Below are 461,373 nucleotides of genomic sequence, written 5' to 3' on the forward strand. Positions count from 1 at the left end.
GCTGCACCAGAAGCTGACCGGCGACCTGGAGGCGATGCGCCAGGGCAAGGGCATCCGCTGGGTGCTGTCGAAGGACGAGGACCCGACGCCCCTGGGCTACCTGACCCTCTTCAACTGGAGCCCGAAGGACCGCCGCGCGGAGGTGGGCTACATGGTGGGGCACTCACTGTGGGGACAGGGCGTGATGACGGGCATCCTGCCCGCGCTGATCCGCTTCGGCTTCGAGCAGCTGAACCTGCACCGCATCGAGGGCCTGGTGAACGTGCGCAACAGCGCGTCGGCCAAGGCGCTGACGCGCGTGGGCTTCCAGCAGGAAGGCGTGATGCGCGGCTACCAGGCCGACGGGAACGGGGGCGGGTTCAACGACATCCTCCTGTTCGCGCTGCTCGAGGACGCCTGGCGCGCGTCCGTCGCGACGTAGGCCTCACGGCAGGTCGCGCGCGAACTGTTCGCGGTAGCGCGCCTGGAGCGTCTTCAACTGGCGGGTGCCCCGGTACTCGCGCGCGAGCAGGTGCCACGCCTCCGTGCGCGAAGGCTCCAGGGCGATGACCCGCTCCAGGTGCTTGCGTGCACGCGCATGCGCGCGCGTGTTCGTCGCCAGCACGCCGAGCAGCAGGTGCGCCTGCACCGCATCCTCCCGGAACGCGAGCACCCGCTCACAGGCGGTGCGCGCGGAGCCCAGGTGCCCCTGGAGCAGGTGCAGCTCGCATTGCAGGAGCGTGACGGAAGGGCTCGCCGGATACGACCGGGCCAGCGCGGCGATGCGCTCGCGCGCGGGCCCCGAGGAGCCGGCATGCAGCAGCGCCTCCACGTCGGACACCGCGCGCACCAGGGCGCCCTCGCGCGCGGCTTCCACGGCAGCGGTGCTCGCATCCGCTATAGCGGGCAGCGCCACCTGTCTCCGGAGGCGGGCCGCCTGTTCCAGCACGGCCGCGGATGCCGCCAGCCCCGGTGCCCGGGCCGCGGTCTGCTCCGCCCACGTCACGCAGTGAGCGCGCAGGAAGAGGGCCGCCAGGTCCGCCCACTGCGCGGGCTCCACGTCCGCACGGGCCTCCAGGTTCGTCCTCGCCGTCACCAGGCTGTCCCGGGCCTCGTCGAAGCGGCCCGCATGCAGGTGGAGCAGCGCGACGTTCATGCGCAGCGAGGGCTCACGGGGAAACCGCGCGATGGCCCGCTCGCAGCGCTCCCGCGTGGCGTCCAGTCCCGGCGTGAGGTGCACGGCGAGGTAGCACGCCAGCAACTGCACGCGCTCGTCCTGGGGATGCCGCACGGCCAGCGGCTCCAGGGCCTCCACGGCCACCTCCGGCCGGCCCGCCTTCTCCAGGGCGATGACCTCCGCCAGCCGCTGCCGCTCCAGCGGTGTCAGCGAACGGGGCGTGCCCTCCGGTCCCAGCACGACGCTGGAGGCGCGCACGCGCTCCGTCCATTCGAGGAGGAAGTCCCGCTCGGGGCCTTCCCAGGCCGGGCCCTTCATGGCCTGCACCGCCACGCGCAGCTCTCGGGCCCAGGCCTTCTGCGCCTCCAGCTCCACGCGCGCCCCGGGCAGGTGCCTCAGCCCCGCGCCCAGCAGCGCGAGCGTCCGCGCGTCGAACCCCGTCTGGCCCGCGTCGTACTTCGGCGACATCCATCCCCGTCCATCGCGCACGTGCGGCGCGCCCAGGGTGTGGGCCCACTCGTGCAGCAGGACCGCCACCTCCAGCCGCTGCCGCGCCTCCACCGGCAGCTCTCCTCCCAGGCCGCGCAGCACGCAGTGCCGTCCCAGCACGCGCGCGAAGCCCAGCTCGTGCTGCGCGCCGCTGAACGTCGCCGGTGCCGCCACCAGGCCCACGACGAGGTCCACGTCCTCGCCCGCGTCCACTTCCTCCAGGGCCTCCAGCACCGGCTCCAGCGGACCGTCCGAGCCGCGCCGCTCCCACGCCCGCGCGGATTCCAGCTCGAACGTGATGCCCAGGGGGCCGCGCACCGACTCGCTCGCACGCTGGAGCCAGCCGGCGACGCTCCGCTCCCAATGAAGCCCCCGCGCACGGTGGTCCAGGTCCGCGTACACGCGCACCCGCAACGGCCTCGCGGTAGGGGCAGGGGAGGAAACCGCGGACAGGGAGCTGCCCGCCCGCGCGTCCTCACGGGAGGATGACGGAGCCGCGCAGCGCAGCCCCAGCACTCCGGCGAGGAGGAGCAGGACCGCCCTGAACCAGCCTGGCGTCCGAAAGGACCCGGGAATCACGGGGACAGGACCTGGCAGGTAGAGGGGGAAACAGCGCCCGCGAACGGGCAGGGGAGGCGGTGGGCCCCACTCAACTGGAGGCTGCCACCGCCCTCACCCGGGGACCTGCCTCAGGCCGCGGCGTCCTCTTCCTTCGAGGGCTCCGTGGCGTTCGTGATCCAGTCGATCGCCTTGTGCTCCCAGTCCGTGTCCTTGGACGCGTCGATGTAGCGCTCCCACTCGTACACGCCGCTCTGCTTGGCCATGCGCACCATCATCAGGCGGGCCACGGTGCTGTCGAGCACCACCGCCGAGCGCACCATTCCGTTCTGCCGGAGCCAACCCATCGCCTGCTTGATGATCTCCTGGGTCTCCGGCGGGTTCGCCTTCTGGCCGCGGATGTCCACCATCAGGCCGAAGGGCCGCCCGCGCTTGATCGCCACCTTGGCGCGAAGGTCCTCGAACCAGGCCTTGGCCTCGGCAGGGGTGATGTAGCCCGGCGCATTGAGCCGGAAGCCGTACTCCGTTCGCAGATTCTCAGCCATGAAACCCCCACGTGGATTTTGTGGTGCACGCGCCAGTCCCGTGCGACTCCGGCTGGATGGCAGCGCGCCCCTGAGCCTACCCCAGTCAGCACGCGCGTGGATCCACTCCTGCCGCACCTGCGTACGCGCGCGAACCCCGTCCTCCCCGTGAAGAGAGAGACGTCCCCGCGTAAACGTGGTACTCGTCACGAAGTGTGAGAATCCAGCGTCAGGCGAACTTTCCACTATTTTTACTTCACACTCGCTCGCTTCTCCGCTATTAAGGGGATGCAGTTTTTCAGCACCCCCGCAACACTGTCACACGCATCGAGGTCCCCCCGGACTCGGTGGCAGCGAATCGACGGAGCAGGCGCGTCGAACTCACGGGTTCCGGGGCCTTGGAGACCGTCCTTCAATGTCCAACTCCTCGCTCGCTGAGCTCCAGGCCGTCACGTCGAACACCCTGCGGAACGAGGTGCCCGTCGAGGCGCTGCGTCACGAGGCGCCGGCCACGGGGAAGGCGAACGCGCTGGAGGCTCGTCACGGCGATCCGATCCCCATGTACGGGGACGTGAACGCGCGGGGCTTCAAGACGGTGGAGGACATCACGGTCGCCGACTGCGTGATCGCGCACCTGGAGGCGGAGGAGGTGGACGCGGTGTTCGGCGTCCCGGGCGGCAACATCGCCCCGTTCCAGCAGGCGCTGCGCAAGCACCGGTCCATGCGCTTCATCATCGCGTCGCACGAGGGTGGCGCGGCGTTCATGGCGGACGGCTACGCGCGCGCGACGGGCAAGCTGGGCGTGTGCATGGTGACGGCGGGCCCGGGTGCCACCAACGCGCTGACGGGCGTGGCCTCCGCGCACCTGGACGGCGTGCCCATGCTGGCCATCAGCGGCAACATCGCCACGGACCGCGTGGGCCTGATGGCCATCCAGGAGAGCAGCAGCACCCACGGCGTGAACACGGTGGAGATGTTCCGCCAGGGGTGCGCCAGCTCCATCGGTGTGCCGGACGCGCAGAGCTTCCAGCGGCTGCTGGCGCGTTCACTGCGCACCGCGCAGGGCCTGCCCGGCGGCGCCGCGCACCTGAGCGTGCCGGCCAACATCGCGCGCCAGCCCATCCACCGCGCCTCCGTTCCCACCACGCGCGGCGCCTTCCGCGCGCGCCCGGCGACCGCGCCCTTCGAGGACCTGCGCGCCGCCTTCACGCTGCTGCGCACCGCGCGCCGTCCGCTCATCTTCCTGGGCGCTGGCGCCCGCGAGGCGATGGCGGAGCACGCCGAGCTCTTCACCGCGTTCGTCACCCAGCACGGCATCCCGGTGGCCACCAGCATGCGCGGCAAGGGGCTGTTCTCCGAGCGCGAGGCGCTGTCCCTGGGCGTGCTGGGCCTGGCCGGCAGCAAGCGCGCCGAGGCGTACCTGCGCGACGGCGTGGACGTGATGCTCGTCCTGGGCAGCCGCCTGGGGGAGTGGGCCTCCCGCAGCTTCCACCGCTACTTCCAGTCCATCCACCACGTCATCCAGGTGGACGTGAACGCCTCCAACATCGGCCAGTTCCTGCCGGTGCGGCTGCCCATCGTGGCGGACGTGGGCTCGGTGATGACGGGCCTGGCGGAGCTGGGGCAGATGATTGGCCCGTCCAGCGGCGCGCGCGTGCAGGAGCGCTGGGCGCAGGTGATGGCGCTGACGGAGCCCGCGCCCGTCGTCCGCACCCCGCAGGACCGGGACTCGGTGAAGCCGCAGGACCTGATGGCGGAGCTCGACAAGCACCTGAGCCCGGACATGGACCTGTACATCGACATGGGCAACTGCACGGGTTGGACGTCCCACCTGCTGCACATCACGCCCCCCGCGCGCATCTTCTACCCGTGCGGCCTGTCGTCCATGGGCTGGTCCTGCGGCGCCGTCATCGGCGGCAAGGTGGGCCGGCCGGACCGCTCCGCGGTGGCCATCGTCGGTGACGGCGCGTTCCTGATGAACGGCACGGAGATGATCACCGCCTCGCGCTACCGCGTGGGCACGGTGACCATCGTCCTCAACGACAACTTCCTGGGCATGGTGAACCACGGCGAGCACGTGCAGGACCGCACCGTGCCGCTGGAGGATGACTACTACGGCCTGGGCAACCCGGACCTGAAGGCCTTCTCCGAGTCGCTGGGCGCTCGCGCCTACACGGTGAACGGCCCCGGCCAGCTGGACGCGCTGCTGCCGGAGGTCCTGCGCCGCGCGAATGAGACGGGCCAGCCGCAGGTCATCGTGGCCCACATCGACTACCGCGAGGTTCCGCCGTACGGCGACCGTTTCGCCGCGGTGGCGTCGGACGGGAAGTAGCACCCATGCCGGCCGTGACCTTCGCGCTCCTGGGAGTCGGCGCCGCGGTCCCGGAGCAGGTTCGCGGCAATGACGACCCGCTGTTCGAGCCGCTGCGCCGCGCCGCCGGAAGCGGTGGGGAGCACGCGCTCTTCTACGGCAACCGCGAGCGGCGGGTGCTGGGCCCGGGCGAGTCCCTGGCCGCGCTCACCGCGAAGGCGGGCGCCGCCGCGCTCCAGGACGCGGGGCTGACGGCCGCGGACGTGGAGCGGCTGTACGGCTACGTGTCCGTGCCGGAGTTCATCGCGCCGAACGAGCTGTACGCCGTGCACCGCGAGCTGGGCCTGTCCCAGGGCGCGCTGGTGGTGCCGGTGAACGCGGACTTCGCCAACTTCCTGATGGGCGTGGTGCTGGCCTGGGAGGCCCTGCGCGCGGGCAGCATCCAGCACGCGCTGGTGGCGGTGGGCTCCGCGTGGACCCGCAACGTGGACTACACGCAGGGCCACGCCATTGGCATTGGCGACGGGGCGGGCGCGGTGGTGGTGGGCGCGGGTGAGGGGCTCACGCTCGTGGACTGGGGCGCGGACACCTTCAGCGACGAATACGGCGCGATGATGATGGGCTCGCGTCCGGAGTCCGGCCTCGCGTACCCAACCTATGGCATCGCCCCCGCGGCGGGCGTGAAGGCGTTCCTGAACTCGGGGATGAACGGGCCGCCCCGGCTGGTGGAGCGGCTGCTCACGAAGCACGGCATCGCGCGCGAGGACGTGACGCTCATCTCCCACCAGGCCACGCGCAAGCTGATGGACCACTGGGCCCAGGAGATCCGCCCGCGCGAGTACCTGGACACCTTCGAGCAGTACGGGAACATGGTGCACGCGTCCATGCCGGTGACGCTGGCCCGGTTCCGCCGCGAGCTGCGCACGAAGTACCTGGTGATGGTCGGCCTGGGCATTGGCGCGCACCAGATGGCGTTGCTGGTGCGCGTCTAGCGGAAAGCTTCCCGCTACTGGTCGTCGCAGGGCGTGCCCAGCCGGATGCCCGTGTAGACGCCCAGTTCGTTGTAGATGAGGGGCAGGTTCTGCTCCACGGGGACGTTGCGCAGCTCCACCTCCTTGCGCGCCTTCTCGATCCAGATGGGCTTCTGCGCGCGGTCGATGACGAGCCGCAGCTGGCCCTTCTTGGTGGTGAAGATCTCCCCCTCCGAGTCCGCGACCACGTTGGTCATCTTCTGCGGCTTCAGGTCGCCTCGCGGCCCGATGAACACGCGGAAGTTGCGGGACTCCGCGGGCGTGAAGCCCTTGTCCACGTAGTAGTACGTGCCCTCTGAATCACGCAGCAGCGCGTGCGGGACGAACTTCTGCGGGTTGGGCACGTAGGTGGCCTTGCGCAGCATCTCCCGCGCCTGGGCGCCGGGGAGCATCTCCAACGTCACCTTGCGCTCGCCGCAGCGCAGGGCGCAGGTGCGCTCCTTCGTGTTCACGTTCAGCGCTGAGTGCACGCGCAGGTCCACGCCGTCGTAGTCGGCGGTGCCGCCGGGGTTGAAGAAGCGCGGATCCAGGAAGGTGGTGGCGTCCAGGTTCCGGCTCTTCGGCCGGGGCACCACCACCAGGGATTTGCCGTCGCCGTAGTAGAGCTGGTCCTCCAGCTCGTCCGTGTCCTCGCGGGGCACGGAGACGACGTAGTGGCCCCGGCCGTCGGTGCAGACGGCGGTGGCCTCCAGGAGCATGCGCTGGCCCAGGTTCTCCACCTTGCCCCAGGGCGGTTCGACGGCGGCGGCGGGGCTGGTGGCGAGGATCACGGCCACGGGAAGGATGGGTTGGAAGAGCATGGTGCGCGGGCCTAGAGGTGCTTCTTGAAGTAGCGGGTGGCGGCCTTCTCCTGCTGGCCCGTCTCCGGGGTGGTGGTCCACACGAAGCGGTCGCCCTGCAGGGCCGGCTCCAGCGCGGGGCCGAAGCGGCAGTCCATGTTCTTCAGGCGGGCCTTCACGGTGGTGCGGGCCTCCTCGGAGACGTCGCACAGGGCCTTCAGCGCGGTGAGTGGGTAGACGCAGTAGCGGGCAATCTTCTGGGCCTTGAGGAAGGGTTCGGTGACGGTGGTCCAGTCGATGGCGCCCGCCACGGAGGTGCCGCAGGTGGTGTTCAGCTCCTGGAGCGCTTCGGCGTAGGCGGTGTCGTGAAGCGCCTCCTCTGCCTTGCGGTCGAAGGCCATCAGCTTCGCGAGCTGGCCGCTCTGGGTCTGCTGCTGGTGCTGGGCGTAGACCTCCTCCGGCTTGAGCTTCTGGGAGCGCGCCTCGTCGTACTGGACGGCGATGCCGTTGCCGGGACCGCCGGGGAAGTGCAGCTCCGCGTTCTTGCCCACGATGATGAACGGCGAGTAGTCCTTGCCGTGCCACTGGGTCGTGTAGTTGTGGCGCAGCGTGCTGGGGCTGCTCCAGTCCTTCAGGGTGTAGGGGAGGACCAGGTTGTCCAGCACGGAGCCCGTGCCCTGGATGCGCAGGAGGAACTTCTTCTGCTCACGGGGCGTGACGGGAACGACTGCGACCTGTTCTCCCTGCGGACCGACGAACACCTTGCCGGCTTCCACGGGAGCGGGCGGCGCGGCCCGGGCGGGCAGGGTGCCCAGAACGGTGGCCATCACGGCCACGGCGACGATGCATTTCATGTTGGATGTATCCCCCTCACCCGTCCGGAGTTGCGTGGACGGGCGGTGTCTGCTTCCTACTCCAATTCAATATCCTTGCTCTGACATGCGGCGATGAGAGCCGCGGGCAGTTTCTCACCGCGGATCCTCGCCGCTTCTGATCGGACGGCCGCGAGATCCTTCGTTTCACAGCGGCTCTGGATGGCCACGTAGTGCGCGGCCAGGTTGTTCTGGGTCGCGTAGCTCTTCTGGGCCATCCGGACCGCGGTCTCGAAATCCTTGTCCTTCACTGCGGCTTGGGCTTCTTCCAGCTTGGACACCGCGACGGCATCCGTGGGGTTCAGCGGGATGCGCGAAATCGGCGCCTTGCCGCCCGTCTTGACGGCCGTCTTTCCTGGCGCCGTGGGCTGCACTGGCGCGTCGACCTTCACTGGCGTGTCACTGAGGGTCGTCGGCGTGACGGGCGGAGGGGTCGGAGTCTGCGCGATGGTGGGCGGCGGCGCGGCCACGGGCGGAGGGTTGAGCGGCGGGGGGAAGGAAGGCGGGGGCGCGTTCACGGCACCGGGCGGAGGCCCGACCGGCGGCGGAGGCCGCAGCCACCATCCCAGTCCCACGGCCCCGAGGATCAGCGCGGCGGCGCCCGCGATGGGCAGGACGCGTGACCTTGGCGGGACCGGCATCGGACCGGGCTGCCCCGCCATGCTCACCGGGGCGAGCGGCTGGCCCTGGGGACCGGCGGCACCCGCGAAGCTGCCCGGCACCGCCTGCTGGCCACCGTAGCTGCCCTGAGCGACCTGCTGTCCGCCCATGCTGGCCGGAGTGGCGTGCTGTCCGCTCATGCTGCCCGGAACGGCCTGCGGGCCCGCGCCGGGGCCAGGAGCGGCCTGACTGCCCGGCATGCCGTATTGGCCCGTGCCGTAGCCGGGGGCGGCCTGCTGTCCTCCCATGCTTCCCTGCAGCCGCTCGGGAGCACCGGGCACCGGCAGGGCCACGCCCGAGCTCCCCATGCCGCTTCCGGGCGCCTGCGTGGCGCCGAAGCCCATCGTGCCGCCAGCCACCTGCGGCTGCTGCCCGAACGGCACCGTGCCACCGGCCCTTGGCGCCATCGTCGCGTCGAAGCCGATGTCATCCGACGCCGCCAACGCGTCCGCTCCAAAGCGGCCCGTCCCAAGCCCCTTGTTCGACGGCGCCATCGTGGCGCCCGTCCCGTCGTCGTCGCTCGGCGCCACGGAGGGGAGGGCGACACCGGAGGGACGTTTCGAGCGCCCGAAGGTCCGGGCCTCGATCTGCTCCGCCGTCTCCGGCAGCGACTGGAGTTGCGTCCCCGTGAGCTCCGCGATGAACGACGCGACGTCCGGATGACGATTCTCCGGCTTCTTCTCCAGTGCGCGCGCCACCGCCGCCGCGACGTTCGGCGGCAGGTCCGGCATCAACGTGGCCAGCGACACCGGCGGCTCGTGCACCACGCGGTAGATGATCTGCGCGAGCGACCCGCCACCGAAGGGCGTCATCCCGGAGATCATCTCGAACACGATGCCGCCCAGCGCGAACAGGTCCGTCCTCGCGTCGATGCGGCTGTTCTGCCCCTGCGCCTGCTCCGGCGACATGTACTGCGGCGTGCCGATGAGCACCGCCTCCTGCGTCTGCAGCGTCTCCGACGACATGACCTTGGAGATGCCGAAGTCGAGCAGCTTCACCCGCTCGCCCACCACGCCGCCGGAGTCGGTGGGCACCAGGAAGATGTTCGCGGGCTTCAGGTCGCGGTGCACGACGCCCGCGCGGTGCGCCGTCTGCAGCGCGGACCCCATCTGCCGCGTGAAGGAGAACACCTCCTCCAACGACAGCCGCCCGCGCCGCAGCCGGTCCGCGAGGCTCTCGCCGCGCAGGTACTCCAGCACCAGGAACGGACTGCCGTCCTCCAGCGTGTCGAAGTCCAGCACCTCCACGATGTTCGGGTGCCCCAGCCGCGAGGCGATCTCCGCCTCCCGCCGGAAGCGCACGTGGAGGTCCGGCCCCACGTGATCGCCTACCCGCAGCACCTTCACCGCGACCTGCTTGCCCGGAAGCCGCAGGTGCTGGGCCAGGAACACCGAACCCATGCCGCCCCGCCCCAGCACGGAGACGACTTTGTAGGTATTCCGGAGGACCGAATCGATGTGCAGCTCACCGTCAGCCGAGCGCGTCATGGAAGAGGGCGTGTCCTGATGACAAAGGGGTGCGAAGCACCACCGTGAAACACGGCGCCACGCTACCACGCCCCATCCGCCAGGGAACGCGCCCCGCCCCCCGCCGCCATACCCCGGACAGTCGAACGCCCGGACCCTCGTGAGAGGACCCGGGCGTCATGAACTCCATCCCTGCCTAGCAGGGACGAGGGCTCAGCCCCACTTGGACATGGTGCGACGGGGCGGAGGCGAGCTCGGCCCCGCGGCAGGCGACGCCACCGCCGGACGGGCCTGCTGCGGGCGGCCCTGACCGCCACCGCGCGGCGCCTGGGCATTCCCACCACCGCTGGCCTGACGCGGCTGGCCACCGTTCGGACGGGCCTGACCGCCGCCGCCACCGCCGCGGCGCTGTCCGCCACTCCGGCGCTGACCCCCGCCGCCGCCACCGCCACCGCCGCCGCGCGACTGGCCCCGGCCACCCCGGTTCATCGGAGGGCGGCTCTCCTCCACGTCACCGGGGAGGGGAGGGGGCAGGTGCGAACGGAACGCGGCGTCCGCCACCACCGGCACGCTGCGGCGGATGGTGCGCTCGATGTCGCGCAGGTACGCGCGCTCCTCGGAGTCGCAGAAGGACACGGCCTGGCCGCTGGCGCCCGCGCGGCCCGTGCGGCCGATGCGGTGCACGTACTGCTCCGGCACGTTGGGCAGGTCGTAGTTGAACACGTGCGACAGCCCGTCGATGTCGATGCCGCGCGCCGCGATGTCCGTGGCCACCAGCACGCGCAGGGTGCCGGCGCGGAACTCGTCCAGCGCGCGCTCGCGGGCGTTCTGGCTCTTGTTGCCGTGGATGGCGTCCGCGCGCACGCCCGCCGCCGTCAGCTGCTTGGCCACGCGGTTGGCGCCGTGCTTCGTGCGCGTGAACACCAGCGCGCGCGGAATCGCCTTCGCGTCCTGGAGCAGGTGCGTGAGCAGCGCGCGCTTCTCCTCGCGCTCCACGAAGTACACCTGCTGGCTCACCGTGTCCGCGGTGCTGGACGCGGGCGACACCTCCACGCGCACCGGCTCCTTCAGGATGTTGCGCGCCAGGTCCATGATGTCCGGCGGCAGCGTCGCGCTGAAGAACAGCGTCTGGCGCACCGGCGGCAGCACCTTGATGACCCGCCGCACGTCGTGGATGAACCCCATGTCCAGCATGCGGTCCGCTTCATCCAGCACGAACACTTCCAGCGCGCGCAGGGTCACGAACCCCTGGTCGATGAGATCCAGCAGGCGCCCCGGCGTCGCCACCAGGATGTCCACGCCCTGGCGCAGCGCCTGGACCTGCGGATTCTGGCCCACGCCGCCGAACACCACCGCGTGGCGCAGGGGCAGGTTCTTGCCGTAGGTGACGAAGCTGTCACTCACCTGGCTGGCCAGCTCGCGCGTGGGCGTCAGCACCAGGCAGCGCACCGGACGCGCGCCGCCCGCGGGCGCCTTCGCCGACAGGCGCTGGAGGATGGGCAGCGCGAACGCCGCCGTCTTGCCCGTGCCCGTCTGGGCCACGCCCAACACGTCCTTGCCCGCCAGGGCATGGGGAATCGCCTTCGCCTGGATGGGCGTCGGCGTGGTGTAGCCCTCCGCCTTGACGGCCTTGAGGAGCGAATCGGTCAACTGCAGTTCATCGAAAGTCATGAAATCCCGCATGAGATGGGTCGGCGCACTTCCCCTCAAGCGGGGGACCGACCGCGCAGCGCGCCCTCCCGCGGTATTGCGGGGGCGCCTTGCGGTACGCGGTCAGGCCAATCAATGGCCCAAGGCACCTGCGAACGTCTTGGAACCCCTGTGCGTCCGGAACGATTCCCGGTGCCGCCCAGGGCTTGAGCCACACTGCCTGCAACGGGCGGCAATGTCCCGGGAAATCCTCCCCGCCCGCCTGCCCCCGGCCGCTGTGGAGATTTCGGACAGGGCTGTTGGCCGCCTGTCCCCATCGTCCACAACCCCTCAATCCAGGCACCGGTAGCCCCCTCTCTCGGCGCCCTCTCAAGCCGCTGGAATCATTGGAGTTCAAAGGAACTGTCCGGGGCCCACCTTGGGCAGGTCCTTGGAATGATTGGGAAATTCCCCAGCACCTGCCGATTGGCATGGCCGTTGCTAGCCTTTGCCGCGTCGCGCCGTACTGGCGCGGGCGGTGGCCCCTGGTGAGGAGCGGGACTTGAAGCGGTGGCAGCGACAGACGGTGGGGATGGCCTGGGGGTTGGGGCTGTGCGTGGCGGCGCTGGCGTGCGCCCAGCAGCCGAAGGCGGGGACGGCGAAGGCCTCCGGCTTCTCCTTCCAGACGGTGGAGGAGAAGGCCCGCGCGCTGGCCGCGAAGCCGTACCAGGAGCCGCCCGTGGGCGTGCCGCCGTCCTTCGAGAAGCTCACCTACGATCAGTACCGGGACATCCGCTTCCGCGATTCCGCATCGCTGTGGCGTGAGGAGGGGCTTCCCTTCAGGGCACAGTTCTTCCACCCCGGTTTTTATTACACCCGTCCGGTGGGCGTGAACGTGGTGGAGGGCGGCAAGGCGCGCCCCGTGCCGTTCTCCACGGAGCAGTTCACCTACGGCCCCCTGGTGGGCACGCCGCCCAAGGGCAAGGTGAACGGCTTCGCGGGCTTCCGCCTCAACGCGCCGCTCAACACGAAGGACTACTACGACGAGCTGGTGGTCTTCCTGGGCGCCAGCTACTTCCGCGCGCTGGGCAAGGGCAACCTGTACGGCCTGTCCGCGCGCGGGCTCGCCATCGACACGGCGCAGCCGGGGGGCGAGGAGTTCCCCACGTTCCGCGAGTTCTGGCTGGAGACGCCGGCGAAGGGCTCGGACACGGTGGTGGTCCACGCGCTGATGGACAGCCCCAGCGTCACGGGCGCGTACCGCTTCGCCATCCGCCCGGGTGAGCGGACCGTGATGGACGTGGAGTCCACGGTGTTCGCGCGCAAGGCGGTGCGTCAGCTGGGCGTGGCGCCGCTCACCAGCATGTTCCTCTTTGGAGAGAACGACCGGGGCGACTTCGACGACTTCCGCCCGGAGGTGCACGACTCCGACGGCATCTCCGTGTGGATGAAGAACGGCGAGAAGCTCTGGCGCCCCCTGAAGAACCCGAAGCAGATCCAGGTGAGCAGCTTCCACACGGACGGGCTGTCGGGCTTCGGCCTGTTGCAGCGCGACCAGGCGTTCAGCAGCTATGAGGACCTGGAGGCGCGCTCCGAGCGGCGCCCGGGCGCCTGGGTGGAGCCGGTGGGTGACTGGGGCGCGGGCTCCGTGCGGCTCGTGGAGCTGCCCACCCGCGAGGAGATCCACGACAACATCGTGGCCTTCTGGGTGCCGGATGCACCGGTGCAGGCGGGTGCACAGCTTCGCTTCTCCTACCGGCTGTCCTGGGGCTTTGCCCCCGAGGGCGTGAAGACCGGAGGTTCCACCGTCGCGGCGACGCGTGTCGCGGCGGGCAGCAAGCCGGGGGCGCGCCGCTTCGTCCTCGACTTCACGAAGGCCAGCACGGAAGGCACGGGCCCGGTGGAGGCGGTCGTCACCGCTTCGCGCGGCCAGGTGCTGCACCCGCGCGCGGAGGTCCACGCCGTCACCGGTGGCTTCCGCGCGGCCTTCGAGCTCATGCCCGACGGAGAAGGCCCCGTCGAGCTGCGCTGCTTCCTGAAACGCGGTTCCGAGACCCTCACCGAGACCTGGAGCTACCTGTGGATTCCGTGACCACGCACCCGTTCATCTCCTTCGCTCCGGCGATGCCCCAGGAGGCCCGCGCGGACACCCGCGCCGCGCTGGAGAACTTCTTCCAGGACTTCGGCTTCACCAGCCGCGGCGACCTGGGGAAGCTGGCGGGCTGGGTCCTGGGCACGCGTGAAATGTCCCTGTCGCCGGAGGCCGCGCTGGCGCTCGCGCGGTGGCGGGTGGAGGGCTGGCTGGCGGAGGTGCTGGGGCCCGCGCACGTGGGGCCGGCGCTGCTGGTGCGCGGCCGGGCCGCGTTCGTGCTGGTGGGCGGCGCGCGCTGGGGCGCGGACGTGCTGATGCGCGCTCCGTCCTCGCTGCCGGACGCGTGGCGCCGCGCGGTGTGTGAAGCAGTGCCCATGTCCGCCCCGGCGGAGGTGCCCTGCCAGATGCGCGAGCAGGTGCTCGTGCTCAATCCCTTCATGGACATGCTGCGCCGCTGGCTGCGTCCCGCCGCCGGCCAGGCGGGCGTGTCGCCGTCGCGCTAGGCGCGGCACCACACACAGCGAAGCCGCACGGGAGCCCGGAGTCCGCATGAACGCCCAACCCTATTCTCCGGCCCTGGCGCGGCCCCGTCGCGTGATGGTGCTGGGCCTGGCGGCCCTGTCCACGGGGTTCGCCTGCGTGGAGATGCACCGGCTGCTCGCGGCCCACGGCACCACGGTGCCGGAGCTCTTCGTGCTGGGGCTGTTCGCGGTGTGCTTCGCGTGGATCGCCCTGTCGTTCTGGAGCGGCGTCGCGGGCTTCATCCAACTGGCGATGAACCAGCGGGTGCCGGGGCTGCGCTGGCCCACGGAAGAAGAGGCCGCGCGGCCGCTCACGCGCCGCACCGCGGTGGTGATGCCCGTCTACAACGAGGACCCAGCCGCCGTGTTCGCGCACGTGCAGGCCACGTATGAGTCCATCGCCGCGACGGGGCAGTTGGACGCGTTCGACTTCTACGTGCTGAGCGACTCCACGCGGGCGGAGTCGTGGGTGGCGGAGGAGCTGGCGTGGTCGGAGCTGTGCCGCCGGGTGGGCGGGCAGGGGCGCATCTTCTACCGCCGCCGCTCCGACAACACGGCCAAGAAGGCGGGCAACCTGGCGGAGTTCTGTGAGCGCTGGGGCCGCCGCTACGACTTCCTGCTGGTGCTGGACGCCGACAGCCTGATGGCGGGCGACAGCGTGGTGAAGATGGCCCGGCTGATGGAGCTCAACCCGGGCGCGGGCATCCTCCAGGTGCCGCCGCAGAACGTGGGGCGCTCCACGCTGTTCGCGCGGCTGCAGCAGTTCGCGGGTCGCGTGTACGGCCCCATCGTGGCCGCGGGCGCGGCGGCGTGGCAGATGGGAGACTCCAACTACTGGGGCCACAACGCCATCCTGCGCATGGCGCCCTTCATCGAGCACTGCGGCCTGCCGGTGTTGCCGGGCCAGCAGCCGTTCGGAGGCCACATCCTCAGCCACGACTTCGTGGAGGCCGCGCTGATGCGCCGCGCCGGCTACACGGTGTGGCTGGTGCCGGAGCTGGGCGGCAGCTACGAGCAGCCGCCGCCGGACCTGCTCGCGTACGCGCAGCGCGACCGCCGCTGGTGCCAGGGCAACCTCCAGCACCTGGGGCTGGTGATGGCGGGCGGCCTGCACCCGATGAGCCGGATGCACTTCCTCATGGGCGTGATGTCCTACGTGGCGTCGCCCCTGTGGCTCATCTTCCTGGTGGCGGGCCTGGTCGCCGCGCTGCACGAGTGGTTCTTCTCGCCCGCGACGCTGGTGACCTTCCAGTCCACGCTGCCCGGCGGAGACGCGTTCGACACCGTGGGCGCGCTGCGGCTGATGGCGCTGTCGCTGGCGCTGCTCTGGATTCCCCGGCTGATGGGCCTGGGCCTCCTGCTCGCGAACCGCGAGGAGGCCACGCGGATGGGCGGCCGCTTCAAGCTGGTGCTCAGCGTGATGCTGGAGGGCGCGGTGTCCACGCTGATGGCGCCGGTGATGATGCTCTTCCAGTCGCACTTCGTGTTCGGGACGCTGTTTGGCTACAAGGTGAACTGGTCCAGCCAGCAGCGCGAGGACACGGACCTGCCGTGGTCGGAGGCGCTGCGCCGGCACCAGTGGCACATGGTGATGGGCGTCGTGCTCGCGGCGCTGACGGTCGCGGTGGCGCCGGGGATGCTGGCGTGGCTGTCGCCCGTCATCGTCGGGCTGTGGCTCTCCCCGGCCATCTCCGTCCTCACCTCCCGCGCGTCGCTGGGCCTGTGGCTGCAGAAGCGGGGCCTGCTCCTCATCCCGGAGGAGGTCGAGCCGCCCACCGTGCTGGTGCGCGCGCAGGAGCTGGCGGAGGAGGGCATGGAGCCGGTGGACGACGCGTTGGACCACGTGCTCTCCGACCCGCGCGCGCACGCGCTGCACCTGGCGCTGCTGGAGTCCCACCCGGCGGCGAGCGTCCCCGTGGCGCTGGCCTCCGCCCGGCGCAAGCTGCTGGCGGGCGGGGTGGAGCCGCTGTCCCCGCAGGAGAAGTCCGCGGTGCTGCTGGACGCCCGCACCCTGTCGGAGCTGCGCGGCCGGCGGCTGGGCGTGCAGGCCTGATCTCGGTTGCATGCTCCCGCTTCGCCCTGGATGCTCCGGGGCATGAAACGGGTCTCGTCCGCCGCCACGCTCGCGCTGTTCGTCTCCTCCGGGGTCTTCGCCGCGGAGGCCCCCGCATCCAAGCCCCAGGTTGGAGAGGACCGCTGGTGGAAGCACGTGGAGGTGCTCGCCAGTGACGCGATGGAGGGGCGCGACACGGGCAGCAAGGGCTACGCGACGGCCGCGGGCTACGTGTCCAAGGAGCTGGCCGCGCTGGGCGTGAAGCCGATGCTGAAGACGGGCTTCCTCCAGCCCATGGCGCTGCAGTCGCGCCGCCTCATCGAGTCGAAGTCCAGCGTCGCGCTGGTGAAGGACGGCAAGACGCTGCCGCTGGTGCAGGGCGAGGACGTCGTGCTGTCGTCCCGGCAGGGTGACAACGGCACCGTGGACGCGCCGCTGGTGTTCGTGGGCTACGGCCTGTCCATCCCCGAGCTGGGCCACGACGACTACGCGGGCCTGGACCTGAAGGGCAAGGTGGTGGTGATGCTCCAGGGCGGGCCGGGGAACATCCCCGGGCCGGTGAAGTCGCACTTCTCCTCGTGGGAGGAGCGGCTGAAGGTGCTCAAGGCGGCGGGGGTCGTGGGGGTCGTGTACCTCCAGAACCCGAAGCTGCTGGAGCTGCCATGGGAGCGCATCGTGGGCTCCGCGAAGAACCCCACGGTGGTGTTCGCGGATCCGTCGCTCAACGAGGCGCGCGGGTTGAAGGTGTCGGTGGTGGCGAACGTGGCACAGTCACAGAAGTGGCTGGAGGGCGCGCCGCACACCTACGAGGAGCTGGTGGCGCTGGCCAACGCGGACAAGCCGCTGCCGAAGTTCGACCTGCCGCTGCGCCTGAAGGCGAAGCTGGCCTTCGACGTGAAGCCGCTCAAGTCCATGAACGTGGTGGGCGTGATGCCCGGCACGGATCCGGTGCTGTCGAAGGAGTACGTGGTGCTCAGCGCGCACCTGGACCACGTGGGCGTGGGCGCGCCGGTGAAGGGGGACCGCATCTACAACGGCGCCATGGACAACGCGTCCGGCGTGGCGGCGGTGCTGGAGGTCGCTCGGCAGCTGCATGCGCAGCAGGAGAAGCCGAAGCGCTCGGTGGTGTTCGCGCTGGTGACGGGGGAGGAGAAGGGGCTGCTCGGGTCGAAATACTTCGCGTCCCGGCCGCCGGTGCCCATCACCTCCATCGTGGCGGACTTCAACCTGGACATGTTCATGCCCCACTGGCCGTTCACCTCCGTGGTGGCGCACGGCAAGGACGAGTCCTCGCTCGCGGTGCCGCTGGCGGAGGTGGCGGCGAAGCTGGACGTGCAGGTGCTTCAGGATCCGGAGCCGGACCGCAACCTGTTCGTGCGCAGCGATCAGTACTCGTTCATCCGCGAGGGCGTGCCCGCGCTGTTCTTCAAGTTCGGCTACACGCCGGATTCGGAGGAGCAGAAGGTGTTCAAGCAGTGGCTGACCGAGCGCTACCACGCGCCGTCGGATGACCTGTCGCAGCAGCCCGTGGACCACGCGGGCGCCGCGCGCTTCATCACCTTCCTGACCGCGCTGACGAACGCGGTGGCGGACGCCCCCGGCCGGCCGTACTGGAACGACGACAGCTTCTTCCGCCGCTTCGCGAAGCCGGCGCCGAAGCAGGATCAGGAGGCGGCTCCGGCCCCGTGAGCTGGAGCGCCTTCACGCATCCAGGTGCGGGTCGTTGACGCCGGGGCGCGACTCCAGGAAGCGGAGCGCGCAGCGGATGTCGGACGACGCGGTCTCTCGCGGGGCGTTCCGGGCCGCTTCGAGGCGGCGGCGGGCGGCGGCCCGGGCGTCGCTGCCCTCGGCGCTTCGCGGGGGCGCGGCGTCGGCTTCGGCCAGGTCGAGCGCGGCGCGCAGCAGGTCCACGAGCTGGAAGAGGGAAGGGTCCTCGCGCAGCTCGGGGGCGCCTTCCAGGCCGGCGAAGCCTTCCCTCGCGGCGCGCAGGTCACCGCACGCGGCGTCCAGCGCGGCCTGGTGCGCGATGAACCGCAGGGCCTGCCAGCGGGACGCGCGGCCCAGGATGGTGACCGCCTCCGTCAGCGCCGCGCGCGCCTGTTTCCAATCACCCCGCGCGAGCGAGGCGCGGCCCAGTTCTCCCAGCGCCGTGCCTTCCATCAGCCGCTGCCCCAGCAGCCGCGACAGGCGCACCGCGGACTCCAGGTGTTCGCAGGCCTCCCCGATTCCGCCCGCGTCCATCAGGTAGCAGCCCAGGTTGATCCGCGCGAGCGCCTGCCCCGCCCGGTCCTCCACGGTGAGCGCGCGGCCCAGCGCCTCGCCCAGGAGCATCACGGCCTCGCCGTCGTCGCCCGCCTCGCCAATGGCGACAGCGCAGTTGGTGAGGAATCCCACCTCGAACGTCACGTCGCCCACCTCGCGGAACAGGGCCAGCGACGCGCGCAGGTGGGGGATGGCCGCCTCCGGCCCGTGGCGCACCTGTTCGACGAGGCCCAGGTTGCCCTCCGCGTAGGCCTCCAGCCAGCGGTCGCTTCCGGAGGGCAGCGCCTGCGCGTCGCGCATCAGCGTCCACGCGGCGGCCCCGTCCCCGGCGTGACGGGCGACGATGGACAGGTCCACGAGCACGCGCTTCTCCGACGCCGTCTCGCCCAGCGTGTGGAAGACGCCGCGCGCCTCGTCCAGCGCCTGGCGCGCGTACTCCGCCTGTCCCGCGTCCATGTACGCGCGGCCCAGCACCGCGAGCGCCTCCGCGCGCTTCAGCGGCGCCACGGCGACGTAGGCCGACGCCTCCAGCGCCCGCTCCAGCCGCTCCACCAGCAGCCCCACCGGCCCACGCGTGCGCGCATCCGGTTCCAGTACCACCAGCGTCTCCAGCGCCCGGCCCAGGGACTCGGCGGTCGCGGGACGGATGGCCATCGCGTTGTCGCACGCGGCCAGCAGGTTCTCTCGCTCCAGGGCCAGCCGCCGCAGCGCCGTCGCGCCGCCCGTCTTGCGCACGCGCTCCCGCAGCCGGCCCGCGACCTGGAGGTACGTGGCCGCGTGCCGGGCCTCGCATGCCGCCTCGTCGCCCATCTCGCGCAGCCGCAGCATCGCGTACTCGCGGATGCTCTCGTACAACCCCAGGCGCAAGAAGCCGCCCGGGGCCCCCACCTCGCGCGCGCACAGCAGCGATTGGGAGCGCAGCGAGTGCACCACCTCGAGCACGTCCGGCGAGCCCTCCGGCAGCACCAGCACGGCCTCCGCGGCCTCCAGCGTGAAGCCGCCCCGGAACACCGAGCACTGCGCCAGCGCGGCGCGCTCGGCGGGCTCCAGCAGGTTCCAGGACCAGTCGATGGCACCCCGCAGCGTCGCCTGTCGAGCGGGCGCGTCCCGCCGTCCCACGCGCAGCAGGTCGAAGCGCTTCGACAGCCGCTCGCATAGCTGCTCCACGCCCAGCACGCTCACGCGCGCCGCGGCCAGCTCAATGGCCAGCGCGATGCCGTCCAGTTGCCGCACGATGTCCGCGACGCGCGGGGCGTCCGCGTCGGTGAGGATGAAGTCGCCGCGCGTCTCCCGGGCGCGCTGTACGAACAGGCGCACCGCGTCCGAGCGCAGGATGACGTCCCAGCGAATCTCGTCCGGATCCGGCAGGCCCAGCGGGGCCAGGTCCAGCACGCGCTCTCCGGGCAGGCGCAGGGCCTCGCGCGTGGTGACGAGGAACCGCGTGCGCGGCGCCAGCACCCGCCAGCGCCCCAGCGTCGCGGGCACGTGCCGCACCACCTGCTCCACGTTGTCCAGGATGACCAGCACGTCGCCACACCCCGCGAGCGCGTGCCCCAGCCGCTCCGCCGGCGTGCTGCCCTCTCCGTCCGCCGTGAGCGGCACGCCCAGGGCCCGGCCCACCGCGTGGCAGAGGTCACCCTCCGTCACCGCCTCCTCCAAATCGCACCGCCAGACGCCGCCCTCCCACGTGCCCGCGTCCGACGCGAGCGCGCCGAAGTGCGTGGCCAGCCGCGTCTTGCCCATGCCTCCCGGGCCCAGGATGCTGATCAGCCGCGCGCCCTCCGACACCCATTGCCGGAGCGTGTCCAGCTCCTCCGCGCGCCCCACCAGGTCCTGCCGCAGCGTGGGCACGTTGCCGGGCCGCTCGCGCGGGGCGCGCAGGGGGCCGAAGCGGCGGTGCGCGAGCGACGCGGGCAGCAGCTCCACCAGCGCCACGCTGTCGCTCACGCCGCGCAGGCGGAAGGTCCCCAGCGAGCGCGCGATGGGCATCCCCAGCGCCGCCAGCTCCGGCTGGACGCGAGCCCACGCCGCGCCGCTCAGCAGCACCTGGCCGCCGTGTCCCGCGTCCGCGACCCTGGCCGCGATGTTCACCGGAGGCCCCAGGTAGTCCAGCCGGTGCGTGGCGGGATCCAGGCGGCAGTCGGGCTCGCCCACGTGCACGCCCATGCGCACGCGCAGCCCCCGGTGGCTCAGCCCTTCCGGCGAGTGCTCCTCCGCCGCGTCCGGCTCCTCGAGCAGGGCCTCCGGCCAGCTCGCATGCAGCAGCGCCTCCTGCGCGCGCAGGCACCAGTGGGCCGCCTCCACCGGAGACGCGAACGCGACCATGAAGGCATCGCCCTGCGACTTCACCTCGTAGCCGTCGGTGCCCGTCAGCAGCGTGCGCAGCACGCCATCATGCAGCTCCAGCGCGTCGCGCATGGCCTGGCCACAGCGCTCCCACAGCCGCGTGGACCCCTGGATGTCGGTGAAGACGAGCGCCACCGAGCCGGTGGGCGGCAGGTGCCGGGCGGGCGGCGGAGCACATACGGAGGCGCCTTCGTCGGCCGGGGGCGCGACGACCGTGAATCTTCGGAAGGCCTCTCCCATCTCCCGCTCTCCCCGATGCCAGGAACCCCCACCCACTCCCACCCTCCTGTCGCCCGTGGGGGTGACGCCCGTGCCGCTGGCGCTTCACATGGAAAGCAGTACGGGCCGGAACGGCAACGCGCACCTGCCGGGCAGGGTCGTGCGCCGCTAGTGAGCACTTGTGATCGCGCCGGGCGCGCATCCATCCACGGGCGACATCCGCATGGCCCCGCGGGGCGTGTCGTCACCGCTTGCCCGCCTGCCGCCGCCACCAGGGTCCACCGGGCCCCATTCCAAGGGAGACGGGGGGCCGTGTTAGGACGGAGACACGTCCCGTCCCCGCGGCAGGAGCGCGAGGGCGCGACGCCTCTTCCTGGAAGGACTCATGCGTTCGACTTCGGCACTGGCGTTGATGATGGCTTCCCTCGCGGTGGGCGCGCTGTCGGCTTGCGGCGACGACGACAAGAAGGACAACACCCCGGACTCGGGCACGGACGCGGGCACGAACACCGACGCCGGCACCAGCACGGGCAACGGCGAGTGCCCCGCCTCCGCCATCATCTGTGAGGACTTCGAGAACGGGGAGACCGGCTGGAAGCAGCCGGACGAGGATCACCACGCCACCATCGCCGTCGACAGCTCGCGCCCCCGCTCCGGCAAGGGCTCGGTGCACGTGAAGACGGACCCGGGCTACAACGAGGACACGGGCCCGGGGGATCAGCAGGCCATCGCGCACCTGCGCAGGGACATCCCGGCGTTCGGCACGAAGCTCTACACGCGCGCGTACGTGTACCTGAACCGGGCCTCGCCCGAGGGCGTGATGGGGACGTACTTCATCCTCTTCTCCCCGAAGGACACGGACTTCGGCGGCATCGAGCTCCAGGGGATGCACAGCGGCGCCTTCGCGCTGGATGACTGGAGCGGCATCAAGGGCACGGGCTGGAACCACCAGGAGGGCACGGAGGTCACGGTGTCGCCCAACAAGTGGACCTGCATCGAGTGGGGCGTGGAGCGCGCCAACAGCACCGCCACCACCGGCCACGCGCTGGTGTGGGTGGATGGGAAGCTGGCCTTCGACTTCCCGAACGTGGGCATCCGGCCGTTCACCAACTTCGGGGTGGGCTACGGCTTCGTGCACCCGAAGGGCGACTCCGCGTCGGAGACGTGGATCGACGACCTGGCGGTGGCGCCCGAGCGCATCGGCTGCGAGTGACGCCATGTCGTTGAACCGCGTCGCGGACGAGACCCTTCACATCCTGGAGCAGGGCACGTACGTGCCGCTGTCCGGGCGGGAGGTGCCCATCCGCGACGCGGTTTCGCGCGCCGTCGAAGGCACCGTGCTGGTGCGCCCCGGGGACTTCGAGCACCTCACGCGGCCCGCGCCGGTGGCGGGCTTCACCATCGAGGTGACGCCGGAGAAGACGGGCGACGCCGCGCGCCGGCTGGTGGAGCAGGAGGGGGAGCAGCGGGTGCTCGCGCTCAACTTCGCGTCGGCGGTGAACCCGGGCGGCGGCTTCCTCACGGGCGCGAAGGCGCAGGAAGAAGACCTGGCGCGGTGTTCGGCGCTGTACCCGTGCCTGTTGAAGTGGCCGGAGTACTACGACGTGAACCGCAAGCTGCGCTCGCCGCTGTACACGGACCACTTCCTCTATTCGCCGGACGTGCCGTTCTTCCGCAACGAGCACCACGACCTGCTGGAGCGGCCGTTCTCCGTGTCGGTGCTGACGGCGCCCGCGCCCAACGCGCGCGAGTTGCCAATGAAAGACCCGGAGGTCGCGCGGAAGGTGCGTGATGTGCTCTTCGCGCGGTCGCTCAAGGTGTTGCAGGTGGCGGCGCACCATGGGCACCGCACCATCCTCCTGGGAGCCTGGGGCTGCGGCGCGTTCCGCAACAACCCGCACGACGTGGCGGAGGCCTTCGCGAGAGGGCTGTCCACGATGGCGGGCGCGTTCAGCCGCGTGGTGTTCGCGGTGTACGAGCGCGGCGGGAAGGGGCCGAACCTGAGCACCTTCCGCGAGCGCTTCGGCTGAGAGGCTGTCTGGCGTTCGTGCGCGCCTGTTAGGCTTGGGCGCATGCGATGGAGCTGGGTGGGGCTCTTGGCCGTGGTGCTCGCGTGCGCGGAAGCGCCGCGCCCGGTGGTGAAGCGTTGGCCGCTCGAAGAGGTGGCGGTGAGCGTCCGCGTCGTGGATGCGGCGAACCAGCCGATCCCGGGTGTGTCCCTGGTGGCGCGTCGCGCGGATCGCGGGTCGGCCGTTGCCAGGGAGGGCACCACGGATGCGGCCGGCACGGCGCGGCTTCAGGTGATGCCGGGCTGGTATGTCCTCCAGGCGCAGGCGCGCGGCTTCGTGAGCGTGACGCGCACGGATGCGCGGGTCCCCTTCGGTGATGAGGTGCGCTGGGACGTGACGCTGGAGCGCGCCGCCCCCGTCGCAGGGCGCGTGGTGGATCTGGAAGGACGGCCCGTCGCGGGGGCCCGGCTTGAGCTCAACCTCTCGGACGAGACCCTGTCCGTCCCTCCGGCCGAGAGCGACGCGGAGGGGCGCTTCCAGTTCGACGGCGTTCCCGCCGGAACCGTGAAGCTTCGTGCGGAGAAGAAGGGCTGGAGCCCGACGCGGTTGGAGCTCGCGGCTCCCGCACCGGAGGTGACGGTGGTGATGGCGGGACTCGGCAAGATGCGGGTCCGGGTGCTGGATCCCCAACTGCGTCGAATGCCCGAGCCTTCCGTGTCGATCTCGCTCGCGGAGGAAGGCGAGCGTCCGATCACGAAGAGCCCGATTCAGGTGCCCGAGGCCATCCTGTTCCTGAACCTTCCCGCCGGCCGCTACCACGTCTCGGGGCGGTACGAGCCTTCGGCGGGATGTGGATGGGAACGTGTCATTGAAGTCCAGGTGCTTCCGGGCCAGCAGGTGGAAGCGACGGTGAGCTTCGAAGGAGTCGAGGGCTTCGGACCCTGGCGCGCGCGGGCCGTGGACGACAAGGGAAGGGCGCTCGGCGGTGGAAAGGTGATGGCCTGGATGGGAGAGAGCGGCGAGGACGCGCCGGGCCTGCGCGGAAGGTGCGAAGCCCGCGTGGAGCCGGATGGCTCCTTCGCTCTTTCACGTGTGCTCGGGCGTCCGTTCATGGTGGCCTGGAACTCCGACGAGCCGTCGCCGACGCGGCTGTTGAAGGGCGCGTTCGGGGCGGGGACGGGTGAGGCGCTGGTGTTTCCTCCCGAAAGCGGTGCTCTGAAGGGCCGTGTCGTGCGCCCGGATGGATGGCCCGTGGGTTACTTCGAGGTCGATGGCGTCTCCCCGAACAATCCGCGGAGCGAGTACGTGCAGAATGTGTGGATGACCCAGACCTATCAGTGGGTCATCGACGTGTTGGGATTCGCTCCCGCCCTCGTGCGTGCGCAGGGGCGGGTTGGGGAGGTGCTCCAGGTTCCGGACGTCGTGCTCGACGAGGGTCGCACCGTCCAGGGCCGCGTCTTCGCGAGAGACGGTCGCACGGGCGTGCCCGGGCAGGAGGTCGAACTCGTGGAGGGCTTCGACCTGGAGACGAAGGCGAGGCGCCGGCCTCACACGGTGACGACCGACGCGGGCGGGCGCTTCCGCTTCGAGCATGTGGCGGGCCGGCGCCTGTTCCTGCGCGTGGATGCGAAGGAACGGGGGACCGTGCTCCAGACGCTCGAACCCGATGCGTCGGCGGTGCGGTTGCGGCTGGTTCCCCGGGCGGAGCTGCAAGGCTCCGTGACGGATGGGGCGCAAGTTCCGCTGGCGGGAGTGGGCTTGAGGGTCCGCTGCGAAGGTGGCTTCGAGGCGAGCACTGAAACAGATTGGACGGGCCACTACGCCGTGAACATCCCGGGAGACCGCGAGTGCTTCGTGCATCCCGTCGTGAGCCCTCTGAACGTCAGGGATGTCTTCCTGCCGCCTCCGGTGTCCTTCGCTCCGACGCGGCTCCGGCTGACGCCCGGTTCGCGCCATGCGCTGGACCCTGTGCCTCGTCAAGGCGCTGCCTCACTGAAGGTGAGCGTCGAGGCATCTCGCGAGTTCGTCACCGCGTTCCTGCTGCCAGGCGACGTTCCGTGGCCCCGCTCGTCCGAATCATTGGATGCGCTCATCCGGGCCGGTTTCAATCCGGATGGCGATGACGACGGCTTCGCTCCCTCGTTCATGTTGGGGGCGGTCTTCCACTTCAGCCATCTTCCCCTGGGCCACTACACGCTCTTCATCCGCGATGAGATGGATGGAGCGGACGCGGTCCTGCGCATGCCCGTGGAGCTGACCGGATCCGGAGTGCACGTCGTCCAGTCCGAGCGCCCCGGTCTCGGCGGCGGAAGGCCGTACACGCGCTGACGTGAGTCCATCGCGTATGCTTCGCGCCATGCGATGGAGCTGGGTGGGGCTCGTTGCCGTGGTGCTCGCTTGCGCGGGCACGCGTCCGGAGTTGGAAGCACCCGGACCGGCGAATGAAGTGTCGTGGATGTTCCGGGTCGTGGATCCGGAGGGGCAACCTGTCTCCGGCGCGCGGGTGAAGGTCTGGCGCGCGGATCAGTCGCCCACCCACGACGCGCTGCCCTGCTCGACGGATGCCCAGGGAACAGGACGCCTTCTCCTGAAGCCGGGTTGGTATGGCACGGAGGTCCAGGCGCGTGGCCACGTGACGGCCTTCCGCGAGGACATCCGGATCGCACCGGAGTCAGAGCCTCGGCTCGACCTGACCCTTGCGCGCTCGGCACTGCTCGTCGGACGCGTGGTGGATGCGGAGGGGAAGCCCGTGTCGGGCGTCCGGCTCCGCTTCGCATCGTCCAACGCCGCCGCGCCGTATGTGGAAGCCATCAGCGGCGAGGACGGCCGGTTCGACATCGAGGGCGCGGCTGCCGGCGAAGGCCTGCTCTATTCCGACAAGCAGGGGTGGAGCTGGCAGCGGCTGAAGGTCATCACGCCCCAACCGGAACTCACGGTTGTGATGGGACGGCTCTCGTCATTGCTTGTGCGGGTGGTGGACCCCAAGGGACGCTTGATTCCCAACTCCCAGAGCTGGCTCACCGCCCTGGACCGCCCGGTGGGCCTCCGGCATCAGTCCGAAAAGACGCCTGAAGGAACCGTCCACCAACTGCTCCCAGCGCAGCGCTACCGCGTGAGTGCCACCTACGCCGCGGCCTCGCGTTGCTGGTGGCGTCGTGCCGTGGAGATCGAGGTCCTTCCCGGACAGCAGGGTCGGCGAGGCGGAACTCGCGCCTTCCGATGCGAAGGACGGCCCCGTGGTGCTCCACTCCCCTGGGACGCTGGTGGGACGCATCCTCGGCCCTGACGGGAAGCCCATGGTCTACTTCGACGTCGACTGGCAGGGCAGGTCCGACCGTGAAGGCCGTTTCATCCGAGGGCCGACCGCATCCCGCACCTATTCGCTGCGTGTCGACGGGGCGTACGTGGCCTCCGCGCGCGTGCGTGTCGAGGCTCGCGAACACGAGGAGCGGGAGGTCCCGGACATCCAACTCGACTCAGGGCGCTCCGTGCTGGGCAGGTTGCTCGAGGACGATGGCGTGACACCCGTGTCCAAGGTCTGGATTGAACTGGTGGACCCTGCCGACGTGGACATCAAGCTTTGGAACTCCCGCTTCGGGGCTCACACCGACGAGGCGGGCCGCTTCCGGTTGGATCACGTGCCCCGGCGCCCGCAGTACTTGCGGCTGAATCGCTACACGGGCGGGACCCTCCTGTACGAGCTTGGGGCCCGTGAGAGTCGGTTGGACCTGCGGATGAAGCCCGACGCGGCGCTCGAAGGCTTCGTGACGGATGGAGCGCGTGTTCCGCTCGCGGGCGTGACGTTGGAATCGCGGTGCGGATCCGGGCTCGATACCCGCACCACGACGGATGACGCCGGCCACTACGTGCTCCGCGTGCCACCGGACAGGGATTGCTTCGTGCACTTTCCAGTGGAGCGGCGCTGGTCCTACTCGTGGCCGCGCCCCACGGCCCCTGTCTTCTCTCCCCAGCCTGTCTCCCTCTCACCCCGAGAGCGCGAACGCAGGGACTTCGTCTCGAGGAGCGGTGGGGCGGAACTCCAGGTCCACTTTCCGAAGGTGCGGGATGGGTTGGAGACGTTCCTTGTTACTGGCGACGCACGCATGCCGAAGACATTCGCGGACCTGAAGGAGCTTCAAATGTCCGCCTTCATCTGCGATCCGGCTCCAGATGTGTGGCGGACGGATGATCCGGACAGCTCCGGCTACGAGTACTGGCAGAAGGACTTCTCCTTCAGCCATCTGCCGGACAAGCGCTACACGCTCTTCGCCATCGAGCCCCAGGACGGCGCGTTCTCGGTCCTGCGCGTGCCCGTGGACCTGAAGCAGGGCGAGACGAAGTCCCTCCGCCTCGGCTTCCCTTCCGAGAGCGGAGGCACGTGGCTCGTGCCCTGAAGCTCGCCTACGCGCCGTCCACCGGCAGCGTCACCACGAACGCGGCACCGCCGCCGGGCGCGTCCTCCACCCAGACGCGCCCGCCGTGCGCTTCCAGGATCTGCTGCACGATGTAGAGCCCCAGCCCCAGGCCTCCCGTGCGCGCGGAGCCCTGCACCTGGGCGAAGCGCTGGAAGATGCGCTCGCGCTCCGCGACGGGGACTCCCGGGCCGCCGTCACGCACCGTCAGCCGCAGGTATCCGCCCTGACAGCGCAGCGCCACCTGCACCGGCGTGCCCTGGCCGTACCTCAGCGCGTTGGAGAGCAGGTTGCTTACCACCTGCTCCATCCGGATCCGGTCGAACCGGCACGGCGCCGGCCCCTCCACGCGCACGTCCAGCTCCACCCCGGCCTGCTTCGCCTCGTCCCCGAAGCGCGCCACCAGGTCCTGCACCAGCGGCGCCAGGTCTCCGCTCGCCAGGTCGAAGTCCAGCTTGCCCGTGCGGATGCGGCTCACGTCCAGCAGGTTGTCCAACAGCGACGCCAGCCGCTTGAGCTGCCGGTCCGCCGCGTCCAGCCGCACCCGGACCTTCTCGGAGCCCACGGGCTCCTGGCCCCTGGACTCGGACATGCGCCGCAGCAGGTCGACTTGAAGACGCAGCGACGTGAGCGGCGTGCGCAGCTCGTGGCTCGCCACCGACAGGAAGTCGTCGCGCGTGCGCACCGCCTCCTGCAACGCCTGCTCCGTCTCCTTCAGCGCGGTGATGTCCAGGATGGCCCCGCGCACCACCATCACCTTGCCGTTCGCGTCGCGGATGACGCGCGAGCGGCTGATGAGCCAGTGCCACGTGTTGTCCGGCCAGTGCGTGCGGAAGGTGGAGGAGTACGACAGCACGTCGTTGTGGAAGATGGCCGACACCTGCGCTTCCACCTCCGGCCGGTCCTCCGGATGCAGCGACGCCAGGAACTGCTCGTGCGTCCACTCCGCCAGGGGCTGCGGGTAGCCGTAGAGCCGGTCATGCCCCTCCGAGCGGAACACCTGCCCGGTGACGAGGTTCGTCTCCCAGACCGCCATCTGCGCGGACTCCAGCGCCACCTGGAACCGCTCGCCCAGCTGGCGGAAGCGCTCCTCGGTGCGCGTGACCTCCGTCTCCGCGCGCTGGCGGCGGGTGATGTCCGTGGCCAGCACCCACGTCTCGCCGCCCACCGGCCGCACCGACAGCTCCAGCCAGACGCCCGACGGCAGCTCCGACAGGAAGCGCGCGGGCTCGCGCAGGGTGAGCGCGTCCAGGAGCCGCTCGTGCAACGTCGTACCGGCCAGCATCGGCTGCGCCGCCCACGGCGTCATTCCCTGGCAGGTGCCATACGGCAGGCCCAGCAGCGACGCGGCGCGGTGGTTGAGCTCATGGATGGTTCCCTGCGCGTCGAGCGCCAGGAACGCCTCGGACATCATCTCCCGCAGGACCTGCAGGCGAGTCTGCGCGGACATGCTGGCCTCGTCGGCCGGGAGCGCAGGCTGGTTCGCGTCTCGCGGCGTGCGCGCGGCAGCCGGGCCCGGTGAGGACGCATCGTCCTTGGACGCCTGGCGAACGGGTTCGAACGGACCACCGGGGAGGGGACTCATCGGGTTTGCACGCTCCCGCACGGCCCCAGCGCCCGTCAAGCGAGCGCACGGGGGGGCCGGGCCGTCTGTCAGCTCAGCGGATCCGTGAGGGGTTCAGGCATGACCCACAGTTCCGTGGGCCGCGCGTAGGCCTTGTCGAACGCGAAGAGGATTCCGTTCCACCGGTCCCAGAAGTCCGCCCAGCTGTACTCGCACGGAGGGGAGGTGAGCGGGTTTCCGTCGCGGTCGGGCTGGGCATACGCATAGTCCGCATAGGTCCAGCGCACGGTGCCGAAGTCCGTCATCAGGAAGGGCGTCAGCATCTGGAGCACGGCCGCTCGGGACACCTCGTCGGTGGGCGAGCCGGCGGGCGTGAAGACGGGCTGGGCCTGGTCGCGCTGTTCGCGCCAGGCGACGAAGTTGGTTCCCATGGCGACGAGCGCGTCCCGGCGCGCGGGCGTGGGCGCGAGCCGCGCGTCCTCGTAGAGCGCGAACGCGGCGATGAGCAGGCTCTTCCAGTTCATGCCGGGGAAGAGCAGGTCCATGCGGGTGGGGCGCGGCGAGTCCTCCGCGTGCGCGACGGCATACGCATACGCCTGCTGCGCCTCCGCGTTGCTGGCGCCCGCCAGGGTGAACTCGGTGAGCACGCGCGCGGGAGTGATGGGCCCGGTGGTGCCAGCGCGCCAGTCCAGGTACAGCCGCGCGGAACCGCCGATGTCGTTGTAGATGGCGAGGTTGCCTTCGTGGAGCGTGCGCTCCAGCGTGATGACGATGGCCTCCACCTTGTCGAGCGGAGCCGTGCCCGGAGCGCTCCAGTACAGCGCGCCCATGCGCGACGCGGTGGCCAGCAGGGTGCGCGTGTCCCCGAGCGCCGCGACGTTGAGCGCGCTCGTCATCACGCTGAGGGCCGCAGCCGCGTCCGCCGTCAGGCCCTGCGCGATGAGCTTGAGGGACAGGTCCTGGAGCTGCAAGCGCAGCGCGCCGCTCAGCCCCAGCCGGTCCAACGCGTTCGTCAGCGACACCGAGGGCTGAAGCCGCGCGGTGTCGATGAAGTGCCGCGCGAGCGCCGCGCCGTACATGCCCTTGCCGCCGGCCTGGGACGCGTGCGGCGCGAAGGTGAACCAGTTGGGACGCGCGCTGCTGGTGCCACCGGGTTGCAGCGTGGGGTCGATGATGCCGCCCAGCTCATACGCGATGCCGATGTAGCCCAGCGTGATGGTGCGGTTGTCCTCCAGTGGCGTGGGCGCGGACTGTGCTTGGGAGGAGGCGGAGGCCAGGACGAGGAGCGCGCCGAGCAGCGCGGCGGAGCGGCGCACGTCGGTGCGAGAGGAGTTCGCCAAGGTGGGGGTCCAGGGTTGGGGGGCTGGTCGACCAAGCTATGCAGCGGGGGCGCCGGTCCAAACCCCGGCCCCCACGGTGGCATTCGCGCGACGTTGAGTGGACGACCCTTGGGCGCGGGTTGACGCGCGGGGTCAGCTCCCAATTCCCGCGAGTCCACCGGTCTTCCGGGGAAACCCGCGACGGCGCGACCCGTGAGGCTTCACGCGCCCTTTGGAGGCGCGAAGTACGAGACGAACGGCGCCACGTCCCGGTAGCCCATGCGGCGGTAGACGGGCGCGCCGGCCTCCGTGGCATGCAGCACCGTGCGCTCCAGGCCCCACGCGTGCTTCGCCTCCTCCAGCGCGCGCCGGAGCACCGTCTCCGCGGCGCTCTTGCGGCGGTGCTCCGCGAGCGTCGCCACGAGCGCGATGTAGACGATGCCGTCCACGCGCAGCGCCACCGTGCTCGTGAACGGCGCGCCGTCGTGGCAGCCGACGAAGGCCCGGCTCTCGGGGCCGAAGATGCCGGGGGCGGCCAGGGCTTCACGTCCCAGCGCCTGGGGCGTGTCGTAGCTCGCGGCGTTCACGTCCGCGACGGCGTTGTAGCCCCAGGTGTCATTCACCGGCCGCAGGTCGAGCGGCGGCAGGGGCCGCACCGGCTCCAGCAGCTTGTCCGCCACCATGCCCGACGTGGTCATCCCCGGCTTGAGCCCCCGCGTGGCGAGCAGCGCGTCCGCATGCTCCCTCAGCCCCGGCGCCAGCCACTCGGGCGTCAGCGTGAAGGCCCACCCGTGCGGCCCCTGCGCGAAGTAGCTCGCGGCCGAGTCCACCGCGCGCAGCAGCTCCGCTTCTGTCCGCGCCGGCCGGTGGAGGAACGCCATGTTCATCAGCGACCACGTGACGTGGCCCGCGGTGATGAACACGTCCGCGCGCTCCACGACCTCGCCATGGGGCAGGCCCAGCGTCATGAGCCTCCAGGCTCCACGGAATTGCGCATGCGATTCGTCGATCTCGGCTCGCGACATGAGGCGTCTCCAAAGGGGTCCAGGGAGTCGGATTCTCTGCATTCACAGAGGCTCACGTCTACGTGCGTGAGAGGAGGCGCCCTGCTAAAGCGAGGCGCAACCCGGTGCGAGGAGTGGGTCGCGATGACTCCAATGGAAGGGCAGTCCTGGCAGACGAGCTGCCGGGTCTGCGGCAGGCAGACCTGTCCGAAGCCGGAGGCGGTGGCCTCCTGGATGCGCACGATGCTGGACCGCGTGCACGGCGCGCAGATGCGCGGCGCGGGCCGACGGGGATTGCGCGAGGCCCTGGCCATGGAGGGCGTGCTGATCACGACGCACCTGGAGGTGTGGTCGAGGGCGCTCGAAGGCGTGTGTCCGGACTGCATCGCGGAGGTGGCGCCGGAGACGGACGCGAAGCTCCAGGATCCGGAAGGGATGCACGAAGCGGCGCTGGAGCGCTGGCGCACCTCCGCGCCGGAGCTGGTCAGCGACGCGGTGGAGTCCGCGGTGGACGACACGCTCCAGGCCGCGCGCGAGGCGGCGACCCGGAACAAGCCGACGACCTGATCAGGCCCAGAGCTCCTGCTCCAGCGTGTCGAGCAGCGTCAGCGCGGCCTCCGGCGTGGGCAGCCCCGCCTCCGTGACGAGCGCTGAATCGAGCGGCACCGAGACCTCCGCGCGCAGCAGGGACACGGCGCGCTTCTGGGCCTCGCGCAGCGCTGCCAGCTCCGAAGCGGGCAGCCGTGAGCGCGCCCACCGGTCGATGTCCCACGACAGGCCCGCGTGCCGCGTCTCGTCCTCGGCGATGCGGGCCATGGATTCACGCACCTGGGCGTCGCGTGCGTGCAGCGCCTGGTGATGGGCAATGAGCGCGCCGTACGTCTCGCGCACGCATCCCTCCACGGCGTTGTCGAGCGCCACCTCGTTCAACGGGCGCAGGGGGACGGCGGCGACGGCGGGCGGCGGTGGCGTGGCCCCGTAACGGCGCGCGAGCCGTCCTGTCATCTCCGTGTGCATGACTTCATCCACGGCGCTCGCGAGCGCCGCGTCCTGGAGGGTGGCCTCCGCGCCGTGCAGGGCCAGCTCCTCACGCAGCCGCAGGAACGCGTGGATGGACGCGGCCTCCAGGTGCGCCGTCTGGGCGAAGTGGTGACCCAGCGCGTCCTCACAATCACCCGCGACCGTGCCCTCCAGCCCCACGGGCCGGCGGCCCACGGCACATTCTCCGGAGCCCTTTCGCAGCACGTGGTCCTCCACTTCGCGGAGCTCTCCGTTGGCGGAGACGTTGATCACGTACTGCGTCTGGCTCGAACCCTCGCCGCATGCGTAGCCCCTCGTGGCCACGACGTTGAAGCCTCCGTCCGGGTTCGGTTTCACCGCGCCCTCCTCCAGGTTGCCGCAGCTCAGCCGGTAGCCCGCGGCGGAGGTGAGGAGCGCCGCGTCCTGCGCGGTCTCCACCGTGCCCAGCAGGTCCTGGAGTTCTTGCAGCGTTGCCCAGGTCTTCACCTCATCTCCTCGCGTCGTCGCCAGGAAGTACCTCGAGCAGACCTGGATGCAGGAGCTGATGAAGCCGTCGCCAGGGTTCGTCTCGGCCAGGGCTGTCTGACACGCGGGGACGTCGGTGGCGGTCGCGCACGCCTCGCCGGTGGAGTCCCGGGTCTCGTAGCTCCCGCCGGGACCCGAGAGCATGCGCAGCGCGACGGAGTCCACCGCGGGTTCGATGCTCAGGTCATCGATGGCGGGCTCACCGTGCGGCGTGCACTTGATGGCCGAGTAGCCCCGCAGGTCCGTGCCGCCGGTGCCGCCGGTGCCGCAGCCCGCGAGTACCAGCGGCGCCGCGAGCGAGGTCCGCAGCGCGCGAGAGAAGAGATGCCGCAACCGGTTCGTGTTCATGGACGACTCCCGTGGGACGAGGTGACCCCACGAGCAGAGCAACAGCAGTGCCATCGCCGTGCCCCTCTGGAGTCACCGTCCCCCGAGCGGTTCCGCGTGCTCGGAAACCTGAGGCGTCTTCAGAAAGCTGAGGCCCTGGGAGAGGGAGCGGGCGTTATCAGACCCGCTGGGACCCGCGGAACAAGGGGGCACCGAGCGCCGCGCCGTTGACGCCGCCGTCGACGAACAGATCCTGCCCGTTCACGTAGGACGCATCGTCCGACGCGAGGAAGAGCACCGTCCGAGCGATCTCCTCCGGCCTGCCGATGCGCCCCATGGGGATGGTGGCGGACATGCCGCGCTCCAGCTTCGCGAAGGCCTCCGGAGTGGGCGCGCTCTTCTCCCAGATGGGCGTGTTCGTCGCGCCAGGGGACACGACGTTGACGCGGATGCCCTGGGGCGCGAGCTCCGCCGCCAGCACGCTCGCCATCGCCTTCAGCGCGCCCTTGCTCGCCGCGTACGCGGAGTACCCCGGCATGCCCAGCTCGCTGTGCACGGAGCTGGTGAGGATGACCGACGCGCCCGGCTTCAGGTGCGCCGCCGCGGCCTGCACCGTGAAGAACACGCCGGTGACGTTGGTCTGGAGCACGGACGTGAACGCGTCATGCGACGTCTTGCCCACGAACGTCTGCTCCACGATGCCCGCGTTGGCGAACACGATGTCCAGCCCGCCGAAGCGCTCCACCGTCGCCGCCACCGCGCGCTCCAGGGCCGCCGGCTCCGTGGCGTCCGCCTGCACCGCAAGCACGTTCGCGCCCAGCTCCTTCACCGCCGCGTCCAGCGTCTCCCGGTTGCGCCCGGTGATGGCCACCCGCGCCCCCTCCGCCACGAACAGCCGCGCCGTCGCCAGCCCGATGCCGCTGTTACCGCCCGTGATCAGCGCCGTCTTTCCCTTGAGCCGCATCCGACCGCCTCCGGTTTGAGTGGTTTCATGATGAAACCAATTACCGGATGATTAAAAGGCCCGGTTTCGTTATGCAACCACTTGTGGAATGTCCCTCTGGAAGGAGGCGGTGATGAAGCGGACGAGCATGGAAGGGGCGACGTGCCCGGTGGCCCGCTCCCTGGACGTCATCGGGGACTGGTGGTCGTTGCTCATCGTGCGCGACGCGCAATACGGCCTGCGCCGCTTCGGCGAGTTCCAGAAGAGCCTGGGCGTGGCGAAGAACATCCTGGCCCAGCGCCTGAAGCACCTGGTGGACCACGGCATCCTCGAGACGCAGCCGGCCTCGGACGGCAGCGCCTGGCAGGAGTACGTGCTGACGGAGAAGGGGCGGAGCCTCTTTCCCATCCTGGTCGCGCTGGGGCAGTGGGGCCAGGAGCACTGCTTCGAGGCGGGAGAGCCCCGGACGCGGGTGCTCGACAAGGCGCACGGGCAGCCGGTGAAGCCGCTGGAGGTGCGCGCGGCGGACGGCAGGGTGCTGACGGTCCAGGACGTGCGGCTGGAGCGGCCGGTCACACAAGGCTAGCGCCACCCGGAGCCGGGCTGGTTAGGGTGTGCCCATGACGCGCCCTGCATCGGATTCGTGGTCACTGCCCTGGATGGGGTTGGGGCTGAGCAGCAACCTGAGCGCCTCGGACGTGCCGCATCCGTACCGGCTGCTCGACAGCTCGCCCGGTCTCTTCGACTTCGTGGAGTACAGCGCGCCCATCGCGCTGGAGGAGGCGAAGGCCCAGGCCACGCTCTTCCCGGAGATGTGGCGCCGCCGTCCGGAGGTGCCGGTCCTCTTCCATCCCGTGCACCTGAACCTGTGGGGTCCGGAGCTGGAGCCCGCGTCGGCGCTCGCGGAGCTGGATGCGCACGCGCGCGCGGTGGGCAGCCCGTGGGTGGGCAACGACGTGGGCTGGTGGCACGCGGGCGGCCAGCCCTTCCCGGGCTACCTCTACGTCACGCCGCCGTTCAACGACGCGGGCGTGCGGGACAGCGCGGCGCACGCGCTCCACATCCAGGCGGGCCTGAGCGTCCCGCTGGTGATTGAGAACCCCGCCGTGCTCGCCACGCGCGGAGGTCTGCACGCGCTGGACTTCATGGCGAAGCTGCACGCGCGCACGGGCCTGCCGCTGCTCCTGGACCTGGGTCACCTCTTCAGCCACCAGCTCTCCGCGGGCCTGCCCCTGCGCGCGGGGCTGGAGGGCTTCCCGTTGGATCAGGTCGTGGAGATCCACATCGCGGGCGGCGTGGTGACGCGCAGGGCAGGGCGGACCTTCTACGTGGATGACCACACGCAGCCCGTGCGCGAGGAGCTGTTCGAGCTGCTCGCGGAGGTGCTCCCGCGCTGCTCGCGCCTGCGCGCCGTCACCTTCGAGGGCGATGGCCATCCGCCGGAGGTGGCGCTCGCGTCGCTGCGGCGGCTGCGCGCGCTCGTCCCGAAGGAGTCCCGCGCCCCCATCGACATCCCCGCGTCGCGCGAGGCCGTGCCCGGGCTCAGCGGGGACAGCCGCCCGTGGACGCTGTTCGACGCGGGCCACGGCGTCACCCCGGCCACGGAGGACGAGGACCCCGAGGGCACGCGCGCGGACCGGGACTTCCGGCTGGCGGTGGTGGCGGAGCAGCTGGACAAGGACTGGCCGCTCACGCGCCTGTTGCTCGCGGCGACGCCGGAGGGGCTGGAGTCCTTCACCCGCTCTCGCGAGTACCGAGGCCTCTTCGACGGGCTGGGCAAGTCCCTGTCCCACGCCTTCGCGTCCTGGGCGCGCAAGCGCGTGATGGCCGCGCCGTCGGACGGGGTGGCCGCCGCGCTGTCCCTGGAGATGATGCTGCCGCACGCCTTCCTCCAGACGCCTCCGGCTCCGGCCCCGGGCCAGGTGGCGCTGGCCGAGGACGTCCGCCTGGGCTCCTTTCCCGCCGACCTGACGGAGCTGGTGTTCGCCACACGGGCGTTACGGCGGCACCTCACCGGCCGTGCGTGGGCCTGCGGGGCCCTGGAGGTCTCCGGCCTGGAGGCCCTGGCACAGGTGGCCGCCCGGCCGGGTCCGGGCCCGTGGCGCTTCGCCATCCGCCGGAAGGCGACGGGCTTCGAGGTCCTGACGCTACCCCCGGAGGTGGCCGCGGGGCTCCAGGGGCTGGCGGACGGTCCGCTTCAGGTGGAGGCCGTGCCCGCCTGGCTGCTCGCGGAAGGGCAAGCGCGTGGACTCTTGCGGCGCGCATAAGGAAGGGCACATGTCGGCCGGTCAACGGATCCTTGCGCCCACCTGTCTGGTGGGGTAGTGCCCGCCGCATGTCGTCACCCCTCGTCGTTGGCATCGCGGGCGGCACCGCGTCCGGCAAGACCACGGTGGCCCGCAAGGTGCGTGAGGCTCTCGCCGACTGCCGGGTCGCCTTCATTGATCAGGATTCGTACTACCGGGACCTGAAGGACATGTCCCTCGAAGAGCGGCGGGAGGTGAACTTCGACCACCCCGACGCCTTCGACACGGAGCTGCTGGTCAGCCACCTGCGCGCGCTCAAGCAGGGCCGCGCCATCCAGAAGCCCGTCTACGACTTCGTCACGTCCGGCCGTCAGCCGCACACGCACCGCGTGGACCCCGGGGACATCATCCTCATCGAGGGCATCCTCGTGCTGCACATGAAGGAGGTGCGCGACGAGATGGACGTGAAGATCTACGTCGACGCGGACGACGACCTGCGCATCCTTCGCCGCCTCACCCGCGACATCAAGGACCGAGGCCGCGACTTCGACCACGTGGTGGGCCAGTACCTGCGCCACGTGCGCCCCATGCACATGGGCTTCGTGGAGCCGTCCAAGCACCACGCGGACATCATCATCCCGCACGGCGGCAACAACGACATCGCCATCGGGATGCTGGTGGGCGCGCTCCGGGCGCGGCTCGCCTCGCAGCACCAGTCGCAGCGCTAGGCTAGCCGCGCAGCCAGCGCAGGAAGTCCTGCACCGGCCCCTTCAGCCGGTGCGCGTCCGACAGCAGGGTGCCGTGGTCCCCCGGCCCCTGCAGCTCCACGAACCGCGCCTGCACCCCCGCCGCCGTCAGCTGGTGGTAGGTGTCCCGCACGCGGCCCGCCGGAGCCAGCGCGTCCGTCGCGCCCGCGAGGAGCAGCACCCGCGCGCGGATCCTCGGGAACGTCTCCGTCAGGTCGCAGCCCGCGTACGCGGAGCAGAGCAGCGACCACGCGACCGGATCGAACGTGTCCGCGAACGACGCGGCCTCCGCCTCCAGCGCCGCCTGCGCCGCCGCGCTGTCCGGATACGCGGTGCCCAGGTGGTCGCGTCCGTAGAGCAGCTTGAGGTAGTCCATCCGCAGCCGCGTCAGCGTCCGGTTCGGTGCGCGCTCGCGCAGGGGCGGAGTGTCCTCGTTGTCGGGCGCCATGCGCAGCACCTGCGACGTGAGGCCCATCTTCTCGCGCAGCCCCTCCGGCAGGGCCCGCGCCGCGCCCAGCACCACCACGCCGTCCGCCAGCTCCGGGAACAGCGCCGCCAGCCGCAGCGCCACCAGCCCGCCCAGGCCAATGCCCACCAGGGCCTTCACGCGCGTGAGCCCCAGGGCCTTGAGCAGCGCGGAAACGCCGCGCGCCATGTCCAGCACGGTGAGCGGCGGCAGCCCCGCGCCCCACGGCGCGCCCGTGTGCGGATCCGGCGTCAGCGGCGACGTGGAGCCGAACGGGCTGCCCAGCAGGTTGGGCACGATGACCGGCGTCACGTCCGGATCCAGCGCCTTGCCCGGACCGATGAGCTCCCGCCCCCAGCCCGAGGGTTGGTACGCACCGTTCACTTCCGTGCTCAACGCCTGGTGGGAATGGGACAGGTCGTGCAGCACCACCACCGCTTTGCCGTCCGACGGTTTCCCATAGGCCTGCCAGGCAATCTGGGGGCTTCCCAGCAGGTCCCCTTCCTCCAGCGGAAGGGGCACGGTGAACAGTTGGATTCCCTCGGCCTGGGGCACGATGATGCGGCTCATATCATTGCCTGCCCGAACGCACAGGAGCCTGTCGCTTGAAGCGCTACTTCGGAATCATCATTGTCATCGCCCTGGTGATCATCGCCGCGGTGGCGAGTCACCGCACCGCCTCCGCGCGGGCCACCCAGGCGGAGCGGGACGCGGACTTCCGCCGGATCCAGGCCGTCTACCTGGAGCGCGTGGGCTGGATGCGCACCAACCCGGATGAGGCCTCCTACAAGGACGAGCTGAAGTCCTTCTTCAAGGGCTACTTCGACGACGTGGACGCGCACCTGGACCGCTTCCACGGCAACAAGAAGTTCGACAACTACCTGGCGGAGCTGGAGCAGCGCGAGGCGTCGGGTGGCGACAAGAAGGACAACCGCGCGGGGGACCGCAAGGCCTTCTACGATTACGCGCGCAAGCAGTTCGACGCGCTGAAGGACGGCCGCTACCGCCCGGTGATGTCCGCCACGGACAAGGGCATGCGCCTGGACATCGTGTCCAACGACGTCGTGATGGTGATGGGCAAGCCGCAGATCCGCCTGCAGCTGGTGCTCTGGGGCGCGCAGCGCGTGGAGAAGGACGAAGGCAAGCTGAAGAAGATGGTCACCAGCGCCTCGTTCGACACGGTGTGGAAGCTCACGGACGCGAAGGGCAAGCTGCTGGGCGAGATGCGCGGCGCCGACCCGTCGATGAAGATCGACTACCCCGAGCGCCTCATCGCCGAGTTCCCTCCGCAGATGGTGCTGGGCCACTACGACCTGGACCTCTTGCCCGCGGAGGTGGCGAAGCTGGAGATGACCATCAACGTCGCGTCGCACGCGGCGTCCGGCGGCAACGCCAACGCCACCTACGCGTGGAAGCTGGACGTGCCGTCCGAGTGGAAGCTGGGCGCCAACGAGACGTGGGAAGGCGCCACGCAGGAGGAGCGGCCGGAGGAGGAGATCGACCCGGCCAAGGCCTCCGCCAAGAAGGGCGAGTAGCGGACAGGCCGCGCTTCGTCACTTCACGACGGCGAAGTGCGACCCCAGCCGGTACGCGGACAGCGTGCCGGCGTCGTCCAGGAAGTACAGGTTGAGGCGCACGTCGGCCTGGAGCGCGACGAGCCCCACCCCCGCGCGAACCTCCGCGAGCACCTGACCGCCGCGAGGATCCACCGCGCGCACCACCTCTCCCGCGATGAGCGTCACGTCGCGGGCGGTGCGCGCGGGCAGCGCGGTGATCAGCGGCTCACCGGCCGCCCCCACCCGCCAGTCCACCTGTCCGTTCAGCGCCACGCGAGTCGCGGCCCCGGACGCGCTCGTCACCACCACCGCGCGAGGCAGCGGCGCCAGCGCATAGGGCCCGGGCCCCAGGTGCAGCGCGCGCTCCCAGACCTTCCGCCCTCGCGCGTCCAGGCACACCAGGAACCCGTCCTGGTCGCGCATCCCGGCCAGGAGCACCCGCTGGCCCACTGGCAGCGGCGTGGAGGGCAGGAGGAGGTCCGGCTCGAACGTCCACTGCGCCTCGCCGGTGTGCGCGTCCGCCAGCAAGAGCGCGTGATGCGAGCCGCGCCCCATGAGCGCCAGGAAGCGCCGGCCCCACGCCACCGGAGGCCCATGGAAGGGCAGGGGCGAGCGCAGCCGGTAGCGCACCTGACCGTCCTCCAAATCCAGGCCGTACAGGTAGCCCGAGTCCGTGGACAAGAGCGCCCGGTGTCCCTGCGTGGCCATCCACCCGCGCTGCGTGCGAGGCGGGGCCAGGCGCCACACCTCGCGGCCCGTGGCCTCCGCGAAGGCCACCGCCGTGCGGTCCTCCGACAGCGTCAGGAGCAGCCCGTCCTGGCGCAGGAGCAGCGGCCCCAGCGGGATGCCGTCATGGTCATGCAGCCACCGCGCGCCCGAGCCCCGGCCGGTGAAGCCGTACACGCGCGTGTCGTCCGCCGCCACCGCGTGGCCATCCGCGGACGCCGCCACGCCCAGCGACGCGGCCCGCCGCCACAAGAGCGCGCCGTCCTTGCGCGAGAACGCGCCCGCCAGCCCCGGCGCGCAGTACACCGGCCCGTGCCGGCCCAGGAGCAGCCGCGCCTCCTCCGGCTCCTCCAGTCCGCGCTGCTCCCAGAGCTTCTCGAAGCGCAGGCGCCTGAGCTTCCCGGGCACCTTCAGCGGACGGGACTCGCCGCGCGCCGGGGGGCTCTTGCGCTCGCGCGCTTCACCCTCCGCCTCGGGAGGCTTGTGCGCGCCACGCAGGTGCGACAGCCCCTCGCGGCAGCGCTCCGCCACCTCCACGAGGTACGGGTTGGACACCTGGACCCGGTGCGCCTCCGCGAACGCCAGGCCCAGCGCCTCCCCCAACTGGAAGAGGGCGGACAGGAGCGCCTTGGGCTCCAGCTCGAACCACGTGCCGGTGGGCCCCAGCTTCGCCCGCTGTCCGGGCAGGTCCAGCGTCAGGCGGGGGCGCACGCCCGCGGGCTCGAACTCGAAGCGGGCTTCGCCCAGTTCCACGGCCCGCGCCAGCTCCACCGCCTGCCGGGACAGCTCCAGCACCGTGAGGAACGGCGGCCCCGGCGCACGCCACGCCTGAGGCCGTCCCGGCAGCGCCAGCCACACCTCGCCCGCGCCCAGGAGCGGCGCCAGCGCCCCGGAGGTGCCCTTCGACGGCGCCTCGCGCGAGGCGGGGGAGATGTCCTTCAGCTCGAAGCCGAACCCCGGCACGGACACGGGCTCAATCCGCAGCGGGGTGGGGGGAGCGGGCTTCTCTTCCGCGTGCGGGGCGGCCTTGCCCAGGCCCTGGAGCGCCTCGCCCAGCTTCCGGGCGGCCGCGGCGGACAGGGCCTTGGGCGCGAGCTTCGTCACGTCCTGGAGGAAGCGCTGGCCGCTCTGGCGGGTGGCCTTCGTCAGCTCCTCGGCGTCCACCCGGATCGGCGGGCGCAACAGGTGGGCGGGCCGGGCGAGGCTCGCCACCGACAGCTCGATGTCCGGCCCGACGCGCCGCAGCACCAGCTCCAGGTGCGCCTCCGTCAGCGACACCTGCGCCAGCCGCCGCTTCCCCGCGTGCAGGGCCGCCACCGCCTCCACCAGCGCGGGGACGACCTCCGCCAGGGGCTCCTCCACCGCCCCGGACAAAAGGTTCACGCCGTCCAGCTCCAGCGCGATGGAATCGAGCGGGGAGGCTGACGGTTCGCGCTTCCAATGGTGTCCGATGCGAAGACGGGTCATTGACGTTCGTTGACAAGCCAGTTTAGCGGTGGCTAGCATCCGCCGCCCATACGGACCTACATTTTTGTAACCGTTCGGAATTCTTGGGGAATACTCGATGACATTTTACGAGGCCGCGCTCCGTGTGCTGGAGAGCGAAGGTCGCCCCCTGCATTTCCTTGAAATCACGGAGAAGTCCATCCAGCTGAGCCTGCTGTCCCACATTGGTAAGACGCCGGAAGTGACGATGCTGTCGCGACTGGCCGCCATGGCGCGACGGACGCGGGATCGCAAGGTGATTGTCACGGCGAAGGATACCTTCGCGCTGACGGACTGGTCGCTCTCCGAGGACGTCGAGGCACTTGCACAGACGGGCGTGATGGAGCCGCATCCGGAGGAGGAGTTGCCTCCGCTGCGGCCGGTGGAGCGTCACCCGGAGCCCCGCACGGACAACGTCCGCGCGTCGGGCCGTGGCACGGAGCGCAAGCGCCGCCGTGACGAGGGGGACGAGGAGCGGGGTGGCCGCCGCAAGCGCTTCCCGCCGCTGCCGGAGGTGGTGTTCGAGATCCTCAGCGAGGCGGACGCCGCGCTGCGCACGGATCAGCTCATCGAGCGCGCCAAGGGCAAGGAGCTGTGCGCCGAGGAGACCACGGTGGAGGCGGTGCTCACCGCCCTGCTGGAGGACAACCAGCGCCGCATCGACGCGGGCCGCCGGCCCCAGTACGCCTTCAACCAGGAGACCGGCGAGGTGTCCCTGGAGCGCGCGGGCGCGCCGAGCGAGGCGCCGCCCCTGGAGCTCCAGGCCGCCTTCGCGCAGGCCCTGGGCATCCCGCTGGAGGGGGGCCGCCCGGTGCTGGGCAAGCCCGCCGCCGCTGGCGAGCCCCTGGTGGACGAGGCCCTCATCACCACCGCGCGCACGGCCCTCAAGGACGCGCGCCGGGCGGTGGCGCGCGGGCTGCGCAAGCGCCTGGGCGACGCGGACGTGGGCACCTTCGAGAAGTCCGTGGTGAAGATGATGCACGGGCTGGGCTTCCGCGAGCTGAAGGTCGCCAAGCGCTCCAAGGAAGGCCCCCTGCTCACCGCGCGCAAGCGCGAGGGCAGCGTGGAGCTGCGCTACGCGGTCCGCATGCTCAAGGGCGCGCCGGGCATCGACCGCAAGACGGTGCAGGAGCTGCGGCGCGACCTGGGCCACTACTCGGCGCAGGTGGGCCTGCTGGTGAGCGCGGGCGAGGTGCGCGGCGACGCGCGCTCGGAGGCGCAGGCCTCCGGCTCGCTGGTGATGCTGTGGTGCGGTGACGCCCTGGGTGAGAAGTTCCTGGAGGCGAAGACCGCCGTCACCGTCACCCAGGTGGAGCTGTACGACATCGACGAGCGCTTCTTCGAGGCCGCGAAGCTGGACGCCGAGGAGGCCCAGCGCCGCCGCGAGGAGCGCAAGAGCGAGAAGCAGGCCCGCGAGGAGGGCGGTGGCGAGGTCGAGGCCGCCGCCACCACCACCGAGCGCGCGGAGCGTCCCGAGCGGAGCGACCGTCAGGAGCGCTCCGAGCGCCGCCGCGACCGTCAGCGCGAACGGGCCGAGGCGCGCGACGCCGCCCAGTCCGGTGCCGCCGAGGGCTCCGAGGCCAAGGCCTCGCCGGTGGCCCCCGCGCCGCCGCCCGCCGCCGGGTTCACGCCCGCTTCGGAAGAGGACGAGTCCGAGGAGGGCGACGACGAGGGTGAGGACGAGGACCTGGAGGCCGCCAGCGCCTTCGTGGGTGGAGCCAAGGAGGGCGCCGAGGCCGGCACCGCCGAGGGCAACGCCTCCGACCGCAAGCGCCGCCGCCGCCGTCGCCGGGGCCGTCGCGGCCGTGGCTCGCGCGGAGCGGAGGGCGCGCCCGCGGGTGAAGGCGGCGCTCCCGGCGAGGCAGCCGCCAGCGCGGGCGAGGCCGGTGCCACCACGGTGGCCGCGGTCGCCGCCGGTGAAGGCAACGGTTCCTCGGGCGGCGTCGCGGCCGACGCCGGCACGGTGGGCATGCCCGGTGAGGGCGAGGGCTCCTCCGGTGGCATCGCCGCGCCGTCCCCGGGTGGCAGCGTCACCGGTGAGACGGTCGCGCTCGCGGGTGAGGCCCTGCCCGTGACGACGGAGGCCCACCCCGCGAACGGGGAGGCCACCGCCACGCCGCCCTCCGTGGGCAATGCCTGGCAGGCGGGCGAAGCGGCGCAGCCGGAGTCCGACGAGTCCGCGCGGGCCCGGGCCGAAGCCGCGAAGGCCGCGTCCGATGCGGAGACCCCGGTCGCCGCGCAGGCGCTGCCTCCGGAAGAGGCCCCCGTCGAGTCGTCCTCGCAGCCCGCGGAGGTCCGCGAGGTGCACGAAGCGCCGGTGTCGCCTGGGACGGATGGTTCGTCCGAGGGCAACAAGGAAGGCTGATCCCCGCACGGAATCAGGTGCGGTGGACGCGGGAGTGTTAGCCTGTGGAGGCCATGAAGCCGGCCCTGCTGCTAACCTCCTGCGTGCTGTTCTTCGGGGCCTGCCGCTCGCAGGCTCCGCGCTATCCGGTGGCGCCGGTGGAGCTCTCCGGGACCACCCTGCGGGACAACGCCCTCCTGGGCTTCGGCCCGGAAGGCGTGCGGGAGCTGTTCGATGACGCGCTGGAGTCCTCCGGCCGCTTCGAACGGGTGGCTGACGAGTCCCCCAAGAAGGCCCGCCCCTGGCGGCTGTCGCTGGACGTGCCCTTCACCCGCGAGGTGCTGAAGGACGGCAACCCGCACAGCTACGCGGAGGTGGGCGCCAACCTGTCCCTGGAGCGCTTTGGCGGCAACACGCCCCAGCGCTACGAGGTCGTGGGCCTGGGCGAGGCGGCCGTGGAAGTGGACTCGGCGGAAGGGCGGCGGGCCGCCATGCGCGGCGCGCTGGAGAGCGTGCTGCGGCAGGTGACGGAGGCCGCGGTGCTGCAACTCGCCGCGCTGGAGCGCGCGGACGAGGCGCTGGTGGCGGACCTCCAGGCCAACGACTCGCGCATCCGTGAGTTCGCCCTGCGCACGCTGGCCGAGCGCAAGCACCCGGCCGCCGCGCCGCTCCTGATTGAGCGCCTCAAGGACACCGGCGACGCGGAGCAGGTGCGCCGCACCATCGGCGCGCTGGCGGAGATGAAGGCGAAGAGCGCGGTGCCGGCGCTCATCGACCTGGCGCGCGGACGCGACTCGGGCTTCCTGCAGGAGATCGTCTTCGCGGTGGGCGAGATTGGCGGCCCGGAGGCGGAGGCGTACCTGTACACGGTGGCCCAGGGCCACGACACGCCGTCGGTGCAGGCCGCCGCGCAGCAGGCGCTGGACACGCTCTACGCATCACGCAACCACGCAACCGCGGAGGCGCGTGGCCAGGGCCACGCGGACCCCTAGCGCATGATGAAGCAATCGCTGTCGATGGTGGGGGGCCTGGCCCTCCTGGCCTCCACGCTCATGGGTTCCGGCTGCGCGAAGCGCGTCGAGTCGGACACGCGCCCCTCGCCCGAGTCCATCGCCCAGTACTACCCGCTGGCCGTGGGCAACGCGTGGACGTACCGGATTGACGGCCGCGACGACAAACCCGTCACGGTGGAGATCGTCAAGGAGCAGGACGGCTACTTCGTGGACAACCAGGGCGGCCAGCTCACCGTGGACGCCTTCGGCCTGCGCGACCCCAAGCGCTACCTGCTGCGCGGCCCGTTGGAGGCCGGGCGCGGCTGGAACAACGTCGTGTCCGTGTCCTCCACGGAGCGCTACCAGCTGGTGCAGGTGGGCTTCGCCTGCAAGGTGCCCGCAGGCTCGTTCCCCAACTGCGTGAGCGTGGAGGGCCGCAACAAGGTCGACGCGCAAACGACGCTCGTCAACACGATGACCTTCGCCGCGGGCGTGGGCCTGGTCCGCGTGGACGTGGCCACGGAGCACGACGGCAAGCGCGTGCCGCAGACGGAGCTGGAGCTCATCTCCTACAAGGCGGATGCCGCCGCGCCCGCTCCCCACTGAAGCGTGGAAACGACGAACGAGCTCTCGCAGGACGCGCGCATCCTCAACTTCCTCGCGGAAGGCGGGGAGGGCTTCATCTCCGGTGAGGCGCTGTCCAACCGGCTGGGCCTGTCGCGCACGGCGGTGTGGAAGCACGTGGAGGCCCTGCGGCTGAAGGGCTACCGCATCGAAGCGGTGCCCGCGAAGGGCTACCGGCTGGTGGGCCGGCCGGACCGGCTCTCCGCGCTGGAGGTCCACCCGCTGCTCGCCACGCGCGCGGTGGGCCGCGTGCTGCACCACCACGACACCCTCGGCTCCACCAACGCGACGGCCTTCCGGCTGGCCCAGGACGGTGCTGTCCACGGCACGGTGGTGGTGGCCGAGCAGCAGACGGCCGGCAAGGGACGCCGGGGCCGCGCCTGGGTGTCGCCGCCGAACCTGAACCTGTACTTCTCCGCCATCCTGCGCCCGGAGCTGCCCCCGCAGCGCGCGCCGGAGCTCACGCTGGTGGCCGCCGTGGCCCTGGCGGAGACGCTGCGCGAGGCGGGCGCGGACGCCGCCATCAAGTGGCCCAATGACGTGCAGATCGGCGGCCGGAAGGTGGCCGGCATCCTCACGGAGCTGTCCGCCGAACCCGAGCGCGTGCACTTCGTCATCGTGGGCGTGGGGGTGAACCTCAACTCCGGCGAGGAGCACTTCCCGGACGAGCTGCGCGCCACGGCCACGTCGCTCGCCCTGGCGCTGGGGCGGCCCGTGGCCCGCGCGCCCTTCGCCGCGGCCCTGTGGACCCGGCTGGAGGCCTGGCTGGAGACGTACCTGGCCACCGGCTTCGACGCGGTGCGCACCCGCTGGAAGGCGCTCTCCAGCACCCTGGGCGTCCCCGTCCGGGTGCGGACGGACCGGGGGGACTGGGAGGGGTTCGCGGAGGACATCGACCCCACGGGCGCGCTGATGGTGCGCATGGCGGACGGGCGGGTGGAGCGCGTGCTGGCGGGGGACGTGGAGCAGCTGCGTCCCCAGCGCTAGAGTGCGCCCCTGATGCTCCTGGCCATCGACGTCGGCAACACCAACACCGTCCTGGGCGTGTACGAGGGCCGGCGGCTCCTGGACCACTGGCGCCTGGAGACGAGCGCGCGAAGGAGCGCGGACGAGTACGGCATCCTCGTGCGCCAGCTCTTCGCGTGGAGCGGCGTCGACGCGAACCAGGTGAAGGCCGTGGCGGTGTCCAGCGTGGTGCCGCCGCTCCAGTTCATCCTGGAGAAGATGAGCGAGCGCTACTTCAAGACGCGCCCCATGTTCGTGGGCCCGGGCGTGAAGACGGGCATGCCCATCCTCTACGACAACCCGCGCGAGGTGGGCGCGGACCGCATCGTCAACGCGGTAGCCGCCTACGAGAAGCACCACCGCGGCCTCATCGTCGTGGACTTCGGCACCGCGACGACGCTGGACGTGGTGACGCCCAAGGGCGAGTACCTGGGCGGCGCCATCTGCCCCGGCATCAACATCTCCATGGAGGCCCTGTTCCAGAACGCCTCCAAGCTGCCCCGCGTCGAGTTCGCCCGGCCGCCGCACGTGGTGGGCCGCAACACCGTGCACTCCATGCAGTCCGGCCTGGTCCACGGCTACGTGAGCCTGGTGGACGGCATGTGCGCGCGCATGGAGGCGGAGATGGGCTTCTCCGCGAAAGTGGTGGCCACCGGGGGCCTGGCCCCGCTGGTGGCCAGTGAATCGAAGGCCATCCAGGAGGTGGATGAGTTCCTCACCCTGGAGGGGCTGCGCATCATCTACGGAAGGAATCACGCGACATGAGCACCGCCGCTGACCCCAGCATTCCGGCCCCGCCCCCGGGCTGCCCCTTCAACGCCGAATTCCTGCCGCCCAACCTGCGCAAGCATGTGGACCCCAACGCCCCCGTGCCCCTGCGGATGATGGCGGCCAAGTCCCTGGTGCCGCTCAACCCGGCGGACATGCTGGGCGCCCTCTACATGCTCACGTTCGACCCGGACGCGGGCGTGCGTGAGACGGCCGCCAAGACGTCCTCGAACCTGCCGGAGCGCATCCTCGGCTCCGCGCTGCGCGACGAGGGCGTGCAGCCGCCCGTGCTGGGCTACTTCCTGGGCCTGCTCAAGGACAAGGAAGCCTACGCGGAGATGCTCGTCCTCAACTCGGAGACGCCGGACGACGCCGTGGCCAGCGTGGCGTCCTCGTGCAGCCCGAAGGTGGCGGAGATCATCTCCCAGAACCAGCTGCGCCTGTTGCGCAACGAGGGCATCCTCCGCGGCCTGTGCGCCAACCCCGGCGTCCCGGCGTCGCTGGTGGACAGCGTCTGCGACTTCGCGGTCCGCAGCGGCCTGGTGCTGGCGGACGTGCCCGCGATGCAAGCCGCGCGCGTGCGCATCTACGGCCCGCAGGCCGCCGCCGCGCCGCCGGACCCCGGCCCCACCGCGGAGGAGGTGCTCCAGGAACTGGGCCCGCAGGCCGAGGCCGAGGACGCCGCCCCCATGGAGGAGGGCAAGCGCCTGACGCTCGCGCAGCGGATCATGAAGATGTCCATCGCGGAGAAGATCAAGCTGGGCACGCTGGGCAACAAGGAGGCCCGCTCCGCGCTCATCCGCGACACCAACAAGCTCGTCTGCGTGGCCGTCATCCGCAGCCCGCGCATCACCGACGGCGAGGTGCTCGCGTGCGCCGCGAACCGCGCCATCAACGAGGACGTGCTGCGCGTCATCTACAACAACCGCGAGTGGACGAAGATGCAGAAGGTGAAGCTCGCGCTGGTGAAGAACCCCAAGGTGCCGCTCACCGTCACCATGAAGTTCCTCAACACGCTGCGCGACGCGGAGCTGAAGGACCTGGCCCGCGACAAGAACGTGCCCGCCGCCGTGCAGTCCTTCGCCAAGAAGCTGCACGAGAAGAAGACGGCCCCGAAGCAGCCGCCCAAGTAGCCGGGGCGTGGAGCGGGGGAGGGCGGCTCATCCCGCGCCTTCCCCCGGGTGCTTCAGGCGGTACCGCGGTGCTTCAGGCCGCAGCTTCCTCGTCGGCGTCGGCGTCCACGGCGGTGCCGGGCTCGTCCAGCAGCTGCTGCGCGATGGCCAGCGCCTTCTTCGTCTTCTCGCGCAGCTTCTCGTCGCCCTTGATGCGCGCGTAGAGCTTCGTCACGCGCTCCTCGTTGCGCACCGCCGCCTGCTCCAGCTCGGTGATGCGCGCGCGCAGGCCGTCCGCCTCCGCGGCCGCCTGGGCGCTCTGGTTGGACAGGTCCGCCTGGGCCTGCTCCAGCTGGCCGCGCAGGCCCTCCAGCTCGCCCTGCGCCGCCTCCACCTGCGAGCGCAGCCCTTCGGCCTCCTCGCGCGCCGCCTGGAGGTCCGCGTCCTGCTGGGCCACCTGGGCGCGCAGGCTGTCCGCCTCGGCCACCATCTCCTGGGCCTGGGCCTGGTGCTGATCCAGCTCCGCCTGGAGCGTGCCCAGCCTGGCGGTGGCGCCGCGCGCCTCCTCCTTCGCGGTGGCCAGCTGCTGATCCACGCGCTTGCGCTCCGTGGTGAGCTGCTCGGTGCGCGAGGTGAGCGTCTTGATCTGCGCGTCGCGGCGGTTCAGCTCCTCATCGGAGGTGGAGGCCTTCTGCTCCAGCTCCAGGTGCTGATCCTTCAGCTCGATGATCTCCTGGTCCTTCTGGTTCAGCTCCGACTTGAGCCGCAGGATCTCCTTGTCGCGCTTGTTGACGGTGTCACGCAGCGCGAAGGTGTCCTTGTCGCTCTTGCCGGCGGTGGAGCGGGACGCCTCCAGCTCCGTGGCCTTCGCCTGGAGCTCGGACTCCAGCGACTGCACGCGCTCCTCGACCTGGGTCGTCTCGGCGCGCGCGTCCTCCAGCGCGCTCGTCAGCTCCGCCACCTTCGCGCGCAGGTTGCGCAGCTCCGCCAGGTCCGCGGCGGACGGGCCCGGGGCGGCGGCAGACGTCACCGGCGCGGCGACGGCGGGGCGGGTGGTGGCGGGCGGCGGCACCGCGCGCAGGGGCGCGGCGGCGGCGCGCGCGGGCGGCGGGGTGGGGGCGGCGGCGACGGGCTCCGGATCCACCGGCGGCATGAAGCCGATGACGGTCTTCTCCTCCGGCTCGTCCAGGCCGCCCAGCATGTCCAGCGAGTCGTCGTTGTCCGGGCCCAGCGAGTCGAGCGCGGAGATCTCCTCCAGGCCGGACGGGGACTCCATCTCCTCCGGCGGCGCGACGACGGGCTCCTCGGGCGTGCCCGTCACGGGCTCGGACAGGTCGCTGAAGGCGTCGTCGAGCATGTCCAGGTCTTCCCCGGCCACCGCGGCCTCCTCGCCCGTGTCGACGGCGATCTCCTCCGAGCCGAAGTCCGTCGCGGGCTCCTCGCCCAGCGAGTCCAGCGTGAGGCTCTCGTCCTCCACCACCTCGTTGCTGACGGGCGGCTCCGGGAAGCCGATGACGCCGCCCACGCGCTCGATGAGGACGTCCGCGTCCACCGGCTTCGCCACGTACTCGTCCGCGCGCGCCTTCAGCTTGCTGTGCGCCGCGAAGCCGTCCGGGCTGCCGATGATGACGATGGGCACCGTCTTCAGCTCGTCGTCCTTCTTCAGCTTGCCGCAGATGAGGTAGCCGTTCTGTCCCGCGGACAGGTCCACCGCCAGCACCACGAGGTCCGGACGCTCACGGCGGATCAGCTCCACGCTGCCCTTGCCGTCGCCCGTCGTCTGCGCGGAGAAGCCCCGTGCCTCCAGGGCCTGCTGCAGGGTGGTGGCGAGGGTGGCGTCGCTTTCGACGATCAGGATTCGCTTGGACATGAAGGGACGGCCATCCTGGGGGTGCGGGCGCGCGGTGTTTCACCGCGTGAGACAGCAGCGGCGGCGCGCGAGAGTGAAGACGCCGTCGAGGCTATCGGCCATGTGTGGGACCGTCAATCTTCACACCGGGCGCAACGCCCGGTATTCAGTTGAGCAGGCGACCACCCGAGCCCCCGCTTTCCGAGGGCTTCAGGGCTGTAGCGAGACCGGCTGCACGCTCACCGCGGGCTTCACCTGCGCGGGGCGCACGAGCCCGTTGGAGCGGTGCTCCTGATCTCGCAGCATCTGCAGGATGGCGGCGTCATCCAGGTCCGTCACCAGCTCGTAGGTGACGTCCTGATCACGCCACGTCACCACGTTGTACGCCTGGCTCGAGTCCACGGCGACGTTCTCCACCGTGGGGCCCTCGTCCTTGATCACCCGCTGCCCCGTCGCCGGATAGACGAACACGCCGATGTTGCGCTTGGGCTCGTTGGTGAGGCGGGGCTGCGTCTCGTAGCTGACGTAGACGACCTCCTGGCCGTTGAGCGTGGAGAAGCGCGCGCCCACGGGCCGCGCCTGCTGAAGGCGGGGCAGGGTGATGCGGTGCTCCACCTTGTCGTTGAACCACGCTTCGATCTGCTCCGGCGTGCCCGCGACGAACTCCAGCGGCCGCTGGCGCGTGTGGCGCTGCACGGCCTCCAGGATGGTGGCCTTCTGCGCCTTGCCGGACTGGTACGTCATCCAGCCGCCGCTCACCGTCACCACCACCAGGGCCATGGCCCCGGCGCGCAGCCACTGGCTCACCTGCGCGCGGCGGTGCTCGCGGTGCAGGCCGGACTGGATGCCCGCGCGCAGCGACGCCGGCGCGCGCGTGCCCTGGGCGGAGATGGAGTGCTTCGCCGCACGGCGAAGCGTCTGACGCAACTGCATCTCTTCGTCCACCCGCGCGACACACGCGGCGCAGCCTTCGAGATGCGACTCCACGTCGTGGCGTTCCTCGGGCTGGAATTCGCCGTCGAGGTACGGATACAGCAACCGCTCGAGTTCCTGGCAGGTCATGGGCGCTCGATGAGGTGGGCGGAGGGGACTGCGACGCCCCTCCAACCTCTTTCTAGCCTGCCTTCTTCCGCCGGCGGAACTCTTCCAGATCCGCGGGCGCCTGCACCGGTTCACCGTCGTGCCGGAATACGCCCTGGCCTTCCGCGTACTCGCGCAGCGTCTTCTGCAAGAGCTTGCGGCCGCGGAAGAGGCGGCTCATCACGGTGCCCACGGGGCACTCCAGAATCTCCGCGATCTCCTTGTAGGAGAACTCCTGGAGGTCCGCGAGGATGACCACCAGCCGGAAGTCGATGGGCAGCGAGTCGATGGCGCGCAGCACGTCGTCCGACAGCAGCCGGTCGAAGAAGTACTGCTCCGGGTTGGCCGCGAAGTCCGTCGCGTCCCGGCTCACGAAGCGCTCATGCACCGCCTCGCGCTCCACGCCCTCCACCACCGTGCGCTCCTTCACCTTGCGGCGATAGCGGTTGATGAAGGTGTTCGTGAGGATCTTGAAGAGCCAGGCCTTGATGTTGGTCCCGCGCTCGAACTTGTCGAAGAAGCGGTAGGCCCGCATGCAGGTGTCCTGCACCAGGTCCTCGGCGTCGCGCTCGTTCTTGGTCAACCGGAGCGCCGCCGAATAGAGCGGGTCCAGGTGCGCCAGCGCCAGCTCTTCGAATTCCTGCTTCGTCCGGTTGGGTTGCCTGAAGTCCAGCATCATGCTCCCGCCTTCCAGGGGCCCGAAATGATTGGGGAATGCGTCGCCTGCCTAACGGTCAATCTATGCACCGGAACAGACGGGTCAACAACGCTTTCCCCTGCCACGCCGCCCGCATGCCCGCTTCTGGAGTGCGGAGACGCCCGGCGGGATCATTTATTCCTCAGGGTGGGCACCGGACGGGACACCCGTCCCAACATCCAGCCCAGGCAACCGGCCAGCACAAGGCTGGCCGGCTGTGGAGCATGCAACCGCTACGTCACTTCTTGCCGCTGAGGGCGTCCATCAGGGGCACGTAGTCGTACCCCATGTCCTTGGCGACGGCCTCGTAGGTGATGTGGCCGTTGTAGGTGTTGATGGCGCGCTGGAGGGCGCGGTCGGACTTCACGGCCTCCACCAGGCCCAGGTCCGCGATCTTCCGCGAGTAGGGGCGGGTGGTGTTGGTGAGCGCGAAGGTGGACGTCTGGGGCACCGCGCCGGGCATGTTCGCCACGCAGTAGTGGACGACGTCGCTCACGGTGAAGGTGGGGTTGTCGTGCGTGGTGGGCTTGCAGGTCTCGATGCAGCCGCCCTGGTCCACCGCCACGTCGACGACGACGGAGCCGGGCTCCATCTCGCCAATCAGCTCACGCGACACCAGCTTCGGGGCCTTGCCGCCGGGGATGAGCACGCCGCCGATGACGAGGTCCGACTCGCGCACGGTGCGCGCGATGGACTCCGTGTCCGACGCCAGCGTCTGCGCGCGGCCGAGGAACACGTCGTCCAGGTAGGTGAGGCGCTCCAGGTTCACGTCCAGGATGGTCACTTCCGCGCCCATGCCGACGGCGACCTTGGCGGCGCACAGGCCCACCACGCCACCGCCGATGACGGCCACGCGGCCGCGGCGCACGCCGGGCACGCCGCCCAGCAGGATGCCCTTGCCACCGTGGGCCTTCTCCAGGCACGCGGCGCCCACCTGGATGGCCATCTTGCCGGCCACCTCGGACATGGGCTTGAGCAGCGGGAGGCTGCCGTCGTCCAACTGGAGGGTCTCGTAGGCGACCGCGGTCACCTTCTTCTTGATGAGCGTCTTGGTGAGCTCCGGGTCCACGCCGGCCAGGTGGAAGTACGTGTAGACGATCTGCCCGGGCTGCATGCGCTCGTACTCCGGCGCGATGGGCTCCTTCACCTTCACGATCATCTCCGAGCGCTTCCACACCTCATCCGCGCTGGTGATGATCTGCGCGCCGACGCGCTGGTACTCCGAATCCGGGATGCCGGAGCCGACGCCAGCGTTCGTCTCGACCAGCACCGTGTGCCCCGCCATGGTGAGCGCGCGCACGCCCGCAGGCACCATGCCGACACGGTACTCGCGGGTTTTGATCTCCTTGGGGACTCCGACGATCACGACTGCCTCCGACGAATGGGGGACTGCCTGGAAAACGTGGCGGACCCATAGACCAGGGCATGAGCGCTTTCAAGGCGCGCTCCGACGCGGGAACGGGTTGCCTGTGATGGGCCTCATTCATCCATCCATATGACGCGAGGCGTTGGACGCAGGGCGGCCCACCCGTGTTAGTTAACAGCCCATGACGCACGCGCCGAAACTGCTCTTCGCGGACCCCAAGGGCCGGGTGATGGAGCATCCCTATCTCATCGCCACGCTGCGCAGCGGCGAGGAGCTGGTGCCCCCGCAGGACAAGCCCATCGCCCTGCCAGCGGCCGGGCGCCTGGTGCACCTGCCCGGCCGCCTGCCCGTGGGGCTCAACCCGGACTCCGGCGAGCTGGAGCTGGTGCGCGAGATGAAGATGGGCGGAAAGACCTTCGTGCCCAACGCCGTGGGCGCGCTGCTGCCTCCCGGCTACACGCGCACGTTCCTTCCCGGAGAGGTGAAGGGCAGCGGGCCGGTGTTGCCGCAGTGGGCGTACACGGCGGCGGCGTGGGGGGAGAAGGGGCCGCTCGCGTGGGCCATCCACACGGACCGGCGTTCGCACTGGGAGCCGGAGGCGTACTCCACGCCGGAGCTCAAGGGCCTGGTGACAGCGCACATGGCGCGCTTCCCGGACAGCCGCGTGCTCAAGCAGCTGAAGACGTGCGCGCTGCTCTACCGGTGCTTCACGTCGCAGAACATCTTCTACGCGCGCGACGAGGGCGCCATCCCCGCGTCGGTGATGTGCAACGCGCGCTGCGTGGGTTGCATCTCGGATCAGCCCGCGGACGGCCCGCCCGCCTCGCACGAGCGCATGGATGACGGCCCCTCCGCGGAGGAGATGGCGGCCATCGGCCTGTACCACCTGGAGCACGCGCCGGGCCGCACCATGGTGAGCTTCGGCCAGGGCTGCGAGGGCGAGCCGCTCACGCGCTGGAAGTTCATCGCGGAGTCCATCCGCCTGATGCGCGCGAAGACGGACAAGGGCTCCATCAACATCAACACCAACGCGAGCCTCACGCACGGGCTCGAGGCCCTGCTGGACGCGGGGCTGGACGCCGTGCGCGTGTCGCTCAACTCCGCGTCCAAGGGGCTCTACGAGGCCTACTACAAGCCGGTGAAGTACGGCTGGGAGGACGTGGAGGCGTCCATCGCGCTGGCGCGCGAGCGGGGCGCGTACCTGGCGCTCAACCTGCTCCTGTTCCCCGGCGTCACCGACCGCGAGGGCGAGGTGCGGGCGCTGGAGAACCTGGTGCGCAAGTACCGCGTGGATCAGGTGCAGACGCGCTCTTTGTGCATTGATCCGCTCCAGTACCTGGAGGTCGCGCGCGGCGTGGGCGCGGGCGGCGAGCCAGTGGGTATCCGCACGCTGCTCCAGCGGCTGAAGGCGGCGCGGCCGGGGTTGATCATCGGCAACTTCGCGCGCGGCCTGGACGAGCGCGAGAACGCCGCGGGCTCACCGGAGGTTTGACCGTCCGGGAGGGAAGGGTTACGCAGGACGGCATGTCCGCTTCCTCCTTCCGTTCCGCGTTCCGCCTCGCCGTCTTCTGTCTCTCCTCCGGTGCCGTCCTCGGTGCGTGCAGCAAGGCGCCCGAGGAGCCGGAGTTCGACCACGGCCTGAAGAAGCCGCTCGTGCGCAAGCTGCGCGAGGAGCTGGCGGAGACGCCGTGCGACAAGGCGAAGGCGCAGCAGCTGGCGCAGCTGCTGCTGGACACCGGCGACATGAAGGGCCTCACCCGCGTGACGGACACGTTCGGTGAGAAGTGCGGCCCCAACATCGTCCTGCTCCAGCTGGCGTACACGGCCAACGCGCGCGCCGGGGAGAAGGAGCTGGCGCTGAAGGCCGCCACCGCGCTGGTGACGGCCCAGCCGGACAACGCGAGCTACCACGTGTGGCGCGGCCTCTCGCTGGAGGCGCTGGGGCGCACCGAGGAGACCGCGACGGAGCTGCAGAAGGCCTTCGACCTCCAGCCCGGCCAGCGCCCCATCCTCAACTCGCTGGTGAAGACCTACGACGCGCTGGGCAAGCCCTGCGAGGCGCTCGCCGCGTACCAGCGCTTCGTGGAGAACGCGAAGCCCTCCGAGGCGAAGTCCGCGGAGGTGCGGGAGCAGCTACAGGAGCGGGCCGCGAAGACGAGCTGCCCGGCCCCGGAGAGCGCGGCGCCGGATGCGTCCGTGACGCCCGAGGCGGCGGCGAAGCCCTGAAGAAGCGCCACGGCGACTACTCGGCGCCAGGGGGCATCAGCTCCTTGGCGACGAGGTTGCCCATCACGGCGTCCTTGGGGATGTAGCCGTCGGCGCCGGCCTCGCGGCAGATGCGCTGGAGCTCCTCGACGTTCTCGCCGGAGCACAGCAGCACCTTGATGCCCTTGAAGAGGCTGTTGCTCTTGATGAAGCGGCAGAACTGTTCGCCGTTCACGTTGGGCATGCGCACGTCCAGCAGCACCAGGTCCGGGCGCGTCTGCTTCTTCAGGATGATCTTCGTGGCCTTGTCCGCGGTGTCCGCGACGTGGACCTCGAAGCCCTTGGACACCAGATCCGCTTCGATGATCCGCGCCGTCATCTCACTGTCGTCCACGATGAGGATGCGCGGCTTGCGTCCCCCGGCGGCCACCGGGGCCTTGGGGAGTCCGCCGGAACCCGTGGCGGGTGCGGCCGGAGCCGCGGCGGGAGCAGGAGCGGCGGCGGGTGCCGCGGCCGGGGCGGGGGAGGGGACGGGGATGTTCAGCGCCGGGGCGCCGATCATGCCCATGACGCCCCCCAGCACGCCCTCCAGGCCTCCGCTCTTGAGGATGTAGCCGTCCGCGCCGGAGTTCTTCACCTTCGCCTCCAGCTCCTGCTCGGAGATGTCCGAGTAGAGGACGAGCTTGGAGGTGACGCCCTTCTGTGTGCGGAGGTACTCGACGACGTCGTCGCCGAACATCTCCGGCATGTTCACGTCCATGAGGATGAGCGCGAACGGGCCCTCGGTGAGCTTCTGGTTGAGCGTAGCCAGGTCCGGCGCGCCAATGGCCTCATAGCCGGCGGCCGTCAGGGCCCGGACGGTGAGCTCCAGAAGCATCGGGCTGTCGTCAATGACCAGTACGCGGGACATCGTCCTCCTCAGGGGCTGCCAGCGCACAACCCTACACCTTTGGGTCACGATGGACCATCGAAACGGAGAGCAGGCGGCCGGTCCGCCATTGGACGATGGACCCTTGACCCTCTTTATCCCGGTCCCGGATACTTCACTGCCTTGACCCCGAACTCCTCCCCCCTCCAACGCGCCTTGCGCATGGCGCCAGACCGTACGGTGGCCGCCCAGGCCCGGCCGGAGCAGGAATTCTTCTGCTTCCGCGTGGGCGAGCTGCGCTTCGGCGTCCCCAGTGAGAACGTGCTCGAGGTGCTGCGCGCCGGGCTGCTCACGCCGCTGCCGCGCACGCCGTCCTTCATCCTGGGCGTCACCGGCCACCGCGGTCAGGTGCTGCCGGTGGTGGACCTGCTGCGCTTCCTCAGCAAGGGCGAGGCGCGCATCGGTCCGCGCACCCGCATCTTCGTGGGCGTCAGCGGCAGCTACGTGTCCGGCGTGGTGGCGGACACCGTGCTCGGCCTGCGCCGCGTCCCCGTGGCGGAGATCCTGCCGCCGCCCCTGGGCGGTGATCAGGCCGCGGAGCACCTCCTGGGCGTGGTGCAGGGCTCGGGGCCGACGGATGGCCTCAACCTGCTCAACTTCTCCAAGCTGCTGCAGACGGCCCGTCAGCGCGCGGTGGTGCGATGAGCGGCAACGTCCTGCTGGATGAGGAAGCCCCCGAGCAGGAACGGGCCGTGGGAGAGGTGGACGTCCTCTTCTTCCAGATCGGTGATTCGGAGTACGGCACGGACGCGTCGTCCGTGCTGAGGATCGACCGGGCGCTCCCGGACGACCTGACCGTGCGCGACCTGGGGCTGCCCCACAAGGGGCACCGGGCGCTCGTGTTCGACACCCCCGAGGGCGAGGGCCACCTGAAGGTGGACGCCGTCAACGGGGTGCGCTCCATCCCGCTCGCCGGGCTGCGCCGCATGCCGGCCGCCGCCGCGGCGGCTTCGTATGCGGTGGGCGTCTGCCTGGGCGTGGATGAACAGGCGGGCCGTCCCGTGTTGCTCATTGATTTGGCGGAAACCTTGAAGACGCAAGGAAGGCACTGACACACATGTCCCTGGAGAGCCCCAACGAGAAGCCCGCGAAGTCCCGCGGCGCGAGGAAGTCCCCGGGCGTGAAGGCCGGCGCGGAGTCCGTCATCGCCAACACGGTGGCGGATCCGCTCAAGCCCTTCACCGACACGCTGATGGCGGTGCTGGCCGGCAACCTGAACGCGCGCGTCCCGCAGGACCGCGTGCAGGCGGATGCCAGCGGCTTTGGCCACCTGCTCAACCAGGTGCTGGAGCAGTTCTCCTCCGCGGAGCACCGCAAGCAGGTGGCGGCCCAGGAGATTGATCAGGCGCTCGACTCGCTCATCATCCTGGTGCGTGAAGGCGACCTGTCGCGCTGGAACACGTCCACGGAAGACCCCCAGCTCGGGCCCCTGCTGGAGGGCTTCGGCAAGGTCATCGAGACGCTGCGCATCTTCGTGCGGGAGATCAACGAGGCCGCGCTGCGGCTGTCGTCCTCCGCCAACCAGGTGCTGGCGGCGTCCACGCAGCACGAGACGTCCTCCACCGAGCAGGCCGCGGCCATCCACGAGACGACCGCGACCATGGAGGAGCTGAAGCACGCCTCCGCGCAGATCGCGGAGAACGCGGGCAGCGTGGCGCGCGTGGCGGAGGAGACGCTGGGCGCGGCCCGCGCGGGCCGTGGCGCCATTGGCGAGTTCATCCAGGCCATGCAGCAGATCCGCAGCGACGGCGTCGCGGTGGCGGACTCCATCTCCAAGCTGTCCAAGCGCGTGGAGCGCATTGGCACGGTGGTGGAGGTGATTGACGAGATCGCGGACCGCTCCGACCTCCTGGCGCTCAACGCGGCGCTGGAAGGCAGCCGCGCGGGTGAGGCGGGCAAGGGCTTCTCCATCGTCGCGGCGGAGATGCGCCGCCTGGCGGAGAACGTCCTGGAGTCCACCAAGGAGATCAAGAACCTGATCACCGAGATCCGCGAGGCCACTCAGGCCGCCGCGGGCGCCGCGGACGCGTCCAAGCACGCCACGGAGTCCGGCGAGAAGCTGGGCGCGGTGGCGGCGCAGGCGGTGGAGGGCATCCTCGCCGGCGTGCAGGAGACGAGCGACGCGGCCCGGGTCATCAACCTGGCGACCCAGCAGCAGCGCACGGCCACCGAGCAGGTGGTGGCGTCCATGGCGGAGATCGAGGACGTGACGCGCCAGACGACGCAGGCGTCCAAGCAGGCCACCGGGGCGGCCGCCGAGCTCACCCAGCTTGCGGGCCGGCTCGCGGAGCTCATCAAGCGGTTCAAGGCCGACTAGGCGTTCTCCTGAGGGGAGAAATGGGTCGAGGGGCGTGCATAACGCCCTGACGCCCGCGACCCATGGACACCGAGGCCCTCAAGAAATCCCTCCTGAAGAAGTTCCAGGAGGTCACGGCCGACCGACTCCAGAAGATCCAACTGGGAGTCATCGACCTGGAGAAGGAGACCGCGGAGCAGGCCGCGGAGGACGTCGCGCGCGAACTGCACACGATGAAGGGCGAGGCCCGCATGCTGGGCCTGGCCGCCATCGGTCAGTTGGCGCACGCCGCCGAGGACGTCCTGCGCGCCGAGCGCGAAGGCAAGACGGCCACCGAGACGGCCACGGACGTGATGCTCCGTGCCTGCGACGTGCTGTCGGACCTCATCGAGGATCTGGACGCGGCCCACACCGGCACGTCCGCCACCGAGGAGATGGTGAAGGCGCTGTCGGAGGTGTCCGGCCACCCCGTGCCCGCCCTGGGCCCGGTGCGCAGGCCCGCGTCTTCCGCGCCGCCTCCGCCGCCCAAGCCCGCGGCGCAGGCGCCCGTGGCCCCCCCTGCCGCCGCGCCCGTGGCCCAGGCCCCGGTGGCCCAGGCGCCGGTGTCCGTGCAGGCCCCGCCCCGCGTGGCGGAGCCCGTCGCCGTGGCCGCGCCGCATCCGCCGGCCGCGAAGGAGGAGGAAGCTCCCAGCGCCGCGAAGAGCAACACCATCGCGGACCGCAGCATCCGCGTGAACGTGGAGGTGCTGGACTCGCTGGGCCTGCTCGCCGGTGACCTGCTGGTGGAGAGCGCGCGCGGCCGGCTTCGCAGCGGGGAGACGGCGCAGCTCTTCGAGCGCTTCAGCCGCCTGGGCGACCGCTTCCTGCGCATCTCCGAGGAGGTGGACGTCCCGGACACCATCCGCGCGGAGCTGGAGCGCGCGGAGGCGGACCTGCACATGCTGCGCGACGACGCGTTCCGCTTCGTGCGCCGCAACGGGGACGGCATCAACACGCTGCACGGCAACCTGGCCCAGCTGGCGGACCACGTGGCCGAGGCGCGTCTGGTGCCGCTGTCCACCGTGTTCGACGCGTTCCCTCGCGCGGTGCGCGACATCGCGAAGACGCAGAACAAGGAAGTGGACCTGATCATCGAGAACGCCGACATCGGCGTGGACCGGTCCATGCTGGCCGACGTGCGCGACGCGCTGGTGCACCTGCTGCGCAACGCGGTGGACCACGGCCTGGAGTCGGCGGACTTCCGCCAGCAGATGGGCAAGCCCGCGCAAGGGCGCATCCGCATCCGCGTGCGCGTGGACGGCGACATGCTCCACATCGAGGTGGAGGACGACGGCCGCGGCATGGACACCGAGCGGCTCAAGCAGGTGGCCATCAACAAGCGCCTCTTGTCGCCGGTGCAGGCCGCCGCGCTGTCGGAGCGCGAGGCCATCGAGCTCATCTTCCGCCCCGGCTTCTCCACGCGCGAGCAGGTCAGTGAACTGTCCGGCCGCGGTGTGGGCATGGACGTGGTGAAGCGCAAGGTGGAGACGCTGGGCGGGTCCGTGGGCGTGCAGAGCCGCCAGGGCCGCGGCACCACCATCACGCTGCGCCTGCCTCAGTCGCTGGCCCTCATGAAGGTGCTGCTGGTGCGCCTGGGCGACGACGTCTACGGCATGCCCGCCGCGGACGTGGTGGCCGTCATGCGCATCAAGCCGGATGACCGCATGGAGGTCTTCGGCACGCTGGCCGTGCGGCACCGGGGCAAGCCCACGGCGCTCGTGGCGCTGGGGCCGCTGTTGGGCCTCAACGGCGGCAACCGCTTCGACAAGCCTCCCGCGGTGGTGGTGCGCCACGGCGACGACTACGCCGCGCTGGTGGTGGACGGCTTCGTGGACGAGCGCGAGGTGGCGGTGAAGCCCTGCGGCGGCGAGTTCCTCAAGGGCGCGCCGTTCATCGCGGGCACGGCGGCGCTGGAGGACGGGCGCATCGCGGTGCTCCTGCACGTGCCGGACATCATGACGGAGGTGCGCCGCATGGCCCGCCCCGTCACCCAGGCGCCCGCCAGCCGCCGGCTGCGCGTGCTGCTGGTGGACGACTCGCCCATCGCGCGTGCGACGGAGGGCGCGCTCGTCAAGGCGCTGGGCCACTCCGTGGAGGAGGCCCAGGACGGCGAGGAGGCGTACGTGAAGGTGCAGTCGAACACGTACGACCTCATCCTCACGGACGTGCAGATGCCGAAGCTGGACGGCTTCTCCCTCACGCGGCGGCTGAAGGGCACGCCCGCCGTGGCGCGCATCCCGGTCATCATCCTGTCGTCGCTCGCGTCGCCGGAGGACAAGCGGCGCGGCCTGGATGCGGGCGCGGATGCGTACCTGGTGAAGGGCGAGCTGGGGGTGGAGATCCTGGCGCAGTCCATCGATCGGCTGACCTGAGGAGCCTCTCGTGGGCGGCGGCACGGCGGTGATGGGGCTGGCGTTCCGGGTCCTCCTGGTGGGGCGGGGCCTGCGCGGGCTGGTGCGCGGGCTCTTCGATGGCGAGTCCCTGGTCGCCGTGGGCCCGCCGGAGGCGGACTTCGTGGGCGCGGAGGCGGTGGTGCGCCGCCACTTCCCGGACGTGCTGCTGGTGGACCTGACGTCCTCGGAGGCGCTCGCCGCCATCGAGCGCATCATGGCCCTGCGCCCCACGCCCATCCTCGCGCTGCACCCGGGCGTGCTCACCGGCCAGCAGGCGTTCCAGGCGCTGGCCCTGGGCGCGCTGGACGTGATGGACCGGCCCATGACGCCGGGGCCGGACTTCTGGCACGCGGTGAACCGCAAGCTGGTGATGCTGGCGCAGGTCAAGGGCGTGCGCTCGCCGCACACCTCGTCCAAGGTGAAGCAGCCGGCGCAGGAGGGGCCCACCGCGCCGTTCCCCCTGGTCGCGCTGGCTGCCTCGCTGGGCGGGCCGAAGGCCGTCGCGTCCGTGCTGCGGATGATTCCGCGGGGTTTCCCCGCGCCCATCGCCTACTGTCAACACATCAGCCAGGGCTTCACGGAAGGCCTGGCGCACTGGCTGTCCACGGAGACGGCGCTTCGCGTCGTCGAGGCGACGCATGACGCGTGGATGGAGCCGGGCACGGTGTACATCGCCCCTTCGGGAGGACATCTGCTGGTGAAGCCGGACGGCCGTCTGGAACTGGATACGGGACCTGCCCTGCGGGGCTTCCGGCCCTCGTGTGACATGCTGCTCACTTCGGCCGGGGAGTCTTTCGGCAAGAGGTGCATCGGCGTCATTCTGACGGGCATGGGCCGGGACGGCGCCAGGGGGCTGAAGGAGATTCGCGAGCGGGGCGGGCGCACCATCGCGCAGGACGAGGCCACGTGCGTCGTCTACGGCATGCCGCGCGAGGCCGTGCTGCTGGGCGCGGCGCAGCAGGTGCTGCCGCTGGACGTCATCGCTCCGACGCTCGTGCAATGGGTGGACGCGTGCTGAACGTGGGCAACAAGGTGCTCCAGCAGCTGTCCGCGCTCCTCTTGGAGCGCGCGGGGCTGAAGATCACCCTGGATGGGTACCACAGCCTGCGGCTCGCCCTGTCCACGCGCATGCCCGCGCTGGGGCTGAGCGACCCGGAGAAGTACCTGCAGAAGCTGATGAGCGCGAGCGGCGAGGAGGAGCTGCGCGCGCTCCTGCCGCTGGTGACGGTGGGGCACACGGAGTTCTTCCGCGACGCGAAGCAGTTCCGCGCGCTGGAGGGGAGCGTGCTGCCGGAGCTGCTCGCGCGGGCCCGGCGCGAGATGCGCAAGGTGTCCATCTGGTCCGCGGGCTGCGCCACCGGTGAGGAGCCCTACAGCCTGGCGCTGGTGCTGGCGGAGCTGGGCGCGCTCGCGGTGGAGGTGGACCTGTGGGCCACCGACCTGAACCTGGCCGCGGTGGAGGCCGCGCGGCAGGGGCGCTTCTCCACCCGCCGCGCCATGGCCATTGGACCGGAGCGGCTCAAGCGCTTCTTCCGGCCCGTGGAGGACGGCTACGAGGCGTCGCCCATCCTGCGCGAGTACATCCGCTTCGATGGCCAGAACCTGGCCGCGCCGGTGTTCGACAAGGTGGCGCCCGCGTCGCTGGATCTCATCCTCTGCCGCAACGTCATCATCTACTTCGACCTGCCCACCATCCGCGGGCTGATGGACCGCTTCCTCGCGGCGCTGCGTCCGGGCGGGCTGCTCTTCCTGGGGTACTCGGAGAGCCTGTTCAAGGTCTATGACCGCTTCGAGATGATCGAAGTGGACGGCGCGTTCGTGTACCGGCGCCCCCTGGGCGAGCGCCCCCGTCCGCCGGCGCCGCTGGCGCCCATGTCGGCGGAGCCCCGGCCGGGCAGCCCGGAGTCCTTCGCCGTGGAGCTGCGCCAGCGGATGCAGACCAACGCGGAGACCGCGGCCCGGCTGCGCACGGCGGGCCAGGCCGACGCGGCGAATGCCAGGGCCGCGGATGCGCCCGCGCGCAGGCCCACCCTGGAGATGCCCTCCCTGGGCGCGCTGGGGGGCCGCCGCACCGGGGAGTTCCCCGCCGTCCGGCCGGAGCCGGCCCGCACCGGCGAGTTCCCCGCCATCAAGCTGGAGCCGCCCCGTCCCGGGGAGCCTCCGCGCCGGCCCGCGACGACCGGCTCCTTCGCGGCGGTGCGCGTGGAGCCGCCCGCGTCCCGGCCTCAGGCCGAAGCGGTGCCCGCGCGCCCCAGCGGCTCATGGCCCCAGCTGCTGCCGCCCGCGGAGCGCTTGAACATGGCCGTGCGGAAGATGGGGCAGGGGGACTTCCCCGCCGCCATCGACGGCGTGAAGCGCCTGCTGGTGGACGAGCCCTCCGACCTGGACGCGCTCCTGACGCTGGGCAACCTGTACTCGCTCACCGGCCGCATCGACGAGGCGCGCGACACCTTCGGTCAGGCGCTCCAGCGCGAGCCGCTGTGCGTGGAGGCGCGCGTCTTTGGCGGGGTGGCGGCGATGCAGGCGGGGAGCCTGGCGGAGGCGCGCTCCGAGCTGGCCAAGGCCCTGTTCCTGGAGCCCACGCTGGCCATTGGCCACTACCTGCTGGCCCAGGTGCAGGAGCGCACTCAGGACTTCGAGGCGGCCCGGCGCAGCTACCGCAACGCCGTCGCGCAGCTGAAGTACCCGCAGCGCCCGTTGGCGGGGCACTACCCGGAGATGCTCGACTCCGCGGAGGCCATCTCCCGCGCGGCCCGCTATGCGCTGGCCGCGCTGGAGGAGCAGCCGGGCTGAAGAGGCGGCACAGCCCGGCGCGACGGCCTCAGTCCAGGTTGCCCTTCACCTGCTCCAGGCTCTTGGACGGATCCAGCACCGAGCCGAACTTCTTCTGGATGTACGTCTTGGCCTGGTTGCGCAGCAGCATGCCGGGGTCGGTGCCCTCGCCGGAGATGGCCTTGTCCGTGATGACGAAGCTGGCGTCCAGGTTGATGCCCATCACCTTGCCGACGAGCTTCGCGCCCTCGTCACCCTGCCAGTCGGACTTCACGCCGTACTTGGAGCCCCAGTACTGCAGGAGCTGCTCGACGCGCTTCTTGACCTCGTCCTTCGGAAGGTTGTGGGGGACCTCGAACTTCATCGTGCCCATGGCTGACTCCTGAGTTCATTCCGCGAAAGCGGGTGCGTCCGTCCGGTTTAGTGAGCCCGGGCCGGAAAGTGAACCGCCGTCTTCAGGGGGATGTCCACCGGCTGCCTACCGGGCCCCCCAGCGCTCCAGGTACGGGTCCAGGTCGAACTTCTCCGCGGTGCGCGGGGAGCTCATGGGCCGGACCTTTCCAATCACCGGGCGCTCCTGGAAGGGCCGGTCGTGCAGCCCCAGGACCCACATGAAGTTGGAGACGCTCGCCGGGTCGCGTCCGTCCACCGCGTAGGTGTCGTTGAGCCGCGCGATGCGGGCCAGCGCCTCCTCCGGCGTGGGGCTCCACTCCAGGATCTTCTTCCCCCAGAGCATGCGCAGGTAGTTGTGGATCCGCCCGCGCTCCCGCAGCTCGCGCTGGGACGCGTTCCAGAGCGCGTCCTGCGTGCGGCCCTGATCCAGCTCCTCGAAGGAATAGAGGTGCGGGCGTGGATCCTTCCGGTGGCGCGACAGGGTCTCGCGCGCCCACGCGGGCAGGGAGTCCGTGCTCAGTTGCTTCGGGCCGGGCGTGTGGAAGCAGTAGTTGAAGCCCAGCTCGCGGCGCACGAGCAGCTCCTCCACGAAGGACTGCACGGCGGGGTGGTCCTTGCCCTTCGCCGCGATGGCCGCGCGCGCCGCCTCGCCGGGGAAGAGGTTGCCCCAGTGGAAGTAGGGCGACAGGTTGGACTGCTGGCCCAGGCCCGGATCATTCCGGCCGGTGTCGTAGCCCTCCAGCCGCTCGTCGAGGAACGCGTCCAGGGCCTTGAGCCCCGCCTTGCGTCCGCCGCGCTCGGAGAGCGGCTTCACGGAATGATCCAGGGCGAACGTGTCCAGCGCGGCGCGGGCCTTCACGGCGTCGGACAGCTCGAAGTCCGGCTGGAGCTTCGCGCCTGACACGCGCGGCTTGCGCTTGGGCAGCGTGCGCTCCAGGTACTCCGGCCACAGCTTGCGCAGCTTGGGGCGCAGCGCGTACGCGCCCACCTGGGCCGCGGGGATGCGCTGCATGGGCACCACGCAGGACGCGTCCACGGCGATGAGCGGCACCCGCAGCGCCTTCGCCGCGCCTCGCAGGTGGCCGGGGATGATGTACGTGGGAAACAGGTCCGACACGACGGCCGCCGCGCGCTTGCCCAGGCTCGCGAGCCGCGGCTTGTGCTCCTTCTTCGTGCGCGGCAGCTCCAGCCAGTACGGCAGGCCGCGCGCGGCGCAGCCCTTCGCCATGTCCGCCATGCCCTCCAGCGCCCACGCGTGGAGCCGCTCCGACGCGTAGGGGTAGTCCGGGCGGATGGCCTGGTAGACGACGACGGGCAGGCCCAGGTGGTTGCCCAGCGCGATGGCGGCGTCCAGCGCGTGGTTCTCCTCCCACCGATGGTTCACCATGCACCAGTAGAGGACGAAGTCGCGTTGGCCAGGAGGGAAGGGGGCTTCGTTCACCACCTGCACGCGGGCGGAGTCGACGCCGAGTTCGGACCACGAGAGACCTTCAGGCATGGGCGCGCGAGAATCTTCGACACGCGGCGGAAAACCAACACGCTCGCACCGGTTGTGGTTTTCTGCCGGACGGCCGGACCCAAGGAGCGCCTCGCGTGTCACACCGTCGAACCTGGAACCTCCCTGTCACCGTCCTCGCGGTCGCGCTGATGCTGCCGGGCCTCGCACTCGCGCAGGCGGGTGGCACGGGCGTCTATCCGGCGCCCCAGCCGCCGCCTCCACCCGCGCCGGGCATGTACCCCGCGCCGTCCTCGCAGGCCGAGCCGCGGGCGGATGAGCCCCAGCCCGTGGCGCCCTCCAGCGGTGGCTACGAGCAGGTGCCTCCGCCCACGCAGGCCGCGCCCCAGACGAACCCGGATGAAGTGACTCCTCGCGCGGACGACACGCCGCTCGCGCCGCCGGATCCGGACCGCCTGCGCACCGAGCCGCAGGCGCCGTTGACGGAGGGTGCGCGGGAGGTGCGTCCGGAGTCCCTCCGCGACGAGACCGCGACGGCCGCCTCGCGGATCCGCCCGCCGCCGGAGGACAACGGCGTGTTCCTGGACGGCCAGCGCCGCCGGGGGCCGTTCCTGTCCGGTCCGGGCAGCATGCGCTTCGTGCTGCACCACACGGCGCTGGGCGCGCTGGGTGGCTTCTTCACGCAGGCGTTCTCCAAGGAGTTCAACTTCGACCGCAGCTCGCGCGAGTCCATGCTCGCGGGCACCCTCATTGGCGCGGGCCTGGGCTTCGGCGCGTCCGCGTGGTGGCAGTTCAACAACTGGGTGGACACGCCCATGGCGAACTTCACCATCCTCAACTCGGGCATTGGCGGCATGTTCCTCGCGGGCTTCATGGACCTCATCACCCAGGACCCGGGCGTGCTCACCTGGTCCGCGTTCCTGGGCGCGGAGCTGGGCGCGTGGCTGACGGCGGGCATCGGCGGCGGTCAGCTGCCGCTGTCGGACGGCCTGCTGGTGGCGTCCGGCGCGGGCTGGGCGGCGGCGTACAGCGCGCTGTTCCTCGCCATCGTGCACTTCTCCGGCACGGCCATCTCCGGCAAGACGTGGAAGGACATGCTGCTCATCTCCCCGGGCGTGGGCGCGGGCGTGCTGGCCCTGGCGACCATGCGCTACAACCCCACGGCGTCGCAGATCCTCCGCGCGGACCTCTTCGGCGGTGGCGTGGGCGCGGCGGTGCTGCTCATCTCCGGCCTGGTGCTGGGCGGCTTCAACCAGTCCACCCCCTACGTGCTGTCCTTCCTGGGCTCCGCGGGCGCCATCACCACCGTGAGCCTGTTGTGGGAGGAGAGCGTGGACCGGTCCGCCCTGCGCAGCGCCAAGGACCGGCCCTACAAGAACGTCTGGTGGTAGACGGCCTGGCGGACGGGCGAGCAGGCGTCATGGCACGGGGGGAGGGGCGGCATCACCTTTCCCCGGTATGGCGCGCGTCCTCCCGTTCTCGGCCCTCCTGACCTCGCTGGGCTCCTCGCTGGAGCCCGGGGACGGTCCTCCTCGCGGCAACGCGGCCCCGCTGCCCACGCACGTGCGGCCCCTGCTGGAGGCCGCGAACCCGAGCGCCGAGCTGCGCCGGATGCGGGACTCGGGCGATCTGTTGAAGGACGCACGCCCCGCCCTCTACGTCGTGGAACTGCACGGCCCCGCGGGCGCCTTCTCCGGCCCTCCGGTGCGCTACCTCTTGTGCGCGCTGACGCCGGACGCGGTGCCGTCGCTGGAGCAGGACCCGTACCGGCCCCGCGCGTGGGAGGTGGAGCCCGCCGTCACGCTGGTGGCGGATGACCACGGCGCCCTGCGCGCCCTGCTGGCGGAGGCGGCCGAGCGCGGCATCTCCGTCTGGAAGGGGCAGTACGACGGCAACCCGGTGTCGCTCCTGCGCATCGAGCCGTCTCCGGTATCCAAGCGCCTGCAGGCGGTGCTGGACGAGGCCCCCATGCGGCCCCTGGCGGCGCTGAGCGAGCAGGGCCGGACGCTGGCCGCGGTGGTGCCGCTGTCCGAGCCGGGCCTGGAGCTGTGCCCCATCCACCGTGCCCTGAAGGGCGTGGAGACGTTCCAGGAGGAGACGTTCCTCACCCTGGTGGCCGCGTACGCGCGCGTGACGGAGCTGGACGCGCCCCTCACCACGCCGCAGGGACTGGCCGCGGCGCGCGAGCGGCTGGCCACGCTGGTGCCCGGACAGCACGCCGTGCTGCTGGTGCTGCCGGGAGGCCGGGGCCGCATCCTGCGCTTCCGTCAGGGCCTGGACCTGGCGCACCTGAAGGGCGCGCCGCGAAACCCCACGCTGCGCAGCCTGGACCTGGCGCTGCTCAACGCGCTGGTGCTGCGCACGGTGCTGGGCATCCAGGAGCCGGAGGCGTCCGGACATCCTCAAGTCTTTCCGGTGCACGGCCTGGAAGCGCTGGTGGCGGGCGTGGAGGCCGGCACGTTCCAGGCGGGCTTCGCGCTCAACCCTCCGCCGGTGTGGGAGGTGAGGGCGGTGATGGAGGCCCAGGCCACGCTGCCGCCGCGCACCTTGAGCGTGGAGCCGCGCGTGCCCGCGGGGTTGCTCTTCCTGGATCCCGAAGTCTGACGGCCCCCTGAGTGCGTGCGCTGACCGGCACCGCGCAGGACTGGCCCCGCCGGGTGCGGCTGCGGTTGGAGCCGGGCCCGGGGGAGACGCTCGACGCCATCTGCGGTGGCGAGGTGCAGGTGCTCCAGCGCCGGCTGGGCTACCGCTTCACGTTGGACCCGGTGCTGCTGGCGCACTTCGCGGTGTTCGAGGCGGGGGCGGACCGCGGGCGGCTGCTCGACCTGGGCACCGGGTGCGGCATCATCCCGCTGGTGCTGGCCCGCCGGTTCGGGAGGGCGGACATCACCGCGCTGGAGCTGCAGCCAGGCCTGTTCTCCCTGGCCGAGCGCAACGTGTACCTGAACCGCTGCGAGGGCGCGGTGACGCTGGTGCAGGGCGACCTGCGGCACGTGGCGGAGACGTTCCCCGCGAGCAGCTTCGGCCACGTGCTGTGCAATCCGCCGTACCGCGCGCGCGCCGCGGGCCAGAGCAACCTGTCCCGGGAGAAGGCGCTCGCGCGGCATGAGATTGCCTGCGAGCTGCCGGACGTGGTGCGCGCCGCGGCGTACCTGCTGGTGCCCCGGGGCGCGCTGTGCATGGTGTACCCGGCGTCGCGCTTCAGCGAACTGGTGTCCGTGCTGCGCACGCTGCAACTGGAGCCGCGCACGGTGCGCATGGTGCATCCGCGCGGGGACCGGCCCGCGAAGCTGGTGCTGATCCACGCGGTGAAGGGCGGCCGGGCGGACCTCACCGTGCTGCCGCCGCTCGTCGTCCACGCGGACGAGGACGCGGCCTTCACGGACGAGGTCAACGCCATGGTGGGCTGACACACCCACACGCATTTCGCTTCACCCGGGGTGCGGCGGGGCAGGGTAGACTCCCCGGCCTCGGGGCCGGGACCGGCCGCCCCGTCTTTGCGAAGGCAGGGTGTGATGCGCGTGGACTTCCTCCGCGCCGTGCGATGGCGACTCCTGGCCCCGGTCCTGGGCTGCTGGGCCGTGGCGGCGCTGCTGCTGGGCTCCAGCGCGCAGGCGCAGACGCAGGCGGAACGGCTCTACCTGAGCTACGGCCTCTCCGGCGGCGGCTCGCTGGAGGCGGGAGGTGCCCGCATCAAGGAACGGCGGACCCTGGAGCTGCGCGTGCCGCTGCCGCCGCTCGTCGTGGGGCGCACGTACCTGCTGCCGTCGGTGGGCTACGAGACGCGGTGGATGGGCGCGGACGTGCCCACCGTGGGCGATGACGCGGTGGATCGGCAGTTTCACCGCATCCAGCTGGGGCTCACGGCCGTCCGGCCCCTGGCGCCGCGCTGGTTGCTCGTCACGGGCGTGATGGCCAGCACCCGCACGGACTTCCGGTCCTCCTTCGACCTGGCGCTGGACACGTCGTGGGTGGCGTTCGCGATGGTCAACCACCAGTTCGAGGACACGCCGGGGCTCGGGCTGACCTTCGGCGTGGTCGCGCTGTGGCCCTTCGACGCGCTGCCGGTGATCCCCATGCTGAGCCTGACCTACAACCGGGGCCCGTACGTGCTGGAGGTGGGCCTGCCCCGGCTCACGCTCTTGCGCAGGCTGGGCGACACGGTGGAGCTGGGGCTGGTGGGCGCGCTGGACATGCAGGTGCTGCGCACCCGCTTCGACCCGGAGCTCCAGGCGCTCAACGCCAGCTACCTGCGCGAGACGCAGGTCCGCGTGGGGCCCACCGTGAACGTCCACCTGGGACGCGACCTGTGGCTGAGCTCGTCGGTGGGCCTGTCGCTGATCAACGACTACGCGCTGCTGGACCGCGAGCGCGAAAGCCTGAACGTGCGCGGGCTGGACATGGGCCCCGCGCTGTATGGCCGCGTCGTCCTGGGCTGGCGCCCGCAGCGTCCCCAGGCGAAGGCGAAGGGCCCGCGCCCGGCGAACTGAGCGCTACGGCGACGTCTTCGCGCGCTCTGCGGCCTGGCGCTCCTGGCGGCACCAGGCGAGCTGCTCCTGGAGGGTGGCCAGGGGCACGGCCAGCTCCAGCTTGAAGGACGAGCCGTCCGGCCGGACCTTCGCGAAGTCCAGCAACTGCGCCAGGTCCTCCTTGCCGTCCGCCTGCGCCTTCATGCGCGCCATGGACAGCGCGCCGCCCAGGGACTTGCCCAGGTCCGTCATCTTCTCCGCGTCCAGGCCCGTCACGTTGGCCACCATGGCCACGTCGCCGCTGGTGTCCAGGTGCAGCTCCACGTTCTGGGCCACGTCCGTCAGCCGCCGCGCCAGCTCCTCCTGGCCCGGGCCCAGCAGCTTCGCCAGGGTCTCCACCGCCAGCACGCCGTACATCTCACCGTAGGTGCTGTTCTCATCCAGCAGCGGCGGGCCCTCCTCCTGGCCGCGCCCGTCCATGCGATCCAGCACCGTCTTCACGGAGTCCGGCGACTTGCCGAACACCAGCATCTGGTTGTTCCAGGTGCCCACCGCGGTGTCCATGCGCCCGCGCTGCGTGCCGCCGTCCGGCAGGGCGAAGGTCGTGTCCCCCGGCTCGTACACGCGCGCGCCCGGGCCATGGTCGGACGCCACGCGCTCTCCCAAGAGCTCCTGGTACTTCGCCTTGCTGAAGTCGCCGGAGAGGATGACGCCCTCGTCCGTCACGACCAGCCGGTCCAGGTCCTGGAGCGGATCCACGCCGCTCATCGCCTTGAACTGCTCCAGGTTCTTGCCCCCGTCGCGCAACAGGCAGTCCATGAGCAGCTCGCCCACGGGCGAGTAGCGCAGCGCGTTCGCTTCAATGACCACCGCCGTGCGGCCCGGGCCCCGGGGCAGCGCCGCGAGCAGCGGGTCCCTCGGCTTCGCCGGCGCGGCCACGCCCGCGTCCACCACCGCGGGCATCACCCAGGTGCGCCGCTTCTCCGCGCGCTCCAGGTCCGCGCCCTTCATGCGCCGGGGGAACGCCACGTCCGGAGCCTCCGCGGCCGGTTTGTCGCCCTGGCCCGTGAACATCAGGACCGCGCCCCCGGCGAACAACAGCAGCGCCCCCACCAGCCACACCCTCCTGCGTCCGCGCGAATCCATGGTTCAGCAGTCCTTTCCCTCGAAGTGCCAGAAGCCCACGGAGAGGGCCCCCAGTCCGAACACCAGCACGCCACCGAGCAGCATTCCCAGCGAACCCTTCTCCAGCGGCGTGGAGCTGGCCAGGTCCGCCGCGCGCGACGCCAGCGCGGACAGCCGGGGCAGCACCAGCGTCACCGCGTCGAACGCCGTGCGGCCGAAGCCCGACTCCAGGTAGCGCGACACGTCCGCGCGGAAGCCCGCGAGGATGCCGCCCACCAGCAGCACGAAGCCCGCCGCCGAGCACAGCGCCGCACTCCTCACCAGCGTCGCCGTGGTGAGCATCACCGCGTACACCGCCGCGAACCCCACGCACGCCAGGCCCCCGGCGATGAGCGGCCCCGCCGTCCAGTACCCCGTCTTCACCCCGAAGATGAGCGTCAGCCCGCCCGCGGCGTACACCGTGCCGCCCAGGGCCAGCGTCATCACCCCCAGGAACGTGCCGGCCAACAGGTGCCAGCGCTGCAAGGGGAGGGCGAGCAGATGCTCGATGCGGCCGGGCGACAGCAGCCCCGGCGCGAAGTCCGAGCACGCGACGATGCCGAAGAGGATGCCGCCGTAGAACACCAGGTACGCCGCCGCGCGGTACATGGGCCGCAGCGCCACGTCCACGGACATGATGTTGGAGCGCATCACCTCGCCGAACAGGCGCGTCGCCGCGAGCGCTCCGTCCACGACCTCCAGCTTGAGGCTGAGTGCCACGGTGGCCAGCACCAGCGTGAGCCCCACCATGAAGGCCATGATGAACTTGCGCGAAGCCGCCTCGCGCAGCACGTAGCCGGCGATGACGAAGACAGGGCTCTTCATGCCGCCACCCCCGGCCCGGCGCCGACAGCGCCCAGGAGCACCGCCTCCAGGTCCGCGCCCTCGCGCTTGAGCTCCATCAAGAGCGCGCCCGACGCCCGCGCCTTGTCCAGCGCCACGTTGAGCACCGCCACGTCCGCCGCGTCCACCCTGTACACGCCGTCCTCCCGGCCACCGCCCGCGGGCGCTCCGTCCGTCCTTGGTCCCCGCGTTGGATCCGCCACGGCCATGAAGCCCGCGGCCCCCAGCGCCTCCCGGTCCGCGCCGGGCGCGAAGCGCACGCGCCAGCGGGCCCCGGCCTTCGCCAGCTCCTCCAGCCGTCCTTCACGCAGCACGCGCCCGTCCGCGAGGATGGCCACGCGGTCACACACGCGCTCCGTCTCCGCCAGCAGGTGCGAGTTGAGGAACAGCGTCACGCCCTTCTGGACCTCCTCCTGGAGGATGCGGCGCACCTCCAAGCGGCCCATGGGGTCGATGCCGTCCGTGGGCTCGTCCAGCACGAGCAGCGCCGGATCTCCCAGGAGCGCCGCCGCCAGCCCCAGCCGCTGCCGCATGCCCTTGGAGTAACCGCCGATGCGCCGGTCCAGCGCATCCGAAAGCCCCACGCGCTCCAAGAGCCGTGTGTGCGCGCTCGCGTCGACCTTGAGCCGCTTGAGCCGGGCCACGGTGGCCAGGAACGCGGGCGACTTCCACGTGCCCGGCAGGTGCAGCCGCTCCGGCAGGTAGCCGATGCGCGCGCGGATGGCGGGATCCTCTGGCGACCCGCCCAGCACGCGCACCGTGCCCGCGGTGGGCCGCACGATGCCGAGCACGCTCTTGATGAAGGTCGTCTTGCCCGCGCCGTTGGGGCCAATCAGCCCGAACGCGCTGCCCGCCGGGACGTGGAGGTCCATGCCCCGGAGGGCTTCATGGCCGCCACGTCCGAACGCTCGGCGATACGTTTTGCGCAGGCCCTGCACTTCGAGAGCGGGAGGTGGGGTCGTCACGGTCACGACTGTAGACGACCCGGTGGGCGGATGATTGCACCCGCATGGAAGCAGGCCGCCCCCGAGGGCGGGACGGGCGGCCCTGCATGCGGGCTTCCTCGGCGCGTTCCCCTGTTCGCGCCGCTGGGAAAGTCCTTGCGCACCCGGAGCGCGCGTGGCGCGACGCGACACCTCGTCATTCCCGGACGTTGCACTCCTGTGGGTTCCAACGGTGTCCCTGGTCCAGGCCCTGCAATGCCTGTCAGCGACCCGCGGGGCACGAAAGCCAACAACCCCCGCGGCCACACCACACAGGAGACATGGGCATGACGTGGGCAAACGGGACCGAGCAGCAGCTTCAGGACGCGCGCCGTGAGCTGGAGGCCGCCGAGCGGGAGCTGAGCACCGGGACCGAGGCGGCGCGGGTGCGCTACGCCCGGGCGCTGTACGAGGCGGACCTGGCCGGCCGGCGGGCCGACCGCATGGCGCGCGACTCCCGTCGCCAGCAGCTGACCTGGCGCCCCGTCGCCGGCTGAGCAGGCGGATTCGCGACGCGGAAGGGGTGAAGCGCGGGGCCCGGCGGTTTATACCGGCGACCCATGGCCCACCCCGTCCACCGTCCCCGCAGGTTGCGCCGCTCGGCGGCCCTCCGTGACATGGTGAGAGAGACGCGCCTCTCGCCCACGGACTTCATCTATCCGCTGTTCGTCGTGGAAGGCCGGGACGTGCGCCGTCCCATCTCCTCCATGCCGGGCATCTTCAACCTGTCGTTGGAGCACGCGGTGAAGGAGGCGAAGCTCGCGAAGTCGCTGGGCGTGCCCTCCGTCATCCTCTTCGGCATCCCGGACCACAAGGACGCGCGTGGCACCCAGGCGTACGCGTCGGACGGCATCGTCCAGCGCGCCATCCGGGAGATCAAGGCCGCGGAGCCGGACCTCCAGGTCATCGCGGACGTGTGCCTGTGCGAGTACACCGACCACGGCCACTGCGGCGTGCTGGATGGCAACCACGTGGCCAACGACGCCACGCTGCCGCTGCTCGCCCAGATGGCCGTCACCTGCGCGCAGGCGGGCGCGGACATCATCGCGCCGTCGGACATGATGGACGGCCGCATCGGCGCCATCCGCAAGGCGCTGGATGAAGTGAAGCACCAGGACACGCCCATCATGGCGTACTCGGCGAAGTACGCCTCCGGCTTCTACGGCCCGTTCCGTGAAGCCGCGCAGAGCACGCCGCAGTTCGGCGACCGCCGCGGCTATCAGATGGACCCCGGCAACGTGCGCGAGGCCATCCGCGAGACGGTGCTGGACGTGGACGAGGGCGCGGACTTCATCATGGTGAAGCCGGCGCTGTCGTACCTGGACGTCATCCGCGCGCTGCGGGAGAACTTCGACCTGCCGCTCGCCGCGTACAACGTCTCCGGCGAGTACGCGATGCTCAAGGCCGCCGGACAGAACGGCTGGGTGGACTACGAGCGCGTGATGTTGGAGGTCCTCACATCCATCAAGCGCGCCGGCGCCGACCTGGTCATCACCTACCACGCCCTGGAAGCGGCCAAGCTCCTGTAGGCGACACCCCGGGCGCCGTGTTCGGCGGAAGGCTTGATCGCTTCCGCCGCTTGCGCCCAAATGGTCCGCACACGATGCCCACCCAGAAGAAGCGGCCCGGACGCAGAACCGAGAAGCCTCCGCCCAGACGTGGCGCCGCGACGGCCAGTCCCCGGAAGGGGCAGGCGCCGCGCAGCCGGTCGGGCCAGCGCCCCGGGAAGGGCCGCGCTCCCGTCATCCGTGAGCCCGGGCCGTTGCAGTACAAAGTGGTGGAGCTGTCCACCGTGGACGAGGGAGCGCTGGAGCGCACCTTGAACGAGTGGACGGGCAAAGGCTGGAACCTGGACGGCGTGCAGTTCGCGATGCGCGAGTCCTCCAAGCGCCCGGCCATGGCCTTCGTCTTCTTCACCCGCGAAGGCGAGGCCGCGCGGCACGACGAGGACGACGCGCGGCAGAAGCTCTTGCGCATGTCGGAAGGCGGAAGCCCCACGGCCCAACTCGCGGCGGAAGCGGCGGGGGAGCACGCGCAGACGGTGGTGCCCTTCGTCCACCCGCTGTCCGCGCACGAGCGGCTGGCGAAGCTGGCGGGGCTGGATGAGCCGGAGCCCACCGAAGAGGGGCTCACGCTGGAGCCCGAGGAGTGAGCACCGCCCCCGAACGCAGCCTCATGGCGGAGGGCCGGAGCGCGGGCCGCGTGCTGCGGCTGGTGCAGGAGGACGCGGAGCCGGACTCACCGTACCCGAAGGCGTCGCTGCTCCTGCGGCTGGGCGCGCGCATCATCGACTGCGCGGTGGCCTGGGGCCTGTACGTGGTGTGCGGCGCGGCGGGCGCGGTGGTGGCGCTGCTGTTCCTGCTGCTCGCGGACGGGATGCTCCAGGGGCAGAGCGTGGGCAAGCGCATCTGCGGCGTGAAGGTGATGCACCTGCCCACGCGCTCGGCCGCGCGGCACCGTGACAGCACGCTTCGCAACGCGCCGCTCGCGCTGGTGGTGCTCCTGGGGATGATGCCCGCGCCGCATGGCGTGGTGGCCGCCCTGGCGGGCTTCGTGGTGATTGGCGGCGTGGAGGCGTGGCGCGTGCTGCGCGACCCGCTGGGCCTGCGGCTGGGGGACACCTGGGCGCAGACGCAGGTGGTGGACGGGAAGGTTGTCGCGGGCGCGACGGTTGCAGCCCGCACGCCGGTGGGCGCCACGCGCGCCCCCGGACGGTTGATGTCCGCGGCCAAGGTGCGCCGCGGCAAGGCATTCAGGAAAGGGAGACGGGGTAAGCCATGCGCATCGCGCTGACCTACAACCTGCGGCTTTCGGACTCGGAAGAAGAGGCGGAGTTCGACACGCAGGAGACGGTGAACACGCTGGCGGGAGCCATCGAGCGGCTGGGCCACCGCCTGGAGCGCTTCGAGGTGAGCGGCCCCGCGTCGCGCACCGTGGCCCGCCTGGAGGCGTACAGCCCGGACCTCATCTTCAATACGGCGGAGGGCCGCCGCGGCCGCTTCCGTGAGGCCTTCTACCCGGCGCTCTTCGACGAGCTGGGCTTCGCGTACACGGGCTCGGACGCGTACGCGCTGGCGCTCACGCTGGACAAGCAGCTCACCAAGCTCATCCTCTCCAAGCATGGCATCCGCACGCCGGGCTGGCAGTACGTGGAGAAGCTCAACGAGCTGCAGCCGGAGAACCTGCGCTTCCCCGTCATCGTGAAGCCCAACTTCGAGGGCTCCTCCAAGGGCATCACCCAGGACTCCGTCGCGGAGACGCTGGAGCAGGTGCGCGAGAAGGTGGCGAAGGCGCTGGAGAAGTACCCGGCGGGCGTGCTGGTGGAGGAGTACATCAGCGGGCGCGACTTGACGGTGCCGTACCTGGCCGCGGTGGACAACGACTACGACGGCGTGCTCGCGCCGGTGGAGTACGTCATCGACCCGGAGGCGTCCGAGGGCCGCAAGTACGCCATCTACGACTACGAGCTGAAGACGCGCCGGGAGAAGGCCGTGTCCGTGCGCGCCCCCGCGAACATCCCGGCGAAGATGTCCGAGGACGTCCGCAAGATGGCGCAGAAGATCCTCCAGGTGCTGGACTGCCGCGACCTGGGCCGCCTGGACTTCCGCGTGTCCGACGCGGGCGTGCCGTACTTCCTGGAGATCAACGCGCTGCCCAGCCTGGAGCCGGGCGCGGGCATCTACGCCGCGGCGGAGCTGGAGGGGCTGCACCTGGACGGGGTCATCAACTCCATCATCCAGAGCGCCGGCAAGCGCCACAAGATCCGCGACAACAAGAGCCGCCAGGGCAGGCCCGCGCGCAAGTCGGGTCCCTTGCGCGTGGGCTTCAGCTTCAACGTGAAGCGCGTGAAGCCCAGCGCCACGGCGGAGACGGTGCAGGAGGACAGCGAGGCCGAGTACGACTCGCCCAACACCCTCCAGGCCATCCGCGAGGCCATCGCGTCGTGGGGCCACGAGGTCATCGACCTGGAGGCCACGGCGGAGCTGCCCACGGTGCTCTCCAGCACGCCGTTGGACATCGTCTTCAACATCGCGGAGGGCTTCAAGGGCCGCAACCGTGAGAGCCAGGTGCCGGCGATGCTGGAGCTCCTGGACATCCCGTACACGGGCAGCGACCCGGCGACGCTGTCGCTCGCGCTGGACAAGGCGCTGGCGAAGAAGATCGTCCGTCAGGCGGGCATCCTCACGCCCAACTTCCAGTTGATGGTCACGGGCAAGGAGCGCCTCAACAAGGAGTTCACCACCTTCCCGCTCATCGTGAAGCCGGTGGCGGAGGGCAGCTCCAAGGGCGTCGTCACCAAGAGCGTCTGCTACTCCGAGGCGGAGCTGCGCGACGTGGTGAAGGAGATCGCCGGCAAGTACCAGCAGCCCGCGCTGATTGAAGAGTACATCGGCGGTCGTGAGTTCACGGTGGGCCTCCTGGGCGAGCGGCGCCCGCGCGTGCTGCCGCCCATGGAGATCGTCTTCCTGGACAAGGCGGAGAAGAACCCGGTCTACAGCTTCCAGCACAAGCTGGATTGGACGGACCGCATCCGCTACGACGCGCCCGCGAAGATCGAACCCGCGCTGCTGGAGAAGCTGCGCACGGCGGCGCGCAACTCGTTCATGGCGCTGGGGTGCCGCGACGTGGCGCGCATCGACTTCCGCATGGACGACAAGGGGCGCATCTACTTCATCGAGTGCAACCCGCTGCCCGGCCTCACGCCCGGCTGGAGCGACCTGGTGCTCATCGCGGCGGGCGCCGGCATGGACTACCGGACGCTGATTGGCGAAATCATGGCGCCCGCCATCCGCCGCTACAAGGAGCGCGAGGCACGCCGGGCCCAGACGGAGAACCCGGCCGGGGCCCACGCGCCGCCGCTCAACAAAGTCGTGCAGCGGATCGAGGAGCAGAACGCGCGGGCCAACGCGTCGGCCCCCGCGGAGACCACGCCCTCGCCGCGTCCGGAGCTCAAGTCCTGAGCGTCCGGAGGCCCCGGAGCTTCGAGGCTTCGGGGCCTGCCGGCGCTCACCCGAAGAAGCGGAAGGCTCCGGGCTCCGAGTAGCCGTCCCAGAGGCTGGGGGTAGGGCTGCTCGGAGGCGAGGACCATGCTTCCCCCGACACGGGCACATCGAGTTCGGGATTGATCTGCGTGAAGTGTGTCGGGTCGTAGGATTCGACGGCCGCGATCGCATCGAACTCGCGCACCCGCGCCCGGTGCATGCGCTTCCATGCCGCGCTTCGGAGGGCTGCCCAGAACTGGCTCGTTGCACCGCTGATGCCGCCCGCGCCGACGACGGGGAGCAGGGACGGGTCCCACTCGACGCGCCCCTTGCTGATCGCCTGGGACACCGTCCAGTTGAACGAGGATTCGGAGCCGCCTCCCACGAACCCCGCGAGGGCCTTGCCGACCGCCGACCGCCGCCCGACCTCTCCCACGAGCTTTGAGGCGACCTTCAGGCCTCCCTTGGTCAAGGCGGTGCCAATCCCCGAACCCAGGACGCCCACGCCGAGACTGATGCCCAGGTCCTTGTTGAAGAACTGATCCGCGCCCCACCGGTTCTCCGCCGCGGACGTGCCAATGGCGGTGATGGCGCTGCCCACGATGGCTCCGGCGATTCCCGAGGCGATCGCGATGGCCACCTCCGTACCTGTGGCGACCAGCGTGCTGGTGCTGGCGAGCGCCGCCGCGAAGACCCCGCTCGCCACCCCCGCGGTGACGATGGTGACCGTGGCCCCCACCACCAGGGCGCCTCCCAGGGTCAACCATTCCCACCAGGCCATGTTCCCCGTCGGATCGCTCATCATGACCGGGTTGCCATCGGCGTAGTCATAGCGGTTGAACAGGGGGACGCTGTCGCGGGAGATGAACCGCTTGAGCCCCGGGTCGTAGTAGCGCGCCCGCATGTAGACGAGGCCCGACTCGGCGTCCCGGTACTCGCCCTTGAAGCCGAATGGGTTGTCCTGGAGCGTGAAATCGCCTGGGCCCCCGTCCGTTTCGCCATACGCGCTGAAGCGGTCGCCCGCGAGCGTCTTCCCGGCGAGGGTCGCCACGACGTGGCTCTGATCATGGAGGAGCGCCAGTGCGTCGCTCCCCTGCACCTGCCGCGAGGCGCGCAGGGAGCCCGTCATCTGGTGGCTGACGCTCGCCTCCCCCTGGATCTCGGTGGTGATGTTCGGTGCCGCGGCGGCGTCGTAATAGAAGCGCACGGGGGCTTCGTTCGCGCGGCGCTTGCTCCGCCGCAACCCATCCGGCTGGTAGCTGTAGGCGAAGCGCTGGGATGCGGCGTCCACGAAGCCCGTGAGCTGGCCCAGGGCGTTGTACGTGAAGCTCCGGCCAGCACCGTCCTGGGTGAGATTGCCCAGCGCGTCGTAGACGAGATTCCGCGTGGAGCCGCCTGTCACCTGGATGGAGGTCAGCTTGTTGTCCGCGTCATATTCGTACTGGGAGACCTCGTCCTTCACGCCAGCGCGGGTCAGGGTCTGTTTCACCACGTTGCCCGCGGCGTCGTAGGCGTACGTCCGGCGGGAGCGCAGCGTGCCCGAGGCGTCCTGTTCCTGCTCCTGGGTCAGCTGGCCCAGGCCGTTGTATTGATAGTCCACCTGCCGGTTGAGCGCGGCGTCCCGCGGTGCGTACCCGGAGGAGTAGACCCGGCGGGTGAGGTTGCCGGTGCTGTCGTCATAGCCGTGGCTGATCTCGACCAGGGTCTTGGTGCCGGCGACGGCGCTTGCGCGCGCGGTGGTCGTCAGGATGCGGCCAAAGCCGTCATAGGTATAGGCGAGGGACAGGCCGGAGCCCAGCGTGAGGGTCTTCACCTTGCCGCTGTGGGCCGCGTCCTCCGCCTTGCCGTAGTACGAGAATGAGAGGGATTGAGTCGGCTGTCCTTCGGTCTTCAGGGATTGGAGCCGCCCCTGTGGGGTGTAGGTGAACAGGGTGGAGACGCCCGCGGCATCCGTGAAGCGGGTGAGCTGATTGCTCAGCGAGGAGTATTCCCAGCTCTGGCGCTTGTCTTCGGGGAGATGGTGGGCGGAGGTGAGCCGGCCATCGGGCGTATAGGTGTACGTGATGCTGCCGCGGGACGTGTCGTCCTCGAAGTGCTCCAGGGTGAGCAGGCGGCGGGTGGTGGCTTCATGGGTGCGCACGAGCCTGTGTTTCACCTTCCCATCCAGGAACTCCGTCTGGGAGAGCGCGTTCACGGCGTCGTAGGTCTGGGTGAAGGCGGTGCCCGCGAGGTCCGTCCGCGACGTCTGGTTGCCGTTGGCGTCGTAGGTGAAGGTCTCCTTCTTGCCCAGGGGCGTGGTGAGCTGGGTGATGCGGCCGGCCGCGTCCGACTGGAAGCGCTCGCCCCTGGCGGAGGCGGACTGCTTGCCCACCTGGAGCGTCCGGGTGGTGAGGGTGAGGTTGCCGAAGAGATCGCGGTCCTCCAGGTGGATGAGCGTGGTGCCGTCGCCTGTCTGGGTTTCGGTCCGCAGCGCGTTGCCCAGGAGGTCCCGGGTGATGTGTCGCTCGATGCGGGAGGCGCTGGTCGGCTCCCCCTGCCGCTGGGAGACCACGTGTCCGCTGGCGTCATGGCCGGTGGACGTGACGCGGGAGGTGCCCGAGGCGGTGGAGAAGGCCTCCTCCCGGGTGATCTGCTGCCTGGCGTTGATGTGGCGCAGGTGGGTCTTCAGGCCGTTGAAGGACTCGGTCTGGGTGCCGGCGACTTCGTCGTATTCATACGCGCGGACGTTGCCTTCCGCGTCCGTGACCTGGAGGAGCCGTCCCCGGTCGTCATAGGCATGGGTCAGCCGGGAGGCTTCACCCAGGATGCCGGTTTCGCCGACGAGCCGGCCGTGTCCGTCGTATTCCCGGCTGTAGAGCGTGCGCTCCGCTCCCTTGGAGCCGGCATTGTCGGCCTGGCGGACCACCTGCCCCAGACCGTTGTACTGGACGCGGGTCTCGTACCCGTTGGCGTTGTGGACGGTGAGGGTCCGTTGGGCGTCGTCGTAGGTCCAGCGGGTCGTGATGTTCAGCGCATCCACCACGGACGTCTTCCGGCCGAGCGCGTCGTAGGCGTAGGTCAGGGTGTTGCCGCGTCCATCGGTTTCGGAGACGACCTGGCCGGTGGCCGTGTCGATGCGGCGGGTCCTGCTCGCGCCCGTGGGATCCTTCGACACGACGGTGAGGCGGTATGACTTCGCGTCGTGGCTGTAGGTGTTCTCCAGGACGGCGGTGGCGGCCTTGGCGCCGGGGGGGCTGAGCTCCTCCCGGATGAGCCGCCCCCGGGCATCGTGGGTGTAGACCAGGCGCCGCGAGGGCTTGAAGACGTTCGACTCGACGAGGCCCACCTCGCTGCTCGCGACGAGGCTCCCCGTGGCGTTCAGCTCCTGGGCGACGCGGGTGATGACGGGGGCCGCGCTGAACTCGCCCCCGGCGTGGGAGTCGTGGACGTCCTTCTCCAGCTCCAGTCCGAAGCGAGAATCGTAGCGGAAGGTCTCCACCCGCTCCTGTTGGAAGGTGACGCCATCCGCCGCGACGGCCTCCTCCCTGCGGGTGAGCTGCCCCGCCTCGTTGAACGTCTGGGTCACCTTGCGCGCGCGGAAGTGCTTGTCATCCCCGGGATTGTAGGTCCGGGTCTCCACCTGGCTGGGGATCTGGTAGTTCGCGGAGAGCTTCTTGATCGCGGGGAAGCTGCCGTCGGCGCCTTGATCCGGATAGGTGAAGAGGGTGGTGGCGATGAGGTCCGTGGAGGTGGCGCTCGAACGCACGTCGGTCCGCGTCTCCAGGTGGAGCCGGTTGTAGGTATGACGGGTGAGGGTGACGCCATCGTCCACGGTGGCGCTGTACCGGTAGCGGTGGTCCGTGCTCTCCAGCAACGCGTCGCCGGAGGAGAGCGAGTAGGTCGGGTGGCCGGTGTAGTTGTGGTGGTCTCCGTCGGGGTCGTACTGGTAGCGCGTGGTGTGTGAGCCGCCCTGGAACGTGCGGGTCACCGCGGTGACGACGTCGAGCCTTCGCTCCGTGGCGTCCGCCTTCGCCTGGAGCAGGCCATAGCTGAAGGTGGTGGCGAGCTGTTCGGGCGAGTCGATCCGGGAGAGCAGGTTCTTGAGGATCTGCCCTCCCGCGTATGTGAAGGAGGTCTTCCGCCCGGCGGGATCTTGATAGGCCTTGAGGCGGCGGGCCGCGTCGAACTCGTAGCGGATGCCGCGCGACGGTCCGGAAGCCGAGGGGAGGGAGATCTCGATGGCGTCGTCCGGATAGGTGAAGGCGAAGACCTGGCCATGCGTATCGACGATGCGCAGCAGCTTCGTCCCGAGGACGGAGGCGTCGTCAGGCGCCTGGTACTCGTAGAGGATGTGATTGCCGTGGACGTCGGCAAGGGCAATCAACCGGCCCCAGAGGTCGAAGTATTGCTTCCGGCCGTCGAGCAGGGTGAGGACGCTCAGGTACTTGCGGCTCTTCGCCTCGTCGAAGGGCAGCGCCGGCTGGCTGTTGAAGGACTCCAGCTTCATGTCCTGGAGGGCGTGGTACTTCATGCCGCTGGGCCAGTGGGCGTCCACTGTATGGGATTGCGAGCCCTGGATGACGATCCGCCCGCCCACGATGTGGCTCAGGCGAAAGCTCCACATCGGGGGCAGGCCCAGGATGCTCCGGGGTTGTCTGCCATCGAGCTGCACGTAGTCGATGCCCAGGTCCACGTCGAGCCCCCCGAGCCCCGGGACGACGGGGGCCGCGATGGAGATGCGCAGCTTGCCCGTCCGGGGGTTGACCTCGCTGGAGAAGGGGTCGCGGAAGTTGTTGGCGTTGGAGGGGTCGCCCCCCTCGTCCTTGTCAATCTGTCCCATGACGCAGGACTCCTTTTGGGGTCAGCCGGGGTTTCAGGGAAGGAAGCCGGGAAGCAGGAACTGCGCGGGGGCCGCGGGCGGCTTGGGGGCCCGGATGGGGCCGGCCGCGTCCAGCTGTCTGTAGGCGCTCCGGATGGCGGCGAAGTCCCCCGCCCCGCCGGCGGACCCCAACGAAATCGCGGGGCCCGCCGTCGTGCCCGGGTTGAACGCCACGACCGGCGTGGTCCGCGTGCGCTGGAGGTAGCGATGCCTGGCGCGCTCGCCCAGGTACGTGCTTCCGGCCCCCGCGAACCCTCCGCCGACGAGGGCTCCGAAGATGCGCTCGTCCCAGTCCACCTTGCCCTTGGTGAACTGCTGGAGCAGGGGCTCGGCGACGAGCGCTTCGACAGAGCCCACCGCGAACCCCACCAGCGCCTGGGCGGCGACCGCCTTGCGCCCGGTCGTCCCCACCACCTTCGCGACGACCTTGTTGCCCACGAAGCTGGCCTTGGCGCCGATCCCGCCGCTGATGGCGGCGAGCCCGACCTCGATCCCCAGCTCCTTGTCGAAGTACCGGTCCAGCCCCCAGCGGCCTTCCCTGGCGGAGTAGCCAAACGCTTCCACGCCCTTGCCCACGAGCGCACCGGCGACGCCCGCGGCGACCGCGATGCCCACCTCCGCGCTCAACGAGACCAGCGTGCTGGTGCTGGCCAGCGCCCCGGCGAGCAGCGCGGAGCCGGCGCCAGCGGTGGCGATGGTCACGACCACGCTGGCCACCAGCGCGGCGCCCAGGGTCAGCCATTCCCACCACGCCAGGTTGCCGGAGGGGTCCGTCAGCATGACAGGATTGCCCAGGGCGTATTGGTAGCGATTGAGCAGGGGCGCGCTGTCGCGGCTGATGAAGCGCATGAGCTGGGGGTCGTAGTAGCGCGCGCGCAGGTAGACGAGCCCCGACTCCACGTCCTGGTACTCCCCCTTGTAGCCAAAGGGATTGTCCTGGAGCTGGAAGGTCCGGGGCCCGGACGCGACGGGCTCCTGCTCGCCATAGGCGCCGTAGCGGACGCCCGACAGGGCCTGCCCGGTCAGCGCCGCCACGACATGGCTCTGGTCGTGGAGGAACTCCTGCGTGTCCTGTCCCGGCACCTGACGCGCGAAGCGGAGGTCGCCGGCCTGGACATGGCTGACGCTCGTGGCGTCCTGGATTTCATTGACGAGCCGGGCTGACGGTCGCCCGTCGTAATAGAAACGCACCGGCGTCTGGGATGCCTGACACTTGCTCTTGCGCAGCCCGTCCGGGTGATAGGTGTAGGTGTAGTTGAGGGTCTTGGATTTGAAGCCCGTCAGCTGACCGAGCGCGTTGTACTGGAACGTGCGCCCCGCGCCATCGTCCGTGAGGTTGCCCAGCAGGTCGTAGGCCAGGCTTCGTGGAGAGCCACCCTCCAACTGGAGCGTGAGGAGCTTGTTGTCCGCGTCGTACGTGAAGCCCGTGGTCTCATCCGGAAGGCCCGCGCGGGTCAGGGTCTGGCGCGTGACGTTGCCGGCGGCGTCGTAGCCGTAGGTCCGGCGCGTGAGCAGGACCCCCTTCGGGTCTTGCACCTCCTCGTGGAGCAGCTGCCCGAGCCCGTCATACTGGTAGCTCACCTGGTGGTTGAGCGAGACGTCCTGGGGCGACCGGGCGGAGGAGAAGACCTTTCGCGTGATGAAGCCCGTGGCTTCGTCATACGAATAGGCGACGGTGAGCACGTCCTGTGTGCCCGCGCGCGCCTGGACGGTCGCGACGCGCCCCGCGCCATCGTATTGGTAGCGGATGGCCAGGCCGCCGCTGAAGGTCAGGGATTGGACCTTGCCGCTGTGCGCGGCGGAGTCCGCCTTGGAGTAGTAGCCGACGGTGAGGGTCTTCGCGCTCGCGTCGCTCCCGGAGCTCACCGTCTCCACCTGACCGCCGCGGGTATAGGTGAAGCGGGTCGCGACCCCGGCCGCGTCGGTGAAGCAGCGCAGCTGATTCGTCGTGGCGGAGTACTCCCACTGAAGCGTCTTGTCCTCCGGAAGCGAACGGGTGGACGTCAGCAGTCCCTCTGGCGAGTACGTGTACTCAATCCTGCCGTGGGATTGATTTCCGGCCAGGTGTTCCACGGACGTCAGCCGGCGGGTGGTGTTGTCATGGGCGCGGACGAACCGGTGAATCACGTTGCCCTCCGTGAAGCGCTCCTCGGTGAGCTGCCCCACGGCGTCATACGTCCGGGTGAACAGCGTCCCCGCCAGGTCCTGGCGGGTCTTCACCGCGCCGTGCTCGTACGTCAGGGTTTCGTTCTGGCCCAGGGGATTGGATGCCTGCAGGAGGTGGCCCGCCGCGTCGTACCGGCACGTCTCGCCCTGGACGGAGGCGGCGCTGGCCTGCCCGGCCCGCTGAAGCGTGCGGGTGGTGCGCAGGACCTGACCGTGGAGGTCCCGGTCCTCCAGGTGGATGACGGTGGTGCCGTCACTGCCCGTGGTCTCGGTCCGCACCTCGTTGCCGAGGATGTCGCGGGTGATGCGCTGGGTGCTGTTCCAGGCGATGGCGGCGGTGCCCGCCCGGGTGCCCGTCTTCTGGAGGACGACGTTCCCGTTGCCGTCATGGCCGGTGAGCGTGGCGCGAGAGGTGCCCGGCGTGGCCTGGAAGCTCTCCTCCTGGAGGATGCGCTGCTCATCGTCGAACCACTGGGTCCGCAGCTTGATGCCGTTGAAGAACTCGGTCTGGCTGCCCTGGAGCTCGTCATAGGCATAGGTGCTGACGTTGCCTTCGCTGTCGGTGAGCTGGCTCAGGCGGCCCCGGGTATCGTAGGCGTACGTCAGCTTCGAGCCCTCGCCGAGGATGCCGGTCTCCTGGATCAGACGGCCCAGGGCGTCATAAGTCCGGCTGTTGTGAACGCGGGCAGCGCCCTGGGGACCGGCGTTGTCGGTGTGGAGGAGCAGCTCTCCGAAGCCATTGTCCCGGAGGGTGGCGCTGTAGCCATTGGCGTTCACCACCGTGGTGGACCGGGTCGCATCGTCGTAGGTCCAGGTGGTGGTGACGCCCAGCGGATCGACGGTGGAGCTCTTGCGCCCCAGGGTGTCGTAGCCGTAGGTGGTGGTGCCCCGGGCGTTCGTCTCGGAGGAGAGCAGGCCCGTGGCGGTGTCGTACTCCTGGCTGCGGACGTCGCCCACGGCGTCGGTCTGCTGGACGGTCAACCGGTGTTTTCCGGGGGCGTGCGTGTACGCCGTCTGGAGGGCGGAGGACTCGGTGCCGGACGCCCCGGTGTCCGTCTGGAGCGTGACCCGTCCCGCGGCGTCGTATTCGTAGCGGGTGGTGCGCGAGGCGCTGAACGCCCCGTCGGTCACGAAGCCTGTCTGGGTACTGACGACCTGGCTGCCGTCGGAGCTCAGCGTCTGGACGACGCGGGTGATGACGGGCTGGGCGCTGATGAGGCCCGTGGCCTGGTAATCGTGGACGTCGTGCAGCAGCAGCAGCCCGAAGCGTGGATCGTACTGGAGGACCTCCTTGCGCTTTGTCTGGAAGGCGCCTCCGGCGGCCGCCGTGGAGACCTCGGTGGCGGTCGGCTGCCCCGCGTCGTTGTAGGCGTTCACCGTCTTCCGGGCGCGATAGGGCTTCGTGTCGCCGCCGGGACCGGCGTCGTAGGTCCTCACCTCCACCTGGGCGGGCCGCTCGTAGGACTTGGGGAGGGCGTTGTGGGCAGGGAAGGACACGTCGGCGCCTTGCCCCGGGTAGGTGAAGAGGGTGGTGGTGATCAGGTCGCCGGGATCACTCTTGGAATAGACCTCGGTCTTCAGCTCCAGGTGCAGCCGGTTGTACGTGCGGCGGGTGAGGGTGGCGCCGTCATCCACGGTGGTGACGTAGCGGTAGCGGTGGTCCGTGCTCTCCATCAAGGTGTCCTTGGAGGACAGCTCGTAGGTGGGGTTGCCGGTGTAGTTCCGGTGGTCCTTGTTCGGGTCCAGATTGTATTCAGTGGTGCGTTCAATCCCCTGCGCCTTGCGGATGACCTGGTGGATGACATCCAGGCGGCTTGCTTTCCCTTCCTTGCGGACGTCCAGCGTCTTGTAGGTGAAGAGGGTTTCGAACTGGTTGGGAGACTGGATGCGGGTGAGCAGCCGGCGGTTGAGCTGTCCGCCGCCGTGGGTGAACAGGGTCTTCCTTCCGGCCGGGTCGTGATAGGCCTTCAGCGCGGTGGGCGAGTCGAACTCATACAGGATCCGCTGCGCGCTCCCATCACCGGGGGGCAGGGTGATCTGGATGCCGTTGGCCGGGTACTCGAAGGAGACCGTCTGGCCGTAGGTGTCGACGATGCGCGTGAGGCGCGTGAAGAAGACGGAGCGGTCCGCTGGCTCCTCGTAGAAGTACAGGATGTGGTTGCCGTGCGGGTCCGCGGAGGCGATCAGCCGCCCGTGGAGATCGAAGTACTGCTTCCGTCCGTCGAGGAAGGACAGGATGTTGAGGGAGCGCTGGTCCTTGGCCTCCTCGAAGGGAAGCGCTGGCATCTTGTTCAGGGTCTCCAGGCTCATGTCCTGGAGGACGTGGTACTTCATGCCGCAAGGCCAGCGCTGATCCAGCGCATGGGATTGAGAACCATTGATGACAATCCGTCCGCCGACGATGTAGCTGAGCCGGAACTGCCACATCGCCGGCAGCCCCAGGACGGTCCTGGGAGGTGCCTGGTCGCTCTGGGTGTAGTCAATGCCCAGATCCACGTCCAGTCCTCCCAGCCCAGGCAGCCGTGGCGCCGCGACGGAGATGCGCAACCTTCCCGTCCGTGGATTGACGTCGCTGGAGAGGGGGTCGCGGAAGTTGTTGGCGTTGGATGCATCTCCGCCTTGAATCGTGGCTGCCTGGGCCATTGTGTCGCTCCGTATCTTGGGACTGACCGGGAATGTCTGGCAATGCGATCAGCTGGCCCGTTGATAGACCAACAGCATGTAGCAGGTGCCGTTGTAGTAATCGCTCATGGAGAACTTGGCGTACGCGGCCTCGGTCGGCGTGAGCACGTCATTGAGGAACTTGCAGAGCTCCAGGAGGTTCGTCGTGTAGTCGGAGGCGGGGTCGAAGGTCCAAAGCCGCTCCGTCCAGGTGCCCTCCAGGTTGTAGGGCGGAGGGGTTCCCGCGTCCTTGTTGTAGAGCACCGCGCCGCGCGAATCCCGATGCCTCGCATCCGTGTGGGCGGCCTTGGCCGTCGCGGCTTCGTTCTCGGTCAGTTGGCTGATCTCCGTCGCCATGCTCGTGATGACGACGCGCGCGTCGTTCTTTTCGATGTATTTGAATGTCCAGGCCATGTCTGTTCTCCCCTGGTGAAAGGTGGGTGTCGCGGGTCGTGGATGGGATTGACCGCTCGGCGACGGAAGCGCCCTTCGGGGCGCCGTCCCAGGTCGCTTCGGGCGGGTTACTTGACGCTGGTCGGGTAGATCAGCCCCATGTGGCAGGTGTAGCCGGAGATATCGCTCATCGAGAAGAGCGCGAGCGAGGCCTGCTCCGGGGTGAGCCCGTTCAGGTGCGCGCAGATCTCCTCCGCGGCGGTTTCGTAGCTGCTGCCAGCGGAGACGGCCTTGAGGGTGCTGAGCCAGGGCTTGCCCGGCGCGCCAGGAATGGACTTGATGGAGGCGTGCTCTTCGTAGAACACCAGGCCTCGCGCCTTGCCATTCGAGACGTCGCTGTGGCCCATCTTGGCGGTGAGCGCCTGGTACTTGCTCAGCCCGTTGAAGGAATTGATGAGCTGGCTGACGACGTCCTTGGTCGCCTTGCTCTCAAAGAATCGGTACGTCCACGACATGGCGGGTCCTTGGAGATGGGTGGCTGCTTCCATCCAAGGTTCAGGACCCGGGGGCCGTTGTTGAAGCTGCCTCCGGGTCCCTGCTCGCTCATCCCCAGGTGCGACGCGCCTGCTTTTCAGCCGTCGCTGAGCGCCTGGGCCCAGCCCTTCTCGAAGTTGTCGTGGTACGCCTGCCACAGCGTGTCCGAGTAGAACTTCGCCAGGTTCTCGTCGTTGTAGCGCAGCGAGTTCTTGGACAGGTTGTGCGAGCCCGTCAGCACCATCTTGCGCACCGTGCCGTTGAAGTTGCCGGAGTAGACGAAGTGCTTGCTGTGCGTGAGCACCTCGCGCGGCGTGCCGTCGCCCTGCTTCACGTTGTTGGCGGAGACGTCGTACAGCTGGCGCAGGGTGATGTTCTTCGCGCCGGTGAGCTTCGTTTTGATGCCCGAGTCCATGTCCGTGTAGAGCACGCGCACCCGGCAGCCCAGCTTGCCAATGCGCACCAGCTCCGTGGCCACGATGGCGCGGCTGTCGTTGAAGTGGTTCTGGTTCACGTCCAGCGTGCAGCCGGCGACATACGTCTTGATGTAGTCCGTGAAGTTGTTCGTCACGGTGTCGCTGGACAGCTCGTTGTCATTGCCCTCGCGCGGGAAGAAGTACGCGGTCCACGGCGCATTGGGGGAGCTGTAGTAACCCTGGCCCGTGGTGGGGTTGTAGTAGTCCGTCGTCTTCGTGCCGCCGCGCAGGTCGTTGTGGTAGCCGACCCAGTAGTCGTACCAGTCCCAGTCCTCGTAGCTGACGACCATGTCGTTCCAGTAGTTGTTCTGGGAGTAGGTGTTGTTCCACGAGCCCTGCACCACCACGCGCTGGATGCGGTTGCCCTGCGGATCCGTGGTGGTGGAGAAGGTGAAGATCTTGTCGTGCATGATGGTGCCCTCGCGGTCGAAGCCCGCGATGCACGCGCTCCCCGCGCCCGTGCCGTTGCACCGGGTGAGCTCCAGCCTCAAGCCGTCCGGGCATGTCGCCGCCGGGGGCACGTAGCTGCTCAGGTCATGGATGACGCCGCCGGAGGCGAACTCCGAAGCGGCGCCGCCGTTCTGCTCGTCCACCACCAGCCGCACGACGACGCCACGGCACAGCGCGGATTTGATGGCCGCGTTCAGGTGGTCCGTCGTCCACAGGAACATGGCGATGCGGATGTAGGAACCCTTGGGGCTGTTCTGGATGAGCCGGGCAATCTCATCCTTGATGCGGTAGTCCCGCGTGCCCGTGTTGTCCGGCTGGTTGAAGACGGCGTAGAGCCCGGGCACGTTCGTCGCGCCCTGGGCCTGCTCCGTCAGGTTGGGATCCGTCTGCGCCTCGGGCTGACACCCGGTGAGCGCGAGCACCGCCAGTCCTGCCACCGCCAACAGCCGCTTCATGACCTGCCTCCGTTTCGCCGCCTCCAACCATTTAAGCTGAAATGGTATGGAAAGCAGAGAAAGCGTGAGTCAGTGTCACTTCGCGGGCGCGAAGCCGCCATGGAACGTGGGCGGCAGGGCGTGATCGAAGTGGCAGCGCGCCACGGGCCCGTCCTCCAGGTGGCGCGCGTCCAGCACGGCGATGTGGGACGTGTCCGTCTTCGCGTCGAACACCTGCGTGAGCACCCAGCCGTCGTCCTCGGCGCTCGCGCCGGGGCGGGGGACGAAGATGGGCTCGGAGGGGTAGGTGGCCTCGCCCAGGGAGGCCGTCGTCATGCGGCCCGTGGCCATGTCCATGCGGGCCACTCCGTCGAAGAGGCCGCGCCGGGCTTCGTCGCTCTGGTGCACGCCCAGGTAGACCGTCTGGTGTTCGCGGCCCACGACGCCGGGGGCCACGCGGGGGAACTCGCAGCTGATGTCGGCGCGCTGCTCGGTGCGGAAGGTGCCCGCCTTCACGTCCACCACCGCCCGGTGCAGCATGCCCTTCGCGTCGCTGGACGTCGTGCCGCGCACCAGCTCCCCCAGCCACTGGTTCGTCGTGAAGTCGGGGTAGCGCACGTAGTCCACCACCAGCGTGTCGCCCTGCTCGTACGCGTTGCCGAAGTGCCACAGGTAGAAGGCGTCCGTGGTGATGCGCACCGGGTGCTCCACGTCGTCGATGGGAACCACCAGCACGTCCGTGCCCGCCTCCGGCTTCCACCGCAGGTTCTCCGAGTACGAGCCCACCTGCAGCAGCGCGCGGAAGAGGTTCAGACGCAGCGGCGACAGGAAGAAGACGAGGTAGCGGTCCGTGGCGATGAAGTCGTGCACCATCGTCGCGCCCGGCAGCTTCACCGAGCCCAGCCGCTGGGCCTTGCCGCCGTCCGGCAGCACGAAGAGGTCCGCCTGCGTGAACCGGCCGTAGCGGATGCCGAAGTTGTAGGACGCCTTGCGCGACGGCACGCGGTGCGGGTGCGCGGAGAACGTCTCCACCACCGTGCCGTCGAAGTCCGTCTCGCCCAGCGTGGACAGGTCCTCCGGGGACACCTCCACCGGCACGCTGCCCTCGAAGAGCGCGTACAGCTTGCCGTTCCACGCCATCACGGACGTGTTCGCGGAGTTCTTGCGCGTCTGGCTCAGCTTGTGGAGCAGCGGCGTGGGCGTGCCGTAGCCGCCGAAGCGCTGCGAGGGCGCCTTGCGCTCCGCCACCATGGTGGGCGTGTCCAAGAGCCGCGACGCGCCCGTCACCCCGTCCGCGCCGAAGCGCACGCCCAGCATCCCGCCGTCCCCGTCGAACCAGTGCTGGTACGCCCGGCCGTGCACGTCGAACGTCCACGGCCCCACCCGGTACAGCGAGCCGCGCAGCCCCTCCGGCACCTGGCCCTCCACCCGCAGCGGCTCGAAGCCGTGCTGGCGGGGGAGCGTGCGGAACGCCCGCAGCCAGCCCGGCGCGGAGGAGGACATCGTCTGCTTCATCGCGGTCGTCATGACGGCTCCCTTTCCAGTGCAACGTAACGACGCGGGAGACCCCCGCGCCGCCCATCTTGTGGACACTGTAAACATCGCATGTTGTCGGTGTCAACATGGATGTTGACGCTGGCAACTTCGCGCGGCGGATGGTCAAGTCGCGCGGGCGGCATCAGGCGCGTGAGGAGGCACGGACGTTGGCGACGCGGGGCAAGCGGAAGCAGGCGGCGGAGGCACCGGAGGACAAGGGCCGCTACCACCACGGAGACCTGCGCCAGGCGCTGGTGGACGCGGCGGTGGCGCTCATCGCCGAGGAGGGCTTCGGCGCGCTGACCCTGCGCGAGGTGGCCCGGCGGGCGGACGTCTCCCACGCGGCGCCGTACCGGCACTTCGCGGACAAGGAGGCGCTGCTGGAGGCGGTGGCGCACGAGGGCTTCCGCGCCATGGCGCGCGAGATGCGCGAGCGCATGGCCCCGCACACCAACCCCCTGGAGCGGCTGTACGCGGCGGGCGAGGCCTACGTGCTGTTCGCCGTGCGCCACCCGCCGCACTTCCGGGTGATGTTCGGCCCGCACTTCACCCGGCCCATGTCACCGCCGCCGGAGCCGGAGGGAGAGCAGGGCGCCTTCACGCTGCTGGTGAGCAGCATCGAGGCCGCACAGACCGCGGGCCTCCTGCGCCCCGGCGAGTCGCGGCCCCTCACGCTCACCGCGTGGTCGCTCGTGCACGGGCTCGCCTCGCTGTTCGTGGATCGGCAGCTCGGTGAGTCGCCCCAGGGCGCGGAGGCCGCGGAGGCGCTCGCCCGCGTGCAGACGCGGCTGCTCGTCGAGGGGCTGAGGCCGCCCGCGCGCGGCTGAAGCTTCGCGACAGTTGGTAGGGAAGCAGGGTTGACCGTCGGAGATTGTCGGGTACGGTCGGTTTCATGGTGCGGATACCGGAAGAGAATGGGCCGAGGGTCCGGGCGCGGGAGCTGGGCATCCCGCTGGGGCGCTTCAAGCCGGGGAAGTACAACGCCATCACCGACGTCGAGGGCGTGCTGGTGGGGCACGCCACGCTCATCGAAGGCTCGGGGCCGCTCAAGCCCGGCTACGGTCCGGTGCGCACGGGCGTCACGGCCATCCTGCCCAACCTGGGCAACATCTTCATGGAGCGCATGAGCGGAGGCGGCTTCGTGCTCAACGGAGCCGGCGAGGTCTCCGGCATGACGCAGCTCATGGAGTGGGGCCTCGTCGAGACGCCCATCCTCCTCACCAACACCATGGCCGTGGGCGCCGTGTCCGACGGCGTGGCCAACTACCTCGTCCAGCGCTACCCGGGCATCGGTGACGAGCACGACGTCATCATCCCCGTGGTGGGCGAGTGCGACGACTCGTGGCTCAACGACATCTCCGGCCGCCACGTGCGCCAGGAGCACGTCTTCGCCGCCATCAACGCCGCGAAGTCCGGCCCGGTGCAGGAGGGCAACGTCGGCGGCGGCACCGGCATGGTGACGTGCGACTTCAAGGGCGGCATCGGCACGTCGTCGCGCAAGCTGCCGGAGGTGCTGGGCGGCTACACGCTGGGCGTGCTCGTCATGTCCAACTTCGGGAAGATGCACAACCTGCGCGTGGGCGGCCTGCCCGTGGGCGAGGTGCTGGTGGAGAAGTTCAAGAACACCCCGCACCGCGGCAAGTCCTACGGCTCCATCATCGCCGTCGTCGCCACGGACGCGCCGCTCTTGAGCCATCAGATCAACCGCCTGTGCAAGCGCGTGGGTCTGGGCATCGGCCGGGTGGGCAGCTACGCGGCGCACGGCTCGGGTGAGATCGTGGTGGGCTTCTCCACCGCGAACATCATCCCCAGGCGCACCCAGAAGATGGTCTACAAGATGAAGATCCTCCTGGATCAGCGCCTGGACCCCCTCTACGAGGCCGTGATGGAGGCCACGGAGGAGGCCATCCTCAACGCCATGTGCATGGCGGAGCCCATGACGGGGGTGAACGACAACTACTCGCCCGCGCTGCCCCTGGACGAGGTCCGCCGCTTCGTGGACGCCTGCCGCCCCATCTTCGCCTCGGTGAAGAAGCGCCCCCACCAGACGAGCGTGCCGGCCTCCAAGGAGCGCCCCAGCGACGAGGACCGGGAGGGGGAGGTGACCCTGGGGAGCGCCCTGCCCACCCAGGTGCGCGGCGCGGAGGGCATTCCCTTCCCGACCCGTCCGGCCCCCAACGAGCCCCCTCCCGACGGGGCGCCCCGGCCCGCGCCGGGAGCGGACGCGAAGCCCGTCCCGGAGGACCCCGAGGGTTCCTCTTCCGGGAGCCCGTAGGCTTCTGATAGGTAAGCCCCCCTTTGCTCCATTCCGGAGACCAGGAGCCACCCACATGGCCAACAGCAAGAGCAAGCACCGCCGCGTGCAGATGAAGATCCGTCAGCACTGGAAGAAGCGGATCAAGAAGCAGAAGGAAGCCGCCAAGGCCGCCGCCGCCGAAGGCAAGAAGAAGTAGTTCGTCTTCCCTGGCGCCGCTCCCGGCGGCCCTGGCTTCACTGCCGGGTCGCCGTGAAGGGGCGCGCCACGTTGCATCTCAGCGCGCTGGTCCCCTGGACGCGCGAGAACTGGCCGTTGAAGTTCCCGGACAGGCTGCCGGGGCCCACGCCGCCGTCCTCGGTCGGGGCTGCGCCGGTGTGGGTCGCGGTGAGGGTGTAGATGGTGCTCACCCCGCCGTCGCCGCCAGGCAGCGGCAGGCCGGTCAGGTTGAGCGCGCCGTTCGCGTACACCTGGCCCGTCAGCGCCACCCCCGCCAGGGTGCCCGTGAGCATGCCGCCCTCGCCGCGCTGGATGTTCAGCACCTCGCCGTCCACCAGCTCCTTCACGTTCAGGTTCACGCACTCCGCGGGCAGGCCCGCGTCCCCGGCGAACGTCAGGGGATAGTTGCCCTCCACGGTGGGGCAGTTGTCCGTGCAGGCCGCGCCCTGGCTCTTCTCGTCACAGCCGGCGGGACCGAGCAGCAGGAAGGTGCTGGACACCACGGCCGTGGCAACGGCCGCCAGGGGAGCGAAACGTCCAGAAGTCATGGATGGCCTCGTGGGGAAGGGAGTGGCGGACTTCCTGGTGGGAATATCCGTTCCTACGTTGAGCGCGGCAGGTCTGGGGACGGGGTGGGGCGGTGACGGCGGGCGACTCGAAGCGGTGGTCCAATTTCATTTTCGCGGGGCTGTTCGCGCTCGCGCTGATTCTCTTTTCACGCATCCTGCTGCCGTTCCTGATGCCGGTGCTGCTGGGCGGCTTCCTGGTCGTCCTGTTCATGCCCATCCAGGACTCCTTGGACCGGCGGCTCCAGGGCCGCAAGTCCCTGACGGCCGGACTGTCCACCCTCGCGGTGTTCCTGCTGATCCTCGCCCCGCTGGCGCTGGTGGGCTGGATGGTGGCCCGCGAGGTGCTCCAGTTCGTGGGCCAGGCGCAGGACCTGCTGGATCAGGTGGACCTGCGCCACCACTTCCTCAACAGCCTGCCCCGGGGCCTCTCCCGCTACGTGCACTTCGATCCGGAGAGCTCGGAGACGGAGCGCCTGCTGATGACGGCGGTGTCGGGCGGCGCGGGGCTGCTCGCGGACGTGGTGGGCGCCGGCACGGAGCTCATCGTCAACATGTTCCTGATGACGGTGGCCATGTACTACTTCTTCCTGGACGGCCGTCGTCTGGTGAACGAGGTGGCCCGGCTCATCCCCCTGGAGCGCCGCTACTTCGACGCCTTCTCCCACGAGTTCACGGACGTCGCGTACGCCATCATCTACGGCAACACCGTCACCGCGCTGGTGCAGGGCGCGGTGGGCTTCGTGGGGCTGCTCATCGCGGGCGTGCCGCACGCCGGGGTGTGGGGCGCGGCCATGGTGCTGGTGGCGCTGGTGCCGGTGGGCGGCACCGCGCTCGTGTGGGGGCCCATCGGCGTCATCCTCATCGCGGCGAACCGGGTGAGCGAGGGCGTCTTCCTGCTCGCGTGGGGCACCTTCCTGGTGGGCAGCATCGACAACGTCATCCGCCCCCGGCTGTGCGGCTCGCGCATGGCGCTGCACCCGCTGCTCGTCTTCCTGTCCATGTTCGGCGGGCTGGCGGTGTTCGGGATGATGGGCCTGCTGGTGGGGCCGCTCATCGCGTCCATCTTCATGGCCATGGTGCGCATCTACCGGCGCGACTTCCTGGGTCGTGCCCAGGAATCCCAGCCTGCTCCCGTGGTGTCCCAGGATTCCTCGCCTTCGCTCACCCCGCAGCCCGCGCCCGTGCCCTCCACGGCGAGCGTGGGTCACGTGATGAACGCCTGAGCTCCGAGCCTGGACTTCGCCCCGGCGCTGGGTGAACCTGACCGGCGCATGACGACCACCCGAAGCGCGAGGGTCCTCTCGGGACTGTCGCGGACCCTGGCCCTCGTTGGAGCCCTGTCGGCTCCGGCCGCGGCGGCCTCCGACGTCCTGACGCCGCCGGCCTTCCATGGCACCCGGGAGTCTCCGGCGTGGCTGTCGCTGCGGCTGGGCACCGGGCCTTCTGGCAAGGCGCAGGCGAAGGCGGAGCCGGAGGTGGGCGCGCCCACCTGGGTGCGGCTCAACCTGTCCCTCACCGCGACGTGGCGGCGCTACTGCGCGCGGCCCGGCGTGGACAGCTGCGGCGCGTATGAGCGGCTGCCGGAGGAGGAGCAGCTCGGGGACACGTCGGACTTCTCATCGTCGTATCCGTACCTGGGCCTGGCGCTGGAGGCGGAGGTGCTGCCGCTGGCGCGCGACACCACGTCGGTGCTGCGCGGGCTGGGGGCCCTGGTCGCGGTGCAGCGGGGCTTCTCCCGCTCCGACGTGACGCTCACCGGGGATGGCGGCCAGACGCCGGTGCGCGAGGTGACCGCCACGGACACGGCCTTCACCGCGCAGGCGATGTACCGCTACTACTTCCGCTTCGGCACGACGCGGCCGCAGCAGGGCTATGTGGGCGCGCGCGCGGGCATCCAGACGCGCGCGTTCGACGTGGAGCAGTCCACGGACAACCCGCTGACCGGCACGCACCGCGTGTTCCCGTCCGTGGCGTTGGACCTGTCCGTGCCGCTGTTCAGCTCGGTGCGGCTGGACGCGTCGGGCGGGCTCCTCCTGTCGCCCAGGCCGGGGCACTCGCCGGACGCGGACGGGGGACGGCGCGCGCTGGAGGTCCGCGACTACGGCACGTCCGTGTCCAGCTTCGGCTGGAGCGCGGAGCTGGGCGTGTCCGGGGACATCTGGGGGCCGTTCGGCTACGACGTGGCCTGGCGGCTGGCGCACTTCAAGGACCGCTTCTCCGGGGCCGGCACGCTCACCGGGTGGAACGACGGTGGAGCGGCCGAGGAGACGTACTCCAGCCTGCACGTCGGCCTGATCGCGACGTACTGACGTTGACGCTGTCGGGCGTGAGACATCACCCTGGAGCGCGGGTGTCTGCACTCCGGCACGATGACTACCCCTTGCCTCCACGGTCTGTCACGGACCGGTGACGCAAGGGGGACGCTTCTCGGTGCGAACAAGGCGATGGTGGACGCGAGGACTGGCGGGGCTGGCGTGCTTCGCCCTGGTGGCGTGCGGCGGTGACACCCAGGCGCCCACGAACGACACTCCTTCCGGCACGGCCTCCGACGCGGGCACGCATCCGCAGTCCGGCGAGGGCACGGTGGACGGAGGCACGCAGCCTTCCTCCGACGCGGGCACGGAACCAGGGACAGACGCGGGCACCGGGACGCCGGACGCGGGAGCCGAGGACGCCGGCACGGCCCCACAGGCTTGCGCGCCCACGGCGGGTGACCCGCGCTGGGTGCTGGAGGGCGAGTCCTTCAGCGCGCAGGTGACGTGCGCCACGGGCCTCAAGGAGGCCAGCCTGCGCTTCGGGGTGAAGAACCTGCCCGCGGGCGCCACGTTCGACGAGTCCACCGCCACGCTGCGCTGGACGCCCGCGCTCAACCAGGGCGCGGTGTGGATGCTCACGCTGGAGGAGCGCACCACCGGCGAGACGGGCGCGCTCAAGGTGGGCGTGGCCAACAACGACAACGCGCCGGGCAAGGTCGACATCGTCGACCCCGTGGCCTACACGGAGGAGTACGGGTTGCCCGTGGTGCACCTGTTCTTCGACCCGGACGTGGGCCTGACGTCTGGCTATTACCGGCCCGCGGAGGTGGTGTACCGGGGCCACCGCTTCACGATGGAGGCGAAGTACCGCGGGGCCACGTCCAGCGTGTTCCCCAAGCGCAGCCTGACGCTCAAGTTCGCGGAGGACGACCTGTTCTCCGAGCCCGTCTTCGGCGACGGCTTCAAGGACCGCAAGCGCGTGGTGCTGATCACCACGTTCAATGACAACTCCTACCTGCGCTCGCGGCTGGCGTTCGACCTGTGGAACCGGCTGTCTCCCAACGCCGTGCGCATCCGCACCTTCAGCGTGGTGGTGTACGCGAACAACAAGTACCGCGGGCTCTACACGGCGGCGGACCACGTGGACAAGCGGCTGATGGAGTGGAACGGCATCGACGATGACTCGGACCTCTACAAGGCCGACACCGCGGACGCCAACTTCTCCCGCCTGACGCGCAACGGGCAGACGAAGGCGAGCCTCGACGTCGGCTTCGTGAAGGACGAGGGCGACCCGCCGGGCAACTTCAGCACGCTGCACGACTTCGTCGCGTGGGTGGCGGACTCCAGCAACGACACCTTCCGCCAGCAGTTCGGCGCGAAGCTGAAGGCGCGCGACTACGAGGACTGGTGGATCTTCAATACGCTCATCCAGGGCAATGACTCGCAGGCGAAGAACGCCTATCACGCGTACGATCCGAAGACGGGCGGCCCCTGGCGCTACATCCCGTGGGACCTGGACGCGAGCTTCGGGCAGAACTACGACACCACGCGCACCAGCGCCACGGCGCGGCCCACCTATACGTCGGACAACCTGCTCTTCAAGCGGATGCTCGCGGAGCCCGCCATCGCGGGCCCCATGCGCGACCGCTACCGCCAGGCCCTGAAGAACGAGGTGAGCGAGGCCGCGGTGCAGGCGATGATCGACGGCTACGTGCGGGAGCTGGGGCCCAACGCGCAGCGTGACGAGGCGCGGTGGGCGGAGCAGTACCGGAACTTCGCGAAGCCGGAGGCGGGGAGCGAGGGAGGCAACCACAACTTCCCGGACTGGCACCTGCGCCAGGACTTCAAGACCCACGCGGAGGAGGTGGAATACATCCGGCAGTGGGTGCACACGCGCTGGGGCGCGTTCCAGTCACAGCTGCCGTGAGGTTGGCGGCGCGGCGGGGGGAGGACCTCGCCGCGCCCACCGGGACTACCACTGCGATGGGTCGGCGTCGGCGAACGTGGTGCCGGCCGCGATTTCGTCAATCCAGACGCTGCGGGTGCCCTGGGTGCCTTGCATGTACCCGCTGTCGTGCCAGCCATTGGCGTAGAGGCCGACGCGGAACTGGAGGTACCGGTCATCCGCCACGGTGGTGGCCAGGTTGAACTGCTCCAGGACCTTCACGCCGTCGAACCACAGCTTGATGAAGCCGGTGTTGTCGCTGGTCCACTTCACCTGCATGACGACCTTGTGCCACTCGCCGGCGGTGACGGTGGCCAGGTTGCGGAAGGTGGTCGTCTTCTGGTCGCAGACGGTGCCGTACTTCACGCGGGTCGTGAGCTGGTTGCCGGACAGCCACACCATGGTGGTGGGCATGTGGCCATCGCAGCCCGTGTCGGAGAAGTTCGCGATGAACTGGGCGATGTTGAAGGACTGAGGCTGGAACTGCCAGTCCTGCTGCAGCCGGAACATGAAGCCATAGAAGCCCGTGTCGCCCCGGCGGTACACGTTGTGCTTCACGACCTCCGAGTGGTAGCGCTCGGTGTAGTTCGGGTCGTAGACCTGCGTGGCCTTGATGGCGGTGGAGCCCTCGTAGACGACGTTGGTCACCTCCTTCAGCGAACCGTTGTGCTCCACGTTGAGCGAGTTCCAGCCTGTGAGCGTTCCGGTGTTGCGGAAGATCTCCGCCGCATGCGCGCTCAACCCCAGGGCGAACAGCGACATGCCCGCGACGACGGCGAAATGCTTGGACCGCATTGAAAAGCCTCCACTGAAAATTTGCGTCTTTGCTTCTATTTCGTGTTTTTCTAGCTTAACAGGTTCATGGCTCATTTGTCTTGTTAGAGTGAAGCCTCCCTTCCAGGAGGCTCCATGACGGCGAAGCGTGGGCTGTTGATGTGGTGCGTGGGCTGGATGCTGTTCTCCGCGCAGGCGGCACTGGCGGCACAGGGGGAGATCGTGGCGCGTCCCCAGGGGACGGTGCCGGGGATGACCTACGGCTACTGGGAGTACCTGCCGCTAGGGTACGACGACTCGCCCACGGAGGAGTTCCCGCTGGTGGTCTTCCTGCATGGGACGGGGGAGGTGGGCAACGGCAGCGCCGCGGCGCTGGAGAAGGTCATGAACCTGAACGCGCCGCCGAGGCTGATCCGCAACGGACGCGACTTCCCGTTCATCCTGATCGCGCCGCAGCGGTTCAACGCCTTCATCCCGGTGGCGGACATCGACGCCATCATCGAGTACGCGAAGGTGCACTACCGGGTGGACGTGAACCGCATCTACCTGACGGGTGTCTCGGCGGGCGCCATCCAGACGTGGGGCTACGCGGCGGTGCATTACGCGAAGCTGGCGGCGGTGCTGCCCATCGCGGGCAACGGCAACAGCCTGAACCTCTGCCCCATGGCGGCGGCGGGCCTGCCGGTCTGGGCCTTCCACGGCCAGGCGGACGGCACGGTGTCGCCCTACGGCTCCATCGATCCGGTGAACCGGATGAACAACACCTGCTCGCCTCGAGCGAACCCCGCGGCGGTGCTCACGCTCTATCCCGGCGTGGGGCACGACTCCTGGGGCCGGACGTACGACGGCTCGGCGGGCCATGATGTCTACGCGTGGCTCTTGAGTCACAGCCTCTGAGCCGGTTGATGGATGGGCGCTGGCTACTGACTGTCGTGCTGCTGTGCCTGGGGTGTGCCTCCGGGCCACCCGTGCATGGGCGGGGGCGCGAGTTGCATCAAGGCTCGCGTGTGAGCGCGGGTTTCGGATGGCAGGGCCGAACCGGGGACGGAGAGGCGGCTCCTCCCCTGGAGTTCCGAGCGGTACGGGTTGCCATCCAGGAGGTGAAGGCCTCACTGGATGGCATCGCCCGGGGGGTCGACAGGCTGGAGGACCGGGACGCGGGCATCGGCGGGCACGGCGGTGTCTTCAGTCGCTACGTTGAGCATGGCTCGGAGCAGGTGGCCCGCATCAGGGACCTGCTCAAGGACGCCACGGCGTTTGAGGAAGCTTCGGAGGCGGTGACGGACGCGGAGCTGGCGCGGGGGCTGCTCCGGATGTCAGGCCAGCGCATCGAAGCCGCACTGGGCAGCGTGATGTTGCTGGCCGCGTGGCTCGACTTCCTCCAACTCGCGGATGCCGTGCTCGAGCAGTGTCCCTTCTACAGCGTGGGGCAGCTCTTCGTGGACCTGTCCCGCGTGCAGGGGCAAATCGATCCGAGCTTGAAACGGCTCCAGTCGTTGGAGCCAGAGCAGGTGGAGCCCGCGTTGGTTGCGATGCCGGGGCAGATGGGTGCTCTCACGCGTGAGTTCCAGACCATCCGCGAAGGTGTCCGCGCATCGGCGGAGCTGGGTGGGAAGGTCGTGGCGGCGGCGCGGCTCCTGGAAATGCTCACGCTGGTGTCTTCGCTGAAGGCGTCACTGCCACGACCGCCGCCAGCGGCCCCAGTTACCGTTGGCATGGGGCTCGTGATGGGGTCGGGCGGCGTGATGATGGGTTCCCGGATCGTTGTCTCCGCGGAGTGGGTGGAGCGGATGCGGGCGCTTGTCCAGGCAGGTGTCCTCTCCGCGCCAGTTGTCAGCGCAGCCGTCCGCGTCCAAGCAGGACAGGTGCTGATGGCGCAGGGCGGCCAGGACCTGCCCAAGGGCGTCCGTGAAGCACTCGGCGAAGGGCCAGAGGTCCGTGGCATGCGCGAGACCGGCAGGGCAGGGGCCGGAATGTCGTCAGCGCCGAGGCATCACGTGATGCCTCGAGAGCACCGGGAGTGGTTCGAGAAGCGCGGCTTCAAGGGCGCGCTGGATATCGACCAGTTCTGCGTCCGCCTGGAGCGTTCGCACCACGAGGCCATTCACGGCGGTGGTGACTGGAAGCTGGGGCGCACCTGGCCCGGTGAATGGAATCAGCTGATCATGAAGGCGCTTCGCAAAGCTGAAGTCGAAGCGGGCAAGAGGTTGACCCGCAACGAGGTCCTGGACATCGTGGCGGACTGGATGCGGACCCACGATATCTCCATGAATTTCGTTCGAGGGAGCAGACGATGACGGACGGGCGCTCCTGGAATGGCAACTGGAAGGTCCGCATCCTTGAGCGGCTTCAGGAGCGTGGTTTCACGTCGCTCACCGCGTTCGCCACGGCGCATCCGGCCATGCCATTCGTGGAACTGGCGGAGGAGCTTGGGAAGGACGATGTCGCGGGTGTCCAGGTCCTCCGTGGACTGCTTGTAGAGGCGGAGCGGAGCAAGCAGGTCACACGTTTCGTACGCGACGTGTTCGTTCGTCACTTCGCCTACAGCCTTCCGAGGGGCTGGCCATCCGAGATGGATGATCAATCCCGATTTCAGCTCGCCAAGGCGCTCGCCTACTGGTCCACTGACGCTCCCGATGCCTACGAGCAGCGGGTCGAGCGGGCCATTCGAGCCCTCCGCGCCAATCCACCACCGCCGGGATGGCGTCCCCTGGGGCCCGACGACGAACTCCTCCTTACGTTGCTGCCTGACGAGCAATCCTGAAGCAGTAGCGGTTGGTGACCATCCCGGTTAGCTTCCGCCTCGCGTGCGGCGGTCCCGGGGTGGGGCCTCCGAGCCCGGACGAGGTGCGCCGTACCCGGTCACGACAAGACGACGCCTTCACGGGAGTCGTGCGTCATGTCGTCGTCGTGGATCCTCCTCGTCATCGCTGGCCTGCTCGAAGTCTGCTGGACGATTGGCCTCAAATACACGCAGGGCTTCACCCGCCCGCTGCCCAGCGTGCTCACCGTCGCGGCCATTGTCGCGAGCATGGGCCTGCTGGGCCTCGCGGTGAAGCAGCTCCCCATCGGCACGGCCTACGCGGTCTGGGTGGGCATCGGCGCGGCTGGCGCCGCAATCGCGGGCATGGTGCTCTTCCATGAGCCCGCCACGCCCTCGCGCCTGTTCTTCCTCACGCTGATGATCGTCGCCATCATCGGACTGAAGTTCACCAGCGGAACGCATTAGCCGCGGACCGGCACCGGAAGATCCGCCGATCTTTCCCAAAACGCCGCCCTCTGCTCCGGGGCGGCGCCTTCCTAACCTGTGAAGCCAGGAGGAAGGCGATGTCGGACTCTCGGGATGTGATGATGGAGCGCTTGCTGGACGACGCGGGGATCCGCGAGGGCATGCGCGTGCTGGACGTCGGCTGCGCATTCGGAGCCCTCACGTTCCTCGTCGCCAGAAAGGTGGGCGGCACGGGGCACGTGGTGGGGCTGGACCGCGACCCCCACCTGCTGTCCATGGCCCGGGAGAAGGCCCGGGAACAGGGCCTGTCGAATGTCTCCTTCATCGAAGCGGACCTGGCCGAGGTGCCGCCAGAGTTGGGCCTGTTCGACGCCGTCACCGGACGGCGCGTGCTCATGTATCAGCCCGACGCGGTGGCAGCCCTTCGGGCGCTCGCCAGGGCCGTGAAGTCTGGTGGGCTCGTGGTCTTCCAGGAGAACGACGCGACCATCGGCCCGGTGAGCCTGCCTCCACTGCCGCTTCATCGCCGCGTGAGCGAGTGGACCTGGCGCACCGTGGAGCGCGAGGGCGCCGACCTCCACATGGGCTTCCACCTGGCACCCGCGATGGAGCAGGCCGGTCTCCAGGTGGAGCAGGTCCGGGCCGAAGCCACCTTGCAGACACCGAAGGTGCACCACGCGGTGGGCCCCATGCTGCGCGCCATGCTCCCGCGCATCGTGCGGCATGGCGTCGCCACGGAAGAGGAAATGGGCATCGACACCATCGACGCGCGCCTCATCGAGGAGCGAACGAAAGAGAACACGACCTATATGGGTGAGATGGTCTTCGGCGCATGGGCGCGCAAGCCGTCAACCGTGGGGGAGTGAACCCTCCCCGCGGATGGGTTTCCAAAGCGCGCATCCCGTGAGCACAGGATGCGCGCCGGTTCCCATCACGCGAGGTGACGGCGATGAGCGACGCGAAGTTCGAGCTGTACTACTGGCCCGGCATTCCCGGCCGGGGCGAGTTCGTGCGGCTGGTGCTGGAGGAGGCGGGCGCGGACTGGGTCGACGTGGGCCTGCAATCCGGCGCCAAGGCCGTCTCCGACATGATTGCCAGGGGGCCCGTGCCCGCCTACGCGCCGCCCGTGCTCAAGGTGGGCGACGTCGTCTTCTCCCAGGCGCCCAATATCTGCGCTTACCTCGGTGAGCGCTTCGGCCTGGTCCCCTCGGACGAAGGCTCGCGGCTGCACGCCCGTCAACTCCAGTTCACCGTCGCGGATGCCGTGGCGGAAGCACACGACACGCACCACCCGCTCGCCGTCATGAAGTACTACGACGAGCAGAAGGACGCCGCGAAGCAGCGCGCCGAGGACTTCCGCACCCAGCGCATCCCGAAGTTCCTGGGCTACTTCGAGCGTGTGCTGAAGTCGAATACGCAGGGCGGCGGGAAGTTCCTCCTGGGCCGCGACTTCTCCTATCCGGAGCTGGCGCTGTACCAACTGGTGGAAGGCCTGCTGTATGCCTTTCCCAATGCCATGCGCCGCGTCGCTCCAGAAATCCCCGGCGTGATGGCGTTGCACCAGCGCATCTCGGAGCGCCCGCGCATCACCGCGTACAAGCAGTCCAAGCGCGCCCAGCCCTTCAACCAGCAGGGCATCTTCCGGCACTACCCGGAGCTGGACGACCCGAACGCGACGAAGTGACCCTGGGGCACCTCGACGAGCTCCCGGGCGAAGAACAGGTCTTCGCCCACGCCGGCCACGCGCACCTGGATGAGCGGGTCGCTGGGGTACTGCGTGGGCGGATCGTCGAACACCAGCGCCACGACGACGCCCACCCGGCCCAGGAAGCGCTCCGACACGGAGTCATCCGGTTCGGTGCGGACGATCATCACCGCCGCGCCCATGTGCAACGGCGCGCCGTCCACGTCTTCCGTCAAGATGAGCGAGGGATCGTGCTTCATGGTGCGTAGGTCCGGGGTTTGAGTCGTTTCGACAGCGCCCAGGTCGCGAGCGTCAACAGCGCCCACGCCCCCAGGTGATAGATGGCCACGTGGCCGGGGCCCTGCTCACACGCCAGCTCGCCCACGACCGCGCCCACCGTCCCCACCGCCATTCCCGCCACCGCCGCGCGCAGCGGGTCGAACACCGCCGACCGCAACGCCACCAGCGCCACCACCAACGGCACCAGCGCCAGCGCCACGTGGCTTACCGTGCACACCCACTCGGGGAGGGTGGAAGGGCCCCGCGGGGTGGCCCGCGTCAGCACCAGCAGCGCGGCGCTCGCCAGCGCCATGCCCACGCCCACCCACCGCAGCCCGCGCCCGCGCGGGGACAGCGCCCCCCAGGAGCACACCGCGCCGGTGGACAGCAGCATCGCCAGCAGGGGCGCGCGGCCCATCAGCACCGAGCCCGTGGTGCGCCCCAGCGCCAGCAGCACGCCCGCCACCGCGAGCGCCATGCCCGCGGACGCCGCGAACAGCCCCACCGCCTGCGAACGCCACCCGCGCACCGGCCGCTTCAAGGCCAGCTCCGCGCGCGAGGCCGCCAGCGCACGCTCCATCGCCTGCGGATCCAGGCGGGGAGGGGCGGACCGCCACGGGTCGACTGGAGGACTCATGACATGTCCTCCAATCCGCCCAGCAGCTCGCGCAGCTTCTCGTAGCCCCGGTGCGCCCGGAGCCGGGCCGCGCCCGCGCGGATACCGCGCATCTCGGCGATCTCCTCGAAGGACCAGCCCTCCACCTTGCTCAGGACCACCGCCTCGCGCTGCTCCAGGGGCAATTGCTGGAGCGCGTCCTCGATGCGCCTGCGCATGACCGGGTCCCCATCCGGTGCATCCACCGACGTGGGGCCTTCTGGCGGCGCGTGCGCGTGCGCGTCCACGTGCTGCTGATGCCGCAGGGCGTCCCGGGCCGCGTTCGCCGCGATGGTGAGCAGCCAGGGGGTGAAGCGCGTGCCCCGCTCGTAGCGGCCCCGGGCGCGGATGACGGACAGGAAGGTCGTCTGCATGAGGTCCTCCGCCAGCGGCCCGTCCCTCACCATGCGGGCGAGGAAGCCGTGCACACGCCCGGCGTGGCGGGCGAACAGCGCCTCGAACGCCGGCTGGTCTCCCTGGCAGAACTGGTCCATGAGCACTTCGTCCGTGACGCCTTCCATCGCCTGGCTCACGGACGGCCCTGCCCGGAAAGTGTTTCCAAGGACGGTCGATTGCCTCCCTGGCCGCTGCAAGGCCTTGAAACGACAAGCGTTGGACGTGATGTCGCCAGAGGGCTCGCTTCCAGGACCCGAAAGGGTAGTGTCGCGCGCCTTACCGGTTTCAACGCGTTTCCCCAATTCGAGCGCCCATGTCCCCGGCCGAGGTCGTCATCCAGTCCACGCTGTTCGAATCGCTGCTGCGCTGCGTGCGGTTGGACAATGCGTTGCGCGAGCGCATGGCGGCGGCGGGCTATGACCCGGACAGGCCCAGGGCCAGCTATCCGGCGTCGGTGTTCCTGCGCTGCCAGAACCTGGTGCTGCAGGCCGCGTACGCGGGCCGGCCTCGCGAGGAGGCCCTGCGGCAGATGGGCCGGGACCTGGTTCGCGGCTACTTCGAGACGCTGGTGGGCAAGGTGGTGAACGTGGCCCTGAAGGTCGCGGGCCCGGACCGCGCGATGAAGCGGGTGGCGCTGAGCTTCCGCTCCGTGATGGAGCCGGTGGAGATCACCTCCACGGAGCTGGGCCCCAGGGACTGGCGGGTGACGTTCCAGGGCTACCCCTTTCCGGCGGAGGCCGCGGCGGGGTGCTGCGAGGAGGCCCTGCGCCAGGCCGGGGCCGCCAACCCCAGCGCCGTCCTGGAGTCCGATGACGGCCACGGCCGCTTCGAGCTGCACATGCGCTGGTAGGACGTCCCTGTGCACGCCGTAACGGTGAGCATCATCCTTCCACCGCGACATGACTGAATGCGCTATGAGGGCCCCATGAAAATCGGCAAGGACAGTGTTGTCGCCATTGACTACAAGCTGCACCTCGGCGACGGGAAGGTCGTGGACGAGAGCGAGGCGGGCGAGCCGCTCGTCTACCTGCACGGCTACGAGGAGATCGTCCCCGGCCTGGAGAAGGCGCTGGAGGGCAAGGCCGCGGGCGAGTCGCTGAAGACGGTCGTCTCCGCGGCGGACGGCTACGGCGACTACGATCCGGAAGGCGTGGAAGAGGTCCCCCGGACCGAGTTCCCCGAGGACCTGGAGATCAAGGCCGGCGGCATCCTGAGCGCCACGGATCCGGAGGGCGACGAGGTCGACTTCCTGGTGAAGGAAGTGCGCAAGGACACGGTGCTGGTGGACTTCAACCACCCGTTCGCCGGCAAGGAGCTGCACTTCGAGGTCACCATCAAGGAAGTGCGCGCCGCCACGCCCGAGGAGCTCGAGCACGGCCACGCGCACGGCCCTGACGACGGCCACGATCACTGACCGCTGGGGCCCTTTGGCCGGCCCTTGCCGTGCGTCCGGGCATGCCGCCCGGGCGCCGCGCCCTCGGGCCGCTTGGAGCGCCCATGGTCGGCCTGGGGCGGCCCCGGGTCGCGCTGCTTCGCCGCGAACGCCTCCATCTCCCGCTTGAAGAGGGGATCCCTCCGGGGAACCTCCGTGCGCGGAAGCTCCTGGCGGATGATGCGCTCGATGTCCTGGAGCGTCCGGCGCTCCACCTCCAACGCGAACAGCGACGCCCGCCCACTGGCCGCCGCGCGAGCGGTGCGGCCGATGCGGTGCACGTAGTCCTCCGGTCCGTGCGGCACGTCCAGGCTGATGACATGGCCGATGTCATCCACGTCCAGTCCGCGCGCCGCCAGGTCGGTGGCCACGAGGCAGCGGTACTGCCCCCGGCGGAAGCCCTCCAACGCCTGACGCCGCTGGGCCTGCGTGCGGCCCGCGTGCAGGGCGGCGGACTTGTGGCCCGCGGCGGCGAGCAATTCCTTCATCTTGTCCGCGCGCTGCTGGGTGCGCACGAACACGAGCGCGCTGGCCTGGTCCTGTGAGAGCAGCGTGAGGAGCAGGGGCCACTTCTCCTCGGGCTTCACGATGTAGAGGTGCTGTTCGGCGCGGGGCGCGGGCGTGCCGCTGGGGGTGACCTCCACGCGCACGGGCTTGTGCAGGGCGCGCTGTCCGAAGCGCGTCACGTCCGCGCCCAGGGTGGCGGAGAACAGCAGCGTCTGGCGCTCGCGGGGCAGCGCGTGGAGGATCTGGTTGATCTGCGGCAGGAAGCCCATGTCGAGCATCCGGTCCGCCTCATCCAGCACCAGCGTCTGGATGCGATGCAGGTTCACGGCCTTCACGCCCAAGAGGTCCACGAGCCGGCCCGGCGTGGCGACGATGAGGGTGGGGCGCTCGCGCAGCGCATCCACCTGCGCGTTCATGTCCTCGCCGCCGACGATGAGGACGGGCAGGACGCCCAGGGGCTCGCCGAAGAAGCGGGCCTGCTCCTCCACCTGCTGCGCCAGTTCGCGCGTGGGGGTGAGGATGAGGCCGCGCGTGCCCTTCTCGCCCGCGAAGCGCTCAATCATGGGGAGCAGGTAGGCGGCCGTCTTGCCGGTGCCGGTGGCCGCGCAGCCGATGACGTCGCGGCCGGACAGCGCGGGCGGGATGGCCTGCGCCTGGATGGGCGTGGGGGTACCGAAGCGGGCACGCTTCACGGCGCCCAGCGTTTCGGGGGACAGGCCCAGGGACTTGAAGGAAGCACTCATGCCCCCACGCCTCCCACGTTTCGGGCCAGGGAGGGAAGGGGATTGAGGGGCATGAGTGCCCGGGCCGCGGCTTCAGCCCGCGTTCAGCGCCGCGCCATGGTGGCGCAGGTGGTCTTCCATGAACGTGGAGACGAAGTAGTAGCCGTGGTCGTACCCCTCCTGCATGCGCAGGGTGAGGGGCTGGCCCGCCGCCTCGCAGGCTTCCTGGAGGAAGTGCGGGTGCAGCTGGTCCGGCAAGAACTTGTCCTTCGTCCCCTGGTCCACGAGCAGCGCCGGCACGCGCCGGCCGGCCTTCAGCAGCTCCGTGGCGTCGTACTCGCGCCACGCCGCCTCGTCCGGTCCCAGGTAGCCGCCAAAGGCCTTCTTGCCCCAGGGGCTACGGATGGGCGCGCCAATGGGGGCGAACGCGGACACGGACTTGTACCGGCCCGGGTTCCGGAGCGCCGTCACCAGCGCGCCGTGCCCGCCCATCGAGTGCCCGAAGATGCCCTCGCGGTCCATGCGCGCGGGGAAGTGCGCGCCGAGGATGCCGGGCAGCTCCTGGGTGACATACGTCCCCATGCGGTAGCGCGCCTTCCACGGCTCCTGGGTGGCGTCCAGGTAGAAGCCCGCGCCGGTGCCGAAGTCCCAGTCCGCGTCCTCGCCGGGGATGCCCGCGCCGCGAGGACTGGTGTCCGGCGCCACGAGCATCAGCCCCAGCTCCGCCGCCACGCGCTGCGCGCCGCCCTTGGTGGCGAACGTCTCCTCCGTGCAGGTGAGGCCCGCCAGGTAGTAGAGCACGGGCACCTGGCCGTGCTTCGCCTGGGGCGGGGTGTAGACGCTGAAGCGCATCTCACCGCCGCAGGCCTCGGACGGGTGCTTCCAGAAGGACTGCGTCCCCCCGAAGCACGCGTGTTCGCTGACGAGCGTGGGAGTCACGGCGCTCATCCGTACTTCACCACGCTGCGGATGGACTTGCCCTCGTGCATCAGGTCGAAGCCGTGGTTGATCTCCTCCAGCTTCAGCGTGTGGGTGATGAGAGGGTCGACCTGGATCTTCCCGTCCATGTACCAGTCAACGATCTTCGGCACGTCCGTGCGGCCCCGGGCGCCGCCGAACGCGCTGCCCTTCCACACGCGGCCGGTGACGAGCTGGAACGGACGGGTGCTGATCTCCTGCCCCGCGCCCGCCACGCCGATGATGATGCTCTCGCCCCAGCCGCGGTGGCAGCACTCCAGCGCCTGGCGCATCGTCTTCACGTTGCCGATGCACTCGAAGCTGTAGTCCGCGCCGCCGCCGGTGAGGTTCACCAGGTAGGGGACGAGGTCGCCTTCCACTTCCTTCGGGTTCACGAAGTGCGTCATCCCGAACTTCTCCGCGATCTCCTTGCGAGCGGGGTTCAGGTCCACGCCGACGATCATGTCCGCGCCCACCATGCGCGCGGCCTGCACGACGTTCAGGCCGATGCCGCCCAGGCCGAAGACGACGACCTTCGCGCCGGCCTCCACCTTCGCGGTGTAGACGACGGCGCCCACGCCCGTGGTGACGCCGCAACCGATGTAGCAGACCTTCTCGAAGGGGGCGTCCTCGCGGATCTTCGCCACCGCGATCTCCGGCAGCACCGTGTAGTTCGCGAAGGTGGAGCAGCCCATGTAGTGGTGGATCATCTGCTTGCCCAGGCGGAAGCGGCTGGTGCCATCCGGCATCAGGCCCTTGCCCTGCGTGGCGCGGATGGCCGTGCACAGGTTCGTCTTCTGGGACAGGCACGACTTACAGCCGCGGCACTCCGGCGTGTAGAGCGGGATGACGTGGTCGCCCTTCTTCACGCTGGTGACGCCCGGGCCCACGTCCACGACGATGCCCGCGCCCTCGTGACCGAAGATGGCGGGGAACAGGCCCTCCGGGTCCGCGCCGGAGCGGGTGAACTCGTCGGTGTGGCACAGGCCGGTGGCCTTCAGCTCGATCAGCACCTCGCCCGCCTTGGGGCCCTCCAGGTGCACGGTTTCGATGCTCAGGGGCTTGCCGGCCTCGAAGGCGACGGCGGCGCGGACGTCCATGGTGGGGCTCCTGTCAGTGGGGAACGAAGACTCCCCACTGTAGAGGCCACGCACCGCGTCGTCCGTGAAAAGAAACGGGCCGGCCCATCAGGGCCCGCTACTAGACGGAGATGAGGCCCTTGCGGATGCCCTCGGTGACGGCCTCCACGCGGTTCGTCACTTCGAGCTTCCGGTAGATGTGCTCCAGGTGCGTGCGGATGGTCGCCTTGGAGAGCGACAGCAGCCGGGCCGCCTCGCTGTTGGACACGCCCTTGGCGATGAGCTGGAGGATCTCGCGCTCGCGATCCGATAGGGGCTTGAGCAGCGGCTCCTGCGCGGAAGCCGGAGCAGCCGGCTCCGAGGCGGACGGCGACACGGCCAGCGGCTCCGTGGGCACGGGCGCGGTGTCCGGCTCCACGCGGAAGTGGCGCAACAGGCGCCGCGCCAGGTTCGGCTGGATGACCGTGCCGCCCGCGCGCACCTCCTTGATGGCCTCGACGATCTTGTCCACCGTCGCGCCCTTGAGCAGGTAGCCGGACGCGCCCGCCTTCACGGCCTCGAGGACTTTGTCCTCCTCGTCGAAGATGGTGAAGATCAGGATCTCCACCTTCGGGAAGCGCGCCTTCACCTCGCGGGTGACGTCGATGCCGCTCATGCGCGGCAGCCCCAAATCCAGCAGCAGCACGTCCGGCTGCTCGCGCTCGACCTCGACCAGCGCGGCCTCGCCGGACAGCGCGGTGCCCACGATGTCGATGTCCGGGTGGCCCTCGAAGAGGCGCAGCTGGTTCTTCAAGATCTTGGTCTGGTCCTCCACGACGAACACGCGGATGGGGAGGGCGGCGGCATTCGGGGTCGGGTCCACGGGGCGGATCTCCGGTGCGTGTCAGGCGGAAAGACAGGGAAGGGAGAAGGCCACCTGGGCCCCGGCGCCGGGCGCCGAGTCCACCACGATGGAACCCCCGAGCTTCATGGCCCGCTCACGCATGTTGAGCAGGCCGTAGTGTCCGCGCGGCGTGCGGCCCGGGTCGAAGCCCTTGCCGTTGTCGCGGACCACCAGGTGCACGCCCTCCGGGCTGAAGTCCAGGCGCACCTGGACCTCCTTCGCCTCGGCGTGCTTCGCGGCGTTGGACAGACACTCCTGGAGGATGCGGAAGAGCGCCAACTGCGCGTCCGGGGGCAGCTTGCGCGCCAGGCCCGTGCGCTCGAAGCGGATGTCCTGCCCGGTGCGGTCGCGGAACGTCTTGACGTAGTCCTCCAGGCCCTGCGCCAGCTCGAAGTCGTCGCGCATCATCCGCAGGTTGCGGCGCAGCTCTTCAATCGACTCCTCCGCGGTGGCCTTCATCTCGCGGATCTCCGTGCGCAGCCCGTCCTCGCGCGCGAGGTTCAGGATGTACTCCGCCTGGATGATCATCGAGGACAGGGACGCGCCCAGGCCGTCATGGATTTCGCGCGCCAGCCGGTTGCGCTCCTCCACCACCGCCAATTCCTTCAGGTCGCCCTGCAGGGACACCACCTCGCGGTGCGCGGTGGCCTCGCGCTCGTTCAGGTACACGAGCACGTAGACGATGATGAAGTTGAGCCCCAGGTACCAGAGCAGCGTGAGTAGCTCCACGGCCGTCACGGAGCGGTTGAGGAGCAGGTCCAGGCGCGTGGTGATGGGCAGCGCCAGCAGCGGCGGCAGGATGGCCAACGGCTTGGGGAAGAGGATGGCGAAGAGCGTGGTGAAGAGCAGCTGCGTCGCCAGCAGCGGGCTCTGGAGGCCACCGCCCACCTGCGGCCGGGCGATGAGCACCACGGTGATGAGCAGGTCGAAGCACAGCGACAGGTACGTCACCCACCGGCCCGCCTTCGGGTGGTCGATGACGAGCAGGTTCGCGACGCTGTAGATGAGCATCGCGAAGTAGCCCAGGAAGGAGATGGGCCCGTTGAAGCCGAAGTAGCCGCTCCACGCGGGCACCGCGAGGATGAGCAGGCCCAACGTGAGGAACATCATCCGCGCGTAGAACAGCGCGCGGGCCCGGGCGACGAAGCGGTCCTGCTCCCAGGAGGCCGCGGCCTGCTCCGCGGACACGTTGTCCGTGAGGTTGCGGCGCTCCAGCACGGCGCGGACGCGGGCCTTCAGGTCATGGGCCGGGTGGTCGTCGCCGGGTCGGGGGTCGCTGTCCATTCGAGCGGCAGCTTACGGGACCTTGCCGGGGCGCGGAATTCCCGGCAAGCCGCCAGGTGGGCATCCTGGCGGGTGCGGAAGAGGGGGAAACGCGCGCTATTTGGGCGCGCCTTCGTCCACGCACGCCTTCTTGGCCTCGGGCTGGCGCTCCAGGACGAAATCCAGGCGGTCCTTCGTCTCGCCGGTGCGCTCGTCGAACAGGGGCGTGCCGCCCGCGTACATGGTGCCCTTCTGGCTGCCGTACTTGTCCAGGTTGTGGGACTTGAGCCAGCCGTCCACGCAGGCCTCCAGGGCCAGGCGGTCGCTGGCGCCCGAGTCGTAGCTCACGGAGCTCGCGTCCTTGGTGCCGGCCTCGGCGGTGGCGTCCGGGGCGGGAGCGGCCTCGCGGCCCGACTGGAGCTCCTCCTTGACGGTGCCGGTCTGCGTTGCGGCGTCGGGGCTCTCCCCGGTGTTCTTGTGGCAGCCGACAGCCAGGGACAGCAGGGTGGAAAACACGAGCGCGCCGGTCAGGTTTTTCATATGTCCTGGCTGGTGAGGGCCGCTTGTGACGGCGGCGGTTTGAAGACGAGACGTGGAGCCGCCGCACCATATTCGTTCGTTCCTCGCGGAGCACCAGCCCCATGCACGGTTCCCCGGATACCGACCATCACGCACGCATTCCCCACGCCACCCGCATCGAGCGCGCAAGGGTGCTGGTGGTGGGGGCGGGCGGCCTGGGCTGCCCGGCGTCGCTCGCGCTGGCGCAGGGCGGTGTGGGCCACCTGACGTTGGTGGATCCGGACCGGGTGGACGTGACGAACCTGCCCCGGCAGCTCTGGCACCGCACCCAGGACGTGGGCCGCTTCAAGGCGGAGTCCGCCGCCGCCGGCCTGCTGCGCGCCTTCCCCGGCCTGAGCGTGGAGGCCGTGCCGGAGCGGCTGGATGCCAACAACGCCGAAGCGCTCTTCCGCGAGCACGACCTGGTGGTGGACGCCACGGACGGCGTCGCGACCAAGTTCTTCCTGTCGGACGTGGCGGTGCTCACCGGCGTTCCGCTCGTGTACGGCGGCGTGCTGCGAATGAGCGGCCAGGCCCTGCGGATCGACCCCGGCGGCCCGTGCCTGCGCTGCCTCTACGAGGACGTGCCGCCCCCGGACGCGGTGCCCACCTGCGCGCAGGCGGGCGTGCTGGGCGCGATGGCGGGGCTCATCGGCGCGGTGCAGGCGCTGCTCGCGTTGGAGCTGCTGGCGGGCGCGGCCACGGGCCCCCGGGGACAGGCCACGCTGCACGTGCTCGACGGCGAGACGCTGGAGGGGCGCACCGTGAAGGTGACGCGCGCGCCGGACTGCCCGGGGTGCGCCATCCAGACGCTGCCCCCGTTCCCTTCGTCCCAGGAGGACACCGCATGCCCGACGTGACGGCGACGTTGGACATCACCCGCGAGGTGTGTCCGATGACCTACGTGCGCACCAAGCTGAAGCTGGAGTCGCTGCCCCCGGACACGCTGCTGGAGGTGCTGCTCAAGGGCGACGAGCCCCTGAAAAACGTGCCCCGCAGCGCGAAGGACGAGGGCCACGACGTGGTGTCGCTGGATCCACGCGGGGACGGCACGCACCGGTTGATCATCCGCAAGCGGGGGAGATGAGCGCATGGCCACGATTCGCATTCCGACGCCCATGAGGACGCTGACGGGCAACAAGTCCGAGGTCCAGGCCACCGGCGCCACCGTGGGCGAGGTGCTGCGCGACCTGGACGCGCGCTACCCCGGCATGGGCGCGCGTCTCTTCGACGACAAGGGCGCCGTGCGCCGGTACGTGAACGTCTTCCTCAACGACGAGGACGTGCGCGCGCTCAAGGCCCTGGACACGCCCGTGAAGGAAGCGGACCGCATCACCCTCATCCCCGCCATGGCGGGGGGCTGAAGGGGCCGGCATGGCGCTGCGCGAGGATCAGATTCTCCGCTACTCCCGGCAGATCCTCCTGCGGGACGTGGGCGGGCGCGGGCAGGAGGCGTTGCTTTCGGGCGGCGCGCGCGTGGACGGGCTGGGCGCTTCCGGCCTCACGGCCACCGCGTACCTGGCGGGCGGCGGCACCCCGGTGACGGGCGTGGGCTCATTGACGATGGGGCCCTGGTCGCCGGGGTTCCTCGCGTCCGCGCACGACGTGGGACAGCCCGTGGCGGAGGTGCTGGCGCGCGTGATTCCGGAGGTGAACCCGGACGCGGTGGGCACGCCCGGCGGCGGGCTGCTCGCGGAGCTGCCGGCGGCCTGGAGCGGAGAGGCCCCCTGGGTCGCGCTGGGCGGCGACGGCGCGCGCGGCGCGATGGTGTTCCGGGGCCAGGACGGGTGTGTCTGGTGCTTCGGTGAGACGGTGCGCCACCTGGGCACGCCGCCGGATGGGGCCATGGGCGTGGCCCTGGGCGCCCTGGGCGCGCTCGTGTTCCAGCGGCTGCGGCTGGGCCTGGGCCCGTCGCTGGGCGGCCGGTGGCTGAGCGCTCCGGGGGCGATGACGGACCTGGAGCCTCGCCGGTGCTCGCGCTGCGCCGCGGCGGAAGCGAAGCCCTGATCCCGCCGGAGGTCCTCGCCCGGATGATCCGCCACCTGGAGGCCGCGTGGCCCCAGGAGGGCTGCGGCGTGCTCCTCCGGAGCGGGGCGGGGGAGGGCGGCCCCTGGCGGGTCGTCCCGCTGCCCAACGTCTCCCCCACGCCACACATCGCCTACGCCTTCGCTCCGGAGGCGTGGCTCCAGGTGTGCCTGGAGGCGGACGCGCGACAGGAAGAGGTGGCCTGCGTCTTCCACTCGCACGTGGACGCGCCCGCCATGTTCTCCTTGGAGGACCGACGCCAGGCCGCTCCCTCGGGAATCCCACTGCTGCCTCAGGTGTCGTACGTGGTGGTCGCCATACGCGGAGGCCGTGCCGCCTCCGCCTCCCGGTCTGTTTGGCGTGCAGGAGATTTTCAGACTGTTCCGCTTGCATTGGCGGATTTCAGGTTTGAAAAACCCGTGTAAGGGCGGGAACTTGCCCTGCAGCCGACCCCACCTGCGGAAAGGTGGGTCCGAATTGTCAAGTCACTGGGTTTTCGTCTATAAAGCGGCGGTCTATTGGATCTGCCGCGTCCCACGCCGCGTGCAAGAAGCGCTCCGGACGCAGGGAGTTAGAACCCTTATGGCCACCAACACTGGATTCACCCTCTGGCTGACCGGCATGTCGGGAACCGGGAAGACCACCACGGCCGCCTACATCGCGGCCCGGCTCCGCCAGGTCGGACGCAACGTGGAGGTCCTCGACGAGGGCGAACTCCAGAACGACCTGTGGGCCGGCATCGGCGACACCAAGGATGAGCGCAACATGGTCGTGCGCCGTCTGGGCTTCGTCGCCAACCTCCTGGCGCGCAACGGCACGGCCGTGCTCGTCCCCTGCGTGAGCCCCTACAAGTCGAGCCGCGAGGAAGTGCGCCGCTCGGTGGGCAAGTACGTGGAGGTCTACGTGGACTGCCCCACGGAGAAGCTCATCGAGCGCGACACCACCGGCAAGTACAAGAAGGCGCTCAACGGGGAGATCCCCAACTTCATCGGCATCACGGAGCCGTACGAGCCGCCCACCTCCCCTGAGGTGACCATCTACTCCGACACGGAGTCGGTGGAGGACGGCGGGACGAAGATCTTCCAGGCGCTGCTGGACCTGGGCCTGATGTCCACGGACGAGCTGAAGACCATCACCGGCAAGAAGATGAAGGCCAACCCGCTGCCGCCGAAGAAGGCGCGCCGCGACGAAGAGGACCCGCCGGCCCGGGTCGCCGCCGTGAAGGCCGCCAAGGCCCCCAAGGCGGACAAGGGTTCCAAGGGCGCCAAGGCGCGTCCGGCCACCCGCGCCGCCCGCGTGGGCAAGCCGGCCCCGGCCGCGAAGAAGAAGGCCGCCAAGGGCAAGGCCCGGTAATTCCAACCGCCGTCCCGTCTGTCGAAGGGCTCCAGGTTGCCCGCGCGATGCGCGTGCAATCCGGGGCCCTTCCGTTTTAGGAGTCCCCCATGCTGAGCCCCGAGCGGATTGAAGCCCTCTGTGAAGCGTCCCGCCCCAAGCTGGAGGTGATGCGCGAAGCCCTGCGCGCCCACGGCAGCGCGCTGGTGGCGTTCTCCGGCGGCGTGGACTCCACCTTCGTCCTCGCCATCGCGGCGGAGGTGCTGGGCGAGCGCGCCCTGGCACTCACCGCGCTGTCCGCCTCCGTCGCCCCGGAGGAGGAGCGCGAGGCCCGTGAGCTGGCGGACCGCCTGGGCGCCCGGCACGTCGTCGTCTCCAGCAACGAGCTGGCGAACCCCAACTACGCCGCCAACCCCACCAACCGCTGCTACTTCTGCAAGACGGAGCTGTACGACCTCTGCGAGGCGAAGCGCGCGGAGCTGGGCCTCGCCGTGGTGCTGGACGGCTTCAACGCGGACGACTTCAAGGATCACCGCCCCGGCCACAAGGCCGCGAAGGAGCACCAGGTGAGCTCCCCCCTGGCCCAGGCGGGGCTCACCAAGGATGAGATCCGCGCGTGGAGCCGCAAGCTGGGGCTGCCCACCTGGGACAAGCCGCAGATGGCGTGCCTGGCGTCGCGCATCCCCTACGGCACGTCCGTGACGCGCGACCGGCTCCTGCAGATCGCCGCCGCGGAGTCGGAGCTGCGCGCGCTGGACTTCAAGCAGTTCCGGGTGCGCTACCACCAGGATGTGGCGCGCATCGAGCTGGCCAGCGAGGAGTACCCGCGCTTCTTCGAGGCCGGCATCCGCGAGCGGATCAACGGCGCCTTCAAGTCCCTGGGCTTCAAGTTCGTGGCCCTGGACCTGGAGCCCTTCCGCTCCGGCCGCCTCAACGAGGCCGCCGGCATCGCCCCCGCGGCCGGGGCAGGGCAGGGGAAGTCCGAGGGCTTCAAGCTCCCGGTGGTGGGGTGAAGGGGTTCCTGATCCCGCTCACCCTGGCCGTGGCCACCCCCGCCGCGGCCGTGGAGTACCTGGATGACAGCCCCTATGCGCGCCAACGCTCGCTGATCCTCACGGTGGGGCCCGGGGCCACGTACTCCGAACGGATCAGCGGGGACGCGGCCGTGTCCGGACTCGCCGGGCAGCTGGACCTGGGGGCCGCGATCACCGTGGGTTACGAGGGGGACGAGGTGTTCCTCCTCGCGCGCGGCAGCACCGGCCGCCCGGGAGAGGAGCTGGCGCTGATCACCGGCTACCGCAGCCTCTTCGGATCCGAGTCGTGGCGGACCTTCTTTGATCTCGGCGTTTCCGTGCGTCCGATTTCTGGGCCGTGGCTGGGGCCTCGCATAGGGTTCGGCGCCAGACACACCCTCTCGGATCATTTCGCGCTGTACGGCGGGCTCGGCTTCACGTTCGGGTTCGGCTCCGGACTGCGCGCGGACACCGAGCTCTTCACCGGGTTGCAGTGGATCATCCCGGTGGGTTCGGCCTCGTAGGTTGTTTTCTTGAGGTTGTCCGACATTGTGAGAGGGTGTGTGCATCTGTCGGAGGCCACGCACTTGGACATGAATCCCCGCCTCACCTCGGTCGTGTTTCGTCTCAACCGTGAGAAGTTGGATGCCCTGAAGGAGCTGTCGCGCTCCACGCGCATCCGTCAGAGCGAGTACCTCCGGGAGGCCATCTCGGATCTGCTGGCGAAGTACGAAGCGCGCTTCGTGGACTGAGGCGCCACGTCAGCCCGGCGGCGCTCCCGTGAAGGGTGGCGCGTCGGGCAGACCGGGCGGGTGGAGGCGCTCGCCGGGCCCGAAAGGGTCCACTGCGGAAGGATAGCAGACCTCCCACAATACCAGCCCATGCGCCGGGGCCTTGAAGCCGGCCAGGGCGGTCCCCGAATCCAGCGCCGCGTGCCACTGCTCCTCGGACAGGAGCCCCGCGGCCACCTTCAGCGCGCTGCCCACCAGGTACCGCACCTGGTAGCGCGCGAAGCCATCTCCCAAGAGCCGTGCCTCGAAGAGCCCTCCGCCCAGCTCCCGCAGGGTGGCGGACTGCAACGTGCGCGGCTTCTGGGGACTGGAGCGCTCGTGGAACGCGGTGAAGTTCCGCGTCCCCACGGCGCGGGAGAGCAGCGCCTCCAGCTTCTCCGGCACCACTCGGTGGCCCGCCTGGAGGGTTTCGTCCGCCGCCACGTCCAGCGCGTACGGCCGCCAGGCCTCCGGGGGCGGAGCGCCCAGCGTCAGGTGGTAGCGGTACTCCTTGCCGCTCGCGCTCCACTGGGCGTGAAAAGCCCCCGGCGGCCGCTTCGCGATGCACAGCCCCACGTCCGGGGACAGGTGCCTGGCGAGCCGTTCGGGCAGCGAGTCCAGGGGCACATCCTCATTGAGGCGCAGGCTGATGACCTGCATCCGAGCGTGCACGCCCCGGTCGGTGCGCCCGGACGGCATCACCGTGGCCGGTGAGCCTGCCTGCTCCAGGGCGTCCTCGAGCGCGTCCTGGACGGTGGGACCTTCCACCTGGCGCTGGAAGCCGCGGAAGTTTCCACCGCGATACCAAGTCCACAGTACGGCGGGAATTCGTCTGGGGGAGGACCTGGCCACGGCGTTGCGGTGTCGACGGGAGAAACACGATACTCCCGCGCGAATGCTGGCCGCTCAAGAACTCGCGATGGACAGTGATGGGCAGTGGCTTTTCCGACAGGGCGACCTGGTGCTGGGGCCCATCACCGCGTCCCAGGTGGTGGAGAAGCTCTACACGGGGGAGTTGACCCCTGACAGCCCGGTGGCCCCGGCCGGTGAGCGGGAGTTCCGCAACCTCCGGGACACCGCCGCCTTCCAGGTGCATATCGCGCGCTTCGAGGCGCAGGGCCGCGTCGCCCAGACGATGCTCGTGGAGCAGGCCCGCAACCAGAAGCGGGTGAAGGTGCTGGCCGGCGTCGCCGCGGGCGTGGCGCTCCTGTTGGGCGTCACCGGCTGGTACCTGGCGCGCAACGCCGCCGTGTACGGCCTGTTCGGCGCCTCCGAGGAGGGCGACGGCATCACCATGGACCCGCCCACCATCCGCCTGGCCCAGGCGCGCGGGGACGACGAGGACCTCTTCGCGTACCCCACCAACGACCCGCGCCGCCCGGATCGCCCCGCGGGGCAGGGCAGTGGTGGCGCCAAGACAGGTGGCAGCGGCGCGGTGGCCACCGCCGCCGTCGCGGGCAACCGGCCGCCGCCCCGCACGGGCAGCGTCTCCACGGATCCGGACGGCCTGGAGATGGCCCAGCAGTTCGACCAGGGCGCCATCAACCGCGTCGTCGCGGGCAACCAGTCCAAGCTCTTCCGCTGCTTCAAGGAAGAGGCCGAGCGCACGCCCGGCCTGGCCGCGAAGATCCCCATGGAGTTCGTCATCGGGAACGACGGCCGCGTGAACAAGCTCTGGGTGGACAACCCCCAGTTCAAGCAGGGCCCGCTTTACGAGTGCCTGTTCTCGGAGCTGAAGAAGTGGCCCTTCAAGGCCTACGAGGGCGAGCGCGCCACCGTGGGGCTTTCGTTCAATATCGGCAAGCGGGGGTAGGGCGACTTTCTTGCCCACACTCCGGACGTGCCCGATACAACAGGCATGTCCGCCTCTGTCGCCGAAGTCGAAATCGCCAAGAAGGCCATGAGTGTCCCCCCGGGGACGTTCCGCCACACCGTCCTGCTCGCCGCCAAGCGCTTCAAGTCCACCTGGGCGGAGCTGGGCAAGCTGCTCGTCCAGGTCCGGGACGAAGCCAAGTACGAGGAGTGGGGCCACGCCTCCTTCGAGGCCTACTGCCTCAAGGAGCTGCACATCAAGAAGCAGACGGCGCTCAAGCTCACGCGCTCGTTCAGCTTCCTGGCCAAGCACGAGGACCCGGAGGAGCTCCAGCAGCAGGAGTTCCCGGAGAAGGCCCCCGCCTTCGAGGTGGTGGAAGTCCTGGCCGACGCCGAGGAGCGGGGTCAGCTCTCCCCCACGGAGTACAAGTCGCTGCGCGACAGCATCTGGAGCCCGGAGAAGTCCCCCACGGAGCTCAAGAAGGAGTTCGCCGAGCGCTTCCCCCGGCCCCCGCCGGAGCCGCCCCCGGAGAGCCTCCAGGTGCGGAAACTGGCGCAGCTGGCGCGAAAGCTCGCCTCCGAGCTGGCGGGAAGCCGTCGAGTCCCCAACGCTGTCGCTGAGCGGGCGGCCGCCCTGGCGGACGATGTCGAAGAACTCGCGTCGAGCGTGACGGACGCCTGAGTCGCTGTTATCCAAGGTCGACCCGTTGACCTGGGCTGAACGCTCCCAGGAAAGGGCGCTTCCACCGGGCTTCCTGCCCGACGGGGAGGGCCCTATAGTGGGTTCAGGGCCTGTAGCAGGTGGGCCTGGAGCCGTCGTAAAGACGTGGGCGGCTTCGCGGGTGTTGGAGTGCGGTGGTCGGCGGAGAAGGTCCCGAACCGGGACCGGCGAACTCGGAGGCGGCAGTGAAGAAGGAGCACCACGTCAACCTGTCCTGCTCGTTCTGCGGCAAGTCGCAGCGCGAGGTCCGGAAGCTCATCGCCGGACCCACGGTCTACATCTGCGACGAGTGCATCAAGCTGTGTAACGACATCATCGCGGACGAGAACGAACGCGAGGAGGGCAAGCCGCAGGTCAGTCTGCCCACGCCGCTGGAGATCAAGGCGTTCCTCGACGACTACGTCATCGGTCAGGACCAGGCGAAGAAGGTCCTCTCCGTCGCGGTGTACAACCACTACAAGCGCATCTATCAGAAGAAGCCGGCCTCCCGGCCGCGCCCCGGGGTGAAGGCCCCGGGCGGCGAAGACGTGGAGCTGCAGAAGAGCAACATCCTGCTCATCGGCCCCACGGGCTCGGGCAAGACGCTGCTCGCGCAGTCCCTGGCGCGCTTCCTCAACGTCCCCTTCACCATCGCGGACGCCACCAGCCTCACCGAGGCCGGCTACGTGGGTGAGGACGTCGAGAACATCATCCAGAACCTCCTCCACAACGCCGACTACGACGTGGAGAAGGCCGCGCGCGGCATCGTCTACATCGACGAGATCGACAAGATCGCGCGCAAGGGTGACATGCCCAGCGCCACCCGCGACGTGGGCGGCGAGGGCGTGCAGCAGGCCCTGCTGAAGATCATCGAAGGCACCCGCGCCAACGTCACCCCGCGCGGTGGCAAGAAGTACAACCAGCAGGAGTACGTCCAGGTCGACACGACGAACATCCTCTTCATCTGCGGCGGTGCCTTCCACGGCATCGACGGCGTGATCAAGCGCCGCGTGGGTGAGAAGGGCCTGGGCTTCGGCGCGAAGATCACCCACAAGGAAGAGCGCAGCGTGGGTGAGCTGCTGGCCATGACGGAGCCGGAAGACCTGATGAAGTTCGGGATGATTCCGGAGTTCATCGGCCGTCTGCCGATGATCGCGACGCTCAACGACCTGAAGGAGGATGACCTCGTCACCATCCTCACGATCCCGAAGAACGCCCTGGTGAAGCAGTACCAGAAGATGTTCGAGATCGAGAAGGTGAAGCTCACCTTCACCAAGGAAGCGCTGCGCGCCATCGCCCGCGAGGCGATGCGCCGTCACTCCGGAGCGCGCGGCCTGCGCGCCATCATGGAGGACGCCATGCTGGAGATCATGTACGACGTGCCGTTCCGCGAGGGCGTCAAGGAGTGCAAGATCACCGAGCAGGTGATCACCAAGCACGAGCCTCCGCAGATCGTCATGGAGAAGGAAAAGAAGACCGCCTGAGGTTTCCCTCGGCGGTCGTTGTACCCACCCGGCGCCCCTCGCCTCTCAGCAGGCAGGGGCGCCGTGGTGTTTCTGGCGCCAGGTGCTTCAGCTCTGCGTGACGCGCACCGTGGTCTTCATCTCGCGGCCGGTGGCGGGGTCCTTCGCGCGCATGGTGAGGATGCCCTCCACGCTCACGTCGAAGATGATCTCCACGTTCACCGTGCCGGCCTTGGCGGGCATGATCCCGGAGAAGGTGAACTCGCCCAGCAGATCGTTGCGCGCCACCGTGTCGTGGTCGCCCTGGTAGATGCGCATCGCCAGTTCGGTCTGATTGTCGATGCTCGTCGTGGCCAGCAGCTGCTTGGCGTTGGGGATGGACGCGTTGCGCGGGAAGACGACGTGGAAGCCGCCGTCGCCGCGCTCCAGGCCAATGGCCATGGGGATCACGTCCAAGAGCTGGATGCGCAGGTTGGTGTTGTCCTCCAGCGAGTGCGCGTAGAGCGCCGCGCCAATGGCCACCGCCTCGTCCGGGTGCACGCCCTTGCTGGGCGGCTTGCCGAAGAACTTGGTGAGCCGGTCCTGCACGACGGGCATGCGCGTCTGGCCGCCCACCAGCATGACCTCGTCGATGTCCTTGGTGGACAGGCCCGAGTCCACCAGCACGCGCGCGACCATCTGGAGGGTGCGGTCCACCAGCTGGTTCGTCAGCTGCTCCAGCATCTTGCGCGTGAACTTCATCTCGATGTTCAGCGGCTGGCCCTGCGCCGTCATCGTGATGAAGGGGATGTTGAAGGGCACCTCCTCGCGCGCGGACAGGTCGATCTTCGTGCGCTCGGCCAGGTCCTTGATGCGCTGCATGGCCACCGGGTCCGTGGCCAGGTCGATGCCCGTCTTGGCCGCGAAGTCCTTGAGGACGTGGTGGATGATGGCGTTGTCGAAGTCGATGCCGCCCAGGAACACGTCGCCGCCGGTGGCCTTCACCTCGAAGACGCGGTCGCGGATCTCGATGATGGAGACGTCGAAGGTGCCGCCGCCCAGGTCGTAGATGACGACCTTCTCCTTGAGCGTCTTGCCCACGCCGTAGGCGAGCGCCGCCGCGGTGGGCTCGTTGATGATGCGCACGACCTCCAGGTCGATCAGCTTGCCGGCGTCCTTCACGGACTGGCGCTGCCGGTCGTTGAAGTACGCGGGCACCGTCACCACCGCGCGCTTGATGGGCGTCTTCAGGTAGTTGGAGGCGACGTCGCGGATCTTCCCCAGGATCTTCGCGCTGATCTCCTGGAGGGAGAACTCCTTCTTGCCAACGTCCAGGGTGACGTCGTTCTTGGCGCCGGCGCGCATGTTGTACGCGACGGCCTTCTTCATCGTGCCGACGACGTCACTGCTGTAGTTCACCCCGACCAGGCGCTTGGAGCCGTAGACGGTGTTGCGCGGGTTGAGCTGCCACTGGCGCTTCGCCTCGAACCCGATGAGCTCGTTGCCCTTGTCGTCGATGGCGAAGATGGAGGGGATGGTGTACTCGCCGCCCTTGTAGGGGATGAGCTTGACGTTCCCGCTTTCCTCGACGATCGCCGCGCACGAGTTCGTCGTGCCGAGGTCGATGCCGATGATGGGCTCCTTGTGCATCGCGTGTGGGCTCCGGGTGAGGCGCTGCGGCTGGATGGGGTGTGGCTTCCCGGGACCGTATCTCACCCGTCCCGGGTGCGCGAATCGCGAACCATCCGTCATCCGACGGACGCCATCAAACTTCCAGCGCGCCTGGACCTTCCCCCGGGGCCGCCCGCCTGGCCGGGTGGGACACGGCCGGCGTCCAAGCGCGCGGCCCCGAACACACCGCCCGCCAGGGCAGGGCGGGTCGCTTTACATCCCAAGGACCGGGAACGAAGGTCAGCCCCGGGGGTTCACATGCGACGGCGAGGCGCCGTGGCTACATCCGAGAGACCACCCATCCACAGAGGGGAGCCGCCGTGGAAGCGAAGGGCTATCTGCAGGAGGTGGGCGCACAGGTCAGCGCCGACTTCGTCAAGAACCGCTCCATCCTGTCCTTCGAGGAGTACCTGTCGCTCTTCTTCACGGACCCGAAGGGGCAGGCACGCAACGCGGCGCAGTACCTGCGGGACGTGATGGACCACTACGGCACGGAGCTGGTGCCGCACCCCACCGGCACCATCCGGCGCTTCAAGGTCTTCGACGTCCCGTCCGCCGAACATGACGGCCGCGTCGCCGGGCAGGAGGAGGTGCAGAACGCCCTCTATCGCATCCTGGGCAACTTCGTGCGCGCCGGCCGCATCAACAAGCTCATCATGCTGCACGGCCCCAACGGCAGCGCGAAGTCCAGCCTGGTCAACGCGCTGAAGCAGGGCATGGAGGACTACTCCCGCCAGCCGCAGGGGGCCCTCTACCGCATCGCGTGGGTCTTCCCGTCAGAGAAGCTGATCAAGGGCTCCATCGGCTTCGGCGAGCGCGCGGGCGCGAAGACCGCCGAAGGCGAGCTCACCACGTACGCCCACCTGGACGCGGAGTCCCTGGACCTGCGCATGCCCTGTGAGCTGCGCGACCATCCGCTGTTCGCGGTGCCTCCGGCGGAGCGCAAGGCCCTCCTGGAAGGGGCGCTCAAGAAGAAGGGCCTGGGCAACGGCGACGGGGCGACGGGGGACTTCCTGTTGTCCGACTACGTGCGCGAAGGCGAGCTGTGCGCCAAGTGCCGCCGCATCTATACGGCCCTGCTCAACGCCTACGGCGGGGACTACCTGAAGGTCCTGCGCCACGTGCAGGTGGAGCGCTTCTACGTGTCGCGCCGCTACCAGGTGGGCACGGTGACGGTGGAGCCGCAGATGAGCGTGGACGCCGCCGCGCAGCAGATTTCAGCGGACCGCACCCAGCTCAACATGCCCGCCGCGCTGCACACCACGGTGCTCTTCGAGCCGCACGGCCCGCTGGTGCACGCCAACCGCGGCCTCATCGAATACGCGGACCTGCTCAAGCGCCCGCTGGAGGCCTTCAAGTACCTGCTGGGCTTCAGTGAGACGGGTGAGGTGCCCCTGGAGCCCTTCGTGCTCCAGCTGGACGAGGTGCTCATCGCGTCCTCCAACGAGAAGCACCTGGGGGCCTTCAAGGAGCTGCCGGACTTCGCGTCGTTCAAGGGCCGCATCGAGCTGGTGCGCGTGCCGTACCTGCGCCGCTACAAGGTCGAGCAGGAGATCTACGACGCGCAGATCACCGCGACGTCCGTGGGCAAGCACGTGGCGCCGCACGCGACGGAGGTGGCCGCGATGTGGGCGGTGCTCACGCGCCTGAAGAAGCCCATCCCGGACCGCTACCCGGCCAACGTGAAGCCGCTGGTGGATCAGGTGGCCCCGGTGGAGAAGCTGCACCTGTACCAGGAGGCGGGCGTGCCCGCGCGGCTGTCCTCCGCGAACACCAAGGAGCTGATCAAGCTGCGCGAGGAGATGTACGAGGAGTCCGACGCGTACCCCAACTACGAGGGCCGCTCCGGCGCGAGCGCGCGGGAGATAAAAACCGCCCTCTTCAACGCCGCGCAGAACCCCGACTACAAGTGCCTCCACGCGCTGGCGGTGCTGGAGGAGCTGCACGCGCTCTGCAAGGACAAGAGCGTCTACGAGTTCCTCCTCCAGGAGGTGATGGACGGCTACCACGACCACGAGACCTTCGTGCGCGTGGTGGAGGGCGAGTACCTGGACCGCGTGGATTCAGAGGTGCGCGACTCCATGGGCCTGGTGTCGGAAGGGCAGTACCGCGAGCTGGTGGAGCGCTACATCCAGAGCGTCAGCCACTGGGTGCGCGGGGAGAAGATGCGCAACCGCATCACGGGTGAGTCGGAGAAGCCGGACGAGGCGCGCATGGCGGAGGTGGAGGCCATCGTGATGCCACAGGGGGAGGCACCTCCGGACTTCCGCCGCGGGCTGATCGCCAGCATTGGCGCGCACCGGCTGGACAACCCGGACGGCGCCATGGACTACCCGCGCATCTTCCCGGACATGTTCAAGCGCCTGCGCGACCACTACTTCGAGGAGCGCAAGCGCGTGCTGCGCAAGAACAAGGAGAACGTCCTCAAGTACCTCTCCGAGGACCGCAACCAGCTCTCCGCGCGCGAGCAGACCCAGGTGCAGGACACGCTCAAGACGATGGCGGAGCGCTACGGCTACTGCGAGTTCTGCGCGAAGGACGCCATCCTGTTCCTGATGCGCCAGCGCTACACCTGACGGGCGGGGGAGGGCAGGCATCCGATAAGCCGATGCCTGCTCGCCTGCTTTTCAATCCGGGCCGGGGCTCGGGATGATGGGACCTCACACCGAGTTAGCGCGTGTGTCGTCGTCTTTCGTCCCCCCTCCTTGCGCCTGGAGTGTTGATGAACCGGTTGCTGTTGGGCACCCCCCTCCTGTGGGCCCTCGTGTCGTGCGCCAGTGCTCCGTCGCAGTCCTCCGCGGACACCCCGGTCGCGACGCACACGCAGGCTCCGCTCCGGGTGGAGCGGGTGCTGTCCCGGCCCGAGCCCACGCCGCAGCCCACGCGCAAGGCGATGGTGCGGCGCATCCTCCCGCTCAACGTGCGGCTGGTGACGACGGACGGCGGCAAGGTGCGCCGCTCGGCGTCGGGCGTCGTCATTGGCACGGAGGCCGGCGAGGCCGGGCCCGTCAGCTACGTGCTCACCAACGCGCACGCGGTGGAGCAGGGGGATTTGACGGACCCCGTGCTCAAGGTCGTCTTGGACCGGCGCGCGGAGACGCACGAGTACGCCGCGGAGGTGGTGGCCACGGGCCAGGTGCCGGACGTGGACCTGGCGCTCCTGCGCGTGACGGGCGTGACGTGGCCCGTGGCGGAACTGGCCGCGGACGATGAGCCGGAGCCTGGCGAGGACGTGGTGGTGGCGGCGTCCCCGTACGGCCGCGCGCTGTCCATCTCCGGCGGCATGGTGTCCCAGGTGGAGTGGGACAAGGAGACGAAGCACCCGCGCATGCTGAAGACGGACGCGCCCATCGGCTATGGGGCTTCTGGCGGCGGCATCTTCAGCATGGAGACGGGGCGGCTGCTGGCCATCGTGGAGGGCTACCGCACCGCGAAGGTGGACTTCGAGGTCGCCTCCCAGAACTTCAGCTTCGACGTGCCCATGCCCGGCGAGACGTTCGCCGCGCCCAGCGCCAAGGTGCGCGGCTTCCTCCAGGCGAAGGGCTTCGGCCGGCTCCTGGAGCGCTCCTCGGACGCGGAGGGTGCGGGGCCCCAGAAGACCGCGAGTCGCTGAGCCAACAGCCCCGGACCGAGAAATTGGTGCGGGCGGAATCCGGCGTTAGAGCTGCGGGCTCTTTCGCTGGAGGGTTCACGCGCATGTCCGCTCGGGGCAATTGGGATCAGTACTTCATGGACATCGCCCAGCAGGTGGCCACGCGCGCCACCTGCGACCGCAAGCACGTGGGCGCGGTGCTGGTGCGGGACAAGACCATCCTGTCCACCGGCTACAACGGCGCCATCCGCGGCCTGCCCCACTGCGATGAGGTGGGCCACATGATGGAGAACGGCCACTGCGTGGCCACCGTCCACGCGGAGGCCAACGCCATCATCCAGGCCGCGAAGAACGGCGTCGGAATCGACGGGGCGACCATCTACACGACCGCCAGCCCCTGCTGGCCGTGCTTCAAGCTGATCGCCAACAGCGGCTGCACCCGCATCGTCTTTGGCGAGTTCTACCGGGACCCGCGCATCTTCGAGTACGCGGCCCGGCTGGGCCTCCAGCTCGTGGGCCTGGGCGCCGCCGCGCAGCCGCCGTCGCCGGCCACCGGCACCTGAGGGCGGACGCGCTGTCCGGGGATGGACAATCCCTGGACACGCTGATCGCCCGGGATGGGATTCCCGTTCGTTGAACGACACTTTTGAGCGGTCGTAAGTGGCTGTTCCGACACGGGAATTTTAGAACTCCGGCAAGAATTACCGACCCAGGGTTGACGATCCCAAGGGTGCTCCCTAAATCCTGGCCTCGGTAGGGCGGCGGCGGGGGTGGGGCGACGGAAATTCCTAGGAGTTCCAGGTGGTTAACTCATCTGTCATGGCCAGCAGTGTGCCTTCTGTCCAGGAAGTGTCGGACCCTGTGGTGGGCGCGGCCCGCTACGACGCGGTTCCACCCTTGATGGACAGCCTGCTGCACGACGTGCGCAATCCGCTCAACGCGCTGGCCATCCATCTCGAGGTGCTCTCCGAGAAGCTCAAGGGCGAGTCCGGCCAGGTGCCGGCCACGCAGGAGAAGAACCTCAAGGCGATGCGCGAGCAGATCGCCCGCGTGGATGGCCTGCTCAAGCTCTTCTCCGACTTCATGGTGTTTCGCGGGGCGGGCCCCTCCGGGGACGCGCCGCTGTCGGACGCCACCGGCAAGGCCCTGGACGTGCTGGGGCATGAGAGCCGCCGGCGCCGCCTCCAGGTCCAGCGCCTCATCGAGCCGGACGTGCAGGCCCACCTGGAGGACACCACCGAGCTGGGGTTCTTCCTGGTGCAGGTGCTGATGCGCGCCTTCCAGCGCGCGGAGTCCGGCGCCACCGTCGTCGTGTCGGTCCGCGCGGAAGGGCCGAGCGCGGTGCTGGAGGTGGCGGACGGTTCCTCGGCGCCCGAGCGGGCGACGGACACCGTGGCCGCGCTGACGCTCCGCGCGGCCCAGCTGGGCATCGAATTCGTCGTGGAGGCGGGCACGTGCCGCCTCGTGTTTCCGCGCGCCTGAGCCTCCCCCGCCTGGGCGCTGTCGGTCTTCCATCCGGTTTCATCACGCTTCATCGCAGTGGAGGTTTTCACCTTGGGCAGCGCACGAATCCTGGCCGTGGATGACGAACGTGAGACCTGCGAGGCCCTGGCGGAGATGCTGTCCGCCTGGGGTCACAAGGTCGAGACCGCGTTCGACGGGCATGACGCCCTCCGCAAGGCCGGTGAGTTCCGGCCCGACGTCGTCCTGTCGGATCTCGCCATGCCGGAGACGGACGGCCTGTGGCTGTTGCGCAACCTGCGCGACGAGCTGCCGGATTGCCCGGTGGTGTTCCTCACCGGCCGCGGCACCATCGACACCGCCGTGGAGTCCATCCGCGAGGGCGCCTACGACTTCATCGTGAAGCCGCTGGACACCGCGCGGCTCAAGGTCTGCATCGACCGCGCGCTGGAGAAGAAGGAGACCATGCGCGAGGTGCAGACGCTCCGGCGCCGCCTCAAGCAGCTGGGCTCCACGGACCTCATCGCCGGCTCCACCGGGATGCGCAAGGTCATCGAGATGATCGAGAAGGTGGCCCCCTCCAAGGCCTCGGTCTCCATCAGCGGCGAGTCCGGCACGGGCAAGGAGGTCGTCGCCCGCACGGTGCACAACCTGTCCCTGCGCCGCGACAAGCCCTTCATCGCCATCAACTGCGCGTCCATCCCCGCGACGCTGATTGAGTCCGAGCTCTTCGGTCACGAGCGCGGCGCCTTCACCGGCGCGGATCAGCGCCGCCCGGGCGTGTTCGAGATGGCCCACGGCGGCACGCTCTTCCTGGACGAGCTGGGTGAGATCCCCATCGACCTGCAGGCGAAGCTCCTGCGCGTGCTGGAGGAGGGCCGCCTGCGCCGGCTGGGCGGCAAGGTGGAGATCGAAGTGGACGTGCGCGTGCTGTCCGCCACGAACCGCGACCTGAAGCAGGAGATCAAGAACCAGCGCTTCCGCGAGGACCTCTACTTCCGCCTCAACGTGTTCCAACTGCACCTGCCGCCCCTGCGCGAGCGCCGGGACGACGTGCCCATCCTGGTCCAGCACTTCGTGGACAAGTTCCGCGGGGACTCCGCCAAGCGCGTCTCCGGCGTGCACCCGGACGCCATGGAGGTGCTCAAGAACTACGACTGGCCGGGCAACATCCGCGAGCTGCGCAACGCCGTGGAGCGCGCCGTCATCCTCTGCGACGGGGAGCTCATCACCCGCGAGCACCTGCCGCCCGACATGGCCGGCAAGAGCCCGGAGCGCCACACGTTCAAGCTGCCGTTCGGCCTGAGCCTGGACGCCGTGGAGCGCGAGTACATCCTGGGCAGCCTCCAGCGGAACGGGAACAACAAGGCCCGCACGGCGGAGGTGCTGGGGGTGAGCGAGAAGACGCTCTACAACAAGCTCAACCGCTACGCGGCGGAGAACCGGGCCCAGGGCACCCCGGGTGGCGGCAGTCCCCTGGGAGGCCAGGGCAACGACGGCCCCATGAGCGCCAGCAGCTTCCTGACCCGCTGATCCGCACCCCGTCCGGGCCTGGCAGTTCGCCTGCCGCTGACCTGATGGGTAGGCAAGAAGGCCCGGATTCCGGGCCCTTGGCAGGGCTCCTGGACAGCACGCACGGGGCCTCCCCAGGCCGGTTTAAAGGGGCGGGGGAGGTCTCGAAAACCCCTGTCAATTCTTGACTTTTCCCCCCTGGACGGGGGATCCTCCGTGTCTCTCCCACCCGTTGGTGAGGGCCCGGCCGGGACGTTTCATTTCGGGCCACGTCCGCCCCCCATGGTGCGGTCGTCCGACGTGAGTCATCTGGGGTGCCGCCGGGGGGGCACAAGGAAGGCCACAACGCAATGAGCGACGCGCGAGTTCTTCACTTCTTCGGCGGCAAGGGCGGGGTCGGCAAGACCACGCTTGCGGCAGCGTACGCGGTGAGGCTCTCCGAAGAAGCGCCCAAGCATCGGGTGCTGGTCGTCTCGTTGGATCCGGTCCAGTCCCTGTCGGACCTCGTGAAGAAGAAGCTGCCGGCGAAGCCCACCAAGCTGCAGGCGGGCAAGGGCGAGGGCGGCCTCTTCGGCGCGGAGCTGAACCCTCCCGCGCTGCTCAAGCCGTTCCTGGCGGAGTACCTGCCGGCGCTGGCGAAGGCGGCGGTGAAGGGCACGCACCTGTCGGACGAGGAGATGGGCAAGCTCTACCAGCAGGCGGTGCCTGGGCTGGAGGAGCTGGTGGCCCTCTTCCACGTGGTGGACCTGCTGGAGTCCGGCGACTACGACCGCATCGTGGTGGACACGGCGCCCACCAGCCACACGCTGCGCCTGTTCGACATGCCGGCGCAGCTGCGCAAGTTCCTGGGCTTCGTGAAGGCGGGCCAGGACCGCGCCGCCCCGGCCCCCAGCGGCAAGGGCAAGAAGGCGGCCGCCGCCGCGGCGGAGGGCTCCGGCGGCTTCCTGGAGCAGGTGGGCCAGAAGGCGGAGAAGCTGCTCGCGCTGCTGAAGGATCCGGCGCGCACGGCCTTCCACCTGGTGGCGCTGGCGGAGCCGGTGCCCGAAGCGCAGACGCGCATGTACTTCACCCAGCTGCGCGAGCGCGGCCTGCCGGTGACGGAGGTGATCGTCAACCAGGTGGAGGACCACGAGGGTTGTCCGGCGTGCCAGGGCCGCCGCGGCCTGCAGGCGCCGCACGTGCGCAAGTACCAGGCGCTCGACAAGACCGTGCCCGTGAACCTGCTGGGCCGCCGCGAGGTGGCGCCCCGGGGGCTGGACGGGCTGAAGGAATTCGCCAAGGAGTGGGCGGCGGGCAAGGAGACCAAGGCGCTGGAGTTCAGCGCGGCCGAAGGGCCTCCGGCGCTGGTGCGCGCCCCGTCCATGCCTCCCATCGCGGCGCCTCCGCTGCCGCCCACGCGGCTCATCTTCTTCGTGGGGCAGGGCGGGGTGGGCAAGTCCTCCTGCGCGGCCGCCGCGGCGGTGACGCTGACGGAGAAGGAGGGGCCGGTGCTCCTCATCTCCACGGACCCCGCGCACTCGCTGTCGGACGTGCTGCAGAGCCGGTTGACCGACACCGAGACCCAGGTGAAGGGCACCAAGGGCCTGTACGCGCGCGAGCTGGACATGGCGGGCTGGTTCAACGCCCTGCGCAAGCGGCTGAAGGAGAAGGCGGAGAAGGCCTTCGAGGGCGCGCCCAAGGCGGGCAACGACGTGCCGGCGGACCTGCTCTACCTGCGCAACCTGCTGGAGTGCGCGCCCCCGGGCATCGACGAGCTGGCGGCCATGTCCGTGCTGACGGACGCGCTGGTGCAGGAGCGGTTCAAGCGCATCGTGGTGGACTCGTCGCCGCAGGTGACCAACGTCCGCGTGGTGGAGCTGGCGGATACAGCGAAGACGTGGCTGGGCGCGCTGCACGGCATCCTCAACAAGCACCGGGCCAAGGGCCTGGGCGAGCTGGCGGATGACCTGGCGGCGATGCTCAAGCACGTGAAGCGCTTCGAGGACGCGCTGGCGTCCCCCAGCGAGTCGCGCTTCGTGGTCGTCACGCGCGGCGAGGACCTGGCGTCGTCCCGCACGGAGCGGCTGGTGGAGTACCTCAAGGAGAAGAAGCTCCAGGTGGAGCGGGTGCTCGTCAACCGCGTGGGCCCCAAGTCCACCTGCGAGAAGTGCGAGAACCGCCGCAAGCTGGAGCTCAACGCGGCCAAGGCCATGGAGAAGAAGATCGGCCTGCCCGTGACGATGGCGCCCGCGCTGGGCCGCCACCCCGCGGGGCTGCGTGAGCTGAAGGCGTTCCGCACGGCCTGGTACGCGCTGTCCGCGCCGCCAGCGAAGATCAAGGCGGCCTGAGTTCTTCCGGCCGCGCCGGGCTCCTTCAGTGGGGGCCCGGCAACCGCAGGGTCAGGGGCAGCCGGTGGGGATACGCCCGGCGCGCCTGGCCCAGCAGGTCCACGGCGGTCGCCTCGAGTGAGCGCGCCGTCGGGGCCGCCGGCACCTCCAGGTGCTGATGGAGCACCCAGCCCGGACCCAGGAGCATCAGCGCCACCGCCGGCACGATGCACAGGGTCACCACCACGCTGGCGCCACCCACCGTGCCCAGCACCCGCAGCACCGGGGACGCCTGGATGCGCGGGCGCTGCAAGGCCGCGAGGATGCGCGCGAAGAGGGCGCCGCCCACGAGCCCCAGCACCGTGGCCAGTCCCCAGCTCAGCCCTCCCACCGGCGTTCCGAGCACCGGCTCCAACAGCGGCGGCGCCAGGGCTCCCAGCACGAAGGCGAGGACGAAGGGCGCGACCGCGATGATGGCGGCCAGCCCCCAGTGTCTGGCGTTGAGTCGATGCACGGCTTCCCCCTCGGCTACAGGGGGAAGGTGGGCACCGGCAGGCAGGCGCGCCAGGGTGGTGTCCCCTCGGGCGCGGGTAGGCGTGCACGGGGCGTCACTTCACGGCGGCTTGGCTCAGGCGTCGCACTCCGACGGGCTGTCGGTGAAGCCGCCCAGGGGCTCCGGGAAGGTGAGGGCGCCCGCTTCGTTGAGGGTGCCGGTGACGGGCGCGGCGTTGGGGAGCTTCACCTCCACCGTGCGGCCCTTGACGGTGTACGTGCCCGGGGTCCGGGACTCGCGGGGCGTGCCGGAGTCGTCCACGTCCCGCCTCCAGAGCTCCACGCGGCCCCCGTCCTGGAACTTCAGGGCCCGGACGGTGCCGTAGACGCCTACGCCGGGGCCGTACCAGGACACCGCCCGCAGGAGGGCGGGCACGTCGGCCTCCTTCTCGGGCGTGCGGCCCAGCAGCTTCTGCCAGCCGAGTGTGTCCCGGATGACGTCCAGGTCCCGGTCCTCCTTCGCCCGCTGGAGGCGGCGCGCGTCCAGGCGCACCGCGGTGGTCAGCTTCTCCAGGATGACGTCGCGGTGGGCGCTGTACTCGCACACCTTGCCCTGCTTGCGCAGGACGCCCAGGGTGGCGGCGGCGTTGTAGTGGGCCAGGGCGTAGTCCGGGGTGGCCTGTGCGGCAGCCTGGAACTTCTCCAGCGCCTCCGGATAGCGGCCGGACTGGTACAGCCGGAACCCCTGCGTATTGAGGGCCCGGCCGGAAGGAGGCGCGGCCGGAGCGGCGGACAGCGTCAGGGCCAGCAGGGAGAGGGCGAGGACCATGTTGCTCCAGACGGGCGGTCCCCCCGGACATTCCAGGGGGGTGCGTAACCGCTTGCGCGTTGATCGGTCCGAACCCTGGTGCTAGTTCGGCGCCATGGCAACAGGCATTGGCTACGCGCTCGACTTCGAGCGCCCGCTCATCGAGCTGGAGAAGAAGATCGAGGAGCTCAAGGCCCTCTCCACCAGCGGCACCGTGGATTTCTCCTCTGAAATCTCCAAGCTGGAGAAGAAGGCGAAGAAGCTCCAGGCGGAGATCTTCAGCGACCTGACCCGCTGGCAGGTGGTGCAGCTGTCGCGCCACAACGCGCGCCCGTACTTCCTGGACTACGTCCATTACCTCTTCACGGACTTCTTCGAGATGTGCGGTGACCGGCACTTCGGCGAGGACCCGTCCATCGTCGGTGGCTTCGCGCGCTTCGACGGCAAGACGGTGATGGTCATCGGCCATCAGAAGGGGCGCAACACCAAGGAGAACATGGCGCGCAACTTCGGCATGCCGCGCCCGGAGGGCTACCGCAAGGCCCGCCGGCTGATGGAGCTGGCCGAGCGGATGGAGAAGCCCATCCTCACCTTCGTGGACACGCCGGGCGCGTACCCGGGCATTGGCGCGGAGGAGCGCGGCCAGGCGGAGGCCATCGCCGTGAACCTGGAGGTGATGAGCCGGCTGCGCGTGCCCATCATCTCCACCGTGGTGGGCGAGGGCGGCTCCGGCGGCGCGCTGGCCATCGGCGTGGGCAACCGCGTGCTGATGTTCCAGAACAGCGTCTACTCCGTCATCTCCCCGGAGGGCTGCGCCTCCATCCTCTTCCGCGACGCGACGAAGGCGGACAAGGCCGCGGACGCGATGCGCCCCACGGCGCAGGACCTGCTGGAGATGAAGATCATCGACGAGGTGATTCCGGAGCCCCCGGGCGGCGCGCACCGCGACCCGGCCAAGGCGGCGGAGTCCCTGGGCAAGACGCTGCGCAAGCACCTGGGCCAGTTGGCGGAGCTGTCGCCGGACGCGCTGGTGCGCGACCGCTACGACAAGTTCCGCGCGCTCGGCATGTTCTCCGGCAAGTAGAGGTTCACATCCCATGCGACCGCTCGTTCCTCCCTACGTCGAGACGCTCAAGGCCTACGTTCCTGGCAAGCCCATCGAGGAGACCGAGCGGGAGTACGGCCTCAAGGGCGTCATCAAGCTGGCCTCCAACGAGAACCCGCTGGGCCCGTCGCCCCGCGCGGTGGAGGCCATGCGCAACGCCGTGGCGCAGGTGAACCTGTACCCGGACGCCACCAGCTTCCACCTGGTGCGCCGGCTCGCCGCGCACCTGGGCGTGAAGCCGGAGGAGGTGGTGCTGGGCAGCGGCTCCAACGAGCTCATCGAGCTGTTGATGCGCACGTTCACGACGCCCGAGGAGGAGATCCTCCTGTGCAAGGGCTCGTTCCCCGCGTACCGCATCTCCGCGCAGGCGCACGGACGTGCGTTCGTGGAGGTGCCCATGCGCGAGGGCTTCCGGTACGACCTGGAGGCCATGGCCCGCGCCGTCACGCCGCGCACGCGCATGGTGTTCCTGGCCAACCCGGACAACCCCACGGGCACCACGTTCGGGCGCAAGGACCTGGAGAAGTTCCTCGCGGCGGTGCCGAAGGACGTGCTCGTCATCCACGACGAGGCCTACGCCGAATTCGTGGACTGGCCCGACTACGCGAGCGCCGTGGAGCTGTTCCACGCGCACCCGAACCTGGTGGGGCTGCGCACCTTCAGCAAGATCCACGGGCTGGCCGGCATCCGGCTGGGCTGCGCGGTGATGGACGCGAAGCTCGCGGGCTACGTGCACCGCACGCGCATGCCGTTCAACCTGACGACGGTGGCGCAGGCGGCGGGCATGGCCGCGCTGGAGGACACGGAGCACGTGCGGCGCACGCGGGAGAACAACCGCGAGGGCCTGCGTTTCTACGGGGAAGAGCTTCCGAAGCTGGGGCTCACGCTGACGGACAGCCACGCGAACTTCGTCTTCGTGGACTGCCACCGCCCGTCCGGCGAGGTGTACGAGCAGCTGTTGCGCCGGGGCGTCATCGTGCGGCCCATGGCGGGCAACGGCCACCCGAACTGTCTGCGCATCTCCGTGGGCACGTCCCAGGAGAACGCGCGCTGCGTGGCCGCGCTGAAGGAGGTCCTGTCTTGAGCGCGCGTCCGTTCATCGTCGCCATCGACGGGCCGGCCGGGGCGGGTAAGTCCTCCGTGTCCAAGCTGCTCGCGCGGCGGCTGGGCTTCGCGCTGGTGGACACCGGCGCCATCTACCGCTGCGTGGCGCTGATGGCCTCGCGCGAGGGCATCGCGTTCGACGACGACGCGAAGCTGGGCGAGCTGCTGGGGCGCGTGCGCATCCACTTCCAGGTGGTGGGCGAGGAGAACCACGTCTTCCTGGGCGGCGAGGACGTGTCGTCGGAGATCCGCACGCCGCCCATCTCCATGGGCGCGTCGCAGGTGTCCGGGCGGCCGGTGGTGCGCGCGGGGCTGCTCGCGCTCCAGCGGCGGCTGGCGCTGGAGGCGGCGTCGGGCGCCATCCTGGAGGGCCGGGACATCGGCACGGTGGTGTTCCCGGACGCGGACGTGAAGTTCTTCCTCCAGGCGAACCCGGAGGTGCGCGCGCGCCGCCGCTTCGAGGAGCTGTTCCAGAAGGGCGTGGACAGCAGCCTGGAGGGCGTCCTCCAGGACCAGACGCGCCGCGACGCCGCGGACTCCGGCCGCGAGGTCGCGCCCCTGAAGCCCGCCGACGACGCGGTGCACGTGGACTCCAGCAGCATGCCGCTGTCGGACGTGGTGCGGTCGCTGGAGCAGGAGATCGAACGCCGCCGGGCCACGCGCGGCGCCTGAAGTCCTCCCCTAGAAGCTGACGCCGTCCGTGCTGGGGGCGGGCACCGTCAGGGCCAGCCGCGCCTGGGTGCCGTCCTTCTCGTAGAAGCGGTGGTAGAGGTACAGGTCCGCCACCACCTGCTTCACGTAGCCGCGCGTCTCCCGGTACGGGATGGACTCCACGAACAGGTCCAGGGGCATGCCGCCGCGCTCCTGCGTCCAGCGCACCGCCGCCTTGGGCCCCGCGTTGTAGGCCGCCGCCGCGAGCGCGGGGTGCGCGAAGCGCTTCATCAGCTGCGCCAGGTACCACGCGCCGTAGCGGATGTTGCGCTCCGGGGCGAACAGGTCCGCGGGCGCGGGCGCGGGCTCCGCCATCTTCTGGGCGATCTCCGTCGCCGTGGGCGGGATGATCTGCATCAGGCCGCGCGCGTCCGCCGCGCTCATGACCTCCGGCCGGAAGGCGCTCTCCCGCCGCATGATGGCCCACACGAGGAACGGATCCAGCGCCTGCCGCGTGGCCTCCGTCTCCACCGCCTGGGCGAACGCGCGCGGGTAGAACGCGGCCAGCGCGTCCGGCGCCTTCGCCCCGAAGGCCCGGCCCCACAGGTAGCGCGCCGCCACCACGTGCGCGTGGCCGAACTCACCCAACTGCAAGAGCGCGTGCGCGAACGGCAGCGCCTGGTCCGCGCCGCGCAGGCCGGACACGCGCGACTGCACCTCGTCCGCCGCGTCTCGGAAGAGGCCCGCGCGCGTCAGCGCCACCGCCAGCTCCAGCTCCGGCGGGCGGGGGAGGGTGAGCTGCTTCGGAGGCTGCGGGAAGGCCGCGGGTGGCGTGCGTCCCAGCTCGCGCAGCCGCTCCGTGGCGAGCAGCGCGTAGAACGACGCGGGCGCCGCGCTGATGACGGCTTCATAGGCGGGCCCCACCGTCGCCGGCTTGCCGCCGGCCAGCTCCTCCGTGCGCGCCTGCCAGTAGCGCGCCTGCGGCGCCATGCTCGTCTTCGGATAGGCCGTCACCAGGTCGTCCAGCGCCTGGCGCGCCTTCGCGTACTGCTCCAGCCGGATGTGCGAGAGGGCGCGGAACCACATCGCCTCGTCGCGGCGGCGCGAGCCCTTGTAGCGCTTCTCGTAGTCCGCGAAGGACTTCGCCGCGTCCTCGAAGCGGCCGCCCTGCAAGTCCAACCACGCGGCGAAGAACGCGCCCTCCTCACCGGCCGCTTGAGAGGGATAGGCCTTGTCCAGCGCGGCCATCAGCTTGCGCGCCTTCTCGTTGTCGTCCGATTTCAGCGCCCGGCGCGCCACCACCAGCACGGCCTCCGCGGCGATGGCCGGCGGCCCCTTGCGCGCCACCGCGAGCGCCTTCTCCGCCTCTTCCTTCTTGCCTCGCGCGAAGAGCACCTGCGCGCGCAGGAGCGCCACCTGCGCCACGGCGGGCGCGCCCTTCACCAGCCCGCGCTTCTCCGCCGTGACGAGCTCCTCCTCGGCCCGCGTCGCCGCGCCGTCGGAGAGCAAGCCCCGGGCGCGCTGGAGGTGTTCGGGCAGGGTGAGCTTCACCGCGGGCTTCAGCGCGGCCAGCTGCTCCAGCGCCTCGTCCGCGTAGGGGTGGGTGGGGAAGCGCAGCGCCACCGTCTTCAGGTCCGCTCGGAGGCCCGCCGCGTTGCCGGTGGCCGCGCGCGTCTGGGCGCGTTGGAAGAGCAGCTCCGCGGAGGGCTGCGCCGCCGCCGCGGACTCCAGCACCGGGGCCGCGTCCTTGGGCCGGTGTGCGTCCAGGAGCGACTCCCCCAGGCGGGCGCGGGCGCGCACGGCCAGGGCCGGGGAGGCCTTCTCCAGGGCCCGCTCGAAGTCCTTCGCCGCGCCGTTGGGGTCGCCCGCGTAGAAGCGCGCCTGGCCCAGGTAGAAGGCGTGGAAGGCCTCCAGGGGCGCGGGCGGCGCGTGGCGGGTGAGCAGGTCCCGCGCCTGCCCAGCGTCCCCGTCCGAAAGGACGAGGGTGCCGGCGAGCAGGCCCAGGCGGCCCGCGTCCGGGCACTTCGCCTGCTCACAGGCGGTGAGCTCCGCCCGGGCGAGCGCCGCCGCGTCGGACCGGTGCAGGCGGACGGCCTCCAGCGTCGCCGGGGACTGCCCCAGCGCCACCCCCGTCACCCAACCCGCCACCCAGCCGGTCCAACTCATGGGATTCTTCCTTTCACTTCGCGGCCTTGCGGCTTCGGAACGAGAGGTTTGCAGTCGACATTCCCCACCAGGTGGGCGGGGGTCGGTTTGACAGTCGGCCCGACAAGTCCTAGATCCCGCGCCCACGGGCTGGTCCCGCGGGGTTGTCGGCCCGTTGCGCTATCCGGAGGGAATCCTTACGTTGCGCCGCCGTTGAGCGCTACTCCGGACCGCCGTCGTGTCAGGAAGACCTGTCGTCGCAGGAAGACCTGTCGTCGGTAGCACCTGCTCGTTCACAGACCTCGGGGGGGGAAACAGCTCATAGGGGAGGCTCCATGAAGCCGTGTCCATCCGATCTGCCGCAGACCATCAATCCCGAAGCCGGCCCGAAGCGGGCAGGCGTCGAGACGCATCGCAACCTGAACTGCAACCACTACGACAACTGCCTCGATGAGGCCGTCCGTCGCGGCTGGCAGTCGTTCACGTGCATGAAGTGCCCGATGTACGCCAACCTCGCTCCTCCTCAGATGGGGCTGGAGGCGTACGCCACGCAGCGCCGTCCTGTCTAACCGGGACGTCTGACATGGGGCCCGTCACACCGGGCCCGCGCGAGCTTGCACCCGGTCACGCCCGAAGCCCGGTCGTGGCCGGCGTCCGCGTCGGCGTTGCTTTTCGAAGCCAGCGCTTCAGGGGACCGCGGCGTAGATGACGGCCACCCAGTACTGGCCCTGGCCGAAGCGCTTGGAGTCGCCCCGCACCAGCCCCACACCCACCCGGGTGTAGGTGGCGGTGGCCAGGCTGCGTGACTCCGGGACGGCGCCCGGGTCTCCCACCACGAAGAAGTCCACCGAAGCGGTGCCCGCGTCCGGCAGCGCGGAGAACACGCGCTCGTGCAGCGGGGACGGGTCTCCGTCTCCCGCGGTGGGCTCGTCCTGGGATAGCGCGCGGCGGGCGTGGTCCCGCGCCAGCCGCTCCAGCGCCTCGCTGCGCACCAGGGGCGGCAGCTTGAGCGTGGCGCGGTGCCGGGTCAGGGCGTCGTACACGTCCGACACCGGGTCCGCCGGGAGCGCCGCGCCGGGCGAGGCCGCGGTGAAGACCTCCGTGACGATGGCCTGGTCGCGGCCGTCCACCTTCTGGAAGGCCACGCCCACGCCCATGAAGCGGAACGCGGGGTCCAGCAGGTTCTTGCGGTGGCCGGGGCTGTGCTCGATGCCGAAGTGCGCCGCGAGCGGGCCCGCCGCCAGCCCCAGGTTCTCTCCGGCGCGCACGTAGCGCGTGCCCTCCGGGAGGCGGCGGGTGAGCGTGGAGCCGTCCGGCGCGATGTGCGCGAAGAAGCCCTCCGTCGCCATGCGCGTGCTGTAGCGCAGCGACACGTCCTCCAGCGTCGGGTCCGGCGTCAGCTCCGGCACCTTGTGCGCACGGCGCAGGGTGTTGATGCGCTCGTAGAGGGCGGTGCGGGCCTCGGCCAGCGTGGTGGGTTCGCGCTGGGACTCCTGGCCGCCGCGCGTGGAACGAGCCCCCACCTGCACCAGGAACAGCGACGCCACCTCCGGCCCCGCGCTCGCCTGGCCTACCACCTCCACGGTGTAGTTGCCGGGAGCGTCGAAGCCCACCAGGGCGCAGAAGCCATTGGTGCCGGAGGGCGCGCGGCTCAGGGCCACGGCCTCCACCTCACCGTCCGGCCGGGTGACGAAGACCTGCGGGCTCAGCAGCGGCGGCACGAGCCGGCCGCACACGCGCTTCTCCGTCCCGGCCTTGGCGATGGTGCGAGAGAAGGGGAGCACCTCCGCCTTGCGGTCCGCGACGAGCAGCACCAGCGCGGCGCGCTCGCCCAGGAAGGCCACGCCCACGCCGAAGTGGCTCACGCGGTCGTTGTTGAAGTCCGTGCGGGCGAGGAAGGTCTCGATGGCGTGTGCGTGCACCCAGGCGCGGATGACCAGCGCCTTCGGGGACGGATCCGCGGCGCCCGAGTCGCTGACCGCCTCCGTCAACGTGAGCAGGTCTGGGGCGCCGGTGGTGAACTTCGTCAGCGCCTCGCGCGCGAGCCTCCGGGCCGCGGCCTCCAGCGCCTTGTCGCTCGTGGGGGCGCGGCGGCCCACGCGTTCGAACTCGCGCTGCACGTGCAGCCGGGCCCGGGCCTCCTGGGCCTGGGGCGTCTCCTCCGGGGCGGGGTTGGCGACGGAGGCCACCTCCGGGGACGGCGCGGCGGACGCGGGCAGGACGCAGGCGCCCGCGAGCAGCAGGCCCAGGAGCGCGCGCTTCATCGCGACTCCAACTGGAAGGCGAGCGCCTTCACGGTGCCAGCGCCCAGCTTCTCGTTGAGCCGATCGCGCAGGGAGTCGGCCTGGCGGGAGAGGACCTGGGCCCACTCGGCGCTCTCCACGCTGATGATCAGCGTGCTTCCGTCCAGTTGGTGCGGCCGGCTGTGGCGCGCGATGTTCTCTCCCACCGCGGCGGTCCAGAGCGGCATCAGCGACGACGCGCGGCCCGACTCTCCCGCCAGGCGCGCCAGCACCCGGGGCAGGAGGCTCTCCAAGGTCTTCGGTTCACCGCGCGCCATCGTCGGTCCGATTCTGGAACCCCTGGCGGCGGAAGCCAACCGACACTTGCCTGCCCGCCCGTCTGATTTTTCCCGGCCCCCGGCGCCATCGCCGGTCGCGTCGCGGCCCTTCCCCCTGTAAGGTCGGGGCAAGGCCGGTCCCCCTCGGAGTTCCCATGCTTCCCATCCCCCATCCGGTCCGGTCCCCCGGCCTCGTGCTCGCATGCCTGCTGGCGTGCGCCATGGGCTGCGCGATGTCCGACCTGGATGCGCCGTTCATCCACGGGGGCAAGGCGGACGCCTTCTGCACGGTGGATCAGGACTGCGGGGACCCGGCGCTGTTCTTCTGCAACACCGCCCTGTCGCGCTGTGAGCCCTCGTGCCGGACGGACCTCGACTGTTCGGTGCAGCGCCGCGGAGAGCTCAACACCATCGCCGCCTGTGAGTCGCAGTCGCTGGGCTGCCGCTGTGACGCCAGCCGCTGTGTCCCCGCCCTCTGCACGGGAGACCGTGACTGCCAGGACGGAGAGCTGTGCCGCGACGGCGCCTGTGGGGCGCCCCCGCCGGCGTCCACCCTGGCGGCCTGCCACGTGGTGCCCGCGCACGTCATCGCGCCCGTGGGCACCCCCCTGCGCTTCGAGGCCTGGGTGTCCGATGCCGCGGGCCAGCCCGTCGTCCCGCGCGACGGGCTCACCTGGTCCGCCGTGTCGGCGCGCGTGAAGGGCGGAGGCACCGGCACCGGGGCCACGTTCACGCTGGAGTCCGCGGGCGCGGAGGTGGAGGCGGTGGAGGCCCGGCTGGGCACCGTCGCGTGCCGTGCAAGCGTCACCGTGCTGCCGCCGCACACGGCCTCCGGGCAGGTGCGGGTGGTGGTGACGGACGCGCTCACGGGCCACCCCGTGGAGGGGGCCTCCGTGGTGGTGGCGGATACGCTGGGCGGCGTGACGGCGAGCGAGTCCACGGACGCGCAGGGCGTGGCCGTGCTGGAGGCCCGGAGCGATGCGTCGGTGTCCGTCTTCCACCCGGACTTCGGCTACCTCACCGTGGCGAACTACGACATGACCGGCACGCGGGACCTGCGGCTGCCGCTGCGCCGCAACCCGGCGGACCGCGTGGGCGGCGTGCGCGCCCGGTTCACCCACCTGGCGCCCGTGGGCGTGGGCGGCGCGCTGGCCCTGGGCATGGCGGGGTTGTCCGTACCGGGGCTCCTGTCCGAGTCGGCCTCCGCCCAGGTGCAGGGGCCCGACCGGGACGTGGACCTCTCGCTGCGCGGCTTGACGCGCCAGTTCCAACTGCCCGCCAACGTCTGGGTGAACGGGCTGGGCGTCCTGCCGTCGGAGTCCGTGGACGTGCCCGGCATCCCCGGCGTGTGCGACGCGGCGCTCGCGGATGGAACGGATCCGGAGACGGCCACGCGCGCGGGGACCTGTGGCACGCGCACCGCCTGGGCGCTCACCGCGCAGGTCCCGTCCGGCGAGCTTCCCGCGGGGATGATGAATCCGAGCACGGATCCGCTGCTGCTCCTGGCGCGCGCGCTGCCGCAGTCGGGGCGGTTCTCCTCGGCCGTCCAGCGCGACGTGCGCTTCCCGCTGTATGCGCCCATCGACGGGATGAGCCCGCCGGCCGGGCCGCTCACGTCGCTGGACTTCCAGCAGGTGCCGCTGGCCTTCCCGTTCGTGGTGCGCGTCCCGCCGCTTCCGCGCTTCCGCGACAGCTACCTTGCGCGCGCGCTGGTGGTGGGCTCGGTGAGCGCGCCCGGACGGGGCACGGTGCCGCTGGGCCTGGGCGCCGCCGTCAACGCCAACCCGGTGGATCCGAACACGGACACGCAGCCCTTGTTGTCCTCGCCGGGCCTGGTGCGCGTGCGCATGGCGCCGGCCCATCACGGCCTGGAGGGACAGGCGTACCGGCTGGTCGCGGTCGCGTCGTCCGGAGCGCTGGGCGGCGAGGAGCCCGTGGGCCAGGCCACCAGCGCGGTGATGACCCCGCTGGACGCGCTCCGCTTCGATCCGGAGGGCCTCCAGCCGGTGACGCTCGGCAACATGTTCCTCGGCATCCCGGAGGGCGCCCGCTACAACCCGGACACATTGCCGTGGCACGGCCTGCTGCCGCGCGAGTGGCGTATGGACGGCGCCCCGCTGGGCGCGACGCTCGTGCGCGCGACCTTCACCAACGCGGCCGGCCGGCGCTGGACGGTCTGGGTGGACAGCCGCCGCATCGCCAACGGCGTGCGCCTGCCCGTGCCGCCCCCGGGCCTGGAGGACCGCACCTTCCAGGGCGACACGGAGGGCTCGCGCGCGTCGCTGTCGGTGGAGGCATTGAGCGTGGCCATGTCCGAGGGCCAGGGGATGAACCTCTCCGCGCTGGCGGAGACCGGAGGCATGGCGCCCGAGCGGCTCGCGGAGTCGGTGCTCGCCGTGTCCACGCTGAACCAAGGCCGGCCCCAGGTGACCTGGCTGTCGCCCACCGAGGGCGCGTCGCTGGCTCGCGGCGCCACCGTGCGCGTGCGGGTGGACGGCTTCCAGGTGGGGACGGACGCCGCCAACGGCGACGAGGGTGGGGTGCTGCTCACCGTGCGTGATGGCGGCCCGGGCTGCGACTTCTCGGTGGTGCGCGGCGACGTGGCCACGCGGTCGGGCGAGGTGGCGCTCTCCGTGCCTGTCGCCTGCTCCGGGGCGCAGGTGACGCTGGTGGCGTCGCTGGTGGACGGGCTCGGGCTGCCGCTGCGGCCCGCTGTCCGCGCCACCCGCACGGTGCGGGTGCCCTGACGTGCTGGGGTGTCAGTGCGCCTGCGACCTGGCGGGGCACCCGTTCCAGCCGTGAATTCGCTTTCGCGAATTGCGCGGTGATACGTTTGGAGTCATGGGCCAGAAGGAGACGGTCGTCACCGTCATCTCGAAGATCTCCGAGCGCCCCGTCAACCTGGACGCGGCGCTGGTGGTCATCTACGGCCTGGATCTGGGGCGCAAGTACGACCTGGCGCGTGAGGAGACGCTGATCGGCCGGTCGTCCAAGTCGGACATCCAGATTGATCAGGAGGCGGTGAGCCGCAACCACGCGCGCATCACCAACACCACCAAGGGCGTGCGCATCGAGGACCTGGGGTCCACCAACGGCACGTTCGTCAATGACGACATCGCGTCGTCGGCGCGCTCGCTGCAGAACGGCGACCTGGTGAAGATTGGCCGCACCATCTTCAAGTTCATCGCGGGCGGCAACATCGAGGCGGCGTACCACGACGAGATCTACCGGCTGACCACCATGGACGGCCTCACGCAGATCTACAACCGCCGCTACTTCGACGAGCAGTTGGACCGCGAAGTCTCCCGCAGCCGCCGCTACGAGCGCGTGCTGTCGCTGGTGATGTTCGACCTGGATCACTTCAAGGACGTGAATGACACCTACGGGCACCTGGCCGGGGACTCGGTGCTCAAGCAACTGGCGTCCACGGTGCGCACGCGCATCCGGCGCGAGGACGTCTTCGCCCGCTACGGCGGCGAGGAGTTCGCGCTGCTCCTGCCGGAGATCCACCTGACCGGCGCCCGGCAGCTCGCGGAGAAGGTGCGCAAGCTGGTGGAGCGGCAGCGCTTCGAGTTCGACAAGCAGGTCATCCCCGTCACGCTGTCCATGGGCGTGGCCACGCTGGAGCCGCACCACCGCGAGCCCGCGGAGCTGGTGCGCACGGCGGACGAGCACCTCCTCACGGCGAAGAGCCAGGGGCGCAACCGCATCTGCGGCTGACGCGCCCCCGGGTGCCCCCCGCCGTCCGCCTTCACCCCGTGAACACGGAGCGGCGCTCGCGCAGCAGGGCCTGGAGCATGCCCTGGATGGACTCGCGGGTGCGCTCGGTGAGCCGCTGCACCTCGCCCAGGTCGTCCGCGGCCTCCGGCGCCAGGCCTTCCATGGTGATGGGCTCGCCGAAGCGGATGGTCCACTTGGCGGGCAGCGGGCCGGGCGCGGTGAGCGGCAGCGACGGGAAGCCGAGGAAGCCACCGGGGAGGCGGCCCAACAGCGGGGACGTCTCCTCCGCGCCGACGATGGCCACCGGGACGATGGGCGCGCCGGTGCGCAGGGCCAGCTTCACGAAGCCGCCCCGGCCGAAGCGCTTGAGGCGGTAGCGCTCCGCGAACGGCTTGCTCGCGCCCTGGTAGCCCTCCGGGAACACGACGAGCGGCCGGTGCTCGTCGAGCAGCCGCAGCGCGTTCTCCGGCGAGGCGCGCACGGCGCCCAGGCGGTTGAAGAGGGTGCCGAGCATGGGTGCGTGGAAGACCTGATCCTCCACCAGCCAGCGGGCCTCGGGCAGATCCGGGCGCTCCCGCAGCAGCGCCTGCGCCATCACGAGGCCGTCGTAGGGCAGGGCGCCGGAGTGGTTGGCGACGAGGATGGAGGCGCCGCGCGGCACCTGATCCACGCCCTCCACGGAGACGCGCCAGTACTGCTCGTAGAGGAAGTCGAGGACGGGCTGGAGGCTCTCCACCAGGCCCGCGTCCTTGCCGTAGTCGTCCAGCCGGCTGCCGCCGCCCGCGCCCAGGCTGGTGCGCATGGCCTCCATCAGGCCGTGCATGGCGCCCACAGCGCGGCCCAGGCCTTCGCTCGCGAGCGCCTGGCCGGCGATCTCCTTCGCCAGCGAGAACATGCCCGCGGCGCGGCCCGCGAAGCCGGACGCCGGGGCCGGCTCCTCCGGACGGTCGTAGCCCTGCGCGGCCCGCTCCGCTTCCTCGGGGAGGGGCGCCCCGCCGGGGTCGCTCACGAGCGACAGGGGCCTGCGGCTGGGGGGCAGCTCGTCGTGGGTCTCGTCGGGCAGCTCCACCTCGGGCTCCACGTCCGTGGGGGCGGCGCCCTCGATGATGGAGACGGAGATGTGCACGCCGTTCTCCTCGACGCGCTCGACGCCGGTGATCAGGTCGTCGTTCTCTTCCGGGTCCTCCGGCGCGGACATCCCCTCCGGGTCGCGGCGCCAGGCATCCGCGGTCCAGGTGTCCCCGGTGTCCTCCGGAGGCACGTCCTTCGGGTCGCGGATCCAGGCGTCGGTGGGCCAGCCCCCCTCGCCGTCTTCGTCCAGGGCCCGCTCCTCGGGGCCGTTGGCGTCGTGGTCCAGCACCTCGTCCACGGCGACACCCGCGGTGGCCTCGGCCACCTGGGTGGCGACGGCGGTGGCGACCTCGCGCTCGGAGGCTTCGCCATGGCCGTGGTCCAGCACCTGCCGCACGGCGGACTCGGCCACCTCCGCGACGAGCTCCGTCGCGAGGATGCGCTCGATGTCGCGGTCCGGGCCCTTTTGTCCCTCGAACAGCTCGTCCACGGCCGTCTTCGCCGCGGTCTCCGCCGCCTCCGACGCGAGCGCTTCCGTCAGGGCGCGGTCCACCTTGCGCTCCTGGGGACGCGCGCCGTGAACCTCCTCCGCCAGCACCTGGGGCCGCGAAGGCCGGGGCTCGGCGGCGGGGCCTGGTACGGAGGGCTCACGCAGCGGCGAGACGTCCTCGCCGGCCGGATGCTGGCCCGAAGCGTGCGCGTCCTTCGCGGACGAACGCCCGTGCTTCGCTTCCGAGGCTTGCTCCACGTCGCGCGCGTCCTGCTCGTGCCGCGCGCTCCCGCGTCCGTCCGTGCGGGCCTCGAACATGTGGACCTTGGCGGCGGGCGTCTTCGGCGTCGCGGTGGCCTGCTTGGCCTCCGCGGCCTTGCCGCCCCTGGGCGCCTTCGCCTGGGCGCCGGACTTCGGCGCGCCACCCTTGGCGCTCTTCGCCTTGCCCGCTGACTTCGCGCCCTTCGCGGACTTCGACCCCGCGGACTTCTTCGCGGCCTTCGGGTCGGCCGCGTCGTCCTTCACCTCGCCCGTGCGGGGCGCGGCGCCCCGCTGGAAGGGATCATTCCCGAGGACACCCTTGGTCATGACTGGCTCCTTCTGAGCGCCGAGGCGGCGTCCCTGACATGGTGGAGGGGCACGAACCCCAGCGCGGACTCGGCGCGCTCCCCGTCCGCGACCCAGGAGTAATGCATGTAGTCGAGCAGGGCCACCGGCAACGTGCCCGCCCCCACTACGCCGAGCGCGCGAAGTGCTCCACGAAACAACGGCCCCGGCAGGGGGAGCGGTCGCGCGCCCGCCTGGCGGATGAGTCCGGAGAGGGGCAACACTCCGCGCCCCACGACGTTGAATTCTCCCGCCGCGTCCGCCCTCAGGGCCAGGTGCAGCGCCCGGCCCGCGTCCTCCTCGTGGATCGCCTGCCAGAGCGGGTCGAATCCCAGAAGCGTGGGCACCACCGCGTGCGACAGCAACCGCGTCGCCGGATTGTCCAGGCTCGGGCCGAGCAGGGGAGCGAAGCGCAACACCAGCGTGCGGGTGTCCGGGTTGCGCTCGCGGAACGCCCGCACCTGTCCCTCCACCTCCACCTTGTCGTTCACGAAGCGGCTGTGCGGACAGCCAAACAGCGGCGAGCCCTCGCGCAGGAGCGCCGGGTTGTTGCCCCGCGCGCCGTACGTCACCGTGAGCGACGGCACCACCAGCCGGGGCAGCCGCGCGCGGCCCACCGCCGTCAGCACGTTCATGGTGCCAATGACTTCCAGCTCGTGCGCCAGCGGGCCGTTGAGGATGGGCCCGAAGAGGAACGCCAGGTGGAAGAGGGCGTCCACGGGGCGCTCGGTGAGCGCGTCCGTCAGCTCGGCTTCCGCGTCGTAGCGGGTGAGGTCCACGCGGTGGAACTCCACCTTGCCCGTGCCCTGGGGCTCCTTCGTGTCCAGCACGAGGATGCTCTCCACGCCGGGGTCCGCTTCCAGCCTCGGCAGCAGCAGCCTGCCGTAGTCGCCATTGGCGCCTGTCACCGCGATGCGCATCGGGCCCTTGCCTGCTCGGATCACTTCCATTCGCAGGGGCGGGTGTTAGCCCAGCCGTCCAGGAATGTCAGCCGAGTGCACCCGTGATGTTCTGGACAACGTCATCCAGGTGGCGGAGGGTGGCTGATCGCCATGTCCCGAATCGCGCGCCTGAGCGACGTGCTCATCAACAAGATCGCCGCCGGTGAGGTGGTGGAGCGCCCCGCCTCCGTGGTGAAGGAGCTGTGCGAGAACTCGCTGGACGCTGGCGCCCGCACCGTGCGCGTGGAGCTGGAGGCGGGCGGCGTGGGCCGCATCACCATCTCCGACGACGGCCACGGCATGAGCCGCGAGGACGCCACGCTCTGCCTGGAGCGCCACGCCACCAGCAAGCTGCGGGAGCTGGACGACCTCTTCCACATCGACTCCATGGGGTTCCGGGGCGAGGCCATCCCCGCCATCGCCTCCGTGTCCCGCTTCACGCTGCACACCGCGGAGCCGGACGCGCACGAGGGCACCCAGGTCAAGGTGGAGGGCGGCGGACCGCCCACGGTGGAGGACGCGCCGCCCCGCGTGGGCACTGTCATCACCGTGGAGGACCTGTTCTTCAACGTGCCCGCGCGCCGCAAGTTCATGCGCCAGGGCGCCACCGAGCTCAAGCACTGCGAGGAGGCCGTGGTGCGCCTGGCGCTCGCGCACCCGGAGGTCGGCTTCTTCGCCTCGCACGAGGGCAACGAGCTCTTCTCCAGCCCCGCCAGCGGGCATGATCCGCGCGAGCGCATCGCCGCGGCCCTGGGCCCCGCGTCCTTCCCGCACCTGTTCCCGGTGGAGGAGCGCCGGCTGGGCGTCGTCGTCACGGGCTACCTCGCGTCGCCGGAGTACACGCTGCCCAACGCGCGCGGCCTCTATACCTTCGTCAACCGCCGCTACATCCGCGACCGCGGCCTCATCAGCACCGTGCAGCGCGCGTTCCAGGACTTCCTGCCCGCGGGCCGCCAGCCGGTGGTGGTGCTGCACATCGACGTGGAGCCCGCCGCGGTGGACGTCAACGTGCACCCGCAGAAGATGGAGGTGCGCTTCGCGGACGCGCGCGGCGTGCAGGACGCGATCAGCGCCGCCCTCTCGCGCGTGCTGCGCGCGGCCCCGTGGCTGGGCTCGCCGGAAGAGCAGGCCGCGAACCCGCAGCCCCGCGACGCCGCGCACTACGCGCACGCCGTGGAGCGCTTCCTCACCCGCGCGCAGGAGGCCACCTGGGGGGCGCCGTTGCCCACCGCGATGGACGCACCGGGAGGCTCCACGCCCGCGCGCCCGCTAACGCCGTCCTACTTCGTGCCCCATGGTGGCGCCCAGGGCAGCGCGTTCCCCGGTCCGTTCCAGGCGCCCCAGGTGCCGGGCCGCTCGCTCGGGTTCGGCGAAGCGCAGCCGCAGCTCAACGAGGCGCCGCCTCCGGGCTACTTCGCGGCGCTGCGCCCCATGGGGCTGTTGGGCAGCCGCTTCCATGTCTGCGAGGGCCCCGGCGGCACGCTGGTGGTGCTGGATCCGCACGCCGCGCTGGAGCGCGCGCGCCTCACCGCGTACATGCGCCGGTTGGAGGACGACACGAAGGCGCCGCCGCCGTCGCTGTTCGGCACGACGGTGGACCTGTCGCTGGCGGCGGTGAAGGCGCTGGTGGACGGCCGCGAGGCGCTGCTCAAGCTGGGCGTGGACGTGGAACCGTTTGGGGGCACGGCGCTCGCGCTCAAGTCGGTGCCGGCGGGCCTGGAGGGCGTGGACCCGCGCGCGCTCCTGGAGGCCCTGTCGCGCGCGTTGCCTCCGCGCAGCGCTCCGCTGGACGTGACGAGCCTGGCGGAGGCCGTGCGCGTGATGGCCTGTCACGCCGCGCGCCGCGCGTCTTCCTCGCCGCTCACCGACGCGCAGCTGCGCGCGCTGCTGGGCGAGTTGGATCGCGCGGACTTCACACCGCCGTGCACGCACGGCACGGTGGTGGTGCTGGAGATGCCGCTGTTGGAGCTGGAGCGGCGCGCCCGCTGACGGCTCAGGCCCTGGCCTTCGCCTCGACCTGCGCGCGCAGCTCCTCTTCACGCGCGCGCAGCTCGCCCGTGGGGTCGCTGGGCGCGAAGTCCTCCGCGGAGGCCACCTGGCGGATCTCCACCTCCCCGTCCTGGAAGGGGATGCGGCGCGCCCAGGCGACGGCCTCCTCGCGCGACTTCACCTCGATGATCCAGAAGCCGGCGATCAGCTCCTTCGTCTCCGAGAAGGGGCCATCCTTCACCGTCGTCCCCGTCTTGGAGAACGTCACGCGGACGCCCTTGGAGCTGGAGTGCAGCCCCTCTCCCGCGAGCAGGATGCCGGCCTTCACCAGCTCCTCGTTGTACCTGCCCATCTCGGTCAGCTCCTCCGTCGTGGGGAGCCGGCCGGTCTCGCTCTCGGGGGTTGCCTTGACGATCATCATGAAGCGCATGGGGAGTTCTCCTGGAACGTCGGGTTCAAAATGGCGACGAATGGTAGGGCGCGAAATCGACACGGTGGGGGACGGACCGGAAAGTTGACGCGGCAACATCCCCGGCTACGGTGTGCGACACGCCTGTAGCACCGGGCCGCGAGCGCCCGTGCCGGCAGAAAGCCCCGGGATCCACGCCTTGATGCTCCGCCGTCTGCCGCTCGTCTTCGCCCTCGCCACCGCGCCCGTCGTCGCCCTTGCCCAGGAGGAGGGCGATTGGAGCGCGGAGCGGGCGCCCAACGACCTGAATGGCGTGGGCCGCATCACCGTGCAGGCCGGCTACCGGCTCACCTCCAACAACACGCTCTACGACTCCTGGTACGGCGCCAAGGGACCGGGCAACGGCCTGGAGCGCGCGCCGGAGTCCTCCGGGGGGCCCGTGGGCGTGGCCACGTTCGCGTACGCGATGTCGGACCTGGTGGAGATCGGCATCGACCTGCTTGGCACCGCGCAGAACCTGCGCCTGTCGGAGCCCGGGCCCGACGCCACCACCGTGTCCCGCAAGGTCAGCACACTGTCGTACGGCATCCTCCTCGGCGTCCGCTTCCAGGGCGTGCTCGACGTCGGGCCGCAGGGGCTGGTGCCCTTCGCGGGCGTGCTCACGGGGCCCACGGTCATCTCCTCGACGCGCGAGGGCTCGGCCATTAAGGAGCAGGTCTCCCAGGCCTGGGTGGGCTCGCTCGGCGCCACGCTCCGGCTGTCCGCGAAGTGGGGCATCACCGCCGAGTACCGCTTCATGTTCCTGCGCGGCCCCGTGGAGTCTCCGGACACGGCGAAGTATTCGGGGCCCTTCAGCTTCAGCCACGGCGGCAACTGGTTCGCGCTCGGCATCACCTACGCGTTCCCGCCGGATCCGTCTCGCCCGCTGACCAACTTCTAGTCGCGCGGAAAGTTCCAATACGAGAGCAGGCGAGCGCGCGGAGCAGGGACTTCCGGGGAATGGTGGGCACCAAGGGCCCTGTTGGGGAGCGGAAAAAGAACCCGCCCCTCATCCCGGAGAGTCCCCTAGCATGCGTGAGTCGGCCGAAGTCATTTCCGGTCCCAGAAAGATGTCCATGGCCCCCTCTGAACAGCCGAAGACCGATCTCGAGAAGGAACTCTCCGAGCTCCGCCGCGAAGTCATCGAGTCCCGCAACCTCGTCATCAAGACGGACAACCTGCTGAAGAACCTCCACGCGGAGGTGAAGGCGGTTGGCAAGCGTCACGAGGACTTCCAGAAGCGGCAGTGGATCTCCTCGGCCGTGGCCTACGCGCTCTTCGCGATCCTGGCGGTCGGTGGCGCGGTGCTGGTGAACGGCGCGCGCAGCTCCAGCAACACCAATGAGCGCGAGCGGCTGGAGAAGCAGGTGGCGGACCTCTCCACGCAGCTGGAGAAGCAGCGCGCGGACACCACCGCGCACCTGACGGCCCAGCGCGCCGCGGGCGAGGTCTACAAGATGATGACCACGCTGCCGGGTGACGAGCGGCTCAAGGGCATCGACGCGCTGGTGAAGCTGGACACGCAGAAGCTGTCCTCGCTGGAGCGCCAGGCCCTCAACGACCGCGCCGCCATCCTGCGCCGCGAGACGGGCGACGCGGCCTTCGAGCGCGGGAAGATCGCCTTCCGCAAGAACGAGATGCCCGCCGTGGTGGAGGAGCTGTCGCGCTTCCTGGCCATGAACCCCGCGGAGGCGGAGGCGCTGGACGCGTCCTTCTTCCTGGGCACGGCCTACAACCAGCTGCGTCAGCACGACAAGGCGGTGCCGCTGCTGGCCCGCTTCGTGGAAGGCGACAAGAAGTCCAAGACGCGTGACTACGCCATGCTGCTGCTGGCCCAGTCGTACCAGGAGACGGGCGCGTTCGATAAGGCGGCGGACACGGTGCGCGACGCGCTGGCCACGTACCCGGCCACCCAGTACCTGTCGCAGTTCCGCGGCCGCCTGAGCTCCGCCAAGCGCGCCGCCGCCGGCGGTGACGCCGCCGCGGTGCCCGCCGCCGCCCCGGCCGCCGCGCCCCAGGCCGCTCCGGCCGTGGCCGCCCCCGCCGCGGGCCAGTAGTCCCCCCGCCGCCGCCGGAGGGTTCGCCTTCCGGACGGTGCGCAAGGGAAGCATTGCCACCCGGGGTCCAGGGTCGTAAGACCTGGGCCCCGTGTCCGCTCCCGACTCGCAGAAGGACCCCCGCTTCCGCCGCTACCGTGGCGCCGCGTACGCGGTCCACATCACGCTGGCCTCGCTGGTCTCGCTGTGGCTGATCTGGAACGTGGGGAACTCCGTCGCGGCGATGACGCCCGCGCGGCCCCCGCCGGTGACGCCGCCGCTCACCGTGCGCGAGTGCCTGGACGCCGCGACCGCGCACTGGAAGGACCTGGAGTCCGAGCGCGAGAAGCTCGTGCACGTCCTCCCCGCCCGCAAGGTCGACCAGGAGTGGATGCGCTTCCGCACGGACTGGCTGACGCGCGTGCGCAAGTCCGAGTCCGAGTGCGCCCTGGAGTCGAGGGACCCCGCGCGCGTGGAGCTGCGCTCGGTGTACCGCCACCTCACGCGGGTGCAGGACCTCTACACCATCCACGCGGTGCAGTACGCGGGCGAGGTGGGCGGCGCGGTGGACGCGCTGCACGCCGCCTTCGACACCGCGCGCCGCAAGGACAGCGGCCGGTAGACACGCGGCGCTCAGCGCGTGGGCAGCACGGTGGAGTAGCGCCCCGTGCTGTCGGACACGGTCTGCGCGAGCAGGATGGACTCCGGCCGTCCCCCCACCGTCACCACGCGGAAGAAGCGCACGGACGCGTTCGCCGCGATTCCGTCCGGCGCCAGCGCCGGGTCCGGGGGCAGGGTGATGCGGCCGCTCAGCGAACGCCCCCGTGACAGCGTGAAGGCGGCCAGCGTCATCACCTCCGAGTCGGCGGTGCCGGCCGGCACGGTGACGAAGCGGCTGACGCGCGGCAGGTTCTCCCCGGGCAGGAAGTCCAGCCGGTACTCGCCCGGGTCCAGCGCCAGCGCGAAGTTGCCGTCGCTGTTGGTGGTGAGCGGCGACTCGAAGCCCAGGGGCGGCTGCGGATAGCCCTCCAGGGCCCCCACCGGCTCCACCACGACGCGCACGCCCGACGCGGGGCCGGTGCCCTCCGGGTTCCTCACGCTGCCCACCACGGTCATGCGCTCCGGGCACGTCACGTCCGGCAGCACCGTGTCCACCGCCGCCACCGTCACGTTCACGGGCGTCAGGCGCGACAGCGAGCGGGGCGGCGGGACGACGACCAGCGTGAGCGGGGACTCCGCCACGCCAGGCAGGGATGTGAGCTGGTAGCGCCCCTGCGCGTCCGTCAGCGCCGGCTCGCCCTTGAAGGTGCCCCCGCCGGCCACGCGGCCCTGGAGCGACACGCGCGCGCCGGCCATGGGCGTCTGGCCGTCCCTCTCCAGCACGCGGCCCTCCACCTTCACGGCCGCGCCGGGGTCGCCCAGCTCCAGCGGGATGGAGGAGGTGGTGGACGGGTCCACCACGAAGGTCTTCCAGGGCACCTGGTCCGAGGCGCTCACCGGCGTCGCGCGCACGAGCACCGTGGCGCGCCGTGCGTCCTCCGCGCCCAGCACCAGCTGGAACGCGCCCGTGTCGCGGGCCACGCGGGCGCGTTGGGACAGCGGGCGCAGGGACTCATCCAGCACCTGCACCTCCATGTCCGCGTCCACCCGCTTCGCCCCCTGGAGCATCAGCGTCCCCGTCAGCGTCACCACGCGCGCGGCGGTGGGCAGCTCGAACGCCACCACGCCGCCGGAGGAGGGATCCACGAAGGCGTCGCGCGACAAGGGCGGCAGGGCCGGGTCCACCGGCGTGAGCGTCACGGTGTACTGGCCGCTGCCCACGGGCAGCACCCACGCGCCGTCATCCGGGGTGAGCGTCGTCTCGAAGCGCCGCGCCACGCCCGGGATGAGGCGGCTGTCGCCCGTGGCCAGCAGGTGGATGGGGGCGCGGTAGGGCAGGGGGGCCGTGCCGCCGTCCGGCGTGGCGGTGGTGCCGCGCGTGACGGTGCCCGTCAGGCGCACGGGGCTGAAGAGCTCCAGGTTCTGCTCCGCCCGCAGCCGGTCCACCGGGAAGTCCTGCGCGAGCAGGCCCGCCTTGGGGTGGGGCTGCACCTCCACGACGATGTCGCCGCCGGGGTTGCCGCAGCCATCCACGAAGCACACCTGTCCGGCGGCGCACTCCGCGTCGGAGCGGCACACCAGCTGCTCCGGGGGCGGCTCCTCCTCGAAGAAGCCGCACCCGGCCCCGGTCAGCCCGAGCGCCAGCGCCAGGGCCCGGAGCTCTCGCCTCACTGGCAGTCCCCCGCCACCGTGTTCACCACCCACGAGTACGAGGTGACGAAGCCCGGGTTCTTCACCACGCCGCCGTCCGCGAGGATGACCTCGTCGGGCGGATCCGGCTGGCGGTTGGTGAGGTGCCGGTCGGTGACGAACGCCTCCACCAGGTGGATGCCCGGCGGGGCCAGCGGGTTGTTGGCCGAGCGCAGGTCCATGCGCAGCGTGCCCCGGTCGTCACGGCGGGGCTGGCCGGTGTTGGCGAGGACGATCTGCCGGTAGTAGCCCGTGGGGTTGGACGGGTTGTAGTCCACGTACCACTCCACGGTGATGCGGTCGTCGACGTCCAGGTCCTCCACCACCACGTTGAAGTCCTGGGTGCAGCTGCCCACGCCGAAGGCGCGCAGGATGCGCTCGGAGGGCTCCACCTGCTCCTCCAGGATGCGCGGCGGTCGGTTCCTGAACTCGGGCAGGCTCTCCAGGAGCGCCACGTCCTGGGGGATGAGGCACCCGGAGCCCGTCGCGATCGCCGCGAGCCCCAGGGCCGTCACCAGCGGCTGGAGGATGCCCCGGGACTGTCGCGTCGCGTGACGGTGCATGGCGTGGCTTGGCGGGAACGCTATAGCAGTTCCTCGTTCTCGTCGGGAGGAAGCGGCCCGCCTGTCTTCTCCGCCTCCAGCTTCTCCAGGTGGCGGAAGATGGTGCGCGGGTCCACGCCCAGGTCCTTGGCCGTCTTGGTGCGGTTGCCGTTGTTCCGGGCCAGGACCTCGTTGATGTAACGCTTCTGGAACTCTTCCTTCGCCTGGAGCAGCGGCATGATGGGCTCCAGGTTCTCCGGCTTGAGGTCCAGGTCGTCCGCGCCCAGGAGCGGCTTGTCCGCCAGCACCACCGCCTTCTTCAGGCGGTTCTCCAGCTCGCGGATGTTGCCCGGCCAGCCGTACTTCTTCATGGACACGGCGGCCGCGGGCGTGAAGCCCCGCGCCTTGGAGTTGAACTCGCGCGCGTACTTCTGGAGGAAGAAGCGCCCCAGGACGATGACGTCCTCGCCGCGCTCGCGCAGGGGCGGCAGCTTCACGGTGACGACGTTGAGCCGGTAGTAGAGGTCCTCGCGGAACGTGTTCCGCTTCACCTCTTCCTCCAGGATCTTGTTCGTCGCGGCCACCACGCGGATGTCCACCGGCTCGCCGCGGTTCTCGCCGACCTTGTAGACGACCTTGTCCTGGAGCGCGCGCAAGAGCTTCACCTGGAGCTGGAGCGGCATCTCGCCGATTTCGTCCAGGAAGAGCGTGCCGCCGATGGCCGCCTGGAACTTGCCGGGCCGCGTCGCCACCGCGCCGGTGAAGGCGCCCTTGGCGTGGCCGAACAGCTCGCTCTCCAGCAGGTTCTCCGGGATGGCGCCGCAGTTCACCGTGATGAACGGGCCCTTGGTGCGCGGCGAGCGGCGGTGGATCTCCCGGGCGATGAGCTCCTTGCCCGTGCCCGTCTCGCCGGTAATCAGCACGGAGATGTCCGTGGGCGCGATCTTGTCGATGCGCTTGTACACGTCCCGCATGCCCTGGCACGCGCCCACGATGTCGCCGTAGCGCTGGTCCTCCAGCTTGCGGCGCAGCTCCGTGTTGTCGAGCTTCAGGTCGTTCACGAGCAGCGCGTTCTGCAGGAGCAGGGACGCCTGCGCCGCGAACACCGTGAGCATGTCCAGGCTCTTGGGCTCGAAGCGGTTCACCAGCCGGTCGTTGCCCACGTAGAGCACGCCGAACAGGTCGCCCTTGTGCATGACGGGCACGCACATGACGGAGTGGACCTTGAGGTTCACCACGGACTCGCTGGCCTTGAACTCCGGCGCGTCCAGCGCGTCCGCGACGATGATGGCCTTCTGGTCCTTCACCACCTTGGCGATGATGGAGTCGGACAGCTTCTCCACCGCGTCCTCGATGTTCTCCCGGGCCACGTTGCGCGCGGCCTTCACGCGCGGCTCGCCGCTCTCCATCAGGATGAGGAAGCCCTTGTCGGCGCGCGTCACCTCGATGGCCTCGTCCAGCAGGCTCTCCAGGATGCGGTCCACGTCGTAGCTGCCGAAGAGCCGCTCGCTGAACGCCGTCAGCCGCTTGAGCAGCACCAGCTCCCGGCCCACCACGCCGGGCAGCTCCGCCGTGTGCGAATCCGACGACGCCGTGGCGGCCGAGGGCAGGGACACCTCGCGCTCGGGCACCTCGCGGCGCACGGGCTCGCGGGGGGCGTCCTCGCGGGAGAAGGTCAGCTCGGTGCCGCCGACCTTGACCACGTCGCCGGTGGCGAGCGCGTGGTTGTCCCGGCGCTTGCCGTTGACGTGGAAGGTGGCGCCCAGGCTGCCCACTTCGTAGCGGGTGCCGTCGAAGGTGACGTGCAGGGCGTTGGCGGGGACGCTCGAGTCCTCCAGCGGCACGTCGTTGTCGGTGCCCCGCCCCAGGCTGGTGATGCGCTTGAGCAGGGAGACCGTGCGGACCTTTCCATCGGGGGTGCGGACGGTGAGGCTGGCCATGGGCGGACTTTGGGTTCTTGGGGCTAGAACGTGAGGGAGAAGCCGGCGCCCAGTCCACCTTGGGTGGAGTACAGCCGCACGCGCGGCGGCGCGGCCTGGGAGACGGAGGGAGAGGGCTTCGGTTCGGGGCGGGACTCGACGGTGGTGCTCGTCACCACCTGGTCCTCGTGGTGGTAGACGGCGTCCACCACGCCCAGGGTGTAGACGGTGTAGAAGCCGGTGGCGGACGCGAGCTTGAGCAACTGCCAGGTGTCCGCCTGCCGGGCGCGGTCGGTGGGGATGTAGCGCACCGGGATGGCCGCGCGGCCATCTTCATCCAGCACGTTGTCCAGGTTGATGAGCCGCTCCTCGAAGAGCGAGTCGTACGCGAAGAACGCGATGATGCTGGTGATGGCCAGCACGCCTTCCGTCGCGGCGAAGGCGATGCCCATGCCGTTGCGGCCCTGCTGGAACTGGCCGGCGCCGAAGGGGACGAAGTTGACCAGGAAGTTGCGCTTCTCCACGGTGCGCACGGTGACCTGGCGGGCCAGCTCCTCCGCGCGGCGGCGCTGCGTCTCCAGGGCGACGCGCTCCTGTTCCCGGCGCTCCTGTTCGGTCTTCTCGCGCTCCAGGCGCAAGCGCTGCTCCTGGCGGAGGAACTCGCGCTCGCCGGACATCTGGTTCTTGAGGTCCTCGAAGTAGGCGACGGCCGGGGGCGGGACGACGAAGGGGTCCAGGCTGAAGTCGGGGTCCAACCGGAGCACGGCGCGCAGGTGGCGTTCAGCGTCGTCCGTCTTGTTGAGGTTGAAGGCGGACAGGCCCGCGAGCTTGTGAAGCTCCACCAGGTCCTCCTCCGGCAGGTCGCCCCGGTCGATGCGCTGGCCGGCGCGCTCCAGCACCTCCGCGTACTTGCCGTACTCGAAGGACGAGCGCAGCGCGGCGACCTCCGGATCCGCGCCCAGGGGTGTCTGGGCGCGCGCGGACGCGGGGCCGAGCAGGGCGGCCAGGAGGAGGAACGTGAGAAGCAGCGGGCCTCGGCTCATTCGGGCGCCAGGCTCCCGCGCAGGGTGGTGGGCTTGCCGGGCTCCAGCAGGACGACGCGCTTCTCCGTCTTGTAGCCGGGGGAGGAGATCTCCACCTCCACGCGGTGCTGGAAGCTGGCGGGGCCGCGGGGGGAGCGGATGTCGAAGGGGTGCTGGAGGCTGTCGTTCGCGGCGCGCTCCACGTCTCCCACGCGCACGGTGGCGTCCGGCGGCTGGTAGTCCATGGCGAGCTGCGAGGCCTTCAGCAGGGCGCGCAGGCGGAAGACGTTCTCGCCGTCCGGCTTCACGTGGATGGTCTCCGTGGCGTCCTCGCAGTAGCCGCAGGAGACGGTGACGGTGTGCTCGCCCGGGGACAGGTGCACGTCGTGCTGCGCGAGCTGCTGCGTGCCCGCGGGGCCGCCGTCCACGCGGATGGAGCCGTAGGGGCGCACGAGGATGGACACGGGGAGCTTCCCGTTGCGCGCGGACCTGGCGTCGTCCTGCGGATCGAGGCTGGCGACCACCGTGGGGCGCGACGGCGTGCGCTCCGGTGGGGAGGGGACGCGAGGGTTGAGCTCGGGGGGAGGCAGGAGCGCGTCCCGGCCGGGAGTGCCCGTGCCGCCCGTGCCCTGCGCACCGGTGGGACGCGAGCCCGTGGCCTGCGCGCCCTGAGGGATGCCCGTGCCGTCGGGAGAACCCGTCGTGCCACCCGTGCTTGTGCCATCGGGCGGATTCGCCGTGCCACCCGCGCCCTGCGCGCCGTTCGGAGTACCCGTGCCGCTCGTTCCAGCGGTGCCAGCCGCGACCTGCGCACCCGGAGTCTTCGAGCCCTCCGCGCGCGGATCCGCCGTCCGCACCTCCGGCGTCTCGGGCGTGCTCGCGTTCATCCGGGACATCTGCCAGCCGCCCAGCCCCAACGCGAGCGCCACGCCCGCCCCGATGCCCGCGCGGATGCCGCGCCTGCGCCACGTGCGCCGCCGCTGCTGACGCTGGATGCCCTTGAGCAGCCCCAGCGCCCGTTCATTCGTCGCGTCCAGCGCGAGCACGTGGTTGAGGCACGCCAGCGCGCGCGGCGTCCGCTTCTCCGCGAGCTGCCGCTCCCCGCGCTCCAGCAGCGCCGCGACGATGCGCTGGCGCGCGAGCCGCTGGTACGACGGCGGATCCGCGAAGAAGGAGATCAGCTCCTCGCCCACCCGGGAGAACCCCAGCCCCGCGAGCGCATCCGCCAGCGCGTCGCGCAGCTTCCCCGCGTTGGGGTAGCGCCGGGCCGGGTCGCGCTGGAGGCACGTCGCGCAGATCTCCGCCAACTCGTCCGACAGCGTGGGCACGCGGCGGCGCGGGTCCTCATACGCCCCGTCCAGGATGCGCTTGAGCGTCGCCGTGGTGTTCGACGCGGTGAAGGGCAGCCGGCCCGTCATCAGCGCGTAGAACATGATCCCCAGGCTGAAGACGTCCGCCTCCGGCCCGGCCTCCAGGCCCTCGATGATCTCCGGCGACATGTGCGCGGGCGAGCCCACCAGCGCGCCCGTCACCGTCATCCGGTCCTCGATGTCCAGGAGCCGCGCGATGCCGAAGTCCATGAGCTTGAGGACCCCGTCCTCGCGCACCATGACGTTCTCCGGCTTCAGGTCGCGGTGGATGACGCCCGCCTCGTGCGCGTGCGCCAGCGCCGCCGCCAGCTCATGGATGATCATCGCCGCCAGCTCCGGCGGCTCCAGCGGGCCTTCATCCAGGTACGTCTTGAGCGTGCGGCCCCGGATGTACTCCGTGACGATGAAGGCGTCGTGCGCCTCCGCCGAGGAGAAGTCGAACACCTCCAGGATGTTGGGGTGGTGCAGCTTCGCCACCGCGCGGGCCTCGCGAGCCAGGCGACGGCGCGACTCGTCCTTGCCGGCCAGGTGCGGGTGCAGCACCTTCACCGCGACCTCGCGGTCCAGGGCCGTGTCCAGGCCCTTGTACACGACGCTCATGCCCCCGGAGCCCAGCTCCTCCAGGATGCGATAGCGACCGATATGGCGGCCGACGAGCGTCATGGCGTGCGGTGCGCGCTCTCCCCTCAGTCCCCGAACCCGATGCCCATGCTCCGCGCGAACCGCACCAGGTCCCCCTGGACGTCCACGCGTCGCTCCTTGCGAGACTCACTCAGCGGCACGGGGATGACGTCGTTGTTCCTGAGCGCCACCATGTGCCCCCACTGTCCGTCCCGCACCAGGTCCAGCACCTTGCAGCCGTAGCGCGTGGCCAGCACCCGGTCCGCCGCGCTCGGGCTGCCACCGCGCTGCAGGTGGCCCAGCACCGTCACGCGGATCTCCGCGTCGATGTGGCTCGCCAGCAGGTCCGCGCACACCTTGCCGGAGCCGCCCAGCCGCACCACGCCCCGGCCCGGGATGTCCGTGGCCTCCGCCAGCACGGACAGCGTGCCGCCCTCCGGATACGCGCCTTCGGAGATGGCGATGATGGAGAAGCTGCGCCGCCGCGTGGCCCGCCGCTTCAGCGTCTCCAGCACGGACTCCACGCGGTACGGAATCTCCGGGATGAGGATGAGGTCCGCGCCACCGGCGAGGCCGCTCTCCAGCGTGAGGAAGCCCGCGTGGCGGCCCATGATCTCCAGCACCATCACGCGGTCGTGCGCCTCCGCGGTGGAGTGCAGCCGGTCCAGCGCCTCCGTGACGATGAGCCGCGCGGTGTCGAACCCGAACGTCTGGTCCGTGCCGGACAGGTCATTGTCGATGGTCTTCGGACACCCGACGACCTTCAGCCCCTTGCCCGCCAGCTTGTCCGCGATGGACAGCGTGCCGTCCCCGCCAATCGCGACCAGTCCGTCCAGCCGCAACTCCTCGCAGCGGCGCAGGACCTGATCCGACACGTCCCGATCCACCCAGCTCTCTCCCTCCCGCACGGGGTAGGAGAACGGGTTCGCCTTGTTGGACGTGCCGAGGATGGTGCCGCCCTTGGGCAGGATGCCGCGCGTGTCCTCCACCCCGAGCGGGCGGACGAGCTCCGGCTCCACCAGGCCCATGTAGCCGTTCTCGATGCCGACGAACGAATGGCCGAACTCGTACACGCCCCGTCGCACGAGGCCCCGGATGAGCGCATTGAGTCCCGGGCAATCACCACCGCCGGTGAGGACGCCGAGTCGAAGAGGTCGAGCCATAGGAACGAAGAAAGTCGGACGCGGGTGTCAGTGGGAACGGGCGGCACTATGACAGCAACGTCGGTGCGGATTGTAGGTGCCACCCCAGGGGGGTGCAACGCACGAATCAGCGCTGACGTCGGATCCGCGCTCGCGGAGGACGCGGGGGCGGCCCCCTCAGTCGCGCTTGAGGCGACGCCGGGAGGCCAGCCGGTCCAGGAGGGCCTGGAGGCGATCCTCCTTCTGCGCGGGAAGCGCCCGGTCCGTGGGGGACTGCACGGGCATCTCGCGGGCCATCCGGTACAGCTCCTCGAGCCGCTCCTGCACCAGCTCGTTGCCGGGGCGCTCCTGGAGGGCCCGGCGGTACGCGGCGGCGGCGCCCACGTAGTCACCCAACGTGAAGAGCCGCTCGCCCTCCTGCATGGACGAGGGCGGGCCCAGCGGGAGGCGCTGGGGCTCGCGAACGCGGTTCTTCAGGAGCTGAAGCTCCTCCGGCTGGAGGCTGTCGCGCAGGTGGGCCAGCTTCGCGGCCAGGGCCTCCTCGCGCGGAAAGGCGGCGAGGAGGTGCTCGAAGAGCTCGAACGCCTCCGCCAGCTCACCCCGGCGTAGGGCGCGGTCGGCACGTGCTTCCATGTCGGCCCGGACGGCAGGGGTCATCTCGCGCGGCAGAGTAACTGTTGCCCACCCAGGATGTCACATGCGGAAAAGCCTGCGCTCGGCGGGCCGCAAGGCCTCTTCAGGCGGGCGTGGCGGACGACTCCGGCAATACCGCGCTTTCCTCGGCCCGGGCGCTGCGCCTCCAATGGCGGAAGAGCCACACGGCCACCAGCCCGTGGAGCAGCACGCCGAAGACGCCCTCGCCGTTGAAGACCCAGACCTGGCCGCCGAAGAGCCCCGGCCGGCCGTTGTAGACGCTGCCGAAGAGCTGCGGGTTGATGAGGTTCCAGCTGATGTGGAAGAGGGCGGGCGGCCAGATGGAGCGCGACGCCATGTAGAGCTGCGCGAACACCACCGCGGCCACGGCGATGGACAGCAGGAACGTCACGTTCTGCCCTACGTGCCCGCGCTGCGCCTTGGAGAAGATGAGGGGCAGGTGGAACGCGGCCCACACCGGCATGGTGATGGCCGCGGCCAGCGCAGGCCGGTGCATCCACCAGCGCGTCAGCGTCCCGCGCCAGCCCACCTCCTCACCCAGCTCGCTGGGGACGCCGAAGCCCACGACGGGCGCCCACACCAGCGCGAACACGCCGTGGCGCAGCCAGCGCCATCGCTCGGGCAGCTTCGCGCCCAGCTTCTCCACCCAGCGCCAGCGCACGGCCGCGGCGGCCAGCCACCACGTCACCGTCATCGCCCAGAACATGAGAATCATCACCGGCACCACCGCCACGCCCGTGAGCCCGAACGGGCCCTTGAGCAGCTCCGGCTGGTACGTGATGAAGGACGCGTCCCCGGTGACGAGCCGGATCGCGTAGGCCAGCGGCGTGATGACGGCGGCGTACGCCAGGGGCAGCGCCAGCCCCAGGAACCACCACTTCCAGCCAGGGAAGGAGAAGCCCACCGCGGACGGGGCCTCGCGACGGAAGAACCACGAGCACGCCAGGCCCACGATGCCGGGCACGCACATCATCCAGCGCATCAGCCACACGGACTCGCGCGTCTCACCGCCCGCGATGAACGCGATGGCCATCGTCCAGCTCACGGCGAGCGTCACCGCGATGAACGTGAGGGTTTCTTTCCGGGGATTCCTCATGTTCCGGAGCATACCGGTTGAGCCCGTCCCGTCGAGCCCAACCGACGAGGGGAGGGCGGCCAGGCCGCCCCGCGCCCGCTTCAGCTCTTGAGCTGGACCTCGCGCGCGCCCTCGAGCCGTTCGGCCTGCATGCCGCGCTCGCGAGCGGTGGTGAGCAGCAGATCCGACTCCTTCATGCGGGGCGTCTCCGGCGTGGCGGCGGGCCCGATGATGTGCTCCATCCAGGGCTCCAGGCCCATGGCGTAGTTGAAGAGCCGCTTCGCGCCCACCAGCTCCAGCAGGCGCAGGCCTTCGGTGGAGTTGCTGCCGCGGCAGCGGCGGTTCTTCTCCAGCTTGCGGTCGCGCTTCTTGGGGAAGAAGCCCTCCAGCATCCACGTGTGCGGCGCGCCGACGATCTCCGTGTTCATGAAGACCGTGTGCAGGTCGCCCACGGTGGCGCGCAGGTCGCGGTACGTCGTCTCGTCCACGCACATGGAGTCGGCGGCGAAGAAGAGCCGCTCCTCGCCCGTGCGGATGATCCACGCCGTCTTGGCGTGGGCCACGTCGCCGTGCTCGCCCATGAACGGCGCGGCGATGATCTCTCCGTCCGGGATGGGCAGGGACTCGTAGAAGTAGGGCTCCAGCACGTTCTTGAAGCCGAGCGCCTTGCCCAACAGCCGGGGCGAGTAGTCACCCGCCAGGGCGCCGCTGGCGCGCGGGACCATCAGCGTGCCGACGCGGTGGCGCAGGCGCAGCAGCGTCTCGATGTCCAGGTGATCCGGGTGGCTGTGGGTGATGACCACGTAGTCGATGCGGCGGGGCAGGTCCGCGAAGGACATGCGCGCCAGCGGGCCCATCTTCTCCGGCCGCACCGGCACCACCGCGTCGATGAGGATGGACGTGCCCTTCCACTCCACCAGCACGCACGCGTGGCCCACGTAGCGGATGCGCACCCCCGGCCCGCTCCACGTCTCGGGAAGCGTCTGAGGCGCCTCCGTGAGCAGGGGCATCAGGTCCGCGTCGGACTTCACCGCGTCTCCCAGCACGTCGCGGATCCACTCCAGCGGCTTGGGCTCCAGGTCCAGGCTGAACAGCTTGTCCAGGCGCTCGTCGTGGAACGGCACCTTCCAGTCCAGCTGCCCCGCCTCCATCAGGCGCGGCGTGGTGAGCAGCGAGTCGCGCTCCGCGTCCGCCTTCAGCCGGCGCAGCCGCATCGACTGGAGGTCCGCCTTGTAGTGACGGCCGCGGTACAGCAGGCCTTCGTGCACGCGCATCGACGGGCGGTTCACGTAGTCGTACACCAGCTCCACCACGCCCTTGAGCGGCTCCGGCAGCCGCGCGTACAGCGGCTCCAGGGACTGGCCCTTGGCCTCCGCCAGGAGCTGCGTCTGGAACTCGTCGAACGCCTCCGCCAGCTGGATGTTGTCCTCCTGCGCGGTGGTGATCCGCTGCATGAGCGCCCGCACCTCTTCCGCGCGCTCCGGCGCGATGCCCACGAACGAGCTGCCGCTCAGCTCCGGATCCTTCGCCGCCTTCGCGTGGAAGTCCGGCGTCTGCAGGTAGGCCTTCAGCAGCGGCAGCAGGTAGGCCTGCAGATGCAGGCTCGCGGGCATGGGCGCCACTGTCATCCACCAGGCCTGGAAGTCCTGGACGAGCGGTTCAACGAGGGTGGCGTCCGCGAGGCGATACAGAGGAGCAGTCATGGTGGGCGATCGAGAAGACCCCCGCGCCCGGACTCGATTCACGGCGGTTCCGATAGGGGAACTCGCGGAGTCAAGAGAGGGCGGGGTGAGAGCTGAAGACCAGGAAGCAGGGCTGACAAGCGAATGTGAGCGATTCGAGCAAATTGTTCAAGTTCAGTAGAACCCAGTCCTAGTGGTATTCTCGTATCCAGTTCTGCTCCCCCGGACTCATTGCAAGGGCGCCCGCGCCACGCACCATGTGGGTGTGTGTCGCACGGGCAGTCGGCCCACTGAAGCTCTTGCGGTGTTCTCCGGCCTTCCACATGGGTTCTTCCTTGCCGCGTTCCCCTGAGCTGACGCCCTCGAATTCCACCCTCGTCGAAATCTTGCGGAGCCGGGCCCAATCGCGGTCCGAACAGCCGCTGTACACCTTCCTGGATGACGCGGGTCAGGAAGACGGAACGCTGAGCTACGCGGGGCTGGACGCGCGGGCGCGGCGGATCGCGGTGGCGCTGCGTAAGGTAGCGAAGCCGGGCGAGCGCGTGATGCTGCTGTATCCGCCCGGCCTGGAGTACGTGGCGGGGTTCTTCGGGTGCCTCTACGCGGGGCTCGTCGCGGTGCCGGCGTATCCGCCGGATCCGATGCGGCTGGAGCGCACGCTGCCGCGCCTGCGCGCGATCATCCAGGACGCGAGCGCGACGGTGGTGCTCACCACGTCCGGCATCCTGTCCATGACGGAGTTCGTCTTCGAGCAGGCGCCGGACTTGCGCTCGCTGCACTGGGTGGGGACGGACGAGATCCCGGCGGGTGGGGAAGCGGACTGGACGCCGCCGGACGTGGACGCGTCCACGCTGGCGTTCCTCCAGTACACGTCCGGGTCCACGGGTTCGCCCAAGGGCGTGATGCTGAGCCACTGCAACCTGGCGCACAACCTGGCGCTGATCACGGACGCGTTCGAGCTGGGCCCCAGCAGCTCGGCCGTCATCTGGCTGCCGCCGTACCACGACATGGGGCTCATCGGCGGCATCCTCACGCCGCTGTACGCGACGTTCCACGCGGCGCTGATGTCGCCGCTGACGATGCTCAAGAACCCGCGCGTGTGGCTGGAGGCCATCACCCGCTACAAGGCCACGATCAGCGGCGGGCCGAACTTCGCGTTCGACCTGTGCGTGCGGCGCATCCCGGCGGAGGAGCGGCAGTCGCTGGACCTGAGCTCGTGGAAGGTGGCGTTCACCGGCGCGGAGCCCGTCCGTCCGGCGACGCTGGACCGCTTCGAGCAGGCCTTCGGGCCGCAAGGCTTCAAGCGGGAGTTCTTCTTCCCGTGCTACGGCCTCGCGGAGGCGACGCTGCTGGTGTCGGGCGGGAGCGTGGCGGCGCCGCCGGTGCGCTGCGCGCTGGATGCTCCGGCGTTGGAGCAGCGCCGGGCGGTGCTGGTGGACGCGGCGAAGCCGGAGGCGCGCGTCCTGGTGGGCAGCGGCGAGGAGCGGCCGGGGCACCCCGTGGTCATCGTGGATCCCCAGACGCGCGAGGCGTGCGCGCCCGGCGGCGTGGGTGAGATCTGGGTGCGCGGCCCGAGTGTGGCGCTGGGCTACTGGAGCAAGCCGGAGGCGACGGCGGAGGCGTTCCAGGCGCGCGTGAAGGGCACGGACGAAGGCCCGTTCCTGCGCACGGGCGACCTGGGCTTCCTGCGTGACGGCGAGCTGTACGTCACCGGCCGGGCCAAGGACCTGATCATCATCCGGGGCCGCAACCACTACCCGCAGGACATCGAGCAGACGGTGGAGGAGAGCCACCCCGCGCTGCGCGCCGGCAGCGTGGCGGCGGTGTCGCTGGAGGTCGCGGGCGAGGAGCGCCTGGTGGTGGTGCAGGAGATCGACCTGCGCAAGGCGGGCAACCTGCGCAAGCAGGTGGACATGGCGGAGGCGGCGGTGAAGGAGATCCGCCAGCGCGTCGCCGAGCGCCACGAGGTCCAGGTGCACGCCGTGGCGCTGATCGAGCCCGGCAGCATCCCGAAGACCTCCAGCGGGAAGATCCAGCGGCACGCGTGCAAGGCGCAGTTCCTCGCGGACGAGCTGCGCACGGTGCTGGTGTGGCGCGAGCCGGGGTTCGAGGAGGCGGAGGAGACGGAAGAGGCCTCGGAGCCTGTCGCGGCGCCGGTGCGTGAAGACGTGCCGGAGGCCGCGCGGGCCACGCTGACGTGGCTGGTGGAGCGCGTGGCGGAGCAGCTGAAGGTGCCGGCGAAGACGGTGGACGTGCGGGAGCCGATCACCCGCTACGGCCTGGATTCGCTGAGCGCGGTGGAGCTGGCGCACGCGGTGGAGAAGGGGCTGGGGATCGCGCTGCCCATGGAGCTGCTGCTTCAGGGGCCGAGCCTGGTGGAGCTGGCGAAGCGCATCACCGCGTCGAAGCAGGAGCCGAAGGCGGCGGTGCTCGCGCCCCGGCCGCGAGGGGCCACGCAGCCCCTGTCGTTCGCGCAGCAGCGCCTGTGGTTCCTGGACCGGCTGGAGCAGGGCAGCGCGCTCTACAGCATCCCGGGAGCGGTGCGGCTGGACGGCGCGCTGGACGCCGAATCGCTGCGCCGGAGCCTGGAGGAGATCGTCCGCCGGCACGAGTCGCTGCGCACGACGTTCCGCGAGGAGAACGGCGAGGCGGTGCAGATCATCCACCCGGCGAAGGCCTTCGAGCTGCCGGTGGTGGACCTGACGGGCTCCCCGGAGGCGTCGCGCGAGGCGGAGGCGCGGCGGTGCGTGGATGAAGAGGCCGTGCGCCCGTTCGACCTGGGCGCGGGGCCGCTGATGCGCGCGCGGTTGCTCAAGCTGGGTGAAGCGAAGCACGTGCTGCTGGTGACGATGCACCACATCGTCTCCGACGGTTGGTCCATGGGCGTGCTCGTGCGCGAGGTCGCCGCGCTCTACGACGCGTTCCGTGGCGGGCGGGGTTCTCCGCTGCCGGAGCTGCGCGTGCAGTACGCGGACTTCGCGCAGTGGCAGCGGGAGTGGCTGCTGGGCGGCGTGTTGGAGAAGCAGGTCGGCTACTGGAAGCAGCGGCTGGCGGGGGCTCCGGCGGTGCTGGAGCTGCCGACGGACTTCGCCCGTCCGGCGTCGCAGACGTACCGCGGCGCGACGGTGCCCGTGAAGCTGGGCGCGGAGCTGAGCAAGGCGCTGGGCGCGCTGGCGAAGCAGGAAGGCGTCACGCCGTACATGCTGCTGCTGGCGGCGTTCCAGGTGCTGCTGGGGCGCTACTCCGGGCAGGACGACATCTCGGTGGGTTCGCCCATCACGGGCCGCTCGCGCGCGGAGACGGAGGGCCTCATCGGCTTCTTCGTCAACACGCTGGTGCTGCGCACGAAGCTGGAGGGCAACCCGTCCTTCCGCGCGCTGCTGGCCCAGGTGAAGGAGACGACGCTGGGCGCGTACGCGCACCAGGACGTGCCGTTCGAGAAGCTGGTGGAAGAGCTCCAGCCGCAGCGCAGCCTGAGCCACGCGCCGTTGTTCCAGGTGATGTTCGCGTTGCAGCAGGACGTGCTGCCGCACTTCCGCCTGCCGGGCGTGGAGCTGTCGCCGTACGACGTGGAGTCGAAGACGGCGAAGTTCGACCTGACGCTCTACCTGACGGAGACGGCGGGCGGGCTGGAAGGCACGCTGGAATACAACACGGACCTGTTCGCCGCGGCGACGGCGCGCCGGATGATGGAGCACCTGCGGGTGCTGCTAGAGTCGCTGCTCACGGATCCGGGCGCGAAGCTGTCCGACCTGTCGCTGATGGGAGCGCAGGAGAAGCAGTCGCTGCTGAAGGACACGTCGGGGACGGACCTGCCGGGCCCGGTGCACGGGACGATGCAGGCGCTCTTCGAGGCGCAGGTGGCGCGCACGCCGGATGCGGCGGCGGTCTACTTCGACGGGCAGGTGCTGACGTACGCGCAGCTGGACGCGCGGGCGAATCAGTTGGCGCATCACCTGCGCGGCCTGGGCGTGGGCCCGGACACGCTGGTGGGTGTGAGCCTGGAGCGCTCCGCGAGCATGGTGGTGGCGCTGCTGGGCGTGCTGAAGGCCGGTGGTGCGTACGTGCCGCTGGATCCGGCGTACCCGCGTGAGCGCCTGGGCTGGATGCTGGAGGACGCGCAGGCGCCGGTGCTGCTGACGCAGCAGAAGCTGCTGGGCGTGCTGCCCGAGCACTCCGCGAAGGCCGTCTGCGTGGATTCGGACTGGGCCGTCATTGCGCGCCAGCCGACGACGCCTGTCACGACGGGCACGGGCGTGGGGAACCTGGCGTACGTGCTGTACACGTCGGGCTCCACGGGCCGTCCGAAGGGCGTGGCGATTGAACAGCGCAGCGTGGTGGCCTTCCTGCACTGGGCGACGGCTGCGTTCACTTCGCGGCAGCTCGCGGGCGTGCTGGCGGCGACGTCGCTGAACTTCGACCTGTCCGTGTTCGAGGTCTTCGCGCCGCTGACCTGCGGCGGTGCCGTCATCGTCGCGGAGAACGCGCTGGCGTTGCCGACGCTGAAGGACGCGGGCCGCGTGACGCTGGTGAACACGGTGCCCTCCGCGATGGCGGAACTGGTGCGCAGTGGGGGCGTGCCGGAGTCGGTGCGTACGGTGAACCTCGCGGGCGAGCCGTTGCTGAACCGGCTGGCGCAGGCGATCTACGGGCTGAAGAACGTGGAGGGCGTCTACAACCTCTACGGCCCGACGGAAGACACGACGTATTCGACGTACACGCGCGTGGAGAAGGACGGCGCGCGTGAGCCGACGATTGGCCGTCCGCTGACGGGTTCGCGCGCGTACGTGCTGGATGCATGGCTGCGTCCGGTGCCGCAGGGGGTTCCGGGTGAGCTGTACCTGACCGGCGCGGGCCTCGCGCGCGGCTACCTGGCGAAGCCGTCGCTGACGGCGGAGCGCTTCGTGCCCAACCCGTTCTCGGTGGAGCCCGGCGCGCGGATGTACCGCACGGGCGACCGGGTGCGCTGGCTGGCCACGGGCGAGCTGGAGTACCTGGGCCGCATCGACTTCCAGGTGAAGGTGCGCGGCTTCCGCATCGAGCTGGGCGAGGTGGAGTCGGCGCTGGCGTCGCAGCCCGGCGTGCGTGAGTCGGTGGTGGTGGTGCGCGAGGACGTACCCGGCGACAAGCGCCTGGTGGCGTACGTGGCGGGCGCTTCGCTGGACGTGGCGGAGCTGCGCAAGGGGCTGAAGGCGCGGCTGCCGGAGTACATGGTGCCGTCGGCGTTCGTCGTGCTGAACGCACTGCCGCTGACGCCGAACGGGAAGGTGGACCGCAAGGCGCTGCCGGTGCCGGAAGCGCAGGCTCAGGCCCGGTACGTGGCGCCGCGCACGGCGACGGAAGAGCAGGTCGCGACGCTCTTCGCGCAGCTGCTGCGCGTGGAGCGCGTGGGCGCGGAGGATTCGTTCTTCGAGCTGGGTGGGCACTCGCTGCTCGCGATGCAGTTGGTCTCCCGGCTGCGCACGGCCTTCAGCGTCGAGGTCCCGCTGCGCTCGCTCTTCGAGCTGAGCACGGTGGCTTCGCTCGCGGCGTTCATCGACGGGAAGCAGCAGCGGGCGGAAGGCGCGAACCTGCCGCCGCTGAAGCGGGTGTCGCGCGAGGGCGCGTTGCCGCTGTCGTTCGCCCAGCAGCGCCTGTGGTTCCTGGACCGGTTGGAGCAGGGCAGCGCGCTCTACAACGTGCCGGGCGCGGTGCGGCTGGAGGGCGCGCTGGATGTGGAGGCCCTGCGGCTGACGCTCCAGGAGATCGTCGCGCGGCACGAGTCGCTGCGCACGACGTTCCGTGAGGAGAACGGCGAGGCGGTGCAGATCATCCACGCCGTGGGCCGGATGGACCTGCCCGTGGTGGACCTGTCGAACGTGGCCGAAGCGGAGACCCAGCGCCTGGTCAACGAGGAGGCCGTGCGGCCCTTCGACCTGGGCACGGGTCCGCTCTTCCGCGCGAAGCTGCTGAAGCTCGGTGAAGCGAAGCACGTGCTGCTGGTGACGATGCACCACATCGTCTCCGACGGTTGGTCCCTGGGCGTCCTCGTGCGCGAGATGGCCGCGCTCTATGAGGCGCACTCGCAGGGCCGCGCCATGCCCATGCCGGAGCTGGCGGTGCAGTACGCGGACTTCGCGCAGTGGCAGCGGGAGTGGCTGCTGGGCGGGGTGTTGGAGAAGCAGGTCGGCTACTGGAAGCAGCAGTTGGCCGGAGCGCCTGCCCTCCTGGAGCTGCAGACGGACTTCGCGCGTCCCGCGGTGCAGACGTACCGGGGCGCCACGGTGCCGGTGAAACTGGGCGCGGACCTGAGCCGGGCGCTGAACGCGCTGGCGAAGCAGGAAGGCGTCACGCCGTACCAGTTGCTGCTGGCCGCGTTCCAGGTGCTGCTGGCGCGGTACTCCGGCCAGGACGACATCTCGGTGGGCTCGCCCATCGCGGGCCGCACGCAGGCGGAGACGGAGGGCCTCATCGGCTTCTTCGTCAACACGCTGGTGCTGCGCACGAAGCTGTCGGGCAACCCGAGCTTCCAGCAGGTGCTCAAGCAGGTGCGCGAGACGACGCTGGGCGCGTACGCGCACCAGGACGTGCCGTTCGAGAAGCTGGTGGAGGAGCTCCAGCCGCAGCGCAGCCTGAGCCATGCGCCGCTGTTCCAGGTGATGTTCGCGCTGCAGCAGGACGTGCTGCCGCACCTGAAGCTGTCGGGCATGGAGCTGTCGCCGTACGAGGTGGAGTCGAAGACGGCGAAGTTCGACCTCACGCTCTTCCTCACGGAGACGGCGGGCGGGCTGGAGGGGACGCTCGAGTACAACACCGACCTGTTCACGGCGTTGACGGCGCAGCGGATGACGGAGCACCTGCGCGTGCTGCTGGAGTCCGTGGCGGTGCGCCCCATGGCGAAGGTGTTCGACCTTTCGCTGATGAGCGCGCAGGAGAAGCAGACGCTGCTGATGGACGTGTCGGGGACGGACCTGCCGGCCCCGGTCAGCGGCACGATGCAGACGCTCTTCGAGGCGCAGGCGGTTCGCACGCCGGACGCGCCCGCTGTCTACTTCGACGGACAGGTGCTGACGTACGCGCAGCTGGAGGCGCAGGCGAACCAGCTGGCGCATCACCTGCGTGGCATGGGCGTGGGCCCGGACACGCTGGTGGGCGTGAGCCTGGAGCGCTCCGCGCGGATGGTGGTGGCGCTGCTGGGCGTGCTGAAGGCGGGTGGCGCCTACGTGCCGCTGGATCCGGCGTACCCGCAGGATCGTCTGGGCTGGATGCTGGAGGACGCGCAGGCGCCGGTGGTGCTGACGCAGCAGAAGCTGCTGGGCGTGCTCCCCGCGCATTCGGCGCGCAACGTGTTCCTGGATACGGATTGGGAGACCATCTCCAAGAACCCTGTTTCGCGCGTCGATGCGCGCACGGGCCTGAGGAACCTGGCGTACGTGCTGTACACGTCGGGTTCGACGGGCCGTCCGAAGGGCGTGGCCATCGAGCAGCGCAGCGTGATCGCGTTCCTGCACTGGGCGACGACGTTCTTCACGCCGCAGCAGCTGTCGGGCATGTTGGCGTCGACGTCGCTGAACTTCGACATCTCGGTGTTCGAAGTCTTCGCGCCGCTGAGCGTCGGTGGTTCCGTCATCGTCGCGGAGAACGCACTGGCGCTCCCGACGATGAAGGACGCAAGCCGGGTGACGCTGGTGAACACGGTGCCCTCCGCGATGGCGGAGTTGCTGCGCAGCGGGGGCGTGCCGGAGACGGTGCGCACCGTGAACCTCGCCGGTGAGCCGCTGCTGAACCGGCTGGCGCAGGCCGTCTACGAGCTGAAGAACGTGGACGCCGTCTACAACTTCTACGGCCCGACGGAAGACACGACGTATTCGACGTACTTGCGAGTGGAGAAGGGCGCGACGCGGGAGCCGACGGTGGGCCGTCTCCTGACGGGCTCGCGGGGGTACGTGCTGGATGCGCGGCTGCGTCCGGTGCCGCAGGGCGTGCCGGGCGAGTTGTACATCGCGGGTGCGGGCCTCTCGCGAGGCTACCTGGCGAAGCCTGCTCTGACGGCGGAACGGTACGTCCCCAACCCGTTCAGCGACGAGCCCGGCGCGCGGATGTACCGCACGGGCGACCGCATCCGGTGGTTGCCGAATGGCGAGCTGGAGTACCTGGGCCGCTTCGACTTCCAGGTGAAGGTGCGTGGTTTCCGCATCGAGCTGGGGGAAGTGCAGTCGGTGCTGTCCACGCAGCCTGGCGTGCGCGAGTCCGTGGTGGTGGTGCGCGAGGACGTGCCGGGCGACAAGCGCCTGGTGGCATACGTCGCGGGCGCGACGCTGGACGTGGCGGAGCTGCGCAAGGGTCTGAAGGCGCGGTTGCCGGAGTACATGGTGCCGTCGGCGTTCGTGGTGCTGAACGCGCTGCCGCTCAATCCGAACGGCAAGGTGGACCGCAAGGCGCTGCCGGTGCCGGAGGCCCAGTCGTCGCAGGGGCAGTACGTGGCGCCGCGTACGGCGACGGAGGAGCAGGTGGCCACCCTCTTCGCGCAGCTGCTGCGCGTGGAGCGCGTGGGCGCGGAGGATTCGTTCTTCGAGCTGGGCGGACACTCGCTGCTGGCGATGCAGTTGGTCTCCCGGCTGCGCACGGCCTTCGGCGCCGAGGTCCCGCTGCGCTCGCTCTTCGAGCTGAGCACGGTGGCTTCGCTCGCGGCGTTCGTGGATGCGGCCGCTTCGGGCCGTGATGCTTCCAAGGCCCCGGCGATCACGCCTCGGCCCCGGAGCGCCACGGAGTCGCTGTCGTTCGCGCAGCAGCGCCTGTGGTTCCTGGACCAGCTGGAGCAGGGCAGCGCCTTCTACAACGTGGCGGGCGGCGTGAAGCTGGAGGGCACGCTGCATGTGGAAGCCATGCGGCGGACCCTGGAAGAGATCGTCCGCCGGCATGAGTCGCTGCGCACGACCTTCCGCGAGGAGAACGGCCAGGCCGTGCAGGTCATCCACCCGGCGAAGCCCTTCGAGCTGCCGGTGGTGGACGTCTCCGGTGCGCAGGACGCGGAAGCACGGCGGTTGGCGGAGGAAGAAGCCGCGCGCCCGTTCGATCTGGGCACTGGCCCGCTCTTCCGCGCGAAGCTGCTGAAGCTGGGCGAGGCGAAGCACGTGCTGCTGGTGACGATGCACCACATCGTCTCCGACGGTTGGTCCCTGGGCGTCCTCGTGCGTGAGGTCGCCGCGCTCTACGAGGCCCAGGTCCTCAACCAGAAGTCCCCGCTGCCAGAGCTGGCGGTGCAGTACTCGGACTTCGCGCAGTGGCAGCGGGAGTGGCTGCTGGGCGGGGTGTTGGAGAAGCAGGTCGGCTACTGGAAGCAGCAACTGGCCGGGGCTCCGGCGGTGCTGGAGCTGCCGACTGACTTCGCGCGTCCCGCGGTGCAGACGTACCGCGGTGCCACGGTGCCGGTGAAGCTGGGCGCGGAGCTGAGCCGCACGCTCAACGCGCTGGCGAAGCAGGAAGGCGTCACGCCGTACCAACTGCTGCTGGCCGCGTTCCAGGTGCTGCTGTCCCGCTACAGCGGCCAGGATGACATCTCGGTGGGCTCGCCCATCGCGGGCCGCACGCAGGCGGAGACGGAGGGGCTCATCGGCTTCTTCGTCAACACGCTGGTGCTGCGCACGAAGCTGTCGGGCAACCCGAGCTTCCAGCAGGTGCTCAAGCAGGTGCGCGAGACGACGCTGGGCGCGTACGCGCATCAGGACGTGCCGTTCGAGAAGCTGGTGGAGGAGCTCCAGCCGCAGCGCAGCCTGAGCCACGCGCCGCTGTTCCAGGTGATGTTCGCGTTGCAGCAGGACGTGCTGCCGCACCTGAAGCTGTCGGGCGTGGAGCTGTCGCCGTACGAGGTGGAGTCGAAGTCCGCGAAGTTCGACCTGACGCTGTCGCTGACGGAGGCGGCGGGCGGGCTGGAAGGGACGCTGGAGTACAACACCGACCTGTTCACGGCGGCGACGGCGCAGCGGATGATGGAGCACCTGCGCGTGCTGCTGGAGTCCGTGGCGGTGCGGCCCATGGCGAAGCTGTCCCAGCTCGAGCTGATGGGCCCGCAGGAGCGTCACCAGGTGCTGGTGGCGTGGAACGACACGCGTGGCGACGTCGCGGGTGACGTGACGTTCCCGACGCTGTTCGAGGCCCAGGTGCGTCGCGCGCCGGACTCGCAGGCGCTGGTGTTCGAGGATGCCTCGCTGACGTACGCGCAGCTGGACGCGCGGGCGAACCAGCTGGCGCACCACCTGCGCACGCTGGGCGTCGGGCCCGAGGTGCGCGTGGCGCTCTGCGTGGAGCGCTCGCTGGAGCTCGCGGTCGCGATGCTCGGCATCCAGAAGGCCGGTGGCGCCTTCGTGCCGCTGGATCCGTCCTACCCGCGTGAGCGCCTGTCCTTCATGCTGGAGGACAGCGGCGCGCCCGTGCTGGTCACGCAGTCGTCGCTGAGCCAGCAGCTGCCCTCCGACGGCCTGCGCGTCGTGCGCATGGACGTGGAGGCGGCGCACCTCCAGACGCTGCCGGAGTCCGCTCCGGCCTCCAGCGCCAACGCGGACACCCTGGCGTACGTCATCTACACGTCCGGCTCCACGGGCCGCCCCAAGGGCACGCTGCTGCCGCACCGGGGCCTCAACAACACCGCCCGGCAGGCCGCCGCGGCGAAGGGCCTGGGCTCGGGACAGCGCGCGTTGCAGTACGCGGCGTCCAGCTTCGACGCCAGCGTGTGGGAGGTGTTCAGCACGCTCGTGTCCGGGGCCACGCTGGTGCTCGCGCCTCGCGACCGGCTGCTGCCGGACGAGCCGCTGCGCACGCTGCTGAAGTCGCAGCGCATCACCACCGTGACGCTGACGCCGTCGGTGCTCGCGCAGTTGAGCACGGACGGGCTGGACGGCGTGTCCACCATCGTCTCCGCCGGTGAGGCGCTGAGCGTGGAGATGGCTCGCAAGTGGGGGCAGGGGAGGACGCTGATCAACGCGTACGGCCCCACCGAGACCACGGTCTGCGCGACCCTCACGCACGGCGGTGTCCGCGCGGAGCGCCTGACCATCGGCAAGCCGCTGGCGAACGTGCAGGTGTACGTGTTGGATGCCCTGCACCACCCGGTGCCCGTGGGCGTGGCCGGAGAGCTGTACGTCGCGGGCGAAGGTCTGGCGCGCGGCTACCAGGGCCGGCCGGACATGACGGCCGAGAAGTTCGTCCCCCACCCGTTCAGCAACGAGCCCGGCGCGCGGCTGTACCGCACCGGCGACCGCGTGCGCTGGCTGGCCGAGGGCGAGATCGAATACCTGGGCCGCATCGACCACCAGGTGAAGGTGCGCGGCTTCCGCATCGAGTTGGGTGAAATCGAGGCCGTGCTGCTGCGCCACGCGGACGTGCGCGAGGCGGCGGTCGTGGTGCGAGAGGACGTCCCGGGCGACAAGCGGCTGGTCGGCTACGTCGTGCCGCAGCCGGGCCGGATGGTGGACGCGGCCTCGCTGCGCAAGCACCTGAAGGACGGCGTGCCGGAGTACATGGTGCCGGCGGCGTTCATGGTGCTGGACGCGCTGCCGATGACGCCCGCCGGCAAGGTGGACCGCAAGGCCCTGCCGGCCCCCACGGGAGCGCTCACGCGCCCTGATGCCTACGTGGCCCCGCGCACGCCGACGGAAGAGCGCGTGGCGGCCCTCTTCGCGCGCGTGCTCACCGTGGAGCGCGTGGGCGCGGAGGATTCGTTCTTCGAGCTGGGCGGCCACTCGCTGATGGCCACGCAGTTGGTGTCGCGCCTGCGCGGCGAGTTCCAGGTGGAGCTGCCCCTGCGCGCGCTCTTCGAGTCCCCGACGGTGGCCGCCCTGGCCGCCCGCGTGGACGAGGCCACCGGCGCCGAGCGGAAGTTCAAGACGCCGCCGCTCAAGCCCGCGTCCCGCGAGGGCTCGCTGCCGCTGTCCTTCGACCAGGAGCGCCTCTGGCTCTTCGAGCAGCTCACGCCGGGCACGCCCATCTACAACGTGCCCAGCGCGGCCCGCTTGAGCGGCGACCTGGACGTCGACGTGCTCCGCCGCGGCCTGGAGGAGATCGTCCGGCGCCACGAGGCGCTGCGCACCGTCTTCCATCAGGACGCGTCGGGCGCGCCCGTGCAGGTCGTCCTGGCGGCGAAGCCGTTCGCGCTGCCCGTGGTGGACCTGTCCTCGCTGCCCGCCGACCAGGCGGAGGCCGAGGCCCGGAAGCACCTGAACGCGGAGGCCGCCCGGCCGTTCGACCTGGTGCAGGGCCCGCTGCTGCGCGCCCAGTTGCTGAAGCTGAGCGCGCGTGAGCACGTGCTGTGCCTCGCCATGCACCACATCGTGGTGGATGGCTGGGCCGTGGGCGTGTTCATGCACGAGCTCCAGGCGCTCTACACCGCGTTCTCGCGCGGAGAGGCCTCGCCGTTGCCCGCGCTGCCCGTGCAGTACGCGGACTACACCCTCTGGCACCGCCAGTGGCTGAGCGGTGACGTGCTGGAGCAGCAGATCTCCTGGTGGAAGAAGAAGCTCGCCGGAGCGCCCCGCATCGCGCTGCGCACGGACGCGCCGCGCCCCGCGGGCGACCGCTTCCACGGTGACAGCCGCCGCTTCCACCTGTCCCCGGACCTCACGTCCCGCATCGAGGCGCTGGGACGAGGGGAGGGCGCCACGCTGTTCATGGTGCTGCTCGCCGCGTTCGACGCGCTCCTGCACCGCCGCACGGGCCAGGACGACATCGTCGTGGGCACGGACATCGCGAACCGCGCCCGCGAGGAGCTGGAGTCGCTGGTCGGCTTCTTCACCAACCAGCTCGTCCTGCGCACGCAGGTGTCGGGCGACCTGTCCTTCCGCGCGCTGCTGGATCGCGTGCGCAAGGGGACCCTGGACGCCTACGAGCACCAGGACCTGCCCTTCGGCACCCTGGTGCAGGCGCTCAAGCCGCCGCGCGAGCCGGGTGGCCAGCTCTTCAACGTGAAGTTCGTGCTGGAGAACGCGCCGCTGCCGCCGCTCCAGCTCCCCGGCCTGGAGCTGAGCCTCCTGGACGCGGAGACGAACGGGACCGCGAAGTGGGACCTGCTCGTCGTCGTGTTCCCGTGGCAGGGCGGGCTCACCGTCACGGTGGAGCACAACACGGACGTGCTCGACCGCGCGTCGGTGGAGCGCCTGTTCGCCCACTTCGAGTCGCTGCTGCGCGCCGTCGTGGAGAATCCCGAGCACCGCATCGGCACGCTGCCGCTGCTCACGCCGGATGAGCGCACCACGCTCGCCGCGTGGAACGACCGCCCGCGCACGTATCCGCACGGCCAGCCCGTGTCGCGTGTCTTCGAGGCGCAGGCCGCTCGCGCCCCGGACGCGGTCGCCGTGAGCTTCGAAGGCGAGACGCTCACCGCCGGCCAGCTCAACGCGCGCGCCAACCAGCTCGCGCACCACCTGCGTGCCCTGGGCGTCAGGCCCGGCAAGCGCGTGGGCGTGTCCCTGGAGCGCTCGTTGGATCTCGTCGTGGCGGTGCTGGGCATCGCCAAGGCGGGCGGCGCGTACGTGCCGCTCGACCCCAGCTTCCCCACCGAGCGCCTCTCGATGCTCATCGAGGACGCGGGCCTGTCCGCGCTGGTCAGCGTCTCCGCCATCGCGGACGAGCTGCCCGCGCAGTGGCTCCAGGTGGTCTGCCTGGATGACGACGCGGCCGCGCTCGCGAAGCGTCCGGACACGAACCTCGACACCGCGCCCACGGGCGAGGACGAGCTGTACGTGCTCTACACCTCCGGCTCCACGGGCCGCCCCAAGGGCGTGTCCGTGCCCCACCGCGCCGTCGTGCGCCTAGTGTGCGGTCCGGAGTGGGTGAACCTGTCGTCGAAGGAGGTCTTCCTCCAGCTGGCGCCGCTCGCGTTCGACGCGTCCACCTTCGAGCTGTGGGGCGCGATGCTCAACGGCGCGAAGCTCGCCGTGTTCCCGCCGCGCGCGCCCACCCTGGACGAGCTGGGCCAGGTCATCACCCGCGAGGGCGTGAGCACCCTGTGGCTCACCGCCGGTCTGTTCCACCAGATGGTGGACGGCAACCTGGACGGCCTGCGTCCCGTGCGCCAGCTGCTGGCGGGTGGTGACGTGCTGTCCCCCGCGCACGTGCTGCGCGTGATGGAGCAGCTGCCGGGCTGCCGCGTCATCAACGGCTACGGCCCCACGGAGAACACGACGTTCACCGCGTGCTACCCGGTGGAGAACGCTCAAGCGCTGGGCATCTCCGTGCCCATCGGCCGCCCCATCAACGGCACGCGCGTGCACGTCCTCAACGCGTCCCTGGAGCCCGTGCCCCTGGGCGCCCCCGGAGAGTTGTTCGCGGGCGGCGACGGCCTGGCGCACGGCTACCTGAACCAGCCGGAGCTGACGGCGGAGAAGTTCATCCCGGATCCGTTCAGCACCGTGCCGGGCGCGCGGCTGTACCGCACCGGCGACCAGGTCCGTTTCCGCGCGGACGGCGCGCTGGAGTTCCTGGGCCGCATCGATCAGCAGGTGAAGGTGCGCGGCTTCCGCATCGAGCCGGGCGAGATCGAAACGGCGCTGCGCGGACACCCGTCCGTGCTCGACGTCACCGTCGCCGTGCAGGAGGTCGCGGGCGAGAAGGCGCTGGTGGCCTACGTCGTCACGGAGGAGGGCGCGGAGCCGTTGGGCGTGGACACGATGCGTTCGTTCCTCCACGACAAGCTGCCCGCGTACATGGTGCCCACGGCGCTGATGGCGATGGACGCGCTGCCGCTCACGCCCAACGGCAAGGTGGACCGTCGCGCGCTGCCCGTGCCCGGCAGCGAGCGTCCGCAGATGTCCACGGCGTACGCCGCTCCTCGCACCATGGAGGAGACCGCGCTGTGCGAGGTCTGGGCGGAGGTGCTCGGCGTGGAGCGCGTCGGTATCGACGACAGCTTCTACGACCTGGGCGGTGACTCCATCCGCAGCATCCAGCTCATCGCGAAGCTGCGTGAGCGCGGGCTGGATCTGCCCATGGTGGAGCTGCTGCGCCAGCCCACCATCCGCGCGCTGGGCAACCTGGTGCACGCGGCCCCGTCGAAGGCCGCGGCGCAGGCCGTCCCTGGCTCGGAGCCCTTCAGCCTGCTGTCCGACGCGGACCGCGCGCGCCTGCCCTCGGACGTGGAGGACGCGTACCCGGTCGCCGTGCTCCAGGCCGGCATGCTCTTCCAGAGCGAGCTGGATCAGGCGTCCGGCATGTACCACGACGCCACCAGCTACCACCTGGAGATGGCGCTGGATGAGGCGAAGATGCGCCAGCTGCTGGCCGAGCTGGCCCGCCGCCACGCCATCCTGCGCACGTCGTTCGACCTCACCGGTTACGAGCAGCCGTTGCAGTTCGTGCACCGCGAGGCCCAGGTGCCGCTGGAGCTCCACGACGTGCGCCACGTGCCCGCCGCCGAGCAGGACGCGCTCTTGCGCAAGCTCGTGGAAGAGGACCGCTGCCGTCCGTTCGACTGGAGCCGCGCGCCGCTCCTGCGCTTCGCGATCTACCGGCGCACGGAGAAGACGCTCCAGTTCTCGCTCATCTTCCACCACGCCATCCTGGATGGCTGGAGCCTCGCGACGCTGCTGTCGGAGCTGTTCCGCGGCTACGTGAACCTGCTGCGCGGCACGCCGGCCCCGGAGGCGGCGCCGCTGGCCGTCACCTACCGCCAGTTCGTCGCGCTGGAGCACCAGTCGCTCACCTCCGGCGAGGGCGAGCGGTTCTGGAAGTCGCGCCTGTCGGAAGTGGACCGTCCTGCTCCCCGCGCGCCGCTGCCCGCGGGCCAGGAGCCGGTGCTGAGCATGCGGCAGGTGGACGTGCCCGCGGCGCTCCAGGAAGGACTCCAGCGCGTGGCGCAGGCGGCCAACGTGCCGCTGAAGACCGTGCTGCTGGCGGCGCACCTGCGCGTGCGCGCGCTCATGGAGGGACAGCGCTCGGTGGTCACGGGCGTGGTCTCCAACGGCCGTCCGGAGACGGCCGACAGTGAGCGCATGGTGGGCCTGTTCCTCAACAGCATCCCGTTCCCGGTGACGCTAGAGGACGGCACGTGGTTGGACCTGGTGCGCCAGGTGTCGAAGGCGGACGGCGACATCTGGCCGCACCGCCGCTACCCCATGGGCCGGTTGCAGCAGCAGTTGGGCGGCCAGCGGTTGTTCGAGACCATCTTCAACTTCGTCCACTTCCACGTGGCCGGAGGCCTGTCGCAGCTCGAAGGCGTGCGCCTGCTGGAGGAGACGCCGTCCACCGCGTGGATGGAGCTTCCGCTGAGCACGCTGTTCCTCCAGCGCCCGGACACCGGCGCGCTGATGCTCGTGCTGCGCACCAACGGCACGCAGCGCGACGCGGACCAGACGGAGGCGCTGGCGGGCTACTACTTCCGCGCCCTCGAGGCGATGGCCGCCAACCCGCAGGCGCGTCACGAGCACGCACGGCTGCTGCCGGACACCGAGCGCCAGAAGCTGCTGGTGGAGTGGAACGCCACGGGCACACAGCCCGCGGGCGACACCTGCGTCCACGAGCGCTTCGCCGTCCACGCGGCCCGCACGCCGGACGCCGTGGCGGTGGTCTGCGACGACGGCCAGCTCACCTACGGGGAGCTGAACCGCCGGGCCAACCAGCTCGCGCACTGGCTGCGCGCGCGCGGCGTGGGCCCGGATGCGCGCGTGGGCCTGCTCACCGAGCGCACCCCGGATGCCATCGTCGGCATGATGGGCATCCTCAAGGCCGGCGGCGCGTACGTGCCGCTGGATCCGTCGCATCCGCCGGAGCGCCTGCGCACGGTGCTGGAGGACGCGTCGGCTTCGCTCGTCGTGACCCAGGCCTCGCTCGCCGCGAACGTGGCGGACGCCTCCAGGGGACACGTGTGCCTGGACTCCGACGCCGCGATGCTGTCGCGCGAGCGTGAGGACGACCCCAAGCGCCTGGGCGACGCGAGCTCGCTGGCCTACGTCATCTTCACGTCCGGCTCCACGGGCCGGCCCAAGGGCGTGGCCATCGAGCACCGTCAGCTCAACCACTACGTGGAGGGCGTGACGCTCCGGCTGGAGCTGCCCCCGGCGGCGAGCTTCGCGTCGGTGTCCACGCTGGCCGCGGACCTGGGCCACACCGCCGTCTTCCCGACGCTGAGCGGCGGCGGCACGCTGCACCTCATCTCGCGCGACCGGGCGTCCGATCCGGCCGCGCTGGGCGACTACTTCCAGCGCCACGCGGTGGACTGCTTGAAGATCGTCCCCTCGCACCTGACGGCGCTGCTGTCCTCGCCGTCGCCCGAGCGCGTCCTGCCGCGCAAGCGGCTGGTGCTGGGCGGTGAAGCGTCCGATCCGGCGCTCGTGGCGCGAGTGCATGCGCTCGTGCCCGGGCTCGAAGTCTTCAACCACTACGGCCCCACCGAGACCACGGTCGGCGTGCTGACGTGGAAGGTGGAGCGCGGTACGCAGCTGTCCGCCACGGCCTCCGTGCCGCTGGGCCGGCCGCTGCCCAACGCGCGGATGTACGTGCTGGACGCGGCGCTTCAGCCCGTCCCCGTGGGCGTGCCCGGCGAGCTGTTCATCGGCGGCGCGGGCGTGGCCCGGGGCTACCTGGGCCGGCCGGACCTCACGATGGAGCGCTTCCTCGCGGATCCGTTCCACCCGGAGCCGGGCGCGCGCGTGTACCGCACGGGCGACCGCGTCCGTTACCTGCCGGACGGCGCGCTGGAGTTCCTGGGCCGCGTCGACTTCCAGGTGAAGGTGCGCGGCTTCCGCATCGAGCTGCCGGAGATCGAAGCCGCGATGAGCGGCCTGCCCGGCGTGGCGGAGGTCGTCGTGCTGGCGCGCGAGGACGTGCCGGGCGACAAGCGCCTGGTGGCCTACGTCGTCGCGGTGCCCGGCCACACGCTGGAGGCCGGGGCGCTGCGCCAGGGCCTGAAGTCGCGGCTGCCGGACTACATGGTGCCGTCCGCCTTCGTCATGCTGGACGCGCTGCCGCTCACGTCCAACGGCAAGGTGGACCGCCGCGCGCTGCCCGCGCCGGAGAAGGAGTCCGAAGCCGGCCGCGCCCACGTGGCCCCGCGCACTCCCACCGAGGAACTCATCGCGGGCCTGTGGTCCAAGCTGCTGGGCGTGGAGCGCGTGGGCGTGAAGGACGACTTCTTCGCGCTCGGCGGCCACTCGCTGCTGGCGACGCAGATGATCTCCCGCATCCGCAGCGCGTTCCGCGTGGAGCTGCCCCTGCGCGCGCTCTTCGAGGCGACCACGGTGGAGACGCTCTCCGCCCGCGTGGATGAGGCCGTCCGCCAGGGCTTCGGCCTGGAGGCGCCGGCCATCGTGCCGCTGTCGCGTGAGCACACGCTGCCGCTGTCGTTCGCGCAGCAGCGCCTGTGGTTCCTGGATCAGCTGGAGCCGGACAGCGCGTTCTACAACATCGCCGCGCCGGTGATGCTGGACGGCTCGCTGGAAGTGGCCCCGCTGGAGCAGGCCTTCACGGAGCTGGTGCGCCGTCACGAGGTGCTGCGCACCACCTTCCGCGCGGAGGGTGGCAACCCCATCCAGGTCGTCCACCCGGCGGCCCCCATGCCGCTGCCCCTCGTGGACCTCACGCACCTGCCGGAGGCGGAGCGCGAGGCGAAGGCGCAGCGTCTGGCGGACGAGGACGCGGGCAGGCCGTTCAACCTGGCCACGGGCCCGCTCTTGCGCGCCACGCTGGTGCGCATCTCGGACGTGCGCCACATGCTGCTGCTCACGGTGCATCACATCGTGTCCGACGGCTGGTCGCGCGGCGTGCTCGTGCGCGAAGTGGCCGCGCTCTACGAGGCCTTCCGTCAGGGCAAGCCGTCGCCCTTGCCGGAGCTGCCGGTGCAGTACGCGGACTACTCGGGCTGGCAGCGTGGCTGGCTCCAGGGCGACGTGCTGAAGAAGCAGGTCGGCTACTGGAAGCAGCAGCTCACCGGCGCGCCCTCCGCGCTGGAGCTGCCCACGGACTTCCCGCGCCCGGCGGTGCAGACGTACCGCGGTGAGACGCTGCCCTTCACGCTGCCGCGCGAGCTGTCGGATGCCCTGCGTGCCCTGGCGCTGAAGGAAGGCGTCACGCCGTACATGCTGCTGCTCACCGCGTGGCAGGTGCTGCTGGCGCGCCACGCGGGCCAGGACGACGTCACGGTGGGTTCGCCCGTGGCCGGCCGTGGCCGCATGGAGACCGAAGGCCTCATCGGCTTCTTCATCAACACGCTCGTGCTGCGCACGCGGCTGGAAGGGGACCCCTCGTTCCGCCAGGTGCTCGCGCGGGTGCGGGAGTCGGTGCTGGGCGCGCACGCGCACCAGGAAGTGCCCTTCGAGAAGCTGGTGGAGGAGCTGCAGCCGGTGCGCGACACCAGCCGCTCGCCGCTCTTCCAGGTGTGGTTCGTGCTGCACCAGGAGCTGGCGGCGAAGCTGTCCGTGCCGGGCCTCACCCTGAGCGCCTACGAGGCGGAAGCACGCACCGCGAAGTTCGACCTGGCCCTGTCCATGCTGGACGCGGCGGACGGCTTCGTGGGCCGCCTGGAGTACAACTCCGACCTGTTCGCCCGCACGACCGCGGAGCGGATGATGGCGCGCCTGCACGTGCTGCTCTCGGGCATCGTCGCGAAGCCCGAGTCCGCCGTGGGCGAGCTGCCCCTGCTGTCCGCCGAGGAGCAGCACCAGGTGCTGGTGGGCTGGAACAGCGTCCGCGCGGAGCTGCCGCGCGAGGCGACCATCCACTCGCTCATCGCGGCGCACGCGGAAGCCACGCCGGACGCGGTGGCGCTCGTGTACGAGGACCAGTCGCTCACGTACGCGGAGCTGGACGTGAAGGCGAACCAGCTGGCGCACCACCTGCGCCGCCGGTACGTCGGACCTGAAGTGCGCGTGGCGCTCTGCCTGGAGCGCTCGCTGGATCTCGTGGTGGGCATGCTCGGCATCCTCAAGGCCGGCGGCGCGTTCATCCCGTTGGATCCGTCGTACCCGGTGGAGCGGCTCGACTACATGCTGTCGGACTCGGGCGCGCCGGTGCTGGTGACGCAGGAGTCGCTGATGGACTCGCTGCCCACCGACGGCCGCCTGACCATCCAGTTGGACATGGACGTGGACGCCATCGAGCGGATGCCGGAGGAGGCGCCGCGCTCGAGCACGTCCGCGCACAACCTGGCGTACGTCATCTACACGTCCGGCTCCACGGGCCGTCCCAAGGGCACGCTGCTCCAGCACGAGGGCCTGGTGAACACGGCCCTGCGCGCCGCCGCGGCGAAGCGGGTGGGGCCGGGCAGCCGCGTGTTGCAGTACGCGGCGTCCAGCTTCGATGCGAGCGTCTGGGAGATCTTCAGCACCCTGGCCGCGGGCGCCACGCTGGTGCTCGCGCCGCGCGACCGGCTGATGCCGGACGAGCCGCTGCGCACGCTGCTGAAGGAGCAGGGCATCACCACCGCCACGCTGACCCCGTCGGTGCTCGCGCAGCTGAGCACGGAAGGGCTGGAGGGCCTGCGCAGCGTGGTGTCCGCGGGTGAGGCGCTGAGCGTGGAGCTGGCGCGCAAGTGGGGCGCGGGGCGCTTGATGATCAACGCCTACGGCCCCACGGAGGCCACGGTCTGCGCGACGCTGACCGAAGGCGGCGTGAATCCGGAGCGCATCACCATCGGCAAGCCGTGGGCGAACGCGCAGGTGTACGTGCTGGACGCTTCGCGGCGTCCGGTGCCGGTGGGCGTGGCCGGTGAGCTGTACATCGGCGGCGTGGCGCTGGCGCGCGGCTACCAGGGTCGGCCGGACCTGACGGCGGAGAAGTTCGTGCCGCATCCGTTCAGCCAGGAGCCGGGCGCCCGCGTGTACCGCACGGGCGACCGCGTGCGCTGGCTGGCCACGGGCGAGTTGGAGTACCTGGGCCGCATCGACTTCCAGGTGAAGGTGCGCGGCTTCCGCATCGAACTGGGCGAAGTCGAATCCGTGCTGCTGCACCACACGGACATCCGTGAGGCGGCGGTCGTGGTGCGCGAGGACGTGCCGGGCGACAAGCGCCTGGTGGCGTACGTCGTCGCGCAGGAGGACACCGAGCTGGATGTCGCGGAGCTGCGGCGCCACCTGAAGGGCGAGGTGCCGGAGTACATGGTGCCTTCCGCCTTCGTGGTGCTGGAGGCGCTGCCGATGACGCCCGCGGGCAAGGTGGACCGCAAGGCGCTGCCCGCGCCGTCCGACGCCCGCACGGAGCGCAGCGAGGCGGAGTTCGCCGCGCCGCGCACGCCGACGGAGGAGATGCTCGCCACGGTCTGGACGGAGGTCCTGGACGTGAAGCGGGTGGGGGTGCGCGACAACTTCTTCGACCTGGGCGGGCACTCGCTGCTGGCCACGCAGGTCGCCTCGCGCATCCGCGAGGCGTTCGGCGTGGAGCTGCCGCTGCGCGCGCTCTTCGAGGCGCCCACCATCGCGGACCTGGCCCAGCGCGTGGACCAGTCCGTGCGTTCGGAGCAGGGACTCCAGGCGCCGCCCATCGTGCCGCTGCCGCGCGAAGGCTCGCTGCCGCTGGGTCTTGCCCAGCAGCGGCTGTGGTTCCTGGACCAGATGGAGCCGGACAGCGCGTTCTACAACATCGTGCTGCCCGTCCGTCTGGAGGGTGAGCTGGACCTGGGCGTGCTGGAGCGGACCTTCACGGAGCTGGTGCGCCGCCACGAATCGCTGCGCACCACCTTCCACGCGGAAGGCGACCAGCCCGTGCAGCGCATCCACCCTCCCGCGCCCGCGTCGCTCAACGTCGTGGACCTGAGCGGCCTGCCGGACGCGGAGCGCGAGGCCGAGGCGAAGCGCCTGGCCGACGCGGAGACCAACCGGGGCTTCAAGCTGGCCACGGGGCCGCTCATGCGCGCCCTCATCCTGCGCATGTCCCAGACGGAGCACGTGCTGCTCCTGTCGCTGCACCACATCATCACGGACGGCTGGTCCATGAGCCTGCTCGTCCGGGAGATCGCCGCCATCTACGCGGCCTTCCGCGAGGACAAGCCGTCGCCCCTGCCGGAGCTGCCGGTGCAGTACGCGGACTACGCGGGCTGGCAGCGCGACTGGCTGCGCAGCGACGTGATGGGCAAGCACGTGGAGTACTGGCGGCAGCAACTGGCCGGTGCACCCTCCGCGCTGGAGCTGCCCACGGACTTCCCGCGCCCGGCGGTGATGACGTACTCGGGCGGTGGCGTGGCGGTGAAGGTGCCGCAGGCGCTGTCGCAGCGGATCAAGGCGCTGTGCCGCGAGAAGGCCGTGACGCCGTTCATGTTCCTGCTGGCGGCGTGGCAGGTGCTCCTGGCGCGCCACGCGGGCCAGGACGACATCAGCGTGGGCTCTCCGGCCGCGGGCCGCGGGCACTCGTCGACGGAGGGCATCATCGGCTTCTTCGTCAACACGCTGGTGCTGCGCGCGAAGCTGGAAGGCAACCCGTCCTTCCGCGACGTGCTCACCCAGGTGCGTGACACGGTGCTGTCCGCGCACGTCCACCAGGAGGTCCCGTTCGAGAAGCTGGTGGAGGAGCTGCACCCGGTGCGCGACACCAGCCGCTCGCCGCTCTTCCAGGCCATGTTCGTGCTCCAGGCGGAGGAGCTGTCCGGTCAGGTGTCCGTGGCCGGTCTCACGCTGAAGACGTTCGAGGCGGAAGCGCGCACGGCGAAGTTCGACATGTCCCTGTCGCTGGCGGACGCGTCCGAGGGCTTCCTGGGCCGGCTCGCGTACAACTCCGACCTGTACTCCCGCGTCACCGCCGAGCGGCTGGTGCAGCACTTCGTGATGCTGCTGGAAGGCATCGCCGCGGACATGAGCCAGCGCGTGATGGCGCTGCCGCTCATGACGGAGGACGAGGCGCGGCAGGAGCTGGTCGTGTGGAACGACACCCGCGTGGACTTCCCGCGCCAGGCCTGCATCCAGTCGTTCATCGAGGCGCATGCCCGCTTCACGCCGGACGCCGTGGCGCTCGTCTACGAGGACACGTCGCTCACGTTCGCGCAGCTGGACGCGAAGGCGAACCAGCTGGCGCACCACCTGCGCACCCTGGGCGTCGCGCCCGAAGTGCGCGTGGCGCTCTGCCTGGACCGGTCGCTGGACCTGGTGGTCGGCATGCTGGGTGTGCTCAAGGCCGGCGGCGCGTTCGTGCCGCTCGACCCGGCGTACCCCATCGACCGGCTCGACTACATGCTGGAGGACAGCGGCGCCACGGTGCTGGTGACGCGCGGCGAGCCCATGCCGGGCCTGCACGCGGAAGACCGCGTGGGGCTGCACCTGGATGACGTCCGCGACGTCCTCCAGGCCCTGCCCACAACGGCGCCGTCCGTGAGCATGACCTCCGCCAACCTGGCGTACGTCATCTACACGTCCGGCTCCACGGGCCGTCCCAAGGGCACGCTCTTGCAGCACCAGGGCCTGGTGAACACGGCCCTGCAGGCGGGCCGCGCGCACCGCTACGCGCCGGGCAGCCGCGTGTTGCAGTACGCGGCGTCCAGCTTCGACGCCAGCGTGTGCGAGGTGTTCGGCACGCTCGTCGCCGGGGCCACGCTGGTGCTCGCGCCGCGCGACCGGCTGCTGCCGGACGAGCCGCTGCGCACGCTGCTCCAAGAGCAGCGCATCACCGCCGTCACCCTGACGCCGTCGGTGCTCGCGCAGCTGGGCACCGAAGGGCTGGAGGGCCTGCGCACCGTCATCTCCGCCGGCGAGGCGCTGAGCGTGGAGCTGGCGCGCAAGTGGGGCGAAGGGCGCTTGATGATCAACGCCTACGGCCCCACGGAGGCCACGGTCTGCGCGACGCTGACCGAGAACGGCGCGAACCCGGAGCGGCTCACCATCGGCAAGCCGTGGGCGAACGTGCAGGTGTACGTGCTGGATGACGCGCTCCGGCCGCAGCCGACGGGCGTCCCGGGCGAGCTGTACGTGGCGGGCGTGGGCCTGGCGCGTGGCTACCAGGGCCGGCCGGACCTCACGGCGGAGCGGTTCATCCCGAACCCGTTCAGCCAGGAGCCCGGCGCGCGGCTGTACCGCACCGGCGACCGCGTGCGGTGGACGTCCTCGGCGGAGCTCGAGTACCTGGGCCGCATCGACTCGCAGGTGAAGGTGCGCGGCTTCCGCATCGAGCTGGGCGAGGTCGAGTCCGTGCTGCTGCATCACGCGGAGGTGCGTGAGGCGGCGGTGGTGGTGCGCGAGGACGCGCCGGGCGACAAGCGCCTGGTGGCCTACGTCGTGCCCCGGGCCGCGGGCACGCTGGACGCGGTGGAGCTGCGCCGCCACCTGAAGACGGAGGTGCCGGAGTACATGGTGCCCTCGGCCTTCGTGGTGCTGGAGGCCCTGCCGCTGACGCCCGCGGGCAAGATCGACCGCAAGGCCCTGCCCGCGCCGACGGGCGAGGTGGCGCGCACGCGCACCTTCGTAGCCGCGCGGACGCCGACGGAGGAGCTGCTCGCGGCCCTCTTCGCCCAGCTGCTGGGCGTGGAGCGCGTGGGCGTGGAGGACCACTTCTTCGAGATGGGCGGCCACTCGCTCATGGCCACGCGGCTGGCGTCGCGCATCCGCGAGGCCTTCGACGTGGAGCTGCCGCTGCGCACGCTCTTCGAGGCGCCCACGGTGACGGACCTGGCCCGGCGCGTGGACACGCTCGTGGCGCAGGGCAGGGGCGTGAAGGCGCCGCCGCTCGTGGCCCTGCCGCGCGCGGAGCGGATGCCGCTGTCGTTCGCCCAGCAGCGCCTGTGGTTCCTCAACCAGTTGGAGCCGGACAGCGCCTTCTACAACCTCCCGCTGCCCGTGCGGCTGGAGGGTGCGCTGGACGTGTCCGCGCTGGAGCGCGCCTTCACGGAGCTGGTGCGCCGCCACGAATCGCTGCGCACCACGTTCCCCATGCGTGACGGCCAGCCCGCGCAGGTCGTCCACCCGGCGGCGACGGTGTCGCTGCCGGTGGTGGACCTGTCCGCTCAGCCCGAGGACGTCCGCGAGGCCGAGGCTCAGCGCCGGGCCAACGAGGAGGCGCAGCGTCCGTTCCACCTTGCGAACGGCCCGCTGTTGCGCGTGAAGCTGCTCAAGCTGGAGGCCCAGCGGCACGTGCTGCTCGCGACGATGCACCACATCGTCTCCGACGGCTGGTCCATGGGCGTGCTGGTGCGGGAGATGGCGGCCCTCTACGAGGCCTTCGCCTCCGGCCGCGCGCCATCCCTGCCGGAGCTGCCGGTGCAGTACGCGGACTACGCGGGCTGGCAGCGCGGATGGCTGCAGGGTGACGTGCTGGCCCAGCAGATGGCGTACTGGAAGCAGCAGCTGTCCGGCGCGCCCGCCGCGCTGGAGCTGCCCACGGACCGTCCGCGTCCGGCCGTGCAGACGTACCGGGGCGCCAGCGTGAACCTGCGCGTGGGCAAGCCGGTGACGGACACGCTGAAGGCCCTGGCGCTGAAGGAGGGCGCCACGCCCTTCATGGTCCTGCTGGCTGCGTGGCAGGTGCTGCTCGCGCGCTACTCCGGTCAGGACGACGTGAGCGTGGGCACGCCCATCGCGGGCCGTGGCCGCACGGAGACCGAGGGCCTCATCGGCTTCTTCGTCAACACGCTGGTGCTGCGCACGAAGTTGGAGGGCAATCCGTCCTTCCGCGCGCTGCTGGCCCAGGTGAAGGAGACGACGCTGGGCGCGTACGCGCACCAGGAGGTCCCGTTCGAGAAGCTGGTGGAGGAGCTGGCGCCCACGCGCGACACCAGCCGCACGCCGCTGTTCCAGGTGCTGCTGTCGTTCCAGAACGCGCCGGTGCCGGAGCTGGAGGTCAAGGGCCTCACGCTGCGCGCCGTCCCGCTGGAGCACGCCACCGCGCAGTTCGATCTGAACATGACCCTGTCGGAGGTGGACGGCGAGCTGCGCGGCGCCATGGAGTACAACTCCGACCTGTTCGACGCCGGCACCGCCACACGGATGCTGGAGCACCTGCGCGTCCTGCTGGAGGGCGTGGCGTCCCAGCCGGACGTGCCCGTGCAGCGCCTGCCGCTGCTCACGGAAGGCGAGCGGACGCAGCTGCTCACGACGTGGAACGACACGCGGGCCGACTTCCCGCGCGACGCCTGCATCCACCAGCGCTTCGAGGAGCAGGTGGCCCGCACCCCGGACGCCATCGCCGCGACCTTCGAGGGTGAGACGCTCACGTACCGGCAGCTGGACGCGAAGGCGAACCAGCTGGCGCACCACCTGCGCCGGCTGGGCGTGGGCCCGGAGGTGAAGGTCGCCCTGTGCCTGGAGCGCTCGCTGGAGATGGTCATCGCCGTGATGGGCGTGCTCAAGGCCGGCGGCGCGTACGTGCCGCTCGACCCGAAGTACCCGCTGGACCGCCTGTCCTTCATGCTGGAGGACACGCAGGTGCCGGTGGTGCTGACGCAGGACTCGCTGGCGGACGAGCTGCCCGTCACCACGCAGCAGCTCATCAGCCTGGATGGCGACTGGAAGCGGAGCATCTCCCGCGAGCGCGAGGACGCGCCCGTGACGGCGGTGTCGGCCGGCAACCTGGCCTACGTCATCTACACGTCCGGCTCCACGGGCAAGCCCAAGGGCGTGGCCATCGAACACCGCGGCGTGTCCAACTACCTGACGTGGTGCTTGTCCGCGTACGGGCTGGACACGGGCGCGGGCGCGCCGGTGCACTCGTCGCTCGCGTTCGACCTCACGGTCACCAGCATGCTGGCGCCGCTGGTCGCGGGCCGGGGCGTGGTGATGGTGTCGGAGACGCGGGGCGTGGAAGGCCTGGCGGACGTGCTGCGTGACGGCACGGGCTTCAGCCTGGTGAAGCTGACGCCCAGCCACCTGCGGCTGTTGTCCGACCTGCTGGGCGCGGACGCGGCGGCGGGGCGCACGGGCGCCTTCGTCATCGGCGGCGAGGCGCTCTTCTCGGAGGAGCTGGCGTTCTGGCGCAAGCACGCGCCGGCCACGCGGCTCATCAACGAGTACGGCCCCACGGAGACGGTGGTGGGCTGCTCGGTGCACGTCGTGGCCCCGGAGGATTCCGCCTCCGGCGCGGTGCGCATCGGCAAGCCGCTGCCCAACACGCGGATGTACGTGCTGGATGCGCAGCTTCAGCCCGTGCCGGTGGGCGTGCCGGGTGAGCTGTACATCGGCGGCGTGCAGGTGGGCCGCGGCTACCTGGGCCGCCCGGAGCTCACGGCGGAGAAGTTCGTGCCGGATGCGTTCAGCACCGACGCGGGCGCGCGGCTGTACCGCTCCGGCGACCTGGCCCGTTGGCGCGCCGACGGCACGCTGGAGTACATGGGCCGCGTCGACCACCAGGTGAAGGTGCGCGGCTACCGCATCGAGCTGGGGGAGATCGAATCCGCCCTCATGGGCGCCTACGGGGTCCGCGAGTCCGTGGTCGTCGTCCGCGAGGACGTGGCCGGGGACAAGCGACTGGTCGCCTACGTCGCGGGTGACGTGGAGGTCCTGGATCGCAAGGGCCTGCGCGAGCACCTGGAGCGCACGCTGCCGGAGTACATGGTGCCGTCCGCCTTCGTGGTGCTGGAGGCGCTGCCGGTCACCTCCAACGGCAAGGTGGACCGCAAGGCGCTGCCCGTCCCCAGCGACGAGCGCGCGCAGGACGAGGCGTTCATCGCACCGCGCACCCCGACGGAGCAGCTGCTCGCCGGTGCGTGGAGCGAGCTGCTCAACGTGGACCGCGTGGGCTCGACGGACGACTTCTTCGAGCTGGGCGGACACTCGCTGCTGGCCACGCAGGTGCTGTCGCGCGTCCGGAGCATCTTCCGGATCGACCTGCAGCTGCGGGACGTCTTCAACGCGCCCACGGTGCAGAAGCTGTCCGTCCTCATCGACCAGGCGCTCCAGGCCGGCGCGGGCACCCAGGCGCCCGCCATCGTGCCGCTGCCTCGCGAAGGCCGCCTGCCGCTGTCCTTCGCCCAGCAGCGCCTGTGGTTCCTGCACCAGCTGGATGCGTCCAGCCCGGCCTACAATGTGCCCATGGTCCTTCGCCTGAAGGGCTCGCTGGACGTGACGGCACTGGAGCAGAGCTTTACGGAGCTGGTGCGCCGCCACGAATCGCTGCGCACGTCGTTCCACCTGGACAACGGCCAGGCCACGCAGGTCATCTACCCGGCGGTGTCGCTGCCGCTCCCGGTGGTGGACCTCTCCGACATCCCGGATCCGGAGCGCCACGACGAGGCGCGCCGGCTCGCGGATGAAGAAGCGGTGCACCCGTTCCAGCTGGCCACCGGTCCGCTCTTGCGCGTGAAGCTGCTCAAGCTGGACGAGGAGGAGCACATCCTCCTGCTCGTCATGCACCACATCGTCTCCGACGGCTGGTCCATGGGCGTGCTGGTGCGCGAGATGGCCGCGTCCTACGAGGCCTTCTCCCACGGCGGCACGCCGTCCCTGCCGCAGCTGCCGGTGCAGTACGCGGACTACGCGGGCTGGCAGCGTGGCTGGCTCCAGGGCGAGGTGCTGGAGAAGCAGCTCGGCTACTGGAAGCAGCAGCTGACCGGCGCGCCCTCCGCGCTGGAATTGCCCACGGACCGTCCGCGTCCGGCGGTGCAGACGTCGAACGGCTCCAGCGTCCCGGTGAAGGTCGGCCGCGAGCTGACGGAGACGCTCAAGGCCCTGGCGCTGAAGGAGGGCACCACGCCCTTCATGGTCCTGCTGGCCGCGTGGCAGACGCTGCTGTCGCGCTACTCCGGACAGGATGACATCAGCGTGGGCACGCCCATCGCGGGCCGCCAGCGCGCGGAGACGGAGGGCCTCATCGGCTTCTTCGTCAACACGCTGGTGCTGCGCACGAAGCTGGACGGCGATCCGACCTTCCGCGAGCTGCTGGGCCGCGTGCGGGAGACGACGCTGGGCGCATACGCGCACCAGGAGGTGCCGTTCGAGAAGCTGGTGGAGGAGCTGGCGCCCACGCGCGACACCAGCCGCACGCCGCTGTTCCAGGTGTCCATGACGCTGCAGAACGCGCCGGAGGGTGCGTTCAACCTGACGGGCCTCGCCCTGGAAGGCGTGGAGGTGGAGCACCGCACCGCGAAGTTCGACCTGTCGCTGGGCCTCACGGAGACGGCGAACGGCATCGAGGGCGGGCTGGAGTTCAACACCGACCTGTTCGACGCGAGCACCGCCGAGCGGCTCGCCCGTCACCTGGGCGTGTTGCTGGCGGGCATCGGGGCGAACCCGGACGCGCGGCTGCACCAGCTGCCGCTGCTCACCCAGGAGGACCGCGCGGAGGTGGTGGCGGACTGGAACACGTCCTTCCGCTTCCCGGTGGACGCGTGCCTGCACACCCTGTTCGAGCGTCAGGCGGCGCGCACCCCGGACGCCATCGCGGTCACCTACGCCGAACAGCGCCTCACGTACCGCGAGCTGGACACGCGGGCGAACCAGCTGGCGCACCACCTGCGCACGCTGGGCGTGGGGCCGGAGGTCCTGGTGGGCCTCGCGGTGGAGCGCTCGCTGGAGCTGATGGTGGGCCTGCTGGCCATCCTCAAGGCCGGCGGCGCGTACCTGCCCATGGATCCGGCGTACCCGCAGGAGCGCCTGGAGTTCATGGTGGAGGACGCGCGTGTGCCGGTGGTGCTCACGCAGCAGCACCTGCTGGACGTGGTGCCGTCGGGCGCGGCGAAGCGCCTGTGCCTGGACTCGGATGCCGCCGCCTGGGCCTCCGCGCCCACGACGACGCCGGACAGCGGCGTGGCGCCCAATCACCTGGCCTACGTCATCTACACGTCCGGCTCCACGGGCCGTCCCAAGGGCGCGCAGATTGAGCACGCACAGGTGGTGCGCCTCTTCGACGGCACGAAGCACTGGTTCGACTTCGGCGCGAAGGACGTGTGGACGCTGTTCCACTCGTACGCCTTCGACTTCTCCGTCTGGGAGATGTGGGGCGCGCTGCTGTACGGCGGCAAGCTGGTGGTGGTGCCGTACGAGGTCAGCCGCACGCCCGCGGACTTCCATGCGCTGCTCAAGCGCGAGGGCGTCACGGTGCTCAATCAGACGCCGTCCGCGTTCCGTCAGCTCATCCAGCACGAGGAGCGCACGGGCGACCACGAGGGCCTGTCCCTGCGCACGGTGGTGTTCGGCGGCGAGGCGCTGGAGTTCGGCAGCCTGCGTCCGTGGTACGCGCGCCACGCGGACAACGCGCCGGTGCTCGTCAACATGTACGGAATCACCGAGACGACCGTCCACGTGACCTACCGCGCGCTCAAGGCGGCGGACGCGGAGGGCGGGCGCGGCAGCGAAGTGGGCGTCGCGATCCCGGACCTCCAGGTGTACGTGCTGGATGCGCACGGACAGCCGGTGCCTCCGGGCGTCACGGGTGAGATGTACGTGGGCGGCGACGGCCTCAGCCGCGGCTACCTGGGCCGGCCGGAGCTGACCGCGCAGCGCTTCATCCCGGATCCGTTCAGCACGCGGCCCGGCGCGCGGCTCTACCGCTCCGGCGACCTGGCGCGGTGGCGTCCCGACGGCACGCTGGAGTACCTGGGCCGTGCGGACTTCCAGGTGAAGCTGCGCGGCTTCCGCATCGAGCTGGGCGAAATCGAGGCGGGCCTGCTCTCGCACCCGAGCGTGCGCGAGGCCGTGGTGCTGGTGCGTGAGGACGCGCCGGGCGACAAGCGCCTGGTGGCGTACCTGGTGGGCGCGCCGGGCCAGAGCGTGGCGGGCGTTCCGGAGCTGCGCGAGCAACTGCGGCGCACGCTGCCGGAGTACATGGTGCCGTCCGCCTTCATGACGCTGGAGTCGCTGCCGCTCACGTCCAACGGCAAGGTGGACCGCCGCGCGCTGCCCGCGCCGGACACGACGCGCGCGGAGGGCTCCACGCTGGTGGTGGCGCGCACGCCGCTTCAGTTGCAGTTGGTCCGCGTCTGGGAGGAGACGCTGGGGATGTCGCCCATTGGCATCCGCGACGACTTCTTCGACCTGGGCGGCCACTCCATGCTGGCGGTGCAGCTCATGGGCCGCATCCAGCAGCTCACCGGCAAGAACCTGCCCCTGGCGTCGCTGTTCCAGGCGTCGACGGTGGAGCAGTTGGCCGCGCTGCTGGAGGCCGATTCACGCGCCTGGTCGCCGCTGGTGGCGCTGAAGCCGGAGGGCACGAAGCCTCCGCTCTTCGCCATCCACCCGGCGGGCGGCGGCGTCCTCTGCTACGTGGACCTGGCGCGTGAGCTGGACGCGGATCAGCCGTGCTACGGCCTGCAGGCCCGGGGCACCGAGGGCGAGGAGCCCCTGGGCACCGTGGCGGAGATGGCCGCGCTGTACCTGACGGCCATGCGCGAGGTGCAGCCGCACGGGCCCTACCACCTGGCGGGCTGGTCGCTGGGCGGCATCATCGCCTTCGAGATGGCGCGGCAGTTGCGCGCCGTGGGCGAAGAGGTGGCGCTGCTGGCGAGCATCGACGCGTACACCGTGCAGCACATGGTGCCGGACAAGACGCCGGAGCAGGTCCTGGAGGACATGCTTACGTCCGAGCTCACCATGATGCTGGCGGCCACCACGGGACGCGATCCCATGGAGCTGCGCGAGCGCATCAGCCAGATGACGCAGGCGGAGCGCGTGAACTACTTCTACGAAGTGGGCAGCCAGGGCGACACGCAGATCGCCGACGTGGGCGTGGAGCGCGTGCGCAACCTGTACCGGGTGTTCGAGTCCACCTCGCGCGCCTTCACGCAGTACGACGCGAAGCCGCTCGACGGGAAGCTCGTGCTCCTGCGCGCCAGCCAGCGGCCGGACACGCGTGAGCACACCGGCTGGGAGGAGCTCGTCACCGGCGGTGTGGAGGTCGTGGACATGCCGGGCACGCACATGACGATGATGCGCAAGCCGCTGATCACCAACGTGGCGCGGGAGCTCCAGTCCCGCATCGTCACGCACACGACGCCGGTGGACGACCTGCAGAAGAAGATCGGGTAGCGGCGGGGCAGGGGAGCGGGCGTGGCGCGGGCTTCGGGGTTATCCTCGGGGCCCGTGCTCCTGCCCGTCCTCACCGGTGTGTGGTTGTCGCTGTCCGGTGCGCTCGGCACGGAGCTGCGGCGGGACGGCTACAGCTTCCGGCCGCCGGACACGTTCCGGATGGCGCGCTGGGAGCGCTACACCGGCTCGCAGGTGGGCGCGGTGTCGGAGGACGGCATGCGCACGCGCGCCCTGTCCGCGGCGCTGGCGGATGGGGAGGGCCCGGACGCGGCCACGTTCCTCATCGCCGTGGTGGACGGGGGCTTCTCCGCCAGCCCCGCCGAGCGCGACTCCTTCTCCACCGCCGTGGTCCATCACTTCCAACGGGAGCTGGGCGTGGCGCTGACGCCGGAGCGGGTGGACCGCGTGGGCGGGCCCGTGCCCCGGGTGGAGGTGCTGGGGACGCTGCGCGAGGCAGGGCAGGTGCGCACGGTGCTGGTGACGGGGCTGGCCTCCGAGGGCCGCCACGCCGTGGTGACGGTCAGCGCGCCCGCCGCCCGCTGGGACGCCCTGGCTCCCGGGGTGCGCGCCTCACTGGAGACCTTCCGCATGGAGGCCCCGGTGGCGGGCGTCGTCTCCCGGCGGCTCGCGGGGGCGCTGGCGGGCACCCTGGCCGGGGCCCTGCTGGTGTCCTACGCGGCCTGGCGCCGCCGCCGGCAGGGGGAGGGGCCAGCCACGCCGTAGTGGAGCCTGACAGGAGCGCCAAGGCGTCCCCCGGTGGGGCTCGCGGTGGGATACGGTGCCGCCGCCCATGTTCTCCCTCCTCCTTGTCGCCGTGCTCGCGCAGGGGCCCTCGGCTCCTCCAGAGCCTCCGGCGTCCCCGGCCCAGCCGCCGGTCCTTCCGGCGCCGGACGCTGGCGTCGCGGACTCGGTGCCGCCCCTGCCGGTGGCGTCGCTGCCCCCGGCCACGCACGAGCTGTTCCGCCGCATCCAGGGCCGCGTCTCGCAGGTGCGCATCATCGAGCGCCGCTCCGGGACGAAGTCCTCCATCGGCTCCGCGTTCTTCGTGAGCGCGAAGGGCCACGCCCTCACGAACTACCACGTCGTCTCCGACCTGGTGCTCCACCCGGAGGACTACACCGCGGAGCTGGACCGGGGCGACGCGACGGTGCCGGTGCGCCTGCTCGCGGTGGACGTGGCGAGCGACCTGGCCGTCATCCAGGTGGACGCGCCCATCAGCGACTACTTCAAGCTGGAGGAGCACGAACCGCCGCAGGGCACGCGCCTGTTCGCCATGGGCAACCCGCGCGACCTGGGCACCACCATCGTGGAGGGCACCTACAACGGCCTGGTGCGCGACGCCCTCTACGAGCGCGTGCACTTCACCGGCGCCATCAACCCCGGCATGAGCGGCGGGCCCACCCTCAGCGGCGAGGGCGGCGTCGTGGGCGTCAACGTGGCCACCATGGGCAACCAGGTGGGCTTCCTGGTGCCGGTGGCCCGGGCGCGGGCGCTGCTCGACAAGGCGCTGGAGCAGGGCGCTCCGCCAGAGCCCGCCGCGCTGATGACGTCCGTGAACGAGCAGCTCATGGCCAACCAGCAGCGCATCACCGACCGGCTGATGGCCACGGACCTGCCGAAGCAGTCGCTGGGCGGCTACCGCGTCCCCGGCCGCTGGAGCCCCTTCCTCAAGTGCTGGGGCGACACGCCGCATGACCCGGAGACGCCCTACACGGTGACGAGCTACCAGTGCTCCTCCGAGGAGGACATCTTCCTGTCCTCCAGCCACCGCACGGGCGTGGTGGCCTACCTGCACCAGCACGTCGAGAGCCAGAAGCTGGGCGCCATGCGCTTCTCCGCGCTCTACAGCACGCTCTTCTCCCAGGACCCGGACGCGGTGGCCGCCACGCGCGAGGACGTCACCAACTTCCGCTGCAAGTCGGAGTTCGTGGACGTGAACGGCCTCACGGTGCGCGCCGCCATCTGCCTGCGCGCCTACCGCCGCTTCCCGGGCCTCTACGACCTGGTGCTGCGCGCGGCCACGCTGAACGCGTCCACGCACGGCGTGGACACCAGCCTCACGCTGGGCGGCTTCTCCGCGGAGAACGCACGCATGCTGGCGCGCCGCTACCTGGAGGGGCTGTCGTGGACGAAGTGATCTTCCTGGAGGTGCTGGAAGGGGACGCCGTCCACTCGCGCCACCGGCTGGACAAGCTGCCGGTGACGGTGGGGCGCGGCTACGCCAACGACATCATCCTGGACGACCCGAAGGTCTCCGCCGAGCACCTGCGCCTGGAGCGGCGCGAGGACGGCGCGGTGGTGCTGCATGACGTGGGCAGCGTCAACGGCACCTTCCGCGTGGAGCCGTGGGCGGCATTGAAGGAGCTGGTCCTCACCCCGGACGCGCGCGTGTCGGTGGGGGACACGGTGCTGCGCTTCCGTCCGCGCTCCTTCGTGGTGGAGGACACCGTCGTCAACGAAGCCCCGGCCTCGCCGCGGGAGCGCCTCTTCGAGCGTCCCCGCGCCTTCGCGCTGGCGATGCAGGCGCTGGTGGTCTTCTCCTTCATCTCCGAGCGGGCGACCCAGTTCGGGAAGACGGACTGGGGCGACCTGCTGTTGTCCAGCGTGCTGCCGCTGGGACTGGCGCTCCTGTGGGCCGGAGGCTGGTCGCTGGCGAGCCGCATCGCCCGGCGCAGCTTCCACTTCCGCGTGCACGCCACCATCGGTTCGCTGCTGCTCCTGGGCTTCGCGGTGGCACCGCCCCTGTTCGCGCTGTTGAGCTTCAGCTTCTCGCTGGGCGCGTGGCTGGGCTTCGTGCGCACGCTGGCGGTGCTGGGGCTGGTGGGGTGGGGGATCTACTGGCACCTGCGCTACGTGACGCGCTGGAGTTCCAGGCGGCTGGTGCGCGGGCTCGTCATCGCGTCGCTGGGCGTACTGGCGCTGACCAACGTGTCGGAGCTACTGGGCAACGAGCCCTTCAGCGAGGAGCTGGAGTTCCCCCGCTCGCTGCTGCCGCCGGTGCTGCGCGTGGCCCCGGCGCACTCCATGGACTCGTTCTTCGAGGACGTGAAGCCGCTGGAGAAGAAGGTGGACGCGCTCGTGAAGGAGCGCTGAAGGCGCGTCCACCCTGGCGCTTGAGCCTACAGGCCGCGCACCGCGTGCGGCTTGTAGGGGGCCTCCAGCGCCTTCACCTCTTCCGGCGTCAGCTTGAGGCTCACGGCCTTCACCGCGTCCTCCAGGTGCTCGGGCTTCGTCGCGCCGATGATGGGCGCGGTGACGACGGGCTTGGACAGCAGCCACGCCAGGGCCACCTGCGCGGGCGGGGCCTTGCGTGCCTCCGCCACCTGCTTCACCGCCTCCACCACGTCCCAGTCCCCGGGCTGGTTGTAGAGGATGGGCGACAGCGTGTCGGAGCCCGCGCGCGTCGTGGCCTCCTTGTCGTCCAGCGACTTGCGTGAGCCGGCGAGCAGGCCTCGCGCCAGCGGCGACCAGGGGATGACGCCCACGCCCTCCGCCTCGCAGAGGGGCAGCATCTCCCGCTCCTCCTCGCGGTAGACGAGGTTGTAGTGGTTCTGCATGGACACGAAGCGCGCCCAGCCGTTGCGCTCGGACACGCTGAGCGCGCGCATGAACTGCCACGCGTACGCGGAGCTCGCGCCCAGGTAGCGCACCTTGCCCTGGCGCACGAGCTGATCCAACGCGGACAGCGTCTCCTCGATGGGCGTGTTCGGGTCCATCCGGTGGATTTGGTAGAGGTCGATGGTCTCCACGCCCAGCCGCTTCAGGCTCGCCTCGCACGCCTGGGTGATGGCCTTGCGCGACAGGCCGCGCTCGTTCTGGCCGCTGCCCGTGGGGAAGTAGACCTTCGTCGCGAGCACCACCTCGTCCAGCTTCGCGTACTTGCGCAGCGCGCGGCCCGTCACCTCTTCGCTGACGCCGTCCGAGTACATGTTCGCGGTGTCGAAGAAGGTGACGCCCAGCTCCACCGCGCGGCGGAAGAAGGGCTGCGCGGCTTCTTCATCCAGCACCCACGGGCGCCACTTCGGGGTGCCGTAGCTCATGCAGCCCAGGCAGATGCGGGAGACCCGCAGGCCCGTGTGTCCCAGGTTCGTGTACTTCATGGGTCCGCTCCTTCGTCTTGAGTGCCAGAGACGTTCGCTGCTTGCGTATTGCCCGGCATGAGCGAGCGCTTCAACCTCCTGTCGCCGGAAGTGAAGGCCAACCCCTATCCCACCTACGCCCGCATGCGCCGCGAGGCCCCCGTGTGTCAGGTGGAGCCCGGTGGCATGTGGGCCGTGTCGCGCCATGAAGACGTGCTGCGCGTCCTCAAGGACCCCCAGCGCTTCTCCTCGCAGGGCTTCCGCGTGGCCACCAACCCGCCCTGGCTGGGCGGCAATCCCTTCTCCGAGTCCATGCTCACCATGGACCCGCCCCAGCACGGCCGCCTGCGGGTGCTGGTGCAGAAGGCGTTCGGCGCTGGCGCCATGGCCCGGCTGGAGCCCCGCGTGCGCGACCTCTGCCGGCAGGCGGTGGCGGAGCTGCCCCGGGGCGTGCCCGTGGACCTGATGCCCCCGTACGCGCTGCGCATCCCGGCCGCCGTCATCAGCGAGCTGTTGGGCCTGGACCCCACGCGCGCCACGCGCCTGAAGCAGTGGGCGGACCTCATCACCGGCGGCGTCACCACCGTCCGCCCGGAGGAAGAGGACCGCAAGCAGAGGGCCCGCGACGCGGTGGCGGAGCTGCGCCAGTACTTCGGCGAGGTGCTGGACGCCCGCGCCCGCGCGCCTGGCACGGACCTGGTCAGCGAGCTGCAACAGGCCCGCGTGGACGGCGAGGCCCTGTCGAAGGACGAGCTCATCGCCTTCATGGCGCTCCTGCTGGTGGGCGGCATCGAGACGGTGGTGCACCTCTTGGGCGCGTCACTCGTCGTGCTGCGGGAGCACCCGGAGATCTGGGCCCAGCTGCGCTCGGACCGCTCGCGCATCCCGGCCTTCATCGACGAGGTGCTGCGCTACGAGCCGCCCGCCCAGGCCGCGCCGCGCCTCACCACGGAGGCGGTGGAGCTGGGCGGGGTGCGCCTGCCCAAGGGCGCCCCGGTGCTGGTGCTCCTGGGCTCCGCCGCGCACGACGACGCGCACTTCCCGGACGGCGACCGCTTCAACCTGTCCCGCCCGGGTCCGCAGAACCTGCCCTTCGGCCACGGCGTCCACTTCTGCCTGGGCGCGCAGCTGGCGCGCATGGAGGGCCGCCTGGCGCTGGAGGCCCTGCTGGACGCCTTCCGCCACCTGCAGGCCGGCCCGGAGCCCATGACGTGGCACCGCACGCTGGTGGTGCGCGGGCCCGCCACGCTGCCGCTCGTGCTGCACCCGCATTGAGGCGAAGGCAGGGCAGGGCGGCCCCGCAAAGACGACGGGCAGGTCCCCGTGAAGGAACCTGCCCGCGTCACTTCAGGAGCCGGAGCTCGCCGTTACGCCCGGACTTCCGCCGGAGGCGTGTCCGTGGTGGTGGCCGGAATCGCCCCCTCCTTGAACGGAGAGGTCTCCATCGCCGCCTTGAGGACGTCGTCCATGTGCGTGGCGAAGATGAACTCCAGCTCGTTCTTCGCCTGGTCCGGCACGTCGATGAGGTCCTTGCGGCAACGCTCCGGCAGGATGACGCGCTTGATGCCCGCGCGGTGCGCCGCCAGGACCTTCTCCTTGATGCCGCCCACCGGCAGCACCAGGCCGCGCAGCGTGGCCTCACCCGTCATCGCCGTGTCGTGCCGCACCCGGATGCCCGTCAGCAGGCTGGTGAGCGCGGTCAGGATGGTGACGCCGGCCGAAGGACCATCCTTGGGGATGGAGCCCGCGGGGAAGTGCAGGTGGATGTCCGTCTTCTCGAGGAAGTTCGGGTTGATGCCGAGCGACTCCGCCTTGCTGCGCAGGTAGCTCAGCGCCGCCGTGGCGGACTCCTTCATCACGTCACCCAGCTGGCCGGTCAGGGTCATGCCGCCCTTGCCCGCCATCTTGGTCGCCTCGATGAAGAGCAGGTCGCCACCCGCCGCGGTCCACGCGAGGCCCGTCGCCACACCGGGAACCTCCGTGCGCTCCGCGACCTCCGAGTAGAACGTCTCGGGCCCGAGGATCTCCTTCACGCGCTCCGCGCCGATGACCTGCTTCTCCAGCTTGCCGCCGGCCACCTCCACCGCCACCGCGCGGCAGATGTCCGCGATGCGGCGCTCCAGGTTACGCACGCCCGCCTCGCGGGTGTACGACGTGGTCAGGATGAGCAACGCCTCGTCCTGCACCTCGATGTGGTCCCCGTTGAGGCCGTGCTCCTTGAGCTGCTTCGGCACGAGGTGGATGCGGGCGATGGCCTGCTTCTCCTCGAACGTGTAGCCCGTCAGCTCGATGATCTCCATGCGGTCGCGGAGCGGCCCGGGGATGGGATCCAGCTGGTTCGCCGTGGCGACGAACATGACCTTCGACAGGTCGAACGCCACGTCCAGGTAGTGGTCGCTGAAAGTGCTGTTCTGCTCCGGGTCCAGCACCTCCAGCAGCGCCGCGCTCGGGTCGCCGCGGAAGTCCGCGCCCAGCTTGTCGATTTCGTCCAGCATCATGACCGGGTTCTTCGTCCCGGCCTTCTTCATGCTCTGGATGAAGCGGCCCGGCAGCGCGCCCACGTACGTGCGGCGGTGGCCACGGATTTCGGCCTCGTCACGCACGCCGCCCAGCGACAGGCGCACGAACTTGCGGCCCGTGGCCTTGGCCACGCTCTGGCCCAGCGACGTCTTGCCGACGCCCGGGGGACCGACGAGGCACAGGATGGGCCCGCGCATGTCGTTCTTCAGCTTGCGGACGGCCAGGTACTCCAGGATGCGCTTCTTCACCTTCTTGATGCCGAAGTGATCCTTGTCCAGCTGCTGGCGCGCGTTCTCGATGTCGAGGTTGTCCTCGGACACCTTCGACCACGGCAGGTCCGCGATCCAGTCCAGGTAGGTGCGCGCGACGGTGTACTCGCTGGAGGCCGCCGGGATCGTCTTCAGGCGGTTGAGCTCCTTCTGGGCGACCTTCTCCACCTCCGGAGGCAGGGCGGCCTTCTTCAGGCGCTCCTGCAGCTCGTCGAGCTCCTCCTCCTCCTCGCCCATCTCGCCGAGCTCTTCCTTGATCGCCTTGAGCTGCTGGCGCAGGTAGTACTCGCGCTGGGTCTTCGACATCTCGCCCTTCACGGCGGAGTCGATCTTGTTGGAGAGCTTGAGGATCTCGCGCTTGCGGTTGAGCAGCTCCAGGACGAGCTTCATGCGCGCCTTGAGGTCGACCGTCTCCAGCACGGCCTGCTTCTCCTCGATGGGCACGTCCACGTTGGCGGCGATGAGGTCCGCCAGGTGGCCCGGATGCGTGATGCTCTCCACCAGCTCCGTGGCGGCGGCGGGCAGCTCGGGCATCAGCTCGATGACCTCGCGCGCCAGCTTCTTCAGGTTGATGCCCAGGGCCTCCACTTCGACGTTCTCGCTGGAGGTCTTGTCCTCCACCGCGTCGACGCGGGCCTTCAGGTAGGGCGCTTCCTGGACCAGCTCCATCACGCGGAAGCGCGCGAGGCCCTGGACCACGAGCGAGTAGTTGTCCTCGCCCATCTTCAGCAGCTTCACGATGCGGGCGACGGTGCCCATCGTGTACAGGTCGGACGCGCCCGGATCCTCTTCCTCGGCGCGGCGCTGCGTCACGACGCCGATGACCTGGTCGTCACGGACGGCGTCCTTGATCAGCGCGATCGTCTTCTGGCGGCCGACGGCCAGGGGCAGCACACCGCCGGGGAAGAAGACACTGTTGCGCAGCGGCAGGATGGGCAGCACCTGCGGGATGTCTTCCTTGTTGATGAGCCCCGGAGGGGCCATCGCGGTGGGCATGGCGCTGGCCGCGGTGCCCTTCTTCTTCTCGTCAGACATGGGAGTTCGGCCTCTTCCTTGCTTGAACCCGGTCAGCAAGCGGCCGGGCCGGTGAACCATCCGGTTGTTTTCTGCGACGGATGAACCAACGTAACAACCAAACGGGACATGGCAAACGCGATGTGCGTTATTTCCGTGCCTCGTCTTCTGTACGACGCTCCTCTATGTAACGGCCCAGAAGTCTCGCGTCCGGCGAAGGGGTGGGGCATGCTCGCCCCCTCTCACGCCTGATGCGGTGCGCGAGCGCGCGTCCCCGCACTGGAGGACGATGTGAAGCTCCACACCTGCGCCCACCTGATGTCGCTGTCCGCGCTCCTGGCGCTCGGATGCCACTCCCCCGTGGATGACGACGGTTCCACGGTCCCGGACGCCTGCGAGGCGACCCCTCCGGTGGTGGCCCCCCAGAAGACGGACATCCTCTTCGTCATCGACAACTCCGGATCCATGAGCGAGGAGCAGCAGGGCATCGCCACGGAGTTGCCCGCCTTCCTGGCCGCGCTGAAGGAGGGCAACGGTGTGTCCCAGGACTTCCGCGTGGGGGTCATCACCACCTCCGTGTACCAGCGCCAGGTCTTCCCGGACGGGGGGGACGTCATCCGCTCCTTCCCGGATCAGGAGGGCCGGCTGCAGCCGGTGAGGGACGAGGCGAACCAGCCCACCGCCGAGCGCTTCATCGAGGGCTCGGATCCGCTGCTGCTGCCCAAGTTCCAGCGCCTGGTGGACCAGGGGACCTCCGGCAGCGGCCAGGAGGCGCCCTTTGAAGCGGTGCGGCTGGCGGTCGCCTCGCCCCTGGCCAGCAAGCCCCTGGAGGAGGGGGGCAACGGGGGCTTCCTTCGGGACGACTCCCGCCTGCTGGTGGTGGTGGTGTCCGACGAGGAGGACTGCAGCTCCAAGGAGCGCCCGCCCCCGGTGGCGCTGGGCGTGGACCGGGCCGTGGACGCGTGCACGGCGCAGGGGGACAAGCTGACCCCGGTGGCGGAGTACTACCAGGACTTCCAGAGCCTGCATGACAGCCAGGGCGCGTCGCGCGAGGTGCTGTGGGCGACCATCGGGCCGGTGGCGGTGACGGACAAGCGCGCGGAGTTGATCGTGGACACGACGGGCGGCACCACGAACGTGCGCAACGTCGACTGCCCGACGTCCTACGGGCCCGGCTACCGGCAGAGCGACATGTCGAAGGCGTTCGACGCGACCCGGGCGAACCTGGACTCCATCTGCAAGCCCAGCTACCGGCAGACGCTGCTGGACATCGCGGACCTGGCCACGGTGGCGCAGAGCGTGGCCGTGGTGAACCTGCCGGATCCGCGGCTCGCGGTGGTGTACGTCACGCGCGCGGACGGCTCCGTGCAGACGTGCACGGCGTCCAACGGCGACTTCCGCTACGAGCCGCCCAGTGGCGACCGCTCCGCGCGCATCTTCTTCCTGGGCCCGTGCCTGCGGCGCGTGGGCGACACGAAGGTGGAGGTGAAGGTGCTGTGCGCCGGGTAGCCCGGAGCTGATCCGCCGCGCCGTACCCGAAGGGCCCCGCGAAGGACGCGGGGCCCTTTTTCGTGGCTTGGGCACGTGACCTGTCATGTCCGGTGCGAAAAAAAGATGCGCGCGGATCCGGCCTCCACCGTCGAGCGGAGCACCCGACGCGACAGGTCCGGTCCGCTCGGAATGACGCCTGCTGGGGTGTCAGACGGCTTCGGATACTGGCCCCATGCGCGCGCGGTGCGCGAGGCGAGGAGGTCCCATGGGCGCGGCGGTCGAACGGTCGGGGTTGGCGGTGGTGGAGGAGCTGCGCGAACGGATCCGCCAGTTGCAGGCGGCGCCCCGTCGCGCGCTGTCGGTGCTGCGCACGGGCGTGGACGCGGTGGACGCGCTCCTGCCTCAAGGCGGCCTGCCGCTGGGGCACTCCGTGGAGCTGTGCGGCGAGGCGGCGTCGGGGCGCACCAGCCTGGCGCTGCGCGCGGTGGCGTCCGCGCACCGGGAGCTGCGCCTGTGCGCGTGGGTGGACGGCCCGAAGGAGCTCTATCCCCCCGCGGCGGCGGCGCTGGGCGTGGACCTGGAGCGGCTGCTCGTCGTGCGGCCCCAGGCCTTCGCGCAGCGGGTGTGGGCCGCCGTGCAGCTGGCGCGCAGCGGGACCTTCACCACGGTGGTGGTGGACCTGACGCTCGGCGTGGGCGCCCCGGGGCGTCCGGAGCGGCTGGCCCTGACGGAGGCGCGCAAGCTCGCGGACGCGGCGGCGCGGGGCGGGACGCTGGTGCTGCTGTTGACGTCGCCGGAGGCGCCCGCGGACGGGCTCGCGCGGCTGCGGCTGGAGGCCCGGGGCGTCCAGGGCTGGTCCGTAGAGCTGGAGCGCAGCCGGGGCGGAGGCGTGGGGACGCGCGTCGTGAGCCCCTGGCGGGAGCTCTACCCGGAGGTGGGGCTGGATGCCGGGGCGCGGCTCCTGGACGCGGACGTGGAGGCGCCCGGGGACGCGGGGCCGGGCTTCTACCGGGACGCCTCCGACCGCGTGCGCAACGGCCTGGGCATCCTGGGCCAGCGCCCCGGCCGGGACGCGCCCATGCCTTCGCTGGGGAGCGCGCTGTCCCCGGACGGCCGCTGACACGGAGGAGGGTGGGCCATGCGGAGGGGCTACCTGCACGTCACGCGCTTCCCGGTGCAGCGCAAGGTCATTGAATCGCCCGCGCTCGCGGGCCAGCCACTGGTGCTGGTGGAGGAGGTGCGCGGCCAGCGCCGGGTGGCCTTCGCCTCCACGCGCGCGCTGAAGGTGGGCGTGCGGCCGGGGATGACGCTGACGGCGGCCACCGCGCTGGAGCCCGAGCTGCGCGGCTTCCCCTACCGGTTGAAGGACGAGGCCCAGGCGCTGGCCGCGCTGGGGGAGTCGCTGCTCGGCCTGTGCCCGGGCTTCCAGCGCGACGCGCCGGACGGGCTGTGGTTCGACGCGAGCGCGGCGCACCTGGTGGGGGGCGAAGGCGAGCTGGGCGCGCGCGTGCTGGAACTCTGTGGCGAGCAGGGCTACCGGGCGCACGTGGCGGTGGCGTCGGAGGCGTTCACCTCGCGGGTGCTGGCGCGGTATGGCTCCCAGCGGGTGGTGGTGGTGTCCCAGGGGCAGGGGGCCCGGGCGCTGGCGCCGCTGCCGCTGGGCGCGCTGGAGGACGCGGCGGCGAAGGCCTTCTCTGTTTTGGGGTTGTCCACGTTGGGCGAGGTGGCGGCGCTGCCGGCCGGCGCGGTGACGGCGCGTGGAGGCGCGGCCGCGGCCCGGGCCCATGCGCGGTGCCGGGGCGTGGACGACACGCCCTTCACGCCGGAGCCACTGGAGGAGGTGCTGGAGGACCGGGTGGTGCTGGACGCGCCCGCGGACACCTTCGAGCCCGTGCAGTTCGCGCTCAAGACGCTGCTCGACAGGCTGGGCGCGCGGCTGTCCGGGCGGCAGCGGGCGGCGGTGCGGCTCACCTTCGTGCTGCGGCTGGACCCCACCGGCGAGGCCCAGGTGCCGCTCCTGCTGGCGCGGCCCACGGCGCGGGCGAAGCTGCTGTTGGACCTGGCGCGGCACCGGCTGGGGGAGCTGCGGCTGGAGCGGCCGGTGGCGGAGGTCGCCGTGCGGGTGGACGCGCACGACGAGGACCTGGGCCAGCAACTGGCGTTGGGGGACGCGCCGGAGGGGGACGCGGCCCTGGAAAGCGTGCTGTCGCGGCTGGCGACGACGCTGGGGGAGGGGGCGCTGTTCTCCGCGTCCCTGGAGGCCGTGCACCGGCCGGAGTCCGCGCATTCGCCCCGGGCCTTCCATCCTCCGGAGGCGCGGCGCGGCCTGCTGTCCCCGTCCGGACCGCTGGCTCCGGCGACCGAGCCCGCCTCGCCCATCACCGTCTGGCGCGAGACGGGCGCGGCCCGGGAGCGGCCGTCGCGGCTGTTGGCCCGGCCGGCCCGGCTGGACGCGGAGGTGACGGCGTCCGGGGAGTTGCTGGCGGCGCGGCTCGCGGGACGGCGGCACCGGGTGACGGCGATGGCGGGGCCGGAGCGCCTGGGTGGTGAGTGGTGGACGGACACCCCGTACCAGCGGGACTACTACCGCGTGCACTTCGAGGGGCTGGGGCCCGCCTGGGTGTACCGGGACGGGCGGGACGGGGACTTCTACCTGCAGGGGTTGTTCGATTGAGGGGCAGGCGGGTGCGGTCGGGGTGGAGGCCCCGCCGCTTGTGGCCTAGCGTGACGGCATGCGCCCCGCACGACTCCTCCCGCTGCTCCTCGTGTCCCTCGTCCTCCCGGCCTGCGCCGCCCGGCAGGTGCGCCCGGAGGGAGCCATCCGCAAGGTGGTGGTGGTGTCGGGCTCGCGCGTGGACGTGCTGCCCACGGGCTCGTTCCGCCAGGACATCATCGGGGAGAGCAACCCGCGCACGGTGCTGGCCCGCCAGACAGAGGCGGAGCTGCTCTCGCGCGGCTTCGAGGTCGTGGCCACGCGCCAGTCCCAGGCCCCGGTGCCGCTCACGGATGAAGTGGCGTCCTTCATCCAGCAGAACAAGGCCGAGGCCGCGGTGGTGGTCATCCTGGACTGGCTGGACGTGTCCGGCGCGACGGTGCTCAACCGGGTGGACGTGGTGCTGCGGCTGGGCATGGTGGCCCCCAACGGCCAGGTCCTCTGGACGGACACATTCCGCTCGCAGCCCGTGGTGAGCGCCTACCAGTCCGCGACGGACTGGAACTCGTTCCTGCGCCGGGCCGTCATCGACGCGGTGCAGGTGGTGCCGTGACATGCGGGTCCTGGTGACGGGCGCGGCGGGCTTCATCGGCGCCCACGTCTGCGAGCGGCTGCTCTCCCGGGGCGACACGGTGGTGGGCCTGGACGCGCTGGACGCGGCCCCCGGGGACGTGGCGCTGCGGCGCTCCCGCCTCCAGCGGCTGTCCGGGGCGCGCGGCTTCACCTTCCTCGCCGGGGACATCACCGACGCGGCCCGGTTGGGCGAGGCGTTCATGGCCGCGCGTCCGGAGGGCGTGGTGCACCTGGCCGCGCGCGTGGGCGTGCGGGCCCCGGACGCGGAGGCCCCGGCGTACGCGGACACCAACGTGACGGGCTTCGTGCGCGTGCTGGAGGCCTGCCGCGAGGCGCGCGTCCAGCACCTCGTCTACGCGTCCTCCAGCTCGGTGTACGGTGCGGCCACGCCCGCTCCGTTCCGCGAGGACGCGCCCGTGGATCAGCCGCTCAACCTCTACGGCGCCACCAAGCGCGCCAACGAGCTGATGGCGCACGCGTACAGCCACCTGCACCGGCTGCCCACCAGCGGCCTGCGCTTCTTCACGGTGTACGGGCCGTGGGGACGTCCGGACATGGCGCCGCTGCTCTTCCTGCGCGCGCTGGCGAACGGAGAGTCCTTGAGGCTGCACGGCGACGGGCGGATGCGGCGCGACTTCACCTTCGTGGACGACGTGGCGGAGGCCGTGCTGCGCGTGTTGGACCGGCCGCCGTCGGGGAGCCCGCCGCACAGGCTGCTCAACGTGGGCCATGGCGAGCCGGTGGCGCTGGGTGACTTCGTGGGCCTGCTGGCGCGGCACTGGGGCGCGAAGGCCCGCGTGACGTCCGTGCCCCCGGCGCCCGCGGAGATGGTCTCCACGTGGGCGGATACATCGAGGCTGGAGGCGGAGACGGGCTTCACGCCGCGCGTGTCCGTGGACGCGGGCGTGGCCCGGCTGGTGGCGTGGTACCGCGAGTGGAGCGCCGCCCGGGGCTCGTGAAGACCCCGGCCGGCGCCCGCGCGTCCTACGTCCCGCAGCGTGGGGCTACGGCAGCACCGCGAGGAAGCTCTCGACGAAGGCGTTGTTGTCCTCGCGCAGCTCCGTCACCCCCCGCTGAGCGTCCACCAGCGCGCCCAGGTAGAACAGCCCGGAGTTCTGGTCGCCGGGCAGCGTGTCCGCGGTGATGAAGAGCTGGCGCGTCGTGCAGACCCCAGCCCCCAGATAGTCCACGTCCAGCTCGCCCAGGGGCACCTGGGTGGAGGCGTCCGGCATCTCGTCCTGGAACGCCAGGGTGGGCTGGGTGGAGAGGAGGAGCTTCGTCTGGCTGTTCCAGCTTGAGGGCTGCGTGCCCTGGTTGCAGACCGTCACGGTGGTGGAGAACGTCTCACCCCTGCGCACGGCGAACGGCGCGACGACTTCCGTGACGACCAGGTCCGGCCCGAACCCCACGCCGATGCGGCCCCGCACGAAGGCGTTGTTGTCCGTGCGCAGCTCGTCGTTGGGGGACCCCGCGCGCACGAAAGCCCCCACGAAGAGGGGCGCCTCCGGCTCCGCGGCGGGCGTAATGGCCTGGAGGAGGCCTTCCCGCGTCGCGCATGCGTTCTCGGGCAGGGACGGAATCTCCACGGATCCCGCCAGGGACACGCTGGAGGCCGGATCTCCACCGGGGAAGGTCAGCTCCGGCGGCGTGGACGACGTGGAGAGGAAGAAGTCCACCGTCCGGGTGGAAGAGGGCTGCGTGCCCTGGTTGCAGACGGTGACGGGGACCTGCGCCTGTCCGTAGGGCTCGAGGTTCGCCGGCCCGCCCATCGCGGTGATGACGAGGTCCGGCGCGTCCCCCACGCCCACGCGCGGCCCGACGAAGGTGTTGTTGTCCTTGCGCACCTCCGGGGCGATCCAGTACCGGTCCACGGTGGCCCCCACGTAGTACGTGAGCGGATCCGCGCTCGTGTACCCGTAGAAGGTGCCGGTCACCGGCAGGGTGCGGCAGGTGTGCGCGGCCAGCTGGGGAATGGAGACATCGCCCAGGTACTCATCGAAGGGCACCTGCTGGTGCGTGCCCTGCGGAGGCAGGGACAGCTGGGGATGGGACAGCAGGTGCAGCGTCACCGGCAGGTTGTCCCACGAGGCCAGGGAGCCCTGGTTGCAGACGGTGAGGGTGGCGGTGAAGGACTGGCCGTACCGGATGCTGGCGGGCGGCGTCAGCGCGGTGATGACCAGGTCGGCCCCCGTCCCCACGCCCAGGCGGCCCTGCGTGAAGACGTTATTGTCTTCGCGCAGCTCCGTGCGGGTCTGGAACGGATCCACGACGGCGCTCAGGTACAGGGGCTGCTCCGGTGACGCTCCCGAGGGCCGGTCGACGGACACCATCCCCAGGGTGCTCACGCACTGCCCGGCCTCGAGCGGCGCGACGTTCAGGTACCCCGCCATGGACTGGCTGGGGTCGTTGGGGGACGGCGGCGGCGAGCCCTGCGGAGGCAGGTTCCAGGTCTCCTCCGTGGACACGACGAGCGCCACCTCCGTGGAGCTCACGCTTTCGGTGCCCACGTTGCAGACGCGCACGGTGGTGGCGAACGGCTCCCACGGCGCGACGGTGGGCGGGGCCTCCACCGCGGTGACCACCAGGTCCGGCCCGTAGCCCACGCCCATCGCGCCCGCGACGAACGTGTTGTTGTCCCAGCGCAGCTCCTGCGGCATCGCCTCCCGGTTGACGATGGCCCCCAGGTACAGCGGACGGAAAGGGATCGCGTCGGGCGGCGAATCCGCCCACCCGGAGATCGGCTGCGTGGTGCAGGCCCCCGCGCCCAGCGGTGGCAGGGACGCGTCACCCACGAACCTCTGGCCTCCCATCGGCATGGGCGGGAACGCCAGCGGATCCGGCGCCGGCAGGGTGTCGTCCACGCTCAGGTAGACCGCCACGCGCGCGCCGCTACCCAGCGGCCCCGTGCCCACGTTGCAGACCTTCACCTTGCTGGTGAAGGTCTCCCCGTGCCGCGCGCTGGCGGGCCCCTGGAGCTCGGTGATGACCAGGTCTGGCCCGCTGCCCATGCCGACGATGCCCGCGGCGAAGCCGTTGTTGTCCATGCGCGGCTCGGACTGCTGCATGTCCACGACCGCGCTCAGGTTCAGGGGCCGCTCGAACGGCGAGAGCATCGAGTCAATCGGACGCGAGGCCTGGAACGTGGAGCGCTGGGTCATGCACTGCCCGGCCGCCAGGATCACGTTGCGCTGGGCGCGGCCCTGGAAGGCGTAGGCCCGCGGGAGCTGCCCAAACACGGGGGGCGCCGGATACGGCCGCGACACGGGCGGCGCGGTCTCCGTGGAGAGGAACAGCGAGACCCCGTAGCTGTACGCGGGGTCGGTGCCCTGGTTGCAGACCGTATAGGTCGCGGTGAAGGACTGGCCGTCCTGGATGTTCGCGGGGGCGCGCACGTCGGTGATCACCAGGTCCGCGTCCGGCCCCGTGCCCACCCGCCCCTGGATGAACGTGTTGTTGTCCTCGTTCATCTCCTGGACGCTCTGGAACGCGTCGATGGCCGCGCCCAGGTACAGCGGCTGACCCGGCTGCGCCTCCATGGGCAAGTTGCGGTAGGCGTTCACCTGCACCGTCTGACACTTGTCGACGGGGAGGTAGGACACGTCCGTCCCGCCCACCGGGGCCTGGGTTGGCGTGGGGGAGGTCCCGGACGACGGCGAGATCGTCAGCTCGGCTTCCGTGGAGAGGAAGAACTCCAGATGGGCGTAGCCATACAGGTTCGCCGTGCCCACGTTGCAGACCTTCGCCTCGACGGGGAACGAAGAGTACCCCGGGACGTTGGCGGGGCCCTTCAGCGACCGCACCACCAGGTCGGGGGTATAGCCCTCGCGCACGGGGCCCTTCGTGAAGGTGTTGTTGTCGTCACGCAGCTCCGGGACGTCCTGCATCCCGTCCACACGGGCGCCCAGGTACAGCGGCATGCCCTGCTGGAAGGCCGGGGGCGGGTACGTGTAGCCGGACACCGGCAGCGTGACGCACCGTCCGGCATCCAGCCCCGGCGCCTGCGCCTGGCCGACGAGGGTCTCCGTCTGGGAGCCCGGCTGCGAGGCGGGCAGCGCGGCCTCCGTGGACAGCACCACCTCCGCGCGCACCTCCATGGCCCGGTCCGTGCCCACGTTGCACACCGTCACGGAGCCGGAGAACGGGCGCCCCGGAGAGATGTTCATGGGCCCCGTCACGTCGGTGACCACCAGGTCGGCCATGTGGCCCACGCTCAGCCGGCCCGCGACGCGCGTGTTGTTGTCCTCGCGCAGCTCCGAGTGCTCCTGACGCGGGTCGATGATGGCGCCCACGTACAGCGGCTGCTCGGGCTGGGTGGCCGCTGGGGGAATCTGGGGGAACGTCTGCGTCCGGACCGTGATGCAGCTTCCCGCCTCCAGCGGCGGCACGGGGACGATGCCCATCGGCGCCTGGACATCCACCGGCGCGCCCGGCGTGGGAAGGCTCAAGGTGTCCAGCGTGGAGAGGTAGAGCTCCGCGTCGGAGGAGGGCGAGTCTTCCGTGCCCACGTTGCAGACGCGCACGTCGGCGAGGAAGGACTGTCCCGTCCGGACGCTCGCGGGCGTCTTCACCTCGGAGACCACGAGGTCCGGGCCCAGGCCCACGCCCATCAGGCCGCGCACGAAGCCGTTGTTCGTCTCATCCAGCTCCGCCACGGCCTGCCCCGTGTCGACGCTGGCGCCCAGATAGAAGGCGGTGCCGGGCTGCCCGGGAGGCACCTGCGCGTGGGCGGTCACGGTGCGCGTGACGCACTGCTGGGGCTCCAGCGGCCCCACCTCCACCTCGCCCACGGTGACCTGCTGGGCCGGGGGCGGCGCGTTGGGGGCGGGAACCTGCTGGGTGGCCGTGGTGGACAGGTACAGCTGCACGAACGTGCCGCCGCTCTGGGGATACGCGGCCGCGGAGCCCTGGTTGCAGACCTTCACGCTGGCGGTGAAGTCATCCCCGTCGCGAACGCTGTCGGGGGCGCGCAGCGAGGTGATGACCAGGTCGGGACCGTGGTCCAATGGATGGCTTTGACCGCGGGCGGGGTTCGCGTTGGACGACGCGCCTTCACTTCCACAGCCGGTGATGACGAGCGTGCCCGCGATGAGCAGACACGCGTGTCTCCATGACGGCGAGTGCCGTTGCATGTGTTCTCCTTGGGGGTATGTGAAATCGACGAAGCGCCGGCAGCCGGGCCGGGTCCGACGCTGGTCGGACACTAAATGCATGCCCTGACAGGCGAAAAGCCAAGGCGCTTCGAATCCGAATGACATACGCCGGCCGGGGTTCTTGAAGACCCCGGCTGGCGTCCGCTTGACCTGCGTACCGTGGAGTGCGGTTACGGCGTACTGCTCACCACGAGGGTGCCGCGCACGAAGCCGTTGCTGTGCTTGCCCAGCGGCGGGACCTGGCGCCCAGGAAGAACGTCTGCGTGCCCGGCCTGCCACCGACCCCCGGGACGAACGCACTCACCGTCGACGTCACGCAGGCGTGCGCCGCCAGGGCAGGAAGGGTGGCGTCCCCCAGCCCAGCCTCCGCAGAAAAGACAAACGCCGGCCGGAGGCGGGGTGCCCTCCGGCCGGCGAATCTCATCTCAAACGATAGGGATTCTCTTTCGGAGGAATCCCCTACTGCGCCTGGCTGATGGGCGCGTCGCGCGTCAGCGTGTTGTTGTCCTCACGCACCTCGGACTGCGAGTTGGGCCCGTCCACGAAGGCGCCCAGGTACAGCGGCTGACCGGGGGTGGCCGCGGAGGGGCGGACCGCCGAGGCCTGGACGGACAGCGTGGTGCAATGCCCCACGGACAGCGCCGGCACCATGGCGTTGCCCGCGGACATCTGGACCTGCGTGAACGGAGGCTGGCCCTGAGCGGGCGTGTAGAGCGACGTCTCCGTGGTGATGAGCAGATCCAGCGGCGCGGAGCCGTACGAGGCCGCGCTGCCCTCGTTGCACACCTTCACCTGCGCGGTGAACATGTTGAACGGCGGGACGGTCGCGGGCGCGCTCACGGAGCGGATGACCAGATCCGGACCGTTGCCCACGGCGATCCGCGACGTCATGCGCGTGTTGTTGTCCTCGCGCAGCTCCATCACCTGATTGGACATGTCCACGCGGGCGCCCAGGTAGCGGGGGGAAGCGGGGTCCACGTTGGGCGCCATGGACGCGGAGCCGCTCACGGGCGTCGTCACGCACTGGCCCACGGCGAGCGCGGACACGGAGGTCATTCCGACAACGGACTCCGAGGCCGGGGGAGGCAGGAACGGATGGGACGGCATCTCCTCCACGGCCAGGACGCCCATCACGTACGAGGGCCCCGCCGGCTCGGTCCCCACGTTGCAGACCGTGACGTTGAGGGTGAGGGGGCCGCCCGGGATGACGCTGGAGGGGCCGGTGACGTCCGACACGACCAGGTCCGGACCATTGCCCACGATGAGCGTGCCGGCGACGCGGGTGTTGTTGTCCTCGCGCAGCTCCACCTGCTGCTGGTTCAGGTCCGCCACGGCCACCAGATACAGCGGCTGCGCGGGCGCGGCCGCCGGGGGCAGGGTGGCGTAGACCGTCTTCGGGTACGACGCGCAGGCGCCCGGCGAAAGCGACGACACCTCCACCGTGCCCACCATCACCTGCGACGGCGGCGGCGGGCCCTGCATGGACGCCGTCACGGAGTCCGTGGTGGACAGGAAGAGCCCCACCGTCGAAGGCCCGGAGGGCTGGGTGCCCTCGTTGCAGACCTTCACGTTCGTGGACAGCGAGGTGCCGGGCTTGACGCTCGAGGGCGCCGTCAGCGTGCGCACGACGAGGTCCGGGCCGGAGCCCAGGCCGATGCGGGACAGCGGCGACACGTTGTTGTCCTCACGCAGCTCCGGGAGGGACGACATCGGGTCCACGATGGCGCCCACGTACAGCACCGGGTTCGGCATGGCCGTCCCGCCCGGCACGGTGGCGTAGCCGCTCACCCGCCGCGTGGCGCACTCCAGGGGCTCCAGCGCCGGCGCGTTGACCGTGCCCACCGGCATGCGGGACATGGGCGGCAGACCGGACACGACGCTCAGCGAGGGCTCGTTCGTGACGTACACCTCCACGGGCACTTCGTTGGACCGCGTCGTGCCCACGTTGCAGACCTTCGCGGACACCGCGAGCGGCCCGTAGGACGGCGCGTTGGCGGGGACGTCCAGCGAGACGACGGTGAGGTCGGGCCGCGTGCCCACGCCCATCAGCGTGTCCGCGCGGGTGTTGTTGTCCTCGCGCAGCTCCGCCACGCCCTGCGGCAGGTCCACGACGGCGCCCAGGTACAGGGGCTGCTCGCTGGGATTCGCGGGCGGGCGGATGGCGGGGCCCTGCACCGTGCGGGTGGCGCACTGTCCGCTCACCATCGCCGGCACGCTGAAGTTCGTCACCGGGAACTCCGTCATGGGGCGGGGCTGGGTCCCCGGGGCCGCCAGCGACGGCACCGTGGACAGGAGCACCCTCACGTCGGCCTGCGGCGAGGACGACGTGCCCGTGTTGCACACCGTCACTGTCGCGGGAAAGGAATCGCCCTGGCGCGCGCTCGCGGGCCCCGTCACGGAGCGGAGGGTCAGGTCCGGGCCGTAGCCCACGCCCACCAGGCCCTGCACGAACGTGTTGTTGTCCTCGCGCAGCTCCGTCACGATCCACGACGCGTCCGCGATGGCGCCCACGTACAGCGGCGTGCCCGGCGGCACGGACGGCGGCGTCTGGGCGTAGCCGGTGAGCGCCACCGCGCGGCACTGGCCCGCCTCCAGGCCGCCCGAGGGCGCGCTCCCCACCATGAGCTGCGTGTTGGGGGGCGGGCTGGACTGCGGCGGCGTCAGCCCGTTCACCGAGGACAGGTACAGCTCCACGGAGCCGCTGGGGCTGTACTCCGTGCCCACGTTGCACACGGTCGCGGACGCGCTGAAGGGCTGTCCCGGCGCCAGGCTCGCCGGCGAGTCCACCTTCGTGACGACCAGGTCCGGCCGCAGGCCCACGCCCATCAGGCCCTTCACGAAGCCGTTGTTCGTCTCGTCCGACTCCGCCACCATCTTCAGGGTGTCGATGCTGGCCCCCAGGTAGTAGACGCCGTTGCCCGTGAAGCCCGCGGGGGGACTGACGTAGATGCTCAGCGAGCGGGTGACGCACTGGCCCGCGGACACCGGGCCCACGTCCGTCTGGCCCTGGGTGAGCTGGCTGGTGGGAGGCGGCTGCGTCCCCGGCCCGGGCACCTGCTGCGTGGGCGTGGTGGACAGGTACACCTCCAACTGGGTGTTGGAGTACACGGCCTGGTCACCGGTGTTGCAGACCTTCGCGGTGACGGTGGTGGACTGACCGGGCTTCGTGTTGTCCGGAGCCGTCAGCTCCGTGATGCGCAGGTCCGGCCCGGGCATGAGCGCGCCGGCCTGCCGCGCCATCTCAGGGGCTTCCTCCGGGGTGGAACCGCTGGAACAGCCGGTGAGCGCGAGCGCGCCCGTGATGAAGAGACACGAATGCCGCCATGGCGGCGTACGCCGAGACATACGGACTCCTGGAATGGGGGGAGAAGACGGTACAGGCCCGGTGTGACATCCGCCGGGCCTGCACGTCTTTTCTAGGAGTGAAACACCGGGACGAAAAACAAGTTTCAGTGTTTTCCGGACAGAGTCTGTTTCACTCCACCTCCACGCGTCCGTTGGCCACCCGCCACCGCGTGGTGGTGCAGGAGCGGGCGAAGGGCGCGTCGTGGGTGACGAGCAGCAGCGCGCCCGGGTAGTCGTGCAGCGCCGCCTCCAGCCGCTCGATGGACGGCAGGTCCAGGTGGTTGGTGGGTTCGTCCAGCACCAGGGCCCAGGCGTGCTGGCCCAGGCCGCGCGCGATGGCCAGCTTGCGCGCCTCGCCGGGCGACGGCTGTCCGGACGCGAGCAGCCGGTGCGGATCCACCCCCAGCGCGGCCACCAGGGACATCACCCGGCCGCGCTCCTCCGGGGGCAGCTCGCGCACCCCGTCGAGCAGGGCGCGCGTCTCTTCCGTGCCCAGGTCCTGGGGCAGGTACAGGAGCTTCTCGCGAGGCACGCGCGCCTCTTCCAGCAGGGCCTTGAGCAGCGTCGTCTTGCCGGCGCCGTTGGGCCCCTCGATGCGGATGCGCGCCTCGCGGTCCACGTCCAGGCGCGTGGGGCCCAGCACCTCCACGTCACCGGCCTTCAGTCCCGGCGTGTCGAACGTGAAGAGCCACGGGTTGGGCGAGCGCACGTAGTCCACGAACACGGAGCGGCCCACCGTCTTGTCCACGGTGAAGGTGCCCACCGCGGCCTCGGCGCGCTCCAGCTCGCGGCGCTTCACGGTGACCTGGTGGCCCAGGCGGGACTCGGCCCAGCTCGCCAGCGTGGAGGGCCCCAGGCCGCGCGCGTCGCTGTCGTACTTGTTGCGCATCCGCCGCGACGTGCTGCGCGACAGGGTGGCGCCCTGGTGCTCGCGCCGGGCGTTGTCCAAAAGCTGCGCGGCCCGGTCCCGCTCCGCCTTGGACTGCTGGTGGGCGGCGATCTCCGACTCGCGCTCCGCCTCCCAGTGGCCCTTCGCGGCGGAGTAGGCGCCCGGGTACAGGTGCGCCTCGCCGCCGTGCACGCGCAGCGTGGCCTGGGTGAGCGTCTCCAAGAGCTCGCGGTCATGGGACACGACGACGCCCACGCCCCGGAAGCGGCGCAGCGCGGCCACCAGCCACGCCCGTGCCTCCGCGTCCAGGTGGTTGGTGGGCTCATCCAGCAGCAGCACGTCCGGCTCGCGGGCGAGCGCCGCGCCCACCTGCCAGCGCTTGCGCTCTCCCGGAGACAGCGTGGGCCAGCGCTCCAGCGCGGTGACGTCCAGACCCAGCTGGCCCTGGAGCCTGCGCGCCAGCGCGTCCCAGGCGTCCGCGAAGGTGGTGATGTCGGGCGTGAGCGCCTCCACTCCTTGCGGACACAGCCACACGAGCGGCGAGTCCGGCTCGAACTGGAGCTGTCCGGACGTGGGCTTCAGCTCCCCGGACAGCAGGCGCAGCAGGGTGGACTTGCCGGCGCCGTTGGGGCCGACGAGGCCCGTCCAGCCGGGGGCGAGGTGGAACTCCACGTCGGTGAGGACGGGGATGGCATCGGTGAACGAAAAGCAGACGCGGTGCGCGCGCACGGAGGAGGACGAGGGCATGTTGAAGCGACTCCTGAAACCGGAAGCCAGCGCACACGTCCGGTGAGGACGCATGGGCGGCGGGGTACAGCCAGGGACCGGGGTTTCAGGCGAACAGCTTCAAGGTTCCGCGTACCTCGTTCAGGGGGAGAGCTCTGACCTCTCCCCACGTGGACAGCCGGTGCTTCGGGTGCAGCATGGGGCACCGCCCGGGCGGATGACAAGGGCCGGGCGGGTGCCGTGACAAGGGGCACCGACGTAAGAAACGCCGGTGCCCTGACAACGATTCCCGCGCTACTCGTCCGACGGGGGCGGCTGCACCCGGCGGGTGGCCGGGAGGGTGGCGCTCGCGGCGGCGTTGCGGGCCAGGGCCTGGGCGCTCAGCGCGGCGGCCGACGGGGCGCGGGCCGGAAGCTGGGGCTGGGGCGCGGCGGCCGGGGCGTCGTTGGCGAAGACCTCCTTCAGCGTGGCGATGGAGCCCAGCGCGGCGGTGGCCTCGTAGGGGACGAACATCTTGTTGTCGCCCTTGCCCAGCTCCTGGAGCGTCTCCAGGTAGCGCAGCGCGAGCACCTCCGGCGTGGCCCGGCCGGTGTGGATGGCCTCGAAGGTGAGGCGGGTGGCCTCGGCCTTGCCCTCGGCCTCCAGCATCACGGCGCGCTTGTGGCCCTCCGCGCGGGCGATCTCCGCGTCGCGCTCGGCCTCCGCGCGCAGGATGCGGGAGATCTTCTCGCCTTCGGCCTGGAGGATGGCGGCGGCCTTGTCGCCCTCGGCCTTGGTGACCTCGGCGCGGCGCTCGCGCTCGGCGGTCATCTGCTTGGCCATGGCGGACTTGATGGCCTGGGGCGGTTCAATCTCGCGCAGCTCCACGCGCGTCACCTTCACGCCCCACTTCTCCGTGGCCTCGTCCAGCACCATGCGCAGCTTGGTGTTGACCGTCTCGCGGCTCGTCAACGTCTGATCCAGCGTGAGGCCGCCCATGACGTTGCGCAGGTTCGTCATGGTGAGCTGCTCGATGGCGAGCGCCAGGTTCTCCACCTGGTAGAGCGCCCGGCTGGGGTCGACGATCTGGTAGTAGATGACCGAGCCCACCTCCATGTTGACGTTGTCATGGGTGATGACCTGCACGGTCTCGAAGCCCATGACCTGCTCGCGCAGGTCCACCAGGGTGTTGCGCGTGAAGCGGTTGCCGGCGCGCATCTCCATGGCGCGCGGGCTGTCCATGAAGGGGATGAGGATGTTGAGGCCGCTGGAGGCCACGCGGTGGAACTTCCCCAGCCGCTCCACGACCATCACCTTGGCCTGGGGAACGATGCGCACCCCGGTGACGATGCCGAACACGACGGCGGCGGCCAGGAACAGCAGAACAATCGTCAGTCCCATCCTTCATTCTCCTTCTTCTTGCGACGCGCCGGTTGCAGCGCGACTTCGTTGGACGCCGACGGGCGTCGCACCCACAACTTGAGGCCTTCGATCTGCTCCACGGTGACGCGCTCGCCCTCGGGCAGGGGCCCGGACAGGGAGCGCGCCATCCACAGCTCGCCGTTGATGCGCACGGTGCCCCCGTGTCCGTCCGCCAGCGCCTCCGTCACCACGGCCTCCTGGCCCAGCATCGCCTCCACGCCCGTCTTCAAGTGCTCGGCGTCCCGCATGAAAACGTTCTTGAAGAGGGTGCGGGACGCGCCGAAGAGGACGGCGGACACCAGGGTGAAGACGAAGATCTGGCTGTTGAGGCCCAGGCCCGCCCCGGCCGTCAGGGAGGCCATCAGCGCGCCCACGGCGAGCCACAGCGTCACGAAGCCGGAGAGCTTGATCTCCAGCGCGCCCAGGACGATGGCGGCGATCAACCAGAGCTGCCAGGCGGTGGTGTCCATGGGGTCCTTGTTTGGCAGCGGCTTTGGCCCCCTGTCAAACCGGGCGGCCAGGCATCCGGAATCAATCGAAACGGAGGGTGGGTTCCGGGCAAGGACCTAAGTCGGTCCAAGCCGGGGGAAAAGCGGATGCCATACCTGTCCATCCGTGGTGCACGACTGTACTACGAGGACACGGGGGGAAGCGGGGAGCCGGTGCTTTTCAGCCACGGGCTGCTCTGGGACTCCCGTCTGTTCCACCGGCAGGTGGAGGCCCTGAAGGGCCATTATCGCTGCATCGTGTACGACCACCGGGGGCAGGGGCTGAGCGAGCCCCCGCCTGGCGACTCGGTCATCGACCTGCGCACCGTGTACGAGGACGCGGTGGCGTTCATCCAGGCGCTGGGGTTGGCGCCGTGCCACTTCGTGGGCCAGTCCATGGGGGGCTTCGTGGGCCTGCGGCTGGCCGCGAGGCACCCGGAGCTGCTGCGCTCGCTGGCGCTCCTGGACTCGTCCGCCGCGGCGGAGCTGCCGCTGACGCTGGCGCGCTACCGGGTGCTGACGACGCTCACGCACTGGCTGGGCCTGAGGCCGGTGGTGGACCGGATCATGTCGCTCTACTTCGGGCGCACGTTCATGCGGGATCCGGAGCGTGCCGCGGAGCGGGCGGTGTTGCGCCGGCAGCTGGTGGAGAACCCGCGCGCGGTGTGGCGCGCCATGCAGGGCGTCATCCACCGCCGCAGCGTGGAGGGGGAGCTGCACCGCATCGAAACGCCGACGCTGGTGCTGGTGGGGGAGGAGGACGCGGTGACGGCGCCGGCGGTGGCGGAGCGGCTGCACCAGCGCATCCGGGGCGCGCGGCTCAAGCGGCTGCCCTGTGGCGGGCACATGTGCATCCTGGAGCAGCCGCAGGCGGTCAACGTCGCGCTGGGGGACTTCCTGGAGGAGGTGGAGCGCACCTCGCTCCAGGAAGCACCGAGGGCGGCGGTGAGCTAGGGAGGCCTACTGCGGGAATCGATGGTCGAGCTCGCCCACCGCATCCTGGATGGGCGTGCCCCCCAGTTCTTCGATGGTCAGGGTCGGCACGTCCTCCGCCTCGCCGAACACCATCTCCACCATCTGCCGCCGCACGAACCCGGCGATCAGCTTGCGTAGCTCCTGGGGAGGCATGAGCTTGACGATCTTGCCGTTCACATCGCGATTGAACGCGCCGTTGAAGAAGACCGGGAACCCGCCGCTGCAGTCGGTGTGCAGCATGCGGACGATGTTGGTGACGGTCTTGGCCTGCACCTGGGTGAACGCGATGTCGCCGTTGAGCAACTGCACCATCAAGTCATTGGAGCCGAGCGACTGCGTGGCGTGACCCGTCATCGGCAACGCCCCGCCCAACTGGGACGGGTTGCACGTCATCACCCCCAGGTTCGGCCAGTCGCCCTGGTGGTCGAATGCGTCGACCGTTTTCTTGACCTGTATCCAGCAGTTCGCGTCGGTGTCGGTCTTGGAGCTGTTGTGCGCCTCCGTGGTCTCGACCTCGACGGTGCCCGGTTCGAGCTGCAACTCCTTCACATAGCGCGCGGCCCGGATGCCCTCCGCCGTCAGGCGATACTTGCCGGAGATCTCCAGGTCCGGGAAATGGCCCTCCGTCAGGGGAAACACCGCGGAGATCCGCACCCGCTCTCCCTTCTGCCCTCCAACGATCAGCTGGTTCATGGTGAGTGCGCCGGCGACCACCAGCTTGAGGCACAACAAGGTATCGATGAAGCTGGTGCGGTTGCGGAGGAACTCCGAGCCGAGCGAAGCGCCCAGGAACAGCGCTTCCATGATGTCCTTCGGGTTGGCCTTCTGCGCGATCACGTCCAGCAGGTGCTCGGCGACCTCTCGGTCACTCCTGTGCGCGGTGCGCTTGCGGAAATACAGCGCGAACTCGTGATACGAGGGCGCCCGCCCCACCTTGTCGCCAATCAACTGCGCGCACAGCGCGTAGGCCTCCTTGTCCTTGGTCTTGGTGCAATCCGTGAACAGGTTCTTGAGCAGGAAGATCTTCTGGCAACCCTTTGTCGAGGGGATGCCGATCGGTATGTCGTGGTCCTCTCCATCGAACGTGGAGATGTCGCCCGGCTCGCCGAACAGCACGTAATTGCTCAGCGGCCCCAGGGTGAGCAGGTTCTGCGGCAGCAGCTCCGCGTCGATGACCTTGGCGACGTAGGCGATCGCGATCTCGTGCCACCACTTGAGGAGCTGCTTTCCAGAGATCGTGAACGCGGTGCCGAAGCACTGGAGCTCGAGCTTCGTAACGAGCGGGACGCTGGGATTGAACCGGATGGTCGGCGTATCCGCATCGAGCGTCGCCTTGTTGCATTTGCCGCAGTGGGCGCCAGAGGGCTGCACGTGCCCGCATGCCGCGTCGGAGCAGTATCTCATTTCGCTGAGAGTACAATTCCAACACACTCGCGGCAATTGCGTGGCGGCGCGCCACGAGAAGCGCGCCGCCAGCTCACGTCCTAGCTCTGGGCCGCGGGCTCGCGGCAGACGGCCTTTGACGCGTCATCGGTATCCACGGGCTGCACGGAGGCCCGAGGCTCGGAGGGCTGCGCGAACGGCGAGCTGATGCAGACGCCGTAATCACCGCAGGTGATGATGTGGCCGGCCTCCAGACAGAGTTCGGCGCACGACTCCCTCTCACAGTAGTCGTTGGTGCAATCCGGCGGACGAGCGCTGGCGGTCAGCGGCGCGAGCAGGAGGGTGGGAACCAGGAGCAGGGATCGGCGGAGCAGCGTCATGAGGCACCTCGGGAACGGGCGGCACCACTGCGGCTGAAGGCTGTCGGTGAGACGAAGACAGCCTGGCGCATGCTCGCTCGGAATCCGATGACAGATCAAACCTCATTCCTGGAGTCGGCGCGGACACCGCTCCAGGAAGAGGGACCACGACAGGAATCAGCCTTGGGCCTGATCCGCGGGCGCGCGGCAGACGGCCTCCGCGTCGTCAGCCTGGGCGGGCGCGGACGCCTGGAGCTCGGAGGACGGCTCGGCCTGGATCGTGGCCGCGCAGGCACCGTATTCGCCGCAGGTGATCACCGAGGAGAATTCGGTGCAGAGCAGGGTACAGGACCTGGTAGGGCCGCACTGGACATCACAGTCTGGCGGACGGGCGCTGGAGGTCAGCGGCGCGAGCAGGACGGCGGAGGCCAACAGCAGACGACGGGGGAGCAGCGTCATGAGACACCTCGGGAACGGGTGGCACCACTGCGGCTGAAGGCTGTCATTGCATGGGGGACAGCCAACGCGGATGTTCGCTGGAATCAATGACAAATCAAACGCGAGGGCGGCGGAAGTGCGCGCTGGTGGACGTTGGTCTTCAGCCCGCGCGTCTGGAACAACCCATGAAGTCGCCCTCTCGCTGAACGTCGATCCAATCTAGCGCCTGAACGCCCGCTCAGTATCCTGATCCGGCGTGAGCTACGCCGAGCTGGTCTGCCGGTCCCACTTCTCCTTCCTGCACGGCGCCTCCCATCCGGAGGAGCTGGTGGCCACCGCGGCCCGGCTGGGGCTGTCCGCGCTGGCGCTGACGGACAGGGACGGGCTCTACGGCGTGGTGAAGGCGCACCTGGCGGCGAAGGAGCACGGCGTGAAGCTGCTCCTCGCCGCGGAGCTGACGCTGGAGGACGGCCCTCCGGTGGTGGTGTATGCGCGGGACGCGGCCGGGTACTCGAACCTGTGCCGGCTGGTGTCTCACGGCCGGATGACGCACCCCAAGGGCGAGGCGGGCGTGCCCTGGCGCAAGGTGGCGGAGCACGCCTCGGGGCTGCTCGCGCTGCTCCCGGGCCCCGCGCCGCTGGAGGCGGTGGCCCCCCTGGCGGAGGCGTTCCCCGGGAGCTTCCACGTGGGCCTGAGCCGCTCGCTGTCGGCGGGGGACGCGGCCCGGGAGGCGCGAGCGGAGGCGCTGGCCCGCGCGCTGGGCGTGCCGCTGGTGGTCCACAACGACGTGCACACGCACCACCGCGACCGGCAGGTGCTCCAGGACGTGCTCACGTCCATCCGCCACGGGGTGACGGTGGATCAGGCGGGCACGCGGCTGTTCCCGAACGCGGAGCGGACGCTGAAGTCCCCCGGGGACATGGCGCGGCTGTTCGCGGACCGGCCGGACGCGCTGGCGCGCACGGTGGAGCTGGCGTCGCGCTGCGAGGCGTCCCTGGACGCGCTGCACTACCGCTTCCCGGAGGAGGACCTGCCGCAAGGCCGCACGGCGGATGAACACCTGCGGACGCTCACGGAGGCGGGGCTGCGCGCGCGCTATCCGGGGGGCGTGCCGCCGGAGGTGACGAAGCAGATCGACCACGAGCTGCGGCTCATCGCGGCGCTGGACTTCGCGGGGTACTTCCTGTCGCTGTGGGACATCGTGATGTTCGCGCGGGGGCGGGGCATCCTGTGCCAGGGGCGGGGCAGCGCGGCGAACTCGGCGGTCTGCTACGCGCTGGGCATCACGGCCATTGATCCGGTGCGGATGGGGCTGTTGTTCGAGCGCTTCCTCAGCATGGAGCGCAAGGAGCCGCCGGACATCGACGTGGACTTCGAGCACGAGCGGCGCGAGGAGGTGCTCCAGTACGTCTACGAGAAGCACGGCCGCCGGCACGCGGGCATGGTGTGCGAGGTGATCTGCTACCGGGGGCGGCTCGCGCTGCGCGAGGCGGGCAAGGCGCTGGGGCTGTCGTTGGATCAGGTGGACAGGTTGTCGCGGGTGGCGTCTTCACACGGCTTCCAGGTGACGCCGGACGTGCTCCAGGAGGCGGGGCTGTCACCGGCGGACGGGAGGGTGCTGCGGACGCTGTCGGTGGCGAAGGAGCTGGAGGGCGTGCCCCGGCACCTGTCCATCCACGTGGGCGGCTTCGTGATGACGCGCGAGCCGCTGGTGGACCTGGTGCCGGTGGAGAACGCGGCGATGCCGGGGCGCACGGTCATCCAGTGGGAGAAGGACGACATCAACGCGGTGGGCCTGTTGAAGGTGGACCTGCTGGCGCTGGGCATGTTGACGGCGCTGTCGCGCTGCTTCGCCCTGATTCAAAAGCATTACGGCCGCGAGCTGTCCCTGGCCACGGTGCCGCCGGAGGACCCCAAGGTCTACGACATGCTGTGCAACGCGGACACGGTGGGCGTGTTCCAGATCGAGAGCCGCGCGCAGATGAACATGCTGCCGCGGCTCCAGCCCCGGGAGTTCTACGACCTGGTGGTGCAGATCGCTCTCATCCGGCCGGGGCCCATCGTGGGCAACATGGTGCACCCGTACCTGCGCAGGCGGCACGGCCAGGAGCCGGTGACGTACCCGAGCGACGAGGTGCGGGGCATCCTCCAGAAGACGCTGGGCGTGCCGCTCTTCCAGGAGCAGGCGATGCGGCTCGCGATGGTGGCGGCGGGCTTTTCCGCGGGCGAGGCGGACGGCCTGCGGCGGGCGCTGAGCCACAAGCAGGCGGAGGCGCGCATCCTCCCGTACCGGGGCCGCTTCGTGGAGGGCTGCGAGGCGAAGGGCTACACGCGCCAGCAGGCGGAGGAGTGGTTCGACCACTTCCGGGGGTTCGCGCACTACGGGTTCCCGGAGAGCCACTCCGCGAGCTTCGCGTTGATTGCCTATGCGTCCAGCTGGTTGAAGTGCCACTACCCGGCGGCCTTCACGGCGGCGCTGCTCAACTCACAGCCCATGGGGTTCTACGCGCCGCACACGCTGGTGGCGGACGTGCAGCGGCACTGCGTGGAGGTGCGGCCGGTGGACGTGCGCCGCTCGAACTGGGACTGCACGTTGGAGGACGGGGCGGTGCGGCTGGGGCTGAAGATGGTGCGGGGGCTGGGCGAGTCCTCGGGCCGGGCGGTGGAGACCGCGAGGCGGGGGGACTACACGAGCGTGGGAGACCTGGCGCGGCGGGCGCGCATCCCCCGGCATGAACTGACGCGGCTGGCGTTGTCGGGGGCGCTGGCATCGCTGTGCGGAGCGCGGCGGCAGGCGCTGTGGGAGATACAAGCGCTGGGTCCGCTGGACGCGGACGATCTGTTCTTCGGAATGCCCATGGATGGCACCGCGGTGCGGTTGCCTCCCATGGGCGTCCAGGAGCGGGTGGTGGCGGATTACGACACGGTGGGGCTGTCGCTGGAGAAGCACCCCATGGAGTTGCTCCGGCCCACGTTGAAGCGGATGGGGGCGGTGACGGCGGAGGGGTTGAAGCGGGTGTCCGCGGGGCGGCCGGTGAGGGTGGGGGGGATGATGATCTGCCGGCAGATGCCGCCCACGGCGAAGGGGATCTGCTTCATATCGTTGGAGGACGAGACGGGGATCGCCAACCTGGTGGTGCCCTCGGAGGTGTATGCGCGGTGCAGGCAGGAGATCCACGGCGCGCTGTTCCTCGTGGGGGAGGGGATGCTGGAGCGCTCGGGGAAGGTGACGAACGTGAAGACGCGCAGCGTGGTGTCCGTGCGGCAGTGACACCCTCACCCCGCGTCGGGCTGCTCCATCGGCCGGGTCACCCGGAGCGTCGTGGTGACAGGGGACGTCGGATGCTTCGGATGGAAGGTGAGGGTCAGGTCGATGCAGTCAGGCCCCCGCTTGCCGTTGAGTTGTTCATCGAACAAGGGGAACTCGACGTCGGCGCCGAACCAGTATCCGGGTTCCAGGCTCAGAAGGTCCTCCGCACGGGCTGGAGCGGGAAAGCGATCCGCCACCAGGAACTCCACCGGCTGGGTTGTCGCGCAGTCCAAGACCGCGGTCACCTCCAGGGAAGAGTTCTCGAGGAGCCGCCGGTCCACCGTGATGGCTCCCTCCGCTGCGCTCACCAGGATGCGCCCGGAGAGGGTGGAACCGTCATAGCAGGGGGATTGGAACTCGATGAGCGGACGCGCCGCGGACGCGGTCTGGGGGGGCGACTGTGGAGCGACGACACGGCACCCGGGACTCAGAAGCAGCAGCGTCGCGAGGAACATCCGTCCGGAGTAGGTCATCTGCACTTGAACTCTCCTTCGTCACTCGGGACGCCGTACCCCTCGCCATCCCTGGCTCAAGCGTGGTGTCCGTGCGGCAGTGAACCGCGAGGAACAAGCCGCTACATCTGCACGTCTGTTCCCGTGATCCATGCGGGAGGACCCACGGGGGCATGGAACAACCCGTATTGCTGGCGATATAGGTTGCTTCTGTCTGGAGTGTAGTAGCGTGGATCAGAACGGGAGGGTACTCAGTGCGCAACAGTCTTCGGTGGTTGGGGTCGCTGCTCGATCGCGTGGGCCTGTCTGAAGTGGTGGAGGAGGCGAGCGATTGGGTGCGGTACTACGCGCAGGGCAAGCCACCTGTGAGCGAGCCCGCGCCGACCCGCGTCTCCCGCCCGGTGCACTCCGAGGCCCCGCGCGCGTCCGTGCATGAGGTGATCGAGTCCCTGCGCAACGCGATGCCGGAGCGCCAGGTGGACGCGACGGTGGTGGAGGTGCCGTTCGAGGGCCGCATGGAGCTGGCGCCCGCCGCCCGCCGCAAGACGGCGCCCAAGGCGAAGAAGGCCGCGAGCAAGAAGAGCGCGGCGAAGAAGGCCCCCGCCGCGAAGAAGGCGGCGCCCGCGAAGAAGAAGAGCGCGGCGAAGAAGGCCCCGGCCGCGAAGAAGGCGGCCGCGTCTGGATCCGCGAGCGAGGACGCGGTGTCGGTGCTGGAGACCGCGCTGCGCGGCCACGCGCGCCAGAAGGACCTGGTCTCCGCGGGCAAGGAGAAGGATCAGCTGCTGCGCTCGCTGATCCCCCTGTACCTGGCGAAGTCGCTGGACGTGGAGGTGACGTCCGGAACGACGTCGCGCTTCTGGAGCGGGCTGGGCGTGACCTACGCCGCGCCGAACGCGGCCAAGGCGCTGCGCCTGCACGCCGGCTACGCCCAGGACACCAAGAAGGGCAAGGCCATCACCGCCAAGGGCATCCGCTACGTGGAAGACGCCCTGGCGCAGGCCGCGAAGTAGTCACTGTCTGACCTGATGCCGCACCTTCGCTGCCCACCCAAGCGCGGCATCCGCCGTGTTTGGGCATGGGCAGCGATGGCTTGCATGCTGTCTTGCGCCACGACTGGGCTTCAGCCGGAGACTCAGGCTGACTCAATCAAAGCCATTTCCTCTGCTGCCTTTGAGTGGCCGGAGGACTTGGCGCCCATGGCGACGCTGGATGGGCCTGCCATCCTGGCGTCCCATGCGGCCCTTCAGGATGTCCTGAGCCGCTTTCCCAAAGCGCGCCGCAATGAATGCATCTTCACAGCGCGAGCCCTGGAGGTCGTCGTGGGCAAGGGGAAAGGCGTCTACATCGTCCGGGTGAACCGGCGTGTCGACCACTGCGAGGGAATCGGCCCGGGGGGCAACTTCGAACTCGACTGGTTCGAGCTCTATGCCGTCTCGCCCGAGGGACGAATCATCGAGCGTTATCAGTACATGCCTTGAAAAGAACCATGGGCGCTCCCGGGACGAACCCGGGAGCGCCCGTGTCGTGTGACGTCAGTGCTTCAGTACGCGTAGCACTGCACCCCCGCGTCGTTCGGGAACGCCGGGGAGGGGATGGACGTGGGATCCGCGCAGTAGCCCGCGTGGTAGGCGACGTTGCAGACCGTGCCACCGTCGGTCTCCGTGCCGCTCCCCGAGAAGGTGTTGGGATAGGAGCCCCACACCGGGCAACCATAGTCGCTGCAGTACGTGTGGATGCCGTTGTAGCAGGCGCCGAGCGTGGACTGATGGCCGGGCGACCCGGAGATGTCGATGGCGTGGCGGAATTTGCGAAACTGGTTTCCGTAGATCCAGCTGTTGATGCTGTTGGACGTCACCACTCCGATGTCGCCCGGAGCCGGGGCTCCCTGGGAGTCGAAGATGTTGAACCCCACGAAGCCCCAGTTGACCCGGTACAGCGTCATGCCCAACTGGTTCTTGTAGAAGCGGTTGTCCCGGACGTAGAGGTGGTCGATGAAGCCGCGCAGCGGATCCGTCTGGGCGAAGTAGGACTGCGCCGCGTCGAACATGTGCTGCCGCAGGTCCAGCACGTGCTGGAAGCTCTGGAGCTCCGCGGGGTGGTAGCCCACCAGCCGCTGGAAGGTGCAGTCATCCGCGTGGGCATACTGGCTGCCATCCGTCAGGAAGCCCAGCTTGAAGCCCGAGACGAAGTTCTCCGTGTAGGTCGTGGACTGCGAGTAGGGCAGGTGTCCGTCGGTGCTCATCCCGAAGAAGTTCTCCGTCGAGGTGGGCTTGCGGACCGCGACGTTCTTGAAGACGTCCGTGTGACCGCCCACCACGTTGATCGCCACCTTCACGTCGCAGATGGAGTTGTGGTGGACCTGCGAGCGCGCGTTGGGATTGCCCAGGAACTCGTAGGGATGGACCGCGCAGTAGCTCGGCGCACCCCACTCCGTCGTCGGCGCCACGCTCATGCAGTAGGCGTCCTCGGGCCGCGGGAGCCCGCTGTCCAGCTTGTCATCGGTGCCTGCGTCGCCCCCCTTGAAAACGCTCGGCTCAGGGCATCCCCCGTCGACGTCGGCAGGCGCGGAGGTTCCATTGGCGTTGCAGATCCCCGGACGGCAGTACTTTGCTTCCTTGCTGAAGAGCATGTTCTTTTCGAAGAGGCCGGGACCGGTGGGGCACCCCTCCGGCGGCTTCGGCGTCAGGGTGATCTTCAGTCCAGGCACCGTCTGACATTGCGGGTCCTCCTTGATGTAGACGGTGTTGAAGCCAAACGAGATGGCCCCGCCCACGTGGGCGATCTTCAAGTGGTGCAGGTTGACGGGGGCGCCCGTGGTGTTGTTGGACTGCTGGACACGCACCCCCACGGTCACCAGTCGCTCGGCCGTGAGGAAGTCCTCGGGCAGCGTCGCCGCCGTGGGCTCGTGCCCATCCAGGTCGAGGATGGAGTTGAGCGTGTGGCCCCGCGACGGGCAGTCCTGGGCCCGGCTGTACCCGATCCGCGTCGTGCCCGACAGGGTGAGGTACGAAACGCTGACGTTCGCCAGTTGTTGAGCCGCGGGAAGGTTGGGGTCGTCATCCACCAGGACCAACGCCTCAAGGCCCACGGCGCTGGGGACGTTGATGACGGTGGGGGCCGTGTCGTACTGCTGCGAGCCCTCCAGATGGATGCCGCTGGGGACATGGAGTCCCACGCCCTGGCTGTAGATGCCATTGATGGGATAGTTCGGGGCCGGGATCTTGGTCTCGTCGGTGACGGTGATGACGCCCGGATCGAGCACGACCTTCGGGTAGCCATTCTGCTTCGCCCAGTCGATGGCCTTCTGATACCAGATGCTCCGGGGCCCCGTGGTGGCGAAGATCCCCGTGTTGTCGTTGACGCAGAGGATGCTCGAGTCACCCCGGCAGGTCAGTCCCATCTGGCCGGGAGCGCAGAACGAATTCTGGTACCACCCATTGCTGTCATAGACACGGGCGCACATCACGCCGGGCAGGGTGTTCGGGTCGATGGAGACGCCGGCATCGAAGATTCCCCCGTCGCCACCGGGATAGCCCGGCAAGTTGGGGTCTTCCGGCTCCTCCATGGCGACCACGACGCGGCTGTCGGTGCCGGCGTCGGACGCGGAATCGGGTTGGGAGAGGCACCCGGACGCGAGCACCAGGGGCAGGGTACAAAGCAACTGTCGGAAGACAACGAGAGGGACCGGCAAGGGTGTTGGCATTGCCGGCCTCTTATTTCAAACATCTATCAAAAGATAGACGTCAGCCCGCAAGCTCCGAGCGCGAACCCGGAATGGCAGGGTTGTCCGTCCGCCGGTACGTGGCCACCACGGAGTACTTCGTGTCCGCCGTGTGGTTCCTGCTCGCCGCGTGGAACAGCCGCGCGTGGAAGAGCAGCACGTCCCCCGGGGACAGCCGCACGTAACGCGCACCTTCGATGAGCGCCGCGTTCTCCGGCAGCTCCGGCCGCAGGAACAGCTTCGCGTCGTAGCGCTCCGGCGCGAACTGCATCCGGTGCGTGCCAGCCAATACCTTGAGACCGCCGTTCTCCGGCGTCTCCGCTCCCAATGCCAACCACGTGGAGATGAGCTCCGGCCGCGTGAAGGCCCAGTACCTCACGTCCTGGTGCCATCCCGTGTCCGAGGAGAAGCGCGGCTGCTTCGTCATCACGCAGTTGTGGTGCGCCCGCGCCTGCACCACCGGCCCGTCCAGCAACTGCCCCAGCGCCTCCAGCATCCGCGCGTCGTCGAACCACGCCGCGAACAGGGGAGAGCGTCCATGCGCCTTCAGCAACCGCCGCACCGTCCGCCCGCCCTCGGCGTCGATGCTCGCCGGTGAGCCTGGATAGGCCACGTCGGCTTCGTACTCCACCGGACCGTCACCGGAGGCGAGCTGCTCCAGGATGACGGCCCGCATCCGCTCGCACGCCCCGCCCTCCACGAAGGACGGCAGGACGAGATACCCATCGGTGGCGAAGCGCTGGCACTGCTCGGGGCTCAGGACGGACATGGCGCCCGCTTCTTAATGGGCGCGCCCGCCGCGTGCATCACCCCAAGAGCCGCGAATCATCCAGGTCGATTTCATCCTGGATGAGGTCCACGCCGTTCTGCCGGAAGCGCCGCGCCGCCGCCCGGCTGCGCGGGCCGTGCCCATGCTCCAGGCACCACTGCGCGTGCTCGCTGAGCAGCGCCAGTTCCAGCGTGCGGCCCAGCGTCAGGGAGAAGCGCCGCGCCCCGGCCTCCATCGTGGTGGGGTTCGCCATCGCGCCGGACACCCAGGCCCGCGCGTGCTCCAGCGCGTCGTGCGCCGTCTTCACGCACGGCCGCAGGCCCGCGTCCGTCACCTTCGACAGGCGGCCCTCCACCTCGTGGAAGAACGCCTCCAGCGTGCCTTCCTTCGCCAGCGCGCGCAGCGAATCCAACGACAGCACGTTCGTCGTGCCCTCCCAGATGGACAGCACCTGCGCGTCCGCCTGGATGCGCGGCAGGCCCGTGTCCTCCACGTAGCCCGCGCCGCCGAAGGACTCCGTCACCTCCGACGTGATGTGCACCACCTGCCGGCCCGTGGTCAGCTTCGCCAGCGGCGTCACCAGCCGCTGCAACAAGAGCTCCTGCTCCGTCGCCGTGCGCGTCTCCAGCTTGCCCAACAGCTCCACCCCGCGGAACGCCAGCAGGAAGCCCGCCTGGAACTCCGCCTCCAGCCCCGCCAGTGTGTCCATGTGCAACGGCTTCTCCGACAGCGGCGCGCCGAACTGCACCCGGCGCTTCGCGTAGTCGTGCGCCAGCGCCATCGCGCGGCGCATGCTCCACGTGGCGCCCATCGCGTTCCAGGTGCGCGTCACGTTCAGCATCATCGCCATGTTGCGGATGCCGTCCGTCAGCCCCGCCACCGGCGTGGCCAGCGTCCCGTCCAGCGTCAGCTCCGCCGTGGGCACCTTGCGCGTGCCCAGCTTGTCCTTCAGCCGGTTGATCTGGATGCCATTGAGCCGGCCCTGCGCGTCCCGCGTCTCCACGAAGAAGAGCGCCAGCCCCTTGCCGCCAGGGCCGTTGCCCGTGGGGCGCGCCAGCGTCAGCGCCATCTGCGCCGTCGTCGCGGACGTGAACCACTTCGTGCCGTACAGCCGCCAGCCCTCGGGGGACTGCCGCGCCTCCGTCAGCGTCAGCCCCACGTCCGAGCCGCCCGTGCGCTCCGTCATCCACTGGCCCGACGTCCAGAACGTCGCCGGATCGCGCGACGTCAGGTGGGGCAGGGCGTGGTCGATGAGCGCCTGGTTGCCCAGCGACAGGAGCGACCGCGCCGCGCCGTCCGTCATCGCCAGCGGACACGAGTAGACGTCCAGCGAAGGCTGCACCAGGTAGTTCAGCGCGAACTGGTGCACGCGGCTGAGCGCGCCGTTCTTCTGCTCATAGGCCACCGCGACCAGGCCCTTCTTCGCCGTCAGCGCCTCCGCCTCCTTCCACAGCGGGGACACCTCGATGTGATCGATGCGCTGACCCCACGGGCTCCACTGCGTGAGCACGGGCTCGTTCAGCCGGTCGCGCTGCTGGAACTCGTAGAAGTACTTGCCTCCCAGCTCCCCCAGCTCGCGGAAGTCACCCTGGAGCGAGCGGAACATGTCCTCCGGAAGGGTGCGGGCAAGGTAGCTCTGGAAGAACGTGTCGTCGTCGTACTGGTTGCCAAGACCGGGGGGCGCCTGGAAGAAGCTCATGCCCCGAAGTTAACACCGCCGACACGACGGTGGGGTACAGTGGCCTCCCCCTCCCGCCGGAGCCGTGATGGCTGACTTTCCCCGCAGGCCCCCCGCTGGCCCAGGTCCGTCTCCCCTCGACGCCGAGCAGGACGAGAATCGCAGCATCACCCCGCTGGAGACGCCCGCCGCGCCGGCGAACCCCGTCCTGTCCGCGCCGCCCCGTCCGCGCGTGCCCGCCCCGGCCGGCGTGCCCCTGGGCGGAGAGCAGCGTCCGGAGCCCACCCGCTCCAGGCCCGCGCCGGCCGCGCCGCTGCCCTCCGTCATCTTCGATCCGATGCCGCGCCCCCGCATGCCGCCCGCGCAGTCCGCGGGTGTGGCCCCGCCGGGAGCGCCGCCGCCCTTCTCCGAGGAGATGCTCGACGTGCAGACCGAGCGGCGCACCGCGCCTCCCGGTCCGCCACCGTCCCCGCAGGAGCCTGACCGTCGCGCGGCCCCCGGCATGGAGCGCCGGGGGCCTCCCCCGGAGGCGGACCGCCGTGGCGCGGCTCCCGGAGCCTCCGACCGTCGCGGTTCGGCGTCGGCGCCGCCGCAGGGCTACGTGGGCCCGGAGCGGCGCGGCTTCCGGCGGGGGGAAGCGTCGGACGCCCCGGCGACGAACCGCTTCTGGCCCGCACAGCCGAAGACGCTCCATGAGGCCGGCCTCAACACCACGTTCGTGGAGGAGCTGGTCCTCAAGGCCATCTTCTTCGCGGGCGAGATGCGCGGCATGGACGTGGCCACGCGCCTGCAACTGCCCACCGCGCTGGTGGACGAGGTCATCGAGGGTCTGCGCCGCCAGAAGTACATCGACATCCGCGGCGGTGGCGCGTCCGGCGTGGGCCGCTCCACGATGATCTACCAGCTCACGACCTTCGTGACGGACGTGCTGCGGCAGATCCTGGACCGCAACCGCTACAACGGCCCGGCGCCCGTGCCGTTCAACGAATGGGTCGCGGCCGTGAAGCTGCAGACCGTGCGCGGCAACCGCATCACCCGCCAGCGCATGCAGGACAAGTTCGGCGACCTGATCATCCGCGACTACATCTTCGACGGCATCGGCCCGGCGATGAACTCCGGGCGCGCCATCTTCTTCTACGGCCCCCCGGGCAACGGCAAGACGGCCATCTGTCAGGGCATGGTCAACTGCTACGAGGGGGACATCTTCGTCCCGCACGCGGTGCTCATCGACGACTTCGTGGTGAAGATGTTCGACGCGAACATCCACCGCGCGGTGGAGGACGAGCCCGGCGCGCCCTCGTACGACCGCCGCTGGGTGCGCTGCCGCCGGCCGCTGGTGGTGGTGGGCGGTGAACTCACGCTGGAGATGCTCGACCTCGTCTACACCCCGGAGGTGAAGTACTACGAGGCGCCGTTCCAGATGAAGGCGTCCAACGGGATGCTCCTCATCGACGACTTCGGCCGCCAGAAGGTGTCCCCGAAGGACCTGCTCAACCGGTGGATCGTCCCGCTGGAGAGCGACGTGGACATGCTCACGCTCCACACCGGCAAGAAGGTCCAGGTGCCCTTCGACGTGTTCGCCGCGTTCTCCACCAACCTGGATCCCAGCGCCCTCGTGGATGACGCCTTCCTGCGCCGCGTCCGCTACAAGCTGGAGGTGCAGCGCCCGGACGAGGAGCAGTTCCACGAGATCTTCCAGGTGATGTGCAGGAAGCGCGGCGTGCCCTACGACGCGCGCGCCGTGGACTACCTCATCGACGAGCACTACCGCCCGCTGAACCGGCCCTTCGCCGCGTGCCAGCCTCGCGACCTGTTGGATCAGGTCATCGACATGGCGCACTACCAGGGGGCGGCCCCGCGCCTGGAACCCGCGCTGCTCGACTCCGCCGTGCGCAGCTACTTCGTGCGCTTCGACAAGCCCCAGACGTCCTCGCCCACCTCTGCGTCCGCGGGCTGAAGCGGCTGGGGGCCGTCCCCCGCGAACGGCCCCCACGGCGACGGCTGGAGCCACTCGCGCACCGTCTCCACGGGCACGTTGGCCAGCACGTCCACGATGGACAACCCCGTCACGAAGCGCCCCTCGCGCCCCTGCGCGTAGTCCGGGTGGCGGAAGCGCTGCCACAACAGGCGCACGTCCACCGCGCGGAAGCGCTCTGGCTTCAGGTACACCGTGGAGCCCGTCCCCGAGTAGTACGTGTGCGCGCCCGTCTGGAGGCAGTACTCCACCAGCCGCTGCGTCTTGTCCTCGCCCCGGCGCTCCAACGTGGAGGACAGCACCAGGTTCGGCTCCAGGCCCAGCGGCGCATGGAACATCGCCATGCTGGATAGGAGCACGCGCAACAGCGACCCCGGGCCGGACTCGCGCGCGGCGGCGTCGTAGAAGGGCTCCACCAGCGGCAGCACCTGCGCGCGGAAGTGCGGCCGGCCTCCGTAGAGCGTCACCAGCGCCTGGAGATGCTTGCGCGCCCAGGGCTGGCTCGAGTCAATCGCCAGGTCGCGGATGCGCGTGTCTCGGTGCGGATCCTCCAGCGGGATGGACAGCCACTGGAAGCCCGGTTCGGACGGGGGCGGCGTGGGCACGCCGTGGGGCAGGGCGACGCGCGTGCGGCGCTGCCATCCGCGCCTCAGCCACTGCACGTCGTCCAGCACCACCAGCGTGCCGGCGCGGGCCACCTGCTCGTAGAAGTCCACCCACGGCAGGTAGTGGGGCTGCTCGGCGACGAGGACTCCAGGGTGTCCGGACACGCCCCGGATGATAGGGCCTTTCAGCCGCCGCGCACCGGGTGACGGAACACTGGAGGGAACACGCGCGGGGCCTTCTTCTTGCGCACGCAGGTGGTGTCCGCGCTCATGTAGCAGGCGGAGAACGCGCGCCGCCGCTGTCCGGGCCGGCCGCGCCCGGAGCGGTGCCAGACGTGGTTGTGCACGAGCAGCGCCTCTCCGGCGCGCACCGGCAGGGGCACGACATGGGCTTCCGCGTCCGCCGCCTCCACGCGGTCCGGGGGAATCACGCCGCCCAGCGCCGTCACCAGGCCCGCGCGGTGGCTGCCGGGGATCACCTCCAGACAGCCGCCGCCCTCCGGCGCGTCGTCCAGCGCGGTCCAGATTTGGAGGTCCGGCTCGCGCGTGAGGCCCCACAGCTTTCCGCCGTCCTGATGGAAGGGCAGGTTGCTGCCGCCCGCGGGGCCCTTGTGGAAGAGGATGGCGCGGTACAGGACGATGTCGCCGGGGATGCGCGCGCGGGCGATCCGCTCGAACAGCGGGTTCTCCAGCCACGCGAGGAAGCGCGGATCCTTCTCCAGCTTCTCCAGCTTGCGGTAGTCCAGGGATGGGCCCTGCCAGCCCAGCCCCAGGGGCGCGTCCTCGTAGCGGCCGGTGGCGGCGTCTGGCTGGAAGAACATCCCGGGGTACACCACGCGGCCGAGCATCAGGTCGTCCGCCCGCTCGCGCAGGGACTCCACGCCCGCGTCGTCCAGCACCCGGCCCAGGCGCGCGAAGCCGTGCGCCTCGTAGTGGGCGAGCACGGCCGCCACGTCCAACCCTTCCGCCTCCTCACTGAGCATCGCGCGCACCATTGCCTGGAGGCCCGGGCGCGTCCAGCGCGGCCTTGCGCGGACGGGGGAGGGCGCCCTCGTGAGCGGGGCTGTCCGCCCTTGCACCCGGGCCTGCCCGGCCGCATGGTGGGCGGGAATGCCCTACCGTCGCGCCACGCACCTCGTCTCCGCCCCGGATGGCACCCGGGTGGCGGTCCACACCCACAGCTCGGGCATGCCGGAGGAGGGCCGCGACGCCGCGCTCGCGGACCGCCCCACGGTGCTGCTGACCAACGGCATCGGCACGTCGGAGAACTTCTGGCGCCACATCGTCGCCGACCTGGAGCAGGACCACCGCGTGGTGCACTGGGACTACCGCGGCCACGGCATGAGCGAGGAGTCGCGCGACGGGGACTACCGCGTGAAGGTGCACGTGGACGACCTGGAGCGCGTCACCGAGGCGGCCATGGCGCGCGGCGACGGACAGCCTCCGCACCACATCGCCTTCTCCATGGGCGTGCGCATCCTGCTGGAGCTGTACCGCCGCCGGCCGGACCTGGTGCCGTCCATGACGCTCATCGCGGGGACGCCGGGCGTGCCGGGCTCGGCGGATCCGCGCTGGGGATCCCGCATCGCCCTGTCCGCCGCGAAGGGGATGCTGGCCGCCGGAACGCCCTGGGTGCCGGTGGTGGCCCCCGCGGTGAAGGCCTTCCTCGCGACTCCGCTGGCGGATCCGCTGGCGAGGGCCGTGGGCGCGCTGCGGCCCCGGGCTCCGCGCGAGGACATCGCCGAGTTCCTCGACGCGCTCTACCACATGAGCGCGCAGGCCTATTGGCGCACGCTGCGAGGCCTCACGGAGGGCCACGCCTGGGACGTCCTCCCGTCCATCCGGGTGCCCGTGCTGATCATCGCCGCGAGCGATGACCTCCTCGTGCCGCTGTCGGAAGTACAGCGGCTGCACCGCGCGCTGCCCCAGGCCCACTGGCTCCAGGTGGATGACGCCGGCCACGCGGGCCTCCTGGAGGCCGGGACGGAGATCGCCCAGTCCGTTCGGGGCTTCCTGGATGCGCATGGATTGGCGGATTCAGCCTCCTCGCAACCCCCCGGGACTCCAGGCTGAAGCCGGGCCGGCCCGGACGACCCACCCGCACTGCCAGGTCTTGAGAATCCGGTGACCCGGAGGGTTCCATGGCCGTGAGCCAGAAGTCACCGGGAGGGGTTTGCGTCGGCCTGTAATTTTGTGGTTTGTGAGGAGGCTCAGTACTCAACACGGAGTCTCCATGTCCTGGTCTTCCCGGCACCTGCTGGTCCCTTTGTCAGCGGTGCTGTTGGTCTTGTCGGCGTGCGGTGGTGATGACGACAAGAACCCTGTCTGCGGCAACGGCATCATCGAGAGTGGCGAGGCGTGCGACGACGGCAACCGCGTCGAGGGCGACCGCTGCAACAACAGCTGTCAGGTGACCACGCCCACGACCGACGCGGGCACTAACACGGACGCGGGCACGGAGACTGACGCGGGCACGGAGACTGACGCGGGCACGGATCAGGATGCGGGCACGGAGACCGACGCCGGCACCACCACCGACGCGGGCACGGAGACGGACGCCGGTACGGTGACGGACGCGGGCACGGAGACGGACGCCGGCACCACCACTGACGCAGGCACGGAGACGGACGCCGGCTCTGGTCCGGTCGACGCGGGCACCGACGCGGGCACGGAGACGGACGCGGGCACGGAGACGGACGCCGGCACGGAGACGGACGCGGGCACCATCGACGCGGGCACTGACGCGGGCACGGAGACGGATGGCGGCGCCGTTGACGGCGGTCCGGCTCCGGACGCGGGCACGGGTTCGGACGCGGGCACCGACGCGGGCACCACGGCGACGCTCAGCGCGCTGGAGCCGGCCGCGGTCTTCGCGCGCTCGGGCACCACGGGTGAGACGATCCCGGAGCCGCTCGCGGTGTCGCTGAGCGCCGACGCCACCACGGACGTCGTGGTCCAGGTCACCTCGTCCACCCCCTCCGTCGTCATCGCGAACAACGGCCAGGTGACGGTGCCCGCGGGCTCGCGCTCCGCGCCGGTCATCGTGACGGCGAACGACGCGGCGGGCTCCGCCAAGGCGACGCTGACGGCCACGCTGGGCGCGGACTCCCGCACCGCCACCGTGCGCGTGCTCGGTGCGACGGAGGCGGCCTCGCTGGCGTTCCTGTCGCCGGAGACGGTGTCCCTGTCCTCCGGTCAGACGGCCAACGTCACCGTGACGCTCGACATCCCGGCCGCGCAGGCCACGTCCATCGCGCTGTCCACGACGGGCAACGTGGGCTCCGTGCCGGCCACCGTGACGGTGCCGGCCAATGAGATCTCCGCGAAGTTCACCTTCACCGCGGGCGCCGCCGGCTCCACGGGCACCATCGTGGCCACGCTCAACGGCCAGTCCGTGTCCGCCCAGGCGCAGGTCACCGCCGCCCCCACGACGAACCACGTCGTCATCAGCGAAGTCGCGGGCGCGGGCCCCGGCGGGGCGGGCGATGAGTTCGTGGAGCTCTACAACCCGACGAACGCGGAGGTGAACATCGGCGGCTGGAAGCTCCAGTACAAGAGCGCCACCGGCACCACCTACAGCGGCAGCTTCACGCTGCCGAACACCGCTCGCATCGCGGCCCACGGCTACTTCCTGCTGACCAACCGGGACTACGTGGGCACGGTCACCACCGACCAGAGCTGGGGCACCACCTTCGCGATGAGCGCCTCCGCGGGCCACGTCCGCATCGGGCCCGCGGCGATGGGGACCACTCCGGGTGACGCGAACGCGGTGGACACGGTGGGCTTCGGCGGCACGGCGGACTCGGCGGAAGGCAAGAGCCCTGTCACCGGGACCATCGCGACCAACGGCAGCATCGAGCGCAAGGCCAACGCCGGCTCGTCCGCGGCCACGATGGAGGGTGGCTCGGACGCGGCGAAGGGCAACAGCTACGACACCAACGTGAACAGCGCGGACTTCATCCTCCGCACCACGCGCAACCCGCAGAACAAGGCGAGCGGCACGGAAACGCCTTGACGCACTGAGCAGTGACCGGCCCCCACCGTCCGTCCAGGAACGGTGGGGGCTGGAAATACCCGCGCGCTTTCGCCATAAGCGGGGGCGTGCGAGTCGTCTCCTGGAACGTCAACGGTCTGCGCTCCATCCACCGCAAGGGCTTCCTCCCGTGGCTGTCCAAGGCCCGGGCGGACATCGTGGGGCTGCAGGAGGTGCGCGCCCGCGTGGAGCAACTCCCCGCGGAGGTGCGCGCCCCCCGCCGTTGGAAGACCCACTTCGTGGCCGCGGAGCGCCCCGGCTACAGCGGCGTGGGCCTCTTCAGCCGCCACGAACCGGAAGAGCTCACCACCACCCTGGACGCGCCGGAGATGGACGCGGAGGGCCGCCTCCAGTTCGCCCGCTTCGGCAAGCTGACCGTGGTCAACGGCTACTTCCCCAACGGCAACGGGAAGGACCGCGACCTCTCCCGCATCCCCTTCAAGCTGGACTTCTACCGCCGCCTCTTCGCGCGCCTGGAGAAGCCGCTGCGCGACAACCAGCGCGTGCTGGTGATGGGGGACTTCAACACCGCCCACCAGGACATCGACCTGGCGCGCCCGCGCGAGAACCGCGAGACGAGCGGCTTCCGCCCGGAGGAGCGCGCGGAGTTCGACCGGTGGATCCGCGCGGGCTGGGTGGACACCTTCCGTCACTTCAACGCGGGCGGCGGCCACTACTCCTGGTGGAGCCAGCGCGCCGGCGTGCGCGAGAAGAACATCGGCTGGCGCATCGACTACGTGCTCGCCACCCCCGCGGCGCTCGCCTTCGTGAAGAAGGCGGCCGTGCACCCGGACGTCCACGGGTCGGATCACTGCCCGGTGAGCGTGGACCTGGACCCCGCGGTCCTCGCCTGAAACCCCTCATGCCCAAGGGACACCCCTCATGAACGCATTGCTCTCCATCTGGACCTGGGTCGAGGTGGGCCTCGTCGCCCTGGTGGGCTTCTTCGTCCAGCTCTTCCTGTTCGTCTTCACGTTCCTGTTCGACAAGCGCCGCTACGTGGTGGGCCGCTGCTTCCGCCTGGTGGGGGTCACCGCCGCGAAGCTCACGCCCTACTGGCGCTTCGGCGTGCACGGCAAGGTGCCGGACCACGTGGCGGCCAACACCGTGGTGGTGAGCAACCACGAGTCCAACGCGGACCCGTTCCTCATCTCCCACCTGCCGTGGGAGATGAAGTGGCTGGGCAAGAAGAGCCTCTTCAAGGTGCCCGTGGTGGGCTGGATGATGGGCATCGCCGGGGACATCCCGGTGGAGCGCGGCGACCGCGACTCGGCCACCGGCGCGATGGCGCGCTGCAAGGAGTGGATGCTCAAGGGGATGCCGGTGATGATCTTCCCGGAGGGCACGCGCTCCAAGACGGAGGAGCTGCTGCCCTTCAAGGACGGCGCCTTCCGGCTCGCCATCGAGATGCAGGCGGACGTGCTGCCCCTGGCGGTGAGCGGCACGCGGCTCGCGCTGCCCAAGCACTCGTGGCGCTTCGCCACGTCGCGCGGCCTGGTGACGGTGGGCACGCCCATCTCCACCCGGGGGATGACCCTGGACGACGTGGAGTCGCTCAAGAACCAGGCGCGCGCGCAGATTGAAGCCCTGCGCGCGTCGCTCAAGCCGTTGACGGGGGGCACGGCCCCCGTGCCGGCGACGGACGCCAACGCCGCCCGCTGAGCGGCCGGCGGGCCGGGGCCCGCGTGTTGTCCAGGAACGCACGCACCCCAGATTGTTGAGCCTTCACGCGGAGGCTGGACTATGGAGTCCCCTCGGGGCCGCTCCTCGCGCTCCGGCTTGGCGCATGGCGCCCGGGAAGGAAGCGTGTGATGACGCTGGGCGGTGCACGTGAAGAGCAGCGGGTGTCCACGGGCATTCCCGGCCTGGACACCGTGCTGTGCGGCGGCTTGCGCAAGGGCCGCATGTACATGGTCCTGGGCCTGCCGGGCGCGGGCAAGACCATCCTCGCCAACCAGATCTGCTTCCATCAGGCGGCCCAGGGCCACCAGGTCCTCTACCTCACGCTCCTGGCCGAGTCGCACACGGAGCTGGTGAGCAACCTCCAGACGCTGTCGTTCTTCGACCCGGCCTTGGTGCCAGGGAAGATCAGCTACCTGAGCGCCTTCACCATCCTGGAGCAGGGGGGGCTGGACGCGCTCGCGGAGCTGGTGCGCAAGGAGATCAAGTCGCACAAGGCCTCGCTGCTCGTGCTGGACGGGCTGCTGGCGGCGGAGGAGCTGGCGCCGTCGCGGCAGGCGCTCAAGAAGTTCATCCACGGTCTCCAGGTCGTGACGGGCCTCATCGGCTGCACCACGGTGGTGCTCACCACCGGGGGCGACAAGGGCCTGCGCGCCGAGCACACCATGGTGGATGGCCTGCTGCTGCTCCAGCAGAAGACCTTCGGCGTGCGCACCCTGCGCGAGCTGAGCGTGCGCAAGTTCCGGGGCAGCGCGTACAAGCTGGGGCAGCACGGCTTCGAGATCACCGCGGACGGGCTCACCGTCTATCCCCGCCTGGAATCCATGGTGGACGGCAACCTGGTGCCCGGCGCGGGGAAGCGCGAGCGCGACGCCTTCGGCGTGGCCGGCCTGGACGCGATGCTCAAGGGCGGCGTGCCCGCGGGCTCCACCACCATCCTCCTGGGCCCTCCGGGCAGCGGCAAGACGCTGCTGGGCCTGAGCTTCCTGGCGGAGGGCGCCCGCCAGGGGGAGCGCGGCCACTACTTCGCCTTCTATGACGCGCCGGAGCGGATGCTCGCGCAGGCGGCGGGCGTGGGCCTGCACCTGCAGCCCCTGATGGAGCGCGGGGACCTGGAGGTGAGCTTCCGGCCGCCCACGGAGAACATCCTCGACAAGCTGGGCACGGAGCTGTTGACCATCGTCCGCAGCGGCCGGGTGCGCCGCGTCTTCCTGGACGGCTACGAAGCGCTCCGCCGCGCCTCCACCCGCAATACGCGGGTGGCGCGCTTCCTGGCGGCGCTCGTCAACGAGTGCCGGGTGCGCGAGGTGACGCTCCTCTACACCGCGGAGGCCACCGCCGCCTTCGGGCCGGAGGTGCGCTTCCCGCTCAAGGGCATCTCCATGGTCGCGGAGAACATCCTGTTCCTGCGCATGGTGGAGCTGCACTCCGGGCTGCGCCGCTTCATCGCGGCGCTCAAGGTCCGCAACAGCGCGTACGATCCCGCCCTGCGCGAGCTGGAAATCACGGGCAGGGGACTCAAGGTCGGCCAGCCCTTCGCGGAAGGGCAGATGTTGATGACGGGGCTCGCGCGCACGCGGACGCCAGAGCCGACCCCGTTGCCGAAGCCGCGCCGCAAGCCGCGCACGGGTACCGCGTCCTCCGCCAGGGCGACCCCGTCGAAGCCGCGCCGGAACGTCCACAAGCGCCGAGGCAGCTGATCATGGGGCCCGTCCTCATCGTCGACGACGAGTTCGGCATCGTGGAGGCCGTCCGGGACCTCCTGTCCGACGAGGGCTACCGCACGGTCACGGCCCTCAACGGCCGCGAGGCCCTGGAGCGGATGCGCCAGGAGCGCCCGTCGATGGTGCTGCTCGACTACATGATGCCGGTGCTCAACGGGCCCGGGGTGCTGGAGTCCATGCAGAAGGACCCGGTCCTGCGCGACGTCCCGGTCGTCATGATGAGCGCCAGCCCGCCGGACTTCTGGCAGCACCTGCCGTGCGCGGGCTTCCTGCCCAAGCCCTTCGACATCGAGCAGCTGCTCGCCATCGTCCGGCGCATGATCGGCCCGCCGCCGCTGACGCACTGAAGTTCCCCAGGCATCACAGGAAGTGACGCGTGGCTCGCCCCTGACCTGGGGCAGGGCCGTGTCCGCCTGCGTGCCCACCCAATCCAACACATCCCCGAGCCCACGGCGCACTGCATCAGCAGCTTGGTCGCGCGGAGCGCGTTCCCGGCTGCTTGCAAATGGGTAAAGGGGGCTGGTATTTCTTCGTCAATCGAACGAACTCGCATGTTCGCGGTGGGCGGGGACGCGGAGCGGCTCCAGGTGGCAGGGGCCCCGGCGGCGGGAGACGGCGGTTTCCCCTCTGGCGTATGCCGGCGTGGGTGACGCGACGCAGCATGCGGGCGGCGGCTTTCAGCAGGTTCGTATTTCTTCGCCGTAAGAACGAAGTCATCCCAGCAAGACAACCCGGAGGGGATTCATGCTTCGCACCAGGCGTTTCGCGTGGACGTTGACGGCCGTTGGAGTTTTCGCGCTCTCGGGGCTCGTGGGCGCCTGTGACCCCGAGGACGACCCCACGCCGGGCACCCAGAGCGACGCCGGCACCAAGACGGACGCCGGCACCAACACGGACGCCGGCACCAACACGGACGCCGGGACGAACACCGACGCGGGCTCCGAGGTGGACGCGGGCACCACCACCGACGCGGGCACGGAGACGGACGCGGGCACCACCACCGACGCGGGCACCCAGACGACGCTGCCCCTGGCGGTGGACGGCACCTGGGCGGCCAGCGGCTACATGGGTGACGGCTCGACCGAGGGCCTGCTGGTCGACGAGCCGGTCTGCGCCACGCCGCGTCCGGGCTCGGGCCTGGGGACGTGCCACAAGTTCACCTACACGAAGGGTGGCAATGGCTGGGCGGGCGTCTTCTGGCAGTACCCGGAAGGCAACTGGGGCAAGACCAGCACGCCGGGCTTCCTGGTGCCGGACGGCGCGAAGTCCGTGACCTTCTACGCCTGGAGCGAGAAGGGCGGAGAGACCGTCGACTTCTTCGTCGGCTACGGCGCTGACTCCCAGGACGGCTTCGAGAAGAAGCTCAACCCCTCCGCCGTGCTCACCACGACGCCCACCCAGTACACGCTCGACATCAGCAAGATCCGCTACGCCGACGTGGCGGCGGGCTTCGGCTGGTCCGCTGGAGGCCACGACACGCCGTTCGTGTTCTACATCGACGACATCCAGTGGAAGTAAACCCCTCTCTGAGCGCCCGGTGCGCCCAACCAGGAACGTGAGCGGACGATGAAAGCGGGAACGGCGGTGTTGACGGTCGATGCGGCGGGCATGCGCGCGCAGAACAGCGGCCTGCTGCTCAACATGATCTGGCGCGAGCGTCAGATCTCCCGGGCGGAGATCGCCCGGCGCACGGAGCTCAGCCCGTCGACCGTCTCCGCCATCGTCGCGGACCTGGAGCTGGCGGGCCTGGTGCGCAGCATTGGCGCCGGGGTCTCCCGCGGGGGCCGCCGTCCCACGCTCATCGGCTTCTGTGACGAAGCGTTCAGCCTGGTGGGCGTCGAACTGGGCGCCTCCCACGTCACCGTCGTCCTCACGGACCTCCGCGGCCGCGTGCGCACGCAGAGCAAGGCGAGCCACGCGGTGCGCGGTGATCCGGAAGGGTCGCTGCAGAAGGCCAAGGAGCTCGTCCACGAGTGCCTGGACGCCGAGCGCGTCCCGCGCCGCTCCGTGGTCGGCATGGGGGTGGCCGTGCCCAGCCCCGTGCACCCGGCGGCCCCGGGCAAGATGTCCCCGCTCATCCTCCCCGCGTGGAAGCACGTGGACGTGAAGGAGTGGTTCGAGACCACCTTCGACATGCCGGTGTTCGTGGACAACGACGCGAACCTCGGCGCGCTGTCGGAGTGCTTCTGGGGCGCGGGCTCCGGCGGCGAGGACCTCACGTACATCAAGCTCGCCACCGGTATCGGCGCGGGCCACATCATCCACGGCGACGTGTACCGGGGCGCTGGCGGAACGGCCGGTGAAATCGGCCACATCCCGGTGGACTCCAACGGGCCGCTCTGCGTGTGCGGCTTGAGGGGCTGCCTCGTCACCCTCATCGGCTCCACGGCGCTCACCGAACGCGCGCGTGAGCTCATGGGCACCCGCGGCCGCGGCAAGGGCCCCACCGTGCGCGACCTGGTGGAGGGTGCCCGCACGGGCGACGCCGCCGCGAAGCAGATCATCGACGGCATGGGCGCCTACCTGGGCATCGCCGTGGGCGGCCTGCTCAACCTGTTGAACCCCGCCATCGTCGTGCTGGGCGGGGAGATCTCCTCCGTGGGCGAGATGCTGCTCGACCCCTTGCGCGCCTCTGTGCGGCAGCGCGCCCTGTCCGTCTCCATGGCGGAGACGCGCATCGTCACGTCGGTGCTGGGAGAGCGGGCCATCGCCGTGGGCGCGGCCACCCTGGTGCTCCAGGCGGCGCTGCGCGACCGCTCCCTCTTTCCCACGCAGCACGTCGGGAGAAGTGCATGACTTCGCGCCGTCTTGTCCTCGCCCTGGCCCTCTCGGGCCTGGGAATGGCTTCGTGTGATCCGGCAGCAGGTCTGGATAACAAGCAAAACGAGCAACCCAGGCCCGTCACGGAGCAGCCGGGCACGGGCTGGGAGATCGTCTGGCAGGACGAGTTCGACGGTCCGGCGGGCTCGCTGCCTTCCAAGGACAACTGGGTCCCGGACGTGGGCGGGGACGGGTGGGGCAACGGCCAGTACGAATACAACACCGCGCGCGCGGAGAACGCGCAGTTGGACGGCGAGGGCCACCTGGCCCTCATCGCGCGCAAGGAGCGCTACGGCGGCAATGACTACACGTCCGCGCGCCTGACGACGAAGAACCGCTACGCCAAGGCCTACGGCCGCATCGAGGCGCGCATCAAGCTACCCACGGGCCGCGGCATCTGGCCGGCGTTCTGGCTGCTGGGCGCGGACGTGGACTCCGTCGGCTGGCCCGCGTGCGGTGAGATCGACATCATGGAGCACAAGGGGCAGATCCCCTCCGTGGTGAGCAGCGCGATCCACGGGCCGGGCTACTCCGGTGGCTCGAACGTCGGCCGCCAGCACGCCGTCTCCGGGCCGCCGCTCGCCGAGGACTTCCACCTCTACGCGGTGGAGTGGGAGCCGGAGCTCCTGCGCTTCATCGTCGACGACACCGTCTTCTTCGAAGTGACGCCGAAGAGCCTGCCGTCCGGCCGGAAGTGGGTCTACGACCATCCGCACTTCATCATCCTGAACATCGCGGTGGGCGGCTCGTTCGTGGGGCCGCCGGACGCCAAAACGGTGTTCCCGCAGACGATGAAGGTGGACTACGTGCGCGTCTACGAAAGGGCCGCGCAGTGAGGTTCGCCCGCGCGCTCCTGCCGCTGGCGCTGCTGGTGGCGTGCTCGTCCGAGCCGCGCCCCCGGCCGCCGGGCGTGCTCTTCGTCTCCGTGGAGCAGCAGAGCGCGTGGGTGCGCAACTTCAACCCGCTGTTCGCGGGCGCCGGTGCGCGCTGGCCCACCCGGGCGGGCGTGTACGAGTGCATGGAGATCTTCAGCGCCGCGCAGGGCCAGTGGGTGCCCTGGCTCGCCACCGGCCACGCGTGGTCCGAGGATCAGCGCACGCTGCGCTTCACCCTGCGCGACGGCGTCCTCTGGTCGGACGGCAAGCCCTTCAGCGCGGACGACGTCGTCTTCACCTTCGGCCTGCTCAAGCAGCACCCGGCGCTGGACGCGGGCGGCGTGTGGCGCTTCCTCACGGACGTGAAGGCGGAAGGGCAGGGCACCGTCGCCTTCAGCTTCTCGCGCGTGTACCTGCCGGGCTTCAGCGACCTGGCGCACCAGATCATCGTGCCCCAGCACGTGTGGAAGGACGTCGCGGACCCGGTGACGTTCACCAACCCGGAGCCGGTGGCTACGGGGCCCTTCACCCAGGTGACGCTGTTCCGCAACCAGGTCTACGAGCTGGGGCGCAATCCGCACTACTGGCAGCCCGGCAAACCCGCGGTGTCCGCGCTGCGCTTCCTCGCGTTCCCCACCAACGACCAGGCCAACATGGCGCTCGTGGAGGGGGAGGTGGACTGGGCGGGCAACTTCGTGCCGGCCGTGGACCGCACCTTCGTGTCGCGGGATCCCGCGCACCACGCGCGCTGGTTCCCGCTCTACGGCAGCACCGTCTTCCTCTATCCCAACACCACGCGTCCGCCGCTGGACGACGTGCGCGTGCGCAAGGCGCTGAGCATGGCGCTGGACCGCGACCGGCTGGTGGAGGTGGCCATGTATGGCTACACCCGCCCCGCGGACGCCACCGCGCTCAACGACGCGTACACCGGCTGGAAGGACGCGGAGGTCGCGAAGGACGCGTGGACGCACTACGACCTGGACGCGGCCAACAAGCTCCTGGACGAGGCGGGCCTCACGCGCGGCGCGGACGGGATGCGGCGGCTGAAGGACGGGCAGCCCTTCACGATGGACCTGGAGGTCGTGAGCGGGTGGTCGGACTGGGTGCGGGCGGGGCAGGTGGTGGGCCGCGACCTGCGCAAGCTGGGCATCGGCGTGACGCTCAAGACGTACGAGTTCGGCACCTGGTTCACGCGCCTGCAGAAGGGCGAGTTCCAGCTGGCCATCTCCTGGTCGCTGGACGGCCCCACGCCGTACAACTTCTACAAGTGGCTGTTGTCGCCGCGCACGGTGCGGCCGGTGGGCGAGGTGGCCGCGGCCAACTGGCACCGCATGGGCGACGCGCAGGCGGATGAATTGCTCGTGCGCTTCGAGCGCGCCGGCACGCCGGAGGAGCAGCACGCGCTGATGTCCCAGGTGCAGCAGCGCTTCTCCGCCACCGCGCCCGCGATTCCCCTGTTTCCCAACCCGTCCTGGGGCGAGTCCAACTCCTCGCGCTTCACGGGCTTCCCCACCGAGCAGAACCCCTACGCGCGGCTCGCGCCGCACGCGGAGCCCGACAGCCTGCTGGTGCTGACGCGGCTGTCCCCGAGGGAGCGCTGACCATGGGCCGCTACATCCTCCGGCGACTGGGCTTCTACCTCATCGCCGCGTGGGCCTCGCTCACGCTCAACTTCGTGATTCCTCGGCTGGCCCCGGGCGACCCGGCCGCGGCCATGTTCGCTCGCTTCGAGGGCAAGGTCGCGCCGGAGGCCATGGGCGCGCTGAAGGCCGCCTTCGGCTTCACGGACGCGCCGCTCTACGCCCAGTACTTCACCTACCTGAAGCACCTGGTGCAGGGCGACCTGGGCATGTCCTACGCCTACTTCCCCGCGCGCGTGACGGAGGTCATCGGCACGGGCCTGATGTGGACGGTGGGGCTGGCCGGCGTGGCGGTCATCATCAGCTTCGTCGTCGGGTCCTTCCTGGGCGTGCTCGCCGCGTGGAACCGGGGCGGGTGGCTGGACTCGGGGCTGGCTCCGGCGCTCGCGTTCCTGGGGGCCTTCCCGTACTTCTGGCTGGCCATGCTGGCGCTGTACCTCTTCGGCTTCGTGCTGGGGTGGTTCCCGCTGCGCCACGCCTACGGGCACGACATGGAGCCGGGGCTGTCGTTCGCGTTCGCCGCGGATGTCGCGCGCCACGCGGTGCTGCCCGCGTCCTCCATCGTGGTGGCCACGCTGGGCGGGTGGATGCTGGGCATGCGTAACACGATGGTGGCCACGCTGGGCACGGACTCCATCCGGCTGGCGCACGCGCGGGGCCTGCCGCCCCGGCAAGTGATGCTGCGCTACGCCGCGCGCAACGCGCTGCTGCCCAACGTCACCAGCTTCGGCATGGCGGTGGGCTTCGTGCTGTCCGGCTCGCTGCTGACGGAGATCGTCTTCTCCTATCCGGGTACGGGCTACCTGCTCATCCTCGCCGTGCGCAACCAGGACTACCCGCTGATGCAGGGGCTCTTCCTGGTCATCACCCTGGCGGTGCTCGCGGCGAACTTCGCCGTGGACCTCCTCTGCCTCTGGCTGGATCCGAGGACCCGCGCCCATGCGTGACTTCCTGCGAAGGCTCGCCCGCCACCGGAAGGCGGCGGTGGGCGGAGGCCTGCTCCTGTTCTTCCTCCCGCTCGCGGTGGTGGGGCCCTTCTTCGTGATGGACCCCACGGAGCTGGTGGGCCGGCCGCACCAGCCGCCCAACGCGGCGCACTGGTTCGGCACCACCGGCCAGGGGCAGGACGTGCTCGCGCAGACGGTGGTGGGCGCGCGCGAGACGCTGGCCGTGGGCTTCGCGGTGGGCGCGCTCGTGACGCTGATTGGCGCGCTGGTGGGCATCACCTCCGGCTACCTGGGCCGCCGCGTGGACGACGTGCTGTCGCTCACCACCAACGTGTTCCTGGTCATCCCCGGCATGCCGCTGGCCATCGTGCTGGGCGCGTACCTGCCGTCCGGCCCGCTGCGCATGGTGGCGGTGCTGACCGTGGCGGGCTGGGCCTGGAACGCGCGCGTGTTCCGCGCGGAGTCGCTGGCCCTGCGCGGGCGCGACTTCGTGTCCGCGGCGGTGGTGACGGGGGAGAGCCACTCGCGCATCGTGTCGCGGGAGCTGCTGCCCAACATGGCGTCGCTGTTGGGCTCGTCGTTCATTGGAAACACGCTCTATGCCGTGGGCGCGCAGGTGGGCCTGGAGTTCCTGGGCCTGGGCGACGTGAGCGCGGTGACGTGGGGCACCAACCTCTACTGGGCCGGAAACGACGCGGCGCTGCTCACGCGCTCGTGGTGGATCTTCGTCCCCACGGGCCTGTGCATCGCGCTCGTGGGCTTCGCGCTCACGCTGCTGAGTTCCGCCATCGACGAGATGACCAACCCCGCGCTGCGCGTACACAAGCCGGCGGCGCTGCCCGCGAGCACGGCCCCCCGCGCGCACCTGGAGAAGCCGGTGCCGGGCGTGCTCCTGCGCGTGCAGGACCTGTGCATCGACTACGCGACGGAGAAGGGCGCCTCCCGCGTGGTGGACTCGGTGTCCTTCGACGTGGCGCCCGGTGAGGTGTTCGGCCTGGCGGGGGAGTCCGGCAGCGGCAAGTCAACCATCGGCTCCGCGCTGCTGGGCCTCCTGCCTTCCTCCGCGCGCGTCACGCAGGGGCGCATCCTCTTCAACGGCATGGACGTCACCGCGCTGGAGGGCCCGGCCCTGCGCGCGTTCCGCTGGCGTCAGGTGTCCATGGTGTTCCAGAGCGCCATGAGCGCGCTCAACCCGGTGCTCACGCTGGGCGAGCAGTTCCACGACACGCTCGCGGCGCACGGCCGCGTGTCGCGCGCCGCGTCCTACGCCCGCGCTCGGGAGCTTCTGGGCATGGTGGGTCTGTCGCCGGACCTGGTGACGGCGTGGCCGCACCAGCTCTCCGGCGGCATGCGGCAGCGCGTGGGCATCGCGCTGGCGCTGGCCCTGGAGCCCCGGCTGATCATCATGGACGAGCCCACCACGGCGCTGGACGTCGTGGTGCAGAAGGAGCTGCTCCAGCGCATGGTGGAGCTCAAGCAGCGGCTGGGCTTCGCCATGCTCTTCATCACGCATGACCTGCCGCTGCTGCTCGCGCTGTCGGACCGCGTGGGCGTGCTCCAGGGCGGCAAGCTGGTGGAGGTGGACACGTCCGCCAACCTGCGCGCCGGGGCCCGCCACCCGTACACGCAGCTGTTGCTGTCGTCGTTCCCGCACCTGTCCGCGAAGGACGCCGCCCCTGAGCCGGTGCGTCAGGCGCCGGAGCTGTCCGTATCGCGGCCGTCCACGCGCGTCGCCGCCATCACCGGAGGTCACCGATGAGCGCGCCCCTCCTGGAGGCGGAAGGGCTCACCCGCAGCTACCTGGCGGGCGGCTTCTTCTCCCGCGAGCGCAAGCCCATCCTCAAGGGCGTGTCCTTCTCCCTCCAGCCGGGGGAGATCGTCGCGCTGGTGGGTGAGTCCGGCAGCGGCAAGTCCACGCTGGCGCGGCTCTTGGCCCGGCTGGACATGCCGGACGCGGGGCAACTGCGGCTCGCCGGGCGCGACGTGCTGGCGGACGGCGGCGCGCAGGCGTCGCTCGACTACCGCGGCCGGGTGCAGATGGTGTTCCAGGATCCGTTCGCGTCCCTCAACCCCGTGCACACGGTGGCCTACCACCTGGAGCGGCCGCTCGTGCGCCACGGCCGGGTGCCGAGGTCGGGCCTGCGCACGCGGGTGCTTTCGCTCCTGGAGTCCGTGGGCCTGACGCCCGCGGAGGCCTTCGCGAAGCGCTACCCGCATGAGCTGTCCGGCGGCCAGCGCCAGCGCGTGGCGGTGGCGCGCGCCCTGGCGGTGGAGCCGCAGGTCATCATCGCGGACGAGCCCACGTCCATGCTGGACGTGTCCACGCGCAAGGGCGTGCTGCAACTGCTCCGCGGCCTCACGCAGGAGCGCGGCATCGGCATCCTGTTCATCACCCACGACCTGGCGAGCGCGCGCCACCTGGCCGACCGCATCCTCGTGCTCTACGCGGGCACGGTGGTGGAGGCGGGCAGGGCGGATGAGGTGCTGCGCCAGCCGCGCCACCCGTACACGAAGCTGCTGCTGTCCGCGGTGCCGGATGGAGACGACTTCCTCCAGGCCGCGCTGCCGGTGCGCCCCGCCACGGGGCCCGCGCCGCTCGTGGGCTGCCCCTTCGCTCCGCGCTGCCCGGTGTCCGAGCCGCGCTGCTCCACCCTCACGCCTCCCGACGTCCTCCCGGCCGCGAATCACCTCGTCCGCTGCCACCTTGAAGTTCCGAAAGGAGTTACCGCCGATGCGTCAGTTTCCTCCTGACTTCCTCTGGGGAGTGGCCACCTCCGCGTATCAGATCGAGGGCGCCACCCGCGTGGACGGCCGTGGCGAGTCCATCTGGGACCGCTTCGCCGCCACCCCGGGGAAGATCCAAGACAAGTCCGACGGCTCGGTGGCCTGTGAGCACTACCGCCGCTGGCCGGAGGACATCGAACTGATGCGCTGGATGGGGCTGAAGTCCTACCGCTTCTCCATCGCGTGGCCGCGCATCCTCCCGGACGGCCGCGGCCGGGTGAACGGCGCGGGCGTGGACTTCTACTCGCGCCTGGTCGACTCGCTGCTGGGCGCGGGCATCGAGCCCTTCGTCACGCTCTACCACTGGGACCTGCCGCAGGTGCTGGAGGACCAGGGCGGCTGGCCCGCGCGCGCCACCGGCGACGCCTTCGTGGAGTACGCGGACGTCATCAGCCGCGCCCTGGGCGACCGCGTGAAGCGGTGGATCACCCACAACGAGCCCTGGTGCATCAGCTACCTGGGCTACGGCAACGGCGAGCACGCCCCGGGCCACAAGGACTGGAACAAGATGCTGGCCGCGGCGCACACGCTGCTCGTGTCGCACGGCAACGCGGTGAAGGTGCTGCGCGCCAACGTGAGGAACGCGGAGGTGGGCATCACCCTCAACCTCACGCCGGGCGAGCCCGCGTCGCCCAGCCCGGAGGACGCGGACGCCACGCGCGACTTCGACGGCGGCTTCAACCGCTGGTTCCTGGAGCCGCTCTACGGCCGGGGCTACCCGACGGACGTGATTGAAGACCACGTGAAGGCGGGCCGCATCGCGTCCCCGGACCTGGACTTCATCCAGCCCGGCGACCTGGAGACCATCGCCACGCCCACCGACTTCCTGGGCGTGAACTTCTATTCGCGCGCCGTCCTGCGCAGCAACCGCATCCCGGAGGAGCAGAACGCGCCCCGCACCGTGTTCGTGCGCCCGGACAAGACGGACATGGACTGGGAGGTGTGCCCGGCCTCGCTCACGCGCCTGCTGGTCCATCTGGAAACCGAATACAAGCCGGGCCCCCTCTACATCACGGAGAACGGCTGCGCGTACTCCACGGCCCCCAGCGCGGACGGCCGCGTGCATGACGTGCAGCGCGTGGAGTACCTGCGCGGGCACCTGGAGGCGTGCAGTGACGCCATCGCGCAGGGCGTGAGGCTGGCGGGTTACTTCGCGTGGTCGCTGCTGGACAACTTCGAGTGGGCCTACGGGTACACCAAGCGCTTCGGCCTGGTGTGGGTGGACTACGCCACCCAGCAGCGCATCCCGAAGGACAGCGCCCATCTCTATCGCGATGTCGTGGCCCAGAACGGGCTGGACGTGGAGCAGGCCGCTTGAAAAGGCTCTTCCTGACGACGTGTCTGGCGTTGTGCGGCGGCACCCAGGCTTTCGCCCAGGTGTCCGGAGCGGGCTCGCCCCTCCAGTCGCCGCCCGCCGCGCAGCCGCCCTCCGCTGGCCCCGTGGACGCCGCCGCGCCCGTGCCGGGGCAGGCGACGTCCGCGCCCGCGGATGCCCCCATCGCTGCTCCGGCGACTCCCGCGCCCCCGCCTGTCGTGGCGTCGGACGCGAAGCGCACGACGGTGACGCGGATCATCCACGACGAGCGCGGCTTCAAGCTCCAGGTGGACGGCAAGGACTTCCCCGTCCACGGCGTGAACTGGGGCTACACGCCCATCGGTGAGAACTACCGGTACTCGCTCTGGACGCAGCCGGAGGACTTCATCAAGCAGGTGCTGGCGAAAGAGATGGGGATGCTCCGCGACGCGGGCTTCAACGCCATCCGCCAGTTCGATGACATCCCGCCCGTCTGGGTCGAATACATCTACCGGAACTACGGCATCCACACGCTGCTCAACCCGCTGATGGGACGTTATGGCCACCCGGTGAACGGGGTCATGGTCGCGAACATCGACTACTCGAACCCGGAGCACCGCCAGGCCATCCTCGGCGCGCTGGCCGAGAAGGTGGAGATCTACCGGGACGTGCCCGGCGTGCTCATGTGGCTGTTGGGCAACGAGAACAACTACGGCCTGCACTGGACGTCGTTTGAGATCGAAGCCCTGCCGGGCCAGGAGGACGCCGCGCGCGCGGAGTCGCTCTACACGCTCTATGGCGAGGCGGCGCGCACGGTGAAGAAGCGGGACACGAACCACCCCGTGTCCATCGCCAACGGCGATCTCCAGTACATCGACCTCATCGCGAAGCACTGCCAGGACCTGGACGTGCTGGGCACGAACGTCTACCGCGGCCCCACCGCGCGCGACCTGTTCGCGGAGGTGAAGGCCAAGCTCAACAAGCCGGTGTTCTTCAGCGAGTTCGGCGCGGACGCCTACGACGCCCGCGCGGGCCGCGAGGACCACGTGGCGCAGGCGGAGTACCTGCGCACGCAGTGGGAGCAGATCTACCTGGAGGGCTACGGCCAGGGCCTGTCCGGCACGGCCCTTGGCGGCTTCGTCTTCCAGTGGGTGGACGGCTGGTGGAAGCACGGCCAGGAGTCCAACCTGTCCATCCACGACACCACCGCGACGTGGCCCAACGGCGGCTACGCGGCCGACTTCGTCCCCGGCCAGAACAACATGAACGAGGAGTGGTTCGGCATCGCGGCCCTGGGCCCGCCGGACTCCAACGGCATCAGCGGCATCCAGCCGCGCACGGCCTACTACGTCCTCCAGGCCGTGTTCCGCCTGGACCCGTACGCGACGACCACGAACCCGGACGTCATCCGCGACTACTTCGCGGGCATCCGTCCGTCCGCGCTCACCAGCAGCTACACCTCGTCGGTGGCGCTGGCGCGTACGGAGGAGCTCAGCGCGGTGCGCGTGTCCAACCTGCGGCTGCTCCTGGACAGCTCGCTGTCGCGAGGAAGCATCGCGACGACGCGGCCCAACCAGAGCGCCGCGGACCACACCGAGTCCATCTTCTTCGACCTGGCGTTGCAGCCGGCCAGCGGCGTCTACGGCCGCGCGTCGTTCAACGTCGTGGGCAACGTGGCGCAGAACCGGCTCAACAACCTGTTCTACGAGAACCGCGGCACGCCCGCCACGCCCGGCACGGGACAGGTCCCCGTGGGCCCCGGCGCCCCGGCGCGCGAGCAGTCGCCGTTGGATCGCTTCGCGCTGTACCAGGCGGAGTTCAAGTTCGACCGCTCGGACTTCGCGCTGGAAGGCTACTACCGCACCGGCCACTACCACTGGGGCGAGGAGGGTGACTTCTTCAACCTCTATCGCGAGGCGAACTACGGGCCGAACATCGACATCTACCACGGCAACGCGCCCTTCGGCGTGGTGTTTAGCGGCAAGAAGGCCATCGACGGATTGAAGGTCGCCATTGGCCCGGAGCTGTACTGGGGCGCCAACCCCTCCGTGGTGGCGAAGTACCGCGACAACGTGGGCCCGGTGAACGTGACGCTGGTGCACCAGGAGGACCTGGCGCAGGGCGCGTCGTCCGCCACGGCCTCCGTGGTGCGCGAGCGCATCGCGCGCAGGACGGCGCTCAACTTCCAGTACGCCACCGGCAAGCTGGTGCTGGACGTGGGCGGCCTGCTCTCCGCGCCCCAGCGCATTGGCGAGACGTTCACCTATACGCGCGCCGCTCCTGAAGGTGGCCCCAGCTACCTCAACAGCGGCTACGACGTGCTCCAGGACAAGGTGCAGTTCCTGGACACGCTGGGCGCCAAGGCGCGGCTCACCTACGACATGGGGCCGGTGCGCTGGCTGGTGCAGTCCTCCTTCCGAGGCCTCGTCGCTGACAGCGGGCCGGAGCAGGGCAACATCATCACCGGCTGGAGCCTGCGGGAGAGCGGCCGAGGCAACCACTACGCGGGCCAGCTGGGCGCGGCGTTGCAGTTCGGCTCCATCCAGGTGTCGCCCAACGTCCTGTACCAGAAGCCCCTCATCGGGCCGAACCCCACCATCCAGGACGCGTACGACCCGGCCACCGGCATGTACTACGCGGGCGTGCGTCCGCGCAGCGTGCTGGTGGACTCGTTCAGCGTGCTGGACAACCGCGAGACGCTGGGCGGCGAGCTGCTCATCACCTTCGACCCGACGCCGGGCACCTGGTTCTGGTCCTGGGACCGCGACATGCGCGAGGACGCGCCCTTCGCCGCGGGCCTGGACATCGTCTACCGGCACCAGCCCACGTCGCGCGACGCGGGCATCGCCATCCTCGCGGACGGCAGCACCATCGCCTTCGGCAGCGCGCCGGTGGCCCGTGATGAGTGGGAGACGTCCCTGCGCCTGGTGGGCAACCCCACCCAGCGCCTGCGCCTGTACGGCACGGCCTACGTGGGCAGCCAGCAGTCCTCCGGCGAGGACAGCCGGCAGGTCCACCGCTTCGGCCTGGACGGCTCCGCGCTCTACGACACGCTGCTGCTCGCGGCCCAGCTGCGCTTCAACGACTGGGGCCCGTACGACTACCACCGCGTCTTCAACCTCACCTACCCGGTGCAACTGGGCGGGGACCTGTCCTACGGGTTGAAGAAGCCGGTGCTGGGCGCGGTGTCCACGCGCTTCGGTCTGCGCGGGCTGGTGCGGATGCTGAACGAGTACTCGGAGGGCCTCAACGAGCAGGGCATCACCGAGGGCCTGAAGGGTCGCGAGTACGAGGTGGGCGCGTATGCCATCCTTTCTCTCTGAGGGAACACGCATCATGAGGACTGGTTTCCTGCTGGCCACCGTGGCCGCGCTGTCTGGCTGCTACGAGGACCCGACCATCATCTACGGCAGGCCGCTGGACGGGATGACCTTCACGGTCACCGACCCGGCCATGGGCATCTACCCGAACACCTCCGTGCTGGATGATCCGAACAACCCCTTCGCGATGTCGGGGGTGGGCACGGAGACGAAGTGGCGGATCCAGTCCGGGGCGGACCCGGTGGGGGCCTACTACGCGTGGGCCACGGTGCTCGCGAACGGGCCGTACGGTGAAGCGCAGTACTACGTGGCCCTCAACCTGGCCGCCATCTACCAGCGCGGGCTGGCGGACCAGGCGAGCCTGGCCCAGACGCGAGAGATGGCGGTGAAGGCCTACCAGTCCGTGCTCGACAACTTCCCGGACGCGGTGACCTACGACGCGTCCGGCACGGTGGCCTACGAGCTGGTGACGCCCGCGTACAAGGGCGTCGTCGAGCTGGGCGGCACCGTGGCGGGCGGCTGGGTGATGGTGAAGACCTCCAGTGGTGCGGACCGGGCGGTGAAGCCATGAAGAAGCCTGTGTGGGGCCTGTTGCTGCTGCTCTCCGCCTGCCGCCCGGATCCGGGCCCGGCGGACTACTCGGGACAGGAGCTGCCGGACCCCCAGAACCCTGACGGCGGGCCGCAGCCCGCGGACATGCTGCCGGGGCCGTTCCCCTACGAGGCCGGCAAGGCCCGCCTGATGGTGGGCATCTTCTACGAGACGGGCCGCTCGCAGGAGATCATCCTCGACAACGTCGACTCCAACTTCTACCTCTACGAGAACACCGTCTACGTGGAGTCCGACCCGGACCACGTCGAGGGCAAGTCCGCGGACCGCATCGTCCAGAACGGCAAGCCGTGGATGGGCTTCGGGGTGCACTGGAAGCAGACGCACAACTTCGACGCGTGGAAGACGCTCCACGTGAGCATGAAGTCGTCCGACGCCGCCTTCGCCAACGTGAAGATCGGCATGACCAGTGGCACGGGCACCGCGGAGAAGGGCAACCCGCTCGCCGTCACGAGGTACGGCTGGGCGAACGATGGCGAGTGGCACCACCTGGCCATCCCCGTGGCGGACTTCGTCGCGGCGGGCCTGAAGCTCAACGACGTGTCTTCACCGTTCACCTTCGCGGCGGAAGGCGGAACGACCGGTCAGTCCCTCCTGCTCGACAACCTGTACTTCACCGCGGATTAGGCAGGAACGCAGTGCCAGGAAGGGCGGGCCGGCTGTCGCCGTGTGACAGCCGGAACGCCCGAGCCTTGTCTTGAAGCCACCGTCACGCCCCCGCGCGCGGTGTCGACAGGGCAGGGATGCAGTGGCTGTTCCTACTCAAGGAGTCATCCCCCTATGTCTGGATCCTTGCCGCAATTGTCAAGCAGGGGCGCAAGCCCATGTCTCCGTGAAGCACCGCGTGTCGGGTGGTTACAAGCCTTCGCGGCGGTGCTCACGCTGGTGTCCCTCCTGGGCGCGACCGACGCCCTGGCGCAGACGAACGTCGCGCTGAACAAGGTCACCTACACCTCTTCCGCGGAGGGTCCATTCCTGGGCCAGTACGCGGTGGATGGTGACGGTGGCACCCGCTGGGCCAGTGGCTTCACGGCGAACGAATGGATCACCGTGGACCTGGGCCAGACGCGCACCATCTCGCGCGTGGTGCTCACCTGGGAGGCGGCCTACGCCACGGTCTATAAAATCCAGGTCTCTAGCAACAACACCACCTTCACCGACGCGCTGACGGTGAACACCGGTGACGGCGGGGTGGACGACGTGTCCCTGCCCTCTGGAATCACGGGACGCTACGTCCGCATGCAGGGCGTCACCCGCGCGCTGCCCGCGTATGGCTATTCGCTGTGGGAGTTCGCCGTCTATGAGACGGGCGGCACGCCGCCTCCCACCAACACGGACCTGGCGCGCAACCGTCCGGCCACCGCGTCCAGCGTGGAGGCGGACGCGGCGGGGCTCCAGCCGGGCTTCGCGTTCGACGGTGACGTCAACACGCGCTGGGCCTCCGCGCAGGGCGTGGACCCGCAGTGGATCCGCGTGGACCTGGGGTCGTCCCAGGTGGTGGGCAAGGTGGTGCTGGACTGGGAGGGCGCGTACGCCAAGACGTACACGATTGACGGCTCCAACAACGATAGCACCTGGACGACGCTCAACACGGTGACCAACGGCGCCATCGGCCGCCGCGAGATCCCCGTGTCGGGCACGTACCGTTACATCCGCATGCGCGGCACGGAGCGCGGCACGGGCTATGGCTATTCGCTGTGGTCCTTCGAGGTCTACCAGGACGGGGGCACGACTCCGCCGCCCACGCAGACCACCAACCAGACCATCAAGCTGAACTTCCCGGAGCTGGCGTACGCGAAGATCAACGTGTCGCCCGCGCCGCTGTCGGTGACGCCGGTGCCGGAGGAGGGCAACACCACGCCGTCCGTGCGCAACCCGCCCGGGCCCTTCACCTACCAGCTCACGTTCCCGCCCAACACGACGGTGACGCTGTCGAAGAACCAGTTCTCCCCCACGCAGCCCAACACGGACATCCGCCTGGCGGTGGTGGACGTGAACGGCGTGCAGCAGCGCGCGCAGTCCGTCACGGCGCTGGCGGTGCAGGGCGCGGACTGGAACGTGGAAATCTTCTCCACGGGCAATGGCCCCACGGACCCGCGCGACCCGACCATCATCCCGGACCCGTACGTGGCGCCCGCGCCGCTGCCGGTGGCCGGAGCGTTCCGCCTGTCCTCGCCGGCCAACAACGCGATGATCACCGCGACCCGCCGTCCCACGCTGTCGTGGGCCACGGTGACGGGCGCGACGAACTACAAGCTCTACGTCAACCTCACGCGCAACGACTACGACTGGATGGCGGCGGGCAACCTGCTGGACAGGTACACGCAGGTGGCGTCGCAGACGGGCACGTCCTTCACCTTCACGGACGACCTGCCGGACCGCTGGACGTACAAGTGGTACGTCGTGGCCACGCTGTCGGGCGGCACCACGTCGCGCTCGGACATCGGCAACTTCAGCGTGTACCTGCCGGTGGTGGAGACGCAGGCGGACGGCATCAACCTCATCAACGGCATCCGCGACCTGAACAAGAACGGGACGATTGAGCCGTACGAGGACTGGCACAACCCCGTCTCCGTGCGCGTGAACGACCTGCTGGGCCGCATGACGCTGCGCGAGAAGGCGCTGCAGATGTTCTACGACGCCAAGACGTACCCGGAGGCCGGCTTCCAGATGGGGCCCCTGTCGCCCACGGACATCCCCATGTTCCAGAAAGCGTCCGCGGCCACGCGCCTGGGCATCCCGCACATCGACGCGGGTGACACCATCCACGGCTACAAGACGAGCTGGCCCACGCAGCCCGCGCTGGCGGCCACGCGCGACCTGGACACCATCTACGAGATGGGTGACATCCAGCGCCGCGAGCAGCTGGCCATTGGCAGCCGAGGCACGCTGTCGCCGCTGGCGGAGGTGAACACCAAGGTCCTCTATCCGCGCACGCAGGAAGGCAACGGCGAGGACGCGGACCTGGCGGCGGGCATCACCCGCGCGCTCATCGCGGGCCTCCAGGGCGGTCCGGAGGTGAACCCGTCCTCCATCTGGGTGACGACGAAGCACTGGCCGGGGCAGGGCGCTGGCGGTGAGGCGGGCATCACCTACGACGGCACCACCATCCACTACCACATGCGTCCGTGGCACGCGGCCATCGAGGCGGGCACCAGCGGCATCATGCCGGGCTACGCGGGCAGCTGGCTGTTGGGGCCGGAGGGCTACGGCGCGGGTGACAACCCGGGCATCCTCAACTACCTGCGCAACCAGCTGAAGTACGACGGCGTCATCTGCTCGGACTGGCTGCCGTCGGGGTCGTGGGTGCGCTCCGCCACGGCGGGCTCGGACGTGATGGGCGGCGCCACGCCGCAGGCCATGGCCAACTTCGAGAACGAAGTACCCGTCGCGCGCATCAACGACTCCGTGCGCCGCATCCTGGACCTGAAGTTCCGCCTGGGCATCTTCGAGGACCCGTACAAGCAGGGCCCCGCGGGCACGTCCCAGTGGCACACCGCGGACAGCAAGGCGGCGGTGCGCCGGGCCTCCCAGGAGGCCATGACGCTGCTCAAGAACGATGGCGCGCTGCCCATCCGCCTGCCGGCGGGCGGCAAGCTGGTCATCGCGGGCCCTCGCGCGGACGACATGTCCTGCATGGTGACCTGGCGCTCGGACTTCCACGGCAACGAGTTCGGCGACCCGACCATCTACGCGGCGGTGAAGGCGCGCGCGGAGGCCGCGGGGCTCACGGTCTACAAGGACAACGCCCCCGCGGGCGTGACGCCGGACGCGGCCATCGTGGTGGTGGGCGAGAGCTACTTCACCCACGGCACGGAGTGGGACAAGGAGAAGCCATACCTGCCTGGCGACCCGATTGGCCCGGCCCACGACGCGAAGTGGGGCGACCAGTACGGCGTCATCAACAGCTTCAAGTCGCGGGGCATCCCCACGACGGTGGTGGTCATCAGCCCGCGTCCCTACGTGCTGACGAACGTGGTGCCGCTCTCCAACGCGCTGATGCTGGCGTACCGCCCCGGCGACATGGGCGGCTACGCGGTGGCGGACGTGCTGTTCGGTGACGTGCTGCCGCGCGGCAAGACGCCGTGGCAGCTGCCTCGCTCCATGAGCCAGATTGGCACGGACGTGGAGAGCAACCAGTTGGAGAAGTGGGACCTGCCGTTCGACCTGGGCGCGACGGATGCGGAGCGCGCGGCCATCCGACAGAAGATCGCTGCGGGCCAGCCGGTGCCGCCCACGTACGGCAACCCGCTGTACCAGTACGGCGCGGGCATCCAGGGCTTCGGCCTGACGGACGCGACGCCGCCCGTGGCGTTCAACCTGCTGACGCCGTCGAACAACCTGGTGATCACCGGCACGCGCCCGGCGTTCACCTGGGCGGCGAGCAGCGACCCGCAGACGGGCATCCAGCGCTACGAGGTGTTCCTGGATGGTGGCTCAATGCCGGTGGCCATCACGAAGACGCCGTCGGCGGCGCTGGACGGGCTGAAGCTGGCGAACGGGACGCACACCTGGTTCGTGAAGGCGTTCAACTGGGCGAACGGCGTCACGCAGTCCGCGACGTTCACCTTCACGCTGAACGACACGACGCCGCCCGCGGCCTTCGCGGCGCTGTCGCCGTCGGCCGGGCAGTCGGTGCCGGGCACGTCCACGCGCTTCATCTGGGAGCAGACGACGGACGTGGGCGCGGGCGTGGCGGAGTACGTCCTCATCGTGGACGGTGCGGACCGCACCCCCTCCATCCTGCGCAGCACGCCGGTGCCGGCGGGCACGAACCTGGCGCGGGGGAAGAATGCCTACGCCACGTCCGTGGAGTTCGGCAGCGCGAACGACGCGGTGGATGGAAGCCTCACGACGCGCTGGTCCAGCGTGGGCACGGCGACCACGGGTGACACGGAGTCCATCACCATCGACCTGGGGGCCATCTACTCGCTCAAGCGCATCGTGCTGAACTGGGAGGCCGCGTACGGCCGCCGCTACGTGCTGGAGGCGTCGCTGGACGGCTCCACCAACTGGACGGCGCTGAAGACGGTGGACACCGGCGACGGAGGCATCGACGACTGGACGGTGGCCGGCGTGGGCCGCTTCGTGCGCATGCGCGGTGTGCAGCGCGCGACGGCGTACGGCTACTCGCTGTGGGAGTTCGAGGTCTACGGCGTGGGCACGGAGCAGACGACGCTGAACGGTCTGTCCACGGGCTCGCACACGTGGCGCGTGCGCGCGGTGGATGGCGCGAACAACACCACGCTGTCCTCGGGGCCCATCACCTTCACGAAGTAACGGTGAGGCCTTGAGGTGAGGGGAGGGGCGGCCAGGGCGATGGCCGCCCCTCTTTCATTTCCAGGACGACCCGGGTGGGCGCCCGGGTCCGTATCCGAGCCGTGCTCCTGCCCTGGCTCAGACGCTTCGCGCTGCCGTACTTCATCCTGGGCGTCACGGGCTGCGAGTCCGGTGAACCGCCAGTGGGACCGCCGGACGTGGTGCGGGGGCCGCTGGCGTCCACCGTGGAGCGCTACGACCTCGCCTTCGACCTCACCACGGGGGAGGCGTCGTCGCGGCTGTGGCTGGACGTGGAGGCGGGCGCGCGGGGCTGCGTGTCGCTCCCGGCTCGCGCGGAGGTGCTGGACGCGCGGTGGGGCGGGGTGGCTCCCGAAGGCTTCCGCGTGGCGGATGGCCGGCTGGAGGTCTGTGGCGTGACGCCGGTGGAGGGGCCCTTGTGGCTCGACAGCCGGCTGCGTGTTCCGGAAGCCACGGTGCCGTACACGCAGGTGGGGTTCTCACGGCGGTCGGATGCACAGGGCCGTCCCTTCGCGTATCTGCTGGGCTGGGTGGAGTCCTGCGACCTCTTCGGTCCGTGTGACACGGCGCCCGGGCGGCTGGCGCACTTCACCTTCGACATCACGCACGCGCCCGGGGAGCGCGTGTTGTGTCCGGGGAGCCTGTCTCGGCGCGATGAAACACATACGCGCTGCGAGCTCCTGGAGACTCGGGCCCCCACGTACTCCGCCTTCATGGTCGCGTCGCATCCCGCGTGGGAGCGGACACGGCTGGTGGACACGGACGCGGGGCGCGTGGAGCTGTATGAGCCGCCCGGGGGACCGCTCGGGGCGGCGATCGACGCGGGCGCGGTGGCGGAGTTCCTGGCGTGGATGACGGCGCGCTTCGGGCCGCTGCCCTATGGCCCGGAGCTGCGCGTGGCCAGCGGGCGCACGGACTGGCTGGGCATGGAGCACCCGGCCAACATCGTGCTGCGCGACGATCTGCCAGGGATTGGCGGGGTCTATGCCAACGTGACGTTGCACACGTTGATGCATGAAATCGTGCACCAGTGGGCCGGAGACCGGACGACGCTGGCGAGCGCACAGGACTATCCGTGGAAGGAGGCGGTGGCGGAGTACCTCACGTATGTCTTCGAGGACGAGCACCGGAGCGAAGAGGCCGCGGTCACGCTGGCGTATTGGGACCGGTTGGCGCGGACGGCGTCCTACCATCTGCGTCCAAGAGACACGCCCGCGCCGCCCTTCCTCTCCTTCGTGAATGACATCTACGGCACGGGCACGCTGATCCTCCTGGTGCAGCTGGAGTCCCTGCTGGGGCGGGAGCAGGTGCTGGCGGGGCTCCAGGCGTTCCTTGCAGAGCCGGGCGTCCGGAGCATCGAGGACCTGCGCCAGGCGCTCGAAGGCGCTTCGGGAGGGAGCCTGCGGCGCTACTTCGACACCTGGGTGGATGGGGAAGGGGAGCCGGACTGGCCGTACTTCCAGGTGGAGTGGCGCCAGGGCGAGGTGCTCACGCTGACCGTGACGCAGCGGACGGTGACCGGGAAGGTGTATCCCTGCGAGGTGGAGTTGGAACTCCAGGGCCTGGCGCCGGAGGAGCGGCGGAGGGGCACGGTCTCCTACGGCCTGGAGCCGGAGTCCGTGACGGCAGGCCTCACGGTGGAGGGGTTGCCGTGGAAGGTCCAGCAGGTCGCGGTGGATCCGCGCAACCGCCTGGTCAATCGCAGGAGCCCGGGGCTGGTCCGGGAGCCCGCGCCCCAGCGCTGGCGGTTGTGAGTCGAAAAGGAAAGCCCCTCGAGCCAAGGGAGGCTCGAGGGGCCGTTGGCCGCGAGATGGCGGTGGGACTACGGGGTCGGCACGGCGACGGCGGGGGCAGCGGCGGCGGCTTCCTGGGCGGCCTTGGCCTCGGCAGCCTTGCGGGCGGCTTCGGCCTCCGCGCGCTTCGTGACCTCGGCCTGGGCAGCGGTCTTCATACTGGCGAGGCCCTTCTCGAAGTCCTTGCCGATCATCTGGTCCATGTCCATGACGAGGCACATCGCCTTGCTCATGAAGTTGTGGTCGCCGGCCATGGTCCAGGTGACGGCGGTGCCGTCCGTGGCGGGATTGAACGTGAAGGTGGTGATGCTGCTGTCCTCGAAGGGCTTGATGAACTCCAGCTTGATGCGGACGGACGCGTTGGCAGTGGCCTCCAGGATGGTCATGCGGCCCTCCCCGACGTCGTTGTTGCCCACCCACCCATAGGTGGCACCAACGCCCGACTCCGCGCCGTCGAAGGTCCGCTTCATGTTCGGGTCGAGGTTGTCCCAGGGAGACCACTGGTTCCACTGGTGGAAGTCATTGACGAGACCGAACGCGATGTCGGGCGTGCCCGGCACGGTGGCGGAGCGCGTGACGGTAAAGGTATCAGGGCGGGTCGCGATGAAACCGGCGAGCAGCGCGAGCGCGGCGACGACGCCAATGGCAATCTTCTTGAACATGAAGTTCCTCGAAAAGGGTCCCCTGGAAGGGGAGCCCGCGTCTTAGGCCGCCCGTTCGGTCCAGCTCAAGCCCCCCTCCGTGCGGTCCCTGCGCGAAACCCCTTCATGCCCCGTGCGTGAGCGGCTATGCGTCGACTCCGGACCCGCTCCATGCTCCCGTCTTCCCTGATGCTAACCCCTGACGCCGCGAGACAGTTGTCCCTCCTGCGGACGCTGGGGGAGCCTGAGCTGTCGGAGTACACACGGTGGCAGTGGCTGGGGTGGGATGCGTCTTCGCGCTACCTGCTGTCCGTCCAGAAGCAGGGTGGGACGCCGTTGCGCTGGTGGGACCTGCACTCGGACACGACGGCTCCGCTCTTCGCGCACCCGGTTTCCCGCTGCGTGGCCGCGTGGTTCCTTCCTGGCTCCCAGCGCCTTCTGTCCGTGACGGCGCGCGGCACCCTCCAGACCTGGTCCGTCACCGACGGCACGCTGGTATCCTCGGTGGAGACCGGCGGGTTCGTCGCCAACGCATTCCTGTCCCCGGACGGGACTCGCCTGCTGCTTGCGTCCGCCCAGGGCCGTGTCCTGCTGTGGGACCTGGAGCGCGGTTGGCTCGTGTGGCGGCTGGAGGACCGCGCGTTCCTCTACGGATGCGCGCTGTCGCCGGATGGCCGGTTCGCGGCCGTGGGCGCCGCCGAGGAACAGGATGGTGCCGCGACTCGTGGCTCTGTTCGCCTCTGGGATGCCAGGACAGGCAAGCCCGTGCGGACCCGTGCGATCGATACCCAGCGGATCTGGAATGTGGCGTTCACGCCGTCCGGAGAGTCGCTGGTCGCCGCGAACTCCGGTGGCGAGCTGTTGTTCCTGCGCCTCCCAGGACTGGAGACCCTTCGGGTCATCCAGGCGCCGGCCTCCGGCGCGATGCAGCTGGAGTTCAGCCCCAAGGGCTCCCTCCTGGCCGCCAGCGCGGACACGAGCGCGTTCGTGGTCATCGACGTCCGCGAAGGGCGCAAGGTCTTCGCCTATTCGGACCTGGATGACATGCAGGGCAGCACCGCGAACTTCTCCCCTGACGGCCGCTTCGTGTGCTGGGGCATGGACGACGGCAAGGTGGGCATCTGGGGTGTGAAGCCCAGACCGTAGCTGGTGGTAGCGTGTCTGCCATGCGTTCAGCCCCGCCCCTGCTTGTGCTGGCATGCCTTGCGGCCTTCACCGCCCAGGCCCAGACCCATATCCCGCCTCCGGCGACTGGCGCCTATGGCGTCGAGGTCGCGAAGTTCATTGAAACGAACGCGCTCCAGGAGGCCTCCGGGCTGACCTGGGCTCCGGACGGCTCCAACCGTCTCTTCGTGGTGCTCAAGGGGGGAACGGTCCGGGTCATCCAGAACGGCGCGCTCCTGCCCACGCCTTTCATCACGGAGGTGGTGGCGACGGATGGTGAACAGGGGCTGCAGAGTCTGGTGTTCGATCCGGACTTCGCGACCAACCGCTATGTCTACGTCTTCGCCAGCCAGCCGAACATCACGGTGAACGGCGTCGTCCGGTACATCGCGCAGATCCTCCGGTTCAGGGACTCGGGTGGCGTCGGTGTCGGGCGGACCGTCATCGTCGACAACATCCCCTCGGGCGTGACCCATAACGGCGGAGGTCTGGCCTTCGGTCCGGATGGGCGCTTGTATTTTGGCGTCGGGGACCGGGGGACGTCCGAGGGCGGCAATGATGACCTGTCCCAGATGTCGTCGAAGATCCTCCGCGTCAACAAGGACGGGACCATCCCCACGGACAACCCCTTCTACGACGACTGGGGGCCGAACCACGACCTCATCTGGGCGCGAGGCTTCCGCAATCCCTTCCGGATCCGCTTCCAGCCGGGGACCGGGAAGCTCTGGGCCAATGTCGCTGGCGAAGCCGCCGAGCAGATCTTCAGCGTGGGCCGGGGCGAACATGGTGGCTGGTGGCAGTATGAGAACAACCAGCCCGCGGGCTTCCTGGCGCCGCTCGTCGCGTACACGCCAGGGCAGTGGGAGGAGTACGGCTTCACGGCGAACGGCGCCGTGCGCAAGAACGGGGTCGCGACCTTCACCGTGAGTGGCACCCATCCGGTGTCCTCTCTGCGCAAGGGCAAGAAGGTGCACCTGCGTGATGTGCGAGACCCCAGCTTCAACGGGGTGGGCTTCATCACGGGCTTTCCCTCGCCCTTGTCCTTCACCGTGGCGCAGCCCGGCCCGGATGCGGTGAGCGGCGGCGGCGGGTTGAAGACAGACCCGATGGGCGACGCCGTCGTCGGTGGCGCGTTCTACGCGGGCACGCGCTTTCCCTCCGAGTACCAGGGGGACTACTTCTTCGCCGACTTCGATGGGAGCGTGTTCCGGGTCGACCTGGGAGCGGATGGCTCCGTGAACAAGGTGGACCTCGTGGTGAACTACTCCGACTGGGAGTCGTTCACCGACGTCGCGGTGGGGCCGGACGGCGCGCTGTATGTGCTGTCCCTGGGCAACATCATCTACCGCGTCACGCCGCTGCCCGCGGGCCAGGGCGTGGTCGTCTCCACCCAGGACCTGGTCGTCCCCGAAGGCGGGTCGAAGACGCTCATGGTCTCCCTGGCCATGCCGCCGACGACCCCGACGTCCGTGGCCCTGGTGAGGCGTGAACAGGACTCGGACATCCGGGTGAGCGCCGGGCAGCCGGTGCTCTTCGACGCGACCAACTGGAGCGTCCCGCAGTTCATCACCCTCAGCGCGGCCCAGGACGCGGACTCGGAGGTGGACCACGCCACGTTCTTCGTCACCATGGCCCCGGGCTTTCCGGAGGGCGTGCCCGGCGTGGAGATCCACGCGCGCACCGAGGAGGACGAAGTCCAGGCGCTCCAGCTCTCCACCACGTCGTTCGACCTGGACGAGGGAATGGGCGGCACCTTCACCGTCCGCCTGACCTACGCGCCGACGTCTCCCGTGACGGTCACCGTGGCCCGGACTTCGGGGAGCGCGGACGTGACCGTCACCGGCGGTGCCTCCCTGACCTTCACGCCCGAGGACGGCACCTCCGCGAAGACCGTCACAGTGGCGACCGTGCGCGACACCGACAGCGAGGACGATGTGGCCCTGTTGACGGTGTCCTCGCCGGGACTCACCTCGCGGGTGGTCACCGTCATCGCCAGGGACGTGCTCGGGGTGCCTGCCATCACCTCCGCGCCCCTGACGACGGCGACCGTGGGGACACCCTATGCATACACGGTCACGGCGAGCGGAAAGCCGGTGGCTTCACTGACGCTGTTGCAGGGGCCGCAAGGCATGACGCTGGACCCTGTCAGTGGACGTCTGTCCTGGACGCCCGCGGCTGAAGGGACCGTGACCGTCTCCGTGCGCGCCAGCAATGGACAGACCCCGGATGCGGTCCAGACGTTCCAGATCCAGGTCCGGGCGGCGACGGTCTTCGACGCCGGCACCAGCTCGGATGCGGGCAGCGCCGTGGACGCGGGTACCCAGACGGATGCCGGAGCCAATGCGGATGCGGGGACCGGCACGGACGGCGGAAGTGGCGCGGATGCGGGCGTCAAGCAGGACGGCGGCACGGTGACGGGCCCGGATGAGGCTGACTCCGGCGGGTGCAGTGCCGGCGCCACCGCGCTTCCGGGTGTCCTGGCCTGGTGGCTGCTCGCGGGGGTCGTGTGGCGGCCCCGCCGTGCCCGGCGGTGACCCTGCTGTCGTCAGGAATGCCTCCCGGCCTGCTGCCCGGTTGGGGGGCTTCTTCCTTGACGGCGGCGGGCGGACCCGCGCCGCGCCCTGAGGGAAAACGCCACTGCGAGCGCGATGATGAGCGCCGCCACGGCCAGCACGCTGACGCCGTCATACTTCGACAGGTCCAGAACGATGACCTTCCGGGCGATGGCGATGAGCGCGACCTCCAGGACGATTTCAACGTGCACGACGTTGTCGCGCAGGTACGCCTTGATGGTCTCCAGCAACTCCACGCCAATGAGGATGAGGAGAACGAAACCAAAAATCTCCAGCAGTTCATCCACCTCCAGGATGAGCACGGGCGGGGTGATGATGTCCTGGGCGATGATCCACCCCAGCTCGAGGGTGGCAAGCGCGACGACGACCATCATCATCACGACGACCGTGACGACGATGCCGCGCTCGAACTTCTTGATGGCGAAGTGCAGCCTTCCGCCTGGGGGTGGAGTGCCTTGCGTGCTCACGAACCGTCCTCCCTCCGCGCCCAGGCGATGCGCGCGCCCGCTCGCATCCGGGAGAGGCGCGGTGCCTGGAGGTGGCGCCACGCAAGGTGCCGCTTTCGAGCGCCTGCACGTCGGGAAGCTCGCGGGTGAAGCCATTCGTGCCTCCCCGGGAGTGAAGTTGGGCGTCGAGGGCAGGGGCGGCAATTCTCCAGGTGGAAGATGTTGGCGGCCAACGAAGCGGCCCCCAGGGGCTCCGCCTCCCGCTCGCGGATGATTAGCGTTCCGCCACGGGGAGGTGGACGTGGCGAAGCCGCGCCAGGCGGTCCGGAAGCAGACGCGCACGCCGCACGAGCGGCGGCATGACACCGCGTTGCTCATCATCGACGTCATCAATGACCTGGAGTTCCCCGGCGGGGAGAACGTCCTGCCCTGGGCGCTGCGCATGGTGGAGCGCCTGGGCCCCTTCGCGGAGCGGATGCGCAAGGCGGGCGTCCCGGTCATCTACGTCAACGACAACTTCGACCTGTGGCGCAGCAGCTTCACGGACGTCTACAAGCACTGCACCCGGCGGGACAGCCGGGGCCAGCGCGTCGCCCGCGCGCTCAAGCCCCAGCCGGACGACTACTTCATCCTCAAGCCCAAGCACTCGGCCTTCTTCGCCACGTCGCTGGTGCCCCTGCTGGAGCACCTGGGCACGAAGAAGCTGCTGCTCGCGGGCATCGCCACCAACCTGTGCGTCTTCTTCAGCGCCCACGACGCGCACATGCACGAGTACAAGATCACCGTGCTCAGCGACTGCTGCTGCGCGGAGAGCGACAAGGACCACGACCTGGCCCTGGATCAGCTCCAGCGCTTCCTGCGCGTGCGCGTCTGCCGGGGGGACGAGGTGCACCTGCAACCCCGCTCGCGCCGCCGCGCCACGCGCAAGCCCCCGCCAGAATGGAAGTGACGGGGGCCGCCTGACGCGCGCAAGGACGGCTCAGACGTCCTTGTCGCCGTCGTCATCGTCGTCGTCGAGGATGTGGCACTTGCCCGCATCCTCGTCGAGCGCCTTGCCGATGAACTCCTTCACCAGGTCGTCGCCGTTGAACACCAGGGACAGGGAGTTCTGCTCACCGCCCACGTCCTCCTTCTTGTCCAGGACGAGCCTGCCACCCAGCGCCGTCACGTCCCCGTCGACGTGCGCGCCCGCGGGCACCCGCACCTCGCCGCCGATGGACACCACGTCGCCCTTCACCTTGGCGCCGGGCTCCAGGATGACGCGGCCCCGGATGGCGGCCACGTCGTTGTCCACCACGGCGCCCTTCTTCACGATGACGTCGCCGTCCACGGCGACCGCGTCCTTGATCTTCTCCCCGGGCTCGATGACCAGGTTCGTCCCCTGGACCGCCTTGCTCCCGTCCTTGACGTTGACGCAGATGGTCTTGGCGGGGGCCTTGGCCGGCTTCTTCGCCGGTTCGGCCGCCAGGGCGGGCACGGCCAGCGAACAGGCGAGCAACAGGGTGGGGAGGAGCGGGCGGCGCATGGCGGAGACCTCCGGGACGCGGAAGGGGAGCGGCATGCCCTTGCTACGGACGGCCGCGCCCCCCATTGCATCCGGTGGCCCGCCTCAGCCGAGCACGCCCTTCGCCGCGTCGATGGCCTCGTGCGTCCCCGCGAGCGCGAGGATGTCACCCGCGCGCAGCACCTCCTGCGCGGTGGGCACCAGCACGCCCGCGTCGCCCCGCCGGATGGCCAGCACCGTGGCCCCCGTCATACCGCGCAGGTTGAGCTCCGCCAGGGTGCGGCCCACCGCCGCGCTGGACGCGCCGAGCGCCACCGACTCCGGTTCGCCAATGCCGGGCAGCATCTGACGCACGCCGTGCAGCACGTCCGGTGCCGGCTCGTCCTCGTCGCCCTTGGCGTGGGACTGGGCCGCGAGCGCCTCCACGATGACCTGCGCGCCCGCGCGCATGTGTCCCTGCAGGTTCGTGGCGCTCTTCCAGAAGGCGAAGCCCATCACACCCAGGGACACCAGCAGCAGCACCGCGCCCGGCACGCCGGGGAGGAACGGCTGGGTGATGGCCAGCACCGGCACGCCCACCATGAAGACGCTGGCCAACTGGAGCGCCACCACCAGCACCCGCCGGGGCGCCGCCGCCAGGTCCACCTTGCCGTTCGCCGCCGCCGGCAGCGCGCCCTCCGCCAGCACCACGCCCAGCCGCCGCCCCATCCGCACGATGCCCACGCAGAAGGGCAGGGCCAGCGCCGTGGCCAGGCCGATGACGATCCACGGCGTCAGCGTCTTGCCCCAGCCCATGCGCTCGTCGATGAACTCCGTCACCTGCGGCAGCAGCACGGACGTGCCAATGACGATGATGGTGATGAACGCCGCGTCCAGCAGCATCAGCAGCGCCATGCGCCGCACGCGCGCGCCCACCGTCTTCTGGCGCGGCGACGTGCGCAGGTTCTCCACCCAGCTGCCGTACAGCGACGCGAACGTCTGCAGCGGCGCAGGCAGCTTGCGGTCCACCCAGTTGGCGATGGGGCCGGACGCGCGGATGAGCCACGGCGTCGTCAACGTGGTGATGGCGGACACGGCCACCGCCACCGGGTAGAGGAACGTGCCCGTGGCCTTCAGGGACAGGCCCAGGCCCGCGATGATGAAGGAGAACTCGCCAATCTGGGACAGGCTCAGGCCCGCCTGCACGGACGTGCGCGTGCCGTTGCCCGTGAAGAACGCGCCCAGCGACACGCTGAGGATCTTCCCCAGGACGACCACGGCGGTGAGCACCGCGATGGCCAGCCAGTGCTCGCGGATGAGCGCCGGATCGATCAGCATGCCCACCGACACGAAGAACACCGCGCCGAACAGGTCGCGCACCGGCTGCACCAGGTGTTCAATCTCCTTGCCCTCGCCGGACTCCGCCACCAGCGAGCCCGCGAGGAACGCGCCCAGCGCCACCGAGTAGCCGAACGTCTGCGCCAGCAGCGCGCCCGCGAAGCAGATGCCCACGCTGGTGACGAGCGTCGTCTCCGGCCGCTGGAGCTTCGTGATGTAGCGCATCAACCGGGGCACGACGAACAGGCCGATGGCGACCAGGCCCACGAGGAACGCGGCCAGCCGGCCCACGGTGTACGCCAGGTCCCCGGCGGACATGCCGGTGCCGCTGGACACCGCGGTGAGCATGGCCATCAGCAGGATGCCGATGAGGTCCTCCACGATGAGGATGCCCACCACGATGCCGCGCAGCGCGCCCCTAATGTTCTGCTCGTCGAACGCCTTGGCGATGATGGTGGTGCTGGAGATGGCGATGCAGCAGCCGGTGAACAGGCTCTCCAGCATCGTCCAGCCAAAGGCGCGGCCGATGATGAAGCCCAGCCACACCATCACGCTGCACTGGATGACGGCGGTGAGCCCCGCGGTGGGCCCCACCTGGAACAGCCGCCGCAGGCTGAACTCCAGCCCCAGGGAGAACATCAGCAGGATGACGCCCAGCTCCGACAGCGTCTGCACGATGCCAGGGTCCGCCACCAATGGGATGGGGACGTGAGGCCCGATGATGAAGCCCGCGAGGATGTAGCCCAGCACCACCGGCTGGCGCAGGCGCTGGAAGAGGACCGTGGTGACCGCCGCGACACATAGGACGGTGGCGAGGGCTTGGAGGAACGCGTGGGCGTCGTGCATGGGGGCGCCTCTGGAGGTGATGGGCTCGCGATGACCGGCCCCGCCCGCTCCGCGCGGGGCCGGATCCACTGGAAGTTAGGGCGGACTCAGCTGCATCGCTCGAGGGCAACGGCGCCGACGATGATGAGCAGGCACAGCAGTCCGCTCCACAACAGGCGCGCGCCCTGCCACTGGTCGTGGGTGGCGCCGCCCTGCTGGGGCTGCTGCGGAGGGGAAGAGGTGGGTTCGGGGGAAGGGGATGCGGACATGAAAGAAAATCTCGCGCGGCCGCGAGCAGCGCACCGCGTGCTGAAAGGGTTGTGGAGTGGGAACGGCCTGCCCGCCTGGGCCCCAGGGGTCACACCGGGGCGGAAGATGGGCACGGGCCCACGAAAGAAGAGGGGACGAAGGAACCGCTCAGCCCTGGACCGGTGGACCCTGCGCCGGGCAGTTCACCGTCCGGGGACGGTCCGCCAGCGGCGTGAGTCTGGAGGGCAGCGCGCGGGCAAGCAGGCCCTCGGCACGCGCCAGCATCCGCGCGTCATGGCGCGCGAGGATCGCACGCAGCGTGTCCGGCCGGGGCGTGAAGGGGGTCTGGGGACGGAGGCCGGCGCCCGCTCCCTCCACCTGATCGCGCGAGCCCGCACGCGGCGCGCCTACGTGCGAGCCATGCAGCAGCCCCGCTTCCTCCCACCCCAGCTTCGGGCTGGAAGACGTGCTCGACAGTCCGGGCGTCCGGGACGCCGTGGCCTGCCGTGGGGCTCCCGCTGGAGCTCCGGTGAAGGGCGCCGGGGACAGCCCCAACATCCCCAGCCACCCGGCCAGCACCGCCGCGCACACGACCGCCATCAGGGCGAACCTGAACTCGCGGGGGGCTTCACGCCCGGTGTGGGAACGGACCGGCGTCATGGGTGGGGGGGTTAAGCGTGTCGCACCCGATGCGACAGTCGGGCGACGACAAATTACGGGTCAGCGGAAGGCCTTTATACGCAGCTGGGTTCCCACGCACCTCGGAAAATCGCGCCCTTGGCCGCGAAACTGTCGCGTGACGACGCGCAGGGATGATTTCAGCATCGCACCAGATTGACGTTGCCACCCCCCAGGGGATATCCCCTTGCGGCAACCGAAAATGCGAACCATTCTCAACTTCGACGACGGATTGGGCGCTGCCCCGACGCTGCCGCAGGCTGTGACCGCCCGTGCGGATGCGGTGCGGAGCCCGGTGGGGCTCTTCCAATCCGCGACCGCCACGGCGGATGCGGGATGGGGTCGCTGGAGCGGGGCCCTGCTGACCGCGACCGTGGCGCACGTGGTGGCGGTGGCGGTGGGGTTGATGGTGTCGACCCAGGCGCCGCCGCGGGTCACGAAGCCGGAGCCGGAGCTGGTGCTGATGGCCTACGCGCCGCCTCCGCCTCCGCTGGGGGGTGGCGCCCTGAAGCAGGCGACCCCGCAGCCCGTGAAGCCGGTGGTGCAGAAGCCGCGCCCCAAGCACCGGGAGCTGGTGGTCCCCGCGAAGGTTCCGGAGCCGGTGAAGGAGCTGGAGCCGGTGGTGGAGCAGGAGGAGCCCCCGGCCGCGACGGAGGTGGCCGCGGTCGCGTCGCAGGCGCCCGCGGGTCCGGGCGTTCCGGACGGCGCGGTGGGTGGCGTCGTCGGTGGCGTGGTGGGCGGAATCGTGGGCGGCAAGCTCGGAGGGCAGGGCACCGCGCCGCCCATCTACACGCCGCGCGAGGTGATGAAGCTGCCGGCGCTGCTGTCCGGCAAGCCGGAGTATCCGCGCCGCGCCCGGGAGGATGGCATCACCGGCGTGGTGATGGTGATGGTCGTCATTGGCACGGACGGCACGGTGGAGCCGGGCTCGCCGCGCATCCACCGCTCGGTGCCGGGCCTGGACGAGGCCGCGCTCGAGTCCGTGGCGGGCTGGCGCTTCTCGCCGGCACTGGGGCACGACGGCGCGCCGGTGCGCGTGAAGGTCGTGATCCCGGTGAAGTTCGCTCTCAGGTAGTCCCTTCGCAGTCCCGCAGACGCCTTCATGAACCCCAAGCTCCGCTCGATTCTCTTCTGGATCCACCTGATTAGCGGCCTCGTCGTGGGGCTCGTGGTCGGGGTCATGTCGTTCACGGGCGCGGCGATCGCCTTCGAGTCGCAGATCGTCGACTGGGCGGACCGTGACGCCCGGCACGCGGCGCCTCCCGCGCAGGGGACTCCCCGCCTGACGATGGAGGAGCTGCTCGCGAAGGTGAAGGAGGCGAAGCCCGCCGTGGCTCCCTCCGGCGTGACGCTGTACCCGGAAGCGGACAGCATGGTGACGGTGGCCCTGGGGCGCGGCGCTTCCGTCTACGTCCACCCGTACACCGGTGAAGTGCGTGAGCCGGGCGCGCGGGGTTGGCGCTCGTTCTTCCACACGATGGAGGAGCTGCACCGCTGGCTCGCGGCGTCGGGCGACAGCCGCGCGGTGGGCAAGTCCATCACCGGCGTGGCCAACCTGGCGTTCCTGTTCCTGGGCCTCACCGGTCTGTTCCTGTGGTGGCCGCGCAAGTGGAACCTGCGCGCCATGCGGCCCATCCTGTGGTTCCGCCGCGGGCTCAAGGGCAAGGCGCGCGACTTCAACTGGCACAACGTGATCGGCTTCTGGTCGCTGCCCGTGCTGGTGGTGCTGACGGCGTCCGGCGCGGTGATTTCCTACAAGTGGGCGTCGAACCTGGTCTTCACGCTCACCGGCAACGAGCCGCCCGCGGCGCAGGGGCCCATCGCCTCCGCGCCCGTGGTCGTCCCCACGCCCGCGCCGGGGACTCAGCCCCAGCCGCTGGACGCGCAGTTCGCGGCGGTGATGAAGCAGTCCAACGCCTGGGAGGCCATCACCCTGCGCCTGGCCACGCCCCAGGGCGCTGGCGGCCCCGGCGGCCGTCCTGAAGGCGCCCCGCGAGGCGAAGGCGCTCCGCGCGGCGAAGGTGGCCCGCGTGGCGAAGGCGCTCCGCGCGGCGAACGCATGGCTCGCGCGGAGGGCGCTCCGCAGGGCGAAGGCGGCCCGCGCCGTGAGGGCGGTCCTCGCGGCGAAGGCCGTGCGGAAGGCCGCGGCGGTCCGAAGGGTCCGCAGGCCAGCGCCTTCACCGTCCGCGAGCAGGAGCGCTGGCCGCTCTTCGCCACCAACACGGTGTCGCTGGATCCGTTCACCGCCCAGGCGCTGAAGACGGAGACCTACGCGGACTTCAACAGCGGACGGAAGCTGCGCACGTGGCTGCGCTTCCTGCACACCGGCGAGGCGCTCGGGTGGGTGGGCCAGCTCATCGCGGCGCTCGCGTCCTTTGGCGCCGTGTTCCTCGTCTACACGGGCTACGCGCTCTCCTGGCGCCGCTTCGTCCCGCGCCGCAAGACGCAGCCCGTGACCTCCGCGGCCCCAGTGGCTCCGCCCGCGGAGTCGAATACAAACGCCGCCTGACGTTACGCTTCAGTCAACCCAGACATCTCCCGAGGCCCGGACCGCGACAGCGGCTCCGGGCTTCGTCGTTTTCACCCGGCGGCGTGTGGCATTCGTCCTTCTGATGCAAGGCAGTGCCGTAACGATCGCCTGTCTTTGTTCCACCCAGTGTCGACGGGAAGAAATTTCTTGTAACGCGAATCAGGGTCCTGCATATGAGAATCATTCTCATTTAGGCAGTGCTTCCCATCCCGAGGGGATTCGTGTCCACAGCTAAGCCCGGTCGTTCTGGTATCCGCTCTTCGAATGGCAACCCTGGAGGCGTGCGCGGCGCGCTCTGGCCCTGGGGCCCCGCCGCCGTGGGCCTCGCCTCCGCCCTGGCGGCGGGTGGCGCGGTGGCGCAGGAGGCGCCGGTGACGGGCGAGACGGCGGCGCCGGTGCAGGAGTCCCGGCCGGCGGAGACTGCCCCGGTGGACCAGGAGTCCCCGGCTCCCGAGCGCACCCCGGAGTCCGCGCCCACGGGCGCGACGGCGGCGCAGCCCAACGAGGACGACGCGTACGTCCTGCCGGAAGTGTCCGTGGAGGGTGAGACGCAGAAGTACAACGTCACGGAGCCCAGCCTGGCCCGCCTGCCGCGGCCGCTGGTGGACACGCCGCAGACCATCACGGTGGTCCCCGAGCGCGTGATGGAGGAGCAGCAGGCGACGACGCTGCGCGACGCGCTTCGCAACGTGTCCGGCATCACGGTGACGGCGGGCGAGGGTGGCCGGCAGGGTGACTCCTTCTCGCTGCGCGGCTTCTCCGCCCAGACGGACACGCTGCGCGACGGCGTGCGCGACCTGGGCTGGTTCACCCGCGACACGTTCAACCTGGAGGGCGTGGAGGTCTACTTCGGCCCGTCGTCGGTGCTGTTCGGCCGAGGCTCCACGGGCGGCGCCATCAACCTGGTGACGAAGAAGGCGCGCAAGGGCTCCTTCACGGACCTGCGCCTGTCGGGCGGCACGGCGCCCACGGGCCGCATCGAGGCGGACGTCAACCAGGAGATCTCCGACAGCGTCCAGTTCCGCGTGAGCGCCGTGGGGCAGCTGTCCGGCGTCGCCGGACGTGACGTGGTGAAGGAGAACCGGGCGGGCATCGCGCCGTCCGCGCGCTTCCAGTTGGCGGACAAGGTCGCCCTGGAAGTGGACTACTTCTACCAGCACGAGGACAGCGTCCCGGATTACGGCCAGCCGTACTTCAACGGCTACCCCGTGGGCGTCACGCTGGACGTGCCCCGCGGGAACTTCTACGGCGTGAAGGACAGCGACGCGGAGCTCGTGAACGTGCACATCGGCACGGCGCGCCTCCTGGCGGACCTGGGCAACACCTTCCGTCTGACGAACACCCTGCGCTACGGCGGCGTGGACCGCTTCGCCCGGCCCACCGCGCCGCGCGGCCTGACGCCCACCACGAACCCCACCACCATCGGACGCCAGCGCTTCGAGACGACCGCGGACAACACCTACTTCGCGGACCAGCTGGACGTGCGCGGCGTGTTCAACACGGGCTTCCTCAAGCACACGGCCAACTTCGGTCTGGACGTGTCCCGCGAGCAGCGTGAGCAGGGCCGCGCCAACCTCACCGTGAACGGCGGCAACCTGCCGGCGGACCTGTTTGATCCGGACAACAGCCCGGACCTGTCCGGCGTGGCGCGCGTCCCGGGCGCCACCAACTACAGCCGCCAGTGGAACCTGGGCGCGTACGCGTCGGATCAGATCCAGATCGGCAAGTACGTGGAGGTCCTGGGCACGCTGCGCCTGGACAACCTGCACAGCGACTACGAGACCAAGGCCGCGAACGGCGACATCGCGGCCTTCGAGCAGGAGAACAGCCTGTTCAACTGGCGCGTGGGCCTGGTGCTCCACCCGGCGGAGAACACCAGCGTCTACGGCATGTACGGCACGTCCCAGAACCCCAGCGCGGAGCTGGCGACGCTGTCCGACGCCACCGTCACCCTGGATCCGGAGAAGAACGAGACCTTCGAGATCGGCGCCAAGTCCGACCTCATCGCGGAGCGCCTGAGCGTCAACGCGGCCGTGTTCCGCACCAACAAGCTGAACGCGCGCGTGCCGAACTCGGATCCGGACGGCCCGCCCACGGTGCTGGAGGGCAAGCAGCGGGTGCAGGGCTACGCGCTGGGCGTCGCCGGTTCGCCGGTGCGCCGCTGGAACGTGTTCGCCAACTACACGTTCCTGGACGCGAGCATCCGCGAGCACACCAATGAATTCCTGGTGGACCAGCGCCTGGTGAACACGCCCAAGCGCAGCTTCTCGCTGTGGACCACGTACGCCATCCTGGACACCCTGTCCGTGGGCGGCGGCGCCACCTACCAGGACGTGGCCACGGTGAACAACCCGGCCAACGCGACGGTGCTGCTCACCAAGGTCCCCAACTTCTGGCGCTTCGACGCGTTCGCGTCCTACAGCATCAAGAAGGTGGACCTGCAGCTCAACGTCTACAACCTGACCGACAAGCTCTACTACGACTCGTACTACGGCGGTCAGGCCGTGCCGGCGGACGGCGTTTCCGCCCTGCTGTCCGCGCACGTGCGGTTCTAGTCGCGCGCGCTGCCTGCCGGGCGTAGGAGGACGTTCATCATGATGGTGCACATCCCGCAGGTCCTCACGCCCGAGCAGGTGGCCCACTGCCGCGCCGTCTTCGACAAGGCGGCGTGGGAGGATGGCCGGACCACCGCCGGCAAGCAGTCCGCGCAGGTGAAGAAGAACCTCCAACTGCCCGAGGGCAGCCCCGCCGCCCGGGAGCTGGGGGACCTGGTGCTGGCCGGCCTGGAGAAGAGCCCGCTGTTCATCTCCGCCGTGCTGCCCCAGCGCGTCTTCCCGCCGCTGTTCAACCGCTACGAGCAGGGGATGGACTTCGGCTCGCACGTGGACAACGCCATCCGGCCGCTCCTGGGCTCGAACCAGCGCATCCGCACGGACGTGTCCGCCACGCTCTTCTTGAGCGACCCGGACAGCTACGACGGCGGTGAGCTGGTGGTGGAGGACACCTACGGCAACCACTCGGCGAAGCTGCCGGCGGGGGACCTCATCGTCTACCCGTCCACCAGCCTGCACCACGTCACGCCGGTGACGCGCGGCGTGCGGCTGGCGTCGTTCTTCTGGGTGCAGAGCATGATCCGCGACGCCGGGCAGCGCTCGCTGCTCTTCGACATGGACACGTCCATCATGCAGCTCACCCGCGAGGTGCCCAAGAGCCCCGCGCTGGTGATGCTCACGGGCGTGTACCACAACCTCCTGCGGCAGTGGGCGGAGCCCTAGCCGCGGACCCCGGAGCCGCTATTCGGGGCTGACGTGCAGGGTGAGCACCGGACACACGGCGTGGCCCACCACCTTCTGCGCCACGCTGCCCAGCAGCATGCGGGTGAGCCCCTTGCGCTGGTGCGTGCCCATCACGATGAGGTCGTACTTCCCGCGCTCGGCCTCCTCCAGCACCACGTTGCCCGCCTCGCCAATCACCACGCGGTGGGACAGGGCCACGGGCGCGGTGCCGTCCACCTTGCGCAAGAGCGCCTCCAGCTCCTTGCCCGCGGTGTCGCGCGCCATCGCCTCCAGCGAGGTGGCGTCCCAGCCGGGCGAGGCCACCAGCAGGTCCGGCGCCACGTACTGCGGCGGCTCCCAGGCGTGCACGACGTCCACCGTCGCGCCAAAGGGGCGGGCGAGTTGCAGCGCGTAGTCCACGACGGACCGGGAACCGTCCTTCAGGTCCACCGGTACGAGGATGCGTGAAGGGCCTGCCATGGGTGTCCTCCTCCAGCGGGAACATGGAAACGCTTAATGCCCGCCTGCCTCCAGGGCAAGGGGACATGCAGGGCGGGCCGAGCAGCGGGGCGGGCGCGCAGGGTCACCCGCGCATGGACACCTTCCTGTCCGAGGTCCTGCCCCCTATGCGCCCTCCCATCGACAACGGTACCGTGCTCATCATCGGCGCAGCTGGCGGCATCGGCCGCGAGCTTGCCCGGCTGCTCTCTCCACGCGTCAGGACCCTGGTGCTCGTCGCGCGCGACGTGGACGACCTGGGAAGCCTGAGGCAGGAGCTGCTCGTCCGAAACCCCACCCTGGGGGTGATGATCCGCGCGTGCCGGATGGATGATCCGCGCGCCGTGGACGCGCTCTTCGAGCACCTGGAGCGCAACTACGTGCGCGTGGACGTGCTCATCAACAACGCGGACTACGCCTCCAGCGGGCTGTACGCGGACGAGCGCTGGAAGCGCATCGAGGAGCTGGTGCAGGCGAACGTGCTGGCTCCGGCCATGATCACCCACCGCCTGCTGCGCCCCATGCTGGAGCGCGGGCGGGGTGGCATCCTCACGGTGGGCTCGGGCGCGGCGCGCCTGTTCATGCCGGGCGCGGTGACGTTCGCCGCCACGCAGCGCTTCCTGGATGGCTTCAGTGAGTCCCTGCGCCTGGAGCTGAAGGACGCGGGCATCCCCGTCACCTTCGTGGCCCCCGGCCCGCTGGCGCTGGAGCCGCACCTGGAGGGGGAGGTGACGCCGTTCTTCGAGCTGTCCCTGCGCCAGTGCGCCCGCGAGGCCCTGGCGGGCTTCGAGCGGGGCGAGGCGCTGGTGTACCCCGGCCTGGGGCACCGCTGGGTGATGCGGCTGCTGCGCTTCCTGCCGCGCTCCTTCAAGCGGGGCCTGGGGCGGCTGGCGCTGGGCGGCCTGAAGCGGACGCTGCTCTTGAATCCGTCCGGGCCCACCGGGACGGATGCGCCCCCCCGGCCGGTGCTGCTGGCCGGAGGGGAGCCCTCGTCCGCGACTTGAGCGACTACAGGCCGATCTCCGCCAGGCGCGCCTTCACGCGCGTGGCCTTCACGCCGGTGTTGGCCGTGCCGCGGCCCTGCGAGTTGCCGCCGACGCCGATGTGGTGCAGCGCCACCACCTGGTTCGTGGACGTGGAGATGACGGGCGAGCCGGACGAGCCGCCCAGCGTGTCCGCGTCGTAGGAGATGTCCGTGGTGCTGTAGTTGCCGTTGAGCACCTTGCCCGGCGAGGACTTCTTCGTCGGCGTGCAGGACGGCGTCGTGTAGTAGTCGCAGTTCTGGTTCACCACGTACACGCTGGCGCTCGTCGCCGCGTTGGTGCTGGAGACGGTGAGGAAGCCGTACACCTGGCCGGGCAGCTGGCCGTTCACGGCCGAGCAGCGCAGCGCCGTCATGTCGTCGCTGCTCCACGTCTTGATGAACGTGGCGCACGGGTACCAGACGCGCGAGGCGGACGCGACGCCGTCCTCGTAGTTGAACGACACGCGCGCGCCCACCGCCTCCGAGGAGTTGCCCACGCAGTGGTTGTTGGTGATGACCACGTCGTTGGAGACGAGCCACGCCGTGCAGCGGCTGCCCACCGCCGGGATGGAGAGGTAGCCCACCGCCAGGGACTTCGTGCGCTGCGTGCCCGAGAGGGACGTGGCGCTCACCCAGTTCAGGGTGCCGACGATGACGTTGGACTCCTGTGAGGCCAGCGCCTCGTTGGGCTCCGCGTCCGGCACGTCCATGGGCTCCACGGAACCACACGCCGTCAGGCCCATCACCAGCATCGCACCCAAGAGCTTCTTCGCGGCCATCTGTGAGTCTCCCCCCGCGCGGCATTGCGCGGCGCGGAAGGCCTACGCACGCCCCGTGCCATGGCGCCCGTCAGAGGGGGCCCGGCGTCACGCTCCCGTGACGGTGGTGCGTGGATGCTCCGTGCAACCCGGTTGCGTTTGTAAAGAAACGTCACGTTCCGCGGCGAATCCCCAGCCATCCCGGGGACTTACGTGATTTTCAGGGAGTGCCGTTTTTGCGGACATGCGGGGCGCTCCTGTCCCAGGCGGAGACAGGAGCGGGGAGGGCGGAATTCTTCAGCCGATGATCATGTCCTCACGCTCGAGGGTGCCTTCCTCGAAGCGGCGGAGGTTGAAGCGGGTGAAGAGCTCGTCGGAGCCGCCGGAGGTCATCCACCGGGCCATCCGCTCCGCGACGGCGGGGGCCATCATGAAGCCGTGGCCCACGAAGCCGGACATCTGGAGCAGGTTGTCCAGGCCGGGGGTGCGCCCGAGGATGGGGTTGTTGTCCGGGGTGACGTCGTAGAGGCCGCCCCACTGGCGCAGCACCTTCACCTGGCCCACGTGCGGCAGCTGCTCCGTGAGGGCCTGGGCGAAGCGCGCCACGAAGCGCAGGGTGCTGCCCATGTTGGGGCCAGCGGGCTCCTTCGGGTCGCCCATGCCGCCCACGATTTCGCCGCGCATGGACTGGCTGAAGTACAGGCCCGTGTCGAGCACCGACACCAGCGGCGACAGGAAGGGCTTGAGCGGTTCGGTGCTGAGGATCTCGTGGCGGTGCGGCTCGTTGGGCAGCTTCACGTCCGCCAGCTTCGCGACCGCGGGGCTCCACGCGCCGGAGGCGAGCACGACGGTGTCGCAGGCGATGTCGCCCCGGTCCGTCTTCACCTTGCGCACCTGGCCGTTGTGCGTCTCGAAGCCGGTGACGTTGGTGTACGTCTCCACCTTCACGCCGCGCTTCACGCAGCCCTGCGCGTAGCCCCACAGGAAGGCCCAGGGGAAGATGACGCCGTCCTCCGGGTTGTAGGCCGCCGTCACGCAGTCCTTCATCGTGAGGTCCGGGACGATCTGCCGCGCCTCGTCCGCCGTGATGATGCGCGTGGGCACGCCGTACTTGTTGTGCAGGGCGGCGTTGCGATCCAGTCGGTACGCGGTGTCCTTGCGCTTGGCCAGGAAGAGGTAGCCCCCCTGGCGCAGCCACACGTTGACGCCCAGCTCGCGCGCGAAGCCCTTCATCAGGTCGATGGAGCGCTTGGCCAGTTCAATCAGCGCCGGGGTGCCCCACTGCATGCGCACGCCGCCGCCGTTGCGGCCGGACGCGCCCGCGCACAGGTAGCCGCGCTCCAGCACGACGACGTCCGTCTCCCCGCGCAGCGCCAGGTTGTACGCCAGCGACAGGCCCATGATGCCGCCGCCGATGATGACCACCTTCGCCTTCTGCGGCACCGGCCCTTCCGGGCGCAGCGCGGACGGGAAGTGCTCCAACTCCTGGGGCACGCCGCCCACGGGCGGGACGGACTCGTCCACGGGGGCGCTGGCGAGCACGCGCAGCTCCGTGGGGTAGAGCGGCGGGCGCGGCGTGAAGGGGACGACGGCCTCCGGCTTGAGCGCCGGGGCCTTCTGCTTGAGCAGCGCGGCCACCGCGGCGTGGCAGCTCTTGCCCTGGCAGATGCCGGTGCCGAAGCCCGTGTAGCGCTTCACCGACTCCACGTCGTGGTAGCCGCGCTCGATGGCGTGCTCCACGTCCGTGACGGTGACGTCCTCGCAGGTGCAGACGAGCGCCTTGCTCATGACAGCCCTCCCATCAGCGCCTGCGCCGCGCGCGCGCCCATGGCCGCGGCGTCCTTCGCCGTGCCCACCTTCGCCACGTCGCCCGCGACGAACACGTCCGCCGCCTGCGTGCGCCCGTCCGCGTCCGCCTCGACCTTGAAATGGCCCGCGTCCGCGTCGAACTCCACCTTCGCGCCGCCCTGGCGCGCCAGCTCGAAGCCCGGCGCCACCGGCACGGACACCACCACCGCGTCGCACGACACCTTCTGCTTGCGTCCGCCCTGGGGCGTGAAGCTCAGGGCCGTCACGCCGCGCAGGCCGTGCGCCTTGAGCCCGTCACCCACGACGGCCTTCGGGTGCGCGTTCGCGGGCAGCGGGCCCTTCAGGTCCACCACCGCCGCCACCTCCACGCCGCGCTGGGTGAACAGGTGCGCCAGCGCGTGCAGCTCCGGGCCGTGGCCCACCAGCGCCGCGACCTGGGGCGCCACGTCGTGCTTGCGCAACAGCAGGCTCGCCGCGCGGCCCGCGATGACGCCGGGCAGGTCGTTGTTCTCGAAGGGGAGGGTGGGGGGATGGCCGCCCACCGTGAGCAGGAAGCGCTTCGCGTAGACCTTGAGCAGCCGCAGGTTGGAGGCCTCCTGCGACGCGACCGCCAGGTAGCGGCCGTGCTCGTCGTCATACAGGCCGATGACGGTGGCGCCGCGCACCACGCTGCCCTGCGGGAACGCGGTGGCCTCCGGCACGAAGGGCGCGTTGTCCTCCGGGGCGCCGTGGGCCAGCCGTCCGCCCAGGTTCGCGTCGCGCTCGAAGAGCATGAACGGCACGCCCTTGCCGGCGAGCACCCGCGCCGCCTCCAGGCCTGCCGCGCCGCCGCCCACCACCGCGACGGTGGTGTGGAAGGTGCGAGGGGGCAGGGGCTCCGGGCCGGCTTCCCTGGGCAACAGGCCCAGGCCGGCCAGCTGCCGGGCCACGCGCGCCATCACGTCCTCCGCCACCGGCACGCCCGCGAACATCTCGTGGTGGTCCAGGCGCTTGGGGAAGAACCAGTCGATGGTCTCGAAGATGTCCACCTTCGCGGACGGGTACGCGTTCTGCCGCTCCAGCCGCATGCCCTCCTTCGCGGGGGTGCGGCAGGTGTAGACGTTGGGCAGCCCGTCCACGCGCATGAGGCAGTGCGAGCAGGCCGCGGAGAAGCAGTACGGCCCGCGCGGGCGGTGGTACTTCACGGAGCGGGAGAGGACGTTCTCGCCCGCGGCGATGAGGGAGCACGCCACCGGCTCGCCTTCGATGGCGGGGATGCTCTCGCCCTCGAGGTCCACGGTGATGGCCCTGCCGCGCGGGGTTGCGTCTGGGAGGCGTCGCATGGGTGCCGCGCAAAATGGCGCACCGGACGAGGCGGGTCAAAGCCTGTCAGCGGCCGCCCGCCCTCCGTCAACACCCCGTCACGACAGCGCAGGTGATGGCGCGCGAGCGTGGCACTTGTTGGAGAAGGAAAAGCCCCACTCCCGGTGCACCTGGGAGCGGGGCTTCATGATGCGGTGTGGCAAGGTCCGGGCGGCCGTGAGGCCGGGTGCGTCAAACCGGGTTCTCGCTCCGGGGGAAGATGGGCTCCGGCATGCCCCGGCCGCGGTAGCCGAACCGGGTGCGGATGACCGCGCCAAAGGCCAGCGGGGTGAGGATGAGGTTGAGGAAGACGCCCAGCACCGGGATGTGGCTCACCAGGAGGATGAGGCCCAGGCCCAGGGCGAGCACCACCGCCTGCGTCTTGCGTCCGCGCATGACCGGCAGCCGCGTGCCCACCTCGCTGGCGATGGCCGCGTAGCCCAGCGCCGTGCCCAGCATGGAGGCGACCAGGAGGGCGAACGCCACCGGGATGCCGATGAGCGTGACGCACAGGACGATGGTCAGCGGGATGAGGGCCGCCATGCCGACCAGGCCCACCCAGAAGTTGCGGGCGGGGTTGGCGCGGATCTCATCCCCCAGCTCCTTCATGCGCGCCGGGAAGAACATCTGCCCCAGGAAGCCCAGGCCGAAGAGCAGCGCGAACTGGAGGATGAAGGACGCCAGGCCCCCGCCGTCGCGGCCGCGGTCGTCATCATCGTCGGCGTCCGCCGACGCGTCGTGGTTCTGCCCTTCCTGCATGCCGCGCTTGATCTCCCCGGCCACCATGCGGCCCAGGCCCGCGCCGCCGAAGGACTCCAGGCTGCCCTCCACGAGGGCTCCGTCCGCCTTCTGCACCTGACCGCCGAAGGCGGACACGTCGCCCTCCACTCGCGCGTTGGGCCCCAGGATGACGTTGCCGCCGAAGGCGTGCACGTCTCCCTCCACGAGGCCCTGGACCTCCAGGTTGCCGCCGAAGGCGACCGCGTCGTCCTCCACGGTGCCCTTCACGATGAGGTTGCCGCCGTACACGACGGCGCTCTCCACGGACTCGCCCTCCTTCACCTCCAGGTTCTGTCCGCGCGCCACCACGTCCCGGGCGCCGCGCTTGCCCTTCTTGTGCTTGAAGCTGTCGCGGAAGCTGCGGATCTCCTCGCGGATGCGCTCCTTGGCCGCTTCCGCCTCTTCCTTCGCGGCCTGCTTGGCCTCCTCGCGGGCGCGCTTCGCCTCTTCGCGGGCTTCCTCGCGCGCCCGGTCCGCCTCTTCGCGGGCCAGCGCCTGCTCCTCGGGCGTCGCGTTCGCGTCCATGGCGGGCGGAGCGGGAGGCGCCGGCGGGGTCGCGGCGATGACGGGCGGAGCGACGGGGGCTTGGGCCGTGGGGCTTGCGCCGGACTCCTTCTCCTTCGCGGTGAGCGGGCGCAGCGTGAAGATGGACCCGTCCTGCTCCAGGTGGAGCGAGTAGGCGCGGGCCACAGTGCGCAGGGCCTGCTCGGCGCTGATGCCGCGCAGCCGCACCTCCGCGGGGGTGTCCAGGTCGCCGGTGACGACCAGGTTCAGGCCGCCCTTCTCCGCGATGGTCTTGAGCGCGTCGCGCAGCGAACCGCGGAAGCTCACGTCGATGGTGCGGGCCGGCGCGCTGGCGGCGGCGGGGGCCGGGGCGCCTTCCGCGAGCGCCACCGGGGCGCCGAGGAGGAGGGTCGGAAGCAACAGGCGGGGGAGGATCTTCATGGTCACGCTCAGGCTTCGGAGAGGGACGGAGGAGGGGAGCCGGCCAGGCGCTTCAGGCCGAACAGCGACGTGAACACGACGAGGGCGACGATGCAGGCCACCGCCAGCCCCGCGGTGCTCCACAGGGCGTGCGCACCGCTGAACAGGCCTTCCATGAACGCACGGCTGTCACGCACGCTGGACGCGAACGCGGTGCCCATGTGGCCGAGCGCCCTGTCGTTGCTGAACAGGAAGCCCAGGCCCACGCCCAGGGACGTGAGCAGGATGCAGAGGCCCGTCCACACCTCGCGGCGCTGAGGCGCGGGGCTCTCCGCGACGCGGGCCATCACGTTCACGACCAGCGACGGGGGCGGCAGCGGATCCGCCAGCCGGAACAGGTCGTTCTCCAGCAGGCGGTGGTCCTCCATCAGGGCGGCGCACGCCTCGCACTCCGCGGCGTGATCCAGGGCGGGGCCCTCACCGGCCTCCAGCTCCGCGAAGAGGATCTCCAGGTCGGGGCAGGGGGTGGGGCTCATCGCGTCTCCTCCTCGGCGGGCGCCATCTTCTTGCGAAGCTTCTCACGGGCTCGGAACAGGCGCGCCATGATGGTCCCGGGCGCGCAGCCCATGATCTGCGCGATCTCCTTCGTGGTGCGCTTCTGGACGTAATAGAGGGCCAGCACTTCACGGTCGTCCACGGAGAGCGTCTCCATGGCGGCCTCCAGCGACTGCCGCTCCTCGCGCGCGATGGCCCCGTCCTCCTGGGACGCCTCGTTGCTGGGGAGCACCTCCTTCATGGGCTCCAGCTCCTCCGTGCGCACCTTGGTGCGGCGGCGGAGCAGGTCCAGGCAGAGGTTGCGGGTGATGGCGAGCACCCAGAGGTCGAACGGGCGCGCGTCGTCGTAGCGGTGGAGGTTCTGGTACGCGCGGAGCAGGGCCTCCTGCGCGACCTCGGCGGCCTCCGCCTCGCTCTGCAACAGGCGCAGCGCCAGGCCGTACACCGGGCGCTGCACGCTGCGCACGAGCGCTTCGAAAGCGGACGGGTCTCCCTTGCGGGCGGCCTGCACGTCCGCCTTCCAGGGGAGCGGGGCGGCGTCCTCAGCCATCAACATTCCGATGGCCATGGGGAGCGAGTCGAGGGCAAGAGCGTTCACGCCCTGGAATACGGGCGCGGCGAAAGGCCATTGCGCCGCCCTCGAACATCACTTCCGCTTCTGTTTTTTCGCGGACTTGGCGGCGGCCAGGCGCTGCTTTTCGGCCTTTTCCGCCCGGCTTTCGGCCTTCACCTGCTTGCGCTGCTTCTGCTTCGCCCGGAAGCCCAGCGGGATCTCCGCCTCCGGAGCAGGCGAGGGGGCGGCCCGGACCTCATCCAGTTCCGGAACCTTTTCACGGGGCGCGCGGGCGGGCCGGCCGATGCGGCTGGGGGGACGGGCGTCCTTCGCGGGCGGTGCGGCCCGGTCGTCGCGGCGGGAGGTGCCCGGACGGGCAGGGCGCTCGGACGTGGCCGGACGCGCGGTGCGGGGCGTGGCCCGGTCCGCCAGGGTGCGGTGGCGGGAAGGTCCTTCCGAGGCGCGCGCGGCGCTCCGGGCCTCTTCCACCCGCTCCTCTTCGCGCTCGGTGGTGACGAGCCGCGGGCGCTGCGAGGTGCGGATGTCCTCCTTCGAGTCCTCCGTGTACTCGAAGTGGAACAGGCGCTTGATGACCAGCGTGGCGTACGCGCCCGGGGGCAGCGTGAAGGCCACGTTGACCTTGATGTCGCCGCGGTTCACGTCGTCGTTCTGCGTGCGGCCCACGACGAGCTTGTGCGGGAACATCACCAGCGGGCGCTGCTCCTCCTTGAAGTAGAGCATCCGCTCCGCGCCCTTGATGCGCAGGTCGGGGAGCTTGAGCTTCTCCTTGCCCAGCACCCAGGTCATGGCCTCCGCCACCTTCGGATCCTCGAAGGTGGAGTCCGGCCCCACGAGCGGGAAGGTCTTCTCGCGCAGGATGTGCAGCACGTCCGGGGTCGCGTCCCGGTAGTGCAGGAGCGTGCCGGCCTGGTAGCGCATGGGGAACATGGCTTCGCGCGGCAGCATCAGCTGGAGGTAGCGCCGGACGCCCTCGTTCCAGAGGAAGCTCTGGTACTCGAAGAGGATCATCGCCCGGTAGTCCGAGTCGATCTGCAGGAACGCGCGGAGCCAGTCGCCCGGGTGCTCACGCAGGGAGCGCAGGATGCGGTGGTACTTCTTCGCGCCCTCGAAGGGCACGCGCGCGTCCCACTTGCCCCAGTTGTCGCGCCAGAAGCCCTTCACCTTGGCGTCCTCGGTGCGGTCCAGGTCCGAGGGGCGGGCGAAGTAGTTGTGCAGCGCGGCCTCGAAGTCGCCCCGGATGAGGTCCTTGGCGATGAAGCCCTGGCCGTGCTTGAGCGCGCCGAAGCGCTGGCTGTCGAAGTAGTTCACCACGCCCAGCCGGTTCACCTCCGCGGCGGCCAGGTTCAGCGGCGCCAGCGAGTCGCGCGTGAGGGCACGCACGGTGACGGAGAAGCGGTTGGAGGTGATGTTCCTCGCGGACAGCGGCTTGTCCGTCCGGCCCAGGAACTTCAGGCGCAGGTCGGGCTCCTGCATGTCCACGTCCGCGCCATCCACGGCGATGATCTGCTCGGTGCGGCCCTGCTTGTCCTTCAGGCCGCAGTAGCTGATGGCGCCGGGCTTCAGGCCGAACGCGTCACGGATTCGGTTCACCGCGTCAAAGGTGGACAGCTTCTGCTTGTCCATCAGGTAGACGCGATGCTTGCCGCTTTCGACCTCGTCGAAGCGGTAGGACTCCTTCACGGAGAAGTCCTCGGGTTTTTGCTTGATTCGCACGACAGCCCCCTTACCACGTGGACGCCCGGATTGAAGCGTTCGCGCTGGAAATGGGCTTAACCTGCAACCCCATGAGAAACCTTCCCGCCCTGATCCTCTTGGCGCTCTCCGGGCTCGCCGTGGGGTGCGCGACCCCCCTGTCCACCATGCAGACCGCGAAGACGCTCGCACCGGGGCAGGTCCAGGTGACGGGCAGCATGGGCGTGTTCGTCCCCGTGGGCACGCTGGCGTCGGTGGTGGACGTGGGCATCGACCAGGGGCTCGAGGCGAAGCGCGCCATCGAGGAGGACCGGCCCTACAACCTCACGGAGGAGGACCAGCAGCGCCTGTTGACGGCGGGCCTGGCGCTGGCGGTGGCCCCGCCAGGGGTGAACCCGGAGCTGATGGTGCGGGTGGGGCTCTTGGACGGGTTCGACGTGGGCGGGCGCTACAACGGCAACGCGCTGCGCTTCGACGGCAAGGTGCGCCTGGCCCACGGCGGGCCGGGGCCGCGCCGCTCCTACGACCTGGCGCTGGGGCTGGGGGTGTCCAAGTACCTGTTCTCCGGGGCGGTGATGGACGTCCTGGAGGTCGTCCAGTTGGGAGACTTCAGCCGGACGGACGTGGAGGTGCCGCTGTACCTGAGCGCGGAGTACGGCGACGTGTTCAAGCTCTACGGCGCCCCCAAGTACGTCTTCAGCCACACCCGGCTGGACGCCCAGCTGGTGGACTTCTCCGAGCAGGGCAAGCCGGTGACGGGCTTCGACGCGAGCCTGCCGTCCACGGTGAACAGCCACTTCGTGGGCTCCACGGTGGGCTTCGCGGTGGGCTACAAGTACGTGCACTTCTACGCGGAGCTCACCGGGGGGTACGTCTTCTGCAACCCCCACGTCTTCGGGCAGAAGCGGGACCTGGGCGGGATGACCTTCCTGCCGTCCATTGGCCTGGGGTTCCGGGCCCCCGAGCGCCGGCCGGCCGCGTCGGTGGACCCCGCCGCCCCCGGGACGGTGGCGCCTCCGTCCCTATGAGCGGCGGGCGTGGGCGGGGGACTGACCGGCCGTGCAGGGCGTTGGCGGCCTGGAACCGGGGGGGCTTCGCGAGCGTTCCTTTGGGGCGGAAGGCTCTGGTAGTGTCCGGGCCGGTGAGGATTCGCGCGTGAACCAGGCACCCGCCCCATTCCCGCCCAGGTCCGGGTCGCACCCGCGCGGGCCGCACCTGACGGGGCGGTTCGCGGACGGGACGCTGGGGGAGTTTCCCCTGGGCCCCACCACGTCGCTCGGCCGCCATCCGTCCAACACGCTGCGGCTGGTGGACCGCGAGGTCTCCAAGGAGCACGCCACCATCGAGAAGGTGGGGCGCGACTTCGTGCTGCGCGACCTGAACTCGTCCAACGGCACCTTCGTCAACGGGCGCCGGGTGGCGGGGGAGATGCGGCTGCGGGACGGGGATGAGATCGCCCTGGGTTCCTCCAGGCTCGTCTTCCACAGCGGAGAAGCCGCGCCCGGTGGAGTCAACCCGCCCACGCTGCCGGGCGTGACGGTGGTGGCCAACGCCGTCTCCATGCCGGCCTTCCTGGCGCAGATGGACCAGGTGCCGCAGAACTTCCGTCCGGCCGACCAGGTGACGGACACCGCCGCGCTGCGCCGGGACTACGAGAAGCTGCGCATCGTCCACGAGTTCCACCGGCAGGTGAGCCTCAAGGGCACCCAGGACGACCTGTTCGAGCAGATCTTGAAGGTCGCCTTCGAACTGCTCGCGGCCGACCACGGCGTCATCCTGAAGGTGGGCCCGCAGGGGGAGTTCATCCCGGCCGCGGTGCACCACCGGCAGGGCAAGCAGGTGAACGTCATGCTGTCGGACACCGTGCTCAAGCGCGTGGTGGAGACGGGCAAGGCGGTGCTCACGGCGGACGCCATCATCGACGAGCGCTTCTCCGCCGCGGAGAGCATCGTGGCGCAGGGCATCCGCTCCGCCATGGCGGTGCCGCTGCTCGTGAACGGCGACATCATGGCGGTGCTGTTCCTGGACAGCCGCCAGCAGATCAACGCCTTCTCGGAGAAGGACCTGACCATCCTCTCCGGCATCGCCGCGCAGGCGGGCATCGCGCTGGAGAACGCGGCCCTGGCGGAGCAGATCCGCAACGAGGCGGTGACGCGCGCGGAGCTGTCGCGCTTCCTGTCCAAGGCGGTGGCGGACGCGGTGATCAACGGCGGCACGGAGGACCTGCGCCAGAGCCGGCTCGCGGAGGTGAGCTGCCTGTTCGCGGACATCCGTGGCTTCACCACCCTGGCGGAGAGCGACTCTCCCCAGGAGGTGGTGTCCATGCTCAACAGCTTCTTCAGCGCCATGGCGGACGTGGTGTTCCGCTACGAGGGCAACCTGGACAAGTTCATCGGGGACTGCGTGATGGCGGTGTGGGGACCGCCGTCGTCGCACCCGGATGATCCGGCCCGGGCCCTGAGGGCCGCGCTGGAGATGCAGGACGCCGTCACGGAGCTCAACCGGCAGCGCGTGCTGGACGGCAAGAAGCCCATCGAGGTGGGCATTGGCGTCAACACGGGACAGGCCGTCGTGGGCTACATGGGCAGCGCGGAGCGGCACGAGTTCACCGCCATTGGCGACACCGTGAACACCGCGTCGCGGCTGTGCGGCATCGCGAAGAGCGGCGAGGTGCTGGCGTCGGAGGCCACGGTGCGCAAGTCCGGGCCGGGCTTCGACGTGGAGGAGCTGCCGGTGCTGCAGGTGAAGGGCAAGGAGAAGGGCGTGCAGACCTTCCGCGTGCACGGCGCGGAGCTGACCACTTCCACCTCCCGCAAGGTGCGCTGACGGTGCGCCCCCCGTCCATGACGACCACCCAGTCGTGCCCCAACTGCGGCACGGTGCACGACACCCGGGTGTACGTGAGCGGCCAGAAGGCCACGTGCCGCTGCGGCATCCGCTTCGAGGTGCGGCGCGCGGACGTGTCCGGCATCCACCGGCCGGCCGAGCCGTCCGGCATCCGTCCGGCCGCCAAGGGCCACGACGAAGCAGGCATCGCGGTGACTTTCACGCCGCGCACGGCGGAGGATCCGCCAGAATCGACGTCACCTTCCGCTGCTCCGGGTGTTGGAGCCGGCAGGGAGGACTCGGTGGGACAGGAGATGAGGGCCGGCTCCGTCCCAGGGGGCAACGAGATGAACATCCCGCGACCGGATGGCGTGGGGAGGGCGGACGAGGGTGAGGTTCCCGCGGGGGCGGTGCCTGTGTCCGCAGGGGGCCACGACGCGCCTTCGTCTGGAGTGGCGTTGCCCGCGGCGGACCCTTCGGCCGCGGAGCTGATCAGCGCCACGCTGGTGCGTCCGGAGGCGCCGGGGGTGAAGGCCCCTCGCGCGCCGGTGAACACGGCCGTCCGCGACATCGAGAACGCGGAGACGATGCTGACGGGCGCGAAGCCCCAACTGCCGGGCCTGGAGCTGCTGGAGATCCTGGGGCGCGGCGGCATGGGCGAGGTGTGGCTCGCGCGCCAGCGCTCCCTGGGCCGCACGGTGGCGGTGAAGGTGCTGCCGCCCCGGCTGGCGAAGGACGAGGAGTTCGTGTCGCGCTTCGACAAGGAAGCGACGGCGCTCGCGGCCCTGAGCCACCCGAACATCGTGCAGATCATCGACCGGGGCGTGCAGGGCGAGCACTACTACTTCGTCATGGAGTACGTGGAGGGCCAGTCGCTGCGCCACGCGCTGAGCGGCCGGGAGCCGCTCACGCCCGCCCAGTCGCTGAAGGTGCTGCTCCAGGTGGCGCGCGCCGTGGAGTGCGCGCACGCGAAGAACATCATCCACCGCGACCTGAAGCCGGAGAACATCCTGCTGGACGGGCGGCTGCACGCGAAGGTGGCGGACTTCGGCCTGGCGGGCATCCGCGAGCCGGATTCGGAGAAGCAGCTCACCGCGACCGCGGTGGCCATGGGCACGCTCAACTACATGGCCCCGGAGCAGCGCCGGGACGCGAAGAACGTGGACGGCCGGGCGGACCTCTTCTCCCTGGGCGTGATGATGTACGAGGCGCTCACGGGCGAGCTGCCCGTGGGCCGCTTCAAGCTGCCCTCCGAGCGCGTGCGCGGCCTGGACCCCCGCCTGGACCCGGTGGTGGAGCGCCTGCTGGAGACGGACCGCGAGGCCCGCTACGCCACCGCCACGGAGGTGTGCGACGCGCTGGAGGCGCTGGTGTCCGCCTCGTCAGCCCCGCACGTGGTGGCGCCCGCGTCGGCGCTGGCGCGCGCGCAGCCCTCGCACGTGGCCTCCATGAAGGCCATCACGGCCCCCGAGGCCGCCGTGCTGGAGGCGCTCCACGCGGGCTGGGGCCGGGTGCGCACCGGCCTGTCCGTGGTGGGCGGCCTGGCCGTGCTGGGCTTCGCGGTGCGCGCCTTCGTGGGGTTCGGGAGCCTGACGGGCACGCCCGGGGTCGCGGATCCGACGCCTCCGGTCATGCACTTCCCGGCCAACACGGAAGGGGAGGTGTTCTCCGGGCTGAAGCTCACGCCGCCCGCGGCCGGCTCGGCCAGCAGCACCCTGGAGCTGGGCTTCGAGCAGGGCGAGGAGGAGATCAACGTCCACAGCGGCACGTGGACCCTGGACCAGGGCGAGCTGCGCGCCGTGCAGGCCGGCCGGGAGGCGGACGGCAAGCTGGTGCCGCGCGCGTACCTGGCGCACCGCTACTTCACGAGCGACGACTTCACGGCCGAGGTGCTGATGGACGTGAACCCGCTGGGCAAGCAGTGGTCGGTGGAGCAGGACGGGCAGCACTTCGGTGAGCTGGCGTTCCGCATCCGGGACGTGCAGGTGTCCGTCTTCGCCATCCCCGACGCGGGCATGCGCCTGTCGTGGCGCTACTTCTCCCCGGACGACGGGCATGAGGTGGTGGGCAACAGCGCGGAGGACACCAAGAACCTGGTCCAGGACGAGATGCCGGTGCCCAGGACGGGCCCCTTCCTGGTGAAGCTCCAGCTCAAGCGGCAGAAGAGCGGCGTGCGGGTGGACGCCTTCCTCAACAAGAAGCTCTTCGCCTCCAAGGTGCTGCCGGGCTTCGAGGGCCGCGTGGGCAAGCTGGCCCTGGGCTGCCGCAACCTCGAGTGCACCTTCGATGACCTGAAGGTCGTGGGGCCGCTGCAGGAGCGCCCCGCGCGCCGCGCCCCCGCCGAGTAGTCCGCCGCGGCTCCGGGATGGGGCTTGCCGCCCCGTCCTCCCGTTCCCACCTTGCTCCCGCCGGGCTCCGTTCGTCGCGGGGCCGCTTCTGGCGCGCGGGCGGGGGTGGGGCATGGCCATGGACCTGGACCTGGGGCGCGTGCTCCTGCTGCCGCTCTGTGGCGTGGGCCTGGCCCTGCTGCTCTGGGCGACCTTCACCCTGGGGCGGACGCCCACGGGCGCGCGGCCCCGGTGGATGCTCGCGGGCTTCGGGGCGCTGGCCCTGGGGCTGGTGCTCTTCGTCCCCTGGATGCGCGGGACGCCGCTGGTGCCGGTGTCGCCGGACGTGCTCGTGAAGGCGCTGGGCGCCATGCTGCTGGTGCTGGCCGCGGGCGTGTCCGCCCGGGGGGCCCGGGTGCGCCTGCGGGCGGATGCGCTGCGAGGCGCCGCGCCCATGTCCCTGGACGAGGCGGTGGAGGCCCTGCGCGCGGGGCGGCCCCCGGGCTTCGGCGTGTACCGGGGGCAGCTGGATTCCGTGGAGACGCTGACGTCGCCGGGCGGCGTGCCGTGCGCCTTCTACGACGCGGCGGTGCACGCGGTGGGGCCGCACGGCCGCAAGGGGCCGCTCCTGGCGCGTGAGCGGGCGTACTCGCCGGTGCTGCTGCTGAAGGGCGAGCGCACGCGGGCGGCGGTGGGCTTCGCGCCGTCCGCGCTGCTGGCGCCGGTGGAGGTGCGGCGGTGTCCGGCGCCTCCCGCGCTCACCCGGGCGGAGCTTCTGGGGGCGCCCGCGCAGGCGCTGTCCTGGGAGCGCGTGGGCGTTCCCGGGGAGGCGTGCCTGGTGGTGGGAGAGCTTCAGCGCGGTTCCCTCGACGGCACCTATGCGCTGCGCGGTCGCGGCGGGCGTCCGGCGCTGATGGTGCTGGGGGAGGGGGCCACCGGCACCGGCGGGGTGTTGTCCCGCCGGGCCTGGAGGCACTTCGCGGCGGCCGGGGCGCTGTCCCTGGCCGCCGTGTTCATGCTCGCCCGGACCCTGTGAGGTCCGGCCGGAGGACTACCCCGGATCGATCTGGCAGTTGTTCGGGCAGCTGTCGCGATCGTTGGAGTTACCGTCGTCGCACGTCTCACCGTAGTTGTACTGGGTGATGCCGTCGCCGCAGCGGGCGTTCCAGATGCAGGTGAGGCTGCACTTGCCGTAGCCCGGGCCGTTGGCGTTGCCGTTGTCGCACGTCTCGCCCGGGTCGACCGTCCCGTTGCCGCAGGTGGACTTGCACTCGGTGCGCTGCGTTTCGAAGTTGTTCAGGGTCAGCTTGTACGAGGACTGGGACGTGTGGCGCTCCGCCTGGAACACGACGACCTCGTAGATCTTGCCCTTCACCAGGCCCAGGCCGGCCACCGTGGGCCCGTCCGCCAGGGACACCGTGCCGGAGGTGGCGCCGTGCACGCCGCCCAGGTCCAGGGCGAGCTTGCGGTTGATGAACACCCAGACGTCGTCGTCACCCAGGAACGTCAGCACCTCGTTGCCCTTGAACTCGAACCAGTAGCGCGTCTCGCTGGTGAAGCTGAAGTTGCGCGGGGTGCCGGTGTTGTCGTTGAGCCGGTTCTCCTTGCCCAGGCCCACCCAGCCGGTGTTGTCGAGCGGGAAGAAGGTCTGATCGTCGAACAGGTAGGAGCCGTTGCCCTGCTTGTTGAGCTTCAGCGTGCCGACCTCGGTGATGTTGACGTTGGGCGTGTCGCGGTACCACTGGTCGAAGGCCGTCTTGCCGTGGGTGGTGCCGGAGGACACGCCCTCCTTCGCGTAGACGGGCTTGCCGTCCGCGCCGAGCGCGGCGAACTTCGCGCCGACGATGCCCTGCTCGGAGCCGTTCGCGTCATTGAAGTCCGCGTGCAGGATGGCGGGAGCCTTGCAGCCCGAGTTCACGCCGCAGAAGTCGCGGTAGACGACGGGGATCTCCACCGAGCTCGGCGGGGACTCCGTGACGCGGACGCAGGCGAAGCCCGCCTCCAGCTGGCACGTGGACGAGCAGCCGTCGTTGGAGCGGGTGTTGCCGTCGTCGCACTGCTCGGTGGTGTCGCCGGGGAGGATGACGCCGTCACCGCAGCGGGCCTCGCAGGTGCCGTTCACGCACTTGGGCTCCAGCACGCACAGCGGCGAGCAGCCGTCGCCCATGTCGTGGTTGCCGTCGTCGCACTGCTCGGTGCCTTCCTTCTTGCCGTCGCCGCAGGTCGTCTTCGTGCACGGCTGGCCCACGGTGTCGCACTTGTAGCCCTGCTCCAGGCGGCAGGTGTTGCTGCAGCCGTCGCCGTTGGCGGTGTTGCCGTCCTCGCACTCCTCCTCGCCGGCGATGATCTGGTCACCGCACTCGGCCGCGCGGCAGCGCTGGCCCTGGAAGGGGCAGGACCAGCCGGTCTCCACGGCGGAGCAGTCCGCCTTGCAGCCGTCGTTGGACTCATTGTTGCGGTCGTCGCACGCCTCGCCTTCCTCGACGATGCCGTTGCCGCACGCCGTCGCCACGACGCAGGGCCGGCCCCACTCGCGGCACTCGAAGCCGATCTCCACTTCCTTGCAGTCGAAGGTGCAGCCGTCGCCGCTCACGGTGTTGGCGTCGTCACAGACTTCGCCCTTCTGGACCTTGCCGTCGCCACAGACCTGGGGGCCCGGATCGTACGAACCGCCGTCGGGCAGCGTGTTGCCGGCATCGGTGGAGCCACCGTCACCGGTGCCACCGTCCGTCATGTTCGTGCCGCCATCGTTGTCGTCGTCGTCGTTGCCGGGACAGGCTGTCAGCGCGAGGAGGAGGGAAGCGAGCAGGACGCTCGCGAGTCGGGGCAGCGGGGGGGAATGTTTCAGCATGAAGGTGATGCTGAAAGCCGGTGACCCCACGTGTCAAATGGATCAGGTGTTTTCTCACCCAGCCGGTGCGTAAAAATGCATAAAGCCCGTACGGGTGTACGGGCTTGCATGCTTCGCCCTGTCTTGCGGGGCTACATCTGTTCCAGCTCACGACCCTTCGTCTCGCGGATGAACTTCGCGGCGAAGAAGATGGAGAACACGGCGGCCGCGGCATACAGGCCGTATGCCCAGCCCAGGCCGATGGCCTGCAGTGACGGGAACGTGGCGGACACCAGGAAGTTGGCCAGCCACTGCGCCATGGCCGCGATGGAGAGCGCGAGCGCCCGGATGCTGTTGGGGAACATCTCGCCCAGCAGCACCCAGACGACGGGGCCCCACGAGAAGCCGAAGAAGACGACGTAGAGGTTGGCGGCGATGAGCGCGGTGGTGCCGGCGGCGCCCTGGAGGACGGGCTTGCCCGCGGCGTCCAGCGGCGCGCTGCTGAAGAGGTACGCCATCAGGCCCAGCGTGAGCGCCATGCCCACGGAGCCGATGATCAGCAGGGGCTTTCGTCCAATCCTGTCCACGAACGCGATGGCCACCAGCGTGGTGAGGATGTTGATGACGCTGGTGATGACGGTGATGGCCAGCGAGTTGTGCTCGGAGAAGCCCACCGCCTGCCAAAGGACGCTGGAGTAGTAGAAGATGACGTTGATGCCCACGAACTGCTGGAGCATCGCGAGCACGATGCCGACCCACACGATGGGCAGGAACCCGAAGCGGCCGCCCTTCAGGTCCGACAGGTGCGGCGTGTAGTTGGTGCGCAGCGAGCGGCGGATCTCCACGACCTTGGACGGCGCGGTGTCCCCCTCGATGTCGCGCAGCACGCTCAGGGCCTCCTGCTCACGGCCCTTGGCCACGAGGAAGCGCGGGGACTCCGAGATGAAGACGGCGCCGATGCCGTAGAGGAGCGCGGGCGGCAGGCCGCTGAAGAACATCCACCGCCACGCGGTGAAGCCCAGCCAGGTGGGGTTGGAGGCGGAGCCCGCGTAGAGCGCGATGGCGAAGTCACTCAGCAGGGCCACGAAGATGCCGACCACGATGGCCAGCTGTTGCAGCGACGCCAGGCGGCCGCGCAGGTACGCCGGGGCGATCTCCGCGATGTAGGTGGGCGCCACGACGCTGGCGAAGCCCACCCCCAGGCCGCCCACCAGCCGCCAGAAGCTCAGGTCCAAGAGGGAGAACGCGAACCCCGAACCGATGGCGCTGATGATGAACAGCGCCGCCGCGAGCATCATCGCGCGCCGGCGGCCGTAGCGGTCCGCGAAGGGCCCCGCGGCGAAGGCGCCCGTCGCCGAGCCGATGAGCGCGGAGGACACCGCCAGCCCCAGGCCCAGGCTGCTCGCGGCGAACTCGGTCTTCAGGGCGGCGACCGTGCCGTTGATGACGGCGGTGTCGAAGCCGAAGAGGAACCCGCCCAGGGCGGCCACCACGGAGATGCCAATGATCCTTCCGGTCCGCACCTCCCCATGCATCGGGGGCCCGCTTGAATCGGCATCGAGGACATCCGCCATGATGTGCTCCTTCCCCTCGGATGGGCACGTGTCTGGCCCTCGCGGGGACGCACCACGGCCCTGGAAGAGAGGTGCTCCCGGATGCCCCCGAAAGGCACTCCCGGACAGGCCGCCGCCCCGATGGCCGCCCGCTGGGGGGCGGGGCTCGGGGCTTCGAGCGCGATCCGAAGCTCAGCCCTCGTCCGCCAGCCCGTACTCCTTGAGCTTGCGGGCGAGCGTGTTGCGGCCGATCTCCAACGTGCGCGCCGCCGCGGTGCGGTTGCCCTTCACGGCCTCCAGCACCCGCAGGATGTGGCGGCGCTCCACCTCCGCCAGCGGAAGCAGGAGCGGTGCGTCCGGCGCGGTGGCGAGCGGCGCGCCAGGCCCGGTGGATGTGCCAGGCCCCGTGGGCGCGCCTGGCTCGGCGGGGGAGGTCGCCCGGTCCAGGGAGGGCAGGGGCAGGTGCTCCTCCAGGATTTCGCCCTCGGAGAGCACCACGGCGCTTTCGATGCAGTTCTCCAGCTCGCGCACGTTGCCGGGCCAGCGGTAGCGCTTGAGCCTGGCGAGCGCGGTGGCGCCGAGGCGCGGCACGGGCAGGCGGTGGCGCTTCGCGGCGGTGGCGACGAAGTGGCGGGCGAGCCGCTCGATGTCCTCCGCGCCGCGCTCGCGAAGCGGGGGCAGCAGCAGCTCCACGACCTTGATGCGGTAGTAGAGGTCCTCGCGGAACCTGCCCTCCGCCACCATGCGCGGCAGGTCTCGGTGGGTGGCCGCGACGATGCGCACGTCCACCTTGACGGCCTGCGTGCCGCCCACGCGTTCGAACTCGCGGTCCTGGAGCACGCGCAGGAGCTTGCCCTGCACGGCCTGGGGCAGTTCCCCCAACTCGTCGATGAAGACGGTGCCTCCGTCGGCCGCCTCAAACTTGCCGGGCACGCGGTGGTCGGCGCCGGTGAAGGCGCCCTTCTCGTGGCCGAAGAGCTCGTTCTCGATGAGGGCGGCGGGCAGGGCCGCGCAGTCCACCTTCACGAAGGGCTTGTCGCGCCTTGGGCCGTTGACGTGGATGGCGCGCGCGAAGAGCTCCTTGCCGCAGCCGCTCTCCCCGCGCAGCAGCACGGTGGCGTCCGTGGGCGCGGCCTTCTGCACCAGGCGGTAGAGCGCCTTGAGCGGCGGGGCCTCTCCGATGATGCGGTTGAAGAAGTAGCCCACCGGGGCCTGCGGCTGATCCTTCGCGCGCTGGAGCTCCTGGTAGAGGCTGGTGCTCTGGAGGGCGGTGCTCACCTGGGCCGCGATGTCGGTGAGCTTCCGGGTGTCGTCCTCCGTGAAGGGGCCCCCGCCCAAGCGGTTGAGCACCTGGAGCACGCCGTACACGGCGCCCGCCGCGTCGCGCAGCGGCACCGCGGCCAGGCTGATGGTGCGGTAGCCCGTCATCCGGTCGATGTCCGCGAAGAAGCGGCGCTCGCCGCGCGGATCCGGCACGTGCACGGGCTCGCCGGCCTCCGCCACGTAGCCCGCGACGCCCTGACCCAGCTTCACGCGGATCTGCGCGACCTCCGGCAGGTGCGCCGCGCGGCTGAACAGCTCGCGGCGCACCGGATCCAACAGCCACAGCGTGCCCCGGTCCGCCTGCAACGTGATGGCGATGCGGTCCACGAGCGTCTGGAGGAAGGCGTCCAGGTCCACCTCGCGCCCGACGAGGCCGCCAAGGGGGAGCAGGACCTGGGACACATCCGGCGGGGACGAGGGCATGGCGGCGGGCAGCGGCGGAAGTGAGAAGGGCGCTGGAGACAGTCTATCGCACGGCTCCGGGCTCGCTGCGCTCATGCGCCCGCCGCGCGGCCCAGGAGCATGCGCTGGCCTTCCCGCGCGGGCTCGGTGAAGGGGAACAGCCCGCGCGCCTGCTGCGCCATGTCCTCCAGCAGCTCGTCCGCGTGGGACGGGTCGTGGTGGAAGAGGAAGAGGCGCCCGGCGTGCAGGTCCTTGGCCACCTTGGCCGCGTCCATCATCGTCGAGTGGCCCCAGCCCTTCTTGGACATGCCCTTCCTGCCCTCGTACTCGTCGGGCGTGTACTGCGCGTCCAGGCACAGCGCGTCCGCGCCCTCGAAGTGGCGGGCCACGTCGGAGGTGAGGCGCTCCGGCAACTCCACGTCCGTGGCGTACACGAAGGAGTGGCCGTCCGCCTCGACTCGATAAGCCATGCAGCCGTCCGGGTGCGGCACGTCGATGGGCGTCACCTTGAAGGGGCCCACCTCCACGGTGTGGCCGTGCAGCGCGGCGCCGAAGGACATCTTCGAGCGCATGGTGGACAGCGGCACCGGGAACTGCGGCGGGCGCATCTGCTGCGACAGCGTGGACTCCAGCGCCTGGGCACCGTTCGCGCCGGGGCCGTACATCATCAGCGACGTGGTGGGCAGGTACGCGGGCGTGAAGAAGGGGAAGCCCTGCACGTGGTCCCAGTGCAGGTGCGAGAAGAACATCGTCGCCTTCTGCGGGACGCCCTCGCGCATCATGACCTCGCCCAGCGTCCGGATGCCCGTGCCCGCGTCGAGGATCAGCCGCTCGCCCTGGCTCGTCACCTCCACGCACGCCGTGTTGCCGCCGATGCGCGAGCCCGACACCGCGATGCTGCCCCGAACGCCAAAGAAGCGGACTTCCATGATGGGTCTCCCGATGCGCGGAACGCCCGCTGGGGGCGCCCTGACGTGGAGGGGACAGAGCACGTCCGGTGCCAGCCCCAAGGGGCTGGAATCATTGGAGTCGTGGGGACGGCCGGGGCAGGCCGCTCCATTCTGGAGCGCTCTGGATGGGGCGGGCGGTCCAATCCGGAGCGGCCCGCGCCGTGGGGGATTCCTGGTAGACCCCGGGGCCATGCCGGTCATCGCGTTCTGCACCATCAAGGGAGGCGTCGGGAAGACGACGCTGTGTTCGCACGTGGCGGCGGCGCTGGCGGACGCGGGCCGCCGGGTGCTGCTGATGGACCTGGATCCGCAGGCGCATGCGTCGCTGGTGCTGGGCCTGGAGTCGCGGGAGGGCCCGTGCGTGGCGGACGCCTTCGGGCCTCGGCCGAAGCACAAGCTGGATGAAATCGTGGTGGCGTCACCGAAGCGGCCGGGGTTGTTCATCGCGCCGGGGGCTCCGCGCATGGCGGCGCTGGAGCGCGAGCTGTTCGGCTGGGGTCACCGGCTCCAGGCGATTCCGCGCGCGCTGAAGACGCTGTCGTGGACGCCGGACGTCATCGTCGTGGACACGCCGCCGAGCATCGGGGCGTTCGCGGAGGCCGTGCTGGCATGCGCGGACGTGGTGGTGGCGCCGGTGCCCACGGGTGCGTTCGCGCTGCAGGGGCTGGGCGAGATTGAGACGGCGTGGCGCGACGTGCGCGAGGAGGGCGGCCAGCTGGTGGCCGCGGTGAACCTGTGGGACAGGCGCACGCCCGCGACCAATGTGGCGATGGAGGAGGCGCTGAAGGACGTGACGGTGCCGGTGCTGAAGGCCCGCATCCCGCGCTCGGAGGCCATCAACCAGGCGGGGCTGGGCTACGAGGTGGTGTTCGACGTGAGCCCGAACGCGGCGGGCGCGGAGGAGCTGCGCGCCATGGCCCGCGAGCTGGCGAAGCTCGCGGGGCTGCGCTGACGCCTGGGTCCGCATAGCCCATGGTGCCGGTCCGCAGGGGGCCGGCGCGCCGGTAGGTGAGCATCACCACTTCGCGTAGGAAGACACGGGCGCCGCGTGGGCCGCCAGCGCGAACTGCTGGATGAGGTTGTGGGGGCCGTGGCTGTCCGCCGTGATGACGGGGATGCCGTCGAGCAGCGACTCCCCGGCCTTCGCCACGCCTGCGTCAGTCCCCATCGCCGTCCTCGAGGGCGGGCTCCGGCGGCACGTCCGTCGCCGCCTGGGTCTTCAGGTGCTTGGCGATGAAGGCGGCGAGCTTCTCGTCCAGCTTCGCGCGCGCCTCGTCCGGGGTGATGACCTCGAAGAGGGGCCCATGCCCCATCCCGAGGTGAAAGCCCAGTGGCCTCGCGGACTTAACGGTGCGCAGCGACGGCGTGGATCCGGTGGGGCCAAGCCAGCGATCCAGCGGCAGGGGGGCACATCCGATATGAACCTTCCCCCGCACTCCTCCGAAGTGAGGAGTAGGCCGTTCCGCGCATCGTGCCTCACGCGCTCGTTGCCAGCAAGCATCCGCCCTGTGCGGTGGCCTCCTTCGCCCGCCAAGTCCCCTCGAGCGCAGACCCGCTTCGCGACCACGGGCTCGCAGTACGTCCCCGGGCATCACCTCCAGCAGCCGTGCCTGGAGTCCAACGCGCCTCTCCAACCGCACGCACCGTATCGCTTCTCGACAGGAGCCCCCGACCATGTGGGCCGGTTGATGAACGTACCAGCCACCCCCACCCTTGCTTCCGCTGAGCGTTCTCAGTCGCTCACGAGAGAGAGGGATTGCATGTATCGTTCGATTTTGGCGCTGGCGGCATGTGGTCTGCTTTTGGGGTGCGGCGGACAGCCCGAGGACGACGAGTCCCTCCAAGTCCCAGAAGAATCCGACACACAGAGCGGATCCTCAGGCGACGCCGAACGCCCTGTCGAGGCCTTCTCTACCAATTATGCCGCGACGTCGGGGGCCCTGGCTTGGTTCACGGACTTCGACAACCTGTACATCAGGGATACCTCAGCGGATGGCCTTGGTGCCGCTGCCGTACTCTGGGTGGGGAACATTCAATACGTCGTCTGGGCAACAAACGGGCAAGGCTCTGAGAATGTCCGCAATCTCGATTTTCCTCCTAACCAGCTGGGTTATTTGTATGCCTGTGTTGGCAGGAAGCCTAATTTCTACAATTGCAACTATGATAATCCGACCCAGCTCTATACGCGATAACAAGCGCGGGTGATTCGCTCGGTATGCGGAACGCGTTACGACGCACGCTGCGTGCGTCGCTTTGCGCTGGCTGGGGCGAGGTGGCTCGAGTGGCCGCCTCTTCTCCCCGGGTATGACCGACCATCACGACTCGGCGCCGCGCGGCGGCCCAGTGAAGACGCTCCTCGTGGTCCTCTGGCTGGCGTGGTTCCAGGCGGTGACGTGGGCGGCCCTCGTCTTCCTGCGCCTCCTGCTGTGGACGTCCGGCATCCCCGCTGAGGTGGGCAGGCGCATCGCCATCGCCCTCGTGACCCTGGGCGCGGGCGTCTTGGTGGCGGTGGTGCTCGCCACGACGGACGCGCTGGAGGAGCAGGCCCGGGCGCTCCTGGCCTGGCGCGCGGCGCGGCGCCACCAGCGGGCCCAGCCGCGTGAGGTGGATGGCGGATGACGCTCACCACCGTCTGCCCTCACGAACGGCGCATGGACCTGCCGTGTCCGTACCCGAGCTGCCACGCCCGGAAGCCGGGCAGTTTCTGGGTGGACGGGACAGGGACTGTCTGGCGCAGGCAGGGCCTCCGCGGGCAGTGGACGTGGAAGCCTGCCGGCCGGTTCGACGGCGATTACCGCCCGTGACGTCCTGCACCTGCTCCCGCGAGCGAGAGGACCTACCGTCTCCGGGGCCTGAGTGTCCTGCGGGCGTGTCGCTCCCGCGCGACTATCACCGGTGCCCGGACGGCATTCGCTGGCGTCGCGCGCTCGTCTCGGGCCCGCCCGGCGAGGTGTCGCGATGGGCGTGGACTCGCTGGACGCCCGCCACACCGCGTGGGCCGCACGCTCCTGGGTGAGGCACCGCCCCTTTTGTCCGGGCATGCTCCCCGTCAGCACTGAGTCCGCCGTCCTCATCCTGGCCGTGAGCCAGCTCCTCGTGCCCCTCCTCAACGGGCTGCTGTCGCGCCGGCAGACGAAGCACGAGTCCGCAGTGGACCAGGTGCCCCTGCTGGTGCAGTCGCTGGGCGCGGTGGCCCAGGACGTGCGCGACATCAAAACGGAGCTGCGCGTGGTGAACGAGCACGGCGCGAAGCTCCAGACGCAGGATCTGCGCCTTCGGGCCATCGAGGACTGGATGGGCGCCGCGCGGCCGCAGCTGCACCAGGCGGTGAACCACGTCACGGTGCTGATGGTGGAGCGCACCTCCCGGCAGCTCCAGCATGCCGCCAACGTGGTGGCCAAGGACACAGGCCCTGGCCACCCATGAGCCTCATCCCTTGCCGTGGCGGATCAAAAGGCCACGGGCTGGCCGTTGTACGTGTACGTGCCTGCTTCTCCACACTCATCACGGGCGAAGGCAAAGCAGTCCTCAAGGCTGCCGGCGTAGGCGGACGTTCGATGGCCCGCGCGGGGGCCGACGTCACACCAGACGTGGCAGATGTTGTCGGGAGGGAGACCTGACTCGCGAACCTGCCGCTGCGCCGCGTTGCTGCTATCAGGGCCCCCTTCATCAGCCAGACCGTGCCGCGTTGGGCACTGACCTGCCTCGTAACACTCAGTGCGCTCAATGCCGCACTGGGTCTTCTCCTCGTACGTGGAAGCGAACTCCATGCAGTAGTCGTAGCTCATATCGCAGCGGTGGCACCACTCGGCGGCGTGGACGTCGCTGGTTCCTGTCTCAGAGCCAGGGGCTAGTTCTGTGCCACCACACCCCATGAGCAACCCGACTGCAATCAACCCGGCAATGATTGCCACTCGCATGTGCTTCTCCTGGTTTTGACGGTTTACGCTGCCTTATCAGGATAGCGCTGCCATTCGCGTAAGGCCAACGGACACCCCTTCTCCGGTGGACACCTGCCGTCCCCCGGAGCCCGCCGTGCCCATCACCTCGCAGCGCGCCGCCTTCCTCGCCCTCGTCCTCGCGCAGATGCACGCGCCCTACCGCTGGGGCGCGAAGGGACAGCGCGTGTCGGCGGACAGCCCACGCCTCTTCGACTGCTCCGGGCTCGTGACGTGGGCCTTCCACCAGGTGGGCGGGAAGGACTGGCGCATGACGCACAACACGGACCGGCTGTGGGCGGAGTGCACGCCGGTGGCGAGCGTGGCGGACCTGCAGGCCGGTGACCTGGTGCTGTACGGCAAGGCCGGGGACCCGGACCACGTCATGGTGCATGTGGGCGCGGGCGTGGTGGTGGGCGCGTCCAGGGGCGGCAGCAAGACGCTCACGCTGGAGGATGCCTTGCGAGCGGATGCGAAGGTGAAGGCCTTCACCCGGGTGGTATACCGGCCTAACCTGCTGGGATTCCGGTGACTGCCCTTCATCTCCTGAAGGGTGCGGTGTCGTGGCCACGAGCAGTCGACCTGACTGCTCACAGAAGCACGCAAATCGGCGGGGGCGCGCGGCTTTTGGGAGGATGGTTCATGCACGAAGACCAGATTGACCGGTTGACGGCGGAGGAGTCGCGCCGCGAATCCCTCTTCGATGCCGTGCATAAGCGACTGCAAGAGGTCGAGAAGGAAATCCCGGCACTGCTTGACGAGGCGCGGTCCATTCGTGCCAGCAAAGAGATGTGGGAGAACTTTCGGATCAGCTCGCAGAAGTGGGCCGAGCTGGAGGGAATCAACGCTCGTGTCGACTCGCTCATCAAGGAGCACGGCGTGCTGGAGGGCATAGTGGACAGGCGCGACGCTCGACGGTGGCGCTGGGTTCAACTTCTCATTGGAGGGAGCATCGCGGGCGCTGTGGCTTCGCTGGTGCAGAAGCTGGTTTCGGTCATCTTCTAGGGCGGCCGCCCCTTCTTCGTGGTGCAGCTCAACCCCAACGGGAGCAACACCATGAAGAAGCGTCTCACCCTGGCCGCGTGCCTCGCGGTCGTCCTCTCCGCGCCGGTGGCCCTGGCCCAGGCGTCCACCGGCGCCAGCTCCAGCATCCTGGACGCGCTGCTCACCCCCACCAACATCACCCTGGCCCTGGGCCTCGTGGCTGGCGCCGTCGGTCTCTTCGCCGTCGGCACGTGGCTCACTGAGCAGCGCAAGCGGCGCATCGCCCTGGGCGCTTACCACGCGTTCCACGTCGTCGAGGACATCGCCGCTGAGGACCCGGAGGAGAACCTGGTGGACAAGGCGGCCAAGGGCCTGGAGGTCATCGACACCTGGATGAAGGCGAACGGCTGGCGTCCGCTCAAGCCCGGGGAGCAAGCGCTGGCGAAGCTCCAGTTCTCCGCGCTGTACGGAGAGCAGAAGGCTGAGGAGAAGGTGCAGGCCCAGGCCCTCTCCGTCGCGCTGGGCGCCATCGGCAGCACGGCGGGGCTGCCCCCGGCCCTGACGGCGGTGGCGTCGGTCCCTACGACGCCCCGCGGGTAGCCGTCGCCGCAGGGCTGTCGCGGGTGCTGAGTGACGTGCCGGTGCGCACCGGCTACCTGGAGGCCCAGGTGGACACTTCCTCCCTCACGGGCGCCTACGCGCGCCTGGAGGGCGTGGCGCGCCTCCGGAGTAACCTCGGACTCTTCGCCTTCGCCGAGGCCAACGCCCGCGAGCGCATGGCCGGCGCGGGCGCGCGCGCTGGACGTTCGGCTGGTGAGGCACAGCGGCCCGCCCTGGGTGTCCGGGGCGGGCCGTCATGCTTTGGCGCTCAACGATGCGACTCAGGTCGCCATCCACTCAGCTCGGAAGACGATGGTTCCTTTGTGGCCCGTCTCCCATGTTGGTCGTGACAAAGGAGACGTGAATGCGACATAAGGTGATGGTACTGGCGTTGGTGCTGGGCATGGCCTCCATGAGTCATGCCCAGGGGGCGGCGAAGGCGATGGACTCCGCGTCATCGCGAACGAAGCGCGATGCGTCGCCACGAACCCAGGACCCAGAGAAGGTGCACAAGCAGGTGACAGGCGAACTGCTCCGCGTCTCGGAGGATCTCTTCTGGGTCTTCATCGAAAAGGAGCCCGCCAGGGATGGAAAGCCGGCCCAGGGGGAGACATTCAAATTCCTGGCGAAGAGCGATGCCCTGGTGAAGCAATTGAAGAGCCTTGAGGTGTTCGACGAGATCCGCGTGGACTACACGGACGTTGGCAACACTGAGGGAAAGCTCGCTCACTCCATCACCAAGGTCGAATAGGTTGGCGCGGAGGCGCAGAGAACGCCGAAGCCGACTTGAGGCGTGCGTGCCGCGTCTCCCGGGCGAGGGCGGCGGCGAGGGACAGGGACATGGCCTCCGGGAAGCCGAAGGGGTTGTGCACGGCCAGGCCGCCCCGCTCCTCGACGGCGCCCAGCGGGTAGCCGTAGGTGGTGGGCTTCTCGGCGCACCAGCGCGTGTGCTCCACGCCGTTGCGCTCTTCCGGCCCGGTGGCGGGCCACGGGCCCGGCTCGCGTCGCATGCGCTCGGCAAGGGGCGGCTTGAGGGAGGAAGCCTTCGGGCCGCGGCCGAAGCACAAGCTGGATGAAATCGTGGTGGCGTCACCGAAGCGGCCGGGGTTGTTCATCGCGCCGGGGGCGCCGCGCATGGCGGCGCTGGAGCGCGAGCTGTTCGGCTGGGGTCACCGGCTCCAGGCGATTCCGCGCGCGCTGAAGACGCTGTCGTGGACGCCGGATGTCGTCGTCGTGGACACGCCGCCGAGCATCGGCGCGTTCACGGAGGCCGTGCTGGCATGCGCGGACGTGGTGGTGGCGCCGGTGCCCACGGGTGCGTTCGCGCTGCAGGGGCTGGGCGAGATTGAGACGGCGTGGCGCGACGTGCGCGAGGAGGGCGGCCAGCTGGTGGCCGCGGTGAACCTGTGGGACAGGCGCACGCCGGCGACCAACGTGGCGATGGAGGAGGCGCTGAAGGACGTGACGGTGCCGGTGCTGAAGGCCCGCATCCCGCGCTCGGAGGCCATCAACCAGGCGGGGCTGGGCTACGAGGTGGTGTTCGACATGAGCCCGAGCGCGGCGGGCGCGGAGGAGCTACGCGCCATGGCCCGCGAGCTGGCGAAGCTCGCGGGGCTGCGCTGACGCCTGGGTCCGCTTAGCCCATGGTGCCGGTCCGCAAGGGGCCGGCGCGCCGGTAGGTGAGCATCACCACCCCCTTGGGCGTGACTTGGGACGCGGTGAGTTGCAGCATGCGCGGCTGAGTGCCCTCTCCGAAGAGGCGCCGGCCGCTGCCAATCGTCACGGGGATGACGTGCAGGTGCAGCACGTCCACCAGGTCATGCGCCAGCAGGGTCTGCAGCAGCCCCCCGCTGCCATGCACCTGCAGCTCGCGGCCGGGAGCTGCCTTGAGGCGGCGCACCGCCTCCACCGTGTCGCCCTCCAGCAGCTTCGAGTTCGCCCACTCCACGCGGCGCAGGGTGGTGGACGCCACGTACTTGGGCAGCATGTTGAGCGGCCCGGCGATGGGGTCGTTTGGCGCCGTGATGCGAGGCCAGTAGCTGGAGAAGATGTCGTACGTCCCGCGCCCGAGCAGGAACGCGTCCGCCCGGCTGAAGATGTCCACGACGTGCGCGCCGAACTCGTCGCTGAAATGGGGCTCCACCCAGCCGCCATGGGCGAAGCCGCCGCTCGTGTCCTCGCCCGGGCCACCTGGGGCCTGAACCACTCCGTCCAGCGTCACGAACTCCGTTGCCGTCAGCTCCATCGTCGCATCCGTCCCTTCCGGGCCATCCATTCGCCCGTTCAAACTGGCGACGAATGGGCCGCGCGTGGATCGACATGCCCGTGTTTTCCGAGGCCATGGGGGACACGGGCGGGCGTGCGCTGGCTCAGGGGGTGGGCAGGCCGGGGCCGAGCGCTGCGCGCACGTTGGCGTCGGTGAAACTCGTGCCCCAGACGGCGTTGATCTCCTGGGCGATGAAGGCGGCGCCCGGCTGGAACGTTCCCTGCGAGGGCTCGAACATCAGCACGCGCGGGTCGGTGAGCTCCTGCAGGCGGGGGACCACGTCGCTCACGCCGCGGCCCTGCTCCTGGGCGGCGCGCACGCCCTGCAACCACGTGCGCACGGTGCCCTGGGCATTCGGGACGTAGAGGGGCTGCGCCGCCGCGCCCAGCGTGACGTAGAGGTGCCCCAGGCTCAGCGTGATGACGACGCTGCCGTGCTGGGTGAGCAGGGGCCCATGGTCCGGCGGCAGGGTGTTCCAGTCCACGGCCGGGAGGTTCTGGAGGTACATGGGCGTGAAGCGCTGTGGGGCCTGGGCGACGAGCGCGCGCGTGTGCTCCACGGGGATGAGCGTGTCCCAGTCATCGTGGAGGATGAGGAACGGCGTCTGGACGGTGCTGGCCAGGTGGGCGGCGGTCCAGCGCGTGTAGTCCGTGCCCGAGGCGGCCGGGTCGCCGCCGGTGGTGGCGTAGATGCGGCGGAAGTAGGGCTCGAAGAACTGCTGATAGCGCGAGCGCATGGCCGGGTCGCTCACGCGCGCAGGCACCCATCGGCTCACGTAGTCCACCTCCGCGGCGAAGTCGGACAGCGGGGACAGGGCGACACCCACGGCGGGCACCACGGTGGAGGGGGCATCCGCCGCCGCGTAGAGCGCTTCGTATCCACCCCAGGAGCCGCCGAAGATGCCGATGCGTTTCGTGTCCACGTTGGGAGCCTGGGCCAGGAAGCGCATGCCCGCGTTCATGTCGTCGCGGTCGTTCTGCAGGTCTCCGCCCGCGTAGAAGCGGCCGAAGAGGGCGAGCACGCCGAAGTCATGGGCCAGGTGGATGAAGGCCTCGCCCGCGATGAGCTCCGGCGTGGTGGGCGTGAAGGCGATGGGCGACGAGCCCGGCCCGTAATGCGGCTCGCTGTCGTCCGGGTGGATGCCGGCGCCGCGCGCGGCCCACTTCGCGTCCACGGCCTCACCGGTCCAGGCGATGCCTTCGTAGGGCTTGGTGAGCACGATGGCGGGGGACACGCCCGCCTTCCGGGGCGGGAACCACTGCGCATAGGTGGCGGCGCGGCCGGGCACCTCCAGCTTGAGCAACTGGTAGGGCCAGGTCTGGCCCGCGGCGCTGTACTCCCCGGAGCCGAGCTGCGTCACCTGGACCGCGACCGGGTCCGTCGGCGTCTCTTCCGGGAGCTGGCAGGCGTTGGTGGACGGGCTGGGGTTGCTGCAGCACGCGGTGGGGAGGGTGCCCAGGAAGGAGAGGGCCAGGAGCGTGGTCGGGAGGAAGCGCATGCCCCAGCAGACACCGCTGCGCGGAATTTCTGAAAGCGTCCCCGTCCATTCCGGACGAGGATGGCGGCACATGGACTACCAGGCGGTGTTGTCGGAGGTCTGGGACGCGGTGCGGCCGGTGGTGGGGCAGGGCCGCGTGGCGACGTACATCCCGGCGTTGGCGGCGGTGGACCCGGGGCGTTTCGGAATGGCGCTCGCGACGGTGGAGGGGGACGTGTACGGCGTGGGGGATTGGCGCGAGCCGTTCTCCATCCAGAGTATCTCCAAGGTGTTCACGCTGGCGCTCGCGCTGTCGCGGGACGGGGACGCGCTGTGGAAGCGCGTGGGCAAGGAGCCCTCGGGCAATCCGTTCAACTCGCTGGTGCAGTTGGAGTACGAGCAGGGCATCCCGCGCAATCCATTCATCAACGCGGGGGCGCTGGTCATCACGGACCGGTTGCAGCGGCTCACCGGAGATGCACGCGGCACGCTGCGGGACTTCTTGCGCGCGGAGAGCGGCAACCCGTCCGTGGACTTCGATCCGGTCATCGCGGCATCGGAGGCGGATCACGGCCACCGCAACAGAGCACTGGCCCACTTCATGGCGAGCTACGGCAACATGGAGGGCGCCGTGCCGGAGGTGCTGGAGCACTACTTCTGGCAGTGCTCATTGGCGATGAGCTGCGCGGACCTGGCGCGGGCCTGTGGGTTCCTCGCCCGCCACGGGCAGCGCGCGGACGGGTCGAGGCTGCTCACGCGCAGCCAGGCCAAGCAGGTCAACGCGGTGATGCTCACCTGTGGCACGTACGACGCGGCGGGAGAGTTCGCCTACCGCGTGGGACTGCCGGGCAAGAGCGGAGTGGGCGGAGGCATCATCGCCGTCATCCCCAACCGCTGCGGCCTGTGCGTATGGAGCCCCGGGTTGGACGCGAGGGGCAACTCCGTGGCCGGTGTGGAGGCGCTGGACCGGTTCACGACGCTGACCGGCCTGTCCATCTTCTAGATCACTGGCCTTGTTCTTCGAGGGCCTTCAACCAATAGGAACGCCCACCGGACGCCAGTGCGCCCGCCAGGAACTCCGCGAACGAATGGGCAATGACCGGACAGTAGTAGGGCTCCGGAAACCCTTCGCGGTAGCCGTCGCGAAGTGGATAGCGCTCGTGGGTCTGTTGCCCCACGTCCAGGAGCACATAGTTGCTGTCCTGGAGCTGGCACACTGCGTACCAATCCGAGGGACCCGCTGCGTCAGTGTCGGCCTGTGACATGACAACCCGCGCGCGCCGTACCTCCTCGAGCGGCAGGATGTAGTAGGGGGCGTTGGAACCGCGGAACAGCCTGGCTCCATCAAACCGCGAGTAGAAAGCGCGTAGGTCCGCATCCAGGCGCCACCCCATTCGATGTTCGAACGCCTCGACCGCCGCGGCCGTCGCGGGCGGATGCGGAAAGTGCTGGGCCGCCACTGCGTCGAGGAGTTCGGTCATCGTCGGCATGTGGCTACTCTCCGTAGGGATGGCTGACCCCGACGCTCGTCCATGGGGGTTGGCCTGCGTAGCATTGGTTGTAGACCTGATTCAGGCCTGAGTGGATATCGGCCGGGTAGGGGATGATGTTGTCCCAATCGGTCGGGTTCCCACTGTGCTTGAGGTCACGGATGTGGTGGTCCGGGTAGTTGTTTCCACTGGCATCAGTCGGCCATCGACCGAACTTCTCCGCCCATCGCTCTCGGAATCCATCCCGGATGGACTCCCAGCGGCCTCGTGCCGTTGCGTTCTGACTGACGCTCAGGGCTGGATAGTTACAGCAGCAGTTGGCGATGCCGAATCGGCTTCCCGCTCTGAACATGTTGCCGTCGAAATCCATCTTCACGTCCGCGAGCCACACGCAGCCTTGGAGCGCGTATCCCTCCCCGGAGCACTTGTCGCTGCAGTAGTTCATGAGCTGCGGACTGCACTGCCACGGGCCGTAGAAGATGTTCGCCCTGAACTGCCCGCCGCCTGGGACCGTGACTTGCGGTCCCACCCACTTGCGCCACCCGCCGCCGAGCCCATGGCGCCTTCGGTACATGCGGACCAGGACAGCGCTCCACTCAGCAGCACCGCAACGCGACAAAGTGAGGCCTTCATCGTGGTTGTCATGCCGGGAACGGTACCGGCCGGCACCGACACGCCCGCCCTCCGAGGCTGCGGCTTCAGCGCAGGCCGTCCAGCAGCGTGGCCAGCTTCTGGGGCTGGGACGCGAAGGGCGAGTGCGATGAGTCCAGCGTGTCCACGGTGAAGGTGTTTCCGGGCGTGAAGGCGTCCGCTTCGCGGATCATCAGGTCCTGGAGCGCGGGGGCCAGGGCGCGGTCCTGGGCGCAACGTATGTAGCTGCGCGGGATGCGGCCCAGCGCTCCTTCGTGGCGCTGACCTTGCCAATCTACATGGACACCGGGATGTCGGGCGTGAGCGTGAGCGCGAAGGGGCGGAGGCGTGCGAGGTCGAAGAGCTGCCGCTCCACCCGTTGTCGCGGCGGTGCGAGGCGAGGAGCCCCGCCTTGTCGTAGTGGCGAATGGACCGCGTGCTGCTGCCCGTGCGCCGGGCGAGTTCACCGATGTTCATCGTTCACTCCCATGAGGCCCCTCCCGGCCGACTTGTTCCAAACCTGTCCGACAGTCGGACAGGTTTGCCGCGGTCCGCTCCCGGCGGGGCGTCCCGTGCCGGTTCTTTCCTTCTCATCCCTGAAGACTCCATGGCCGAGAGCTTCGGGCCTGCCACCGGTGTCAAGGTCAAGACCCCGGGGGCCGAATGTGGCCGTGATGCCACCCCGGGATGCGTGGCCGCGATCTACGGTGCGCCGCGTGAGCCTGTCTTCGCCCGTGCCCCGTCCGCGTCCCGCGCTTCTCACGCTTGCCTACCTGGCGTTCGTCAGCCTGGGGTTGCCGGACGCGGTGCTGGGGGTCGCGTGGCCTTCACTGCGAAGCACCTTCGGCCTGTCGCAAGCCGCGATGGGCTTCATCCTGGGGACGGCAGCGGTCGCCTACTTCATCTCCGGGTTGTTCGCGGGCCGGCTGATGCGCGCGATGAACCTGGGGCTGCTGCTGGCGCTGAGCACCGGCTCGGTGGCGCTGGGGCTCACGGGGTACGCGACCGTGCCCCTGTTCGCGCTGTTCCTGGCCGCGGCGTGCTTCATCGGCTTCGGTTCGGGCGCCATCGACTCCGCTCTCAACAACTACGCGGCCCAGAACTTCGGCCCCAAGCACATGAGCTGGCTGCACGCGGCCTACAGCGTGGGCGCCGCGATGGGCCCGGTGTTGATGACCGCGTTGCTTGCTCGGGGCGCGGATTGGCGGACCGGCTACGCCGTCCTCGCCGTGGTGCTGGGCACGCTGGCCCTGACGTTTCTCTTGATGCGCCGGCTGTGGGGCGCGCCCGCGGGAGCGCCGGGCGAGGAGCCACGCGCGGAGGTGCCCACCGCGTCCGCGATGGAGGCCGTGCGCCGGCCCCGCGTGTGGCTGCAGATCCTCACGTTCTTCTTCTACACGGGCGTGGAGGTGACGGCGGGCCAGTGGAGCTTCACCGTGCTCACCGAAGGCCGGGGCCTGCACACCGCCGCGGCGGGCACCTGCGTGAGCCTCTACTGGGGCAGCCTGCTGGTGGGGCGCGTCCTCTCCGGCTTCGTCGTCGAACACATCGGGCCGGTGCGGATGCTGCGCGCGAGCACGGCGCTGGCGGTGGTGGGCGCGGCCCTGTTTGCCATCCCCGCCGTGCCGCCCGCGCTGGGGCTCGCGTTGCTGGGACTCGCGCTGGCGCCCATCTTCCCGGCGCTGATGTCGGTGACGCCGCGCCGCGTGGGGTTGGATGTCTCCGCCCACGCGGTGGGCTTCCAGGTCAGCGCCGCGACGACGGGCGTCGCGGCGCTGCCCAGCCTCGCGGGTGTCATCGCCGAGCGATGGGGCCTTCAGTTCATCGCCCCGTACATGCTCGGGGTGACCGTGGTGCTGGCCCTGGTGCACGGCGTGCTGTCCGCCGTGGCGGACCGGCCCCAGCCCTCCCGCTGAGCGCGGACTTCAGCTCCCGGCTGGAAGCTCCGCGCTGCGCAGCGTCTTCGGGCCCTGGTCCGTCCACTGCGACAGCCGCAGCGTCGCGCCCCGCGCCGAGGCGTGCGGCTCCACCTCCACGAAGGTGAAGCGCTGCTCCAGCTTCGCGTGCTTCTGCTTCGCCGGATCCAGCGACGGGTTGCCCTGGAGCTCCGCGAGGTACTCGCCCCACTCCTCGTCGGAGGCCTCCGGCGCCGGGAGCCGCAGGAGGGAGATCCACGTGCCGGTGTTGGCGTAGAGGGGGCCGTTGCCCTCGTGCCAGCGGGCCGCGTGCGTGTGGCCCATCACCACCGCCTGCGGGCTGTACTTCTTGCCCAGCCGCGCGGTCTCCGCGAGCTCGTCCTTGCCGGGCTCCAGGGCGAAGTAGTCCGTGCCCGTTTTGCCGGCGACCGCGCGGTGCAGGCGTGCGTAGAGCGCGAACCCCGCCTTAGCCAGCTTCAGCCGGGCGCGGCCCAGGGCCTCCGGGTTGTCGAAGGCGTTGAGCGTCTCCGGGTCGAGCACCGACAGCAGGGCGTCCACCTCGTCGTCCTTCAGGTCCACCCGCGCCAGGCTGCGCGCCAGGTGCACGTCCGCGGGTGAACCGCCCACCATGTCCATCGGTTCGAGCGCGAAGGCCGGCGCGAGCCCCCGGTTCTCCAGCAGGCGCCGGATGAGCGTGAGCGTCCCCGCGTTGAACAGGACCTTGAGCGCGTCCGGCTTCACGCCGAGCGCCACCATCACCGCGCCCTCGAAGTCCGGCTTGAGCAGGTCCATGTACCGCATGCGGTGCTGGTGCTTGAGCGGGTTGAGCAGCGTCTTCACCAGCACGGAGCCCGGCGGATAGCGGAAGCGGTTCGCCCGCTCCGAGGACAGGAGCGAGTCGTAGTCGATGCGGTTCGCCACATCGGTGTGCTCACCGTGGGTGACGAGCACGCGCGACCCGCCGACCTCCAGTTGCAGGGGCGCGGTGCCGTCCCGGAACTCCAGCCGCGAGGCGACCTCCCGGGGCTGGCCCAGCGCGGAGCGGATCACCTCCTGGACGTCCGGCAGCGCCAGCTCCAGGTCGTGGTTGCCCACCACCATCGTCGCCCGGCCTCCCGCCGCCAGGACCCGCCCGAGCGCCTTCAACGCGGGCGCCGTCGGCGCGGACGTCACCAGCGCGCGGGCCTGCTCCAGCGTCCGCTGGGGATCCACCGCCAGCGGGTCGTCGTTGAGCAGGAAGTCGAAGCTGTCGCCGTTGAGGACGACGTGGGTGGGCGTGCGGGTGAAGGAGTCGAAGAGGGCGGGCAGCTCGGCGGCGCCCGCGAAGATGTCGTAGGGGCCACCGTTGCCGAGGTGGAGGTCGCTGAGAATGAGCGTTCGCATGGGTCGATGCTCCTTTCAGGGAAGCGCCTGCAGGTCGTTGTGCCGGATGCTCACGGCGGGATCGCCGAGCACCACGTAGTTGCGAGCGTCGTTGCGTTCGATCCACCGGTGCAGCAATTCGCGCGGCGCGAGCTTGCCGTTGGACGTGTTGGCGTCCAGGTGGGTCAGCAGGATGTTGTTGGCGGCGGAGAACCGGTCGCGGAAGTCGCGCAGCGCGTGGCCCACCGGCATGCCCGCCATGATCTTCCAGAGCGTGTTGCGGAACGGGTGGATGGTCGTCTGGGTCATCTGCAGGGGCTTGATGGAGAAGCCCCAGGCCCGCTCCACGTGGCCAATCACCGCGAGCGCGCCACCGTTGGGGTGCGCCAGCAGCCGCCGGGGCAGGGCCGCGACGAAGGGCGCGCTCGCGAGCGTGTCGCCGGTGCGTGAGGCCGTGAGCGGGAACTCGTCGTTCGCGGGCGTGCCCATGCCGAAGCAGGCGAAGAAGAACGCCACCAGGCCATGGACCCGCGCGTCGTCCTGGATGTCCGACGCGGCGACGTAGTGCGCGGGGGCCATCGCGCCAAAGCCGGCCCAGTCCTGGCTCAGCAGCGCGCCCTGTTTCGTGAGCTGGAGCGGATCATTCGCCTTGAAGCCCACGCCATGGGACGCGGTGAAGAGCACCGCCGGGCGCACGTCCCGGCCGTGGAGCGCGGCCAGCAACCACTCCCGGGTCGCGTCGTCCTCGATGGCGTCACGGCTGGCGAAGCGGGCCTTCGCGGCGACCGTCTTCGCCAACTGGGGAGGCTGATCCAACGGCGCGCCCCGGGCCAGCGGTGCCACGAGGCTGTCCGCGCTGAGCTCCGTGGAGCGGTCCCCGGGGTGCTTGGGTCCCCACCAGCTCACCTGCCGGTGATTGGGCACGGAGGCGTCCGTCTCATACGCCACCACGCTGTCCGCGTAGCGCGCGTACTCCGCGGGCGTGTCGAAGCAGAGCCGGCCCACGGCGTACGACAGGGACAGCGAGTGCTGCACGTCGAACGGGATGACGTCCGGCCCACCGACGAGCAGGAGGTAATACGGAACGAGGGTCGGCTCCACGTCGCCAATGGGCGCCCCGTGCCGCTCCAGGAACTGATTCGCCGTCTCGCCGGGCTGGTAGGTGAGGACGTGGCACCGGTCCGCTTCCTCCATGCGCTCGCGCCGGTGGGCGAGGAGCGGCTCCAGGCTCTTGCGAAGCGCCTCGGAGGCGGACGCGGGGAACACCAGGCCCCAGCCGGCCTTGGTGTAGTCCTCCGGTGGTGCGTCGGGCGGCAGGCCGAAGCTCAGGCGCATGGGGAGGCACTCGAGCCACTTCCTCCATTCCTCGAAGTACGCGGCCTCACCCCGAGGCTCCGCCACCTCCGCGGCCGCGGGCAGCGCGATGGGCGGCACCAGGTACTGCCCGGTGACGCCGTCGATGCCGTTGAAGACCAGCGGATCCTCCGGGCTGGCGATGGGGCGCTCCACGTTCACCTCCTCCTCGCCATCCTAGGCGTCCCCGCCGACCTGGAAAGAGCGGACAGGGGCCCGGCTGTCAGGCCCCTGGCGTTCGCGACGGCGGATGTCGCGTGGCGGGCTCGTGCTCAGCCCCTGGGGCCGGCCTGTCACCTGGTCCACGGTCTCCTCGTCCCCTGGGACAGGAGGCTGGCGGGTTCGTGGTGGCAATCCCTTACGTCCCGTTCGCGCCTCGCTGGACTTGTGGTGTGGGAACGCAAGTCATTGTGGAGTGTCTGACTTTGGCCCGCTGCGTCTGGCATTGCGGGGCGTGTCTGTGTTCACGTCCGATCCGCGTCCGGCGCCCATGGCACCCCTCGCCATGACCGTCCGGACGCGAGGGAGAACACTCATGACGAAGAAGGCCTCGGTCCATGATGTCGTGCAGGGCTGGCTGTCCGGTGATGAGGAGTCCCATGGCATGACGAACCCGGCGGGTCCGGTGTTCGTGGGAGGTCAGCGCACGGAGCAGGCGCTCACGGAGTCCAACCTCGTGGAGAACACGGGCTGCAGCAGCTGCAGCGCCTCCACCACCGGCTTCTGCTGTTGATCCATCGCGGACCCCCGTCCGCATGAATCTCCCCTCCGGCGCCGTGCGAGTGCCGGAGGGTCTTCCGCCTTTCCCACCCCCAGGGAGCCCCTTCATGGTCCACGAGGAAGCGTCGATGGCTGCCGAGGTCCCTCCCGAGGGATGGCTCGCGCGCCCCGTGAACGTCCTGCTGGCGCCGCATCTGGACTCGCTCGCGGAGCGGCTGTCCCGGATGGAGGGGCTCTCCCCGGCGGAGCGCGGCGTGGTGGAGGCCGCGGCCCGGGAGACGCTGGGGTTCAGCGCCCAGCTCAAGCTCAACCGCGTGCTCCTCCTGGAGCTGCACGCCGCGTCGATGGAGGGACGGCTCGACGCCGCGGATGCGCCGGGGCGGTGGGCGCGGTTCCTGGAGCAGGCCTGCTCCTCCGGCTTCCACACGCACCTGCGCGGACGCTACCCGCCGCTCCTGGAGCGGCTGGCGACCCTGGGCCGGCTCCAGACCCAGGCGGTGCTGCGGCTGGCGGACCGGTTCGTCGCGGACCGGGAGTCATTGACGGAACTGCCCGGCCGCCCTCGCGGCGCGCTGAAGCGCCTGCGGTTGGGGGAGGGGGACGCCCACCGGGGTGGCCAGACGGTGGCGCTGCTGGACCTGGAAGAGGGCACGGTGCTCTACAAGCCCCGGTGCATGCGCGTGGATCGCGCGCTGGAGGGACTGCTCGCGCGCGTGCTGGCGCCGGACGCCGAGTCCACGCGGATCCGCGTGCCGTCCGTGCTGGTGCGCGCGGGCTATGGCTGGGCGGAGTTCGTGGAGCACCGCTTCTGCGCGAGCGAGGCCGAGCTCGCGCGCTTCTACCGGAACCTGGGCCATTGGCTCGCGGTGATGCGCCTGCTGGGCGGCACGGACCTGCACTCGGAGAACCTCATCGCGCACGGGCCGGTGCCCGTGGTGGTGGACGTGGAGAGCCTCTTCGCTCCGGATCCTCCCGTCCCTCCGGCGGAGCGCGGGCTCGCGGTGGACCTGGCCGCGAAGGCCATCCGTGGCACCGTCCTGCGCACGGGCCTGCTCCCCGTGAGAAGCGAAGGTCCGGGCCTGGGCGGCCTGGACATCTCCGCGGCGGGTTCGCTTCCGGGACAGCAGCCGCGCGTCCCGGCGCCCCTCATCGTCGAGGGCGGCACGGACCGCGCCCGCCTGGGCATGACGATGCTGGAGCGCCCGCACGCGAAGAACCACCCCAGCCCGGACCCCGTGCTCGCGCGGCACTGGGATCAGGTCGTGGAGGGCTTCCACGAGCTGACCGCGCGCATGAAGTCGCTGGACGCGTACGGGGGGCTGCGCCCGCTGCTGGAGCCGTTCACGGGCGCGGTGGTCCGGCGCATCCTGCGGCCCACGCAAACGTACGCGGAGCTGCTGCGCATGCTCTGGCACCCGGCCTCGCTGTACGACGCGCCCAAGGCCCACGCCCGGGCGCGGGAGGTGCTGCGCAAGAACGCCGGCGTGTCCCCTGGCGCCCCCTCCACGACGTCCGTCATCGACGAGGAGCTCTCGGACCTGTGCGTGGGCGACATCCCCGTGTTCACCCAGCCCGTGACCCGGAAGATGCTGGACGGCACGCTGGAGGCCTGGCGTTCGGTGGATGAGTCCCTGGAGGAGATGACCATCCAGAGCACGCTGATCAGCGCCTACCTCAACGAGAAGACCGTGCCGCCGCGCGTCCCCGCGCCGGCCACGCCCGCGCGCAAGGAGCGCCTGGACACGCGGCGCCGGGCCCAGCTGTCCAAGCTGCTGCGCCGCGTGCGCGACGCGGCCGTGCGCGGGCCTGACGGGACGGTGACGTGGATCAGCCCGGTGCTCGCCGAGTTCGGCTGGGCGGTGCGGCCGCTCTCCGCCGAGCACTACAGCGGGCAGGGCGGCGTCGCGGTGGTGCTGGCCCAGTACCTGCGCGAGGTCCACCACGGCCGCGCGGACCCGGTGGAGGGATTGCCCGAGCTGCTGGACGGCACGCTCGCGGTGCTGCGCGCCACGGAGGACCGCGTGCCGGTGAAGTCGCCGGGAGGCTTCGCCGGGCTCGCATCGCAGGTGTGGATCTGGTCCACGCTGCACGACCTGGGCACCGTCCCTGACGCGTTGGACCGGGCCCGCGAGCGCGCGGCGGCGCTGACGCCCCAGGTGCTGGATGCCGACGGACTGCTGGAGGTGCTAGGCGGCGTGGCGGGCGTCATCGTCCCGCTGCTCAACCTGGTGGACCAGACGGGTGAACCGGAATGGCTGGACCTCGCCGCGCACGCGGGGCGGCGGCTGGAGGACACGGCGCGCAGCGTGGCGGGGGACGCGCGGTGGTCCACGTCGATGTTCCCGGAGCCCATCGGAGGCTTCGCGCACGGCACGGCGGGCATCGGCTGGGCGCTGGCGCGGCTGGGCCTGAGCGCGGCGGGGACGGCGGCGGACCGGCGGCGGTGGCGCAGCCTGGCCGAGCGCGCCTTCGACTTCGTGGACGGCCTCTACCGGCCGGAGATGGGCAACTGGACGGACCTGCGCCGCCCGGACGCCACGGATCAGCTGACGAGCTGGTGCCACGGCAGCACGGGCATCGGCCTGGCGGCGGCGGACGTCTTCGTGCGCACGGGGATGCCCCGCTACGGGGACCTGTTCCAGCGGGCCCGGGCCGCGGCCGTGCGCGAGGGCTTCGGCTGGACCCACACCCTGTGCCACGGCGACCTGGGTTTATGGGAACTCCTGGAGACGGCGCGGCGGCTGTCCTCCGAGCCACTGTCTCCGGACCGCGAGACGCTGGACGCGGAGCTCATCTCCGGCCTGGAGGCGCGCGGCCCGGTGGCGGGGCTTGCCCGGGACGCCTTCTCGCCCGGGCTGATGGCGGGGCTGGGCGGCGTCATCCACACGCTCCTGCGCATGCACCCGGAGAGCCGGCTCGCGTCACCGCTGCTGCTGGGGCGCGCGGGGGACATGGACCCGGACGCGTTCTGACAAGCGTGCGTCACCGGCCCGTCCGTGACGGAAAAGGCCGGTGACGTTGGCGCGACATCAGTCGCGGGTGTCGCGGCGCACGGTGACCTTGCGGCCGCGCAGCGTGGAGCCCTTCAGCGCGGAGATGATGCGCGCGGCATCCGGCTCCGGCACCTCCACGATGGAGTACATGTCCGCGATGTGGATCGCGCCGATGCGCGAGGAGTCGAGCCCCGCCTCGCCCGCGATGGCGCCCACGAGGTCCGCCGGCCGCATGCCCGCGGTGCGGCCCGCGCCGATGAACAGGCGCGTGACGTTCCACTCCGGCGCGCGCTGGGGCCGCGCGGGGGCGCGCTCGGACCGCTCGCCGCGCTCGGGCCTCTCTCCTCGCTCCTGGCGCTCGCCCCGGTCGGTGGTGCGGGGGCCTCGCGCCGGGCGCTCGGAGCGGTCGCCGAACCGGCCCGGAGGCCCGGAGCGCTCGAACTTGCGCTCCGCGGGCGCCGACACCTGGGGAATCTCCTGCTCGTTGGATTCCTTGCCCTCGTCCTCCTTCTCCTGGAGGAGCTTGATGGCGGCGGCGGCCACGTCCATGACGCTGAACTCACCGGACAGGTCCTCCGCGATGCCGCGGAACCCATCCAGCTCCCCGGCCACCAGCGTCTCGCGCAGCGACGAGCGGATCATCTCCAGGCGGCGCGCGCGCAGGTCCGACACGGTGGGGACCGCGGTGACCTCGATGCGCTGGCCGGTGAGCCGCTCGATGTTGCGCAGGAGCCGGTGCTCGCGGGGCTCCAGCAGGGTGATGGCCACGCCCTCGCGGCCCGCGCGGCCCGTGCGGCCGATGCGGTGCACGTAGGCCTCCGGCGCGTTGGGCACGTCGAAGTTCACCACGTGCGTCAGCCGGGGGATGTCCAGGCCGCGCGCCGCGACGTCCGTGGCGATGAGCAGGTCCGCCGCCTGCGACTTGAACTGCTTGATGACGCGGTCGCGCTGCTCCTGGCTCATGCCGCCGTGCAGCGCGTGCGCGCGCCAGCCCCGGCCGTTGAGCGACGTGGTGAGCTCATCCACCTCCGTGCGCGTGCGGCAGAACACGATGGCGGCCGTGGGGGACTCCAGGTCCAACACGCGCCCCAGCGTGGCGATCTTGAACGCGCGCGGGACGATGTAGGCCGTCTGCCGGACGCGCGGCATCTCGCCCGCCTCCAGCTTCTCCTTCGCGATGCGCACGCGCACCGGCTCGTGCAGGTGGCGCTCCGCGATGCTGGCGATGCGCGGGGGCAGGGTCGCGGAGAACAGCGCCGTCTGCCGCTGCTCGGGCGTCTCGGAGAGGATGGCCTCCAGGTCGTCCGCGAAGCCCATGTCGAGCATCTCGTCCGCTTCGTCCAGGACCACGGTCTGCACCTGGTCCAGCTTCAGCGTCTTGCGGCGCAGGTGATCCAGCGCGCGGCCCGGCGTGGCGACGATGACGTCCACGCCGCGCTTGAGCACGCGCAGCTGCCGGCCGATCTCCTGGCCGCCGTAGAGCGGGAGCACGCTGACGCCCAGCTTCTGGCCGTAGCGGTGGATGGCCTCGGACACCTGCATGGCCAGTTCGCGCGTGGGCACGAGCACTAGCGCGGAGGTGCTGTGCGGTCCGGCGGCGCCGGGCTTCAGGTGCTGGAGGAGCGGAAGCGAGAACGCGGCCGTCTTGCCCGTGCCCGTGGCGGCGATGCCCAGAAGGTCCTTCTGGGCCAGCAGCGGCGGGAGCGCGGCGGCCTGGATGGGGGTGGGCTCTTCGTAGCCGAGCGACGTCAGCGCCTCGACGAGGTCGGGCTTGAGGCCGAGGGCTTCGAAGGACGGGGTTTCGGGGGCAGCGGGAGGCGGGGGAGCTTTCACACGGCGGCTTGTACCACTTCCGAGCCCGGACGGAGGACTTGGGACGTCGGGTGCGTCCAGGGCTGTACGAAGGACCGGGCCTTCCGGGCTTTTACGTCCCGCCGCGAAGGTGCGGTGTCAGCAGCCCGGCGACGGCCTCCGCCCCCGAGGACAGGTCCGAGGACGACAGCACCAGCCGCCGCCTCTGGCCACCCTCCAGCGCCGTGCCCTCCAGGAGGGAGGTGAGGCCCCGGGGGCCGCGGTCCAGGTCGAGCACCAGCTCCAGCGCGTCCTCCTGGGGGAACGTCAGGAGGGCGAGCGAGCGCGGCGGGCCGTCCCACTCCGGGCCGGCGTGGAACTCCAGCTCCTGCACGAAGGGCTCGTCGCGGCCGAGGGGCGAGCCGGCCTCGCAGTAGGAGTTGCGCCACTGGAAGCCCAGCTTCCGCACGGCTTCGATGACGGTCTGGAGGGACGGGTGGGGCAGGACGTGGATGCGGTCGCTGTCCTCGGGGTTGAGGGCGTTGTCAATGTCGAGCGCCGTCTTGATCCACACGGGCGTGCCGCGCTCGGTGATGGGCGTGTGGGCGGGGATGCGCAGGGAGAAGGGAATCTCGCGCTCCTCGCGGGGCTGGAGGGTGAAGGGGTTGGAGACGCGCCAGGTGCGCACGACGGCGTTGAGCGCGCTGCGGCGGTCGTTGTCGCGCTGGAGGTACTGCGCCATCAGGTGCAGGTCGATGCGGTCGATGCGCTGGGGCGTGTGGCCGCCCTGGACATGGACGAGTCCGCGCAGGTCGCCGCCCGCGCGCACGGTGTCGTGTTCCAGGCGGGTGTCCACCCGCGCGCTGCCAATGCCAAGGCGGGCGAGCATCTTCATGAAGGGCATGGGGGACGGCATAGGCTGGATGGACGCCGCGCGAAAGCCTGTGTGGCTGGCCGCCTGCCCATCATGCGGCCCCTGTGCCGGAGGGACGGGCGCGGCTTGCGGGCTGGCCCAGCGCGTCACCAGCGTAAAGCCTCACCACGGGAGAGGTGCGTCATGGCGCAGGGGACATCCAGGCGGGTGCGGTACGCGGTGGTGGGGGCGGGCAACCTCGCGCAGGTGGCCATCCTGCCGGCGTTCCCGCACGCGGAGGAGAACTCCGAGCTGGTGGCCATCATCTCCTCCGACAAGACGAAGCGGGTCGCGCTCCAGGAGAAGTACGGCGTGGAGCACGTGGGGGGCTACGAGAACTTCGAACAGGTGTTGCGCGACTCGAAGGCGGACGCGGTCTACATCGTGCTGCCCAACACGATGCACCGGGCCTTCACGGAGCGAGCGGCCCGCGTCGGAGTGCACGTCCTCTGCGAGAAGCCGATGGCGACGTCGGTGGAGGACTGCGAGGCGATGATCCGCGCCACGAACGAGAACGACGTGAAGCTGATGGTCGCGTACCGCCTGCACTTCGAGGAGGCGAACCTCCGCGCCATCGAGCTGGTGCGTTCAGGGCGGTTGGGAGACCCGCTGGTGTTCACGGGGACGCTGACGCAGCAGGTGCGAGAAGGGGACATCCGCACGCGAGTGGACGTGGGAGGCGGGGCGCTGCTGGACGAGGGGCCTTACCCCATCAACGCCGCGCGCTACCTGTTCCGCGACGAGCCGCGCGAGGTGTTCGCCTTCACGGGAGGCGGCAGGGACGGGCGCTTCCACGGCGTGGACGCGTCCGCGTTCGCGCTGATGAGGTTCCCGAACGGGAGGGTGGCGCAGTTTGCCATCAGCCACGAGGCCTCCGCGGTGTCGAGCTACCGCTTGGTGGGGACGGAAGGGGACCTGCTGGTGAAGCACGGCTTTGGCTACGGCACGGACATCCAGCACGAGCTCACGGTGGGAGGGGAGACGGAGACGCGGACGTTCAAGAACAGCGACCAGTTCGCGCCGGAGCTCGTCTACTTCTCGAACTGCATCCTGGAGGACCGGGATCCGGAGCCCAACGGCATCGAAGGTCTGGCGGACGTGCGCATCATCGTCGCGTTGCAGGAGTCCGCGCGCACGGCGAAGCCGGTGAAGCTGGCCCCGTTCGAAAAGCCGAAGCGGCCGACGTTGGACCAGCTCATCGTGAGGCCCCCCGTGGAGCCGCCCGAACCGGTGAACGCACCGGCTCCGGCGGAGGGGTAGGGCGTGGGGGTTGAGGGCTGTGTTCATCGGTGTTCTGGTGGACGCATGGACGACCCTCAGGAGTTCGCGCGTCAGGTGTTCGCGTCGCAGCCCTTCAGCCAGTTCATCGGCGCGCAGCTGGCCAGCGCCGGGCCTGGGACCGCGGAGTTACGGCTGCCCATCGTGGACCACCTGAAGCAGCAGCACGGCTTCGTCCATGGGGGCGTGCTCAGCTACCTGGCCGACAACGCCATCACGTTCGCCGGAGGCTTGGCGCTGGGCGGCAACGCGCTGACCTCCGAGTACAAGATCAACTACCTGAAGCCCGCCGTGGGCTCGCTGCTCATCGCGCGGGCCCAGGCGAAGGCCGCCGGCAAGCGGCAGGCCGTGTGTCAGTGCGAAGTCTTCGCCGTGAAGGATGGCGCGGAGACGCTGTGCGCCCTGGCGCAGGGGACCGTCGTCTCCGCGGCCTGAAGGCTCATCAGAACTTGAACAGGTCCTTGATGCCCTTGCCGAGGTCCTTGGCCGTGTCGCCGACCTTGTCGGTGACGTTCTTCACGGCCTCGCTGACCTTACCATTGGTAAAGTTGTCGACCGTGCCTTTCAGCTTGTTGAAGTCGATGGTGTACGAGGTGCCGACACCCACGCCGCGCGCCGCCTTGGCCTTGCCGCCGATGGTGAGCTTGCCGTCCTCGAAGGCCACCTTCGCGTCCCCCGCGGCGCCCACGTCAGCGATGGCGCTGCCCGTCACGGAGCGTGGGGCGGTTGGCGACGCATGGGAGACCTCGGGGAAGGCAAAGGATTTGGAGGAAGGGCCGGAGTGCGTCCGGTCCGTGTGCTGAATCCCTTGCACACGGCGCGTGCCATGCCTCCGGCGAGGCCGTCCTCCCTCTGAGCGCGTGTTTCTGGAGGTGCCTGGGAGGCTCGAAACTGGTGAGCTGGAACATCAGCGATGGTGACTGGTGTCACTAGGCGGCCGTCCCGCGCTCGGGGTCCCTATACTCCAGGGATGATCGCGAGGAATGCCAGATGAAGGGATTCACCACCCAAGAGCCGGTCGAACTGCTCCTGGACTTCGTCCGGACCGAGAAGGGCGACGACGCACACGCGTTCCGTTTCGAGCCGCAGGACTACCTGCTCCGCAAGGACAAGGGAGCCGTGAGCCGCGTGAGCTTCTCGTGGGACTCGGAGACGATGAAGGACCTCGAGAGCCTCCAGGGCCAGGTGCCCGCTCCCAACGCGGAGAGCCGCCTGGGCAACAAGCTGCGCTCGCTGCTGGGCGGGGAAGAGGCGCGGATCGAGGCAGCCCTCACGGAACGACGGTCGGTGCGGCTCACCATCCGGTCCAATGCCGCGGAGCTCTATGCGCTCCCCTGGGAACTCTTGAGGCTGTCAGGGCAGGGGATCCCGCTGTATGCCTACCCGGAGATCACCCTCCGCTACACGTGGCCGGGGACTTCGACCGCCGCGCCGGTTCCGGCTTCGCGGCTTGAGGGCGGCCGGATCCTCTTCGCCTGGTCCGAGGCGGGGGGTGACGTTGCCTGGGAACTGCATCTGGACGCGCTCCAGGGTGCCGCTAGGGCAGGACACCTGCCTTTCGACCCCGTCAAGGACGTGCTGCCTGCTGTCTCCCTTAAAAGGCTTGCCGACAAGCTGGAGCAGGCGAGAGCAGAAAGCCGGCCCTATGCGGTCCTTCATGTCCTCTGTCATGGGAAGGAGATTCCGGGCGAGTCCAAGGCGTTTGGTCTCCGCTGGGACGGCAGCTCTCTCCTGGTTCTCGAGGACATCGTCTCCGCCAATCGGCTGAGGGACCGCTTGTACAAGTATGCCGCCGAACTCCGGCTCGTCGTGCTGTGCGTGTGTCAGAGCGGCAATATGGGGGAGCCTGGGAGCCACCTTGGCAGCGTGGCGCATGAGCTGCACCGGGCCTCGTTCGAGGCGGTGGTGGCCTCCCGCTTTCCGCTCTCGGTTCCGGGATCCGTCACCCTGACGCGGACGCTTTATGGCCGGATGCTGGAGGGGCTCACGTCGCTTGAGGATGGATTCGTGGCCGCTCGGGAGGCGTTGAACGACGCCGCTCTGCCCACGCTCGACCACGTCGCGATCCAGCTCTACGGCCGCCCCGAGGATGGCTGGAATACGCGTCCCTTCATCGTCCGGCCCTACCAGGGGCTGCGGGCGTTTCAGCCAGAGCATGCGCGCTTCTTCTTCGGGCGCGCGACGGAGCGTGACGCACTCCTGAAGAGGGTGCTGGAGGCCCGAGCGGGGCAGCTTCCGCGGCTTCAGGTGCTGGCCGCGGCCTCCGGCACGGGCAAGTCCTCGCTGGTGCTCGCGGGCGTCGTGCCGGAGCTCGTCCGTATGGGCTGGCGATGGAAGGTGCTCCGGCCCTCAGAGCTGTCTCAGGAGGCCGCATCGTTCGAGGCAACCCCGGGGGAAGGGCCTCTGCTCGTTGTCGTGGATCAGTTCGAGGAGATCTTCACGCGGACATCGTCTCCCTCGGAGCGGGACGCGATCGTCCAGAAGATCGGGACACTCGCGCAGCTTCCCGAGGTCGTCGTGCTCTGCACGCTCCGGGTCGACTTCCTGGGGCGCTGCGGGGAGGTGACCGTGGAGGACGGAGGACGGCGCCTCGATCACGTGGTCTATGACGAAGCGCACCGGATGTTCCTATCCACCTTGGACGATGCTCGGATGGCCGAGGTGATCACGGGGCCGGCGTGGCTGGTTGGGCTCGAATTCGAGGAGGGACTCGTCGAGGTCCTGCGCAGGGACATCGCGGGGGAGTCCGGGGCGCTGCCGCTGCTCGAGTACGCGCTGGATCGGCTGTGGGAGCAGCGGAAGGGCCGGCTGCTGACACACGAGGCATACCAATCCATTGGCGGGGTCGAGGGCGCGGTCTCGGGGACGGCGGATCGCCTGATGGCTGGCTTCTCGGAGGAGGAGAGGGCGCAGGTCCGAAGGCTCTTCGTCGCGATGGTGGGCATCCGGCAGCAGGGGGCGCTCGATACGCGCAGGCGGGTGTGGATGGACGATGCGCGTCCCGCGGAACCCGAAGCGCGGGCGGCATTCGAGCGGGTGGTGGAGGCGCTCGTGGCGAGCCGCCTGGTGGTCAAGGGGATGGACACGGCCTCCCAGCAAGGCGCATGGCTGGAGGTGGCGCACGAGGCACTCCTCCGGAAGTGGCCCTTGCTGCGCGAGTGGGTGGCCCAGGACGAGAAGCTCATCGAGCAGCGGCATGAGCTGGAGGTCATGACCGAGGGCTGGGAGCGAAGCCGGGGCGACGCGGATGGCGGAGCGTCGTACCTGCTCAGGGGCAACCGGCTCCGCCAGGCGGCGGAGCTTCGGAAGCAGGTGGGGCTGGGCGACCGGATGCTTCGCTTCATTGAGGCGAGTGAGGAGTTCGCAAGGAACCGCCTGTCACCGCTCGATGACCTGGAGGAGCAAGGCTGGGGCATTGTCGTCCCAGAAGGGGCACGCGGAGATCGACTGCTGGAGCTCATTCGAGAGCTGGTGGACCACCGGGAGCGGATCCAGCGCCGGCCCGTGCAGGTGTTTCGTGCTCCGCCGGGGCTTGATGCCACGGAAGCCATCCGGTGGAAGCAAGGTGTCTATCAGAGCCCCGGCATCTCACCTCGCGACAGGCCCAACTACCTGTTGATCCTGGGAGATCTGAACGAGGTCTCGCTGGACGTGCAGCAAGAACTGGCTGGCGAATTGATGATTGGGCGCCTCGCGTTCCGCAAGGACGAGCACTACTCGGCCTATGCCGCGAAGGTGGTTCGGTGGGAGAAGGATTTGCCTGCAACGCCTAGCTCAAGGCTTCTCTTTTTGTCGGTCAGGGATGGCACGCCCTCAATGGAGATCACGTTCTCCGCACTGGCGGATCCCTGTCAGGAGGAAGTGCGCAAGGAGATGGTGAAAGGGCTCTTCCCTGAGGTCCATCTTGAGACGATGGCTGGACCGGAGCTGAAAGATGAACTGCTGTATTGGGGATCCATGCGCACGCCGAGCGTCGTGGTTTCCACGACCTACTCCTTGACAGAGCCCAGCCATGGTTGGAGTTCGCCAGAGGAGCAGCGTCAATACCAAGGAACTTTAATCATCGGTGGCCCTGTTGGGGGCGCGCTCTCGGCTGCGGAGGTCGCGGGGCAAGTGTTCCTTCCCGGAGGGGTGTGGTTGATGTTGGCGGGTCATAGTGCGGGGACCCCAGGAAATGATCGTTACGGTCCAATCCTTGAAGGAAGTCGACTCAACAGGAGGCAGTTTTCCACTCACGCAGAGGTGCCCTTTGTCGCCGCGCTTCCACAAGCGCTGCTCTCCAATCCTGACGGACCCCTCGCCGTGATCGGGTGGGTGAGTATGGGAATGACCAGCGTCTTCTTCGATCTCACGAAGGAGAAGCGCAAGCTCTCCCGCTTCCTGGAACTTCTCCGGGTTGTTTGCCGAGGGAGCAGGGTGGGGACAGCCATGGCTCGCTTCTATCGAGACATTCCCGCGCTAACGACCGAAGCGTTCACCCTGTTCGAGCAGGAGCAGGCGATGAGTTCGTTGAATTGGGACCAGTTGGATGGACAACACCGCGCCCTCATCCAAGTGGAGCGCCATTCCCTGCGGGACATCATCCTCCTGGGGGATCCTGCGGCGCGGCTGCCGATCATGAGCCAGACGCTCAGCTCAAGATCGGACGCGCGATAGTTCCGCGAGACCTCCTCACGCCAGTGCGAGGGTGAGGATGTGCTTGCCGGGGGCCAGCAGGTTCAGCGTGTAGCCGCTCTTCGCGGGCGGGTAGCGCTTGACGAACTCCTGCACCCCAGGCGCGTTGTTGGTGACATGCAGCGTGAAGCGCCTTTGCTGCTGCCGCGCGGCATCCAGGATCCACTCCAACGTGCTCAGGTCCGGGTTGTCGTGCTTGCCATTGGCGGAGATGACGTAGTGGTCCGCCGTCACCTGCTGGAAGAACTCCGCCGTGACGTTCCGGTCGCTGCCGTGGTGCGGCACCTTGATGCAGTCGAAGTGGATCCGGCTCTTCTTGTCCGGAAGGTACCCAGCGGCCACCAGGCCCTCCAGGATGAAGTCGCCCCGTCCATCGCCGGTGAGCAGGAGCGTGCGGTTGTCTGCCTGCGCTACCAGGATGAGGCTGCTGAGGTTGGGGACGCTCCGGTCGGACATCGCCGTCGGCTCGACTTCCCCCTTGGCGATCCTCCTCTCGTTCTTGTCGAGCCACTGCTGCCACATCTCCCGCAGCGCGACGAGGTTGGCCTGCGTGGGGCCCACCACGGTCAGGGCCAGGTTCGCCGACATGAAGGGCTTGCCCTGCGTATCCACGCAGATGGGCAGGTCTCCGAACCCCGGGTTCACCGGCAGGCTCAGGTCCGTGGCGAGCCCCCGCAGCTTGCTGCCATTGCTGATGCTCGTCAGCGCGCCGGGAGTGGCCTGGAGGGCGGCCTTGTTGGGAGCGCTGTCCACCGCCTGGGCCAACCGCTGCTGGAGCTGAGGGGACAGCGTCTGGCTGAACGCGTTGTGCCACAGCGCCCGGGGCTTCACGAGCGGTTCGTTTTCGTTCACCTGCTGATGGACGAGCTCCGCGAACAACTCCACCAGCCCCATCACGTGGTCGTCATCCACGTGGCTGAGGATGACCAGCTCCAGCTCGCGGTGGGAGAGCTGGCTGAGCACCCCGCGCAGGTGCGCTTGGTAGACGCCCTGGGGGCCGCCGTCTATCAGGATGAAGCGCGGCTGCGACTCCTTGCCATATTCGACCAGGAGGGAATCCCCTTCTTCGGCCTGCACGGTGTGAAGCTTGAACATCGCTGCCTCCTTCAGGGGTTGGATGCTTTCACGGGCTCGAGCCCGGACTCCAGCTCGCCCGTGACGACAAGGGCATAGTCCTGGATCTTCAGGAGGTTCCACGCCTCGACCTGGACGAAGTAGCGGCCGGCCTCGGGGGCTTCGAACCGCACGATGGAGACGTTGTTGAGGTCATCCCAGATGGCCACGCCCTGGGAAGAGCGCTTGCCATTGCCCAGCCACTTCCGGCCGTTGGGAGACTGCACTGTCAGACGGAGGGTGTTCTGCATCCCATTGGCCGGCGGGTCGGTGTGGGCGAGGCACACCCTCAGCGGGTGGCCCTCCCTGACCTGGACCGAGAAGAGGAACATCTCGTTGGTGGCTGGCAGCTGGAGTTCCGGCTTCCGCCAGCTGTCGATGAAGGCCAGCTTCATCCAGGGCTCCGCCGGGTTGGGCAGCGTGGTGCGCATGGACACGCGCCCGAACCCCTGATGGTTGTTGGGGGGCACCTCGCGCTCCAACACGGCATCCTCGCCGGTCAGCCAGCGCGTGCCGTTGATGAGCGTGGCCTTGAGCAGCGCGGCGCTGGGCTCGTGCGGGACGCTGGCGTAGTACTCGCGGACCAGGGCGGCGCAACCCGAGACGAATGGCGCCGCCATGCTGGTGCCTCCCAGGTAGGCGTAGTGCTCGGTCCCCTTGGCCGGCGCCCAGAATTTGTGGAGCGGCGCGGTGCTGGCGCGGGTGGACAGGATGTCCGTCCCGGGGGCGACCAGGTCTGGCTTGATGCGCTGGTCCACGCACGAGCCGCGGCTGCTGAAGGCCGCCAGACACTCGGGGTCACCGGAGATCCTCGCCTCGGACAGGGGAGGAGCGATGAACCGCTCGCTCCAGTATTCCTTGTAGGTCCTCTGCGAGCGTCCGCCCTTCGTGCGCGAGCTCCGGCTTGCGCCCACCACCAGCGCATTCTTGCAGCTGGCGGGCGCGCCCACGGACTGCAAGTCGGAGAACCCGGCGGGGCTGTGGACGTTGTTCGCGGCCGTGCCTGCGTTGCCTGCCGCGAGCACCACGAGCATGTCCCGGCGCAGGGAGACGTACTCATCCACCTCCTTCGAGCTCAGCGTGTAGCGTGCCTTGGCATCCGCTCCCCAGCTGTCGTTGTGGATGCGCGCGCCCTCTTGATACGACTGTTCGAAGAGGTCCCCCAGCCGCAGGGGCAGGCCGCCCAGCTTGCCCTGGTCGTCCATCAGCGACTGGAAGACGAGCCGGGCTTCGGGAGCGACGCCCCGGATGAGGCCGCTGGAGGCGGCTCCCGTCCCCACGATGGAGCCAGCCACGTGTGTCCCGTGTCCATCGGGATCGCTCGGGTCATCCTTGCGACCCAGGGGGAGGGCCTTGTGGATGCGGTCCTTCAGATCCGGGTGCGTGAGGTCGATACCGCTGTCGGCGACCGCCACGAGCTGCCCCTTGCCCGTCCAGGGCGGCCCCGCGGCTGACGGCGAGGCGGGATCAATGCCCAGCAGCACCCGCGTGAGATCGTTGTAGAGGACAGGCGGCAGGTACTCTTCGATCTCCTCCACCTGGGGATGGGAGGCCAGCCGCCACCGGAGTGAGGCGGTCATGCCGACGCGGAGCTTGCCAGGCGTGCTGGCGATGACCTTGGCGCCCTCCTTTCGCAGCAACTCCTCGAAGGGCGCCTGTGCCTGCGGGGACTTCAAGAGGACATCGAAGGTCTTCGTCTGAAGAGCCACATCGCCCTTGGGGGTGTGCTTCTCTTCGCCAAGGAAGGGAATGGACACATCCCCGAGGTGCCCGGACTGACCGGGCGGCCATGAGACGACAGGCTGCGCCACCACCTTGCGCACGAAGGGCAGTCCCTGGAGTCGTGCGGTCAGCCCTGCTGGCCCGCTGAGCAGGAACGCGAACCGCGCGACCCTCCGTGACACCTCCAGCCCCAGCTTCTTCAGCTCATCGTGCCAGCCCGGGAGGAGGGGACCGGCGAGGGTCAGGACATAGTCCTGGCGCGTCTGCTGCGGAGGCGTCACGCCCTTCGGGATGGGGTACAACGAAGAGGGCGTGGGCGCCGAAGGCGCGTCCGGGGTCTTCAGCCCTTCGGAGCCGGGAGAGGAGAGGAACGTCAGCCCCCAGACCGGTGGCTTCTCCAGCACGTCCTCCAACTCCTCGACGATGAGCCCGCCCTGCCGCAGGGCCTCGATGCCCTGGGAGTCAATCTCTCCCAGCACGAAGGCCCTGCCCACCTCCGCGCGCTGGAGCGCCTGGCGGGCGGTGTTCAGCTCGTGCTGATGCATGCAGTGGACCGCGACGAGCTTCCTGGCCATGCGGCGAGCATGCCGAAGACCGATTCCACTTGCACGCCGTGAGAGGCTTCAATGCGTGGGAGAAGGCTGGAGCTCCGGACATCCTGGTGTGAGACGGCCAAGGAAAGCCTTGGCGAAGGTGTCACCGTCCGCCGCGTCGTGGTGGAGCCCACGGAGGAAGGACTCGCGCACGGCGTGGTGCTCCGCGAGCGAGAGCCGGTAGGAGCGGCCGTCATCCCGGAGGCGGAGCCCCGTCAATGCCTCGCCCGCGGTGGCGAGCCAGCCGGGCCGGCCCGTCAGCTTGGGCGCGATGGGGAGTTTGCGGAGCTGGCCGTTGGAGTGGAGGAGGAGGACCGACTCCGAGGCGCTATCGAAGGCGGCGTGGACGACACGAGGGGAGAGGTGCTGCTCCTCCAGGAGCGGGGTCCCCGAAGCGAGGTCGAAGACGTGCAAGGTGCTGTCCGGCTCTTCGCCCATCCAGCCCATTCTGAGTGTTCCGGGCTCCTGGCCGAGCTCGGCTCCGAACCCCAGCCACCGTCCGTTGGGACTGACAAATGGGGAGCGCATGCGCGCATCATCCAGCAGCCCCGGAACGAACCAGGGCTGGGATGAATCCATGTTCAAGAAGAAGAAACCATCCGGGGAATGCTTCAGCCCGACCTGTGTCTCCAGCAGCTTGATGAGCAATGCGGCCTCGGAGGTGGCCGACGCGGCTCCTGGTCGAGCATCCGCGGTCACGTCCCTTGCCTCTCTGGCGAGCGCGAGGAGGAGCCTGGAGCTGAGCGGCGACGCCAGACGCGGGAAGACGTGCAGCGGCTTGTCCCCTCCCATGAAGCTCCAGAGCTCGATACGCGCCGGGGTGACCCGCAGATAGAGATGCTCCCCGAAGATGAGGTCCACGTTTGCTCCGAGCAGGTGATGCCTGGGGGCAGACCACACCGCCTGTTTCTTCTTCAGGTCCCAGCGCTGGAGCTTGAGCCCACCCCAGCCCGCCGTCAGATACTGGCCGGTCCGATCCAGCTGCATGGATGCCGGAGGGCCCCATCTGGAGCTGTCGCCAGCCGGCAGTGTCTCCGAGAAGGAGAACTCCTCGACCGGGCATCGCGGATCCAGCCGGAGGACTTGAAGGGTGACCGTCTTCGTGAAGGGGTCCGAGGCGCCGCTTTCAAAGGAGAGCAGCAGGCAGCTCTCGTCGGCGCTGAACTGCGCTCCCACGGAGAAGGCCGTCAGCACCCGGGGCTGTTTCCAAAGTGGCCGCAGGCCTTCCACCTCCCACAGTTGAAGGTGTGCCCGCGGGGAGTCCTCCCTGATGGTGACCAGCCACTTGCGCTTGCTGGAGAAGGCCGCTTGGGTCACCCGGTCCAGACCGGGCAGGGACTGAGTCGTGGTCCCCGGCTGCTCCAGGACATTCGAAATGCGCAAGGTGCCTTGGTGGGTGAGCTCAAGGAGCCGTCCCTCTTCATCCACCTCCAGTTGGGATGAGGCGTCCTGGCTCATCAACAGGGAGGGCTGCGTCTCCAACGGTGCCATCTGCCGGGTGGGCAGCGGCCGTCCATCCTCGCTGCTCCAGGCCTTGATTGCCCCAGTGTCCGAGACCGCGAGGACCACCGTGTCTCCGCGAGCGAAGAAGTAGTGGGGGGCGCCATCCAGGGGGGCGGACGGCAGCGGGCGGCGCTGGTTGACCTTCCAATCCCATACGAGGGCATTTCCCGCTCCCAGCAGCAGCACCTTGTGCCCCGTGGAGCCGATGTGGAATCCGCCCTTCTCGAGGGGCGTGGAAGCCTTGAGCCGGCCCGTGGAGGCCTCGAAGATTCGTAGCTCCTGCGGCGCATCAAGCTGGGCGGAAGAGAGGGTGAAGACAAAGCGCTCGGAGTCTCCCGTCACAATGGCATCCCTGACGGGGTGCGTGTGCTGCATTGGGACGACTTCCGGGGCCGGTCGTCCGGTCTCCATGTCCACGAGGCGCACTTCGTAACGCTGGGTGGCTTCGTCGTTGTCGATCGTCAGGAGGTGGCGACCGTGGAGCTTCAGCGACCAGCCTGGATGTGCCGCGATGCTGAGAGGACCGGCGCGACGGAGGAGCCCCTTGGGGGCGTTCCTGGGGCGAGGAGCTCTCGAGGCCCAATCGATGAGCACGACTTCCGCTTCGGGGTCGTCGGAGAAGTTGAAGCCCAAGGGCCCCAGGGGCGGCAGCTCCCCGTCAGGGGAGCCCGTGCTGCTAGGGCTCGGCTTCTGAACATGCCGGGACAGGAGGACAGCCTGGCCATTGGAGGTGAATACGAGGTCCTCCACATAGGAAGTGTGCTCGTAGGCGAGGTGGTGCTCGGAGGTTCCGGTCCTGGCGTTCCAGACGTGCAGCGTGCGGGTCATGAAAGGGTTCAGCCCTTCCGTGATCGTTGCCAGCCGCTGACCATCCGCGCTGAAGGCGGGAGTGATCAGGACTCGCGCATCCTGCGCGAATGGCAGCGGGAGGATTTGGCCCGAGGTCATGTCCCAGACCTGAACGGTCCCTTCGGGGGCGGTGATGACGATAGTCTTCCGGTCCGGGCTGACGATGTACCTGCTGAAAGGCGCCGCAAGGTTCTCGACGCGGCAGGGCCCCCGATCCGCCAGGTGCAGCAATCGCAGCGCATAGGTCGAAGCCTGGGCATCCCGGGGAGGGGCGGTCGCGAAGGCCTTGCTGAGTTGCGGCAGCACGGCGAGGCTGTCGTTCTTCTGCTCCTCCCAGTGGTGCTGTGCCTCGCGGAAGAGGCTCCCGGCGAGGAGCGACTCGGCCTGCCACCGTTGCCAGAGCATCCCGCCCGCGGCACCCAGGATCACCAGGAACACGAAGGCCGTCAGCGCACGCAGGAGGTAGACGCGCCGCCAGCTCGCGCTCACCAGTCCCTCCAGCGTGGTGCTGGAACCCAGCGCGTGGGCATTCGGCCCGGAGAGGTACCGCCGGGCCTCGGCCAGCTCGGCCAGGTCCAGCAGGCCGCCCTTGCGCTTCAAGCGGAGCCACTCCTCGGACTTTTCCTCCAGCCTCCGCCGTGTCTGCTCCGCCGACCGCTTCTCCTCGATCCAGCCGCGCAGGGTGGGCCACGCCTGGAGCAGGGCTTCGTGGGAGATGTCCACCAGACGATCTGCCTCCCCCTGCTCGCCGCTCAGGGTGATGAGCCGGGTGCCCGCCAGGTACTGCAGGGTCTGCTCGAAGAGGCGGGCCTCGTCCTGCCGGGTGCGCAGCGCGGACACCGGGAGCTGGCGCCGCGTATCCGAGCGGCCCTGGCCGAACTGGATGAGGCGGAGGAACATCCTGCGCGCCACGCCGACCGTTGCCGGCTCGCGTGACAGCTCGCCCAGGGCCCCTTCGGCTCGCGCGGCCATCGCCACCGCGAGCCCGTTCAGGTGCCCCTGTCCCAGCTCCTGGTAGGCATGCGCGGTCATGATCCGCCCCGTCATGCGCTCCCAGAGCAGGACCAGCGTCTCCTGGAGCAGGGGAAGCGCGCCAGGTTCGTCCTGGACGTCCGCGAGCAGCCGCTCGGTCAGCTCCCGCTCCAGGTAGGCGCCCACGTCGATGGCGGGCTGCTCGATGGCCGCGCGCAGCGCCTGTCCCCGGAGCGGGATGATCTCCAGGCGCTCCTCTGCGGGGATTGGCCACAGATCGCTGCCCATCAGCTCCGGGTAGAAGTCCGCGCGCAGGGCCGCCACCACATGGCAGTCTGTCCGAGTGTGGAACTCTTGCAGCCCGGCGATGAACCGCCGCTGCTGCTGCGCGGACGCCAGGGTGAAGAGTTCTTCCAGGGGGTCCACCACCAGCAGCAGGCGCAGCTTCGGCGATTCATTGGCGAGGAGCTTGCGCACGGCCGGGTCTCGCTTCAGCTCCTCGAGCCCCGAGCCGGGAGCCTCTCCTGGGCGCAGGGTGCGCACCACCCACCGGGGATCCGCCAGGTACGAAGGCAGGAAGCCGGCGCGCAGGAGGGAGGACTTGCCGGAGGCGGAGGGGCCCACGACCAGGACCCGGCGGTGCTTCAGCAGCTTCTCCTGAAGACTTCCCAGCTCCTTCTGGCGTCCGTGGAAGAAGCGCGCGTCGTCGGCGCGGAAGGGCACCATGCCAGGGTAGGGACAGCGCGGCTTGCGGGCCTCCTCGGGGATGGGCCGCTTCAGCAGGGCGCACAGGCGTTCGAGGGCGGCTGGCCACTTGTCGTGGGTCGTGGCGTCGAGCAACTCCAGGCCTTGGAGATAGGCGGGCGTCTCCACCGGCCGGTAGAGCAGGGGGACCAGCGACCCGGCCGCGTGCTCCAGGTCGTAGCTCATGGCCAGCACGCTGACGAAACGGCTGGCTGCATCCGCGCGGAAGGCCGGTGAGAGCACCAGCACCGTGCGGGCGCTGCACTGGAGGGCCTTCTCGAACTCCAGCACCCGGGGCACTCCCAGGGCGAAGGCCGCCTCCGTGTGACAGCTCAGCCCCGCCCGCTTGAGCGCGTCCAGCAGGAGGCCCAGGACCCACTCCTGGTCCTGCTCGGCGTAGCAGACGAAGACATCGAACTCGGGAGGAGGCATGGGGCTGCGCCCATTCTACAAGGGAGAGAGGCGGTGCGGCACCTCTGGTGGGGCGGCGGCGGATGCCCCAGACTGCGCCTCCGTCAGGCATTGCCCTGACGGCCGCGGCGCTGCTTCCTGGAGACCCTCGATGCCCGTGATGGACAATGCCCACGCGCTGGTCGTCGGCATCTCGAAGTACCAGCGGATGAGCCCGCTGCCGGACGTGGTGCTGCGTGACGCGGAAGACATCGCCAGGCTGCTGGGGGACCCTGCCCGTGGGGCCTACGCGAACGTGCGGCTGCTGCCGGAGCAGCAGGCGACGCGGCAGGGATTGCTCGATGAGCTGGCCATGCTACGGCGCAAGACGAACGAGGACTCGGTGCTCTTCGTCTACGTCTCTTCCCATGGGGGGCGTCTGGAGCTGCCTCCCCATGCCGGCGAGTACCTGTTGCCCATTGATGCCGATGACTCGTCCGCCGAACTCCTGGCGCGAACGGGGATCTCCGGGCAGGAACTGGGCGACGCCATCCGGGCCATCCCCGCACGCAGGAAGCTCATCATCTTCGATTGCTGCCATTCAGCAGGCGTCATGAAGGCAGGTGGGGGAGGCCGCCCGGCGGCCGGGCTTGAGCGTGGGCTGTCGGATCGTTTTCTCGAGACACTCGCCCAAGGTGAGGGGACCGTGATCCTGGCCTCCTCTCGAAGTAATGAGATCTCCTGGGCTCTGCAGGGGGCGCGTAACAGCCTGTTCACCACGTACCTGCTCAAGGGGATGGAAGGCGACGTGCGCCCTTCCGAGAGCGGGCACATCCGGATCTTCGACCTCTTCGAATACGTGCAGCGGAATGTCACCGACGCCTCCGCCTTCTCTTCGGGCGCCCCCTCACAGCACCCCATCTTCCATGCGCAGAACCTGGGGGAGAACTTCGCCGTCGCACTCCACCCGCGCGGCACCGACGCGTCCGGCACGGCCGACGTGCCCTACGATGCCTTTGTCAGCTTCGTCGACCAGGAGCCCGACGCGGCCTGGGTCTACGACGTGCTCCTGCCCCGCCTGCACAAGGAGGGCTTCAAGGTCGCCACCGCCCATGACACCGGTCGGGATGTGTACCGGGTCGTAAATACCGAGCACGGCATCCAGCAGTCCCGGCGGACTTTGGTGGCGCTCTCGCAGAACTACCTGGCGGACGGGGGCGCCTTATTCGAGAACGTGTTGAGCCTGGAGGAGTCCTTCCACCGCCCAGGCCACCGTTTGCTGCCCATCAAGATCAGCCCCATCCCCGAACAGAAGTTGCCCCTGCGCTTCCGCGCGGTGGTGATGCTCGACATCACGCACAAATACCGCGGCGCCGAGGCGCTCAATCGGCTCGTCGAGGACCTGAAACAACGGCCGTGAGCGCGCGGCATAACGCTCTCATGGGCGGACCCAGGTGTACCTGGTCCGTCAGGTGGGGCGCGCCCAGAGTTCGCGGATGTCCGTTGGCAGCTCGCCCGCGATGTCGTCGCTCTCTCCCTGGGAGATCTGCGCCTGGACGGCGCTGAAGACGGCGCGGACGATGGACTCCGCGTTCTCCGCGTCCACCGCCAGGTCCGTGGCGACCATCGCCAGCATCTCCTCCCGGCCGAACTTGTGGGGCGGCGGTCCGGACTCGTGGCGGTCGCACCGCACCAGGAGCTCGCGCAGCTTGTGGGGCAGCTGGGCCTCCAGGTCGTTGTCCTCCTCTCCGAAGAGGCGCTGCTCCAGCACGCACAGCACGGAGAAGGCGGCTTGCTGGGCAGATTGCTCGCTCTGGAATTGGCCCACGTCGCGCAGGTACTTGAGGAAGGCCTTGTAGGTCTGCGACGTGCGGGACTCGTGGCGCATGCGGCGGCGCTCATCGAGCGGGATGTCCGTGGCGCGGTGCGTGGGGCCTCCTGCCTGCTGGCCGGTGCCGGGGATGTCTTGCGCTGCCATGTCTGATTCCTCGTTCTTCGGAGTGGGGTCCGACCCCAAAGCTGAAGCGCTCGCGAACCCAGAGGAAGGCACGCGCCGCCCTGCGAGCCGCCCGCTTCCCGGGGGCGGGGGCTGACGGGGAGCGCCTGCTCCCACTTCCCGTCGTCGCTCGTTGCAACGGCGCAGACGAGTCCCAACCGTGAAGAGAGGGGCCGCATGCCGCGGTCGCTCCCTCCAGCGAGGTGTCGTCATGCGTGAAAGTCTCCGTTCCAGGGGAGAGGCGCTGCGCAGCGCCGCCCGGATGATCGCGATGCGGAGGGCCGAGCAACCGGGTACCCCCTTGATCGAAATCATCACGGAGGCAGCCCGCCACTACGACCTCTCTCCCAGTGAGGAGCAGATGCTGCTGTCGGATCTGCTGCCCGGGAGCGAGGAGGCGTCCCCGACCTGACACGGCAGGGTGGATGTCTGTCATTGACTGGAGGTTCGTGAGTCGGGCGTGACCACGATTGGCGGCGGGCGACTCAAGCCTGACTCAGGTGGGGGCGCGAGCCGGGCGAGAATTTTCCTCGCAATCCGTTGCATGAATGCCCAAGCGTTGGCTGTCTGGACAAGGCTCCCTGGAATCGCTTAACTGACTCCGGGGAAGCGATTCCCCTTCCTTGGGGGCTGTCCATGAAAAGCTTGACGGTGGTGGCTGCGTTCGCGGTGTCGGCGCTGGGCATGGGTTCCGCGCACGCTGCGACGCTGACGTTCACGGTGCAGAACAAGATCACGACCAGCGCGATCACCAACTCCTACTTCAACGGCTGTGCCGCGGTCATCCCGGCCCTGAGCTCGGTGGCGGCCAACTCGATTTCGGGGGTGCACCAGACGGACTGCGGCACCAACTCCGCCGTCGTCTTCGAGTACACGAGCGGCAGCAAGACCTGTCGCTTCAACATGAGTAGCATCTGGACCCCGCCCAACCCGATCCTGGGGACGTCCGGCTACTGGACGCCTGCGGGAAGCGCCACGTCCAAGGGCAGCACGACCGCCACGTGCAAGACGACGCTGGTCGGGCTGGGCTCGAACGGCAACTACACCTGGGCCCTGTCGATGCAGTGACGCGCCGTCGCTGATCTGGGAGCCGTCCTGCCTTGTGCGGTGGGGCGGCTCCTTTCGCGTGAGGGGAGGGGCTGGAAAGGCCATGAGGCCCTGGGGTAGATGGGCGCCCATGAACCTGCTTCGACTGTCGGTTGTGGGCGTGGGCTTGGCGTTCCTGGTGGCGGGCTGCGGGGGGCGCCGGAGCCACGGCAAGGTGGACTTCTCCCAGATGGGGCCGTCCATCAATTCCAAGCGCTACGCGAACCTGGAGAAGATCGCCGCCAAGGATCTCAAGTGCGACCAGGAGCTGACGCCGCAGTACCTGGGAGAGAATCAGTACCGGATGATCGGCTGCAACACGGAGGGCCTCTACGAGCTGCGCTGCATCATGGGGCAGTGCGCCTGGATTCCGGACGTGAGGCTCCGCGCCGAGTTCGACATGGACTGCGCGAAGGCGGAGCTCCAGGCGTCCAAGCTGGACCGCGTCACCACGGGCGTCGTGGGCTGCGGGAAGCGCGCGACGTACCGGCTGCTCGGGGCGCGGTATGGCTATTCGTGGACCCTGAATTCGCCTGTGATCCAGGAGGAGACGCCGGCTCCGGCACCCGCTCCCGCTGACGAAGTGCCGCAGCCGACTTCGCTCTGACGTGCATTGCCCTCCTCCGCCATCGAACGGATGAAGCCACGGCCGTCCTCAAACAGGCTGCTCAAGGGCAGGACCTGGTTTCTTTCGCTGCCTCCGAGGCGTTGAAGCGGTGGGAGGAAGGAACGTGGGCGCTGGACCCAGGATAGGGGCACTCAGTCCTTTCAGCGGCTCCTCCACGGAATCAAGTGGAGTGGGAATCCCACCACCGAGGGGTATCAATTGATGGTTCGTGGGACGGAAGGTAGAGCGCGATCTTCCATCGTTCCTGCGCGATCCGGCCTGTTTCGAGGGCGACCTCGATCATGTGGTCGGAAGGGCCGCGCATCAAAACCAAGCAAACAGCGGTAAATCGCGGATGCGCGCGTGATGCGCCTGGGAGAATGGCATTCAGTTCGAGCATCCAGCCGAAGCTGTCTCCATCCCACAGCGCCTCGAGTGCCAGCGGGGGGCGCGGTAGCGCCTCCATGCTCGCCAGGGCGTGCGTACGCCAATACTCAGGCGTCAAGGTTTGTCTGTAGGCCAGTTTGGATTGCCGCCAGCTTTCATTGATCTCTTCGAGTTCCTGGGAGCGGATATCTAGCAGCTCCACTGCATCGCTGAGCCCGCACTGCATCCGCTCCTTGAGGAATCGGATTGCCCGGATTGTCTCCCCGCTCATGATCAATGCATCTGCTTCGCTCAGCAGGTCCGCACGAATTCTGCCTGGGCCCATGTTCACCTCCTGCGATCAGTCCTTCCAGAGGATCTTCCACGGATGTTTACGCAGGTCCGTGACCAGGGTCTTCAGCTCGTCGTAAAGGGCAGGGTCCTTGAGCAGCGCTCCACCGGTTCCCTCCCCGGAATCAAGCTGTCCGAGGATCCGGTCCGCCTTGGTGGCGATCTGCTCCAACTGGCCCGCTGCCGCCGTGAAGCGCTGGAGGGCCAGCTTCACCTGCTGGCCGTCCTCGGGCGTCAGCGGGCCCGTCACCGCCGCCAGGCCGTCCAGGGTCGTTCCGGCGGACTTCGTCAGGCCGGGGAGGTCCTTTCGCATCAGGGCCGCCACGGCGGAGGCGTCGTCCAGGAGCCTTGCTCCCTTGCCTCCGGGCTGCATGGACTCCTTGGCCAGCTGCGCGAGCTGCCTCAGGTCCTTTGACGCCGCCGCCAGCTCCGTGGCCAGGACCTTCACGTCGCCTTTGTTCTCCGTCAGGACCTCGTCCAGCGTCTTCGCCAATCGAGACACGTTGGCGGCCAGGCCCGTCACGGCCTCCGGGTCCTTTTCCAGCATGTCCGACAGCAGTGTCACGAACTTGGACAGCTGCTCCGACAGCAGGTCCAGGCGCGGCGCATCCACGCCCCGGAGTGCTTCCTTCTCCGGCAGCGGCGCGTCCGCGTTGCCTGGGTTCAACTCCAGATAGGGCTCACCCAAGAGGCCCACCGTTCCCACCGTCACCCTGGCGTCCTTGCGCAGGGCGCTCCTCGCCTCTGGCTCCACGGACAAGTCCATGCGGACGGGGAGGGGGAGGCCCTTCGCGTCCCTTCGGTCCGCCAGGAGGTGGATGGTGTCCACCTTGCCCACCTGGACGCCTCCCAGCTTCACCGGGGCCCCCTGCACCACGTTGCCTGTGTGCGCGAAGTCCACCTCCAGCGTCGCTCCCCGGCCCAGCGTCAGCTCTCCCATCAACCAGAGCAACACCAGCACTCCCACCACCGTCGCGAGCACCAGCGCTCCGACCTTCAACTCCAGCCGTTGCTCATCCATCCGTCGCGCCCTCCATGAACGGCGCTGTCAGTGTCCGCAGCTCCGGGGCAGGGGACTCCAGGAAGCCCTCCGGGCTCCCCAGGTACGCGTTGCGCCCCTTCGCCACCACCAACACCCGGTCCGCGATGCCTCTCAACTGCCGGTAGTCGTGCGACACCACCAGCGCCCCCAGGCCCTGTTCCTTCAACGACGCCAACACCGCCTCCACCTGCATCGCCGCCCTCCGGTCCAACCCCGTCGTCGGCTCGTCCAACAGCAGGTAACGCGGCTTGAGCACCAGGGCCCTCGCGATGGCCGCGCGCTTCTTCGCCCCGGGCCCCAGCTCCGGCGGCAGCCGGTCCGCCCATTCCTTCAGGCCCACCTTCTCCAGCGCTGTCTCCACGGCTTCCTCCGGGGCGCTTGGATCCGCGAGGCGCACGTTCTCCCTCAGCGTCCTCCAGTCCAGCAGCGCGGGGCCCTGCACCAGATACGGCGCCCGGCGGCGCAGCGTCACCAATGTCCGCTCCGGCTGCGTGTCCACCCGATCCCCGAACAGCGTCACCTTGCCGGCCCCGGGCTTCAGCAGCCCCACCGCCAGCCGGCACAGCACGCTCTTGCCGGAGCCGCTCGCTCCCGCGATGAACGTCAGCTCCCTCGTGGAGACCTGCGCGCTCAGGCCGTCCAGGACGCGGCGGCCCTGCTCGAAGGCGATCGCCACATCCTCGAAGAGCAGCGTGTCCGAACCGGTGTCATTCACAGGCGCACGAACTGGAACGCAAGCGACACCGTCAGGTCAATCAACAGACATCCCAGACTGGCCGCCACGACGCCTTCCGTCGTGGCCTCGCCCACCGCCTCCGCGCCGCCCCGGGCGTTCAACCCCGCCACCGCCGCCGCGAGCGGGATGTACAGGCCGCAGGCCACGACCTTCAGCCCTCCGACCAGCACGTCCCAGCCATCCACGTACCTCGGGTCCATGAACGCCCGGCCGTCGATGTTCAGCGCCACGCTCGCCACCAACACCGCCGACGCTGTCGCCGCCACCGTCCCCAACGCGCTCAGGAGCGGTACTCCAACCAGACCCGCCACCACCCGGGGTGCCACGAGGTCCGCGTACGGATCCCCCGCTGACATCTCCAGCGCCTCCACCTGTTCGTTCACGCTCATCGTGGCCAGCTCCGCGGAGTGGCTGGCTCCCGCTCGCGACGCCGTCAGCAGCGCGGACACCGCGGGGCCCAGCTCACGGATGAGCATCTCGAAGTAGGCAGGACCCAGCACCGCCACGTTGCCGATCAGCTTCTTCGCCTGCGCGTTGGCGATCATCACCAGCACCGCGCCGAAGAAGGCCATGCCGGACATCACCAGCCACACGCTGCGCCCGCCCAGCTCGTGCACCTGGGCCAGGGTTTCCCTCCACGGGATTCCCTCCCGCGCGCCGGCCCGCACCGTGCGCGCCAGCATCACGCCCGGCGCCCCGAAGAAGGTCAGGACCCGCTTCATGCCAGCCACCTGGACAGCAGCGACGTCAGCAGGAAGTCCAGGAGGAAGATGGCCGCGCAGCCCAGCACCACCGCGCTCGCCGCGGCCTCTCCCACGGCTCGGGCGCCTCCCTTCGCCCGGAGCCCCACCGCCGTGGACACCAGCGCGATCGCCAGCCCGAAGGCTCCCGTTTTCACCACGCCCCCCAGGATGTCGGAGGGGCTCAGCATCTGCGCGAACGTCCCGAAGAACACCCGCACCGGCAGGTCCAAGGTGAGCTTGGCCGCCACCGCCTCGCAGAGGATGGACACCAGGAACGTGAACGTGCTCAGCGCCAGCATGCTCAGCTCCATCGCCACCACGCGGGGCGCCACCAGCAGCGCGAAGGGATCCAGGCCAATGCCTCGCAGGCCTTCAATCTGTCCGCCCACCTTCAGCGTGGCCAGCTCCGCCGCGTTCCTCGCGCCGATCCGCGCCGACATGATCAGCCCGAGCAGCAGCGGGCCGAACTCCCACAGCACGCCGTAGCCCGCGGCCCATCCCAGGAAGGCCCTCGCCCCGAAGCGCTGGATGTAGAGCGCCGCCTGCACCACCACGATGACGCCCGCCAGCGCAGCCGTCGCCAGCGCCAGGGGCAGGGAGCCGTAGCCGAACTGCACCAGGCCTCGCGCCAGCTCGCGCCGCTCCAACCGGCGCAGACCCCAGGCCGTGCGGCCCGCGACCAGGGCCAGCGCTCCCACGCCGCCCACCGCCCGCATCGCCGAGCGTCCCAGCCACGCCAGGGCAGTGGTGCTCACGGGTGCTGGGACCGCGGAGTCATGCGAGGGCCTCGTCCGGCGCGCTCTCGAGCCGCGGCGCCGGGGCCCCATCGTGCACCAGTCTGCCGCTTCGCAGGTACAACCAGCGGGGCAGGGGAAGATCCACCGGCGCTTCCGGCGCCGCCACCAGCAGCGTTCCCTGGCCGGCGACCTCCAGGAGCACCCGGGCCACCTGACGCGCCGTGCCGGGATCCAGGCCCGCGAACGGATCATCCGCCAGCAGCACCGCCGGCCTCGCCGCGATGGCCCTCGCGAGCCCCGCGCGCTTCTTCATGCCGCCGGACAACCGCTCCGGCAGCGTGTCCGCCGCGTCCGCCAGGCCCACCGAGCGCAGCACCGCGTCCGTCCGCTCACGGGCCTCGTCTTCCGCCACGCGACGGCGCAGCAGTGGCTGCATCACGTTCTGCCGCACCGTCAGCGAGTCGAAGAGCGCGTCCGTCTGGAACACGAAGCCGAAGGACGCCTGCAGCGCGCGTCGCTCCTGCGCCGAGAGCCCGGCGACCTCCTGCCCATCCCAGGTCACCCGTCCGGAAGTGGGGCGCAGGAGGCCCGCGAAGGCCTTGAGGAGCGTCGTCTTGCCCGACCCCGAACGCCCCAGCACCAGCGCCTGCGTGCCGGGAGGAATGTGGCAATCCGTGGGCTCCAGCACGGTGCGGGGGCCGTAGCGGAGGGTCAGGGCTTCGGCGCGCAGGTCCATGGTGGAGCGGCGAGGGTCCTTTCACTTCCGCCAGTAGGCGACGGTGCCACGTTCGCCCACGACGCCGATGTTCGTCGGAGACTTCGAGTCCAGGGAGCGCAGGGCGTTCGTCCCTTCATGGACGGCGCTCCAGGTGCTGCCATCGTAGAAGTAGACGCCTCCCTGTCCAGCAGCGACATAGACCTTGCCCTGCGCCAATCCCTGCACGTCCAGGGCGTTGACCCGGAGGGTCAGGAAGCTGGGTGGGGGCAGGGTGCTCCACACCCCGAGGTAGCGCTGGAGCACCACCCCATCATCTCCCGCCGCGAAGGCAAGACGGCTGTTCACGACGTCCACCCCGCGCAGGGAGCCCGTGATGGGGGCGCTGAACGACTCCGCCTGCCACGCGCTTCCATCCGAGTTGGAGCGGAAGGCCCGCACGGACGGCTGGCCGCTGACAGTCTCGAAGCCCACGGCCAACAACGTGTCAGGGGTTCCGAGTCCATCGATGGCGCGCAGGTTGGCCTGCACCTGGGTCACGACCGTGGGCGCGGCCGGCCACCGCCAGCGCACGATGTTGCCATTGCTCGCCACAGCGAAGAGGACCGGATCGCTGCCCGCGGGCTCCTCCAGCCCGACAATCCCATTGAGGTGGCTGGTGTTTCCCGTCGCGGTGATGACGCTGCAGGGCGTGGTCGGCGTGTCCGTGGGCAGGCGGGTCGTGAGCTTTCCATCATCGCCCGCCAGGAACACCTGCCCTGTGCTGCTGGTCCACGCCGCCCGCCACTGCCCGTTGCAGGTGAAGCTCGTCAAGCTGGAGGGCGTGGCGTAGGCCAGCTTGTCCTGCCCCGTGAACCAGGCACCCTGGGTGCCGTGGAGCGCGATGGACCTCCAGTCGACGTTCCCGCCGACGTTCCCGTTCTCTGTCCATGCGCGCGTGGCGCAGGTGGTGCCCTCGTCCACGCCTCCCGCGCAGTTGTTGTCCAGACGGTCGCAGACCTCCGGGAGCCCGTTCGCCACGTAGGCGGTGCTCTCGTCACAGTCAGTGGAGTCCCGGCTCGCGTTCGCGGGAATCGCTCCGCACTTCGAGCCCATCTGCGTGCCGGCCTTTCCGTCCCCGTCCGTGTCCACGTAGTAGGGCGTGGGCGTGGCGGTGCCCGCGCAGGTGACGCTCCCATTCGGCCCGCCGCAGGCCTTCACGCCCTGGCAGTCGAGCTCGTTGAAGCACGTCCCGCCCACGTCGAACGACTCGTCCTTCACGCCATCGCAGTTGTCGTCCCTGCCATCGCACCGGAACTCCGCCTGATCCGGATGGACGTTCAGGTCCCGGTCGTCGCAGTCGCCCGCGCGGGAGGCGGTCAGCGCGGGGCCCTCGCAGGCCACCGTGCGGGGCGGCAGGAGCCCGTTGCCGTACCCGTCATTGTCGTCGTCCGCGTACCAGGGCATGGGGCCACCCCGGATCTCGTCGCGGTCGTCGCAGTCCGTGCCCTGGTCCTCCCTGCGCACGAAGCCGTCCCCATCCGCGTCCAGGGCGGCCAGCGACAGTTCCACCGGCGTGATGCCGTCATTCGCGAGGCTCGCGGTGGCCTCGGCGGTCGCCACCTGGGCGCCTTCGCAGGACTGCTCGTGTGCCCGGGCCACGAGCTTCACGTCGTTGCTCCAGCCGGCCTGCCGGAAGACCGCCACGGACAGCGTGCCCGGAGGCGCACCGGCGGGCACGTTCACCTCTGTCATGGCGTGGCGGGACACCTCCGTCTGATCCGTGACCGTCAGCGTCACGCACCCCGGCCGAAATCCTTCGTAATGAACCTGGACCTTCAGCGCGGCGGACTTGAGCTCATCGCCCTTGGAGCACCCCGCGAGGATGCTCGCGAGCACAGCGACCAGGAATAAACGCATGGGGCACGCATTCTGGGGCGCGCCCACACCCCCGGAGTAGGGCGATGTCGCCACCCGTCGGCAATTCAACCCGAGAGCCTTCTTCCCCGACCCATAGTCCGATGCGCGAGGCATCGTCCAGACACGCTCCGCTCATCACCCCCGGGATGACGGCTTCCGTGTATAGGGGCCGCTGACCTTTCAACACTGGCCCGTTCCACCGCACCTGCCTTATGCCCACCGTCCGCCGTGCCCTTTTCGCCGCGCCCCTGGGTGCCTGCCTCTGCGCGCTGGCCCCGGACGCACTCGCCCAGACGCCGCCTGCGCCCTCCGGAGCACCCGCCGCCGAATCTCCCGCCAGCGCCTTCCCCAAGCCGCCGAGGCCGGACGCCGGGGCCGCGCCGCTGACCCTGGAGCGCGCCGTGGAGCTGGCCTCGCAGAAGAACGAGGCCGTGCTCGCCGCGGGACAGACCGCCGAGGCCGCCCAGGCCCGCGTCGCCCGCGCCCGCGCCTTCTTCCTGCCCACCATCTCAGCGACCGGCACCTACACGCGGCGCCTGCGGGAGTCCACGCGCGAGGTCGGCGGACAGACCGTCGTGCTCCAGAAGTTCAACGCCCTGGGCGCGGTCTTCTCCGGCCGGGTCGCCCTCTTCGACGCGCGCGGCTTCCCGCTCTACAAGGCCGCGAAGCTGGAGAGCGAGGCCTCCAAGCTGGACGCCGTGGAGACGCGCCGCCAGGTGGCCTTCAACGCCGCCAACGCCTTCCTCGTCACCCTGGCCAACCAGCAGGTGTACCAGGCCGCCGAGCAGCGCCTGGCCTACGCGAAGCAGAGCCTGGCGGACGCGCAGGCCCGCGCCAACGCCGGGCTCGCCAGCACCAACGACGTCACCCGCGCGGAGCTGGAGCTGGCCACCGCCGAGTCCAACCTCGCCGCCGCCCTGGGCACCGCGGAGACGAGCCGCCTGGAGCTGGGCTACCTCCTCGTGGAGCCCGTGCAGGGGGAGCTCGCGCCGCCGGAGCCGCTGCTCGCGGACGCCATCCAGCCCACGCCGTCCCTGGAGATGCTCACGCAGGGCGCCACGGACCGGCGCCCGGACATCCTCTCCGCGCGGCTGCGTGTCCGCTCGCTGCGGGAGAACGCGAAGGAGCCCCTGGCGCGCCTGCTGCCGTCGCTGGGAGCGAGCGCGCAGTACCGCCTCACCAACGAGGCGGGCCTCAACGGCAACGTCGGTGATGGCTTCCTCGCGTTGGATCTCACCTGGACGCTCTTCGACGGCGGCGCCCGCTACGCCGACCGCGATGAGCGCGTGGCCCTCGCCAACGTCGCGGAGCTGAACACCCAGGCCTCGACGCGCCGCGTGCCGGTGGACATCGAGCAGGCGAGGGTCAACCTGGAGACGGCGCGGGCCGCGCTCGCGCAGAGCGAGCAGGCGGCGAAGGCGGCGCGGAAGAACGCCGCGGAAACAGGCATCCTCTACCGCCAGGGCCTGTCCACCGCGCTCACCCTGGCGGACGCGTCCTTGAGCCTCTTCGAGGCGGAGGTGACGCTCGCGCAGAACCGGTATGGGCTGGGCGTGGCGCTGTTGGGCCTGCGGGCCGCTGTCGGACTGAATCCATTGGGGAAGGAACCGTGAAGGCAATGCAACGCACTGGAGTGCTGGCCCTGTCGCTGGCCGTGCTGGCCCTGGCCCCTGGCTGCAAGAAGGACGCGCCCGCGCAGGGCGGCAAGGGCGCGGGCCGGGGCCCCACCCAGTTCCCCGTGGAGGTCGCGCCCGTGGAGGCGCGCGACGTGGAGTACGCGGTCAGCGCCGTGGGCGCGGTGGAGGCCTTCGAGAGCGTGCAGATCACCGCGCGCGTCCCGGGCGCCCTGGAGAAGGTGTCCTTCGCGGAAGGCCAGACGGTGAAGAAGGGCGACACGCTCGCGGAGATCGAACCCGCGCGCTACGCCATCGCCGTGCGCGCCGCGGAGGCCGCGCTGCAGAAGGCCCAGGCCGCGTTGGTGGAGGCGAAGGCCGGCGCCCAGCGCCGCGCGGAGGTCAACGCGCAGAGCCCGGGCCTGCTGCCCGCGGAACAGCTGGAGACGTACCAGGCCCGCGCCGCCACCGCGCAGGCGGACATGGCGGCCGCGAAGGCGGCGTTGGATCAGGCGCAGCTCAACCAGCGCGACGCCTACGTGCGCGCCCCCATGGACGGCATCCTCCAGACGCGCACCGTGCAGACGGGCCAGTACGTGCAGCCGGGCGTGGTGCTGGCCACGCTCCTGCGCCGTGAGCCGCTGCTCCTGCGCTTCAACGTGCCCGCCGCGGACGTGACGCGGATCCAACCAGGGATGCCCGCGCGCTTCACGGTGCGCTCGGACGGTGGGTCGTACGAGGCGAAGATCACCTACGTGTCCGCGAGCGCGGATACGCAGAGCCGCATGGTGGCGGTGACCGCGGAGGTGACGGGCGAGGCCGCGCGGAAGCTGCGCCCGGGCGCCTTCGCCACGGTGAGCGTGCCAGTGGAGTCGCGCGGGGACAGCCCGGTGATTCCGCAGACGGCCATCCGCCCCAGCGAGCGCGGCTTCCTGGCGTTCGTGGTGACGGACAACAAGGCGCGCGAGCGCATCCTGGAGCTGGGCCTGCGCACGCCGGACGGGCGGGTGGAGGTGAAGGAGGGCCTCAAGCCCGGTGAGACGCTGGTGGTGCGCGGCGCGGAGGCCCTGCGTGACGGCGTGTCCGTGCGCGTGGAGCAGGAGCGCCCGAAGCCCAGGGTGGGCGGCGAGCAGCCCCCGGCCGAGGCCCGCGGCGACACGAACGCGAACCGGGCCACGGAGGGCCGTCCATGAGCATCACCGACGTCTGCATCAAGAAGCCGGTGTTCGCCTGGATGATCATGGCGGCGACCATCATCTTCGGACTGGTGGCGGCCCAGCGCATCGGCATCAGCCAGTTCCCGGACGTCGACTTCCCCACCATCAACATCTCCGTGTCGTGGGAGGGCGCCAACCCGGAGGCGGTCGAGTCGGACGTCGTCGAGTTCATCGAAGAGGCCGTGACGCAGGTGGAGGGCGTCAAGAGCATCACGTCCTCCGCGCGCCAGGGCAGCGCCAACATCACGGTGGAGCTGGACCTGTCGCGCAACGTGGACCTGGCGCTGCAGGACGTGCAGACCAAGGTGAGCCAGGCCCAGCGCCGGCTGCCCCTGGACATTGATCCGCCCGTCGTCTCCAAGTCCAACCCGGAGGACCAGCCCATCATGTGGCTGGGCGTGGCCGGGCCCTTCTCCCAGCAGGTGGTGAGCGACTTCGCGCGCTACCGCGTGAAGGAGCGCCTGCAGACGGTGCCCGGCGTGGGCGAGGTCATCCTGGGCGGCCTGCTGGAGCGCAACGTGCGCATCTGGGTGGACGCGCAGAAGCTGGACGCGCACGGGCTCACCGTCACGGACGTCATCGCCGCGCTCCAGCGCGAGCACGTGGAGTTGCCCGCGGGCCGCATCGAGACGCAAGGGCGCGAGGTCAACGTCCGCTTCATGGGCGAGGCGCTGGACCTGGAGACCCTGGCGAACGTGGCGGTGCGCGAGGAGAACGGGCGCACGGTGTACCTGCACGACGTGGCCATCGTGGAGGACGGCTTCGAGGACGAGCGGCGCCTCGCGCGCGTGAACGGCGAGCCCGCGCAGGCCATGGGCATCAAGAAGCAGCGCGGCGCGAACGCGGTGGCGGTGGCCCAGGCGGTGCGCGAGCAACTGGATCAGCTCCAGAAGGAGCTGCCGGAGGGCATGAGCGCGAGCATCAACTTCGACTCGACGCAGTTCATCGAGGAGAGCGTGCACGAGATTGAATTCGAGCTGTTGCTCGCGTGCATCCTGACCGCGTTCGTGTGCTGGGTGTTCCTGGGGTCGCTGTCCAGCACGCTCAACGTGGTGCTCGCCATCCCCATGTCGCTCCTGGGAACGGTGGCGGTCATCTACTTCCTGGGCTTCACGCTCAACACGTTCACGCTGCTGGGATTGGCGTTGGCCGTGGGCATCGTGGTGGACGACGCCATCATGGTGCTGGAGAACATCTTCCGGCACGCGGAGGAAGGAAAGGACCGGGTGAGCGCCGCGCGTGAGGGCACGGCGGAGATCACCTTCGCGGCCCTGGCGGCGACGCTGGCGGTGGTGGCCATCTTCCTGCCCGTCGTCTTCATGAAGGGCATCATCGGCCGGTTCTTCCTCCAGTTCGGCGTCACACTGTGCGTGGCGGTGCTCCTGTCCTATGTGGAGGCGATCACCCTGGCGCCCGCGAGATGCGCGCAGCTGCTCAAGACGTCGCGCGAGCACCGCAGCCGGGTGGGCGTGGTGGTGGACAAGGCCTTCTCCAAGCTGGAGGCGCTGTACGCGCGGGTGCTGGGCTGGGGGCTGGTGCGGCCCTGGCGCGTGCTGCTGGCGGCGGTGGCCATGCTGATCTTGAGCGCGTTCGCGTTCAAGGCGCTGCCGGGCGAGTTCGTGCCGTCGCAGGACCAGGGCCGCATGTCCGTGCGCCTGCAGACGGCGGTGGGCAGCAGCCTGGAGGAGACCAACCGCCTCTTCAAGCGCGCGGAGGCCTTCGTCTCCAGCCGCCCGGAGGTGACGCGCGTGTTCGTGGTGGTGGGCGGCGGTGGCGGCGGCTCCTCCGTGAACGCCGGCAACATGAACGTGACGCTGGTGCCGACGGATCAGCGCATGTCGCAGGCGGAGTTCGCGCAGGTGCTGCGCAAGGAACTCAACAGCTACCCGGGCCTGCGCGCGGTGGTGCAGGACCTGTCCCAGGCGGGCTTCACCGCGCAGCGCGGCTTCCCGGTGGAGTTCAGCGTGCGCGGTTCGGACTGGGACAAGCTGGTGGAGGCGAGCCAGTCCCTGCGCGAGCAGCTCCAGGCGTCCGGCAAGGTGGTGGACCTGGACACGGACTACCAGCTGGGTCAGCCGGAGCTGCGCATCACCCCGGACCGCGCGCGCGCGGCGGACCTGGGGGTGCCCATCCAGACGGTGGCATCCACGGTGAACGCGCTGGTGGGCGGCGTGCGCGTGGGCAAGTACAGCAGCGGCGGGCGGCGCATCGACGTGCGCATGCGGCTGCTCGCGAGCCAGCGCTCGCGGCCGGAGGACCTGTCGCTCTTGAAGGTCCGCACGGCGAACAACATGCTGGTGCCGCTGTCGGCGCTGGTGACGCAGGAGGAATTGCCCGCGCTGCAGGCCATCACCCGCCGCGACCGTGAGCGCGCCATCAGCCTCTACGCCAACGTGGCGCCGGGGGCCAATCAGGAGGACGCGCTGGCCACGGTGGAGTCCCTGGGCAAGAACCTGCCCGGCGGCATCCGCGTGGTGGCGGGCGGCGCGAGCGTGGCGTTCCGCGACTCGATGAGCAGCCTCATCTTCGCGCTCTTCCTGGGCATCGCCGTCGCGTACATGGTGCTGGGCGCGCAGTTCAATTCGTTCCTGCACCCGGTGACGGTGCTCACGATCCTTCCCCTGTCGGTGGCGGGCGCGTCGTTCGCGCTGCTCGTCACGGGACACACGCTGAACATCTTCAGCATGATTGGCCTGCTGCTCTTGATGGGCATCGTGAAGAAGAACTCCATCATCCTGGTGGACTACGCGCTCCAGCAGCGCGAGCAGGGCGCGGACGCGATGCAGGCCATGCTGCGCGCGGGGCCGGTGCGCCTGCGGCCCATCCTGATGACGTCCCTGGCGACGATGATGGCCGCGGTACCGGCTGCGCTGGCGCTGGGCGCGGGCAGCGAGACGCGCGCACCCATGTCCGTCGCGGTGCTGGGCGGCCTGTCCGTGTCCACCGTCCTGAGCCTGCTCGTGGTGCCCGCGTTCTACGTGGTCGCGGACCGCATCAAGACGCGGGTGGGCAACCGGCTCAGCAAGGGGAAGGGCGGGGACGATTCAAGCTCCGTCCACGACGAGCCCCGGCCGGTGCCGCACGGGTAGCCTTTGAGTCGACAGAGCGCCGTGGGCGGCGGTGTGCCGCTCAACGGCGCTCGATCTTGAACGTCCAGAGCATCGCGGGTTTGCCCTCGGACTTCTCGACGCTCAAGACCGTGAACGCGGTGAATGGGGGCTGCTTCTCCCTCAGGACGGTGTTGGCCACGATCGTCGACAGCTCCTCCTTCGAGGCATTCGCGAAGCGGAACATGAGCTGGTGGCCCTGGAGCGTCTGCTGGGCGGGGAGGGGGATCTCCACCTCCGGCGTCGGATCCTCGTCCGTGGCGTCTTCATCCGCGTCCCGAAGGGCCGGCAGCTTCTCCTCCCAGAAGCTCAGGGCCTGCTCGTACTGCGTGCCCAATCCTGCCTGCACGAGCATGGGTTTCATCTGCCGGATGGCCATCGCGCTGACCATGAAGGGTTCCAGGACGTCCGAGCCGTAGCGCAGCCGGTCCCGGATGCTGCGGAGGATCTGCCGGACGCTCTGACAGTAGGCCATCACGTACGTGAGCACCTCCGAGGAGCGCTCACCGGTGCGCCGGTAGATGAGGGCCGTGAGGTAGCCGTAGCCAATCCTGGCGAGGTCGTTCAACCGCGCCGTCTCGTTCGTGAGCCCCAGCATCGAGAGCAGCCACGGCGCCTGTCCGTAGTCCAGGTCGTTGTCGGTGATCCAATACCCGCCCGCGTTCAGGCTCGCGAGGTAGCGTCCCGCCGCGTTCGAGTCGCTGAAGATCCACGAGGCCTTGTCGATCAAGACGTCGTAGCGCTTGTCGGGGTTCTTTTCGAAGAAGGCGTCGTAGCCCAGGCAGAGGAAGCGGACCTGGACCTGGAGCGGGGGTGGACCCTTGAGGATGATCCGGTCGGTATAGGCGCCAATCGAGCTGCGATCCTTCACGTCCAGTTCGGGGTGGTAGAGCTTGAGGACGCGGACCCGCTCCCCCACGTCATTCGCGTCCAGGCTCACGAAGGTGTACTGGCCGGCCTGCGTCGCGGAGTAGACGAGCGCCAGGTGCTTGCTGGCCCCCAGGCAGAGCACGTGGCTCTGCGGGGTGCACCGGAGGATGTTCCGGATGCCTCCCAGCAGCCGCATGCGCTCCTGGCCGAGCTCTTCCTGGACGGCGCGCTCGTCGTCCTCGCCGCTGCCTCCATCTCCGGGTTGGGGCCTGCGGGTGCCGCAGGTCGGGCATGCGTTGACGCGCTCCAACTCCAACCTGGCCACCCGCACCGTCGCCGAGCAGTCCGGGCAGGTCATCGCCTCGTTCTCCAGGCCAGACGGCGCCGTCCCTTCGAGCAGCTCCGGCTTGCTGAAGGTGAACGGGCAGAAGGGACAGAAGGGACAGGCCGCGGTGGAGCTCCAACTCTGGCGACAGGTCCTACAGCGATACCTGAACACGGGGCCTCCTCACGTCTTGCTTCTGTCCGGCGCGCGATGAGAGCACGGACGCTCCGTGAGGAACATCACCTGTCAGGTGTGGCTGGACTGCCTCAGCGTTGGCCCGCCCGCCCGCGCGCCCCCGGCGCGGGTGGACGATGCAGGGGGGCTGGCACATGCGCAGCGTCTTCGGAACCACGGCCCCGTCTTGGGGCCCTGAACCTTCGGAGACGCTGCCATGGCCTCGACTGTTCCTCCCGACACCCACGCCGTGCCCGTCAAGGAGCGCGACGAGTCGCTCGAGCTCCAGCCGTTCCTGGATGAAATCCAGGGGGACGCCGTCATGCACACCCAGGGCCTGGAGGCCCGGGAGGCGGCGAAGGCGGTGTTCTGCTCGCTCGCCCGCAGGCTGTCGGATGGCGAGGACGTGAAGCTCTACCGCGCGCTGCCCGGCGGCATTGGCGCCATCCTGGGGGCCTGCTCGGTGCACCGGGGGCCTTCACGCGCCAAGCGCATTGGCCGCGATGAGTTCATCACCGACGTGGCGGACCACCTGAACATCAAGCCCGACCAGGCCTTCCGCGTCGTCACCGCGGTGTTCACCGCCGTGCGCGACCGCATCCCCGAGGACGAGGTCGCCGCCGTGGCGTCGCAGCTGCCCGCCGACCTGGGCGACCTGTTTCGCAGGCCTGTCTGATTGTCAGACAGCTTTCAGGAGCGGAGCCCCGCCTCGAGTCGCTGAATCGAGCTCAAGGCGCGGCGCGTCCGCCGATCTCCGGAAAGCGCTCGTAAGTCCGCTTGAGCGTGTTCAGGTGGGCAGGATCGTCCAAGTCGAGGGGCGCCTCCGTGAGCTGCACGACCCACCCGCCCGTCGCCGTGCGCCGAGCCCGCGACAGCAACTCGGCGTCGCGCGAAGGGTCCGGAAACCCGAGGGCTCGTGCAGCAGCGGCCGACCAGTAGTTCAGCCACGCGAGGTAATGCGGAATCTCAGGCGCGGGGAGTTCCCACGGGAGCTTGAGCGAGGGCAGCCCTTTCGGTGAGATATGCGGATCATCCTCCGGGTGGCGAAACTGCTCCGCCACTGTCACGGCGATTCCCTCCGGATTGACATACCCCCAGAACGCGCGAGCGCAGTCACCGATGTCCTCCAACACCGCAGCCGCCGCCGCGATGCCGGTTGCGTCCCATGGCATATCCGCATGGACTTCAAACAGTCTGAGGTTGCCTGGGGAACTGCCCGCTGGCCGTTCCCATCCGGAGAGCGTCACGCGACTGCTCGCATTTCCGCCATCGCAGACGAGCGGAATTCCCGGTCCGTCTCTTCTTCCTTTGGCCACCCACTCATCACGTTGCGGCAATGGGATGAGTTGCCCCGCGTCGGAGATTGTCCACTCCAAGCGCAAGCCGGGGAAGGTGCGTTCCATTCCATGAACAATGGCCAACGGGCGATTGTCGCCCCTGGTTGGTGCTGGGGCGTAGGCGACAAGACTCAGTGATTCCGATGGATTTGTCATTTCAACACCAGTTCATGACGACAACTCTGAGGGTGCTGTCTCGTTGAAGCAAGGCAGCTTTGTGCGCGGCACTACGCACTGCGACCCTGAAGTCGAATCCGCAGGCCCTGGCGAGTTCGCGCTCGCTCTGCATCTTGGGCACCTGATCATCGAGCACAATCCTGCGAAGATCGGGCGGGTATGTGTCAAAATTGTCGGTCTTGACCTCCCACAGCGTGCGTGTAGCGAATACCAATCCGTCAAAGTTCTTCCCATTGACGAGCACATCCCAGCCAGGGAAGCTGTTGTTTGGAATGTTGTCAGCACATTCGTTGTGTGGGTCATTGCCGCCCAGGTGTCGCACCGGGACTGGTTTGCACTCCGGGCGGCGCTCTCGCTCCAGTGGATCGGTCGGCACTGGGGGCTGCCAGTCCTGCCCCGCTGGCTCGGGCTTCGGCTTGGGCTTGCGCTGCGCTTCAGCATCTCGGGATGCCACCTTCGTTCCTCGTGAGGTCCCTGCTTCCTCCGGATAGAGGTGTCGTAACTCATACGCATCAAGCTCTTCCTTGATGGCGGCGGCGACCACCACGAAACCAAGGACGATGACGGCTCCCACGACGATCTCAGGAGCCACCAGAACGCAGAGTCCGACTTCCATGGCACCAACGCCAGCGGAGGCGACCGCGCATCTTCCCGTGGTGTCGTGGAACTCGATCCGGTCATGGTCGAGCGCCTGATAACATCGCTCGACCAGCACGGGCCAAGACTGGGAAGCCTCGCGGACAACGCAACGCCCCCCGTCAGTCCAGGGCAGCTTCGCCGCTCGCTGAAGATTGGCGAGCCTCGGGCTCCGGGTGCCCTGCGCACGGGAAGACGGTGTCGACGAAGCGCAGGCTGATAGGAAGAGCAGGAGTGCGATGCATGCGCGCAAACGCATGGCCACGACCTTTCAAGCAAGCCAGGAAGCCGCGGGTTGGGGGAGCTATCCTGGAGTAGGGCTGCACGCCCCGACGGCGAGGACGTTCGGTGAGTGCAGGAGTTCGGCAACCCGGCGCGGTGGGCAACTTCAGGCTTGAGCAGGGCCCTGGCCATCTCTTCGGCAGCTTGTCCAGTCTTTCATCCTCCGCCGCCTGCTCTTGAACGGCTCCCAGTTCCTCCGATGCGCGAGAGGTCAGTCTGGATCGACTCGAACTGAATTGCCGGGCCAGCGTCAGGAGCGCAGGCGCGGGCCGAGCAGCTTCCAGTACGTCACGGGGAAGAGGCGGGCGAGCATCGCCAGCGCCACGGCGTCCTTGCCCACGAGGATGCGCTGCTCGCGCGCTTCGACGCCGCGGACGATGATGTCGCCCGCGGCCTCGGCCGGGAGCTTCAGCATCTTCTGGAACGACTTGCGGCGGCGGGTGACCTCCTCGGCCGTCGCGCCGGTGGGGACCCGGGCGCTCGCGGCGATGGACGTCGCGACGCCTCCCGGGTGCACCACGGTGACTCCCACGGTGGTGCCCTCCAGCTCGTGCCGCAGCCCTTCGGAGAAGCCTCGCACGGCGAACTTGCTGGCCGCGTAGGCCACCTGTCCCGGCGGGGCCACCAGGCCGAAGACGCTGGAGAGGTTCACCAGCCGCGCGTCGTCGCTCTGGCGCAGCAGGGGGAGGAAGGCGCGGCTCAGGCGCACCACGCCCCAGAAGTTGATGTTGAACAGCCACTCGAAGTCGTCGCTGCTCACCTGTTCGAAGGTGCCTCCGAGCGCGACGCCCGCGTTGTTGAAGAGCAGGTCGACCCCGGGATGCTCCGCCTTCACCTTCGCCGGGAAGGACTCCACGGCCTCCTTGTCGGACACGTCCAGCCGGTGCCGGCTGATGCGCACGTCCGGCGCCTTCGCGAGCTCCGCCGTCTCCGCGAGCCCCGCCTCGTTCACGTCCGCCAGCGCGAGGTGACAGCCCTTGCGCGCCAGGCTGACCGCGATGGCGCGGCCGATGCCGCTCGCCGCGCCCGTGACGACCGCCGTCCTGCCCTGAAGCCGCATGCGCTCAGTCACGCGCCACCTCCGCGCCGGGACGGGGGCCCGCCTCCGGAAGCAGCGCCTGTCCCCTGAACTCCATGGCTTCGTCGTCCACGCGGCCAAAGCGCATCATCACCAGGTCGCGCACGTAGTTCTGGAACAGGCGCCACGGAGCGCGCGTGCCCTGGCGGGGCAGGGAGTCCAGCGCGCGCTGCACGTAGCCGGAGCTGAAGTCGAGCACCGGCTCCGGCGTCATGTCCGGGCCCGTCACGCGGGGCACGCATTGCGTGTAGCCGTGCTGCTTCATGTGGTTGAGCAGGCGGCAGGTGTACTCGGCCACCAGGTCGCACTTCAGGGTCCACGACGCGTTCGTGTAGCCGAAGGCCGCGACGAGGTTGGGCACGTCGCTGAACATCATCCCCTTGTACGCGAGCGTCCGCGCCAGTTGGACGGGCGCGCCGTCCACGGACAGCGCCAGGCCGCTGAGGATCTTCACGTTCAGCCCGGTGGCGGTGACGATGATGTCCGCGTCCACGTGCGCGCCCGAGCGCAGCTGGAGGCCCTTCTCCGTGAAGGTCTCGATGTGGTCCGTCACCACGGAGGCCTGGCCCTCGCGGAGGGCGCGGAAGAGGTCGCCGTCGGGGGCGACGCACAGCCGTTCGTCCCACGGGTTGTAGCGGGGCGCGAAGTGCGTATCGACGTCGAACGTCTTGCCGAGCGCGCGCCTCACGCCCAGGCGCAGGAGCCACTTGAAGAGCCCCGGCCGGCTGCGCGCGAGGCGGTAGAGGAGCATGCCGCGCACGACGTTCTTCCAGCGCGCGACCGCGTAGGCCGCGCGCCGGGGGAGGAGGTACCTCAACGCGCGGGCGACGCTGTCCTCGGCGGGTTGATCCGCGATGTACGTGGGCGAGCGCTGCAACATCGTGACGTGCGCGGCGCGCCCGGCCATCGCGGGGACCAGCGTCACCGCCGTCGCGCCACTGCCGATGACGACCACGCGCTTGCCGCCGTAGTCCAAATCCTCCGGCCAGTGCTGCGGGTGCACGACGCGGCCCTGGAAGCGCTCCGTGCCGGGCCACGTGGGCGTGTAGCCGCTCGCGTAGTCGTAGTAGCCGGTGCAGGCGTAGAGGAAGCCGCACGTCATGCGCAGGGGCGCGCGCTCCGGGCCCACCTCCACGTCCACGGTCCAGCGCGCGTCCCCGGAGGACCACTCGGCGCGGGTGACGCGGTGGTGGTAGCGGATCCGCTGGTCGATGCCGTACTCCGCCGCGGTCTCCTCGATGTACGCCTTGATGGAGGGCCCATCCGCGATGGCCTTGCCCCCCAGCCACGGCCGGAACCGGTAGCCCAGCGTGTACATGTCCGAGTCCGAGCGGATGCCCGGGTAGCGGAACAAATCCCACGTGCCGCCCATGGCCCCGCGCCCCTCCAGGATGGCGTAGCTCAGGGTGGGGCAGCGCTCCTGCAAATGGTACGCGGCGCCGATGCCCGACAGGCCCGCGCCGATGATCAACACATCGACGTGCGAGGACGGCTCGGCGGAGGACAGGGGCATCACGCGACTCCTCGTGGTACAGGAAGGTACCCAGCCTATGCGTCTGTTGAACAGAGGTAGCAGCGCCATCTGGTACGGTCAAGTACCAGCCCCGGGAGCCGCATGACGTCCCCCTCCGAGCAAGCAGGTGAGTCCCCCCGGGAGCGGCTCGTCGCGGGCCTGGCGAAGGCCATCGTGGAGATGGGCTACGCCCGGCTGACCATCGCTGACATCGTGCGGCACGCGCGCGTGTCGAAGCGCACGTTCTACGAGCACTTCGAGGACAAGGACGCGTGCCTGCTGGCGCTCTACGCGGCGCAGAGCGCGCGGCTGCTGGCGGAGATCCAGGCGGCCATCCAGCACGCGCCTCCGGGGGAGATGCGGGCCACCATCGGCGCGGCCGTGTACCTCTCCAGCCTCCAGAGCCGGCCGGGGCTCGTGCGGACGCTCCTCGTGGAGATACTGCACGTGGGCCCGAAGGGCTTCGAGCTGCGCCGCCAGGTGATGCGCAGCTTCGCGGAGCTGATGCGGCGGGAGTTCGACGCGGCGGGCACCGGGGAGACGCTGTCCCCGGCGATCGCCATGGCGCTCGTGGGCGGCATCAACGAGCTCATCCTGGAGGCGGTGGAGGAGGAGCGCGTCGACCGGCTCTCGGAGCTTGCCGGTCCGGTCGCGGCGTTCGTGCGAGGCCTGCTGGAGGCACGGCCTTCCGCGAAGTGAGCGGCCGCTTCAGTCCATGTGCTCCATGGGAATGCCCCGGGGCACGGCCCAGGCGTGGCTCCGCTCTTCGTAGACGGAGAAGACCGGGGCGGGGAAGGACGGATCCGTGAAGGCCCCCACGGCGATCGCCACCAGCTCCGGCTGCCGCGAGCTCACGTAATAGACCGTCGAGCCGCACTCCGGACAGAAGTGGAAGGTGGTGGGGGTGCCGCTCTCGTCGCCCTTGCGGACGAACGTCTTGGAGTGGCCCCGGATGGCGGTGATGTCTTCGCGCCGGAAGCGGGCCTGCACGGCGTACACGCTGCCGGAGCGCTGCTGACAGGCGAAGCAGTGGCACATGGAGACCCGGACGGGCTCTCCCGTGCACTCCACGCGAAGCTGACCGCAGACGCACGACGCTCGACGCTGGGACATGGGCTGACTCCTGGAAGTGGAGGGCAGTGTGTCATCCGTGCGAGCCTTCCGCACCGGCTCCAGGGCTCGGCCTTGCCCGGCCCGGAATCACATGCTAGCCGATAGGTTCTTTCGCGAAGCCGCTCACAGGGCCCATGGCACGCTCGACTCCGCATCGCATCACCTGCGCCGATGGCTTCGAGCTGCACGCCGCGCTGCACAGCCCGGAGGGCCCTGTCCGGGGCGTGGTGCTGGTGCATCCCGCCACGGCCATGCCGGCGAGCATGTATTTCGCGTTCGCGGCGCGGCTGACGGACGACGGCTTCGCGGTGGTGACCTACAACTACCGGGGCGTGCACCCGTCCGGCGTGGCGAAGCGGACGCGCGCCGGGTTCCTCACCTGGGCGGACCAGGACGTGGACGCGGTGACCCGCTGGGCGGCGGAGCGCCATCCGGGGCTGCCGCTGCTGGCCGTGGGACACAGCTTCGGCGGCCACGCCATCGCGCTGAGCGCGAGCAGCCAGCGGCTCACCGCGGCGGTGACGGTGGCGTCCCAGGCCGGGAGCCTGCGGTTCATCCGGTCCTTCCGGGAGCGGATGCTGGTCCGCCTGTACCTCAAGCTCATCGGGCCGCTGTGCGCGCGGTTCCTGGGCTACATGCCCTATGCGCGGCTGGGGCTCGGCGAGGACGTGCCCGCCCAGGCGTCGCTGGAGTGGAGCCGCTGGGCGTCCTTGCCCCGCTTCTACTTCGATGATGCAAGCGTGGACGCCGCGGCCCGCCTGGGCCGGCTGCGCATGCCGGTGCTGGCCATTGGCCTGGATGACGATCCCTGGGGACCGCCCGAAGCCATCGACCTGGTCTGCGGGCACCTCACCGGCTGCGCGGTGGAGCGCCGGCAGTTCTCCCCCGCGGACAGCGCCGGCCAGGGCATCTGCCACCTGGGCTTTTTCCGCGAGCACCACGCGGGCACGCTCTGGCCCACGGTGAGGGAGTGGCTGCGCCGCCACGCCCCGGAGCGCGGCTGAGCGCCTTCGCCGCTACCCGACCCCCGCGACGTCCGCCCAGTCATCCTCGTCGTCGGTCATCAGCTCGTCCTCGTCGTTCCGGGAGATGCGGTACGCGATGGGGGCGTGGTCGATCTGCATCCACTGGTTGTAGTTGGGAATGGGGGCCATGGTCTCGACGCGGCTGACGTCGCCCGACTTCCACATGTAGTCCAGGATCCGGGTCACGACCCCCTGGTTCTGAACGTTCTTGCCATAGGTGGCCAGCAGGGAGGGATGGACCGGCGTCCAGCCGTAGAGCCGCCGGACCTCGGCGGAAAGGCTCTTGTTGAGGCCCGGCCGTGTCTCATTGAGGCGGTCCCAGGCGAAGTTCATGTCGCCGATGAGCGCCGTGGGCTGTGACTCGTCGTGGAGGTTGTAGATGGCGTCCAGGATCTCATCGGGAGCCTTCTCCGGGTTGGCGACGATGTGGACGGCCGCCACGGTGAGGTCTTCCAGTCGCGCCCGCACCATGGGCCGCTTGCTGCTGGCGCCGATGATCTTGAGCTCCGGCGTCAGGTCCTGCCGCCACATGACGAGGAAGGAGCAGGGGCTGGCGTTGCCGTTCTTGTCGCTCGTGGCGATGTACCGCGTCGGGTAGCCCGTGAGTCGGGTGAGGAACGCGGCCAGTTCGCCTCCGCCCTGGGACACCTCCGACAGGAAGATGAGCGCGGGGCTCATCTCATGGGCCTCCATGCACCGGTGGATCCATTGGCCGATCTGCTGACAGCACCAGAGGCTGCGGGCCTTGGGCTCCAGGTTTCGAGACGCCACGGCGCTGGCCCGCTGGGTATTCCAGTACGCGATGATCACCTGCGCTCCGCCAGGACCCGGGGCTGGAACGGACGGGCGGCGACCCGCGTGCGGGGGAAGCCCGGACCCGCTGATTTCAGGGCCTTCTTCGGGGCGCTCAGCGTGGAGAGGTCCGTGACGTTGTAGGGCCCCTGCAGCACCACCGGCGACAGCCCGTTGACGATGCTCGAGAGCACCTCTCCGCTCGGAGAGAGCACGCTGACGATGTCCATCAACTGCCACTTGAGGAACATCTGCGTGTAGCTCTCGGTGGCGGTGAGGGTGTCGGAGACGTAGGCGGTGTACTCGGTGCTGAGCGAGACCTCCTGGGCGCTGGTGGAGCTGGCGCTCAGGCTGGCGGAGATGCCCACGGACATGGGCCCCCAGCCCGCGCTCGCGTTGGCGCCGAGCGAGGCGGAGACGGTCTCGGTGTTCGACGACGTCTGCTGCATGTTCGACGTGGACGTGGTGCTGACCGTCTGCGTCTCTCCCGGAGCGATGGTGTAGGACTCGGGCAGCCGCCGCCAGTACTGCTCGCGGATGGTGCGGTTGCGGTTCGCCAGCAGCCCCGCGGCCACGAGGACGCGAGGGGAGTCCGGAGGGATGATGACCTCGGAGGTGGGCTGCGGGGGCAGGCCGATGTCGTTGGGGGCCACCATGGAGTTGGGGCCGAAGAAGACGCTGGGGGTGCCGGAGGTGATGGAGCACACGCCGACGAACGAGCCCGTGTGGCGGCAGGACCAGCTGATGCAGTCCCCGTTGGCCACCCAGAAGTTGACCGCGTAGCCCGCGGGGACGACGCCCATGGCGCACCGGGAGGCGTCCTCGGCCAGGTAGAAGAGCTGCGTGTCCACGGGCAGGTTGTTCCAGAAACGGAGCGAGCGCATGCCTCCGGTGGGGGCCGAAGCCAGGGTTCCCGCGAGGGCCTGCTGATAGAGATTGTTCATGGACGGCCTCCTCCCTGGGAGAGCTCGTCCTCGAAGAGGCGGGCCCACTCCAGGGCAATGGTGTCCCACTGGAGCGTGGGACGGGTGGCGAGCGCGTGGGCGGCCCGGGAGCGGGCCTCCAGGTGCGCCCGGTCTTCGTACAGCCGGGTCAGCGCCGCGGTCAGCGCGTCCACGGACGGCACGTGGGCGTCGGTGAGGATGCGGGGCTGGCACAAGGTCAACGCGACGTCGAGCAGCTCGGCGCTGCCCGCCCAGAGCTCCCCCGGGGCGGTGTGGCCGGGGACCACCTGCGCGGCCCCCGTGGCGGCGTGCTCGAAGGCGACGAGCCCCCAGCCCTCGCTGCTGGACGTGTTCACGCCCACGTCGCACACGTTGTAGACGTGGTTGAGCTGGGCGAGCGACAGCCGGGGCGCGAAGCGCTGGTCCGTGCTGATGATGAGGCGGTCGGTGACGCCGAAGCGCGCCCCCAGCCCGCGCACGTCCCAGCCCACGTCGTCGGTGCCCATGTGCAGGTAGAGCCGGGCGTCCGGACGCCCCTGTGCGAAGGCGGCGAAGCCCTTCACCGTGAGGTCGATGAGCTTGCGCGGCTGGTTGCGGTTGGCGTTCAGGACGATGAAGGCGTCGTCCAATTCGTTCGTCCCGAACAGCGCGGCGCGGCTGGCGCGGCGGGATGCGACGAGCGACGGGCCCGGGGGCGTCAGGGGACGGAAGACGTCGGTGTCGACGCCGTGGGGGATGACGTCCACCCGGGGCCAGGTGGGCGCGGTGGTGAGCCGGGCGGCGGCGGCGCTCAGCTCGCCCTGACCGAAGCGGGTGTACGCGACGAGGCGGTGGACGCCCTGGAGCCCCGCGAGGAAATTCGGGCTCAGCGGGCCGGAGTCCACGGGACAGTAGGCCACCATCCGGTGGCGTCCGGGGACGCGGCCGAGCGCCCGGACATGGTCCCCGAGCACCCAGATGTCGTTGACGAGGAAGACGAGGTCCGGCTCCAGGCTGGCGCACAGCTCCGGCAGCTTGCTGACGCCGCGGGCGTCGTTGGCCGGATGGAGCGTCCAGGGCAGATCGTGGGCGCCGCCCGCGTACTTGATGCCGAGCTGGTGGACGTCGTAGTCGCGCGAGACGCGCCGGAAGATGCTCTCGGTGACCCGGCTGAAGCCGGTGGGGGCCACGGCGTCTCCCACCACGAGGACCCGCGGGCGGCTCCGGCGCGCGGAGCCCGGCCGGGGCGCGTCCGGTGAGTTCCTCTGGCGCTGCTCCGCGCGCCGGCGCACGGCCTCCAGCACGCGGTCTCCCAGGACGCGGTGGCGCTCGCTCCGGCGTCGCGTGAGGACCTCGTCCCGCGCCCGGAGGAACGCCTCGTCGAAGGAGACGGTGTCGGGCATCGCGAGCCCGGGATAGAGGCTGCGGAGCGAGGCGGGCAGCGCGAGCTCGTCCATCACCAGGTCGTCGAAGTCCACGACCAGGCCGGGAATGGCCTCCAGCGCCTCCTGGGCGTCGAGCAGGCCTTCGATGAGGGCCTCATCCGGGTCGTCGCGGCGCACGCCTCGCGCCGGATAGGTCCAACCCCGGCCCTCCATGGCGAGCGCCACGTCGGCGATGGAGCGGTGGATCTTCATCACCCGGAGGGCGCCCGGTTCGCGAAGCGCGGCGGAGACGACGAAGGGCTGGGTGACGTCCTTGTAGGCCCAGCCCGTGGGGCGCACCAGGTGGACCAGGTGCTCGCGAGCGGCCTCGAAGGCGGGGCCATCCGACGGGCGCAGGAAGTGCACCGCCGCGGGGTGGGGCCCGAAGCCGAAGCGCTCCAGGTTGAGCACCTCGCCGTCCGTCACCCATCCGGGCGCCGAGAGCCCCAACAGCTCGCGCGACCACTGCCACGTGGTCGACGACAGGGAGCGGGGCAGCGACACCAGGAAGAGCGACGGCGTCTCTTGGGCCGGAGGAGCGCTCATCCTTCCTCGAAGACCGTGTAGAGCATCCCGAAGGTGACGGTGACGTCCGACGAGAAGGTCGCCGTCCCCGAGATGGCCCGCGGTCCTCCCGAGGAGGCGAGCTCCATGAAGAAGCTGTCACCCGGCCCGCCGCTGAACGTCGCGATGGCGTCGGTGGTCGCGCCCTTGTGGACCGACACGTTCGTCACGCTGCTGACGTGCCCCTGGGCGACCTTCTTGATGTCCGCCTGATAGCCCTGTCCCGGGCTGGGCGTGAAAACGACACGCATGTTGCTCATGGCGTCTGCTCCGAGGTGAAGACGACGGACACGTCCGTGTGGGGGGCGAGCGCCGGGGAGAGCATCCTCGTCGCATAGGCGGAGCAGGCGTAGCTGGCATAGCCAGACACCTGGAACACGCCGCTCATGCCGGTGACCTGCCCCGAATAGACACGCACCGGGACGCTGCTGGCGTTCTGATAGCCGTTGATGATGACGGTCACAGGCGCGTTGGCCTGGTTGCGGAAGATGACGCGTACGGGGTCGGACATCCGGTCTCCGGTTCATTCCTGTTCACGTGGCGTGAAACAGGATCCACGGGACGGCGTCGCGATGCAATCACACCCATGCAAAAACAGGGTAGGAATGGGTTGGCACAACCTGCCCTACCACTCGGGTCGCATGTCTGCCCATTTCCGGGAATGGGCAGGCGCGGAGGGCTACCTTGAGCTTGGAGTTGCCCGGCCAGCTCCCACCGTGAGCGGGCGCAGGGGCGCATCAAGGCCCATCGCGATGAAGGGCGCCCAGGCGTGGGGATGCGGTTGGGTTTTCCGCAACTCCCGCATCGCCTCGCGCAGTGCCGCGGCTCGCCCCTGTCCTGCCAACAGGTTGCGGTAGTAGGCCTCCATCAGCGCGCTCGTCGTCGCGTCGTTCACCCTCCACAAGCTCATCACCACCGTCTGCGCTCCCGCCACGAGGAATGCCCGGCGCAGCCCGTACACGCCCTGGCCCAGTTTCACGTCCCCACGGCCGGTGTCGCACGCGGAGAGGACGACGAGCTGGGTCCCCCAGAGGTCAAGGCCCGCCAGCTCCAGCGCCGTCACCAGGCTGCTGGAGGGCGGGGAGGCGGAGCTGGAGCCGGAGGGCGCCGGAGCGCTCGCCCCAGCGAGGGCGAGGCCCGAGCGCAACAAGGGGTCCGTGGCGGCGCCGGTTGCCGGGGGGGCCTCTCCCAGCGCGCCGAAGTGGGCGACCGCACGGGACGCCGTGGACACGGACGCGTCCCCCAGGAAGAAGCCATGGGTGGCCAGGTGGAGGATGCCGGGGGTCGGCAGGTGCATCAGTCGCTCCTTGGTGGCCTCGGGGCCCATGAAAAGCTGGGCATGCGGAAGCAGACGCTGGATGGCCTCGGCCTCCTGGCGGGTGCCTGGCAGTGGGGTCAGCGCCCAGGCCCTTTGCACTCCATTCGTGGACAGCGTGGAGAAGAAGTCCTCCAGCGCGGGAGCGCCTCGCTGGGAGGAGGTGTGCGCCGGGAGCGGTGAGCTGAAGTCGGGGTTGGCCAGGACGACCACGGCGTCAGGGGACACCCGCTCCGGGGGGCGAGGCAGCAGGTCCTTGCCGGAGGAGACGTAGGTGAAGTCGAACGTGTCCACCAGGAACTGGTGGCCATCGTGGAGGGCGGCGAAGGGCACCAGCGCCAGTTGCCCATCGGGCGAAAGGAAAAGGCGACGGGTCCTTCCCAGCAGCGCACGCAGGGGCTGGAAGGCGAGCCGATGGAGCGCCTGGGCGGGGACTTCGACGGAGGCGTCCCGGCTGGCCAGGGCGTCTCTCAGGTGCGAGGCGGCCCGGTCGATGGGCTCGGCCGGTCCCAGGTCCAGGGCGCGGGTCGTGGCGTCAGGAAAGAGCACCAGCGCCAGGTAACGGAGTGAGGTGGGACGCGGCGCGGGCCCGGGTGCCAGCGGCCTGTCCTCGTAGGTGATGAACTCGACGAGCGCGCCGTCCTTTGGCAGGGCCGTGGCGACACGGTCAACGATGTCCGCGGGGGACGGCAGCGAGGACACCGCGCGCAGGGGGGCGGAGCGCTGGGCCAGGTCCGCTTCGAGGGCCGCGGCCTGCCCGGAGAGCTTCTGGAGGCGCTGCTGGTAGGCTTGCGGTGAGAGCGAACCGGGGCCCTGGAGTGACAGCTGCGCCAGCTGGGTGCGCAGTCCCCCCAGTTGCTCGAAGGCCTCGCGGTCGCGTGCTCCCAGGCTCCGGTAGATGGTCCGGGAGATGTTGGCGGTCTCCTCCACGGAGCGGCCCTTGAGCAGCAGGGCGGCGCCGAGGGCCAGACGCCTGACACGGGCGTTGTCGGGATGGGCGCGCAGCAGCGCGTAGAGTCGCTCCTCGTCGGCGCGCAGGAGTTGGAGGAACCGGGCCAGGTTCACCTCGGAGAAGCCAAGGGCCTCGTGGCGCAGGCGCTGCTCGGACATGGCGAACGCGCGCGTGAACAGCGGGAGTGCCTTGGAGAGGCGATTCTGGGCCAGGTGCACCACGGCGAGTTGGTTGAGTGCTTCCGCGCTGAGCGGGTGGTTCTCGGCGGAAGTCGCGCCCCGGATGGCGAGCGCGCGCGCGTAGAGGGGCCGAGCCTTGCCGTACAAACCCCGGGCCGTGTAGAGGTTGGCGAGGTCATGCATCGCGTCGGCGACGTCGTAGTCATTCCTGCCATAGGCCGCCTCCGTGATGTCCAGCGCGCGCTTGAAGAGGGGTTCGGCACGCGGATACAACCCCTGAGCCAGGTAGAGGCGGCCAAGCCTCCGGAGTGTGGGGGCGAGGTCGGGATGGTGTTTGCCGAGACGCTCTTCCCAGATCGCCAATGACTGCAGGAGGAGCGGCTCGGCACGACCCGGCAGTCCCTGTGCGAGGTAGAGGTTGCCGAGGCTGCTGAGCGATTGGGCGACTCGAGGGTGTTTCTCGCCCAGGGTCGCTTGCCGGATGTCCAGCGCGCGTTTGAGAAGGGGCTCGGCCCGAGCGTACAATCCCTGGTCCGTGTAGATTCTTCCGAGTTGGAGGAGCGGGTGGGCGAGCTGGGGATGGCGCTTGCCGAGGGTCGCCTCCCAGATGGCGAGCGCGCGCGCGGTAAGCGGCTCGGCGCGGCCATACAACCCCTGGTAATCGGCGGACATACCCCAACTGTAAAGCGTTGCGGCGACGAGGGGATGGCTCTTGCCGACCGTCGCTTCCCGAAGGGCCACGGCACGTTCGAATAGGGGCTCGGCCCGCGCAAATGCCCCCTGATACATGTAAAGCCCCGCCAGTCGGCCAAGCACGGACGCGACATCCGGAGGATTGTTGTCCAGAGCCGCTTCCCAAACGGCCACCGCACGCGACCGCAGGGGCCCGGCCCGAGCGGAGTTCCCCTGGGCCACGGAGAGGTTGGAGAGCGACCAGAGCGTGACCGCGACGTCGGGATGATGCTGGCCGAGAGCCGCCTCCCGGATGGCCAGCGCGCGCAACAGGAGCGGCTCGGCGCGAGCGGGCTCTCCCTGGTCCAAGCAATATCCGCCGAGGGTGTTGAGCGTTTGAGCGACGTCCAGGTGGTTCGGGCCGAGGGCCGCCTCCTGGATGGCCAGCGCGCGCAACAGGAGCGGCCCGGCGCGAGCGGGCAACTGTTGGGCCACGTAATTCCTGGCGAGGCCATGGAGCGACTGGGCGACGAGGGGATGGTTGGGGCCGAGGGCCGCCTCCTGGATGGCCAGCGCGCGCGACAGGAGCGACTCGGCGCGGTCGTCCAGGTGCTGGCCCGTGTAAATGCTGGCGAGGTGGCTGAGCGTTTGAGCGACGTCCAGGTGGTTCGGGCCGAGGGCCGCCTCCTGGATGGCCAGCGCGCGCAAGAAGAGCGGCTCGGCCCGGACGGGGTTCCCCTGAAGCAGGAGATGAAAGCCGAGCCTGTCCAGGCACCGGGCGACCTCTGGATGCGCGCTCCCGTGGATGGCTTCGCGCAGTGCGCACGCACGCTCACCCCGGACAATGGCATCCGCGTACCGCCCCGCGTCCCACGACGTGTTCGCCTCATCGAACGCCGTCTGTGCTTCCTGGAGCCGCGCATCCGGAGGCACCTCGCCGGCCGCCGCGCCCTTCGCACAGAGCACCATCACCACCATCATCCTGATGACAAAACGCCGCATGTGGCTCCAGGACCCCGTTTCCAACGGCCTCCTGAACCCATGGAGCCGGTGAGCTGGATGGTTGTACGGAAATTTCCAGAAGTCCTCGACTCAGAGGGCGCGACCCAGCTCCCCAGGTTGAACGCCGTCCAGGCAGCTTGGACTTGCGCGCCGACCCAAGGCACTCACTGCTGGCGCGGCTTGCGTGTGGAGCGGCAGGGAGTCCTGCGAGATTGGTCAATGTAGGGAGGGGTGGTTCGAACTGCTCCGCTGCTGCGGTATCGGTGCTCGACAAAATTGCCTGCATCATTTCTCGCCTCGGCCGCTCATTGAGATTGAGAGGGAAGCTGGATCGTCCCTCCGGTTTGTGGCAGCCCTGTCTCAAAACCCTGAGGCCTCAATAAAATGCAGACGATTCGATTGGTGATGCTGTGCGTTGCAATGGCAATTGCAGCCGTTCCCGGCACGAGCAGCGCCCAGGCTCCGCTCCTTGTCACAAGTGTTTCGGTCGATCTCGACCAGATGCAGATCACCATCTTCGGTCAGGATTTCGGCAGCGAGGCTCCGGCAGTCGGCCTTGCCGGCGACGGGCTCATCATCCTCAGCCACAGTCCAACAACCATCGTGGCGGAGCTTCCCGCGCCGGTTGCGGTCATGCCAGGCACTTACATCCTGTCGGTGACAGCGCAATCCCCGGATGCATACGGCTACGACCGATTTGGCGTCAACATCGGTACGGGCGGGCCGCCGGGGCCAAAGGGAGACGTGGGGCCCCAGGGGCCAAAGGGAGACGTGGGGCCCCAGGGGCCTCCCGGGCAGGCTGGAGCACCAGGTGCGGATGGCCTCCCAGGTTCAGTCGGGCCGCAGGGGCCCAAGGGTGACACGGGGGCGGTGGGCGCACAGGGGCCCAAGGGTGACACGGGGGCGGTGGGCGCGCAGGGGCCCAAGGGTGACACGGGGGCGGTGGGCGCCATCGGTCCTGTGGGTCCGCAAGGGCCCAAAGGCGACCAGGGAGTCCCCGGCCAGAACGGTCAGGATGGCCAGAGGGGCCAGAAGGGCGATCCCGGGCCCTCCACGATAGGCCCCGTAGCCTCGGGCGGCACTTGGCTTGGAACCGTCGTCGTGCCACCCGGCGAACAGGTTAAAGGCAATGACGCTTATAATGGGTGTCGCATCATGCTCTTGAGCCATAGCCCCACTGGACGCGTAGGCTTTTGCGGCGTCGAAAACCAGGGCAAGAGCACTGTCCGCGCTGGCTGCGATGCAGGCGTTGACGTTGTTGGTTATGCGCACTTCGAGTGCTTCAAGTAGTCGTTTACGGGGGCTTGCGAACGAAACCAGCCACAAGCTAGCGATTGAGGGCGTGAACCAGTGACACCACCTTCGCATTGCGGAGGGCACGTCCTCCGAAGCTGCCGCGCATGGTTTTGAGGACCGACACCTGAGCCTCTGACAAGGCTGGGCGCCTGCGTTCGGCGGGCGCCCAGTACGTCGCAGACGTCTGCGGCAGGGCCCAGGGGAAGGGGATGAGAAGGGCGGGCCTGGGCCGGCCCCAGGGGAACTCACGGTCCTGGTGGACAGTGCTTCCGGTAGTCGTGGGCAAGCAGCCTGGACCCGTCTTCAGTGTGACGGTGCATGGCGGCTGGCTCAACCCGGCGGAAATCGAGGTGTGTCTCGTCTCGCGCCAATGCCTGGGAACGCGACGCCAACCGCCATCGCGTTCCCATTCGTTGGGCCTTCACCCTCGCAAAAGCCCGCCGCGCCTTCCGCTACCCACCGGAGGACTTCATCCAGAGCGCTTCAGCTAGTAACGGAAGCCCAGCTGGAGCGACAGGCCGGGGTACTGATCCACGGCGCCACCGGCGACGTACGGGTCGCCCGGCTCCGGGTTGAACTTGAAGAAGTAGCGGCGCAGGTCCGCCTTCAGCCTCACGTCCAGGATGCGGTTGAGCCGGTACGCCACCGTGGCGCTGCCCGTGACGGCGCCCGCGGACATGCGCGGGAACCACGCGTCGGAGGACAGCTCGCCGGAGTCCAGCGGGTGCTGGTAGCCAAGCCGGAAGTTGAAGTCGAGCTTCTCCGACAGCGCCGCCCGCACGCCCAGCCCCAGGCCCGCCGTCTTGTACTCCACGTTGGGCAGGTCCAACGGCCGCTCGCCGTCCACCGCGTCGATGCGGAACGTGTTCATCCCGTACGCGCCGGTGATCTCGAAGCCGTGCTGCTTCGCCGCGCCGAAGGGGATGACGTAGCGCAGGCCCGCCTGCCACTCGCGCGCCGTGGTGGGGTAGGAGACCTCCCCCGAGGAGCCCGTGGACTTCAGCCCGAAGGACTGGTCGATGGAGCCCATGATGCCCAGCCGCGCCAGCGCGCCCTTCTGGAAGGCCGCGAGCGGATAGACCGTGACGTCACCCGCCACCTGGGGCGCGCCCGGCAGCGCGAAGCCGCCCACGTCCGGGCCCAGCGTGTACGGGCGCAGCACGCCGAACACGTCGTCCTTGTAGCGCAGCGACCGGCCGAACAGCTTCACGCCCAGCGCGCCCTCCACGACGGGCGCGGAGGCCACCTGCGCCTCCGTGGAGAGGGAGTCCTCGTCCGTCTTCTCCGGAGCCTTGGGCTCCCTGGGCTTCGCGGCCACCGGCTTGCGGATGGGCTCCGGGTCGGGCGACTTCGTGGGGGCGGGCGTCTCCGCGATGGGCGCCGCGGGCTTCACCGCCGGCTCCGGCTCCACCGGCTTCGCGGGCTGCACGGGGGCCACCGGGGCGGCCTCCGGCGCGGTCGACTTCTGCAGGCCGCGCTCCAGCGCCGTCCACTGGCGCTTCACCGCCACGGGCACCAGCTTCGGCGTGGCGGGCTTCGCGGCGGCGGGCGAGGCCAGCGCCTTGCCGTCCCTGCCGTTGCGCACGGTGACGCGCACCTGGTGCTTCTTGCCCACGGTGGACGTGTCCGCCACCAGCACCGCGCTCAGGCCCAGCTCGCTCGCCACGGCGGCGGCGCCGGCGGGCTGCGTCGGGTCCCTGCCGATGCGGGAGGCGGCGGCGCGCACCGCGGACTCGGGGACGACTTCGTAGCGGGCCGGACGGCGGTGGAGCTCCGCCTCCAGCGCGTCCCGCGCGGCCTCCGCGTGCGGACCGGAGGCGAGCACCGCCACGCGGCGCGCCTCCGCGGGCTGGGCCTTCTTCCGCGAGGACTGCGCTGTCTTCGCGGACGCCCTCCTCGGCGCGGCGTCCGCGGCGGGGGCGAGCAGCAGGGCCGCGCCCAGCAAGGCCGCGGCGGAGGAGAATCGGGTGCGCGTCATCACGGGGAGCCCGGCTTTCCGGCGACCAGCCACTCGGTGAGGCACGCGGTGTCGGAGGCGCTCAGCGACCCGCCCAGCGGCATCTGCGAGCCGCAGCCCGGCGACGGCGTGAGCTTCTTCAGGAAGAAGGACTGGGACGGGTTGGCGCTGTCCGCCAGCTTCGCGTCGTTGCACGCCGCGTCGGTGGTGTAGAGCCGCCCGGGGAGGCCGGCCGCCTGCAGGTCCAGGCCCCCGCCCGCGGACCCGTTGCTGGCCGTGGAGTGACACGACAGGCACTGCGCCTGGATGATGCTCGCGCCGGTGGTGCCGGTGGCGCAGGCGCTGCTGCCCCCGGTGAAGCGCTCGGGTTCATCGAGCCCGCCAGCACAGCCGGCGGTGGTGGCGAGGAGCGCGGCCGCGAACAGCGTGGCCAGCGGGGCGCGGTACGGACGACGGGCGGCGGTTGGGTTCGCGAACAAGTCGAGCACGGGGGGCAAGAGGGGAGAACGACAAGCCCCGCAGAATACCCGGGGCACGCCTGAGTGTGCACCCTTCAACGGATCCGTTCGCGCCCGCGTGACACGCGCCCGCCTGCTCCTCCAGGTGGGCCGTTGTCACACCCCCCCCTCTTCAGCGCCGGTGGGGTGCCTGGGGCTACCTGCGCTTCTTGAGGAAGCGGGTCACGCTGACCTTCCCGAACCGGCCGCCGAACAGGTACCAGGTGAGCACCGCGCCGAAGAGGGCCGCCGCCAGCGCGATGCCGACGATGCCCAGCACCGGCACGTTCCCGTACATGGGCGGCCGGGGCGCGAAGGCGATGAACGCGCCCACGATGAAGCCGCACGCGCACAGGCCCAGGAAGGCGATGACGGCCACGCTGCGCAGGTTCTCGTTGAGCTTGTCGAACTGCTCCGCGCGCACCGTGACGCTGAACTTGCCCGTCTCCAGGTCCAGCAGGATCTGCGACAGCTGCGTGGGCAGGTCCTGCGCCATGGACTGGAAGCGCAAGAGCGTGCGCATCAGGCCGCCCTGGAGCTGGGTCGGATCGTAGCGGCCCGCCATCAGCTCCTTCGCGTAGGGCAGGGCGACCTCGATGATGTTCAGCTCCGGGTAGAGCCCGCGCAGCATGCCCTCGGTGGAGATGGAGGCGCGCGACAGGAGCGCGTACTCCTTGGGGATGCGGATGCGGTACTTCACTGCCAGGTCCAGCAGGTCGCGCAAGAGCGTGCGCGCGTCCACCTGGCCCAGCGTGGTGGGCAGGTGCTGGCCCAGGATGGCCTCGATGTCGTTGCGGAAGCCCATCAGGTTGGCGCGCGCGTCCGGCACGCCCACGCGGTAGAGGATGCGCGCCACGGAGTCGCTGTCCTTGAGGGCCACCGCCAGGCACAGCATCACCAGCGTCTCCTGCATGGGGCGGGTGAGCCGGCCCACCACGCCGAAGTCCAGCAGCGCCAGCCGGTTGCCCTCCATGAGCAGCACGTTGCCGGGGTGCGGGTCGCCGTGGAACAGGCCGTCGTCGAAGAGCTGGCGGAAGCTGGCCTCCAGGATGTGCTGGGCGATCTGCTTGCGGTCCGCCTCCGCCAGCGCGGCGGGGTTGATCTTCTCCCCGCGGATGAACTCCATGGTGAGCACGGTGCGGCTGGAGAGCGCCGCGTACACGCGCGGAATCTTGAGGTACGGGCGGTCCTTGTGGTTCTCCAGGAACGCGCGGATGTTGGTGGCCTCGTTGATGAAGTCCAGCTCCTCGTGGATGGCCCGGTCGAACTCGTCCACGATGCCGGAGGGCGAGTAGATGCCCGTCTCCTCCACCACGGCCTCCAAAAGGCGCGCCAGCGAGCGCAGCACGCCCAGGTCCGCGTCGATGCGCTGGGCGATGCCGGGGCGCTGCACCTTGATGACGACCTCCTCGCCCTCCAGCGTGACCGCGCGGTGCACCTGCGCGATGGACGCGGCGGCGAGCGGCTCCGGATCCACCTGGGCGAACAGCTCCTGCACGTCCTTGCCCAAGGCGTCGCGGATCTGCGCGTGGACGTCCTCCAGGGGGATGGCCTCCACGTCGTCCTGGAGCGCGGCCAGCTCCTCCACGAACTCCGCGGGCAGCAGGTCCGCGCGGGTGGAGAGCACCTGGCCCAGCTTGATGAACGTGGGGCCCAGCTCCGCCAGGAAGAGGCGGAAGCGGCGCGCGGTGGACTCGCGGCGGGCCTCCTCGGAGACCTCGACCTTCTCCTTGCGGCCGCCGAGCATGCGCCAGACGCCCGCGCGCTCGGTCACCTCACCGAAGCCGTGTCGGGCGGCGATGAGGGCGATCTGCCGGATGCGGTTGAGGTCCTGGAGGTTCATGGCGAGGCCTGTGTCGCAGCCTGGGGCGGGCTGGCCACGTAGCGCAAGAGGACGTAGCCCACGACGGCGGAGAGCAGCGAGCCTACCAGGATGCCCAGCTTGGCCTCGGCCAGCAGGGCCGGCTCTTGCGCGAAGGCCAGCCCGGCCACGAAGAGGGCCACCGTGAAGCCGATGCCGGCCACCACCGCCACCCCGTGCAGCTGCGCGACGCTGCCGCCCGTGGGCAGCGGGGACACGCCCGCCCGCACCGCCGCCCAGGTGAACAGGAAGATGCCCAGCTGCTTGCCCACGAAGAGGCCCGCGATGATGCCCAGGGGCAGGGGCTTGAGCAGGTCCGAAAAGGACATCCCGGACACGTCCACGCCGGAGTTGGCCAGCGCGAACAGCGGCACGATGCCGTAGGCCACGTAGCCGTGCCACAGGTGCACGAAGCGGTTGAGCGGCGGCTCGATGTCCTCCAGCGCCTCCTCGATGTGGAGCAGCTGCGCGCCCCGCGCGCTCTCGTCGTCCGGCCGGGACACGAGCTCCCGGATGTACTGCGCCAGCTCCTCCAGCACCTCGCGGCCCGGGCGGGTGGGCAGCGCGGGGATGCACAGGCCCAGCACCACGCCGGACAGGGTGGCGTGGATGCCGCCGTGGTGCATGGCGTACCAGAGCGCCGCGCCCACGACGGCGTAGGCCAGCCCGTTGCGCACGTAGAAGCGGTTGAGCCCCCAGAGCACCGCGACCAGGCCCGCGGCCACCGCGAGCCACTCCACGTGCAGGCCCGTGCCGTAGAAGAGCGCGATGACGAGGATGCCGCCGATGTCGTCGAAGATGGCGAGCGCGGTGAGGAACACCACCAGCCCCTGGCTCACGCGCGCCTTCACCAGCGTGAGGCAGCCAATGGCGAACGCGATGTCCGTGGCCATGGGGATGGCCCAGCCGCCTTCCGCGGGGGTGCCCCGGGTGAAGAAGAGGTAGAGCGCGGCGGGCACCACCATGCCGCCCAGCGCGGCGATGAGCGGCAGCAGCGCGCGGGAGAAGGTGCGCAGCTCGCCCGCGGACAGCTCGCGTTTGATCTCCATCCCCACGAGGAAGAAGAACAGCGTCATCAGCCCGTCGTTGATGAACTCACGGAAGGTGAACTGGCCGCCGTGGCCCACCACCTCCAGGTGCAGGGGCGCGTCGAAGACGGCGGCGTAGGTGCCACCCCACGGGGAGTTGGCCCAGGCGAGCGCGGCCACCGCGCAGAGCGCCAGGAGGATGCCGCTGCTGGCCTCCAGCCGGAAGAAGGCCTGCACGGGGGCCAGGGCCACCTTGAACAGGGCGGGAACGGGAGGGCGGGTCGTCGTCTGGGGAGGGGTCGCCATGTCGCCGGGCAGCCTGCCGGGGGGCTGGGGGTCTGCAAACCGTTTTCGGAAAGCGGCCCGCCGAAATGTCGGACGCCAATGGTAGGCATACGCGGCAGGTAGGGGCGCCGGTTCGTTGATCCGGGGGTAAGGTCGTGAGAGAAGGTCGGGGATGGCGGTGACGCAGCAGGCGAAGACAGGCAAGGCAGCGGACGTCGTGCTGCCCGGCGAGGACACGACTCCGGAAGTCGGAACGGGTGAGGCCCCCGCGGGTGCGCGGGAGATCGCCTCCCTGACCCCGATGATGCGCCAGTACCTGGAGGTGAAGGCGCTCCATCCGGACACGGTGCTCTTCTTCCGGTTGGGGGACTTCTACGAGATGTTCTTCGAGGACGCGGTGAAGGCCTCGGAGCTGCTCCAGATCACCCTCACGGCCCGGGCCAAGGGCGCGGACAAGATCCCCATGTGCGGGGTGCCGTACCACTCCTCGCGCCGCTACATCGCGAAGCTGGTGGAGCACGGCCTCAAGGTCGCCATCTGCGAGCAGGTGACGGAGCCGGGCGCGGGGCCGGGCATCGTGCAGCGGGAGGTGACGCGGGTCATCACCCCCGGCATGGTGCTGGACGACGAGGTGCTGGAGCCGCAGGCCAGCAACTTCCTCGCGGCCGTGTGCTGGGGGGAGGCGGGCTTCGGCGCGGCGCTGCTGGAGGCGTCCACCGGCGAGTTCTACACCTTCGAAGCGCAGGGCCTGTCGGAGCTGGTGGAGGGCCTGTCGCGCGTGGAGCCGCGCGAGCTCCTGGTGCCGCAGGGCATGCGGGACGCGCCGGAGGTGGCGCAGGTGTGCCAGCGGCTGTCGCGCGTGCCGGCCGTGGCGGAGGGCGAGGGCGCGGCCTTCGAGCCCACGCGGGCCGCCGCGTTCCTGCGCTCGCACTTCAACGTGCAGTCGCTGTCCGCGTTCGGGCTGGACGGCTCGCCGCTGGCCACCGGGGCGGCCGGGGCCGCGCTGCGCTACCTCAAGGACACGCAGAAGACGCCTGCGGCGCACGTGGACCGGCTGTCGCGTCAGGAGCGCGCGGGCTGCCTGGTGATGGACGAGTCCTCGCGCGGCAACCTGGAGGTGCTCAAGAGCCTGCGCGACGGTGGCCGCAAGGGGTCGCTGTTGGGCGTGCTGGACCGGACGGCCACGGGGCTGGGCGCGCGCAAGCTGGCGCGCTGGCTGTCCGCGCCGCTGTGTTCGCTGCCGGAGATCGAAGCGCGGCTGGACGCGGTGGAGGAGCTGTCCGGCAAGAGCGTGTGGCGCGAGGAGCTGGTGGCCACGCTCAAGGAGGTGGGCGACCTGGAGCGGCTGTGCGGCCGGCTGTCGCTGGGCGCGGGCAACGCACGGGACCTGCGCGCGCTGGGGCTGTCGCTGACGCAGCTGCCCAGGCTGGGCGCGGCGCTCGCGCGGTGTGACGCGGCGCTCTTGAAGTCGCTGGCCGGGCCGCTGGGCGCGCTGCCGGAGCTGGCGGACCTGCTGATGCGCGCGGTGACGGACGAGCCGCCGGTCGTGATTCGCGAGGGCGGCTTCATCCGGCAGGGCTTCCACGCGGAGCTGGACGACCTGGTGGCGCTGTCCACCACGGGCAAGGACTACCTGCTCAAGCTGGAGCAGCGGGAGAAGGACCGCACGGGCATCTCCTCGCTGAAGATCCGCTACAACAAGGTCTTCGGCTACTACCTGGAGGTGACGAAGGCGAACCTCCACGCGGTGCCCAAGGACTACATCCGCAAGCAGACCACGGTGGGCGCGGAGCGCTTCGTCACCGAGGAGCTGAAGGAGTACGAGGAGAAGGTCCTCACGGCGGAGGAGCGCCGCGTGGTGCTGGAGCTCCAGTTGTTCGAGGAGCTGCGCGCGAAGGTCATCGCCGCGGCGCCGCGCATCCGCTCCGCGGCGGAGGCGGTGGCCACGGCGGACGCGCTGGTGTCGTTCGCGCGGTGCGCGGCGGAGTACGGCTACACGCGGCCCCAGGTGGACGCGGGGGAGGGGCTGACCATCACCGGCGGCCGGCACCCGGTGGTGGAGCGGATGCTGGGCTCGGGCGAGTCCTTCGTCCCCAACGACGTGCGCCTGGATCCGGAGGACGCGCAGCTCCTGGTCATCACCGGCCCGAACATGGCGGGCAAGAGCACGGTGATGCGGCAGGTGGCGCTGACGGCGCTGATGGCGCAGGCGGGCTCGTTCGTGCCGGCGAAGTCCGCGCGCATCGGCCTGTGCGACCGCATCTTCACGCGCGTGGGGGCGGCGGACAACCTGGCGCGCGGGCAGTCCACGTTCATGGTGGAGATGACGGAGACGAGCCACATCCTCCATCACGCCACGAGGAAGAGCCTGGTCATCCTGGATGAGATTGGCCGTGGCACGTCCACGTTCGACGGCCTGTCCATCGCGTGGGCGGTGGCGGAGCACATCCACGACAAGGTGGGCGCGCGGTCGCTCTTCGCCACGCACTACCACGAGCTGGTGGACCTGGAGCGCGAGCGTCCCCGGGTGAAGAACCTGTGCATCGCCGTGAAGGAGCAGGGCGGCAAGGTCATCTTCCTGCGCAAGCTGATTCCCGGCGGGGCCAGCCGCTCCTACGGCATCGAGGTCGCGAAGCTCGCCGGCCTGCCGCCAGAGGTGGTGTCGCGCGCCCGCGAGCTGCTCCAGAACCTGGAGTCCGGAGAGCTGGACGACGCGGGCCGTCCCCGCGTGGCGGTGCGCTCCACGAAGCGCGCGGCTCCGGCGAACGCGGGGCAGCTGGGGTTGTTCGGGGGCGCTCCGCAGCCCGTGGCCGCGCCGCCCGTGCCTCCCGCGCACGCGGAGGTGCTGGAGTCGCTCAAGGCGGTGTCCATTGACCGGATGACGCCGCTGGATGCGCTCAACCTGCTGGCGAAGTTGAAGCAGACGCTGGGGTGAGCGGGGCGCCTTTCCGGGCGCTCCATTCGAGGCGAGCTAGCCCGGATCGAGCGCCCAGGTGCCGTCGTTCCAGCGGCGCAGCGTCATGATCGCTCCGATGGCGCTAACTCCTCCCTCATTCGCTGCGGCTTCAAGTACAGCCTTGGCTTCCGCCGTTCGGTAGCGGAGCAGAAACGCAGCGGCCATGGTTCGAACATCCGGGCGGGGATGCTTCAGCAATATGGCGAGAGCATCACGCCCGGCATCTCCGTGTTCACGGAGCGCCTGAAGCGCGGCGGTGTACTTCTTGGCGTGTTTGTTTCCTGTTTTGGCATCGCCTCGATGGATGGCATCGGTCTGGGCTTCTACGTTCTGAGCGAACTGCTCGACCAGTTGCTCCAACCTCATAACCAGATCCCCTTCTTCACGTTCTCGATCGCCAGCAACCCGAACTCACGCTGGGCTGCGTAGGACTGCCCTCTCTGCCAACGTGAGTGAGACAGTCCGTACTCGGAAGTTTAATGTGCAGGGCGACCCAGGCAGGGACGATGAATCCGGTGGTGGAAGAGGTTCGGGTCCGGGAGACCGAGGTGGTGGAGAAGGCGAAGCGTCGTCGCTTCACGGCGGAGGACAAGCGGCGCATCCTCAAGGAAGCGGACCGCTGTACGAAGCCCGGAGAGGTGGGGGCGCTGCTGCGACGTGAGGGGGTGTACTCCTCGCTGTTGAGCGTGTGGCGACGCCAGCGTGAGGCCGGAGGATTGGCGGCCCTGGCGCCTTCAGCAGTTCGACGACCCGCTCACGGAACTCCGGCGGGTATGGGGGGCGTGACTTCGGCATCGTGGGACCCTTTTCGCACAGCGGGTGGGACTCCACGAAACCGGGGCAACTTCAGCGATGAAAGCGGCGCCCTCGGCGTGCACCAGAAGTTCTTCGGCCATTGTGGATTCGTGCTGCTGGCCGGGCGTCAACGCGACGTGCAGCGGCTTACCTCCCGTCGTCGTGACGGCGTGAACTTTCGTTGAAAAACCTCCTCAAGAACGCCCCGAAGCATTGCTTCGGATCCCCCTTTTCCGCCCGCGGCGTCCTGATGCGCCCGGACGACCGATGCGTCAGCAAGGGAACCAAGCTCATCCACGTCGAGCCGCAGCGCCTTGAAGATGGCTTCCCATCGCCCAGTCTTCGCCCAGCGGTGGAAGCGGTTGCAGACCGTCTTCCAGTGACCGAACCGCTCGGGCAAGTCCCGCCACTGCACCCCGGTCTTCACACGCCACACCACTGCGTTGATGAAGTCACGGTCTCCTCGCTTCGAGTGAGGGCCGCTCCTGGAGCCCAGCAGGGGTTCGATGCGGCCCCACTCGGCATCGCTCAGTCCATGTCGGCGCATCGCTCGCGTTGATCATGCCTGGCGCCAGGCAGCAACTCTGATTGAGGCCCTGCCCCAACGTGTCAGTTAGCCGGCACGCTGGGTCGACTCTCGAACACAAGATCAGGGACAGCCCCTAATCTCTCAGTTTCACTGTCTCATTCACGTTGACAGGTTCCGATGTCCGGGACGGCACTGCCGTGCTCAAATTGCGAGACGGGCACGGCGGCGACTGGGACGAGTGGCCCGCAGACTTGCGGATACGTCAGTTCCCGTTGAGGTTGTAGTAAATCTATCAAACCGTCCGTCGGGAGCGATGGTGCTGCCACGACTCAAGCGGCTTTACCTTTGGGCTTCTGAGCACCAGCAGAGTGTTGACGCAGCAGCCGAACGAGTACGGAGAAGGCCAGCTTCGGCGGGACTGCATTGCCGATGCAGTGCGCGAGGAGACCTCGATTCGAGTTCGGCCCAAAGTCGAACCAATCTGGGAAGAACTGCACGCGCGCTGCTTCATGAGGAGTCAGCGTGCGCGCCTCCTCGGGGTGGAAATACCGCCCTTGGCCGGGGCTGCCGAACCCCGTGGTGATGGTGTGGGCGGGCTCGTTCCATTTGAGCTTCCCATACATCGCCTTGTAGCGGTGCGAGGGGTTGTCGCGATGACATCTAGGCCGGAGATGGTTCGGCAAGTCGTAAGTCTCCGGGTTCTCAAGCAGATACTTCGCCCTCTCTGCATTGGCGGGACTCAGCCGGGCTGGGGTGTCGAAGATCGACTGCACGGGGAACTTCTTCTTCTGAAGGTCCTGGATGGCCCACCGCAGGGTTCGAGGCTTCTCGATCGGCGGAAAGTCCAGCAGCCGTGAGACCTCTTCGCCACGATAGGCGACCAGGATATGGCGGACGCGTTTCTGGGGAACTCCGATGTCGACCATGCGCACCAAGCGGTGTTCCACGGTGTAGCCCAGGATGCCTCTTAGGTACTCCGTTGCTCGAAGGAGCACCTCTCCATGATCGCGACGCACCCCTTGGACGTTCTCGATGAGGACATAGCGGGGCTTGAGTACCTCGGCCGCTCGGACCATCGCCATGTACAGCTCGTTCTTCTTGTCGCGTCGGCGGGTGTGGTTGTTGAGGTCCGAGTGACCTTGACAGGGAGGGCCACCCACCAGGATGTCGACCCTGCCCACCTCGCGCCGCGTCTCTTGCTCGGCGGCCGAGAGGAGCTTTCCAGGGACCAGTCCGAACCTGGAGAGTACGTCTCCTCGGTTGTTCTTGACCTGAGAGGGGAAGTTCAAGTCGTACACGGCGCGAACGCGCTCGTCCAACTCCATGGCCAAGCGTACCTCAAGCCTCGCATTGATCGCGCGGCAGGCCTCCATGACTCCCAGGGTCAGGCCTCCCGAGCCCGCGAAGAGGTCGACCAGCCTCAAGCGCTCGGTGCCACCAAGAGGCAGCGGTCGGAGCCGGCTGCGCAGGAAGGTGGCATCACCACCATCGATTTGGTCCAGGTCGTCGCTCATGGCTTCGTGACACCTGCCTCGGAGAACCGGCGGACCAGGGCTGCTGGGTCGCGCAATGCGCACTGCCATACCACGAGAACCCGATAGCCGAGTCGCCTCAGTGCCAGCGCTTTTCGGGCATCCCGGCTGCGGTTCGCGGCCAGCTTGGCTTCCCAGAAAGCGCTGTTGCTCTTGGGCACGGTCGCCAGCTTGCAGTTGCGATGACCGTGCCAGAAGCAGCCATGGACAAATACCGCCCAGCGCGCGCTCTTGTTGGCGATATCAGGGGTTCCGGGCAAGTCCCGAGGACAGAGCCGGAACCGGGCTCCCGCCTTCCACAGGAGCCGCCGAACTTCCACCTCGGGCCGGGTGTCACGCCGCCGCACGGCTTTCATCCGGCACGAGACTTCTTCCGTTGGTCGTATCCCTGGGCGAGGGAGCGTCACGCTGGAAGGATAATCACGTCGCATCAGGTTTCAGCCGCGGAAGGCCTGGAGGCTACGGGCTTGGCGCAGCCGCCTGCCTCCATCGGGAGGGTACTCGTGGAAGTTCCGTGGGTGCATCACCCGGCCGTGGGCGCGTCGGTCCTCCGTCCGCTCAAGCTCGAAGAAGTATACGGGCTCTCCGGCAGCTATCGCCCCCAGTTCCCGGGCAGGATTCACCCCGTCGACGATGACGAGATGTCCGTTGGCATCGCGCAGCTCCACCGTGTCGCCACGGGCTCCTGTCGCGACGCTCTCAAGCGTGCCCCACACGTCCAGTGGAGGCTCCTGGCCGGGAAGCTGCGGGTGCGTCCACGCCTTGGGGCCCCACTCAAGGTAGCGCCTGCACGAGGGCCGTAGGCGGCAGCCGCGACAGTGAGGGCCGGCCTCAGCCAGGTCCTCCGCGCCAAGGGTTTTACCCGCCGGGAGCTTCGTGGAGATCGTCCGGAGCAGGGCTCGCGTTTCACCGCGCTCCATGTCACCCCACGGCACGTGGTGGCGATCGTCTCCCTCAAGGAAGAGACGCACGGCCCCGGCCCCGGCCTCTTCCGCAGCCAAAGCATACAACCGCACCTGGAGCGTCGCGTCCGGTAGCAGCTGCCCCTCTTCGTCATGGAGGCGGCCGGATTTGAAATCGATGATGTCGAAAGTGCCCAGCACCGTCTGCTCAATGCGATCGGCTCTTCCCCGTAGCCGCACCGAGGGTGCAACCAGCCAAGCCTCGTCTCCCGTCTCAAGCCGTAGGGTGTCAGGGCCCTGGCCGGTAGGCACCGCCATCAGATCCCCCAGCGGCCGTACGGGCCCGTTCTTTCCCTTCAGCACCAGCCGTGAGGCCCACCGCCGGAGGCGCATCTCCCGCAGCTCCCAGGTTCTGAGCCCCATCGCTTCACGCAGGGGAACGAGTGCCTCGGTGCTCGCCATGCCGGCCAGCTGAGCTTCCGCCTGCTGGGTCACCTCCGCCATGAGCAAGGTGCACGCCTGCTCTTGACTCAGCTCCGCCTTCCAATGGCCCTCGCTCAGCTCGCGCCGCACGTGGTGCACGAGAGTGCCGACCAGCGCGTGAAGGCTCGGAGGGAGGAGCACGGAGGCGCTCCGCTCGCCAAGCACCGAGAGCTTGCACCGCCCCAGCGCGCCGAAGCGAGATGGGGAGAATAAAGCGGGTACCTCCACTCGCTCGAACGGGCTTGGGAGTGGAGGGGGCCGCGTCATTGGTGACTCCGTGCCTCGCTGACGATCTTTTCACGCACCAGTACCTGGCGGCGCAGCAGGTTGAAGCTGTCCCAGCACATGGGCAGTCCACCCGCCTTCTTCGCCTCCCCATAGGCATGGGCAAGGATCGTCCCTGAAGGCGGCCCGTTCTCCTGGCTCCAGTCCCAGAGCGGATGCCGGATGAGGACCCACGGGGTGAGTTCACCGGCCTGTTTGCGAATCCGGAAGGCGGGGACCTTGCCGAAGCAGATGCTCTCGCCCCCGAAGCGCTCGGCCATCTGCCGTGCCAGCCCCTCCGCGAACTTCGGCCAGCGGCCGAGTTCCACGTACGCCTCGAAGTCTCCCTTCCAGAGGCCCACCCCGTAGTCCGGGTCGACCATGGCCCGGATGAACGCCAGCCCCAGCTGCCAGTCGAGCAGTCCGTGGAAGGGCTGGTTGCCGTAGCGCCGCAGACAGCGGTAGCAGGACGAGTCGCACCCGGTGTGCTTCGGGTCGAGGAACTGCTTGAGGGGGTACCTGCTCTCGTTCTCTAGAATGGACTGGACGAGGCGCGCGATGCGGGGCTGGCCACCCTCCTGCTGGACGAGCCAGTCGCAGTAGCCTGCTCCGTTCACCAAGTGATCGGTTATCTGCAGCAGGGGTCGCTGGTCCTCGCGCATGTAGCGCCGGGGCTCCAGCACGTCGAACTCCTCGGGATCGATGTCCAGTTCGAAGGCGGCCCGGCTGGCGATGATGAAGCTGGCCGAGATCGCCGCCGCGCGGATGCCCAGCCAGCGTGTCACCTCGTCGTCGGCCACGCCCTCGTCCACGCGTGAGTACAGCCGGTGGAGCGCTAGGCCGTCCTTCGTGCCGTGCGTGGCCAAGTAGAGAGAGTCCGTCGTCTTGGGCGCTGCCAGCCACAGCTTCTGCTCCGTGGACTCTGGCGTGAAACTCCGTACCCGCTTGTCTAACTCTCCGTCCGTGCAGATGATCTGGTGCTCAAGCTTGGCGCCCAAGGAGCTGTCCGTGCCCTCCTTCACGCTGAAGTAGCGCCCGGCGTTCTCGTGGTTGGGCCCTCGATTGATCCGGAACGTTCGGCTGTTGCGGTACTTGAAGGGCAGCCTCCAGGTTCCCGGGGGACCGAAGCCCTGGGCCTCCTCGAAGGGGATCCGCTCCGCCTCGGCCTGGATGGAGCGATGGCGGACACCGCCGTCGGCCTCTTCCTCGGTAGTGCGCGGGAAGAGAGGCAGGTTCGTCCGGAATGCGTTGGGAACGCAGCAGCGCCGGCGTGCGTCCAGGTCAAGCGCCGTGCCGCACTCGCACTTGGTGGCCGCCTGCTGCTTGGAGAGGTCCGTCCAGGCCTGGCAGACCTTGCACTGCACCAGCTCGAAGCTATGGCTGAACGCCGAGTCCTGGATGGTGTAGATAGCCTCCCCGCCCTTGCGGCCAATGGGCGGAGTGAGGTCGGGGGTGAAGCCCACGGCTAGGTGCTCGCGCTTGTCGATGACGACGGTGGAGCCCGGGGCGAACTCGTAGATGGCGAGATCGATGTCCCGATCCACGGTACTCCACTTGCGCTCACTGCCGCTTCGCCGCAGCCCCATGTACAGCTCGCGCACCCGGGTGGGCATGCCGTACATGGGCAGCAGGCCATACTCGGCCAGCACGTGAGCCAGCCCCATCTGCTGGATGCGGTCCACGGCGGCTCTCATGCTCTGCATGAGCTCGGGCACCTTCACCTCGAAGCTCAGCGAGCTGCCCTCCTCAAGTAGTCGCGCCAGTTTCTGGGCGTAGCTCTGCTCCTCCTCAAGTGCCTTCTCCGTCCGGGCCTGCCAGGCGCTGTCCCGGAAGAGGGCCGTGGGTAGGTACTCGCCGTGGATGTCCGAGGGGATCATCAGGTCGCCCGGGAAGGGGCGCCCCGCCTTGCGCTCCTCCTCGCGCAGACGCCGGAAGGCGCTCCACAGCCAGCCCTTGCGCACCAGTCGGCCGCCGATGCTCTCCATCCGCTTGGTGAGGAACGGCGTCGGGGGAATGTCCCCCGTCATTGCCTTGGGCTCTCGGAAGTAGAAGACGTCGTGGCTCTTGGTCCGGCAAATCGTCAGGGCCAGAGAGAAGGCTTGGCCCCGGCGTCCCGCGCGGCCCACGCGCTGCTGGTAGTTGAAGCGCTGCGGGGGCATGTTCGCCTGGAGGACGACCTGCAGCGGGCCGATGTCGATTCCCACCTCCATCGTCGTCGTCACGGCCAACAGGTCGATCTCGCTCCTGAGCTTGAAGAGCTGGTTCTGCTCCCCGAGCACCCGCTCGTCCGCTTCTTCCGTTTCGTCACTGGTGCCCTCAAGGTCCTCCAGCCGTGGAACGAAGATGCCGCGGAACTGCCGCTGGCGCTCGGCGGGCGCCTCTGTCTGCCCGGTGAGCTCCTCGCAGTGGAGCCGGAAGGCGCCATGGCCGTCGTCGCCGACGAGGGCGGCAGCGCGCTGGATGCGGCGGGTCAGGAAGCTGCGCACATGCAGCTCGGCGATGGGCCGCTTGTCCAGCTTGGCCCAGTCGAGCTGGGCGAAGCAGCGGGTGCAGACGTCGGTTCCCGGGTGCAGGTGAACACGGGAGCACTGCACACACCGGACGAAGTGGGCGTCATCCGCGACGAGCTGGATGCGGACATAGGGCATGCGGATGAGCCCGTCCTTGTGCCCGGCATCCGCGAGCTGATCGAGCGCCGCCTTCAGCTGCGGCTCCCAGTCGGTGCCCCACACCGCCTGGGCGAACTTCTTCACTTTGGGGCCCACCTGAGCGGCTTCTCTCCACTCCGGGGGCATCTTGGATTGGCCCGTGTGGTCCTTCTCGGCGAAGGGGCTGGGCCAGTACCGGTAGGCATCGGTCATCACTCGGAGCAGCGCGGCCAGCTCTCCGGCGCGCCGCTGCTTCTGCTCGGGCGTGCCCTGGAGCGGCAGCGGCACCGTCGCGTACCCCAGGCCCGACTCCTCAAGCGAGAAATACGTCTTGCTGAAGACGACATCCGTCATTACCCGGTGTACCTCGGTGACGAGGTTGACGCGGGCATTGTCCATGGCGAGCGCCTCGTCGGCCTCGTTGGAGCTTGCCCAGGTTAGCTTGCCGGTCGCGGGCTCAAGCGAGAGCAGCCGGTTCCACGGGAAGCGCATCAGCACCGTGCCGCCGGGCTGTTGGCCTGCGGGGCGATCGACTCCCGCCCCATCGTAGGGGTGGACACCACACCGGGCCATGTCCGCGATCAGGGCGGGAACCTCCGATGCCGGGCCGAGCTGCTCGGGCCTGGCAATGCCGATGATCTTGGAGAGCGCGGCGCTCGGATCGAGCAGGCTGGCAAGCTCGCTCTTCTTGGCGGCAAGCTGCGGAGACAGCAAGTCCTTGACGGGGGCAGGTGCCGTGTCGAGGGTCTGCTCGATCGCGGCACACTCGGATTCGAGCTTCGCCCGCTGACTGTCGCGGTTGGCAAGGTGGTGCCGCAGCGTGCGCACGAGCAGCTCGCGGCGGACGTCCTGGTGGTGATTCTTCTCGATGGAGAGCGCCGCCTTCGCCGCGTCCTGCCGGCTGTCCGAGAAGGACACCAGCTTGGGGATCTCCACGGGGTTGGAGATACGTTGCGCGTCGAACAGCTCGGTGGCCAGGAGCTGCGTCGTCTTGGCGAAACCAGCCCGGAAGTTCCGCAAGGGAGACAGGCGATAGCGCGTGTCGACGCGGCCTTTGTACGAGGTAAGGCAGTTGGGGCAGGAGTAGGGGACGTTGGTGCCCGGGGAGTCCCAGTTGCGCTTGTGCCCGGCGTCGCTGCTACTGCCCCTCTCGTAGTACCAGCCCTCAAGGTGCCTGCTGGGGTCGAGCTCCGAGTCCTTCAGCTTGTCCCTCTTCAGGATGCCCCCTGTTTCCCGCTCAAGGACGGCCCTCAGCCACTGGCCTTTGTCCTTGCTCTTGTCCTTGGCTTCCTCCGGAGCGTCGGAGGGGCGGGGCTTGGAACTAGGCCAGAAGAGGGCGTACTGCTGCCAGGAGAGATCCTCGAAGCGCTGGGAGGCGGCGTCGTCCGGCAGCCCCTCAAGCCTGGGCTCCTGGGGTAGGAGCTCGGCCAAGTAGGGGCTGCGGGAGAAGTCGGCCCGCATGCCCCCGAAGAACAGCTCGCCGCAGCACTCGCAGTAGACGAGCTCGAAGAGCCGGTGCTCCCGGGGGCCTTGGGGAGTGTCGATGGCGATGCGGTGCGCCTGCTCGATGGTGAGCTGGCCCACCTCGGCCCGCCGCTCCTGCTTCGTCTTCGGAGCGCCGAGGCCCTTGTAAGCCGGGGAGTAGAGGCCTTCGATGCTCCGGAAGAATGTGTGGACGCGGAACGTGGGCAGATCGGGCCCTCGGAGGTAGCCGAGCGCCTTCAGCCCATCCGCCGCGCCGCGAACGAAGAGCAGCCCGCGCAGGGCTTCCAGGTGCTCGGTGGCCGTGTGCCCTGGATCGGCCGTGGGAGGCCCGAAGAGCTTCTCCGTCAGCTCGCTCACGGGCTGCGCGCGAGTGCGCCCATCGTCCTGCTGCCAGCACGCCCACAGCAGGCGGTAGGTCGCCTCGGAGATGGCATCGGAGATGGCCTGGGGCAGGAGCTTGTCCGCTCCAATGCCGAGGGCCGCGCAGACACGCCTCCACGCGGACTCAAGGGGGGGGGCCCCGTCGGGCACCTTGGCGAACAGTGGCTGAGCCAGGGGAACGTCGGGGTCGCGCCATCCCGGGCTCTGGTGCGCCAAGAGCAGCTCGCGGAAGGGGGCTGGCTCAAGCCGCACCTTCGCGGGCTCGGTGGTGGGCTCGTAGCGGCCCTTTCGCTCGTGGCCGGACACGATGGACTGGCGCCACAGTTCCTTGGAATCCTTCTCGCTCCGGTCCGCCGGGGGCAGCCCAAACGGGCCGAACATGTCCCACAGGTATTGGGAACTCTTCTCCGCCTCCGCCTGAGGAGCGGCGGGAAGCGACGCGCTTGAGGCCAGGATACGGACCTTGCCACGCTGTTTCGCGCTCTGAGTGAGGCCCAGCCGCTCAAGCAGCATGCGCAGCAGGAAGGACACCTCGGTGCCCGCTGCGCCGCGCTGCAGGTGCAGCTCGTCGAGCACGAGGAAGAAGTACGCATCGTCCCGCTCAAGCCACTTGCGCGTCTGCTCGAAGATGGGCTCTTCGACCTCGCGGTTGAGCATGGCGCTCAGCATGCTGACGTTGGTGATGAGGATGTCCGGCGGATCCAGCTGCATGTCCCACCGGTTGGTCATCTCCCCGCCGTCCACCGACGGGAACATGAAGGGCGCGTCATCGACGCCCGTGGCGGACGGGGCCCGGCCCGCGTCCTTGGCCGTGAGCTGGAGCTTCTCAAGTCGCTGGCGAGTCGCATCATCGGGAGCCCCGAAGAGCTTCTGGTAGTCCTCGAGGAGGCTCGACCGGGAGCGCTTGCCTACCTTTGGGTCCTCCGCGAACGCGAGGAAATCCGCCGACGTGGGGTCACCGTGCTCCTTGCCGTGCTCTTCGAGCTTGGCGTGCAGGTTCTCCTGGGCCTGCCTGTCCAGGGCGTGGAGCCGCGCCTGGATCTGCCCACTTTCCAGGGCCGCCATGTACTCGAAGAGCTCGCTCAGCCGGCGGCTGCGGCGCTCCCGCTCGCCCTGCCACACGTCTTCGTACGCCACGTCACCGTTGGCATCGGCCAGCTTGTGGCCCTCAAACTTGATGGAGCCGAGCTGCTTCGCGGCGGCCTTGCCTGCCATGAGGAAGGAGTCCAGCCCGCGAGGGGTGCTCGTCGAGCCGGGATGGCCGGTGACCTCGGTGGCGCCGATGTAGCGGCCGAAGAAGATGCGGTTGCCATGAAAGTGCTCCTTCATGGCCTCGCGCGCCTCGGCAGAGTCGAGCGCCTTGCGCAGGCGCACGAGCTGGTCCTCGACCAGGGCGTTCATCGGGTACAGGACGAGCGCGCGGACCGCCGCCATGCGCTTCTCGCCCGCGCGGTGCCGCGCGAAGGCGGTGTTTAGGGGATTCTTTGCGTCGGGCCGCTTGTGCTTGGGCAGCGCGAGGTAGCGCCGCCCCTTCTTCTCCTCGGAGTAGGGCTGCCCTGTCGCCGGATCGATCCACCAGTGCTGCTCAAGGTAGCCCTTCCCGGGGGCCTCCCAGCCGACGGCCTCCTGGGAGATCCGCGCCAGCAGGGGCAGCATGAAAGATTCCGTCTTGCCCGAGCCCGTGCCGGAGGTGACGACGCCAGGCATGCCGGGCCGCACGCCCCGGTGCAGCATCTGGAGCTGGTGACGATAGGGCGCGTACTTCGCTTTGCGCTTCAGCGGCAGGCTGCCCTTCTCCTGAGGCTCCGAGCCGAACAGCCCCGCCAGGGTCAGGTCGATGAACGCGCGCCGCGCTGGCTCTGTGAAGCTGGCCAGGGGACCCTCGGGTGAGGTGTCCTGGTAGAGCGCGTCGAAGGACAGCTCCGCAGGCTCGTACCGGGGAATGGCCTCAATGAGCGGCTCGGTGCAGAAGGTGCCGGGCTGGCGCAGCAGCCGGCGCCGCTCCTCGGCCACGCTCTCGTCACCGATGCGGAAGGCGGTATCGAGGTAGCTGATGTAGAGCTCGCGGATGCGCTCGAAGTTTCCAATGGGGTCCTGCATCACTCCACCTTCCTTTGAATCCACGACTCGGGAACTGCCCGCGCGGCTAGCGGGGCGAGCTTCCTGCCGAACGGATAGACGTATGAGGTGACCACCGGGCGGCCTGCGCGCTCCTCGATGCATGGGCCGGGCGCCCCAGCGCCGACCACCGTGCACAGGCGGGCCAGCGGCAGAGGCAGGTGCAAGGGGGCGTGGGCCATGGCTCGGAGCACTCCGCCCTCAAGCGTGAAGGGCGGCCGCCCCGCCTTCTCCGCGGCATCCAGGAGCGCCCACGCTCGGGAGTAGCTCCATCCCATGGGTGTCCCTGCCCGGGTGACGACGTAGATGGGGGTGCGCTGGCCATCACTGCGCCGCTCGATGCTCACCTCGCCCGGCTCTTCCGCGTTCAACTTGAAGGCGCCACTCTTCCAGCACCAGGTCGCCTCGCGCACATACATCTCCGGAGGCTCGTCCCGCGCGAGTTCGTCGCAGACGGTGAAATGCGGGGGGACGAGGGACGCTTCGGGCCAGTCGATGAACTCAGGCGGGGCGAAGGCCAGCTCCCAGGAGAGGGCCTTGAGCGGCTCTAGGGCTCCATCTTCCGCCTCCAGGTGGATGATGGGAGGTTGGAAGCGGTTGGGGGGCGCCGCGTAGGTCACCTGCAGGCCGTGCTTACGGCTCTCCGGCTCAACGCGCCTGGAGATCGTCTGCGGCAGTAGGCCCAGCACGGTGCCGCTGAAGCGGTTTCCCCGCCGGGAGATGACGAGCCGCGGCTTGCGGGCCACGACGAGCGTCTGCCTGCCATTCAAGCGCAGCAGTGTATCGATGGCGCCCACCTCTGCCAGCGACCGGAGCAGGTGGTAGCGCAGTGAGTGGTGCTCGTCCGTGTGCGTGAGCCGGGCTAGGTGCTCGTGGACTTCCCGCAGGGGGATGCCGCTGCGGCTGTGCGCGATGGAGGAGAGGACATCCAGCAGGAGCGCGGCCTCCCTGGAGTAGTCGCCGCTCACCTTTTTCGTGTCCTGGAGGTACCTGTCCAGGTCCGTCGGTGCACACTCGCTCCCTGCCGGACGGACACTGGAGTGTGCAGCCTTCACGTAGGCGGAGTGGATGGTCCGCGCCTCGTGCCGCTCGACGATCGGCACGTACTCGGAGCCCTCCCGAACGAAGACGGAGCCGGTCTCTCCCGAGAAGGCCCGCTTCCAGTGGCGCCGGTCTTTTTGAAGAGGCGAGAAGTCGTCGTCCGGCAGGACCGGTTTTGGCGCGTCTCCGACGAAGACGATCATCGTCGGGGAGTTGTTGGGGCCGATGGCCAGCCACGGAAAACCCTTGATAGCCACGAGGGACATCTCTCCGACGCCGGGCCCGAGCCAGCGCGCCGTCGCATCGAAGAACAGCATGTCCATGGTGCGGGTGCGGTCCCAGGTCGTAAGGCCCAGGGGAATCTCGCCCACCGGGCCGCGGAGGGTCTTGAGCCGGCGCGAGGTCGTCTCAAGCCAGAAGTCTCCGCTCGGCAGCCCCTTATGGTCGATCGCGAGGCTCAAGGCATCCAGGGAGACCTTCGCCTCGCCCCGGCGCTCCAGGGCATAGCCTTCGATGTGCACCTTCCAGGTCGCAGCCACGTGCAACTCGTCGAGAGCCTTGAGGTCAAGGCCTGCGGGAAGGTGCCACTCCGCTGCCTGTTGCTCGTCAGTGATGCGTTGGCACGGTAACCACGAGCCTGCGACGGCGACCTCGACCTTCTCGGCGCCGGGCGCGTGGATGCGTGGCAGGTAGCCGTTCAGCCGATAGAAACCGCCCATCGAGGTGCGTAGCCCTCCCACGAAGTGAGGTCGTTGGGGCTCCGTCGTATGGAGAAGCGCGTAGACGCCCTCAAGTCCTTCGGGCGGCGAATCCAACTGGTGTAGCTGGCAACCTTCGACCTCTCGCCACCCTGGAAGCGCACACTGGGTCTTCTTCCCTCCAAACGTCCGCACGAAGGCCTCGACCCTGTCATCGCGGACGAGGGCACGGTCGCACTCTGCCAGCTCTTCGCCATGGGCGAGCCGGTACTCGCCCGTGATGACCCGTAACAAGGGCACGACACCGCTCGCGAAGGCCCGTCGGGCCGCGCTCGTGAGGAGCTGTTCGAACGGCTGCCGCTGCGAACGGGCGGAGGCTTCCGGTACGAACCGGTAGCTGAAATCTCCTGCCTTGAAGCCGAGATCTTCACGGGTGAAGCCGGGCCTGTCGGCGTACTGCTCGGTGCAGGCGACGTAGAGGTCGAGCAGGTCGTCTTCGTCGAGGCGAGCCATCAGCGTGGTATGGCCAGTGCGCTCTAGCCCGCTCGTCCGTTCCAGACCGGGCGTACTCGCCTCCTGCGCCACGGCGCGCCAGAACGGGCTCTCTCCTGGATCCCGGCCGCTCTGCAGGTACTTGTTGAAGAAGCTGTCCAACTCCTTTTGGAACTCCTTGCCGAAGACCTGTTTCGAGCGGCGCAACGCCTCCAGCACTGGCGTGATGGGAGGTTTGTCCACGAGCAGATCCGCTTTCTCCAGCACAGCTCTCAGCTGTAGCCGATCCGCGTGGTTGGGAAAGACCAGATAAAAGGAGCGCCCGATGATCTTTCGATAGGTGTCGCGTGGTGGGAGGATCAGCTCCCGGTGCCGGTCGCGATGGCACTGCGTCCAGTCGGCGAGATCGTCCCAGACGTCTTCCAGGCTGCCGGACTCCCGGGTGGAGGAGAAGCTGCTGACAGGTCTCCCAAGCATCAGACCCATGCGGGGATAGAACTGCCCTTCATGCGGAGGGTAGCCCGATGCAACCAAGCAGGTCAGCCAGAGGCAGCCGAAGAAGTATGGCTCTTTGTCGCTGAAGCGGCTCCAATACGCGTCGGGGCTACCGCTGCGGAGACGGTACTGGAGGTAGTAGCTCTCGAAGGTGCACCTCTCCTTGTCGAGCTCCTGGCAGATGGCATCCGAGAAGGCCTTCAGCACCTCCTGCGCATGCTCGGGGGACTCTCCCACGATGATGCAGAGTTCCTTGATGGAAGCCGGGATGTACCTGATCGGCTCCGGACTCATGCTTCTGGTGAACGTGTGGGCGAAGAGCCATTCGTTCCAGTCGGAGTAAGAAGCGCTTTTCCAGGGCCTCGGCGGCAGCGCCGATGGAGTCGGAGCTTCTGGAACTACAGCGGTCATTCGAATATCCCGACCTTGATGCGGACCCACCGTGATTGCGATGGTGGTGGAGTAGTACAATGTCAGTAGACCGACCCCTGTCCCCAGCACGTTGAGCCACTTCGCAGGGTAAGGAGCCACAACATCTGGGCCGATCAGGCTGAAGGGCCCACTGCATCGGGCCGGATGCTAGCCGTACCGTGGGCAGAAAGGTTGCTTGAAGCATCGCGCCACGACAAGCCTTCGTATGACTAAGTAGGTCGCCAGAAGTTCTCTAACAAATCGCGCAGCCAGAAGCCCTCGGCGAGGCAGCCCGCCTTGCGGAGGGCGTCCTGAGGTGAAAGGCCCAGCACCCACTGGAGTGCGGCGTCGACGTGCTGCTCCACCGTCGGGTACTGCCGGTTGGCTGAAACGCGCTGCTTGAGCGGACGCCAAAGGTGGTCCATGCAGTTGAGTTCCGAGCGCTGCTTGGCCGGGTCGCCATCACGATACGCGTGCCGGTGCGCGGATTGATGGCCCCCCACAACGTGCTCTTGGCATTCTCGCCGGTAATCTTCACCAGCGACTGCTCGGCCACCGGAGCTCACGCCGCGCGCAGTGGTGGAAACCAGCGCAGCACGGTGCTGTCCATGACCAGCAGCACCGCACGGGGCCACTGGCGCTTGAGCCGCTTCAGACGGCGAACAAGGCCACTTTTTTTTGCCCCGGGTGCGGTGCTGCTGTTGCGTACACGTACCGCGGTCGCTTCCACGCCAGGCCCGCCTCATGCAACCGTCGGCGCAGCGTACGGGCTGACACCTCGAAACCCTTCCGATTGAGGTGGGTGCATAGCAGCGGCACCGTCCAGCCATGGCTGGCCCATCCCGCCTTCTGTGGGCTGGTGCGTACCACCCTGCGCAGACGCTTGGAGGTGAGACGCGGGGCTGCTCTGGGGCGGCCCGAGCGCGGGGCATGCACCAGTGCAGACGGGGTGCGCTCCGTCAGGTAGCGCTCCAGCCAGAAGTAGACGGCCGGCCGGCTCAAGGCCGCCAGGTGCGCGGCCTCGCCCGGGCTCTTACCCTCGCCGATGAGCTTGATGGCCAGAAGGCGACGGAAGTGGCGGGCATCGCGTGCCTGCCGCAGCGCCCGCTTCTGCCTGTCGTATGCTGTCAGCCCCAGTTCGGCAGGGCTCCTTGCCGGTCGCATGCATCAGAAACTGTGCATGCGGCCGGAATTTGTCTCGGAACTTCTGGCGGCCTACTTAGCCTGGATCGAGCGCCCACGTCCCTTCTTCCCAACGCTTCAATGCCTGCTGTGCTCCGAAAGGGCCCAATCCTTGTCCCTTGGCGGCATCTTCCAGGACCGCCTTGGCTTCAGCCGTCCGGTAGCGGAGCAGATGGGCGGCGGCCATCACGCGCACATCCATTCGCTCGTGTTTGAGCAGCACGCTGAGCGCGTCACGTCCGGCATCGCCGTGCGCGAAGAGCTTGTCGACGGCGGCACCGTACTTCCTGGCGTGCTTGTTCCCGGTCTTGGCGTCTCCCCGGAAGATGGCCTCGTTCTGCGCGACTACGTTCTGGGCGAACTGCTCGACAAGCTCCAGCATCTTCAACTCGTAGGGCACGTGGTCCTCGCCTCGATATGCTTGTGTACCTAAAAGGTCGTCTGTACTGGACTTTTAGGGTTTTGACGATGAAGACTCCCCGGGCGGCGTGCTCGCGCCCCTGCGCATGCCCGGAGGAGCCATGACCCCGTCCACCCCTGATCGCGGAGGCAGCACCCAGCCCGCGCGTCGCCTGCCTTCGCCGACACCTGACGCGCCGCGCTTCCTCTTCTCCGTCCAGGGCATCCGTTACGAGGCGATCCGCGAGCTGGTGCGGATGCAGACTGGGGAGCTGTTGTTGCTGACCCGTCGGCGGCAGGTGGCGGATGGCGCATTGTCGGGCCTGTGCCTCGTGCGCCGGCTGCCCAATCCCTCCACCTACCTGCGCCGCAAGCGGCTGATGGAGGAGGTGCAGCTGGCCTTCCGCCTCAACCATCCCGGCATCGCTCAGGTCTACTTCCGGAAGGTGCACGAGGACTTCCTCCACGTCGTCATGGAGCACGTGGACGGGCCTTCGCTGGAGACGCTGGTCAGCGCCGGGGTCGCGCGCGGCAGGCCTGTCTCCGAGTCCTTTGGCCTCTACGTGGGGGCGGAGCTCGCGGAGGCGCTGCATCACGCGCACACGCTGACGGACGAGGAGGGCCGGCCGCTCGGCATCATCCACCGCGACGTCAACCCCCGGCATGTCTACGTGGGAGCGCACGGCGGCGTGAAGCTGACGAACTTCGGCGCGGCGTACTCGGTGATGGTGGGGCGCGAGGAGTCGCCCATGAACCTCGTCCGGGGAGACGTGGCCTATGCCTCACCCGAGTACCTGGAGAAGCAGCCGCTGTCGCCACGCTCCGATGTCTTCAGCCTGGGCGTGCTGCTGGTGGAGTTGCTCACCGGCAAGCACCTCTTCGACGTGCAGGACGTGTCCTTCGATTCCACGGGGCTGCCGCCCCTGCAGATTGAAGTCTTCCCCTCCTTGCCGCTGACGCAGATGCGCATCCTGCTCGCCCGGTTCAGCCCGGCGGACGTCGAGGCGGCGGTCGCGGGGCTCTCGCCGGACGTGAAGGCGCTGCTGCACACGGCCCTGCGCGCCGACCCGACGGAGCGCTTCGCCACGGCGTCGGAGATGCGTGACGCGCTCCGTGCCGCGTTGGCTCGACGGCATCCAGGCTATGGGCGCCACGAGGCGTCCAAGGAGGTGGCGACCGTGCTGGCCGAGGGCGGTGGCCTGCGGGACGCGGTGGAGTTCGGCGAGGGGGGCCTCTTCCCTGAAGGGCTGGAGGCGCACGAATTCGGAGGCCTGCCTCCGCGGAAATAGCAGCCTTCAGCGGGTCAGGACGGTGGCGACATGGAGGAGCGCTTCCAACTTCTCCGCGTCCAGTTTGCGCGCGAGGTAGAGCAGCCGCTTCAGGGCGGGGGTCTCGTCCTCGCGGGGACGCGGGCGCTGGCCCTTGCGGCCTCGCACCAGGGCGGTGAGGCCCAGCATGTCCTCCGGCGACACCTTCAGCTCCGTGCACAACCGGTAGAGCGTCGGGACGCTGGGAAGCATCTTCCCGCGCTCCAGGCGGCTGTAGACGGTGGAGAGCAGACCGACGCGAGGACCCACCTCGGCCTGCGTCAGGCCCTGTTCTTCGCGGGCGGCGCGGGCGGTTCTGCCGATGGTGATGGCCAGTTCTTCGTTCATGGGACCGGCTCGGGAGCAGGTGGAGGAAGGAGGATGCGCGGCTGGGGCGTCCCAGGTGCCGCGCGAGGTGTATCAGACGATACCGGGCTGCTGGCAGCGCGCACGCCCGCGCGAAGAGGACGTCGCATGCGAGTGGCCCGAAGCGCCCAGGGAAGGACGACATGAGGCCGCCACCCGCCATCCTGCCGCCCGGGGCTGAGGTGCTGGGCTACACGGTGGAGCGCCAGCTGGGGCAGGGCGGCTTCGGCACGGTGTACCTCGCGCGCAACGCGGGCCAGCCCTTCGCCTTGAAGCTGCTGCACCTGCCGCGCGTGGGGGACCGGGTGGAGCGTGAGGTCTCCATCCTCTTGAAGCTGCGCCACCCCAACGTGGTGGGGCTTCAGGGCCATGGCCTGTGGCCACCCGGGGCGCCGCGGTTCGGCGTCATCGCCATGGAGTACGTGGACGGGCGCCGGCTGGACGTCTGGGCGGACGAGGAGAACCCCTCGGCGCGGCAGGTAACGCGCGTGGCGCTGGATGTCGCGCGGGCGCTGGCGGCTTCGCACGCGGCGGGAGTGCTGCACCGGGACGTCAAGGAGGCCAACGTCATGGTGCGGGCCCTGGACGGCGTGGCCAAGCTGGTGGACTTCGGCATCGGCGACTACGAGGGCGCGCGAGGCCTGACGGTGGACATCCTCCCGCCGGGGACTCCGGAGTACCGCGCTCCGGAGGCGTGGCGCTTCTTCCGGCAGCATGTCCACGTGCCTGGTGCCCGGTACGAAGCCGGGCCCTCGGACGACCTGTGGGCGCTGGGCCTGGTCCTCTACACGCTGCTGACGGCGCGCAAGCCTTTCGATGAGGCCGACGACCCCAGCTTCATCGAGGCCGTCATGACGCGTGATCCGGTGCCGCCGCACGCGGAGAACGCACGGGTGCCCCGCGCGCTGAGCGACGTGTGCATGTGCCTCCTGGAGAAGACGCCGGAGACGCGGACGTTGAGCGCCCTGGCCGCCGTGACGGAGTTGGAGCGGGTGCTGGCGGACGCGGATGCGACATGGGACGTGCCGATCTGCGATGCCTACGGCGAGGACACCGCGACGACGGAGGGCGACAAGGACAGTGAGGAGAAGTGGCTGCATGCGCCCCTGTACCGGCCTCGACGGGGCAGGCGGGTTCCGCCTCCTGCTGATGAGGCAACGCCGTCCGCGCCGGGGACCGAGGCGAAGCCGAGCAGGCCTGTTTCTCCGTGGGTATTTGCCGTCGTGCTGTTGGTGTTGGCCGCGGTGGGGGCGCTGTGGCTTCGAGCCTCACGCGTTCCAGGGGAGCCCCCAGCCCGTCAGGAAGTAGCGGCTTCAGGCAAGTCGCCTCAAGCTGCCCGCGCCGCGACCCCCACCGGGCCGGAGGCCCCCGCCGCGGCCGTCGCCCTCTCCGCGACGCACCAGGAGGATTCCGCCACCGTGACGACGCCGCAGAAAGACACGCAGCCCCTTCAGCTCCCCCAGAAGCCCGCGAAGAAAGGCATGGGCGTCATGGCCCGTGCGGTGAGCACGGCGGCGGCTTGCACGGCGCTCGCGTGTCCTGGAGCGCAGGTGCGCCAGCCTCCGCCGCCGGAGCCGTGTCCGATTGGCGCGGTGAAGGCCATGGAGAAGCGGGGAGCCAGAATCGGAGACAAGCAGCCGACGCTCTTCGCTCAAGGAATCCCTCATCTCATTTCAATCGGAGAGGGGCCTGTTGAAGTGCGCCTCCTGGGGGGCTGGAAGGGGCTGCCAGGCGACAGCGTCGTGTCCGGGCGCAGCATCGTGCGCGACCGCGTCTATGTTCGTCTCACCTGGGCAACGACGCCCCAAGGCGACAGCTTCCCTGTCTGTTTTGACGTGCATGCCGAAGAGGGGCCGCGAGGGATGGCGCGAGAAGCAGGTGATGACTCTCCCTCCCGCGCGCGCATCTGGACGACGGCATATGTGAAGGCCGTCGCTGAGTTCGAATAGCGACTCCAAAGGGAAGATCATCGAGTGCAATCTTCAGTGCAGGTCGTCCTCCTGGGGCTGCTCCTTGTCGGGAGCGCCGCGGTTGCACAGTTGGAGGACGCGTCTTCAGTGCCCGGAGCACGTCGCATCGAACTGGGCTCGGATGGAGCTGGCAGCGTTGGTGAAGTGATGGTCAGCCCGGGCCTCTCCACGATGCTTCTCTTCGACTCGGAGTTGCAGCGGGAGAGCATCGAACTGGAAGGCCGGGAGCGCTTCTCGCTGGTGGATGTGGGGCAGGCCACTCTCAGGCTCGTGCCTTCGGCGAGCGCCACGCCAGGCGAGAAGTTCAAACTCGTCGCGCGCTTTCGGGACGGCGCCGCGCCCTTGGCGGTGGTGTTCCTGCTGAGGGTCCATCCGGCGAAAGCCGAGGCCACCCTTGAGGTCTTCCGGAAACGGCGGACGATCGAGTCGTATCAGCAGGAGCTCCGGGATGTGCGAGCGGAGGCGTTCCATTGCCGGGAAGAGCTGGTGCGCATGACGTCCGAGCATGAGACCCCGGGCGGCCTGACAGGCATTCTCTACAGCGGGGGATTGGACCCGAACGGCGTAGCGGGGCACGTCCTGACCAAGGCCGTCGTGCAAACGTCGCCCCACCACTTGGAGGCATCGCTCGTCAATAGCTATCGGTCCAGCAAGCTGGTGGCCGTGGATGTCTGGATCCAGGTGAAGGCGGGAACGCAGCCGTGGACCGCGGAGGGGGCGGTGCTCAAAGGCAGGTCGGGTGAGGAGTTGAAGATCCTCCGCGTGTGGCAAGCAACGCCCATCCTGCCAGGAGGCCCCGGGGCACGCGTGTTCGTGGAGGCCGAGGCGCCAGTGGCTGCCCTCCAAGGACCGTTCTCACTCAAGCTCTGGGAAGCAAACGGTCCCCGGAACATCACGCTGGGGAACGTGACGTTTCCTTGAGGACTCAGGACAAGGTCAGCTGGAGCGCCTTCTGCCGGATGACCTCGATCTCCGGCGCTTGAGACTTGAGCTGTTCGAGCAGCTCCGCGTTCAGCTTCTTCCCGACGCTCCGGGGCTTGAGGAAGAGCCTTGCCGGGCGCAGGAATCGGACGAACTTCACGAGCTGCGTCGCTCGTTCTTTCGGGACGTCGGGATCGAGGATCAGCAGCTCCAGCCCTGGCACGATCGCGCCGGTGTAGTCGCCCTCGCAGGCGGAGCCATTCGCGACCAGGAGGTTTCTCTCCCCGAAGGTGAGCAGGACTCCAGACCTGCGCGCGGGGAAGAGGGGCTGCGGGGTGACCTCGAGCAGGCGGAGGCTGAAGCCGTTCCGGTCCAGCACGTGCTGGGGGTGGAGCCAATGAACCTTGCCCGCGAGGCTCGAATAGAACGCCTTCTGGCCCGGAAACCGGCACCTGCCCGCCCTGGCATCCTCGATGCGTTGCTCAAGGTGTTGCTTGAAGGAGCGCGAGCACCAGATCTCCGAGGAGGGTTTCCGGAGGAGCTTGATCCCGTTCTCCAGTTCATAGGCCTCGACGCTCAAGGCCGAGGGGTCCTGCTTCTGCGTCAGTTCCCCGCTTTCGAGGATGAAGAGGGTGTCAGCGTCCGCCTCTTCCCGCTCCTCTTCCTCCGTCATCGGGTTGAAACAGCAGACGTGTCCATCAATGTCCAGGCGCAGGTTGTTGTCCGGAATCACGGTGATGGAGACTGTCGGCATGGTCGTCATCCTTGGGCGGGCGGCATGGTCAATCAATCGCTGAGCCTAGCGCGTTGATTTGGTGGATGGAGCGCGCAGGCATCATCCCGACCACGTTGCTGGGCACGCCCCGGGTCCCATCGAAGTGAAGTTCGGTTCGAGCGCCCAGGTCTCGTCATTCCCTGTCGGACCCAACAGGGAAGCTCCACCCTTGTTGCCCAGTCAGGGCCTACTCGGGAGGCGTTGATGTTCGTGCGTTGGAGCCGGGCCATCGTGTCACTGCTGTTGTTGTCCGGAGCGGCGTGGGCGGAGGAGATACCAAACGACGAGGATTCCAAAGCGGTGGAGGAGTTCATCCCCATCCAGCTCGAGGATGAGTCTCCGCCGCCAACCCCGCCCGCTTCGCGTTCGCGCTGGGCGAACCTCGTGAGCCTGGAGGCCACGACGTGGACGTTGCTCCCCCGAAGGACGGTGGATGGGGCTGAAGGCTTTCTGCAGGTGGCGCCGAAGTGGGTGGTGGCAAGGCCAGGAGTGCTTCACCTGGGCCTGGGCGCTCCGGTGCGGCTGCGGATGTGGGGCGGTGGGACAGGGGCCGGCCGCGTGCGGAAGGAGGACTGGGACACGCTGTCCGACTGGGGGCAGGTGGTGCGCATCCTTACGGTGGGAGGGGATGCGCCGAACTCGCTGTGGATGGGCGCCCTGGAGTCATACACCCTGCTGTCCGGGCACCTGGTGCGTCGATACAACAACCGGGGCAATCCCAACTATCACCCCGCTGGGGCGGTGGTGACGGGCCTGATGGCGCCCGTCTACGTGGAGGCTTTCGCCTCGGACGTGCTCGGTGCGCGGCTGATGGGCGCGGAAGTCGTCCTGGATGCGGAGCACCTCCTCTTCGGCCGTTCTCACAATCCCTTGCGGTACATGCTGTCGATGTCCGCGGTGCATGACTGGGGGAAGGCCGGTGGGGCGTCGGCCCCCATGACGCTGGCCCACCTGGATGGGACGGCCATTCTCGTGCGGCGCAGAAATCCCGAGGGCGGCTTCGAGTTGCAGGCGATGGGAGGCTGGGGTGGACGTCCCGGCGAAGGAGGTGCCTGGGGCGCGGTGGTGGGCCTGGGTGTCGAGTCCGTGTCCTCGACCTTGGACCTACGGGCGCGTCTGGAAGGGCGGCTGCAGCGGGGAGGCTTCCGCCAGGGCGCCTTCGGTCCGGACTACGAACTGGCGCGGTTCCAGGTGGCGGGACCGTCCGCCCTGCCGCAAGCGGATGCTCCCTTCCCGGATGGGGCCTCGGCCCATGGCGAGGTGATTCTCACCTGGGACGCGGAGGGCCTGGGCGTGCTGGGGAATCGCCACTTCCGCCTGACCCTGGGGGCGGAGGCCTTCAACTGGGGCCGCATGGATGCGGAGGGGCGCCTGGAGGCGCAGGTGTTCCATCGGAACCTGACCGTGGCGGCTGGCGGCATGGCGATGGGAATGGGCCAGCCGGCAGCCCGCTACCTCGCGTCGAGCGAGGTGCGGTGGCGCTTCCTGGGAGGGGCACTGTACGCGGTGGGGCAGGGCGGCACGCTGTTGTCTCCCACGCCAGAAGGGACGCTGCGGCCAGAAGCGTTCGTGGCCGTGGGGCTCGGGGTGGACCATGTGCGCTGAGCGTTGGCTGCATGGCGGACCTGGCCTCGTGTTGATGGTGGCGCTCATCGCATCAGGCTGCGCGTCGGTCCCCGCGAAAACACGCCATGGCGCCACGTTGGCCATCCGTTCCTTGTCCGGGATCACTCAGGCCGCGAGCAGCACGGTGCCAGGTGTGTACGCGGGGGACGCGGCGCCGGGCTCCCTTCATGGGGAAGGCGTGGAGGCGGCGCCCCTGGGCTTTCGACGTGGCCCGCTGACGGACGCCGTTGAAAGGACGGGGACGCGCGGCTCGGGTGGGTTGGGTGGGCTTGCCTTCGCCTGTGGTGGCAAGGCCGTGCCTTCCGGTTGGCCCCACCTGGATTCCAGCCGGGAGATGTTGGCGCCCTTCCTGACGTGTGCCTCGCCCGCGGAATTCGTGGCCATGCAGCGTGGAGTGGACATGGCCTCGCTGGTGGAGTCGCTGGAGCCTTGGGACGCCATCCGGCTGGGGGCGCTGGGGCCGCTCGACGCGCGAGCCTCGGAGATTCTCTGCCGTAAGCGCGCGGTGTTCCTTGTCGCCGCCACCGAGAAATATGGCGTGCCGTATGCCGAGGTCCTTGCCCTCTTCATCCTCCATTCGGCCTTCGACGACGAAGTGCGCGAGGTGGTGCGGCTGCTGGCGCGCGACAAGCAGTTGGGGGAGACGCTGGGGAGCATGGCTGCCGTCCGCGAGGAGCTGAAGCGGCGGGAGCTGGCGCTGGAGGACTTCCCGGAACGAGGAGATCAGGCCCCAGATGTGTTGCGCGGGCTGGGGCGAGCGGGCCGGGACATGCTCTCCAGCACCACCGTGAGTGGTGAGGCCCGGTACGCGGATCTGATGGCGATGCGGAGGCAGCTGCCATCGCCCTATCAAGTTGCCTTCGACGAAGTGCAGAAGGACTTGATGGCGCGGCACTACTCGGCCGGAAGCATCTCGGCTGGGGTCTTCGACCACCTGACGTTTGGCGTGCCGCTCGGCTTCTACCATCTGGTGGCGGGGACGGGGCACGGGGCGTACTCGCTGGCGCAAGGCAAGTACGAGCAGGCCAGCCGGGAACTCGCGCCCGCGGCCTTGACGGTGGCGCTGTACGCTGGGGGCAGGGGCGCACGGGCCCTGGTCGAGGCGCGCGGCGGACCGCGACGGATCCAGATGCCCGCATTGGACCTGGAAGGGATGAAGGCGCTGCTGGGACGCCTGGAGGAGCAACTGGGCGTCAATGCTGCTCGCGATCTGCTGCGCTACCTCCAGGCGAGCCGAGAGGGTGCGAGGGTCGCCGCCGAGTGGGGCGAGGCGGGGCTGCTGGCGCTATACGAGTCGCGCGGCAATCCGGTGAAGGCGCAGGCGGTGCTGGCGGAGGCCCACCGCGATTCGGCCCGGGCCGCGTCAACGAAGGGCGTGGCCGGGAAGCGGGCCGGCGGCTCCGCATCGCTGGCACAGGACGCAGCCGCGTCCGCGCTGGAGGCGGCGAAAGCCAAGCTGCTCCAGGCCGAACTGGAGGCCCCTGGCGCACGCCTTCCCAAGGACGTGGAGTTGCTGAAGGGGCTGGCTCCTGAACGGGATGCCCCTCCAGCGGGAGTCGAGCGGGGCGCGGGCCTCTGGCGCGACTACGTCTCCTACCGAGAGCGGCGGCTCCAGGAGATTCTGAGGGGGGCGGAGGTCAAGGGCCCCCTGAAGTGGGCGGGCTACCAGGAGATGTTCGCCCAATACAGCCGGGGCTGGGCCTTCGAGAGAGCCATGGTTGCCCTCCTGGAGGCGGATGCGGCCCTCCCACGGGCGCAACGCCGATGGCTCGGTGATTTCGAGCAACCTCGCATCGAAACGCACGTGGGGGTGATGAAGTCGGACCTGCGCTTCGCGGATGTGCTCGTCATCGAGGAACGGTCTGCTCCGGGTCGGTCTCCTCGTGTGGAGACCTTCAGCTTCAAGAGCCGTGACCTCTCACGGTTCGGATTCGACGCGCTCAAGGCCCAGATGATCGACGATGCGAGCGCCGCCATGAAGTACTACGGTGAGACCCTGCGCATTCGCCGCCCTGGAATTGAACAGACAACACAGGTCCAGAGAGTTCGTCTCATCTATGAGGGCGGTCACCTCAAGCCCGCCGACCCGAAAGCACTGAGGGCGGCACTGCGTGAGTCGCAGAATGAAGTTGACGGAGTGGAGGTGTCGTTTCGATGAATGGAGCAGGGACGCACGAGTTCAACGCTGACGACCGCCTTCGTCTCTCCTTCGAAGCGACCTTCGACCAGAAGACAGGCCTGAAGCATGCACTCGAGCCATTTCTGGACGTGCTTGAGGCACATGCGGGCGCATGGATGCCGGACATTGTTGGAGGGAAACGGCCGTACGCCTATTCTCGAGACCTCGTTCTGAAAGCGCTCGAAGAGAAGCGCGGAACGAGGAGCACATCCATTGGCCTCTCTCGTGCGGAATGGCCTTCATTGGATATGGCTCTCAGCTTCTGGCTGCCTCCCTCCGCCCCCAGGTTGAACGTCTGGATTTCCGTTCAGCCGCTTTCCCTCTTCAAGGAGTCAGAGCGCTGCCATCAGTTCGTGGAGATGGTCCGCGCCTGGGCCTCCCATTTTCCAGTGATGGGCGCCACGGCGAACAGTCTTGCCGATGATCAATTGGCGGACGCATCAGCCCTTGTCCCCGGTGATGACGACCGGGAGGGGCCGGGTGGAGCCGGGCTTCGTGAACTTTCCTGGCTCAATATCTTCGGTCCAGGGCTGGTGGAGAGGGTAGGCCGTGGGCGGATGCTCTCGACTCCCGCGCACCTCGCGGAGGAGCTACCCAACGGCTCTGTCCTTGTCGTGCTGCGGCCCACCCCCGCCGACTTCGCCAGTGAAGAGGCGCGCGTCGCCCAGGCCCGCGCCCATGTGCATCTTCGGCCGGAGCTCGACTTCGACACGGTGCTGCGGACCCTGCGAGAGCGCAGTGCTGCCCTCACGCCGGTGGCGCCACGCTTTCACCCTGACCTGGCGCCGCTCCTTTCCCGGCTTTCGTTCGAACTCGCCATCAGCGAACGGCAGCGGAGGATTGCCGAATTCAACGCCCTCCAGCCGCCGGAGCCGGAGGAGTGGCTCCCGGACGCACTCCCGTCGGACGTCGGGAATCCGGAGCGTGTCCTCAGCGACTACGACGACCTGTCCGAGGGACTCGTGGCGGCGCTGCACACTCATGTGCCCAGCATCTTCGACGAGACGCCTGAGTCCCTCACGGACCTCGACTTCTACTTCTCGAAGGAAAGCTTCCCGGAGCGGTACCCGCGGAACCTCATCGACGGGCACACCGCTCCGGCGGTGGGAGCCTACCTGGGACGCGTGCTGGTGCGGCGGCTTGGCGGGACGTGGGTGTTGCGGCAAAAGCTGGAGGAGTCTCAGGTGCGTGTCGGCCAGCGCGTCTGGCTTCCCTTTCTCCGCGCCCGCCGATACATGCGCTCATGTCCGTCGCTCCTGGACTTCTCGCTGACGCAGTTCTTCCGGGAGGCAGAGCGGCACCGGGGCTGAGCTGGAATCGGGCGCGAACACCAGCCGTGAAGTAGGCTCCCCGCCCGCCATGCAGCTCGCCATCCCCCATGCCCCCCGCGGTGTTCGACTGGCCCAGGTTCCCGGGGCGGTGGCGCGGTTGGTGCGCGGGGTGGTGCTGGGCCTGGTCCTCATCACCGTGCTGGGCCTGGGGGCCAGCTACGTGGGCCGCTACTTCATCGAGGAGCAGCGCTTCACGTCCAGCGCGGAGCTGGTGGACGCGGTGGTGGGCGCGAGCCATGCGCCCCCTCCGAGCCAGCGCGAGGACGCGGAGGGCACGCTGGACGTCCTCTACACGTTCGCGGGCGAGGACCACTCCGTGTCCGGAGTCCGCACGGCCGCGGACCACGCGGCGGGCCTGGGCCATGGCGCCCGGGTGCAACTGCTGGTGGATCCGTCCCAGCCGGGGCGGCCTCGTGAAGCGACCCATGCCCGGGCCCAGGCGTCCCGCGTGGGGCTGCTGCCCTGGGGCCTGGGGCTGGGGGCGCTGGTGGCCCTGGGCGGCTTCGCGTGGGAGGTGCGGCGGCTGTGGCGCCGGGAGGTGGTGCCCCTGCGGCTGGGCGCGCTGGTGTGGCTCACCCCGGATGACGGCTTCCTGCCGGAAGGGAAGGGCGAGGCCGTGTTCCCCGCGCACTTCTTCCGCCAGGACGTGAAACACGCCGTGCGGGCGCGCTGCCGCCCCCAGCGGGCCCCGGTGCGCAATGGCGGCAAGGTGCTGGCCGCCGTGGTGCCCTCCGAGCCGGGCTGGTGCCGCGTCATCGACGAGGAGCTGGCGCGGACGCTGGGCTGGGTGCGCTGACGGACGGACAGGTGGGGTTGAAAAGTTGCTGGCCCCCGGAGGCCGTGTGACACACGCCTGTAGCTGCAACGTCCGGAGGCTTCCATGCGCGTTCGCTTCTCCCACTTCGTGCTGCCCGTGCTGCTCCTCACGGCCCCGAGCGCCGTCGGAGCCGCCAAGCGCAACGAAGCGGAGGAGGCGTACCAGCAGGCCCGCCGCGCCTACTACGCGCTGAAGGACGACGCGTCCCGCCGCAAGCTGCGCCACCACTGGCTCAACGTCGTGCACCGCTTCGAGTCCGTGGCCACGCGCTTCCCCAAGAGCGACCGCGCTCCCGACGCCCTCTTCACCGCGGGCGACCTGCTCCAGGAGCTGAGCCGCATCTCCTTCGTGGACGAGGACCTGCAGGCGGCCATCTCGGACTACTCCAAGCTGGTGGAGGCGCACCCGAAGCACCGGCTCGCGGATGACGCGGCGCTGGCGCTGGCGCGCATCCACGTCAACCGCCTGGACAAGCCGGAGGCGGCCCGGAAGATCCTCAACGAATCGCTGGCCACCATCCCCAAGGGCGATCAGAACCGGGAGCTGAAGTCGCTGCTGGCCTCGCTGCCGCCGCCCAGCAAGACGCCGTCCGCGAAGCCCACGGTGAAGCCGCTGCCCCCGGTGGTGAAGTCCACGCCGGACACCGCTGTCGCCGCCGCGCCCCCCAGCTCGCCGCTGGTGGACGCCATCTCCAAGCTCGCCCGCGAGCCGTCGCCGGTGCCTCCGAGCACCCCGGCCCCGGTCGCCGAGACCACTTCGAAGGACGCCACGGCGAACATCGTGGACGCGCCCACCGTCGCCGACGCGAAGGCTCCGGAGGCGGTGGCGTCCGCGAAGCCGGAGGCCCGCGTGGAGGTCCCGGCCGTGGCGTCGAAGGCGCCGGCTCCGGTGGTGGACAACGCCCCGGTGGCGTCGAAGCCGGCCGCCCCCGTGGCGGTGGCGTCGAAGCCGGAGACGAAGCCGGCCGCTCCGGAGGCGCCTCGCCCGGTGACGGCGCCGGTGGACGCGCAGGTGGCGCAGGCCCGGCTCAAGGCCGTGGCGAAGCAGTCTCGCCACGCGGAGCTGACGCTGGCGGAGCAGTTGGGGCTGAAGGTGCGTCGCGTGGTCATCGACGCGGGCCACGGCGGCCATGACTCCGGCGCCATCGGCAAGGCGGGGACGAAGGAGAAGGACGTGGCGCTGGCCATCTCCAAGAAGGTCGCGGACGGCCTGCGGGAGAAGGGCCTGGAGGTCGTGCTCACGCGCGACGACGACACCTTCATCCGCCTGGAGGACCGCGCGAAGCTGGCCAACGAGGCGCACGGCGACCTGTTCATCTCGGTGCACTGCAACTCGGCGGCGACGCACAAGCTGCGCGGCATCGAGACGTACACGCTCAACACGTCCGCGGACCGCTACTCCATCCGCCTGGCCGCTCGCGAGAACGCGTCCTCCGAGAAGGGCATCAGCGACCTCCAGTTCATCCTGGCGGACCTGGCCACCAAGGCGAACACGGAGGAGTCGAGCCGGCTGGCGAACGCCGTGCAGCACAACCTGGTGACGGGCCTGTCCGGCAAGTACGACGGCATCAAGGACCTGGGCCACAAGGAGGCGCTGTTCTACGTGCTGCTGGGCGCGAAGATGCCCGCCATCCTGGTGGAGACGTCCTTCCTGTCGCACTCGGAGGAGGAGAAGCGCCTGGCGTCCGAGCGCTACCAGGACGAGGTGGCGAAGAACATCGTGCTGGGAGTGGAAGAGTTCCTCGGTGATCGCCGCCGCGTGGCCAAGGTAGACTGACGCGTTCGTCGTCGTCAGTCCCCATGGCCGAGCAGTCCCCCCCGCCCAGTCCCAAGCCTTCGCAGGACCCCCACGCGCCCCCGTTCCAGACGGAGGCGGACCTGCGCGCGTGGCTGCGGGCGGAGGGCCTGGAGCACCTGTCGCGCCTGAGCCTGTCGCTGCTCACGCCTCGCGTGGAGGCCGCGTACCTGCCGCAGGTGCGCGCCGTCATCTCCCGCCGCCGGCTGGTGGAGGTGCTGGCCCAGGACACGCTCGACCGCTGGACGGCCGAGATGCTGCCCACGCCGCGCATGCGGGACCTGCTGCCGAAGCTCGCCTGGCGCTACGTGGAGGACGAGCGGCAGGGCGCCATCGAGGCCCGGGCCTCCGTCCCGGAGCGCCTCACGCCCCCGGCCGATACGCGCACGCACACGGTCCACGGGATGCTGATGGCGTGGCGCGTCCGGGTGCCTTCGAGCATCGCGCCGCGTCCGGAGCGCGCGCTGCCGCTGGAAGCACTGGTGGAGGAGCCGGACCTGCCGGGCTTCCGCCTCAAGGAGACGCGCATCTCCGAGCTGCCGGTGTCCCCGCCGGGCTCGGGCTTCATCCTCGCGGAGGCGCGGCTGACGTTCAGTCCGTCCGGCGTGACGGCGGACTGTTCATGCGGCGCCACGTTCTGCGTGCACCAGCTGGCGGCCGTGGACACGGCGCTCCTCTGGCTGCGGCAGCGCTGGACGGAGGACTTCGGCGAGACGCTGGAGGAGCTGGTGCGGCCCGCGTGGGCCCGGACGCTGCGCGCGCTGGAGCGGGCGGTGGAGGAGAGCCCGGGCGGCGGCGGAGGCGTGGAGATCTCCTGGCGGCTGGACGTCATCGAAGGGTACGGCGTGGAGGTCGCGCCCTACGTGCACCGGCGCACGAAGAAGGGCGTGCGCACGACGGGGGCGAAGGTCACCCGGCGCAAGCTGTTGCAGGAGTACGGCTCGCAGCTCAGCCCCTCGGACTCGCGCATCGCCGCGCTGCTCACCGACAGCACGGCGCCCGCTTCGCGCGCGCTGCTGTTCGAGCTGATTGATCATCCGCGCCTGTCGCTGGAGGGCACGCAGGACCTCCCCGTGCGCATCGAACGCGAGAAGGTGGGCCTGGTCGCGGAGGACCGGGGCGGCACCGTGCTGGTGAACGCGGGCGTGGATGGCGCCGTGCTGCCCGCGCCGCTCCTGGAGCGCGTGCGCAAGGCGAAGCCCGAGGACGCGGTGTTCCTCTGGGACGAAGGCGCGCACGTGCTCACGGTGCTGGACGTGAGCCCGGAGGTGCGCGCCATGGCCACGGTGCTCCAGAAGCACGGCAACGCGTTTCCCCCGGAGAGTCACGGGGCGCTGCTGGAGCACCTGTCGAAGCTCTCCGTGCGCCTGCCGGTGGCCATGCCCCGCAGCGTGATGGGGGAGTCCATCGCGCCGCGGCAGCTCCCGGTGCTCCGGCTGGAAGGACAGCCCGGGGGCGCGGTGCGGCTGGAGCTGCGGCTGCGCGCGCTGCCGGATGGCCCGGCGTACCTGCCCGGCGAGGGGCCTCGCGACGTGCACGTGCGGCGCGACACGCGGTCGTTCCACGCGGTGCGCGACTTCGGGCGTGAGCTGACGGCGGCCGCGGCGCTCCAGGCCCGGCTGCCCTTGCAGACGGCGGAGCCGCAGGAGCTGCCGTTCTGCTTCCTCTTCCACAGCGCGCAGGGCGGGCTGGCGGTGCTGGCCGCGTGCGCGGAGATGGAGCCCCGGCCGGAGCTGGAGTGGGTGGGCGCGTCCATGCGGCTCGTGCCCAAGCGCGGCGCGGGCGACCTGAAGGTCGTCCTGGAGCGCAAGCGCGAGTGGTTCGGCGTGCTGGGCGGCCTGTCCGTGGAGGGCGAGCGGGTGGAGCTGGCGCGGCTCCTGGACGCGGCCCGGCGCAAGGAGCGCTTCGTCCAGGTGGACGCGCGCACGTGGGTGGAGATCGAAGCGGCGCTGCGCGAGCAGCTGGAGAAGCTGGCGGATCACGCGTACCTATCGAAGCACGGGCTGGAGGTGGGCCCGTCCGCGGCGGAGGCCCTGGCGGGGCTGGGCACCGCGGGCGCGCTCATCGACGCGGATGCGTCCTGGAAGACGCTGGTCGAGCGCATCTTCGCGGCGAAGGAGCTGAAGCCCCGGGTGCCCGCGGCGCTCAAGACGGAGCTGCGCGACTACCAGCTCGAGGGCTTCCGCTGGCTCACGCGGCTGGCGTCGTGGAACGCGGGTGGGGTGCTCGCGGACGACATGGGCCTGGGCAAGACGGTGCAGGCCCTGGCCGTGCTGCTGGAGCGCGCGAAGCACGGGCCCGCGCTGGTGCTGGCCCCCACGTCGGTGGCCTTCAACTGGCGGGACGAGGCGAAGCGCTTCGCGCCGTCACTCAAGGTGACGATCTTCTCCGACGCGGAGGACCGGGGCGGCACGCTGGAGCGGCTGGGGCCTCGCGACGTGCTGGTGCTCAGCTACGGCCTGCTCGTGCGTGACATCGAGCGGCTGGCCTCGCTGCGCTTCGCCACCATCGTCTTCGACGAGGCCCAACAACTGAAGAACGCGGCCACACAGCGCTTCCGCGCGGCGCGGGCGCTCCAGGCTGACTTCCGGTTCGCGCTGTCCGGCACGCCGCTGGAGAACCACTTGGGCGAGCTGTGGGCCCTCTTCGCCGTGGTCTTCCCGGGGCTGCTGGGCAGCCTGGAGGCGTTCCGCAACCGCTTCGCCGCGCCCATCGAGAAGCAGGTGGACCCGACGGCCGCGCCCGCGCTGGCCCGGGTGCTCCAGCCCTTCCTCCTGCGCCGCACCAAGGCCCAGGTGGAGGCGCAGCTGCCGCCTCGCACGGACGTGAAGGTGCCCGTCGTCCTGTCCCCGCCGGAGTGGACGCTCTACGAGGACGCGCGCCTGGCGGCCCTGTCCGACCTGGAGACGCGCAAGGCGAAGATGAAGGACCAGGAGCGGCGCATCGAGGTGCTGGCGGCGCTGACGCGGCTGCGGCTGCTCGCGTCGCACCCGCGCCTGTACGACGAGTCGTCCAAGCTGGAGTCCTCCAAGTTGGAGCGCTTCATGGAGCTCATCCAGGAGCTGCGCGAGGAAGGCCACCGCGCACTGGTGTTCAGCCAGTTCACGTCCCACTTGGCGCTGGTGCGCGAGGTGCTGGACGCCCAGGGCATCGCCTACGAGTACCTGGACGGCTCGACCCCCGCCGGTGCCCGCGCGGACCGCGTGCGTGCCTTCCAGGAGGGCGACGCACCCCTGTTCCTGATTTCACTCAAGGCAGGCGGCTTCGGACTCAACCTGACGGCCGCGACCAGCGTCATCCACCTGGACCCCTGGTGGAACCCCGCCGTGGAGGATCAGGCCTCCGATCGCGCCCACCGCATCGGCCAGCAGCGCCCCGTCACGGTCTACCGGCTGGTGGCGCGTGGGACGATCGAGGAGCAGATGCTTTCGCTCCATGAGCAGAAGCGGGCCCTGGTGGCCGGCGTGCTGGAGGGCAAGGACGCCGCCGCCCGCCTGTCCACCCAGGAGCTGCTCGGGTTGCTCGCGCAGCGGCTGCCGGGCATCGACGGGCTCGACTCCGCCGCGACGAAGCACTGAACGGTCTTTCCGTGGTTTTTCCGGGGCTGTTCAGGTGCCTGAACACGCACTGAACAGACTTTTAGCCATTTCAGCGCCGCTTGGCCTGAACGGTCGATCAGTCCTGAGTTTCTGATCGGCCATGCCTACATGAAACAGTGATCAGGTGGGCAAGGTGCGCCGTTTGTCGGCGAACAGATGCCGCCGGCACCTACATCCACCTCCCGGATCAGTATTGCCATGCCTACATGATCGCGTTTTCAGTGGGTCTCGGCACACTCAATGAAACATGTATCAAATAAATACATGCTTCATTGTGGCGATGTCTGTAGTTGATTGCAGTCAATTGCATTGATTTGTCTGTGTTTCAGTCATGAATCAGCGGGAAGAAGTGCCCGATCGGGCCGTTCCCGTGGCCCACGGCGAGCGGGTAGCGCAGGGCGGAGGTGACGTACTCCTTCGCCAGCCGCACGGCCTCCAGCGGCGGGGTGCCCAGCGCGAGCCTCGCGGCGATCGCGGCGGACAGCGTGCACCCGGTGCCGTGCGTGTTCGGCGTGTCCACGGGTGCCACGGACAGCGTCTCCATCCGCGTGCCGTCGAACCACACATCCGTGCCGCGCAGCGCGCCCGGCATGCCGCCGCCTTTCACCAGCACCACGCGGGAGCCCAGGGCGTGGATGCGCCGGGCCGCCTCGCGCATGTCCTCCAGCGTCTGGATGTCCATGCCCGCGAGCAGCTTCGCTTCATGGCGGTTGGGCGTGAGGATGGCCGCCAGGGGCAGCATGCGCGAGCGCAGCGCCTCCACCGCCTCGTTGTCGATGAGCTGCGAGCCCGCGCGGGACACCATCACGGGGTCCACCACGATGGGGCCCAGCGACACGCGGGAGAGTTGATCCGCCACGGCTTCGATCAGCGGGCGCTGGGCCAGCATGCCCACCTTGACCGCGTCCACGCGCATGTCCGATGCGACGGCGTCCACCTGCGCGGTGACGGACTCGGGCGGGAGCAGGTCCACGCGGGTGACGCCGCGAGTGTTCTGCGCGGTGATGGCCGTCACGGCGCTGGTGCCGTGCACGCGGTGGAAGGAGAAGGTGCGGAGGTCGGCCTGGATACCCGCGCCACCGCCGCTGTCCGAGCCGGCGATGGTGAGGGCGGTTGCGACAGGGAAGGGCTTCATGGGCGCGGCATCCTAGCCGCGCCCCGGCTCCTGCAACCCTGGAACTAGAACTGGTTCTGCCGGGCCTGGTCGAAGTCCACGCGGTGCTTCAGGTACAGCGTGTCCAGCATGTGGTTGCTGATGGGGTTCAGGTTGCCGTCGGTGAAGCGGTGCACCACCGCGCCCTTGCCCGCGTCCTTCAAGAAGGCCAGCGGATCCACGTCGCCGCCCAGGCCGGTGAGCGTGGGCACGGGGTCCGCGTTGTTGACGTAGTGCACGTACTGGGGGCCGTCCGGGTACTTCGTGGACGCGGCGCCGAAGGTCTCCACCTGCAGGTGGCTCAGCTTCGCCTCCACCTGCGCGGGGGACAGCCCGTCCTCCACGCGCAGCCGCTTCGCCACGTCATTCAGCGCGCGCGCGGTGATGAGGCCACCCTGGCTGTAGCCCACCAGGTGCACGTCGCGGCCAGCCTTCAGCTCCGAGTAGAGCGTGTCCGCCAGCGTGTCCACGGCCGGGTTCTTGCCCTTGTCCAGCTTGTCCGTCACGCACTGGCCCAGGTCCTTCACCAGGCCCTCGGTGGCGTTGTGGATGCCCACCACCTTCGCGCCGGAGCTGTCCGCCAGCGCCTGCATCTCACCCAGCTGCCCCGCCGTCGGCGTCATGATGCCGTTGACGTAGAGGAGGGTCTTGTCCGGGTTGGGATTGTTCTTCGGCGTGACGCCCGGCACGTCGCCGAGCTTCGTCGTCGACGGCAGCACCTTGCCGCCCGCGCCCACGAACATGCCGTCCTGCGCGCGGTCCGGCTTCGCGCCGCCAAAGAGGCTGGTGATCTCCTTCACCGTGGTGGCGTTGAAGACGTTGGCGCCCATCTCCACGAAGCGTGGGATGTCCTTGATGCCGCCCACCGCCGCGTCGATGAGGCCGCCCAGCAGACTGTTCTTCTGCGCCGGCGCGGACTCGAAGGAGGACTTCTGGAACGCGGGCTGATGCGCCGCCGGCTTCTTCGCGAGCGGCTCCGCGGCCGTCTTCGAAGTGGAGGACGGCACGGCGAGGGAACGGGTGCGGTCGATCGTGCTCATGGAAACCTCCAACCACCGGGGGAAGTGGGTCTGGGTAGGTTATCCGCATCTGGCCCGGGAAGTTGCGTCCCCTCGCGTCATGGCGTTCAGCGCTTCACGACGTGGATGTTGAAGTTGCCGGTGCGCAGGGTGCCCCACAGCCGCAGCCACAACGGGAGGAATGCCTCGGTTCCACGGGCGGTGGTGATGTCGCCCAGGTCGATGACGTGCTTCCAGCCGAAGCCCTCCGTGAGGAGCTGCTTCACGCGGGCCTTGGCGTCCACGTCGTTGCCGGACACGAAGACGTCGTGGTCGCCCGGCACGCGCGAGGGATCCACCATCACCTCGCAGTTCATCGTGTTGAGCGTCTTCACCACCTTCAGCGACGGGAAGGCGCGCTGGAGCTGCTCGCCCAGCGAGTCGTCCGGAGGCGTGGAGAGCCCCGGCGGCATGCCTTTGGTGAAGTCGAGCGGGTTGGAGACATCCACCAGCACCTTGCCGCGCAGGGCCTCCTCGCCCGCGGACTTCAGGACGTCCAGCGAGGCGTTGCCCAGCGTGCAGTTGAAGAGCAGCTCCGCGAACGCGGCGGCGTCCCGGAACGTGCCCTGCGACGCCTGGCCCCCGGCCTTCTTCACCCACGCGGCGGCCTTCGCGTTGTCCGGCGTGCGCGAGCCCATGCGCACCTCGTGGCCCAGCGCCACCAGCTTGCCGCCCAGCGTCTCGCCCACCATGCCCGTACCCAGGATCGCGATCTTCATCAGGACTCCCTTTCGTGTGGGGAGGACCCTAATCGTCAACCCAGGCGGCCGTGAGCACGTCCGGGTTGAACCATCGTCAACCCCGGGTTGACAATCCGGCCCATGGACCTGTTCACGGGCGTGTTGCCGTTCCTCCACGTGGCGGAGGAGCGGAGCTTCCGGAAGGCGGCGGAGCGGCTGGGGGTCACCGTGGCGGCGGTGAGCAAGGCGGTGCGGAAGCTGGAGGAGGAGCTGGGCGCGAGGCTGCTGGAGCGCACCAGCCGGCAGGTGGCCCTCACGTCCGAGGGCGTCGCCTTCCTGGAGCGGGCGCGCGAGGCCGTGGCGCAGATCCGCGCCGCGCGCGAGACGGTGGCCCAGGCGCACCGCGCGCCCAGGGGGCCCGTCACGGTGTCGCTGCCGTTCATCCTGGGCCCCGTGCTGCTGCCCCGGCTGGCGCGGCTCCAGGCCCGCCACCCGCAGCTCACGCTGCACGTGCGCATGAGCGACCGGCTCAGCAAGCTGGTGGAGGAGCAGGTCGACGTGGCCATCCGCGTGGGCGGGATGGAGGACTCCAGCCTGGTGGCGCGGCGGCTGTTCTCCACGCGCTGGATGACGCTCGCGTCGCCGGCCTATCTGGCGCGGCATGGGACGCCGGAGCACCCGTCACTGCTGGAGCGCCACGCGTGCCTGAAGTTCGTGGATCCGCGCGGCATCACCCGCGAGTGGCACTTCCGCGAGTCCCCCGGCGGCGACAAGGCCGGAGTGGTGCGCACGCGCGCGGCCATCGACGTGGATCACGGCCCGGCGCTGCTGGACCTGGCCGCCGCGGGTGCGGGGCTCTGCCAGGTGCTGGACTTCATGAGCGACGCGCGGCTGCGCGAGGGCGCGCTGGTGGAGGTCCTGGCGGAGTACGCCGCGGAGGGGCCTCCGGTCCACGCGCTGTGCCTGCCGGGGCGCCAGTCCGTGCCCCGCGTCCGCGCGCTCCTCCAGCACCTGGTGGAGGAGCTGCGCACCGTCACGGCGTGGTGAGCACTTCCTTCGCGGCGGGCAGGCCGCGCGGGGCCTCCGCTTCGGGCGCGGTCACTTCCACCGACGCCTCGTTGACCTCCTTGTAGAACCGGCGGCCGAAGATGACGCCCAGCACCAGCGACACCACCATGCCCACCGCGGACACCGCCGTCATCACCGTGCGGCCCTGCGCCAGACCACTGCCGAACTGCGCGGTGAGGAAGGTGCCCGGGATGGTGCCCAGCACCACGCCCAGCACGGACGGCCAGAAGCGCGCGCCGCTCGCCGCGCCCGCGATCAGCATGATGTCCGTGGGGCACAGCGGATTGAGGCACGCGAGGAACGTGAACTGGAAGTCGTGCCGCCGCGCCGCCTTGGCGATCGCCGGGTACTTGCTGCCGCACAGACGCTGCATGGGCCGCGTGCCCAGCTTGCGAGCGACGAAGTAGAGCAGGGTGGCGGACAGGAAGCTGCCTGTTAGTGAATAGAGGGTCGCGGCAAGGGTTCCGAACATCATCCCGCCCACCGCGGTGAGCACCTGACCCGGCAGCAGCGTCAGGGGCCTCACGGCCAGGAAGGCCACGTAGGCCAGGGGTGCGTAGTCGCCCAGGGGCAGCAGCAGCTCCCGGATGGTGCGCTGATCGATGAAGTCCGGCCCCAACAGCCGGAGCATCACCAGACCGCCAATGGAGACGACCATGGGCGCGAGGATCCGCAACCAGGTCTTCAGCCCACTCCTGACGCTCGCCAAAAGAACCTCCCCACACCCGCCAGACCGATGTGTCAGGCGTTGCGCACAAGGTGGGATCCGAGCAGGGAATCGGCAACGTGGGCTGAATTGTTGTGAACAACGAGAGCGTCCTGCCGGGCAATCACCCGTCCCGTCCGGATGCCCAGCAGGCCTGATAAGCGCGCGAAATCCCTGGGGATTATGCATGCAATGTCAGGAGAGAACGGCTGGCGGTGTACGGAGCTTGCTTGCATCGGGGCGCTTCCGTCCCAAGGTTTCAGGCAAGGGACACCAAGGCGCGGACGGGGTTGGGCAGTCACGAGAGGAGACACGGACATGTCGGACAAGGACAACAAGGGCAGCATGACGGTGGCTGAGGCGGGGCGTAAGGGCGGAGAGACGGTCCGCAACGAGCGCGGTCGCGAGTTCTACGAGACCATCGGCCGCAAGGGCGGCGCCACGGTGAAGGCCGAGCGCGGTCGCTCCTTCTACGAGGAGATCGGCCGCAAGGGCGGCGAGACCGTGAAGGCCGAGCGCGGCGCGAAGTTCTACGAGGAGATCGGCAAGAAGGGCGGCGATCGCGTCAAGGCCACCCGCGGTCCGAACTTCTATGAGGAGATCGGCCGCAAGGGCGGGCAGAAGGTCAAGAAGCTGATCGAAGAGGGCAAGCGCGCCGCCCGCGCCGCCATGGAGGGCCAGGCCGGGAACGCCCCCGCGCCCTCCGAGAGCCCCGCCGCTCCGGCCGCGACGCCGGAAGAGCCCGCTCAGCCGGGTGGCAACGAGTAACGGGGGACAGGAAGCGCGGTCTTCCGGTATGACGGCCGCGTGTACCTGGTCATCACGTTCCTCGAACAGGTGGAGACGACCGAGCGGGCGATCCGCCGGCTCCGGGAGTTTGGCATCCCGGAACCGCTGGTCATCCGGGCGCGCAGCGCCGCCGCGGCCCTGTCCGCGGAGGTCCCGGTGTTCGCCGGACTGCGCAGCCTCGCGCTGGGCGCGGATGAGGACCGCATCGTCCTAGTGAGCGTGCTGCCCTCCCTCCCGCAGGAGGAGCTGGATCGCATGCTCCAGCGCGTGCAACTGGAGATGGACGCGGACGACCCACCCATGGGCCGCCTGGTGGCCCTGCCTGTCCTGGCGGCGCCCACGCATCGGCGTGGATGACGCGCGGGGGCGGGCGGGTGTAAGCACGCTGCGTGCAAGCGCTGCTCGTCTTCCTCATCGTCGCGGCGTTGTCGCTGCTCGCGTCCAGCCGGTCGCTCCTGGATCCGGGCCGCTTCCCGGCGCTGGCGCAGCTGGCGGCCAGCGGCCTCTTGTTCCTCATCTTCGGGGCCCTCCTGGGGCCGTCCCTGCTGGGCGTGCTCACCGCGCGCAACCTGGACTCGCTGCGCCCGCTGGTGGCGCTGGGGCTGGGGACGGGGGGCGTGCTGCTGGGGCTCAACCTGGAGCCGCGCCTCCTGCGGCTGTTGCCCCGGCCCGTGTACGCGGCGGCGGTCGCGCACGCGGGCACGGCCTTCCTCTTCGTCGCGCTGCCGCTGTCCGTCCCGCTGCTTCTGTCCATGGGGCTGCGGCCCCTGGTGGCGGTGGGCGCGGCGGCGCTCCTGGGCGCGGCGGCGAGCCTGTCCTCCGGCCACTTCGCGGTGCTGGGCTACCGCAACGGACGGCTGGAGCGCGCGCGGGGCCTGGGCGTGGCGCTGCTCACGATGATGGACGACGCGGTGGGCCTGGGCGTGCTCGCGCTGGGCCTGGTGCTGGGCGTCACCGGCAACGCGGCGGAAGGGCTGGGCCTGTTGGCGCTGGCGCTGCTGTTAGGCGTGGCGTGCGGGGCGCTGCTGGCGTTCCTCACGTATTCGCTCAAGGACCTGGCGGAGCAGACCACGGTGACGCTGGGCATGGTGGCGCTGGTGGGCGGCGCGGCGGCGTACCTGCGGCTGTCGTCGCTGCTGGCGGGCGTGGCCTGCGGCGCGACGCTGGCGCTGATCGGCGGGCGCACGGCGGAGCGCGTGGCGCGGGCGCTCTCGCGCGTGGAGCGGCCCACGTACCTGGTGCTGGTGTTCCTGGTGGGCTGTCAGATCCACGCGCGTGACGTGTCCGCCTGGGCGATGTTGCCCGCGTTCGTGGGGCTGCGCTTTTTGGGCAAGGTGCTGGGCGGGCGGTTCGCGCAGCGGCTCACCGCGGGCGTGTTGGAGCTGCCGCCGCGCTTCGGCTACGCGCTCATCTCCCAGGGCGGCCTGGCGCTGTGCCTGGTGGCCGAGTACGTGATGCTGGTGCCGGGCTCGCTGTCGCAGCGGGTGCTGGACGTGGTGGCGGTGGGCGCGGTCGTCAACGAGATGCTCGCGCACGGGGCCTTCCGGCACGTGCTGAACAGCGAGCGCAAGGCCACGGCCTCGCGCGGCGCGTCCTCCGCCGGTGATGCGGGGGTGGCGGCATGAAGGGGTCCATCTTCCGGTTGCTACTGCTCATGGGGCTCCTGGCGGCCATCACCCAGGCGCAGGTGGTTCGCGCGGACGCGGGCACACCGGTGCTGCTGGCGGCGGGCGCGCTGCTCTTGTGCGGCCTGTTCGCGGGCAAGGTGGCCAAGGGCCTGGGCCTGCCGCGCCTCACCGGCTACCTGCTGGTGGGCGTGGCGGTGGGGCCGTACGCGCTGGGCTTCATCCCCAACGCGGGCGTGAAGGGGCTGGAGCTGGTGAAGGGGTTGGCCGTGAGCCTCATCGCGCTCGTAGCTGGTACGGAGCTGCACCTGGGGCTCATCCGCCGGGTGGGCGCGCGCGTGGCGCTGCTCTGCGCGGCGGTGTGCGGGGTGACGTTCGCCGTGTGCTTCGGGGCCACGTTCGCGCTCAAGCCCGTGCTGCCGTTCCTGGCCCCCATGACGGTGCCGCAGGCGCTGGCGGTGAGCGCGCTCATGTCCACGGTGGTGGTGTCGTTCTCCCCCACGGTGACCATCGCCATCGTGCAGGAGACGTCCGCGCGCGGCCCCTTCACGGAGTTCCTGATGGCGCTGGTCATCATCGGGGACCTGTTCGTGATGGTGGCCTTTGGCCTGGCCGCGGGCATCACCCGCGCGACGTTCGGCAACGGCCTGGACCTGGCCGCGCTGGTGGGCGGGGTGGGGTGGGAGCTGTTCGGCTCCGTGGCGGTGGGGTGCCTGCTGGCCGTGGCGATGCTCCTGTACATGCGGGGCGTCAACCGCGAGCTGCCGCTGTTCCTCGTGGGCCTGTCCTTCGCGGCGGCCGAGGGCGGGGCGCGGCTGCACCTGTCGCCGCTGCTGGTGTCGCTGGCGGCCGGGGCGATCATCGCGAACCTGGACGAGCGCGAGGGCCACCGCATCCACCAGGCCATCAACCAGGCGGGCCTGCCGGTGTTCGCGCTCTTCTTCGCCGCGGCGGGGGCGGGGCTGAAGCTGGACGCGCTGGTGACCGTGGGGCCGGCCGCGCTGCTGCTCGTGGCGCTGCGCGGCCTGGCCATCTGGGGCGCGTGCCGCAAGTTCGCGCCCGCGGAGGATCCGCGCCTCAAGCGCTACCTGTGGATGGGGCTCATCTCCCAGGCGGGCGTGACGTTCGGCCTGGCGGCGCTGGTGTCGCGCACCTTCCCGTCCTTCGGGCCGCAGGTGGAGGTGCTCATCATCGCGATGATCACCGCGCACGAGCTGGTGGGGCCCGTCCTCACCCGGCGTGCGCTCCTGGGCAGTGGCGAAATCCGTGCGGAGGAGGCGGGCGGCGGCGCATAGTGGGGGCACACCCCCTCACCCGGGGGTTGGCCTCTTCCAGGAGCCTCCCGTCATGCCCGCCGCCGTCGCTCCCATCCTCGAGGTGGACGTGGAACACCCCTCGCCCCGCCATGTCGCACGCGCGGTGGAGGTGTTGGAGAAGGGCGGCCTCATCGCCTACCCCACGGACACGTACTACGGGCTCGGCTGCGATCTGAACGCCAAGAAAGCCATTGAGCGGCTGTACCAGCTCAAGGGTCGCGACAAGAAGAAGCCGCTGTCACTCCTGTGCCCGGACCTGTCGGACGTGGCCCGCTACGCGCACGTGAGCAACTTCGCCTACCGCGCCATGAAGGGGCTCACGCCGGGGGCCTTCACCTTCATCCTGGAGGCCACGCGCCTGGTGCCGGAGGTGATGATGACGAAGCAGAAGCAGGTGGGCCTGCGCGTGCCGGATGCCGCCTTGCCCCGCGAGCTGGCGAAGGCGCTCGGCCGCCCGCTCATCACCACGTCGGCGACCCATACCGACGGTACGGTTCTTTCTGACGCGCGGGACATCAAGACGGCGCTGGGCCATGGGCTGGATTTGATTCTGGACGGCGGCGTCACGTTGAACGAGCCGTCCACGGTGGTTTCACTGATAGGCGATACGCTTGAAATCCTGAGGCAGGGCAAGGGTAGTCTGGAGTCCTGAAATCCATTCCAGAGGGGGAAGTCTTGGCCGAGGGGGACCTACCAGCAACGCCTGTCGTCGACTCACCGGAGCGGGTGCCGGGCGCGCTCGCGCTGCTGGGCCTGTTGGTGTTCCGGCCCATTGATTTGCATTACCGGCTGCGCGAGGCGGGCATCCGCTCGCCGGCGGGCCGCATCGGGCAGCTGTGGCGCGAACAGGCCGAAGGTGGCCGGGCCGCGGGGGCCTACGTGGCGCGGATGCTGCTCCTGCTCGTCGTGTTGTCGCCCACCCTCACGGTGCTCGCGGGGCTGGGGCTGCGGCTGATGGGCGTGCCGATGCGGGGCGTGTACCTGGTCTCCGCGGCGCTGTGTAGCGCGGTGGGGCTGCTGGTGGCGCTGGTGTCGGGGCTCGCGTCCGGGGTGCTGCTGGGCTCGCTGGCGAGCGTGTCCATGCTGGCGGGGCTGCACGCCACGGCGGGCGGCGCCTTCGGTCCGGAGCATGGAGGCGGGGCGGCGATGACGGTGGGCCTGTGTCTGGGCATCGTGTCCGGCCTGTCCGCGGGCAGCATTGGCGGCCTGAGCAGCGGTCGCGGTCCGTCCGTGCGCAACGTGCAGGTGGCGGCCATCGCCACGAGCCTGGTGCCCATGCTGGTGTGGAGCAGCGCCTCGACGGCGTCCTTCGCGGGCGCGGTGGCGGCGAGCGCGCTGGTGGCCTTCCTGACGTGCGCGTTCCGGCTGCCGTTCTACGCGCTGGAGGTGCTGGCGCAGGCGGTGGCGTACGCGGTGGAGCGCTTCACCGGGAAGCCCACGCTGCGCTGGGTGCCGGTGCGCCACCACAACCTGAGCTACCTGCCGCACCCGTTCCTCAGCCGTCACCTGGCGCTGGCGGTGCGCTCGCGGCCGGCGGAGGTGCTGGCGGTGGCGGACGCGTGCCTGCGCTCGCCGGGCAACATCCTGGTGGGCTGGCCCTGGGTGGTGGAGGCGCTGGAGCGCGCGCACGCCCAGGAGGCCTCGGCGGGGCCCCAGGCCTGAAGGGGCCCGGGGCCGCCTGCTGGCGCTACTGCTTCCGCACGTCCGTGACGACCTTCGCGCCCACGTCGTTGGGGGCGTAGGTCAGCCTCACGGAGTCTCCGGCCTTGATGCCCTGGAGCGCCTGCGTGAGCTGGGGCTTCGTCGTGTCCACCACGTAGGTGAGCGGCGGGGCGTCCGCGGTGGCGCCCTCCAACTGGATGCTGGACGGGCTGACGCTCTTCACCTTGCCCTCCCGGGTCTTCGTGGCCTGGGCCAGGGCGCTGTCACCCATGAAGCCGAGCATCAGCACCGTCATCCACATCCATGCCTGTCCGCGCATCCTCGCCGCTCCGGGTTGGGGGAGGGCGAGGATGCTGGCCTTGCTCACGGAGGAAGGCAACGGCGGGGGCGGACTACTTCTTCTTCAGGGACTGGATGACGCGATTGCCCTCCTTGTCGATGTTGTAGGACACGGTCACCTGGTCGCCGTTCTGCAGCTCGCTGAACTGCTGCGCGAGCTCCTTGTCCGTCTTCTTGTTGAAACGGAACTTCAGATCCCGCCCCGCGGATTGCTTCACGATGAACTCCTGCTCGGGCAGCAACGTCCTCGCCCTGGGCTTGATGATCTCCAGGGTGCCTTCGGCCTTGGAGGACTCCTTGGCCTCGGCCTCCGCCTGCGCGAGCTCCTCGTCGCTGGGCATGGAGACGGCCCCACCCGACTGCGCGGAGCCCGCGGGCTTCTTGGGCTCCGAGTCATCCTGCGCCAACACCGGCGTCGCCATCGTCAACATCGCCAGGATTCCCATCCGCATCCATCCGCTCGAACGCATCGCAGCTCCTTGATTGGGTTGCCGGAAGCGGGCCAGCCGCGTCCGGATGCGAATGAGCTTCGGGATGGCCGGGGCACGGACCCATTGCCCGGCGAGGCACTCCAGGCGGGCTGCTGGACCCTCATGGCGTCCGCACAGAAGATGAACATCGAGCGGGACGCGAGACGGGACCCGGCCACCGGCCGGGGAGTTGCCCCGTCGCGCTTCTTCGCTACCCTCCGCGGACCATGGAAGGACTGCTCGACGCGTTCATCGCCTTCATCCGCGCGGAGCGGGGCCTGTCCGGCAAGACGGTGGACGCCTACGCGGCGGACCTCACCGTGTACTTCGAGGACCTGCGCTCGCACGGCAAGGACGACGTGGCGCGCGTCAAACAGGAGGACGTGCTCGCGCACCTGGTGACGCTGGGCAAGCGGGGCCTGGGCCGCCGCAGCCAGGCGCGCCACCTGGCCGCGCTGCGCGTCTTCCACCGCTTCCTCGTCGCGGAGCGGATGGCGGACAAGGACCCCACGGAGGACGTGGACACGCCGAAGTCGCCCCGCAAGCTGCCCGTGTTCCTCACGCTGGAGGAGGTGGAGCAGCTGCTCGCCGCGCCCGACGCGCGCACCGTCACCGGCCTGCGCGACAAGGCCATGATCGAAGTGCTCTACGCCACCGGCCTGCGCGTGACGGAGCTGTGCACGCTGGAGCTCAACAACGTGCAGCTCACGTCCGGCTACCTCGTCACCCGGGGCAAGGGCTCCAAGGAGCGCATCGTCCCGCTGGGGCGGGTGGCCATTGAAATCGTCCAGGAGTACCTGTCCCGGTCTCGGCCGGAGCTGCTGGGCAAGCGCCAGGCGGACGCGCTGTTCGTCACGCCGCGCGGGGCGGGCTTCACGCGGCAGGGCTTCTGGAAGCTGCTCAAGCGCTACGCGCTGAAGGCCGGCATCCTGAAGCCCCTGTCGCCGCACAAGCTGCGCCACTCGTTCGCCACGCACCTGGTGGAGCGCGGCGCGGACCTTCGCGCGGTGCAGCAGATGCTGGGACACGCCGACCTGGCGACGACGCAGATCTACACGCACGTCAACGGCGCCCGGCTGCGCAAGGTGTACGACGAGTTCCACCCGCGCAGCGACGCGTTCAAGCCCAAGCCGTCCGCGCGCAAGCGTCCGGCCACTCCGGGGTGAGGGGGACCCGGGACCTGGGGGAGGTGCGCGTGGCGCTTGCGTCGCGCGCGAACGCAATCGCTTGCGGTGGAGACGCGCGCTGAGCGCGGCCGCGTGCCGCTGAAGGCGGTTCGCAGAGGAAGCGCAGCATTTCGGGGAAGTGGATCGCCTTGTGCAGTGCAGGACGGCGGCGGCGGACATGGCGTCCGCTGTCCTGTCGCACGGTCGTCGCGTTCCACCCCACCCGGGCGCGGTGTGGCCCACGAAGGTCTGCTCGTCCATGAAGCGTTCTCGCCAATCCCTGATGTCAGGCGCCCTGGCCCTCACCGGCTGCGTGGCGCTGTCCCTCTCCGGATGCAAGATGCCGGAGGCGAACGCGGCGGAAGCGAAGCCGCCGCCCAAGAAGGCGCCCACCGCCAACGTGGTGCCGGCCTCCGCCACCACCCCCGAGGCGTCCTCCAAGGCGCGCACGCCGTTCGCCGTGGCCCGTGAGGCCTTCGAGCGCAGCGGCGTGAACGCCAACCCCTTCGCGGACAACAACGGCAACATCCCGCCGTCGTGGCAGTACCAGGGCCCGCTGTTCAGCCTGAGCCACGACTATCCGCAGACGCCCGTGGCGCCGCCGGCCAACCCGCCGTGGATCGCCGCGCTCAAGGGGCAGCCCATCTCCAAGGCGAACGCGCTCGCGTACGTCAACGCGCTGAAGGCGTACATCGCGCCGTCCATGCAGACGCTGCTCTACGACTACCGCCGGTGGGACGCGGCGAAGGAGGGTTGGTACAACGAGCCGTGGCTCGCCTCCATCCGTGAGAGCATCCACGGCACGTACGTGGGCTCCGAGTTCCCCGCGGCCACCTTCGCCGCGTCCGGCCTCAAGGTCGACATGACGACGTACGTGCTGACCTACTACGACAAGGTTGCGGCGTACGCGCTGGGGCAGGTGTGGGGCAAGACGGCCATGAACCCCACGCTCACCAACACGTCCGCGCAGTTCCCGGAAGGCTCCATCGTCATCAAGGTGGCCCTGACGAGCGCGCTGGCCAAGGACTGGCCGGTGATGCAGGGCGCGTCGCTGTGGCCCGTCTACGTGCCGCCGCCCAACGGCCCCTCCGGCGCGGAGCCGGTGACGATGAACGCGTCCATCATGCAGTTCGACATCATCGTCAAGGACACCAAGACGGCGCCCAAGACGGGCTGGGTGTTCTCCACGCTCGTCTATGACATGCGCGTGCCGGGCAGCCCGTGGGACAAGATGATCCCCCTGGGCGCGATGTGGGGGGATGATCCCAACGTCAACTCCACGCTGAACCCGACCATGCCGCTGCAGGAGACGGTCATCAACCCCGCGGCGCCCGCGTACTCCACGGCGACGCTGGGGTGGGGCGGCCGACTGTCCGGCCCGAACGACGGCGCGGTGGTGGCCCCGGCCTCCATCAACGGGCAGATCGTGCCCGCCGTGCAGGCCTCGTCGTGCATGAGCTGCCACAGCGTGGCCGAGTGGCCCATGAAGACGTTCCTCCTGCCCACCACCACGATGCCGCCGACGGTCGTGGGCGACGCACTGGTCCTCGAGCAGCCCGGTTCGACGGCGTGGCTGAAGTGGTTCCAGAACAATCCGGGCAACGTGCCGCTGGATCCCGGGACGGTGCCCATGGACTTCGACATGGTCTTCGCCTTCAAGTCGCTGCCCGCGTGGCAGCAGGCGACGCAGGGCAACAGCGGCATGAAGGCCTTCGAGGCCGCCGACCAGCTCCGCGGCAAGCCGACCGTCAATCCGCGCGACCTCAAGTACAACGGCCAGTAGACCCGTGACCTCGGGGAGGACTCCATGCCCATCTTCGACAAGGCCATCATCGGAGCCGGTGGCGGTGCCATGTATTACCTCGATGCGCGCATGGGGTCCGACCTCACGTCGGGCATCCGGGAGCAGCTCAAGCAGCAGCTCGGTGAAATCCAGGACCTGGAGTCCCGCAAGAAGGCGCTGGAGCACCTGATGTTCGTCGGTGACAAGGACATCGACATGAAGAAGGCGCCGGAGGACCAGTCGCTCCTGGACCTCACCTCCAAGCGCGCGTTGTTCGCGAACACGGTGCTCATCGGCATGAGCAACCCGTGGCACATCACCAAGAGCGACACGCAGACGGGGCGCGGCAGCAACTACGTCGTCAATCACACCCGCCAGGTCATCAGCACCCGGCCGCTCTCCTCCTTCCAGAACTCCCAGACCCGGGCCCAGGTGAAGGAGGAGTGGCAGAAGGTCTTCCGCACGAGCGACCCCGTGCTCGGCGAGGAGGTGTTGTTCGAGCAGTCACAGGGCTACACGACCCGCGAGAGCTTCAAGGACGAGTGGCTGAACGTGGTGGCCCGCGCCATGAACCTGGGCCTGCTCTGGATCTCGGGGCACGTGACGAAGATCGAGTGGAAGGACGCCGGAGGCGAGGACGACAAGCACTTCGAGATCACCTTCGCCCCGGCGAGCTTCGAGAAGGTGGATGAGCCCATCAAGGCCCGCGAGTTGCTCGTCATGACGGGCAACGGCAGCTACCTCAAGCCGACGGAGGCCAACGGCATCAAGGCCCCCCAGGGGTGGGAGCAGGACCGGCGCATCATGGACATGGATCAGCTCATGCGCTACCTGGCGACGAGCGGGGAGACGGGCAAGACGATCTGCATCCAGGGCGGCAACGCGGCCATCGACGCGGTCGAGCAGGCCATCCGGTACGGCCACAAGGTGCACTGGCTGGTGCGCTCCGGGGTGAACATCCTCGCCAACTCCCTGCTCGTGAATGCCCCCCAGCTCGCCCAGAACGGGACCCACCTGAACCGGGGGGTGACGTCCACCTTCCAGAAGAACGTGAGCTACTCCGAGGTCGAAAGCTCTGGGGGCACGACCCTCCAGGTGAAGGCCTACAAGGTGGAGAGCAACAAGTCGAAGACGCTCCTGACCACCCTCGACGACGTCCACGTCTACGTCTACTGCATCGGGAACGAGGTCAACGACAGCCCGTCCGGGGTGGCGAAGCTGCTGGTCGACAGCCAGCTGGTGGACGTGAAGTCCAACAAGATCGACGACCCGAAGCTGGAGGCCCTCTACGACGAGGGCTGGCTCTTCCGGAGCCTGTCGCGGCGCAAGGGCGCGCTGAAGGAGGCCGCCATCGGGCTGCGGAAGAAGTTCTCCGAGCGCTGCCGACTCGACGTCCTGGGCGCGGCGTCCTTCATGCTCGTTCCACCGCAAGGGGAGCTCGGGAGCAAGCTCAAGCCCCTGACGAACTACCAGATCCAATCCGTCGCGGACGTGCGCCAGTTGGCGGCCATCAAGGACGTGATGCGGGCGTACTGCAACAGCCTGAGTGGCGCCTCGCTGGATCCGGCGAACGCGAACTTCCTGGGCGGCACGAAGAACGAGATCGCCGCCTTCATCGCCATGCACTACGAGTTCATCCCCCCGGTCGTCGCGGATGAGCTCACCACCTTCCTCATGCTCGTGCGGACGCGGGAAGAGTTCACCAACGGCTACACCGGCACGGAGATGCGCGGCATCCAGGACGCCCTGAAGCGGGTCGACGACTACTTCGAGCGGAACGCGGAGGTTCGGAAGTTCCTGGAGAAGAAGATGACCCAGGTGGTGATGGACTACCGCAAGCTCATGCTCACCCCGTTCCAGGCGGAGATCCCCGGGTTGAAGTGGCTGGACATCCACTGGGACAGCTGACCCGGGCGGTCACTATCCTGACAAACGGCTGTCACAAGGTGGGCCCAGGGTGGCTTCATGACCCCGAACGCCTTGCCACCGCTGACCCTATTGGAGCTGGCCGACACCGGCCTGCCGGGAATCGAGAGCTACTCTCCCTTCTGCCTCAAGGCCCACCGGGCCCTGAAGTACGCGGGGCTGCCATACGCCCGAGGCTGCGCGGACAACCCGGCCTCGCACCGCGCGCACAACCCCACCGGCCAGGTGCCGGTGTTGCTGGTGGGGAAGGAGGCGGTGCCGGACTCCACGGCCATCCTCGCGCGCATCCAGCAGCTCGCGCCGGGCCGCATCGACGCCTCTCCGGAGGCGCTGCTCTGGGAGGAGCTGGCGGACACGTCCCTCAACGGCTTCCTGGTCGCGTCCCGCTGGGCGGATGACCGCAACTGGCCGCGGACGCGCGCCACGTTCTTCCACTTCATGCCGGCGCCGGTGCGCGCGGTGGTGCCGACGCTGATCCGCCGCAAGCAGGTGGAGCGGCTGGTGGCGCGGGACGTCTGGCGCGCGGGCCCGGAGGCCTGCTGGCGCCGGTTCGGGGCGCTGTTGGATCAACTGGACGCGCGGGCGCCGGAGCAGGGCTTCTGGCTGTCAGGGGCGCTGAGCGTGGCGGACCTGGCCCTGTTCGGGCAGATGCAGAGCTTTCGGACGCCGCTGACGCCCTGGCAGGGCGCGGAGGTGGAGCGGCGCGAGCGCTTGAGCGCATGGCTCGGACGGGTGGACGCGGCGACCCGCACCGCGGGCGTGTCCCTGCGCGCCGCGAGCTGAGGCGCGCGGGGGGCATTCGTCGGATAGCGGAGGGTCGTTCGCGGGTGGAAGCACACCACCCAACGATCAAACGTTGAACACCGCCATCGCACGGACGTGCCGGCGCGGACGTCTTCTACGGTGCGCGCATGAACCCGACCCCGCACACGCCCCCCACTGGCGAACCCTTTCCCCTGCAAGCGCCCTCGTTGGAGTCGCTCGACGCGCTCATCCAGCGCGTCGACGGCATGTCGGAGGTGGAGCTGGATCACCTCCCGCTGGGGATGATCCAGCTCGACGGGCAAGGGCGGATCCTCAAGTTCAACCGGACCGAGGCCGCGCTGGCGCGCATCCAGGCTCGCGAGCAGATCGGCAAGAACTTCTTCTACGACGTGGCGCCGTGCACGCGCGTGCGGCAGTTCTTCGGCCTGTTCCAGGAGGGCGTAAGGGCGAAGAAGCTCTACCAGACGTTCGGCTTCGTCTTCCGCTTCGCGCACGGCGCGCGCCACGTGGCCATCACGCTGTTCTACAGCGACAAGACGGACTCGGTCTGGGTGCTGGTGTCCGACAAGAAGATGGCCGACGCGCGCTGAAGCCCGCCACGGGGCTCTCGAAGACCTTGCTCACGGTGTTCATCTTCCGGAGCCAGGCATGCGCCTCGTCGCCCAGCCGCCCGTAGACGCGCACGTCCACAGGTGTGTGCTCCGTTCTTCGAGGACCCGCCGGGCTTCCCCTGGGGGCGAGTCACACGCTAGGGAGTGGACCCGGAGGGGTCCATGGCCTTTCGAGTCCAGCTCGCTGTCCTGCTTCTCGCCTTGCTGGGGGCGTGTGCCGCCCCGAGGGGCAGGGTGCGGCTGGATACGGGCGAAGGTGCACCCATCGAGTACAGCCCGCCTTCTTCCGGCCGGGCGGTGACGGTGGGGGAGGGCGCCTTCGAGGAGGCGCTGACCGGGTTGGTGCTGGTGACGCCCCTGCGCCTTCGGGCTTCACGGTCCGGCGAATGGGTGCGCGCTTCCTACGTCACGGAGGATACGGACCGTGCCTTCGGGGGCTTCTGCGAGCCGGGAGTCCGTCGGGGTGGCTGCATCTCGTTGCTCGAAGACGTGGTGGGGCTGAGCGACTGGGACAAGTTCGGCGTGGCGCTGACGTTGTCCCTCGACCCGCTCAAGGCGAGCATCGCGAGGGCCGTGGAGGAGACGCTGGCGCCGCAGCTCTTCTACTCGGTGATCGCCACGGGCCTGGTGACCTGGGCTGCGTTGGCCGCGAATCCCGAACCCGCCTTCACCAAGGGCGCTGCGGTCATCTCCGCGCTGCTGCTGATCTACCTGGGCGCGGAGACGTTCCTGGAGCTGATTGAGGCGAGCCAGGACCTGAAGCTCGCCACGGACCAGGCCTCCACGTGGAAGGAGCTGGATGCATCCGGCCAGCGCTTCGCAGCACGGGTAGGTCCATCCATCGCGCGAGTCCTGGTCCTCTCGGTTACGGTCGCCGTGAGCCACGGAATGACCGGCGGCGCGTCGTTGCTGGCGGCCCGGATAGCGACGCTGCCGAATTTCCCGGGAGGCGCGGCGGTGGCCTCACGCGTAGGCGTCAACGTCGCGAGCCTTGATCAGGTGAGGGCGGTGGCCGTCTCGGGTGGAGTCATCACGCTCTCCCTGCCGTCCACGGTGGTCGCCATGGCGGTCAAGGGGAGCGGAACCCCGCAGGCCAACGCGAACTCCTGGGGATCCTTCAGCGCCCTCAAGAGGGCAAGAGGGCCCGCGGGCTCCGGGAAGCAATGGCACCACATCGTCGAGCAGACGGACGGCAACGTGCAGCGCTTCGGTCCCCAGGCCCTGCACAACACGGAGAACGTGATCGCGATTGACGAATCCGTCCACCAACGGATCAGTGCCTACTATTCATCGAAGGAAGTCGTTCTAACGGGCCCTCAGACCGTTCGGCAATGGTTGAGCAGCCAGTCCTTTCAGGCGCAACGCGACTTCGGAATGAAGACCCTCATTCGCTTTGGAGCCCTTCCTTGAGCACCCGGAAATTTCAAAAGGCCAGCATCGAAGATCTCGTCCAGTGGTACGCGGAGGCGTCCATCGCATATGGCCAATCGCTGGAGGCTGCGGACTCTCGGTCCGCAAATCGCGCCGCCGACAAAATCTCCGCAGCCTATAGAGAGCTTCGAAGCCGTGGCGCTACATCCCATCTCCTCGCCCTTCTCCAGAACGAGGACGAAACCGTCCGAACCAACGTCGCGGCTCATGCCATGGAGTTTGCGCCCGAGTTCGGTGAGCCGGTACTGCTCTGGATCGAGAAGCGTCCGGGGCGCAATGGGCTCGCTGCGCATTACGTCCTCAAGGCCTGGCGTGAGGGCACGCTCAAGTTCCCTTGATCAGCTTCAGCTCCTGGCGGCGTCCAAGGCCTCCCGGATGAGCGGCCGGGCAAGGTCACGAACGTGCGTGGCCAGACGTTCCTCGCTCACCGAATCCAATGACTGACACGCGGTAGGGAAGGCCAGCTCCAGGTCCACCCGGACATCCAGCTCCACCTCGCTCACCACGGCCTCTTCATCGTCGCGCCCGCATTTCGAGAGGGCGCTGGCGATCCGCGCGGGATTCACCAGACGCGACGACCAGTCCTGCAACTCGGTGAGGGACAGCCGCTGGTGGGCATCCCAGGCCGTGCTCTCGTCGAAGCGGGCCTCGTTGAACTCCTCGATCTTCCGCTTGAAGGCGACGCGCTGCCCCGGTGCCGCGGGCTGCTCGCTCTTGATGACGAGCCCTTCCGCCCAATTGTCCGCCAGCGGGGGCAGGCCCAGCATCGCCGGGAGCCGGGTCAGCGCTCGCGTGGGCGCGGCTTCCATCTGCGCCCGGGTTCCTCGCGCCACGAGGGGAGGCGCGAGCACCCCGGCGGCCTTCGCGGCCGTCTCCACGTCGCGATGCGAGAGCATCACTCCCTCTTCCTCGTCTGACCGGGCCACGAGGATATCGAACAGCACCCAGTGAAGGCCCGGCGCGTACCAGATGCCCGTCTGGACCGGCATCATTCCAGGCACGGCGGGGACCTCCGGGTGGGGATAGCGGCCTCCCAGCAGCTCACCGTAGAGGTACACGCGCGCGTCGGTGAGCCCCAGCGCCCGGACCGCCTCCAGGGCCGCGTTGCTCAAGGACAGGCGCAAGAGCTGCCATCCAAAGAAGGAATCCCCCTCCTCGAGCCACGCCTTGCGCTTGCCAAAGTGGACCGCCCCGTCCTGCACGCCCAGGACGAGCTGCGCGCCATGGAGCTTCTCCAGTGCCACCCAGCTCCCGGAAGGACTGGCCTGCCCCCGTGCATCGCCCGCGGAGGACATCTTCAGGAAGGGTCGGAAGCGCATGCCCTCAGTTTCCGCTCATGTCCCCCAGATTCAAACCATACGGATCCGTCGTCGTGCGCCTGGGCCCGGGCTCCGGGGCACCGGGCGCCAGCGGCGCCACGCGGATCAACCCCGCGGCCCTCAGTCGATCCACGGAGCGTGACGCGGCCAGCTCTCCCATCGCCGCCGTGCGCAGGGCCTGCCGGATGCTCCGGCTGCCCCTCAGCTTGGAATAGAGATACAGGTCGTCCGCCGTCAGGTCCGGCGGGGCAGGGCGGGGGATGGGCTCGAACACCAGCCTCCCGTCCAACGCGAACAGCGCGTCACTCAACGCCAGCGTCAGCCCCACCTCCGCCTCGCGGTACAGCGCGTGCGCCTCCGGCACCGGCCCTCGCTCCAGCACCTGCGCCGCCAGCGCCACCGCCAGGTCGTACTTGCGCGACGACAGGAACGCGCGCACCAGCGCCAGCAGCTCCGTGAACTCCGTGGACTCGCCCACCGTGAGGCCCGTCGACCGGTGCGGCGCCAGGGCTCCGCGCCGGTACAGGTGCAGCACCCAGCGCGCCGCGAACAAGGGCGCCTCCCTCGCGCTCGCCAGCAATTCGCCCAGCGTCGCGCCTCCGGCCGCCAGGTCCAGGAGCACGTCCTCCTCCTCGGAGAAGGTCTCCACCGCGAACTCGCGGAACACCCGGAACGTGGTGTCCAGGCGGGGGAAGATGTCCCGGAACTGCGCCCACTCCTGCACCCGCGCCACCGCATCCCGGTGCAGCGTGCTCAACGGCAGCCGCAGGCCCACCGCCCGCCCGGACAGCGGCAGCCCTGGCGTGAACTCCACCTCGCCCGACTCCCAGGCGTAGCAGTCGAACAGCGCCTCGCGCGCCTTGTGCTCCATCGCCTCCGTCAGCTGCGACAGCTCCACGAAGCAGCGCTGCACCAGGAACGTGCCGTAGGGCAGGTTGGCCCCTTCCGACGCCTCGAACGCCGCCGCCGCGCGGGGCGCGTCCAGGATGCGCAGGTTCACCAGCACCTGCGCCAGGTGCTCCCTCGGATCCGTGGAGGCCACCCCCACCAGGTGCCCGTCCCGCAGGTAGAACTCCCGGCGCACCGCGCCCCGCTCCACCCGCAGCGTCCCCTCCACCCCAGGCGTCGCGAACAGCGGGGGCAACACCAACTGGAGCCGGTAGCTGGCCAGGTTTCCTGTGAACGCTTCCATCCGTGGGCGCCCTCCAAGGCGGTCCGCTGTGCTGCGCCGGCCGCCAGGGTATCTGGGAGACTTGAGACGTCTCAACTCCCTGAAACTCCTGGACTTTTCCTGCCAGGGCAAAATGTTCCAGGAATGCCGGGCACACGAGTGTCAGGCATTGAAAGGGCCCACCTGTCCCAACGGAAGGTTGCAGCGTGACGGCGGGTGTGCGAACGAGCCGTGTCCTCCACCCGTCATTCGGAGCGCGAATCGCGATGCGGATTCTCTCAGGCGTCCAGTCGTCCGGAAGGCTGCACATCGGCAACTATTACGGGGCGATGCGGCAGTTCGTGCAGCTCCAGGACCAGGGCGAGGCCTACTACTTCATCGCCAACTACCACGCGCTCACCACCGTGAGGGATCCCAAGCTCGCGCTGGATCTGACGCGCGACGCGGCGCTCACGTACCTGTCGCTGGGCCTGGATCCGAAGAAGGCCGTCCTCTTCCGCCAGAGCGACGTGAAGGAGGTCCTAGAGCTCAACTGGATCCTCGGCACCGTGGTGCCCCAGGCCCACCTGGAGCGCGCCCACAGCTACAAGGACAAGGTCGCCAAGGGCATCAGCGCGGACTTCGGCCTCTACGCGTACCCCGTCCTGATGTCCGCGGACATCCTGCTCTACAGCGCGGATCAGGTCCCGGTGGGCAAGGACCAGATCCAACACATCGAGTTCGCGCGCGACTGGGCCGTGAAGTTCAACACCCAGTACGTCCCCGGCTACGACCCGGCGGATCCGGAAGGCAAGGAGCGGGGCCACGCGCCCGGCATCCTCAAGCTCCCTGCCGCCTTCGTGCAGGAGAACGCCGCCACGGTGCCCGGCATCGACGGACAGAAGATGTCCAAGTCGTACGGCAACACGCTGGAGCTGTTCGGCGAGGAGAAGGACATCAAGAAGCGCATCATGTCCATCAAGACGGACTCCACGCCCGTGGACGCGCCCAAGCCCACCACGGACGCGCCGCTCTATGACCTGCTCAAGCTGATGCTCCCGCCCGGTGAGTTCTCCGACGTGGACGCGTCCTGGAAGGCAGGCGGCAAGGGCTACGGCGACTTCAAGAAGAAGCTCCTGGACGCCTTCCACGTCACCTTCGGCCCCGCGCGCCAGCGCCGCCAGGAGCTGCTCAACGACCCGGGTGAGTTGGAGCGCATCCTCAAGGACGGCGCCGACCGCGCCCGGGCCGAAGCCACCCGTTTGATGGACCAGGTGAGACGGGCCGTGGGAATCCCCTGAACGCCCGTTCCTGTTCAAATGTTTGACCCCCCTGGGAGGCATTGCTAAGGAGGTCTGTCCCTCCGGCGCTCGTAAAGGCTGGAATTTCGGCCCCTTCCGCATGACGAAGTTCCCATCCCCCCAGAAGGACGCCGGCCGGTGAGCGAAGGTCGCAAGCCCCCACCGCCCGACGACCTCCCGCCGGACCCCGACGGGGAGGGATTGCCGCGCACGCCCGGAGATGCCTTCCGGGTGGCGCTGCCCAACTTCGAGGGTCCCCTGGACCTGCTGCTCCATCTCATCAAGGAGCACCGGGTCGACATCTTCGACATCCCGCTGGCGCTGATCACGGCCAAGTACCTCGAGTACCTGGAGCGGATGCGGGAGCTGAACCTGGACATCGCCGGCGAGTTCCTGGTGATGGCCTCCACGCTCGCCCACCTGAAGAGCCGCATGCTCCTGCCCCGGCAGGACGCCGCCCAGGTCCCGGAAGGGGCGGACGTGCTCGCGGCGGTGGAGGAGGCGCAGGACCCTCGCGCGGAGCTGGTGCGCAGGCTCCTGGAGTACCAGAAGTACAAGGAGGCCGCGGAGCACCTGGCCATGCAGGACATCCTGGACCGGGACGTGTTCGCCCGGAAGGTGCCCGTGGAGGCGGTCCCCATCCCCGAGGACGAGGTGGGGCTCCAGGAGATTTCCGTCCTGAAGCTGGTGGAGGCGCTCGACCGGGTCCTCGAGCGGCTGACGCCCAAGGTGCAGCACGAGGTGGTGCTGGAGCGCGTCAGCCTGTCCGAGGCCATCCTCCGGGTGGCGGAGCGCGTGAAGAAGGACGGGCAGGTGGTGTTCGAGGCGCTGTTCACGGAGGCGGCCACGCGCCAGGAGGTGGTCATCACCTTCATCGCCATGCTGGAGATGGTGAAGCGCCGCCTCATCAAGGTCTTCCAGGAGGAGCCCCTGGGCCCCATCCAGGTGACGCCCAACGGGGACGCGCTGGAGAAGCTCATCCCCACGGAGGTCGACGAGAGTGACTACCGGTAACGGTCCCGACGACGGTGACGAGACGCCCGCCCCCGGCACGCCCGGCGGCCCCGGACAGTTCTCCGAGGAGGAGATCGCATCCGTCACCGGCCCCGGCCCCGACGACGCGGAGCTGGACGGGGTGGAGGCTGCCGCCATCGAGGAGGGCTCGGACGAAGACGACAACGTCCCGGACCTCCAGTCCTCTTTCGAGAAGCTGGTCGCCAAGAGCCGCAACCTCTCCCCGGACCGCATCCGCACGGTGCTGGAGAGCGTGCTCTTCGTCGCCGAGCGCCCCCTGAACGTGGACGAGCTCTACCAGGCCACCGGCATCCCCCGGGAGCCCATCCTCCAGGCGTTGGATCAGCTCTCCGGCATCCACCGCGAGGGCATCAGCGGCGTCGTCCTCTACGAGGTGGCGGGCGGGTGGCAGTTCCGCACGGACCCCCACTCGGCGGAGTATGTCCGGCGCTACCTCCGGGTGAAGCCGCAGCGGCTCACCCGCGCGGCCGTGGAGACGCTGGCCATCATCGCGTACCGGCAGCCCGTCACCCGCCCGGAGCTGGAGGACATCCGCGGCGTGGACTGCGGCGCGGTGCTCAAGGCGCTGATGGACCGCAAGCTGGTGAAAATCCTGGGGAAGCGGGAAGAAGTCGGCCGCCCCATCCTTTATGGAACCACGCGCGAGTTCCTGGAGTTCTTCGCGCTGAAGGACCTCTCCGCGCTGCCCACGCTCCGTGAATTCCATGAATTGACCCAGGAGCACCGGGAAATCGTGGAGAAGGAGGCGGCGCCCCCGGCTCCGAAGGCGGAGGGGACGGTGGCGGCGCTGTCGGACCCGAACTTCACGAAGCGGATGGAGAAGAACGAGGCGGCCAGCGAGGCCGCCCTGGAGGAGCTGGAGGAGGCCATGGCCGCCGCGGAGCGGAGCCAGAAGGTCAGCGCCAGCATCCTGGAAAGCCCCCCTTCGCCCGAGAAGGGTGATAGCGAGGGGCCCAAGCCCGAGTGATGGGCGGCAACAACTGGAAGAAGGCACGGAATGGCGGCGGAACGTTTGCAGAAGTACCTGGCTCGCGCGGGAGTGGCTTCGCGCCGGCACGCGGAAGAACTCATCACCTCCGGTCGCGTCGGAGTGAACAACGAGACGGTGACGGAGCTGGGCAGCCGGGTGGAGCCCGGAGTGGACCTGGTGACCGTCGATGGGAAGCTCGTCACGCCGCCGGAAGAGTCGTCCTACTACCTGCTGTACAAGCCCGTGGGCGTCGTGACGACGCTGTCGGATCCGCAGGGCCGGCCCACGGTGGCCAGCTACGTGGAGGAGACGGGCCGCCGCCTGTTCCCCGTGGGACGTCTGGACTACGACGCCGAAGGGGCGCTGCTCTTCACGGATGACGGCGCGCTGGCGCACAAGCTCACGCACCCGAGCTTCCAGGTGCCTCGCACGTACCTGGCGAAGGTGAAGGGCGTGCCGGACATGCCCACGCTGGAGAAGCTGCGCGGAGGCGTGCGGCTGGAAGACGGCATGGCCACCCCGGTGTCCGTGGACATCTTCGAGAAGGCCGAGCGCAACACCTGGCTGAAGATCGTCGTGGCGGAAGGCCGTCCGCACCTCATCAAGCGCCTGTGCGCGGCGGTGGGGCACCCGGTGGTGCGCCTGTTCCGCCCGAACTACGCGGGCATCGGCGTGGAGGGCCTGCGCCCCGGTGAGCTGCGGAAGCTGAAGACCGCGGAAGTGATGCAGCTCACGGAGGTTGCGGAGGGCCGTGCGCAGCCGAATGCCTCGGACCTGAAGCTGCCGCCGCGCCGTCACGGACGTTCGGCGCCGGGCTTCGGCGGGGCGGATGACGACGACATGGAGCTGTCGATGGACGACGACGCGCCGGTGGCGCCGCGCAAGACGGAGCGCGCGGCGAAGAAGGCTCCCGCGACGGGGCCCAAGACCCGCGAGGCGCGTCCGGAGCGCAAGGAGTGGAAGGGCGTGCAGGACGGAGGCACGCGTCCCCCGAAGTTCGCGAAGCGTGGTGCGACGCTGGCCGCGGATGACGGCGCGGATCTGGATGACGTGCCGACGTTCGACGACGAAGGTGATGAGGTGGAGTCGGACGCCGCCGAGGGAGCCACCTACGGCAAGGCCGCGCGAGGCGCGGGCCGCTCCGCCAAGCCCGAGGGTGAGCGTGCTCCCCGTGGCGCCGCGCGGTTCGGCAAGCCGGCCGGTGCCGGTCGTTCCGAGGGTGGTGCGTCGCGCGGCGGTAGCCGGTTCGGCGCCGAGGGTGGTGCGTCCCGTGGCGGTGGTCGCTTCGGCGCCGAGGGTGGTGCGTCGCGCGGTGGCAGCCGGTTCGGCAAGCCGGCCGGTGCGGGTCGTTCCGAGGGTGGCGCGGGCCGCTTCGGCAAGCCGGCCCGTGCGGGTTCCGAGGGGGATGCTCCTCGCGGCGGTGGTCGCTTCGGCAAGCCCGCCGGCCGTTTCGGTGACGAAGGCGGCGCGCCTCGCGGCGGCGGCCGGTTCGGAAAGCCGGCGGGCCGTGGCGGTGACGAAGGTGGCGCGCCTCGCGGCGGTGGCCGTTTCGGCAAGCCTGCGGGCGCGGGCGGTGACCGTCCGGAGCGCCGTGAATGGAAGCCGCGCGGCGAGTCCGCCGGCCGCTTCGGCGGTGAAGAGGGCGGCGCTCCTCGCGGTGGAGGCCGCTTCGGCAAGCCCGCCGGTGCGGGTCGTGGCGGTGACGAGGGTGGCGCGGGCCGCTTCGGCAAGCCGGCCCGGGCTGGCCGCGGTGGTGATGAGGCTCCGCGCAGCGGCTTCGGCAGGCCGGCCCGTGCTGGCGCCGAGGGTGGTGCATCGCGTGGCGGTGACCGCTTCGGCAAGCCTTCGAGCCGCTTCGGCGGTGAAGAGGGCGGTGCCCCTCGCGGTGGCGGCCGGTTCGGAAAGCCGGCGAGCCGTGGCGGTGACGAAGGCGCTCCGCGCGGTGGCAGCCGTTTCGGTGCCGAGGGTGGCGCGTCGCGCGGCGGTGGTCGCTTCGGCAAGCCCGCGGGCCGCTTCGGTGACGAGGGCGGTGCGCCTCGCGGCGGTGGTCGCTTCGGCAAGCCCGCGGGCCGCTTCGGTGACGAGGGCGGCGCGCCTCGCGGCGGCGGTCGCTTCGGCAAGCCCGCGGGCCGTTTCGGTGCAGAGGGCGGCGCGTCGCGCGGCGGTGGCCGCTTCGGCAAGCCGGCCGGCGCGGGCCGTGGCGGTGACGAGGGTGGTGCTCCTCGCGGCCGCTTCAGCAAGCCGGCGGGTGGCAGCCGCTTCGGTGGCGAAGAGGGTGGGGCTCGTGGCGGTGGCCGCTTCGGCAAGCCCGCCGGTGCCGGCCGCTCCGAGGGCGGGGCGCGCGGGGGTACCCGCTTCGGCAAGCCCGCCGGTGCGGGTGGCGACCGTCCGGAGCGCCGTGAATGGAAGCCGCGCGGCGAGTCCGCCGGCCGTCCCGAGCGGAAGCCCCGTGGCGAGGACTCCGGCAGCCGGTCTCGCGGCGGCGGTGGAGCCTCGTCCAGCGCGTCCGGCGAGCGCATCGTCCGCGCGGGCGTGAAGAAGGGCCCCCCGAGCGAGGGCGGCGGCTACCAGGACTTCAAGGAGCGCAAGACGCGCGCCTCCGAGCCGAGCTGGAGCAGCAAGGCGCCTCGGGGAGGGGCAGGCCGTCCGCCTCCTCGCGGTGGCCGCTCCCGCTAAAAACAACCTTCCTCCTGGGTCGCTCCGTCGGTGGGCGGCCCGGGAGGGCGTTGATATAACCGCCGCCTACCTCCAGCGTCCGCCGCTCCGGGAGAACGATGCGAATCCGCGTGCGACCCCTCTTCCTCGCCCTGACCCTGCTCGTCGGGTGCAACGGCAACCGGGATCAGCTCCTCGCGGAGATCCAGGACCCCCGTCCCGAAACCCGCGCCGCCGCCGTGCGGAAGCTGGCCGAACAGAACAACCCGGACGACCTGGTCCTCTTCACCCGCGCCGCCAAGGACCTCTCCGCGTTCGTCCGAGGTGAAGCCGCCGCCGCGCTCGGGGAGAGCCAGGACCCGCGCGTCGTGGATCTGCTCGGAGAGCTCCTGGAGGATCCCGACGAGGCCGTGCAGGGCCAGGCCGCCCTGGCGCTCGCCAAGGTGAAGAGCGACAAGGCCAAGGCGTACCTCACGCTCCAGTACGGACGGCGGGGCCGCGCCACGCGCCGGGTCATCGTCCAGGCCCTCAAGAGCGCCAACGTCCCCGGCGCCATGGCCACCGTCGTCGCCGCCGAGTCCAAGGGCCTCTGGGACCGCAACCTCCTGGCCCTCACCGAAGGCGCGCTCCCGGAGCGCGTGGGCGCCGCGGAGGAGCTGGGCAAGAGCGGCCGCGTGGAGGCGGTGAACCGGCTGCTGCCCATGGTGCGCGACAGCCAGGTCATCCTCGCCGCCGCCGCCGTGCGCGGACTGGGCGACGCGGGCGACACCCGCGCGGTGGCCCCCATCGCGCTGCTCCTCGACGAGAGCTTCCCGGAGCTGCGCGAGTCCGCCATCGGCGCGCTGATGAAGCTGCAGGACCCGACCGCCGCGACGAAGCTCCAGGCGGTGGCCGTGGAGAAGAGCGCGGTCAGCCCGCTGGCCACCGACGCCATCCTGACCTTCCCGCGCACGCCCGCGACGGACGCCGCGCTGTGCGCCATCGCGCTCGACGGCGCCCGGGGCGAGGCCCTGGACGCCGCCCGCGCCATGCGTTCGCGAGGCGGCTGTCCGGTGGATCCCATCGCGGACCGGCTGTCGCGCCCGGCCACCGCGGCGTCGGGGCTCCAGGCGGTGACGGGCCTGGGCCCGGCGGCGCAGGCGCTGCTGCCCAAGGTGACGCCGTGGCTCAACCATCCGGACGTCGGGCTGCGCACGCTCGCGGTGGAGGCGGTGACGCACGTGGGCGATGCCTCCGTGGTGCCCGTCATCCAGAAGCTCTACGAGCAGGAGGTCGCCGGACTCGCGGCGCTGCGCGCGGACTGGATCCCACAGGCGCTGCCGCGGAAGTACGCCGCGGACCTGGATCCGTCGGCCCCGCGTCCGGAAGCGGCCAGGGCGAAGGAAGATCCCCGGCCCGCCAAGCACGCGCAGCTCTTCGAGCGGCTCCAGGCGCTCAACGCGGCCCGCGCCAAGGAGGCCGGACGCGTGGTGGTGCCGCCGCGAGTCCCCTCGGAGCTGAGCGACGACGTGGAGCCCGCGAAGCTGCAGCCGCTGGCCACGCTGCTGACCGCGCTGGGGACGCTGAAGGCGCCCGGAGCGCTGGAGATCCTCAAGGGCTACGCGGATGACGTGAGCCCGGCGCTGCGCGCCGCGGCGCTGGTGGGGCTCGCGTCCGTGGGGCCGGAGGGCATCGAGGTGACCCGCACCGCGCTGCTGGAGCCCGACCGCGAGCTGCAGAAGACGCTGGCGCTGGCGCTGGCGGAGCAGGGCGAGGCCGGGCAGCTCGCGCTGGTGGCGTCGCTGCCGAAGATGGGCAGCGAGAAGCTGGTGGTCCTGGATGCGCTGACGCGCGTGGGACCACCGCCTGCGTCCGCGTCGGAGGCGTTGCAGGGCGTGGTGAAGGAGGGTGGGGCGGAGGCGGCGCTCGCGGCGCAGCTCCTGGGGCGGATGGGCGCGAAGGACGCGGTGCCCACGCTGCTCAAGGCGCTGGACGACTCCAACAGCGTGGCCCGCCGTGACGTGCTGCTGGCCCTGGGGGCCATGGGCGACGCGAAGTCCGCGGAGGTGGTGGGGCGGGACCTGTACCACGACCTGCCGGAGATCCGGGCCGCCGCGGCCACGGCGCTGCGCAAGATGAACACCGGCGCGGAGGCCGAGCCGCTGGACGCGCTGAAGGGCGACTACTTCCGCGAGGTCCGCGTCGCGGCGGGGGCCTCGCTGACGAAGGAAGGCACGGCGGCTGGCGGGGCGCGGTGAATGGAGTCCCGCGCGCTCAAGGACAAGGCGACGGAGGCCTTCGGAAAGGGCCGCTTCGCCAAGGCCGCCGAGCTGTACGAGGACTACTGCCAGGCGGAGCCGAAGGACCACCAGAGCCGCCTGCGCATGGGGGATGCGTGGTCCAAAGCCGGTCAGCGTGACCGCGCCGTCTCCGCGTACCAGTCCGCGGCGGAGGGCTTCGCGAAGGAGGGCTTCCTCCCGCGCGCCATCGCCGCGAGCAAGCTGATCCTCGAGCTGGATCCGTCCCACCAGGGCGTGCAGCAGATGCTCGCGGACCTGTACGCGCGAAGGGGCACGCCGGCCACGTCCAGGGCGAAGCCGAAGGACGCCGCGCCCCCCTCCACCCCCGCGAGCCTCATCGCCCAACGGGAGGCCCCCAGCGCCGCGCCCCCGAAGCCACTGGAGGCCGGCGGAGCCCCGGTGGACCTGTCGGACGCGCTCCCGCCCGAGCTGGCCCTGTCGAACGCGCCCGTCGCGGACGACACCGAGGTGGTGCTCTCCGTCGAAGTGGATCTCACGCCGGCGCAGGACATGCCCGAGGCGCCCGTGCCTGTCGCCGCCGCACCCGCACCGGCGGACCAGTCCGTCCGGGTCGCACCGCCGTCCCCATCTCCCATGCCCGAGCCTTCCCAGATCCGGACGCCCAGCGGACGCTGGCAGGCGCTCGCGCCGCCCATCACGGGCCCCGACACCGCGCCGGCCTCCACCGAGCCGAAGCCCTCCGCTCCAGCCGCGCCCCCGGGCCTGCGCCCCCGCCGCGTCGACACGCCGTCCAGACCCACGGCCACGGTCGCCGCCGGAGCCTCCGTGGTGCCCACCACCGCCGGAGCCCCGGAGCCCTGGCGCGCGTCCCTGCGCGCCTCCAGCTTCACGGAGCTGGAGATCGAAGCGGACTCACTGCTGCACGCGGTGGAGCTCGCGGCCCAGCGGGGCCTGGCCGAACACGCGCCAGAAGAAGAGCCCGTCTACGAGCTGACCGAGGAGGCCGGCCCCGGCACCTGGGACGCGCTGCCGTCCATCCCGCTCTTCTCCGACCTGCCGCGCGACGCGTTCATCCAGCTCTTCGAACGCTGCCCGCTGCGGCGCTTCGGCCCCGGCGAGCGCATCCTCGCGCAGGGCACGCACGGCGACGCCTTCTACGTCATCTGCGAAGGCAGCGTGCGCGTCTTCAGGGAAGAGGACGGCCGCCGCCAGGACCTGGCCACGCTGGAGGGCGGAGCCTTCTTCGGCGAGATGGCGCTCCTGTCCGGAGCTCCGCGCGCCGCCTCCGTGGAGTCCGTGTCCGACGACACGCAGGTGCTCGAGATCTCCGCCGCCGTGCTCGCCACGCTCTCGCGCGGCCATCCGCCCGTGGCCAAGGCCCTCAAGAAGTTCTGCCGCGAGCGGCTCCTCGCGAACGTGATGAACAGCTCCGCGCTGTTCCGTCCCTTCAACCGCAAGGACCGCCGCAACCTGGTGGAGCGCTTCCGGGCCCGTGACGTGGAGCGCGGTGAGGTCATCATCCGCGAAGGCGACGCCACGGACGGCCTCTACGTCGTCCTCTCCGGCGAGGTGGAGGTCCACAAGAGCGGGCAGCGGCTGACGAGCCTGAAGGAAGGGGACCTCTTCGGGGAAATCTCCCTCCTGCAGAAGACGCCGGCCACCGCCACCGTGGAGGCCTCGCGCCACACCACGCTGCTGCGCCTGCCGCGCGAGGACTTCGACTCGCTGATCTCCAGCCACCCGCAGGTCCTGATGCTCGTCTCGGACCTGAGCGATGAACGCCTGCGCCGCACGCAGCACGTGCTGGACAGCCAGGCCGGGAGCGCGCCGGGCGACGAGGACGAAGACCTCATCCTCGTCTGAAGCGCCCTCCCGGGTCCCCGGGTCGGCATCCCACCCCGCGAGTCACCTGACGCAGCCGTACGGGACGCCAGGTTGTGACGACCGGAGGCGCCCGCTATCCTGCCCGTCATGGCTGGAGGCCAGCACGCGACAGCGGGATTGGGGCCCGACGACATCGCCGAGTTGGAGGCCCTTGGCTCCGAGCCCGGCTATGACGTGTTCCTCGCTCCCGCGCGTGCCCTCGAAGGCCCCGTGGAGGAGTGCCGCTCCAACATCGCGCTCGCCTTCCACAACACGAAGCGCGGGGTGGAGAGCGTCCTCGCCCGTGAGGCGGAGGTCGCCGCGCTCCCGGGCGTGAACGTGGAGGAGCTGCGCGAGCTGCCACTGCTCGCCCAGGGCCTGGCCTGGGCCGCGCTGCGCGTCCAACGCGACATGCGGGCCAGCTCCTTCGGGACCCTCTTCGACCGCGCCCAGCAGCTGCGCCGCAAGCTGCTCAAGACCGCGGAGGCGCTCGCGGAGGCGTCCTTCCTCGCCGCCGCGGACGTGACGGCCGCCCACTCAGAGGGCCACCGCGACGTGGTGCGGGATTGCCTGGGGCTCGTGGCGCTGTTCCGCCGGCACGAGGCGAAGCTCGCCGGCCGCTCCCCCGTCACCCCCGAGGACGTGGACGAGGTGGAGCGCGTGGCGCAGCAGCTGCGCGCCCTGCTCGCGGCCCCCGGTGCGGCCCGTGAGGACTCCAGCTCCCCGCTGCTCTTCGAGGCCACGGAGACGCGGGACCGCTTCTGGACGCTGCTCACCCGGCGCCACGACGTCCTCTGGCGCTGTGGCGCGTGGCTCTTCGGCCGGGACGTGGACATGCACGTGCCGCCGCTCCTGGCCCGCCACCCGCTGGTGCGCGTCGTCGAGCCCACGTCCATCGAACGCGCGAAGCCGCAGCAGACGCCAGCGAAGCGCGGGGCGACCCCCATCGACTACGCCCCGGACAGCAACGTGCGCTCCAAGGTCCGCTTCATGGTGAAGGTCGGCTTCGACTTTCCCTCCCGCTAGACACCCATGCCTTTCGACGTGAAGGACATCCTCCGGCAGCTGGAAGCCGGCTTCGACCCGGAGTCAGGCGCCCCGAAGTGGTGGCAGGAGAGCTGGGAGGATCCCGAAGGGTTCGCCGTGGCGCTCGCGGAGGCCCACGCGGGCCGCGGCGTCCCGCCGCCCAAGAGCCGCCCGGGGCAGCAGTACGACTTCTTCCACGACCTCATCGTGCGCCACGTCGCGCTGGAGCGCCCCGCGTTCCGCACGCACCAGCGCATCCAGGGCTGGCAGGCCCTGGGCTACCGCACGCTGCACGACCTGGCCTCGCGCCGCGCCAGCGAGTGGGCGGATCAGGGGGTGGAGCCGGGCGCCAAGGTGTGCCTCGTGCACGGCGTGGGGCAGGAGCTGCTCGTGTCGCTCCTGGCCACGCTGAAGCTGGGAGGCTGCTTCACGCTCCTGCCGCCCATGGGCCCGCGCGCCATGGCCACGCGGCTGGAGGCCCTGACGCCGGACTTCATCGCCGCGGAGCCCCACCAGCTCCCGCTCCTCAAGGGCCACGAGCAGCTCCTGCTCAAGAGCCAGGGGAGGGGAGCGCCGGGCTTCACGTCCCACACGTACAAGCCCTCGGACGTGGTGGGGCTGCTCTTCTCACCGCTGGTGGATCCGCCGCACACGCCCGTGCCCCTCACCGCGGAGAACGCGTGGCGGGGCGCCATCTGCGACGGGATGCTCACCTTCGGCCTGTCGCCGGGGGACCTGCTCGCGGCGCCGGACTTCCCGGTGCTCCAGCACCTGCCGGCGCTCTTCTTCGCCACGCTCCTGCGCGGCGCCACCTGGCTGCACCTGGAGATGGCGGACCTGGCGCTCAACCCGGCCCCGCTCCTGGAGCACCCGCTGCGCGCCCTGGGCGTCACGCCGAAGCTGCGCGACCTGCTCCTGCGCCACCGCGCCTCCCTGCGCAACGTGCAGCACTGGTTCCGCAACCCGGAGGAGCCCTTCGACGCCCAGGCCTGGCGCGCGTGGGTGAAGCAGTGCGGCCTCCAGGCCGTGCCGTCCTCCAACGTCCTCATCGACGCGTCCGCTGGCGGCGCGGTGCTGGTGTCCTCGCGCGGCGTGAACGCGCCGACCACGGACGTGCACACGGACGTCCTCCCCGTTCCGGGCCGGGCCTGGACGCTGAAGGATCCGAACCTGAGCGGGCAGGGCGCTCCCACGGACGTGGGCGTCTTCACGCTCCTTCCGGACAAGGACTCCCCGCCGGGGCACGTCCTGCTCGCGCGGATCCGCCAGCGCTACCACTACGGGGGCACGCTGGGCTTCCGGCACGACGGCCGCGCCTACTCCTCGAAGGAGGTCACCGCCGCGCTGGAGGACCTGCCCTTCCTCGCGGGCACCAGCGTGGTGCCGGTGTCCACCAGCGGCCTGGCCAGCCACTCCCGCTTCATCCTCCTGGCCTTCACCGGGGCCACGCCTGCTCCCCCGTCCGGCGAGCAGGAGATCCACCGGCGCATCGAAATGCTGCTCGGCGGGGATTTCCTACCCGACCGCATCGAGTTCTTTCCGCTCTTTCCCCACCGGGTGAAGGGCGCGGTCGACGACAGGTGGTGCGCCTCGCAGTTCCTCACCGGCGCGCTGCACAAGAAGTCGAAGGACCCGATGTTCCAGGCCCTCACCGCCCTGCGGGGACGACTGCTGGAAAGCGCTGCCGCTTCGGGTGAAGATGGCCCGTCGCCAGCGCGCTGACGAAGGAGCGGCACAATGGGTGCTCAGGTCGTGACGGGAGCGATGCTCCAATGCAGCTTCGGGATGGCGCCCTCCGCGCTGATGGTGCTCCCCGCGAACATGGTGATGGCCACCACGCCCGCGGCGAACATCATGGACAACAAGCCGCTCTTGAACATCATGCCCTTCGGCATGTGCCAGTCCCTGGCCAACCCCATGGTGGCGGCGGCGACCGCGGCGGCCCTCGGCGTCCTCACGCCCATGCCCTGCATCCCCGCCACGGTGGCCCCCTGGGTGCCCGGGTGTCCCACGGTGTTGATCGCCAACTTCCCGGCGCTGGAGAGCAACTCCAAGTGCATGTGCAACTGGGGTGGCGTCATCCAGATCACGGCCCCGGGCCAGATGGCGGTGACGGATGGGTAGCCCCGCGCAGGTGTTGGAGCCCGTGGACTTCACGCTGCTGGACGTGGAGTTCACCACCGCCCCAGTCCCCCTCGACGAGTCCGAGGGCCCGGATCCGCGCCTGGAGGCCATCACCGGCCTCGTCGCCAAGAGCGAATACGCGGACGCGGCCCGCGCCGCCGCGGGGCTCCTGCGCCAGGGCGTGCGCGACGTGCGCGTGGTGGGGCCGTACCTCTTCGGCCACTTCTTCGCGGACGGAATGAAGGCGCTGCCCGTCGTGTTCCGCTCCCTCAAGCGCACGCTGACGGAGAACTGGGACTTCTTCGGCCCGATGGAGAAGAAGCTCGTCTTCGCGGACACCGGCTTGCGCTGGCTGCTGAAGATGATGGGCAAGCACCTGGAACACCATTCGCGCCTCAAGGACGCGCAATGGCAGACCTGGAGCGCGCCCGGCAACCGCGAGCCCATGGAAGAGGCCCTGGCCCTGGGCGACCCGCTCATCGCCGCCCTCGCCATCCTGCAGAAGAGCGCGTGCATGGACGCCATGCGCACGCTGCTCGGCGCGCTGCGCTCCCACGCCCAGGCCGTGCCCTTCCTGCCCCCGCCGGAGGAGCCCGGGCCCGCCGCGGCCCCCGAGGTTGAGCTCGCCGCCGCTCCGGACGACGACGAAGGGGAGGAGGACGAGGACGACGACGAGGAGGAGGAAGAGGAGATCCGCCCCGTGCGCCGCAAGAAGGCCGCCCGCCAGGTGGAAGCGGACGCGGGCCCCACCGTGCCCATGTCCCCCGCGCTCGCGCAGTTGGTCCGCAAGCTGTCCGCCTTCGAGGCGCTGGTGGAGCGCGAGGACTACACCAAGGCGAGCGTCATCGCCGTGGACGTGCTCGCCACCGTGGAGCGCTTCGACCCGCGCGTGTACCTGCCGCAGCTCTTCTCCGGCTTCTTCAATGGCCTGGCGCAGCACGCGGAAGCCATCGAGCCCATGCTGCACAACACGGAGACGCTGTCCTTCCGCGCCATGGATCAGCTCTACCGCGTGGACCTGGACGCGTTCCTCGTCGCCCAGGCGCGCCAGCCGCGTGGCGGCTCGGAATACGACGAATAGCCCCCATGGCACTGGAGCGCGAACAGCCGGGCCGCAAGCTCACCGTCGAGGAGCGCATCAGCGAGCGCATCCGCGGCTTCGACGTGCCGGCCCTCCTGGACCTGCTCGCCAAGGAAGGCTACGGCGAGGCGGAGGTGGAGTTCCGCAGCCACCGCAGCACCGTGCACCAGCCCCACCTGGTGCATGCCATTGAATTCACCCGCCAGCCGCGCAAACGCGTGGTCATCACCGTCAACCTGGGCCTGCTCAGCCTGCAGACACCGCTGCCCTCGTTTCTCTTCCAGGCCATGGACCGCCTGGAGCAGGACACGATGGCGGACTTCCTGGGTTACTTTGACCACCTGTTGCTGCGGACCCGCTTCGCGGGCCAGTTCCCGGATCGCGACGAATCCCTGCTGCCCGGCTGGGAGCACTCCACCGCGCACCGGCTGCGCCTGCTGCGGCTCGCGTGCCCCAGCAGCCTGCACTGGCTGTTCGCCAAGGTCTTCCCGGAGGCGGAGGTGGTGGTGCGCCGCGAGACGCGCCGCCAGCGCATCGAAGCCAAGGGCATCCGCCTGGGCGCCGCCGCGCTCGGAGACGGCAGCGCGGTGGGCGGCTTCGCCACCGTCCCCACGGGCGGCGTGGAGGTGCGGCTGTTCCTCAACGAGCCGCACTCCGGCACCGGCACCCCCTGGGCCGTGGAGGCCCGCCGGCGCCTCAACACCCGCATCCTCCCGAGCCTCGCGGAGACCCCGCTCGCGCTCGCCGTCATCCTCTGCCTGCGTGATCAGAGCAGCCACGCGCGGCTGATCGACGGAAGCCACCTGGGCTACGAGCCGTTGGTAGGCGGCCCGGAGCAGACCCAGGAGGTCCTCCTCTTCACGGGGGACACCGCTCAACTGCGATCATCGGAACCCCGCTAGACCTGTCATGTCGGCTGGTTGACGGGATTTCCTGATCGCGCCTAGGCTGTAAATGTTCACTCGGCAGGGCGTACTCCCGGAGCGACAGGGCAGTACGGGGGGCATCAAACGCACTGCGATTGTCAGGGAGTCACCGTGGCCATTCAGGACCAGCTTCCCAAATCCCGCATCACCCTCACGTACCGCACCACCATCAACGGCGAGCAGGAGACGGTGAACCTGCCGTTGCGCCTCCTGGTGATGGGGGACTTCTCCCTGGGCTCCTCCGAGGACCGCAAGACGGATCTGGAGACGCGCAAGCTGCGCTCCGTGGACGGCCGCAACCTGGACGAGTTGATGAAGGACATGAAGATGTCCACCAACTTCCAGGTCGCCAACCGCATCAACCCGGACGTGGAGGAGGAGCTGAACGTCACGCTCCCCATCGACCGGATGAAGTCCTTCCACCCGGATGAGATCGTCAAGCACGTGCCGAAGCTCAAGGCGCTGCTGCTCCTGAAGACGCTCCTGGTGGAGATGCAGTCGAACATCGACAACCGCAAGGACCTGCGCCGCGAGCTCTACGAGCTGTTCTCCAAGCCGGAGGCGCTCAAGGAGCTGCTCAACGAGCTGAAGGGCTACGAGACCATGCGCCTGCCCGCCGGTGAGTCCGCGGCGAAGGCGGACGCGCCCGCCGCCGCCGCTGGCAAGCCCGCCGGGGGGGCCGCCGCCGCCACGGCCGCGGTCGCCGCCACCGTCGCCGCGGGTGCCAAGCCCCCGGCCGCTTCCTGATCCGCCTTCCCAACCCTTCGACTTCTAAAAGGACTCCGCCATGGCTGAGACCACCTACCTGAAGCGCCTGTTCACCAGCGTCCGGCTCGATCCGCCCCAGGAATCGGCGCCGATGATCACCACCAACTTCGCGCCCGCGGGCGACGAGCAGCAGGTCACCCTGGAGAGCCGCTTCCTCTCCAGCGTCGCCGCGCTGCTGCAGAACGTGGCCCCCGTGGAGGGCCCGGACAACACCGCCCGCTTCGACAAGGGCCAGGTGCTGGACGTCATCAGCCGCATCGATCGCATGATCGACGCGCAGATGAACGAGATCCTCCACAACGAGACCTTCCAGAAGCTGGAGTCCACGTGGCGCGGCCTGGATGATCTGGTCAGCCACACCAACTTCAAGGCGAACATCGCCATCGACATCCTGGACGTCGCCAAGGATGAGCTGGCGGAGGACTTCGAGAACAACTCCAGCAACATCTTCGCCGGGGCGCTGTTCGACAAGGTCTACATCCAGGAGTACGACCAGTACGGCGGCCGTCCCTTCGGCGCCATCGTCGGCCTGTACGACTTCTCCTCCACGCCCGCGGACCTCACCTGGCTGCAGCGCATGGCCAAGGTCTCCAACGCCGCGCACGCGCCGTTCATCTCCGCCGTGAACCACAAGTTCTTCGGCTGCGAGACCATCGAGGAGATGGAGGCCATCAAGAACCTGGAGGGCGTGCTCGCCCACCCGCGCTTCGGCCGCTGGAACGCGTTCCGCGACACGGAGGAGGCCGCGTACGTGGGCCTGACCTTCCCGCGCTACGTGCTGCGCCTGCCCTGGCACCCGGACAAGAACCCCTGCGACGTCCTCAACTTCACCGAGACGGCGCGCGGCGACTCCGACAAGTACCTGTGGGGCAACTCCGCCATCCTGCTCGCGCGCAACATGGTGAAGGCGTTCGAGATCTCCGGCTGGTGCCAGTCCATCCGCGGCCCCAAGGGCGGTGGACTCATCACGGGCCTGCCCGTGGACACCTTCTCCCTGCGCGGCCAGGAGGAGATCAAGGCCCCGGTGGAGATCGCCATCCCGGACTACCGCGAGTACGAGTTCGCGCGCTCGGGCTTCATCCCGCTCGTGTACCGCAAGGGTTCCAGCGACGCGACGTTCTTCAGCACCCAGTCCGCCAAGGTCGCCAAGACGTTCAAGGACCCCAAGGACTCGGAGAACTCGCAGCTCGTCACCAACCTGGCCTACACGTTCTCCATCACGCGGCTGGCGCACTACGTGAAGTGCATCATGCGCGACAACATCGGCAACACGGCGGACGCGCCCTACATCCAGCGGCAGCTGGACTCGTGGCTGTCCAACTACGTCACGACCGTGGCCAACCCGGACGACCTCACCGTGCGCCGCTTCCCGTTCAAGGCGAGCAGCGTGACGGTCTTCCCGCGCCCCGGTGAGATCGGCTGGTATGACTGCAAGCTGGCCGTGCTCCCGCACATCCAGTTCGAAGGCCTCAACGTGGAGCTGATGCTCGAGTCGCGGCTCGGTTAGGCCGCATCCCACTTGGGGCAGGTGAGAGCCTGCCCCCCTTACCCTGGAGTGACAGATGCCCCAGTTTTCGCGCAACCTGGACGTGTATCAGGGTTTCAACTTCAAGAAGGACAAGCAGACCCCCGTGGGCTACATCACCGCCATCACCATTGGCGGCGAGGCGCTGGCGGCGGATCAGGAGACCATCAAGGATCCTGAGAACCCGGACGCGGCCATCGCCGACAAGGTCGTCGCGGTGCTCAACCACTACCTGTGGGAGACGGGCGTGACGGACGCCATGTACTTCTCCGGCCAGGTGTCGGTGGCGAACAAGCAGAAGGTGGCGGAGATGCTGCTGGGCAACTTCAGCAACATCGAAGTCAACTTCAAGTACGTCATCTACGAGTACGACCCCATCGGGAAGAAGTACTTCAAGTCGAACTTCCTCGACGCGGAGATGAAGGGCCTGCTCGAGAAGAACGGCGACGACCTGAACATGTCCATCGCGGACAACGAGTCGCGCGAGGTGCAGTCGCCCAAGAACTTCACGTTCCAGATCGGCATCAAGCCGCAGGCGAGCGAGCAGTCGCTGAACCTCGCCACCTCCTCGACGAAGAAGATCGCGAAGAAGTGGGGCATCACCGAGGCGGCCGCCAAGTAGCTTTGGCCGCGGTCCGGGTCTAAACCGGGCCGGGAGCAGGATTCGCTCCCGGCCGGGTTCAGGCGGGTGGAAGGAAAGAAAGGCGCATGCAGCGGTACAAGCTCGCACGGGTCCGCTGGCACGTTGGCCAGACGCTTCTTCCGGAGCATTTCGTCGCGCAGGAGGACGCGCTGGACGCGGAGATCCGCCTCCACTCCACGCTGTCCGGCCTGCCTTCCTACGGCGTCGCGAACCTGGCCTGGAACGAGTCGCTCCTGCAGAGCGGCAGCCTGTCCATCTCCGCGCTCACCGTCGTCACCAAGTCCGGGGACCTGCTGGACGTCCCGGGCAACTCCGTCATCTCGCCCCTGTCGCTGGAAGCCGTGGGCAAGACGGAGTTCATCGTCTACCTGCACGTGCTCAAGGAGACCGTCAGCGCGGAGGGCATCCGCCTGTACGCGGATGATCCGCCGGTGCTCCAGCGCGTGCTGCACAAGCTGCAGTTGTCCACGGAGCCGGTGCTGGACGGGACCATCGGTTCGTTGGGGCTGGCCGCCGTGTCGCAGGACGAGGACGGCGCGTGGCACACGTCCCCGGACTGGGTGCCGCCGCTCCTGCTCGTGGGGCCCAACCCCTTCCTGGAGAAGCTGCTCTCCACGCTCGATGACCTGCTGGATCAGGTGCGCCAGCAGCTGCTCACCAACATCTCGGACACGTACCTGCGCACGGACCGGCTCACCAACGCGCGCCGGGCGCTCTTCGAGGTGCAGCGGCTCATCGCGCTGCGCCGGGACATGTTCCGTCAGGTGTACGTGCACCCGTACCACCTGTTCGACGCGCTTCGCCGGCTGTACTTCGAGGCGTGCTGCTACCTGGAGATGCTCCCGGACGAGCAGATGCCGGTGTACCAGCACGAGGGGCTCAACGAGGCCCTGGGCGGGTGGATCCGCCTGCTCACGCGCAGCTTCCAGCCAGAGGCCACGCGCTCCACGCACAAGGCCTTCCAGGCGAAGGAAGGGCAGTTCCAGATGACGCCGCTGCCGCCGGAGATCCGCTCCGCCAGCGAGGCGTACCTCCTGGTGCAGCGCACCCAGCCCGGGGAGCGCACGCCGCTGGACGGGGTGAAGCTGGCGAGCCCCTCGCGGCTGCCGCTGGTGCGCCGTCAGGCCCTGAAGGGCGTGCCCTTCAAGCACGTGCCGTATCCGTCGTTCCCGCACGCGCTGGGGCCGGAGATCGACTGGTACCTGCTGAGCAACGGCGAGGAGTGGCAGCACGCGCTGCGCGAGGACGGCCTGGCCTTCTACGTGACGCCCGCGCTCCGGGGCGCCCAGACCTCGCTGTTCTGGCGGAGGAGCTAGACGCCATGGCGCGCGCACCGTTCCTGGACAAGTTCGCGACCCGCAGGGAGCGCACCAACTCGCGCGACAGCCTGGAGCACGTGATGCGCAACATCGAAGCCGTGCTCAACACGAAGAAGGGCTACGGCTTCTTCATGCACGACTTCGGGCTGGGCGGGTACACGGAGAAGCTGGGCACGCGCGAGCTGGTGGAGGCGCTCACCGCTGAAATCCAGCAGGAGGTGACGCAGCACGAGCCCCGGCTGGTGGACCCGGAGGTGAAGCTGCGCGGGCGCGACAGCGCGCTGTGGCTGTACTTCGACTGCAAGGGCACCTTCGACGGGCAGCCCTGCCACCTGTCGCTGATGTTCCACTCCACCACCGGCCGGGTGCGCGTGCAGGCGGAGGACACCTGATGGCCTTCGCCGACCGCCTGGACCTGGGCCTGACGCTCACCATCGGCGGGACGGCGCACGCCATCCCCTCCTCGGACGTGCTCGCCTTCGAGCTGGACCTGCACGGCTGGGGGCACGAGGGGAGGGTGGAGTTCCGCGTGCTCGATGAGACGGGGCACGGCGGACAGAAGCAGGACAAGCTGCTGGCGGACTTCCTCAAGCCGGACCTGGCGGAGGTGGCGCTGGAGCTGAAGGCCGTGCACTCCGACACGGCGACGAAGCCCACCTTCACGTCGCTGAAGGTGAAGGGGCTGGTGCAGGAGAAGGCCCTCACGGAGGAGTCCGTCGCCCAGGCCAAGGGCGCGGGCATCACCTACCGGCACTACACCGTGCGCTTCGTGGACCCCGCGCGGCTCCTGTGGACGCAGCACCACCCCTGCGTGCTCTACACGCAGAAGACGCTCCAGGACGTGCTGGACGCGCACAAGGGCGACAAGATCACCCTGGCCAATGACTGGGCCGCGCAGCTGGACACGACGCTGCCGCTCATCTTCCTGGGCCTGTCCCCGGAGTCCGGCGCCAGCTTCTACGACTTCGTCGTCTGGTTCGTGCACACGCGCAACGGCGTGCTGGCGTACGACTACACGGCGCAGGGCTACCAGCTGCGCGCGGCGAAGGACGCCACCGGGACTCCGCTCACCCTGCGCGCGGCGGACGTGGACCGCGTGTCGGTGGTGTTCCCGGAGGTGGCCCGCCACGACGTGGCCATCCTGAATGCCGCCGCGGAGAGCCCCAAGAACCAGGCCATCACCAACGCCCAGGCCGTCACCGGCATCCGCCAGGACGTGCTGTTGCGCACGGACATCGCGGACGACGTGCAGGCCCGGGTGACGCTGGAGACGGCGCGCCTCAAGGTGCGCGGCCTGGAGGTGGAGCTGGACTGGAACCGCTTCCCGGCGGTGGCCTTCGCCCCGGGCGCGCTGGTGAAGCTGCCGGACACCGCCGGGTGGACGGCGGCGGGCGTGCCGGCCACGCAGGACTTCCGGGTGCGCCGGATGAGCCTGCGCGCGGAGCCGCTGCCCGTGGAGGAGGGGGAGATCCCGGCGGGCGGGGAAGGGGAGGAGCCCGTGCGGCGGCCGAAGCCGGAGAGCCGCTTCCTCATCTCGTTCACCACGCGGCTGGAGAAGAAGGCGGAAGCGCACGTGGACCTGCCGCCCTTCGTGACGCCGGTGTACCCGCGCTTCGTGGAGGGGCTCGTCGTCAGCGAGGTGGGCGAGACGAAGGACGAGACCTGGCAGGCGTACACGGACGAGGCCACGTCGCTGGACAGCTACAAGGTGAAGCTGCCGCTGTTCGCCAATCAGATCGTCCAGGTGCCCTTCAACGCGAACCTCCAGCCGGGGCACTTCTACTTCCCGGCCTACAAGGGCGCCCGGGTGCTGGTGGCGCTGGACTTCCTGCGCGCGTGGCTCAAGCGCCACCTGGACTGGCGGGCGGGCGCGCGGCTGCCCTCGGACGGGCAGGGCGTGCACCTGCTCGTCGGCAAGACCACGACGAGCGGCACGTCCATGAGGCACTTCTACGAGGACAACAAGCCGCTGTGGCGCCTCCAGCGTACGAACGAGAGCGACACGGAGAAGATCGAGCTCAAGGAAGGCAACCTGCTCATCCTGGTGAAGGAAGAGTCCGCCTGAGGCGGGAGGGACGATGGGCACGCTGGTTTGCAAGATCGAACTGGACAAGCAGGGAGGCATCACCGTCCAGGTCGACAACGCGGATGATCAAATCACCCAGACCATCAAGATGGACGGCACCAGCGTCACCATCACGGTGAAGGGGCAGCAGGAGACGAGCACCATCGTGCAGAAGCAGGACAGCATCGTGGTGACGGTGAAGGACCTGACCTTCGACACCGACACCATCACGATGAAGTCCAAGGGCGTCTCCAAGTGGACCAGCCAGGACACGCTCACGGTGGAGAGCACCAAGGACATGACGCTCAAGTCGAGCGCGAAGCTCACGCAGACGGCCACCAGCGACGCGAAGCTGGCCTCCAGCGCGAACGTGAACATCGAGGCCACGTCCAAGCTGGCCATGAAGGGCAACGCGGGCGCGGAGATGGTCACCTCTGGCGGCGAGGCCAAGGTGGACGGCCTGACGCTGAAGCTCGCCGGCAAGACGCAGGCGGAGATGTCCGGCGCGATGACCAAGGTGTCCGGCTCCGGCAAGCTCGACCTGGAGAGCACCGCGATGGCGAACCTGAAGAGCCCCCTGACCAGCGTGGGTGGCGGCCTGGTGAAGCTGGGCTGAAGACGGCTGACGCATACATGGCAACGACAGACGTACGGCGGGAGAGCGGGCGGTGAAGGACTTCTCAGAGAAGATCTACCTGGACTTCCTGTCGGAGCTGGACGGGCTGGAGCGCTTCCGTCAGCGCTTCCAGGAGCGGCACCCGGCGGCCCCGTTGGATCGCGAGGACCCGGACGTGCGCCGCCTCATCGAGGCGATGGCGTTCTTCTCCGTGCAGACGCGGCACGCCACGCTGCACAACCTGCGCTCCACCTGGCGCCGGCTGTTCGCGGGCTTCTTCGACTTCCTGCTGGAGCCCGTGCCCGCCGCAGCCATGGCGCAGGCCGTGCCCACGGAGAAGATGGTGGAGCCGGTGCTCCTCACCCGGGGCACGGAGCTGCGCCTGACGCCCGCGGAGGGCGTGTCGGGCTCCTTCCGGCTCCAGCGCGACCTGCGCGTGCTGCCCATCTTCCTCAAGGGCACGGACGTGGTGCCGCAGGTGCGAAGCGGCCACCGGCTCATCCTCCGCTTCGAGTCCCGCTTCGCGCGCAAGGACGCCATCGACGTGCTCAGCCTGCACGTGCGGCACCTGGACGACTACCGCTCGTCGCTGGCGGTGTTCCACGCGCTGCGCAAGCACGTGAAGCAGGTGAGCGTCGTCTACGACGAAGAGGCGGACGAGCACTCCGTGGGCAGCCCCTGCGAGGTGTCCTTCAACCGGGACCCGCCCGCGCCGGATGACAGCGGCCTCTACGCGCACCCATTCCAGCGCCTGCGCGCGTTCTTCCAGTTCCCGGAGCAGCAGCTCTTCGTGCACGTGAAGGTGCCGCCGCCGCGCGGCAGCTCCTGGATGCGCTTCTGCCTCTGCCTGGATCTGGACAAGGACTGGAACGTCGGCCGCTCGCTGCACCCGGACTTCTTCCAGCTCTTCACCGTGCCGGTGGTGAACCTCAAGGCGGAGCCCGCGCAGGTGGTGGTGGCGGACGGCACGCGCGCGGAGCACCCCATCATCAGCATGAGCGCGGGGCGCGAGTTCACCCTGCACTCGGTGACGGGCGTCTTCGAGATGACCAAGGCGGGCCTGGCCCCGCTGCGGCCCGCGTTCCTGCCCGGCAAGGGCCCCAGCTACGAGGTGGACGAGACCTTCGACGAGAAGCTCGCGTCCCGGCAGAGCCTCATCGTGCGCATGCCGGAGGCCTTCACTGCGCCGCGGAAGATCGTATTGGAGGCGCTGTGGCACCAGCCGCAGTTCTCCGCGCAGGCGGCGGGCAGGGTGGAGGTGTCCATCCCGGGCCGACACATCGAAGGCCTGAAATGGCAGACAGTGGGCAGCCTCCAGCCCCACCGCGACAGCGTGCTACGGGATGATGTCGAGGCGTTGACCCAATTCCTCGCGTGGAAGGCCAAGCCCACGCTGGGCCGCGACGAGGTGGTCGCCCTGCTGGGTCACCTGGGGACCCCCGCGGAGAGCCCGTTCCGCCGCGTCCTTCCCTGGCTCAAGGAGTTGAAGTTCAGTGTCGTGCCCGACAGCGCGCTCAAGGGGTCGGGGATCCGCCACGCGTATGAAGCAGTGATGGAGCCCTTCGATCAGAGTTTCGAGCCTGTCGTCATCTGCTTTCTTGAGCAGCTGAGGGACCTGCTTGATGCTTGGAACAACGAGGCGACCGTTGATCTCAAGGCCTCGGTGGCGGGGCTGGGGCCGCTACAGCTTCCAACATAGACAAACATCCGTATGAAACTGGAGCATTGGAACGCACTCCTGGCCACGCAGCGTCGCGTGCGCCAGCTCCTCGACCGGGCGCTGCCCGCCGAGCCGGCCCCAGGTGCGCGCAGGCCCCAGGGCAGGGTGGGCCAGGAGGCGCTGGGCCACCTGGAGCAGGCGCTGATGGTGGAGCTGGAGCGCCTGCGCGCCGCGTTCGGCGCGGACATGCGCCCGGACGAGGTAGAGGATCTGATCCGCCCCTTCGTCTTCTTCCTGGATGAGTGGGTGCTCCGGCGGCTGTCGGACGCGGAGCAACATCTCTGGCCGCTCCTGCAGCAGAACCTGTTTCAGGTGGATGCGGGTGGAGACCTCTTCTACGAGTTCGTGGAAGAGAAGTTGCGTCGCAACGATACGCCCTCCATCGTCTTCGAGATGATCCGCTTCTGCCTGGCCGCGGGCTTCACGGGCCGCCTCGTGGGGCAGCCGGAGCGCATCCGCGAACTCAAGGACCGCATCTCGCAGCGCATCCCGCAGCCGGCCGCCATGGCGCCGCCCGCGCCGGTGGTGCCCTCGGCGGTGCCCACCGTCTATGACTTCCCGGTGCACTACTACGCCGTGACGGCGGCCATCGTGCTGGGGCTGCCCGTCTTCCTGTGGTGGGTCTCCAATTGAGGCCGTTCCTGGGACAGGACAACCGGCCTCCCGCGCCGGCCCCCAAGGCTCCACCGAAGATGCTCGCGCTGCTGGACGCGCTGGAGCAGCGGGTGGGAGCGGAGCTGGGGTCTTTGAAGGAGGGCGTGCAGCCGCTGCTGGACTCCGTGCGTGAGGGCCTGGTGGCGCTGGATCCGCCCGGGGACGGGATGCTGCCGTCGCCGCAGGAGCAGGAGAAGCTGCGCGCGAAGCTGACCTCCGCGCTGGAGGAGGCGGAGGACGTGCTGGAGGCGCTCCAGCTGGCCGTGAAGCCGGGCGGAAGGAGCGGCGGCTGACGTGGGCGCGCTCCAGTCCATGCTGGCGGCCTTGAAGGCCCACTGGGTGCTCGTGTTGGGCATCGTCGTGGTGCTCGCGGCCATTGGCGTGGGCGTGACGCTCTGGTGGCGCAAGCGGCAGCAGCGCGGCCCGGTGCTCGGCGGCGAGCAGAAGCCGCTCGGGTCCGGGCAGCTCCTGGCCATCCGCAAGAAGTTCCTGGCGAAGCTGCCGTGGCGTTTCCGCGCGTCCGTGCGGGACTTCCCCACGCTGGTGGTGCTGGGCCCGGCGGGCAGCGGCAAGTCGGACCTCATCGAAGCGGAGGTGGACTGGGAGCGGCAGCAGCGCCAGTTCATGCCCAGCTACACGGACGACCCGCTCCTCAAGGTGTTCCTGGGGCCGGAGGTCGTGGTGCAGGAGCTGGCCGCGCCCGTGCTGGAGGACGACTCGCTCCACGCGCGGCGCGCGCTGCGCCGGCTGTGGAAGGCCACCTTCGGGCGCCGGCACGTGGGCCGGGCCGTCATCGTCCTGAAGGTCAACTGGCTGCTGGAGACGTCTCCGGACGAGGTGAAGCGCGTCACCCAGCTGCTGCGCGGC

At 69.9% G+C, this 461,373-nt stretch carries 354 protein-coding genes, 2 pseudogenes and 1 riboswitch (2 of these 357 only partly in view); of the genes and pseudogenes, 201 read left to right on the forward strand and 155 right to left on the reverse strand.

Translation table 11 applies throughout. The features are described from left to right. On the forward strand, nt 1-421 hold the 3' portion of the coding sequence (locus JYJ93_RS21100) for a GNAT family N-acetyltransferase (protein ID WP_206793989.1). 158 nt of this gene lie to the left of the window's left edge; the window shows 421 of its 579 coding nt (coding positions 159-579); its start codon lies beyond the left edge, outside the window; the stop codon is at nt 419-421. 3 nt (nt 422-424) lie between these two features. Here JYJ93_RS21100 and JYJ93_RS21105 read toward each other — a convergent pair whose 3' ends face one another. After that, nucleotides 425-2,053 (reverse strand): tetratricopeptide repeat protein, encoded by a 1,629-nt coding sequence (locus JYJ93_RS21105; RefSeq protein WP_206793991.1) that lies wholly within the window; start codon nt 2,051-2,053, stop codon nt 425-427. Nucleotides 2,054-2,334: 281 nt separating this feature from the next. Further along, entirely contained in the window at nt 2,335-2,748 is a 414-nt protein-coding gene (locus tag JYJ93_RS21110) for a hypothetical protein (protein WP_206793993.1), read from the reverse strand. A 394-nt stretch (nt 2,749-3,142) separates the two neighbouring features. Between JYJ93_RS21110 and JYJ93_RS21115 the strand changes: the two genes are divergently transcribed. Together JYJ93_RS21115 and JYJ93_RS21120 are read left to right on the forward strand one after the other, a co-directional pair. Next, entirely contained in the window at nt 3,143-5,059 is a 1,917-nt protein-coding gene (locus JYJ93_RS21115; RefSeq protein ID WP_206793995.1) for a thiamine pyrophosphate-binding protein, read from the forward strand. 5 nt (nt 5,060-5,064) lie between these two features. Further along, nucleotides 5,065-6,030, forward strand: coding sequence for a 3-oxoacyl-[acyl-carrier-protein] synthase III C-terminal domain-containing protein (locus JYJ93_RS21120; RefSeq protein WP_206793997.1), 966 nt, complete (start codon nt 5,065-5,067; stop codon nt 6,028-6,030). 14 nt (nt 6,031-6,044) lie between these two features. Here the strand turns inward: JYJ93_RS21120 and JYJ93_RS21125 are convergent, their stop codons facing one another. The 4 genes from JYJ93_RS21125 to JYJ93_RS21140 form a co-directional block, all read right to left on the reverse strand. Further along, nucleotides 6,045-6,869: a hypothetical protein gene (locus JYJ93_RS21125; protein WP_206793999.1), complete on the reverse strand. Its 825-nt coding sequence runs from the start codon at nt 6,867-6,869 to the stop codon at nt 6,045-6,047. A gap of 11 nt (nt 6,870-6,880) precedes the next feature. Next, nucleotides 6,881-7,702, reverse strand: coding sequence for a hypothetical protein (locus JYJ93_RS21130; RefSeq protein ID WP_206794001.1), 822 nt, complete (start codon nt 7,700-7,702; stop codon nt 6,881-6,883). 56 nt (nt 7,703-7,758) lie between these two features. After that, on the reverse strand, nt 7,759-9,867 hold the full coding sequence (locus JYJ93_RS40645; protein ID WP_206794003.1) for a serine/threonine protein kinase: 2,109 nt from the start codon (nt 9,865-9,867) through the stop codon (nt 7,759-7,761). A gap of 192 nt (nt 9,868-10,059) precedes the next feature. Then, nucleotides 10,060-11,517, reverse strand: coding sequence for a DEAD/DEAH box helicase (locus JYJ93_RS21140; protein WP_206794004.1), 1,458 nt, complete (start codon nt 11,515-11,517; stop codon nt 10,060-10,062). Nucleotides 11,518-12,037: 520 nt separating this feature from the next. Here JYJ93_RS21140 and JYJ93_RS21145 point away from each other — a divergent pair. Genes JYJ93_RS21145 through JYJ93_RS21160 form a run of 4 tightly spaced genes read left to right on the forward strand, consistent with a single transcriptional unit; the run spans nt 12,038 to nt 17,830 of the window. Beyond that, nucleotides 12,038-13,567 carry a glucan biosynthesis protein gene (locus JYJ93_RS21145; RefSeq protein WP_206794006.1) on the forward strand — a complete coding sequence of 510 codons (1,530 nt, stop codon included), beginning with the start codon at nt 12,038-12,040 and terminating at the stop codon, nt 13,565-13,567. Next, entirely contained in the window at nt 13,555-14,070 is a 516-nt protein-coding gene (locus JYJ93_RS21150; RefSeq protein WP_206794008.1) for a hypothetical protein, read from the forward strand. The genes JYJ93_RS21145 and JYJ93_RS21150 overlap by 13 nt, the downstream gene beginning before the upstream one ends. Nucleotides 14,071-14,116: 46 nt before the next feature. Beyond that, nucleotides 14,117-16,141 (forward strand): glucans biosynthesis glucosyltransferase MdoH, encoded by a 2,025-nt coding sequence (mdoH, locus tag JYJ93_RS21155; RefSeq protein WP_206794010.1) that lies wholly within the window; start codon nt 14,117-14,119, stop codon nt 16,139-16,141. 42 nt (nt 16,142-16,183) lie between these two features. After that, nucleotides 16,184-17,830: a M28 family metallopeptidase gene (locus JYJ93_RS21160; RefSeq protein ID WP_206794012.1), complete on the forward strand. Its 1,647-nt coding sequence runs from the start codon at nt 16,184-16,186 to the stop codon at nt 17,828-17,830. 12 nt (nt 17,831-17,842) lie between these two features. Here JYJ93_RS21160 and JYJ93_RS21165 read toward each other — a convergent pair whose 3' ends face one another. Further along, nucleotides 17,843-20,989, reverse strand: coding sequence for an adenylate/guanylate cyclase domain-containing protein (locus JYJ93_RS21165; RefSeq protein WP_206794014.1), 3,147 nt, complete (start codon nt 20,987-20,989; stop codon nt 17,843-17,845). A gap of 364 nt (nt 20,990-21,353) precedes the next feature. Between JYJ93_RS21165 and JYJ93_RS21170 the strand changes: the two genes are divergently transcribed. From JYJ93_RS21170 to JYJ93_RS40200, 5 genes are read left to right on the forward strand one after another with little or no spacing between them, the layout of a single operon-like run. Beyond that, entirely contained in the window at nt 21,354-22,181 is an 828-nt protein-coding gene (locus JYJ93_RS21170; RefSeq protein WP_206794015.1) for a hypothetical protein, read from the forward strand. 4 nt (nt 22,182-22,185) lie between these two features. Beyond that, nucleotides 22,186-22,998: a TIGR02452 family protein gene (locus JYJ93_RS21175; protein ID WP_206794017.1), complete on the forward strand. Its 813-nt coding sequence runs from the start codon at nt 22,186-22,188 to the stop codon at nt 22,996-22,998. A gap of 42 nt (nt 22,999-23,040) precedes the next feature. Then, entirely contained in the window at nt 23,041-25,305 is a 2,265-nt protein-coding gene (locus JYJ93_RS21180) for a carboxypeptidase-like regulatory domain-containing protein (RefSeq protein ID WP_206794019.1), read from the forward strand. Nucleotides 25,306-25,333: 28 nt separating this feature from the next. After that, nucleotides 25,334-26,263 (forward strand): carboxypeptidase-like regulatory domain-containing protein, encoded by a 930-nt coding sequence (locus JYJ93_RS40195; protein WP_242543881.1) that lies wholly within the window; start codon nt 25,334-25,336, stop codon nt 26,261-26,263. After that, nucleotides 26,217-27,371 carry a carboxypeptidase-like regulatory domain-containing protein gene (locus JYJ93_RS40200; RefSeq protein ID WP_242543882.1) on the forward strand — a complete coding sequence of 385 codons (1,155 nt, stop codon included), beginning with the start codon at nt 26,217-26,219 and terminating at the stop codon, nt 27,369-27,371. Before JYJ93_RS40195 ends, JYJ93_RS40200 begins: the two co-directional genes overlap by 47 nt. Nucleotides 27,372-27,378: 7 nt before the next feature. Here the strand turns inward: JYJ93_RS40200 and JYJ93_RS21190 are convergent, their stop codons facing one another. From JYJ93_RS21190 to JYJ93_RS21200, 3 genes are all read right to left on the reverse strand, one after another. Beyond that, nucleotides 27,379-28,839, reverse strand: coding sequence for an ATP-binding protein (locus JYJ93_RS21190; protein WP_206794021.1), 1,461 nt, complete (start codon nt 28,837-28,839; stop codon nt 27,379-27,381). A 203-nt stretch (nt 28,840-29,042) separates the two neighbouring features. Then, nucleotides 29,043-30,293: a hypothetical protein gene (locus JYJ93_RS21195; protein ID WP_206794024.1), complete on the reverse strand. Its 1,251-nt coding sequence runs from the start codon at nt 30,291-30,293 to the stop codon at nt 29,043-29,045. A gap of 200 nt (nt 30,294-30,493) precedes the next feature. Next, complete coding sequence (locus JYJ93_RS21200; protein WP_206794026.1) at nt 30,494-31,297, reverse strand: GNAT family N-acetyltransferase; 804 nt, start codon at nt 31,295-31,297, stop codon at nt 30,494-30,496. A 123-nt stretch (nt 31,298-31,420) separates the two neighbouring features. Here JYJ93_RS21200 and JYJ93_RS21205 point away from each other — a divergent pair, with 123 nt between their 5' ends. After that, on the forward strand, nt 31,421-31,843 hold the full coding sequence (locus tag JYJ93_RS21205) for a hypothetical protein (protein WP_206794028.1): 423 nt from the start codon (nt 31,421-31,423) through the stop codon (nt 31,841-31,843). On the opposite strand, the gene JYJ93_RS21210 is transcribed toward JYJ93_RS21205, so the two are convergent. Together JYJ93_RS21210 and JYJ93_RS21215 are read right to left on the reverse strand one after the other, a co-directional pair. Then, entirely contained in the window at nt 31,844-33,169 is a 1,326-nt protein-coding gene (locus JYJ93_RS21210; RefSeq protein WP_206794030.1) for a ferritin-like domain-containing protein, read from the reverse strand. It lies immediately after the preceding gene. A 157-nt stretch (nt 33,170-33,326) separates the two neighbouring features. Then, a complete protein-coding gene (locus tag JYJ93_RS21215; RefSeq protein ID WP_206794032.1) occupies nt 33,327-34,112 on the reverse strand; it encodes a glucose 1-dehydrogenase in 786 nt (261 codons plus the stop codon). Between the two features lie 112 nt (nt 34,113-34,224). Between JYJ93_RS21215 and JYJ93_RS21220 the strand changes: the two genes are divergently transcribed. The 3 genes from JYJ93_RS21220 (at nt 34,225) to udk (ending at nt 37,065) form a co-directional block, all read left to right on the forward strand. Beyond that, nucleotides 34,225-34,677: a helix-turn-helix domain-containing protein gene (locus JYJ93_RS21220; RefSeq protein ID WP_206794034.1), complete on the forward strand. Its 453-nt coding sequence runs from the start codon at nt 34,225-34,227 to the stop codon at nt 34,675-34,677. Nucleotides 34,678-34,711: 34 nt separating this feature from the next. Then, entirely contained in the window at nt 34,712-36,358 is a 1,647-nt protein-coding gene (locus JYJ93_RS21225; protein ID WP_206794036.1) for a DUF692 family multinuclear iron-containing protein, read from the forward strand. A gap of 68 nt (nt 36,359-36,426) precedes the next feature. Beyond that, a complete protein-coding gene (gene udk / locus JYJ93_RS21230) occupies nt 36,427-37,065 on the forward strand; it encodes a uridine kinase (RefSeq protein WP_206794038.1) in 639 nt (212 codons plus the stop codon). A gap of 1 nt (nt 37,066) precedes the next feature. Here udk and JYJ93_RS21235 read toward each other — a convergent pair whose 3' ends face one another. Continuing rightward, a complete protein-coding gene (locus JYJ93_RS21235; protein ID WP_242543883.1) occupies nt 37,067-38,119 on the reverse strand; it encodes an alpha/beta fold hydrolase in 1,053 nt (350 codons plus the stop codon). A gap of 35 nt (nt 38,120-38,154) precedes the next feature. Between JYJ93_RS21235 and JYJ93_RS21240 the strand changes: the two genes are divergently transcribed. Further along, nucleotides 38,155-39,084, forward strand: a complete 930-nt coding sequence (locus JYJ93_RS21240) for a hypothetical protein (RefSeq protein ID WP_206794040.1) — start codon at nt 38,155-38,157, stop codon at nt 39,082-39,084. Nucleotides 39,085-39,102: 18 nt separating this feature from the next. On the opposite strand, the gene JYJ93_RS21245 is transcribed toward JYJ93_RS21240, so the two are convergent. Next, nucleotides 39,103-41,298, reverse strand: coding sequence for a PQQ-binding-like beta-propeller repeat protein (locus JYJ93_RS21245; RefSeq protein ID WP_206794042.1), 2,196 nt, complete (start codon nt 41,296-41,298; stop codon nt 39,103-39,105). Between the two features lie 97 nt (nt 41,299-41,395). Here JYJ93_RS21245 and JYJ93_RS21250 point away from each other — a divergent pair, with 97 nt between their 5' ends. The 6 genes from JYJ93_RS21250 to JYJ93_RS21275 are packed head-to-tail and all read left to right on the forward strand — an operon-like array spanning nt 41,396 to nt 48,182. Further along, a complete protein-coding gene (locus JYJ93_RS21250; RefSeq protein ID WP_206794044.1) occupies nt 41,396-43,681 on the forward strand; it encodes an HTH domain-containing protein in 2,286 nt (761 codons plus the stop codon). Nucleotides 43,682-43,734: 53 nt separating this feature from the next. Continuing rightward, a complete protein-coding gene (locus JYJ93_RS21255; protein WP_206794046.1) occupies nt 43,735-44,652 on the forward strand; it encodes a HEAT repeat domain-containing protein in 918 nt (305 codons plus the stop codon). Between the two features lie 3 nt (nt 44,653-44,655). Then, nucleotides 44,656-45,258, forward strand: a complete 603-nt coding sequence (locus JYJ93_RS21260; protein WP_206794048.1) for a hypothetical protein — start codon at nt 44,656-44,658, stop codon at nt 45,256-45,258. 3 nt (nt 45,259-45,261) lie between these two features. Then, nucleotides 45,262-46,263, forward strand: coding sequence for a biotin--[acetyl-CoA-carboxylase] ligase (locus tag JYJ93_RS21265; protein WP_206794050.1), 1,002 nt, complete (start codon nt 45,262-45,264; stop codon nt 46,261-46,263). A gap of 12 nt (nt 46,264-46,275) precedes the next feature. After that, complete coding sequence (locus JYJ93_RS21270; protein WP_206794052.1) at nt 46,276-47,046, forward strand: type III pantothenate kinase; 771 nt, start codon at nt 46,276-46,278, stop codon at nt 47,044-47,046. After that, nucleotides 47,043-48,182, forward strand: coding sequence for a hypothetical protein (locus tag JYJ93_RS21275; protein ID WP_206794054.1), 1,140 nt, complete (start codon nt 47,043-47,045; stop codon nt 48,180-48,182). Before JYJ93_RS21270 ends, JYJ93_RS21275 begins: the two co-directional genes overlap by 4 nt. Nucleotides 48,183-48,255: 73 nt before the next feature. Here JYJ93_RS21275 and JYJ93_RS21280 read toward each other — a convergent pair whose 3' ends face one another. The 4 genes from JYJ93_RS21280 to ald all read right to left on the reverse strand — a co-directional run bounded on the left by JYJ93_RS21280 (nt 48,256) and on the right by ald (nt 53,153). Beyond that, on the reverse strand, nt 48,256-50,031 hold the full coding sequence (locus JYJ93_RS21280; protein WP_206794056.1) for a response regulator: 1,776 nt from the start codon (nt 50,029-50,031) through the stop codon (nt 48,256-48,258). Between the two features lie 189 nt (nt 50,032-50,220). Further along, nucleotides 50,221-51,072 (reverse strand): zf-HC2 domain-containing protein, encoded by an 852-nt coding sequence (locus JYJ93_RS21285; protein ID WP_206794058.1) that lies wholly within the window; start codon nt 51,070-51,072, stop codon nt 50,221-50,223. A gap of 52 nt (nt 51,073-51,124) precedes the next feature. Then, nucleotides 51,125-51,766 carry a sigma-70 family RNA polymerase sigma factor gene (locus JYJ93_RS21290; protein WP_043323356.1) on the reverse strand — a complete coding sequence of 214 codons (642 nt, stop codon included), beginning with the start codon at nt 51,764-51,766 and terminating at the stop codon, nt 51,125-51,127. A gap of 259 nt (nt 51,767-52,025) precedes the next feature. Next, on the reverse strand, nt 52,026-53,153 hold the full coding sequence (ald, locus tag JYJ93_RS21295; protein ID WP_206794060.1) for an alanine dehydrogenase: 1,128 nt from the start codon (nt 53,151-53,153) through the stop codon (nt 52,026-52,028). Nucleotides 53,154-53,334: 181 nt separating this feature from the next. Between ald and JYJ93_RS21300 the strand changes: the two genes are divergently transcribed. After that, nucleotides 53,335-54,645, forward strand: coding sequence for a radical SAM protein (locus JYJ93_RS21300; RefSeq protein ID WP_206794062.1), 1,311 nt, complete (start codon nt 53,335-53,337; stop codon nt 54,643-54,645). Between the two features lie 32 nt (nt 54,646-54,677). After that, nucleotides 54,678-55,379 (forward strand): hypothetical protein, encoded by a 702-nt coding sequence (locus tag JYJ93_RS21305; protein ID WP_206794064.1) that lies wholly within the window; start codon nt 54,678-54,680, stop codon nt 55,377-55,379. Between the two features lie 16 nt (nt 55,380-55,395). Here JYJ93_RS21305 and JYJ93_RS21310 read toward each other — a convergent pair whose 3' ends face one another. After that, complete coding sequence (locus JYJ93_RS21310; RefSeq protein WP_206794066.1) at nt 55,396-56,268, reverse strand: response regulator; 873 nt, start codon at nt 56,266-56,268, stop codon at nt 55,396-55,398. A 180-nt stretch (nt 56,269-56,448) separates the two neighbouring features. Between JYJ93_RS21310 and JYJ93_RS21315 the strand changes: the two genes are divergently transcribed. From JYJ93_RS21315 to JYJ93_RS21340, 6 genes are all read left to right on the forward strand, one after another. After that, nucleotides 56,449-56,931 carry a chemotaxis protein CheW gene (locus JYJ93_RS21315; protein WP_206794067.1) on the forward strand — a complete coding sequence of 161 codons (483 nt, stop codon included), beginning with the start codon at nt 56,449-56,451 and terminating at the stop codon, nt 56,929-56,931. Continuing rightward, nucleotides 56,928-57,338 (forward strand): Frizzy aggregation protein FrzB, encoded by a 411-nt coding sequence (locus JYJ93_RS21320; RefSeq protein ID WP_206794068.1) that lies wholly within the window; start codon nt 56,928-56,930, stop codon nt 57,336-57,338. Before JYJ93_RS21315 ends, JYJ93_RS21320 begins: the two co-directional genes overlap by 4 nt. A 5-nt stretch (nt 57,339-57,343) precedes the next feature. Further along, nucleotides 57,344-58,603, forward strand: coding sequence for a methyl-accepting chemotaxis protein (locus JYJ93_RS21325; RefSeq protein WP_206794069.1), 1,260 nt, complete (start codon nt 57,344-57,346; stop codon nt 58,601-58,603). Between the two features lie 62 nt (nt 58,604-58,665). Continuing rightward, nucleotides 58,666-60,993, forward strand: coding sequence for a response regulator (locus tag JYJ93_RS21330; RefSeq protein ID WP_206794070.1), 2,328 nt, complete (start codon nt 58,666-58,668; stop codon nt 60,991-60,993). 37 nt (nt 60,994-61,030) lie between these two features. Further along, nucleotides 61,031-62,032, forward strand: a complete 1,002-nt coding sequence (locus JYJ93_RS21335) for a chemotaxis protein CheB (RefSeq protein ID WP_206800404.1) — start codon at nt 61,031-61,033, stop codon at nt 62,030-62,032. After that, complete coding sequence (locus JYJ93_RS21340; protein WP_206794071.1) at nt 62,014-63,807, forward strand: protein-glutamate O-methyltransferase; 1,794 nt, start codon at nt 62,014-62,016, stop codon at nt 63,805-63,807. Before JYJ93_RS21335 ends, JYJ93_RS21340 begins: the two co-directional genes overlap by 19 nt. 28 nt (nt 63,808-63,835) lie before the next feature. On the opposite strand, the gene JYJ93_RS21345 is transcribed toward JYJ93_RS21340, so the two are convergent. Both JYJ93_RS21345 and JYJ93_RS21350 read right to left on the reverse strand, forming a co-directional pair. Further along, the gene (locus JYJ93_RS21345) at nt 63,836-64,159 is read right to left on the reverse strand and encodes a polyhydroxyalkanoic acid system family protein (RefSeq protein ID WP_206794072.1); all 324 of its coding nucleotides are present in this window, start codon (nt 64,157-64,159) and stop codon (nt 63,836-63,838) included. 105 nt (nt 64,160-64,264) lie between these two features. Continuing rightward, nucleotides 64,265-65,677 (reverse strand): deoxyribodipyrimidine photo-lyase, encoded by a 1,413-nt coding sequence (locus JYJ93_RS21350; RefSeq protein ID WP_206794073.1) that lies wholly within the window; start codon nt 65,675-65,677, stop codon nt 64,265-64,267. A gap of 95 nt (nt 65,678-65,772) precedes the next feature. On the opposite strand from JYJ93_RS21350, the gene JYJ93_RS21355 reads away from it, so the two are divergent. From JYJ93_RS21355 to JYJ93_RS21370, 4 genes are all read left to right on the forward strand, one after another. Further along, nucleotides 65,773-67,026, forward strand: coding sequence for a hypothetical protein (locus tag JYJ93_RS21355; protein ID WP_206794074.1), 1,254 nt, complete (start codon nt 65,773-65,775; stop codon nt 67,024-67,026). A 67-nt stretch (nt 67,027-67,093) separates the two neighbouring features. After that, a complete protein-coding gene (locus tag JYJ93_RS21360) occupies nt 67,094-68,239 on the forward strand; it encodes a DUF1015 family protein (protein ID WP_206794075.1) in 1,146 nt (381 codons plus the stop codon). 11 nt (nt 68,240-68,250) lie between these two features. Beyond that, nucleotides 68,251-69,045 carry a methyltransferase gene (locus tag JYJ93_RS21365; protein ID WP_206794076.1) on the forward strand — a complete coding sequence of 265 codons (795 nt, stop codon included), beginning with the start codon at nt 68,251-68,253 and terminating at the stop codon, nt 69,043-69,045. A 129-nt stretch (nt 69,046-69,174) separates the two neighbouring features. After that, complete coding sequence (locus JYJ93_RS21370) at nt 69,175-70,125, forward strand: DUF6268 family outer membrane beta-barrel protein (protein ID WP_269012439.1); 951 nt, start codon at nt 69,175-69,177, stop codon at nt 70,123-70,125. Between the two features lie 3 nt (nt 70,126-70,128). On the opposite strand, the gene JYJ93_RS21375 is transcribed toward JYJ93_RS21370, so the two are convergent. The 3 genes from JYJ93_RS21375 to JYJ93_RS21385 are packed head-to-tail and all read right to left on the reverse strand — an operon-like array spanning nt 70,129 to nt 72,983. Beyond that, a complete protein-coding gene (locus tag JYJ93_RS21375; protein ID WP_206794079.1) occupies nt 70,129-71,250 on the reverse strand; it encodes a hypothetical protein in 1,122 nt (373 codons plus the stop codon). Between the two features lie 3 nt (nt 71,251-71,253). Then, nucleotides 71,254-72,093, reverse strand: a complete 840-nt coding sequence (locus tag JYJ93_RS21380; protein WP_206794081.1) for a hypothetical protein — start codon at nt 72,091-72,093, stop codon at nt 71,254-71,256. Further along, complete coding sequence (locus tag JYJ93_RS21385) at nt 72,090-72,983, reverse strand: ABC transporter ATP-binding protein (protein ID WP_269012438.1); 894 nt, start codon at nt 72,981-72,983, stop codon at nt 72,090-72,092. Before JYJ93_RS21385 ends, JYJ93_RS21380 begins: the two co-directional genes overlap by 4 nt. A gap of 398 nt (nt 72,984-73,381) precedes the next feature. Between JYJ93_RS21385 and JYJ93_RS21390 the strand changes: the two genes are divergently transcribed. The 5 genes from JYJ93_RS21390 (at nt 73,382) to JYJ93_RS21410 (ending at nt 78,055) form a co-directional block, all read left to right on the forward strand. Further along, nucleotides 73,382-73,591 (forward strand): hypothetical protein, encoded by a 210-nt coding sequence (locus JYJ93_RS21390; protein WP_206794083.1) that lies wholly within the window; start codon nt 73,382-73,384, stop codon nt 73,589-73,591. A gap of 63 nt (nt 73,592-73,654) precedes the next feature. After that, nucleotides 73,655-74,623: a porphobilinogen synthase gene (gene hemB, locus JYJ93_RS21395; protein ID WP_206794086.1), complete on the forward strand. Its 969-nt coding sequence runs from the start codon at nt 73,655-73,657 to the stop codon at nt 74,621-74,623. A gap of 233 nt (nt 74,624-74,856) precedes the next feature. Beyond that, nucleotides 74,857-75,246, forward strand: a complete 390-nt coding sequence (locus JYJ93_RS21400) for a hypothetical protein (protein ID WP_242543884.1) — start codon at nt 74,857-74,859, stop codon at nt 75,244-75,246. A gap of 23 nt (nt 75,247-75,269) precedes the next feature. Then, the gene (locus tag JYJ93_RS21405) at nt 75,270-75,887 is read left to right on the forward strand and encodes an RDD family protein (RefSeq protein ID WP_206800408.1); all 618 of its coding nucleotides are present in this window, start codon (nt 75,270-75,272) and stop codon (nt 75,885-75,887) included. Next, a complete protein-coding gene (locus JYJ93_RS21410) occupies nt 75,872-78,055 on the forward strand; it encodes an ATP-grasp domain-containing protein (protein ID WP_206794090.1) in 2,184 nt (727 codons plus the stop codon). The genes JYJ93_RS21405 and JYJ93_RS21410 overlap by 16 nt, the downstream gene beginning before the upstream one ends. 46 nt (nt 78,056-78,101) lie before the next feature. Here the strand turns inward: JYJ93_RS21410 and JYJ93_RS21415 are convergent, their stop codons facing one another. The 6 genes from JYJ93_RS21415 to JYJ93_RS21440 all read right to left on the reverse strand — a co-directional run bounded on the left by JYJ93_RS21415 (nt 78,102) and on the right by JYJ93_RS21440 (nt 91,575). Then, nucleotides 78,102-82,895 carry an RHS repeat-associated core domain-containing protein gene (locus JYJ93_RS21415; protein WP_206794092.1) on the reverse strand — a complete coding sequence of 1,598 codons (4,794 nt, stop codon included), beginning with the start codon at nt 82,893-82,895 and terminating at the stop codon, nt 78,102-78,104. Between the two features lie 33 nt (nt 82,896-82,928). Continuing rightward, a complete protein-coding gene (locus tag JYJ93_RS21420) occupies nt 82,929-87,743 on the reverse strand; it encodes an RHS repeat-associated core domain-containing protein (protein ID WP_206794094.1) in 4,815 nt (1,604 codons plus the stop codon). Between the two features lie 48 nt (nt 87,744-87,791). Further along, nucleotides 87,792-88,175: a hypothetical protein gene (locus JYJ93_RS21425; RefSeq protein ID WP_206794095.1), complete on the reverse strand. Its 384-nt coding sequence runs from the start codon at nt 88,173-88,175 to the stop codon at nt 87,792-87,794. 107 nt (nt 88,176-88,282) lie between these two features. Then, nucleotides 88,283-88,669: a hypothetical protein gene (locus JYJ93_RS21430; RefSeq protein WP_206794097.1), complete on the reverse strand. Its 387-nt coding sequence runs from the start codon at nt 88,667-88,669 to the stop codon at nt 88,283-88,285. A 116-nt stretch (nt 88,670-88,785) separates the two neighbouring features. After that, nucleotides 88,786-90,069 carry a phospholipase D-like domain-containing protein gene (locus JYJ93_RS21435; protein ID WP_206794099.1) on the reverse strand — a complete coding sequence of 428 codons (1,284 nt, stop codon included), beginning with the start codon at nt 90,067-90,069 and terminating at the stop codon, nt 88,786-88,788. Nucleotides 90,070-90,144: 75 nt separating this feature from the next. Then, nucleotides 90,145-91,575 (reverse strand): carotenoid oxygenase family protein, encoded by a 1,431-nt coding sequence (locus JYJ93_RS21440; RefSeq protein ID WP_206794101.1) that lies wholly within the window; start codon nt 91,573-91,575, stop codon nt 90,145-90,147. A 95-nt stretch (nt 91,576-91,670) separates the two neighbouring features. On the opposite strand from JYJ93_RS21440, the gene JYJ93_RS21445 reads away from it, so the two are divergent. The 3 genes from JYJ93_RS21445 to JYJ93_RS21455 all read left to right on the forward strand — a co-directional run bounded on the left by JYJ93_RS21445 (nt 91,671) and on the right by JYJ93_RS21455 (nt 94,037). Beyond that, entirely contained in the window at nt 91,671-92,411 is a 741-nt protein-coding gene (locus tag JYJ93_RS21445; protein WP_242543885.1) for a TetR/AcrR family transcriptional regulator, read from the forward strand. 65 nt (nt 92,412-92,476) lie between these two features. After that, on the forward strand, nt 92,477-93,859 hold the full coding sequence (locus JYJ93_RS21450; RefSeq protein WP_206794103.1) for a P1 family peptidase: 1,383 nt from the start codon (nt 92,477-92,479) through the stop codon (nt 93,857-93,859). Between the two features lie 55 nt (nt 93,860-93,914). Continuing rightward, complete coding sequence (locus JYJ93_RS21455; RefSeq protein ID WP_014396669.1) at nt 93,915-94,037, forward strand: hypothetical protein; 123 nt, start codon at nt 93,915-93,917, stop codon at nt 94,035-94,037. Between the two features lie 37 nt (nt 94,038-94,074). On the opposite strand, the gene JYJ93_RS21460 is transcribed toward JYJ93_RS21455, so the two are convergent. Next, nucleotides 94,075-94,605, reverse strand: a complete 531-nt coding sequence (locus JYJ93_RS21460) for a hypothetical protein (RefSeq protein ID WP_206794105.1) — start codon at nt 94,603-94,605, stop codon at nt 94,075-94,077. 92 nt (nt 94,606-94,697) lie between these two features. Here JYJ93_RS21460 and JYJ93_RS21465 point away from each other — a divergent pair, with 92 nt between their 5' ends. From JYJ93_RS21465 to JYJ93_RS21475, 3 genes are all read left to right on the forward strand, one after another. Beyond that, on the forward strand, nt 94,698-95,849 hold the full coding sequence (locus tag JYJ93_RS21465; protein ID WP_206794107.1) for an AI-2E family transporter: 1,152 nt from the start codon (nt 94,698-94,700) through the stop codon (nt 95,847-95,849). Nucleotides 95,850-95,897: 48 nt separating this feature from the next. Next, nucleotides 95,898-96,935 carry a hypothetical protein gene (locus JYJ93_RS21470; RefSeq protein WP_206794109.1) on the forward strand — a complete coding sequence of 346 codons (1,038 nt, stop codon included), beginning with the start codon at nt 95,898-95,900 and terminating at the stop codon, nt 96,933-96,935. Nucleotides 96,936-97,056: 121 nt separating this feature from the next. Continuing rightward, the gene (locus JYJ93_RS21475) at nt 97,057-98,808 is read left to right on the forward strand and encodes a CotH kinase family protein (protein WP_206794110.1); all 1,752 of its coding nucleotides are present in this window, start codon (nt 97,057-97,059) and stop codon (nt 98,806-98,808) included. Nucleotides 98,809-98,853: 45 nt separating this feature from the next. On the opposite strand, the gene JYJ93_RS21480 is transcribed toward JYJ93_RS21475, so the two are convergent. Further along, nucleotides 98,854-99,621: a polysaccharide lyase gene (locus JYJ93_RS21480; RefSeq protein ID WP_206794112.1), complete on the reverse strand. Its 768-nt coding sequence runs from the start codon at nt 99,619-99,621 to the stop codon at nt 98,854-98,856. Nucleotides 99,622-99,735: 114 nt separating this feature from the next. Between JYJ93_RS21480 and JYJ93_RS21485 the strand changes: the two genes are divergently transcribed. From JYJ93_RS21485 to JYJ93_RS21510, 6 genes are all read left to right on the forward strand, one after another. Continuing rightward, nucleotides 99,736-100,497, forward strand: coding sequence for a dienelactone hydrolase family protein (locus JYJ93_RS21485; protein ID WP_206794114.1), 762 nt, complete (start codon nt 99,736-99,738; stop codon nt 100,495-100,497). 203 nt (nt 100,498-100,700) lie between these two features. Next, entirely contained in the window at nt 100,701-101,897 is a 1,197-nt protein-coding gene (locus JYJ93_RS21490; RefSeq protein WP_347402700.1) for a DUF2380 domain-containing protein, read from the forward strand. Then, nucleotides 101,894-102,364: an NUDIX hydrolase gene (locus tag JYJ93_RS21495; RefSeq protein ID WP_206794118.1), complete on the forward strand. Its 471-nt coding sequence runs from the start codon at nt 101,894-101,896 to the stop codon at nt 102,362-102,364. The genes JYJ93_RS21490 and JYJ93_RS21495 overlap by 4 nt, the downstream gene beginning before the upstream one ends. 48 nt (nt 102,365-102,412) lie before the next feature. After that, a riboswitch (guanidine-III (ykkC-III) riboswitch) is annotated at nt 102,413-102,482 on the forward strand. A gap of 17 nt (nt 102,483-102,499) precedes the next feature. Further along, nucleotides 102,500-102,829 (forward strand): quaternary ammonium compound efflux SMR transporter SugE, encoded by a 330-nt coding sequence (gene sugE, locus JYJ93_RS21500; protein ID WP_206794121.1) that lies wholly within the window; start codon nt 102,500-102,502, stop codon nt 102,827-102,829. A 98-nt stretch (nt 102,830-102,927) separates the two neighbouring features. Further along, complete coding sequence (locus JYJ93_RS21505) at nt 102,928-103,695, forward strand: class I SAM-dependent methyltransferase (RefSeq protein WP_242543886.1); 768 nt, start codon at nt 102,928-102,930, stop codon at nt 103,693-103,695. A gap of 83 nt (nt 103,696-103,778) precedes the next feature. Continuing rightward, nucleotides 103,779-104,513, forward strand: coding sequence for a glutathione S-transferase (locus JYJ93_RS21510; RefSeq protein WP_206794123.1), 735 nt, complete (start codon nt 103,779-103,781; stop codon nt 104,511-104,513). Here the strand turns inward: JYJ93_RS21510 and JYJ93_RS21515 are convergent. The 3 genes from JYJ93_RS21515 to JYJ93_RS21525 are packed head-to-tail and all read right to left on the reverse strand — an operon-like array spanning nt 104,477 to nt 105,968. Continuing rightward, on the reverse strand, nt 104,477-104,773 hold the full coding sequence (locus JYJ93_RS21515) for a Carotenogenesis protein CarS (protein ID WP_206794125.1): 297 nt from the start codon (nt 104,771-104,773) through the stop codon (nt 104,477-104,479). The genes JYJ93_RS21510 and JYJ93_RS21515 overlap by 37 nt on opposite strands. After that, nucleotides 104,770-105,429 (reverse strand): DUF1109 domain-containing protein, encoded by a 660-nt coding sequence (locus JYJ93_RS21520; protein WP_206794128.1) that lies wholly within the window; start codon nt 105,427-105,429, stop codon nt 104,770-104,772. The genes JYJ93_RS21515 and JYJ93_RS21520 overlap by 4 nt, the downstream gene beginning before the upstream one ends. Then, entirely contained in the window at nt 105,426-105,968 is a 543-nt protein-coding gene (locus JYJ93_RS21525; protein ID WP_206800412.1) for an RNA polymerase sigma factor, read from the reverse strand. Before JYJ93_RS21525 ends, JYJ93_RS21520 begins: the two co-directional genes overlap by 4 nt. A 188-nt stretch (nt 105,969-106,156) precedes the next feature. Between JYJ93_RS21525 and JYJ93_RS21530 the strand changes: the two genes are divergently transcribed. Beyond that, nucleotides 106,157-106,693, forward strand: a complete 537-nt coding sequence (locus JYJ93_RS21530; RefSeq protein ID WP_206794130.1) for a DUF2378 family protein — start codon at nt 106,157-106,159, stop codon at nt 106,691-106,693. 75 nt (nt 106,694-106,768) lie between these two features. Then, the gene (locus tag JYJ93_RS21535; RefSeq protein WP_206794132.1) at nt 106,769-107,257 is read left to right on the forward strand and encodes a peptidylprolyl isomerase; all 489 of its coding nucleotides are present in this window, start codon (nt 106,769-106,771) and stop codon (nt 107,255-107,257) included. On the opposite strand, the gene JYJ93_RS21540 is transcribed toward JYJ93_RS21535, so the two are convergent. The 6 genes from JYJ93_RS21540 to JYJ93_RS21565 form a co-directional block, all read right to left on the reverse strand. Beyond that, on the reverse strand, nt 107,251-108,525 hold the full coding sequence (locus JYJ93_RS21540) for a DEAD/DEAH box helicase (protein ID WP_206794133.1): 1,275 nt from the start codon (nt 108,523-108,525) through the stop codon (nt 107,251-107,253). The two genes, JYJ93_RS21535 and JYJ93_RS21540, sit on opposite strands and share 7 nt — an antisense overlap. Nucleotides 108,526-108,597: 72 nt before the next feature. Then, the gene (gene fghA, locus JYJ93_RS21545) at nt 108,598-109,452 is read right to left on the reverse strand and encodes an S-formylglutathione hydrolase (protein ID WP_206794135.1); all 855 of its coding nucleotides are present in this window, start codon (nt 109,450-109,452) and stop codon (nt 108,598-108,600) included. Continuing rightward, on the reverse strand, nt 109,449-110,561 hold the full coding sequence (locus JYJ93_RS21550; RefSeq protein ID WP_206794137.1) for an S-(hydroxymethyl)glutathione dehydrogenase/class III alcohol dehydrogenase: 1,113 nt from the start codon (nt 110,559-110,561) through the stop codon (nt 109,449-109,451). The genes fghA and JYJ93_RS21550 overlap by 4 nt, the downstream gene beginning before the upstream one ends. A gap of 100 nt (nt 110,562-110,661) precedes the next feature. Then, complete coding sequence (locus JYJ93_RS21555) at nt 110,662-111,402, reverse strand: response regulator transcription factor (protein ID WP_206794139.1); 741 nt, start codon at nt 111,400-111,402, stop codon at nt 110,662-110,664. Between the two features lie 21 nt (nt 111,403-111,423). After that, nucleotides 111,424-112,707, reverse strand: a complete 1,284-nt coding sequence (locus JYJ93_RS21560; protein ID WP_206794141.1) for a sensor histidine kinase — start codon at nt 112,705-112,707, stop codon at nt 111,424-111,426. 96 nt (nt 112,708-112,803) lie between these two features. Beyond that, the gene (locus tag JYJ93_RS21565; protein ID WP_206794143.1) at nt 112,804-113,226 is read right to left on the reverse strand and encodes a hypothetical protein; all 423 of its coding nucleotides are present in this window, start codon (nt 113,224-113,226) and stop codon (nt 112,804-112,806) included. A gap of 101 nt (nt 113,227-113,327) precedes the next feature. Here JYJ93_RS21565 and JYJ93_RS21570 point away from each other — a divergent pair, with 101 nt between their 5' ends. The 9 genes from JYJ93_RS21570 (at nt 113,328) to JYJ93_RS21610 (ending at nt 118,366) form a co-directional block, all read left to right on the forward strand. Then, nucleotides 113,328-114,104 (forward strand): HesA/MoeB/ThiF family protein, encoded by a 777-nt coding sequence (locus tag JYJ93_RS21570; RefSeq protein WP_206794145.1) that lies wholly within the window; start codon nt 113,328-113,330, stop codon nt 114,102-114,104. After that, nucleotides 114,092-114,331 (forward strand): sulfurtransferase TusA family protein, encoded by a 240-nt coding sequence (locus tag JYJ93_RS21575; RefSeq protein WP_206794147.1) that lies wholly within the window; start codon nt 114,092-114,094, stop codon nt 114,329-114,331. The genes JYJ93_RS21570 and JYJ93_RS21575 overlap by 13 nt, the downstream gene beginning before the upstream one ends. A 4-nt stretch (nt 114,332-114,335) precedes the next feature. Further along, a complete protein-coding gene (locus JYJ93_RS21580; RefSeq protein WP_206794149.1) occupies nt 114,336-114,608 on the forward strand; it encodes a ubiquitin-like small modifier protein 1 in 273 nt (90 codons plus the stop codon). 10 nt (nt 114,609-114,618) lie between these two features. Further along, nucleotides 114,619-115,251: a ThiF family adenylyltransferase gene (locus JYJ93_RS21585; protein WP_206794152.1), complete on the forward strand. Its 633-nt coding sequence runs from the start codon at nt 114,619-114,621 to the stop codon at nt 115,249-115,251. Beyond that, nucleotides 115,215-115,694 carry a M67 family metallopeptidase gene (locus JYJ93_RS21590; RefSeq protein WP_206794154.1) on the forward strand — a complete coding sequence of 160 codons (480 nt, stop codon included), beginning with the start codon at nt 115,215-115,217 and terminating at the stop codon, nt 115,692-115,694. Before JYJ93_RS21585 ends, JYJ93_RS21590 begins: the two co-directional genes overlap by 37 nt. A 157-nt stretch (nt 115,695-115,851) precedes the next feature. After that, nucleotides 115,852-116,622 (forward strand): adenylyl-sulfate kinase, encoded by a 771-nt coding sequence (gene cysC / locus JYJ93_RS21595; protein ID WP_206794155.1) that lies wholly within the window; start codon nt 115,852-115,854, stop codon nt 116,620-116,622. Between the two features lie 89 nt (nt 116,623-116,711). Continuing rightward, complete coding sequence (gene larE, locus JYJ93_RS21600; RefSeq protein ID WP_206794164.1) at nt 116,712-117,614, forward strand: ATP-dependent sacrificial sulfur transferase LarE; 903 nt, start codon at nt 116,712-116,714, stop codon at nt 117,612-117,614. Then, entirely contained in the window at nt 117,611-118,138 is a 528-nt protein-coding gene (locus JYJ93_RS21605; RefSeq protein WP_206794166.1) for a hypothetical protein, read from the forward strand. Before larE ends, JYJ93_RS21605 begins: the two co-directional genes overlap by 4 nt. Nucleotides 118,139-118,201: 63 nt before the next feature. Next, nucleotides 118,202-118,366: a ribbon-helix-helix domain-containing protein gene (locus JYJ93_RS21610; RefSeq protein WP_120563010.1), complete on the forward strand. Its 165-nt coding sequence runs from the start codon at nt 118,202-118,204 to the stop codon at nt 118,364-118,366. Nucleotides 118,367-118,375: 9 nt separating this feature from the next. Here the strand turns inward: JYJ93_RS21610 and JYJ93_RS21615 are convergent, their stop codons facing one another. Further along, nucleotides 118,376-119,236: a tRNA pseudouridine(38-40) synthase TruA gene (locus JYJ93_RS21615; protein WP_206794168.1), complete on the reverse strand. Its 861-nt coding sequence runs from the start codon at nt 119,234-119,236 to the stop codon at nt 118,376-118,378. A 43-nt stretch (nt 119,237-119,279) separates the two neighbouring features. Here JYJ93_RS21615 and JYJ93_RS21620 point away from each other — a divergent pair, with 43 nt between their 5' ends. The 3 genes from JYJ93_RS21620 to clpX all read left to right on the forward strand — a co-directional run bounded on the left by JYJ93_RS21620 (nt 119,280) and on the right by clpX (nt 122,380). Next, entirely contained in the window at nt 119,280-120,197 is a 918-nt protein-coding gene (locus JYJ93_RS21620) for an AgmX/PglI C-terminal domain-containing protein (RefSeq protein WP_206794170.1), read from the forward strand. Between the two features lie 45 nt (nt 120,198-120,242). Continuing rightward, a complete protein-coding gene (locus JYJ93_RS21625; RefSeq protein WP_242543887.1) occupies nt 120,243-120,878 on the forward strand; it encodes a hypothetical protein in 636 nt (211 codons plus the stop codon). A 224-nt stretch (nt 120,879-121,102) separates the two neighbouring features. Further along, entirely contained in the window at nt 121,103-122,380 is a 1,278-nt protein-coding gene (gene clpX / locus JYJ93_RS21630) for an ATP-dependent Clp protease ATP-binding subunit ClpX (RefSeq protein ID WP_206794174.1), read from the forward strand. 87 nt (nt 122,381-122,467) lie between these two features. Here the strand turns inward: clpX and JYJ93_RS21635 are convergent, their stop codons facing one another. Next, nucleotides 122,468-123,988, reverse strand: coding sequence for an Hsp70 family protein (locus JYJ93_RS21635; protein WP_206794176.1), 1,521 nt, complete (start codon nt 123,986-123,988; stop codon nt 122,468-122,470). Nucleotides 123,989-124,329: 341 nt separating this feature from the next. Here JYJ93_RS21635 and JYJ93_RS21640 point away from each other — a divergent pair, with 341 nt between their 5' ends. From JYJ93_RS21640 to JYJ93_RS21665, 6 genes are all read left to right on the forward strand, one after another. Then, nucleotides 124,330-126,585, forward strand: a complete 2,256-nt coding sequence (locus JYJ93_RS21640) for a serine protein kinase PrkA (protein WP_206794177.1) — start codon at nt 124,330-124,332, stop codon at nt 126,583-126,585. 146 nt (nt 126,586-126,731) lie between these two features. Further along, on the forward strand, nt 126,732-127,622 hold the full coding sequence (locus JYJ93_RS21645) for a serine protease (protein ID WP_206794179.1): 891 nt from the start codon (nt 126,732-126,734) through the stop codon (nt 127,620-127,622). Nucleotides 127,623-127,705: 83 nt separating this feature from the next. Continuing rightward, the gene (locus JYJ93_RS21650; protein WP_014396709.1) at nt 127,706-128,164 is read left to right on the forward strand and encodes a cytidine/deoxycytidylate deaminase family protein; all 459 of its coding nucleotides are present in this window, start codon (nt 127,706-127,708) and stop codon (nt 128,162-128,164) included. 256 nt (nt 128,165-128,420) lie between these two features. Continuing rightward, complete coding sequence (locus JYJ93_RS21655) at nt 128,421-129,083, forward strand: histidine kinase dimerization/phospho-acceptor domain-containing protein (protein ID WP_206794181.1); 663 nt, start codon at nt 128,421-128,423, stop codon at nt 129,081-129,083. A 72-nt stretch (nt 129,084-129,155) separates the two neighbouring features. After that, on the forward strand, nt 129,156-130,595 hold the full coding sequence (locus JYJ93_RS21660) for a sigma-54 dependent transcriptional regulator (RefSeq protein ID WP_206794183.1): 1,440 nt from the start codon (nt 129,156-129,158) through the stop codon (nt 130,593-130,595). A gap of 329 nt (nt 130,596-130,924) precedes the next feature. Beyond that, nucleotides 130,925-132,901, forward strand: coding sequence for an ArsA family ATPase (locus JYJ93_RS21665; RefSeq protein WP_206794185.1), 1,977 nt, complete (start codon nt 130,925-130,927; stop codon nt 132,899-132,901). Between the two features lie 25 nt (nt 132,902-132,926). On the opposite strand, the gene JYJ93_RS21670 is transcribed toward JYJ93_RS21665, so the two are convergent. Both JYJ93_RS21670 and JYJ93_RS21675 read right to left on the reverse strand, forming a co-directional pair. Next, entirely contained in the window at nt 132,927-133,394 is a 468-nt protein-coding gene (locus JYJ93_RS21670) for a hypothetical protein (RefSeq protein ID WP_206794187.1), read from the reverse strand. A 114-nt stretch (nt 133,395-133,508) separates the two neighbouring features. Next, a complete protein-coding gene (locus JYJ93_RS21675; RefSeq protein ID WP_206794189.1) occupies nt 133,509-134,201 on the reverse strand; it encodes a tetratricopeptide repeat protein in 693 nt (230 codons plus the stop codon). A gap of 94 nt (nt 134,202-134,295) precedes the next feature. Between JYJ93_RS21675 and JYJ93_RS21680 the strand changes: the two genes are divergently transcribed. The 3 genes from JYJ93_RS21680 to cmk are packed head-to-tail and all read left to right on the forward strand — an operon-like array spanning nt 134,296 to nt 137,061. Then, nucleotides 134,296-135,264: an acetyl-CoA carboxylase carboxyltransferase subunit alpha gene (locus tag JYJ93_RS21680; RefSeq protein ID WP_206794191.1), complete on the forward strand. Its 969-nt coding sequence runs from the start codon at nt 134,296-134,298 to the stop codon at nt 135,262-135,264. A gap of 13 nt (nt 135,265-135,277) precedes the next feature. Further along, entirely contained in the window at nt 135,278-136,369 is a 1,092-nt protein-coding gene (hisC, locus tag JYJ93_RS21685; protein WP_206794193.1) for a histidinol-phosphate transaminase, read from the forward strand. Further along, nucleotides 136,366-137,061 (forward strand): (d)CMP kinase, encoded by a 696-nt coding sequence (gene cmk / locus JYJ93_RS21690; protein WP_206794196.1) that lies wholly within the window; start codon nt 136,366-136,368, stop codon nt 137,059-137,061. The genes hisC and cmk overlap by 4 nt, the downstream gene beginning before the upstream one ends. 9 nt (nt 137,062-137,070) lie before the next feature. On the opposite strand, the gene JYJ93_RS21695 is transcribed toward cmk, so the two are convergent. Beyond that, nucleotides 137,071-139,206, reverse strand: coding sequence for a transglycosylase SLT domain-containing protein (locus tag JYJ93_RS21695; protein WP_206794198.1), 2,136 nt, complete (start codon nt 139,204-139,206; stop codon nt 137,071-137,073). A 314-nt stretch (nt 139,207-139,520) separates the two neighbouring features. Between JYJ93_RS21695 and JYJ93_RS21700 the strand changes: the two genes are divergently transcribed. After that, on the forward strand, nt 139,521-139,754 hold the full coding sequence (locus JYJ93_RS21700; RefSeq protein ID WP_014396719.1) for a hypothetical protein: 234 nt from the start codon (nt 139,521-139,523) through the stop codon (nt 139,752-139,754). 117 nt (nt 139,755-139,871) lie between these two features. Here the strand turns inward: JYJ93_RS21700 and JYJ93_RS21705 are convergent, their stop codons facing one another. Together JYJ93_RS21705 and JYJ93_RS21710 are read right to left on the reverse strand one after the other, a co-directional pair. Then, nucleotides 139,872-141,449: a CAP domain-containing protein gene (locus JYJ93_RS21705; protein ID WP_206794200.1), complete on the reverse strand. Its 1,578-nt coding sequence runs from the start codon at nt 141,447-141,449 to the stop codon at nt 139,872-139,874. Then, a complete protein-coding gene (locus tag JYJ93_RS21710; protein WP_206794203.1) occupies nt 141,446-141,745 on the reverse strand; it encodes a DUF721 domain-containing protein in 300 nt (99 codons plus the stop codon). Before JYJ93_RS21710 ends, JYJ93_RS21705 begins: the two co-directional genes overlap by 4 nt. Before the next feature lie 155 nt (nt 141,746-141,900). On the opposite strand from JYJ93_RS21710, the gene JYJ93_RS21715 reads away from it, so the two are divergent. Both JYJ93_RS21715 and JYJ93_RS21720 read left to right on the forward strand, forming a co-directional pair. After that, the gene (locus JYJ93_RS21715) at nt 141,901-144,492 is read left to right on the forward strand and encodes a carboxypeptidase-like regulatory domain-containing protein (protein ID WP_206794205.1); all 2,592 of its coding nucleotides are present in this window, start codon (nt 141,901-141,903) and stop codon (nt 144,490-144,492) included. Between the two features lie 94 nt (nt 144,493-144,586). Beyond that, nucleotides 144,587-145,465 (forward strand): GGDEF domain-containing protein, encoded by an 879-nt coding sequence (locus JYJ93_RS21720; RefSeq protein ID WP_206794206.1) that lies wholly within the window; start codon nt 144,587-144,589, stop codon nt 145,463-145,465. 31 nt (nt 145,466-145,496) lie between these two features. On the opposite strand, the gene JYJ93_RS21725 is transcribed toward JYJ93_RS21720, so the two are convergent. Then, nucleotides 145,497-147,614 carry a 1-acyl-sn-glycerol-3-phosphate acyltransferase gene (locus tag JYJ93_RS21725; RefSeq protein WP_206794208.1) on the reverse strand — a complete coding sequence of 706 codons (2,118 nt, stop codon included), beginning with the start codon at nt 147,612-147,614 and terminating at the stop codon, nt 145,497-145,499. Continuing rightward, entirely contained in the window at nt 147,611-148,582 is a 972-nt protein-coding gene (locus tag JYJ93_RS21730) for an SDR family oxidoreductase (protein ID WP_206794210.1), read from the reverse strand. Before JYJ93_RS21730 ends, JYJ93_RS21725 begins: the two co-directional genes overlap by 4 nt. Nucleotides 148,583-148,684: 102 nt before the next feature. Between JYJ93_RS21730 and mutL the strand changes: the two genes are divergently transcribed. Then, nucleotides 148,685-150,562 (forward strand): DNA mismatch repair endonuclease MutL, encoded by a 1,878-nt coding sequence (gene mutL, locus JYJ93_RS21735; RefSeq protein WP_206794211.1) that lies wholly within the window; start codon nt 148,685-148,687, stop codon nt 150,560-150,562. A 4-nt stretch (nt 150,563-150,566) separates the two neighbouring features. Here the strand turns inward: mutL and JYJ93_RS21740 are convergent, their stop codons facing one another. Next, nucleotides 150,567-150,992, reverse strand: a complete 426-nt coding sequence (locus JYJ93_RS21740) for a YciI family protein (RefSeq protein WP_128797110.1) — start codon at nt 150,990-150,992, stop codon at nt 150,567-150,569. Nucleotides 150,993-151,173: 181 nt separating this feature from the next. Here JYJ93_RS21740 and JYJ93_RS21745 point away from each other — a divergent pair, with 181 nt between their 5' ends. From JYJ93_RS21745 to JYJ93_RS21755, 3 genes are all read left to right on the forward strand, one after another. Then, nucleotides 151,174-151,911: a hypothetical protein gene (locus tag JYJ93_RS21745; protein ID WP_206794213.1), complete on the forward strand. Its 738-nt coding sequence runs from the start codon at nt 151,174-151,176 to the stop codon at nt 151,909-151,911. Nucleotides 151,912-152,086: 175 nt separating this feature from the next. Continuing rightward, nucleotides 152,087-153,067 carry a tetratricopeptide repeat protein gene (locus tag JYJ93_RS21750; RefSeq protein ID WP_242543888.1) on the forward strand — a complete coding sequence of 327 codons (981 nt, stop codon included), beginning with the start codon at nt 152,087-152,089 and terminating at the stop codon, nt 153,065-153,067. Nucleotides 153,068-153,158: 91 nt separating this feature from the next. Then, nucleotides 153,159-153,668, forward strand: coding sequence for a hypothetical protein (locus tag JYJ93_RS21755; RefSeq protein ID WP_206794217.1), 510 nt, complete (start codon nt 153,159-153,161; stop codon nt 153,666-153,668). 11 nt (nt 153,669-153,679) lie between these two features. On the opposite strand, the gene JYJ93_RS21760 is transcribed toward JYJ93_RS21755, so the two are convergent. From JYJ93_RS21760 to JYJ93_RS21800, 9 genes are all read right to left on the reverse strand, one after another. Continuing rightward, nucleotides 153,680-155,317: a carboxypeptidase regulatory-like domain-containing protein gene (locus JYJ93_RS21760; protein ID WP_269012435.1), complete on the reverse strand. Its 1,638-nt coding sequence runs from the start codon at nt 155,315-155,317 to the stop codon at nt 153,680-153,682. Continuing rightward, the gene (locus tag JYJ93_RS21765; protein ID WP_206794221.1) at nt 155,314-155,898 is read right to left on the reverse strand and encodes a hypothetical protein; all 585 of its coding nucleotides are present in this window, start codon (nt 155,896-155,898) and stop codon (nt 155,314-155,316) included. Before JYJ93_RS21765 ends, JYJ93_RS21760 begins: the two co-directional genes overlap by 4 nt. A gap of 20 nt (nt 155,899-155,918) precedes the next feature. Next, the gene (locus JYJ93_RS21770; protein ID WP_206794223.1) at nt 155,919-157,817 is read right to left on the reverse strand and encodes a sigma 54-interacting transcriptional regulator; all 1,899 of its coding nucleotides are present in this window, start codon (nt 157,815-157,817) and stop codon (nt 155,919-155,921) included. A gap of 23 nt (nt 157,818-157,840) precedes the next feature. Then, nucleotides 157,841-158,839 carry a hypothetical protein gene (locus JYJ93_RS21775; protein WP_206794225.1) on the reverse strand — a complete coding sequence of 333 codons (999 nt, stop codon included), beginning with the start codon at nt 158,837-158,839 and terminating at the stop codon, nt 157,841-157,843. Beyond that, nucleotides 158,836-160,851, reverse strand: coding sequence for a serine/threonine-protein kinase (locus tag JYJ93_RS21780; protein ID WP_206794227.1), 2,016 nt, complete (start codon nt 160,849-160,851; stop codon nt 158,836-158,838). The genes JYJ93_RS21775 and JYJ93_RS21780 overlap by 4 nt, the downstream gene beginning before the upstream one ends. A 23-nt stretch (nt 160,852-160,874) precedes the next feature. Then, nucleotides 160,875-161,972 carry a 6-phosphofructokinase gene (locus tag JYJ93_RS21785; RefSeq protein ID WP_206794229.1) on the reverse strand — a complete coding sequence of 366 codons (1,098 nt, stop codon included), beginning with the start codon at nt 161,970-161,972 and terminating at the stop codon, nt 160,875-160,877. A gap of 156 nt (nt 161,973-162,128) precedes the next feature. Next, nucleotides 162,129-162,608, reverse strand: coding sequence for a hypothetical protein (locus JYJ93_RS21790; RefSeq protein ID WP_206794231.1), 480 nt, complete (start codon nt 162,606-162,608; stop codon nt 162,129-162,131). Nucleotides 162,609-162,687: 79 nt separating this feature from the next. Beyond that, the gene (locus tag JYJ93_RS21795) at nt 162,688-163,701 is read right to left on the reverse strand and encodes a CPBP family intramembrane glutamic endopeptidase (protein WP_206794233.1); all 1,014 of its coding nucleotides are present in this window, start codon (nt 163,699-163,701) and stop codon (nt 162,688-162,690) included. A gap of 80 nt (nt 163,702-163,781) precedes the next feature. Continuing rightward, nucleotides 163,782-165,383 (reverse strand): MBL fold metallo-hydrolase, encoded by a 1,602-nt coding sequence (locus JYJ93_RS21800; protein ID WP_206794235.1) that lies wholly within the window; start codon nt 165,381-165,383, stop codon nt 163,782-163,784. Between the two features lie 314 nt (nt 165,384-165,697). On the opposite strand from JYJ93_RS21800, the gene JYJ93_RS21805 reads away from it, so the two are divergent. The 4 genes from JYJ93_RS21805 to JYJ93_RS21820 all read left to right on the forward strand — a co-directional run bounded on the left by JYJ93_RS21805 (nt 165,698) and on the right by JYJ93_RS21820 (nt 200,284). Continuing rightward, nucleotides 165,698-197,191: a non-ribosomal peptide synthetase gene (locus JYJ93_RS21805; RefSeq protein ID WP_206794236.1), complete on the forward strand. Its 31,494-nt coding sequence runs from the start codon at nt 165,698-165,700 to the stop codon at nt 197,189-197,191. Nucleotides 197,192-197,245: 54 nt separating this feature from the next. Next, nucleotides 197,246-197,914, forward strand: a complete 669-nt coding sequence (locus JYJ93_RS21810) for a hypothetical protein (RefSeq protein WP_206794238.1) — start codon at nt 197,246-197,248, stop codon at nt 197,912-197,914. Nucleotides 197,915-197,981: 67 nt separating this feature from the next. After that, nucleotides 197,982-199,328, forward strand: a complete 1,347-nt coding sequence (locus tag JYJ93_RS21815; protein WP_206794240.1) for a serine protease — start codon at nt 197,982-197,984, stop codon at nt 199,326-199,328. Further along, entirely contained in the window at nt 199,316-200,284 is a 969-nt protein-coding gene (locus JYJ93_RS21820) for an FHA domain-containing protein (RefSeq protein ID WP_206794242.1), read from the forward strand. Before JYJ93_RS21815 ends, JYJ93_RS21820 begins: the two co-directional genes overlap by 13 nt. A gap of 26 nt (nt 200,285-200,310) precedes the next feature. Here the strand turns inward: JYJ93_RS21820 and JYJ93_RS21825 are convergent, their stop codons facing one another. Further along, the gene (locus JYJ93_RS21825; protein WP_206794244.1) at nt 200,311-201,291 is read right to left on the reverse strand and encodes an aldo/keto reductase; all 981 of its coding nucleotides are present in this window, start codon (nt 201,289-201,291) and stop codon (nt 200,311-200,313) included. Between the two features lie 57 nt (nt 201,292-201,348). Between JYJ93_RS21825 and JYJ93_RS21830 the strand changes: the two genes are divergently transcribed. Next, nucleotides 201,349-202,545 (forward strand): cytochrome P450, encoded by a 1,197-nt coding sequence (locus tag JYJ93_RS21830; protein ID WP_206794246.1) that lies wholly within the window; start codon nt 201,349-201,351, stop codon nt 202,543-202,545. A gap of 92 nt (nt 202,546-202,637) precedes the next feature. Here JYJ93_RS21830 and lon read toward each other — a convergent pair whose 3' ends face one another. Beyond that, the gene (gene lon / locus JYJ93_RS21835) at nt 202,638-205,094 is read right to left on the reverse strand and encodes an endopeptidase La (RefSeq protein ID WP_206794248.1); all 2,457 of its coding nucleotides are present in this window, start codon (nt 205,092-205,094) and stop codon (nt 202,638-202,640) included. A 270-nt stretch (nt 205,095-205,364) separates the two neighbouring features. Between lon and JYJ93_RS21840 the strand changes: the two genes are divergently transcribed. From JYJ93_RS21840 to JYJ93_RS21860, 5 genes are all read left to right on the forward strand, one after another. Continuing rightward, entirely contained in the window at nt 205,365-206,582 is a 1,218-nt protein-coding gene (locus JYJ93_RS21840) for a vWA domain-containing protein (protein ID WP_206794249.1), read from the forward strand. 247 nt (nt 206,583-206,829) lie between these two features. Then, nucleotides 206,830-207,684: a recombinase RecA gene (locus tag JYJ93_RS21845; protein WP_206794251.1), complete on the forward strand. Its 855-nt coding sequence runs from the start codon at nt 206,830-206,832 to the stop codon at nt 207,682-207,684. A gap of 18 nt (nt 207,685-207,702) precedes the next feature. Then, the gene (locus JYJ93_RS21850) at nt 207,703-209,238 is read left to right on the forward strand and encodes a DNA polymerase Y family protein (protein WP_206794253.1); all 1,536 of its coding nucleotides are present in this window, start codon (nt 207,703-207,705) and stop codon (nt 209,236-209,238) included. Between the two features lie 58 nt (nt 209,239-209,296). Continuing rightward, on the forward strand, nt 209,297-209,830 hold the full coding sequence (locus tag JYJ93_RS21855; protein ID WP_206794255.1) for a hypothetical protein: 534 nt from the start codon (nt 209,297-209,299) through the stop codon (nt 209,828-209,830). A 1-nt stretch (nt 209,831) separates the two neighbouring features. Continuing rightward, entirely contained in the window at nt 209,832-210,809 is a 978-nt protein-coding gene (locus JYJ93_RS21860) for an NAD-dependent epimerase/dehydratase family protein (protein ID WP_206794257.1), read from the forward strand. 45 nt (nt 210,810-210,854) lie between these two features. Here the strand turns inward: JYJ93_RS21860 and JYJ93_RS21865 are convergent, their stop codons facing one another. The 5 genes from JYJ93_RS21865 to JYJ93_RS21885 all read right to left on the reverse strand — a co-directional run bounded on the left by JYJ93_RS21865 (nt 210,855) and on the right by JYJ93_RS21885 (nt 221,831). Then, complete coding sequence (locus tag JYJ93_RS21865) at nt 210,855-214,979, reverse strand: CARDB domain-containing protein (RefSeq protein WP_206794259.1); 4,125 nt, start codon at nt 214,977-214,979, stop codon at nt 210,855-210,857. 480 nt (nt 214,980-215,459) lie between these two features. Further along, a complete protein-coding gene (locus JYJ93_RS21870; protein ID WP_206794261.1) occupies nt 215,460-218,345 on the reverse strand; it encodes a CARDB domain-containing protein in 2,886 nt (961 codons plus the stop codon). A 130-nt stretch (nt 218,346-218,475) separates the two neighbouring features. Next, nucleotides 218,476-219,981 carry an ATP-binding cassette domain-containing protein gene (locus JYJ93_RS21875; protein ID WP_206794263.1) on the reverse strand — a complete coding sequence of 502 codons (1,506 nt, stop codon included), beginning with the start codon at nt 219,979-219,981 and terminating at the stop codon, nt 218,476-218,478. A gap of 273 nt (nt 219,982-220,254) precedes the next feature. Beyond that, entirely contained in the window at nt 220,255-221,340 is a 1,086-nt protein-coding gene (locus JYJ93_RS21880) for an SPFH domain-containing protein (protein WP_206794264.1), read from the reverse strand. Continuing rightward, nucleotides 221,331-221,831 (reverse strand): NfeD family protein, encoded by a 501-nt coding sequence (locus tag JYJ93_RS21885; RefSeq protein ID WP_206794266.1) that lies wholly within the window; start codon nt 221,829-221,831, stop codon nt 221,331-221,333. Before JYJ93_RS21885 ends, JYJ93_RS21880 begins: the two co-directional genes overlap by 10 nt. A gap of 126 nt (nt 221,832-221,957) precedes the next feature. Between JYJ93_RS21885 and JYJ93_RS21890 the strand changes: the two genes are divergently transcribed. Beyond that, on the forward strand, nt 221,958-222,803 hold the full coding sequence (locus tag JYJ93_RS21890) for an alpha/beta hydrolase (RefSeq protein ID WP_206794268.1): 846 nt from the start codon (nt 221,958-221,960) through the stop codon (nt 222,801-222,803). A 6-nt stretch (nt 222,804-222,809) separates the two neighbouring features. On the opposite strand, the gene JYJ93_RS21895 is transcribed toward JYJ93_RS21890, so the two are convergent. From JYJ93_RS21895 to JYJ93_RS21905, 3 genes are all read right to left on the reverse strand, one after another. After that, a complete protein-coding gene (locus tag JYJ93_RS21895) occupies nt 222,810-224,195 on the reverse strand; it encodes a hypothetical protein (RefSeq protein ID WP_206794270.1) in 1,386 nt (461 codons plus the stop codon). A 113-nt stretch (nt 224,196-224,308) separates the two neighbouring features. Then, nucleotides 224,309-224,587 carry a hypothetical protein gene (locus tag JYJ93_RS21900; protein ID WP_206794272.1) on the reverse strand — a complete coding sequence of 93 codons (279 nt, stop codon included), beginning with the start codon at nt 224,585-224,587 and terminating at the stop codon, nt 224,309-224,311. A 156-nt stretch (nt 224,588-224,743) separates the two neighbouring features. Then, nucleotides 224,744-225,025, reverse strand: coding sequence for a hypothetical protein (locus JYJ93_RS21905; RefSeq protein WP_206794274.1), 282 nt, complete (start codon nt 225,023-225,025; stop codon nt 224,744-224,746). A gap of 235 nt (nt 225,026-225,260) precedes the next feature. On the opposite strand from JYJ93_RS21905, the gene JYJ93_RS21910 reads away from it, so the two are divergent. After that, nucleotides 225,261-228,275: an error-prone DNA polymerase gene (locus JYJ93_RS21910; protein ID WP_206794276.1), complete on the forward strand. Its 3,015-nt coding sequence runs from the start codon at nt 225,261-225,263 to the stop codon at nt 228,273-228,275. Nucleotides 228,276-228,280: 5 nt separating this feature from the next. Here the strand turns inward: JYJ93_RS21910 and JYJ93_RS21915 are convergent, their stop codons facing one another. Then, nucleotides 228,281-228,769 (reverse strand): hypothetical protein, encoded by a 489-nt coding sequence (locus tag JYJ93_RS21915; protein WP_206794279.1) that lies wholly within the window; start codon nt 228,767-228,769, stop codon nt 228,281-228,283. A gap of 251 nt (nt 228,770-229,020) precedes the next feature. Between JYJ93_RS21915 and JYJ93_RS21920 the strand changes: the two genes are divergently transcribed. Further along, nucleotides 229,021-229,776, forward strand: coding sequence for a hypothetical protein (locus tag JYJ93_RS21920; RefSeq protein ID WP_242543889.1), 756 nt, complete (start codon nt 229,021-229,023; stop codon nt 229,774-229,776). Between the two features lie 186 nt (nt 229,777-229,962). After that, complete coding sequence (locus JYJ93_RS21925) at nt 229,963-230,244, forward strand: hypothetical protein (protein ID WP_206794281.1); 282 nt, start codon at nt 229,963-229,965, stop codon at nt 230,242-230,244. A gap of 62 nt (nt 230,245-230,306) precedes the next feature. Here JYJ93_RS21925 and JYJ93_RS21930 read toward each other — a convergent pair whose 3' ends face one another. Genes JYJ93_RS21930 through JYJ93_RS21940 form a run of 3 tightly spaced genes read right to left on the reverse strand, consistent with a single transcriptional unit; the run spans nt 230,307 to nt 234,955 of the window. Beyond that, nucleotides 230,307-232,469 carry a hypothetical protein gene (locus JYJ93_RS21930; RefSeq protein ID WP_206794283.1) on the reverse strand — a complete coding sequence of 721 codons (2,163 nt, stop codon included), beginning with the start codon at nt 232,467-232,469 and terminating at the stop codon, nt 230,307-230,309. Nucleotides 232,470-232,509: 40 nt separating this feature from the next. Then, nucleotides 232,510-233,256 (reverse strand): phytanoyl-CoA dioxygenase family protein, encoded by a 747-nt coding sequence (locus JYJ93_RS21935; RefSeq protein ID WP_206794285.1) that lies wholly within the window; start codon nt 233,254-233,256, stop codon nt 232,510-232,512. 37 nt (nt 233,257-233,293) lie between these two features. Beyond that, the gene (locus JYJ93_RS21940) at nt 233,294-234,955 is read right to left on the reverse strand and encodes an acyl-CoA dehydrogenase family protein (protein WP_206794287.1); all 1,662 of its coding nucleotides are present in this window, start codon (nt 234,953-234,955) and stop codon (nt 233,294-233,296) included. Nucleotides 234,956-235,022: 67 nt separating this feature from the next. Here JYJ93_RS21940 and JYJ93_RS21945 point away from each other — a divergent pair, with 67 nt between their 5' ends. Then, nucleotides 235,023-236,891 (forward strand): ATPase, encoded by a 1,869-nt coding sequence (locus JYJ93_RS21945; protein ID WP_206794289.1) that lies wholly within the window; start codon nt 235,023-235,025, stop codon nt 236,889-236,891. Here the strand turns inward: JYJ93_RS21945 and JYJ93_RS21950 are convergent. Beyond that, a complete protein-coding gene (locus tag JYJ93_RS21950; protein ID WP_206794291.1) occupies nt 236,831-237,679 on the reverse strand; it encodes a WbqC family protein in 849 nt (282 codons plus the stop codon). The genes JYJ93_RS21945 and JYJ93_RS21950 overlap by 61 nt on opposite strands. 20 nt (nt 237,680-237,699) lie before the next feature. Further along, on the reverse strand, nt 237,700-238,497 hold the full coding sequence (locus JYJ93_RS21955; protein ID WP_206794293.1) for a phytanoyl-CoA dioxygenase family protein: 798 nt from the start codon (nt 238,495-238,497) through the stop codon (nt 237,700-237,702). A 127-nt stretch (nt 238,498-238,624) separates the two neighbouring features. Here JYJ93_RS21955 and JYJ93_RS21960 point away from each other — a divergent pair, with 127 nt between their 5' ends. From JYJ93_RS21960 to JYJ93_RS22050, 19 genes are all read left to right on the forward strand, one after another. Then, the gene (locus JYJ93_RS21960) at nt 238,625-239,587 is read left to right on the forward strand and encodes an alpha/beta hydrolase (protein ID WP_206794295.1); all 963 of its coding nucleotides are present in this window, start codon (nt 238,625-238,627) and stop codon (nt 239,585-239,587) included. A gap of 160 nt (nt 239,588-239,747) precedes the next feature. After that, nucleotides 239,748-241,529 carry a lamin tail domain-containing protein gene (locus JYJ93_RS21965; RefSeq protein ID WP_206794297.1) on the forward strand — a complete coding sequence of 594 codons (1,782 nt, stop codon included), beginning with the start codon at nt 239,748-239,750 and terminating at the stop codon, nt 241,527-241,529. An 86-nt stretch (nt 241,530-241,615) separates the two neighbouring features. Then, complete coding sequence (locus tag JYJ93_RS21970) at nt 241,616-242,401, forward strand: exodeoxyribonuclease III (protein WP_206794300.1); 786 nt, start codon at nt 241,616-241,618, stop codon at nt 242,399-242,401. A gap of 28 nt (nt 242,402-242,429) precedes the next feature. After that, nucleotides 242,430-243,209, forward strand: a complete 780-nt coding sequence (locus JYJ93_RS21975) for a lysophospholipid acyltransferase family protein (protein WP_206794302.1) — start codon at nt 242,430-242,432, stop codon at nt 243,207-243,209. A 149-nt stretch (nt 243,210-243,358) separates the two neighbouring features. After that, complete coding sequence (locus JYJ93_RS21980) at nt 243,359-244,927, forward strand: ATPase domain-containing protein (protein WP_206794304.1); 1,569 nt, start codon at nt 243,359-243,361, stop codon at nt 244,925-244,927. Between the two features lie 2 nt (nt 244,928-244,929). Then, complete coding sequence (locus tag JYJ93_RS21985) at nt 244,930-245,298, forward strand: response regulator (protein WP_206794306.1); 369 nt, start codon at nt 244,930-244,932, stop codon at nt 245,296-245,298. Between the two features lie 397 nt (nt 245,299-245,695). After that, entirely contained in the window at nt 245,696-246,469 is a 774-nt protein-coding gene (locus JYJ93_RS21990) for a hypothetical protein (protein WP_206794308.1), read from the forward strand. 48 nt (nt 246,470-246,517) lie between these two features. Next, nucleotides 246,518-247,747, forward strand: a complete 1,230-nt coding sequence (locus JYJ93_RS21995) for an ROK family transcriptional regulator (RefSeq protein ID WP_206794311.1) — start codon at nt 246,518-246,520, stop codon at nt 247,745-247,747. Continuing rightward, nucleotides 247,744-248,607 (forward strand): glycoside hydrolase family 16 protein, encoded by an 864-nt coding sequence (locus JYJ93_RS22000; RefSeq protein ID WP_206794313.1) that lies wholly within the window; start codon nt 247,744-247,746, stop codon nt 248,605-248,607. The genes JYJ93_RS21995 and JYJ93_RS22000 overlap by 4 nt, the downstream gene beginning before the upstream one ends. Beyond that, complete coding sequence (locus JYJ93_RS22005) at nt 248,604-250,247, forward strand: ABC transporter substrate-binding protein (protein WP_206794315.1); 1,644 nt, start codon at nt 248,604-248,606, stop codon at nt 250,245-250,247. Before JYJ93_RS22000 ends, JYJ93_RS22005 begins: the two co-directional genes overlap by 4 nt. A gap of 2 nt (nt 250,248-250,249) precedes the next feature. Next, the gene (locus JYJ93_RS22010; RefSeq protein WP_206794317.1) at nt 250,250-251,233 is read left to right on the forward strand and encodes an ABC transporter permease; all 984 of its coding nucleotides are present in this window, start codon (nt 250,250-250,252) and stop codon (nt 251,231-251,233) included. Further along, a complete protein-coding gene (locus JYJ93_RS22015) occupies nt 251,226-252,992 on the forward strand; it encodes a dipeptide/oligopeptide/nickel ABC transporter permease/ATP-binding protein (protein ID WP_206794319.1) in 1,767 nt (588 codons plus the stop codon). Before JYJ93_RS22010 ends, JYJ93_RS22015 begins: the two co-directional genes overlap by 8 nt. Continuing rightward, nucleotides 252,989-253,984 (forward strand): ABC transporter ATP-binding protein, encoded by a 996-nt coding sequence (locus JYJ93_RS22020; protein WP_206794320.1) that lies wholly within the window; start codon nt 252,989-252,991, stop codon nt 253,982-253,984. The genes JYJ93_RS22015 and JYJ93_RS22020 overlap by 4 nt, the downstream gene beginning before the upstream one ends. Further along, nucleotides 253,965-255,335 (forward strand): GH1 family beta-glucosidase, encoded by a 1,371-nt coding sequence (locus JYJ93_RS22025; RefSeq protein WP_206794322.1) that lies wholly within the window; start codon nt 253,965-253,967, stop codon nt 255,333-255,335. Before JYJ93_RS22020 ends, JYJ93_RS22025 begins: the two co-directional genes overlap by 20 nt. Beyond that, nucleotides 255,332-258,634, forward strand: a complete 3,303-nt coding sequence (locus tag JYJ93_RS22030; protein ID WP_206794324.1) for a glycoside hydrolase family 2 TIM barrel-domain containing protein — start codon at nt 255,332-255,334, stop codon at nt 258,632-258,634. Before JYJ93_RS22025 ends, JYJ93_RS22030 begins: the two co-directional genes overlap by 4 nt. A gap of 13 nt (nt 258,635-258,647) precedes the next feature. Continuing rightward, a complete protein-coding gene (locus tag JYJ93_RS22035; RefSeq protein WP_206794326.1) occupies nt 258,648-259,202 on the forward strand; it encodes a hypothetical protein in 555 nt (184 codons plus the stop codon). Beyond that, nucleotides 259,199-259,867 (forward strand): putative glycoside hydrolase, encoded by a 669-nt coding sequence (locus JYJ93_RS22040; RefSeq protein ID WP_206794328.1) that lies wholly within the window; start codon nt 259,199-259,201, stop codon nt 259,865-259,867. Before JYJ93_RS22035 ends, JYJ93_RS22040 begins: the two co-directional genes overlap by 4 nt. Before the next feature lie 153 nt (nt 259,868-260,020). Continuing rightward, nucleotides 260,021-264,520 carry a discoidin domain-containing protein gene (locus JYJ93_RS22045; RefSeq protein WP_206794330.1) on the forward strand — a complete coding sequence of 1,500 codons (4,500 nt, stop codon included), beginning with the start codon at nt 260,021-260,023 and terminating at the stop codon, nt 264,518-264,520. Nucleotides 264,521-264,621: 101 nt separating this feature from the next. Beyond that, the gene (locus tag JYJ93_RS22050) at nt 264,622-266,292 is read left to right on the forward strand and encodes a M1 family aminopeptidase (RefSeq protein ID WP_206794332.1); all 1,671 of its coding nucleotides are present in this window, start codon (nt 264,622-264,624) and stop codon (nt 266,290-266,292) included. A 68-nt stretch (nt 266,293-266,360) separates the two neighbouring features. Here the strand turns inward: JYJ93_RS22050 and JYJ93_RS22055 are convergent, their stop codons facing one another. Then, complete coding sequence (locus tag JYJ93_RS22055) at nt 266,361-266,993, reverse strand: SRPBCC family protein (protein ID WP_206794333.1); 633 nt, start codon at nt 266,991-266,993, stop codon at nt 266,361-266,363. A 150-nt stretch (nt 266,994-267,143) separates the two neighbouring features. On the opposite strand from JYJ93_RS22055, the gene JYJ93_RS22060 reads away from it, so the two are divergent. Both JYJ93_RS22060 and JYJ93_RS22065 read left to right on the forward strand, forming a co-directional pair. After that, the gene (locus JYJ93_RS22060) at nt 267,144-268,118 is read left to right on the forward strand and encodes a hypothetical protein (RefSeq protein ID WP_206794335.1); all 975 of its coding nucleotides are present in this window, start codon (nt 267,144-267,146) and stop codon (nt 268,116-268,118) included. A gap of 20 nt (nt 268,119-268,138) precedes the next feature. After that, entirely contained in the window at nt 268,139-270,670 is a 2,532-nt protein-coding gene (locus JYJ93_RS22065; protein WP_206794337.1) for a PQQ-dependent sugar dehydrogenase, read from the forward strand. Between the two features lie 11 nt (nt 270,671-270,681). On the opposite strand, the gene JYJ93_RS22070 is transcribed toward JYJ93_RS22065, so the two are convergent. Beyond that, nucleotides 270,682-271,176, reverse strand: coding sequence for a phosphate-starvation-inducible PsiE family protein (locus tag JYJ93_RS22070; RefSeq protein ID WP_206794339.1), 495 nt, complete (start codon nt 271,174-271,176; stop codon nt 270,682-270,684). A 280-nt stretch (nt 271,177-271,456) separates the two neighbouring features. Between JYJ93_RS22070 and JYJ93_RS22075 the strand changes: the two genes are divergently transcribed. Then, the gene (locus JYJ93_RS22075; protein ID WP_206794341.1) at nt 271,457-272,104 is read left to right on the forward strand and encodes an isochorismatase family cysteine hydrolase; all 648 of its coding nucleotides are present in this window, start codon (nt 271,457-271,459) and stop codon (nt 272,102-272,104) included. A 30-nt stretch (nt 272,105-272,134) separates the two neighbouring features. Here JYJ93_RS22075 and JYJ93_RS22080 read toward each other — a convergent pair whose 3' ends face one another. The 4 genes from JYJ93_RS22080 to JYJ93_RS22095 form a co-directional block, all read right to left on the reverse strand. Continuing rightward, on the reverse strand, nt 272,135-272,680 hold the full coding sequence (locus JYJ93_RS22080; protein WP_206794343.1) for a hypothetical protein: 546 nt from the start codon (nt 272,678-272,680) through the stop codon (nt 272,135-272,137). 84 nt (nt 272,681-272,764) lie between these two features. Next, nucleotides 272,765-274,822, reverse strand: a complete 2,058-nt coding sequence (locus tag JYJ93_RS22085) for a cation:proton antiporter (RefSeq protein WP_206794345.1) — start codon at nt 274,820-274,822, stop codon at nt 272,765-272,767. Nucleotides 274,823-274,908: 86 nt separating this feature from the next. Next, nucleotides 274,909-275,070, reverse strand: coding sequence for a hypothetical protein (locus JYJ93_RS22090; protein WP_206794347.1), 162 nt, complete (start codon nt 275,068-275,070; stop codon nt 274,909-274,911). 148 nt (nt 275,071-275,218) lie between these two features. Continuing rightward, nucleotides 275,219-275,650 (reverse strand): hypothetical protein, encoded by a 432-nt coding sequence (locus JYJ93_RS22095; RefSeq protein WP_206794349.1) that lies wholly within the window; start codon nt 275,648-275,650, stop codon nt 275,219-275,221. Nucleotides 275,651-275,930: 280 nt separating this feature from the next. Between JYJ93_RS22095 and JYJ93_RS22100 the strand changes: the two genes are divergently transcribed. From JYJ93_RS22100 to JYJ93_RS22115, 4 genes are all read left to right on the forward strand, one after another. Continuing rightward, on the forward strand, nt 275,931-276,803 hold the full coding sequence (locus JYJ93_RS22100; protein ID WP_206794351.1) for a TonB family protein: 873 nt from the start codon (nt 275,931-275,933) through the stop codon (nt 276,801-276,803). 27 nt (nt 276,804-276,830) lie between these two features. Then, nucleotides 276,831-278,237: a PepSY-associated TM helix domain-containing protein gene (locus tag JYJ93_RS22105; RefSeq protein WP_206794353.1), complete on the forward strand. Its 1,407-nt coding sequence runs from the start codon at nt 276,831-276,833 to the stop codon at nt 278,235-278,237. Between the two features lie 302 nt (nt 278,238-278,539). Continuing rightward, entirely contained in the window at nt 278,540-280,813 is a 2,274-nt protein-coding gene (locus tag JYJ93_RS22110; RefSeq protein WP_269012432.1) for a TonB-dependent siderophore receptor, read from the forward strand. Between the two features lie 39 nt (nt 280,814-280,852). After that, entirely contained in the window at nt 280,853-281,533 is a 681-nt protein-coding gene (locus JYJ93_RS22115; RefSeq protein ID WP_206794356.1) for a Fe2+-dependent dioxygenase, read from the forward strand. 18 nt (nt 281,534-281,551) lie between these two features. On the opposite strand, the gene JYJ93_RS22120 is transcribed toward JYJ93_RS22115, so the two are convergent. Beyond that, a complete protein-coding gene (locus JYJ93_RS22120) occupies nt 281,552-282,013 on the reverse strand; it encodes a universal stress protein (protein ID WP_206794358.1) in 462 nt (153 codons plus the stop codon). A 113-nt stretch (nt 282,014-282,126) separates the two neighbouring features. On the opposite strand from JYJ93_RS22120, the gene JYJ93_RS22125 reads away from it, so the two are divergent. Continuing rightward, entirely contained in the window at nt 282,127-283,035 is a 909-nt protein-coding gene (locus tag JYJ93_RS22125) for an SDR family NAD(P)-dependent oxidoreductase (RefSeq protein WP_242543890.1), read from the forward strand. Nucleotides 283,036-283,039: 4 nt separating this feature from the next. Here the strand turns inward: JYJ93_RS22125 and JYJ93_RS22130 are convergent, their stop codons facing one another. The 7 genes from JYJ93_RS22130 to truD all read right to left on the reverse strand — a co-directional run bounded on the left by JYJ93_RS22130 (nt 283,040) and on the right by truD (nt 291,509). After that, nucleotides 283,040-283,834: a serine protease gene (locus JYJ93_RS22130; protein WP_206794360.1), complete on the reverse strand. Its 795-nt coding sequence runs from the start codon at nt 283,832-283,834 to the stop codon at nt 283,040-283,042. Between the two features lie 276 nt (nt 283,835-284,110). Continuing rightward, on the reverse strand, nt 284,111-285,601 hold the full coding sequence (locus JYJ93_RS22135; RefSeq protein ID WP_206794362.1) for an FAD-dependent oxidoreductase: 1,491 nt from the start codon (nt 285,599-285,601) through the stop codon (nt 284,111-284,113). Beyond that, on the reverse strand, nt 285,598-286,944 hold the full coding sequence (locus JYJ93_RS22140) for a 2Fe-2S iron-sulfur cluster-binding protein (RefSeq protein ID WP_206794364.1): 1,347 nt from the start codon (nt 286,942-286,944) through the stop codon (nt 285,598-285,600). The genes JYJ93_RS22135 and JYJ93_RS22140 overlap by 4 nt, the downstream gene beginning before the upstream one ends. 211 nt (nt 286,945-287,155) lie before the next feature. Next, nucleotides 287,156-288,688 carry a polymer-forming cytoskeletal protein gene (locus JYJ93_RS22145; protein WP_206794366.1) on the reverse strand — a complete coding sequence of 511 codons (1,533 nt, stop codon included), beginning with the start codon at nt 288,686-288,688 and terminating at the stop codon, nt 287,156-287,158. Between the two features lie 8 nt (nt 288,689-288,696). After that, nucleotides 288,697-289,203, reverse strand: a complete 507-nt coding sequence (locus JYJ93_RS22150) for a hypothetical protein (protein ID WP_206794368.1) — start codon at nt 289,201-289,203, stop codon at nt 288,697-288,699. Then, nucleotides 289,200-289,772 (reverse strand): sigma-70 family RNA polymerase sigma factor, encoded by a 573-nt coding sequence (locus JYJ93_RS22155; RefSeq protein ID WP_233586090.1) that lies wholly within the window; start codon nt 289,770-289,772, stop codon nt 289,200-289,202. The genes JYJ93_RS22150 and JYJ93_RS22155 overlap by 4 nt, the downstream gene beginning before the upstream one ends. Nucleotides 289,773-289,868: 96 nt before the next feature. Further along, complete coding sequence (truD, locus tag JYJ93_RS22160; protein ID WP_206794370.1) at nt 289,869-291,509, reverse strand: tRNA pseudouridine(13) synthase TruD; 1,641 nt, start codon at nt 291,507-291,509, stop codon at nt 289,869-289,871. Nucleotides 291,510-291,580: 71 nt separating this feature from the next. Here truD and JYJ93_RS22165 point away from each other — a divergent pair, with 71 nt between their 5' ends. The 4 genes from JYJ93_RS22165 to JYJ93_RS22180 all read left to right on the forward strand — a co-directional run bounded on the left by JYJ93_RS22165 (nt 291,581) and on the right by JYJ93_RS22180 (nt 297,677). Further along, nucleotides 291,581-292,516, forward strand: a complete 936-nt coding sequence (locus JYJ93_RS22165) for a hypothetical protein (RefSeq protein WP_206794372.1) — start codon at nt 291,581-291,583, stop codon at nt 292,514-292,516. 127 nt (nt 292,517-292,643) lie between these two features. Continuing rightward, nucleotides 292,644-294,314, forward strand: a complete 1,671-nt coding sequence (locus JYJ93_RS22170; protein WP_206794374.1) for an adenylate/guanylate cyclase domain-containing protein — start codon at nt 292,644-292,646, stop codon at nt 294,312-294,314. A 17-nt stretch (nt 294,315-294,331) separates the two neighbouring features. Beyond that, complete coding sequence (locus tag JYJ93_RS22175; RefSeq protein WP_206794376.1) at nt 294,332-296,662, forward strand: serine/threonine-protein kinase; 2,331 nt, start codon at nt 294,332-294,334, stop codon at nt 296,660-296,662. 112 nt (nt 296,663-296,774) lie between these two features. Continuing rightward, nucleotides 296,775-297,677 carry a hypothetical protein gene (locus JYJ93_RS22180; RefSeq protein ID WP_206794378.1) on the forward strand — a complete coding sequence of 301 codons (903 nt, stop codon included), beginning with the start codon at nt 296,775-296,777 and terminating at the stop codon, nt 297,675-297,677. A gap of 15 nt (nt 297,678-297,692) precedes the next feature. Here JYJ93_RS22180 and JYJ93_RS22185 read toward each other — a convergent pair whose 3' ends face one another. The 4 genes from JYJ93_RS22185 to JYJ93_RS22200 all read right to left on the reverse strand — a co-directional run bounded on the left by JYJ93_RS22185 (nt 297,693) and on the right by JYJ93_RS22200 (nt 303,678). Further along, nucleotides 297,693-299,492, reverse strand: coding sequence for a DUF4215 domain-containing protein (locus tag JYJ93_RS22185; protein WP_206794380.1), 1,800 nt, complete (start codon nt 299,490-299,492; stop codon nt 297,693-297,695). Between the two features lie 131 nt (nt 299,493-299,623). Continuing rightward, nucleotides 299,624-301,045 (reverse strand): sugar porter family MFS transporter, encoded by a 1,422-nt coding sequence (locus JYJ93_RS22190; RefSeq protein ID WP_206794382.1) that lies wholly within the window; start codon nt 301,043-301,045, stop codon nt 299,624-299,626. A 171-nt stretch (nt 301,046-301,216) separates the two neighbouring features. Continuing rightward, on the reverse strand, nt 301,217-302,845 hold the full coding sequence (locus JYJ93_RS22195) for a sigma 54-interacting transcriptional regulator (protein WP_206794384.1): 1,629 nt from the start codon (nt 302,843-302,845) through the stop codon (nt 301,217-301,219). Beyond that, nucleotides 302,842-303,678: an MBL fold metallo-hydrolase gene (locus JYJ93_RS22200; RefSeq protein ID WP_206794386.1), complete on the reverse strand. Its 837-nt coding sequence runs from the start codon at nt 303,676-303,678 to the stop codon at nt 302,842-302,844. The genes JYJ93_RS22195 and JYJ93_RS22200 overlap by 4 nt, the downstream gene beginning before the upstream one ends. Before the next feature lie 211 nt (nt 303,679-303,889). Here JYJ93_RS22200 and JYJ93_RS22205 point away from each other — a divergent pair, with 211 nt between their 5' ends. After that, nucleotides 303,890-304,651, forward strand: coding sequence for a ParA family protein (locus JYJ93_RS22205; protein WP_206794388.1), 762 nt, complete (start codon nt 303,890-303,892; stop codon nt 304,649-304,651). A gap of 63 nt (nt 304,652-304,714) precedes the next feature. On the opposite strand, the gene JYJ93_RS22210 is transcribed toward JYJ93_RS22205, so the two are convergent. Both JYJ93_RS22210 and JYJ93_RS22215 read right to left on the reverse strand, forming a co-directional pair. Then, nucleotides 304,715-304,867: a hypothetical protein gene (locus JYJ93_RS22210; protein WP_206794390.1), complete on the reverse strand. Its 153-nt coding sequence runs from the start codon at nt 304,865-304,867 to the stop codon at nt 304,715-304,717. Further along, nucleotides 304,857-305,012: a hypothetical protein gene (locus tag JYJ93_RS22215; RefSeq protein ID WP_206794392.1), complete on the reverse strand. Its 156-nt coding sequence runs from the start codon at nt 305,010-305,012 to the stop codon at nt 304,857-304,859. The genes JYJ93_RS22210 and JYJ93_RS22215 overlap by 11 nt, the downstream gene beginning before the upstream one ends. 447 nt (nt 305,013-305,459) lie before the next feature. Here JYJ93_RS22215 and JYJ93_RS22220 point away from each other — a divergent pair, with 447 nt between their 5' ends. From JYJ93_RS22220 to JYJ93_RS22230, 3 genes are all read left to right on the forward strand, one after another. After that, entirely contained in the window at nt 305,460-305,891 is a 432-nt protein-coding gene (locus JYJ93_RS22220; RefSeq protein WP_206794394.1) for a hypothetical protein, read from the forward strand. Between the two features lie 151 nt (nt 305,892-306,042). After that, nucleotides 306,043-306,318, forward strand: a complete 276-nt coding sequence (locus JYJ93_RS22225; protein ID WP_206794395.1) for a hypothetical protein — start codon at nt 306,043-306,045, stop codon at nt 306,316-306,318. A 420-nt stretch (nt 306,319-306,738) separates the two neighbouring features. Then, nucleotides 306,739-307,125, forward strand: a complete 387-nt coding sequence (locus JYJ93_RS22230) for a hypothetical protein (RefSeq protein WP_206794397.1) — start codon at nt 306,739-306,741, stop codon at nt 307,123-307,125. A gap of 23 nt (nt 307,126-307,148) precedes the next feature. On the opposite strand, the gene JYJ93_RS22235 is transcribed toward JYJ93_RS22230, so the two are convergent. Continuing rightward, nucleotides 307,149-307,619, reverse strand: a complete 471-nt coding sequence (locus tag JYJ93_RS22235) for a hypothetical protein (protein WP_206794400.1) — start codon at nt 307,617-307,619, stop codon at nt 307,149-307,151. Nucleotides 307,620-307,734: 115 nt separating this feature from the next. Between JYJ93_RS22235 and JYJ93_RS22240 the strand changes: the two genes are divergently transcribed. From JYJ93_RS22240 to JYJ93_RS22255, 4 genes are all read left to right on the forward strand, one after another. Continuing rightward, nucleotides 307,735-308,169: an NlpC/P60 family protein gene (locus tag JYJ93_RS22240; protein ID WP_269012430.1), complete on the forward strand. Its 435-nt coding sequence runs from the start codon at nt 307,735-307,737 to the stop codon at nt 308,167-308,169. Nucleotides 308,170-308,279: 110 nt separating this feature from the next. Beyond that, nucleotides 308,280-308,642 (forward strand): hypothetical protein, encoded by a 363-nt coding sequence (locus tag JYJ93_RS22245; protein ID WP_206794405.1) that lies wholly within the window; start codon nt 308,280-308,282, stop codon nt 308,640-308,642. A 51-nt stretch (nt 308,643-308,693) separates the two neighbouring features. After that, complete coding sequence (locus JYJ93_RS22250) at nt 308,694-309,221, forward strand: hypothetical protein (protein ID WP_206794407.1); 528 nt, start codon at nt 308,694-308,696, stop codon at nt 309,219-309,221. Between the two features lie 364 nt (nt 309,222-309,585). Next, nucleotides 309,586-309,972: a hypothetical protein gene (locus tag JYJ93_RS22255; RefSeq protein WP_206794409.1), complete on the forward strand. Its 387-nt coding sequence runs from the start codon at nt 309,586-309,588 to the stop codon at nt 309,970-309,972. On the opposite strand, the gene JYJ93_RS22260 is transcribed toward JYJ93_RS22255, so the two are convergent. Then, nucleotides 309,956-310,231: a hypothetical protein gene (locus tag JYJ93_RS22260; RefSeq protein WP_206794411.1), complete on the reverse strand. Its 276-nt coding sequence runs from the start codon at nt 310,229-310,231 to the stop codon at nt 309,956-309,958. The two genes, JYJ93_RS22255 and JYJ93_RS22260, sit on opposite strands and share 17 nt — an antisense overlap. Nucleotides 310,232-310,250: 19 nt before the next feature. On the opposite strand from JYJ93_RS22260, the gene JYJ93_RS22265 reads away from it, so the two are divergent. Continuing rightward, complete coding sequence (locus tag JYJ93_RS22265; RefSeq protein ID WP_242543891.1) at nt 310,251-310,844, forward strand: ParA family protein; 594 nt, start codon at nt 310,251-310,253, stop codon at nt 310,842-310,844. Nucleotides 310,845-310,857: 13 nt separating this feature from the next. On the opposite strand, the gene JYJ93_RS22270 is transcribed toward JYJ93_RS22265, so the two are convergent. Both JYJ93_RS22270 and JYJ93_RS22275 read right to left on the reverse strand, forming a co-directional pair. Continuing rightward, nucleotides 310,858-311,496: a dihydrofolate reductase family protein gene (locus JYJ93_RS22270; protein WP_242543892.1), complete on the reverse strand. Its 639-nt coding sequence runs from the start codon at nt 311,494-311,496 to the stop codon at nt 310,858-310,860. Nucleotides 311,497-311,590: 94 nt separating this feature from the next. Beyond that, a complete protein-coding gene (locus JYJ93_RS22275) occupies nt 311,591-312,985 on the reverse strand; it encodes a prolyl oligopeptidase family serine peptidase (RefSeq protein WP_206794413.1) in 1,395 nt (464 codons plus the stop codon). Between the two features lie 70 nt (nt 312,986-313,055). Between JYJ93_RS22275 and JYJ93_RS22280 the strand changes: the two genes are divergently transcribed. Then, nucleotides 313,056-313,967 carry a glutaminase gene (locus JYJ93_RS22280; protein WP_206794415.1) on the forward strand — a complete coding sequence of 304 codons (912 nt, stop codon included), beginning with the start codon at nt 313,056-313,058 and terminating at the stop codon, nt 313,965-313,967. A 1-nt stretch (nt 313,968) separates the two neighbouring features. On the opposite strand, the gene JYJ93_RS22285 is transcribed toward JYJ93_RS22280, so the two are convergent. The 3 genes and pseudogenes from JYJ93_RS22285 to JYJ93_RS40655 form a co-directional block, all read right to left on the reverse strand. Then, nucleotides 313,969-314,454 carry an SMI1/KNR4 family protein gene (locus JYJ93_RS22285; protein WP_206794417.1) on the reverse strand — a complete coding sequence of 162 codons (486 nt, stop codon included), beginning with the start codon at nt 314,452-314,454 and terminating at the stop codon, nt 313,969-313,971. A gap of 698 nt (nt 314,455-315,152) precedes the next feature. Further along, the gene (locus JYJ93_RS40650) at nt 315,153-315,278 is read right to left on the reverse strand and encodes a hypothetical protein (protein WP_269013144.1); all 126 of its coding nucleotides are present in this window, start codon (nt 315,276-315,278) and stop codon (nt 315,153-315,155) included. Between the two features lie 193 nt (nt 315,279-315,471). Further along, nucleotides 315,472-315,561 (reverse strand): annotated as a pseudogene (locus tag JYJ93_RS40655) (MerR family DNA-binding transcriptional regulator); the annotation flags it as partial. Nucleotides 315,562-315,800: 239 nt separating this feature from the next. On the opposite strand from JYJ93_RS40655, the gene JYJ93_RS22300 reads away from it, so the two are divergent. After that, nucleotides 315,801-317,000, forward strand: coding sequence for an MFS transporter (locus JYJ93_RS22300; RefSeq protein WP_269012429.1), 1,200 nt, complete (start codon nt 315,801-315,803; stop codon nt 316,998-317,000). A 9-nt stretch (nt 317,001-317,009) separates the two neighbouring features. Here the strand turns inward: JYJ93_RS22300 and JYJ93_RS22305 are convergent, their stop codons facing one another. Continuing rightward, nucleotides 317,010-318,383, reverse strand: a complete 1,374-nt coding sequence (locus JYJ93_RS22305) for a metallophosphoesterase (protein ID WP_206794421.1) — start codon at nt 318,381-318,383, stop codon at nt 317,010-317,012. 15 nt (nt 318,384-318,398) lie between these two features. Beyond that, nucleotides 318,399-319,871: a hypothetical protein gene (locus JYJ93_RS22310; RefSeq protein ID WP_206794422.1), complete on the reverse strand. Its 1,473-nt coding sequence runs from the start codon at nt 319,869-319,871 to the stop codon at nt 318,399-318,401. A 379-nt stretch (nt 319,872-320,250) separates the two neighbouring features. On the opposite strand from JYJ93_RS22310, the gene JYJ93_RS22315 reads away from it, so the two are divergent. Together JYJ93_RS22315 and JYJ93_RS22320 are read left to right on the forward strand one after the other, a co-directional pair. Further along, nucleotides 320,251-320,448, forward strand: coding sequence for a DUF6229 family protein (locus JYJ93_RS22315; RefSeq protein WP_206794424.1), 198 nt, complete (start codon nt 320,251-320,253; stop codon nt 320,446-320,448). 115 nt (nt 320,449-320,563) lie between these two features. Further along, nucleotides 320,564-323,407: a type 2 lanthipeptide synthetase LanM family protein gene (locus JYJ93_RS22320; RefSeq protein WP_242543893.1), complete on the forward strand. Its 2,844-nt coding sequence runs from the start codon at nt 320,564-320,566 to the stop codon at nt 323,405-323,407. Nucleotides 323,408-323,464: 57 nt separating this feature from the next. On the opposite strand, the gene JYJ93_RS22325 is transcribed toward JYJ93_RS22320, so the two are convergent. Together JYJ93_RS22325 and JYJ93_RS22330 are read right to left on the reverse strand one after the other, a co-directional pair. Further along, the gene (locus JYJ93_RS22325; RefSeq protein WP_206794428.1) at nt 323,465-325,261 is read right to left on the reverse strand and encodes a DEAD/DEAH box helicase; all 1,797 of its coding nucleotides are present in this window, start codon (nt 325,259-325,261) and stop codon (nt 323,465-323,467) included. A gap of 91 nt (nt 325,262-325,352) precedes the next feature. After that, nucleotides 325,353-326,123, reverse strand: a complete 771-nt coding sequence (locus JYJ93_RS22330; protein WP_206794430.1) for a sporulation protein — start codon at nt 326,121-326,123, stop codon at nt 325,353-325,355. 153 nt (nt 326,124-326,276) lie between these two features. Here JYJ93_RS22330 and JYJ93_RS22335 point away from each other — a divergent pair, with 153 nt between their 5' ends. Next, nucleotides 326,277-327,392, forward strand: coding sequence for a Gfo/Idh/MocA family oxidoreductase (locus JYJ93_RS22335; protein WP_206794432.1), 1,116 nt, complete (start codon nt 326,277-326,279; stop codon nt 327,390-327,392). 45 nt (nt 327,393-327,437) lie between these two features. After that, a complete protein-coding gene (locus JYJ93_RS22340) occupies nt 327,438-327,845 on the forward strand; it encodes a PaaI family thioesterase (RefSeq protein ID WP_206794434.1) in 408 nt (135 codons plus the stop codon). A 7-nt stretch (nt 327,846-327,852) separates the two neighbouring features. Here JYJ93_RS22340 and JYJ93_RS22345 read toward each other — a convergent pair whose 3' ends face one another. Then, nucleotides 327,853-328,122, reverse strand: coding sequence for a hypothetical protein (locus JYJ93_RS22345; RefSeq protein WP_206794436.1), 270 nt, complete (start codon nt 328,120-328,122; stop codon nt 327,853-327,855). 278 nt (nt 328,123-328,400) lie between these two features. Here JYJ93_RS22345 and JYJ93_RS22350 point away from each other — a divergent pair, with 278 nt between their 5' ends. Continuing rightward, the gene (locus tag JYJ93_RS22350; RefSeq protein WP_206794438.1) at nt 328,401-332,066 is read left to right on the forward strand and encodes a CHAT domain-containing protein; all 3,666 of its coding nucleotides are present in this window, start codon (nt 328,401-328,403) and stop codon (nt 332,064-332,066) included. Between the two features lie 15 nt (nt 332,067-332,081). Here JYJ93_RS22350 and JYJ93_RS22355 read toward each other — a convergent pair whose 3' ends face one another. From JYJ93_RS22355 to JYJ93_RS22365, 3 genes are read right to left on the reverse strand one after another with little or no spacing between them, the layout of a single operon-like run. Continuing rightward, nucleotides 332,082-333,179: a hypothetical protein gene (locus JYJ93_RS22355; protein ID WP_206794440.1), complete on the reverse strand. Its 1,098-nt coding sequence runs from the start codon at nt 333,177-333,179 to the stop codon at nt 332,082-332,084. 11 nt (nt 333,180-333,190) lie between these two features. After that, nucleotides 333,191-335,494 (reverse strand): S8 family serine peptidase, encoded by a 2,304-nt coding sequence (locus JYJ93_RS22360; protein WP_206794442.1) that lies wholly within the window; start codon nt 335,492-335,494, stop codon nt 333,191-333,193. A gap of 48 nt (nt 335,495-335,542) precedes the next feature. Then, complete coding sequence (locus JYJ93_RS22365; protein ID WP_206794444.1) at nt 335,543-340,012, reverse strand: TIR domain-containing protein; 4,470 nt, start codon at nt 340,010-340,012, stop codon at nt 335,543-335,545. Nucleotides 340,013-340,142: 130 nt separating this feature from the next. Between JYJ93_RS22365 and JYJ93_RS22370 the strand changes: the two genes are divergently transcribed. Then, entirely contained in the window at nt 340,143-341,390 is a 1,248-nt protein-coding gene (locus JYJ93_RS22370; RefSeq protein WP_206794447.1) for a caspase family protein, read from the forward strand. A gap of 48 nt (nt 341,391-341,438) precedes the next feature. Here JYJ93_RS22370 and JYJ93_RS22375 read toward each other — a convergent pair whose 3' ends face one another. Further along, nucleotides 341,439-341,948 carry a DUF2267 domain-containing protein gene (locus tag JYJ93_RS22375; protein WP_206794449.1) on the reverse strand — a complete coding sequence of 170 codons (510 nt, stop codon included), beginning with the start codon at nt 341,946-341,948 and terminating at the stop codon, nt 341,439-341,441. Between the two features lie 229 nt (nt 341,949-342,177). Here JYJ93_RS22375 and JYJ93_RS22380 point away from each other — a divergent pair, with 229 nt between their 5' ends. The 3 genes from JYJ93_RS22380 to JYJ93_RS22390 all read left to right on the forward strand — a co-directional run bounded on the left by JYJ93_RS22380 (nt 342,178) and on the right by JYJ93_RS22390 (nt 343,659). Next, on the forward strand, nt 342,178-342,378 hold the full coding sequence (locus JYJ93_RS22380; protein WP_206794451.1) for a hypothetical protein: 201 nt from the start codon (nt 342,178-342,180) through the stop codon (nt 342,376-342,378). Nucleotides 342,379-342,602: 224 nt separating this feature from the next. Beyond that, nucleotides 342,603-343,034: a hypothetical protein gene (locus tag JYJ93_RS22385; protein WP_206794453.1), complete on the forward strand. Its 432-nt coding sequence runs from the start codon at nt 342,603-342,605 to the stop codon at nt 343,032-343,034. A gap of 109 nt (nt 343,035-343,143) precedes the next feature. Further along, nucleotides 343,144-343,659, forward strand: coding sequence for a hypothetical protein (locus JYJ93_RS22390; RefSeq protein ID WP_206794455.1), 516 nt, complete (start codon nt 343,144-343,146; stop codon nt 343,657-343,659). A 181-nt stretch (nt 343,660-343,840) separates the two neighbouring features. Here the strand turns inward: JYJ93_RS22390 and JYJ93_RS22395 are convergent, their stop codons facing one another. The 7 genes from JYJ93_RS22395 to JYJ93_RS22425 are packed head-to-tail and all read right to left on the reverse strand — an operon-like array spanning nt 343,841 to nt 350,248. Beyond that, entirely contained in the window at nt 343,841-344,371 is a 531-nt protein-coding gene (locus JYJ93_RS22395) for a hypothetical protein (protein ID WP_206794456.1), read from the reverse strand. Between the two features lie 15 nt (nt 344,372-344,386). Then, complete coding sequence (locus JYJ93_RS22400) at nt 344,387-345,397, reverse strand: MlaD family protein (protein WP_206794458.1); 1,011 nt, start codon at nt 345,395-345,397, stop codon at nt 344,387-344,389. Further along, nucleotides 345,390-346,133 (reverse strand): ATP-binding cassette domain-containing protein, encoded by a 744-nt coding sequence (locus tag JYJ93_RS22405; protein ID WP_206794461.1) that lies wholly within the window; start codon nt 346,131-346,133, stop codon nt 345,390-345,392. Before JYJ93_RS22405 ends, JYJ93_RS22400 begins: the two co-directional genes overlap by 8 nt. Then, entirely contained in the window at nt 346,130-346,876 is a 747-nt protein-coding gene (locus tag JYJ93_RS22410; protein WP_206794463.1) for an ABC transporter permease, read from the reverse strand. Before JYJ93_RS22410 ends, JYJ93_RS22405 begins: the two co-directional genes overlap by 4 nt. After that, the gene (locus JYJ93_RS22415) at nt 346,873-347,652 is read right to left on the reverse strand and encodes an ABC transporter permease (protein WP_269012428.1); all 780 of its coding nucleotides are present in this window, start codon (nt 347,650-347,652) and stop codon (nt 346,873-346,875) included. The genes JYJ93_RS22410 and JYJ93_RS22415 overlap by 4 nt, the downstream gene beginning before the upstream one ends. 19 nt (nt 347,653-347,671) lie before the next feature. After that, a complete protein-coding gene (locus JYJ93_RS22420; protein WP_206794465.1) occupies nt 347,672-348,370 on the reverse strand; it encodes an ATP-binding cassette domain-containing protein in 699 nt (232 codons plus the stop codon). Between the two features lie 21 nt (nt 348,371-348,391). Continuing rightward, a complete protein-coding gene (locus tag JYJ93_RS22425) occupies nt 348,392-350,248 on the reverse strand; it encodes a putative metal-binding motif-containing protein (protein WP_206794467.1) in 1,857 nt (618 codons plus the stop codon). Nucleotides 350,249-350,460: 212 nt separating this feature from the next. On the opposite strand from JYJ93_RS22425, the gene JYJ93_RS22430 reads away from it, so the two are divergent. From JYJ93_RS22430 to JYJ93_RS22440, 3 genes are read left to right on the forward strand one after another with little or no spacing between them, the layout of a single operon-like run. After that, entirely contained in the window at nt 350,461-351,861 is a 1,401-nt protein-coding gene (locus JYJ93_RS22430) for a TolC family protein (RefSeq protein WP_206794469.1), read from the forward strand. A 5-nt stretch (nt 351,862-351,866) separates the two neighbouring features. Further along, nucleotides 351,867-353,054 carry an efflux RND transporter periplasmic adaptor subunit gene (locus tag JYJ93_RS22435; RefSeq protein ID WP_206794471.1) on the forward strand — a complete coding sequence of 396 codons (1,188 nt, stop codon included), beginning with the start codon at nt 351,867-351,869 and terminating at the stop codon, nt 353,052-353,054. Then, nucleotides 353,051-356,167: an efflux RND transporter permease subunit gene (locus JYJ93_RS22440; protein ID WP_206794473.1), complete on the forward strand. Its 3,117-nt coding sequence runs from the start codon at nt 353,051-353,053 to the stop codon at nt 356,165-356,167. The genes JYJ93_RS22435 and JYJ93_RS22440 overlap by 4 nt, the downstream gene beginning before the upstream one ends. Nucleotides 356,168-356,207: 40 nt before the next feature. Here JYJ93_RS22440 and JYJ93_RS22445 read toward each other — a convergent pair whose 3' ends face one another. Next, the gene (locus tag JYJ93_RS22445) at nt 356,208-357,554 is read right to left on the reverse strand and encodes a hypothetical protein (protein ID WP_206794475.1); all 1,347 of its coding nucleotides are present in this window, start codon (nt 357,552-357,554) and stop codon (nt 356,208-356,210) included. A gap of 217 nt (nt 357,555-357,771) precedes the next feature. Here JYJ93_RS22445 and JYJ93_RS22450 point away from each other — a divergent pair, with 217 nt between their 5' ends. After that, the gene (locus JYJ93_RS22450; protein WP_206794477.1) at nt 357,772-358,230 is read left to right on the forward strand and encodes a DUF2267 domain-containing protein; all 459 of its coding nucleotides are present in this window, start codon (nt 357,772-357,774) and stop codon (nt 358,228-358,230) included. 52 nt (nt 358,231-358,282) lie between these two features. On the opposite strand, the gene JYJ93_RS22455 is transcribed toward JYJ93_RS22450, so the two are convergent. The 4 genes from JYJ93_RS22455 to JYJ93_RS22470 all read right to left on the reverse strand — a co-directional run bounded on the left by JYJ93_RS22455 (nt 358,283) and on the right by JYJ93_RS22470 (nt 362,577). Continuing rightward, nucleotides 358,283-359,047, reverse strand: a complete 765-nt coding sequence (locus tag JYJ93_RS22455) for a DUF5953 family protein (RefSeq protein ID WP_206794479.1) — start codon at nt 359,045-359,047, stop codon at nt 358,283-358,285. Between the two features lies 1 nt (nt 359,048). Beyond that, on the reverse strand, nt 359,049-359,783 hold the full coding sequence (locus tag JYJ93_RS22460; protein ID WP_330166738.1) for a DUF6310 domain-containing protein: 735 nt from the start codon (nt 359,781-359,783) through the stop codon (nt 359,049-359,051). A 453-nt stretch (nt 359,784-360,236) separates the two neighbouring features. Continuing rightward, a complete protein-coding gene (locus JYJ93_RS22465) occupies nt 360,237-361,058 on the reverse strand; it encodes an SDR family NAD(P)-dependent oxidoreductase (protein ID WP_206794483.1) in 822 nt (273 codons plus the stop codon). After that, on the reverse strand, nt 361,051-362,577 hold the full coding sequence (locus tag JYJ93_RS22470) for an NAD(P)/FAD-dependent oxidoreductase (protein WP_206794485.1): 1,527 nt from the start codon (nt 362,575-362,577) through the stop codon (nt 361,051-361,053). Before JYJ93_RS22470 ends, JYJ93_RS22465 begins: the two co-directional genes overlap by 8 nt. Nucleotides 362,578-362,679: 102 nt before the next feature. On the opposite strand from JYJ93_RS22470, the gene JYJ93_RS22475 reads away from it, so the two are divergent. Further along, on the forward strand, nt 362,680-363,276 hold the full coding sequence (locus JYJ93_RS22475; RefSeq protein WP_206794487.1) for a TetR/AcrR family transcriptional regulator: 597 nt from the start codon (nt 362,680-362,682) through the stop codon (nt 363,274-363,276). Between the two features lie 9 nt (nt 363,277-363,285). Here the strand turns inward: JYJ93_RS22475 and JYJ93_RS22480 are convergent, their stop codons facing one another. After that, nucleotides 363,286-363,690 (reverse strand): GFA family protein, encoded by a 405-nt coding sequence (locus JYJ93_RS22480; protein WP_206794489.1) that lies wholly within the window; start codon nt 363,688-363,690, stop codon nt 363,286-363,288. 134 nt (nt 363,691-363,824) lie between these two features. On the opposite strand from JYJ93_RS22480, the gene JYJ93_RS22485 reads away from it, so the two are divergent. Next, the gene (locus JYJ93_RS22485) at nt 363,825-364,694 is read left to right on the forward strand and encodes an alpha/beta fold hydrolase (RefSeq protein WP_206794492.1); all 870 of its coding nucleotides are present in this window, start codon (nt 363,825-363,827) and stop codon (nt 364,692-364,694) included. Nucleotides 364,695-364,706: 12 nt separating this feature from the next. Here the strand turns inward: JYJ93_RS22485 and JYJ93_RS22490 are convergent, their stop codons facing one another. The 10 genes from JYJ93_RS22490 to nhaA form a co-directional block, all read right to left on the reverse strand. Further along, nucleotides 364,707-365,525 (reverse strand): hypothetical protein, encoded by an 819-nt coding sequence (locus JYJ93_RS22490; protein ID WP_206794494.1) that lies wholly within the window; start codon nt 365,523-365,525, stop codon nt 364,707-364,709. Then, nucleotides 365,522-366,451, reverse strand: a complete 930-nt coding sequence (locus JYJ93_RS22495) for a hypothetical protein (RefSeq protein WP_206794496.1) — start codon at nt 366,449-366,451, stop codon at nt 365,522-365,524. The genes JYJ93_RS22490 and JYJ93_RS22495 overlap by 4 nt, the downstream gene beginning before the upstream one ends. Continuing rightward, nucleotides 366,448-368,400: a hypothetical protein gene (locus JYJ93_RS22500; protein ID WP_206794498.1), complete on the reverse strand. Its 1,953-nt coding sequence runs from the start codon at nt 368,398-368,400 to the stop codon at nt 366,448-366,450. The genes JYJ93_RS22495 and JYJ93_RS22500 overlap by 4 nt, the downstream gene beginning before the upstream one ends. Further along, entirely contained in the window at nt 368,397-368,678 is a 282-nt protein-coding gene (locus JYJ93_RS22505; RefSeq protein WP_206794499.1) for a hypothetical protein, read from the reverse strand. The genes JYJ93_RS22500 and JYJ93_RS22505 overlap by 4 nt, the downstream gene beginning before the upstream one ends. Beyond that, entirely contained in the window at nt 368,675-368,929 is a 255-nt protein-coding gene (locus JYJ93_RS22510) for a hypothetical protein (RefSeq protein WP_206794501.1), read from the reverse strand. Before JYJ93_RS22510 ends, JYJ93_RS22505 begins: the two co-directional genes overlap by 4 nt. 168 nt (nt 368,930-369,097) lie before the next feature. After that, a complete protein-coding gene (locus JYJ93_RS22515; protein WP_242543894.1) occupies nt 369,098-372,538 on the reverse strand; it encodes a tetratricopeptide repeat protein in 3,441 nt (1,146 codons plus the stop codon). Between the two features lie 1,783 nt (nt 372,539-374,321). Further along, a complete protein-coding gene (locus tag JYJ93_RS22525; RefSeq protein WP_206794505.1) occupies nt 374,322-375,812 on the reverse strand; it encodes a hypothetical protein in 1,491 nt (496 codons plus the stop codon). Further along, nucleotides 375,812-376,270 (reverse strand): hypothetical protein, encoded by a 459-nt coding sequence (locus tag JYJ93_RS22530; RefSeq protein WP_206794507.1) that lies wholly within the window; start codon nt 376,268-376,270, stop codon nt 375,812-375,814. The genes JYJ93_RS22525 and JYJ93_RS22530 overlap by 1 nt, the downstream gene beginning before the upstream one ends. A 175-nt stretch (nt 376,271-376,445) precedes the next feature. After that, nucleotides 376,446-378,131, reverse strand: coding sequence for an AarF/UbiB family protein (locus JYJ93_RS22535; protein WP_206794509.1), 1,686 nt, complete (start codon nt 378,129-378,131; stop codon nt 376,446-376,448). Then, nucleotides 378,128-379,483 carry a Na+/H+ antiporter NhaA gene (nhaA, locus tag JYJ93_RS22540; RefSeq protein ID WP_206794511.1) on the reverse strand — a complete coding sequence of 452 codons (1,356 nt, stop codon included), beginning with the start codon at nt 379,481-379,483 and terminating at the stop codon, nt 378,128-378,130. Before nhaA ends, JYJ93_RS22535 begins: the two co-directional genes overlap by 4 nt. Nucleotides 379,484-379,634: 151 nt before the next feature. Here nhaA and mutS point away from each other — a divergent pair, with 151 nt between their 5' ends. Continuing rightward, nucleotides 379,635-382,397 carry a DNA mismatch repair protein MutS gene (mutS, locus tag JYJ93_RS22545; RefSeq protein WP_206794512.1) on the forward strand — a complete coding sequence of 921 codons (2,763 nt, stop codon included), beginning with the start codon at nt 379,635-379,637 and terminating at the stop codon, nt 382,395-382,397. 36 nt (nt 382,398-382,433) lie between these two features. Here the strand turns inward: mutS and JYJ93_RS22550 are convergent, their stop codons facing one another. Next, entirely contained in the window at nt 382,434-382,784 is a 351-nt protein-coding gene (locus JYJ93_RS22550; protein WP_206794514.1) for a DUF2019 domain-containing protein, read from the reverse strand. Nucleotides 382,785-382,924: 140 nt separating this feature from the next. Here JYJ93_RS22550 and JYJ93_RS40825 point away from each other — a divergent pair. Further along, a pseudogene (locus tag JYJ93_RS40825) lies at nt 382,925-383,152 on the forward strand (transposase); the annotation flags it as partial. A gap of 919 nt (nt 383,153-384,071) precedes the next feature. On the opposite strand, the gene JYJ93_RS22565 reads toward JYJ93_RS40825, so the two are convergent. From JYJ93_RS22565 to JYJ93_RS22605, 9 genes are all read right to left on the reverse strand, one after another. After that, nucleotides 384,072-385,256 carry a DNA cytosine methyltransferase gene (locus JYJ93_RS22565; RefSeq protein WP_206794520.1) on the reverse strand — a complete coding sequence of 395 codons (1,185 nt, stop codon included), beginning with the start codon at nt 385,254-385,256 and terminating at the stop codon, nt 384,072-384,074. Next, a complete protein-coding gene (locus JYJ93_RS22570) occupies nt 385,253-385,630 on the reverse strand; it encodes a very short patch repair endonuclease (protein ID WP_242543895.1) in 378 nt (125 codons plus the stop codon). Before JYJ93_RS22570 ends, JYJ93_RS22565 begins: the two co-directional genes overlap by 4 nt. A gap of 81 nt (nt 385,631-385,711) precedes the next feature. Further along, on the reverse strand, nt 385,712-386,926 hold the full coding sequence (locus JYJ93_RS22575) for a PD-(D/E)XK nuclease family protein (protein WP_206794523.1): 1,215 nt from the start codon (nt 386,924-386,926) through the stop codon (nt 385,712-385,714). Next, nucleotides 386,923-393,537 carry a DEAD/DEAH box helicase gene (locus JYJ93_RS22580; RefSeq protein WP_206794525.1) on the reverse strand — a complete coding sequence of 2,205 codons (6,615 nt, stop codon included), beginning with the start codon at nt 393,535-393,537 and terminating at the stop codon, nt 386,923-386,925. Before JYJ93_RS22580 ends, JYJ93_RS22575 begins: the two co-directional genes overlap by 4 nt. Next, on the reverse strand, nt 393,537-396,752 hold the full coding sequence (locus JYJ93_RS22585; protein WP_206794526.1) for a hypothetical protein: 3,216 nt from the start codon (nt 396,750-396,752) through the stop codon (nt 393,537-393,539). The genes JYJ93_RS22580 and JYJ93_RS22585 overlap by 1 nt, the downstream gene beginning before the upstream one ends. Before the next feature lie 170 nt (nt 396,753-396,922). After that, entirely contained in the window at nt 396,923-397,117 is a 195-nt protein-coding gene (locus JYJ93_RS22590) for a hypothetical protein (RefSeq protein ID WP_206794528.1), read from the reverse strand. A 137-nt stretch (nt 397,118-397,254) separates the two neighbouring features. Beyond that, nucleotides 397,255-397,422: a hypothetical protein gene (locus JYJ93_RS22595; RefSeq protein ID WP_206800722.1), complete on the reverse strand. Its 168-nt coding sequence runs from the start codon at nt 397,420-397,422 to the stop codon at nt 397,255-397,257. Then, nucleotides 397,344-397,856, reverse strand: a complete 513-nt coding sequence (locus JYJ93_RS22600; protein WP_242543896.1) for a helix-turn-helix domain-containing protein — start codon at nt 397,854-397,856, stop codon at nt 397,344-397,346. The genes JYJ93_RS22595 and JYJ93_RS22600 overlap by 79 nt, the downstream gene beginning before the upstream one ends. A gap of 55 nt (nt 397,857-397,911) precedes the next feature. Next, nucleotides 397,912-398,262, reverse strand: a complete 351-nt coding sequence (locus tag JYJ93_RS22605) for a DUF2019 domain-containing protein (RefSeq protein ID WP_206800419.1) — start codon at nt 398,260-398,262, stop codon at nt 397,912-397,914. 133 nt (nt 398,263-398,395) lie between these two features. On the opposite strand from JYJ93_RS22605, the gene JYJ93_RS22610 reads away from it, so the two are divergent. Continuing rightward, a complete protein-coding gene (locus JYJ93_RS22610; RefSeq protein ID WP_206794530.1) occupies nt 398,396-399,562 on the forward strand; it encodes a serine/threonine-protein kinase in 1,167 nt (388 codons plus the stop codon). Nucleotides 399,563-399,568: 6 nt separating this feature from the next. Here JYJ93_RS22610 and JYJ93_RS22615 read toward each other — a convergent pair whose 3' ends face one another. Further along, the gene (locus JYJ93_RS22615) at nt 399,569-399,928 is read right to left on the reverse strand and encodes a helix-turn-helix transcriptional regulator (RefSeq protein WP_206794532.1); all 360 of its coding nucleotides are present in this window, start codon (nt 399,926-399,928) and stop codon (nt 399,569-399,571) included. A 161-nt stretch (nt 399,929-400,089) separates the two neighbouring features. Here JYJ93_RS22615 and JYJ93_RS22620 point away from each other — a divergent pair, with 161 nt between their 5' ends. Together JYJ93_RS22620 and JYJ93_RS22625 are read left to right on the forward strand one after the other, a co-directional pair. Continuing rightward, a complete protein-coding gene (locus tag JYJ93_RS22620; RefSeq protein ID WP_206794533.1) occupies nt 400,090-401,895 on the forward strand; it encodes a serine/threonine-protein kinase in 1,806 nt (601 codons plus the stop codon). A gap of 36 nt (nt 401,896-401,931) precedes the next feature. After that, complete coding sequence (locus tag JYJ93_RS22625) at nt 401,932-402,837, forward strand: DUF2381 family protein (RefSeq protein WP_269012423.1); 906 nt, start codon at nt 401,932-401,934, stop codon at nt 402,835-402,837. A gap of 4 nt (nt 402,838-402,841) precedes the next feature. Here the strand turns inward: JYJ93_RS22625 and JYJ93_RS22630 are convergent, their stop codons facing one another. Further along, complete coding sequence (locus JYJ93_RS22630; RefSeq protein ID WP_206794535.1) at nt 402,842-403,591, reverse strand: hypothetical protein; 750 nt, start codon at nt 403,589-403,591, stop codon at nt 402,842-402,844. A 225-nt stretch (nt 403,592-403,816) separates the two neighbouring features. Here JYJ93_RS22630 and JYJ93_RS22635 point away from each other — a divergent pair, with 225 nt between their 5' ends. From JYJ93_RS22635 to JYJ93_RS22660, 6 genes are all read left to right on the forward strand, one after another. Next, nucleotides 403,817-405,217 (forward strand): hypothetical protein, encoded by a 1,401-nt coding sequence (locus tag JYJ93_RS22635; RefSeq protein ID WP_206794537.1) that lies wholly within the window; start codon nt 403,817-403,819, stop codon nt 405,215-405,217. Next, entirely contained in the window at nt 405,207-407,396 is a 2,190-nt protein-coding gene (locus tag JYJ93_RS22640) for a hypothetical protein (RefSeq protein WP_206794538.1), read from the forward strand. The genes JYJ93_RS22635 and JYJ93_RS22640 overlap by 11 nt, the downstream gene beginning before the upstream one ends. Beyond that, nucleotides 407,393-408,727, forward strand: coding sequence for a hypothetical protein (locus JYJ93_RS22645; RefSeq protein ID WP_206794540.1), 1,335 nt, complete (start codon nt 407,393-407,395; stop codon nt 408,725-408,727). Before JYJ93_RS22640 ends, JYJ93_RS22645 begins: the two co-directional genes overlap by 4 nt. 49 nt (nt 408,728-408,776) lie before the next feature. Then, on the forward strand, nt 408,777-409,544 hold the full coding sequence (locus JYJ93_RS22650; protein ID WP_206794542.1) for a DUF3592 domain-containing protein: 768 nt from the start codon (nt 408,777-408,779) through the stop codon (nt 409,542-409,544). An 84-nt stretch (nt 409,545-409,628) separates the two neighbouring features. Continuing rightward, entirely contained in the window at nt 409,629-411,341 is a 1,713-nt protein-coding gene (locus tag JYJ93_RS22655; RefSeq protein ID WP_206794544.1) for an N-acetylmuramoyl-L-alanine amidase, read from the forward strand. 23 nt (nt 411,342-411,364) lie between these two features. Continuing rightward, nucleotides 411,365-414,937, forward strand: a complete 3,573-nt coding sequence (locus tag JYJ93_RS22660; RefSeq protein ID WP_206794546.1) for a DEAD/DEAH box helicase — start codon at nt 411,365-411,367, stop codon at nt 414,935-414,937. Nucleotides 414,938-415,283: 346 nt separating this feature from the next. On the opposite strand, the gene thiD is transcribed toward JYJ93_RS22660, so the two are convergent. The 3 genes from thiD to JYJ93_RS22675 form a co-directional block, all read right to left on the reverse strand. Continuing rightward, a complete protein-coding gene (thiD, locus tag JYJ93_RS22665; protein WP_206794548.1) occupies nt 415,284-416,093 on the reverse strand; it encodes a bifunctional hydroxymethylpyrimidine kinase/phosphomethylpyrimidine kinase in 810 nt (269 codons plus the stop codon). Nucleotides 416,094-416,137: 44 nt separating this feature from the next. Continuing rightward, on the reverse strand, nt 416,138-417,151 hold the full coding sequence (locus tag JYJ93_RS22670) for a hypothetical protein (RefSeq protein WP_206794550.1): 1,014 nt from the start codon (nt 417,149-417,151) through the stop codon (nt 416,138-416,140). An 86-nt stretch (nt 417,152-417,237) separates the two neighbouring features. Further along, nucleotides 417,238-417,888: an NAD(P)-binding domain-containing protein gene (locus tag JYJ93_RS22675; RefSeq protein ID WP_206794552.1), complete on the reverse strand. Its 651-nt coding sequence runs from the start codon at nt 417,886-417,888 to the stop codon at nt 417,238-417,240. A gap of 102 nt (nt 417,889-417,990) precedes the next feature. On the opposite strand from JYJ93_RS22675, the gene JYJ93_RS22680 reads away from it, so the two are divergent. After that, nucleotides 417,991-418,896 carry a LysR family transcriptional regulator gene (locus JYJ93_RS22680; protein ID WP_206794553.1) on the forward strand — a complete coding sequence of 302 codons (906 nt, stop codon included), beginning with the start codon at nt 417,991-417,993 and terminating at the stop codon, nt 418,894-418,896. Here the strand turns inward: JYJ93_RS22680 and JYJ93_RS22685 are convergent. Then, nucleotides 418,883-419,593, reverse strand: a complete 711-nt coding sequence (locus JYJ93_RS22685) for a VTT domain-containing protein (protein ID WP_242543897.1) — start codon at nt 419,591-419,593, stop codon at nt 418,883-418,885. The genes JYJ93_RS22680 and JYJ93_RS22685 overlap by 14 nt on opposite strands. Nucleotides 419,594-419,941: 348 nt before the next feature. Between JYJ93_RS22685 and JYJ93_RS22690 the strand changes: the two genes are divergently transcribed. The 6 genes from JYJ93_RS22690 to JYJ93_RS22715 are packed head-to-tail and all read left to right on the forward strand — an operon-like array spanning nt 419,942 to nt 425,015. After that, nucleotides 419,942-420,391, forward strand: coding sequence for a general stress protein (locus JYJ93_RS22690; protein WP_206794557.1), 450 nt, complete (start codon nt 419,942-419,944; stop codon nt 420,389-420,391). 39 nt (nt 420,392-420,430) lie between these two features. After that, nucleotides 420,431-420,769, forward strand: a complete 339-nt coding sequence (locus JYJ93_RS22695) for a hypothetical protein (RefSeq protein ID WP_206794559.1) — start codon at nt 420,431-420,433, stop codon at nt 420,767-420,769. Between the two features lie 32 nt (nt 420,770-420,801). Next, nucleotides 420,802-422,037, forward strand: coding sequence for a sodium:proton exchanger (locus JYJ93_RS22700; protein WP_206794561.1), 1,236 nt, complete (start codon nt 420,802-420,804; stop codon nt 422,035-422,037). Then, nucleotides 422,034-423,332 carry a cation:proton antiporter gene (locus JYJ93_RS22705; RefSeq protein WP_206794563.1) on the forward strand — a complete coding sequence of 433 codons (1,299 nt, stop codon included), beginning with the start codon at nt 422,034-422,036 and terminating at the stop codon, nt 423,330-423,332. The genes JYJ93_RS22700 and JYJ93_RS22705 overlap by 4 nt, the downstream gene beginning before the upstream one ends. Nucleotides 423,333-423,384: 52 nt before the next feature. Then, a complete protein-coding gene (locus JYJ93_RS22710) occupies nt 423,385-424,005 on the forward strand; it encodes an L-threonylcarbamoyladenylate synthase (RefSeq protein WP_206794565.1) in 621 nt (206 codons plus the stop codon). 23 nt (nt 424,006-424,028) lie between these two features. Beyond that, on the forward strand, nt 424,029-425,015 hold the full coding sequence (locus JYJ93_RS22715; protein ID WP_206794567.1) for a hypothetical protein: 987 nt from the start codon (nt 424,029-424,031) through the stop codon (nt 425,013-425,015). Between the two features lie 25 nt (nt 425,016-425,040). On the opposite strand, the gene JYJ93_RS22720 is transcribed toward JYJ93_RS22715, so the two are convergent. Next, nucleotides 425,041-425,334, reverse strand: a complete 294-nt coding sequence (locus JYJ93_RS22720; RefSeq protein ID WP_206794568.1) for a hypothetical protein — start codon at nt 425,332-425,334, stop codon at nt 425,041-425,043. A gap of 73 nt (nt 425,335-425,407) precedes the next feature. Next, nucleotides 425,408-425,806, reverse strand: a complete 399-nt coding sequence (locus tag JYJ93_RS22725) for a hypothetical protein (RefSeq protein WP_206794570.1) — start codon at nt 425,804-425,806, stop codon at nt 425,408-425,410. A gap of 245 nt (nt 425,807-426,051) precedes the next feature. Between JYJ93_RS22725 and xerD the strand changes: the two genes are divergently transcribed. The 7 genes from xerD (at nt 426,052) to JYJ93_RS22760 (ending at nt 433,844) form a co-directional block, all read left to right on the forward strand. Continuing rightward, nucleotides 426,052-426,990, forward strand: coding sequence for a site-specific tyrosine recombinase XerD (gene xerD / locus JYJ93_RS22730; protein WP_206794572.1), 939 nt, complete (start codon nt 426,052-426,054; stop codon nt 426,988-426,990). A gap of 259 nt (nt 426,991-427,249) precedes the next feature. Beyond that, nucleotides 427,250-428,773, forward strand: coding sequence for a hypothetical protein (locus JYJ93_RS22735; protein ID WP_206794573.1), 1,524 nt, complete (start codon nt 427,250-427,252; stop codon nt 428,771-428,773). A 24-nt stretch (nt 428,774-428,797) separates the two neighbouring features. Continuing rightward, entirely contained in the window at nt 428,798-430,681 is a 1,884-nt protein-coding gene (locus JYJ93_RS22740) for a hypothetical protein (RefSeq protein ID WP_206794575.1), read from the forward strand. Nucleotides 430,682-430,738: 57 nt separating this feature from the next. Next, a complete protein-coding gene (locus JYJ93_RS22745; protein ID WP_206794577.1) occupies nt 430,739-431,482 on the forward strand; it encodes a glutathione S-transferase family protein in 744 nt (247 codons plus the stop codon). Between the two features lie 128 nt (nt 431,483-431,610). Then, nucleotides 431,611-432,054, forward strand: a complete 444-nt coding sequence (locus JYJ93_RS22750; RefSeq protein WP_206794579.1) for a PAS domain-containing protein — start codon at nt 431,611-431,613, stop codon at nt 432,052-432,054. A 363-nt stretch (nt 432,055-432,417) separates the two neighbouring features. Then, nucleotides 432,418-433,485, forward strand: a complete 1,068-nt coding sequence (locus JYJ93_RS22755) for a hypothetical protein (protein ID WP_269013132.1) — start codon at nt 432,418-432,420, stop codon at nt 433,483-433,485. Then, nucleotides 433,482-433,844 (forward strand): DUF2019 domain-containing protein, encoded by a 363-nt coding sequence (locus JYJ93_RS22760; RefSeq protein ID WP_206794582.1) that lies wholly within the window; start codon nt 433,482-433,484, stop codon nt 433,842-433,844. Before JYJ93_RS22755 ends, JYJ93_RS22760 begins: the two co-directional genes overlap by 4 nt. Before the next feature lie 6 nt (nt 433,845-433,850). On the opposite strand, the gene JYJ93_RS22765 is transcribed toward JYJ93_RS22760, so the two are convergent. Both JYJ93_RS22765 and JYJ93_RS22770 read right to left on the reverse strand, forming a co-directional pair. Beyond that, complete coding sequence (locus tag JYJ93_RS22765) at nt 433,851-434,825, reverse strand: RNA ligase family protein (protein WP_206794584.1); 975 nt, start codon at nt 434,823-434,825, stop codon at nt 433,851-433,853. Nucleotides 434,826-434,829: 4 nt separating this feature from the next. After that, nucleotides 434,830-436,017: a DUF4388 domain-containing protein gene (locus JYJ93_RS22770; RefSeq protein WP_206794586.1), complete on the reverse strand. Its 1,188-nt coding sequence runs from the start codon at nt 436,015-436,017 to the stop codon at nt 434,830-434,832. 245 nt (nt 436,018-436,262) lie between these two features. Here JYJ93_RS22770 and trpS point away from each other — a divergent pair, with 245 nt between their 5' ends. From trpS to JYJ93_RS22880, 22 genes are all read left to right on the forward strand, one after another. Next, nucleotides 436,263-437,276 carry a tryptophan--tRNA ligase gene (trpS, locus tag JYJ93_RS22775; protein WP_206794588.1) on the forward strand — a complete coding sequence of 338 codons (1,014 nt, stop codon included), beginning with the start codon at nt 436,263-436,265 and terminating at the stop codon, nt 437,274-437,276. 138 nt (nt 437,277-437,414) lie between these two features. Continuing rightward, a complete protein-coding gene (locus tag JYJ93_RS22780; RefSeq protein WP_206794590.1) occupies nt 437,415-438,290 on the forward strand; it encodes a segregation/condensation protein A in 876 nt (291 codons plus the stop codon). Continuing rightward, nucleotides 438,277-439,278: an SMC-Scp complex subunit ScpB gene (gene scpB / locus JYJ93_RS22785; protein ID WP_206794592.1), complete on the forward strand. Its 1,002-nt coding sequence runs from the start codon at nt 438,277-438,279 to the stop codon at nt 439,276-439,278. Before JYJ93_RS22780 ends, scpB begins: the two co-directional genes overlap by 14 nt. A 30-nt stretch (nt 439,279-439,308) precedes the next feature. Further along, a complete protein-coding gene (locus tag JYJ93_RS22790) occupies nt 439,309-441,957 on the forward strand; it encodes a pseudouridine synthase (RefSeq protein WP_206794594.1) in 2,649 nt (882 codons plus the stop codon). Nucleotides 441,958-442,055: 98 nt separating this feature from the next. Continuing rightward, nucleotides 442,056-444,173, forward strand: a complete 2,118-nt coding sequence (locus JYJ93_RS22795; RefSeq protein ID WP_206794596.1) for a HEAT repeat domain-containing protein — start codon at nt 442,056-442,058, stop codon at nt 444,171-444,173. Further along, nucleotides 444,174-446,039 carry a cyclic nucleotide-binding domain-containing protein gene (locus JYJ93_RS22800; RefSeq protein WP_206794598.1) on the forward strand — a complete coding sequence of 622 codons (1,866 nt, stop codon included), beginning with the start codon at nt 444,174-444,176 and terminating at the stop codon, nt 446,037-446,039. 108 nt (nt 446,040-446,147) lie between these two features. After that, a complete protein-coding gene (locus JYJ93_RS22805) occupies nt 446,148-447,065 on the forward strand; it encodes a hypothetical protein (protein WP_206794599.1) in 918 nt (305 codons plus the stop codon). 6 nt (nt 447,066-447,071) lie between these two features. Beyond that, nucleotides 447,072-448,787, forward strand: a complete 1,716-nt coding sequence (locus JYJ93_RS22810; RefSeq protein WP_206794601.1) for a long-chain fatty acid--CoA ligase — start codon at nt 447,072-447,074, stop codon at nt 448,785-448,787. 15 nt (nt 448,788-448,802) lie between these two features. Next, entirely contained in the window at nt 448,803-449,189 is a 387-nt protein-coding gene (locus tag JYJ93_RS22815) for a DUF4280 domain-containing protein (protein ID WP_206794602.1), read from the forward strand. Next, entirely contained in the window at nt 449,182-450,270 is a 1,089-nt protein-coding gene (locus JYJ93_RS22820; protein WP_206794604.1) for a type VI secretion system protein IglI family protein, read from the forward strand. The genes JYJ93_RS22815 and JYJ93_RS22820 overlap by 8 nt, the downstream gene beginning before the upstream one ends. 5 nt (nt 450,271-450,275) lie before the next feature. Then, a complete protein-coding gene (locus JYJ93_RS22825; RefSeq protein ID WP_206794606.1) occupies nt 450,276-451,172 on the forward strand; it encodes a hypothetical protein in 897 nt (298 codons plus the stop codon). Nucleotides 451,173-451,307: 135 nt separating this feature from the next. Continuing rightward, the gene (gene tssB, locus JYJ93_RS22830) at nt 451,308-451,943 is read left to right on the forward strand and encodes a type VI secretion system contractile sheath small subunit (RefSeq protein WP_206794608.1); all 636 of its coding nucleotides are present in this window, start codon (nt 451,308-451,310) and stop codon (nt 451,941-451,943) included. A gap of 40 nt (nt 451,944-451,983) precedes the next feature. Then, entirely contained in the window at nt 451,984-453,471 is a 1,488-nt protein-coding gene (tssC, locus tag JYJ93_RS22835) for a type VI secretion system contractile sheath large subunit (protein WP_206794610.1), read from the forward strand. A 55-nt stretch (nt 453,472-453,526) separates the two neighbouring features. Continuing rightward, nucleotides 453,527-454,111, forward strand: coding sequence for a hypothetical protein (locus tag JYJ93_RS22840; RefSeq protein ID WP_206794612.1), 585 nt, complete (start codon nt 453,527-453,529; stop codon nt 454,109-454,111). Nucleotides 454,112-454,197: 86 nt separating this feature from the next. Beyond that, nucleotides 454,198-455,448: a type VI secretion system baseplate subunit TssK gene (gene tssK / locus JYJ93_RS22845; protein ID WP_014396955.1), complete on the forward strand. Its 1,251-nt coding sequence runs from the start codon at nt 454,198-454,200 to the stop codon at nt 455,446-455,448. Nucleotides 455,449-455,453: 5 nt separating this feature from the next. Continuing rightward, a complete protein-coding gene (locus JYJ93_RS22850; protein WP_206794614.1) occupies nt 455,454-455,843 on the forward strand; it encodes a GPW/gp25 family protein in 390 nt (129 codons plus the stop codon). Next, the gene (locus tag JYJ93_RS22855) at nt 455,843-457,516 is read left to right on the forward strand and encodes a hypothetical protein (protein WP_206794616.1); all 1,674 of its coding nucleotides are present in this window, start codon (nt 455,843-455,845) and stop codon (nt 457,514-457,516) included. The genes JYJ93_RS22850 and JYJ93_RS22855 overlap by 1 nt, the downstream gene beginning before the upstream one ends. 13 nt (nt 457,517-457,529) lie before the next feature. Beyond that, nucleotides 457,530-458,132, forward strand: coding sequence for a hypothetical protein (locus JYJ93_RS22860; protein ID WP_206794618.1), 603 nt, complete (start codon nt 457,530-457,532; stop codon nt 458,130-458,132). A gap of 52 nt (nt 458,133-458,184) precedes the next feature. Next, nucleotides 458,185-459,831 (forward strand): type VI secretion system baseplate subunit TssF, encoded by a 1,647-nt coding sequence (locus JYJ93_RS22865; protein WP_206794620.1) that lies wholly within the window; start codon nt 458,185-458,187, stop codon nt 459,829-459,831. Between the two features lie 12 nt (nt 459,832-459,843). Beyond that, entirely contained in the window at nt 459,844-460,485 is a 642-nt protein-coding gene (locus JYJ93_RS22870; protein ID WP_206794622.1) for a DotU family type IV/VI secretion system protein, read from the forward strand. After that, nucleotides 460,482-460,799, forward strand: a complete 318-nt coding sequence (locus tag JYJ93_RS22875; RefSeq protein WP_242543899.1) for a hypothetical protein — start codon at nt 460,482-460,484, stop codon at nt 460,797-460,799. The genes JYJ93_RS22870 and JYJ93_RS22875 overlap by 4 nt, the downstream gene beginning before the upstream one ends. A 1-nt stretch (nt 460,800) precedes the next feature. Next, nucleotides 460,801-461,373 carry the start of a type VI secretion IcmF C-terminal domain-containing protein gene (locus JYJ93_RS22880; protein WP_206794624.1) on the forward strand. Its footprint extends 3,258 nt past the window's final position, so only the first 573 of its 3,831 coding nucleotides appear in the window; it begins with the start codon at nt 460,801-460,803; its stop codon lies off the right edge, out of view.

Origin of the sequence: Corallococcus sp. NCSPR001, from assembly GCF_017309135.1 — a bacterium.
Lineage (GTDB): Bacteria > Myxococcota > Myxococcia > Myxococcales > Myxococcaceae > Corallococcus.

Excerpts from the sequence above, each read along its gene's own strand:
- JYJ93_RS21345 (WP_206794072.1), bottom strand. The coding sequence starts at position 64,159 with ATGGGCACGATGAAGTTCGAGGTCCCCCACAACCTTCCGAAGGACGAG.
- JYJ93_RS21455 (WP_014396669.1), top strand. The coding sequence starts at position 93,915 with ATGGCCAACAGCAAGAGCAAGCACCGCCGCGTGCAGATGAAGATCCGT.
- JYJ93_RS22105 (WP_206794353.1), top strand. The coding sequence starts at position 276,831 with ATGAACCCCAAGCTCCGCTCGATTCTCTTCTGGATCCACCTGATTAGC.
- JYJ93_RS22435 (WP_206794471.1), top strand. The coding sequence starts at position 351,867 with ATGCAACGCACTGGAGTGCTGGCCCTGTCGCTGGCCGTGCTGGCCCTG.
- JYJ93_RS21665 (WP_206794185.1), top strand. The coding sequence starts at position 130,925 with ATGAGCGACGCGCGAGTTCTTCACTTCTTCGGCGGCAAGGGCGGGGTC.
- JYJ93_RS22080 (WP_206794343.1), bottom strand. The coding sequence starts at position 272,680 with ATGCGCCGCCCGCTCCTCCCCACCCTGTTGCTCGCCTGTTCGCTGGCC.
- JYJ93_RS21480 (WP_206794112.1), bottom strand. The coding sequence starts at position 99,621 with ATGCGGTCCAAGCATTTCGCCGTCGTCGCGGGCATGTCGCTGTTCGCC.
- JYJ93_RS21880 (WP_206794264.1), bottom strand. The coding sequence starts at position 221,340 with ATGGGACTGACGATTGTTCTGCTGTTCCTGGCCGCCGCCGTCGTGTTC.
- JYJ93_RS22100 (WP_206794351.1), top strand. The coding sequence starts at position 275,931 with ATGCGAACCATTCTCAACTTCGACGACGGATTGGGCGCTGCCCCGACG.
- tssC (WP_206794610.1), top strand. The coding sequence starts at position 451,984 with ATGGCTGAGACCACCTACCTGAAGCGCCTGTTCACCAGCGTCCGGCTC.
- JYJ93_RS21140 (WP_206794004.1), bottom strand. The coding sequence starts at position 11,517 with ATGACTTTCGATGAACTGCAGTTGACCGATTCGCTCCTCAAGGCCGTC.
- JYJ93_RS21975 (WP_206794302.1), top strand. The coding sequence starts at position 242,430 with ATGAACGCATTGCTCTCCATCTGGACCTGGGTCGAGGTGGGCCTCGTC.
- JYJ93_RS22550 (WP_206794514.1), bottom strand. The coding sequence starts at position 382,784 with ATGAGGTTGGAGCAACTGGTCGAGCAGTTCGCTCAGAACGTAGAAGCC.
- JYJ93_RS21790 (WP_206794231.1), bottom strand. The coding sequence starts at position 162,608 with ATGACCCCTGCCGTCCGGGCCGACATGGAAGCACGTGCCGACCGCGCC.
- JYJ93_RS21875 (WP_206794263.1), bottom strand. The coding sequence starts at position 219,981 with ATGCCCTCGTCCTCCTCCGTGCGCGCGCACCGCGTCTGCTTTTCGTTC.
- JYJ93_RS22045 (WP_206794330.1), top strand. The coding sequence starts at position 260,021 with ATGTCTGGATCCTTGCCGCAATTGTCAAGCAGGGGCGCAAGCCCATGT.
- JYJ93_RS21110 (WP_206793993.1), bottom strand. The coding sequence starts at position 2,748 with ATGGCTGAGAATCTGCGAACGGAGTACGGCTTCCGGCTCAATGCGCCG.
- JYJ93_RS22380 (WP_206794451.1), top strand. The coding sequence starts at position 342,178 with ATGCGTGAAAGTCTCCGTTCCAGGGGAGAGGCGCTGCGCAGCGCCGCC.
- mutS (WP_206794512.1), top strand. The coding sequence starts at position 379,635 with ATGGCGGTGACGCAGCAGGCGAAGACAGGCAAGGCAGCGGACGTCGTG.
- JYJ93_RS22130 (WP_206794360.1), bottom strand. The coding sequence starts at position 283,834 with ATGGCCGCGAAGAAGCTCTTGGGTGCGATGCTGGTGATGGGCCTGACG.
- JYJ93_RS21695 (WP_206794198.1), bottom strand. The coding sequence starts at position 139,206 with ATGAGTTGGACCGGCTGGGTGGCGGGTTGGGTGACGGGGGTGGCGCTG.
- JYJ93_RS22145 (WP_206794366.1), bottom strand. The coding sequence starts at position 288,688 with ATGAAGATCCTCCCCCGCCTGTTGCTTCCGACCCTCCTCCTCGGCGCC.
- fghA (WP_206794135.1), bottom strand. The coding sequence starts at position 109,452 with ATGAGCGCCGTGACTCCCACGCTCGTCAGCGAACACGCGTGCTTCGGG.
- JYJ93_RS22525 (WP_206794505.1), bottom strand. The coding sequence starts at position 375,812 with ATGACGCGCACCCGATTCTCCTCCGCCGCGGCCTTGCTGGGCGCGGCC.
- JYJ93_RS22095 (WP_206794349.1), bottom strand. The coding sequence starts at position 275,650 with ATGGCGGTCGTGTGCGCGGCGGTGCTGGCCGGGTGGCTGGGGATGTTG.
- JYJ93_RS22275 (WP_206794413.1), bottom strand. The coding sequence starts at position 312,985 with ATGCGCTTCCTCCCGACCACGCTCCTGGCCCTCTCCTTCCTGGGCACC.
- tssK (WP_014396955.1), top strand. The coding sequence starts at position 454,198 with ATGCAGCGGTACAAGCTCGCACGGGTCCGCTGGCACGTTGGCCAGACG.
- JYJ93_RS21350 (WP_206794073.1), bottom strand. The coding sequence starts at position 65,677 with ATGCCTGAAGGTCTCTCGTGGTCCGAACTCGGCGTCGACTCCGCCCGC.
- JYJ93_RS22470 (WP_206794485.1), bottom strand. The coding sequence starts at position 362,577 with ATGCCCCTGTCCTCCGCCGAGCCGTCCTCGCACGTCGATGTGTTGATC.
- JYJ93_RS22085 (WP_206794345.1), bottom strand. The coding sequence starts at position 274,822 with ATGCACGACGCCCACGCGTTCCTCCAAGCCCTCGCCACCGTCCTATGT.
- JYJ93_RS21995 (WP_206794311.1), top strand. The coding sequence starts at position 246,518 with ATGAAAGCGGGAACGGCGGTGTTGACGGTCGATGCGGCGGGCATGCGC.
- JYJ93_RS22580 (WP_206794525.1), bottom strand. The coding sequence starts at position 393,537 with ATGCAGGACCCCATTGGAAACTTCGAGCGCATCCGCGAGCTCTACATC.
- sugE (WP_206794121.1), top strand. The coding sequence starts at position 102,500 with ATGTCGTCGTCGTGGATCCTCCTCGTCATCGCTGGCCTGCTCGAAGTC.
- JYJ93_RS22750 (WP_206794579.1), top strand. The coding sequence starts at position 431,611 with ATGAACCCGACCCCGCACACGCCCCCCACTGGCGAACCCTTTCCCCTG.
- JYJ93_RS21410 (WP_206794090.1), top strand. The coding sequence starts at position 75,872 with ATGCGCATCGCGCTGACCTACAACCTGCGGCTTTCGGACTCGGAAGAA.
- JYJ93_RS21815 (WP_206794240.1), top strand. The coding sequence starts at position 197,982 with ATGTTCTCCCTCCTCCTTGTCGCCGTGCTCGCGCAGGGGCCCTCGGCT.
- JYJ93_RS22705 (WP_206794563.1), top strand. The coding sequence starts at position 422,034 with ATGAAGGGGTCCATCTTCCGGTTGCTACTGCTCATGGGGCTCCTGGCG.
- JYJ93_RS21190 (WP_206794021.1), bottom strand. The coding sequence starts at position 28,839 with ATGTCCGCGCAGACTCGCCTGCAGGTCCTGCGGGAGATGATGTCCGAG.
- JYJ93_RS21220 (WP_206794034.1), top strand. The coding sequence starts at position 34,225 with ATGAAGCGGACGAGCATGGAAGGGGCGACGTGCCCGGTGGCCCGCTCC.
- JYJ93_RS21745 (WP_206794213.1), top strand. The coding sequence starts at position 151,174 with ATGCTCCGCCGTCTGCCGCTCGTCTTCGCCCTCGCCACCGCGCCCGTC.
- JYJ93_RS22245 (WP_206794405.1), top strand. The coding sequence starts at position 308,280 with ATGCACGAAGACCAGATTGACCGGTTGACGGCGGAGGAGTCGCGCCGC.
- JYJ93_RS22745 (WP_206794577.1), top strand. The coding sequence starts at position 430,739 with ATGACCCCGAACGCCTTGCCACCGCTGACCCTATTGGAGCTGGCCGAC.
- JYJ93_RS21585 (WP_206794152.1), top strand. The coding sequence starts at position 114,619 with ATGGCGCTGCGCGAGGATCAGATTCTCCGCTACTCCCGGCAGATCCTC.
- JYJ93_RS22330 (WP_206794430.1), bottom strand. The coding sequence starts at position 326,123 with ATGCCCTTCATGAAGATGCTCGCCCGCCTTGGCATTGGCAGCGCGCGG.
- JYJ93_RS21430 (WP_206794097.1), bottom strand. The coding sequence starts at position 88,669 with ATGTCGTGGACGTACCGATTCTTTGAGAGCAAGGCGACCAAGGACGTC.
- JYJ93_RS22620 (WP_206794533.1), top strand. The coding sequence starts at position 400,090 with ATGAGGCCGCCACCCGCCATCCTGCCGCCCGGGGCTGAGGTGCTGGGC.
- JYJ93_RS22260 (WP_206794411.1), bottom strand. The coding sequence starts at position 310,231 with ATGCGACGCGAGCCGGGCCCGTGGCCCGCCACCGGGCCGGAAGAGCGC.
- JYJ93_RS22740 (WP_206794575.1), top strand. The coding sequence starts at position 428,798 with ATGCCCATCTTCGACAAGGCCATCATCGGAGCCGGTGGCGGTGCCATG.
- JYJ93_RS22270 (WP_242543892.1), bottom strand. The coding sequence starts at position 311,496 with ATGGATGGCCCGGAAGGGACGGATGCGACGATGGAGCTGACGGCAACG.
- JYJ93_RS21175 (WP_206794017.1), top strand. The coding sequence starts at position 22,186 with ATGTCGTTGAACCGCGTCGCGGACGAGACCCTTCACATCCTGGAGCAG.
- JYJ93_RS22400 (WP_206794458.1), bottom strand. The coding sequence starts at position 345,397 with ATGGATGAGCAACGGCTGGAGTTGAAGGTCGGAGCGCTGGTGCTCGCG.
- lon (WP_206794248.1), bottom strand. The coding sequence starts at position 205,094 with ATGTCTGACGAGAAGAAGAAGGGCACCGCGGCCAGCGCCATGCCCACC.
- JYJ93_RS21375 (WP_206794079.1), bottom strand. The coding sequence starts at position 71,250 with ATGGATTCGCGCGGACGCAGGAGGGTGTGGCTGGTGGGGGCGCTGCTG.
- JYJ93_RS22025 (WP_206794322.1), top strand. The coding sequence starts at position 253,965 with ATGCGTCAGTTTCCTCCTGACTTCCTCTGGGGAGTGGCCACCTCCGCG.
- JYJ93_RS21300 (WP_206794062.1), top strand. The coding sequence starts at position 53,335 with ATGACGCACGCGCCGAAACTGCTCTTCGCGGACCCCAAGGGCCGGGTG.
- JYJ93_RS21560 (WP_206794141.1), bottom strand. The coding sequence starts at position 112,707 with ATGGACAGCGACCCCCGACCCGGCGACGACCACCCGGCCCATGACCTG.
- JYJ93_RS22175 (WP_206794376.1), top strand. The coding sequence starts at position 294,332 with ATGACGACCACCCAGTCGTGCCCCAACTGCGGCACGGTGCACGACACC.
- JYJ93_RS22355 (WP_206794440.1), bottom strand. The coding sequence starts at position 333,179 with ATGTTCAAGCTTCACACCGTGCAGGCCGAAGAAGGGGATTCCCTCCTG.
- JYJ93_RS21320 (WP_206794068.1), top strand. The coding sequence starts at position 56,928 with ATGAGCGGCAACGTCCTGCTGGATGAGGAAGCCCCCGAGCAGGAACGG.
- trpS (WP_206794588.1), top strand. The coding sequence starts at position 436,263 with ATGCGGATTCTCTCAGGCGTCCAGTCGTCCGGAAGGCTGCACATCGGC.
- JYJ93_RS21525 (WP_206800412.1), bottom strand. The coding sequence starts at position 105,968 with ATGGAAGGCGTCACGGACGAAGTGCTCATGGACCAGTTCTGCCAGGGA.
- JYJ93_RS22565 (WP_206794520.1), bottom strand. The coding sequence starts at position 385,256 with ATGAGCGACGACCTGGACCAAATCGATGGTGGTGATGCCACCTTCCTG.
- JYJ93_RS21625 (WP_242543887.1), top strand. The coding sequence starts at position 120,243 with ATGTCCGCCTCTGTCGCCGAAGTCGAAATCGCCAAGAAGGCCATGAGT.
- JYJ93_RS22185 (WP_206794380.1), bottom strand. The coding sequence starts at position 299,492 with ATGCTGAAACATTCCCCCCCGCTGCCCCGACTCGCGAGCGTCCTGCTC.
- JYJ93_RS22375 (WP_206794449.1), bottom strand. The coding sequence starts at position 341,948 with ATGGCAGCGCAAGACATCCCCGGCACCGGCCAGCAGGCAGGAGGCCCC.
- JYJ93_RS22590 (WP_206794528.1), bottom strand. The coding sequence starts at position 397,117 with ATGGACCACCTTTGGCGTCCGCTCAAGCAGCGCGTTTCAGCCAACCGG.
- JYJ93_RS22860 (WP_206794618.1), top strand. The coding sequence starts at position 457,530 with ATGGGCACGCTGGTTTGCAAGATCGAACTGGACAAGCAGGGAGGCATC.
- JYJ93_RS21980 (WP_206794304.1), top strand. The coding sequence starts at position 243,359 with ATGACGCTGGGCGGTGCACGTGAAGAGCAGCGGGTGTCCACGGGCATT.
- JYJ93_RS22735 (WP_206794573.1), top strand. The coding sequence starts at position 427,250 with ATGAAGCGTTCTCGCCAATCCCTGATGTCAGGCGCCCTGGCCCTCACC.
- cysC (WP_206794155.1), top strand. The coding sequence starts at position 115,852 with ATGGCCACCAACACTGGATTCACCCTCTGGCTGACCGGCATGTCGGGA.
- JYJ93_RS21825 (WP_206794244.1), bottom strand. The coding sequence starts at position 201,291 with ATGAAGTACACGAACCTGGGACACACGGGCCTGCGGGTCTCCCGCATC.
- JYJ93_RS22450 (WP_206794477.1), top strand. The coding sequence starts at position 357,772 with ATGGCCTCGACTGTTCCTCCCGACACCCACGCCGTGCCCGTCAAGGAG.
- JYJ93_RS21120 (WP_206793997.1), top strand. The coding sequence starts at position 5,065 with ATGCCGGCCGTGACCTTCGCGCTCCTGGGAGTCGGCGCCGCGGTCCCG.
- JYJ93_RS22340 (WP_206794434.1), top strand. The coding sequence starts at position 327,438 with ATGGACGACCCTCAGGAGTTCGCGCGTCAGGTGTTCGCGTCGCAGCCC.
- JYJ93_RS40195 (WP_242543881.1), top strand. The coding sequence starts at position 25,334 with ATGCGATGGAGCTGGGTGGGGCTCGTTGCCGTGGTGCTCGCTTGCGCG.
- JYJ93_RS21955 (WP_206794293.1), bottom strand. The coding sequence starts at position 238,497 with ATGCTCAGTGAGGAGGCGGAAGGGTTGGACGTGGCGGCCGTGCTCGCC.
- JYJ93_RS21770 (WP_206794223.1), bottom strand. The coding sequence starts at position 157,817 with ATGGCCAGCCTCACCGTCCGCACCCCCGATGGAAAGGTCCGCACGGTC.
- JYJ93_RS22235 (WP_206794400.1), bottom strand. The coding sequence starts at position 307,619 with ATGCGAGTGGCAATCATTGCCGGGTTGATTGCAGTCGGGTTGCTCATG.
- JYJ93_RS22190 (WP_206794382.1), bottom strand. The coding sequence starts at position 301,045 with ATGGCGGATGTCCTCGATGCCGATTCAAGCGGGCCCCCGATGCATGGG.
- JYJ93_RS21380 (WP_206794081.1), bottom strand. The coding sequence starts at position 72,093 with ATGAAGAGCCCTGTCTTCGTCATCGCCGGCTACGTGCTGCGCGAGGCG.
- JYJ93_RS21200 (WP_206794026.1), bottom strand. The coding sequence starts at position 31,297 with ATGTCGCGAGCCGAGATCGACGAATCGCATGCGCAATTCCGTGGAGCC.
- JYJ93_RS22615 (WP_206794532.1), bottom strand. The coding sequence starts at position 399,928 with ATGAACGAAGAACTGGCCATCACCATCGGCAGAACCGCCCGCGCCGCC.
- JYJ93_RS21405 (WP_206800408.1), top strand. The coding sequence starts at position 75,270 with ATGGCGGAGGGCCGGAGCGCGGGCCGCGTGCTGCGGCTGGTGCAGGAG.
- JYJ93_RS21570 (WP_206794145.1), top strand. The coding sequence starts at position 113,328 with ATGCACGGTTCCCCGGATACCGACCATCACGCACGCATTCCCCACGCC.
- JYJ93_RS22015 (WP_206794319.1), top strand. The coding sequence starts at position 251,226 with ATGCGTGACTTCCTGCGAAGGCTCGCCCGCCACCGGAAGGCGGCGGTG.
- JYJ93_RS21885 (WP_206794266.1), bottom strand. The coding sequence starts at position 221,831 with ATGGACACCACCGCCTGGCAGCTCTGGTTGATCGCCGCCATCGTCCTG.
- JYJ93_RS22120 (WP_206794358.1), bottom strand. The coding sequence starts at position 282,013 with ATGGCAGGCCCTTCACGCATCCTCGTACCGGTGGACCTGAAGGACGGT.
- JYJ93_RS21725 (WP_206794208.1), bottom strand. The coding sequence starts at position 147,614 with ATGACCAAGGGTGTCCTCGGGAATGATCCCTTCCAGCGGGGCGCCGCG.
- JYJ93_RS21775 (WP_206794225.1), bottom strand. The coding sequence starts at position 158,839 with ATGAGCCGAGGCCCGCTGCTTCTCACGTTCCTCCTCCTGGCCGCCCTG.
- JYJ93_RS22155 (WP_233586090.1), bottom strand. The coding sequence starts at position 289,772 with ATGGCTGAGGACGCCGCCCCGCTCCCCTGGAAGGCGGACGTGCAGGCC.
- mdoH (WP_206794010.1), top strand. The coding sequence starts at position 14,117 with ATGAACGCCCAACCCTATTCTCCGGCCCTGGCGCGGCCCCGTCGCGTG.
- JYJ93_RS22090 (WP_206794347.1), bottom strand. The coding sequence starts at position 275,070 with ATGTCCGCATCCCCTTCCCCCGAACCCACCTCTTCCCCTCCGCAGCAG.
- JYJ93_RS40650 (WP_269013144.1), bottom strand. The coding sequence starts at position 315,278 with ATGATCCGCGAAGCGGACGCCTTCACGCCCGGAAACACCTTCACCGTG.
- JYJ93_RS21720 (WP_206794206.1), top strand. The coding sequence starts at position 144,587 with ATGGGCCAGAAGGAGACGGTCGTCACCGTCATCTCGAAGATCTCCGAG.
- JYJ93_RS21680 (WP_206794191.1), top strand. The coding sequence starts at position 134,296 with ATGGCAACAGGCATTGGCTACGCGCTCGACTTCGAGCGCCCGCTCATC.
- JYJ93_RS22455 (WP_206794479.1), bottom strand. The coding sequence starts at position 359,047 with ATGACAAATCCATCGGAATCACTGAGTCTTGTCGCCTACGCCCCAGCA.
- JYJ93_RS21860 (WP_206794257.1), top strand. The coding sequence starts at position 209,832 with ATGCGGGTCCTGGTGACGGGCGCGGCGGGCTTCATCGGCGCCCACGTC.
- JYJ93_RS21905 (WP_206794274.1), bottom strand. The coding sequence starts at position 225,025 with ATGACGCTGCTCCCCCGTCGTCTGCTGTTGGCCTCCGCCGTCCTGCTC.
- JYJ93_RS21225 (WP_206794036.1), top strand. The coding sequence starts at position 34,712 with ATGACGCGCCCTGCATCGGATTCGTGGTCACTGCCCTGGATGGGGTTG.
- JYJ93_RS22320 (WP_242543893.1), top strand. The coding sequence starts at position 320,564 with ATGGCTGCCGAGGTCCCTCCCGAGGGATGGCTCGCGCGCCCCGTGAAC.
- JYJ93_RS21310 (WP_206794066.1), bottom strand. The coding sequence starts at position 56,268 with ATGTCCCGCGTACTGGTCATTGACGACAGCCCGATGCTTCTGGAGCTC.
- JYJ93_RS21485 (WP_206794114.1), top strand. The coding sequence starts at position 99,736 with ATGACGGCGAAGCGTGGGCTGTTGATGTGGTGCGTGGGCTGGATGCTG.
- JYJ93_RS22370 (WP_206794447.1), top strand. The coding sequence starts at position 340,143 with ATGCCCGTGATGGACAATGCCCACGCGCTGGTCGTCGGCATCTCGAAG.
- JYJ93_RS22820 (WP_206794604.1), top strand. The coding sequence starts at position 449,182 with ATGGGTAGCCCCGCGCAGGTGTTGGAGCCCGTGGACTTCACGCTGCTG.
- JYJ93_RS22500 (WP_206794498.1), bottom strand. The coding sequence starts at position 368,400 with ATGAGCGCTCCTCCGGCCCAAGAGACGCCGTCGCTCTTCCTGGTGTCG.
- JYJ93_RS22655 (WP_206794544.1), top strand. The coding sequence starts at position 409,629 with ATGCGCGTTCGCTTCTCCCACTTCGTGCTGCCCGTGCTGCTCCTCACG.
- JYJ93_RS22535 (WP_206794509.1), bottom strand. The coding sequence starts at position 378,131 with ATGAACCTCCAGGACCTCAACCGCATCCGGCAGATCGCCCTCATCGCC.
- JYJ93_RS21180 (WP_206794019.1), top strand. The coding sequence starts at position 23,041 with ATGCGATGGAGCTGGGTGGGGCTCTTGGCCGTGGTGCTCGCGTGCGCG.
- JYJ93_RS21900 (WP_206794272.1), bottom strand. The coding sequence starts at position 224,587 with ATGACGCTGCTCCGCCGATCCCTGCTCCTGGTTCCCACCCTCCTGCTC.
- JYJ93_RS22805 (WP_206794599.1), top strand. The coding sequence starts at position 446,148 with ATGGCTGGAGGCCAGCACGCGACAGCGGGATTGGGGCCCGACGACATC.
- JYJ93_RS21710 (WP_206794203.1), bottom strand. The coding sequence starts at position 141,745 with ATGGCGCGCGGTGAACCGAAGACCTTGGAGAGCCTCCTGCCCCGGGTG.
- JYJ93_RS22425 (WP_206794467.1), bottom strand. The coding sequence starts at position 350,248 with ATGCGTTTATTCCTGGTCGCTGTGCTCGCGAGCATCCTCGCGGGGTGC.
- hemB (WP_206794086.1), top strand. The coding sequence starts at position 73,655 with ATGGCCCACCCCGTCCACCGTCCCCGCAGGTTGCGCCGCTCGGCGGCC.
- JYJ93_RS21520 (WP_206794128.1), bottom strand. The coding sequence starts at position 105,429 with ATGAGTCCTCCAGTCGACCCGTGGCGGTCCGCCCCTCCCCGCCTGGAT.
- JYJ93_RS21420 (WP_206794094.1), bottom strand. The coding sequence starts at position 87,743 with ATGGCCCAGGCAGCCACGATTCAAGGCGGAGATGCATCCAACGCCAAC.
- JYJ93_RS22675 (WP_206794552.1), bottom strand. The coding sequence starts at position 417,888 with ATGAAGATCGCGATCCTGGGTACGGGCATGGTGGGCGAGACGCTGGGC.
- JYJ93_RS21305 (WP_206794064.1), top strand. The coding sequence starts at position 54,678 with ATGTCCGCTTCCTCCTTCCGTTCCGCGTTCCGCCTCGCCGTCTTCTGT.
- JYJ93_RS21925 (WP_206794281.1), top strand. The coding sequence starts at position 229,963 with ATGGCGACGCTGGATGGGCCTGCCATCCTGGCGTCCCATGCGGCCCTT.
- JYJ93_RS21330 (WP_206794070.1), top strand. The coding sequence starts at position 58,666 with ATGGACACCGAGGCCCTCAAGAAATCCCTCCTGAAGAAGTTCCAGGAG.
- JYJ93_RS21635 (WP_206794176.1), bottom strand. The coding sequence starts at position 123,988 with ATGCACAAGGAGCCCATCATCGGCATCGACCTCGGCACGACGAACTCG.
- JYJ93_RS21765 (WP_206794221.1), bottom strand. The coding sequence starts at position 155,898 with ATGCACCGTCACGCGACGCGACAGTCCCGGGGCATCCTCCAGCCGCTG.
- JYJ93_RS22765 (WP_206794584.1), bottom strand. The coding sequence starts at position 434,825 with ATGCGCTTCCGACCCTTCCTGAAGATGTCCTCCGCGGGCGATGCACGG.
- JYJ93_RS22430 (WP_206794469.1), top strand. The coding sequence starts at position 350,461 with ATGCCCACCGTCCGCCGTGCCCTTTTCGCCGCGCCCCTGGGTGCCTGC.
- JYJ93_RS21275 (WP_206794054.1), top strand. The coding sequence starts at position 47,043 with ATGAGCACCGCCGCTGACCCCAGCATTCCGGCCCCGCCCCCGGGCTGC.
- mutL (WP_206794211.1), top strand. The coding sequence starts at position 148,685 with ATGTCCCGAATCGCGCGCCTGAGCGACGTGCTCATCAACAAGATCGCC.
- JYJ93_RS22250 (WP_206794407.1), top strand. The coding sequence starts at position 308,694 with ATGAAGAAGCGTCTCACCCTGGCCGCGTGCCTCGCGGTCGTCCTCTCC.
- JYJ93_RS21800 (WP_206794235.1), bottom strand. The coding sequence starts at position 165,383 with ATGACTGCTCCTCTGTATCGCCTCGCGGACGCCACCCTCGTTGAACCG.
- JYJ93_RS22720 (WP_206794568.1), bottom strand. The coding sequence starts at position 425,334 with ATGCGCGGACAGGCATGGATGTGGATGACGGTGCTGATGCTCGGCTTC.
- JYJ93_RS21390 (WP_206794083.1), top strand. The coding sequence starts at position 73,382 with ATGACGTGGGCAAACGGGACCGAGCAGCAGCTTCAGGACGCGCGCCGT.
- JYJ93_RS21985 (WP_206794306.1), top strand. The coding sequence starts at position 244,930 with ATGGGGCCCGTCCTCATCGTCGACGACGAGTTCGGCATCGTGGAGGCC.
- JYJ93_RS21565 (WP_206794143.1), bottom strand. The coding sequence starts at position 113,226 with ATGAAAAACCTGACCGGCGCGCTCGTGTTTTCCACCCTGCTGTCCCTG.
- JYJ93_RS21865 (WP_206794259.1), bottom strand. The coding sequence starts at position 214,979 with ATGCAACGGCACTCGCCGTCATGGAGACACGCGTGTCTGCTCATCGCG.
- JYJ93_RS22630 (WP_206794535.1), bottom strand. The coding sequence starts at position 403,591 with ATGCCGACAGTCTCCATCACCGTGATTCCGGACAACAACCTGCGCCTG.
- JYJ93_RS21160 (WP_206794012.1), top strand. The coding sequence starts at position 16,184 with ATGAAACGGGTCTCGTCCGCCGCCACGCTCGCGCTGTTCGTCTCCTCC.
- JYJ93_RS22210 (WP_206794390.1), bottom strand. The coding sequence starts at position 304,867 with ATGGGGACTGACGCAGGCGTGGCGAAGGCCGGGGAGTCGCTGCTCGAC.
- JYJ93_RS22220 (WP_206794394.1), top strand. The coding sequence starts at position 305,460 with ATGTATCGTTCGATTTTGGCGCTGGCGGCATGTGGTCTGCTTTTGGGG.
- JYJ93_RS21530 (WP_206794130.1), top strand. The coding sequence starts at position 106,157 with ATGTCCCCGGCCGAGGTCGTCATCCAGTCCACGCTGTTCGAATCGCTG.
- JYJ93_RS21130 (WP_206794001.1), bottom strand. The coding sequence starts at position 7,702 with ATGAAATGCATCGTCGCCGTGGCCGTGATGGCCACCGTTCTGGGCACC.
- JYJ93_RS22350 (WP_206794438.1), top strand. The coding sequence starts at position 328,401 with ATGAAGGGATTCACCACCCAAGAGCCGGTCGAACTGCTCCTGGACTTC.
- JYJ93_RS21270 (WP_206794052.1), top strand. The coding sequence starts at position 46,276 with ATGCTCCTGGCCATCGACGTCGGCAACACCAACACCGTCCTGGGCGTG.
- JYJ93_RS22635 (WP_206794537.1), top strand. The coding sequence starts at position 403,817 with ATGTTCGTGCGTTGGAGCCGGGCCATCGTGTCACTGCTGTTGTTGTCC.
- JYJ93_RS21655 (WP_206794181.1), top strand. The coding sequence starts at position 128,421 with ATGGCCAGCAGTGTGCCTTCTGTCCAGGAAGTGTCGGACCCTGTGGTG.
- JYJ93_RS22600 (WP_242543896.1), bottom strand. The coding sequence starts at position 397,856 with ATGCGACCGGCAAGGAGCCCTGCCGAACTGGGGCTGACAGCATACGAC.
- JYJ93_RS22360 (WP_206794442.1), bottom strand. The coding sequence starts at position 335,494 with ATGGCCAGGAAGCTCGTCGCGGTCCACTGCATGCATCAGCACGAGCTG.
- JYJ93_RS22815 (WP_206794602.1), top strand. The coding sequence starts at position 448,803 with ATGGGTGCTCAGGTCGTGACGGGAGCGATGCTCCAATGCAGCTTCGGG.
- JYJ93_RS21260 (WP_206794048.1), top strand. The coding sequence starts at position 44,656 with ATGATGAAGCAATCGCTGTCGATGGTGGGGGGCCTGGCCCTCCTGGCC.
- JYJ93_RS22515 (WP_242543894.1), bottom strand. The coding sequence starts at position 372,538 with ATGCGGCGTTTTGTCATCAGGATGATGGTGGTGATGGTGCTCTGTGCG.
- JYJ93_RS22485 (WP_206794492.1), top strand. The coding sequence starts at position 363,825 with ATGGCACGCTCGACTCCGCATCGCATCACCTGCGCCGATGGCTTCGAG.
- JYJ93_RS21550 (WP_206794137.1), bottom strand. The coding sequence starts at position 110,561 with ATGGACGTCCGCGCCGCCGTCGCCTTCGAGGCCGGCAAGCCCCTGAGC.
- JYJ93_RS22690 (WP_206794557.1), top strand. The coding sequence starts at position 419,942 with ATGTCGGACAAGGACAACAAGGGCAGCATGACGGTGGCTGAGGCGGGG.
- JYJ93_RS22640 (WP_206794538.1), top strand. The coding sequence starts at position 405,207 with ATGTGCGCTGAGCGTTGGCTGCATGGCGGACCTGGCCTCGTGTTGATG.
- JYJ93_RS21285 (WP_206794058.1), bottom strand. The coding sequence starts at position 51,072 with ATGACCTGCCAGGAACTCGAGCGGTTGCTGTATCCGTACCTCGACGGC.
- JYJ93_RS22140 (WP_206794364.1), bottom strand. The coding sequence starts at position 286,944 with ATGCGACGCCTCCCAGACGCAACCCCGCGCGGCAGGGCCATCACCGTG.
- JYJ93_RS21440 (WP_206794101.1), bottom strand. The coding sequence starts at position 91,575 with ATGACGACCGCGATGAAGCAGACGATGTCCTCCTCCGCGCCGGGCTGG.
- JYJ93_RS22800 (WP_206794598.1), top strand. The coding sequence starts at position 444,174 with ATGGAGTCCCGCGCGCTCAAGGACAAGGCGACGGAGGCCTTCGGAAAG.
- JYJ93_RS22040 (WP_206794328.1), top strand. The coding sequence starts at position 259,199 with ATGAAGAAGCCTGTGTGGGGCCTGTTGCTGCTGCTCTCCGCCTGCCGC.
- JYJ93_RS22065 (WP_206794337.1), top strand. The coding sequence starts at position 268,139 with ATGCGTTCAGCCCCGCCCCTGCTTGTGCTGGCATGCCTTGCGGCCTTC.
- JYJ93_RS21715 (WP_206794205.1), top strand. The coding sequence starts at position 141,901 with ATGCTTCCCATCCCCCATCCGGTCCGGTCCCCCGGCCTCGTGCTCGCA.
- JYJ93_RS22410 (WP_206794463.1), bottom strand. The coding sequence starts at position 346,876 with ATGAAGCGGGTCCTGACCTTCTTCGGGGCGCCGGGCGTGATGCTGGCG.
- JYJ93_RS22215 (WP_206794392.1), bottom strand. The coding sequence starts at position 305,012 with ATGGGGCATGGGCCCCTCTTCGAGGTCATCACCCCGGACGAGGCGCGC.
- JYJ93_RS21850 (WP_206794253.1), top strand. The coding sequence starts at position 207,703 with ATGCGGAGGGGCTACCTGCACGTCACGCGCTTCCCGGTGCAGCGCAAG.
- JYJ93_RS21340 (WP_206794071.1), top strand. The coding sequence starts at position 62,014 with ATGGGTGGACGCGTGCTGAACGTGGGCAACAAGGTGCTCCAGCAGCTG.
- JYJ93_RS22725 (WP_206794570.1), bottom strand. The coding sequence starts at position 425,806 with ATGCGGATGGGAATCCTGGCGATGTTGACGATGGCGACGCCGGTGTTG.
- JYJ93_RS21650 (WP_014396709.1), top strand. The coding sequence starts at position 127,706 with ATGTCCGCTCGGGGCAATTGGGATCAGTACTTCATGGACATCGCCCAG.
- JYJ93_RS22510 (WP_206794501.1), bottom strand. The coding sequence starts at position 368,929 with ATGTCCGACCCCGTACGCGTCATCTTCCGCAACCAGGCCAACGCGCCT.
- JYJ93_RS22825 (WP_206794606.1), top strand. The coding sequence starts at position 450,276 with ATGGCACTGGAGCGCGAACAGCCGGGCCGCAAGCTCACCGTCGAGGAG.
- JYJ93_RS22150 (WP_206794368.1), bottom strand. The coding sequence starts at position 289,203 with ATGAGCCCCACCCCCTGCCCCGACCTGGAGATCCTCTTCGCGGAGCTG.
- JYJ93_RS22650 (WP_206794542.1), top strand. The coding sequence starts at position 408,777 with ATGCAGCTCGCCATCCCCCATGCCCCCCGCGGTGTTCGACTGGCCCAG.
- JYJ93_RS21425 (WP_206794095.1), bottom strand. The coding sequence starts at position 88,175 with ATGGCCTGGACATTCAAATACATCGAAAAGAACGACGCGCGCGTCGTC.
- JYJ93_RS21705 (WP_206794200.1), bottom strand. The coding sequence starts at position 141,449 with ATGAAGCGCGCGCTCCTGGGCCTGCTGCTCGCGGGCGCCTGCGTCCTG.
- JYJ93_RS21205 (WP_206794028.1), top strand. The coding sequence starts at position 31,421 with ATGACTCCAATGGAAGGGCAGTCCTGGCAGACGAGCTGCCGGGTCTGC.
- JYJ93_RS22480 (WP_206794489.1), bottom strand. The coding sequence starts at position 363,690 with ATGTCCCAGCGTCGAGCGTCGTGCGTCTGCGGTCAGCTTCGCGTGGAG.
- JYJ93_RS22855 (WP_206794616.1), top strand. The coding sequence starts at position 455,843 with ATGGCCTTCGCCGACCGCCTGGACCTGGGCCTGACGCTCACCATCGGC.
- JYJ93_RS22020 (WP_206794320.1), top strand. The coding sequence starts at position 252,989 with ATGAGCGCGCCCCTCCTGGAGGCGGAAGGGCTCACCCGCAGCTACCTG.
- JYJ93_RS21940 (WP_206794287.1), bottom strand. The coding sequence starts at position 234,955 with ATGAGCTTCTTCCAGGCGCCCCCCGGTCTTGGCAACCAGTACGACGAC.
- JYJ93_RS22850 (WP_206794614.1), top strand. The coding sequence starts at position 455,454 with ATGGCGCGCGCACCGTTCCTGGACAAGTTCGCGACCCGCAGGGAGCGC.
- JYJ93_RS22505 (WP_206794499.1), bottom strand. The coding sequence starts at position 368,678 with ATGAGCAACATGCGTGTCGTTTTCACGCCCAGCCCGGGACAGGGCTAT.
- JYJ93_RS22570 (WP_242543895.1), bottom strand. The coding sequence starts at position 385,630 with ATGAAAGCCGTGCGGCGGCGTGACACCCGGCCCGAGGTGGAAGTTCGG.
- JYJ93_RS22385 (WP_206794453.1), top strand. The coding sequence starts at position 342,603 with ATGAAAAGCTTGACGGTGGTGGCTGCGTTCGCGGTGTCGGCGCTGGGC.
- nhaA (WP_206794511.1), bottom strand. The coding sequence starts at position 379,483 with ATGGCGACCCCTCCCCAGACGACGACCCGCCCTCCCGTTCCCGCCCTG.
- JYJ93_RS21795 (WP_206794233.1), bottom strand. The coding sequence starts at position 163,701 with ATGAGGAATCCCCGGAAAGAAACCCTCACGTTCATCGCGGTGACGCTC.
- JYJ93_RS22000 (WP_206794313.1), top strand. The coding sequence starts at position 247,744 with ATGACTTCGCGCCGTCTTGTCCTCGCCCTGGCCCTCTCGGGCCTGGGA.
- JYJ93_RS21700 (WP_014396719.1), top strand. The coding sequence starts at position 139,521 with ATGAAGCCGTGTCCATCCGATCTGCCGCAGACCATCAATCCCGAAGCC.
- JYJ93_RS21575 (WP_206794147.1), top strand. The coding sequence starts at position 114,092 with ATGCCCGACGTGACGGCGACGTTGGACATCACCCGCGAGGTGTGTCCG.
- JYJ93_RS21325 (WP_206794069.1), top strand. The coding sequence starts at position 57,344 with ATGTCCCTGGAGAGCCCCAACGAGAAGCCCGCGAAGTCCCGCGGCGCG.
- JYJ93_RS21165 (WP_206794014.1), bottom strand. The coding sequence starts at position 20,989 with ATGGGAGAGGCCTTCCGAAGATTCACGGTCGTCGCGCCCCCGGCCGAC.
- JYJ93_RS22645 (WP_206794540.1), top strand. The coding sequence starts at position 407,393 with ATGAATGGAGCAGGGACGCACGAGTTCAACGCTGACGACCGCCTTCGT.
- JYJ93_RS22125 (WP_242543890.1), top strand. The coding sequence starts at position 282,127 with ATGGACACCTTCCTGTCCGAGGTCCTGCCCCCTATGCGCCCTCCCATC.
- JYJ93_RS22660 (WP_206794546.1), top strand. The coding sequence starts at position 411,365 with ATGGCCGAGCAGTCCCCCCCGCCCAGTCCCAAGCCTTCGCAGGACCCC.
- JYJ93_RS22230 (WP_206794397.1), top strand. The coding sequence starts at position 306,739 with ATGCTCCCCGTCAGCACTGAGTCCGCCGTCCTCATCCTGGCCGTGAGC.
- JYJ93_RS22315 (WP_206794424.1), top strand. The coding sequence starts at position 320,251 with ATGACGAAGAAGGCCTCGGTCCATGATGTCGTGCAGGGCTGGCTGTCC.
- hisC (WP_206794193.1), top strand. The coding sequence starts at position 135,278 with ATGCGACCGCTCGTTCCTCCCTACGTCGAGACGCTCAAGGCCTACGTT.
- JYJ93_RS21515 (WP_206794125.1), bottom strand. The coding sequence starts at position 104,773 with ATGAAGCACGATCCCTCGCTCATCTTGACGGAAGACGTGGACGGCGCG.
- JYJ93_RS22200 (WP_206794386.1), bottom strand. The coding sequence starts at position 303,678 with ATGGAAGTCCGCTTCTTTGGCGTTCGGGGCAGCATCGCGGTGTCGGGC.
- JYJ93_RS21210 (WP_206794030.1), bottom strand. The coding sequence starts at position 33,169 with ATGAACACGAACCGGTTGCGGCATCTCTTCTCTCGCGCGCTGCGGACC.
- JYJ93_RS22195 (WP_206794384.1), bottom strand. The coding sequence starts at position 302,845 with ATGAGCGCAGCGAGCCCGGAGCCGTGCGATAGACTGTCTCCAGCGCCC.
- JYJ93_RS22475 (WP_206794487.1), top strand. The coding sequence starts at position 362,680 with ATGACGTCCCCCTCCGAGCAAGCAGGTGAGTCCCCCCGGGAGCGGCTC.
- JYJ93_RS21450 (WP_206794103.1), top strand. The coding sequence starts at position 92,477 with ATGGTGCGGATACCGGAAGAGAATGGGCCGAGGGTCCGGGCGCGGGAG.
- JYJ93_RS21945 (WP_206794289.1), top strand. The coding sequence starts at position 235,023 with ATGGCTGACTTTCCCCGCAGGCCCCCCGCTGGCCCAGGTCCGTCTCCC.
- JYJ93_RS22440 (WP_206794473.1), top strand. The coding sequence starts at position 353,051 with ATGAGCATCACCGACGTCTGCATCAAGAAGCCGGTGTTCGCCTGGATG.
- thiD (WP_206794548.1), bottom strand. The coding sequence starts at position 416,093 with ATGAAGCCCTTCCCTGTCGCAACCGCCCTCACCATCGCCGGCTCGGAC.
- JYJ93_RS22575 (WP_206794523.1), bottom strand. The coding sequence starts at position 386,926 with ATGACGCGGCCCCCTCCACTCCCAAGCCCGTTCGAGCGAGTGGAGGTA.
- JYJ93_RS22055 (WP_206794333.1), bottom strand. The coding sequence starts at position 266,993 with ATGTTCAAGAAGATTGCCATTGGCGTCGTCGCCGCGCTCGCGCTGCTC.
- JYJ93_RS22365 (WP_206794444.1), bottom strand. The coding sequence starts at position 340,012 with ATGCCTCCTCCCGAGTTCGATGTCTTCGTCTGCTACGCCGAGCAGGAC.
- JYJ93_RS21415 (WP_206794092.1), bottom strand. The coding sequence starts at position 82,895 with ATGGGACAGATTGACAAGGACGAGGGGGGCGACCCCTCCAACGCCAAC.
- JYJ93_RS22840 (WP_206794612.1), top strand. The coding sequence starts at position 453,527 with ATGCCCCAGTTTTCGCGCAACCTGGACGTGTATCAGGGTTTCAACTTC.
- JYJ93_RS21620 (WP_206794170.1), top strand. The coding sequence starts at position 119,280 with ATGCTGGCCGCTCAAGAACTCGCGATGGACAGTGATGGGCAGTGGCTT.
- JYJ93_RS21255 (WP_206794046.1), top strand. The coding sequence starts at position 43,735 with ATGAAGCCGGCCCTGCTGCTAACCTCCTGCGTGCTGTTCTTCGGGGCC.
- JYJ93_RS21965 (WP_206794297.1), top strand. The coding sequence starts at position 239,748 with ATGTCCTGGTCTTCCCGGCACCTGCTGGTCCCTTTGTCAGCGGTGCTG.
- JYJ93_RS21855 (WP_206794255.1), top strand. The coding sequence starts at position 209,297 with ATGCGCCCCGCACGACTCCTCCCGCTGCTCCTCGTGTCCCTCGTCCTC.
- JYJ93_RS22285 (WP_206794417.1), bottom strand. The coding sequence starts at position 314,454 with ATGCCGACGATGACCGAACTCCTCGACGCAGTGGCGGCCCAGCACTTT.
- JYJ93_RS22495 (WP_206794496.1), bottom strand. The coding sequence starts at position 366,451 with ATGAACAATCTCTATCAGCAGGCCCTCGCGGGAACCCTGGCTTCGGCC.
- JYJ93_RS21315 (WP_206794067.1), top strand. The coding sequence starts at position 56,449 with ATGGCGCCAGACCGTACGGTGGCCGCCCAGGCCCGGCCGGAGCAGGAA.
- JYJ93_RS40645 (WP_206794003.1), bottom strand. The coding sequence starts at position 9,867 with ATGACGCGCTCGGCTGACGGTGAGCTGCACATCGATTCGGTCCTCCGG.
- JYJ93_RS21845 (WP_206794251.1), top strand. The coding sequence starts at position 206,830 with ATGGGCGCGGCGGTCGAACGGTCGGGGTTGGCGGTGGTGGAGGAGCTG.
- JYJ93_RS22770 (WP_206794586.1), bottom strand. The coding sequence starts at position 436,017 with ATGGAAGCGTTCACAGGAAACCTGGCCAGCTACCGGCTCCAGTTGGTG.
- JYJ93_RS21115 (WP_206793995.1), top strand. The coding sequence starts at position 3,143 with ATGTCCAACTCCTCGCTCGCTGAGCTCCAGGCCGTCACGTCGAACACC.
- JYJ93_RS22280 (WP_206794415.1), top strand. The coding sequence starts at position 313,056 with ATGGACTACCAGGCGGTGTTGTCGGAGGTCTGGGACGCGGTGCGGCCG.
- JYJ93_RS21540 (WP_206794133.1), bottom strand. The coding sequence starts at position 108,525 with ATGAGTGCTTCCTTCAAGTCCCTGGGCCTGTCCCCCGAAACGCTGGGC.
- JYJ93_RS21935 (WP_206794285.1), bottom strand. The coding sequence starts at position 233,256 with ATGTCCGTCCTGAGCCCCGAGCAGTGCCAGCGCTTCGCCACCGATGGG.
- JYJ93_RS22810 (WP_206794601.1), top strand. The coding sequence starts at position 447,072 with ATGCCTTTCGACGTGAAGGACATCCTCCGGCAGCTGGAAGCCGGCTTC.
- JYJ93_RS21535 (WP_206794132.1), top strand. The coding sequence starts at position 106,769 with ATGAAAATCGGCAAGGACAGTGTTGTCGCCATTGACTACAAGCTGCAC.
- JYJ93_RS21460 (WP_206794105.1), bottom strand. The coding sequence starts at position 94,605 with ATGACTTCTGGACGTTTCGCTCCCCTGGCGGCCGTTGCCACGGCCGTG.
- JYJ93_RS21580 (WP_206794149.1), top strand. The coding sequence starts at position 114,336 with ATGGCCACGATTCGCATTCCGACGCCCATGAGGACGCTGACGGGCAAC.
- JYJ93_RS22795 (WP_206794596.1), top strand. The coding sequence starts at position 442,056 with ATGCGAATCCGCGTGCGACCCCTCTTCCTCGCCCTGACCCTGCTCGTC.
- JYJ93_RS21740 (WP_128797110.1), bottom strand. The coding sequence starts at position 150,992 with ATGCGCTTCATGATGATCGTCAAGGCAACCCCCGAGAGCGAGACCGGC.
- JYJ93_RS22010 (WP_206794317.1), top strand. The coding sequence starts at position 250,250 with ATGGGCCGCTACATCCTCCGGCGACTGGGCTTCTACCTCATCGCCGCG.
- JYJ93_RS22115 (WP_206794356.1), top strand. The coding sequence starts at position 280,853 with ATGATGGTGCACATCCCGCAGGTCCTCACGCCCGAGCAGGTGGCCCAC.
- JYJ93_RS22870 (WP_206794622.1), top strand. The coding sequence starts at position 459,844 with ATGAAACTGGAGCATTGGAACGCACTCCTGGCCACGCAGCGTCGCGTG.
- JYJ93_RS21750 (WP_242543888.1), top strand. The coding sequence starts at position 152,087 with ATGGCCCCCTCTGAACAGCCGAAGACCGATCTCGAGAAGGAACTCTCC.
- JYJ93_RS22335 (WP_206794432.1), top strand. The coding sequence starts at position 326,277 with ATGGCGCAGGGGACATCCAGGCGGGTGCGGTACGCGGTGGTGGGGGCG.
- JYJ93_RS22390 (WP_206794455.1), top strand. The coding sequence starts at position 343,144 with ATGAACCTGCTTCGACTGTCGGTTGTGGGCGTGGGCTTGGCGTTCCTG.
- JYJ93_RS21505 (WP_242543886.1), top strand. The coding sequence starts at position 102,928 with ATGTCGGACTCTCGGGATGTGATGATGGAGCGCTTGCTGGACGACGCG.
- JYJ93_RS22035 (WP_206794326.1), top strand. The coding sequence starts at position 258,648 with ATGAGGACTGGTTTCCTGCTGGCCACCGTGGCCGCGCTGTCTGGCTGC.
- JYJ93_RS22610 (WP_206794530.1), top strand. The coding sequence starts at position 398,396 with ATGACCCCGTCCACCCCTGATCGCGGAGGCAGCACCCAGCCCGCGCGT.
- JYJ93_RS21245 (WP_206794042.1), bottom strand. The coding sequence starts at position 41,298 with ATGACCCGTCTTCGCATCGGACACCATTGGAAGCGCGAACCGTCAGCC.
- JYJ93_RS21250 (WP_206794044.1), top strand. The coding sequence starts at position 41,396 with ATGACATTTTACGAGGCCGCGCTCCGTGTGCTGGAGAGCGAAGGTCGC.
- JYJ93_RS21930 (WP_206794283.1), bottom strand. The coding sequence starts at position 232,469 with ATGCCAACACCCTTGCCGGTCCCTCTCGTTGTCTTCCGACAGTTGCTT.
- JYJ93_RS21235 (WP_242543883.1), bottom strand. The coding sequence starts at position 38,119 with ATGAGCCGCATCATCGTGCCCCAGGCCGAGGGAATCCAACTGTTCACC.
- JYJ93_RS22305 (WP_206794421.1), bottom strand. The coding sequence starts at position 318,383 with ATGCGAACGCTCATTCTCAGCGACCTCCACCTCGGCAACGGTGGCCCC.
- JYJ93_RS21510 (WP_206794123.1), top strand. The coding sequence starts at position 103,779 with ATGAGCGACGCGAAGTTCGAGCTGTACTACTGGCCCGGCATTCCCGGC.
- JYJ93_RS21785 (WP_206794229.1), bottom strand. The coding sequence starts at position 161,972 with ATGGCTCGACCTCTTCGACTCGGCGTCCTCACCGGCGGTGGTGATTGC.
- JYJ93_RS21470 (WP_206794109.1), top strand. The coding sequence starts at position 95,898 with ATGACGACCACCCGAAGCGCGAGGGTCCTCTCGGGACTGTCGCGGACC.
- JYJ93_RS21435 (WP_206794099.1), bottom strand. The coding sequence starts at position 90,069 with ATGAAGCGGCTGTTGGCGGTGGCAGGACTGGCGGTGCTCGCGCTCACC.
- JYJ93_RS21385 (WP_269012438.1), bottom strand. The coding sequence starts at position 72,983 with ATGGACCTCCACGTCCCGGCGGGCAGCGCGTTCGGGCTGATTGGCCCC.
- JYJ93_RS21990 (WP_206794308.1), top strand. The coding sequence starts at position 245,696 with ATGCTTCGCACCAGGCGTTTCGCGTGGACGTTGACGGCCGTTGGAGTT.
- JYJ93_RS21215 (WP_206794032.1), bottom strand. The coding sequence starts at position 34,112 with ATGCGGCTCAAGGGAAAGACGGCGCTGATCACGGGCGGTAACAGCGGC.
- JYJ93_RS21290 (WP_043323356.1), bottom strand. The coding sequence starts at position 51,766 with ATGCTGGACTTCAGGCAACCCAACCGGACGAAGCAGGAATTCGAAGAG.
- JYJ93_RS22680 (WP_206794553.1), top strand. The coding sequence starts at position 417,991 with ATGGACCTGTTCACGGGCGTGTTGCCGTTCCTCCACGTGGCGGAGGAG.
- JYJ93_RS21360 (WP_206794075.1), top strand. The coding sequence starts at position 67,094 with ATGGCGCGCGTCCTCCCGTTCTCGGCCCTCCTGACCTCGCTGGGCTCC.
- JYJ93_RS22790 (WP_206794594.1), top strand. The coding sequence starts at position 439,309 with ATGGCGGCGGAACGTTTGCAGAAGTACCTGGCTCGCGCGGGAGTGGCT.
- JYJ93_RS21445 (WP_242543885.1), top strand. The coding sequence starts at position 91,671 with ATGGATGTTGACGCTGGCAACTTCGCGCGGCGGATGGTCAAGTCGCGC.
- JYJ93_RS21495 (WP_206794118.1), top strand. The coding sequence starts at position 101,894 with ATGACGGACGGGCGCTCCTGGAATGGCAACTGGAAGGTCCGCATCCTT.
- JYJ93_RS22180 (WP_206794378.1), top strand. The coding sequence starts at position 296,775 with ATGGCCATGGACCTGGACCTGGGGCGCGTGCTCCTGCTGCCGCTCTGT.
- larE (WP_206794164.1), top strand. The coding sequence starts at position 116,712 with ATGCTGAGCCCCGAGCGGATTGAAGCCCTCTGTGAAGCGTCCCGCCCC.
- JYJ93_RS21125 (WP_206793999.1), bottom strand. The coding sequence starts at position 6,869 with ATGCTCTTCCAACCCATCCTTCCCGTGGCCGTGATCCTCGCCACCAGC.
- JYJ93_RS21830 (WP_206794246.1), top strand. The coding sequence starts at position 201,349 with ATGAGCGAGCGCTTCAACCTCCTGTCGCCGGAAGTGAAGGCCAACCCC.
- JYJ93_RS21780 (WP_206794227.1), bottom strand. The coding sequence starts at position 160,851 with ATGACGCTCGTCGGCCGCCATATCGGTCGCTATCGCATCCTGGAGGAG.
- JYJ93_RS21730 (WP_206794210.1), bottom strand. The coding sequence starts at position 148,582 with ATGGAAGTGATCCGAGCAGGCAAGGGCCCGATGCGCATCGCGGTGACA.
- JYJ93_RS21960 (WP_206794295.1), top strand. The coding sequence starts at position 238,625 with ATGCCCTACCGTCGCGCCACGCACCTCGTCTCCGCCCCGGATGGCACC.
- udk (WP_206794038.1), top strand. The coding sequence starts at position 36,427 with ATGTCGTCACCCCTCGTCGTTGGCATCGCGGGCGGCACCGCGTCCGGC.
- JYJ93_RS22135 (WP_206794362.1), bottom strand. The coding sequence starts at position 285,601 with ATGAGCAAGGCGCTCGTCTGCACCTGCGAGGACGTCACCGTCACGGAC.
- xerD (WP_206794572.1), top strand. The coding sequence starts at position 426,052 with ATGGAAGGACTGCTCGACGCGTTCATCGCCTTCATCCGCGCGGAGCGG.
- JYJ93_RS21675 (WP_206794189.1), bottom strand. The coding sequence starts at position 134,201 with ATGGTCCTCGCCCTCTCCCTGCTGGCCCTGACGCTGTCCGCCGCTCCG.
- JYJ93_RS22395 (WP_206794456.1), bottom strand. The coding sequence starts at position 344,371 with ATGGGCCCAGGCAGAATTCGTGCGGACCTGCTGAGCGAAGCAGATGCA.
- JYJ93_RS22060 (WP_206794335.1), top strand. The coding sequence starts at position 267,144 with ATGCTCCCGTCTTCCCTGATGCTAACCCCTGACGCCGCGAGACAGTTG.
- JYJ93_RS22255 (WP_206794409.1), top strand. The coding sequence starts at position 309,586 with ATGCGACATAAGGTGATGGTACTGGCGTTGGTGCTGGGCATGGCCTCC.
- JYJ93_RS21890 (WP_206794268.1), top strand. The coding sequence starts at position 221,958 with ATGCCATACCTGTCCATCCGTGGTGCACGACTGTACTACGAGGACACG.
- JYJ93_RS21280 (WP_206794056.1), bottom strand. The coding sequence starts at position 50,031 with ATGTCCAAGCGAATCCTGATCGTCGAAAGCGACGCCACCCTCGCCACC.
- JYJ93_RS22165 (WP_206794372.1), top strand. The coding sequence starts at position 291,581 with ATGAGAAACCTTCCCGCCCTGATCCTCTTGGCGCTCTCCGGGCTCGCC.
- JYJ93_RS21915 (WP_206794279.1), bottom strand. The coding sequence starts at position 228,769 with ATGTTCCTCGCGACGCTGCTGCTTCTGAGTCCCGGGTGCCGTGTCGTC.
- JYJ93_RS22710 (WP_206794565.1), top strand. The coding sequence starts at position 423,385 with ATGCCCGCCGCCGTCGCTCCCATCCTCGAGGTGGACGTGGAACACCCC.
- JYJ93_RS21870 (WP_206794261.1), bottom strand. The coding sequence starts at position 218,345 with ATGTCTCGGCGTACGCCGCCATGGCGGCATTCGTGTCTCTTCATCACG.
- JYJ93_RS22670 (WP_206794550.1), bottom strand. The coding sequence starts at position 417,151 with ATGAGCACGATCGACCGCACCCGTTCCCTCGCCGTGCCGTCCTCCACT.
- JYJ93_RS22420 (WP_206794465.1), bottom strand. The coding sequence starts at position 348,370 with ATGGACCTGCGCGCCGAAGCCCTGACCCTCCGCTACGGCCCCCGCACC.
- JYJ93_RS21645 (WP_206794179.1), top strand. The coding sequence starts at position 126,732 with ATGAACCGGTTGCTGTTGGGCACCCCCCTCCTGTGGGCCCTCGTGTCG.
- JYJ93_RS21170 (WP_206794015.1), top strand. The coding sequence starts at position 21,354 with ATGCGTTCGACTTCGGCACTGGCGTTGATGATGGCTTCCCTCGCGGTG.
- JYJ93_RS22205 (WP_206794388.1), top strand. The coding sequence starts at position 303,890 with ATGCCGGTCATCGCGTTCTGCACCATCAAGGGAGGCGTCGGGAAGACG.